Genomic DNA, 415,712 nt, shown 5'->3' with positions numbered 1-415,712 from the left:
GTGGGGACACGCGCATAGGGTGAACCCGTATATGGAGAAGAATTCCGGCTCCGCTATTCTTTGTCTCCTTGAGTCGGTTCGCACCCCTATCGGGTGAGCGAGTTGGCCCTAACTTTTGCCGGCGCGGCGCGAGGTGTCCTTCGGGGGCGCTGGCGTTAAAAAAACCAGCGCAGGCCAGACCAGGAGATTTTCCATGCGAAACCCCGTGCGCACTGCCCTGCTGGGTGCGATGTTGCTGGCGTTGGCTGGTGGCGCTGCCGCTCAGGTCAAGATTGGCGTGAGCATTTCGCTCACCGGCCCGGCTGCCTCGCTTGGCATTCCCGCGCGCAACACGGTCACCATGCTGCCGACTGAAATTGGTGGGCAGAAGGTTGACTACATCGTGCTCGACGATGCGTCGGATACCACGACCGCTGTTCAGAACACCAAAAAGCTCATCTCCGAGAACCACGTAGACGCCATCATCGGTTCGTCGATCACGCCGAATACGTTGGCGATGCTTGACGTGATTGCGAGCGGTACTACGCCGACGATCTCGCTGGCTTCGTCGGCGCGCATCATCGAGCCGGTTGACGCCAAGCGCCACTGGATGTTCAAGACTCCGCAGACCGATGCGCAGATGGCTTCGGCGATTGCCGAGCATGCGAGCCGCCACGGTGTGAAGACGATCGCGTTCATCGGTCAGGGTGACGCTTTGGGGGAAGCCTTCTACGAAGAAGTCGCCAAGTTCGCCGGCCTGCACAAGATCAAGATAGTTGCCAACGAGCGTTTCGCACGTACCGATCCGAGCGTGACGGGTCAGATCCTGAAGATCATGGCGGCTAACCCGGATGCCGTCGTTGTGGGTGCGGCCGGCACGCCTGCGGCGCTGCCGCCGAAGGCGTTGGCCGAGCGTGGCTTCAAGGGCATCGTGTATCACAACCACGGCGTGGGGAATAACGACTTCCTGCGTGTGTGCGGCAAAGACTGCAACAACACGTACCTGCCGGCGAGCCCGGTGCTCGTGGCGTCGCAACTGCCGAACGATCATCCGGCCAAGGCGGTTGCGCTCGACTACATCAAGAAGTACGAAGCCAAGTACGGCGCCGGCACGGTGGCGGCCTTCGGTTCGTATGCGTGGGACGCGGGTATTCTGCTGCAACGCGCCATTCCGATTGCACTGAAGACGGCCAAACCGGGCACGCCGGAATTCCGCAAGGCGCTGCGCGACGCGCTGGAGACCAGCAAGGAAGTGCATGTGTCGAACGGCGTGATCAACATGAGTCCGACCGATCACCTTGGTCTGGATCAGCGTGCGCGCGTAATGGTCAAGATCGACAATGGCAAGTGGCTGCTCGCACCGTGAGTGCGATGCGAACGCGATGACCATTGCCTGCAACTGAAATGACGGATGTGGCGCGCCCAACGTCGCTCACATCGCCCTGTTGACCGTTGGCGGCGCTGGCTTCGGCCGACGCCGCTGCTTTCCGATCCCCGCCCGTGCGGGGATATTTTTTTGGAGCGGTAAGCTATGTCGCAAGACCTGTATCAACACTATCGGTCGCTGCAATTCAAGCGGCATCCCAACGGCGTGCTCGAACTCATCATGGGCGCCGGAGCGAACAAGAGCGGCTTGTCGACTGCCGACCACCAGATGCATCGGGAACTGGCCGACGTGTGGCGCGATATCGACCGCGACACCGAGACACGCGCCGTCGTCATTCGTGGGGAGGGTAAAGGCTTTTCCGGCGGTGGCGACCTGTCGCTCGTCGAGGACATGGCCGACGATTTCGCGGTGCGTGCGCGGGTGTGGCGCGAAGCGCGCGACCTCGTCTACAACGTGATCAATTGCAGCAAGCCCATCGTTTCCGCGATGCATGGCCCGGCCGTCGGTGCCGGACTGGTCGCGGGTTTGCTCGCCGACATCTCCATTGCAGCGAAGAGCGCGCGCATCATCGACGGTCATACGCGCCTGGGCGTGGCGGCGGGTGATCATGCCGCCATCGTGTGGCCGTTGTTGTGCGGCATGGCCAAAGCGAAGTACTACCTGCTGCTGTGCGAACCGGTGTCGGGAGAGGAGGCCGAGCGTATCGGACTCGTGTCGCTTACCGTCGACGAGGCAGACCTGCTGCCCAAGGCCTTCGAAGTCGCGGACAAGCTTGCACGCGGTTCGACCACGGCCATTCGCTGGACCAAGTACGCACTCAACAACTGGCTGCGCAGCGCGGGACCGTCGTTCGACGCGTCGCTCGCGCTCGAATTCATGGGCTTCGCCGGCCCGGACGTGCGCGAGGGCATCGCGTCGCTGCGTGAGCGCCGGGCGCCGGACTACGGCGGCGACGCGCCGTTCTGAAACACCATTGGTGCACGCTCGGCGTATGATCGATACCCATACGCCCGCTGCGGCTTAGCGCTTGATGCGCGTGGCTTTGCCGGGACTGGCCCGCAGGCCATCCGTCCCCTGACCGTGACTGGAGACTGTAATGAGCGATTCGACGAGTGCCATGCCTAACGGTTTCGACATTCTCAAGAAAATGTGGGAGGCGTTCAGCCCCCCAGCGACATTCACCTCGCCGCTCACGCAGTTGATGCAGAGTGCCGCGCCGTTGCTCGATCCCGACGAAATCGAAAACCGCATCGCCGAGATGCGCGCCGTCGAGCAATGGCTCACGCTCAATCTGAACGTGCTGCGCTCGACCATTCAGGCGTTCGAGGTGCAACGCGCTACCTATGCGACGCTGCGTGCGTTCGGCACCGGCAACTTCGGCGCGTCGAGCGGTGCCGAAGCGGGCGCGACGAGTGCGCCGGAGAGTGGCGGGGCGTTTACACCCCCATTTACCCCGCCGTTCGGACAGGCAGGCGCGGCCAACCTCTGGCGCTCGCCGTTCGCATCGACCGAACCGGCGCAAGACGTCGAATCGCAGGCCCGCGCGCCCGAGCCTGAGCCTGAACCCGAGCCGGAAGCTGCGGCTGCCGCCGAGGAAACACCGCCGGGGGGTGGTGAGGCCCAATCGCCATTCGCCCAGGCAGGCAATGCATATGGCGCGCTGGACCCGTCGCTGTGGTTCAACGCCATGCGCGCCCAGTTCGATCAGATTGCCGCAGCCGCACAGGCGGCCGGCATGTCGGCGGCGCAGATGACGGAAGCGGCAGCGGCGCAAATGTCAGAGGCAGCGGCCAAGGCGACGCACGCCCCGCAGGCCAAGCCAGCGGGATCGGGTGAACCGAAACCGTCAGGCAAAGCGCCGGGCAAGGCGGGCACAGCTGCCAAGCGAGCCACGGGCGCGGCGAAGACGGCTAGCAAGACGGCCGCCAAGCGTGCGCCGGCCAGCAAGAAGACCCCGGCGAAATCGGCAGCGGCCAAGACGTCTGCAAAGACATCGGCAAAGACACCGTCGAAGGCGGCCGAGAAGGCAACCGGAAAACCGGCCCCCGCCGCAGGCAAGACGCCGGGCAAACAAGCCGCGTGGAAGTGGTAACGCCGTCGGGCCGAAGACACGCGCCGGGGTGAACAGCGGCGAAAGCCATGAAAGCTGCGCCGATGGAGACAACGAGCGCAACGACAGTCAAGGCAGGAGGAGGCCTCCCATGATTTCAGGCGAACGTACCGGCCTCGTCCTGATGGGCGGTGGTGCACGTGCCGCCTATCAGGTTGGCGTGCTCGCGGCGATTGCGGCGATTCAGCGTGAAGTTCTGCCGTCGCGGCGCGCGATTCCGTTTCCGATTGTCTGTGGCACGTCGGCGGGCGCGATCAACGCTGCGTCACTTGCCTCGCACGCCGACGATTTCCAACACAGTGTCATGAAGCTCGATGCCGTGTGGCGTCAGTTTCACGCCGGTCAGGTGTTCCGCGCCGACTCACTCGGCATCGCAGGCACCGGGGCGCGCTGGCTGGCGGCGCTCTCGCTGGGCTGGGCACTGCGCCGTTCTCCGCGTTCGTTGTTCGACTGGTCGCCGCTTGCCGACATGCTGCGCAACGCGATCCGTCTCGACCGGTTGCCGGAAGTGTTCGCATCGGGCGCGCTCCAGGCGCTGTCGGTCACGGCGCTGTCGTACTCGTCGGGTCAACACGTCACCTTTTATCAAAGCGCGGAGCCGATTCAGGCGTGGAAGCGTTCGCTGCGTCTGGCGCGCGCGGTGCCGTTGACGGTCGAACACCTGCTGGCGTCCAGTGCGATCCCGTTTCTCTTTCCGGCCATCGAACTCGATCTCGACGGCCAAGCTGAGTATTTCGGTGACGGATCGATGCGCCAGATCGCGCCGCTGAGTCCGCCGATTCATTTGGGTGCGACCCGCATCCTGATCATTGGCGCCGCGCACGGACAATACGGGCTCGATAGCAGCGGCGAGCGCATCGGCGGCTATCCGAGCCTGGCGCAGATCGGCGGACAAGCGCTCGCGAGCGTATTCATCGACGGACTGTCCGCAGATCTGGAGCGTCTTCAGCACATTAACAACGTGCTGCGGCACGTGCCGGAAGCGCAGCGCGAGTCGAGCGGCTGGCGGCCCATCGAAACGCTGGTGATCTCGCCAAGTCAACGCATCGAACCGATTGCGGCGCGCCACTTGCAGCAGTTGCCGCGTGCCGTGCGTACGATACTCGGCGCGATCGGTGCCGACGAAGCGCGCGGCGCGGCGTTCGCCAGCTATCTGCTGTTCGAATCGTCGTACACTCAGGAACTCATTGCGCTGGGGGAAGCCGACGCCTACGCGCAACGCGACGCGATTGCCGCATGGCTCGTGGCCGAGGCTGACGGCACCAGCCCGTTCGACAATGTCGAAGCCGGTGCGGTGGGCAGCGTCGAACTGCCGGCGAATTCACCGCTTTCCGTCGAGCCGTCCGATGCTGCCGTCGCGGATACCGGCAAGCCCGCGGCATGAGCCGGCTGTCCTCACGAAATCACACGCTTATGTCGAAATCCACCGTCGCTTGTCCTTACCCCTCCACGTTCTGGCGCGATCCGGCGCTGCCATTTCTCGAGGCGCGCGAAGTGCTCGACGGTCGTCGCGTCTGTTACGCATTGCACAGCCACGAGACATTCTCTATCGGTGCCGTCACGGGCGGGCGGAGCACCTATCTGAACGGGCGGGCACGCGAGACCGTAGGTCGTGGCAGCGTCGTGGTGATGAACCCCGATGCCGTGCATGCCTGCAATCCCATCGGCGACGAGGCATGGGCCTATCGCATGCTGTTCGTCGACACGGCGTGGTTACGTGATTTGCAGCGCGAGTTGGGATTCGGGCACGGACACGATCTGCACCTGTTCGATCCGATGTCGTCGACCGATCCGGTGTTGTATGCGGGATTGAATCGGCTCTATGACGTTGGTACCGACACGACACGTGACCGGCTCGAGCGCGAGAGCGTTGTGCAGCAGTTCTTCATCGATGCGCATGAGCGTCTGAACCCCGCACCACAGCCGATGCACGACGACTCACACAAGCTGCGCGATGCCGCCGACTTCATCCGCGCACATTGCCGCGAGGCGCTGACGCTGGCGCAGATTTGTGCGGCAGCGGGCCTGTCGGCGTCATATCTGACACGGGCCTTTCGCGTGCAGTACGGGTTGACGCCGCACGCCTTCCTGATGAATCAGCGGATTCAATACGCGCGCGGGCGATTGCGTCGCGGACACGCCATCGCCGAGGTGGCGCTCGATGCCGGCTTCGCCGATCAGGCGCATTTTCAGCGCACATTCAAGCAGTTACTCGCCGCCACGCCCGGACACTACCGGGAGCCGCGCGTGGCGTGAGGCGGCGCGGCATCGCCGCATCGCCGCGCTACGTCGCCGCGACCAGATACACCGCGCTGCCCGCCAGCAATGCTGCCATCACTCGATTGAGTCGCCGTACGCGCCGCGCGTCACGCATGTGATGCCGCAGCATCGCACCGGCGGCAGCCCAGCACCCGACCGATAACCAGCAGACCACGAAGTAGATCGCCGCGAATTGCCAGATGCGGGCGGGATCGCCTGCCGTGTATGCGCCCATCCCGGCCAATGCGGCGAGCCATGCCTTCGGGTTGAGCCACTGCATGACGGCCCCGTGCGACATTGTCGGGCCGCGTTGGGCGTCGGCGTCGCCCAGTTCGCCGTTGTCGATCGCCAGCTTGTACGCCATGTAAAGCAGGAACGCCACGCCGAACCACTGAATCGCGTGCAGCAGAACGGGCATGCGTTGCAGCAACTCGTATACCCCGAAGCCAACAGCGATAAGCAGGACCACGAACCCGACCGTCGCCCCCGTGACGTGACGCAGGCTTGGCACGAGTCCGTAGCGTGCGCCCGCGCCCAGCGCCACGACGTTGACCGGTCCGGGGGTGATCGACGCAGCCAGCGCGAACGCGGCCATCGAGTAGAAAAGTGTCATCGGAAACCTCAATGCTGGACAAGCGTGTGAAACGAGGTTCCGAATGTAGGCTGGGGCGCGCGCCGCGTATTGAAGAAAACTGCCCTTTGGCGATTCGCCCGATGCCCGTGCCTTAGCGAAACAGGCGCTGTTGTAACCAACGTAATAAGCGTCCAACGAAGGGGAGCTTGGCGTAGAGGTCTTCAGTCGCGTCCCAATAGTCACGCTGATACGTAACGCGCCCGTCGACGGCAAGGCGCAGGTGCGATGCGCCGTGGATGATCTGTTCGTCGTCGAGCCATCGTTTGGTGTGGAAATGCAGATTCCAGACGAGCAGCGCCTGATTGTGTTGCAACAGTGTGGCGGTGACTTCGATGTGCGGCGAGTCGACGCGTTCGAACAGTTGGGTGAGCAGCATGGCGACCTCCGCAGCACTGCGGACCTCGTGCAGCGGCGTCTTGAGATAGACGTTGGGCGTGTAAAACTCGCCCAAATTCCCGACGCTCAGGCGGGTGAGGGTCTCGAAGTAGCGCGTCAGGCGCGTGAGTGCCGCAGCATGATCGATATCCATAGGCACGCTCGCGTGGGCGCTGTAACAGCGCGATTCGATGGACAATCCGTGGCCGGTTCGGGGGAGCGCTCCCATCCGTCCCGGGTGTGCGGCGCTGGAACCGGCTTTGTGTAAGTTACACCTGCATGGCGGCCTCGCGGCGCGCGTGGCGCCGATGAGACACCCGAGGGCGTTCGCAGCACAGCGCTCAGCGCGCGTCGCTGATCAACTCCGCGCGAAGGTCGGGAGCGCTCGTGCGCGGGTCGAGCCAGATGGCGAAGAAAGCACGCCCGAAGGCGTCGCCCGCGATCTGACCGATGAGCTTGCCGTCCGAGAAAAAGCGTGTGCCGTCACCGGGCCGGAAGACGCCCGTCAAATGCTGTCCGGCCGATACGTCAGGCAGGATGCGTGCGAGTTCGTCGGCCCAACGCTGTCGTTCCGCATCGGTCGCCACTTGCAGTTTGGTCATCTCGATCAGACTTCGCTGCACGAGTGTATGGGACTTGAAGCTGCGCGCGTAACGCAGATCCAGTACTAGCGGATGCATACCCCAATTCGCGTTGAGGCGATCTGCGCCGGAGAAGAGTTCTGCGTCGTAGAGATGGAAGCCCAGGCGCGTGAACGAGCCGTGTCCGACCAGATGCGCGGCCGGGATCTCCTGGGAGGCCAATTGCCCGGCATCGAACGCCAAAGCACTGGGGGCGGTCGCCACGGCCGCAAGAAAACAGGCGGTGCGCAGCCATGCGGCAAATGCGGGACGAGTTGCCATGCTCGGCTCCTTATCGGTCAAGGATCCAGTCGAGTAGGAAGGCCCGTTGGCGGCGCGCACGTCGTTCTGCCCACGCGCCGGCCGGTACAACTTGTTGCGTAATTGCGACTGAGAACTATCCTCAAAGTGAGGTGCCGCCATCGGCAATACAGCGCGTCGGCAGGCGTGCTTTCACGATTCAGGCCGCAAGTACGGAACGATTGCTTTTAGCGTAGACCATCGGACGCTGCTCGCGCAGGTCCGTGGCACAAGGACATACCCTGACGCGCCGCCATCACGTTCGTGCCAGGCCTGTTGCCGCTGGCGCGATGAGCGGTGCGCAGGGCCTTCGGGTCGCCGAATGATTGCCGGGACGCCTGTCGCCCCCTGAGCTTAGGTGCTTTCCGTGACAATTTGACGGACGTCAAAATTACGACGCATTACCGTCATGTGGCTGTCAGCGAGGGCGGTTTTGAAAGGCTTTTATGTTATGATTCAAGAGTTTGCCCATATTTTAGTAGGGTCGCTCTAAGCCATATCGCCAATGTGCGGCCAGATAACAGGCGTTAAATCGCCGTCCTTCTGCGGCGGCAGGGTTCAAGACGTGAAGCCGGACGGCGGGGGCCGCCCGCGACACGCTCACCGTTTTGTCTGTCGAAATTCGGCGTAAACTTTCACAATACTATCTTGAGTCCTGGTGTAAGGTCTCGCGACCTTGGGGGTAATTGAAATGAACGAAATGCTGTATCCCGAGCTGTACAAGTCGCTGGAGGCAGTGCGTTGGAACATGGAGAAGGACATTCCGTGGGACAAGTTCGACGCCAGCCAACTCACCGACGATCAGGCGCGCACCATCAAGATGAACGCCATCACGGAATGGGCGGCACTGCCGGCCACCGAGATGTTCCTGCGCGATAACCGTGACGACAGCGATTTCTCCGCGTTCATGAGCGTGTGGTTCTTCGAAGAGCAGAAGCATTCGCTGGTGCTCATGGAATACCTGCGCCGCTTCCGCCCGGACCTCGTGCCGACCGAGGCCGAACTGCATGCCGTGCGTTTCCCGTTCGATCCGGCCCCGCCGCTCGAGACGCTCATGCTGCACTTCTGCGGCGAAATCCGCCTGAACCACTGGTACCGCCGTGCGGCCGAATGGCACACCGAGCCGGTGATCAAGGCTATCTACGAAATCATTTCGCGTGACGAAGCCCGTCATGGCGGCGCTTACCTGCGCTACATGAAGAAGGCGCTGACGAGCTTTGGCGATAACGCGCGTGCCGCGTTCGCCAAGATCGGCGTGCTCATGGCCTCGGCGCGTCGCACCGAAAAGCCGCTGCACCCGACCAACCTGCACGTGAACAAGGATCTGTTCCCGAACGACACGGTGCAGTCGCGTTTGCCGGAGCCGGAATGGCTCGAGCACTGGCTCGATGAACAGATCAAGTTCGACGATAGCTGGGAGAAGAAGGTTGTCGAGCGCATTCTGCACAACATGTCGCTGCTGTTCGAGCGTACGTTCGCGACGGCGCAAGACCTGAACCGCTACCGCAAGGAAATCACCAGCCGCCTGGCTGCGGTGACCGCACCGGCACCGGCCGTGGCGACCTCGTCGTAATCCGCGGGCCGCATCGCGCATCAGCAGAAAAGGGGCTTCGGCCCCTTTTTTGTTGGCCCCGCACGTGGCGTGGGAGAATAGCGCGTCCACTTCGATCGATTGTCATGTCATCTTCCCAAGTCACTTCTCCGGCCGATTTCGAGGCCAAGATTCTCTCGCGTGAAGCCCTTGTGGCGCTGGCGCCGACGCTGCCGCGGCCGCTTGTGTTTACCAACGGTGTATTCGACATCCTGCATCGCGGTCACGTGACGTACCTCGCGCAGGCACGCGCGCTCGGCGCATGCCTGATCGTCGGCGTGAATACCGATGCGTCGGTGCGCACGTTGGGCAAGGGCGACGACCGCCCGATCAACAACGAAAACGACCGCGCGGCGTTGCTCGCGGCGCTGCAAAGCGTCGATTACGTTGTGACGTTCGGCGAGACTACGCCGGAGTCACTGATTGCCGCCCTGCGTCCCGACATTCTTGTCAAAGGCGGCGACTACGACATGGACAAGCTGCCGGAGTCTGCGCTCGTTCGCGGCTGGGGTGGCAAGGCGGTGGCCATTGCGTTCGAGCATCAACGCTCGACCACGGCGCTGCTCAAGAAAGTGCGGGCCCAATCATGAGCCTTGCGCCGCTCGTTGAAGTCACTCGTGGCGCCAATGGCATCGACACGGTCGAGTGCGTGCATTACGGCAGCGTCGCGGTTGTCGACGCGCAAGGGCGCTTGCGATACGCCGCAGGCGATCCGTCGTTCCTGACGTTCTCGCGCTCCACACTCAAGCCGTTCCAGGCGCTGCCGTTCGTAGAGGGCGACGGCGTCGGACACTTCGGACTGACGCAATCCGAGCTTGCACTGCTTTGTGCGAGCCACTCGGGTGAGACCTTCCACGTCAATGGCGTGAAAAGCCTGTTGAGCAAGGCGGGATGCGACGAGCATCATTTGCAGTGCGGTTGCCACACGCCGACGTTTTACTCCGCGACGGGCAAGCGCCCGCCGGCCGATCTGAAGCCGACGCCGCTGCACCACAACTGTTCGGGCAAGCATGCGGGCTTCCTCGCGTATTGCGCGCAGCACGGGTTGCCGCTCGACACCTATCTGGACCCGGCACATCCGCTGCAGCAGGCGATTCGCGCGCGTGTTGGAGATGTCGTCGGTGTGAAGGGCGATACGCTGCCGCTGGGCATCGACGGATGTTCCGCACCGAACTACGCGTTGCCGCTCGACAAGCTGGCGGCGGCCTATGCCCGGCTGGCGGCGAGCGACGATGCCGGCCTGTCGACGCTTTTCGCTGCCATGACGCAGCAGCCTGAGATGGTGTCCGGAACGGCACGCAACGATCTCGCCTTCATGCGCATGGCGCCCGGCGACTGGGTGGCGAAGATCGGGGCAGACGGTGTCCAGACGATCGGTGTGCGCTCCGCAGGACTCGGCATCGCAATCAAGGTGGTCGACGGCAATATGCGCGCGCTTTATACGGCAGCGGTTGCCGTGCTCAAGGCACTCGGGCTTGTCGAATCGCCCGAGACGACAGGGCTGGCACCGTGGGTGTCGCCGGTCATCAAGAACGCGCGCGGTACCCAGACCGGGGTTGTGCGTTCCGTCGTCGAATTGAGGCGCGTCGGGTAAGTCTGTCTCACGGGGCGTGGCCCGCCCCGGCCGCTCCGTTCGCTTGGGTCGCCGCGCTTCATTCGATGGTTCGGCCCAAGGTGCCCGGCTCGGTCAGTGAGCACCTTCGGGCGGGCTGCCGGCCGGCGCCGGGCAGGCCCGTACCAACTGTGCCGACCATTGTTGCGTCACGACGCTGCGCACTTGCGTAGCGGCGTTCGCATTGATCCCGGCGATCCGGTAGATAATCCGGCTCTTCGCGTTTGCCCGCTCGCTCAATTGCGGCGTGATGCCTTTCTTTTGTGCCGCAGCCATCAACCGCACCGCACGTTCCCGGTCGTTAAAAAGTCCGAGCGAGACGACGAGATTCGATCCGTCGTCGTTGAGCAGGAAGTACTCCGTGACGCCAGCCGAGCGCAGTTGCGCCACCTGCTTGTCGGCCGCTGCCTTGTTAGGCACCGGGCTGAGATGCACCCAGTATCGTTTGTCGAGCGGGATGGACTGCAGGTCGCCCTGTCCTGACGGCAATGCCGCGAGCAACAGGCCACGTGCTTGCTGCGCATCGTTGGATGCGAACGGCCCGATGTCGAGGCAGGCGGTCGCTGCAACGGCGGTCGTCGCTTGCGATGCTGCCGCCGCGTCGCTCGATACCGCGGCGGGTGCCGTGGCGGCGAGGGCCTGACTTGCGGCCGTTGCCGTCGATGCAGACACGGACGATGCCGAGGCAGGCTGGGCGCTTGTGTCGAGGTGCTCGTCATGATTCGCCGAGCCGGTGCCGCTGACCTTGCTCGGCCCCGCCACATCGCCCGGCGCATTCGCGCTGATCTCAACCTCTGTGAGGCGGATATTGCCGGGCTCGAGTTGCGTTTCTATGCGTGCGGGTTCGCGGCCGGTGGCGGGGAGTACGTCACGCCATTTCAACCAGCCTAATTGCACTGCGGCGAGCGCCGCGTTCGCCGCCAGGAACATGACAAGCAACAGCGCACGCAACATCTCAGACACCTCCTCGTGCATGTCCGGCATCTCGCGGTGCGGGGGCCGGTAAATCGGTCGTGGCCGCGTGCGTTACCCTGGCCTCGGTCGAATCGGTGCCAGCCGTGCACAACGCCACCTCGTACAAGCCGGCCAGCACCAATTGGTCGTGCTCGGTAACGGGCAGCGTGAGCGTTTGCGCAAGCGCCTGACGGGCTCCGCCCGAGAGTACGCAACGTACCGGGGCGCCCAGTTGCACTTGCAGTTGCGCGTGGCTGCGCTCGACGAGACCGGCCTGCGCGGCGGCGCAGCCACGCAGAATGGCTTCGTCCGTGCTGCGAGCGAAGTCTTGTCCGCCGGCGGGCATGGTGGCGTCGAGCGTTGGCAACTGGGCCGTGCCTTGTGCAAGGGACTGAAGCATCAATGCGGGGCCCGGTGCGATCAACCCGCCGAGATAGGTGCCGTCGGCACACAGGGCTTCAACGGTCGTTGCGGTACCCAACGTCACGATGAGCAGATGCTCGCCGGGCCACGCGGCATGCGCACCGATCAGGCTCGCCCATCGATCACTGCCAAGTTGCGTGGGCGTGCGATAACCATTGCGAACCCCCGCGCGCGACTCACTGGCGCGAAGGACTTGCAGCCAATCGGCAGATGCCATGCCCCACAGTGTTTGGAGCGTCATGCGAACGGCTTGCTCCGCGGCGTCACCCGCGACATTCGCGAGCCAGACACCGGCGGGTGCGGGGCAAATGAATCCCTCGTCCTGTCCGCCCTGACCCATCGCGAGCGGGGCCATGTTCGGGGCGAAGTGGGCCTCGCCACCGTTCCCGGAGACCAGCGCTGCCCAGCCTGCACGGATTTGTGCCGCGAGCGTGCGCCATTCGGCGTGGTCCACCGCGCCGCTGGCCAGAAACGACGGCGACGTGGCGCGCCATTCGGCAGGACGCACGGCTGGCGCCAATGCCCACTTGATTCGGCTATTTCCGGCATCGACCAGTAGCCACGGCGCGCCGTGGGCGCCCCCTGTGTGCCCGGTGCCATTCGTGGCGTGGCTCTGCGTTGCCACTGCCGCAGCTTTTGTCGTGCCGGTCGCTTGTGGCGGGGACGTGTGCCGGGAGGCGGCCATCAGCGGCCTCCTTGGGCGCCGGGCGCCGTGGACGTATCGAGCAATCGCACCGAGACTTCGCCGCTGGCGATGACGCGCTCGCCGGCGTCCGTTGCCACGCGCAGGCAGCCTTGCGAATCGACACCGAGCGCTACACCGTGCAGTAAATCGCGGCCGTGCTCGATGACGCGAATCGATGCCCCGCCGTAGGCGTGCATGGCCTCCCAATCGTCGCGGAATGCACTGAATCGATGCTCGGCAAAACGGTCCAGCATGGCGGCGAGACGCTGCACCAATGCAATGAAGACCGACGACATGTCCGGCGCCGGCAGCACCGATTCGAGCGCGGCCGGCGGCGTGGCCGGGATGCCGGACGTTGCAGCGCCGGCGGCGGCCGCGTTGTCGATGCGCGTGGCAACATCCCCGGCCTGCCGGAGATTGACCCCGACGCCGATCACCACACCGATGCGTCCCGGACCTGCCGGAACCGTCTCGATCAGAATGCCCGCGAGCTTGCCGCCCCGCAGCAGCACGTCGTTGGGCCACTTGAGGCCAAGGGCGTGGGGCGCCGACAGTGGCAGATCCGATAGGCCCTCCACGACTGCCACCCCCGTGGCAAGCGACAGTCCGGCCAACTCGGCCGGGCCCCCCGGCATCACGTACGCCAGCGAGAACGTGAGACTGTCGCCCGGCACGCTTTGCCAGGCCCGGCCGCGCTGTCCGCGTCCTGCCGTCTGTTGCATCGCGGCGCGTACCACGGGCGCGCATGAGGCATTTTCACGAAGTCGTGCGAGAAGGTCGAGATTCGTGGAGCCGGTGGCGTCAACGACTTCGACCTGCCAGTGGCGGCAAGTGGCAGCCAGACGCAAGCGAATCCGGTCGCCATCGAGCGAGTGCGGCGCGGTGTCGCACAATGACTCGCCACCCGAGCCGGACGGGTATTCGGGCGAGCCCGCAGCCGTGGCGGTAAGGGCGGTCTTGGGCGAGGAAGATGCGGCGTTATTCATGGCTGCTATTGTAGCGGCGAGGCCAGTGCTGCGCCGGTCTGGGCGGCATCGATCCTTGCTTTTCGGCATCATCCGAGACGTAAGTCAGCCGATTCCGGCGCGTTTTCAGCCTGTGGCGGGTTGCTATCGACCGGTCACGCCTGTACCGTACAATGACCCCGCTTTGCCGGATTCCGGCGGTTTGTTTTGTCAGGAGATCGTCTGTTTTGAAGCTCGATGCCGTGCCCACTCTGGAGCTGACCACCTCGTCGCAAGGACCGGTGGTTATGCTGCGCGGCCTGTGGACAGCGCTGGCGATTTCGCAGCGCAAGAAGACGCTGCTAGGTCTCGTGCGAGCGTTGCCTCAGGGTGAACTGGCGTGGGACCTGACCAGTGTCGAGCGGCTCGATCACGTTGGCGCGCAAGCCCTGTGGCGCTACTGGCAACGTCGGTACCCCGAACATATCGCGCTGACGCCGCCGCAACGCGCGCTGTTCGATCACCTCGCCGAATTCGACCGTTCGCGACAAAGCCCGGTGCCCACGCGCCGGGTCGATCCGATCAGCCGTCTGGGGTACTCGCTGTTCACGCTGGGCGAGCATTTGCGCGACGGCATCACGATGTTCGGCCGCTTCGTGATCGACCTCGGCCGTGTCATTCGCCATCCGGTGCGTGCGCCGTGGCTGGAGATGTCCGCCAATATATACAGCGCGGGGACCAAGGCGCTCGGCATCACGGCGCTGGTCGCGTTCCTGATCGGCATTGTCCTGTCCTACCTGTCTGCCCAGCAGTTGAAGCTGTACGGGGCGAGCACGTTTATCGTGAACATCCTCGGTCTCGCGGTGATACGCGAACTCGGGCCGGTGCTTTCCGCGATTCTCGTGGCGGGGCGCTCGGGATCGGCCATTACCGCCCAGTTGGGCGTGATGCGTGTGAACGAAGAACTCGACGCGCTGCGCGTGATGGATATTCCACACGGGCTGCGGCTCGTGCTGCCGAAGGTCATCGCGCTGGCCGTCGCCATGCCGCTGCTCGTCATGTGGACGAATATCGTCGCATTGCTCGGCGGCGCGCTCGCTGCGAAGTACGAACTGGGCATCGGCCTGCATTACTTCTTCACAACGCTGCCTAACGCGGTGAACATTGCCAACCTGTGGATCGGGCTGGGAAAAGGTGTTGTCTTCGGCATGCTGATTGCTCTCGTGGCCTGTCACTTCGGCATGCGCGTCAAGCCCAACACGCAGAGTCTCGGCGAGGGCACGACACAATCGGTCGTGACATCGATCACCATCGTGATTCTCGCGGACGCCGTCTTTGCGATTCTGTTCCGTAACGTGGGGATCGGCTAATGCGCGAATCTACGGCCCCCCATCCGTCCACTACCCCGGCGACCCCGGCGTCGCCAGCGTTCGGCAGCGACGTGCGATCAGGCGCCGCCGCCAGCTGTCCGCCGATATCGTCGACGCTCCCCGGTGACGCCGAGCCGGTCATCGAAGTGCGCGATCTCACCAAGCGGTACGGTAGTCACACGATTCACGAGCATCTGGATCTCACCGTGCGGCAAAGCGAGATCATTGCGCTCGTCGGCGGTTCCGGTTCGGGCAAGACGACACTCATCCGGCAGATCATCGGGCTGGAGGCACCCACGAGCGGCCACATCAGCGTCTTCGGTCACGACATCACGATGATCGACCGGAACACCGCGCACTTGTTGCGTCGCCGCTCGGGCATGCTGTTTCAGCGCGGCGCGCTGTTCTCTGCGCTGACGGTGTTCGACAACATTGCGCAGCCGCTGCGTGAGCTGCATACGCTCTCGGAAGATCTGATTCGCGATGTCGTGATGTACAAGCTCGACATGGTCGGTCTGTCGGGACGCATGGCGAATCGCATGCCGTCTGAGCTATCGGGCGGCATGATCAAGCGTGTGGGGATTGCGCGGGCGATCGCGTTGGAGCCGGAACTCCTCTTTCTCGATGAGCCCACGGCCGGGCTCGACCCGCAGGCGTCGGACGAATTCGTGGACATGATGCGCGGCCTGCACCGCTCGCTCGGCCTGACCGTCGTGATGGTCACGCACGATCTGGATACGGTGATGATGCTCGCCACGCGTGTGGCCGTGCTGGCCGACCGCAAGGTGTTGGTCAACGCACCGGTGGAAGATGCGGTATGTGTCGATCATCCGTTTATCCACAGCTTCTTCCTCGGTGAGCGCGGCAGACGCGCGTTGCTGGCCCTGCCCGCGGCGCGGCGTATCAAGATTTCGGAGTTACTCGACGATGGAAAATAAATCGCACGCCTTCATGGCGGGCCTCTTCACACTGGCGTTGCTCGCTGCCATTGCCGCTGCGGTGTACTGGTTCAATCGCGACAATCGCGTGCGCGTGCCCTACGATCTGGTCTCGCGCACCAATGTGACCGGGCTGAATCCCGAATCCGCCGTGCGGTATCGCGGACTTGGCGTGGGCAAGGTGGACTCGATCAAGTTCGATCCGCGCACGCCCGGCCAGATTCTGATTCGCATTCTCGTGAATCAAGGCACGCCGATGACCAAGTCGACGTTCGGCACGCTGAACTATCAGGGCGTGACGGGGCTGGCCTTCGTACAACTGGACGACGATGGAGACGACCGCACGCTATTGCCGTCGTCTGCGGCGCATGTTGCGCAATTGCAGTTGCGTCCGAGCTTCATCGATGAACTGCAACGGCGCGGCAACAATCTGGCGCAGCAGTTGGAGGAGGCGGCATCGTCGGTCAACGCGCTGCTCTCGCCCGACAATCGGCATGCCGTTCTGGATTCGATCAACAGCGTGAAGACCGCGGCGCAAAGCGTGAATCGTGTGGCGCAGCAACTCGAACCGGTGACAAAGGAACTGCCCGACACCGTGCGCGAACTCAACGGCACGCTCGCCGGCACGCATCGTCTGACGAATCAACTGTCCGATCCGCAAGGGCCGCTGATCCGCAATCTGGATAGCGTGGGACGTGCGGCCGATCAGGCCACGTCGAGTCTGGCGGCGTTCCAGGCAACGATGCAGACGTTCGAGGGTTCGCTGCAACAGGAGGCGCTGCCGCGTCTGAACACGCTGTCGGACGATCTTCGCTCAACGACGCAGGCCGTCGGGCAGGCTGCCGAGACAATCAATCGCAATCCGCGCGCACTGCTGTTCGGTACGTCGCCGCCGACGCCCGGTCCGGGCGAGGCTGGCTTTTCGTGGCCGGGCAAGGCAGGTCAATGATGCGCAACACCGTCATGCAGGGGGATATCGAGATGACTGAGCCAATCGGCGCGATCCGGGTAACCGAGGCGCCCGCCGCAGCGGGACCGGGCAGACGTGGCGCCCGCCGGCTGCGCACGCTGACCACCTGGCTGCTTTATGCCGGGACGGCCGCGTTGATGGCCGGATGTGCCACCTCGACGCCGCCGGGCTCGCTGGCGCGCTTCGATCTCGGCCCGCCGCCGACGCCCGCTATGTCGGCCGCCAATGCCGCCAATGCGACCAACGTCACAGCACCCGCATCGGACGTCATGGCTTCGGGGGCATCGCACATGTCGCCGCTGAAAGTGGTGGTCAACGCGCCGAGCTGGCTCGACGCCGACGTGATCTATTACCGTCTGCCCGCAAGCGATGGCGATCAGGCCCGCGTATATGCGAACAGCCGATGGCTGGCGCCGCCCTCGCGGCTCTTCGGCGATCGTCTGCGCGCCGCCTTGTCGGTCGACCGGCCGGTACTGGCGGCCGGCGACCCGACCGCCGCGCCCGCCCTGCGCGTGGAACTCGAAGAGTTCGCGCAATACTTCAACAGTACGTCGGTGAGTCACGGTGTGGTGCAAGTGCGCGCCACACTGTTCGACGGACCGAAACTGCTCGCCCAAACGACGCTCCGTGCACAGGCCCCGGCCGCGAGTGCGGACGCCGCAGGCGGCGCGCGTGCGCTCGCCGTCGCCAGCGACGCCGTGCAAACCCAACTGATCCAGTGGCTTGCCGGACGCGTGCCCGCCCCGTCGGCATCGGGTGCCACCACCCCGGCGCGATAGCGCGCACTGCCGATGCCTGAGCCGGACGTCAAACCCTGGCAACGACGCGCCTCGCCGCTCACGCGTCAGGCGCTGATTTGCCTGATCCTGCTGATCGCTTACGCGAGCCTGTACCCGTTTGAGTTCCAGCGCGCGGCCGTGGGACCGTTCGACTATCTGTTCGCGCCGTTACCCCGCTGGATGACGACGTTCGATGTCGTCACCAACGTGCTGGGCTATATCCCGCTCGGCATGTTGACGGTACTGGCGCTGCACCCCGCGTGGCGCGGTACGCGCGCCGTGCTCGCGGCATTCCTGCTCGGCATGATGCTCTCGTGTGGCATGGAAGCTTTGCAGACGTATTTGCCCACACGTGTGGCGTCGAACGTCGATCTGGCAACGAACGCCCTCGGTGCCCTCATCGGCGCCGCCATTGCCGTGCCGCTCACGAGTCCGCTGCTCGATCGCGGATGGCTGCGGCATCTGCGTTTCGCGTGGTTCGAACGGCACGCAAGTGTGCTGCTCGTGTTGCTGGCGTTATGGCCGTGGGCGCAGGCCTATCCGCAGCAGTTTCTCTTCGGTGACGGCGATCTCGTCCGGCAAATCTGGCTCTGGCAGGACCCGGACGTGACCGATCTGGTGCTCGACTGGGTGCCGCGACTCGGACAGTTGCAAGACTACCTTTCCGAACTCGATGCCGTCGCCAGTCATGCCTTGTGGGAGACGGTCGTGAGCGCCAGCGGCACCATTCTGGCCGGACTGCTCGCCACGCTCGCGATGCGTCGCTCGGCGCCGCGCGTGCCGTTGTTGTGCGCGATGTTCGTCAGTGCGTTTGCAATCAAGGCCATCGCGTCGGCGTGGCAGTTCTCGCCGGCGCAGGCGTTCGACTGGGTGACGGCCGGCGCCATCTACGGCGTGACCGTCGGCGCCCTTGTCCTGGTCGTCGCCGGACGAGGGCCGCGCGCGCTGCGCGGTGCCGTCGCACTGGCGGCGCTTGTCGTGCTGCTCGTCTTCGTCAATTTGCTGCCCGCGAACCCGTACTACGAAGCGGCGCTTCAGTCGTGGCGTCAAGGCCGCTATGTGCACTTCAACGTACTGGCGCGCTGGCTTGCCTGGACGTGGCCGTACCTCGTGCTGATCTATCTGCTCGCGATGTTCGATCCGAGTCATCGCGGCCCCGCCCGCAGCGTCGGAAATCAGCGCTGAGCTCCGTCCCGCCTGGATGTGCGGCGAGATAGGGCGGTGGATTGTTTCCAAATCGGCAATAGCATATTGGCCGCCAACCCATTGGTGAGGCGGCCCGTCAACCCTAAACTCTCGTGTAAGGCATGCTGACACTCGGTGTGTCTCGACCGCCCGGCATCTTCAGGCAGATCCCGGGCGTTTTTTATTGGCGAGGCGGCGATGAGTACCTGGGGATTGATGTTTGCGCACAAGACACGACAGCGAGTGCTGATGGCTGTGATCTCCGCTATCACGGGCATCGAAATGCTGGAGAACGGCATGTTCGTGTTCGCGTCGTCTCATATCGCGGGCGGCGTCGGTGCCGCACCCGAGGAGTACGCATTCGTCTCTACGCTCTACGCCGTGGCCGGGATTCTCGTCATTCTGAAGCAGCGCTGGCTGGCCGCGCGTCTTGGGTATCGTACTTTCCTCACGGGCGCGCTCACGCTCATGGCGTTCGGGGCGTGGTTGTGCGGTATGGCCCGCACGCCGACCGAACTTGCCGTCGCGCGCTTCGTGCTCGGTCTGGGTGCCGGGTCGCTGTTCACCGCCAGCCGGATTCTTATCAATCTGTGCTTCGCACCCGAATTGCGGCTGCGGGCATTGCTCTTTTTCACCTACGGATTTTTCGGCGGACAGATCTCCGCACCGTTGCTCGCAAGCTATCTCGTCGACCATTTTCTGTGGTCGTCCGTGTTCTTCTCTATCGTGCCGATCGCGCTTGGCGGCGCACTTGCCGCGTGGCTCGTGATCCCCGACTTTCGGGGTCGTTTGCGCGACGAGGGCGAGTTCGAGATGCGCGGCATCGTGTTCTTTGCCGCTGGCGTGCTGTTCGTCGAGGTGATGATGCAGCGCTCACGTTTCGACTTCTTCTCCAACCCGCTGCATCTGCTCGAACTGTGTCTGGTCGGCGCGATCTGCGCCATCGGCTACATGTGGCATCAATATTCGCACCACAAACCGCTGATCGATTTTCGCGTGCTGGTGCGTAATCCTGTCTATGTGCTCGGGCTGGGCGGTTACGCCGTGTATTACTTCTTCTCCTATTCGACGTCGTATCTGTTCCCGATCTACATGCAACAGGGGCTGAACTGGAGTGTCGAACACACGGGCTATCTGCAAGCGGTGGCGTCGGTGACGAGTCTTGTCGTGGCCGTGATGTACACGATGGCGCGTCCGAAGTTCGTGCGGCTCAAACCCTTCGTGCTGCTGGGCTATCTGTGTCTGCTTGGCTACGCCGTTCTGCTCTCGCAAACCTATCCGGGGGTGTCGAGCCAGTGGCTGATCTTGCCGATGGTGCTGAGCGGGCTGGGCGGTGTGTTCGCCATGGTGCCGATTGCCGAACTGACGTTCCGGGGCATGGACGAGTATGTCTTCCAGCACGGCTATCAGTCGAAGAACATCGTGCGTCAGTTGGTGAGTTCCATGTCGGTGTCGGTCATGGCGGTGCTGATGCAGGATCGGCAAGCGGTCTTCATGCATCAGCTCACGCCGTCGATGACGCCGCTCAATCCGGCTTACAACGCGGCGGTGTCGCAGGCGCAGCAGGTGTTCGGGGCGAGCGTCGATGCGACGACCGCATCGCATATGGCGTCGGCATGGGTCGGCAGTATGGCGTCGCAGCAGGCGCTCGTGCTGGCGTGCGTGAACGTGTTCTTCGGCTTCGCCTGTATGGCCGCATTCTGTGCCGCCTTCATGGCGTTGCAGCGGCGTCTGCGCTGATCGGTCTTCAGGGAGGGGGGAGGGGCGGCCGATTCCATCTGACGCACCTCGCTGTCCCGGATTCCACATTTCCTCATGCCCGTCGTGCGGCGCGTTGGGCCCGCACGGTTCGCGCGCCCGCAACTGCCGGACAGGTCGGTTAGAATGGCCCGCAACACGTTGCCACTCCCCCAAAACACCGATATGGCCACCCAATCGCAGTACTACCAGCATCACGTGTTTTTCTGCCTGAATCAGCGCGAACCCGGCGCGGACCGCCCTTGCTGCGCCAACTGCAACGCGCAGGCGATGCAGGAGTACGCGAAGCAGAAGGTCAAGCAGCTTGGCCTCGCAGGTCCCGGCAAAGTACGGGTGAACAAGGCCGGGTGCCTCGATCGCTGCGAACAGGGGCCTGTCGTGGTGATCTATCCCGAAGGGACCTGGTACACGTATATCGACGAAACCGATATCGACGAGATCGTCGAGAAGCACCTGGCGCAAGGCGAGATCGTCGAGCGTCTGCTGATCGATTGATTGCGCCAGCCGCCTCGTCGATTCACCGATTCACTGATTTACCGTTTCGCTGCCCTGCGGGCTGCGCTTTCTTGCGCTGCCGTACCTCAGCCCAACATCGCTCATGAACGCTCAGACTGAACGCTTCACCATCGACGGCCCGGTCGGCGCCATCGAAATCGCCATCGATCGCCCGGCCGGCGCGCCGCGCGGTATCACGCTCGTGGCGCATCCGCACCCGCTCTTCGGCGGCACGCTCGACAACAAGGTCGCGCAAACGCTTGCCCGTGCATTCGTCCAGCTCGGCTACGCCGTGGTGCGTCCGAACTTCCGTGGCGTCGGTAAGTCGGCAGGCGAGCACGACAAGGGCATTGGCGAGCGCGACGACCTGCTCGCCGTGATCGATTGGATGCGCAGGCAACCGGGCTGGGAAACGTTGCCGCTCGCGCTCGCGGGGTTCTCGTTCGGCACGTTCGTCGTCTCGCATGTGGCAAAGACACTGGCGGCGGCGGGTACGCCTGCGCAGCGCCTGGTGTTCGTGGGCACGGCGACGAGTAACTGGGACGTGGCAACAGTGCCGGCCGACACGCTCGTCATTCACGGCGAAATGGACGACACCGTGCCGTTGCAATCGGTGCTGGACTGGGCGCGTCCGCAGACGCTGCCGGTGGTTGTCATTCCCGGTGGCGAGCACTTCTTTCACGGCCTGTTACCCCTGCTGAAACAGATCGTGGTCGACGCGTGGCGGTATTGATACACCCGGCGCGAATTTCGGCCGATTTCTCCTGATTTCGGCCGCGCCGGGCCGCCGCGGCGGGGGGCATGAAATCGCGGCGGGTATAATTCGCCTCTGAACCATGTCGTGCCGTGCCGGGTCTATGTCCCGGACAGGCATGGCACCGGCGCTACGGTGCCGCTGTCTTCTTCGCCGTGCCGCGCGTTTGTCGAAGCGTCGGTTGCACGGTGCTTCTTCAAGCGCAGATGCCCCTGAGTCTCACATCGTTTTCCTCTTCGCCCATGACATTCAACGCTTCGCTGTCCCGTGCCGCCGCTGCTGCGGCGCTCGTCGTTTGCGGCTCGCTTGCTGCACTTCCCGCCCGTGCTCAACAGATTCCACCCCCGCCGATGACGGCCAAGGCGTGGACCATCGTCGACGTCACCAGCGGTCAGGTGCTCGCCGCCGGTGACCCCGATGCGCGCGTGGAGCCGGCTTCACTCACGAAGATCATGACGTCGTACCTGATCTTCGAAGCCCTGCGCGACAAGCGCATTTCGATGGATCAGACCGTCATTCCGGGCGAGTCGGTTCGCAAGGTGGGTCGTGACGAATCGCGCACGTTCATCGAAGCCGGCAAGCCGGTCTCGGTGCACGATCTCGTCTACGGCATGATCATCCAGTCGGGTAACGATGCCTCCATCGCTCTGGCCGAACTCGTGGGCGGCTCGCAGCCGGGCTTCGTCGAACTGATGAACCGCGCGGCGCAGCGTATGGGCCTGAAGAACACCCATTACACGAACGTCGACGGTCTGACCGACCCGCAACACTACACGACAGTGGCCGACATCGCCGCGCTGTCGACGCACATGATTCAAGACTTCCCCGAGTACTACAAGATCTACTCGGAGAAGAGCTTCACGTACAACAACATCCGTCAGCCGAACCGTAATCGTCTGCTGTATCTCGATCCGACCGTCGACGGCCTGAAGACCGGCCATACGAAGGAGGCGGGTTATTGCCTCGTGTCGACGGCGTCGCGTCCGCTGCCGGGCGCGCCGGGCGTGAACCGCCGTGTGCTGTCGGTGGTCGTGGGCGAGCCGACCGAGCGCGCCCGCGTGCAGGACAGCCTCTCGGCCCTGAACTACGGTTACCAGAACTTCGACACGCTGCGCGTGTACGGGGCGAATCAGGTCGTGGCCACGCCCAAGGTGTGGAAGGGCAAGGAAAGCGAGCTGAAGATCGGCGTGAAGAAGGACACCTTCATCACCGTGCCGAAGGGCATGGCCGACAAGATCAAGCCGCAGCTCGAACTGCGCGAGCCGCTGATCGCCCCGCTGGCCAACGGTGCGCCGGTCGGCACGGTCAAGGTTATGGCCGACGGCAAGCAGCTGGCCGAATTCCCGGTTGTCGCGCTCGCCGACGTGCCGCAGGCCAGCTTCATCGGCCGCGCATGGGACGCCCTGCGCCTGATGTTCGTGAAGAAGTAACGAACGGCTGCGACGTCCCGCTCGCGGGACGTTCGCCGGTAATACGCGTAGGATTGCGGTAGGTATTGGCTCGGCGTCGATCCGGCGTCCGGTCGGCAGGCCCGCGTTGCGGGTCCGCTGCAACATAAAGGCGCGCCCGGTGGGCGCGTTTTTTCCTTTTGTCGCGCGTCTGGCGCGCACCTTGCAAACATGGATAACCCCACCGTCTGGCTCAATGGCGACCTGATTCCGCTCAGCGACGCGAAAATCTCCGTACTCGATCGCGGTTTCCTCTTCGGCGACGGCATTTACGAAGTCGTGCCCGTCTATCACGGCAAGCCGTTCCGTCTCGCGCAGCATCTGGACCGCCTCGAGCGCAGTCTCGCCGAGATTCGCATCGAGAATCCGTACACGCGCGCCGAATGGGAAGCGCTCTTCGCACGCCTGTCGGCTACCTGTCCGGCCGACCCGCACAGCATCTACGTGCAGGTCACGCGTGGCGTGGCGCCGCGCCAGCACACCTTCCCGAAGGGCATTACGCCCACGGTGTTCGGTATCGCGACGCCGCTCACACTGCCGAACCGCGAGAAGGTGGAGCACGGGGTGGGGGCGGTCACGCATGAAGATCGCCGCTGGCTGAACTGCCACATCAAGTCGACGTCGCTGCTGGGTAACGTGCTGATGGCGCAATACGCCGCCGATCACGACGTTCAGGAGACTATCCAGTTCCGCGACGGCAATCTGACCGAGGCGTCGTCGAGCAACGTGTGGGTCATCAAGGGCGGTGAAATGTTCGCACCGCCGCGCGATAATCGGATCCTGGAAGGCATTCGTTACGGTGTGCTCGAAAGTCTCGCGCAGGAATGCGGCATTACGTTCCATGAGCGCGTGGTGAGCGAAGCGGAAGTCCGCAATGCCGACGAACTGCTCATCACGTCGGCCACGAAGGAAGTGCTGGCGGTCGTCACGCTCGACGGCAAGCCGGTGGGCGATGGCAAGCCGGGCCCCGTCTTCCGCGCGCTGTACGCGGCCTATCAACGCGCCAAGGAGGCACTATGACGACGGAAAAGAAGGAAAGCCTGCTCGAGTTTCCGTGCGATTTCCCCATCAAGGTGATGGGGGCCACGCAGGACGGATTTGCCGACGCCATCGTGGCGCTGCTGCAGGAGTTCGACGCGCAGTTCGACGCGGCGACGGTGGAAATGCGGCCGTCCAGTTCGGGCAAGTATCTCGGGCTGACCGTCACGGTGCGCGCTCACTCGAAGGCGCACCTCGACGATATCTATCGTGCGTTGACCGGCCACCCGATGGTCAAGGTCGTGCTGTAAGCCGGGTGTCCGGCAAGTGGGGCGGGTGCGAACGCACTCGCTTCACGCATCACGCACGCGTCGGCGCGCCGTCGTCCGCCGGCAGCGCAGGGCTCAGTCCCAACTGTGCGTCCGTCGTCATTTCGCCCGCCGTGTCGGCCATACCGGCCGCCAGCGCTGCGGGACTTGGCTGTGCCGGACGGCGCTGCATGTGCTTCACCGACTCGAACGCCGTCAATTCCTCCAGAAACCACGTTCTGAACGCCTGAACGCGCTGCGTTTCCAGCACTGCGGGCGGACATACGAAGTAGTAATCCCATTCGCATGGCGTATCGACATCGGACAGCCGGACGAGGCGCCCGGCCATGATGTCGCCCACGGCCAGCGAGCGTCGCACAAGTGCCACGCCCTGGCCGACGATGGCCGCCTGCGACAGCATTCCCGAATCTTCGTACAGCATGCCCTGCGTCGGCTCGGGCAGATCGAAGCCTGCCGCCGCAAACCACGGCGCCCACGGCTCACCCTCGGAGCGTAGCAACGTGCTTCGGCGGAATTCCTCCGCCGTCTGTGGAAGGTTCCCATGATTGTAAGATGGGCTGCACGCGGGAAAGAACACGTCGTCGAGCACTTTCTCGATGTGTAGTCCGGGCCAGTTGCCTTTGCCCATGCGAAGGGCAATGTCCACATCGTCGCGTTCGAAGTCGATGAGCTGGGCGCTGCACCGCAATTCCACTTCCAGTTCAGGATGCCGGTCGATGAAGCGACCGATGCGGGGTGTGAGCCACCGGCTCGCAAACGATGGCATGGTGGTCAGTACCAGACGCCGTTCGCTGCGCGTGCCGGCTTGCAACTTGCGCGTCGCCTGGGCGATGTCGCTGAGGGCGGTGCGGATCGATGCGGCGTACTGGCGCCCCGCCGGCGTAATGCTGATGCGCTTGCCGTTGCGGGCGAAGAGCGTCGTGCCCAGCTCTTGCTCCAGGGCGCGGATCTGATGGCTGATGGCGCCGTGCGTGACGAACAACTCCTCCGCTGCCCGCGAGAAGCTCTCCAGGCGGGCAGCCGCCTCGAAGGCGCGCAAGGCGCTCAGGTTGGGAAGTCTCCGAAGATCCATGTGAGCTTTATTAGCAAGGCCGTGAAAATATGTCGTTTGGTGTAGCGCTTGCCAGTCCCTATGATTCAGTCATTGTCTCGCACTGAGTGGGGGTCGTAAAATGCAAAAAAATTTAACAAAGGTGCAATACTTCTACGGTATCCGTCCGGGCGAAGTGATCACCCTCGACTTGCACCACGAGCATACGCTTGTTGCCCGAGGCTCGGCAGTCTGGGTGACGCGCGCAGGCGATCCGCGTGATTACTGGCTGATGCCGGGCCAGCGACTTGCCGTTGAGCCGGGACGCCGTCACTGGGTGTCGTCCGACAACGAGGCGGAAGCCGAACTGGAGCGCGAAGTCAGCCGTCGATTCACGTTGACCCGAGTGCTGGGCAAGTGGCTTGCCGGGCGCCGGGCGGCCCGCGAAGCGAACTCCTGCACGGCCGCAGCCTGATAAGCCGTTGATCGTGGGACCACCGATAGCACGCGCTCTCTGGCAGCGAACGCCAAAGGGCGCGTGTTTCGTTTCAGGGGTGGATGCTCGCACCGTCAATGCGTTACCGGATTTCACAACGAGACGCGCAACAATCGACCTCGAAACACGTCGATAATGCGTCAAAACAAGAGAAGTCGTTTCCTGATGACTGAAACCCCCCGCACGGCCCCCTTGCCATCCTCACAGTCGGCCCACGCCGCACTTCGCCATCCACAGGCCGACGAACGTCTCGGTCGCTTGTTGATGATCGCCGCGATGGTGATCTCGGGCACGATCGGCTGGTTCGTGCTGATGTCGGGGCAACCGGCGCTCAACGTCGTTTTCTTCCGCTGTCTGATCGGTGCCGTCAGTCTGTGTGCGTGGTGTGCGTATCGGGGCTACTGGCGCGGGTTGCGCATGGCCCGCTGGCAGGTCGTGAATGTGACCCTCGGCGCCATCACGCTTGTGTCGAACTGGTATTTCCTGTTTACCGCCTACCGATTGACGTCCGTGGGCATCACGACAGTTGTCTACAACGTACAACCGTTCCTGCTTGTGCTGGCGGGCGTGATCGTCACGCGTGAGCGGCCGTCACTGGCCACGCTCGGCTGCCTCGGTGTGGCGTTCGCCGGGCTGGTGATTCTGGCGGAACCGGGCGGTGTGCATGGCGCGGGGTATCTGATCGGCGTGGCGAGTGCACTCGCCGCCGCATCGCTTTATGCCGCGACCACACTCTTCACGAAGAAGCTGGCCGGCACGATTCGCCCCGAGATCATTGCGGCGTTGCATATGGCGATCGGTGCTGTGGTCTTCGTATGGATGGCCGATTTCCATCATCTGCCCTCGGCACCGCGCGAAATCGGTGCCGTCGTGACGCTGGGGCTGTTCCACACGACGTTCATGTACCTGTTGCTCTACGGCGCTTTCCAGAAGGCGTCGACGTCGAGCCTCGCCGTGTTCGGCTTCGTCTATCCGGTGGTTGCGGTCGCAGTCGACTTTCTGGCGTTCGGCATCGTGCTGCATCCGACGCAGTGGCTCGGCGGCGTGATGATTCTGCTGGCCGCCGGCTTTTACGCTCGGGGTCTCGGTGCGGCGCCGGCGAAGAAGGTGGCCTGAAGCCCGGGGGGGCGGGGGTGGCCTGGCGAGAGCCGCCGCGTCGAGCAAGACTGCCCCGGTTTCGCTAAAATTGCGTCCATGACCTCCCCGATCGAAGTGTGCTGGCGCGGCACCGAAGACTACGCCACATCGTTCGACGCCATGCGTGCGTACACCGACACGCGCGGCGCGCACGGCCCCGACCAGCTCTGGATCGTCCAGCATCCGCCCGTCTATACGCTTGGACTGGCTGGAGACCCCGCCCACCTGCTTGTTGCCGATACCGGTATCCCGCTCGTCAAGGTCGACCGCGGTGGCCAGATTACCTATCACGGTCCTGGACAGGTGGTGATTTACCTGCTCGTGGACTTGCGCCGGCGCAAGCTGGGCGTGCGCGAAATGGTGCGTTTGATCGAGCAGGCGGTGATCGATACCCTTGGCGCGTATAATCTCGACGTTGAGCGCCGGGCCGGCGCGCCGGGAATCTATGTGAGTCCGGGCGACGGTGCCGCTGCGCATGCCGGCGCGAAAATCGCCGCACTCGGGTTGAAAATCCGCAACGGATGCAGTTATCACGGCGTGTCGCTGAACGTCGCGATGGATCTGCGGCCGTTCGACTGGATCAATCCGTGCGGTTACGCCGGCCTGCAAACCGTAGACATGGCCACGCTCGGCGTGGCCCCCCGCTGGGACGAAGTGGCCGCGCGACTGGCGCAGCAACTCGGTCATCATCTCGAACAGCACCCCGCGACGGCCGAAGCCGCGCCGCAGGCCGACCCGGCCGCAAGCGCAAACGCCGCCGCCTGATTGGACGCCTGGAAAGCCCCCATCATGACCACCACCGTGACTCAGAACGACACCGCGAACAAGGAAGTTCGCACGATCGACGGCGATTACGACGCCACCGCCAAGCAAAAGTCGCAAGCTAAGACGGCGCGCATTCCGATCAAGATCGTACCGATCGAGCGTCTGAAGAAGCCGGACTGGATTCGCGTGAAGGCGGCGACGCACACGTCTCGTTTCTACGAGATCAAGCAGATTCTGCGCGAGCACAATCTGCACACGGTGTGTGAAGAGGCAAGCTGCCCGAACATCGGCGAGTGCTTCGGCAAGGGCACGGCCACGTTCATGATCATGGGCGACAAGTGCACGCGCCGTTGCCCGTTCTGCGACGTTGGCCACGGCCGTCCGGACCCGCTCGACGCCGATGAGCCGCTCAACCTCGCGAAGACCATTGCGGCGATGCGCCTGAAGTACGTCGTGATCACGAGTGTGGATCGCGACGACCTGCGCGACGGCGGTGCCCAGCACTTCGTCGATTGCATCCGTCACGTGCGCGAGTTGTCGCCGCAAACCCGCATCGAAATCCTGACGCCGGACTTCCGCGCGCGTCTCGATCGCGCGCTGGGTATTCTCAACGCCGCCCCGCCCGATGTGATGAATCACAACCTCGAGACCGTGCCGCGCCTGTACAAAGAGGCACGTCCCGGTTCGGACTACCAGCACTCGCTGACCCTCCTCAAGGAGTTCAAGGCGAAGCATCCCGACGTGGCGACCAAGTCGGGTCTGATGGTCGGTCTGGGCGAAACGGACGAAGAAATTCTCGAAGTGATGCGCGATTTGCGGGCACACAACGTCGACATGCTCACGATCGGACAGTACCTCCAGCCCTCGGAGCACCACCTGCCGGTGCGTCGCTATGTGACGCCGGACACATTCAAGATGTTCGAGGCGGAAGCCATCAAGATGGGCTTCACGCATGCCGCCGTAGGCGCAATGGTGCGCTCGAGCTATCACGCCGACGTGCAGGCGCATGAGGCCGGTGTCGCCGACGCTATCTGATCCGCGAAAACTTCGCATCGTCGTCAGACACAGAACGCGGACCGTCGAAAGACGGTCCGCGCTTTTTTTGGGGCGTGCACGGGGCGCGTCGCCTCCACCGGCATGCCCCGGATCGAGCGGGCAGTGACGCGCGGATTACGCCGCGTCACAACCGGCGCCCGGTTCAATACGCAATACGGCCAACCCGGACGGGTGTGCGCCGGTAACTCGTCATAAACACGCTGTCATCTGTGAGGAACGTCGCTGAACTGACTGCCTCGCCCTCCAGCCACCTGCCATCTCGCTGCGAAATATGTTGTAACAACCCTTAGCTTGTCGCCGTCCCCTCGTTGTCTCAGAATATTGAAACCTTGTTTTGCTTGACAAAACAATGTGCCTGTCATGGGTATTGGCGGAGCGCAGTTCCGGATGCGTGCAAGGAGAAGGCATGTCCCGTCAGGTCACCGAAGGCCGATATTTTGTGGAAGCGCCACAAGGGGGCCAAGGGAGACGTTTGCCTCTCGTGATCGACGCGCCGCACAGCGGTCATGTGTTTCCGGCGGACTTCGACACCATTGCCCCGACGGCGGCAATTCTCGCGTGCGGCGATGCCTATGTCGACGAGTTGTGGTCGGTGGTCACGCATCACGGCGCAACGCTCGTGGCTGCGCTCTTCCCGCGTGCCTATATTGATCCGAACCGCGCCGAGCACGATATCGACCCCGAACTGCTTGCGAGCCTGTGGCCGCACGATGCGCGTCCGCAAGCCTGTAGCGAGCGCGGTGTCGGGTTGCTCCACCGCTTCGCCGCGCCGAATGTGCCGCTCTACGACCGGCGTCTGTCCGTGGCCGAGGTCGAGCGACGCATTCACGACTATTACCTGCCGTACCGTCACGCCCTGCGCGATGCACTCGACGACGCCTGGCACCGGCACGGTGTGGTCTGGCATCTGGATTGTCATTCGATGCGTGAGCGCGGCAGCGCGCTCGACCCCGATGCGGGCATCTTGCGCGCGGATGTGCGCGTGAGCGACGGTGAGGGCACTACGGCCGACCCGGCATTCTCGCGCTGGATCATTGCCGAGTTCACGCGACTGGGCTATCGCGTGGCTTACAACACGCCGGGTCATCACGACGGCTGCGACGATCTGGTGCGCCATTTCGGACACCCGGCGCAGCGTCGCCACAGTGTGCAGATCGAACTGAATCAGGCGCTTTACCTGAACGAATCGCGCGGCGAGAAGCATGAAGGCTTCGCGACGCTGCAATCGCAACTTGGCCAATTCGCGGCGGCGCTCGCCGCTTATGCCGAACAACATAGCGAGGAAGTTTGATGGACTACACAGTCGCTTCGGTCGACACGGCGCTTACGCTGCTGTCGCTGGTCGGGGAGTGCCCCGGCCTGGGTGTGACGGAACTGGCGCAGCGCGCCGGCCTGAACAAGTCGCGAGCGTTTCGTCTGTTGGCGACGCTCGAGCAGCACCGCTGGGTCGTGCGCGAGGGCAGCCCGGTCACCTACGTGCTTGGCGCGCAGGCGCTGGTGCTCGGTGTGGCGGGGCACGAACAGGTCAATCTCGTGAAGGTGGCGCATCGTCATCTTCAGGCGCTCAATCGCGCGCTCAATGAGAATATCCAGCTTCGCGTGCGTGACGGCCTCGAGTCGCTATGCGTGGCGCGCGTCGAGTCGACGCACGAGTTGCGAGTGCATGGCGTGGTCGGCAATCGCCGTCCGCTGTATGTGGGGGCGTCGGGCCGCGTGCTGCTGGCGTTCGCGTCCGACGACGTTCGCGCACAAGTGCTGGGCCGTCCGCGCAAGCGCTTCACGGCGGGCACACTCATCGAGCGCGACGAACTGGCGGCCGAGTTGCTCAACGTGCGTCGTCAGGATTGTGCCGTGAGCTTTGGCGAACTCGCCCCGGAAGCCGTGTCGGTGGCCGTGCCGGTGCGCGATGCGTCTGGCGAAGTGATTGCGTCGCTGTCCGCGTCCGGCCCGTCGTCGCGCATGACACGTGCGCTGCTGCCCGACATTTCGTCGCGCCTGTCGGCCTGCGCTGCCGAGATCTCTGCGGCCCTTGGCTATCAGATCCCTGTGCCGGAAGCGCTGTCTGCCTGACGCGTCGCCGGTCGTCGTCTCTTGAATGCGCCATCCGCCGCTTCGGCGAACGCATTCAAGAGCGGTAGCGAATGATCGGCACTGAATGATTCAACGGCCCGTTGTATGCGGCCGGTCTCGGGATTTGTCCCGATGCCTCGCGTGAAATTTCCCGATTTCACCCGATTTTCTGGAAATCCAGAAAGTCTCTGCGCAAGTTTTCCAGCTTTCCGTATAACCGACCATCGGGTTTTCCACAGTTTCACTCAATAAAATCAGTCACTTACGTATCTGGCATAAGTATTGCTTTCTAACGCGCGTGCTGCCGCGATGTCTGGAAACCCGACGGGAATCCGGAAACGCAGAGCGAGCCGATCCAATAAGAGAGGAGACCTTATGTTCAAGCAATGTCTTGCCGCCGCAGCGCTGTGCGCGGCTTCGCTACACGCTTTTGCCGACGATCTGGTGCGTCTGGGCAACCTGAAGTTCGCCCACTACGGCGCGGTGTCGTACATGAAGGTCATCGGACCCAAGTACGGCCTGAAGATCGAGGAGCGTATGTTCGCTAAGGGCGTGGACATCATGCCGGCGATCGTGGCGGGGCAGATCGACGTGTCGGCAAGCGCGCTTGACGCCGCCATCGCAGGTCGTGCGCAGGGGGCGCCGATCTATGCCGTGGCCGGTTTCGCGAAGGGCGGTGTGCGCCTCGTCGCGAAGAAGGGTCTGCCGATCACCAAGGTAGCCGATCTCAAGGGCAAGAAAGTGGGTGTCGCCCGTGGCGGCGCTCAGGAACTGATTCTGTACGCGGAACTGGCCAAGGCCGGTCTGACGTGGTCGGATCAACCGGGCAAGGACGTGCAGATCATGTTCATGGCTTTCGCCGATCTGAACCAGGCGCTCGCCGCCGGCAGCATCGATGCGATGTGCCAGTCGGAGCCGCAGGCGTCACAAGCCATCAACAAGGGCTTTGGCGTGGAAGTGCTCAAGCCGTACGACACGCCTATCGGCGAGCCAGTGCGTGCGCTCGTGATCACCGAGAAGCTCTACAAGGAAAAGCCGGACGTGGCGCAACGCCTGATGTACGCGTTCGTCGAAGCGACCGACTACTTCATCAAGAACCCGCAAGCGGCTGAGAAGTACGTGCGCGAGGATATGTTCAAGAACCAGATCACGACTCAGGACTTTACGGACGCCATCGGCAACTCGCCGTATAGCTACGACTTGAGCATTGCGCATGTGCAACTCACGACCGACCTCATGAAGAAGTACGGCGTGGGCAAGCTGCAAGATCCGGTGCCGAAGGCGGAAGACTGGGTCAAGCTCGACCTGCTCGCCAAGGCGAAAACCAAGCTGAACATCAAGTAAGGCGAGGCGAACGGATGGCCGCTGTGCTTGCTTCTCCGGGCGCCTCGCGCACCGCGCGTTTGCTGCGTGGTGTGTTGATTCCGCTCGCGGTCGTGGTGATCTGGCAGATCGTCACGGGCCTCGAGTGGATCAACCCGATCATTCTCCCATCGCCGGTCGCTGTCGTGGCCAAGTGGTGGCAATACCTCAAACCGACCGCCGCGATGGCCGACGGCTTCGGCGCGTGGCTGCATTCGAGCGAACTGCTCACCGACGCCGCCAACAGCCTGTACCGCGTGGTCATGGGCTTTTTCGTGGGCACCGTGATCGCGCTGCCGCTCGGCCTGCTGATGGGCACGAGCACCCGCGTCTACGGGCTGTTCAATCCGCTGGTGCAAGTTGTGCGCCCGATTCCCCCGATCGCTTACATCCCGCTGGCGATTCTCTGGTTCGGCCTGGGCAACCCGCCGGCGTTCTTCCTTATCGCACTCGGGGCGTTCTTCCCCGTGCTGATGAACACGATCGCAGGCGTGCGGCACGTCGACGGCATCTACCTGCGTGCGGCCCGCAACCTCGGTGCGAGCCAGTTCACGATCTTTCGCCGCGTCATCATGCCGGCGGCCACACCGTACATCCTGTCGGGCATTCGCATCGGTATCGGCACGGCGTTCATTGTCGTGATCGTGGCCGAGATGATTGCCGTGAACAACGGCCTCGGCTACCGCATTCTGGAAGCGCGTGAGTATATGTGGTCGGACAAGATCATCGCCGGCATGCTGACCATCGGCCTGCTCGGTCTGGTGATCGATCTGGGCATGGATCGCCTCAACAACCACCTGCTCAAGTGGCATCGTGGTCTCGAAACCAAGTGAGGCGAACGACATGCTGATCGAAATCGACAACGTCACTAAGCAGTTCCCCGTTCCGGGGGGCACCGTCGAAGCCCTCAAGAACATCGATCTGAACATCGGTGCCGGGGAGTTCGTCTGTTTGCTGGGGCCGTCGGGTTGCGGCAAGTCGACGCTGCTCAATGCGCTCGCCGGCTTCGTGCAACCGACCTCGGGTGTCATCCGTATCGACGGCCGTTCGGATGCGGCGGCCGAGCCGGGCCCGGATCGCGGCATGGTGTTCCAGGAGTACGCGCTGTTTCCGTGGATGACGGTTGCGCAGAACATCGCCTTCGGACTGGAAATCAAGGGAATGCGCCGCGCCGAGATCAACGAGCGCGTGGACTTGCTGCTCGGCAAGCTGAACCTGCGCGAGTTTCGCGACCGGTTTCCGCGCGACCTGTCGGGCGGTATGCGTCAGCGTGTGGCGATTGCCCGCGTGCTCGCGCTCGACAGTCCGATCCTGCTCATGGACGAGCCGTTCGGTGCGCTCGATGCGCTCACGCGCCGTACGTTGCAGGACGAGTTGCTGCGCATTTGGGAGGAATTCAAAAAGACGATCGTTTTCGTCACACACAGCATCGAGGAGTCGATCTATCTGGCCGACCGGGTCGTCGTCATGACGTACCGGCCGGGCACGGTCAAGCGGGACATGGTTATCGAACTACCCCGTCCGCGTGACACGGCAGGCAGCGAATTCAATGAATTGAAGAAGGCGCTGGCCCAGATGGTGATGGAGGAGCAAATGCGCTTCGCGCAAAGCGAGATCTGCGGGGTCACCGCGGATTGATGACAAGGGCGGTGGCTTGCCCCGCCGCCTGGAGAGGAAACAACATGCAAACCCAGACCAAAAAACCCTTTTACCGCATCCTGTACGTGCAGGTGCTGTTCGCCATCGTTATCGGCGTACTGCTCGGGCATTTCAAGCCCGAACTCGCCGTTCAGATGAAGCCGTTCGGCGATGCGTTCATCAAGCTGATCAAAATGATCATCGGCCCGGTGATCTTCTGTACGGTCGTGACCGGTATCGCCGGCATGGAAGATATGAAGAAGGTTGGCCGCGTTGGCGGCAAGGCCCTCATCTACTTCGAAGTCGTCTCGACGTTCGCGCTGATCATCGGCCTGTTCGCGACCCACATCCTGAAGCCGGGCGCCGGGTTCAACGTCGACATCAACGCGCTCGATCCGAAGGCGATCGCGGGCTATGCCGAGAAGGCCGCCCACGGCGACACGTTCGTCGACTTCCTGATGCACCTGATTCCGAACACGATTACCGATGCGTTCGCCAAGGGTGAGATTCTGCAGATCCTCGTGATCGCCATCCTGTTCGGCGCCGCACTGGGCGCCATCGGTGAGCGCGGCCGCGTGGTGACGAGTTGGATCGACAGCGTCTCCGGCGTGCTGTTCCGCGTGGTGCACATCATCACCAAGGTCGCCCCGCTGGGCGCCTTCGGTGCGATGGCCTTCACGATCGGCAAGTACGGTATCGCCTCACTGGTGCCGCTCGCCAAGCTCATGGGTACGTTCTACCTGACGTCGTTCCTGTTCGTGATCGTCGTGTTGGGTCTGATCGCCAAGTTCACGGGCTTCTCGATCTTCCGTTTCCTCGCCTACATCAAGGAAGAGCTGCTGATCGTGCTGGGTACCAGCTCGTCGGAAGCCGCCTTGCCGCACCTGATGGAAAAGATGGAGAAGGCCGGTTGCTCGAAGTCGGTGGTGGGTCTGGTGATCCCGACCGGTTACTCGTTCAACCTCGACGGCACGAACATCTACATGACGATGGCCGTGTTGTTCATTGCGCAGGCGACCAACATCGACCTGACCTGGGGCCAACAGCTCACGCTGCTCGCCGTGGCGATGCTGACCTCGAAGGGGGCCTCGGGCGTGACCGGCGCCGGCTTCATCACGCTGGCCGCAACGCTCGCCGTGATTCCGACGATCCCGGTCGCCGGGATGGTGCTGATCCTCGGTATCGACCGCTTCATGAGCGAATGCCGTGCGCTGACGAACATCTGCGGCAACGGTGTTGCCACGATCGTCGTGTCGGCCTGGGAAAAAGAGCTGGATCGCAAGAAGCTGGCGCAAGCCATGTCCGGCAAGCGAGAGCCGGAGCTGGCCTGACGGCCGGCGGCAGGGGCGCCCGGTGCTGCGCGTGAGTTGTCTCGCGTGAGTGCGCCGGCCCTCTGTCCACGCAACGTTCGCCACCGGGCGGCGCGGCACAGGCACAATAGCGCCTGAGCTTCGCCGCCCGGTGGTCCTTTGGTTCACGCACGCTGTGCCCAATGGCCACCCTGTACGACAACACGATCCGCGCACCGCTTGGTGACGCTGCCCCGCCCGCGGGCCCCCGGCGCGACGAAGTCCCCATCGATCTCGAGAGGACTGTGCCGATGCGCCGTTGGTCATGGATCGTCGTCATGCTGTTGGCGAGCGTCCTGTTTTGCTGGTTGACGTATGCCCTGAGCTGGCAGCGCGGCGTGGCCGACCTGCGGGTGAATGCCGGTGCGCGCGTGGAGCGCTACGCGGGCAGCCTGCGCAGCACCGTCGACCGTTACGAATTCCTGCCATATCTGCTCTCGCTGCATCCGTATGTGCACGATCTGCTGCTCCACCCGGAAGATCGCGCGGTCGTGCAGCGTGCCAACGACTACCTGTTCGACGTGAATCAGCGCGCCAAGGCATCGGCGGCCTATGTGATCGACGCCAACGGATTGGCGCTGGCGGCCAGCAACTGGCGCGAGACGGCCACGTTCGTGGGACAGGAGTACCGCTTCCGCCCGTATTTCATCGACGCGATCAAAGGCGCGCTGGGCCGCTTTTATGGCGTAGGGACGACCTCTGGCGAGCCGGGGTACTTCGTCTCTCAACCGATTGTCGTGGACGGTCAGATTCGCGGCGTGGTCGTGGTCAAGCTGAATCTGGAGTGGTTTCAGCGCGCCGGTGCCGACGCCGCCGAGCCGGTTGTCGTCGCCGACGATCACGGCGTGGTGTTCCTGTCGTCCGAGCCGCGCTGGCAGTATCGTGCGCTCACCCCGCTGAGTCCCGATGTGAAGGCGGCGCTCGACAGCACACGTCAGTACTACAACCAGAACATCACGCCGCTCACCTGGACCAAGGACGAACGGCTCGACGCCGACGGCGAAGTGGTGACCGTGCGCGACGGTCGCGGCGCGGGCAGGACGCGGCGTTTTCTGGCGGTGCAGCGCAAGCTGGGCGAGCCGGACTGGACGCTGATGTACTTCGCGCCACTCGATCAGGTGATCGCGAATGCACGGATCGCGGCGGTGGCCGCCGCCTGTCTGGCCGCGTTCACCTGCTTGCTGGGGGTGGCATGGAACCAGCGCCGTCAGCGCGTTCGCGACATGCTCAAGAGCCGTGAGCTATTGCAGTCGGCTTACGCGGAATTGGGCGAGCGGGTGGCGGAGCGCACGGCCGACCTGCAATCGGCGAACGAGCGGTTGCAGACGGAAGTGCAGGAGCGCTCGCGTACCGAGCACGAGTTACGCGAGGCGCAGAGCGAACTTGTGCAGGCCTCGAAACTCGTGACGTTGGGGCAAATGGCCGCCGGTATCACGCATGAACTCAATCAACCGCTCTCCGCGCTGCGCAGCTTCTCCGACAATACGCGCGTGCTGCTCGAGCGAGGTGAGTACGCGGCGGCGCAGGAGAATCTGGAAGCCATCGCATCGCTCACCGATCGCATGGGCAAGATCACGGGGCAACTGCGGCTCTTTGCGGGCCGGGCGCGGCACGGCGACATGGAAGCGCTCGTGCATCGGGCGCTCGACAATACGTTGATGCTGCTGCGCGGACGTCTCGCGGGCATTCATGTGACAACGACGTTCGCCGATGGTCTGGAAGCCGTGCAAGTGGCCTGCGAAGGATTGCGCCTCGAACAGGTGTTGATCAACCTCGTGGGGAACGCCATCGACGCCGTAGTGAGTGCTGCGAGTGAGCATGCCCCGCCGTCGATCTGGATCGATGTGGACGCCAACGACCTGTGGGTGCGCATCTATGTGCGCGACAACGGGCCGGGCATTTCGGAGGCGCATATGCCGCGTTTGTTCGAGCCATTTTTCAGTACCAAGGAAGGCGGTCAGGGCATGGGACTCGGGCTCGCCATCTCATCGTCCATCGCGCAGGAGAACGGCGGCCAGTTGGTTGCGCGCAACGTTCCTGGCGGTGGCGCAGAATTTCTCGTGACGCTGCGCCGTGTGCAGCGCACTGGCACGACAATCGCATGATGTACAAGAACCTTCAGATCCTTTTCGTCGAAGACGACGAACTCGTGCGGCGCGCCACGCTGCAGAGCCTGCAACTTGCCGGACTCGATGCCTTCGGGCTTGCCTCCGCCGAGGCGGCACGCGAGCGCATTACGCCGGATTTCGCCGGCATCGTCGTGTCGGACATTCGTCTGATTGGCATGAGCGGGCTCGAATTGCTCGCGCATCTGCGTCAGCACGCGCCGGAAGTGCCGGTGATTCTCGTGACCGGTCACGGCGATATTTCAATGGCCGTGCAGGCGATTCGCGACGGCGCCTACGACTTCATCGAGAAGCCCTTCGCACCGGATCGTCTGATCGAGTCGGCCAAGCGCGCGCTCGAGACACGCAAGCTCATGCTGGAAAACCAGGCGTTGCGGCGCGAACTGGCGGAGCAGGGCGGACGCGCTTCACGCATCATCGGCCGCAGCCCGTCGATGGAGACGCTGCGCACGCTCATCGCCAACGTGGCCATGACCGACGCCCCGGTGCTCATCAACGGCGACACCGGTACCGGCAAGGAACTGGTGGCGCGCAGCCTGCATGAGTTGTCGCGTCGCCGCGATGCGCCGTTCGTCGCGCTGAACTGCGGCGCGCTGCCCGAAGCGATCTTCGAAAGCGAGATGTTCGGGCACGAGGTCGGGGCATTTACCGGGGCGGCGAAGCGTCGTATCGGCAAGCTGGAGCACGCGTCGGGTGGCACGTTGTTTCTCGACGAGATCGAGAGCATGCCGGCGGCGTTGCAGGTCAAACTGCTACGCGTGTTGCAGGACGGCGTGCTTGAGCGATTGGGGTCGAACCAGTCGATTCGCGTCGACTGCCGTGTCGTCGCGGCGGCGAAGGGGGACATGGAAGCGCTCGTGCGCGAAGGGACGTTCCGTCGCGATCTTTACTACCGGCTGAACGTGGTGACGCTGGCGTTGCCGCCGCTGCGCGAGCGGCGCGAAGATATCCTGCCGCTGTTCGAACACTTCATGCTCGATTCCGCCGTGCGTTATGGACGTCCGGCGCCGGTGGTCTCAGACCGGATGCGTCAGGAGTTGATGCAAGCCGACTGGCCGGGCAACGTGCGCGAGCTTCGCAACGCGGCAGACCGCCTGGTGCTGGGCGTGGCGAGTGCGCCCGAGGGCGATTCGCTCGCGCCGTTGCCACTCAAGGAGCAGGTGGAGCGCTTCGAGCGCGCCGTGCTGCAAGAAGCCCTCGAACACAGCAAAGGCAACGTGGCCGCGACTGCCGAGGCGTTGCACGTGCCCAAGGCAACGCTGTACGAAAAACTCAAGCGTTACGGCTTGCACACACGCGGTCACGGCGAAGGGGGCGACGGCGGGCGCTGAAGCGTTGCATGTGTCCGAGGCGGCGCCGAAAAAAACAAAAGCGCCCCGAAGGGCGCCTGCGATGCAATGCGGTGAAGCGAGGTGAAGCGGCGTCAGGCTTGCTTGGCCAGCGCCTTTTCGATGAGCTTGTCGAGTTCGGCGTATTCCGGCTCGCCAACGTACTGCTTGAGCACCTTGCCGTCACGATCCACGACGAAGGTCGTCGGCGTGAGTTGCACGTTGCCGTACTGCTTGGCCACGCTGCCGTCGGAATCCATTGCCACCTTGAACGGCAACTGACGCGACTGCGCGTAGTTCATCACGTACATCGGCGGGTCGTAGCTCATGGCGACCGCGACGAATTCCAGACCCCGGCCCTTGTACTTCTCGTACGTCTGCACCATCGTCGGCATTTCTTTCATGCACGTCGTGCAGCTCGTCGCCCAGAAGTTGACGAGATAGACCTTGCCCTTGAGTTGTTCGGTGCCGACTTTCTGCCCGGAGAGTAGCGTGAACGTCGCTTCGGGCGCGCGCTTCTGTCCAGCGAACGTAAAGTACGCGGCAATCGCCACGACGGCGATGATCGCCACGGCGAGAATCTTGCTCAGGGGAGATTTGCGGGAGGTCGTCGCGCTCATGACACAGCCGTGTGAGTGATGGGGTTTGTAGAGTGACGTCGATTCTACTCTGAATCTCAGCGCGTCGTGATGTCGCCCCCGGTGTGCATACGCTCGCGTCCGCGGGCGATGGCGTCGTCGAGATACGCACCGTAAAAGTCGGGCAGCCCAGCGCCAATCAAAGGGTCGGCCACGGGGCGTCCGCGTGTATCGAGGAACAAAACCGTCGGCGACACCTTGACGCCATGCGCGCGTGCCCACGCGACACCGGTTGTCGCCGAGCCGTCGAAGTCGCGCACGGTAGCGCTGCTGTCCAGACCGATCTCGCGCACCTCATATTTTCCGCTGCGCACGAGCGGCGCGAGTTCGCGCTGACGGATCGGGCCGCAATAGACGCAGTCGCGCAGCGACACCAGTACGACCAGCGGCACGTCGAGCGACGCCGCGCGGCGGCCGTGGGTCGCGAAGTCCGTCGCCACCGGTACGGCAGCCTGCTGTTTTGCGGCCGTCTTGCCGTCGACCGGCGCCGTAGCCACGGCACCCTCGCGCGGATAGGTGACGCCCGTTGCCTGCGCCGATTCGCGTTTCGGCGTGGCTGGGCCTGCGACGCCGGCCGGTGCGGCGGCGGCCGCGCCAATGGCCGGCCCCGCCGTCAGCACGGCCAGCGATGCCACCAGCCGGATGGCGATTCGCAGCAGTTCTGCTGGCCGGCGCACAGGCACGCGTTTGCACGGAGTCTCGAAGACTCCGGTGAACAACTCGCGGGGCAGGTGGGCGATGACGCGTTTCATGCCGCCGATGATACCGGGAACCGTGACGACGCGTTTTTCGTGTCGCAACATATGGCGGATAATGCGCGTTCGGGCGTTTTCTTCTCCTCCAACTTCCTCTCTCGCCTATGAATCGCGCTGTCCGTGTTTGCATCATGCTTGCTGCGACGATGGTACTGGTCGCTTGTTCCCCTCGCTACGATTGGCGTGAGGTGCACGACAAGGACGGCGCGTATGCGGTGACCTATCCCACGAAACCGACTCAGGATGCCCGCGAAGTGAAGTTCGCTTCGGGGCCGCTGCCGATGCGCATGCAAGCCGCGCGGGTCGATGCCGCTCTTTTTGCCGTTGGCGTTGTGACCCTTCCGAGCGACGATGCGACACTGCGTCAGACTGTCCTGGCCGAGTTGCAGCATGGGTTGCTCGCCAACGTGAACGAGGGTGCCGCCGCGCCTGTGCAGGTGATGGTGCGTCAAGCGGGCGACGCGCCTGCGATTCCGGGGCTGGCTGTCTCCGCACGAGGCTTGGCCAGCGACAAGACCGAGCGTTACGTCGCGGCCCGATTCGTCGGACGCGGTAACCACGTCTATCAGGTCGTCGTGCTCTCGACCAAAGCGCCCACGCAGGAACAAGTCGATCAGTTTCTGGACTCCTTCACGCTGGAGTAATGCCGTTACGATGACGGTGCTTCGCGATACTGCGCCGCCTCCCCGATGTGGTGAGCGTCAATTCCTTCACAGCCTGCGAGATCGGCAACCGTGCGCGCTACGCGCAGCACACGGTGATAGGTGCGTGCCGACCAATGGTGTTGCGTCACCGCCCGGTGCAGAACGTCCTGAGCATCTGGGCGCAGTGCGCATTGCATTTCCAGCGCGCGGCCCGACAAGCCGCAATTCAACTGCCCCTGACGCGACAGCTGACACGCCTGCGCCTGCCTGACGCGTTCCGCCACGATCTCACTGCGCTCGCCGCTGGCCGGTGCAGCGAATGTCTCGGCGCTCAGCGCAGGCACTTCCACATGCAGGTCGATGCGGTCGAGCAGCGGACCCGAGAGACGGCCGCGATATCGCGCAATGGCTTCGCTGGTACAACGGCAACTTCGCGACGGATGCCCCATATCGCCGCATGGGCACGGGTTCATGGCGGCCACAAGTTGAAAGGCGGCGGGGAAGGTGGCATGGCCGCCCGCGCGTGAGATCGTCACATGGCCCAGTTCCAGCGGTTCGCGCAGAACTTCGAGCACGCGCCGCTGGAATTCGGGCAATTCGTCAAGGAAGAGCACCCCCCGATGCGCGAGACTGATTTCGCCGGGGCGCGGGGCGCTGCCGCCGCCCACCAGCGCTGCTGACGACGCCGTGTGATGCGGCGCACGAAACGGCCGTCGTCCCCAGTGCCGCATGTCGAAGCCCTGCGCACTCAGACTGGCCAGCGTAGCAGCCTCCACGGCTTGCGCCTTGCTCAACGCCGGGAGCAGCCCTGCCAGCCGTGTCGCCAGCATCGACTTGCCCGTACCCGGTGGTCCGTAGAACAGAATGTGATGCCCGCCTGCTGCCGCGACTTCCAGTGCGCGTTTGGCGTGCGCCTGCCCTTTGACATCACCCATGTCGGGGGTGTCGGCGAGGCCTGCGGTGGCGCTGCCGCAGATCGCCGGCACTGCGAGCCCGCTCGGGACAACGGCACGCGGTAGCGGTGTCGCCACCTCAGGCGCCGCGAGATGCGCGCAAACGTCGAGCAACGTACGCGCGCCGTAGACCGTGGCGTCTTCGACCAGCGCCGCTTCCTGCGCGCTGCCTGCGGGCAGTACCAGCGCGCGCGCTGAAGGCTCGGCCGCAATGGCGCTGGCCATGGCCAGGCCGCCACGTACGGCGCGCAACTCGCCCGTGAGTGACAACTCCCCCGCGAACTCGTGCGTGCGCAGCCCAGCCTCGGGCAACTGACCGCTGGCCGCCAGAATGCCGAGCGCAATGGGCAGATCGAAGCAGCCGGACGCCTTCGGCAAATCCGCCGGCGCCAGATTGATGGTAATGCGTCGCGCGGGGAATTCGAACCGGCAGTTCTGCAATGCCGAGCGCACACGCTCACGGCTTTCCTTGACCTCGGTGTCGGGCAGGCCGACCAGCGACAGACCCGGCAGCCCGTTGGCCAGATGCACCTCTACGGTGACGGCGCGTGCCGCCATTCCGGTGATCGCCCGGCTGCTGACAACTGCCAATGACATGATTCCTCCTCGTTCCCCGAACATCGCGATATGCATCGCATGCGTCGATGTTCGTCGCCAGACGGCGTGCGGCGCAACGTCTTATCGGACGAAATACGGGGAGTGGGGGCGTTTTCGGAATCGCGGCAGCGATAGGCAGGAAATACCCGTCGGAACTCAGGAGTATTCCGATAGCGAAACGGGATTTCGGGGGAGATTTCAAGCGGCGGGCGAGAGAAACCGCCCATCAGGGGCTTGCGCAGGCGCGCAGGCCCCGAAAACGACAGGGGGCGCCGTGGCGCCCCCGCGATTCGTCAGTCTTGTGCTTCGCTGCGCAGGTTTTCGAGTTCAGCCACGCGCTTTTCCAGTGCTTCGAGCCGCTCGCGCGTACGTGCGAGCACCTGCGCTTGCACGTCGAACTCTTCGCGAGTCACCAGATCGAGCCGGGTGAAGCCTTGATTGAGCAGGCTCTTGACGTTGCGCTCGATATCCTTGGCGGGCGATTGCTTGAGCATCTCGCTCACCTTGGCTTGCATGTCTTGCAGGATCTCGTTCGGTTTCATAAGCCTTCCTCTCTTCGTTTCCTTGCACTAATTTGGTGCTTGCACCGTCTGTGTGCTTCGCCGGGCCGGTCTGACCGGTGCAAGGTGGTGCATCGGGTGCGGACATCAATGTTGGCGCAACTCTATCACCGTTTCCGGCGCCCAGCCAGCGCAGGAAGCCGCCTAACCGTTACCCGGTAAGGATCTGACACGAGTCACGGGGCATGGTTGCTATTTCTCGCGTTGTTGGCAGGCCGCATCGTCACCGCAATTTTGCCAATTTTTTATCTCGAAATTCGTATCTTGCGCGTCGCAGCGCACGCAGATTCCGAGGCTGGCACGGGAGTTGCTCTACCCAGTCCGCAACCTGCCGCACGCTGTACCAAGACGTTGAATATCAACTTAGGGGAAAGTGATGAAAAAAGTGTCAACTGCGATGGCTGGCGTTGTGTTTTCTGGTGCGATGGCAATTTCCGCCGGCGCTTTTGCGCAGGCGAGCGCCGATGGCGCTGCCGCACCTGCCGCAGCCGCCGCGGCCGAACCGCTGACGATTACCGCCAACATCGGTCTGTTCTCGGACTACCGCTTCCGCGGTATTTCGCAAACGGGCAAGCGTCCGGCGGTGCAGGGTGGTTTCGATCTCGCGCATGAATCCGGTCTGTATGCCGGCGTGTGGGCATCGAACATCAGTTGGATTTCGGATGGGAATTCGGCGGTAAGCGCCCCCATCGAGATGGATTTTTACGGTGGCTGGAAGAAGGAAATCATTCCTGACTGGACCATCGATTTCGGCGGTTTGCAGTATTACTACCCGGGCACTTACCCGTCCGGGGCATATTTCCCGCGTCCGCATACGTTCGAGCTGTATGCCGCCGTGGGCTGGAAAACCGTGACGCTGAAGTACTCGCACTCGTTGACCCGTCTGTTCGGTCTGGTGAGCCCTGATGGCCAGGATACGTCGAACAGCGGCTACCTCGACCTGACGGGTACCTACGATCTGGGCTTCTGGGGCATTTCCGCCGTGGGCCACGTGGGTCACCAGTGGGTGCACAACTTCGGCGCGGCGAGCTATACCGACTGGAAGATCGGCCTGTCGAAAGACCTGGGCAAGAACTTCTCCGTGTCGGTCTCTTACGTCGATACGAATGCCAACGAGAAGTACTACACCGCCGCGAATTCCGGCAAAGTGCTTTCCAAGGCAACGGTCGTCGTAGGGTTGTCGAAGACATTCTAAGGAGCGACTCATCATGAAGCTGATTACCGCAATTGTGAAACCCTTCAAGCTCGACGAGGTGCGTGAAGCCCTCTCGAACATTGGCGTGGCAGGCATTACGGTGACCGAAGTCAAGGGCTTCGGCCGTCAGAAGGGCCATACCGAGCTGTATCGTGGCGCAGAATATGTCGTCGACTTTCTGCCGAAGGTGAAGATCGAGGCGGTAATCGGCGACGCCTTGCTCGACCAGGCGATCGACGCCATCGAGCAGGCGGCCCGCACCGGCAAGATCGGCGACGGCAAGATTTTCGTGTCAAACGTCGAGCACGTGGTCCGCATCCGTACGGGAGAGACCGGCGAAGACGCGCTGTAAAGGTCCTACATAAAAGAGACAACAATCATGAAAAAACTGCTTGCCAAACTCCTGCTTGCCGCCGCTTTTCTCGGCGTTGCCGGCACCGTGAGCCTCGGCTCCACCGCCGCGCTAGCCCAGGACGCCTCGGCGCCCGCCGCCGCTTCCGAAGCCGCGACGCCAGCACCTGCCGCTTCTGCCGCTTCTGCCGCGACGCCAGCTGCTGCACCGGCAGCCGCAGCAGCAGCGCCAGCACCTGCTGCCGCCGCGCCTGCCCCCGTGCCGCCGAACAAGGGTGACACGGCCTGGCTGCTGACCTGCACCGCATTCGTAATTCTCATGACGCTGCCCGGTCTGGGCCTGTTCTACGGCGGTCTCGTCCGCTCGAAGAACATGCTCTCGGTGCTGATGCAGTGTTTCATCATCTTCTCGCTGGTGGTCGTGCTTTGGGCGATCTACGGTTACAGCATCGCGTTCACCGAGGGCGGGGCGTTCTTCGGCGGCTTCGATCGCCTGTTCCTGAAGGGCATGACGCCGGACTCGGTCGCCGCTACCTTCAGTAAGGGCGTGAATGTGCCGGAATACGCGTACATGGCGTTCCAGGCAGCCTTCGCGGCCATCACCTGCGCGCTGATCGTGGGTGCCTTCGCCGAACGCACCAAGTTCTCGGCCGTGCTGCTCTTCACCGTGATCTGGTTCACGTTCTCGTACCTGCCGATGGCCCACATGGTCTGGTTCTGGCCTGGCCCGGATGCCTACACCGACGCGGCTGCCGCCGACGCCGCCAATGCACACGCCGGCTGGCTCTTCCAGAAGGGCGCGCTCGACTACGCTGGCGGTACTGTGGTGCACATCAACGCCGCTATCGCGGGTCTGGTCGGCTCGTACATGGTGGGCAAGCGTGTGGGCTTCGGTAAGGAAGCGTTCAAGCCGCACTCGCTCACGATGACGATGATCGGTGCCTCGCTGCTCTGGTTCGGCTGGTTCGGCTTCAACGCCGGCTCGGGTCTGGAAGCCAACGGTGGCGCTGCGCTCGCATTCGTCAACACGTTGCTCGCCACTGCGGCTGCCACGCTGTCGTGGACGACCGGTGAGTGGATCGGCAAGGGCAAGCCGTCGATGCTCGGTGGCGCGTCGGGTGCCGTGGCCGGTCTGGTGGCCGTGACCCCGGCTGCCGGCTTCGTCGGTCCGATGGGCTCGATCGTGCTGGGCCTGCTGGCCGGCGTCATCTGCCTGTGGGGCGTGAACGGTCTGAAGCGTCTGCTCAAGGCCGACGATGCACTCGACGTGTTCGGCGTGCACGGCGTGGGCGGTATGCTCGGCGCGATTCTGACGGGGGTGTTCGCTGCCCCGTCACTGGGTGGCACGGGCATCTACGACTACGTGGCCAACAAGGTCGCCCCGGATTACTCGATCGCCGGTCAGGTCTGGATTCAGTTCCAAGGCGTGCTGACCACGCTCGTGTGGTCGGGTGTGGTGGCGTTCATCGCCTTCAAGATTGCCGACATCGTGCTGGGTCTGCGCGTGCCGGAAGACGAAGAGCGCGAGGGTCTGGACATCACCTCGCACGGTGAATCGGCCTATCACAACTGATTTCGGCCGATTCGTCTCAATCTATCTCATCGCACCGTTTAGGCTCGGCTTCGGCCGGGCCTGACGTCAACGAGCAGCACGAATCGGCAATGATTCGCCAATTCGTTATCGAGCCCCGTCTGGGGGCAAGCGAGAGGAGTTGCTGGGGCCGGTCGGACAGCCGGTTCCAGCCTTGCACGGGCCCCGAGAGGGCCCGTTTTTTTCGCTTGCGATTGCCGGCTTCGCCCCCATCTCCTCCCATCGCAGCATGGCACTGCACCTCCCCGATCCCGCCTGAGCGCGTGTTTTCTCCTGCGGTTGCCCGGCCGGCGCCGAGCCCGCACAGACAACATGGCCTGGTGCCCCTTCCGGGGGCATGGCGAACGGCGGGGGCGCCGGGCGTATGCTCTACAATCGATATTCCATCTGGATATGAGCGAAGCATGGTTCCGCATCTCGTCACGGCCCTGAAAGGCCCCCTGCTCGACCTGGAAAAGAAGATTCTCGATGCGACGCCCGGCATCGAGCGCTGGTTCCGGCTCGAGTGGCAGGAACATACGCCGCCGTTCTACTGTTCGGTCGACTTGCGAAACGCGGGCTTCAAGCTCGCGCCTGTCGACACCAATCTCTTCCCCGGCGGCTTCAATAATCTGGCACCCGAAGTGCTGCCGCTTGCCGTGCAGGCCGCCATGGCCGCGATCGAGAAGATCTGCCCCGACGCCAAGAACCTGCTGCTGATTCCCGAACGGCACACGCGCAATTCGTTCTATTTGCAGAACCTTGCCCGTCTGTCGACGATCATGCGCCACGCCGGGTTGAATGTGCGCCTGGGCAGCCTGTCGGACGACATCACCGAGCCCACGACCATCGAGCTGCCCGACGGCCAGCACGTTGTGATCGAGCCGCTCGAGCGTTCGCCGCGCCGGCTGGGGCTCAAGAATTTCGATCCGTGCTCGATCCTGCTCAACAACGATCTGTCGGCCGGTATCCCGCCGATTCTCGAGGGCTTGCACGAGCAGTACCTCCTGCCGCCGCTGCACGCGGGATGGGCTGTGCGCCGCAAGAGTCAGCATTTCGCGGCGTACGACGACATCGTCAAGAAATTCGCCAAGATGATCGACGTCGACCCATGGATGCTCAACCCGTACTTCGCGAAGTGCGAGGGCATCGATTTCGATGAGCGCGTCGGCGAAGAGAAACTTGCCGATACGGTCGACGCGGTACTCAAGAAGATCAACAAGAAGTACCGGGAGTACGGCATCACCGAGAAGCCGTTCGTCGTGATCAAGGCCGATGCCGGTACCTACGGCATGGGCGTGATGATGGTGCACGACGCCGCCGAGATCAAAAACCTGAACCGGCGCGAGCGCACCAAGATGAGCGTGGTGAAGGAGGGCCTCGAAGTGCACGACGTGATCGTGCAGGAAGGTGTTTACACGTTCGAGCGCATCAACGAAGCCGTGGCCGAGCCGGTCGTGTACATGATCGACCGCTATGTGGTTGGCGGCTTCTACCGGGTGCACACCGGGCGCGGCACCGACGAGAACCTCAACGCCCCCGGCATGCACTTCGTGCCACTCGCCTTCGAGCACACGGCGCTGCCCGACGTCCATGCGAAGCCGGGCGCGGCGCCGCCCAACCGGTTCTATATGTATGGCGTGGTGGCGCGTCTCGCGCTGCTTGCGGCTTCGGTCGAACTCGAGCGTACCGATCCGGACCCGGAAACCTATTGACGACGCAGGACCGATGCCGCTGCGAGTAACGTTCGCTTGCCGCCTTTCGGTCTTGTCGTCTATTTGAGAAATTTCTGAATTTGATGTGAGGTCGCGCTTGTACGGCGGCCTCTGTCGTCCCTCGTGCTGAGAGACGAAAAGAAAAAGACGCCCGGCTGGCCCCCCGACTAGCCGGGCGTCACATTTACCGGCCGCCTCATGCAACGGCCGGAAATCGGGGCTTCCCTGAGCGGGCCCCCCCGCAAACTGGTTCCTGTGCGTTCCTTTCGGTTTTCGGATCGGTGTACTGTGCCGATCCGTCGTCCGGTTTTCATCAGTAATGACCTGATGATGCGACCGTTTGACGCGTCCAACATCCCCCGAATGGGGGATGTCCGTACGTGACCGGGTGGAATAGGAAATTTCCTCGGAATTGTCTGCGCTGGGAGGAATACCGGAATGCAAGGGGATGTACGTACATGCCTTCGTCAAATCCATCAATTGCCGGTGCCGATGCTCGGCTATCTACCGCTATGGCTGGAGACGCTGCGCATATGGCTGGCGGCAGACGGGGTAGCGGCGTTCTGGTGTCACGCGTCCGGCGAATCGGTCGATGTATCGGACATACCGAGCATATCGAGCATGCCGAGCATATCGGACGCCACCTGCTGGTACGCGCCGCAAGCTCCCATGTCGGCCTGCGAACGGCTCGCGGCCACCGGCTGGGCGATGCCGTCGGTGGCGGAGTTGCAACGCTCGCTCTCGCACGGTGAACTGCTGCGTGGCCACGCGCGGCGATCGAGAGGCTGTCCAGGGGCGTTGCCCACGACGTTTCGTCGTCCCCTCGAACTGGACCGCTGTCTTCCCGACGGCGACTTGCTCGACGTCTGCCTGTTGCCGATGCCCAGGGCAGCGGGGGCGGCCGGTGAGGGACAGGCGCGCGCCGATTCGTCCGCTGCCGCGCCCATCGGCGCCTTGCGATTGCTAGTGTCGCGCCGCAGATCGCGTCCGCGTTTCAGTGCGCGTGAAGTCACCGCGTTCGAGACGGCTGCCGCAGAGTTCACTACGGCGCCCGAGCGTCCCACGTTCCCGCCGCTGACGGCCATGGCGCCACCCGTGCCCAATTTGTGGCCGGAGGCGTGCGGCGCTATCGGCGACGACGTGGCCGGTACGCTCGTCTGGCATCGGCGGCAGCCGGAGTGGGCCGATCCCGCCGCACTGGCGCTCATGCACCGGGTCTGGCGGCCCATGACGGGGCGCGCGTGGCCCGATGCGTGTGTGGTGGTGCAAGCGTGTCAGTCGCTGGCCGACGAGCTGACGCTTCACCCGTCGGACGCCTCTTCGCCGGGCGTGTCCGGCGTGCAGGTCTGCAAGGCGGTGGTGGTGCCCGGCGGCACGTTGCATCTGCACGCCACGCATTTGTGCGGCATGGGTGGCAGGGCGACCGACCGCGTGCGCATCGCCCTGCATCTTGCCGTGCCGCCCGCCATTCGCCTGTTGCAACGGCTCTGGGGGACAGCGCTCACGCCCGTCCAACGGGAGATTGCGATGCGTCTGCTGGCCGGACAGTCGCGCTCACAGACGCGCGAGGCTTGTGCAATCGGCGTGCAGACGCTCAAGACGCATCTATCCCTCATGCGTTCGCGTCTCGACCCTGTGCGAGACGCGTCGCTACTCCTGGGTCTCGGCGGTTCGGGGGCGAGCGCAAACGCCGTGCGGATGTGAGGTTTGCACAGGCCGTGCGCGCGCCGGACGGCTTGCCGGTACGCAGCGGCAAAACGGCGCCTCGGCTAGAATAGACGTCTGTCGCCGCAGCCTGCGGTGTTTGCATCCGAACCCCCCAAGACCTCCGCCGATCGATGCAGATTCTCTTTATCGCCGACCCGCTTGACCAGTTCAAAACCTACAAGGACACCACGTTCTCGATGATGCGCGAGGCTGCGCACCGCGGGCACCGCATCTTCGCGTGCGAGTTGCACGAGATGGCGTGGTATGGCGCAAAGGTCGATGCGCGCGTGAAGGAAATTCGCCTGACGGGCGATGCGGATGCCTGGTACGAGGTCGCCGACATTCGTGTGGCGGCGCTCACCGAATTCGACGCCGTGCTCATGCGAAAGGACCCGCCATTCGACATGGAGTACATCAACGCCACATGGCTGCTGGAAGTTGCCGAGCGTGCCGGGGCTCGCGTATTCAATAAGCCGAGCGCGATTCGAGATCACTCCGAAAAGCTCGCCATTGCAGAGTTTCCCCAGTTCGTGGTGCCGACGCTGGTGACGCGTGACGCGGCGCGACTGCGCGCCTTTCACGCCGAACATGACGACGTGATCTACAAGCCGCTCGATGGCATGGGGGGCACGGGCGTGTTCCGCATTGGCCCGGACGGCCGCAACCTCGGCTCGGTGGTCGAGATGCTTGGCGAATACGGGGCATGCTCGGTGATGGCGCAGCGCTTCATCCCTGAAATCAAGGCGGGTGATAAGCGAGTGCTCGTGATCGGCGGCAAGGTTGTGCCGCATTCGCTGGCGCGCATCCCGCAAGGCAACGAAGTGCGCGGCAACCTCGCGGCCGGCGGGGTGGGCGAAGCGCGCGATCTGTCTGCACGCGATCGGCAGATTGCTGAAACACTTGCCCCGATTCTCTGGCAACGTGGCCTGCTGCTCGTGGGGCTCGACATTATCGGCGATTACCTCACGGAAGTGAACGTCACGAGTCCGACGTGTTTCCAGGAAATCACGGCGCAGACCGGTTTCGACGTGCCGAAGATGTTCATCGACGCGCTGGAACTGGCGGTCTGAGGAAACGCGGGGCCGTTGTCCGGCAAATCGCTTGGAGCGGCCCCTAACTTGATGAAAATTCGGGGTTTTTGCGCGCCTGCTAAAATGAGAATCCCAAAATCGACAGGTGCGCGTTCGCCGTTGTGTTTGTATCCCGAACACCCGCGGCGCCCGGCGTGCCTAGCATCATGGCTGGAATTCTGATTATTGCCCACGCACCGCTCGCCTCGGCACTTCGCGAGTGTGTTTCGCACATCTACGGCGGTTGTCCGTCGAACATCGGCGCGATCGACGTCGTTCCCGACCAGGACACGGCGGCGCTTGTCGACGTCGCCCGTGAACGCCTTGCACAGTTGCAGGAAGAAAATGGCGTGCTGGTCCTCACCGACTTGTTCGGCGCCACGCCGTCGAATGTCGCGGCGCAACTCGTCGGACCGAAAGTGCGTGTGCTCGCCGGGGTGAACCTGTCGATGCTCATCAAGGCGGTGTGCTATCGCTCCGTGCCGCTCGACACACTGACGGAGAAGGTGCTTTCGGGCGGATCTAAAGGTATTCTCGAAGTCGGCGCGGGTGCGCCGGCCATACACACTACGTCACACTGAAACATGCTTCGACAAGAAACGACGATCGTAAATAAATTGGGCCTGCATGCCCGGGCATCTGCAAAGCTGACGCAACTGGCGGCGAAATTTCAGAGTGAGGTCTGGCTGACCCGGAATGGTCGGCGCATCAATGCGAAGAGCATCATGGGGGTCATGATGCTGGCTGCCGGGATCGGCTCGACGGTCGAAGTGGAGACCGAAGGCGCTGACGAACAACAAGCCATGGATGAAATCCTGGCCCTCATCGCGAACAAGTTCGGCGAAGGGGAATAAGGCGGCGCTGCGGCGAAATGCGGTGGAGTGCGGCGCATCGCAGGCGTACCGCCGAGCGCGGACCGTGCCTGCGCCGGAGCGCTGCCCACCGCTTCGAACGCCATCCCGAACGCAGCGAAAAAACATAGATTACGATCGAATCATTCGCCTCTGAACTGGGGGGACTTCCTTGTCTTTCACCCTGCACGGCATTCCCGTTTCCCGCGGCATCGCGATCGGACGCGCCTATTTGCTCGCGCCCGCCACGCTCGATGTGCCGCACTATTTGCTCGATCCGTCTCAGATCGACGACGAAATTGCGCGCTTTCGCGGCGCTCAGGCGAGCGTCCAGCACGAACTTGATACCCTCAAGGCAGAACTACCGGACGACGCGCCCGGTGAGATGGGGGCGTTCCTCGACGTTCACTCGCTGATCCTCAACGACACGCTGCTGGCCGATGCCGTCCTCAAGCTGATTCGCGAACGCCGCTATAACGCGGAATGGGCGCTGACCACTCAGCTTGAGGTGCTCGTCGCCCGCTTCGAAGACATCGACGACGAGTATCTGCGCGAGCGCCGCGCAGACATCGAACAGGTGGCCGAGCGCGTGCTCAAGGCGCTTGCCGGCGCGCCCGGCATCCGCCATGTGGTGGCCGAGACGCCGCGTGACGACATGATCGTCGTGGCCCGCGACATCGCGCCGGCCGACATGCTGCAATTCAAGTCGCAGACGTTCAAAGGGTTCGTCACGGATCTGGGCGGCAAGACGTCGCATACGGCCATCGTGGCCCGCAGTCTGGGGATTCCGGCGGCTGTCGGCGTGGCGCAAGCCAGCCTGCTCATCAAGCAGGACGACGTCATCATCATCGACGGGGACAGCGGCATCGTCATCGTGGATCCGGCGCCGATCGTGCTCGAAGAGTACAGCTACCGGCAAAGCGAGCGTGCGCTGGAAGAGCGTCGCTTGCAGCGTCTCAAGCACTCGCCCGCACAGACCATCGACGGCACACCCATCGAACTGTTTGCCAACATCGAGTTGCCGGAGGATGCGAAGACCGCCGTGGCGGCCGGTGCCGTCGGCGTGGGACTGTTCCGCACGGAATTCCTTTTCATGAACGAGAAGGAAGCCCCGGAGGAAGAGGCGCAGTTCGAGGCGTACAAGCGCGCCGTCGAGGCGATGAAGGGGCTGCCGCTCACGATCCGGACCATTGACGTGGGCGCGGACAAGCCGCTCGACAGTCATGAGACGTATGAGACTGCGCCGAATCCCGCGCTGGGCTTGCGGGCCATTCGCTGGAGCCTGTCGGAGCCGCGCATGTTCCTGACGCAGTTGCGGGCGATTTTGCGCGCTTCGGCATTCGGTAAGGTGCAAATCCTGTTCCCCATGCTCGCGCATGCGCAGGAGATCGATCAGACGCTGGAACTCGTGCGAGAAGCGAAGTCGCAGCTCGATGCGGCCGGGCTGCTCTACGATCCGGGCGTGAAGCTGGGGGCGATGATCGAGGTGCCGGCCGCCGCGCTCACGGTCTCGATGTTCCTGAAGCGGCTCGATTTCCTGTCCATCGGCACGAACGATCTGATTCAGTACACGCTGGCGATCGATCGCGCGGACAATGCCGTCGCCCATTTGTACGATCCGCTGCATCCGGCTGTGCTGCGTCTGATCGCCATGACTATCCGCGAGGCACATGCGTTCGGCGTGCCGGTGGCGGTATGCGGCGAAATGGCGGGCGATCCGACTGCGACGCGGTTGCTGCTCGGCATGGGGCTGCGGGAGTTTTCGATGCATCCGAGCCAACTGCTGCAGGTCAAGCAGGAGATCCTGCGAGCGCACCTGCCGGACCTGGAGCGGCCGGTTCAGGAACTGCTGGCGGCGACCGAACCGGAAGAGATGCAGGCGGCGCTGGCGCGTCTGGCAGTCGCGTAACGCACTGACCGCCGGGCCGGGGCCTGAACGTCCCTGAAATGAGAAGCGGGCGCTCCGATAACGGGGCGCCCGCTTTTTTTTACGGCGATTCGGTTCGCGGTGTTCCGTGCCGCTGACCGCAAACCTTGCACTCGGGATTGCGCGCGCAGTGCATGGTGTGCCAACTCATCTTGCGCCCGTCGAGCATTTGCAGACGGCCGACCAGCGGCACACCTACGCCCGTGATGAGCTTGATGGCCTCGGCCGCCTGCATGCTGCCGATGATGCCCACCAGCGGGGCCAGCACCCCCATCGTCGCGCAGGCCTGTTCGGGGAAGGGCTCGTCCGCGGGGAAGATGCACTCATAGCAGGGCGAGGCGTCATCGCGCACATCGAAGACGCTGATCTGGCCGTCAAAGCGCAAGGCCGCGCCGGACACGAGCGGGACGCCCGCCGCCACGCAGGCGCGATTGACCGCGTGACGCGTGGCGAAGTTGTCCGAGCCGTCGAGCACCACGGTGGCGTCGCGCGCCAGTGCTGTGAGCCGTGCTTCGTCCACACGTTCGTTGACGACGTCGACGATCACGTCCGGATTGATTTGCGCGATGCGCTCGCGTCCGGAGATGACCTTGGGACGGCCCACACTCCGTGTGTCGTGGAGGATCTGGCGTTGCAGATTGGTGAGATCGACATCGTCGTCGTCGATCAGCGTGATGCGTCCGACGCCCGATGCCGCCAGATAGAGGGCTGCGGGCGAGCCCAGGCCGCCCGCCCCCACGATCACGGCATGGGCCGCGAGCAGACGCGCCTGGCCCTCGATACCGAGTTCGTCGAGCAGGATGTGGCGGGAGTAACGCAGCAACTGGTCGTCGTTCATCGCAAACCGGAGTGGAATAAAAAAACCGTGCCGGCTTTCGCGGGCACGGTTTGTAGTGTAAAGCGGATGCTTACTTCTTGTCCGCCGGCTTGGCCGGTACGACGGTGTCGGTCTTCGGGTCCGTCTTGACACCGGCTGCGGGCGCCGCAGCCTTCGAAGCGTCCTTCGGCATCGGGCCGGCGTTGGCCTCCAGGCGCGACTTCGTGCGCTGGACCGGCTCGCCCTTGAGCTGATGGATGGCCTGCTGGAGCATGAAGTCGTCGGTGCTGCCCAGATCCGGCAGGCGTTCTTCACGTTCCTTCTTGCGCTCTTCCGGCGTCTTCTTCGCGTTCTCTTCCTCGAGGCGGCGCAGTTCTTCCAGGCGGCGGGCTTCGCGGGCGTCGATTTCCTTCTGCTCGTCAGGCGTTTGCGTGTTGTGCAGATGGTTCTGGTAATCGATTTCGCGCGTGACCAGCACATCGTCCGGATCGCCCTTCGGATTCTGGTCGACCGGCACGTCCGGCTTGATACCGATGGACTGGATCGAGCGGCCGCTCGGCGTGTAGTAGTACGCCGTGGTCAGACGCAGGGCGGTGTCCGGCGACAACTGGCGCACGGTCTGCACCGAGCCCTTGCCGAAGGTCGTCTTGCCCATGATCAGCGCGCGCTTCGAATCCTGCAGTGCACCTGCCACGATTTCCGAAGCCGACGCGGAGTAGGCGTTCACGAGCACCACCATCGGCACCGTCTTCCAGATGGCAGCTTCGCCCTTGAGCGGATCGTCCGGGCTTGCCGACAGACGGTAGTTGTCGAACGTGGCCGTGTACTTCTGCTTGGCGTCTTCGATCTGACCGTTGGTCGTCACGACCGTGGCACCTTCCTTCAGGAAGGCTGCGGACACGCCGACTGCGGACTGGAGAATGCCGCCGCCGTTGTTACGCAGATCGAGCACCAGACCCTTGAGCGGTTGGTCCTTGGCCAGTTCCTGGAGTTTCTTGGCCAGATCCGGCACGGTGCGTTCCTGGAAGCTCGTGATGCGGACGTAACCGATACCCGGTTCGAGCATCTTGCCCTTCACGCTCTGCACACGAATTTCCGCACGTACGATCGACACCGGGAAGGTACGCTCTTCCGCCTTGCGGAAGATCGTCAGCGTGACCTTGCTGCCGGGGGCGCCGCGCATGCGCTTGACTGCCTGGTCGAGGGTCATGCCGCGCACGGGCTTGTCGTCGATACGGGTGATCAGGTCGCCGGGCTTCAGACCTGCCTTGAAGGCCGGACTGTCTTCGATCGGGGAGATCACCTTCACGAGGCCGTCTTCTTGCGAAATCTCGATGCCGAGACCGGCGAAGCGGCCACGCGTCTGCTCTTGCAGTTCCTTGTATTCGTCCTTGTCGAGGTACGACGAGTGCGGATCGAGGCTCGACACCATGCCCTTGATCGCTGCGGTCAGCAGCTTCTTGTCGTCCACCGGCTGTACGTACTCACGCTTGATCTGACCGAACACTTCGGCCAGCAGACGAAGCTGCTCGAGCGGCAATGGCGTGGTAGCGCTTTGTGCGGATGCCTGCGAAAACGCGAGGGTGGCAGCCGCACCGGTCGCGAGGCCCAGCACGATCAGGCCGATGTGTTTGAGGGTTTGGCGCATATAGGCGTGGAAATTCCGGATTTTTCGGGGCGCCCGCCAATGGGCGCGCGCACTTTGGCGAAGTATAACCGTTTGCCCGCAGGGCGGACATTGCCCATTCGACAGGAGCTTTTCCTGAGTGGTTCGACAAAAAGTTCCGTTCGACCTGCCGTTGTGACGGGTTTTTGGGCGGTCGCCCTCCGATAGCGCGTGGCGTTGGCAGGCAGAATGCGCTTCGGCAGGCGACGCGAGGCGAAAATGAGATACCGCCAAAGCCGCCGAAATCGTGTTACCGGGTATTACGGGCGGGGCGGGAGGCGTGGGGGGCGCACCGCGGTGGCGGTGCGCCCGGTTCCGGCTATCGCGTCGGGCGATAGTCGGGGATTACTTCGACTTCCCTTGCGCGGCGACGGCAGCCAGCGCGCCGGCGATCTTTGCCTGATCGCCGAGATAGTAATGGCGGATCGGCTTGAGGTCGGCGTCCAACTCGTACACGAGCGGCGTGCCGTTCGGGATGTTCAGGCCGGCGATGTCGTCGTCCGAAATGTTGTCGAGGTGCTTGATGAGCGCGCGCAGCGAATTGCCGTGGGCGGCAACGAGCACTTGCTTGCCGGAACGCACGGCCGGCGCAATCGATTCGTTCCACAGCGGCAGCACGCGAGCCACGGTGTCCTTCAGGCACTCGGTGAGCGGAATCTCTTCGCGCTTGAGCTTGGCGTAACGCGGATCGTTGTAGGAACTGCGCTCGTCGTCCGCTGCCAGCGGGGGCGGCGGGGTGTCGTAGCTGCGGCGCCAGACGTGAACCTGCTCGTCGCCGTACTTGGCGGCGGTCTCGGCTTTGTTCAGACCGGCCAGCGCGCCATAGTGACGCTCATTCAGACGCCAGCTATGCACCACGGGAATCCACATCTGGTCCATGACGTCCTGCACGTGCCATAGGGTGCGGATCGCGCGCTTGAGGACCGACGTGTAGGCGAGATCGAATTTGAAGCCGGCTTCGGCGAGCAGATTGCCGGCCTGGCTGGCTTCGGCGACGCCCTTTTCGGTCAGGTCGACGTCGATCCAGCCGGTGAAGCGATTTTCCTTGTTCCACGTCGATTCGCCGTGGCGGATGAGAACGAGCTTGTACATGATGAGCAAACTTCAGTCAGAGTTGGAAAGCGGGGGCGGCCGATGGCACGGAGGCAGTTCGCAGCGCCTTGCGCGACAACGCCCGGCAAGGGCTTTGCGGCAGCAATTCAGGGACATTCGGGGTAGCGGTGAAGGGGCCACCGATGTCCGGCGCAGCGATTGGCAACGCGATCCGTCGGCGCAATCACGGATTATTTTATAATGATCGGATTCTTTTGATCTTTTTCAGGTGGTTTGTGAAGTTCTTTTCCGATTACACCAACCTCGCGCTGATCGCGATTGCCCTCGTTTCGGGAGGCATGCTGGCCTGGCCGGTCTTCAAGCGCGGCGGTCGCGGACTGTCGACCATCGAAGCGACCCAGCTCATTAACCGTAAGGGCGCTGTGGTGCTCGACGTGCGCTCGGGAGAGGAATTCGCCGCCGGCCACCTGCCGTCCGCGCGAAACGTGCCGCTCGACGACGTGGAGCAAAAAATCGCTCAGGTCATCAAAAACAAGGCGGCACCGGTACTTATCGTGTGCAAGAGCGGTCAGCGCTCGGCGCGCGCTCAGACGCTGTTGCGCAATCTTGGCTATGCTGAGGCGTTCAGCCTCCAGGGCGGCATCGCCGCCTGGCAGGAAGCCGGTTTGCCGGTCGTCAAGTAATCGAGGAGTTGCAAGTCATGCCGAAGATCGTGATGTACAGCACGCAAGTGTGCCCGTATTGCCAGATGGCGGAACGTCTGCTGCGCCAGCGCGGCGTTCAGGACATCGAGAAGATCCTGATCGACAAGGAACCCGTCCGCCGCGAGGAAATGATGACGCGCACGGGCCGCCGTACGGTGCCGCAGATCTACATCGATGAGCGTCACATTGGCGGTTACGACGATCTGTCGGCACTGGATCGTGCCGGTGGCCTCCTGCCGCTCTTGCAAGCGGCCTGATACCGCCTGAAAATAGTGCGCCCAGCCGCGTGCCTACGTGGCTGTCTCATACCAAGGAAACGAAATGTCCGACCAGAATCAGCCATTTTTCAGCATCCAGCGCGCTTACCTGAAAGATCTGTCGCTCGAGCAGCCGAACTCGCCCGCGATCTTCCTCGAGCAGGAGATGCCGACCGTCGAAGTGCAACTGGACGTCGCCGCTGAGCGTCTGGCCGAGGAAATTTTCGAAGTCGCCGTGATCGCCACCGTGACGGCCAAGATCAAGGATAAGGTCGCGTTCCTGGTCGAAGGCAAACAAGCCGGTATTTTCGAAATCCGCAATGTGCCGGTCGAACAGCTCGATCCGCTCATCGGCATCGCTTGCCCGACGATCGTCTATCCGTACCTGCGTGCCAACGTGGCCGACGCCATCAGCCGTGCCGGCTTCCAGCCGATCCACCTGGCCGAAGTGAACTTCCAGGCGCTGTACGAGCAACGTCTGGCACAACTGGCCGAGCAACAAGCGGCCAACGGCGAGACGCCGGCACCGGGCATCGTCATGCCCGACGGCTCGTCCGCTCAGACTCACTAAGCGCTTTGCGCTTGATCGGCGCGATGGCCGGCCCCGTGCCGGCTTTCGCGTCGAGGCCCCCTTCATGAAGATTGCCGTATTCGGTGCAGGTGCCTGGGGCACCGCAATGGCGAGTCACATGGCAGTACGCCATGACGTTGTCCTTTGGGCGCGCGACGTTGCGCTCGTGAAGCAACTGGCCGCCTCCCACGAGAATTCCGCCTACCTCCCCGGTTCCACGCTGTCTCCCCGTTTGCGATTCGAAGCCGATTTCGCGACGGCGCTGGCGCATGGCACGGGGGAACACGCCTTGTGCGTCGCAGCCGTGCCTGTCGCAGGCTTGCGCGCATTGGCTGGCCATATGGCGCTCGCCGCCCATCCGCCGCAGAACCTGATCTGGCTCTGCAAGGGCTTTGAGGCGGACACCGGGCTGCTGCCGCATCAGATCGTTGCCGAGGTTTTCCCGCAGGTTGCGGGTGGTTCGCTCTCGGGGCCGAGCTTTGCGCGCGAAGTCGCGCAGGGCCTCCCGGCAGCGCTGACCATTGCCAGCGCGGTGCCGTCGCTGTGCGAGCTGACGATCGCTGCCTGCCATTTCGACGCCCTGCGCATCTATTCGAGTGACGATCTCGTCGGTGTCGAAGTGGGGGGCGCCGTAAAGAACGTGCTCGCGATTGCCACGGGTGTGAGCGATGGTCTGGGTTTGGGGCTTAACGCCCGCGCAGCGCTGGTGACGCGCGGTCTGGCCGAAATGACCCGCTTGGGCGTTGCGCTGGGCGGTAAGCCCGAGACGTTCATGGGGCTGACGGGCATGGGCGATCTGATCCTGACGGCAACCGGCGATTTGTCGCGCAACCGCACAGTGGGATTGCAACTGGCGACAGGAAAATCGCTCGACGACGTGCTGGCGTCGTTGGGACATGTCGCCGAAGGCGTACGATGTGCACGTGCGGTGCGTGATCTGGCCCGTGCGCACGGCGTCGAAATGCCGATTACCGACGCGGTATGCGCCACATTGTTCGAGGGTTTGCCTGCCCGCGCGGCGGTGGAAGCCCTGCTGCGGCGCGATGCCCGCGCTGAGCGCGAGGGCGACGTGGGCTAAACGCGTCACCGCATGTTGCGCCGTCAACGCGACGGCGTCAGGTTTCGCGTGGCTTGCCGATGATCCGCTGCGGGATTGCCGGTGAGCCGTTTCCCCGGTGGCCCAATCCCGTCGCCGGCACTCGCAACAAGGGAGTCGAGCCCATGTCGCAAGTTTCCCGTCTGCACGCCTCCCAAGGCGACATCACCCAATCCCCCGTCGATGCCATCGTGAATGCCGCGAACGAGCTGTTGCTCGGTGGTGGTGGCGTCAATGGAGCGATCCATCGCGCGGCCGGCCCAGAACTGCTCGAAGCCTGCCGCAAACTTCACGGCTGTCCCACCGGGCAGGCAAAGCTCACCCCAGGATTTCGCCTCAAGGCGAGGTTCGTGATCCATGCGGTCGGCCCGGTCTGGAGCGGCGGCGCTGACGGCGAACCCGCCCTGCTGGCAAGTTGCTACCGGGAAAGCCTGCGTCTGGCATCGGAACATGACTGCCGGAGTGTGGCCTTTCCGGCGATCAGTTGCGGCATCTTTGGCTATCCGGCCGAACTCGCCGTGCCGTTGGCCGTGTTCACCGTGCTCGATGCGCTGCCTCACTTCCCGAACATCGAACGTGTGGAGTTCGTCTGCTTCGACGCCCCGATGCTGGCACGCTATCAAGCGGAACTCGCCAGTCAGGCCCCCTCGGCGTAACCCTGCTGGCGCCATGCTTCGAAGACCACTACGGCGACCGTATTCGACAGATTGAGGCTCCGGTTGCCGGGGCGCATCGGCAGGCGCACGCGTTGCGTGGTGGTGAACGTGTCGAGCAATTCCGGCGCGAGGCCACGCGTTTCCGAGCCGAAGATGAACCAATCGCCTGGTGCGAAGGACAACTCGCCAAAGGGGCGCGAACCGCGTGTCGTCAGCGCGAACATCCGCGCCGGGTCGGGTGTCTCGGCAGCCAGAAACGCGCGCCAGTCCGGGTGGACCTTCATCTCTGCGTACTCGTGATAGTCAAGCCCCGCGCGGCGCATACGCGCGTCGTCCAGTGGAAAGCCGAGCGGTTCGATCAGATGCAGCCGTGCGCCGGTGTTGGCACACAGGCGAATCACGTTACCCGTGTTCGGCGGAATTTCAGGGGAGACGAGAACGACGTTGAACATGAGCGTTGGGGGGCAGAGTTACAGAGAAGACGGGGTACGCAATACGACAGCCGCAAGGACGTGCGTTGCGCCGGCATGCTTGAGCGCGGCGGCTGCAGCATCGCAGGTCGCGCCGGTGGTCATGACGTCGTCGACTAGCACGATGCGGCGTCCGCGGGCGTGGTCGTTTGCGACGAAAGCGCCGCGCAAATTGCACCTGCGCGCTTCGCGGGACAGGCGCTGCTGTGCGGCAGTCGATCGCTCACGTCGCAGCACATGGGCGCTGGCGGGCAGATTCGCACGACGGGATGCCACCCGCGCCAGTTCCCAAGCCTGATTGAAACCACGCGACGCGAGTCGTGAGGGGGCAAGCGGTACGGGCACCAGCAGCGGTGTCGCGTCACCACGCGCCGTCAACGCGTCGCCCAGGCGTTCGCCGAATTCGCGAGCGAACGGCAGGGCGTTATGGTATTTCAGACGAATCATCAGCATATCGAGTGGCGCCACGTAGTCTGCGAGCGTCAATGTGGCGTCGAATGCGGGGCGGTGCCGCAGGCATTGTCCGCAGACGATGGGTGATTGAGTGCGGCAAATTGTCGCATCTTCGGCATTGGGTGTCCTTGCGTCCTCCGTCGGTGCCGCCAGCGATGGCAATGCGGCGGCACATTGCTGGCAACGCAGCGGCGCGTCGGACCGGGCGGCGTCGAATGCCCGTGCGCAATCCGAGCAGATTTGTCGCGCAGCGCGCCGGCGGCAGACCGCGCAGTGGTCCGGCAACGCCACGCGCAGCAGTCCACCGGCAAACCTGGCGAGCATGGGGAAAGTGGCGTGAAGGATGGGCAAGGCGATAGCAGGGACAAAGTGATGTGGCGGGCGGAACTGCCTGCGCCGTCAGGTGCGGAGATCGGTCTGGGCCGGGCCGCTTGGCGGTGCCCGATGCATTCGGACAGCAACGAGTATACTGCCGACTCGCCTTTTTGCCCGTCCCATGAAGCCTTCAGCCGCTCCCCAAACCCCGTCCTCAGCGTTCTCCGCCCGCTTTTTGCGCACCGCGTTCGACCGCCGCGCGCCGAACTGGCACGAGGCCGATTTCCTGATGCGGGAGGTGGCGTCGCGGCTCGCGAGCCGGCTCGATTACATCAAGCTCAAGCCCAAACGCGTGCTGGATGTCGGATGTGGCACGGGCGGCGACTTGCTGAACTTCGGCGAACGCTATCCCGACGCCTATCGAGTAGGCCTGGATGCCTCGTTCGCGATGGCCAAAGCGGCCGCTGCGGCAGGGGCGACGACCGGCTGGCGCCGGCTGCTGCGCACTGCGCCGCCGTACGGTGTGGTGCAGGGCGATTTCTCGGCCCTTCCGTTCGCCTCGCGCACATTCGATCTGGTGTGGTCGAATCTCGCACTTCACTGGTACCGCGAGCCGCATCGCGTCATTCCCGAATGGCATCGCGTGCTGAGTACGGATGGATTGCTGATGTTCTCGGCCTATGGCCCCGACACGCTGCGCGAACTGCGCGCGGCATGGGCGGAAGTCGATGACGTTGCGCACGTGCTCGAGCCGACGGACATGCACGATCTGGGAGACATGATGGTCGCAAGCGGCTTCGATACGCCTGTCACGGACATGGAGCGCCTCACGCTCACGTTCGAATCTCCGGATACGTTGTTGCGCGACGTCCGTCTGCTTGGCGTAAATCCGTTGCCGGAGCGTCGTAGCGGGCTCACAGGGAGGGCGCGCCTAGCGGCCTTGCGCGCGGCGTTGGAGCGTCAGCGCGGGCCGGATGGCACGATTGCGCTGACTTTCGAGCTTGTCTACGGTCACGCCTGGAAAATTCCCGAAAAGACCGATGCAGCAGGCAACGCCGTCGTTCGTATTCAGGACATTGGACGCGGCGGCCGGCCTCGCTGAGCGTCATCCGCGAACGCGTTTCGGCACATGCCTGCGCGTTCGACGGGTTCACGGCGATATTCCGCCGATTTCCCGATTCTCCAAGCTGCGGTTGCTAGCGTAGAGCGTTTCGCAGGTTCCCAAATACCCCGCCGCATCCTGCGTCCTACACGACTATGCAGGTGTTCCGCGCTCGTCCCGTTCGCTTAAATGACGCTTCACGGCGTGCATGAACGAAGGACTTTGCGAACCGCAATCCCTTCGCCACGCCATTGCGTCGCCTTCGGGCGGGACTTCGGGAGGTAGGGGTGGGGTATCAGCACGAAACGTTGGCGGTGCCGCCGCAGGTCGGGCCCGAAGCAAGCGACAAAACGCGCGACGACCTGCCGTTGCACGTCGGTGGCGCATTTCTGCAACCGACGGCTCCTGTCTTCACGGCGATTGACGGTTTGTGTCTCGCCACGGTTCACCTCAAGCTGGAGGGACTGAATCCCGCCGGTTCCATCAAGCTCAAGACTGCGCTTCACCTGATCGAAGATCTGGAAGCGACGGGGCGCATTTGCGCGAACACGCAGATCGTCGAGTCGTCGTCCGGCAATCTCGGGGTGGCGTTGGCGATGGTGTGTGCGAATCGCGGCTACCGATTCACCTGTGTGACCGATCCCAATACCTCGCGTCAGGCCATCCGTGCCATGCAAGCGGCAGGCGCCCGCGTCGTGTGCGTCGAGCGTCGTGATGCGCAGGGCGGCTATCTCGGTACACGCATCGCGTGGATCCGGGAACAAGTGGCGCGCGACGCGCGATGGGTGTGGGTCAATCAATATGCCAATCCCGCCAATTGGCGGGCGCACTACCGTTGGACGGCGCCCGAAATCTTCGCAACCTATCCCGACCTCGGCCATCTGTTCATCGGCGCGGGCACGACCGGCACGTTGATCGGGTGCTTGCGGTACGTGCGAGCGCATCGACTGCCGACGCGCGTCATCGCGGTCGATGCCGTCGGCTCCGTCACGTTCGGTGGTCCGCCGGGACCGAGACGCATTCCCGGACTGGGGACAAGTTGCCGCCCGCCGCTGTGCGAACCGCTAGAGGCGGAGCCCCCGGATGCCATTGTCCACATCCCCGAAGCGGACACACTGCGCATGTGTCACATGCTGGCCGCACGCGGTTTGCTGGCAGGCGGGTCGACGGGCAGCGTGCTGCGCGCCGTGCAAATGTCGTCGGGGGACATCGCGGCCAACGACACGGTCGTCGCCATTGCGCCGGACATGGGCGACAAGTATCTGGACACCCTCTATGACCCGGACTGGGCCGCTGCCAGCGTTGACGATCTTTCCGGTGCGCCTCGCGGGGCATCCCACCCCCTCGACATCGTGAGCCCTTCATTGTCATGAACGCCCTGCCGATACCGCAATTCCGCGTGTTCACCGGGGAGCAGATCGATGCTGCCATCGGTGAGAACAAGTCTGCCATTCTCGATACGGTCGAAGCGGCATATCGAGCCCACAACGCAGGACACACCGTGAATCCGGAAAGTCAGTTTCTCCGTTTCCCCGACGAGCAACGAAATCGCATCATCGCGCTGCCAGCGCACATTCGTGATCGCGACGGTGATGGCGATGGCATCACCGGCATCAAATGGATATCGAGTTTTCCTGAAAACGTCGAGCGTGGAATGCCGCGCGCATCGGCCGTTCTCATTCTGAACGACGCTACGACCGGTTATCCGATGGCGTGCATGGAAGCGAGCATCATCAGCGCGGCGCGCACGGCGGCCAGTGCAATGAGTGCGCTACGCTGCCTCGCGAACAACGTGCCTGCCACGAGGCAGGCATCGTCGAAAAACCTGCGCGTGGCGTTTGTCGGTGCGGGCGTTATCGCGCGTCATGTGGCCGAGTGTTTGCCGCTCGCGACGCTGCCGATCGGCGAGGTGACGGTGCACGATCTGAACAACGATTATGCGGTGTCGCTTGCCACCCGAATTGGGCAGCACCTCGGTTACGAAGCTCGCCCGGAGGCGTCGCTCGAAGACACCATTCGCGCGGCCGATGTCATCGTGTTCACCACAACGGCGGCGTCGCCCTATCTCGAGAACCCCGATTGGTTCTCGCATTGCCCAATCGTGCTGCATCTCTCTCTGCGCGACCTCGCGCCCGCGATCATTCTCGAGTCTTACAACGTGGTCGACGACATCGATCATTGCCTGCGCGCGAAGACCTCGCTTCATCTCACGGAAGTCGAAGCCGGCCACCGGCGCTTCGTCACCACATCGTTGCCGCATTTGCTTTGTGGTGGCGAGCCTCCGGCGCGTGACCGGCCAATCGTGTTTTCCCCCTTCGGCCTGGGCATTCTCGATATTGCCGTCGGCCGTTGGGTCTACGACCGGCTGGCGGCGCAGCAAGCACCGGTTCCCCGATTTTTCTACGATATGCAACGCGCATGACCTCTGTATCCTCCAGCCCCTCGCTTCACACCTCCCCCCTCGCCTCGCAGTCCGCCGAAGGCTTCGCCGATGTACTCGTCGGCTTGCAATATGGCGACGAAGGCAAGGCGAAGATCATCGACGCCCTCGCGCCGAGGTACGACGTGATCGCCCGTTTCAACGGCGGTGCCAACGCGGGGCACACCATCGACACGCCCTCCGGACGTATCGCGCTCAAGCAATTGCCATCCGGCGTATTTCATCCGCACGCGACGCTCTATATTGGGTCGGGGTGCGCCATCAACCCCTGGAAACTGGCCGACGAGATTGAACAGCTGCGCGAGATGGGTATCTCGCTCGAAGGCCGGCTGCACATCAGCGCGCGCGCAGCACTTGTGCAGCCGCACCACATCGCGATGGATCGGCGCGGAAGTGGCACGATCGGCACCACGGGCAACGGCATCGGACCATGCTACGCGGATCGTGCCATGCGTGTGCGCCACGACACACGCGTCAATCTGATGCTCGGAGATCTGCTGAAGAACGAAGCGGACACGATCACCTCGATGCGGGACGTGTTCACGCGCATGATCAATGCGGAAGGCGGTACGTCGCCCTGGATCGCTGAAATGTCGGACATGTTGTTGGGCCTGCCGAAGGTCACGCAGACTTTGCGGGGGTACATCGAGCCGGATCGCGGATGGCTCACGGATCGCGTGAAGGACGGTGCCAACGTGTTGTTCGAAGGCGCGCAGTCGGTGTTGCTCGACGTCGTTGACGGCAGTCAGCCATACGTTACGTCGAGCCACACCGTGCCGGCCTACGCCTATGTAGGGGGGGATCTGTCGCCGAAGTATCACCGTCGAACGATAGGCGTGGCGAAAGCCATCATGTCGCGCGTCGGGCGAGGCCCGTTTCCTTCGGAGCTGGGCGGTGAGCGCTCGGCACAGTACTGCCACGGCGCGTCGCAGTCACACGTTGGTGCAGCGGAAGAACAAGTGCGCTATTCGCCGGATGAGCTACTGCGCTCCAACGATCCGTTCGATGTCGGCACCGCACTTCGAATGCTGACGGGCGAGTACGGCACAGGCACCGGGCGGCCGCGCCGGATCGGCATGCTTGACCTCGCGCAGTTGCGAGAGGTCGTCAAGGCGCACGCGGTGGACTGCGTGTATCTCAATAAGGTCGATTGTCTGGCGCATTATTTTCATTCGGCGTATCAGGGCATACCGATGCGCGTGCATCCTGACGTGTTGTCGAGCGAGGTCATGCCGGACGTGCTGATTTATCCCGGGCTGAACGAGCGTTCGCTTACGCTTGGACGTGAGGGAACACTCGACGCCGCGATGCACGGCTTCGTCGATTTCGTCGAGCGGCACATCGGTGCGCCGCTGGCCGGGATTGGACTCGGGCCGGAACGGGCCAGTTTGATTTCGCTGACCGAGCATGGTCCGGCGCCAGCCGCGTCCGCCTTCCCCCATGTCTGATCCCCGTTTGCCGGACGGCGCCAAACTCGTGCCCGGCGTTGGCAGCGGGTGCGATCACGGGCAACGGCCGTGGCGGGAAGTGGCGGCCGTCACTCGTCGTGCGACGCAGGCGCCGTTCCCGCCGTTGCGACCCGATCAGGTGTTCTTCAACGTGGCGTTGATGCCTTACGCCATGCATCCGATGGTTTGCGAACGCGGACAGGCAGCCCGGCAGCAATTGAGCGCGCTACGGTTGGCGGACTACCTGAACAAGACGGAGCGGGTCGAGCTGCATATCGTCAATCGGGCTATCGAACAGATGCTCGACGTGCCTGGCATTGCATCGGTCAGCCGGGACGACCTGCTGGCGATTTACACGGACGAGGGGTTTCACACGTGGATGATGGAGCGATTTCGCAGGCATCTGCAGCGCCATACGGGATACGTGCTTGAACAAGGGCCGTCGTCGAGTGTCGTTCGCGTGCTGGCGTTGTGCGAGACGACCCCCGAGACGCATCGCGCAATGTCCATCGTAGCGGCGGCATCGGTCACTGAGACGTTGATTACCGGCACGCTGCGTCAAGCCGGGGCATGCGACGACGTTTATCCACCCGTGCGCGCGTTGCTGAGCGATCACGCATCGGACGAGATGCGGCATCAGGCCACGTTCGTCCGCTTTGCGAGTGATTGGGTGCCGTCGCTGTCGGCTGACGAGCGCAGGTTTCTCGATGCGCTTCTACCGGATCTGATGATGGCGTTTCTCGCTCCCGAGCTTCCCGCGTGGCGAGATCACTTGCGCGCTATCGGGCTGGATGCTGCGCAAGCCGATCTCGTGATCCGGGAAAGCACCGATCCGTTGGAAGTGGGCGTGCAGATGATGGAGGCGGCGCTCGTGCCACGACGTCTTTTCGAACGGCTGGGCCTGTCCTGTGCCGAGCACTTTGCACAGAGGGTGAGCCGCTGGCGCCCTCCTTGACGGGATAACCCATCGGGTGCGGTGGGTACCGCGGTCAGCGAGCGCATATCCGCCAGATAACGTCAAACACGACAGGCAGCGTGGTGCTGTCTCGGGAGCATCACCGAAAGACGATCAGGAGAGATATGTGACTCGCAACTGGCTTGCCCCCGATCTGACCATGAGCGCACCGGACTATCGTGCGCTGCTTGACGCGGCACTTTCCTTCAAGCGTCGATATCCGCGGTCCACCGAAGACGCGTTGCGCGGCCGGACGATCTACTTTCTCTTCTATAACGCTTCACTCCGCACGCGCAGCAGCTTCCAGACTGGTTTGTCTCGCATGGGCGGGCATGCCATCGTGCTCGATCCCCATCACGGGATTTATACGCCAGCGCTGCCTGAGGCCGAGATTCCCTATTCGACAGAGCGTGTCGCCGATGTGGCGAGGGTGCTTTCGTCCTATGGTGATGCGATCGCCATCCGCATGTACGGTGCACCGGCCGGTTGGGTGTACGGCGCGGCGCATCGTCATCTCGAAGCATTTTCGCAATGGAGCCGGGCGCCCATCATCAACATGGAGTGCGATCGCTTTCATCCGTGTCAGGCGCTCGCCGACGTGATGACGATGCGCGAGCAATTGGGAGGACTCGCCGGGCGGCGGCTTTGCATCAGTTGGGCCTACTCCGGAAGCTGGCACAAGCCCGTGGCGGTGCCGCAGAGTCTGCTGCTCGCCGCCGTGAAAGCGGGGATGGATGTCACGCTTGCCCATCCGGCATCGTTCGGTCTCGATCCGCAAGTCATGCAAGCGGCCACGCAGTTTGCCGAGCAGACGGGCGCAAGCATTCGCGTCACTCACGACCTGCGCGACGGGGTGAGCGATGCGCATGCCGTCTATGCGAAATCATGGTGCAGCCTCGCGCATTTGCCACTGCGCCACGGTGATGCAGTCGACGAGACGGCGATGCGGGAGTCCTTCGAGCGTCATCGAGACTGGCGTGTCGACGCCGACGTGATGCGACTCGCCGCACCAGGCGCCGGGTATCTGCATTGCTTGCCCGCAGACCGAGGACAAGAGGTGACGGACGAGGTGATCGACGGCCCGTCGTCGTGGGTCTTTCAGCAAGCCGGGAACCGGCTTCACGCGCAGAACGCCGTGATGGCGCATTTACTGAATCCGGGGTGCCTCGAGTGACGTCATGCTTCTCGTATCGTTATGCGTGCGTGAGATGCGCGGCGCCGCAGTCCTGGGGCGCGATCCGTTATCGCTGCCACCTGTGCGGACAAAATCTGCGCATCCAACGCAAGGTTAACGGGGAGGCGCCGTCCGCGCGGGACATCGTGAGCACGTTTCGCGGCCGAGGGATGTGGCGATACCGTGCGCTCCTACCCGTCGAGGCCCGATGGGGTAGTCGATTGGTTGTTGGGGAAACGCCGCTGATCGACTGTGGCGACGATGGGGGTGTCGATCTCTGGGTGAAAGACGAGGCACGCAATCCCAGCGGATCGCTGAAGGATCGCGCCACCGAAGTGGTGTTGGCCGTCGCGAAGCGCGCGGGATGCACGCATACGGTAGCGGCGTCGACAGGCAATGCCGGTGCGTCGTTGGCGTGCATCGCCGCGTCGCAGGGGATGTCGGCGACTGTTGTCGTGCCGGCCAGCACGCCTTTCGTCAAACTCGCGCAGATCCGTGCCTATGGCGCAAAGGTCTGTGAGGTCGACGGAACTTACGACGATGCGTTCGAGATTGCCGAACGGATGGCCGACGATGCCGGTGTGTGCTGCCGCAATACGGGCATCAATCCCTTCACGCGAGAAGGCAAGAAAACTTGCGCGTTCGAGATGGCGGAGGCATTCGATTGGTGTGTGCCGGATTGGGTGGTCGTGCCGACGGGCGACGGCAACATTCTTTCCGGAATCGCGGCGGGGTTCCTCGATCTCTATGCACTGGGCATTACGTCTGCGGTGCCGCGCTTGCTGGCGGCACAGGCCGACAGTTCGAACAGCATCACGCGCGATTGGCAGGACGACGATGAAGGCTCGGCTTTGCCGCAGTCTCCCACCGTCGTCAATCCGGAAACGGTCGCCGACAGTCTGTCGGTCAGCCGTCCTCGCGATCATTTCGCGGCGCTGCACGCATTGCGCGTAACGCGCGGTGCATGTGTCGCGCTGGACGATGCCCGCATTCTCGCCGCGTCGCAAACGCTGGCGCAGCGTTTCGGCCTATGGTTCGAACCGTCGACGGCCGCCGGATATGCGGCGCTACATGAATGTCTCGCCACGGGCCGAATCCAGACCGGGTCGCGGGTAGTGCTGCTTGGCACAGGAACAGGGCTGAAGGCCCCGCAGGACTTCGACAGCGTGGCGCCCGGGCACTTACAAGACTATGCCAAGGCTGTGCCTCGCGGCGTCCCCGAAGAACGCCGGCATTTTCGCGGGGAGGGGCAGACGTGACGCGGCAACGCATCATCGTCCTCGGCGCCGGTGTCAGTGGCCTGACGACAGCCGTGACGATGGCATTGGCGGGATGCGACGTCGCTATTCACGCCGCAGAAGGGCCGGGGCAGACAACATCTGCACTCGCCGCCGCGATCTGGCATCCGTTCTATCAGGCGCCCGATTTCGTCTATCTCGAACGGGCTCGTCAGACGTACGCGACGATGGCTCGCTTGTCTGCCGACACATCCTCGGGCGTGCTCATGCGAACGCTCACCGAATATTTCCGTCGAGACGCCGGTGTGCCATGGTGGGCCGAGTGCGCCCGCGACCTCAAGCGGCTGCCGGAGACCGACGTGCCATCACGTTTCGCATGTGCTTATCGTATGGCCGTGCCCGTCGCCGACACGGGGATCTATCTTCGTTACCTGATGAATATGTTTCTCGAACTCGGTGGTCGTTTCGAGCAGCAACGCGTCGACGATCCGGCACCGCTGCTCGACGACGCCGATTATGTGGTGAATTGCTGTGGCTATGGCAGCCGGCAGTTCGGCGACAACGCGTTGTCGCTCTCTCGCGCCATTGTGTTGCGCGCCCGGCGCGACGCTGCGGTGCGTGGTTGCTTCATCGACGACTCCGATCCGGCAGCACCGACGTACATCGTGGAGCGAGATGACGACATCGTTCTCGGCGGCACGGCCGACCCGGAACTGACGTCGACCGTTATCGGCGACCGGCAGATCGCCGACATCGTGCGCCGTTGTACTCAACTGTGCGAGGGGGTCGCCGTGTTGCGCGTTATCGAGGCTCGCACCGGATTCCGGCCGATGCGACGTGTTGCAAGAGTGGCGGTCGACGAGCGTCATTCGCGTTTGCTTCACAACTATGGTCACGGCGGCGGCGGCTTCACGTTGTCGTGGGGCTGTGCGAACGATGTTCTGCGTTTGGCGGGGCTGGCGACGGCAAATTAACATGTGCCCGCAGACGGCCGGGCAGACACCGCAACTCTGGGAAGTGACATGGAACTCGATCCGGCGACGCTCGACGAAGCGAGCATCTACAACTTCATGATGAGCACGATCCTGCCGCGTCCTATCGCGTGGGTCAGCACGGTGGATAGGCAGGGGCGGCCGAATCTCGCACCGTATGCCTACTTCATGGGGGTATGTTGCGTGCCGATGACGGTGTTGTTCTGTCCGGTGGTGCCCCCCGCGCCGAAGCGAAAGAAGGACACCCTTCGCAATGTCGAGGCTGTGCCCGAGTTCGTCGTGAACGTGGCAAGTGCGTCGTGTATCGACGCCGTGAATCTCTCGGCAGCACCGCTGCCCGCCGGCGAGTCGGAATTCGATCTGACGGGCGTGACCCCAGTGCCTTCGTCACGCGTGCGGCCACCGCGCGTTCTCGAGGCCGCTGTGGCGTACGAGTGCCGAGTGCGCGACATCATCGAGATCAGTGCCGCACCGGGGGGAGGATGGGTCGTACTCGGCACAGTGCTGGCGGCGCATGTGGACGACGCGTTGCTCGACCCGGTCACCCATCAGGTGGATTTGCAAGGGTTGCGTCCGGTAGGACGGCTTGGGGGCGGATCGTTTGTGAATGCCGCCAGCGATACTTTCACGTTGACGCGTTACAAGACGCTCGCCGACCTTGCGGCGCGGAAGTGACGGCTTGTGGCCCCGTAGAGGTGAAGTCGTCGAGCAGCCCGTAATCGCTGGCGAGCTTCGCCGCTCGATGACGGCTCGATACGTCGAACTTGCGCATGACGCTGCGCAAATGGAAGACGACGCCGTGTTCCGAGATCGTGAGGATGCGCCCGATCTCCCACGAAGTCTTGCCGCATGCCACCCAACGCAGGCACTCGCGTTCGCGCGGCGTTAGTACGGGGGCATGGTGGCGCACGGCGTCGCGTTGCACGATGCGCCATGCAGCCTCATGCACATGCATCGCCAGCACGGCGCCTCCATGCTGTATCCAGGCGTGCGCACCGGGTGCGCGCGGATGGCGGGGCGGACGACGCGACGAGGACAGGCTCAATGTTCCCGATGCCCCGGAAGGGGTGAATACCGGATAGGTGATGCCGGAGCGCAGACCTGCGGCACGCTGGTCGTGAAGCAGTTGCAGGGCCTCGGGCGAGGTGTAGAGCGCAGGCATCCATTCGACGGGCGTGAGTTGTCTGCGCGCACGAGACAGCACCGGGTCGATGTTCGCGTACTGTTGAGCGTCGTAGTGCTTTTGCCATGCTTCGGGCAGGTTGCCGAGTTGCGGTGTCGCCAGCTTGCCGCCCGGCAACGGGAAATGCCCGCGATAGCTGAAATAGCAATGTCTGAGCGCACGGCATAACGACGGCAACAGCGTGCACAAGGCATCGAAGTCAGTGACGGAGTGCAAGGCGCTCAGACCGTCGGCAAACGAGCGGGGAGTAATGCAACGCGTGGCACGCATGACATATCGATGTAGGGAACATGTTTCGCTTGTAGCATGCGTGATATGGACGCGCGCATCGAGGGGCGCTACGCGGGGTGTGAGGGTTTGGCGCGCGAGCGTGTATTACGCACGGCGCACCGGGCGCGACATAACGTCGCATGCGAAATCCGGGGCAGCGTCTAGTGTTGATGGATATCGGACGAATCCCGCATCGCAGCGAAGGCGATGATGCGCGGAGCGCGTCGCGCGATTCGCGTGACGGGCGTTTGACGACGGGGGGAGCATCGTTCACGAACGCGTGCGGTTCGGGTATTCAGGACACCGCAACGAGTCGCGTCGTGTTGCAACGTGTCAAACCGGCGACGCATAGGGAGTATCCCGTAGTCGCCCGGCCGCCAAGATTTTCAGCTAGGGGAATAACCGGATTTCCCTTTTGCATCAATGAGTTCAGGAGGATGCTATGGTTCGCCAAATACTCGGTATCAATGTTGTCGCTTCGAGAATGTGCGTTCTATAATGCGGCAGTTTGTCGCGGCCCGGACGCCACTGGTTCCCGGCCGTCGGACATGAAAGACCCAAGATGCCCCACGGGTGACGGCGATGCTCGCAGCCTCTTCCTCCGACGTTGAATCGGTGACGAAGGAATGGACGCACAAGCGCAACTGCGCGATATCGCCGCGCCAGTTTGTCCTGTTCTACCTGTCGTTGGCCGCCGTTTCTCTGGGTGTTGCCTTGATTGCGGCGTGGCGCGGTGGGTGGTTGGTCTTGCCGTTCACAGGCCTGGACTTGCTCGTGGTGGGCGTTGCGTTTGTCATTCATGCCCGGCATGCCACAGATTACGAGGTCATTCGGTTGTCGCCTGTGAGCCTTGTGGTCGAGCAACGTTCAGCACAGAGGTTGACGCAGTACGAGTTCAATCCCCGCTGGGTGCGCATCGACATCGAGAAGCCGCCACGTACGCGCGTTGTCCTGCGCTCGGGTAGCCGCTCGGTCACTGTCGGTGCCTATCTTGCGCCGCATCGCCGCGAAACGTTTGCGAGCGAGCTGCGCCGTTGTCTTGCCCAACAGGCCTGAGAGATGGAGACGATCTCGGGCGACCGCCAGGGAGGATTTGGATGGTAATTTTGGGTAAGGAAGCTATGAAAAAAACGAAACACGCCTTGGCGGCTTTCCTTGCGGGCGCCTCACTGTTCGCCGGCGCTCCGGCACTGGCGGCGGTCACCGATATGCCGGGGGGGCCGGCCGTCAACGAACTCAACTTCCAGCCGCCGGTCACGAAACTCGCGCAAGAGCTTCACAGCCTTCACACCATGATGCTGATCATCTGTCTGGTGATCTTCCTCGCGGTGTTCGGTGTGATGTTCTATTCGATTTTCAAACACCGCAAATCCAAGGGCCATCAACCCGCGAATTTTCACGAGAGCACCACGGTCGAGGTGATCTGGACGGTCGTGCCGTTCATCATCGTGATTCTGATGGCGCTGCCCGCCACGAAAACCGTGGTCGCCATGAAGGACACGACCAACGCCGACATCACGATCAAGGTGACCGGCTATCAGTGGAAGTGGGGCTACGACTACCTGAAGGGCGAAGGCGAGGGCATTAGGTTCCTCTCCACACTCACCACGCCGCGCAGCCAGATCGACGGCCAGGCACCGAAGAGCAACACCTATTTGCAGGAAGTCGACAACCCGATGGTCGTGCCGGTCAACAAGAAGGTGCGTCTCATCACGACGGCCAACGACGTGATCCACTCGTTCTACGTGCCCGCGTTCGGTATCAAGCAGGATGCGATTCCGGGCTTCGTACGCGATACGTGGTTCAAGGCGGAGAAGGTCGGCGAGTATCGCGGCTTCTGTACCGAGCTGTGCGGAAAGGAGCACGCGTTCATGCCGGTCGTGGTGAAGGTGGTCTCCGAAGACGATTACAACAAGTGGGTCGATACGCAGAAGAAGCAGATGGCGGCGTCGGCCGACGATCCGAACAAGACGTACACCGTGCAGGAACTGATGGAGCGCGGCCAGAAGGTCTACGCGTCGAATTGTGCGGTGTGCCACCAGCCGAACGGCAAGGGCGGCGGTGCCTTCCCGGCGCTCGATGGCGGCAAGATCGTGAACGGCCCGGTGGCAGATCACATCAGCATCGTGCTGCACGGCAAGAATGCGATGCCTAACTGGTCGCATCTGAACGATGTGGAGCTTGCGGCCGTCATCACGTTCGAGCGCAATTCGTGGAGCAACAAGACCGGTGACGTCGTTCAGCCGGCGCAGGTGCGTGAAGCGCGTGGCAACAAGTCGGCGAATGCCGCAGGGGCTGCCGACGCTGGCGCAGCGAAGAACAGTTAAGTGCCGTTCGACCAGTTCGAGGAAGGAGATTGGGTATGAGTTCCATCGCTCACGATCACGTGGCGGGTCACGACGATCACGCGCACGACCATCCGCACGGATGGCGACGCTGGCTGTTCGCGACGAATCACAAGGACATCGGCACGATGTACATGATCTTCTCGTTCGTCATGCTGCTCTCGGGCGGCGTGATGGCGTTGATGATCCGTGCGGAATTGTTCGAACCGGGCTTGCAGTTCATTCGTCCGGAGTTCTTCAACCAGCTCACCACCATGCACGGGCTGGTGATGATTTTCGGCGCGATCATGCCGGCGTTCGTGGGGTTCGCGAACTGGATGATCCCGTTGCAGATCGGCGCGTCGGACATGGCCTTCGCGCGGATGAACAACTTCAGCTTCTGGCTGCTGCCCGTTGGCGGTCTGTTGCTGATCTCGTCGTTTCTCGTGCCGGGCGGTGCCACGGCAGCCGGCTGGACGATGTACGCGCCGCTGTCGGTGCAGATGGGCCCCGGCCAGGATCTGGCGATTTTCGGTGCGCACATTCTGGGGGCGTCGTCGATCATGGGCGCGATCAACATCATCGTGACCATCCTGAACATGCGCGCGCCGGGCATGACGCTCATGAAGATGCCGATGTTCGTGTGGACGTGGCTGATCACCGCCTATCTGCTCATCGCCGTGATGCCGGTGCTCGCCGGCGCGATCACGATGCTGCTCACGGATCGGCACTTCGGCACGTCGTTCTTCAACGCGGCGGGCGGCGGCGATCCGGTCATGTATCAGCACATCTTCTGGTTCTTCGGACACCCGGAGGTGTACATCATGATTCTGCCGGCGTTCGGGATCGTCTCGCAGGTGATTCCGGCGTTCTCGCGCAAGCGGTTGTTCGGCTATAGCTCGATGGTGTACGCCACGGCGTCGATCGCGATTCTGTCGTTCATGGTGTGGGCGCACCACATGTTCGTGACGGGCATGCCGGTCACGGGCCAGCTCTTCTTCATGTACGCCACGATGCTGATCTCGGTGCCGACCGGCGTGAAGGTCTTCAACTGGGTTGCCACGATGTGGAAGGGCTCGCTCTCGTTCGAGTCGCCGATGCTCTTCGCCGTCGGCTTCCTCTTCGTGTTCACGATGGGCGGCTTCACCGGCCTGATGCTCTCGCTCGCGCCGCTCGACATTCAGATGCACGGCACTTACTACGTGGTGGCGCACTTCCACTACGTGCTCGTGGCCGGTTCATTATTCGCGCTTTTCTCCGGGTTCTATTACTGGGTGCCGAAGTGGACAGGCCACATGTACAACGAGTGGCGCGGCAAGTTCCACTTCTGGGGCTCGCTCATCACGTTCAACGTGACGTTCTTCCCGATGCACTTCCTGGGGCTGGCCGGTATGCCGCGCCGCTATGCCGACTACCCGGCACAGTTCACGGACTTCAACCAGCTCGCGACGATCGGTGCTTTCGGTTTTGGCCTGATGCAGGTGTACTTCCTGTTCTTCGTGGCGCTGCCGACGTGGCGCGGCGGCCCGGCCGCCGAAGCCAAGCCGTGGGATGGTGCGGAAGGCCTGGAGTGGACCGTGCCGAGCCCGGCGCCGTTCCACACCTTCGAAACGCCGCCGAAGGTGCATTGACCATGGCAGCCAGTCGCGAACAGCGAGCGAAGAACCTGCGCACGGGGCTGATTCTCGCCTCGGTCGTGGTGGTTTTCTTCGTCGGGGTGATGATCAAGACCAAGCTGACGGGCGGTATTTGAATCGGACGCCTCGCCAATGCGGCGGGGTGCCCGGTGATGCCATGAGGCCAGCGTGCCGCACGGCATGGACACCATTGAACGGGGAGCCATCAAGGCGAATATGGGCGGCTTGCGACGAATCAACGTGCGCACTTTCAGCAAGTTGCTGCTGCTGGTCGCGGTGATGTTCGGTTTCGGCTACGCGATGGTGCCGTTCTACCGCGCATTCTGCGATCTCGTGGGCATCAACCAGTTGGGCGATCGCACGACTGAGATTGCGGCGCGCAATTCGCAGATCGACGAAAGCCGCACGATCACTGTCGAATTCGATGCCAACGCGCAGGGACCGCTACGCTTCAAGCCGGCGAAGAGCAGTCTGACGGTGCACCCCGGACAGATGGCGACCATCGAGTACGAAGTGGCGAACCAGCAGCCGCATGAAGTCCGTGCGCAGGCGATTCCGAGCTACGCTCCGGCGCAGGCGGCGAGCTACTTCAAGAAGATCGAGTGCTTCTGCTTCACGCAACAGACACTCAAGGCCGGAGAGGCCAAGGAATTCCCGGTGGTGTTCGTGGTGGACACGAAGCTGCCCAAGGATGTGAATACGATCACGCTGTCCTATACTTTTTTCGATCTCGGCAAGAATGACGCCAATCAGCGCGCGGACGCCACGGTGGACGCGCAAAGCGGCAAGTTGAGCGCAGGAGCGACAGGAGGAGGCAAGGGCAGCAATGGATGACCTGAAGGAGGCGACTCAGCGCAAGCTGTCATTCGTCCAGACCATCAAGGCGGTGTTCTGGTCGTTTTTTGGCGTGCGCAAGGGGCGTGATCACGACCGCGACATGGCGCAGCTCAACCCTGTGCATCTGATCCTGGCGGGACTGATCGGGGGCATCCTGTTTGTCGTGGCGCTGGTGCTGTTGGCGAAGCTCGCCATTCGGCTCGCGACGTGAATGGCATAGATAAAGAGAACCCAGCCTGGAGAGATAAGCATGAGCGGTCAACACCAAACGGCGCCTTACTACTTCGTGCCGGCCCCCTCGCGTCACCCGGTGAGCTGCAGTGTCGGCTTGCTGGTGGTGCTGGGCTCGGCCGCCGCGTGGGTCAACGGTCAATCGTGGGCACCGTGGACGGCGCTGGCCGGCCTGCTGTGGGTGCTGTGGGTGCTGCGCAGTTGGTTCGGCGATTCGATTGCCGAGTCCGAAGGCGGGCTGTATGGCAAGCGCATCGATGCGTCCTATCGCTGGGGCATGAGCTGGTTCATCTTCTCCGAGGTGATGTTCTTTGCGGCGTTCTTCGGCGCGCTGTTCTACGCACGCACGCTGGCGATGCCGTGGCTCGGCGATCTCGACAACAAGCTGTTGTGGCCCGACTTCAGCGCCGTGTGGCCGAACACCGGCCCGGCCGGTGTCGTCGATGCCTTCGAGACGATGGGGCCGTGGCCGATCCCGACACTCAACACGGCGCTGCTGCTGACGTCGGGCGTTACGCTCACGATCTCGCACCACGCTTTGCGCGCGAACCATCGCGGCACTGCGATCTTTTGGCTGTTCGCCACCGTTGTACTGGGCTTCGTGTTCCTGGGCTTCCAGGCGTACGAATATCACCACGCCTACACCGAACTGAACCTGAAGCTCACCTCGGGCGTGTACGGCTCGACCTTCTTCCTGCTCACCGGCTTCCACGGTTTCCATGTGATGCTGGGGGCGATCATGCTCAGCGTCATGCTGATTCGTCTGATGAAGGGGCATTTCACGCCGGAGCATCACTTCGGTTTCGAGGGCGCTGCCTGGTATTGGCACTTTGTCGACGTGGTCTGGCTGGGCCTGTACGTCGTGGTCTACTGGCTCTGACGTCGAGACCGGCACGACGATCGGGACGCCGCCGGATTCCGGCGGCGTTTCCATTTGCAGGCGCCGTCGTCACCCGATAGGGCAGTGGGGGCTTTGCGCACGACAGCGACGGGAGGGCGGCCAAATGCGGCCTTATGTCGCACAGCTGGCGAGGTGTCCGAAGTCACGGCACCGCGCGATGGCCGCAAGCGTTACGTGGAGCAAAGACGGGCAGTGGGGATGGGGTGCGGCGATTTGCCGCAGGCGTGCGGCGTGGGACTCAGTATCGTATGCCCGTGCTGTGAATCCAGCCCATCCAGTTGGCGAACAGGATGAGCAGGAACAGCGTCACCGACAGGCCGACACGCACCATGAGCGAATGCACGGTGCGACTCGATCGGCCCTTGTCCCGCATCATGAAAAACAATGCGGACGCCAGACTGCCAAGAATCAGGACGAAGGCGATGGCAACGATGATGCGCATGATTTGTCCGATGACGGGAATTCGTCATTATCGGGCAACGGGCACGCGCTGGCATGCTGCAATGCAGTGTATTGCGCCGGCGTTCATTGCGCTGCCAGACAAGGAATGTACGTGTTGAAAACTCTCTTGCGTGGCATGCGCCCGGTACCGGCGCTGCTGATTTTGCTGGGCGTGATGCTTACCGCGGCGCTCGGCGCGTGGCAGTATCAGCGCGCGCAGATGCGTCTGGCACGTCAGGCACTGATAGCGCAGGCCGAACATGCGCCAGTCATCGTGCTGGGTGCGCAGACCTATTCGCTGAGCGACGTGGCGAACCGGCGCGTGCGTGTCACGGGGCGCTTCCTGCAGAACCGGGTGGTGTATCTGGACAATCGTCCGCGCAACGAACTGCCCGGCTTTTACGTGGTGATGGCGTTGCAGACGGCGCCGGACCATGTGGTGCTCGTCAATCGCGGATGGCTGCCGCGCGACTTGCGCGATCGCGCGGCGATCATGCCGTATGCGACCCCCGCAGGCGATATCACCATCGAGGGCATTGCGCAGCCTGACGCGTCGCGCGCCTTCGAATTGGGCCGGGGCGGTTCGGCGGCGGGACTGGTCATTCGCCAGAATCTCGACGTGGCGGATTACGCGCGTGAGACGTCGCTGCCGCTGCAACCGTTCGTCGTCATGCAGACCAACGACACGGGCGATCATCTGCTGCGCGACTGGCCTGCGCCGGCGAGCGGCGCGGATCGCAATTATGGATACATGGCGCAATGGTTCGGCATGTCGCTGATTCTTGCGCTGCTGGGACTTCGTCTGGCTTATCGGCGCGGACGCCAGCTGGCGACAGCCACCCACCCCTTAAAGCGGGCATGAGGCGAGCATGAATACAGACGTGAGTCCCGGAGGCACGGGTAGCCCCGCCATCGATCCGATGCAACGACGCCGTGCGCGGCGCATGCTGGTGCTGCTGTTCGTGGTGTGTGCAGCGCCTGCGGTGGCGGCCTATCTGATGTATTACGTGTTCAAACCGCAGGGTGGCACGTCGGCCTACGGGAAGTTGATCGAACCGCAGCGGCCGCTGCCTGCGCTGCTGGTGCGCGACGACGAGACGGGCGAGACGCTGCCGTTGTCGTCGCTCAAGGGCAAGTGGCTGATGATCAGCGCAGACACCGCCGCGTGTGACGAGAATTGCGTGAGCAAGCTCTTCTACATGCGGCAGATTCGCGTGTTGCAGGGCAATGAGCGTACGCGCGTGGAAACGCTGTGGCTGGTCACGGATGACGCCCCGGTGTCCGGCAAACTCGACGCGGCATATGAAGATACGCGCCGCCTGCGGACCGACCCGGTCGCGTTGGCGTCGTGGCTGCCGACGCAGGACGGTACGGGGCTGCGCGACCATATCTATCTGGTCGACCCGCTGGGCAACCTGATGATGGCGTTTCCGAAAAACGCCGATCCGGGCAAGATCAAGAGCGATCTGTCCCGATTGCTCAAATGGTCGGGAACGGGTTGAGGGGCACGCCCCGCAATGCGAATGAGACCGGGCGCAACGGCGCACGGGAGATGACGAGGAACTGACGTAAAACCGATGCTTTACCTTCTGGAACTGGGCTTCATCGGCCTGTGTATTGCCGTACTGCCGCTCGGCTGGGTGCTGTTGCGCCGCGATGCGAACAAGTACCGCAAGCTGGCCTGGGTGACGACCTTTCTCACGCTCGACCTGATCATGTTCGGCGGCTTCACGCGGCTCACGGATTCGGGGCTTGGGTGCCCCGACTGGCCGGGTTGCTACGGCACGTCGTCGCCGTTCGCCGCGCATGCGGACATTCACGCCGCGCAGTCGCTGCTGCCCACCGGGCCGGTAACGTTCCTGAAGGCGTGGATCGAGATGATCCATCGTTACTTCGCCATGTCGGTGGGTGTGCTCATCATCGTGCTGATGGTGATGGCATGGGTGAAGCGGCGCGAACTCAAGCAATCACCCTGGTTCGCCACGTGGCTATTCATCCTCGTGTGCGTGCAGGGCGCGTTCGGCGCGTGGACCGTCACGATGAAGCTCCAGCCGGTGATCGTCACCACGCACCTGATGTTAGCGCTGACTTTGCTCGGATCGCTTGTGTGGCTGGCGTCGCGTCAAATGTCGCAGGCGAGCGTGGCGGCCGATCCGGGCGCGTTGCGCTGGCGCTGGGCGGCTTTGATCGGATTGGCGCTGCTGGTGTTCCAGATCGCGCTTGGCGGGTGGGTGAGTACCAACTACGCCGTGCTGGCCTGTACCGATTTCCCGACGTGCCAGGGGCAGTGGGTGCCGCCGATGGATTTCCACAACGGCTTCAAGCTCTGGCGTGAGTTGGGCAAAACAGCCGGTGGCGAGGTGATTCCGATGGACGCGCTCGTGGCGATTCACTGGGTGCACCGGACGTTCGCGGTGGTGGTCGTGCTGTATCTGGCGTGGCTGGCGACCCGGCTGCGGCGTCATGCCGCACTCAGAAAGCCGTCCATGCTGGTATTGATGCTGGTGTTCGTGCAATTCGCGACGGGGTTGTCGAACATCGTTTTCCAATGGCCGCTGCTCAACGCCATCGCCCATAACGGCGGGGCGGCCGTCCTGCTGCTATTGCTCGTTATGTTAAACTACCGCATTCGCGCCGCCAGAACGGCGGCGTCCATTGCGGCCGGCCTGACAGATCAGGCAGACCTTCCGGCCCGCCAGAAGCCCCTCCCGTCAGCGGAGCCGGCTGCACCGCTCGCTGGCGCCCCGACTGGCTCGGCGTAGCGCATTGCCTCTGAGTGTATGAAAAGCACGACCCTTCCCCATCCGCCGTCTAGCCGTATCGCACAGTACTGGGCGTTGACCAAGCCCCGTGTGACGCAGCTCGCCGTCTTCTGCGCCGTCATCGGCATGTTCCTGTCCACGCGCGGCATGGTGCCGTGGCAGGTGCTGATCGGCGGCACCATCGGTATCTGGCTGCTGGCCGGGTCCGCCTTCGCCGTGAACTGCCTGATCGAACAACGCGTCGACGCGCTCATGCGCCGTACGGCGTGGCGTCCGTCCGCGCGCGGTGAGATCGCCCCCTGGCAGATCATCGTCTTCTCGACGATCCTCGGCGCGGCCGGCATGGTGGTGCTCTACACGTTCACCAACGCGCTCACGATGTGGCTCACGCTCGCCACGTTCGTCGGCTACGCGCTGATCTACACCATCATCCTCAAGCCTTCCACGCCGCAGAACATCGTGATCGGCGGCGCGTCGGGCGCGATGCCGCCGGCGCTCGGCTGGGCCGCCGCCACCGGCGCCGTGCCGGCCGACGCGTGGATTCTGGTGCTCATCATCTTCGTCTGGACGCCGCCGCACTTCTGGGCGCTCGCGCTCTATCGCCGTCAGGATTACGTGAATTCGGGCCTGCCGATGTTGCCGATCACGCATGGCGAGAAGTACACGCGCCTGCAGATCCTGCTCTACAGCGTGGTGCTGTTCGCGGTGTCGTTGCTGCCGTTCGCGCATCGCATGAGCGGCTATCTGTATCTGGTCTCGGCGGTCGTGCTCTCGGGCATCTTCCTCGGGTACGCGATCAAGCTGTGGCGCAACTATTCCGATGCGCTCTCGCGTTCGATGTTCCGCTACTCGATCGTCTACCTGTCGCTGCTCTTTGCGGCGCTGCTGGTCGATCATTACGTCCAGATATTCCTGCTCGGCTGACGCTGGGTGGTCGGCGGGCATAGCGAGCGTTTCCCGCCGTGGTGTGAGTCACGATGACAGGCGCGTTACGGTATTCCCGACCGGCGCGCCTGTTGTATTTTCGGAAGGTGTTTTTTCCATACATCCTGGGGTCATTCGTTCATGAATCTTGCTGTCATCTGGTTGCGTCGTGCGATGTTGCTGATGGGACTCACCGTGCTGCTCGCCGCATGCGGCAAAGACGGTCCGACGTTTCAGAGTCTCGATATCACCGGAAACAAGGAGTTCGCGCAGGACTTCTCGTTGCAGGACCCGCAAGGCAAGACGCGCACGCTCGCCGATTACAAGGGTAAAGCGGTGGTGATGTTCTTTGGCTACACGCATTGCCCCGACGTCTGCCCGACCACGATGGCCGAACTCAATCAGGTCATGCAGAAACTCGGTGCCGACGCGCAGCGCGTGCAGGTGCTCTTCGTGACCGTCGACCCGCAGCGCGATACGCCGGAACTGATGGGCCAATACGTGCCGGCGTTCAACCCGGCGTTCGTGGGCCTGCGCCCGGCAGACGACGCCGCGCTCAAGGAAGTCACGAAGTCGTTCCGCGTGGTGGTCAACAAGGTGGAAGGCTCGACGCCGAACAACTACACCATCGATCACACCGCCGGCATCTATGTCTTCGACCCGAACGGTCAGTTGCGCCTGTTCATGCGTCCGGACGAGCCGGTCGATGCGATGGCCAAGGATCTGAAGACGTTGTTGAGCTGAACTGCGCTGAGCGAGCCGAGTGCGCGAAGCGCGTCGATGCCGCACGGCCGACACGCGGACGGACAAGACGCTGAAGGATAAAAAAATCGCGCCCCTCGGGGCGCGATTTTCATTTCTGCTTCCCGTCAGTCAGGGTCAGTTACCTTCCTGACTGCGGCGTTCGAGGTCGTCGTGCGCTTCGAACCACATCACGTTGATGATACCGAACGCGAGTGCGAGGCCGAGGCCGAGAGTCCAAGAGAAGTACCACATGTCGCAACTCCTTGATCAATACATCGTGTGCGGGTTGTCGTTGACCGTCTCGATCGTCACGCGGCCGCGGATCACGCGATACACCCAGCCGGTGTAGAGCAGGACGATGGGCAGGAAGATGACCACGGCGATCAGCATGATTTGCAGCGTGAGCTGGCTCGACGTGGCGTCCCAGACCGTGAGGCTGCTACCCGGCGCCGTGGCCGAGGGCATCACGAACGGGAACATCGAGAAGCCGGCCGTGAGGATGATGCCAGCCATCATCAGCCCGGTGACGACGAACGTCCAGGCGTACGACCGGCTGGTTGCGAGCAGTGCCGCGAGCAGGGCGCACAGGCAGGCAACGACCGGCGCCGCGATCATCCACGGATAGGTGTGATAGTTCGTGAGCCACAGGCCGGGGCCGGTCGTGACTTGCTTGAGCAGCGGGTTGGCCGGCGAGTCGGTCGGGCCCATCTGCGTGATGGCGAAGCCGTCGACGTGCGTGGCGACGAACACACCTGCCAAGAGGAACAGCAACAGCGTGCCCAGCGCGGTGAGGCGCATGATGCGTCCCGCGCGTTCGGCCACTACCGGATCGGCCTTCATGCGCAGGTGGGCCGCGCCGTGCGTAACCAGCATCAGCACACTCACCAGGCCGCACAGCAGCGCGAACGGATTGAGCAGCGCCCAGAACGAGCCGGTGTACGTCGAGCGCATGGTGTTGTCGAACGAGAACGGCAGACCCAGCAGCAAATTGCCGAAGGCCACGCCGAACACGAGCGACGGCACCACGCTACCCACGAACAGCGCCCAGTCCCACGAATTGCGCCAGCGCGGGCTCGGCAGCTTGTTGCGGTAGTCGAAGCCGACCGGACGCAGGAACAGCGCGAAAAGCACCAGCAACAGCGCCCAATACAAGCCCGAGAACGCTGCGGCGTAGACGAGCGGCCATGCGGCAAACATTGCTCCGCCTGCCGTCACGAACCACACCTGATTGCCTTCCCACGTGGGAGCCACGGTGTTGATGATGACGCGGCGTTCCGCGTCGGTCTTGCCGAGGAAGGGCAGCAGCGTGGCCGTGCCCATGTCGAAGCCGTCGAAGAAGGCGAAGCCGATCAGCAGCACGCCGACGAGCACCCACCAGATCAGCTTGAGTACGGTGTAATCGATCATCATGATGTCTTGTCTCCCTGACGATCAGACCGAGGTCGCCGGACGGTCGCCAGCGATGGCTGCCCCGTTCGTGGCTTCGTTCTCGAAGTGGTAGCGGCCGGTGTGCAGCGACGACGGGCCGAGCTTGACGTACTTCACCATCAGGAACATTTCAATGATGAGCAGCGCGGTATAGAAGATGATGAAACCCGCGAGGCTCAGATACAGGTCGCCAGCCGAGAGCGACGACGTCGAGAGATGCGTCGGCAGAATGCCGGCGATGGTCCACGGCTGACGGCCCATCTCGGCGACGATCCAGCCGAACTCGGCGGCGAGCCACGGCAGCGGAATCGCCCACACAGTCCAGCGCAGGAACCAGGCCGAACGCGGCTTGAGCAGACGGCGGCGCGCGCACAGCCAGAACGCCCACAGGAAGGTGAAGAGGAACAGGAAGCCCAGGCCGACCATGATGCGGAACGACCAGAACACAGGGGCCACCGGCGGGATCGTGTCGTTGGCCGCCATGTGGATCTGTTCCGGTGTGGCGTCGACAACATTGGCCGTGTACTTCTTGAGCAGCAGGCCGTAGCCGAGGTCGTCCTTGTACTTGTCGAACTCGGCGCGTACGGCCGGCGACTTGTCGCCGCTACGCAGCTTCTCGAGCGCCGCGAAGGCGATCATGCCGCGTTGAATGTTCTCCTTGTGTTCGTCGCGCAACTGCGTGAGACCGATCACCGGCGTGTCGACCGAGCGCGTGGCGATCAGGCCCATTGCCCAGGGAATCTTCACGGCGTAGTCGGTGCGCTCTTCCTTCTGGTTCGGGAAGCCGAACAGCGTGAACGATGCGGGCGGCTTGGCCGTCTCCCATTCCGCTTCGATGGCGGCGAGCTTGACCTTCTGCACTTCGCCCGTGGTGTAGCCCGATTCGTCACCCAGCACGATGACCGACAGCGTCGAGGCCAGACCGAAGCCGGCGGCAACCGCGAAGGAGCGCAGGGCGAACGGTACGTCGCGGCGCTTGAGCAGATACCACGCCGAGATGCCGAGCACGAACATGGCGGCTGTCACATAACCGGCCGAGAGCGTGTGCACGAACTTCACCTGCGCCACCGGGTTGAAGATCACATCCCAGATGCTGTTCAACTCCATGCGCATGGTCTCGTAGTTGAAATGCGCGCCGACCGGATTGTTCATCCAGCCGTTGGCTACGAGAATCCACAACGCCGAGAGGTTCGAGCCCAGCGCCACCGCGAACGTGGTCGCAAGGTGGCCAATGCGCGAGAGCTTGTTCCAGCCGAAGAAGAACAGGCCGACGAACGTGGCTTCGAGGAAGAACGCCATCAGACCTTCGATGGCCAGCGGCACACCGAAGATGTCACCGACGTAGTGCGAGTAGTAAGCCCAGTTGGTGCCGAACTGGAACTCGAGCGTGAGACCCGTGGTCACGCCCATCGCGAAGTTGATCAGGAAGAGTTTGCCCCAGAACTGGGTCATGTCCTTGTAGATCTGCTTGCCGGTCATTACGTAGACCGACTCCATGACGACAAGCAGCCAGGACAGGCCGAGCGTGAGCGGGACGAACAGGAAGTGATACAGCGCCGTTATGGCGAACTGCAAGCGCGAGAGGTCAACGACTTCGCTACTGATCATGGCGGACACCTTGACTTGTGGTGGTGGACTGCGCTTCGACGGCTTGCGGCCCGATCAGGGCACGAGCCACGACGTCTGGCGGCAATTGCATATGCTTGGCCATGGGAGCGTCGAAGAACGCGTGTTTCAGAATGAACAGGAGTACTACCTTGATCGCAAGGACGATCAGGATTTCGACCATGAAACGGGAAGGGCGGGTGCGCCAGCGCTTGATCAGCCAGGCGACGACGGCGGAGTGCGACCCCGCGACGGGCGCGGCTGGCGCGGGAGGCTTCAGACTGCTAGGAGAGTGGGTGTCCATCCGTGACGGCTCCTGGCGTCGAAAGTCGTTGTGTTGGAAACAGCGGCGACTCTCGGCGCATTTTGCCTTATCGCATGAAAATGTCAAACCGCGGAGCACGGGGGACCGATGACACGCGGATGACGCTGGTTCGATGCGAATCCGCCACCCTCGGAGATGGCCGACGAGAAACGAGTTCGAGACAAGGGTCCGGCGCGGCGAACGGCCCCCGGGCCGTCCTTCGCACGTAGCATGGCCACGTACGAGTCGATTCTAGCGACCGGTCGTCCGGGCGACCTTGCGATGCATCAAGTCCGAAGCAAATGCCCCGTGAACTTTCGAAGGTCAAGAAAAAAGCCCCGTGAGTCTCACGGGGCTTGCGGGCCGGTCATGAATGACCGGCGGCGATCTGGTGGGGCGTGTGGCAATTTGCCGCGCTGCCACGGCCCACCTGATCAAGGCATTACGCGAAGGCTTGCAGCGCGCCTTTCATCTTCTTCATTGCGGCAACTTCGATCTGACGGATGCGCTCGGCAGACACGCCGAATTCATCTGCCAGTTCGTGCAGCGTGGCGCCGCCGCTACCGTCATCGGCAACCGACAGCCAGCGCGCTTCGATGATGCGGCGGCTGCGCGAGTCGAGGCGGCCGAGTGCCGTTTGCAGACCGTCGCTTTGCAGATGGTCGCGCTCGCGCGCGGCGATCACGGCGGTCGGCTCCTGGTGCGTATCGGCGAGGTACGCGATGGGAGCGAAGCTTGGGCTGTCGCTGTCGTCGCTGTGACCTTCGAGGGCGATATCGCCACCCGACATGCGCGTTTCCATCTCGATGACGTCTTCGCGCTTCACGTTCAGATCGCGGGCGACCTGATCGATCTCTTCCGGCGTGAACGCCTGCAAGCCTTGCTTCTGGCTACGCAGATTGAAGAAGAGCTTGCGCTGGGCCTTGGTCGTGGCGACCTTGACCGTGCGCCAGTTGCGCAGAACGTACTCGTGAATCTCAGCCTTGATCCAATGCATGGCGTACGACACAAGTCGTACCCCCTGAGTCGGATCGAAGCGCTTGACGGCCTTCATCAGGCCGATATTGCCTTCCTGAATCAGGTCGGCGTGCGGCAGACCATAGCCGAGGTAGTTGCGCGCGATCGACACCACCAGACGCAGGTGCGACAGCACAAGCTGACGGGCGGCGTCGAGGTCGTCGTTCTCACGCAGGCGCTTGGCGAGCGACTGCTCTTCCTCGGCGGTGAGCAGCGGAATGCGGTGGACAGCCTGAATATAGCTGTCGATATTGCCCAGACTGCCCGGCAGCATCAATGCCGACGGGGCGAGAGCAAGGGCACGAGAATTCGGCGCCGTGCCGGTGGCCGGCGTCGTCGGATGCAAAGTGGCGGCAGTACTCAAGTGGTGGACTCCTGGTTAGCCTCTGGGAAAACATTTTAGCACTCTCTTCGGATGAGTGCTAAAGACGTTAGAACCCTTACCGGGCGGGAAGTTTCCGGCGCCTCGGGGTTTTCCAGCACCCCCCGAAAAACCAGATAAGTCACTGGCGCAAACGTCGCGTGGATGGTGTAAATTGCAACCCACGTCGCGAGCGTTTGAGGTCGGCGAAGACGGGAGGTCAACATGGCAGGAAAGCACATTGACGTAGTGCGAGAGCGCGAATCGGCGCGCTTCGACGCAATGGTCGAGGGTGACGTCGAACAACTCGACGCTCTCCTGGCAGACGGCCTTCACTACGTGCATTCAAACGGCAAACGCGAAACCAAGCGCGAATTTCTCGACGCCCTGACCTCGGGCCGCCGTCGATATCTGGATATCGATATCCGGGCACAGGAACTGCGCCAGTTTGGCGACACTGTCGTCGTCACCGGCAAGCTCAAGGTCGAACTGGAAACCGCGACCGGTTCGCTCGAATCGCAAATGGCCTATACGGCCGTCCATGTGCTCGAGGCCGACGAATGGCACCTCATCTCCTGGCAGGCGACCCGCATGGCATCGGCCGAATGAATCACTGGCCGTCTGCCGGCGGATTTGGCCGATTCGACGGCTGCCTCGTCCGGTACTCATCGGACGTCATCTCCGATCATAAGATTTGATGGGTTTCGGGATGAAATGTTCCGAAAAATATTGAATTTATCGATTTTCGGCGATTTGCGATGAATTTCGGGCAAATTTTTTGGTATTTCGCCCGGATAACGTCTGAATGAGCGTCCAAATAAGCGGCCAGACGCGCGGCAGAAACGCCCGTCGCAATTAACCGGCCATCCCCAGTGCCTGACGAATCACTTCGACCTGCCGGGCGATCGGGGCGGGCACTGCGATCTCACCGGCCAGTACGGCTTCAATCCACTTGGCTGTGGATGGGGCGTCGGCGGCAGGAAGCGTCGGCGGTATTCCGGTGGCACCTTCCTCTGCCGTTTGCCATACGTGATACACGCCGTCCGAAAAGCCGTCGATGGCGGCTTGGCGACGGGCGTCGGCGACCGGTTCGCCTTCCGTGCCGCGCGCGAGCAGCACGCCCGGCGCCGGACTGTTGGCAGCGTCGGCGAACATCTCGCTGAGCGTTTCCCGGTATTCGGGATGCGTGTAGTTCACGAGCCGCAGCGCGGGCCCGGCAAACGGCTGCAACAACTTCACCACCGTATGACCGGAGTTCCGTACGCCAAGCGCTGCGCGCATCTCCAGCAGTCGCTCCAACGCGGGCGAGAGCGCGGCAATCGGCAGATAGGCCACACGGCGCGTACGCAGCGCTGCCTCGGCCTCGGCGGCCGACCCACAGGCGGCGTGGCCTAGTTCTGCGAAGATTGCTTGCGTGCCGACACGATTCGCGCCGCTGTGATGCTGGCCATGAACGAGCACCGGAATGCCCTCGCGGGCGAGCAGCAAGGCGAGCAGTGCCGTGAGATTCGGTTGTTTGCGTGCGCCGTTGTAGCTGGGTAACAAGACTGGCGGCGGTGCATCGGCCGGTGAGGTGAGCGGTGTGAACGTTGCGTGTGCGGCATCGAGCATCGCGCGCAGTTCTATGGGCGTCTCGCCCTTGATGCGATAGGCGATCAGAACCCCACCCAGTTCCGCCGGTGCCACGCGCTCGGCGAGGATGGCGTCGAACAGGGTGCGTGTCTCGCCGGCGTCGAGCGGGCGCGCGCCTTTCGCGCCTCGGGCGATGATTTTGAGCAGCGGCGCACAGGCGAAAGGGGCGGCAGAGGTCATGACACGGGGCATCTGAATTCGTATCCGTTCATCATACGCAATCGGGTGTCCTCGGGGGCGGCGCTTGAAGTACCATCTCGTGTTCAGACGCGCGTGCCCCGAGATTTCTCGCACCTGCCGCGTCTTCCCACATTCCGCTTTCGAGGTCTGCCATGTCCACGCTGTACAGCTATTTCCGCAGTTCCGCCGCGTATCGTGTCCGGATCGCCCTGAATCTGAAGGGGCTCGATTACGACACCGTACCCGTACATCTGGTGCGTGACGGTGGCGAACAGCTCAAACCGGCGTACCGCGCGCTCAACGTCAACGGCCTGGTGCCGACGTTCCTCGATGGCGAAGTGAACATCCATCAGTCGCTCGCCATCATCGAGTATCTGGAAGAGGTGCATCCGACACCTGCACTCCTGCCGGCCGGCCCGCTGGCGCGCGCCCAGGTGCGCGCACTGGCGCTGGACATCGCCGCCGACATCCACCCGATCGACAACCTGCGCGTGCTGCGGTACCTCAAGCACGAACTGGGCGTGAGCGAAGCGCAGAAGAACGCCTGGTACGTTCACTGGATCTTGGAGGGTTTCACGGCGCTGGAAGCCCGGCTGGCAGCGCAATCGTCGCAGGGCAAGTTCGTATTCGGCGACACGCCGACGCTGGCGGACTGCTGTCTTGTGCCGCAGGTCTACAACGCGAACCGCTTCAAGGTCGACATGACGTCGTTCCCGCGAATTGCCGCCATCGACGCCCACTGCCAAACGCTCGACGCCTTCCGGCGTGCTGCGCCCGAAGCGCAACCCGACGCCGAGTAAGTCCCGCGATGGTCGATCCGGCTTTCTGGCGGGGCCTGGCGCTGGGCGCCAGCCTCATCATGGCGATCGGGGCGCAGAACGCATTTGTGCTGCGGCAGGGCATTCTGAAGCGTCACGTGGGCGTGGTTGTGGCCGTGTGCGCCATCAGCGATATGGTGTTGATCGCGGCGGGCGTGGCCGGCATGGGCGGGCTCATCGCCGCGTATCCGCGCTTTCTCACGGCCGTGACGTGGGGCGGTGCGGCATTTCTGTTCTGGTACGGCCTGCGCGCGTGGCGCGCGGCGTTTCGCGGAGCGGGCGCGTTGCAGGCCGACGGCAGCCGCGCGGCCACGCAGCGCATGACGTGGCAACGCGCGTTCGTACTCGTGCTGATGCTCTCGCTGCTCAATCCTCACGTCTATCTCGATACGGTGATTCTGCTCGGCGGCATCGGGGCGCGTGAGCCGTCGCCCGGCAATGTCTGGTTCGCCGCAGGCGCGATGACGGCCTCCGCGCTGTGGTTCACCGTCCTTGGCTACGGCGCTCGCTTGCTTGCGCCGCTGTTCGCGCGCGCGCGGGCATGGCAGATCCTTGACGGCATCGTCGGCATGATGATGTGGGGGTTGTGCGCAGGACTCGTCGCCCAGCAGTTGTAACGTATCGTTCGGCGGCAGCGTTGTGCAGCCGTTCCGTGTCGTCCGACAATGCAAACGGCCCGCTCACGTGAAATGGCGGGCCGTTTGTCTTGGGACGCGTGTTGCGGGAAGCGTTTATCCCAGCAGCGCGTCGGCGAATTCGCGCGCCGAGAACGGTTGCAGGTCTTCGACCTTTTCGCCCACGCCGATGAAGTACACCGGCACCGGACGTTGACGCGCAATCGCGGCGAGAATGCCGCCCTTGGCCGTGCCGTCGAGCTTGGTGACGATGAGACCAGTGAGTTGCAGCGCGTCGTCGAATGCCTTGACCTGTGCGAGCGCGTTCTGGCCTGTATTGGCGTCGATCACGAGCAGCACTTCGTGCGGTGCGCCGTCGGCGGCCTTGGCGAGCACGCGCTTGATCTTCTTGAGTTCTTCCATCAGATGCAACTGCGTCGGCAGGCGGCCGGCCGTGTCGGCCATCACGATGTCGATCTTGCGGGCGCGAGCGGCATTCACGGCATCGAACACGACGGCGGCGGGGTCTCCGCTCTCCTGCGAGACGACGGCGACGTTGTTGCGCTCGCCCCAGATCGTCAGTTGCTCGCGTGCCGCTGCACGGAAGGTGTCGCCGGCGGCGAGCAGCACCGACTGGTCATAGTGCTGGAAGTGTTTGGCGAGCTTGCCGATACTCGTCGTCTTGCCTGCGCCGTTCACACCCGCGATCATCACGACCATCGGCGCTTCGCGGCCGAGTACGAGACTTTGCTCCAGCGGCTGCAACAGATCGACCAGCAGATCGTGCAGGGCACGCTTGACCTGCTCGCCTTCGGTCAGCCGTTCGGCCTTGACCTTCTTGCGCAGCGCTTCGATCAGGAACGTGGTGGCTTCGACCCCCGCGTCGCTCATCAGCAAAGCGCCTTCGAGTTCTTCGAACAGGTTTTCGTCGACCTTCACGCCGACGAAGATGCCGGTGAGGCCAGCGCTCGTCTTCGACAGGCCGGCCTTCAGGCGCGTGAGCCAGGAGCGTTTGGCAGCCGGCGCCGGCGCGGGGGCGGCTACGATCTCGCCGATGGCTTCGCCGTGCGAATCCTTCACGACGACCGGTGCCGGGGCCGGCGCGACGGGTTCTGCCGCAATTTGCGGGGCAGGCGTGAGCGTGGGCTGCGTTGGCGTGTCGAATGCTGGGACATTCGCCGGCGACGGCTCGGAATGTGCCGTATTTTCGATAGGGCTGACGGGCGCACGCGGCGTGTCCACCGGCGCGGCTGGTGCCTGTGGTGTAGCGGCTGCCGGGGCAGGGGGGGCAGCGGGTGCAGCGGCCGGCACGACAGGCGGCGGCGGGGTGAGCGGCGCAGGCGTGGCGGGCTGGGCCTGCGCAACCTCGGCCGGCGCGGCACTGCGTTCAACCGCAGTGCCCGAGGGTGCGGGCGTTTCCGGCAATGTTGCCGATTCGACGGACTCTGGCAATTCGGCCGATGCGGGGCTCGTCTCGGCAGCCTTGTTGCCGCCTGACTTGAAGCGCTTGAAGAAGCTGAACATGGGGTGAAGAACTCGACGTGGGCGCGCGCGGTCGGCGTGCGTCTGTGATTTGTCTTGCCATTCGCGCCGCACAAAACGCCCTACAATGGGCGAGTCGTGATTTCCGACGCGGGAAATGCGACGTATTTTATCAGACGCGTATCGACGTCCATGACGGGCGAAAGGGGATCCATGACGGGAACCATGCGCTGGCGACATGCCTTGGTCGGACTGACCTTGGCCGGTGTAATGAGCCTGAGCCATGCTGCGGACACCGCGGGCAGCAAAACGACGGATAACACTTCGGAATTCACGCTATCGAACGGCCTGCGGCTGATCGTGCGCGAAGATCATCGGGCACCGACGGTCGCCCATGTGGTCTGGTACCGCGCTGGCTCGCTCGACGAGTTCAATGGCACGACAGGGGTGGCCCATGCGCTAGAACACATGATGTTCAAGGGCACCAGGGCGGTCGGGCCGGGCCAGTTCTCGCGTCAGGTCGCCGCCCTCGGGGGCCGGGAGAATGCGTTCACCAGCAAGGACTACACGGGGTACTTCGAGCAGACGGAGAAGTCGCGCTTGCCGGAGATGATGCGTCTCGAGGCCGATCGCATGGCCAATCTCACGCTCACGGCCGACGAGTTCGCCAAAGAGATTCAAGTGGTCATGGAGGAGCGCCGTCTTCGTACGGACGACCAGCCGCGCGCGTTGCTCTACGAGCAGTTGATGGCCACGGCGCTCATCGCCAACCCTTATCGCCGCCCGATCGTCGGCTGGATGGACGACTTGCAGCACATGACCGTGCAGGACGCGCGCGATTGGTACGAGCGTTGGTACACACCGAACAATGCCGTGGTGGTGGTGAGCGGCGATGTGGACCCGGCGCAGGTCAAGCAACTCGCCGAGAAGTACTATGGTCCGCTCAAGCAGCGTGCGTTGCCGGAACGCCGTGCGCAGAACGAACCGGCACAACTTGGCGTGCGCCGGATATTCGTAAAAGCGCCTGCCGAGAATCCGCACGTGATGCTCGCGTGGCGGGCGCCGCGCCTGACCGACATCGAGAAGGATGACGATGTCTATGCGCTGCAAGTGCTCGCCGCCGTGCTCGACGGCTATGGCAATGCGCGTCTGACGAGCCGTCTCGTGCGCGAACAACGCATCGCCAACGATGTCGGCGCCGGTTACGACGGCGTGGGCCGTGGTCCGCAGTTCTTTATCCTGGATGGCACGCCTGCACAGGGCAAGACGCCCGAGCAGATCGAGAAGGCGTTGCGTGCGCAGGTGGCCGACATCGCGGCACACGGCGTGACCGAGGCAGAGCTGGGGCGCGTGAAGGCGCAAGTCGTGGCTTCGCAGATCTACAAGCGGGACTCTGTCTTCGGTCAGGCGATGGAAATCGGTCTGAACGAAATGTCGGGGATCTCGTGGCGGAAGATCGATCGCATGCTCGAGAAGGTGAAGGCGGTGACGCCCGCGCAGGTGCAGGCGGTGGCCGGCAAGTATTTCGGCGACGAGTCGCTGACGGTGGCGACGCTCGTGCCGCAGCCGATCGACGAAGCGACACGCAAGCGCCGCGCCCAAGGGGCGGAAGACCTGAAGAACATGCGCTGAGAGAGGCCACACGATGATGAAAATTTCCGCACTATTGCGTGCGTTCTCGGTGCCTGCGCGTACGGGCCTTCTGGCTTCTGTTGCTGCAGGCGTGTTGGTGGCGGTGATGCCCCTCGGCGCCCAGGCGGCGCTGCCGATTCAACGCTGGGTCTCGCCGTCGGGCGCCAAGGTCCTGCTCGTGGAAAGCCGTTCGATCCCGATGATCGATGTGAATATCGATTTCGACGCGGGCAGCCGCTACGATCCGCCGGGCAAGTCCGGACTGGCGTTGTTCACGGCAGGTCTGCTCGATTCCGGGGCGTTCGCTGCGGGGGGGCGCCCGGCGTTGAGCGAAGCGCAGATTGCCGACCGCTTTGCCGACGTGGGCGCGATGGAATCGACGAGTGCCGGACGCGATGCGGCGACCGTCACCATGCGCACGCTATCTTCGGCGACCGAGCGCGATGCCGCGGTGAGCACGATGGCGCAGTTCCTGCAACATCCGACCTTCCCCGACCTGGTGCTCAAGCGTGAAGCCGCGCGTCTGGCTGCGGCAATTGCCGAAGCCGACACGAAGCCCGAGGCGATTGCCGAGAAGGCGTTTCGCAGCGCGATCTACGGGAGCCATCCTTATGGCGTGAGTCCGACGGTGGCCAGCGTCAAGGCCGTGAAGCGCGAAGATGTGGTGCGCTTCTACCGGGATATGTACAGCCCGAAGCGGGCAGTTGTCACGATCGTCGGCGACATCGATCGTCCGCAGGCGGAGAAGCTCGTCGCCACGCTGATCGATGCGATGCCGGCAGGGGTGACGCCGCCGGCCATGCCGCCTGTGGCGGCGCTGCGCAGCGCGGTGCAAATCGATCTGCCGCATCCGGCCGAGCAGGCACACATCGTGACCGGACAGGCATCGGTGGCCCGGAGTGATTCCGACTACTTCCCGTTGCTCGTGGGGAACTACGTGCTGGGCGGCGGCGGGTTTGTCTCGCGTCTGACGGCAGAAGTGCGCGAGAAGCGCGGTCTGACGTATGGCGTGTCGAGCGGCTTCGTCCCGCAGTTGCAGGAGGGGCCCTTCGAGATCAGCTTGCAGACGCGACGTGAGCAAGCGCCCGAAGCGCTCAAGGTCGTGCGTGAAACGCTCGACAGATTTGTGCTGGACGGGCCGACCGATGAGGAGATGCAGGCCGCAAAGGACAACCTGATCAATGGCTTCCCGCTGCGCCTCGACAGCAATCGCAAACTGTTGGCGAACGTTGCCGCCATCGGCTTCTATAATCTGCCGCTGGACTATCTGGACACGTGGACCAACAAGGTTCAAGCCGTCACCGCAGCGCAGGTACGGGATGCCTTCGTGCGTCACGTGCAGCCGGAGCGGCTTGTCACCGTGGTCGTGGGCCCGAACGACGTCTTCGGTGCGGCCAGCGCTGGCGCCGCTGCGCCGAGCGGCAAGCCTGTTGCGGCCGTGAAGGCGAAGTAATCGCAGTATCGCGGCACACGTCGCATGATTGGCACGATGAACGAAAAACGGCACCGGAGATTCCCGGTGCCGTTTTTTTGTTGGTGACAATGAGCGTTGGTGCACACGCCATGAGTGCTACCGGAGAATCCGCCGGCGCAGCAACACCAGTGCGACGGCGAATCCGACGACGGCGTATAGGGCGAGTGCGCCGGCATGCAGCCACGGCAGATCGATGGTGCGTCCGAGCATGGCCGGACGGATCAGCGCGACGGCATGGGCGAGCGGCAACCACTCCGTCACGTGACGTGCCGCTGCCGGGAGTTGCGACAGCGGGAAGAACACGCCGGAGAGCAGCAACATCGGCGTCATCACGAGCGTTTGATAGAACATGAAGAAGTCGTAGCTCGGCGCGAGCGCCGTCATTACCATCGCCAGACTCGCGAACGCCAGACCCGCGAGCAGAACCGCAGGCAACACCACGGGCAGGCTGTCGATGCGTGCATAGCCGAGTACGCACGCCACCACCAGAATGGCGAGGCCCGAGAGCACCGCCTTGCTGGCCGCCCATACGACTTCGCCAAGCACCACATCGCCCAATGTGAGCGGTGTGTGCATCAGCGCTTCCCATGTGCGCTGAACGTGCATGCGTGAGAAGGCCGAGTACATCGACTCGAAGCTCGCGGAGAACATCACGCTCGACCCCACAGTGCCGGCGGCGAGAAATGCGATGTACGAGGTGCCGTCGACGTCGCCGACCATCATCCCGAGGCCGAATCCCAGCCCGAAGAGGTAGATCATCGGGTCGGCCAGATTACCGAACATCGACGCAATGGCGAGCTTGCGCCATACGAGGAAGTTACGCCGCCAGACGCCCGTCCACGGCGTGATCCCTGGGAGATAGCGGGGCGCGTCGGGAGGATGTCCCTTCGGTGAGGTGGTGCGAGGTGCACTCGCCGTGGCGGCAGCGGCGCCTTCCGCGTGGGCAGAACTACCGGGGCCGTGTCGATCGTGCTCAGTCATCGCGCATCTCCCGGCCCGTGAGTTTGAGGAAAACGTCCTCCAGATTGGCGCGCCGATGCAGATAGCGCACGCCGGGCTGATCTTGCAGCGCGTTCACGACCGGGGCGGCGTCGCGCACATAGCAGAAGTGGGTCTCGCCGCTGGTTTCGAGGCGTTCGGTGAGCGGAGCGAGCCGGGCGAGCAACGCCTGCGGCACGTCGCCGAACACCTCCACGACGTCGCAGCCGATCTCCCGGGCGACGAGGTCAGGTGGCGTGCCCTCGGCGATCTTGCGACCGTTATCGATCACGCAGAGGCGATGACACAAGCGCTCGGCTTCTTCCATGAAGTGGGTCGTGAGCAGAATTGTCTTGCCCTCGTTCATCAGCGATTTGAGCCGCTCCCAGATCAGGTGCCGGGCTTGCGGGTCGAGACCGGTGGTCGGCTCGTCGAGTATCAGCAGATCGGGATTGTTGACGAGGGCACGGGCAAGGGTGAGACGTCGTTTCATGCCGCCCGAGAGCTGGCTGACGCGGGCATTCGCTTTCGATTCGAGACGCGCAAACGCGAGCAGAGCGGGCACACGTTCGCGAAGGTCAGCCGAAGAGAGCCCAAAGTAGCGGCCGAAAACGGCGAGGTTTTCGCGCACGGTGAAGTCGGGGTCCAGATTATCGAATTGCGGCACGACACCGACGCGGCGTCGCGCCTGCGGCGCCAGTCGCGGGATGGGCATGCCGCCGAGGCGGATTTCACCGGCGTCGGGGGTGACCAGACCCAGCAGCATACGCAGGGTGGTGGTCTTGCCGGCACCGTTAGGTCCCAGCAGACCGAAGCATTCGCCCGGTGCCACGCGCAGCGACAGGTGATCGACGACGGGGCGGCCGTCGTAGGCCTTGCATAGTTCGGTTACCTCGATAGCGGCATCGGTCATGGCAAGTCGGGCGGTTTCCTGTTGAGCGGGTAGGCGAGTTCCTCGTGCGGCATCGGGCATTGTCCGACACCGGCCCGCCGGGGCTGACGCATCGCCTGACGGGTTGCGTGCCCTTGTGAGGCGGCCATTGCGGGCGATGTGGTATGTTTCGCCTCAACAATGTAGCGTGAAATGTCATGATTTTGGATTTCTGGCGTGCGCAGCGGTGCACGCGAACTCATTTTTGCCCGGGTGGCGGTGCAATCGGCAGGGCTGTGTCGCGGAGGACGGTATGAAGTCCGGTGCAGGTAACGTGGCACGCGGCGCGCCACAGCAGGTGCGCATCATCGGCGGCCAGTGGAAGCGTACGCCGTTGCCGGTGCCCTCGGGCGACGGTCTGCGACCTACCCCCGATCGCGTGCGCGAAACGCTGTTCAACTGGCTCGGCCAGGATCTGAGCGGCATGCAGTGTCTCGACGCGTTCGCCGGAAGCGGTGCGCTCGGGTTCGAGGCGGCGTCGCGGGGTGCTGCACGGGTGCTGATGATCGAACACGCCGCGCCGGCCGTACGGCAGCTTCGCGCCAATCAGGCGAAGCTCGGTGCGAGCCAGATCGAGATCGTGCAGGCCGACGCGAGGCGCCTGATAACCACACTCGCACCTGGGGCTTTCGACGTGGTGTTTCTCGATCCCCCGTTTGCGAGCGGCTGGCTGGACGACCTGCTGGCGCCCGCAGCCCGCCTGCTGGCCCCGAACGGTGTGATTTACGCCGAATCCGACCGCCCGCTGGACGACGACGCGCTCGCAGCACTCGACCTCGTGTGCCTGCGCCGGGCGAAAGCCGGAGCGGTGCATTATCATCTGCTTGAATCGATTCCGAAAACCTAGAGACCACAATGAATAAGTACGTAGCACTGGTCCCCAGCCGCGAGGAGACGTTGGCATGGTAGTGGCGATCTATCCGGGGACGTTCGACCCGCTTACCCGAGGACACGAAGATCTGGTTCGCCGTGCGGCGGGCATCTTCGACAAGCTCGTTGTCGGTGTGGCGGATAGCCGAAACAAGAAGCCGTTCTTCTCGCTCGATGAGCGCATCGACATTGCGCGTGAGGTGCTGGGTCACTATCCGAACGTCAGCGTGGAAGGGTTTTCCGGGCTGCTCAAGGATTTCGTGCGTAAGCACCAGGCCCGCGTCATCGTGCGCGGTTTGCGTGCCGTGTCCGACTTCGAGTACGAGTTTCAGATGGCAGGCATGAACCGCTATCTGTTGCCCGACGTGGAAACGATGTTCATGACGCCGTCCGACCAATACCAGTTCATCTCGGGCACGATCGTGCGCGAGATCGCGCAATTGGGCGGCGACGTCAGCAAGTTCGTGTTTCCTTCCGTCGAAAAATGGCTGGTGACGAAAGTCGGCGACCTGTCGGCGAAGGAATGAGTATCGTGTGCGCCGGCCGGGGCCTGTGGGCTGGCCGGCGTTGCGATACGACTGGAGGTGCCGTATGGCCTTGATGATTACCGATGAATGCATCAATTGCGACGTGTGCGAGCCAGAGTGCCCGAACGACGCAATTTCGATGGGGGTCGAGATCTACGAGATCGATCCGAACAAGTGCACCGAGTGTGTCGGTCACTTCGATGAACCGCAGTGTGTGCAAGTGTGTCCGGTGGAGTGCATTCCCATCAACCCCGAACACGTCGAGACGCCCGAGCAACTGCTCGAGAAGTACACCCACCTGCAAGCCAACAAGACTGCCTGAGCGGCGAACCGCCGCTCGTTTTTCTGCTTCGTCTTACTTCCCCGGCGTGGCGTGCAGACGCATCATCGCCTTTTCCATGTCGCCTTTGACGACCAGATCGACGATGTCGAGCGAGCGGGACATCGCGTCGTCGATCTGCGCTTGCTCTTCCTTGCGCGGCGGCTTGAGCACGAAGTCCACCACCTGCTGCTGGCTGCCCGCCGGTTGCAGCGTGCGCGGATGGCCGATGCCCAGGCGCAGGCGCCAGAATTCGGGCGTCGTCAGGTGTGCCGCAATGTCCTTCAGGCCGTTGTGACCGCCGCTGCCGCCGCCCCGCTTGAGTTTCACGCTACCGGGCAGCAGATCCAGTTCGTCGTGCACGACGAGAATCTCGTCCGGCAGAATCTTGTAGAAGCGCGCGAGCGCGACGACAGACTGTCCCGAACGGTTCATGAAAGTCTGCGGCTCGAGCAGCCACACTTCCTGACCGGCGATGCGCGCACGCGCAGCGAAGCCGTGGAAGTTCTTCTGGTTCGTGAGCGATGCGCCGCATTGCTGCGCCAGCGCGTCGACGAACCAGAAGCCGGCATTGTGACGCGTCGCTGTATATTCGGCGCCCGGATTGCCGAGCCCTACGATCAGCTTGATCATTTCGGTATCAGGATCTTGGCGCGTTCGCCGTCAGGTCTACGCGCCGCCAATAAAAAAACCCGCCGGACATGATGTCGCGGCGGGTCTTGCGTCCAGCGTCGCCGCTGAAAGCTAACGCACGAGGCTTAGGCAGCCGGCGTTTCGCCTTCGGCAGCCGCCGGGGCAGCCGCTTCGTCAGCAGCAACACCAGCCGGTTGAACGGCTTGCGCCACTGCCGGGTTTTCTTGCTCGACGTGCAGCGTCAGCGTCACGCCGGCGGGCAGCTTGACGTCCTTGGCGTGCACCGATTGACCGGCTTCCAGCTTCGACAGGTCAACTTCCAGGAATTCCGGCAGCTTGCCCGGCAGGCAGTTGATGTCCAGTTCGTTCATGGTGTGGCTGATCACGTTCGACGCCAGCTTCACAGCCGGGGCGTTCTCAGCACCCAGGAAGTGCAGGGGCACCTTCATGTGGATCGGCTTGTTCGGGTCGACACGTTGGAAATCCACGTGCAGAACCAGTTGCTTGAACGGGTGGTACTGCACATCGCGCAGCAGCACTTGTTCGATTTTGCCAGCGATTTCCAGCTCGAGAATCGACGAGTGGAAGGCTTCCTTGCGGAGAGCGTGCCACAGGGCATTGTGATCGAGTTCGATCAGCTTCGGATCGACATTACCACCGTACACGATGCCCGCGGTCTTACCGGCATTGCGCAGGCGGCGGCTCGCACCCGTACCTTGCAGATTACGCTCAAAAGCGACGACTTTCATAACAACTCCTTGTACTGCCCGCGACCAGGCAGCGATTTCTTCCCGAATACCATGCCCAAAAACGCAGGCTTCAGGAACGACAAAGGCGGGGAGATGCTCCCCGCCGACATAACAACGGCGCCACACAGGCGCCGCCGCAAAATTCTACCGAACGCTTATTCCGCGAACAGCGACATCACCGAGTCGCCGCGACGAATACGCGAGAACGTTTCGGCGAGCAGATTGGCGCAGCTCAACTGGCGAATCTTGCCGCCCTTTGAGTCCTCGCGCAGCGGAATCGTATCCGTCACGACCACTTCGTCCAGCTCCGAGGCATTGATACGCGCCGCAGCACCACCGGAAAGCACCGGGTGCGTGCAGTACGCATAAACCTTCTGTGCGCCACGCGCCTTCAGCACTTGCGCAGCCTTGCAGAGCGTGCCGGCGGTGTCGACCATGTCATCCATGATGACGCAGGTACGGCCTTCGACTTCCCCGATGACGTTCATCACTTCGGCCACGTTGGCCTTCGGACGACGCTTGTCGATGATGGCCAGATCGCAGTGCAGTTGCTTTGCGAGCGCCCGGGCACGCACCACACCGCCAACGTCCGGCGACACCACCAGCAGGTTTTCGTGGTTCTGTCCGCGCACATCTGCGAGCAGCAGCGGCGACGCATAAATGTTGTCGACCGGGATATCGAAGAAACCCTGAATCTGGTCGGCGTGCAGATCCATCGTGATGATGCGCTCGACGCCTGCGATTTGCAGCATGTTGGCGACGACCTTCGCCGAGATCGCCACACGCGCCGAACGGGGGCGGCGATCCTGACGGGCATAGCCGAAATACGGGATGGCAGCGGTGATCCGGCCGGCAGAAGCGCGCTTGAGCGCGTCGACCATGATCATCAGTTCCATCAGATTGTCGTTGGTCGGAGCGCACGTCGACTGGAGGACAAAGACGTCCTTGCCACGCACGTTTTCCTGGATTTCGACTTGGATTTCACCGTCGGAGAACCGGCTCGCCATCGCCTTGCCGAGCGGAATACCGAGAGTGTCGACGACCGCTTGGGCCAGGGCGGGATTGGCGTTCCCGGTGAATACCATTAGGTTATCACTACTCATCTGGCTACCTGCGGAACGTTTGAATGCTGACACTGCGCGACAGAGAAATTGGCAGGGGAGGAAGGACTCGAACCCTCGTATGCCGGAATCAAAATCCGGTGCCTTAACCAACTTGGCGACTCCCCTACACTAACCGATGCCCTTGCTGCGTCGTAGGAAACGCAACAAAGTAAAACCATTTCACGCGAATCCGAACATCGGATGTTCGGCCAGGCTGGTAGTCACTTGACCGAGCCAGCGTTCCGGCAATCGCTTGCATGCGGCTTCTGCGTCTGCCTTCGTGTCGAATACCGCAAACACACTGGCGCCAGATCCCGTCATGCGTGCCGTGGTGAAGGTTCTGAACCAGTCAATCACCGCAGCGACTTCCGCGTATTCTCGAGTCACTGCCGCCTGCATGTCGTTACGGAAAATTTCGTCCGTTTCGAGCATGTTTTCGCTGGCGTGCTCAAGAAAGAACGCCATTGTGACGATCTTCGTATCCCTTGTCAACAGGGGATCACGAAATATTTTGTCTGTCGCGACGTGTACGCGCGGGTTCACAACGAGGAAGTGTCGCTGCGGCAAATCCACCGCGTACAACTCCTCGCCCAGCCCCTCGGCAAAGGCATTGCGGCCGAAAACAAAAAACGGCACATCGGCACCGAGTTTCAACGCGAGCGTCTGGAGTTCTGCGCGCGGCAGATCGAGTTGCCACATGCGATTGAGTGCGAGCAATGTCGTCGCGGCATCGGAGCTGCCGCCGCCGATACCACCGCCGGCCGGCAGTCGCTTCTCGATGGCGATGTCCACGCCGAAGTGCACGCCGCAATGTGCCTGAAGCAAACGGGCTGCCCGGACGGTCAGATCGGTCTCCGGCGGCACGCCCGGCAGCGGGTTCGTGTGCACAATCCGGGCATCGCTCCGGCGCTCGAAATGCAGCGTATCGGCCCAGTCGATCAGTTGGAAGACGGTTTGCAGCTCGTGATAACCATTGGGCCGGCGTCCCACGATGTGCAGGAACAGGTTCAGCTTGGCCGGAGCCGGGCAGTCACGCAGGATTTCGTACATGGCAATGCGAAACGATGGCTATCGGCTACCCGCAGCGCGATGTCGCGACGCGGGTAGCCGGAAAAGGGGAAGACGGTCCCGATGCAGTTCGATCGACAAAGAAGCCGCACTCTCAGGAGCGCTCACGATGCCGACATATGCCTGACGGGGCGGCGCCAAGGATAGCACCGTCGTGGTGACGATGCCCGTGCGGGTATCGACCTCACCATAGCGAAAGCGAATCAGAGAATCAGGCAAGACGCCTGGGACTTACTCGTCGATCACCAGCCGGACGGCGAGCGGAGAGCCGTCGAGGTCGCGCGAGAGATCAATGCGTTTGACCCGCAGCGGCGAGCCGTCGAAATAGGCCTGGTAATCGATCGTCCAGCCGTCCTGCTTCAAATGGGTCGGGCGTTGCGTCTGCGGATCGCGCTCGATGCTCGCGTGTGAACCCGGTGCACCCTGCATGCGCAGCCAATAGCGCAGACCGCCTACCGGCAGTGCAAAGCCCAATGCATCGTGCATGACGTCTTCGAGACGCGGCCCCGTCAACGGTGCCTTGCCGGGCAATTCCAGCGATGCCGTTCGCGGATTCTCGCGCACGATCGCCTGCGTCTGCCCAAGCGGGTCGAGCAGTTGGACAGTCGCGTTCTCGCCGCTTTGCTGCCAATCGAAATTGCCGTAGCTATTGCGCGCCTCGCCGTTTTGCTCGTAACGCACCGCAAAGCGACCGCGATAGTGCTCGACACTGGCGCCGTCCGGCGGCGTGACAGGCGTGGGCGGCGCGAGACTCGCGCAGCCCGTCGCCAACACGGCGCTCGTGCAAGCCAGCGCCAGCGTTATGGCGCGAAGCGAGCGAGACACAACCAGCGAGAGCGATGCGGCACGAAACGAAAACGTCGACATCTTCTGCATTACGGCGCGACGTTGTAGCGTTTCATGGTCGAGCGCAGCGTGTCGTCGTCGCCGTCGAGCTTCAAGGCTTCGCGCCAGGTCTTGCGCGCTTCGTCCTGCTGGCCCGACTCCCACAGCACTTCACCCAGATGCGCGCCGATTTCCGCCTGCGCCTGAATGCCGTAGGCGCGGCGCAGCAGATCGAGTGCTTGTTGCTTGTCGCCGAGGCGGTATTTCACCCAGCCGAGGCTGTCCATGATGTACGGATCTTCCGGTGCGAGCGACGCCGCCTTCTGCAGCAGCTTGAGCGCTTCAGGCAAACGCGTGTTGCGCTCGGTCAGCGAATAGCCGAGGGCGTTGTAGGCCTGCGCGTTCTCGGGCTGCGACGTCATCACGCGACGCATCGCTTTTTCCATCACATCGTAGTGCTTGCTCAGTTCGGCCACCATACCGTACTGATAGAGCAGATCCGGATCGTCGGGATTGTTCTTGACCTCGACGGCAAGCAGCTTTTCCGCGTCTTCGTAGCGCTTTGCCTTGACGAGCAAATCGGACTCGGCACGCTTGAGCGCGAGTTGCTCACGCGGGTCGCTCGACTTGATGCCGTGCAGCAGCGCACGGCCTTCCTCGACCTTGCCCTGATCGGCGAGCAATTGCGCGCGCCCGATCTGTGCGGGCAGATACGCGTTGCTGTCTTCGCGAATCTTCGAGAGCCACTTGTCGGCGGCCGGGTAATCCTTGCGATCCTGCGCGATCTGCGCGAGATAGACGTACGCTTGCGCGCCGTCGGTGTTCTGTTGTTCCGCCTCTGCCGCGTATTTCTGCAAATACTGCTCGGCTTGCTCTGGATGCTTGGCGCGCAGGTTGAGCAATGCGAGCGCCATCAGCGTCGAGAGTTCATGCGGAAAACGCTTCTCCAGCGTCTCGAACTGCTTCTGCGCGGCGTCGAGCTGATTGTCCGCGAGCAGCAGCTTGGCGTAGGCGAAGCGGGCTTCCTTGGCATTCGGATTGCGATCGAGGAATGTCTTCAATCCGGCGATGGCGCTGGTGCGCTCTTCCGGGCCCATCTGCCCGTAAAGCAGGGCGGCGGCTTCGTAGTCGGGCTTAAGCTTGAGCGCCGTTTCGAGCGACGTGCGCGCACCGGCCGTGTCGCCAGCATCGAGTTGCGAGCGGGCGATGGCCAGTTGCGCCTCGGGGCGTTGCATGTCGTTGGCCAGCATGCGCTTGAGCGAGTCGATGCCCGTGGCGCGCTCCGGGCTACGCGCAATCATCTGCTGCAGTTCGAGAATGGCCTGACCGCGACGCGCTTCCGGCACCTTGTTCAGTTCGTCGACGAGAAGCGGTTCGGCTTCCGCCAGATGGCCGGTGCCGACTTGAAGGCTTGCGAGCAATTGCGAGGCCGGACGCCAGGCGGGATCGAGTTGATGCCACAACCGCGCGGCGACCAGCGCGTCGCCGAGCTGGCGCGCACCCAGCGCGATTTCGACGGCGCGGCGCGCCATGCGCGGGTCCTTCGTCCGATTCGCCTGCGCGATGTATGTGTTGAACGCCGGCGCCAAGTTGCCTTGTTGCAGGCTCAGTTCGGCGGCCATCACTTCGAAGACGATCTCGCTGGAGAGCGCGACGTTCGGGAGATTTTCGCGAGGGGCGTTCGCATTCGACTTGACGTCGTCGCTATCGGTGTCCGCCTCGCCAGCCGCGCGCGGGGCGCTTGCCTTGGACGGCGCGGCCGCCGGGGCGCTGGCGGGGGCCGCCGGCGCTTTCGGTGCGGTTTGCGCGAACGCGCTCGAAGATGGCAGGAATGCCATGATTGCGCTGGCGCAGGTGACGCCGAGCGCCGTTGCGCCGGCCCACGCCACGCGTGCCAGGGCGCCTCGCAGGCGCAAGACTACGGGTGCCACGGTGAGCGCCGTGTTCTCGGCGGCGGGAATGGACTGGAATCGGGTGTTCGGCATAGGGATCCACGGCAAGTATCGAGCGATTGTAGCGCGCCCGATACAATAGAGTCTAAATCCTCAGCAAACGTTCGCAGGCATGCCTGAACTCCCGGAAGTCGAAGTCACCCGCCGCGGTATTGCGCCGCACGTGGCGGGCACGCGTGTCGCGCGTATCGACGTGCGCAACGCCTCGCTGCGCTGGCCGGTGCCCGACGGCCTCGACACGCTCCTGCGTGGCGAAACGCTCGTCGGCGTAACCCGTCGCGGCAAGTACCTGCTGCTCGAATATGCCCCCGGCTGGCTGCTCGTGCATCTGGGCATGACCGGCACGTTGCGCGTCATGTCCGAGCCGCACGCGTTGCCCGCCGCCGGCGTGCATGACCACATCGACCTCGTGTTCGAGCGGTGCGCGCTGCGCTATCGCGATCCTCGCCGCTTCGGCGCGGTGCTGTTCCACCCGCGCTCGGCCGGCGACGTGCTCATGCATCCGCTGCTCGCCAGTCTCGGGGTAGAACCGCTGACAGACGACTTCGACGGTCAGCGGTTGTATGCCGGCACACGCGGGCGTACGGTTGCCATCAAGCAGGCATTGCTCGCAGGCAACATCGTCGTGGGCGTGGGCAACATCTATGCGTCGGAGAGTCTGTTCCGTGCTGGCATCCACCCGCGCATGCAGGCAGGCAAACTTTCCCGGCCGCGCGCGGAAAAGCTCGCAAAAGCGATCAAGGATGTGCTCGCCGCAGCCATTGAGAAAGGTGGCAGCACGTTGCGCGACTTCGTGGGTAGCGACGGCAAGAGCGGCTATTTTCAGCAGGAGTATTTTGTCTACGACCGTGCCGGACAGCCATGTCGCGTGTGCGGCACGCCAATCCGGCAGATCGTGCAGGGCCAGCGCTCCACGTTCTTCTGCCCGCACTGTCAGAAATGACGCAGCAGCGGCGGCAAACGGGATGACCGGAAAGTCCGGCCCGGCCGCCGCCCATCGCCGTACAAGATGCCCCCCAAAAACCGATATGAACGAATCGTCCAGCGACCTTCCTGCCAACTCGCTTGCGGGCACTTTTGCCGAGCGTCTGATCGCTTGGCAGGCCGAGCATGGCCGCCACGATCTGCCGTGGCAGAACACGCGCGATGCCTATCGCATCTGGCTGTCCGAGATCATGTTGCAGCAGACGCAGGTTGCCACGGTGATCCCGTATTACGCGCGATTTCTTGAGCGATTCCCCGATGTCGCCGCGCTGGCGAACGCGCCGCAGGACGATGTGATGGCGCTCTGGAGCGGCCTCGGCTACTACTCGCGGGCGCGCAACCTGCATCGTTGCGCGCAGGTCGTGCTCGCCGAGCATGGCGGACGTTTCCCGACGGACCCAGAGACGCTCGCCACGCTCCCGGGTATCGGCCGCTCGACGGCCGCCGCGATTGCCGCGTTTGCTTACGATGCGCACGCCGCGATTCTCGACGGCAACGTCAAGCGGGTGCTCGCGCGTGTGTTCGGTATCGAGGGATTTCCGGGCACGCCGAAAATCGAGCGGGAAATGTGGGCGTTGGCCGAATCGTTGCTGCCCGGAAGCAATTTGCCCGCCTACACGCAGGGGATGATGGATCTCGGCGCGACGCTATGCGGGCGCGGCAAGCCGCGTTGCGGCGAGTGCCCGTTCGACAGCGATTGCGTTGCGCATGCGACGGGACGCGAGCGGATATTGCCGACGTCCAAGCCGAAGAAGGTTCAGCCTGAGCGTTACGTCGACGTGCTGGTGATTGGCTCGGGCGAGCGCATCCTGTTCGAGCGGCGCCCCGACAGTGGCATCTGGGGCGGGCTATGGAGCTTGCCGGAACTGACACCGCCCACCGGGGAGCGCGAGGCGGACGATGCGTCGCTGCGTGAGCGTCTGAGCGCCCATGCCGCCGCCCTTGGCGCCGCGCAGGGCACCGTGCAGTCGCTTGTGCCGCTGCAGGGGCTCACACACGTCTTCACGCATTTCCGGCTGCACTTGCGCCCGTGGCTGGTAACGCTATCCGGGGCTTCGGCGCAGGGGGCGTTTGCTGCCCGTTCGGGCGACGCCCCCCATGCGTGGCTCGACTCGGCAGGCATCGCCGCGGCCGGATTGCCGTCGCCGATCCGCAAGATTGCCGACGCCCTGCGCATTGTTTCGCCGGGCGACGGCCAACTCTGCCTGCCGGCCTGAATCAGGCTGCGGGCTCGAGGGGAGCGAGTTCGCGATGCCGCACGAGCACGCTGGCTTCCGCGCGGAAGCGCTCGCCTAGCGTTTCGGCGATGAAGACAGAGCGGTGCTGGCCGCCCGTGCAGCCGATCGCCACCGTCAGATAGCTGCGGTTGTCGCGCATGTAGCTTGGCAGCCACTTCTGCAGATACGCGCCGATATCGTTGGTCATCTCGTCGACTTCCGGAATGGCCGAGAGGAAGTCGATCACCGGCTGATCGCGGCCGGTTAGCGGACGAAGCTGCGCGTCGTAATAGGGGTTGGGCAGAGAGCGGACATCGAACACGAGATCGGCGTCCAGCGGCACACCGTGCTTGAATCCGAAAGACTCGAACATCAGCGTGAGTCCGGCGTGATCGTGCTGGACGAATTCACGGATCCAGCGGCGCAGCGCACTCGCGCGCAAATTGCTGGTGTCGATCTGGTGACCGAGTTCGGTCACGCTATTGAGCATTTCGCGCTCTTTCTCGATCGCTTCGACGAGCGAGCCAGTGGCCGACACCGTATCGTCGCCCAGGACAGAGAGCGGATGACGGCGGCGCGTCTCGGAAAAACGCTGCACGAGCGTTTGCGTGGTGGCGTTGAGGAACAACACCCGCACGTCGTGGCCGAAGCGGCGCAGTCCGCCGATGATCGGTGGCAGATCGGCGAGCGAGCCGCCGCTGCGCGCATCGATGGCGACCGCTAGACGTGTGTAGTTCTGCGTTTCGAGATATTCGGCGAGTTCAGGCAGGAAGCGCGACGGCAAATTGTCGACGCAGTAGTAACCCGCATCCTCGAGGACGTTCAAGGCCAGCGATTTGCCGGAACCCGAAACGCCGGTAATCAGTACGATCTTCATGACATTCCCCGAATACAACCATGATGGTAAGCGATTGTGTCTTACGGGTGTCGAGCCGACAGAAACAAGAACGTTCCCGAGGATTTCTCTCGTTTCACGAGAAAAAAGCGTTGCACACGCGACAGCGGCGCCCGTAGGGCGCCGCTGGGTATGCGTTGGCGGGGAAAAGGCGTCAGGCTGCCGGCTTGTTCGACAGGCACGACTTCATGAACGCTTTGCGATCATCGCCCTTCTTGTCGCCAGCCTGTGCGTTACAGGTCTTCATCTTTTCTTGCTGGGTCGGCTTGGCTGCGGCGGCCGGCTTGTTCGACAGGCATTCCTTCATGAACGCCTTGCGGTCGTCACCCTTCTTGTCGGCGGCTTGCGTGTTGCAGGTGCTCATCTTGTTCTGTTGGGCGTTGGCTGCCTTGGCAGCCGGCGCCGGGGCGGCCGTCTGGGCAAATACGGGCGATGCGAGCAGCGGGGATGCCAGAAGCAATGCAGCGAGTGCTTTTTTCATGATCGTCTCTCCATAAGGTCGACACGCACGGGAAGGGGCCGCGTGGCGATTACAACATGAAAGAAAACGCGCCGCAATCGCGCGGCGTTGACAGAAAAAAGCAGAAATTACGGTAAACCCCGGCGTTTCGGGCGACGGCGGGCGCCACCCGTGGGGGATTCAGAGCAGCTTGCCCTGCATGCCGTCCGGGTCCTGCATGGCTTGCCGCTGGCGCTCCATGAAGTCCTTGAGAGTATCGATGCCGCGAAGTTGCAGGATCGTATTCCGCACAGCGGCTTCGACCAGCACGGCGAGGTTTCGCCCGGCCGCCACTTGCAGGATGACCTTGTTGATGGGCAGGCCCAGCACGTCCACTGTCTGCGCTTCGAGCGGCAGGCGTTGGAATTCGCCGTCGGGGCGGCGCACCAACTGGACGATCAGCTTGAGCTTCATCTTCCGGCGCACTGCCGTTTCACCGAAGATCGTCTTGATGTCGAGCAGGCCCAGACCGCGCACTTCCAGCAGGTTTTGCAGCAGCGGCGGGCAGCGGCCTTCGACGAAATCCGGCCCGAGTCGCACGAAATCGACGGCATCGTCTGCGACCAGTCCGTGCCCCCGGCTGATCAGTTCCAGGCCGAGTTCGCTCTTACCGAGACCGGAATCGCCGGTGAGCAGCACACCCATGCCCAAAATGTCGAGAAACACGCCATGCATCGTGCATCGCGGGGCGAACACACGCGAAATGTACAAACGCAGGCTGTCGATGACTGCTGCCGTCGACATCGGTGTGGTGAACAGCGGTGTGGACGAGCGGGTACAGCGCAACACCAGATCGGGCGGGGCTTCGAGGCCGTCGGCGACCACGAGGAACGGCGGTTCGAGCGCAATCACTTCGCCCATATGACGCTTGCGGTTTTCGTCCGTGAGGCGCTGGTAGTAGCGCAACTCAGCCTCACCCAGCACCTGAATCCGGTTCGGGTGGATGAGGTTCAAGTGACCCACGAGGTCGGCGCTGGAGGTGGCGGTGGCCACGCTCTCGGGCGTGAAACCGCGCTCCCATCCCTCATGGCCGGTCAGCCACGACAACCGCAGCGTGGCGGCGTTGTCGTCGAAAATGCTCTGCGCGTTGATGCCGGTCAGTTCCACCGCGTCGCCTCGTTCGGTTGGGTGTGGGAGCTACGAATTCTCTGAATTTCGCGGCGGATACCGGCGCATACGCCGGTTCAGGGCTGCCAGTTGGCGAGTGCGGCGTGGATCTCGTCGGCACTCGGCGCGCGGCTCAACGTCTCGCGCATCGCGCGATCGGAGAGCAACTGGGCAATTTCGGAAAGAATCTCGAGATGTTGCTGCGTTGCCTGCTCAGGCACCAATAGAAAAAACAGCAGGGAAACCGGCTGACTGTCGGGCGCTTCGAAGGGAATCGGGTCTTCGAGACGCACAAATGCTGCCATCGGATGCTTGAGGCCCTTGATACGCCCATGCGGAATGGCCACGCCTTCACCCAGTCCGGTCGAGCCCAGACGCTCGCGTGCGAACAGATTGTCGGTCACAAGCGCGCGCGACAGGCCGGCATTGTTCTCGAAAAGAAGCCCGGCTTGCTCGAAGACGCGCTTCTTGCTGGTGACGGACAGTCCAAGCAGGATGTTGGACGCAGGTAAGAGTTTGACTAAACGGTTCATCTTGTAATGCGGGCGAACGCTTAGTCGCCCTCCAACCCCCGATTGACCTCGCATTATAGACCACCCGCTACGGTGCCCGCGGCAATCCATGGAACTTGGCGGAACCATATAAAAGGGGCCGTTCAACGGCCCCGCGGTGGGTGATGCCAGACTTATGACAGGCGTGCATGCGCTTGGGTGGCGCCGTGCGAACTCACATGCCTGTCAGTCGATGCGACTACCTCGCCCGGACAGGCTCATTGCGGCGGCTCTGCCTCGGGAGGTTGCTGGTGCTTGAGGGCCTCGCGACCGTGATCCTGAACCTTGTCCTTGTATTGCATTACCTTGCGGTCGAGCATGTCGATCAGCTTGTCGATGGCGGCATACATATTCTCGTCACACTTCTCGACGAAAATTTCCTTGCCCTTGAGATACACGGTGACGCTAGCAATCTGGCGTCCGGCCTTCTCCTTGGTCTTGTCGACAGATAGGATCACCTCGGCACCAATGAGCTGGTCGAAATGCCTCAACACGCGTTCGAGCTTGTTGACGACAAATTCGCGCAGTGACGGCGTGAGTTCGAGGTGATGTCCACTGATCTTCAGATTCATAGCTGCTCTCCTTGCTGAAATGCCGAAGTGCAGGCCGCATCATCAACGACGCTGGCTAGCGGGAGTGCGAGCCATTGACGTGACGCAATGTCGCACTGCGGCGTTATGCCCCAGCGAGCCAACATGGCACACCAGGACCGTCCTACAAAGATTTGCGCAAGTTCACTGCGGGGATTCGCATGGCCTCACGGTATTTCGCGACGGTGCGCCGCGCTACCACGAACCCTTGCTCTGCCAGCAGTTCCGCGATACGGCTGTCGGAAAGGGGGGTCTGCGGGTCTTCTGCTCCTATGAGTTGCTTGATGAGTGCGCGGATGGCGGTCGATGACGCTGCGCCACCGGCTTCCGTTGCCACATGTGAACCAAAGAAGTACTTCAGCTCAAAGGTTCCAAATGGAGTGAGCATGTACTTACTGGTAGTCACGCGTGAAATCGTGGATTCGTGTAAGCCCAGCGTATCAGCAATCTCGCGTAAAACCAAGGGCCGCATGCCGATTTCGCCATGCGTGAAGAAGTTCTTTTGACGCTCGACAATCGCCTGCGCCACGCGCAGGATCGTATCGAAACGTTGCTGGATGTTCTTGATCAGCCAGCGGGCTTCCTGAAGCTGCTGCTGTAAGTTGCCGGTGCCCGGATCGTTGCGGTTATTACGCAGTATGCGCGCATACATCTCATTGATGCGCAGGCGCGGCATGACATCGGGATTGAGTTCCGCAGTCCAGCCGCTGCCCTGTTTGCGCACAAGCACATCGGGCACGACGTAATCGGCCTGGGGTGAGCCATAGGCGGCGCCGGGGAACGGGTCGAGCGAACGAATCAGTTGATGGGCGGCGCGCAAGCTGTCTTCGCTCACGCCCAGCTGGCGGCGCAGACGGGTGTAATCGCGTGCGGCCAGCAATTCCAGGTGATCGCTGACGATTCGTAGCGACAGTGTGCGAACGTTGCTCGCGGGCAGACGCTGGAGTTGCAGCCGCAGGCACTCAGCCGGGGTGCGGGCGCCCACGCCCGCCGGGTCGAAGCTCTGCAGCAGTGCGAGTGCGGCGTTGATTTCTTCGGTCTCGAGCGCCAGCTCTTCGGGCATTTCTGCCTGAATTTCATCGAGCATGGTGCCGAGGTAGCCATCTTCGTCGAGCGATTCGATCAGGAATTCCACCAGCGCCCGGTCGCGCGGACTGGCTTTGGTCAGGCGCAACTGGGCCAACAGGTGTTCGCGAAGATTGGGGTGATCGACATGAAGTTGCGGACGGGCGTTGTCGTCGTCGTCCGATGCGCTACCCGAGCGTGCGAAGTCGTTCAGGCTCCAGTCGCTGCCGCTGTCCTGGGCGTTGTCGTCGAAGCGCGTCTCGCCGTCGAGTTCGCGGGCTTCGTCGCGGCCGTTGGCGGGTTCGGAGCTGTCGTTCGTGCTGCTGCCCGACGTGCTCCGCTCGTTGCGCAGCGACCCGTCCGTGCCCACACGTACCGAGCCCGCGAGCCAATCGTCCTCGCGTTCGAGCATCGGGTTCTGGGTGAGGGCGTGCTCGACTTCTTGCTGAAGTTCGAGCGTCGACAGTTGCAACAACCGGATCGATTGCTGCAACTGCGGCGTGAGGGTCAGGTGCTGGGAGGTGCGGAGTTGAAGAGTCGGTTTCATAGCGTATCTCGCCTTCATTGTAGAGGCTTTGTCACGCCAGCGGAACCGGCCCTGTTCCCTATCGGGGGCAGGGTTTACATGCGAAAAATTTGCTTTACATCCGGAAATTCTCGCCCAGATAGACGCGGCGGACGCTTTCGTCGGCCACGATCTGGTCGGGTGTGCCGGCAGCGAGCACCGAGCCTTCGCTGATAATGTAGGCGTGATCGCAGATGCCGAGCGTCTCGCGTACGTTGTGATCGGTAATCAGGACACCGATGCCGCGGTCCTTCAGGAAGCGCACGATGCGCTGGATTTCCAGCACGGCAATCGGATCGACACCTGCAAATGGTTCGTCAAGCAAAATAAAGCGCGGCTGCGTAGCCAGTGCGCGGGCGATTTCCACACGGCGGCGCTCGCCGCCCGAGAGCGACATCGCCGGATTCTCGCGCAGATGGCTCACCTGCAATTCATCGAGCAGCGCTTCGATGCGGCGTTCGATCTCGTCGCGCTTGAGCGGTTTGCCCTGTGCATCGAGTTGCAATTCGAGCACGGCGCGGATGTTGTCCTCGACCGTCAGCTTGCGAAATACCGACGCTTCCTGCGGCAGATACGAGACCCCCATGCGGGCACGTTCGTGAATCGGCAGTTCGCTGATCAGATTGCCGTCGAGCTGAATTTCACCGTCGTCGGCCGGCACGAGGCCCACGATCATATAGAACGACGTTGTCTTGCCTGCGCCGTTCGGGCCCAGCAGACCCACCACTTCGCCGCTTTTCACGTCCAGCGAGACATCCTTGACGACGGTACGGGCGCCGTACTGCTTCTTGAGCGAGCGTACGACGAGCGCGCTCGGCTTGCCCGCCGGGCCGAGGCCGGGATTGATGTTCGAGGCGTTGCTGTTGGCAGAATTACTCACGCGGATTCCCGATACTTTTTGAGGGAGACAGCGGCGGCAGATCGCCCTTGGCGGCTGCCCCCGGCTTGCTCGCGCCGCCGGGCTGCGCCTGATTCGCGCCCGTTGCATTGCGCGGGGCGAGCGTGGCGCGCACGCGGCCGTTCGGATTGTTGGCGTTGACCTGATCTGCGCCGCTGTTCGCGGTATAGACCTCGTTATACGTGTCGTACGTGATCACGCTGCCGTGGATCTCATCGAGCACCTTCGTGCCGCCGGCCAGGCGCTTGAGCGTGGCTTGCGTGGTGAGCGTGGCGACTTCGGTCTTGCCGTTGTAGTAAATCGTCTGACCCCAGCCGTCGATGTACTCGTCGAGGCCGTCGCGCTTCTGGCGCATATAGGCGAGCGGGCCGCCCGGCTTGTAGTAGGCCGTAGCGTACTGATAGCCCTCCGGGTCCTGAGTCACTTCGACGCGATCGGCCTTCAGGAGAATCGTCCCCTTGGTCATCGTCACGTTGCCGGTGAAGATGTTGACCTGCTTGAGGTCGTCATAGCTCATGTGATCCGACTCGATATTGAGCGGCTTGTCGCGGTCGGCACGCTCGGCGTGGGCGAGCGGCGACACCAGTGCGCCGAGCACGGCGAAGGCGGTGGCCAGCGCGCGCAGGGTACGCATCGACAGGAAAACGGGTCGCGGGTTGCGGCGATCGGTCATGGGGTCTTGGAGCCCTGTTTGGTCTGGGGAGGCGCGTTGGTTGCGGCGGGCGGGGCCGGGGGTTTACTGCCCATTTCCGCCGGCTGGATCGTGCCGTGAACATTGCCGAGCAATTGTACGGCGCGCGAGATGTTATTGAAAATCATGCCGTCGCCGTACATCACGGAAGACCCTCGGAAGAGCTGGACGGGAAGTTCCGTGCGTACGATGTCTTCGTTCACCAGCACCTGGAAGTGTTCGGACAGCGCGCGCATTTCCGGATCGCGCGGTCCGGCCTGACGAACGACCACGGCATCGTCGTACATATCGACGATCGACATGTCGGCGTTGAGCGTGCCGCGCTTGCTCGTGGCCGTCACTTCCGGTTGATCCGGCGTGAACGCACGCACGGCGGGCATCGTGAGCGCCGTGGTCTGGTCGTCCTCGAAATGCGTCATGTGGACCGCATTGATGCGGTATTGCGTGAGCCCGCTCGCCGACAGCGTGGAGATGGCCATGTCGTCGGCATAGTAATCGGGAACGTGCCGCTTCACATACGGCGCGCGATCGGCGTCGGAAGGCAGCGTGCGTTGCACGAGCCAGTACGTGCCGGCCGCCAGGCTGGCCAGCGCGACGACGGCGATTAGGGAGGCAGATGAGACGCGTTGAATGGCCATGAGTGATCGGCTTCCTCTGCGCGTCAGGCCAGGGCTTCGGCGAGCAGGGCGTCGTAACGTCCCTGAGCGCGCAGGATGAAGTCGCACAGCTCGCGCGCGGCGCCTTCGCCGCCACGCGTGCCGGCAATCCAGTGGCAACGCGCCCGCACTTCGGCGTGGGCATTGGCCGGGCAGGCGGCGAAGCCGACGCGTGTGAGTACGGGCAGATCGGGCCAGTCGTCGCCGATATGCCCGCAAACATCGGCCGTCACCGACACCTTGGCGCACAGATCCTCGAACGCGGCACGTTTGTCGTGCACGCCCTGATAGACGTAGGCGACGCGAAGATCCGCCGCGCGCTTGGCGACGATGTCGGAGTGGCGGCCGGAGATGATGGCGGTGACGATGCCGGCGTCGGCGAGCAGCTTCAGGCCGTGCCCGTCGAGTGAATCGAACGTTTTGATGACCTCGCCGGCCGGGCCGTAGCGCAGGCCGCCATCGGTGAGCACACCGTCGACGTCGAACACCATGACACGCAGGCGAGCCGCGCGCGCGTTGGCGTCGGCATGGGCCACGTTGGACGAAGTGGATTGGGCGATGCTGGATTGACTCATGGGCTGGAGACTCACACGACCTTGGCGGCGAACAGGTCGTGGACGTTCAGCGCACCGACGAGGCGGTCGTTCTCGGTCACGAGCAGTTGCGTGATGCCGAAACGCTCCATCAGCTCGGCGGCTTCGGCGGCGAGTTGATCGGGGCCGATGGTGCGCGGGCCGGCCTTCATGACGTCGGCCAGCGTGAGCGTGGTGAAGTCGAGCGTACGTTTGAACAATCTGCGCAGATCGCCGTCGGTAAAGATACCCACCACGCGATCGTCGGCATCGACAATCGCGGTCATACCAAGCCCCTTGGCCGTCATTTCGAGCAGGGCATCGGACAGGCTGGCATCGGTGCGCACCCGCGGAATGCGTTCACCGGTACGCATGACATCGCGCACGAAGGTGAGCAGACGCCGGCCGAGGGCACCGCCCGGATGCGAGCGGGCAAAGTCCTCTGCGCCGAACCCGCGGGCGTCGAGCAGCGCGACGGCCAGCGCATCGCCGAGGGCGAGGGCGGCCGTGGTGCTGGCCGTGGGGGCGAGTCCCAGAGGGCAGGCTTCCCGGTCGACGTGTGCGTCGAGATGCACATTCGACAGGCGTCCGAGGCTGGAGCTGGCGTTGCCCGTCATGGCGATGAGCTTCGCGCCGATGCGCTTTATCATCGGCAGGATGCTGACGAGTTCGCCCGTCTCGCCCGAGTTGGACAAGGCGACGACGACGTCGCCGGCCGTGATCATGCCCAGGTCGCCGTGGCTGGCTTCGGCGGGGTGAACGAAGAATGCGGGGGTGCCGGTGCTGGCGAACGTGGCGGCCAGTTTGCGGCCGATGTGACCGGATTTTCCCATCCCGGTGACGACCACACGCCCGCGGCAATCGAGCAGCAGCGAGACCGCTTCGAAGAAGCTGTCGTCGAGGTGCGCGGAGACGCGTTCGATGGCGTCGGCTTCCGTGCGCAACACCTCCCGGGCGACCTCGAGTGCCCGGCCTGGATTGATTTTCGCTATCATGCGCGGAGTATATCAAAACGGACGCGGCGCCGAGGACAGCCGCGCCAGGCTTGGCCCCGCGGCGTTCGCGCCGTTTCGCGGCGCGGCCCGGTCCCCCTCGGATGCCGCCGCGCGGACGCAATCTGGCACGGCACTTGCATCATCCGTGCCGTGCGTATTCGGATTCACCCAGGAAACCCACCTTAGCTGATGGCATCGCCGCTCGAACTCACTCTCGTCCTGTTGTTTGCCGCCTGCGTTGGGGTGGTGCTGTTCCGCATGCTCCATTTGCCGCCGATGCTTGGCTATCTGAGCGTAGGCATCGTGATCGGCCCGCACGCGCTGGGGCTGGCCGCCGATTCGCAGCGCGTGCAATACCTCGCGGAGTTCGGTGTCGTCTTCCTGATGTTCTCCATCGGCATCGAGTTTTCGCTACCCAAGCTCAAGAGCATGCGCCGCGTGGTGTTGGGGCTTGGCGTTTCTCAGGTCTTGGGGACGTTGATCGTGGCGGTCGGGCTGGGGGCGGCCGTCAACCTGTTCTGGTCGTTCTCGTGGCAGGCATCGGTAGCACTCGGTGGTGCGCTTGCCATGTCGTCGACGGCCATCGTCACCAAGATGCTGGCGGAGCGTCTGGAACTGGAGACCGAGCACGGCCGCAACATCATGGGCGTGCTGTTGTTCCAGGATCTGGCCGTCGTGCCGCTGCTGATCGTGATCTCCGCCCTTGGCGGTAATTCGAAAGCGCTGGTGCTGGCGCTGACGCTGGCCGCGCTCAAGATTACCGGCGCGCTGGCGTTGTTGCTGTGGGTTGGTCAGAAACTGGTCGGCCGCTGGTTTCACATCGTGGCGGCGCGGCGCTCGCAAGAGCTGTTCATGCTCAACCTGCTGCTGCTCACGCTGGGCCTTGCGTATATCACCGAGCATCTTGGCCTGTCGATGGCCCTGGGGGCGTTCATCGCGGGCATGTTGATTGCAGAGACGCCGTTCCGCCATCAGGTGGAAGACGACATCAAGCCGTTCCGCGACGTACTGCTGGGTCTGTTCTTCATTACGACCGGCATGTTGCTCGACCCGGCCATCGTCATGAAGCAGCCGCTGCTCGTGCTGTTGTTCTTCGTCGGCCCGCTGATCGTCAAATTCACGCTGATCGCCGGTCTCGCGCGTTTATTCGGCAGCTCGCCCGGCACGGCGATCCGTACCGGTCTTGGCTTGGCGCAGGCCGGCGAGTTTGGCTTCGTGCTGCTCAATCTGGTGATCGACCGGCAACTGCTCGACCCCTCGCTGTCGCAGGCTGTGCTGGCCGGCATGCTGCTCTCGATGCTGTGCGCGCCGTTTCTCATCATCAACGCCGACCGGATCGCGCTGCGTTTCGTCGCCAACGAATGGATGATGCAGTCGTTGCAGATGACCAAGATCGCCACACAGAGCATCAAGACTTCGGGGCACGTCATCATCTGCGGGTATGGGCGATGTGGCCAGAACCTCGCGCGCATGCTCGAGCAGGAAGGCATCGGGTACGTGGCGCTCGACCTCGACCCCGACCGCGTGATGGAAGCGGCCAGTTCCGGCGAGACCGTCGTGTTCGGCGATGCGGCCCGGCGTGAAGCGCTCGTCGCCGCAGGGATTCACCGCGCCGCCGGTATCGTGGTGACGTACGACAGTACTCCGGCCGCGCTAAAAGTGTTGGCGCAGGTTCAGGCGCTGGAGCCGACCTTGCCGGTTGTCGTGCGCACGGTCGACGACACGCATATCGACGACCTGATCGCCGCAGGCGCGACCGAAGTCGTGCCCGAGATCGTGGAGGGCAGTCTGATGCTGGCGTCGCACGCGCTGGTGCTCATGGGCGTGCCGATGCGCCGCGTGTTGCGCCGGGTGGCGCAGGCGCGTAACGAGCGCTACAGCCTGCTGCGCGGCTATTTCCACGGCCTTGACGACGAGGACGAAGGCGGCGAGCGCGAGCAGGTCCGCCTGCAATCGGTGCCACTGTCGCTGAACGCCGATGCGGTCGGGCGCACACTCGGCGAACTTCGGCTCGACAAGCTCGGCGTGACCGTCACGGCCATCCGCCGGCACGGTATTCGCGGCGTCGAGCCGGTGTCGGAAACGCGTCTGATGGCCGAAGACATCGTGGTGCTGCGCGGTCTGCCCGAAAAACTGACGGCGGCCGAACACCGTCTGCTGGGGCGCGAATAGCAGGCATCAGAAGACGTTCGGAGACGTCCGGACGTGTGCAGGGCGGGCAAGGCACCTGCTCAGGGGCGTCTTCGCCAAATGACGACGGGGCGCCGGGCCTTTTTGGCATAATGTGGCGTGTTACCTATCAGTACCCCAAGAAGGATCCCCGTGCAGATCGATGAGTCTCCTGCCGCTTATATCAAAAGCCAGATCCGCACCGTGCCGGACTGGCCCTCGCCCGGCGTGCAGTTTCGCGATATCACCCCGTTGCTCAAGAACCCGCGCACCTTGCGGGTGTTGATCGACGTGTTCGTGCATCGCTACATGGAGCACCGGCCCGATTACATTGCCGGGCTCGACGCGCGCGGCTTCATCCTCGGTTCGATTCTGGCGTACGAGTTGAACATCGGCTTCATCCCCATTCGGAAGAAGGGGAAGCTGCCGTATCAGACGGTTGCGGAAGAGTACGAGCTGGAATACGGCAGCGCGACCGTCGAGATTCACGCCGACGCCTGCGGTCCGGGGGATCGCGTGCTGCTGATCGACGATCTCGTCGCCACCGGCGGCACCATGCTGGCGGGCAAAAAGCTGCTTGAGCGTCTGGGTGCCACCGTCATCGAAGGCGCGGCCATCGTCGACTTGCCGGAACTGGGCGGCTCGCGTCTGATTCGCGATGCCGGATTGCCACTGTTCCTGCTGTGTTCGTTCGAAGGCCACTGAGCACGCGCCCGGCCCGCCTCGATCCCCCCATGCCCTTTCCCTGACCTGGACCGCGTCGATGCCCAATCTCTGGCTGTTCCTGCTGACCTCGGTCGCGATCACACTCGCACCGGGCCCGGACAACATGCAGGTCATCGCGCGCGGCATTGCGCAGGGGCGCCGTGCCGGGCTGGCTGCTGCGGCCGGCTTCACGTTCGGCTGCCTTTTCCACACGACCGTCGCGGCCGTCGGTCTAGCCGCCGTGCTGCGTTCGTCGCCGTGGGCGTTCGAGGCGATCAAACTGGCGGGCGCGGCCTATCTCATCTGGATCGGCATCAAGGCGCTGCGCGCGCGTGGCGCCATGGCGCTGGCCAACGACGCCACACCGCAACCGCTCTCGGCGGTCTTTCGTCAGAGCGTGTTCGCGAACATGCTCAATCCGAAAGTCACCCTTTTCTTCCTTGTGTTCCTGCCGCAGTTCGTGCGTGCCGACGCGGCCCATCCGGGCTGGCAGATGCTGCTGCTCGGCCTTGTGTTCATGGGGCAGACCATCGTCGTGTTCAGCGCGTACGGCTGGTTCGCGGGCGTGCTGGGGACGTGGCTCAAGCGCCGTCCGGGCGCGGGGCGTTGGCTTGACCGCGTGGCCGGTGCGATCTTCATCGGTTTGGGTCTGCGTGTCGCGTTGCAGGGGTAACGACGACACCGGCGGGGGGCACCCGCGCTTGTGCATGACCGGCATCGGTTTTGTCGATGCCGCCAGAGATTTCGTAGTCCAACCGACATTGTCCGATCATGCTTGCCGAACAACGCCAACAATACGTGCTCGAACAACTTGCCAAGACCGGGGCCCTCGCGATCAGCGATCTGGTGCGTGAGTTGGGTGTCTCGCGAGAGACCGTGCGTCGAGACCTGAACACACTGGCCGCGCGCGGCCTGTTGCTCATGACGCACGGCGGCGCGCTGGCCGCCGACCGCAGCGAGCCCGACTGGACGCTGCGCGAGAACCTCAACGCCGCGGGCAAGCGCGCCATCGGCGTACGGGCGGCGGAACTCGTGCCCGACGGCGCGTCGGTCATCATCGACTACGGCACGACCACGCGCGCGGTGGCGCAGGCGCTGCTCTCCAAGCATCGTCTTCGCATCTATACGAACGACTGGCAGATTGCGCGTTTGTTGGGCCGTCACCACGACAACCGGGTGACGCTGCTCGGCGGAGAATTGCAGGATAACGAAGACGCCGTACAAGGCTGGGACGCCATCAACCAGATATCCCAATATCACGCCGACTTCGCTTTCATTGGCGTGGGCGGCGTGACGGAAGACGGTGGCATTACCGACTTCAATCGCGCGGCGGCCGAGTTGCGTGCGCGCATGTTGCTGTGTGCCAACGTATCGGCCGTCGTGGCGGACCACACCAAATTCGGTCGTGTGACGCCCGTGCGCATTCGCCATTTCGAAGCTGCCCGTTACCTCATCAGCGATGCAGCACCGCACAAGAGCATGCTGGCGCAACTGCGCGCACGCGGCCCGGAACTCCTCATCGCTTAAACACCTAAGTCCGTAAGCACGCAAGCGGGGGGGGGGCGAGCGGGCGGCCCGACAGCCCATCTTCCGCAGAGCGTCAGGCATCTCCGTTCGGCGATGCCGTCCTCACCTCCCTGCCGATCCACGCAAACGCGACCACGGTTCGCCACAGCACGCCACACGTCGCCACGACGGGCAGGTATTCGGCCGGCGGTCTCATCTCTACACCTTTGCGGAGTTGCCGGTGGCGCGGCCTTGCGGCGCTTCTTGCATCGCCGGCGCGCCTCGCCAGTCTCTCGAAAATATGTAGACAAAATCGGTACATGTGCCGGGGGCGACGTTATCTCGTGCCGCCTGGCCCCGACGGTGACGTCCGTGCGGCGACACCCGCCGAAGTCCCAAAAACACTCCCAAAGTACTGACCGAATAAGGGTTTTCGCAGGCGCTGAAAAAGCTGATCGATTGTCACTGTGTTGTCACCGAGGCTTTTTAGACTGCGTTCACTTTTGGCACAAATTGCCACAAAACAGCTAGTCGAGCGATGCGAGCGAAGCACTCCATTTTCAGGGTGCCGTCGACACGGGTGCATCGGGTCCGACCGGCGATTCGACTGACAGGTGAACCGTGGACGAAGCGATTCGAATCGAGCGACTGACCAAGACATTCGGAAGCGGGCGTCGTGCGCTCGACGAAGTGGCGCTCAAAGTCATGCCGGGCGAAATGGTCGCGCTCATCGGGGCGTCGGGTTCGGGCAAGTCGACGTTGATGCGTCACATTGCGGGCTTCGTGGCTGCTGATCAGCAGCCCGGCAGCATTGAAATTCTGGGCCGTCCGATTCAGCGCGACGGCCGTATCGTGCGCGAAGTGCGCCAGATTCGCCGCGACATCGGCTTCGTCTTCCAGCAGTTCAATCTGGTGGGGCGCTTGCCGGTCATTACCAATGTGCTGACGGGCCTGCTCGCGCGCGTGCCGGTGTGGCGCAGCCTGATGTTCCGCTTCACTGCAGAAGAGCGCCAGGCGGCGCTCGCGGCGCTGGCCGAAGTGGGCATTGCCGATCTGGCCTTCCAGCGCGCCAGCACGCTCTCGGGTGGTCAGCAACAGCGTGCGGCACTGGCGCGCACGCTGGTGCAGGGCGCGAAGATCATTCTCGCGGACGAACCGATTGCGTCGCTCGATCCGGAGTCGGCCCGCAAGGTGATGGACATGCTCGCGCGCATGAACCGCGATCACAAGCTGACGGTAGTCGTCTCGCTGCACCAGGTGGACGTAGCGATGCGCTACTGCGTGCGCACCGTGGCGCTGCATCAGGGGCGCGTGGTCTACGACGGCCCGTCTGCGGCGCTCACGCCAGACCTGCTGCGCCGTCTTTATGGCGTGCAGGCGAGCGAGTTGCTCAACGAAGACGCCGATGCCCCGGAGAACGTGACGGGCACGAAGCCGGCCGATGCCGAAGCGCCATTTCTTACCTCGATGTCCCTAAGTCTGACCTGACCTGGAGCTTGCTCTCATGAAACTGTGGAAAACCCTGCTGGCCGGCGCGGCCATGATCGCCTCGGTGGCGGCAGCGCACGCGCAGGAAATCAATTTCGGCATTATCTCGACCGACTCGAGCGCGGCTCTGCGCCAACGTTGGCAGCCGCTGATCGATGACATGGAGAAGCAAACGGGCCTGAAGGTGACCCCGTTCTTCGCCACCGACTATGCCGGTGTGATCGAAGGCATGCGCTTCAACAAGGTGCAACTCGCCTGGATGGGTAACAAGGGCGCGATGGAAGCCGTGGACCGTTCGCAAGGCGAAGTTTTCGCGAAGATCGTGTACGCCGACGGCACGGAAGGTTACTACTCGTTGCTGATCTCGAACAAGTCGAGCCCGTACAAGACGCTCGACGACGTGATCAAGAACGGCAAGAAGATCAACTTCGGCCTGGGCGATCCGACCTCGACGTCGGGCACGCTGGTGCCGGGTTACTACGTGTTCGCGAAGAACAACATCGATCCGCGCACGTACTTCAAGACTGCGCGCAGCTCGAACCATGGTGCGAACCTGATGGCCGTGCTCAACAACCAGGTTGACGTGGCGACGAACAACACTGAAGAGCTGAGCAAGCTTGAGGCAACGCAGCCGGAGAAGGCCAAGCAGGTTCATGTGATCTGGAAGTCGCCGCTGATCCCGTCGGACCCGATGCTGTGGCGCAAAGACTTGCCGGATGCAACGAAGAAGAAGATCCGCGACTTCTTCCTGACCTACGGCAAGGACGCGCATGAGAAGGAAGTGTTGAAGAACATCTACAACTACGGTGGTTTCCGTGCGTCGACCGATGCTCAACTGCTGCCGATCCGTCAGCTTGAACTGTTCAAGCAGAAGGTGCAACTTGAGTCGGATGCCAACATCGACGCTGCCAAGAAGAAATCGCAACTGGCAGAAATCGACAGCAAGCTCGCCGCGCTCGATCAGGAGCTGAACAAGGCGAAGTAAGCGTTTCACCGCAAAAGAAGTCAGTCATTGATTCAAGCGACGTCACAGGGCAGCACGCGCGTGTTGTTCTGTGGCGAATACCCGCGAGCCGGACCCTAATACCTGCCGAGTCCTTTGCGGTCCGATTTTTCTCCGGCCGATGTTATGCCGGTATGACTTGTGGTACTCGACATGAACCCCAGCGTATCCCTCACTGCAAATGGCCGCCTGCCGGGCGAGCCGCCCAAGCGTTCGTGGCTGTCCCTGATCGGTTGGGGAGCGTTCTTCCTGATCCTGGTGTGGTCGTGGGGCGGTGCCGACATGCGTCCGCTCGATCTGATACGCGATTCGGGCAACATGAGTCAGTTCGCGCACGATTTCTTTCCGCCCGATTTCCATGACTGGCGCGTGTATGTCCACGAGATGCTGGTGACCATTCATATCGCGGTGTGGGGCACGGTGTTAGCGGTTGTGTGTTCGATCCCGATGGGGTTGCTTTCGGCGTCGAACATGGTGCCGGCGTGGGTGTATCAGCCGGTGCGTCGCGTGATGGATTCGTGTCGCGCGATCAACGAAATGGTTTTCGCGATGCTCTTCATCGTCGCGGTGGGTCTCGGCCCATTTGCGGGGGTACTTGCGTTGTGGGTGCATACGACGGGCACGCTCTCGAAGTTGTTTGCTGAAGCGGTCGAAGCGATTGATCCGCGTCCGGTAGAGGGCGTGCGTGCAACGGGAGCGCGCGCCATTGACGAAATCCTGTACGGCGTGCTGCCGCAGGTCATGCCCTTGTGGATTTCGTACACGCTGTACCGTTTCGAGTCGAACGTGCGTTCGGCGTCGGTGGTCGGGATGGTAGGGGCGGGCGGAATCGGGGTGGTGCTGTATGAAGTGATCCGCAGCTTCCAGTATGCGCAGACGTGTGCTGTGATGTTGATCATGATCGTTGTGGTGACGTGCATTGACGTCTTCTCGGCGCGAGTGCGCAAGCAGGTGATCTGACGCTGAACAGAGGCTCAGTCGCCAGCAAGCAGAACGCCGATCCTTGGAGATCGGCGTTTCGCGTTTACGCGGGGGGGGATAAAGCGGGGAAGGGTGTTGATAGAAGTACCAGGGGCGAGGAGGGGGATGGACCGGGGCCCCTTTCTGCAGCGAGTTGGGTTTATGTCTGAGAGGCGGAAAGGGGCCCCGGTCCGTCGGGAGGGAGGTGTTGGGGTTGGGGAGGGAGTCGGCTCGCGGCGGAGGGTTCAGGCGACGCGCAGTCCTTCCAGATACGTGGCACGCGGCACTGGCGGCATGCTGGGGCGGATGGCGACGCGCACCATGTCTGCCCGCAAGCCTGGCACGATACCGCCACGGTCCGTGAGGCCGACCGACTGTGCGGGCGTCCACGACACGGTGCGCATTGCTTTCGAGAGCGACCAGCCGATATCGCTATGGAGTTGGAAGGCGGCTTGCAGCAGGCTCGACGGCACGTAGTCTGACGAGAGGATATCGAGCATGTCTTCGCGAGCGAGGTCGGCTGCTGCGACATTACCTGAATGCGACCCGCCTCGCACGATGTTGGGTGCGCCCATAATTACGCCAATCGACTTCTCGCGTGCGGCGCGGGCTGCGGTGAGCGTTGTTGGGAATTCCGAGAGTGCCACACCGTCGCGGACGGCTTCCTCCACGTGTTCAATCGACGTGTCGTCGTGACTCGCCAGCGGCAGACCGCGCTCGCGGCTCATCGCCACGATGGTGCGGCGATGCGGCAAGGCGAAAGCCTCTTGCAGCGCTTTCAGATCGGTCAGCATTGCCTGCCACGTCTCGTCCGACACCTTGCCGTTGCGCTCGTGATACTGGCGATACTGCACTGGGTCGTGCCACTGGCGCTGACCGGGCGTGTGATCCATGACCGACACGAGCCGCAGCAGCGGGTGGTCGCTCATTTCGGCGAACGCGTCTGCCGCGTCGTGCGTGGCGACCTCGCAGCGCAGGTGCAGGAAGTGATCGGCACGGAACAGACCGGCGGCGGCGGTGTCGAGCAGTGCCTGACCGCACTCGTTCTGCACTTTGCGGCTGCGCAGGCCGAACGCGTCGCGCTCGCCGATCACCAGCGAGTCGAAGACCGTGGTGATGCCGGCGGCGGCGACTTGTGCGTCGTGAATTGCGAATGCGGCGTGCGTATTCCAGAGTACGCCGGGGCGCGGCGCGAGGTGCTTTTCCAGATTGTCGGTATGCAACTCCACCAGACCGGGCAATAGATGATCGCCCTCCCAGTCGATGGCCTCTGGCACCTGCGTCGTGCCTTCTTCCACGGAATGAATGCGGCCCTCGCGCACTTCGACGACCCCGGTGAAGGTGGTTTCGGGCGTGACGATGCGGGCGTTCTTGATGAGCATGACAAACTCCGGTGGATCAATGAGCGGGACGAAGCACGGGGCGCATGGCGAGCGTGCGGGAGGCAACCTCATCGCGGGTTGCTTCGTCGTGGAAAATGCCGACGATCGCGCTGCCGGCGGCACGTGCCTCGCCAATCAGTTGCGCGACCACGGCTCGGTTCTGGGCGTCGAGCGATGCGGTCGGTTCGTCGAGTAGCAGCACTGGCGCGGCGGCAATCAGACCGCGTGCAATATTGATACGCTGCTGCTCGCCGCCCGAGAACGTCGCGGGGGCGAGTGACCACAGCCGTTCGGGAATATTCAGACGGGCGAGCAGATCGCGGGCACGGCCTGCGGCGTCGCCGTCACTATGCCCAAGACGGCGCAATGGCTCCGCCACGATATCGAGCGTGCTCACGCGCGGGATCACGCGCAGGAACTGGCTGACATAGCCGAGCGTGGTGCGGCGTACCGAGAGCACCTCGCGGGCGGTGGCGGTGCTCAGGTCGACCCAACGCCGCGTGTGGCCGTCGTCGTGACGGATCTCGATGCGGCCTTCGCCTACGAGATAGTTGCCGTAGAGACAGCGCAGCAGTGTGCTCTTGCCCGCTCCCGATGGACCGACGAGCGCCACACATTCGCCGCGCCGCACGCTTAGATCCACGCCGTCGAGCGCGGGAATGGCCGCGCCGCCCTGGGCGTGCAGCCGGAACGTTTTGTGCAGACCCTGAGCGCGCAGCATGACGTCGTGCTCGCGCGTGGCGAGGGTGACGGACTCCTGCCGGAGCGCTGCCCCGTTGGGGGACGAGGCAGCCGTGAGAAAGTTCGTTCCGGAGTTCATACGGGCAGCACCGAGGAAACCAGCAATTGCGTGTAGGGATGTTGAGGATCGTCGAGCACCTGATCGGTCAGCCCGGCCTCGACCACACGGCCGGCCTGCATCACGATCAGACGATGCGCGATGAGTCGCGCCACGCCGATATCGTGCGTGACGATGATGGCGGCAAGATGAAGGCGCTCGACGAGCGAGCGCAACAGATCGAGCAAACGCGCCTGCACCGATACGTCGAGACCGGCGGTCGGCTCATCCATGAACACGAGGCGCGGTTCAGTCACCAGATTGCGGGCAATTTGCAGACGTTGCTGCATCCCGCCCGAGAACGCGCCGGGCATCTCGTCGACGCGGGCCGGATCGAGCTCGACCTGTGCCATCCAATGGCGGGCCTTGGAGCGGATGTCGCCGAAGTGACGTGCACCGACGGCCATCAGGCGATCGCCGATGTTGCCGCCGGCCGAGACATTCATGCGCAAGCCGTCGCGCGGATTCTGTTCCACGAAGCCCCACTCGGTACGTAGCAGACGACGCTTGTGTGCCTCGTCCAGCGTGCTCAGGTCGTGCAACGTGCCGTCGGTGCCGCGATAGTGCAGCGTGCCGGCGTCGATCTCGTGACGCAGCGCCAGCGCGTTGAGCAGCGTCGACTTGCCCGATCCCGATTCGCCCACGACGCAAACCACTTCACCGGGCCAGAGATCGAACGTCACATCCGTGCAACCGATGCGCTCGCCGTAGTGTTTGCCCAGACCCGCGACACGCAGCAGCGGTTCGTCCATCGGCCGTACGGCGCGCAGGGCCGCATTCGAGAGCGCGTTCATGCGGCCTCCTTCGTTGCCGTGCGGCTGCCGCAGTAGTCGCTGTCCGAACACACATACATGCGGGTGCCCGCGTCGTCCGTGATGACTTCGTCGAGGAAGCTGTCCGTCGCGCTGCACAAGGCGCAATGCGCATCCCACTTCTGGATCTGGAACGGGTGGTCGTCGAAGTCGAGGCTCTCGACCGGCGTGTACGGCGGAATCGCATACAGACGCCGCTCGCGTCCCGCACCGAAGAGTTGCAGCGCCGGGTTCATATGCAGCTTGGGGTTGTCGAATTTCGGAATCGGGGACGGTGACGTGAGGTAGCGCCCGTTCACGATGACCGGATAGTCGTAAGTCGTTGCAATGGTGCCGTGCCGCACAATGTCCTCGTACAGACGCACGCGCATGAGGCCGTACTCGCCCAGCGCATGCAGCTTGCGCGACTCGGCGATGCGCGGCTCCAGACGGAAGAGCGGCTCCGGCATCGGCACCTGATAAACCATGATCTGGCCTTCGTGCAGTGCCGCTTCGGGAATGCGGTGACGGGTCTGGATGACCGTGGCCTCCGACGTTTTCGTCGTTGTGGCCACACCGGCCGTGCGCGCGAAGAAGCGACGGATGTTCACGGCGTTGGTCGTGTCGTCCGCGCCCTGGTCGATGACCTTGAGCGTGTCGTCCGCGCCGATTACGGCAGCGCTCACCTGAATGCCCCCCGTACCCCATCCATAGGGCAGCGGCATCTCACGGCTGCCGAACGGCACCTGATAGCCCGGAATCGCCACCGCCTTGAGCAGGCTGCGGCGAATCATGCGTTTGGTCTGTTCGTCGAGGAATGCGAAGTTGTAGCCCTCCACCGTCGCGGCACCGGCCGTTGGCGAAGACGTTTGCGCGGCGTCGCTCATGCGGCCTCCTGAGAGTTCTGAACGGTGGCGCTGGTGTCGTCGCCAGCGTCCTGTGTTCCGTATTTCGCGGCGTGCTCGGCGCGCAGACGGCGCACCAGTTCCAGCTCGGCCTGAAAGTCGACGTAATGCGGCAGCTTCAGGTGCTGCACGAAGCCGGAGGCTTCGACGTTGTCGCTGTGATAGAGCACGAATTCCTGCTGTTGCGCGGGCGAGGTGACGGCGTCGCCCAATTCCTGCGTGCGCAGTGCGCGGTCGACCAGCGACATGGCCAGCGCCTTGCGCTCGTTGTGGCCGAACGCGAGACCGTAACCTTGCGTGAACTGCGGCGGCACGTCCTGATTACCGCCGAACTGCGTGACCATCTGGCACTCGGTGACCGCGATCTCGCCAATGTCGATGGCAAAGCCGAGCTCTTCCGGCACGATCTCCACGGCGACATGCCCGATGCGGATTTCGCCCGCGAACGGATGATCGTTGCCATAGCCGCGCTGCGTGGAGTAGCCGAGGGCAAGCAGGAAGCCCTCGTCGCCGCGGGCGAGATTCTGCAACCGTGCCGTGCGCGATGCGGGCGTGAATAGCGGGGCGTGCACGAGGTCATGCGGCTCGGGGTCGGTGCCATCGGCACGCAGCGCTTCGAGCAGGCCATCGCGCCCCAGAATATCGGTCACACGCGGCGTGACGCCGATGGGCGGCACGCTGGGGATGGCGACATCGCCCTGTGCAACGGCATTGTGCGATTCGACGCCGGCGGCGTCGTGCGCGGTGTCGGAATCGGTATCGGCACCGACTTCGCCAGGCAATGGCGCACGGCTGCCATGCTCATGTGCCTCGTCTTGCGCGAGTAGCGCGAAGTCGAGCAGCCGTTGCGTGTAGTCGTACGTGGCGCCCAGCACCTGACCGCCCGGCACGTCCTTGAACGTGGCGGAGATGCGGCGCGACAAGCGCATCGCGGCAGTGTCGATGGGCGTTGTCGTGCCCAGACGCGGCAGCGTCGTGCGATAGGCTCGCAGCAGGAAGATCGCTTCGACGAGATCGCCTGCCGCCTGCTTGATCGCCAGTGCCGCGAGCGTTTCGTCATACAGCGCGCCTTCGCTCATCACGCGTGCGACGGCCAGACGCATCTGCTCGCGGATTTGCGTAACGCTCAGCGCGGGCACCTCGGGATTGCCGCGTCGCGCCCGGGCGAGCAGATCCCACGATTGTTCGATGGCGCGCTCGCCACCTTTGACTGCGACGTACATCAGCAAACCTCCACATGCGTGGTGCGCGGCAGGCCGAGCACCGTGTCGCCCGAGGCGATCAACAGATCGAGCCCGGCGGGAAAGCGCGGGGCGAGCGCGGCGCGTGCTTGCCAGAAACCCGTGTCGAGCCCGCCGACCGTCACGTCGGCATGCGCGGCAATGCCGGGGCCGCGCAGCCGCAAATGCAGACCGTCCGTGCCGGTGTGACCGGCGGCGAGCGCCGGCACATCGACGATCAGCGTGGCGCTGTGTTCGGGCGACTCTGCCGTACCGAACGCGAAGCGCTCGAGTGCGGGGCAGCGTGCGGGGTCGGTGAGCAGCGCGAATTGCGCCGTCGCCAGATCCGCTTCGCCACTCAGCAACGGGGCACCCGTGTGAAAGCGCAGTGCGCTCGCCACTTCGGGCAGCGGAAATTGCAGCCAGACGGAGGTCGTCGCGTCGGCCAGGGCGAGCAGCGTGGCGCGCGCGGCGATGCTCGCTTCCTTGCTCAGCGCGAGCCGGCTGCCGACACTGCGCAGCACGCCGGGGCGCGCCAGCGCGTCGAGCACCGCGCGGAATACCCCCTGTGCGTCATGAACGGGATCGGCGAAGCCGGGTTGCAACTGCGACCAGTCAGGTATCGATGCCATCAACATTCAGGCCTCCCGGACCATGGTGAAGAACTCGACGCGGCTTGCGGCCGTGTCGGCGTCGTTCCGGGCCGCGGCGGCCGCCAGCCGTCCGGCAATCGTGGCGAGCGGGCCGGCGGCGAGTATGTTGCGGTGATGCGGCATCTGCATGAGCGCATCGACACGCGCCACGCGCGCGGCGCGCTCGGCGTCGCGGCCCAGCACATAACCGGTGCCGACGACACCGTCGTGCTGACGCAACGTGCAGCGCGTGACGGTTGTCTCGCCGAGGTTGAAGCGATCGCCGCAGCCGCCGACGCGGCCTTGCACCATCACCAGTCCGGTCTGCGGTGCCCGCAGCCAGACGAATTCGGGGGCGTCCGGACAGCGGGCGATGGCGTCGTCAAGCTCGTCGCGCGTGGCGCGGGCGAGCAGCGCGAGCCATTGCGCGCGGGCAGGTGGGGTGGTGTTGCCCTCGCCTTCGTCGCACGCCGTGTGGGAAGATGTGTTTGGCATGATTGTCTAGTCGTATAGACGTGTGTATGATCGCAATAACTTCGGATGGGGTAACGCACGCGAACCCATTACAACTTTGCCGGGTGTCAATTTGATGACAGCACAACTCGAACGTGGCGGCGGCGTCGCCGTCTGGCGGCAGATTGCGCAGATTCTCGCCACGGAAATCGGTGAGCGCCGCTATGGCGAAGGTCTGCCCGACGACCGTCTGCCGAGCGAGACCGAACTCGCACAGCGCTTTGGCGTGAACCGTCACACGGTGCGCCGCGCCATTCTCGGGCTCTCGGAGCAAGGGCTCGTGAACGTCGAGCACGGTCGCGGCACTTTCGTGCAGGCGGGAGCTATCGGTTACGTGATCGGGCGTCGCACGCGCTTTACCGAAAATCTCTCTCAGCACAATCTCAAGACGGCGCAACAGATTCTCTCGGCGCAGAAGGTGAAGGCCGAGGCCACCGTGGCGCATGCGCTCGAGATTCGCGTGGGGGCGCCGGTGTATCGTGTCGAACTCACGCGCCGCAGTCTCGACGCGCAGGGTATCGAGCTGCCGCTCGCGTACAGCGAGAACTGGTTTCCGGCGTCGCGCTTTCCCGACTTCCCGGACGTCTTCGCGCAGCACACATCGATCAGTGCAACGCTTGCGAGCTTCGGCGTCACGGACTATACGCGGCGCGAGAGCCGAATCGGGGCGCGGCTTCCGGACGGCGAGATCGCACGGCATCTCGGCATCAATCGTCAGCAGCCGGTGCTGAGTGTAGAGAGCACCGACATTGACGAAGCGGGCAAGCCCGTTAAGTACGGCATCGCCTATTTCCCGGCGGATCGCATGCAACTTGTGGTGCAGGGAGAGATGGCATGAGCGAGGCGCCGCAACCGATGCTCGATTTGTCCGTGGCACGCTTCGCGATCTACTACGCGCCATCCGCAGGCTCGTGCTGGTGGAACGAAGGCAGCCGGTGGCTGGGACGTGACGCGATCACCGGGCGCCTGCTCAATGCGCCGCAAGTGCCGGGCCTGTCACGCCCGTTGCATGACGTGACGGCCGATCCACGACGTTATGGATTGCACGCGACACTCAAGGCGCCGATGAGGCTCGCGTCTCAGGACGCGCTTGCGCGTTTATCCGGTATCGCCGCCGCCGTGGCCGCGCGTCATGCACCATTCGATCTCGCAGTGCGCACCAGTGTCGTCGATACCGACAACGGCAAGCGGCCGGGCTTTGTCGCGCTGCGTCCCACCGTCGGGTCTGCGGGGGCGAAGGCGGTCGATGTCCTCGCCGCCGACTGCGTGCAGGCGTTCGACGATCTGCGCGCGCCGCCGACGGACGCCGAATTGGCCAAACGTCACGCGCAATCGTTATCGTCGCGTCAACGCGAATTGCTCGCACAGTGGGGATACCCGTACGTGTTCGACGAATTCCGATTTCATGTGACCCTGTCCGATCGTGTGGACGCGAACGATGCGGCCGCGATTGCCGGCTGGTGGCAACCGCGCGTGCAGGCGCTTGGGGTCATGCACGTCGACAGTCTGGCACTCTTCGTGCAACCGTCGCCCGGCGAGCCGTTCCTGCTGCACGAGCGCTTCGTCTTCGGGGAGGGCGCATGAATCACGCACGCCTCTTTTACGTGATGGGACCCTCGGGCGCGGGCAAGGACTCGTTGCTGGCATACGCACGCGAACGGATCGGTGCGGCGTCGCCCGGCGGCACGCCGGTGCTTTTCGCGCATCGCTACATCACGCGGGCGCCATCCGAGGGGGAAAACCACGTCGCGTTGTCGCACGCCGAATTCGCGGTGCGGCACTCGCTGGGTTGCTTCGCGCTCGACTGGACGAGCCATGACTGCCGGTATGGCATCGGCATCGAGATCGATGCCTGGCTGGCGGCCGGGGCAAATGTCGTCATCAACGGGTCGCGGGCGTTTCTCGAGCAAGCGGTCCATCGTTACGGTGAGCGCCTGCATCTGGTGGAAGTCCGCGTCGATCCGGCCGTGCGTGCCCAGCGCCTCGCCAGCCGCGGCCGCGAAACCGGCGACGCCCTCGACAAGCGCGTCGCGCATCAGGTGCAATGGACACCCCCCGAAGGCATTCCCCTCACGGCGATTGCCAACGACGGCGCGTTGGCGCAGGCGGGGGATCGTCTCCTTGATTTGCTGACGAAGCCGGGCTGAGTCCTTGGGGGGGGCGGGGCGGGCCGCGACACCGGACACGGGCGGACTCGCCGCCGCTTCTGTAAAATGCCGGTTTTGCCTCGCTTTCGCGCGCTTCCCATGGGGCGCGTCAGGTCTTCGACGTATGTCTTTTGCTTGTATTGCGGCGGCGCGCCGCTTCGACGACACGGCGCATCTGCCGCTCGTGATCGGTTCGCAGCGTTATGGATGGATTCGCCGTCGCGACGTCGAATCGCTGAGCCGTTGGCCCGACGTGTTCGAGATCAGTTCGCTGGCGGTCCGTATTCATCCACGTCACGACACGTGCGAAGCGCGCACGCAGGCGCTTGCGCCGGTGATCGAGACGCTGGCGGCGCAAGGGCGCATTACCGGCTGGCGAAACGAGCGTTACGCGATCCGTCAACGGCTCTACGACGCGCCGCTTGCGTGGATCGAACGCGCGGCCTCCCGCTTCTTCGGCACGCGTACGTTCGCCGTGCATGTGAATGGCTACGTGCCGGCCCGCTTCGTCGGAGAGGCGCCGAAGATGTGGATCGCACGACGCAGTGTGCTCAAGGCCACCGATCCCGGTTTTCTCGACAACGCGGCGGCCGGCGGCATCGGTAACGGCATCGGCGTGGGCGATACGCTCGTCAAGGAATGCTGGGAAGAAGCGGGAATTCCGGCCTATCTGACCAACGAAGCACGGCCCGGCCGCACGCTGCACATCCTCGCAGAGATTCCGGAGGGCGTGCAGTCCGAGCAGATATTCGTCTACGATCTCGCCCTGCCGCGCGGGTTCGCGCCCAAGAATCAGGACGGCGAGGCGAGCGCACACTGGCTGTGCTCTGCCGGCGATGTGCGCGATGTGATCGCGCGCGGCAAGATGACCGTTGACGCGAGCCTGGCGAGCCTGGATTTCCTGCTGCGCGAAGGCGCCGTCCGCGCAAAGGACTGCGCCGGTATCGACGCGCTGTTCAAGCCGGCCGACGAGTAATCCGGCAACCGGCCGCACGGCCACCGACAAGAATTTCAACACTGCAACGACATTGCAAGCCTTTGCCCAGGAGCAATCATGGCACCGATCGAAAATAGCTACATTCTGAAGTTGTCCTGCCCGGACCGTCCCGGCATCGTCCACACGGTGGCCGGTTTCCTGGTCGAGCGCGGCGGCAACATTCTCGACTCGGCCCAGTTCAACGATCGCTTCACGGGCGGCTTCTTCATGCGCGTGCATTTCCAGCAACTGGCGGGGCAGAGCGATCTGGCCACGTTGCAGCGTGACTTCGCCCCGCTCGCCGAACAGTTCGAGATGCAGTGGGAACTGGTCGACGCCTCGATCAAGCCGCGCGTCATGATCATGGTCTCGAAGATCGGCCACTGCCTGAACGATCTGCTGTTCCGCTACAAGACTGGCCAACTGAACATCGAAATCCCCGTGATCGTCTCGAACCACAAGGATTTCTACCAGCTGGCGGCGAGCTACAACATTCCGTTCCATCATCTGCCGCTCCTGAATTCGACGCCGGAGTCGAAGGCCGCACAGGAAGCGAAGGTGTATGAGCTGGTGCAGGACAACAATATCGATCTGGTGGTGCTCGCGCGCTATATGCAAGTGCTCTCCCGCGATCTTTGCAAGAAGCTCGCGGGCCGTGCGATCAACATCCATCACTCGTTTCTGCCGAGCTTCAAGGGCGCGAAGCCGTACTATCAGGCGTTCGACCGTGGCGTGAAACTGATCGGGGCGACGGCGCACTACGTGACGTCCGATCTCGACGAAGGTCCGATCATCGAACAGGAAGTCGAGCGCGTGGACCATACGATGGACCCCGAGCAACTGACCGCCATCGGCCGCGATGTGGAATGCGTGGCGCTTGCGCGCGCCGTGCGCTATCACGCCGAGCATCGCATTCTGCTCAACGGCCACAAGACGGTGATCTTCCGCTAAGCACCGCCGTGCGCCGAGGACGAGAAAAACGCCCGGGACATCACGTCTCGGGCGTTGTCGTTTCTGGTGGCGTATTGTCGGTGGGGACGCTAACTACGCCGCGCCAATTCGCTGCCGGCATCGCGTGCGAGACGCGCAATCGAAATCGTCGAACTCACGGCGACCAGCCCCACGATCAGGAACGCCCACGGGAAGTCGACGTCGGTCACATGATCGCGGCTGTGCAGCCAGGACGACGTTAGCAACACGGCCGCCCCGATGGTGATGCCCAGCGTAAGCGACACTTGTTGTGCGACGCTGGCCAGACTGGTCGCCTGACTCATGCGATGCGAGGGCACGTCGGCGTAAGAGATTGCGTTCAGGCTGGTGAATTGCAGCGAGCGGAAGCATCCGCCGAGCAGCAGCGTGCCAAGGATCGCCAGATGCGATGTCTGGTCGGTGAACAGCCCATAGCTCCCAATGGTTGCCGAGGCGATGAGCGCATTGGTCATCAGCACCCGGCGGAAGCCCCAGCGCTGCAAAATGCGAAGCGAGAGCGTCTTCATGAACATCGCGCCCGCCGCTGAAACGAACGTGAGTGCGCCCGATTCCATCGGTGTCATGCCGAAGCCGAGCTGCAGCATCAATGGCAGGAGGAACGGCGTTGCGCCCACACCGATGCGGAACAGCGAGCCGCCCGCGACACCGGCGCGGAACGTCGGAATACGGAAGAGATCGAGTCGCAGCAGCGGGTGCGTGAGCCCCTTCGCGTGACGCAGATACGAGGCCAGCAGCGCAACGCCGATAGCGACGAGCCCCAACGCGAGCGGCGTGGGAATCAGATGGCGGCCAATGGTGGACAGACCGAGCATCAGGATCGATAGCCCAAGGCCGGACAGGATGAAGCCCCGGATGTCGAGCGGCGGCACGTCGTCCTCATACAGATCGGGAATGTACTTCGTGGCAAGAATGAAGCCGAGCACGCCGATCGGGATGTTGATGAAGAAGATCCAGCGCCAGTGCCAATACGTCGTGATGAAGCCGCCGAGCGGCGGGCCGAGTACCGGGCCGACCAGCGCGGGGATGGTCAGGTAGTTGAGCGCGCGCACCATGTCGCGCTTCTCCACGGACTTGAGCAACGCGAGGCGTCCGACCGGCACCATCATCGCGCCGCCCATGCCTTGCACAAAGCGTGCGATGACCAGTTCCGGCAGATTGGTCGAAATGCCGCAGAAAATCGAACTGAGGACGAACACACCGATGGCGGTGCGAAAGACATTGCGCGTGCCGAAGCGGTCGGCAATCCAGCCGCTGACCGGAATGAAGACCGCGAGGCTGATGAGGTAAGTGGTGAGCGCAAGCTTGAGCGTGATGGGGCTCTCGCCGAGATCTTTCGCGATCAACGGCAACGAGGTGGATAACACGGTGGAGTCCATGTTCTCCATGAACAGCGCGCAGGCAACTATCAGTGGAACGAGCATGAGGCGTGGTGTTGCCGTGGCGGCAACGAGAGTCAGCATTGGAAATTCGAGACGGCGCACGTCATCTCGTGCGTCGCCGGGGACAGCGGATGCAGCGGACGATAGGCAGGCTGCGCCGCACAAGGCAGACATGAGGGCTGCGCTGTGTGCGTTATAGCAAACTTCGCCGCGGCCCGTCGCGTTCGCGTGCGACGCCAGATGTTATGTGGGTTTCCACGGCATCGACGTCTTGCTGCATCGTTTTAAAGGGCGGAATGCCGTGTCGAAGTATGTGTCTGGCGAACTACGCCGCCGCTCCGGCCTTCGTCGATGCCATCAGCTCACCGCGATGGGCAAAATCGGTCTAACGCGAAACGAGGAAGTCGCGCAGCACATGAAGGTGCGTGTGCGCTTCGTCGTCTTCGAGTTGATGGGCGGCGGTGAGCAACGTGACCCGGCCTTCGGTCAATCGTGTTCGAAGTTCGGCGAGCATGGCGTTGCGCTCGGCATCGAGCGCGGCGAGTTCGTCGAGAAAGCGTTGGCGGAATTCGTCGAACTGCTCGGGATGCTGGTGAAACCACTGGCGAAGCAGTGTGCTCGGCGTGACGTCCTTGGCCCAGAAGTCGATCTGCGCCTTGAGCTTGGCGAGACCGCGCGGCCAGAGACGGTCGGCGAGGATGCGTTGTCCGTCGGCGGGATCGGGGGCGTCATAGACGCGCTTGAAGAGAATCTCGGGGTGCTTGGCGCCGCGCTTGCGAGCCGCGCTGGCCTTGGCCGGTGGCGCAACGTCGGTGGCTTTCGATGACGACATGGGGGACAACCTCCGGGGTGGACGCGCAAGCGCGCGACACCCAAGAGCTTACCGGAGGCGATCGATGCAGGCGAGTCTCGCCCTCGGCCGGCGACGCCAGATCGCGCCGCCGGCTCAAGGCTTCTCCTCTGCATTCGGCCTGCGCCTGTCCGCGAGGTGCGTGTCAGAAACGCCAGTTGAGGTTGCCGTATACCGCGTTATCGCTGAGCTTGCTGCTGAACTGGCCCGAATAGCTCACGCCAACGGTCAGTGCGGCGCCGATGAAGGCGTCCACGCCAGCGCTGACCACCGCAGCATCGCGTGCGATGGGAACCCCCGCCACCGTGAAGGCTGACGAGGCGCCGGAGAATGCCAATCGCATGTCCGGCGTGTTCGCGCCGTAGGCGTGACGCCAGCCTGCCGACAAACGCACGCGTCCCATGGCAGCCGAACCGGTGCCGAAAGCCATCTCGCCACGCAGACCGGCTGTCGAGAACGCGATGCCTTGCGATTGCTCGTCGGCGTGAAGCGCAGCGATGCTGCCCGTTTCGTCGAAGGCGCCGGAGCTTACACGGGCGTACGCCATGTTGGCGAACGGCTCAATGCTGGCGGGGCCGGCGTCCAATCGCCATGCGGCTTCACCGAAGATCTGCCATACGGACGCGTCGTAGCTTCCCCGTACCGTCTGCACGATAGGGCCGATGGAGATGCCGCGCTGCGAACTGATCTGCTGCCATGCGTATGCACCTCCGATCGTGGCGCCCAGGCGTCCGAAACGACGGTTAACGTAGGCACCGATCTGCGCGTCGTTGCTCTTTCCGGAAGCCCTCGGCCCAGTGTCGAAGGTGCTATGTCCGAGGCCGCCGAACCCGCCGGCACGCCACGCGTCGCCCAGCGGCACGTCGACACCGGCCAGCACTCCCATGCCTCGGCGATGTAATGTCGAGGCGCCGGGGCCACCGTCAGCGACCGGCTCGGCGCGCAACTGACCGTCGTTGCCGTAGACCGACGCCCATGCTTGTGTTGCCCGATGCTGTGCGCGGCAGTCGCTATTGCGCTTGGCCGGTGTCTGGTCAGTGAGCGAAGACTTGTCGTCCGACCAAGCGCCGTCACAATCCTGCCCAAGCGAGAGACTTTCGCGCAGTCGTTGTGAGACGGCGTCGCGCGCCACCTGACTTTGGCCCAGCAGCATCGATTTGATCGATGCGTACATGCTGCCGTCAAGACTCTCGAAAGCGGCCGGCGCCGTGTCGGCGGTGAGGCCAAGCGCCGCCTGGTAGAGCGCGCTGCCCGCGCCGAGTGCCTCGACCGCGCCCGCTGCCGCCTTCTGATTCGGCGTGGCTGCGCCAGTCGGGAAAGGCGTGGCGTTGGACTCGAATGACAACAGTGCAGTGGTCGCCGTGTAGGTGACCAGCGGGGTGAGATAGAGCAGGTTGGTCGATGCCGATGCGAACGTCCCCGAGACACCGCCAGGCGCCGAGACGACCACGTCCCCTGAGACGTCGGCCGGTTGCGTACCCGGTGTCGCGTTGACGACGAGATTGGCGCCGCCGATCGATGCACTGCCGGTCGCATCTACCTGACCGGGCGGGGTCCCGGGCGTTACGCTCACTTGCAGCGTCGAACCCGGCTCAAGCGTGAGATTGCCGTTGACGGCCAATATCGCACCGGGCGAGCTGACAATGATCTGGCTGCCGCTCGCTGCGGTCAGCGACCCGGTTTGCGCACCTGTGCTGCTAACGGGGGCCATCAGCCTGACGCCTGCTTGCAATGGCGACGGCGAAGCGGGTGTCATCAGCGTGGCGCCCGCCAGCACCGACACCGGCGAGTTGGGGAGGTTGCCGATATTGAGTGTGCCGCCCGCGACCGTGGTCGGGCCGGTGAGCGGGTTTGCCATGCCGAGCGTGAGCGTGCCGCTGCCGGTCTTCGTCAGCCCGCCACTGCCCGAGATGCTGCCGGGGAAGTTGCCGGCCGCGAGGGTGACTGCACCACCGTTGATGTCGAGCCCCCCTTGTGCCGTGCCGCTCAGTGACGGCAGCACGACGTCGACACCCTGCGTTGTCACGGTGCCTTGCGAGATCGTAAGCGCGCCGGTGCCGAGGCCGGTCGCGGAGGTGACAGCCACGGTCCCGCCGTTGACTGCCGTGCCGCCCGTGTAGCTGTTATTGCCGGCCAGCGTGACGCCTTGCGAGTCGTTCAGTGCGAGCCCGCCGTTGCCCGAAACGTCGCCGGTGAGGGCGAGCGGCGTAGCGCCGGAGAGGCCGAGTGTTACGCCGTTGCTCAGTGTCACGTTGTTCGCCAATGTGATGCCGCCCCCGTTCATCAGGCCCTTCCTCACGGGGACCGGCGCGCTGGCCAGGGAGCCCGCAGTGAGCGTGGCGCTGCCGGTCACGGTGAGCGGGCCAGTCCCGAGTGCCGTACTACTGCCGACGGCGAGCGTCCCTGCATTCAACGTTGTGCCGCCGGAGAACGTGTTCGCCGCACCCAGCGAGAGTGCGCCGCTGCCGTTCTTGACCAGACCGCCCGCGCCCGAGAGCGTGCCGTTGAAAATGTGGTTCCCGCTGTCGCCGGTGATCAGCCCGCCGCTGCCGAGGACCAGTTGCGTGCCAACGTCTGCGGCGAGGGAGGCGAATGCCAGCGGTACTGACGAAGCGGACGCGTTGAACGTCGAACCCGCATTGCGCAATGCCAGGCCCCCACTGCTGGTCACTTGTCCCGAAGCGCCGAGCGCCAACATGCCGGCCGTGACAGACGTTGTGCCGGAGAATGTGTTGTTACCCCCGAGCGTCGCGGTGGCGGCACCCTGTTTTGTGATGCCGCCCGTGCCGGAGATGACACCATTGAACGTGCTGCTCGCCGCCCCCCCGAACGTGAGCGATTGGGGGCCGAGCGCCACGGTGGCGCCAGCGGCGCCGCTCAGACCCGCAATGACGACGGGGGCCGAGGCCTGCGTGATGTTCAGCGTGGTCCCGGCGACCAACGAGACATTGTTGGCCCCGGAGAGCGTACCGCCCGCGGCGAGGGCGACGGTACCGTTTGCCACGTCGATAGCGCCGGTGAAGGTGTTTTGGCCGGTCAGCGTTTGCGTGCCCGACCCGGTCTTGACGACGCTGCCCGCCCCGGCGATAGACGCAGCCAGCGACTGGTTCGTGCCATTGCCGAACGTCAGGGTATTGCCGCCAAGGTTCACACTGGCGCCGGTGCCCGCCAGCGTCCCGAGCGTCTGATTCCCCGCCGCGGAAATATCGAACGTTGCGTGGCTGCCGGCCAGGACCACGTTCGCACCGTTCGCCAGTTGGCCCGTCGCGCCGAGGGCGAGCGTGCCACCTGCAATGGTGGTCGTGCCCGTGAACTGTTGTTGGCCCACGAGCGTTTGCGTGCCGCTGCCTTGTTTGACGATGCCGCCCGTGCCGGTGATCGTGCCGTTCACGGTATGGCTCGACGCATCGCCGAACGTCAGCGTGTTGTTGCCAAGCGCGACGTTCGTGCCCGTCTGTGTCGTGAGCGCACCGACAGCACGGTTGCCGGTGGCCCCGGAAATGTCGAACGTTGTCCCCGGGGTCTGCAACGTGAGCGCGCCCGACGCCGACAACGTTCCGGCCCCGCCCAACGCGAGCGTACCGCCTTGCACGACCGTCCCGCCGGTGTACGTATTCGTGCCGGTCATCGTCTCGGTTCCTGCGCCGACCTTAACGACGCTGCCGGTGCCAATCACGCCGCCGCTGAAGACTTCGTCGACGCCGTTCGTGCCGATATCGAGGGCATTGCTGCCCATGTTGATGGAACCGCCCCCCGTGAGCGCACCGAACGTTTGCGTGCCATTGCCCGCCGACAGATCGAAGGTCGCCCCTGTCGCCACGTCGACGACACCATTGGAGTCGAGGCTCGCACCGGCTCCGAGCGCCACTGTGCCGTCGTTGATGGTCGTCGCGCCTGCGTAAGTGTTCTGACCGTTAAGCGTCAGCGTCGCACCACCGTTTTTCGTAATGCCGCCTGCACCGCTGAGTGAACCGTTGAGCGTGAGATGGTTGGAGCCCACGACATCGAGATTGCCATCGAGCGCGATCTGATTTCCCAACGTACTGTCCTGCGTCGAGTCGAGCGAGGTTCCGTCGGCAAAAGTTGCGGTTCCCGTCCCCAATGCGGTGTTGCTGCCGACCGAGATACCACCGGCCTGAACATTGATCCCGCCCGTGAAATCGTTGTTGCCCGCCAGTGTCTGCACGCCGTTGCCGAGTTTGACGAGGCTGCCGCCGGCACCGTGAATGTTCGACGCCAGTGACCCGCTGCCAGCGTTCTCAAGCGTCAGTGCCGTGTTGCCGAGGTTGAGGGCGCTGCCTGCGACACCCGTGATCGAAGCGACGGCTTGATTGGGGCCCGTCGAGATGTCGAGTACCCCGGTTGCGCCGTCGAGGCTAACGGTCTTGCCACCGAGTTGTGTGCCGTTGCGCAGGGCGACGGTGCCGGCGTCGATATGCACGTCGACGGTCAGTGCGGCGCCGCCATTGAAGGTTTGCGTGCCGCTGCCTTGTTTGACGAGGCTGCCGGTGCCATTGAGTGTGCCGCTGAACGTCGCATCGGTTGCACTGCCCAGCGTGAGCACCTGGGTGCCCGTGCTGACCGTGCTGCCTGCCGCGCCGTCAAGCGATCCGATGACGGGCGCGGTAGCCGCGCTCACGTCGAATGTTCCGCCGGAAGCGAGCGCCACGTTGTTCGTATTGGATAACGTGCCGCCTGCGCCCAGCGCGAGCGTACCGCTGTCCACACCGATGTTGCCGGCAAAGGTGTTCCGTCCGGTCAGCGTCAATGCGCCGCTGCCGTCCATGATCAGCGCGCCAGTCCCCGAGATGGCGCTCGCCAGCGTGGCGTTGTCGTTGTTGCCCACCCGCAAGGGACTGCCGCCTCCGAGCACGACACTGCCGCCACTCCCCGAGAGATGGGCCAGCGACTGATTACCCGCCGCACTGATGTCGAACACCGCTCCCGGGGCCGTCAATGCCACCGACGCGCTGGCGCCAAGACTGCCGGTCGCGCCGATGGCGAGCCTGCCGTTGGCTATCGTGGTGGTCCCGGTGTACTGCTGCAGTCCGAGTACCGTCGTGGTTCCGCTGCCTTGTTTGACGATGCCGCCGCTGCCACTGATGATGCCCGCGACGGTATGGCTGGTCGCGTCACCGAAGGTCAACGTGTTGCTGCCGAGTTGAATCAGGGTGCCGGCATCGGCGGTGAGCGCGCCGACCGCTCTCGGCCCGTTGGCGCCGGAGATGTCGAATATCGAGCCGGCGTTGTTCAGGGTGAGCGCACCGTTCGTTGCGAGGGCGCCCGCGCCGCTCAATGCCAGCGTGCCCGCCTGCACGACGGTACCGCCCGTGTAGGTGCTTTGCCCTTCGAGCGTTTCCGTGCCGGTGCCAATCTTGACGACCGACCCCGTGCCGGCGATGTTGCCGCTAAAGATGCCGTTGCCGGCACTGCCGATCTCCGTCAGAAGGTTTCCGATGTTGACGGTCCCCGCGCCGTCGATGGGGCCGATGATCTGCGTCCCGTTGCCCGCAGAGAGGTCGAGCGTCGCGCCAGCGGCGACATTGACCGAGCCTAATGCGTCAAGCGATGCTCCTGCGCCCAATGCCAGCGTGCCCGCGTCGATTGCCGTCGGCCCTGTGTAGATATTGCTGCCGCCCAGTGTCAGCGTTGCGGCGCCGGTCTTGGTCAGGCCGCCGGTGCCGGAGAGCACACCGTTGAGCGTGAGATTGTTGCTGCCAAGGACCGTCAACGTGCCGGTCAGGCCGAAGTTGTTGCCAAGCGTGACCGCTTGCGTGCTGTCGAGGCTGATGTTGCCGTTGAGGGTCAGGGCTCCCGTGCCGAAGGCGCTATCGTTGCCGGCGATGAGACCCCCTCCATTCGCGGACAATCCTCCCGAGAAGTCGCTGGCGCTCAGGAAGCTCTGCACGCCAGCGCCTGTCTTGATGAGCGAGCCGGTCCCGTGAATCTCACCGTCAAACGACGCGGCGGCGTTGCTGCCGAACGTCAAATTATGGGACCCGAGCAAGATGGCACTGCCGGACACGCCGTTCAACGCGCCAATGATCGTGGCGCCGCTCCCGCTGATATCGAACCCGCTGTTCGAACCGCTCAGTGTCAGCGCGTTGCTCCCCTGAAGCGATCCGCTACCGCTAAGTGCAATCGTCCCATTGGCGATATTGATGCTGCCGGTAAAGCGCTGAGGCGCCGTAAATGTCTGCGTGCCCGAGTTCTGCTTGACGATGCCGCCCGTGCCGGTTAGCGTCGCCGCAAATAACTGATTGCTCGTATCGCCAAAGATCAGCGTGTTGGCGCCCAGGGCAATCGTGCCTCCGGTGCCTGAGAGTGCGCCGACCGTTTGGACGCTGGCACCACCGCTGATATCGAAAGTTGCCGACGGACCGATCAGCACAAGCGCCCCCGACGTAGAGAGCGAGCCATTGGCACCGAGCGCGAGCGTGCCATCGGTGATGGTCGTGCCGCGCGTCCAAGTGCCTGCGCCGTCCAGCGTCAACGTCGCAGGGCCGAATTTTTGCAATGCACCGTTTCCCGACAGCCCCCCTGTCAACGTCAGATTGCGGTCTCCACCGATGGTCGATGTTCCGTTCAGCGTGATGTCGTTGCCGAGCGTCATCACCTGGGTATTGTTGAACGTGGTCTGATCGCCCATCGTTAGCGCGCCAGTGCCGATCGCGTTCGCGTTGGTCAACTGAAGGCCGCCGTCGGTGACGTTGATTCCGCCGGCGAAGTCGCTGACACCGGTAAGCGTCTGCACGCCGCCGCCTTGTTTGATCAGTGACCCAGTGCCGTGAATGCTGCCGTTGAACGTCTCATTGATGTCGCCGCCGAACGTCAGGGTGTTCGCACCGATCAAGATTTGCCCCGCGCCGCCGCTGAGCGATCCGATGGTTTGCGCGCCTGCCGCGCTGGTGTCCAGCGTTGTCGCGTTACCCAGCGTTACGTCGTTCTGCGACGACAAGCCGCCGCCAGCGCCGATGATGAGGGCTCCGCCGTCGATCACAATGCTCCCCGTAAGCGCTTGCTGTGCAGTAATCGTCTGCGCGCCCGTGCCGAGCTTGACGATACCCCCGCCGTTACCGGTCAGTCTGCCCGCGAAGGTTTGATTGCTGCTGTCGCCAAAGGTGAGCGTGTTGTTGCCAAGGATAATCGTGCTGAACGCGGCCCCGGACAGCGCGCCGATGGCCTGGTTCGCGCCTTGGCTGATGTCGAGTGCAGCACCGCTGGCCAGGGTGACGGGGTTGCCGGAAAGCGTTCCTGTGCCGCCGATGGCCAGCGTTCCGTCCGCGATGCTGATCTGTCCCGTGAAGGCATTCTGTCCGGTCAGTGTTTGCGTGCCCGCGCCACGTTTGACGATACCCCCTGTGCCACTGATGTTGCCCGCGAAGGTGTTGCTGGCGCTGTCGCCGAGCGTGAGCGTGTTGTTGCCCAACGTGACCTGACTGTTGGATGCGCCGATCAGTGAACCGATACTCTCCGCCCCCGCGCCGCTGACATCGAACGCGGTGCCATTCGCGAGCGTTACGACGTTGCGGTTAGCCAGCACGTTGTTACCCTGCAGGGTGAGTTGCCCCGCCGTGACGTTTATGCCACCGGTGAAGGCTTGCGCTCCGGTGAGCAGGAGCGAGCCCGTGCCTTGCTTGACGATCCCGCCCGAGCCCGAGATCGTTCCGCCGAATGTCGAGTTTCCGGCGTTACCGACGGTCAGTGTCTGACTGCCGATCAACACACTCGATCCGGTCACTCCGGAGAGCGCACCGAATGTCATGCCCGCAGCAGAGGAGAGATCCAGCGTCGCGCCGCTGCCCGTCAGCGAAAGCGGCGTGGTGTCGGCAAACGTGGCGCCTTGAAGCTGAAGCGTTCCCGTCTGAACGTTGATGCCGCCATCGGCCGAACTTGCGCCGGTCAGCGTCACCGTGCCGGAACCTTGTTTGACGATGCTGCCGCCACTGCCGGTAAACGCCCCTGCGAATGTCTGATTGGTCGCATCGCCGAATGTCAGGGTGTTGCCGCCCAGAACAATCGACGCACTCCCGATGCCCGTCAATGCGGCGATGGTTTGCGCTGCCGCCTGAGAGATGTCGAACGTGGTGCCGTTGCCGAGCAGCGACACCGCGCCTGTGCTGGCCAGCGAGCCGCCCGCGCCGAGCGCGATGCCACCCGCGTTGATCGTTGTGCCGCCAGTGAACGTATTCGCACCTGAGAGCGTTTGCGTGCCGCTGCTCATCTTGACGATACCGCCCGTGCCGCTGATTGTGCCCGCAAACGTGCTACCTGCACTGCTGCCGAGCGTGAGGTGGTGGCTGCCGAGGAGGACCTGCGTGTTCGCCACGCCCGAGAACGTGGTAACTGTCCGGTCGCCGTCTGCGTTCGACATGTCGAAGACGGCCCCGGCACCTGTGAGCGCGAACGGCGTGCCCCCGATCAACAATCTGCCGCCGCCCGATAGCACCAGTGTTCCTGCTGCGATATTGATCCCGCCGCCGAACGTGTTATTGGCGGTGAGCGTGACCGTTTGCGAGCCTTGTTTGGTGACACTGCCATTGCTGGAGGAGATCGGTGCGGCTATCGTGAGCGGTGCGCTTCCACCCAACGTCAACGTGCTGCCGCTGCCGACCGCAACCGGGTTCGAGATGGTAAGCGGGGCGTTGGCATCCAGCACGTTGCCCGTGCCGGAAACCTGTATTGCCCCGCTCCCGAACGCCGTGTTGCTTCCCGCGATGAGCGTGCCGCTAATGAGTGCGGTGCCGCCGGAATAGGTGTTGTTTCCCGAGAGCGTCAGGTTGCCTGTGCCTGTCAGTGACACGTTGCCGCTACCGCTGACCGCGTTGCTGAGGGTGAGCGGATTTGCACCGGTGACCGTAAGACCGTTGGTTCCGAGTGTGACCGGGAGCGCAATGGTCAACCCCGCGCTGGCGGCCTGCACCTCGCCGCCACTGGCCGAGAGCGAGCCGGTGCCGAAGCTGCCGGGGTTGTCGAAGATGGCGAGGCCGCCGTTGAGCGCCGTCGAAGTGACGGCCAGCGGTCCGTGAAGCGTCCAGGTGCCTCCGTTCAACGTGGCTTGCGAGAAGTTCAGATAGCTTGCACCGTTGAGCGTGCCGGCGCCGGTTGTCGTATTGTCGTTTGCCGAGTTGATCAGGGCGAGCGAGTTGGCGCCGCCCGAGCCGCCGTCGATGACACCGGCGGCCGCGAAACCGAGATTGAAACCAGTGACGGGCAATGCGGCTATGCCGGTGCTGCCGCCGTCGTCGAGCGTCGAGCCGGTAACTGCCGTGAACGTGTTTGTGCTGTTGGCGCCAAGCGAGACGCTGCCGCTTAATGCGCCCCTGTTGGTGAACGTATTGCCGACCCCCGGTGTTCCGCTCGTCTCAAACGCGATGCGCCCCTGCACGGTACCCGAGTTGCTGAAGTTGACGACTCCGCCTCCGTACGCCGCTGCCACGGGGGCGCCGCCGGTGCCGGTGAGCGAGGCGCCGAGCAGCGGCGTCGCCCCGAGCGTGCCGGTATTGTTGATGACTGCGGTGCCGCCGGTGGCGTTCTGCACGGTCAGCGCAAGGCCGGTAAGACCCGGCAGGCTCGCGCCGAGCGTGCCCACTGTGCCGCGCATGACGGCGTTGTTCGTCACCGTTTGCGTACTGCCGCCGGCGTTGGCATTGCCGATGACCGTGCCGCTGGAAAGGATGCTGATGGTGCCGAGCAGCGAGGGGTCGATGCTGCCGCCATTCACGAGCGTCACGTTGCTGCCCGTCAGAGACAGCGCGGTACCGCCAATGCCAAGTAGGACACCAACGCCCGCACCGCTGTTGACGTTCACCTGGAGGTTGTTCCCTGCATTCGCATACGACGGAGCCAGCGGGTTCGCGGCGCCGCTGCACGTCACCACGCTGCCCGCCGCCGTGCAGGCTGCCCACACTGACCCGGGCGCTGCGGCCCCGAGCAACACGATGCACGCGAGGCAAACGCGGCTGAGCGAAAGCGAGAGGAACAACGAGCGCGCACTGCTGCGCGCACGGCGCATGCGCGATGCCGGGGCGCCCGCACTTTGCTGCGCCGTCTCAGGTGCGGGGACGACATCAAAGCGGCAATGCCGCCAGACCAACCGATAGAGGTGCTTGTTCATCGTGCTCGGATTCCCCAATGACGTGGAGTGCTGGAAGGCAGCACGCGAGACAAGTGCGTGCCTGCGACAGCCGACATTCGGGGGGAGGCGACGACAGCGGCGGACGAACGGTCAATGCGCGCAGCGAACCGTGGCGTGTCTTGCCGGATGAAGCGCTAATGCGCGGGTGATGTGCGGGACATTCTAGGAAGCGCGATGGGAAAGTGCCCGTTGTGCGAAGCTGGCGAGCATAGGCGCCGACTCGGCTGCGATGTCGAATTCGGCAGGGAATCAAGGCCGTGCGACGAGGCGGCGACGCGGTCGAAGCGTCGGGGGAAATGCAGAGTTTCGGACGATTCCCTACGTTAGCGGCGATCGTTGAAGACGGGCGACCGCGGGGGGGCACCCGTTGTTCTTTGGCGGAGCGCTTACGCGGCGCGTGTGAGCGGCGTCACTTGCCGAATGCCGAGCGACGCCAGCGACTGCGCAATCGCCGTGACGACGTTGCGCATCTCGTTGTCGTCGATGGCGCCGATACAGCCGACACGGAACGTCTCGATCTGTGTGAGCTTGCCCGGATAGAGGATGTAGCCGCGCTCGCGCACGGCCGCGTAAAACGCGTTGAAGTCGTACTTGCTGTCGGCAGGTGCGTGAAACGTCACGATGACGGGCGCCTGGACATCCGGCGCAAGGAACGGACGAAAGCCCAACGAGGCCATCCCGTCGATCAACGTGTGACAGTTCTTCCGGTAACGCTCGCCACGTACCGCTTGTCCCCCTTCGGTCAGGAACTGATCGACTGCCGCGCGCAATGCAGCGACGACATGCGTGGGCGGTGTGAAGCGCCATTGCATGGTCTTCTGCATATAGATGTACTGGTCGTGCAGATCCATCGCCAGCGAATGGCTGTTACCGGCACTGGCCTCCAGCACCGACTTCTTCGCGATCACGAAGCCCATGCCCGGCACGCCTTCGAGGCACTTGCCGCTCGCGGCGATGAGGGCATCGAACGGCATCGACCGCACGTCGATCTCGACGGCGCCAAACGAACTCATGGCGTCGACGATGAGCCCCTTGCCATGCTTCCGGCAGACCCGAGCGATGTCGGCGAGCGGATTGAGCACCCCTGCACCGGTTTCCAGATGCACCTGCGCAACGTGCGTGATAGACGGGTCCCGCGTGAGCGCATCGTCGATGGCTGCGGCGCCGGCCGCCTGATCTTCGGGGATGGGCAGTGCGACAGCGTCGCGTCCCAGATAGCGGCAGATTTTCAGAATGCGTTGGCAGTACGCGCCGTTGTCCGGCACGAGAATGCGCGCGCCGTGCGGCGTGAGCGTACCGATTGCGGCTTCGACGGAGAACGTGCCCGAACCTTGCAGCGGCACGCAGACATAGTCGCCGCCGCCATGCACGACGTCTACCAGATCGCGGCACAGCGAGGCCGTGATGCGGTTGAACTGGGCATCCCACGAGCCCCAATCGCGCAGCATGGCCTGCCGGGTCGCCGGCGACGTGGTGAGCGGGCCGGGGGTGAGCAGAATCGGTTCCTGACCGAGAATCATGAGTGCCTCCTATCAAGCGGGAAACAAGCGTGGTGAGTGCGGCAAACGTATTTTTGTGAGGCGGCGTGTTGCATATTATTGGCAATTTATGTCTTTTTATTGAAGGTATCGATCTTTGTCATCGGTTCGTCAAACACCTTTAATAGTATGGAAAGTATTGATTGGGATAGGGTTTCGTCGCTTCCTTCGATGGTTCGTTCCAGTGCGTCTAAAAATCAGCCGCTCAAGCAAGACATATTTTGTTGACAGTCTACAAATGACCGTGCTTGAATGTTGAGCAGCAAAAATAGTCACGTAATGCCACAAATCGCCAAGTCCGCGGATCGAAGCAATTTGGCGTTTTGGGGGTGGCTGGCAGTACGCGATAGCGTCAGCGTTCAGAGATAAGGAAGGCCGGTATGACCCACAAGCCCACGTCGCCCACGGCAATCGAGTTGTTGCAGAGTCAGTCGCTCACCACGCTCGTCCAGCATGAGATCGAGCGTCAGATCGTCGCGGGCACGCTCACGCCCGGCACCAAGCTCAACGAGATCGAGGTAGCCGGCCGTCTGGGAGTGTCGCGCGGCCCGGTGCGCGAGGCGTTTCGCGCGCTGGAAGAGGCGGGGCTGTTGCGCACCGAGAAGAATCGCGGCGTGTTCGTGCGAGTCATCTCGCTGGAAGAGGCGGAAGAGATTTACACGTTGCGTGGTGTGCTCGACGAATACGTGGGCCGCACGCTGGCCGAGACGATCACGTCAGAGCAACTCACCCGGTTGCGCGAATCGGTCGAAGCGATGCACCGCGCGGTGGTGTCGGGCGACAGCGAGGCCTACTACCAATTGAACGTGTCGTTTCACGATTCGCTTGTCGAGATGGTCGGCAGCCGCAAGTTGCTGGAAACCTACCGGCGGCTGGTCAAGGAGTTGAGCTTGTTCCGTCACGAAGCCTTGACGGGCGATACGACTGCGCCGCCGAAGTCGGCGCGCGAGCATCGCGACATTGTGAGCGCGATTGCCTCGCGCGATCCCGAGCGGGCGGCGCAGGTCACGCGCGAGCATCTGGCGCGAGGCCGGGCCCGCATCCGCGAAACACTGTCGCGGGCACCGGGTGCCCCGGCGCAGACGAAGGCCGGCTGAGTGTCGCCTGAGGGTTGATGAAATGGTTGTCTTGTTGAATATCCGGCCGCCGCGCGGGCATTGCATCGAAGCCGATGTCAGCGGCGGTCAACCCAGTTGCGCTTGAGGAGGCCCGACGTGAACCAGCCCTTGCAGATCCAGGTGAACGGCCGCCAGTACCGGCTGCCGCAACAGCCGACCGTCATCGTGTGTGTCGACGGCTGTCAGTTCGAGTATCTCGAAGCCGCTGCGTCGGCGGGTGTTGCACCGTATCTGAAGCATGTGCTGACCGAAGGTTCGGTCTTCCAGGGCGACTGTGTCGTGCCAACGTTCACCAACCCGAACAATCTATCGATCGTGACCGGTGTGCCCCCTGCCGTGCATGGCATCTGCGGTAATTACTTCTTCGACCCGGCCGCCGACGGTGGTCGCGGCGCGGAAGTCATGATGAACGACCCGGCCTATTTGCGTGCCGGCACCGTGCTGGCGGCCGCCGCCGATGCGGGCGCGAGTGTCGCGGTCGTGACCGCCAAGGACAAGCTGCGCAAATTGCTCGGCCATCGCATGAAGGGCATCTGCTTCTCGTCGGAGAAATCCGATCAGGTCACCCTCGCCGAGAACGGTATCGAAGACGTGCTGGGTCTCGTCGGCATGCCGGTGCCCGACGTCTACAGCGCGGCACTCTCCGAGTTCGTGTTCGCTGCGGGCGTTCGCCTGCTCGATACGCGTCAGATCGACCTGATGTATCTCTCGACGACAGATTACGTTCAGCACAAGTGGGCGCCGGGCACGCAGGGTGCGAACGACTTCTACGCGATGATGGACAAGTACCTGCGCCGCATGGACGAACTGGGCGCGGTCATCGGTCTGACGGCCGATCACGGCATGAACGCCAAGCACGATCCCAAGACCGGTCAGCCCAACGTCATCTATTTGCAGGACCTGCTCGACGACTGGCTTGGCAAGGGCGTCGAAGCCGGTGGTGCGCGCGTGATTCTGCCAATTACCGATCCGTATGTGGTGCATCACGGCGCGTTGGGATCGTTCGCCACGATCTATCTGCCGCGCGACGCGGATCGCGACGCCGTTCGCCAGCGCATTGCCGCGCTGCCCGGCATCGAGGTCGTGCTCGCCAATGCGCAGGCATGCGCGCGCTTCGCGCTGCCGCCCGACCGCGTGGGCGATCTCGTCGTCGTGAGCGGTCAGTCGGTGGTACTGGGCACCAGTGCGAGCCGGCACGATCTGACCGGTCTCACGGTGCCGCTGCGCTCGCACGGCGGGATCTCGGAGCAGACGGTGCCGCTGCTCTTCAACCGGAAGACGGACGGTATTCCGGGCAAGGCGCGGCTGCGCAACTTCGACATTCTCGACGTCGCGCTCAATCACGTTTGAGGCCGCACCGCGAGGATCTGCCAATGAGAACCCACGGTGCGCAAGCCTCGGAACATTGGTGTCGCCGGGCCCCTGTCTCGTTGGATATGCTGTGGAGAACCCCATGAACGTGCCGCACAAGCTGTCTCCCGAGTTCCGCGCCGAAGCGCTTCGCATCGGTGGCGAGAAAGTGACCCGCGAACGCATCATCGAAGTCTTCAACCCATACTCGGGCGATTTGGTCGGCACGGTGCCGAAGGCCTCGCTCGACGACGTGCGCCGCGCGTTCTCGATTGCCAAACAGTACCGCTCGACACTCACTCGCTTCGAGCGCGCCAACGTCCTCGATAAGGCTGCGGTGCTGCTGCGTGAGCGTGCAGCCGAGGCGGCTGCGATCATCACGATGGAGTCGGGGCTGTGCAAGAAAGATGCCGTCTATGAGATCGGGCGCGTAGCCGATGTCCTCGGCTTTGCTGCCGGCGAGGCGCTCAAGGACGACGGTCAGGCTTTTTCTTGCGACCTCACGCCGCATGGCAAGAAGCGTCGCGTGGTCACACAGCGCGAGCCGCTGTTGGGAGCGATTTCGGCCATCACACCGTTCAATCATCCGATGAATCAGGTCGCGCACAAGGTGGCGCCGTCGATCGCGACCAACAACCGGATGGTGCTCAAGCCGTCGGAGAAAGTGCCGCTCTCGGCGTTTTATCTGGCCGATACGCTTTACGAAGCCGGTCTGCCGCCAGAGATGCTTCAGGTCATCACGGGGGATCCGGTCGAGATTGCCGACGAGATGATCACGAACGAGAACGTCGACATGATCACGTTCACGGGCGGCGTGTCGATCGGCAAATACATCGCGTCGAAGGCGGGTTATCGTCGCATCGTGCTGGAGCTGGGGGGCAACGACCCGCTGATCGTGATGGAAGATGCAGACCTCGAGCGCGCCACCGATCTCGCGGTACAGGGCTCGTACAAGAACTCGGGGCAGCGCTGCACGGCGGTCAAGCGGATGCTCGTGCACCGTGACGTTGCGGCACGCTTCACCGAACTGGTCGTGGAGAAGACCCGTGCCTGGAAATACGGTGATCCGGCCGATGGGGCGAACGACATGGGCACGGTCATCGACGAAGCGGCTGCCCGTCTGTTCGAGGCGCGCGTGAATGAGGCGGTTTCGCAGGGGGCGCGTTTGCTCGTGGGCAACAAGCGCGACGGCGCGCTGTACTCACCCACCGTCATCGATCGTGTCGATCCGTCGATGACCGTCGTGCGTGAAGAAACGTTCGGGCCAGTGTCGCCGATCCTCACGTTCGGCAGCATCGACGAAGCCATCGCCATGTCGAACGGCACGGCATTCGGTCTGTCGTCGGGGGTGTGTACGAACCGCCTCGACTATGTCACGCGTTTCACCAACGAGCTTCAGGTGGGCACGGTCAATGTCTGGGAGGTGCCGGGGTATCGCATCGAACTGACGCCTTTTGGCGGTATCAAGGATTCCGGTCTGGGCTACAAGGAAGGCGTGCAGGAAGCGATGAAGAGCTTCACCAACACCAAAACCTTTACGCTGCCGTGGGGAATCTGAGGCCGGATTCAGGCTGCGACAGCGGTGGCCGGGGACGATGAAATGGGCTGGAAGGAGGCGCTGCACGGCCGGTCGCCTCGGTCTGTCCCCCTTACGCAACAAGGCTTAGCAGAATCAGAGAAAAAATTGTGACAAATTCATGACACGATTGTTGCAATGGTCGTTTTGGTGTACGGTGTGTCGATTGGGGATACGCATGACGCGTGAACTTCATACGCATCCCGACGCCAGTGTTGGACTGACGCGGGATGCCGGTTTGGCAAACCAGTGGGTGCGTCATGTCGGCGGCGCGAAGCGCTGCCTGTCCCGTCGACAATAAGATCACGGAACACTGGCATGCTGACACTGCTCAACCTTCTCTCCGGCGTGGCGATGCTGATCTGGGGTACGCACATCGTGCGTACCGGGGTCCTGCGCGTCTACGGCGCCGACCTGCGGCGCATTCTGTCGCACAGCATCTCGAATCGCTTCCTCGCGTTCGCCGCGGGAGTGCTCGTGACGGGCCTCGTGCAGAGCAGTAACGCGACGGCACTTATCGTCTCCTCGTTCGGCGCGCAGGGTTTGATCGCGCTGGCCCCCGCACTGTCGATCATGCTCGGTGCAGACGTCGGCACGGCGCTCATGGCGCGGATCCTGACGTTCGATCTGCATTGGCTCTCGCCGCTGCTGATCTTCTTCGGCGTCATCTTCTTTCTGTCGCGCAAACAGACCCGCGCCGGTCAACTCGGCCGCGTGTCGATCGGACTGGGCCTGATCATTCTGGCGTTGCAACTGATCGTGGGCGCCACCACGCCAATGACCGAAGCGGCGGGCGTGAAGGTGTTGTTCCGCTCGCTAACGGGCGACGTGATGCTCGACACGCTGATCGGCGCGCTTTTTGCCATGGTGTCGTATTCGAGTCTGGCAGCGGTGCTGCTCACGGCGACGCTGGCATCGTCGGGCGTGATTTCGCTCAAGGTGGCCCTGTGCCTGGTGATCGGCGCGAATCTGGGCAGCGGCATGCTCGCCATGCTGACCTCTGCCGGACAGAACGCGGCGGGGCGTCGGGTGGTCTTCGGCAGCCTGCTCTTCAAGTTGATCGGCTGCCTGCTTGTGCTGCCGTTCGTCGACTATGCGCCGATGCTCGTGAACTGGCTCTCGGACGCCCCCGCACAAGCCGTCGTCAACTTCCATGTGCTCTACAACCTGGCGCGCTGCGTGGTGTTCCTCGCGTTCACCGAGCCGATGGCGCGCCTGTGCGTTCGACTGCTTGCCGACAAGCCGGAGGCAGACGGTGTGACACGTGCGCGCCACCTGGATGAGAGCGCGTTGGAGATGCCGTCGGTGGCGCTGGCCAATGCCACGCGCGAAACGTTGCGTATGGGCGATATCGTCGAGCAGATGCTCAATGGTTTGCTCGATGTCATTCGCAGCAACGACGTGGCGCGGGCACGCGAGACGCGCCGGATGGACGACGACGTCGATCATCTCTATACCGCGGTGAAGATGTACCTCACGCGCGTGTCGCGCGAGAACCTGAGCGAGCAGGACAGCCGGCGCTGGACGGACATCATCTCGCTCACGATCAATCTGGAGCATGCGGGCGATATCATCGAGCGCATGGTGACGGAGGTCGAGGAGAAGAAGATCTCGCACAAGCTGTCGTTCTCCGAGGCGGGGTTGCAGGAAATCTGCGACATGCACGCGCGCCTGGTGACGAACCTGCAACTCGGGTTGTCGGTGTTTCTGAACACGGACCTCAAGAGTGCGCAGCGGCTCATGGCCGAGAAGGAGAGCTTCCGCGATCTGGAGCGCGCCTATTCGTACACGCACCTGAACCGTTTGGCGGGCCAGTCGGTGCAGAGTATCGAGACGAGTTCGCTGCATCTGGACATCATCAGCGACATGAAGCGTCTTAATTCGCTGTTCTGCTCGACGGCGTACCCGGTGCTCGACGACGCCGGCGCATTGCGCAAGAGCCGCATGCGAGACAAGCCGAAGGACGGCAAGGAGATGAAGGACACCAAGACACTGAAGGAAACGAAGGTGTCGAAGCTGGCGGCGCTTGCCGATGTCGCGGCGGCCGCTGCCCCAAGTTCTCGCGACGATAACGAGAGTTCACACGATGGCCCTGAGCCTGCCGGACATCCGCACCCTGTTCGATAAATTCGGCTCGCTTGCCTACAGCGGCGAGCCTGTCACCCAACTGGAGCACGCGCTGCAAAGCGGCGCGCTCGCCGAGAGCGAAGGCGCCGACGAGGCGCTCGTCGCGGCCAGTTTCCTCCACGATCTCGGCCATCTGCTCAATCTTCAGGGCGAGACGCCCACCGAGCGCGGCATCGACGATCTGCACCAGTATTTCGCGCTGCCTTTCCTGCGTCCGTTGTTCAGCGACGCGGTGCTCGATCCGATTCGTCTGCACGTAGACGCCAAGCGTTGCCTGTGCGCTATTGATCCCGAGTACTACGCCAAGCTCTCGGCCGATTCGGTGCGCAGTCTGGCATTACAGGGCGGGGTATTCAGTGATGACGAGGCGAAGACGTTCCTCGCTCGCGAGCATGCCGGGGCGGCGCTGCGGTTGCGTCGCTGGGACGATCGGGCAAAGGTTGCCGGCATGGCGACGCCGTCGCTCGATCACTACATGAAGGTGTTGGAACGGGTGGCGCGGCAGTAAGGGCGGAACCGCACTGACGTGCGGTAAGTGCGCCGCAGTGCGCCGATTCATCGACCGGGGAGGGCGTGGCCCTCCCCAGCGTGGGGACTGAGTGCGTTTGCCTGGGAACTACTGAGGCAAACGCGCACGCCAGCCAGCAGGAAGCAACTTCAGCACGACGGCGCGTGCAGGACGCCAGAGTGCGGACAACAGCAACAACGCGCCCCCCACAACGACGGCGACCACCGCCAGTGCATGGGTGGCTGCCGAAGTCACGACAACGCTCAGAATCGCACTGATCACATACAGCAACGACGACATCATCAGCGCGCGGCGATCGATGGCGAGCGATATGCCGGTCAGCAGGACAAAGACGGCGATGACCGCGATCGGATAGCCGGGCATGAGCGCCCAGAAGATCGGGTGCGTGACCATACAGGCGGCGAGCAGGTGTAGCCAGAAGGCGACGTCCGAGCGGAGGGTCTTACGCTGCGGGTCTTGCGCATCCCAGCGCAGTGCCCAGACGAAGATGGCGAGACCGGCGACGATGTTCGCCACCCGCATCGGGCCGATATAGTCCTGGCCGGCAACGAGCACGAGGAACCACGTCAGGCAGACCGCACCGCCAACCCCCAATGCGATGGTGGCCGGCACCCGAAAGCGTCGCCAAAAAGTTACGGAGCCGATGGCGATGCCGGCGTAGCTCGCGAGCAGTTGCGGAAGGTACCACGCGAGCCCTCTGGCTTCGATGTGTACGTCGGAAGCGCCGCTGTACCCATGCATCGAGGGGATTGCTGCAAACCCGGCGCAGGCGAGCGCGGCAATGAACCCGAAGCTATAGAAAAGTGCAGGCAATGCCATGCGCCGGCGCCGCACGAAGACCTCCGACAGTCCCCAGAACAGTGCTGCACAAATCAGGGCGATGAGCCATGGCGGCAGCGTGTTCGTCAGCCACACCGTGCCGAACACGAGCAGCGCCGACGCCACCACAACGAATACGTCGTTGAAACTCGTGATCAACTGCATGGGTTCGTCGTCGGCCATCGGCCGCGGCGTTGTCTGGGCGCTTTCCGGCGATGTCGACACGTCCGGGGCGGGCGTGGGGCCGGCAGAATCGTGCTGGGAGATGGGAGGAGTCGTCATGGGCAATCAGAATTGACCAACGTCGACGACCGCGACTTTGTATCGTGCCGCGACTAAGCGCAGACGCCAGTCTCTCAAAAGCCCCTAGCGTAGCGGGGTTTTTCGTAAATGGCTATGTGCGGGGGGATTCTTTGGCTTCCGCATGTAATCTTTTGGGAAGCCGCCTCGCCAATCGCCGCGATATGCGCCTTTTTTTCGTCACCCAGCCAACGCGGTCGCCTCGATCTCCACGGCGACGCCGTGGCTGAGCGCGGGCACCGGCACGACGGCGCGAGCGGGTTTCGCGTCGCCCGCCCAGGCGGCGTAGACCTCGTTGAACGGCCCCCAATCGTCGACGTTCGTGATGTACACGCGCACCTGCACCAGCCGGTCGATGCGCGTGCCGCAAGCGGTAAGAATCGCGGCAACGTTATCCAGTGCCTGCTTCGCCTGCACCGCGAACGGCGCGCCGACGAGGCGTTCGCCGTCCGGCGTGACCGGCAACTGGCCGGACACGAACACGAAACCGCCCGCGCACACGCCATGCGAATAGTGACCGCGCGGCGGTTGCAGCGCCGGTACGTTGACCGCTTCGATACCACGTTCCTGTGCACTCATACGGCTTCTCCGAGCGTGAGTTTGGCGAAGCGTTCCATATCGATGTTGCCGCCCGACACGATGACGCCCACGCGCTTGCCTCGTACATCCAACTTGCCTTGCAGGACCGCCGCCGCAGCCAGACAGCCCGTCGGTTCGACCACGATCTTCATGCGGCTGGCGAAGAACTTCATCGTTTGCACCAGTTCGTCGTCGGTGACGGTCAGGATGTCGTCCACGAGCGAGCGAATCACCGGGAACGTGAGTTCACCCAGATGCTGGGTTTGCGCGCCGTCTGCAATCGTGCGCGGCGTCTCGATGTGCACGATCTTGCCCGTTCGAAAACTCTGCTGAGCATCGTTGGCCGCTTCCGGCTCGACACCAAAAATCTCGATCTCGGGATTCAGCGCGCGCGCTGCAACGGCACTGCCCGAGAGCAGTCCGCCGCCGCCGAGGCACACCACGAGGGTGTCCAGCTCGCCCACATCCTCGATCAACTCCTTGGTCGCCGTGCCTTGTCCCGCCATGACATGCGGATGATCGTACGGCGGAATCAACGTCATGCCGCGCTCCTGCGCCAGTTGCCTGGAAAGCGCTTCGCGATCTTCCTTGTAGCGATCGAAAAGAATGACCTCCGCGCCATAGCCACGTGTCGCGTCGATCTTCATCTGCGGGGCATCCTGCGGCATCAGGATCACTGCGGGCACGCCCAGCTCGCGCGCCGAGAGGGCAATCGCCTGCGCATGGTTGCCCGACGAGAATGCCAGCACCCCGCCACGCTTTTGTTCGGCCGTGAACTGCGAGATCGCGTTGAACGCGCCACGAAACTTGAAGGCGCCCATGCGCTGGAAATTCTCTGCCTTGAAGAACAGGCTGGCGCCGGTCATGGCGTCGGCGGTGCGCGACGTGAGCACCGGCGTGCGATGTGCGGCTTCGCGAATCCGGTCGTGGGCGGCGACGACGTCGCCATACGTAATTGCGAGAGGAGGAACGGTCATGATGCGTCTTTCGGGTCGGAGAGGTAGGTGTAGACGGTTGAGCGAGCGATACCCAACGCACGCGCGACTTCGGCGTGAGCGTGACGCAGGTCGAGCAGGCCGCGGCCTTCGATGAGACGGATGGCCTCGCGGCGTTGCGCGAGCGTCAGGCCCTGCGGGGTCGTGTTGCGCTGCGCGGCAAAGTCGGTGATGAGCGGGGAGATGTCGTCGAGCCGCCGGTTGGACAGCGTCTCGCGAACCGGCGCCGGGGCGCGATTCGGTACGTTCACCAATTGCTGCATGCTGGCCGCCGCTGCGGTGAGCATCGAGATGTCCATGTTCAGGCAGATGGCCGCGACGTACTCGCCGCTGCTGTTCTTCAGCCCGATGGATGTGCTCTTGACCGGTCGTCCGTCCGGAAACCGGTTCGCATAGTTGGCGATGACCTCGGGAAACGCCGGATCGGCGATGCGCGCAAGCCCCATCTCCGTGGCGGCGTCACCCGGCCCACGCCCCGACAAATTGTTGGAGATTGCCACGATGGAGTGGTCGGGATCGGTCAGGTCGTGCAGCACCACTTCGACCAGCGGCGCGAACGTCTGGCCGAGCGCCTCGACGATCTTGCGCCCTTCGCGCAACAACAGCGTGTTCTCGTCGAGCTTGCCCGTGGCGGGAGATTTGGTAGATTTCATGAGTTGACATTATGTCGATCAATGACGAAATGTCAAATTTCGGCCAAAAACATCGCCCGGTGCCCGTCTGCCAAGGGGGAGGCAGCGGACAGCGGGCGACCGGGGTGCGCTCAGACGAGTTCTTTTTCTGCCAGTTCGCTCTTGATGTATCCGTAATAGATCGGTGCGGCGACAAGCCCTGGCAGCCCGAATGCCGCTTCCATCGCGATCATGGCCAGCAGCAGTTCCCAGGCGCGGGACTGGATCTGCGTGCCAACGATACGGGCGTTGAGGAAGTATTCGAGCTTGTGAATCACGATCAGGAAGACCAGCGCCGTGATGGCCACAGACAGCGACACCGACAGACCCAGCACCACGATGAACGTGTTCGAGATCAGATTGCCCACGACCGGCAGCAGCCCGACGACGAACGTCACCACGATCATCGTCTTGCGTAGCGGAAGGTGAACGTCGAACAGCGGCAGCACGCCGATCAGAAAGATCGCGGTAAAGACGGTATTGATCGCCGAAATCTTCACCTGCGCGAACACGATGCGGCGAAAGGCATCGCCAAACAGCGTGACACGGCGCGTGAGCGCGGCCGCGAGCGGCCGCATGCTGTGCACGGGCCGAATGGTGGAGAGCGCCACGAGGGCACCGAGCACAAGCCCCACCACGATGTGCACCATCGCGTTGAGCGCTTCCTTGCCGACCAGCGACATCTCTTGCGTGTGGTCTTTCAGGTAGCCGGTGATCGACTGGTGAATGTCGTCAATGTCGGCCGGCAGCCGTGCCGTGATCCATGCCGGCAATTGCGCACGCGCTTGCTCGACGACTTCCATCATCCTTGCGTTGATGTGCTGCAAGTGACCCGCATCGCTGCGGAAGAACGTGATGATGCCGAAAATGAGTGCCGTCATCAGCGCGACGATCACCGCCGACAGCAGCGCAACCGCAACCAGCCGAGCGCGCTCGCTGGAGATCCGCAGTTGCAAGCGTGGCCCGAGCACATGCACGAGTTGATAGACGACCATTCCCGAGAGCACCACCGAAAGCAGGTGGATGCTCAGAATCAGCCAGAGGGCCACGGCGGCGAAGACATAACTCGCCAGTTCGATCCAGAAATTCCGATCCGGATTCCAGCCAGAGCGCGGTTCCATGCAATGACGTCCTTCAAAAAAAACGATGCCGTGACGGCTTGGGCAGTGCGTCTTACTTCTCGTGCTTGAGCAGCGGGGCGAGGTACTTGCCGGTGAAGCTGGCCTTGTTCGCCGCCACTTGCTCGGGCGTACCCTGTGCAATGATCTGTCCGCCGCCCGCGCCGCCTTCCGGCCCGAGATCGATCACCCAATCCGCTGTTTTGATCACGTCCAGATTGTGCTCGATGATGACGACAGTATTGCCCTGATCGCGCAGCCTGTGAATCACCGTCAGCAGCAGCTCGATATCGTGAAAGTGCAGCCCGGTTGTCGGCTCATCAAGGATGTACAGCGTTCGGCCGGTGTCGCGCTTGGACAGTTCGAGCGAGAGTTTTACCCGCTGCGCTTCGCCGCCCGAGAGTGTGGTGGCCGACTGGCCGAGGCGGATGTAGCCCAGGCCCACGTCGAGCAGCGTCTTGAGCTTGCGCGCCACCACAGGAACAGGCTTGAAGAACTCATGCGCCTGCTCGACCGTCATGTCGAGCACTTCCGAGATATTGCGGCCCTTGTACTGCACTTCGAGCGTTTCGCGGTTGTAGCGCTTGCCGTGACAGACGTCGCAAGGCACGTATACGTCCGGCAGAAAGTGCATTTCAACCTTGATGACGCCGTCTCCCTGACAGGCTTCGCAGCGTCCGCCCTTCACGTTGAACGAGAAGCGGCCCGGGTCGTAGCCACGTTCCTTGGCTGCGGGCACGCCGGCGAAGAGTTCGCGAATCGGCGTGAACACGCCCGTGTAAGTGGCCGGATTCGAGCGCGGCGTGCGTCCGATGGGAGACTGGTCGACGTTGATGACCTTGTCGAAGTGTTCCAGCCCTTCGATCTGGTCATACGGTGCGGGCTCGGCCGACGACCCATAGAGGTGGCGTGCGATGGCGTGATACAGCGTGTCGTTGATCAGCGTCGACTTGCCCGAGCCGGACACGCCCGTCACGCAGGTCAGCAAGCCGACCGGCAGATCCAGATTGACGTTCTTGAGGTTGTTGCCCGTCGCGTCGAAAATCCGCAGACGTTCCTCGCGCGGCGCGTGGCGCTGCGTCGGCACTTCGATGCGCCGCGCCCCCGACAGGTACTGCCCGGTCAGCGACTCCGGCGCTTGCTCGATCTGCTCGGGGCTGCCCTGGGCAATCACCGTCCCGCCGTGAATGCCCGCGCCGAGCCCCATGTCGACGACGTAGTCGCTCGCGAGAATCATGTCCTCGTCGTGCTCGACCACGATCACCGAGTTGCCGAGATCGCGCAGATGCTTGAGCGTGCCGATCAGACGATCGTTGTCGCGCTGATGCAGCCCGATGGACGGCTCGTCGAGCACGTACATCACGCCGGTCAGACCCGAGCCGATTTGCGACGCCAGACGGATACGCTGTGCTTCGCCGCCCGAGAGCGTATCGGCGCTGCGCTCCAGCGAAAGATAGTCGAGACCGACGTTATTCAGGAACGTGAGACGCGCGACGATTTCCTTCACGATCTTGTCGGCGATTTCGCGCTTGGCGCCGTGCAACACCAATTCGTGGAAGTAGCCGAGCGCTTCGCGCAGCGGCAGATTGCCGATCTCGTAGATCGCGCGCGCTTGCGGACCTTCGCCCACCTTCACGAAACGGGCTTCGCGGCGCAGGCGGCTGCCCTCGCAATCGGGGCAGGCGCGATTGTTCTGATACTTGGCGAGTTCTTCGCGCACCGCGACGGAATCGGTTTCGCGATAACGCCGCTCCAGATTCGGAATGATGCCCTCGAATGCATGCTCGCGTACCGACGTACGGCCTTTCTCGTTCACGTAGGTGAAGGGAATGCTCTGCTCGCCGGAGCCGTAGAGCACGATCTTCTGCGTGTCTTCCGGCAGGTCCTCGAAAGCGGTATCGACATCGAAGTCGTAGAACGCCGCGAGGCTTTGCAGCATCTGGAAGTAAAACTGATTGCGACGATCCCAACCCTTGATCGCGCCGGACGCGAGCGAGAGCGCCGGGAAGGCGACGACGCGCTTCGGATCGAAGAATGTCATCTGGCCCAGACCGTCGCAGGTCGGGCAGGCGCCCATCGGATTGTTGAACGAGAACAGGCGCGGCTCGAGTTCCTGCAACGAATACGAGCACACGGGGCACGCGAACTTCGAACTGAAGACGTGTTCCTTGTCGGTATCCATTTCCAGCGCAATGGCGCGGCCATCGGCCAGACGCAGCGCCGTTTCGAACGATTCCGCCAGACGCTGCTTCAGATCGGCACGCACCTTCACGCGGTCGATCACCACGTCGACCGAATGCTTCTCCGTCTTCTTGAGCTTGGGCAGGGCGTCGATGTCGTACACGCGCGCGCGGCCTTCATTGGCGGCGCCGCCCCCGGAGCGGATGCGAAAGCGCACGAAACCCTGGGCCTGCATCGACTCGAACAGATCGGCGTGCTCCCCTTTGCGATCGACGACGATCGGCGCGAGGATCATGAGCTTGGTGTCTTCCGGCAGCGCAAGCGCCGCGTCGACCATTTGCGAGACGCTTTGCGATTCGAGCGGCAGCCCGTGGTCGGGGCAGTAAGGTGTGCCGACTCGGGCGTAGAGCAGACGCAGGTAATCGTGAATTTCCGTGACCGTGCCGACCGTCGAACGCGGGTTATGCGACGTGGCCTTCTGTTCGATGGAGATCGCGGGCGAGAGACCTTCGATCAGATCGACGTCAGGCTTCTCCATCAATTGCAGGAACTGACGAGCATACGCCGACAGACTCTCGACGTAGCGCCGCTGACCTTCCGCGTAAAGCGTGTCGAAGGCGAGCGACGATTTGCCGGAGCCGGACAGGCCGGTGATCACCACAAGCTGGTGACGCGGCAAGTCGAGATTGACGTTCTTGAGGTTGTGGGTACGAGCCCCACGAATACGAATGGTTTCCATTGACGGTTCCGGGTCGTCGCCGAGGAATCCGCGCGGCGAATTGTCGCGGGGCGGGTTCCGGCCCCCAAGAGTGTCCGAGTTTCCCGGGACGTCGGACCGAGTCGGCACGGCGTTGGCCGGCGTCGACGCGAATGGCGGCGGGAGCGGTCGGGACGGGCCGCTGGGGGGGAAATCCGGGCGGCTAAACCTGCTAATATACCTAAGTTTGATTGCCGGGGCTGAACCTGCTGACTGGCGGTCTCGGGCGGCACACCGGCACGAGTGTACAGATGGGGACGAACCGCCCGATTTCCAGAGGCTGGCGTCCGAGCGTCGGCGAGACCCGCCATCGACGCGCCCGCCGGGTGGCGGGCATGCCGCAGGGCCGGGCGGCAATCATCAGAAAACCCCGAGGCAGCACGCGTTTTTTTCATCTCCCAGGACGTAATGTCGACTGATTCCGTGACTTCCGCTTCCCCTGCCACGACACGCGGCCGCGGTGGCCGCATGACCCCGCTAGAAGTGCGCGCGAGTGCGTCGCTCGCGGGCATTTTTGCGCTGCGCATGCTTGGCCTGTTCCTGATCATGCCGGTGTTCTCGGTGTTCGCTCAGACGATTCCGGGCGGCAGCAATACCTTTCTCGTCGGACTGGCGATCGGTATTTACGGCCTCACGCAGTCGCTGCTCTATATCCCTTACGGCTGGGCGTCCGACCGGCTGGGGCGCAAGCCGGTCATCATCTTTGGTCTGATCGTGTTCGCGATCGGCTCGCTTGTGGCGGCGCTGGCGCACGATCTGACGTGGATCATCGTTGGCCGGGCGATTCAGGGCGCCGGGGCAATTTCTTCGGCGGTCATGGCCTGCGTGGCCGACCTGACGAGCGACGAGAATCGCACGAAGGCGATGGCGATGATTGGCGGCAGCATTGGCGTGTCGTTCGCCGTGGCGATCGTGTGCGCGCCGTTCCTGTATCACTGGCTGGGCATGAGTGGCCTGTTCTCGGCCATCGGCGTTCTGGCGGTGCTGGCGATTTTCGTGGTGTTGTGGGTCGTGCCGACACCGCCCGTGCATCCGAAGGCTGGCCCGGCGCCGTTTTCCGAGGTGCTGCACAACCCGGAACTGCTGCGTCTGAATTTCGGGGTATTCGTGTTGCACGCCACGCAGACGGCGCTTTTCGTGGCAATGCCGCGCATGCTGGTCGCCGCAGGGCTGCCGGTGGCGCAGCACTGGGAGATCTATCTGCCGGTGATGGGCTTGTCGTTTGTGGCGATGGTGCCGGCGATCATTGCGGCCGAGAAGCGCGGGAAGATGAAGATCGTGCTGCTCTCGGCGATTGCGCTGGTGGCGATAGCGCAGGCGGCGCTGGGCGGCTTGCCGCCGACGGTGGCTGTGATCACGACGGTGCTGTTCGTGTACTTCCTGGGCTTCAACGTGCTGGAAGCCTCGCAGCCGTCGCTGGTCTCGAAGCTCGCGCCGGGGCATCGCAAGGGCGCGGCGGTGGGTGTTTACAATACGACACAGGCACTTGGGTTGTTCTGCGGCGGGGCACTAGGGGGTTTTCTTATGACCCACTACGGTCAAAACGCAATATTCCTCACATGCGCAGCCGGCGCTTTCGTGTGGCTTATAATCGCCGCACCGATGAGGACGCCAGCGCCTCGTCAATCCTGATCGGATTTCAGCAATACCGGAGAAAGTTTTATGGCATCAGTCAACAAAGTGATCCTGGTCGGTAACCTTGGCGCCGACCCCGAAGTCCGCTACTTGCCGAGCGGCGATGCGGTCGCGAACATTCGTCTGGCGACGACCGACCGTTACAAGGACAAACAATCCGGCGAGTTCAAGGAGATGACGGAATGGCACCGCGTGTCGTTCTTCGGCCGTCTCGCCGAGATCGTCAACGAGTACCTGAAGAAGGGCTCGTCGGTGTATATCGAAGGCCGCATCCGCACGCGCAAGTACCAGGCGCAGGACGGCACGGACCGTTACAGCACGGAAATCGTGGCTGACCAGATGCAAATGCTGGGTGGCCGTGGCGGTGAAGGCGGCGGTGGTGGCGGTGGTGGCGGTGGCTACTCGCGCGGTGGTGGTGATGAGGGTGGCGGCGCAGGCGGTGGTGGCGGTTATTCGCGCGGCGGTGGTGCTGGTGGCGGCGGCGCTCGTCAGCAAGCCCCGGCCAAGCAGTCGGGCGGCGGCTTCGACGACATGGACGACGATATTCCGTTCTAGAAAGCACCTGACACAGCGTTGTCAACCAAACCCGGCAAGCCTTGTGCTTTGCCGGGTTTTTTCTTGTTGACGGTTTTTCCAACGTTTACCCATGGTGCTCACTATTGCGGACAAGAAAATAGTGTCAACGACGATCAATGGCTACCGCGTCAAGACACTCTTGATGAGCACCGGAGAACGTTTGCCGGTGCTCTTGCTTATCCTGGATAGTCGAAGTATCGACATCGAACGACGAATGGCTCGGCGGGAGGTTATTGACTTCGGGAGAGGTCGGAGACCTTGCTCGGTTTTGTCCATGGGAGCTTACGGAGCCATTTCCGAGCGAGTACGGAGATGATCCAAAAGTCGTCAAGATACTGAGTCTCGAGAAAGCCAGACGGGGTTTGATAAGGTCCGGCGTTGCTGTGGCCGCGCCAAATGTTGCCGCCACGAGATTACGATATGTGCGGATGTATTTGGCGTGCTTGTCATCGCGCCGCTGCGGTACAGCTCTATCTGCGCCAAAAGATTGCCTTTGTATCTCGGCAAGCGAGATTTGATCCTGACGGCGATCTCCGACAAATGTACCGGTATCACCCCCTTGCTTTTTTGCCACCTCTGGAGCGACCCGCCAATGGAGTCGTGGGCGTCGGCAATTCGAAGATCGTTCGCTATGAAGCGCAATGCTAATCCGGGGACTCTTGTTCGCTGACTAAGGCATCAACTGCGTCCTCATCCGCATCCACGCGCTCAAGAGCATTTAGCCGCGGTTGTCGCCGTCTTAAGCTCGCACGGCCACGAATCTTGTCTCTAGGTATCCCTGCCGATGGCAAGACCGGCTTCAAAAAGCCATTGGGCAGCTTTGCCGAAGCCCGTGAATGAGCTCGCAGCGTCCTAGGAACGCCTGCTGCGTCATCTCGAGCGGAGAGCAACCTGAGCAAGCTCGGTGAGCTTGGCAGGCTGCCCTCGCACTTTCTCGGATACGCCAAATTTGCCTCGGCATGCGAGTTGGCGGGGCAATCGCCAGAATCAATCGCCAAAATAAACCGATTGGCGACTGGCGTGGCTTACGGGCTGGTTGCCTGTGCTTACCCCCGTCATCGCGACCGTGCCGGAGGTGTTGATCAGGCTCGCACTGCCGTCCTGTTTTGCAACGATAGCCTCGGCCCGTTCGAGGTTGGCCGGGTAGTTGGCCTGCGAGCCGGACGGTTGGTAGCCTGCCTGTTCAACACGAACGAGATCGGCCTGGACCTGGGCACGCGAGAGCGACGCGTCGTTGTTGCCGGTCGACTGGGCGAATGCGGAGAACGGCGCGGCCAGGGCGCAGGAAACGAGAAGGGCGGAGACAATTGCTTTCATGATATTCACCTTTGCATAAGTGGCATCTGCTCCCGGAACTGGGGCAGTTCAGCCAGCCTTCGACAATGTCGCGAAGGTTGAATGCATTCTGGTCTTTCGCGGCTGACCTGAAGGTGACCTCCCGATTACGATTTTGTTATCCGCACAGATGACAAATCCGTAATGCAACGGTCAGCACAAGGTAAACGGCCCATCCACATACTTGCCTGCATCTCGGACGCCCGCGTTCGCCGGAATTCCACTGTCCGGGCGCAGCGGGTTCTCCCCCTGCCGTGGTCACCTCATTTCCGGATATTTTCATGTGGATCGTCAGATTGGCGCTCAGACGCCCCTACACGTTCATCGTGCTCGCCGTGCTGATCTTTATCCTCGGCCCCCTTGCCATCATGCGCACGCCGACGGATATTTTTCCGAACATCGACATTCCTGTCGTCAGTATCGTCTGGTCATACAACGGCTTTTCGGCCGAGGACATGGCGCATCGGATTACGTCGAACTACGAGCGCGCATTAACGACCGATGTCGACGACATCGATCACATCGAATCCCAATCGCTCAATGGCGTGTCGGTAGTGAAGGTCTTCTTCCATCCGGGCGCCGACATCAATCGGGCGATTGCCGAAGCCGCGGCAAACTCCGCATCCATCCTGCGTGTCATGCCGCCCGGCACACTGCCGCCGAACATCATCACCTACAGCGCCTCGACGGTCCCGGTGCTGCAACTCGGGCTCTCAAGCAAGACGCTGCCGGAGCAGTCCTTGTATGACCTGGGCAACAGCTTCATCCGGACACAACTGGCCACGGTGCAGGGCGCCGCAGTGCCGCTCCCCTATGGCGGCAAAGTCCGTCAGATCATGGTGCAACTCGACACCCGGGCGCTTCAGGCCAAGGGACTTGCCCCGATTGACGTGGTCAACGCCGTCAATGCGCAGAACCTGATCCTGCCCGGAGGCACGGCCAAGATCGGTGCGCGGGAATACAACGTCCGGATGAATGGAAGCACACAAAGTGTCGACGCGCTCAACGATTTGCCTATCAAGACGGAGAAAGGTGGGGTCGTGTATGTGCGCGACGTCGCGCATGTGATCGACGGTTACGCGCCACAGACCAACATCGTGCGGGCGGACGGTCAGCGCGGCGCACTGTTGACTGTGGAGAAGACGGGTAGCGCATCCACCCTCACGATCATCGATCAAGTGAAGCATCTGTTACCGAAGATCACGGCAGGTCTGCCGAGCGCGCTCAAGATCACACCTCTCTCGGACCAATCGCTATTCGTCAAGTCGGCGATTTCCGGCGTCGTGCGCGAGGCGCTCATTGCCGCATGCCTTACCGCAGCGATGATCCTGCTTTTTCTCGGCAGTTGGCGCGCCACGCTCATTATCGCCATCACGATTCCGCTCTCGGCGCTCACCTCGCTCATTGCCCTCTCGGCGCTGGGTCAGACCATCAATATCATGACGCTCGGCGGGCTGGCACTGGCCGTGGGCATACTCGTAGACGATGCGACCGTCGCGATCGAGAACATTACACATCACCTGGAGCGCGGAGCGCCGTTGCACGACGCGATTCTCAATGGCGCGGGCGAGATTGCGGTGCCAACCTTCGTCTCGACCCTCTCCATCTGCATCGTGTTCGTGCCGATGTTCCTGCTCTCCGGCGTCGCACGGTACCTGTTCGTGCCGATGGCTGAAGCTGTCGTATTTGCGATGTGCGCCTCATACCTGTTCTCGCGCACGCTGATTCCCACGCTCGCGATGTATTTGCTGCGTGCCAAATCCGAAAATGCGCAGCCTGCCGGCGGATGGTCCGCGCGATTCTCGCGCTTTCAGGCTCGCTTCGAGGCGGGTTTCGAATCCTTGCGTCGCCGCTACGCTTCGGCGCTTCGGGTGGCTGTCGGCCAGCGATCGCGCTTCGTGGCAGTCTGGCTTGCCATTTGCCTCGGCTCCCTTGCTTTGACACCGTTCGTCGGGCGCGATTTCTTCCCGTCTGTGGATGCCGGTGAAATACGCCTGCATTTGCGTGCGCCGACCGGCACGCGCATCGAAGAGACCGCCCGCATCACGGACGAAGCGGAAACGAAAATAAAGACGGTCATTCCTCCGGCAGAAGTAAGCCTGGTGCTCGACAACATCGGCCTGCCGGTGAGTGGCATCAACCTTACTTACGACTCGTCGGACCCGATCGGCCCGGAGGATGCCGATATTCTGGTCACCCTCAAGCCCAATCACTCATCCACCGCCGGATATGTCGCGAAACTGCGCGATGTGCTTAACGCATCATTCCCGGGGGTCACATTCTCGTTCCTTCCGGCCGACATCGTAAGCCAGATCCTCAATTTCGGCCTGCCGGCCCCCATCGACGTCCAGATCGTGGGCAACCATCTGGCACAGAACCGGGCGGTGGCTAATCAACTTCTCGATCAGTTGCGCAGCGTTCGGGGGCTTGTCGACGCCCATATCCAGCAACCCGGCGACGAACCCACGATCAACGTGAACGTGGATCGCACCAAGGCCATTCAGGCCGGACTCACGCAGCGCGATATCTCCCAGAACTTGCTCATTGCGCTATCCGGCAGCTCCCAGACCACACCGAACTTCTGGCTCGACCCCAAAAACGGTGTGAGCTACCCGCTCACCACCATGGTGCCCCAGTACAACATCGACTCCCTGCAGAAGCTGGCCAACGTGCCGGTGAGCACGCCTTCGATCGCCGTTGATCCGCAAAATCAGATCGGTTCTTTGGGCACACTCGCGCGCAGCGAGCAACAAGCTGTCGTCTCTCACTACAACGTGCAGCCCGTACTCGACATCTTCGCGTCTACACAAGGTCGAGATCTCGGCGGCGTGGCATCGGACGTTGCCCGTCTGGTCGATGCGGCCCGCGCCCATTTGCCCTCCGGATCGTCGATCGCGATCCGGGGACAGGTGCAGTCGATGAATGCCTCATTCAGCGGATTGGCGCTCGGTATCGTCTTTGCGATCGTGCTGGTGTATCTGCTGATGGTCGTGAATTTTCAATCGTGGGTCGACCCGTTCATCATCATTTGCGGCATTCCCGCATCGATGGCCGGCATCGCATGGATGCTGTTTGTCACGCAGACCACGCTGTCCGTACCCGCACTGACCGGCACGATCCTGTGCATCGGCATCGCCACGGCCAACAGCATCCTTGTCGTCAATTCGGCACGCGAGTCGCTGGCGGGCGGCATGGCACCCATTGACGCAGCGCTCGATGCCGGTTTCAACCGCTTTCGCCCGGTAGTGATGACCGCGCTCGCGATGCTGATCGGCATGTTGCCCATGGCGCTCGGACTCGGTGACGGCGGGGAGCAAAACGCACCGCTCGGGCGGGCCGTCATCGGTGGACTCGCACTCGGCACGTTATCGACGCTCGTGTTCGTTCCTGTCGTATTTGCAACGGTACATGGCTGGCTCGCCAAACGCCGCCCGACACGCCCGAACGATGAGCAAGCCGCCACGCTCTCCAACGTCAACAAGGATTTCCAATGAGCATGCATACACCGCCCGACGACCGCGTCGGAACTCCCGAGCCCACGGCAAAGCCGGTGTCCGCCCCGTTGCGGCTTCACGCCGCGCCCGGTGCGGCGCAGATTTCCTCGCGCGCGCGGCGCTCGTGGGGACTTGGCCTCGGTGCCTTGGCTCTGTTGTTGCTGTGTGCCGGCATTGTGCCGCGCATTGTGGCGAGACAGGCACAGGCCGCGCAAGTGGAGGCGCAGCGTGAACTGAGCGTCTCGACGATTACGCCGACGCCGGCCCCGGCAACGCAGGAGCTGTTGCTGCCAGGCGCCGTCATGCCGTGGGCCGACGTGGCGATCTACGCGCGTACCAGCGGCTATGTCAAGCAGTGGTTCGCCGATATCGGCGCGCATGTGAAGGCCACTCAGGTGCTGGCACGACTCGATACCCCGGAACTCGATGCGCAATTGCGTCAGGCTCGCGCTGACGAAGCCACGGCACTGGCCAATTACCGCTTTGCCAGCAGCACAGCACAACGATGGCAGACCATGCTGCGAACCCAGTCGGTTTCCCCGCAGGATGCCGATGCAAAGACCAGCGACGCCGCCGCCAAGCTGGCTGCATTGCAGGCGGCGCAGGCCAACGTGTCCCGACTGGCCGAACTGGTGGCATATCAGAGTGTGACGGCACCGTTCGATGGCGTGGTGAGCGCACGCAACGTGCAAGTGGGCGCGCTGGTCACGGCGGGGGGAGCACCAGGGCTACCGTCGATGTCCGGCGAACTCTTCCACATCGAGCAGACCGACCGTCTGCGCGTATATGTCGATGTTCCGCAAGACGAAGCCAATCGGATGACGCCCGACACACAGGCGTGGATCGCGACGGAACAGTTTCCCGGCCGGCGCTTCACCGGGACCATCGCCCGCGATGCCAACGCGATCGATCCGGTGAGCCGGACGTTGCGCGTGGAGATCGATGTCGATAACCGTGACGGCGCCTTGTTGCCGGGGGCTTACACGCAGGTACACCTCACGCTGAAATCCGGCGCGCCCGGACTCGAACTTCCCGTGAGCGCGCTGCTGTTTCGCCCTGACGGTGTGAGCATCGCGACCGTGGATGCGCACGACAAGGTGGCGCTTCGACGCGTCAGCATCGGCCGGGATTTCGGCACCTACGTGGAAATTGCCACGGGACTCTCGCAAAGCGATCGCGTGATCGCCAATCCCGGCGATGCCATCTCCGACGGCCAGCGCGTTCGGTCGAGCATCGCCCCGACGTATGCCGCAAGCAATGCAGGCGAGAGCCGTGAGGCCGGCATGACCGGCAAGAACGTCAATCCCGGCCCGGCCGCACCGGTGACCTCCACGCCTGCCGCGACTGCGGGCAAGTTATAAGTGAGGCTCGCCATGATCGATATGAAAGCCATCCTGGCACGCACCAGTACGCTCGTTTGCGTCGGAACGGCGCTGAGCGCCTGCTCGACAATTCCTGCCTACCATGCCCCCGATGTCGCCGTACCCGCCCACTACGCAAGCGCCCCCCATCTCGGCGCCGGCTGGGCCACCGCCGCGCCCGCCGACGGCAAGTCCAGAGGGCCGTGGTGGAGCGTCTTCAATGACGAAACGTTGAATCGGTTGGAGGCACGCGTCGCCGTCTCCAATCAGACGGTGAGCCAGGCCGTGGCGCGGTTGGAAGCGGCACGGGCCGCGCTCGGGTATCAACAGAGCGCCTTGGCGCCGACCGTCACCGCCGGCGCGGGGGCACAGCGTTATCGAACGTCTCAGAGCCTCGTGGACCGTGCGCTTGCTGGAAAGACCATCCCTGACTATTCGGTCGGGGCGGGAGTGAGTTGGGAGCCGGACCTGTTCGGACGGGTGAGGAACGCCACCACGGCCGCACGTGACAACGTTCAGGTGAGTCAGGCCGATCTGGAGTCGGTGCGCCTGTCGGTCGCGAGCCAACTCGCCTCTGCATACCTTGACTTGCGCTCGCTGGATCGCCAACAACAGCTTCTCGGGCGCACGGTGACGACCTACGAGGCCGGTCTGCGCATCGTCGAGCAACAGCTCGCCGATGGCGCTATCGACGCCTCCGCGCTCTCCCAGGCGCGAACGCAGCTCGAAAGTGCACGAACGGCGAATCAGGAAATCGAGGCGCAGCGCGCGCAACTTCAGCATGCCATCGCAACACTCATCGGCACGCCGGCATCGTCGTTCTCGCTGCCCCAGGACGCGACCGCGGTCGTGTTGCCGTCGATCCCTGCCGGCGTGCCTTCTGCCCTGCTTCAACGCCGTCCGGACATTGCGGCTGCGGAGCGACGCGTGGCCGCCGCCAATGCTGAAATCGGACAGGCGCGCGCTGCGTATTTCCCGTCGCTTGTCCTCTCGGCGTCGACCGGGCTGGAAAGCACATTCTTCGCCCCCTGGTTGTCTGCGCCGAGTCTCTTCTGGTCCCTTGGGGCACAAGTTGCGGGCGTGCTGTTCGATGGCGGTCGGCGAGACGCAACCCTCAAAGGCGCCAGTGCGCGGTACGACGAAGCTGTCGCTGGCTACCGGCAGACAGTGCTCATGGCGTTCCAACAGACAGAGGACGATCTGAGCGAACTCAACTCGCTCGCTGAGCAGGCACGAAGTCAGCAACGCGCGGCGGCCGGTGCCGAACTGGCGCTCACGCTCGCGAACCATCGTTACGAGGCGGGGGCCGTGAGCTATCTCGACGTCGTCGCAACGCAATCCATCGCCCTGCAGAACGAGCGCACGCTTGAGCAGATCAGACAGCGGCAACTCGACGCGAGCGTCCGATTGCTTCAGGCGCTCGGCGGCGGCTGGGACCGCAAGGCACTGCAAGACGATGCCTCGCCGGCCAGCGAGACGATCGCTGCTCAGTGACGTGCGAAGGAAAGGATGAATCGCGTGCCGGCGGCATCGCTCTCGGCACGCGCGGTCCCACCGTGCAGGGTCATGATGGTGCGCACGATCGCAAGCCCCAGTCCGGCCGCCCCGCTGGCCTGGGGCGTATTGTGGCGTGAAGCGTCCGCACGATAAAACCGGTCGAAAATCCGTTCCAGCAGGGCAGCGTCAATTTGAGGCCCCGGGTTGCGCACGCTGACATCGAGCGACGTTGCGGTGGATTCGACATGCAGCGTGATTTCGCCGCCACGGGGCGTGTAGCGCAGTGCGTTCGCGAGCAGGTTGCTCACCGCGCGGCGGAACAACTCCTTGTCTGCGCGGACACGACCTTCGCCCGTCACGCGAAGGGTGACGCCGGCTTCGTCGGACAGCCCCTCGAAGTAATCGGCGATTTGAGCGAGGGCGTGGGCGACATCGAACTCCACCATTGCCGTCATGAACTGTGGATGTTCCGCACGTGAAAGAAAAATGACGTTTTCGATCATCTGCGAGAGCCGGGCACATTCCTCCAGATTTGATTCGAGCAGCGCCTCATACTCGGGCACACTTCGCGGTCGCGCCAGCGCGACCTCCGTGGCGCCGCGCAGATTGCCCAGAGGCGTTCGCATGTCGTGGGCGAGATCAGCCGTGTATTGCGACATGCGCTCGAAGCCGTCATGCAGACGCCGTATCATCGAATTCAAAGACGTCGCAACGACCTCGACCTCGCTCGAGGCGCCTTCGATTTTGATCTGCGTATCGAGCTTGTCGACAGTGACCGCTTCCACTTGCGAATCCAGGTCGCGCAAAGGTTGCAGTGCTGCGCGTACCAACAGCCAACTGATCAGAAACGAGAGCAGCATGCCGGAGAGTCCGTACGCGTAGAGCCGCTCCCGGTAATGATCGAGCACGCGCCACCGGTCTGTCATGTCCCGGGCAATCACCACCGTGACCAGCGAACCGTCACCCAGTCTGGCGTCAGTGGCCAGCCCGCGCACCGGCAAACCCTGCGGGCTGCGCCACTCCAATACGTCGCCTTGGGTGATGCGTTGCGCCGCACCAAGCCTTGAGGAGATTGCTCGCGACGAAAACGACGTATCGATGACCCGGTCCGTATTGTGTTCGACCAGCTTGACGCCGTCTTGCCCAAGTATCTCCATTGCGAACGATGGATTTCCGAGCACCTGACTCTTGAGGCGTACGGAATGGTCACGAAGGTCGTCGCCGTTGCGCAGTTCTTCGGCGAGGCGACGCGTGTGGCGGGCATTCAGCACGATGTCGAGATCGTCCTGCTGACGGATCTCACGTCCCAGCGTGAAGTAGAGCGTCGTGCCCACCAGGGCGAACACGGCCAGCGTGGTGCCTGCAAAGCAGAGTGCCAGTGTTGTGGAGAGCGGGCGAGTAGCCATCAGTTGGACGTTTTGATCTCGGCGACATAGCCGACGCCGCGCACGGTGTGAATGATCTTGACGGGGAATTCGTCGTCCACCTTGGCACGCAGGCGTCGGATGGCAACTTCCACCACGTTCGTATCGCTGTCGAAGTTCATGTCCCACACGTAGGAAGCGATTTGCGTTCGGGTGAGCACTTCGCCCTGACGACGCAGGAGAAGTTGCAGCAAGGAGAACTCGCGCGGTGTGAGGTCGATGCGTGTCGCACCGCGACGTACTCGCCGACGTGTGACGTCGATCTCGAGGTCGCCAAGCGTAATGATGTCGCTGTCGCGAGGCGGGCCGCGACGTGCCAGCGTCCGCACGCGCGCGAGCAATTCGACAAAGGCGAACGGCTTCACCAGATAATCGTCGCCGCCCAACTCCAGCCCCTTGACCCGATCGGTGATGTCGTCGCGAGCCGTCAGGAACAATACCGGGGTGCTGTGGGTTTTGCGCAGGGTTTTGAGGACTGACCAGCCATCCATCGCAGGCAGCATGACGTCAAGCACGATCACGTCGTACGTCACGTCGTTGGCGAGAATCAGGCCCTCGGCGCCGTCGCTGGCGACATCAACGACGAAGCCGGACTCTTCCAGCCCCTTCTTGACGTACGCACCGGTTTTCGGTTCGTCATCGATTACGAGCACACGCATTGTCGTCGATCCCCTGTCGGTTTGTCCGGATTGTATGCGCTACCCGGACGGTTGTGTGGCGTCCCCCAAGGCTCGCGTACTAACCTTTCAAAAATGTAATGTGGGGGTCACGATTCGGTTAACTTTGCGCTGTCGAGCGCCTTCTCCATCGCCCGTCCAATTCCTCGCGAATTTCCTGCTAAATCCGCGTTGAGTCTCGGGCGTCGGAATCCGCCTCCATGACGCTGCGACATTCTACTGCCGGCGGATGGATCATCAGCATCGCCAGTACCACGACCGTGGATGGAATACCAGGCTCCTTGCGAGTCTTGCGTCTAGGGTAGCCGCGGTCCCGTTCTGACGAATCCTGTCTATTCGTTCAGAATGAGGCCCGCAGGCATCCGGGAAGTCCGTTCGTAAAATCGCGCCGGCCGCCTTTGCCGCAGTGAGGTGAGGCGATCGCCAAAGACCAGACAGGCACAATGGAAATTTGATTGTCATGAATTTATCGACCACGCAACTGGCGCAAACCTTCTCCCCCTATCGCGAGGTCGTGGCCGCCGTGCTCGACACATTGGGCGCGTCATCGGCAAAGGCGGATGAGCGCGAGGGTAACGACGCTCGTGAAGACGGTTCGCATGACGGGTCGCATTTGATTCGTGTGTGGCGGCTTGTGACGGAGATCGCGGCCGACGAGTCTTTTGTCGATCTGGAGATGCTGGCCATAGCGACGCTGCTGCACGATTGCGTTCAGATCGAAAAGACGGACCCGCGCCGTGCTCAGGCATCGCGGCTCTCGGCCGAGAGGGCGAGCGGTATTCTGCGCACGCTCGGATGGACTGCCGAGCGGATCGCTGCCACGGCGCACGTCATCGAGGCGCATAGCTTTTCGGCGGGTGTTGCGCCTCAATCGCGCGAGGCCTGTGTGCTGCGTGACGCGGATCGCCTCGACGCGATCGGCGCCATCGGCATCGCGCGGACGTTCTATGTAGCCGGTCGCACTGGCTCGCGTCTATACGATCCGCTCGATCCGTTTGCGGCAAGCCGCGGCCTCGACGACCGTCGCTTCGCGCTCGACCATTTCGAAACCAAACTGCTTCGTTTGACCGCCGGCCTGACGACACCGAAGGCCCAACGCATCGGTGAGCAACGCATCGCGACGATGCGCGCGTACCTTGATCTGCTGCGAGACGAAATATCTCCCAGCGTTCGCGAGTCATTCGTCGGAGCGGCGCAATTCAACCGTTAGGAGGGAGCATCGAACACACAACCGACAGGGGGCTTTGCATGACACAGGACATCTATTTCGCCAAGGCGCTGACGGGCTGGCGGCACGCGTTCCACCGTCAACCGGAGACCGGCTTCGAGGAAGTCGGCACGTCGCAAACGGTTGCGACGATTCTGGAGAGCCTCGGACTGGACGTGCATCGGGGCATCGGCGGCACAGGGCTTGTTGCGAACCTGCGTGTCGGAGATGGCGGCGGCGCTATCGGCATTCGGGCCGACATGGACGCGTTGATGATCGCCGAACAAGCGCCGGGACGCGACCATGCATCGCAGGTGCCGGGCAAGATGCATGCGTGCGGGCACGACGGCCATATGTCGATGGTGCTTGGCGCGGCGAAGTTGCTCGCCGAGTCACGCGACTTCAACGGCACGGTTCGCTTCATCTTCCAGCCCGCCGAGGAACATGGGCGCGGCGCGAAGGCGATGATTGCCGACGGGCTGCTGGAGCGTTTCCCTATCGATGCGATTTATGGCGCTCACAATATGCCGGGCATTCCAGTGGGGCGCATTGCAACACGCTCCGGCAGCATCATGGCGAGCGAGGACAACTTCGTCGTCCGCATTCGCGGCAAGGGAGCGCATGCGGCGCGTCCGCACATGGGAATCGATCCTCTGGTGATCGGCGCACAAATCGTAGTGGCACTTCAGACGGTGGTGTCGCGTAACGTCGATCCGGGTCTGTCGGCGGTCGTGTCGTGCACGGAATTCATCACGGACGGGATTCGCAACGCCATTCCGACGAACGTTGTCATCAAGGGCGACACGCGCAGCTATACACGGGACGTTCAGCAACTGCTCGAGACGCGCATGCGAGACATCTGCATGGGCCTGTGCGCGATGCACGGCGCGCATTGCGAATTCGAGTACACGCATGAATTCGCGCCCACGGTGAACCGGGCAGACAACACGGCGCTCGCGGTTCGTGCAGCGCAGACGGTTGCCGGTGAAGCGATGGTCGATGCGGAGGTAGCGCCAGTGATGGCGTCGGAGGACTTCGGCGTTTTTCTTCAGCACGTGCCGGGCAACTTCGCGTTCATCGGCAACGGCAGCGGCGACGAACCCGGTGCTATCCCGTTGCACAACGCCGGCTACGACTTCAACGACGCGATTCTGCCGCTCGGCGCACGTTACTTCGCGCAGATTGTGCGCGACAGTTTGCCGCGTTGATCGTCGCGCCGGCCGCTCACCGAACCGGCGTGAGCGGTACGGTTCCGGCGTTGACGATAGTGTCGGGCAGTTCGCGCACGGCTTCGAGCGTCTTGCGAATGTGCGCCGCGAGCAGTGCCGACGCCTTGTCGGCATCGCGGGCGAGGCAGGCGTCGAAGATGGCCTGATGTTCTTCGTGTACGTCGCGCGGCACCGGCTGGTGCGTGATCGACAAGCGCCGGTAGCGTTCGGACTGACGATAGAGAATCGCCAGAAAGTGATGCAACCAGCGCGAGGGGCAGGCCCGGATCAGTACTTCATGAAATGCGCGATTGCGCGCTTCCCATTGGGCGAACTGGCTGCCGTCGCCGCGCTGCCCCTGCCCGTTCCCTAGCCGTTCTTCGGCGAGCGAGAGCAGGTGAAATGCGCTCGTGAGATCGGCTTCCCAGGTGTCGTCCCCCAACGCAATGGACTGACGTAACGCTTCGGTCTCCAACTGCACGCGCGTCTCGGTAATGTCGATGAAGTCGGCCAGCGAGATGGGCGTGACCCGAAATCCCCGGTGACCATGCTGGACGACGAGAGCGTCGGCCACCAACAGTGCCAGCGCTTCACGCAGCGTTCCCGCACCAACCTCGTAACGATCCTTCAAATGCTCGACGCGCAGCTTCTCGCCCGGCGCGAGCCGTCCCTCGACAATGTCGCTGCGCAGGCGCATGTACGCGCTTTGCGCCAGCGTGGTGTCGGCAGTCTGGGCGGAAGACGGGGTCGGGCTATGCATGCGCGCGGTGGCTCGGGTGAAGGTGCCGAGATTATAAGCAGCTTCGCAGTGATTTTCGCAAAATTGACAAAAAATCGAGATAAATAAAAATTCTCGAGAAAATGTTGACGCGGACCCGGCGGCGGATTTATCGTGTGCTGCATACCGCCGCCCCCGGCATCGAGGGCGTGCCAGGAGACGCCTTGCGCGTTCCGGCAGGGCGATCCGTTCCGAAGCAACCGACACAACGAGAGTGAGACATGAAGGATTTCCAGAACTTCATCAATGGTGAGTGGGTGTCGAGCCCCCGCACCTTCGAGAACCGCAATCCGGTCGACAACAGCGTGATCGGCCACGTGCACGAGGCCGGGCGCACCGAGGTGGATGCTGCCGTTCGCGCCGCACGCGCCGCGCTGCAAGGCCCGTGGGGCACGATGACGGTCGCGCAACGCGTGGCGCTGCTGCACGCCGTGGCCGACGGCATCAATCGCCGCTTCGACGACTTCCTTGCCGCAGAGATTGCGGATACCGGCAAGCCGCATGGTCTGGCGAGCCATCTGGACATTCCGCGCGGCGCGGCGAACTTCAAGGTGTTCGCGGACATGATCAAGAACGTGCCCACGGAGTCGTTCGCGATGACGACACCCGACGGCGGCAACGCGTTGAACTACGGTGTACGCACCCCGCGTGGCGTGATTGCCGTGGTGTGCCCGTGGAACCTGCCGCTGCTACTGATGACGTGGAAGGTCGGCCCGGCGCTGGCGTTCGGCAACACGGTGGTGGTGAAGCCGTCGGAAGAGACTCCGGCCACGGCCACGTTGCTTGGCGAGGTGATGAACGAAGTCGGCGTGCCGCCGGGCGTCTACAACGTGGTGCACGGCTTCGGTCCGGCATCGGCGGGCGCGTTCCTGACCGAGCATCCGGGGGTGAACGGCATCACGTTCACGGGCGAGACGCGCACCGGCGAAGCGATCATGAAGGCGGCTGCGAACGGTGTGCGTCCGGTGTCGTTCGAGCTGGGCGGCAAGAATCCCGGCATCGTGTTTGCGGATGCGGATTTCGACAAGGCGGTGGCAGGCATTACGCGTTCGAGCTTCGACAACAGCGGTCAGGTGTGTCTGGGCACGGAGCGCGTGTACGTGCAACGGCCGATCTTCGAGCGCTTCGTGGCGGCGCTCAAGGAGCGCGCCGAATCGCTGAAGCTGGGCGATCCGTATGCCGAGGGTACGAACTTCGGCCCGCTCGTCTCGCAGGTGCATCGCGAGAAGGTGCTGTCGTACTACGCCAAGGCGCGCGAGGAGGGGGCGACGGTCGTTACGGGCGGTGGCGTGCCCGATATGCCTGCGTCGATGAAAGACGGTGCCTGGGTGCAGCCGACCATCTGGACCGGTTTGCCGGAGACGGCTTCGGTCATCCGCGAGGAGATCTTCGGGCCGTGCTGCCATATCGCGCCGTTCGATACGGAAGCGGAAGTCATCGCGATGGCGAACGCCACGCCTTACGGCCTTGCCGCGACCGTCTGGACGTCGGATGTCAGCCGTGCCCATCGCATGGGCGCGGCGCTTGAAGTCGGTGTCTGCTGGATCAACGCATGGTTCCTGCGCGATCTGCGCACGGCGTTCGGTGGTGCAAAGCAATCGGGCATCGGCCGCGAAGGCGGCGTGCACTCGCTCGAGTTCTATACGGAACTGCGCAACGTTTGCGTGAAGCTCTGAGCGTAAACGCCAAGGGCCTCGCTGACCCGCCCTTCTCGGGCGGCCAGCGAGGCCCTCGTCGTTGCATTGGCATCCTGAGCGTCAGGTGTTGACCGGACGCGCGCGTCTTTACCCCGCCGTCTTGCCCGTCGCATCCATCGCGAGCGCCAATCGCGCAACGCCGTCCTCAATCGCCGTGACCGCAGGTGCGGCGAACGACAACCGCAGCGATGCCCCATCGGCGTGCTCGGCGAAGAACGCGGTTCCCGGCACGAACAGCACCTTCTGCGCAATCGCATGCGGCAGCAAGTCGCTCGTCTTCACTGCTGCCAGACGCGCCCACACGAACATCCCGCCCTGCGGCGCGTGGAACTGGATGGCATCGCCCAGCTTGTCGCGCAACGCGCCGCACATGGCGTCGCATTTGCGTCGATAAGCCTCGGTGATCTTGGGCAGATGCCGTGTCAATGCGCCGTCTGCCAGATACTCGGCCGCGATGGCTTGCGTCCACGGCACGCTGCACAGATCGACGGTCTGCTTGGCAACCACGCAGCGACGCGCAATCTCCGGCGGCGCAACCGTCCAGCCCACCCGCAACCCCGGCGCGACGACCTTCGACAGGCTCGAGAAGTGCACCACCCAATCGCGCGATCCCGGCACCTCGGCCGTCAGACCCAACAACGTCGGCACCGCCTCGCCCGCGAATCGCAGGTCGCCATACGGATCGTCTTCCACGATCACGAAACGGTACTCCACCGCCAGCTTCAGCAGGGCGATGCGCCGCTCGCGCGAGAGCGTCGCCCCCGTCGGATTGGCAAATGTCGGCACGGTGTACAGCAGCTTCGGCACGGCAATCTTGCCCTCGCGCAGCAGTGCGCTCAGGTGGTCGACGTTCAGGCCGTCGGCGTCCACGGGCACCGTGACGATCTTGGCCTGTTGCAGTCGCAACGCCTGCAACGTCGCCGGATACGCCGGCTGCTCGGTCACAACGACATCGCCCGGCGCGACCATCACACGCAACAGCAGGTCGAGCCCTTGCTGCGACCCTGTCGTCACCAGCAGTTCTTCGGCAGCGCACGGCGCGCCGCGCGAGGTCATCAGCGAGATGAGCTGGGCCTTGAGTTCGGCGAGCCCGTCGGTTGGGCCGTACTGGAGGCAGCGTGTGGGTTGGGTGAAGGCGCGGGTCTGCGCGGCTGCGAGACCGTCGACGTCGAACAGATCGCTTGCCGGATACCCGCCCGCGAACGAGATCATGCCCGGCTCGGACAGGTATTTGAACAGTTCTCGAATCGGCGAGCCCGCCGGATTGGCGAACGGAGAAGTGAATGCGTACATGGGGGCCTCGCTGCAAAAAGCGTGACGGAATTCGGCGGCTTGGGGAAGGGCGCCGGAGGCATCCGCCATGTTGGCAAGAGGCGTCCGGCGCTGACAGAACTTGCGGTAGCGCCCACGGCGTGGCCCATTGGGATGGGCGACGCCGGCGGCAGCTAGCGCGACTTCACTCGATCGAGAAGTCGATGCCTTGCGCGAGCGGCAGGGCGGAAGAGTAGTTGACGGTGTTGGTGGCACGACGCATGTAGCCCTTCCACGCGTCGGAACCCGACTCGCGGCCGCCGCCGGTTTCCTTCTCGCCGCCGAATGCGCCGCCGATTTCCGCGCCGCTCGGGCCGATGTTGACGTTGGCGATACCGCAGTCGCTACCGGCCGACGACGTGAAGCGCTCGGCCTCGCGCAGATCGGTCGTGAACACGCACGACGACAGACCGTGCGATGCGGCATTGTTGCCGTCGATGGCTTCCGAGAAGTCGCTGTACTTGAGCACGTACAGAATCGGGGCGAACGTTTCGGTCAGCACCACTTCCGTTTGCGACGGCATTTCGACGATGGCCGGCTTCACGTAGAAACCGTTCTCTGCGCCGGCGACCGTGTGACGCTCGCCACCCGTGACCTTGCCGCCTTGTGCGCGCGCTTGATCGAGAGCGCCCTGCATCCGCTTGAACGCGCCTTCGTCGATCAGCGGGCCCATCAGGGTGCCGCGCTCGAGCGGATTGCCGATGGAGACCTTGCCGTACAGCGTTTTCAGACGGTCGACGGTCTTGTCGTACACGCTTTCGTGCACGAACAGGCGGCGCAGCGTGGTGCAACGCTGACCGGCCGTGCCGACGGCCGAGAACAGAATGCCGCGCGGGGCCAGTTCCATGTCGGCGCTGGCGGTCACGATGCCGGCGTTGTTGCCGCCCAGTTCCAGAATCGAACGGCCAAAGCGGCGGGCGACTTCCACGCCGACCTTGCGACCCATTTCCGTGCTGCCCGTGGCGCTCACGATAGCCGAACGCGGGTCGGCAACCAGTGCTTCGCCCACGTCGCGACCGCCGATGATGAGGGCGGTCAGGCCTTCCGGTGCGTCGCCGAATTCGGCGATGACCTCTTCCATCAGCTTGTTGACGGCCAAGGCGGTCAACGGGGTCTTCTCCGAGGGCTTCCACACGACGGCGTTGCCGCAGACGAGCGCGAGCGCTGCGTTCCACGACCACACAGCGACCGGGAAGTTGAAGGCGGAGATGACGGTGCACACGCCCATCGGATGCCACGTTTCGGCCATGCGGTGGCCGGGACGCTCCGACGCGATGGTCAGGCCGTACAGTTGACGCGACAGGCCGACGGCGAAGTCGCAAATGTCGATCATTTCCTGCACTTCGCCCAGACCTTCTTGCAGGATCTTGCCGGCTTCGAGCGTGACGAGCGCGCCCAGCGCCTGCTTGCGTTCACGCAGCTTTTCGCCGAGCAGGCGCACCAGTTCGCCGCGACGCGGCGCCGGCACATTGCGCCATGCGGTGAACGCGGTGTGCGCGCGGGCGAGCGCGGCTTGCGCGTCGACTACCGAGGCGCTGGCCACGCGGCCGATCAATGCGCCGTCGATCGGCGAGTGCACGGCGATGTCGCCGGCTTCGGCCAGTTTGGCAATGCCCAACTCGTTGAGGATGGAAGTCGCGTTCACGTTGATACCCCTATGGAATTCAGTGTTGGCCGCCGGTGCCGTTCACCGGCGCCGGCAGGTGAGGAGGCTGCACAGGCGCACAAGACGTATTGTGCGCCGAAGGCCACCCGGCTCGGTTACTTGGCGTTGGCCGTCATCTTGAAGATACCTTGCGCATTGCCGGCGTCGAACCGCAGGTCGATCTTCCAGCAACGCTTGGCGGTGTCGTACTCGCGATGACGCGTGATGAACTCGTAGAACGAACCCGGCACCTCGCGTGCGACGATCTCGCCGTCCTTGCCGCGGAACTCGCGACGCACGGTGTCGGCACGATAAGCCGTCTGGAACACGCGGCCGGAGCGTGAGCGCTCGACCTCGGGCTTCATCGGGCGGCCCTTGGCCTTCTCGGCGTCGGACAGCGCGAACACGTCTTCGACGCGGTCGGTCGCATGGTTGAACGCGTTGCCTTCGGTCGCAATCCAGGCCATTTCGGCGGATTCGGCCAGCAGCAGTTCGTAGTCGGCTTCGCCCGGCACGTCGTGCTGACGGGCGAACGCACCGACGATCACCGGCAGCAGCGCCTGTGCGCTGTCGAGCGGCAGGGTGCCGTCGCGTTCCAGTTCCCAGAGCTGACTGACGGCCGCCGGCGTGAGCGGGTCTTTCGACGTACCGACGACACGCGACACGGCTTGCTGAAACGTCTCGGAGAATCGCTCCGGATGCAACTCGCTCACGAAGAATTGCGAAATCTCTTCGGGGGCGTCTTCATGGGCATAGGCGCGGCCGGTCATGCCGAGACGATCGAGCGGATAGCGACCGTTCAGACGGAAGCCCAGCGGACGCAGAATGCGCGTGAAGGCGGCTTCGCCCGGCGGCAGGGCACCGTTCTGCGCCCAGCGCACCGTGCGCAGCGCGCCGTGATCGAAGTAGACGCTGCCACCACCGGCAATCGCTTCTTCGGTATAGGTGCGGCCGTTCGGCGAACGCGCCAGCAGCCCTTCGAACAGCGCCATGTTCATGGCCTGCGCCAGTTCGGCGCGGGTCACGCGGCCCGGCTCGCAATCGGCCAGAATCGACGGCGAATTGAGCGTGGCGAAGAGCGCGTCGGTTCGCGCTTCCCCAATCAGGGAAACCAGCAAGGACTGCACATTGGCATTGCGCATCGGATTGTCTCGCAGGGGAGGGGCGCCGTCTCAGGGCGCCGCAGGGGTGTCAGGGCATGGCATGAAGCGCGTAACCCCATGCCATCTTGCAGTATCAGCATTATTGGAACGGATGCTACGCCCGTAAAGCGAGATAAAATTGCCACTTGATGCGTTTTGGGAATCAATATGCGCAAATTCAAGACCCCCGGCACGGCGGCGCTGCTGGCCTTCGAGGCGGCCGCCCGCCATGAGAGCTTTACCCACGCGGCGCGCGAGCTGTTCCTGACGGAAAGCGCGGTGTCGCGCCAGATCGCCACACTTGAGACGCAGCTTGGCGTGCGCTTGTTCGTTCGGGCGAAACAGCGGGTCGTGCTCACGCGCGCCGGACGCCTGTACGGCACGCAAGTGCGTCGCACGCTGGAGCAACTGGACCGTGACACGCTCGCGATCATGGCTCACGGCAGCGGTGGCGGCTATCTCGAGCTGGCGGTGCTGCCGACGTTCGCGTCCGAGTGGTTGATTCCGAGAATGAAAGACTTCGACGACCGGCACCCGGACGTTCGCGTGAACATGGGCGTGCACACCGACCTCTTCACGTTTGACGAGACGCACTTCGAAGCGGCCATTCACTTCGGACAACCGACGTGGCCGGGCACCTCGTCGGACTATCTCTTCGGTGAGGAAGTGGTGCCGGTGTGCCACCCGTCGCTGCTGAAAGGGCCGGTGCGCAACGCGGCGGATCTGCTCACCTATGCGCTGCTGCATTCGACGACCCGTCCCAGCGCCTGGACGCAATGGTTTGCGGAACAGCGCATCGAGGACAACCGGACATTGCAAGGCGTGCGCTACGAGCTCCACACGATGCTGATCGCCGGGGCGGCCGCGGGGCTCGGCATCGCGCTGGTGCCGAAGTTCTTCGTCGAGGGGCAATTGGCGAGCCTCGGCCTGACGATTCCGTTCGACGTGAAGAGCGTGGCCGGGTCGGCCTACTACCTCGTCTACCCGACGGAACTCACGCACGGGCAGCCACTGAGCGTGTTCCGCGAGTGGCTGCTGACTCAGGCGAGCGCGTACCGGCCTGAAGAACCGGAAGGACGCGCCGGGGCGGCCGGCGCGGCTTGATGCGGCTTAACCGTGGCCTAACGTCCGGTGTAGCGCCCCGGCCGGTGCCACGCCACGACCATGGCGCTCATGGCCACGGCGGACAGTGCGGACCAGGCGACGCGCCCTGCCGGTATGGTGGTGAGCGAGACGAGCAGAATCGTCGCGTCGATACACACCTGAGAGATGCCGGCATTGATACCGCGCTCGCGCTGCAGCCAGAGCGTGACGATGCCGGTGCCGCCCACGCCGGCGCCGTGACGGGCGAGGGCCAGAATGCCCATGCCGCACAGCGTGCCGCCGACGAACGCCGCGAACAGCGGATTGACGAAGGCGACGTTGAACGTCTGCGGCATGGCCGCGAGGGCGAAGGTGATGCCGAAGCTCGCGACGGTGGACTTGAGCGCGAAGCGCAAACCCATCGTGAAGTACGCGAACAGGAAGAACGGAATGTTCACCAACGTGAAGATGGTGCCCACCGGTAGGGGAAAGACGTAGGAGGCGAGCAGTGCAATGCCGGCCACGCCGCCGGTGACCAACCCGGCAGCCTTGAGCAGCACCAGACCGACCACCACAAATGCCATGCCGATGACCATCGCGTAGATGTCTTCGAGCACGGAGTGCGGAACGCCGATTGTGTCGGTTGCCGCAATGGCGCCGGATACGGCGCCCGAATCGTGTTTCATGATCTGTAAGTCAAGGACAACAAGACGGCGCGCCCGACTCTCCTGATGTCGCAGCGCGCCGCCGGCGATTTCCCGCGTCGCTGTCTCGGGCGACGCGCAGCTTCACAGCTTGTTATGTCGAAAAACCAGGCGTTACAACGTGCGATTACGCGACGTGGTGCACCCAGCCGAACGGATCGGCAACCTTGCCACGCTGAATGCCCGTGAGTTGATCGCGGATGCGCTTCGTGACCGGGCCTTCGCCGCCGTCGGCGATGTTGAATTCGCCCTTGGCGTGACGCACCTGACCGATGGCCGTGACGACCGCTGCCGTACCGCAAGCGAACGTTTCCTTCACGCGGCCGCTGGCGGCGTCGGCTTGCCATTGGGCAAACTCGTAAGGTGTTTCGTTGACGCTCAGGCCTTCGCGCTTGGCCAGTTCGATGATCGAGGCGCGCGTGATGCCCGGCAGAATCGTGCCGGACAGCGGCGGCGTCTGGAGCGAGCCGTCGTCCATCACGAAGAACACGTTCATGCCGCCGAGTTCTTCGATCCAGCGATGCTGTGCGGCGTCGAGGAACACGACCTGATCGCAGCCCTTCGCGCTGGCTTCGGTCTGCGCAATCAGGCTTGCGGCGTAGTTGCCGCCGCACTTGGCCGCACCGGTGCCACCGGGTGCCGCGCGCGTGTACTGGTCAGACACCCACACGGTTACGGCTGCCTTGCCCGGTTTGAAGTACGGGCCGACCGGACAGGCGATCACGCAGAAGATGTACTCATGTGCGGCACGCACGCCCAGGAAGCTCTCCGAGGCGAACATGAACGGACGGAGGTAGAGGCTGCTGCCCTCGGTGCCGGGGATCCATGCGCGGTCGATGTCGACGAGCTTTTCCACGGCTTCGAGGAACACGGCTTCCGGCAGTTCGGCCATCGACATGCGCTTGGCGGATTCACGGAAGCGCTTGGCATTGGCTTGCGGGCGGAACAGCGAAATCTTGCCGTCTTCGCTGCGGTAGGCCTTCATGCCTTCGAAGATTTCCTGCGCGTAGTGCAGCACGGCGCATGCCGGATCGATCTCGAACGGACGGCGGGCCTCTACCTTCGCATCGTGCCAGCCCGTGCCCTCGGTCCAGCGGATCGTGACCATATGGTCCGTGAATACGCGGCCGAACACCGGGTTCGCCAGCTTGGCGGCGATCTGGTCGGCGGGCGTGGGGTTGGCGTGCGGCTCCACGACAAAACGCAATTGATTATCGGCGCTCATGTTTCTTCAATGTCTCGGCAGAGGTGGCTTCAGTCGTCAGTGCCGTTAACGTAAACGGCAAGGTGGCGATATTTTCCTCCTTTCGGCCCCTGCCTGTCGACTGAATTCACCGTCCAAGCCGTCACGCCGGGGTTTTCGCGGGAATCACGCCAAAAAACATCGGAATTTGGCCTGTTTTTGGAAGAAAAGTGCGAGATTTCGCAGAAGTGCAGCTTGCCGATTCCTGAAGCCAGTCCATCGTGCGCAGAGGTAACCGTGTGTAAAAAAGCGTTTCAGCACACCTGGCCGAACGTGCTCGACATTTAAGATCAAAAGCGGATGATGTCGGGAACGCCGCAGCGTTGTCGACGGCCATGCTTTCGGTGGGTGCCCACATACTGGGGACGTACCTGCGCAATAAAAGCAAAGGGAGAGGAGACAGATGAAATCGTCAACGATTCGGACGTTGCGCGCGTATCTGATAGTGGCCTCGTTGGGGGCCGCCTGCATTGATGCCTGCGTCGTGATGGCCATGCTGGTGTTCGACGTGCCCGAGCGAATCTTCACCTCGGCCGACTTCCAGATCGCGATGGCTGCCTCATTATTCCTGCTGGTATTCGCGGCACGCACGCTCGCCGCATCGGCGTATCAGGCGGCGCTCGTGTCCCGTCACGCCATCGAGCATGGCGCGCGCGGCCGGGCCAGCGTCGCATTGCGCAACGACTGCCCGAACCGTCTGCTTGTCTTGCTTTACATCCGCATTCACCGTCAGCGCCTGGCGCTGGTGGCGGCCTGACAGGGAAGATCGCTCAGGCGGCCTTGTCGTCGACCACATCGCCGGGACGCGGCGGGCGCGTCATCGCCGCCCATTCCTGTATCGCCGGTCGCGTGAATTGACGGCGGGCGTAGTCGGCCAGCGCGGGCGGCACCACGTCGTCGTTGTACACGAGGCGGTTGAGCATCAGCGCGAGATCGACGTCCGCGATGCACCACTTGTCGAACAGCGACATGCGGCCATCGGGCAGCAGGCTCTGAGCAATGGCGATCAGTTTGCTTGCGGCGGCATAGCCCGCGTCGGAGAGCGGCTTGTCCGCCGGACCATAGAAGATCACTTCCGTCGAGCGCTCCTCACGCAAGGCCCCCAGATCGCTGCGCAACCAGGCCTGCACCTGACGCGCCCGGGCACGCTCGCGCACATCCGGCGGATAGACCGGCACTTCGGGCGAAATCGTCTCGAGATACTCGGTAATGGCCGACGATTCGGATAGCGCGAACTCGCCGTGTACGAGCGTGGGAACGCGGCGCGTGAGCGACAGATCCGCGAAGCCGATGTCGTGATGCGCGCCTTGCTCGAGATCGACGGTGCGCAGATCGAACGGCAGACCTTTCTCGCGCAGCGTGACGAAAGCCGAAAGCGCGTAGGGACTCGTGAACTTAGCGTCCACATAGAGCGTGAACGAGGCGGGGGCAGCGGCTGACACGACGGACTCCTGTAAGGGGACGCGCGGGCAACGGCGACGCACGCCGCAGCGGCATGCGATGTTGTGGCGCAACGGCCCGCAAGCGTCAATCTTGCCGCACGCGCGCGGTGATAAGCTACTGCAAAAATCGCCAGTGAGGTGTGATCTGGATTCACACCTCGCCGGTTTTCTCTGCGCCGATTTCTTCGCCCCCCCGTCTCATGAACACTTCGCACCGCGCCCGCCCGCCGCTGGCCAATCTGGAGACTGTCTGCCTCGTCGCTCGTCACGGCTCGTTCACGGCGGCGGCCGACGCGAGCGGCCTCACGCATGGTGCGATCAGCCGCCGCGTCGGGGCAGTGGAAAACTGGCTCGGATGCGCGCTGTTCGAGCGGCACGGCCGGGGTGTCAGCCTGACCTGCGACGGCCAGCGATTCCTGGGGCGTATCGAGCATGCGTTCGACGTGATCGATGCGGCTGCCGACCAGTGGCATCAGGCACGCAAGGCGCCGGCCGTGCGTCTGAGCGTGGTGCCGTCCTTCGCTAAACTCTGGCTGCTCGAAAGGTTGCGTTCGCTCGAAGCGGGGCAGCCGTTCATCGACATTCACGTCACCACAGAACATCGCAATGCAGATGTGGGCGCGGGAGAAGTCGACATCGCGCTGCGCTATGGCCGTGGCGGCTGGACCAGTGTCGATGCCGAACCGTTGATGGACGAGACACTGTACCCGATCGCCTCACCGGACATTGCGCAGCGTCTCGAGGGCGCGAGCGCGGCCGACATGCTCGCGATGCCGTTGCTGCACGACTCCGACCTGACGGGCTGGCGCGCGTGGTGCAGCGCGCAAGGCGTTTCGCTGCGCCCGCGAGCCCGGGACCGGCGCTTCGAGGATTACACCGTCGTGCTTGCGGCCGCAGAAGCGGGACTCGGCATTGCAATGGCCCGTGCGCCGCTGGCCGACGACTGGATCGCCCGCAGCCGTCTCAAGCGCTTGTCGAGCGTCGAAGTGGCGTGCCCGCTGAAGTACCACATCGTGACGGCCAAGCGAGAGAAGCGTCCCGAAGTGCTGGAAGTTATGGCGCGTCTGCATGAAGCGGCGCGTGCGAGCACGCGCACGTAAATATCATGATCGCGACAGGGCGAATGGGCGGGGTTTCCCGCACTGCCCATGTTGCCGGACGTTGCCTAAAATGCGGGACCGCCCCGCCTGTGGGGCCTCGACCCTGACGCTCTAAATGCTTCTTGCAGGACTGCACGGCTGGGCATGAACTTACGCTCGCTCGACCTGAATCTATTGCTCGTGTTCGAGTCGATGCTGCGCACGCGCAGCACGACCGTCACCGCAGAGGAACTGAACCTCACGCAATCGGCCGTGAGCAACGCGCTCAAACGTCTGCGTCTCGCGTTTGGCGACCCGTTGTTCGTCAAGACGCCGCAAGGCATGTGGCCGACCGATCTCGCCCTCGCGCTCGCGCCGCCGGTCACCGAAGGTCTCGGTCTGATCCGTGGTGCAGTGGAGGCGCCGCAGGACTTCGTGCCGGCAAACGCGCAACGCACGTTCCGTCTTTACCTGAGCGACATCGGTCAGTTGATCTTCATGCCGAAGCTGATGGCCACGCTCGCGGCCGAGGCGCCGGGCGTGCGCATTGTCACCGTCGACACCACGCCGCGTGAGGCGCAGAACGCCATGGCGATGGGCGATATCGATCTCACGCTGGGACTCTTCACCCGCTTCTCGTCGGGCTTCCACCAGCAGCGTTTGTTTCGCGAGCACTACGTCGCACTCGTGCGCGACGGGCATCCCACGATTCGCGAACAACTGACCGGCGAAGCATTTCTGAGCGCGGCGCACGCAGTGTATCGACCGACAGCCGGTCATCACGATGTCTTCGAGACGGCCGTCGAGCATTGGTTTGCACAGGCGGGGCGCCAGCGCCACGTCGCGTTGCGCATGGCGCATTCGATGGGACTCTCGGCGCTCATTGCCGCGAGCGACCTCGTGGTCTGTGTGCCGACGCGGCTCGGACGTGCGCTCAAGGCCGCCGCCGATCTACGCACCTACGCGTTGCCGTTCGATGGCCCCGAGTTCGATATCTCGCAACTCTGGCACGAGCGCTTTCACACCGACGCCGGCCATCGCTGGTTGCGCAGCACCCTCTTTCGCCTGTTCCACGGCGAAGACTGATCCGCCATTCTTCCTCGTTCGTGTGACACGTCGCCCTGCGGGGCGGCGGCACGGCGCCGCTCGCATGCTGCACACCCAATTCACGTCGTAAATACCGCGCATTTACGCAATTTGTTGGCGTCATGCGGCGCCGGTCCTTATCGTATCCCCACGACATTGCAGTCATCGGGCGTTCGCCCGGAACACGAACAATATCCGCAGGAGACAAGCGGTGATCAATCTGCACGACATTCGTTACGTGCGGCTGGGCACACGCGACCTCGAGGGTGCCACGCGCTATGCGCGCACCATTCTCGGGTTGCAGGAAGTGCGCCGGGAGGCCGGTTACGTATTCCTTCGCAGCGACAGCCGCGACCATTCGGTGTGCTACTTCGAAGGCGATCCCGCCGACCATACGGTCGCGTTCGATGTCGCGAGCGACGCGCATTTCGATGCCGCCGCCGCGCAGCTCGAAAGCATGCGCATCGAGTTTCGGCGGGGCACACGCGACGAAGCCGACATGCGTCGCGTGGGCGATTTTCTGACGTTTCTCGATCCGAGCGGCAATCGGATCGAGCTGGTGTTGCGCGCCGCGCAGACCGGCCGCCGGTATCACGGCGAGCGCGATGCGGGCATCGATTCGTTCAGTCATGTTGGGCTGTGCACGACCGACGCGCGCCGCGACGAAGCCTTCTGGACGAGCGTGTGCAACGCCCGTGTGTCGGATCGCATCGGCGACGCACCGCTGCTGCGCATCGACGACGTGCATCACAAGATCGCACTGTTCCCGGCCAAGCGCGCGGGCATCCAGCATGTGAATTTTCAGGTGAACGGCATCGACGACCTCATGCGCTCCTGGTACTTCCTGCGCGAGCAAGGCGTGCCGATTCGCTTCGGTCCGGGACGTCACCCCACGTCGCACGCGATGTTCCTGTACTTCGCGGGGCCGGACGGCATGGTCTACGAGTACTCCACGGGCGTGCGCAAGATCGCGCCCGAAGACGAAGCGACCTACGTGCCGCGTCAGTTCCCCTTCGATCCGACGGGGTTCTGCATGTGGGGCGCGAAACCCGAGATCCCCGAGTTTTCGGCCTGACGCGATGCATCGATTGGCTTGCGGTCATGACGCCTGATAACGCCGAATAACACTGAATAGCGCTGGATTCCCCATGAGACAACACACGTTCGATGCCGGGCGCATCGCCGAGCTGGATCGCGCGGTGCGCGTAGCGGCGCGCACGCTGGCCCGCGCAGGGCTGGCCCACGCGTACGGTCATTGCAGCGCGCGTCTCGACGCCGATCACTTTCTCGTATGCGCGGCCCGCCCGATGGGACTCATCGGCGTGGGCGAAGCGGGCACGGTGGTGCCCGTCGATGGCCCGCTGCCCGACGGCGTGCTCGGCGAAGTCCGTCTGCATCAGAAGATCTATCGCTCACGTTCCGATATTGGCGCTGTAGCGCGCTCGATGCCGCCCAAGACCATGTCGCTCTCGACACTGCGCAGAACGCCACGCGCGTTGCACGGCCCGGGCACTTACTTCGCTCCCGGCGTGCCGCTGTGGGACGACCCGCAACTGATTCGCTCCGACGCGCAAGCCGAGGCGGTCATCGCCAGGATGAGCGAGAACGCCGCTGTGGTGATGCGTGGCAACGGCGTGGTTGTCGCCGCCGACACGCTCGAAGCGATGGTGGCGCTTACGTGGTACCTCGAAGACGCGGCCCGCGTCGACCTCGACGTGCTCGCGCTCGAAGCCGCTTACCCCGCAGCCGTACTCGATCCCGACGCCTGCCGCGCGCGCGCCACCCGCTCGGGCCGGATCATTGAGCGCATGTGGGAATACCTCTCGGCGGGAGATCCGGAATTGCCGGACGCAAGCGCATCGCCTGCCGCGTGATCGCGACTCGGCGATCCGGAGCGTCATGCCCGATTTTTTGACGTAATCGCCCCCAACCGGCGGTGCGGCCTTCGCAGAGCGTCGTCGACAGACGCCACGGCCCGCCGCTCAGTCAGCGGACACCACCGCACAGGAGACAGACATGGAAATTTCCGCCTTGATGAACCGCAGGGGCATCACGCCATTTCAATGGCGCGTGATTGCCCTGTGCTTCCTGATCGTCACATTGGACGGCTTCGATACTGCCGCCATCGGCTACCTCGCACCGGCCATCCGTAGCGAATGGACGATGGCGACGACCAGCCTCGGCACGGTCTTCGGTGCGGGGCTTGGCGGCCTGATGCTCGGCTGCTTCATCTTCGGCCCGCTGGCCGACCGCATCGGCCGCAAACGCGTGCTGATTCTCTCGGTCATCCTGTTCTCTCTGGGCAGCATTGCGTCGGCGTTCGTTCACAGCCCGACCGAGCTTGCCGTCATGCGCTTCCTTACCGGCATCGGCCTGGGCGGCGCCATGCCCAACGCCATCACCCTCAGTTCGGAATATTGCGCCGAGCGCATGCGTTCGCTGCTTGTGACGGCCACGTTCTGCGGCTTCACGCTGGGCTTCGCCATCGGCGGCGAGATCGTCGCGCAGACGCTCCCGCACATTGGCTGGCGCGGCGTGTTGATCGCCGGTGGCGTTGTGCCGCTCGCCGTCGTGCCGGTGCTCATGCGCTGGTTGCCGGAGTCGATGCGCTACCTCGCCGCACGCGCAGACAGTGCCGACCAGTTGCTGGCCATCGCACGGCACATCGATCCGCAGGTCACGCGCATCGATCCGGAAGTGGTGCCGGCCGGCGCTGCGAGTTCTGCGGTGGGCGGGTTATTCACGCGCCGGTACGTCGTGGGCACGCTGCTGCTTTGGGCGACTTACTTCTGTACGCTGTGCGCGTTCTATCTGCTGACGAGCTGGCTGCCGTTGGTCGTCAAGGATTCGGGTTACACGTTGGCGGAAGCGGCTCGCATCGGCGCGATGTTGCCGCTCGGCGGCACCGTCGGCGCGGTGCTGATCGGCTTCGCGATGGATCGCACGAGTCCGTATCGGGTGCTGGCCGCGTCGTATGTCATGGCCGGCATCGCACTGTGTGTGCTTGGGGCGGTCACGCATCAGGCTGGCTGGCTGATGACGGTTGTCTTCCTCGCGGGCTTCGGTATCGCCGGATCGCAAACCGGGGCCAATGCGCTGACAGCGGCGTACTACCCGACGGCGTCGCGCGCGACCGGCGTGGCATGGGCGCTGGGTGTCGGACGTCTCGGTTCGATCCTGGGCTCCAGCCTTGGCGGCGTGCTGATCGCCACTGCGTCGAGCACGGCGCAGGCCTTTCAGATCGTCGCGATTCCTGCGTTTCTTGCGGCGGCGCTGATGCTCGTCATGCGCCGTCGCGTGGGACGCACGGGGTCTCTTGCCGCAGCCGCCACCCAGCCTGCCACGGGGGCGGTCTGAGCGGTGCCCGGGGCGAGCGCCCAGACACGCTCGCCCTTGCTGTCCCCGCGGCTTGAACGTTCCCCGACGCGCAAGCCGCGGCGCCTGCCCCCGCAGGCATTTGCCAGCTACCGGTCGACACAGGCCGGACTACCACATGAATCAATGGAGACATCATCGTGACCCTCAAGGGACTGCCCGCGCTCGCGCTGGCTGCCGGCCTCGCATTGGCCCACACTTCCGCCTCGGCCCAGAGCGTGACGCTCTACGGCATTCTCGACACCGGTATCGAATACCTCTCGCACGCCGGCGCCAACAACAGCTCGCTCGTGCGCGTGCCGGCCAACACCGGGTCGCTGCCGTCGCGTTGGGGCCTGCGTGGCGATGAGGATCTCGGCGGTGGTTTGCACGCGGTGTTCGCGCTCGAGAGCGGATTCAATGTTCGCGCGGGCGATCTCAATCAGGGCGGGCGGCTGTTTGGCCGTCAGGCGTGGGTGGGGCTGTCGAATCCCTACGGCACGCTGTCGTTCGGCCGCCAGTATTCGATGACGTTCTGGGTCATGAACGATGCCGACATTCTCGGCCCGGATCTCTTCGGCAGCGGATCGCTCGACAGCTACATCCCGAACGCGCGCAGCGATAACACCGTCGCCTACAAGGGCGTGTTTCAGGGCCTGACGGTGGGCGCCACCTATTCGTTCGGACGCGACGGCGGCGGCACCGGCAACTCGCCGGGGCAGGGCACATGCGCCGGACAAACGCCTGGACAGATGACGTCCTGCCGCCAGATCTCGACGATGCTCAAGTACGACACGGCATGGTTCGGCGTGGCGCTCGCGTGGGACGAACAGCGTGGCGGCGCCGGTGCTGCCGCGAACTTCTTCAACGGCGCAGCGGCCGTGCCGCTCACGAGTTCGTCGGACAAGGACACGCGCTGGCAGATGAACGGCTATGTCAAGGGGGGCAACTGGAAGACGGGGGCGGGATGGCTCGGCCGTCGCGTGCAAACGGCGTCCGCAGCGGTGGCCGATGTGAACTCCGACATGTTCTACGTTGGCGCCATGTATCAATTCACGCCAGCATTTGCCGTGGATGGCGAAGTCTTCCGCATGCTCAACGCTCGTCAGAACACACGGGCGACCATGGCGACGCTGCGAGGTACGTACTTCCTGTCGAAGCGAACGGCCGTGTACTCGCAGGTGGCGTGGCTGGGGAATAGCGAGCACGCGGCGTATTCGGTGAGTTCGGGCGGGGCGGGTGGCGCGCCGGCGGCGGGGACGAGCCAATTGGGGGTGAACGTCGGCATGCGTCACACCTTCTGACGCTGCGTGCCCTGCACGCGATAGGGCCGTCGACAATGCAAACACGGCGCACCGCTTTCGCGATGCGCCGTGTTTCGTGACTGCGGTTGAGCGCTACCTACAGCGACAGGGCATCAAAGCAGGCCGGCTTCGGCGAGTTGCGCGCGGCGCGGGTCGCCCTGACGCGAGAGCATCCAGCCCGGATATTCGCTCGGCAGTGCGCTGGCGGCATCGATGGCCGACAACTCGCGCGCGTTCAGCGTGACGCGCGTGGCTGCGATGTTGTCGTCGAGCTGGTCGGTGCGCTTGGCACCGATGATGACGGCCGAGACAACCGGCTGGGCGAGCAACCAGGCAAGCGCGATCTGCGCCACCGACACGCCCTGCTCGGCGGCGATGCCACGCATGACGTCGATGACGTCGTAAGCGCGCTCCACGTTGACCGGCGGAAAGTCGAAGCTCTGGCGGCGGCTGCCGGCTTCGGTCTGACCGTCGCGCGTGTACTTGCCCGAGAGCAGGCCGCCGGCGAGCGGGCTCCACACCATCAGGCCGACGTTCTCGCTGCGCAGCATCGGTACGATTTCGCGTTCGAGATCGCGGCCGGCAACCGTGTAGTACGCCTGGAGCGAGGCGAAGCTCGCGAGATTCAGACGCGCCGAAATGCCAAGCGCCTTGGCGATCTGCCACGCAGCCCAGTTTGAGACACCGATGTAGCGTACGTGCCCTTGACGCACCAGTGTGTCGAGCGCGCTGAGGGTTTCGTCGATGGGCGTGGCCGGATCGAAGCCGTGCACCTGATACAGGTCGATGTGATCGAGTTGCAGGCGCTTGAGGCTGGCCTTGATGCCATCCATGATGTGATAGCGCGACAGACCGCGTGAGTTGGTGCCTTGTGCGCCCGTCACACCGAAGACCTTGGTGGCGACCACGACGTTATCGCGCGGCACTTTGAGATTGCGCAGTGCCTGACCGGTGAGCACTTCCGATTGACCTTCCGAATAAACGTCGGCGGTATCGATGAAGTTGATGCCTGCGTCGAGTGCGCGGCCCACGAGCGTGTCGACATCGTGTTGCTGCAATTGGCCGATCTTGCTCCACATGTCGCCCTGTCCGCCGAAGGTCATTGTGCCGAGGCATAGTTCCGAGACGAAAAGGCCGGTGTTGCCAAGTTTCCTTTGTCGCATTGCGTCGCTCCGTTGAAATTGCCGCCCGTCGCAAGTGACCGTCAGGGGGCAGACGGTGTGCACGGGATGGGATGCATTATGCGTCGCGGGGCATCAGGCAAGCAGTACCTGTTCCTGCACATTTCCTGCCTGATTCTGCACGCGGCCGGCGTCATGCGCTTGAATGAGGCGATCGGCGGCTGGAAAGCGTTGCCGAACATGGCGGGAAGATGGCAGCTCCACCTGGCGTGGCGGCGCGATCGACCGGTGAGGACGTCCGGATTTTGCCGGATTCTCCGGAATTTGTGCCTGATCGTACCTGTTCTGAGCTGGAGGATCAGGCAAGTTCCCGTCGCAGGCGTATGCTGTGCAACATCGTCGAGCATAACGCACATGATGCGCATACCGGCTGATCCGAATTGAGGGCACTTTCATGCATCTGGTCAAGAATCCGCCACGTGAGGCGGCGCAGAGCGAGTTCGCCGACGATCCGTCGCTCACCGCGCGCAACGAGCTGGTCGGTCTGCTTGAGCGAGCCACGCGCGCATTGGAGGGCACCACGCCGACGGCAGTGGATGGCCTCTTCGTGCATCGCATCCTGCATCCGGGCGGCCCGAAGCCAGCGTTGCAGCAGCCGGCGTTTGCCGTCATCGCGCAAGGCGAAAAGCGCTTGCAGATCGGCGAAGAACATTACGCCTACGATCCGATGCACTACATGGTGACGTCGGTGCATTTGCCGGTGGTGGCGCAGGTGTCGGGGGCGAGCGAGCAATCGCCGTATCTCGGGCTGCGGCTCAATCTGGCGGCTGAGGACGTGACGTCGCTCATCGGTGACGAACATCTGCCGCCGCCCGCCCCATCGGCGAGCGGCCGGGGCCTGTACGTAAACCGGCTGGACGCAGCGCTGCTCGATGCCGTGTTGCGTCTGCTGCGCCTGCTGGAAACACCGCGCGACATCCCGATTCTTGCGCCGATGATCAGGCGCGAGATCGTGTACCGCTTGCTGATGAACGGGCAGGGCGTGTTGTTGCGCCAGATGGCATTGCAGGATAGCCAGATGAATCGCATCGCGCGCGCGGTGCGTTGGTTACGCGAGCACTATGCGCAGCCGTTGCGAGTGGAGGCGTTGGCGCAGGAGGTGCACATGAGCGTGTCGTCGCTGCATCACCATTTCAAGCTGGTGACGGCGATGAGCCCGGTGCAGTATCAAAAGCAATTGCGTTTGCAGGAAGCCCGCCGGCTGATCTTCGGGGCAGACATCGCCGTCGCGGCTGCGGCGCAGGCTGTCGGGTACGAAAGCGCGTCGCAGTTCAGCCGCGAATATGCGCGCGTGTTTGGCGAAGCCCCGCTGCGCGACAAGCGCCGTTGGTTGCAGGATGGGGATGGAGGAGGCGCGACTCGCGGGTGAGGGACTTCGGATACCTCAATCCCCCAACCGCTCCAGCACCGTCTTCGTTACCTGCTGCTGCGAGGCATTCTCGTAGCCGGCCCAAGGGTCTTGTTTCAGGGTATTGAGCCGTTCGACGGCGTTGCGCACATTCCACGCGTCGGCACCGGGTAAATCGGACAGTTCCTCCCAGCGCACCGGCATCGACACGGCCATGCCTTCACGGGCTCGGGCGGAGTATGCGCAGACCGTCGTCGCCCCCCGGTAATTGCGCAGATAGTCGACGAAACACTTCCCGATGCGATGCTTCGCCCCCATCGTCGCCGTGAAGCGATCGGGAAACACGCGCGCCATGTGCTTGGCCACCCCTTCTGCAAATCCCTTGGCGACGTCCCATTCGTGACGCCGCGCCAAGGGGGTCACGACATGCAGCCCCTTGCCGCCGCTCGTCTTCACGAACGCCGTCAGCCCAAGTTCCTCCAGCAAGCCGCGAATCAGTCGCGCGTCCTCGACGATGCGCGTGAACGTCACGCCCTTGCCGGGATCGAGATCGAAGATCACCCGGTCGGGGCGTTCAATCAGATCGCTGCGTGCGTTCCATGTGTGGAACTCCACCACCCCCATCTGCACGGCACCGGCGAGGCCCCGCGCGTCGTCGATCTGCATGAGCGGTTCATGATCCGGATCGAGTGACGGATCGAGCGCGCGCACGCCCTGTATCGTCTTCGCCGCATGCTTTTGAAAGAACATCTCGCCACCGATGCCTTCGGGGGCGCGCAACACCGCGACCGGTCGTCCGGCGAGGTGCGGGAGCATCCACGGGCTCACGGCGTGGTAATACGCGGCCAGTTCGGCTTTCGTCACGCCGGAATGCGTGTCCATGACGCGCTCGCCGTGGCTGATCTTCACCGGCGGCACGGATGTTCCATCATTCGATTGAGCGGTGCGTGGCATGGGTGGCGTCTCCTTGTGGGCATTGACGATGGCGGGCCCGGTACGACGGACTTCGCGCCGAATGTCCTTGGCGGCCTTGTCTTGTCGCATCGCGAGAAACGAGGCTTGGCGGACGTTGCCGTCGCGTGTCCACTCCGCGAAACGCACTTCGGCGACGAGTGTGGGGCGAAGCCAGTGCACGAGTGCCCGGCCTCCCGGTCGAGGTGTGGGCGAGAGCGGCGGCTTCGCCGTCTCGAGCGCATCGAATTGCTTTCTCATACGCCGTAGTGCATCCGCATCGAAACCCGTACCGACCTTCCCCGCGTAGCGCAACGTCTTGCCGTCGTCATCGTAGTACCCGAGCAACAGCGCTCCGAAACCCTGTCGTGAGCCGGCCGGCTCGGTAAACCCCAGCACGACGAATTCCTGACGCTGTGAGCATTTGAGCTTGCGCCATGCGTCGCTGCGCCCTGCGATATACGGCGAGTCGTCGCGCTTGATCATGATGCCTTCGAGACCCGCCTCGCAGGCTCCGTGCCAGAGCGACTCGAGATCGCCGCTGACCGGCTGGAGAACCCGCACGGCATCCGTCTCGCGCCCTTTGAAAAGGCTGGCGAGTGTCACCTGACGCTCTCGCAGCGGCAAGTCGCGCAGATCGCGGCCGTTGCACCACGGCAAGTCGAAAACGTAGATGAGGATGGCGTCCTGCGCGTTCTCGTCGAACGCGCGCTGCAACGCTTGGAAGTCGGGCAGACCATGCTCGTTGGTCACGACGGCCTCGCCGTCGAGCCATGCGTTTGGCAAGCCTCGCTTGCGCAACGCATCGACGGCAGGTCCAAAGCGATGCGTCCAATCCTGCCCGGAACGGGTGAAGACGCGAATGTCGTCGCCGGCAATACGAATGAGCACGCGGTAGCCATCGAGCTTGATCTCGGCATGCCAGCCCTCGGAAGCGGGCGCGGCATCGACAAGGGTCGCGAGCATCGGTTGCATGTCGGCTGGCGGTTTCGCCGGCGATCTTCGCAAGGCGACCGGCGCGGCCGTCGATTTCCCGGCAGCGTTCGACGCCACGTTTTCGGCCACGTTATCGTCGTGCCGATGAATCAGCAGCCACTGGGGCTGGCGAGCAGGTTTATCGGTGCGAACGAGTGTCCAATGTCCGTTCAGCCGCTCGCCATGCAAGGTGAACGACAATTTGCCGTTTGCATAGTCGCGTTGCGCGTTGCCATCCGGTTCCCACGAACCGCTGTCCCAGATGTCGATGTGACCTGCGCCGTAATTGCCGGCCGGGATGTCGCCTTCGAAATCGGCATAGGCCAGCGGGTGGTCTTCGACCTGAACGGCAAGGCGAGGATGGCTGACGTCGGGACTCGGCTGCTTCGGCAATGCCCACGATTTCAACGTGCCGTCGAGTTCGAGGCGGAAGTCGTAGTGAAGGTGACTCGCGTCGTGGCGTTGGATGACGTATCGCAACGCGTTGCCTTGCGACGCGGGTTCGCCGCGCGGCTCGGGCGTCGATGTGAAGTTGCGTTTGGCGTCGTAGGTGGCCAACGAGTCGCGGGATTCCCGGCGTCGCGTGGCTTTCGTAGCAGTCAAGTCGCGCTTGGGCATGATCGCCGTTATCCGGATTTGGCGCGTTTGGCCGATGCCTTGCCGGCCGATGTCTTCTTCGCTGTCGTCTTCTGTCCGGGTTTGCCCTTCGTGCCGAGACTTTGCCTGAGCAGCGCCATCAGGTCCGTGACGTTGCCGTTGCTCGATAACCTGGGTGCGCTCGCTTCGATTTGCGCGACTTCACGGGTCTGTCCCGAGGCGACCTTCCGATCGATGAGCGCCTTGAGGTCGTCCTGAAACGTGTCGTGATAGTCGCCGGGGCGCCAGGGGCCGGACATTTCGCCGATCAACCGGATCGCCATGTCCAGCTCGCGATCGCCCGGCGCGGCGAGCTTGCCGAGCTTCTCCTTCGTCAGCCCGACCTCGGCCGGGTCACGCATGTCCTCCTGCCAGCGTAACGTGTCGAGCACGAGTGCATCGCCCGACGGTGCCAGCACCGCCAGGTGCGCGCGCGTATGCATCACTACGCGCGCGATACCGAGTTTGCCCGCCTTGATGAGTGCAGCGTGCAGCAACGCGTACGCCTTTGCACCGCCTCGCTCCGGGACGAGGTAGTAGGGTGTCTCCAGATACATGAACGAGACGTCCGTCGCGTCGACGAACGCCAGAATGTCGACGGTCTGCGTTGCCACCGGATTTGCCGAACGAATCTCGTCGTCACTCAGCACGACGTAATTCCCTTTCTCGTACTCGTAGCCGTGCACGATCTGCTCGCGCGGCACTTCCTTGCCGTTTTCCTTGTTGACGCGCTTGTAGCCGACCGGCGACATCGTGCGTTTGTCGAGCCAGTCGAGATCGAGCGTGTGTGTGCTCGATGCGGGAAACAGCGAGACGGGCACGTTGACCAGTCCGAAACTGATAGCGCCCTTCCAGATCGCGCGAGCCATATGTGCTCCCAGTGCAGGATTCGCCGGTGATGCAAACGACGTGGGCCGAATTGTCAGTATAGGTGGCCTGGGCCGCACGTTGCCGCCCCGGTTACTGCGCATGTCGGTGCGATCGATCGAACCGCCGGCCGGTTCCCCCGCATTGATTTTCTCAATGCACTGCCCGCTTCCGTAAGGTTTCCTTGATGGAACGACGCGGCGGCTGCGGCCGACCGGTCATCGCCGGCACAGGCGCCGGATCGTTGCCCTGGAGGCGATGCCGCGCGCGCTGGCCCGAGACGAACCGACAGGCTGTAGAATCGATCACATTGCCGACGGGAGGCTCACCATGCTGTCGATCCACACTGGTTTCGTCGTTTGCCCTACCTGCAAAGCCCGCTTCGCCGTCGCGGCGAGCCAGCCGACCGTTCAGGCGCTCTATGACTATCTTCATTCGGATGCCGAAGTCAGGTGTCCGACATGCGAGACAGCCTTCACTACGGCTAGCGCCAAGAGCAGCATCGAGTTCGAGCCCGTCAATGACGGCGTCACGCTGACGTCGTCGCCCGAGCGCAGCATCGACGGGCTGGACAATCACTGAGGCGTCTCGCCAATCACAACGGCGTGAGCAACGGTTCCCCTGCCTGATAGCGACGCGTATTTTCGAGGAACATGGCGAGCGTGGCGGCTTCGGCCTCGGGCGAGCGCCCTGCGACGTGCGGGCTCAGCACCACGTTCTGCAAGTCGATCAGTGCCGCAGGCGGTGACGGTTCGCCCTCGTACACGTCAAGCCCGGCACCGGCGATGGTGCCGTTGCGCAACGCATCGGCCAGCGCGGCGGTGTCGACGATACTGCCGCGTCCCATGTTGACGAGAAAGCCGTGCTTGCCGAGCGCGCGCAGCACGTCGGCATTCACGAGGTGATACGACTCTGCGCCGCCCGGCGCCGTGACGACGAGATAGTCGGCCCACTCGGCCAGCGCCAGCACGCTGTCGAAGAATTGATAGTGCGCAGGCAAATCGTCGCGACGATGGCGATTCCGGTAGCCGATCTGCATGTCGAAGCCCTCACCGCGCTTGGCGAACTGACGGCCGACGGCGCCCAGCCCCACGATCCCCAGCTTCTTGCTCGATACGCCGGGCTGCATGGGCAGCGCGTCGCGCCACACGCCTTTGCGGCAAGCCGCGTCATACTCCGGAATGCGACGCACAGCGGCGAGCAGCAGTGCGAAGCCCTGATCGGCGACCGTCGGCGCATTGGCACCGGCGCCGTTCACGGCCGCGATGTTGCGCGAACGGATCGTGGCGAGATCCAGATTCTCGTAGCCGGCGCCCAGCGCACTGACCAGTTCAACCTTGGGCAAATGCGCCAGTTCGGCAGCATTCAGACCTCGCCCGCCATTCGTGAGGACGAAGCGCGCTTGCTCGCCTTCGGGGCCCCAGCCTTCCGGCACAGGGTGATGGCTCGGACGGTAGATCACGTCGAACTGCGCTTGCAGTTCGGACAACTGCTCGGGATGCATCGGGATAACGACCAGCAGTGGGGGCAGCGACACCTTCAATCTCCGGAGGGGAAGTTGGATTCGCGGCGTGGCGTCGGGATGACGCGGGTGCCCTGAAGGCACTTCGACTTCGCCGTCAGCCGACACTTTATTCCTATCCGCGGCGCTTTGCGCGGTGCAACACGCGGCCGCGCGCTTTCGGCGCCAAACCCTCGCCCCAAAAGCGAACGGGCGCCATCGCGCGACGCGGATGGCGCCCGTTCGACCTGGAGCGGTCGTTACGAGTGGCGAAACACTCAGGCCGTGGCACGCACCGCCATCGCCGCCTGCCGATGACGCAGACGGCCGAGCGCGAGCATCGTCAGACCGGCGAGCACGGCGGGCACGCCGATGGTGGCGAACAGGGCGGGCATCGACCAGCCCATAGCGAGCATCGATGCCCCGCCGACCGAGCCGACGACCGAACCGAGGCGGCCGACACCGTTAGCCCAGCTCACGCCCGTCGCGCGGCAGTCCGTCGGGTAGAACTCGGCGGACAGCGCATTCGCACCGACCTGACCACCCGACACGCAGAAGCCCGCCCAGAACACCGCCACGGAGGCGAGTACCGGTGAACTGGCAAGCGGTCCGACGGCCGCCACGCAAACGCCGGCCAGCACATAAGCGGCTGCGAGCACGTAATGCGGATTGAAGCGATCCATCAGCCAGCCCAGCACGATGGCGCCCAGCGTGCCGCCCACCTGGAACATGGCCGTGACGATGGCGGCGTTGCGCAGCGTCAGGCCGTTGGTGCGAAGCAGCGTCGGCAGCCAGCTCGAGAGCAGATAGATCACGAGCAGACTCATGAAGAACGTGATCCAGAAGAGCAGCGTGCCGCGCAGCAATTCCGGCTTGAAGAGATGCCCCACGGGCGACGTGGACGACGCTTTCGTGGCGATATTGAATGTGGCGCCGCGCAGGTCCTCATGCGGCGCAATGCGTTGCAGCGACGCCGCCACACGTTCCGGCGATTTGCCCGCCATCACGAGGTAGCGCACCGATTCGGGCAACGCACGAATCAGGATCACGCCGAGCACGAGCGGCATCACCCCGCCCACGACCAGCACGGAGCGCCAGCCGAAGGCTTCGATCAACCCGGCCGACGCGAGACCGCCCAGCGCCGAGCCGAGCGTGAAGCCGCAGAACATGGTCGTCACGAGGAACGAGCGGCGCGCGTCGGGGCAATATTCCGACGTCAGCGTGATGGCGTTTGGCATCGCGCCGCCCAGACCGAGGCCGGTCAAAAAGCGCAGGGCGATCAGTTGCCACAACTCCATCGACCACGCCGACGCCAGACTCGCCACGCCGAAGAACAGCACGGAGAAGATCAGGATCGTCTTGCGGCCGAACTTGTCGGCGAGCGGTCCGAACAGGAAGGCACCGGCCATCAGGCCCGCCAGTCCCGCACCGAAGAGCGGTGCGAGATGCGCCGGCGTCAGCGACCATTCGGCCCGAATCGCTGGCGCGATGAAGCCGATGGCGGCCGTGTCGAAGCCGTCGATCGCGACGATCAGAAAGCACAGAACGACGATCATCACTTGAAACGGCGAGATGCGATGCCGGTCGATGAACGCCGTTACGTTGATGGGGGTGGCTGGCATAGGTTGTCTCCTCTAAGGTGCCAGAAGCGGCGTTGCGGGCAGGCCCCGCGTCGCCAGAGCGCATTGCGTGATTGTTGTTATGCGTGTTGTCAAAATCCGTCGTTCGTCATATGCGACGCGACGGTGTGCAGCGCGACGGCGTGCTGCCGTTGCGCTGCGGAATGGCCCCACTCATGACAGTGGACAGCGGATATTGCGATGCCGCGCGGTGTCGTTGGGGCTTATTCGCCGGCAAGCCAAGGGGTTTGCGACAGGCAGTTCTCCGCGCGCCAGCCGTGCAACCACTGCAAGGCGTCGTAGAACTGCGGTTGCGTGCGGCCTTTCCACAGCGAGTTGCGCACCCAGCGATCCACGCCCTTCGCGTGATACACACGACCCATGTCGCGCGCGCCGTACAGCACACGGGCAGTACGGGGAATGCGCGCGTATTCGTAGCGGCGGAAGGCCTCGATGAAATCGCCGTTTGCGGCTGCGTACGCGGCACCGAGCGTGACCGCATCTTCCAGCGCCTGACACGCCCCTTGCGCGATGTATTGCGTCATCGGATGCGCGGCGTCGCCAAGGATCGTGGCACGACCGAAGCTCCACTGCGCGACCGGGTCGCGGTCGGCGGTGGCCCAGCGTCGCCACGATGTCGGACGGTCGAGCATCTGGTGCGGCAGCGCATCGATACCTTCGAAGTACGACAGCACTTCCTCCTTGCTGCCGTCACGCACGCCCCAGACTTCCTGCTCGCGGCTGTGGAACGTCACCACGAGGTTGTACTGCTTGCCGCCGCGCAACGGGTAATGCACGAGGTGGCAGTTCGGTCCCGCCCAGACGACCGGCGCGTTGACCTGCAAGTCCGCCGGCATGTTCTCGACGTCGACCACGGCGCGATACACCACGTGTCCGGTCACGCGCGGTTCGTCGCCGATCAGGGCGGCACGCACGGCAGACTTCACGCCGTCGCAGCCGATCACTGCGTCGGCCGTGTGGCGCTCGCCATGCTGGTTGACGACGGTCACACCGTTGTCGTCTTGCTCCAGCGACACGACACGCGTCGCGGTTCGGAACTGGATCAGCGGATTGCGCTGTACCGCTTCGAGAATCGAGAGATGAATATCGGCGCGATGGATCACGGCATACGGATTGCCGAAGCGCTCGCGATACGGCGCACCGACGTCGACTTCCGCAATGATGCTGCGGTCGATGGCGTCGCGCAGCGTGATGTGGTCGGTGAAGACCGAGCGGCCGCGCGCCGCTTCGCCGACGCCGAGGGCATCGAGCGCCGCAAACGCGTTGGCGGCGAGCTGAATGCCCGCACCGATCTCGCCGATGGTCTCGGCCTGCTCCAGCAGTTCGATGCGCACGCCCCGGTTGGCGAGCGCAAGCGCTGCGGCCAGACCGCCGATGCCGCCGCCAACGACGAGGGCTTTGGGTTGAGAGGTTTGACTCATGGTTGTCTCCTGCGGCCCTTCCAGCCGTTCCGGATATCAATTACGCCGTGTAATCCGGCTGTCGGTTGGGGGCTGCTGCGAGGAATGCCGGATGCGCTTTCGCCAGTGCGAACACCGCCATCGCGCGCGGATATGCCGACATGTCGCACCCCATGCGTTGGGCATTGGCGATCTGCGGAATCAGACAGATGTCGGCAAGCGTCGGCGCATCGCCGAAGCACCAGCTGCCGTGACCATGTTTGGCGAGCAACCGCTCTACACCGGCCATGCCTTCGTCGATCCAGTGGCGGTACCACGCATCTTTCTGTTCTGCATTAAGGCCCAACGCACCTTGCAGATACTTCAGGATACGCAGGTTGTTCACCGGGTGGATGTCGCAACTGATGAGCATCGACAGTTCGAGCACGCGGGCGCGGGCTTCCAAGTCCTGCGGCACCAGGCGCGGCTCGGGATACTTCGCATCGAGATAGTCGATGATGGCGATGGACTGGCCCAGCGTAACGCCGCCATCCACGATGGCAGGCACGGCGGCCGACGGATTGACCTCGTCGACATACGCGCCGGCGCGATGCTCGCCGGCGCGGATGTTCACGGGAATCGTGTCGAACGCCAGCCCCTTGAGGGCGAGCGCGATGCGCACGCGGTACGACGTCGAGCTATTGAAAAAACTATAGAGCTGCATGACGATGCCTCAGACCACGCGCACCGTGATCGCGCCGAGCCCCTCGACGGCAGTGACCATCGTCTCGCCCGCCTTGACCGGGCCCACGCCTTCGGGCGTGCCGGTGTAGATGAGATCGCCCGGCTCGAGACGGAAGAACTGCGACAGATACGAGACCGTCTCGGCCACCGACCAGATCAGATGCGTGATGTCGCTCTTCTGCTTCTGCACGCCGTCGACCGTGAGCGAGATGCCGGCCTTCTCGATGTGACCGACGCTCGACACCGGATGGATCGGGCCGATGGGGGCCGAGGCGTCGAACGCCTTGCCGATTTCCCACGGACGTCCCATTTCACGCATCTTCATTTGCAGATCGCGACGCGTCATGTCGAGACCCACGGCGTAGCCCCATACGTGTTCGAGTGCCTGATCGAGCGGAATGTCCGAGCCGGCCTTGCCGATGACGGCGACCAGTTCGGCTTCGTAGTGATAGTTCGACGTCTGGGACGGGTACTTCAGCTCTAGCGTTTCGCCGTAGGCCACCGGCAGCACGGCATCGGCCGGCTTGCAGAAGAAGAACGGCGGTTCGCGGTCGGGATCGAAGCCCATTTCACGGGCGTGGGCAGCGTAGTTGCGGCCAACGCAGTACACACGTCGCACGGCGAACTGATCGTTGCTGCCGACGACGGGAATGGCGACGGTGGCGGGCGGAGCGAAGACGAAGGACATGGTGTTTGACTCGACGAATTAAGGTAAAGACGGTGGCAACGTGCGCGGGTCAGTCAGACGCCGGAGGCACGCAGCCGGTATAGGGGGGCGTTCGTGCCCGGCTCAGGTGCGCGATTCGCGCAGCAGGTTCAGGGCGGCGAGTACCGGGCGATCCGAGTAGCTGAACAGCACGGCGTCTTCGAGCGCGGCGAGTTGCACCGGCGCCCATGACGGCACGACGAAATGATCGCGCGGCTCGAACTGGAACACCTCGTCGCCAATGCGCACGGTGCCGCGACCTTCGACCACCGAGAAGACCGTCGCATCGGTGCTGCGATAGGTCTTGCCCTGGAAGCCGGCGGGCAGGTATTGCATGAACGTCGCCATCGTCGGCATCGGCCAGCCGCCGGTCGCCGGGTTGACGTAGCGCAGCTTGATGCCGTCCCACGGATCGAGTTCGCCGTTGCGATATAGCGTGTCGAGCGCTTCGCGCGAGCGGGCGTACGGATAGCTGAAGATCGGTGAGGTCGGATCGCTCACCTTGTGGTGCACCGGCAGCATGTTGAATCCGTAACGCGCAAAGCTGTCGCCCTCGGGGCGCTGCACCGGCTGCTGCGCTTCGGGGTAGTTTTCGGCAAAGCCCGCATCAAAGTACTGCACGAGCGGGATGTCGAGGCCGTCGAGCCAGACGACCGGCTCGCCGTCCGCCGGGTTGCCGTGGTCGTGCCACGTCCATGACGGCGTGATGATGAAGTCGCCCGGATGCATGGTGGTGCGCTCGCCGTTCACCGCCGTCCACGCGCCGCGGCCTTCCACGATGAAACGCAGGGCCGATTGGGTGTGACGATGGCTCGGCGCGATCTCGCCCGGCAGAATCAGTTGCAGTCCGGCATAGAGCGAGCCGGTGATGCTCGACGAGCCCGGCGTGCCCGGGTTCTGCAGAATCAGCACGCGGCGCACGGCCTCTTCGGCACTGATGACGCTTCCCGCTTCCATCACCAGCGGACGCACCTCGTCGTATTTCCAGATGGCGGGTACCACGCGCGGGCGCGGCTGCGGCGGCACGAGGCTGTGCAGCGATTCCCACAACGGGGCCATGTGATTGCGGCCGATGTGCTCGTAATAGGCAGCGCGCTCGGCGCTGGGGGCGCGTTCGGTCATGCGTGTCTCCGTGTCGGTAGGGAGCCCGGTCAGCTTGTCGGACAAGCTCAGCCAGCAGGGGCTTGCGGGTCTATGGATAGCGTTATACTCGGCGAGACATATTCTTTGAAATGAATAAATCATCGGATCCATACGAAAAAACGTATGGCTAGGGCGATTTTGAGGGTGCCTGAGGGGTGCCCGGAGACTGCGCATGGATTGGACCCATCGTCTGCGTCTGCGCAATTTGCAGATGCTGCTGACCCTCGCGGAGACCGGCAACATGAGCCAGTCCGCGGCATTGCTCAATACGACGCAGCCCGGTTTGTCGAAGTGGCTCAGGGATCTGGAGGACGATATCGGCCTGCCGTTGTTCGAGCGTCAGGCGCGCGGTTTGCGTCCGACGGCCTACGGGGAAGCCCTGATCGAACATGCCCGGCGGATCGAAGCGCAACTCGACACAGCGCGCGACGATCTCGACGCCATGCGCGAGGGTGGCAGCGGGCTGGTGGCGATCGGCACGTCGGGGGCATCGTCGGCGGACACGGTGCCGCTGGCGGTGTTGCTGCTCCTGCAACGCATGCCGCGCGTGCAGGCGCGGGTGATCGAAAACACGATGGACCGGCTGATGAATCAGCTCGCGCATAGCGAGATCGACATTGTCGTCGGGCGCTCTGCCCCGGAATTACAGGACCGCAATGTCCGCGCCGAGGCGCTGTATCTCGAGCCGCTGCATTTCGTCGCGCGGGCACGCCACCCTGTCTTTACGCTCGATCGGGTGGACTGGCCCGACATGCAGCGTTATCGCTGGGTGGTCTGGCCGCGCGGCACACCGATTCGCAACGCGCTGGAGACGGCGCTTGCGGAGGCCGGGTATCCGCTGCCGAACGACACCGTCGAATCGAACTCCACGATTCTCAACCTTACGTTGCTCAACAACAGCGACATGATCGGTCTGGCGTCGCATCGTACGGCGAGCCGCTTGCAGGCGCTCGGCGCGTTGCGCATCGTGCCGTTGCGACTTGCCGGATTCGGCGCGATCTCGATGTACTGGCGTGACGACGGCGCGAATCGTGCTGCGGTGGCGGCAGCACTCGAATGCCTGCGCAGCGCGGCGACGCGCTCGACCGGCGACGCGATTGCGGGCGTCGTCGGCGAAGGGTGAATTCTCCGGCGCCAGTGCCGGGCTGCCGTTTGCTACACTTGCCGCCTGTCGAAGTCACTCTCTCGGGGCATCAATGATCGGCCGCATCTCAGGCACCTTGCTGGAAAAAAATCCGCCGCATATTCTGGTCGACTGCCAGGGCGTGGGCTATGAAATCTCGGTGCCGATGAGCACGTTCTTCAACCTGCCGAACCTGGGGGAGCGCGTGACGCTGCTCACGCAATTCGTCGTGCGCGAAGACGCGCAACTGCTCTTCGGCTTCGGCTCGCCGGACGAGCGCAATACCTTCCGCGAACTGCTCAAGATTTCCGGCGTTGGTGCACGTACGGCGCTTGCCATTCTCTCGGGCATGAGCGTGGCGGACATCGCGCAGGCGGTCACGTTGCAGGAGTCGGGGCGTCTGACCAAGATTCCCGGCATCGGCAAGAAGACGGCCGAACGGCTGCTTCTCGAACTCAAGGGCAAGCTGGGCGCGCAACTCGGCACGGTGCCCGGCACGGCGACGCCGCACGATCACAAGAGCGACGTCGTCAATGCGTTGCTCGCGTTGGGTTACTCCGACAAGGAGGCGCTTGCCGCCGTCAAGTCCGTGCCCGACGGCACGAGCGTGTCTGACGGTATCAAGCACGCACTCAAGTCGCTCTCGAAGGCCTGAGCACAACAGGCGCCGGCCTGTCCGGCCGGGACGTGAAGACGACGCGACGCGCACGGGAAGTGGGCGCGAACAGGCAGTGAGGAAACGGCATGCAACTGCGATGGCTTGAAGACTTTGTCGAACTCGCACGCACGCGCAGTTTTACGCGCGCGGCGGAGAACCGTTTCGTCACGCACCCGGCGTTCGGCCGACGCATCCGAGCGTTGGAGACGTGGGTGGGCACGCGACTGGTCGAGCGCAGCAAGCCGCTGGAACTCACCGCCGCAGGCACGGTGTTTCTCGACGCCGCCACCAACGCGCTCGACATTCTTCACAGCGCTCGCACGCAATTGCAGGACGCCGCGCCCACGCTCGAAAACAATCTGAAGATCGCGACCGGCCGCACGCTGGCGGCCACGTTCTTTCCCGACTGGTATGACGAGACGGTTTCGCGCATCGGCTTCTTCACGGCCACGCTTTCCACGAGCGGCGCGGAAGAGGCCATCCTGCGGCTCGCTGCCGGCGAGGCCGATCTGCTCATCGTGTATTCGAGCGCGCACACGCGGTTGCTTATCGATCAGGAGCGCTACGACTGGCTGAGCGTCGCGCGCGAGGTCCTGGTGCCGGTGAGTGCGCTCGACGCCAAAGGCCGCGCGAAGTATCGGCTGGCGGCCGGGCCGTCACCGATTCCCTGGTTGGCGTTCACCCGCACATTGACGTTGCGCGCGGTGCTCGCCCGTCATCTGGCCGAGATGCAGAACCGGCCCACGCTCAAGCCCGTCTATCAGGCCGACTCCTACGAAGCCATTCTGGCGATGGCGCGACGCGGCGCCGGTATCGCGTGGCTGCCGCAACGGCTCGTGGCAGACGATGTGGCCCGCGGCACGCTTGCTATCGTGGGCGGCAAGGACTGGCAGATCGGCTTCGATATCGCGCTCTACCGGCGCCGGCATCAGCCGCACCCTGTGCTCGACGCCATCTGGCAGAGTGCGCGTCAGGCGTCGGGCGACGACGCCTGAGTTCGCGCAACGGCGCTTGCGCCGGTGAGACGGTGAGGGGGAGGTAGCGCAGGGCCGTCGCGCGGGCGGTGGGGCGTGCCCGCGCGAGGTGAAGCGAAGATGGCGAAGGCGAGACGCTGCGGCGCTCGCCCCGGCCATCGGGATCAATGCTCGTGATGCAGGTACTTCGCCTGACGCGGCAGTCGCAGGCTCACGAGGAACGCCACGATCATCATGCCGGTCACGTACCAGTAGAACGTCGGCTCCATGCCGGCCTTCTTGAGGCCGAGCGCCACATATTCGGCCGAACCGCCGAAGATGGCGTTGGCTACCGCGTAGGCCAGACCAACACCCAGCGCCCGCACTTCGATCGGGAACATCTCCGCCTTCACGATGCCGCTGATCGACGTATAGAAGCTCACGATGGCGAGCGCCAGACAGATCAGAAGAAACGCCGCAGTCGGGCTCTGCACCGTCTTGAGCGCCGTGAGGATAGGCACCGTGGCAATCGCGCCGAGTGCGCCGAAGAGCAGCATGTTGTTGCGGCGGCCAATCTTGTCGGACAGCATGCCGAAGATCGGCTGCATGCACATGTAGACGAACAGGCAGCCCGTCATGATGTAGCTGGCCGTTTTGATCGGCATGCCGGCCGTGTTCACCAGATACTTTTGCATGTAGGTGGTGAAAGTGTAGAAAATCAGCGAACCGCCGGCGGTGTAGCCCAGCACCGTGAAGAACGCCGCCTTGTGATGGCGGAACAGCCCGGCAATCGAGCCCGCGTCGCGATTGTTGCGGCTCGCACTCGTCGACGTCTCGTGCAGCGTACGACGCAGCATCAGGGCCACGACCGCCGTGATCGCACCGACCACGAACGGAATGCGCCAGCCCCAGGCCTTGAGTTCGGCCTCATCGAGCAGTTGCTGGAGAATCACGACCACGAGCACGGCGAGGAGCTGACCGCCGATGAGCGTCACGTACTGGAACGACGAGAAGAAGCCGCGACGGCCCTTGAGCGCCACTTCACTCATGTACGTCGCCGTGGTGCCGTACTCGCCACCGACCGACAGGCCTTGCAGCAGACGCGCGAGCAGCAGCAGCGCCGGAGCCCAGTTGCCGATGCTGGCGTACGTCGGAAGCGACGCGATCAGCAGCGAGCCGAAGCACATCATCGTCACCGAGATGACCATTGAGTTCTTGCGGCCGTTGCGGTCGGCGATCCGGCCGAAGATCCAGCCGCCGATCGGTCGCATCAGGAAGCCGGCCGCGAAAATCCCCGCCGTATTGAGCAACTGCGCGGTGGGATCGGAACTCGGGAAGAACGCCGGCGCGAAGTAGATCGCGCAGAACGCATAGATGTAAAAGTCGAACCACTCGACCAGATTGCCCGACGACGCCGCGACAATCGCGAACACGCGTTTGCGGACTTCTTCCGGGGAGGGCGGTTGGGTGGCCATGGCGGCTTCGGCTGTAGCTGTGTCTCTCATTTCTACTGGCGATGGGGTATCGCATTGATAACTACGTTTGCAACATGACGCGGAGTCGCGTTTGCCTCATATGCACTTCATATATGAATGACCAAACCACTATCGCGTCGCGGGGGCGGGGCCACTATAGCGGGTGTCGGCGGGGGCCGACAATGCCCGCATGCCGGATTGATTGTTGTGAATATTGAAATAATCGTGTCGATTGTTGCGTCGCAGCATGGTGATGGTGCCCGCCGGACGGCGGGTTGCGCGAACATCCGGGGCGTTTCAATAGCCGGGCCAAGACCTCTGAAAGCCGCAAAAATATTTTTGGATGCACGACGGCGCATGCGGGCCGGTGGGCTTATGCGCGAACGTCGTGTGCATTTCTGTGGTGCATTCATAAGCATTTCGATAAGAAATGCTTAGACGCGAACCACGTGGCCGGTACGATCGGGGGCCGCATATCTCAAAGCCTCGCGCCTTTTCGTGAGGCGCCCCTCCCGAAGTCATGCAAGGCGATACGTTATTGATCAAGTCGGGCGGCGCTGCCGCACTGACCGAGTGGCAGCACCATTTCGCGCGGCTGATGCCCGGCCTGCGCGTATATGGATGGGACGATCCGTTCGTCGATGCGCGCTGCGTGAAGTATGCGCTGGTCTATCAGCCCGAGCATGGCCGTCTTGCGCACTATCCGCGTCTGCGCCTGATCCTGAGCGCTGCCGCCGGCGTCGACCATATTCTTGCTGACCCGGCGCTACCGGCGGACGTCCCTATCGTCCGGATGGTGACGCAGGAGACACGCGAGCGCATGAGCGACTTCGTGACGTTCGCCGCGCTGGCCGCCGTGCGCGACATGCCGGCCATCGTTGCCGCGCAGCGAGACGGCCGATGGGCCAACGAGCTGACCGGACGCCTCGCCCGCGATACGCGCGTGAGCGTGCTCGGTCTGGGGGAGCTGGGGCGTGCCGTCGCCACCCGTCTGCATGCCAATGGTTTTCGGGTCAGCGGCTGGGCGCGTGCGCCGAAGGCGCTTGCCGATGTGCGGGTGTTCGCCGGGCAGGCGCAACTCGACGCCTTGCTCGCCGAGACCGATATTCTCGTCAATCTGCTGCCCGACACGCTCGCGACGCGAGGCATTCTCGGGCGCAAGCTGTTTGCACGTCTGCCGGCTGGCGCCAGCCTGATTCAGGTGGGGCGCGGGGCCCATCTCGACCGGCAGGCGCTGATCGACGCGCTCGACAGCGGCCGTCTGCGCTCGGCCGTCGTCGACGTGTTCGACATCGAGCCGTTGCCGCCCGACGACGCGTTGCGGCGTCACCCGAAAATTCTCGTGACCCCTCACGTCGCGTCGAGTGTGTCGTATGCGGCGCGGGCACGTCAGGTGGCCGACGTGCTGGGTGCACATCTGCGCGGCGCACCGCTGCCATTCGTCTACGACGCTCTGCGAGGGTACTGACACCATGCCCTCTGCCTCACGCGACACCGATGACACCGCAGCGATAGCGCGCGGCGACGACGCTTACGAACGCATTCGGCATGACGTGCTGACCTGCGTCATCATGCCGGGCGCTATCGTGAGCGAGGCCGAGTTGATGCGTCGTTATGACATCGCGCGCACGAGTTGCCGCGTGGCGCTCGTGAGGCTTGTTCATGAGGGGTTTGCGCGCGCAATTCCGCGACAGGGGTATCGCATCTCGCCGATCACGCTGGCCGATGTCGAGGAAATCTTCACCTTGCGCGCACAGCTCGAACCGATGGCGGCAAGACTCGCCTGCGGCAATGTGGACACCGAATTGCTCCAGCGTCTGGACGACGCCTGCGAGGCGCCTCACGTCCACGAACCCATCGGTCATCAGATCGAGTGGTTTCTGCACACCAACCGGAAGTTTCATCTGACGATTGCCGCCGCGAGCGGAAATGCGCGGCTCTATCGCACGCTGGCCGCGCTGATGGACGACATGGCGCGCCTTGTCTCGCTCGGCTTCGGCGTGCAGGGCATCCGCCCGCGTATCGAGCACGATCACCGGGCCATCATCTCGGCCTTCGTGACGGGTGACGCCGCCCGCGCGGAAGCGCTCGCACGGCAGCATATCGAGACCTTTCTTCAGCAGACCAAGGATCAGGTTTTCGCCAGTCTCTCGACATCGGGCACCTGGCTGCCGTACTTTTCGATTGCCGATCTTCGCCGATAGGCAGGCCGTACGCCCACCCCATTTCGCCTTATGCGGCGGAGCGCGTGCCGGCCGGTACGCTTTGCTCCCGCCGTCGGCCCGGAATGGCGTCGAGCAGGGTGCGCGTATAAGGATGCGACGGCGCGCGGAAAATCGCCGCAGTGTCGCCATACTCGACCACGCTGCCCGACTTCATGACGGCGAGCGAGTCGCACAATTGCGCTGCGATGCGCAAGTCGTGCGTGATGAAGATCATCGACAACCCCAGCTCTGCCTTCAGACGGGCGAGCAGCCGCAGCACCTGCGCCTGGACCGAGACGTCGAGCGCAGAGACCGGCTCATCCGCCACCAGCACTCTCGGACGCATCGCCAGCGCACGTGCCAGCCCGATGCGCTGCCGTTGGCCGCCCGAGAATTCATGGGGGAAGCGATCGAGCGCGTCGGCGCTCAAGCCCACGAGTTCGAATAGTTCGAGCGCATGCTCGTGCGCCTCGCGCGCCGGTTCGCCGCGCGCAATCGGTCCCTGCGTGACGATGTCTCCGACCCGGCGACGCGGATTGAGCGAACTGAACGGGTCCTGAAACACCATCTGGATATCGAGCGCCGTACGACGCGCGCCGGCGTCGAGCGCAGTCGAGGCCAGATCGGTGTCGCGATAGAGGATGCGACCCGCGTCGGGCGTCATCAACCGGAGAATCGAGCGTGCCAGCGTCGATTTGCCCGAACCGCTTTCGCCGACGATCCCCAATGTCTTGCCATTGCCCACTTCGAGACTGACATCGCGCAACGCCGCTGCCTCTGCCTGCTTCCTCTTGCCGAGCCAGCCATGCTTTGCGTAAGTCTTATGCACCTGCTCGATGCGCAATACGGGTGGCGTGCCGTCGTCCCGTTGGGGCGTGGTGGCACTCACCGGCCCCGAGGGGGAAGGCAACGCAGGCACCGCTGCGATCAAGGCACGTGTGTAGGCATGGGAGGGGTGCGTGAGGACGGCATCTGCGGCACCTTGCTCGACGATCTCGCCATGCCGCATGACCGCGACGCGATCGGCGATTTCCGCCACCACACCGAAGTCGTGCGTAATGAATAGTACGCCGGTGCCCTTGCGTTGCTGAAGCTCGCGGATGAGGGTGAGAATCTGCGCCTGCGTGGTGACGTCGAGCGCTGTGGTCGGCTCGTCTGCAATCAGGAGTTCGGGTTCCAGCGCGAGGGCCATCGCGATCATGGCGCGCTGACGCTGACCGCCGGAGAGTTCGTGCGGATAGCGCTTCGCGGCCTCCGAGGGCGACGCAATGTGCACGGCGTCGAGCCACGCCAGCGTGCGGGCGCGAATGGCGCTGCCCGGCAGGCGAGTGTGCGTGCGATACACCTCGGCGATCTGGTCGCCGATGGTGCGCAGCGGATTGAGCGCGGTCATCGGCTCCTGAAAGATCATGCCGATGCGCGCGCCGCGCCAGCGGCGGCGCTCGGCTTCGGCCAGTGTCAGAAGATTGCCTTCGCCCTCCCATGCGATCCGCCCCGCGCTGACTTGCACACCTGAAGGCAGCAAGCCGAGCAAGGCGCTGGCGGTCATCGATTTCCCCGAACCGCTTTCCCCGACCATACACAGAATCTCCCCGCGCGCGAGCGAGAACGAGACGTCGCGCAGTGCCTGCGGGCGATCTGCATTGGGCGGCAGGTCGAGGGTGAGATGTTCGACGTCGAGCAGAGTGGTCATGGTGGGCTGTCCGTAAGGTTCGCAACGGGTAGCGAAGCAGCGTGGCGCTCAGAGGCGCTGACCGCCGCTCGCGTCGAGGGATTGACCGGTGATCCAGCGGCCGGCATCGCTGGCGAGAAATGCCACGATGTCGGCGATGTCGCGCGGCTCGCCAACGCGTCCCAATGCGACGGTCTGCGCAATGGCCTCGCGCGCGACGGGATCGCTCGCGCGCTTGTTCAGATCGGTGGCCGTGGCGCCCGGCAGCACCGCATTGACTGTGATGCCTCGTGCACCGAGATCGGCGGCGAGCAGCAGCGTGAGGGCTTCAAGGCCGGCTTTCGCAGGCGCATAGACGCTCATCTCCGGGTAAGCCGCGCGAGTCCCCATCGAGGAAATGTTGATGATGCGACCGCCGTCGCGCAGATGACGCAGCGCGTGCTGGATCAGAAAGAAGGGCGACTTGAGGTTGACTTGCAGCACGCGGTCGAAGACTTCAGGCGTCACGCCATCGATGCGCGAGCGCAATCCCACACCGGCGTTGTTCACGAGGATGTCGAACTGCGGGGGCAGGTCATGGGCGGCCAGCGCATCGGCGAAACGCTCCACCAGTGCGAGCGCGCCGTCGGCAGACGCCAGGTCCGCTTGTACGGCAAACGCACGGGCACCGCTCGAGCGCAGTTGTGCGACGAGTGTCTCGGCGTCGCTCGCCGCCGCGTTGTAATGCACGCCGACGGTCGCACCGCGAGCGGCGAGTGCCGTGGCGATGGCGCGTCCGATGCCGCGGCTCGCGCCGCTCACAAGCGCGACCTTGCCGTCGAGACGGATCGGATCGGTGGTATCGGGCAGAAGACTCATGACGCGAGGGCTCCGGAAAGTGCGAGGTTGTTGTCACGGTCGTCACTCCATCCACGAGAGGCTTCGAGCGTGCGGGCCTGTTGCAGCAGGGCGTGGCGATCGACCTTGTTGGTGCCCGCCCACGGCAGTTCGGCCACGAAGGCCACGCGGCGCGGGTGCTGATACGCGGGGCCGTTGGCGAGCGCGTGTTGCCTGAGAGCTTCCACGCTCAGCGTGCTGCCCGACTGACGCACCACGAAGGCGACGGGCACGGCGGCGCGCTCCTCGTCGGGTAGCGGCACGACGCTGGCCTGCCGCACTTCCGGGTGCGCTTCGAGCAACTTTTCGACTTCCACCGGATAGATGTTCTCGCCCGCGCAAACAAACATGTCGTCGGCGCGCCCGACGAAATAGAAGAAGCCGTTGGCGTCGCGCCGCATCACGTCGCCGCTGTAGTACCAGCCGTCGTCGAGCACCTGCGCCGATTTCTCCGGCAGACGGTGATAACCGCGCATGACCGCCGGGTTGCGCATGCACAGCACGCCCTGAGTCGCATCGGGGCCGTCGACGAGCTTCACGGCGTCTGGCGAGAGCGGGTAGCCGAGCGCGAGCGGCGGCAGCGCAATGCCGTCAGGGTGCGGGCCGAAGATGCTCGGCCCGGCTTCCGTCGTGCCGTAACCATGGTGGATGTGCGTATGTGGGAACGCGGCCTGAATCCGGTCGAGCAACGCAGCGCTCATCGGCGCGGAGCCGAGCATCACGCGTTTGAGAGCGGACACGTCGCGTCCGGCGAGCGTCTGGGGATCTTTGACGAGGCGGGCGAACATCGTCGGCACGGCGGTCAGCACCGTGATCCGATAGCGTTCCAGCGCGTCGACATACGACGCCACGTCAAACGACGGCAGGATGACGAGCGTGCCGTTCGCCGCAAACGCGCGCTTCGCCATGAAAAGGCCATTCATATGAAACAGCGGTTGCGCAAGCAGATAGCGCTCATCCACCGCGTTTTCGGGGCGCACGTAAGTGGCGCCCAGTGCCCAGAGTTGCCCCGCATGCGTGAGCGGCACACCCTTAGGCTTGCCGGTCGAGCCGGACGTGTAGAGCATTTGGGCGACGTCGTCGTGCGAGGGACGTACCGAGTCGAAGCCGGCCGGCGGAATCTGCGCAGCGAAGCCCTCGGGGCCGTCGTCGTCGAAGTCGATGACCGGCACGCGCGAGGCAAGCGCATCGTGACGTGCACCGTCGACAAAGGCGAGCGAGATACCGGCATCGTCGATCACGTAGTCGAGAATCTCGCGCGATTGTTTGATATTGACCGGCACGGCCACGTACCCGGCCCGCATGATGCCGAAATAGGCGATCAGATATTCGGCGCGGTTAAGCGATGCGATGGCCACATGCGCGCCGTCGGGCAGGCCGCGCGCGCGCAGCGCAGTGGCGACGCCGCCTGCCAGCCGATCGATCTCGGCGTGCGTGTAGTGACGCGGTTGATGATCGTCCCGAAGGTCGATGATCGCCGTCGAGTCGAGGTTGAGGGTTCGGTCGACGAGATCGCCGAGGTTATGCCAGCGGTGAGTCATAGGAATCGGAAGCGCAAAAAATGGGACATGGGGCCGGCGCGGGAGGCGCAATCAGCGCTTTCGCAGCGCGGGGTTCAGAGCGTCGTTCAGGCCGTCGCCCACGAGATTGAGCGCGAGAACGGCGAGCATGATGGCGAGGCCCGGTTCGGCACACAGGTACCAGGACGAGCGGATCAGCGTACGGCCTTCGCCGATCTGCCGGCCCCAGCTCGCCACGTTCGGGTCGCCCAGTCCGAGAAACGACACCACCGATTCGTAGAGAATCGCGCCTGCGACCACGAGCGTGCCCATCACCAGTACCGGCGGCAGCGCATTCGGCAACACCTCCCGCAGCGCGATGCGCCACGGCGAGAGCCCGACGGTGCGGCATGCCTGCGCGAACTCGCGCGACTTGAACGACAAACATTCGGCGCGCGTGAGGCGGGCGATGGCGGGCCACGACACCAGCGCCACGGCGATGATCGTGTTCTCGATGTGCGGGCCGAGAATGGCGACCACCGTCAATACGAAGACAACATTCGGCACGATCTGGAACAACTCGGTCAGACGCATGAGCACTTCGTCGATCCAGCCGCCCCACCAGGCTGCGATGGCGCCGATGGACACACCGATGACGGTAGCGGCCACGCTCGCGACAAGGCCGATGGCGAGTGTGGCGCGCGCACCGTGCACGAGCATGGCAGCGATGTCGCGGCCGAGCGCGTCGGTGCCGAGCGGGTATTGCCATTGCTCGAAAGGCCAGATTTCGGGTGCAGCGACGATGCGCAGCGGATCGCCCGGATACCACCATCCGGCGCACAGCGCGACGAAGACAACGACGGCGAGCAACAACGCTCCCGCGAGTGCGCCGCCGTGGCGGGCGAATTGCCGCCAGAAGCCAGCCCTTCGCCGTGACGGACGATGCAGGGCGAGCGTGGCGGACGATGCGCCCGTAGTGCGTGTGTCGTGTGCGGGTTCGGCGGAAGACGTCATGGGACAGACCGGTTCGTTACGGTAAAGCACTGCGGAAATTCAAGAGGCGTGCGTGCGAATGCGAGGATCGAGCCGTGTGTAGACGAGATCCACCGCGATGTTTGCGACGATGACCAGCGCCGAGCTGAGCACGAGCAGTCCCAGCACCACGGGATAGTTGCGGCTCATCACGCTGTCGAAGAGCACCCCGCCGATGCCGGGCCAACTGAACACGGCCTCCACGACGATGCTGCCCCCCAGCACGGTGCCCAGTTGCAGCCCCAGCAGAGTGATGACCGGCAGCATCGCGTTGCGCACCATGTGCCGGGTGATCACGGCGCGGCGCGTGAGACCTTTCGCCTGCGCGGTGCGCACGTGATCCTGACGAGCGACTTCGAGCATCGACGCGCGCATGACGCGTGCATACGTGGCGGCATAGAACAGGCCGAGGGTCAGCGCGGGCAGTGCGAGGTGATGCAGCACGTCGAGCGAGGCGTGCCACGCGCCGGCGGCCCCCGTGCCGTAGTCCATGCCGATGGTCGTCATGCCGCCTACGGGAAACCAGCCGAGCTTTACCGAGAACAGGATGATGAGCATGATCCCCAGCCAGAAGCTGGGGGCCGCGAAACACACGACGGCGGCGACCGACACGAGTGTGTCGCGCCACGTGTTCACGTTGACGGCAGCGACGACGCCAGCCGTCACGCCGACGATCACGGCGATGGCGAGGCTCGCCAACATCAATACCAGCGTGGCGGGAAGATGCGCCATGATGACGTCGAACACCGGCAGGTTGTGGCGATACGAGTAGCCGAGATCGAGATGCGCCACCGCATCGATGTAGTGGAGCAGTTGCTGCCACAGCGGCTTGTCCATGCCGTAGGTCACGCGCAGACGTTCGATCAGCGCGGGGTCCGTGACCTGCTGTTCGGCGGTCATGACGTCGAGCAGCGTGCCCGGCACCGACTGGATCAGGCAGAAGTTCATGACGATCACACCGAGCAGCAGCGGAATCGCCTGCACGACTCGGCGCAAGAGCAAGCGCGTCACCATGACAGCGGTCTCCTCACGAGGCGAGCCAGACGTCGGCCAGCGCGTCGCCCTGCACGTTGGCGCTGGTCGTCGCACGCCGCACGTTGGTGCGCGAGAGCGTGAACGATTCCATCTCGACCAGCGGCACGAGTGGCACATCGGTCGCGGCCAGACGCGCAAAGTCGTGCGCGAGCTTCTGCCGCTTCGTGTTGTCGGTCTCGACGGTAAGACGGTCGACGAGCGTATCCATCGCCGGATTCGAATACCCGGTGGCATTGCGGAAAGCGGCGCCCTTGACGATGCCGTCCGTCGTATAGAGCTGCGTGACTACCGGCACCAGCTCAAGCGGTGCGGTGAAGTTCGACACGGCGATGTCGTAGTCGTAATCGCTGTAGATGCGCTTGAGCGACGTAGCGCGGTCGAGCGAGTCGAGTTTCACGGTAATGCCGACGTCCTGTAGCGCCTGCTTCAGATACTGGCCGAGCTTGGCGTTCTCTTCGAACCACGCGGCGGCCACCAGATTGATCGAGAAGCGCGAGCCGTTCTTGCGTGGCAGACCGGCGGCGTCGAGCAGTGCGTTGGCCTTCGCGGGGTCGAACGGGTACTTAGGCACGTCGTCGGTGAAGAACAGCGGGTTGCTGCGGAAAATGGGCGAGACGGCCGGCTTGCCGCGACCGAAGTAGATCGTGTCGATGATGAACTTGCGGTCGATGGCGTGCAGAATCGCCTGACGCACTTCGCGCCGCTTGACGTGTTCGCGTCGCTGATTGAACTCGACCGTCACTGTCCACGCGGCATTCTCGTAGCCCTTCGTTTCCACCGCGATCTTGCCCGTCTTCACGAGCCGGTCGATGTCGCGCGCTGGCACCGGATTGGAAAACGCGACACCCAGCTCACCGGTCTCGAGCGCGGCCGAGCGCGATGCCGGATCGCTCCACCAGCGAATGATGAGTTTGTCGGGGTACGGTTGTGCGGCGTTCCAGTATTGTTCGTTGCGCGCGTACGCGACGTGGCTGCCCCGCACCCACTGGCCATACTTCCAGGGGCCCGTGCCGATGGGCGCGTTGTTCAGGGGGTTCGTAATGATGTCTTTGCCGGCATACAGATGCTTCGGCACCAACACCTGATACTGCCCGGCGAGAATCGACTTGAAGAAGAACTCCGGCACCGGCGTGGAGAATTCCAGCTTGACGGTGTGCGCGTCCGGCGCGCTCACGCGCTTGAGCGCTTTGAGTGCAACACCTGCGGCAATCGGCTTCCAGTGCTCCTGCACGTTGTAGACGACGTCGTCGGCCGTGAAGGGCTTGCCGTCGTGCCACTGCACGTTCTTGCGCAGCGTGACGGTGTACGTTTTGAAGTCGCTCGACGCCCGCACGTCCGTGGCAAGCACCGGCTGGAACGCGAGCTTCTCGTCGATCTTCAGCAGCCGCTCGAGAATCTTCGTCGATGTCATGAACGGGCTGGAGCCGCCACCGCCCGGCACGAAGAGCGCCTGCGGTTCCAGTCCGCCCCAACTCGCCACGAGCGTGCCGCCGCGACGCGGCGCGGCATCCGCAGCTATCGCCTGGGTAGGCGAGACGAGCCAACCCGCGGTGCCCGCAAAGGTGGCTGAGGTGGCTGCCAGCGCACCGCTGGCGCTGCGATACAGAAACTGACGTCGGGAAAGGCCCCGGGGATGACGCATGATGAACTCCGGAAAACGCGGCGCCCGTGCGTTCCCGCCGGCGCCTTCGATACTCAAAGCGGTGATCGTTGCCGCGCGCGCGTGTCTCAGGCGGGCGGCAACGTGGCGTAGCTCGCGCGGCCGATGGCGACCAGCGCGCCCTGTGCGTTGAACAGGTCGACGTCAGCTACACCGATGCTCTTGCCGAGACGGCGCACTCGGGCCACGGCGCGCAGATCGGTGTCGATGGCCGGGCGCAGGTAGTCGACGCGGAAATTGACCGTCGGCAGACCGCGTCCGACGAGCATGCCCACGGCGAAGTCGCCGACCGTGTCGATGACGGCCGCGAGCGGTCCACCGTGCCATTGACGCGTGCCGGCGCCGCGCTCGAACGCGGCCTGAAACGGGATATGGACGTCGATGGTCTGGGCGTCGTGATCGAGCGCCGTGACGCGCATGCCGAGCCAGGCGATGAAGGTCGAGTTGTCGAAGGCTTGCTGTACCTGTTCGACGGACAGGGTCGTCGTCGCCGTGCTCATGCGCCCACCAGTACCTTGCCGACGATCTGGCGGTTTTCCAGCGAGGCGAGGGCTTGCGCACCGGCTTCCAGCGGCCACTTCTTGTCGATCAGCACGCGCAGCTTGCCGCTGGCGACCAGTTCGAGCAGTTCGTGGAGGTCTTCGCGTTCCCAGCCGTTCGAGCCGCGAATCTGCAACTCGAACGTCCAGATGAAGCGCAGGTCTTCCTTCGGATCGAAGCCCGCCGTGGCGCCGCAGGTCAGCACGCGGCCGCCCTGACGCAGCGTGCGCAGCGAGCGTGTCCAGGTGTCGCCGCCGGTGAAGTTCACAACGACGTCGACGCCGCCATTGACTGCTGCCCCGCGTCGGCGCGCCGCTTTGCCGTAGCGCGCCCGCACCACCTCGACGAAGTCTTCCTCGGTGTAGTAGATGATGTCGTCGGCGCCCAGTTCGCGCAGGCGTTCGCCCTTCTCGCGCGACCCGGCACAGGCGATGACTTCGGCACCTGCGAGCTTCGCGAGCTGCACCGCGCATACGCCCACACCGCCGCTCGCGCCGAGAATCAGCACGCGCTCGCCGGCTTTGACCTGACCGATGCGATGCATCATGCGCAGCGCCGTGCCGTAGGCGACAGGCAGCGCGGCGGCGTCGTCGAACGATACGCCGTCGGGCAAACGAACGAGTTGATGCTCGGGCACGCGGCACCGTTCGGCCAGACCGCCGTGGGTCGTCTCGCCAACGAGGCCGCCCGTCACACGATTGATCGGATCGACCAACACCCGATCGCCGACCGACCAGCCCTGCACGCCGGGACCGATGCTCGCGATTTCACCCGCGACGTCCAGCCCGATGATGACCGGGAACGGCAGCTTGATGCCGGGCATGCCGCGGCGGGTAAACACGTCGTGATAGTTCAGCGAGGACGCGCGCACGCGCAGCACCACTTCGCCTTCGCCCGCAACGGGATCGGGAAAGTCGGTTTCCAGTTTCAGACGGTCGTTGTCGCCGTGTTCACGCAATACGATGGCTTTCATGTTGAGTCGAGAGTCGAATTCAGGGTGAGCGACGCCCTCGGGCAGTCGCCGATCCAAGTTGAAAAACGGGTGGGTTGGGGCGTTGTGCGGCTAGCCGCTAACGCTGCTAACGCCGTTCATGCGGCTCATGCCGCCGTGGCAAGTCCTTGCAATGCTTGCGCCGTGATCTGCAAGCCGTGCGTGAGCACGCTGTTGCGCCAGACGGACGAGATGGGCACGAAGGCATCGAGCACGTCGGCGCGCAACTGGCGGTCACGCACGGCGTCGGGATGCGCCTTGGCGCGCGAGCGCAGCCATTGGTCGAGACGGTTCGCAATGCTGGCGTTCGGCCCCCGCGTGCCGAATTCCACCACGGCGCCGATGACCGGCCGCCCCTGCGCGAACTGCTCGACGCCGCGGAACACCAGCCCCTGGTAGTCGGGACGGCGCAGGCCGTGCGGCCGTTGATCGAGCACCCGCTGCGCGCCCCACCAGCGTGCGGCTTCGCGCTGCGCGTAGCTGGCCTCGGCGTTGAAACACAGGAAGAACGGTTCGCCGTACTCGCCGATGCCCGTATGCCAGTCGATCAGGCCGATACGCTGTGCTTGCGACAGGTCGCGCTCGACGATGGTCTGCAACGTGACGTTCGACCATTCGCGTGCGCGTCCACCGTAGATGAGGCCATCGGCGTGCGTGTACTGGCCGCTTGCCAACGTATTGAACAGCGCATCCGGTCCGTGTTCGCTGCGGAACGCGTCGATGGCGAGTGCGCTTTGGGCAAGACCGTCGGTCGTCCATTCGGCCGGGATCAGATGATCGTGCAGCGACGCGTAGTGAACGTTGGCCGGATGCGCCCGGTCGTGGTCGATGAAGTTGCGGTTCAGATCGACGTTGTGCTCGGTGGTGCGCGTGGCGTGCGCGAAACCGTAGGGATTGAGCGCATGCACGAAGGTCACGGCGACATCGGCGGGCAAGGTCTTGGCGGCGTGTGCCAGCCATGCAGTCTGCACGGCAGAACCAGCCCCGCCTTCGAGGCCGTGCGTGCCGCTGATGGCGAGCAGTTGATGCGGTGCGTGAGCCGGACCGAGCCGGGCGACGTCGATACTCAGTTCGCTGCCGTCAGGGGCTTTGGCGGCGGGGTGAACATAAGTGCTCAGGCTGGCCCCTGCGTGGTCGGCAGCGGCACGAAAGCGCTGGCGGGCATCAGCATAGTCGACGCCGAACGCCTGCCACCAGGTCGGTTGTCCGCTCATGCGTCATCCCCTTCGATAAATTGGAGCGCCACGTGAAAGCCGTCCGCAGCGGCCACGAGGATGGCGCCGTCCTGAAGTGTGGTCCACGGCACGCCGTTTTCTCGCAGCGTGGCTTGGGTCTGGGCGAGGGAACGGGTGCGCAGGATAAGGGCGACGTTGCGCTCGCTGCCGTCGTCGGTCGTCTCGACCTTACCGAAGCGTTGCTCGGCCTCGGCGGGCGTAACGAAGTGCACACGTGCGCGGCCGGCCGTGAACGAATAGCCCAGCGTACCGGTGGCCGAGAGTACGCCGGGGCCGAAGACACGGTCGTAAAGCGCGGCGGTGACCGCCGGGTTCGGCGATGCGATCACGAAGCCGGCGATGTCGGTCACGCCGTTCGGATGGTCGCGCCATTCGTCGCGCCAGACGTGCTCGGGGGTGAAGTGATGGCAGAAGAAGGTGCGGCCGTTGCGAACGAGTTCGCTGGCCAGACGCACCGTCCGGAATCGGGCGTCTTGCGTGGTGCCGTCCGGCAACCGCACCGGGCGGAAGAATTCGGCGGGCGTTTCTACGCCGACGCCGCGCGCCTGCAATCCGGCGAACAGCCCGTGCGAGTCTTGCGTCTTGAACACAAGCCCGGTTAGACCTAGAGGGGCTTGGGTGACGTCTGGGCGTGCCGTCGACTTGCCCGCCTCGTAGCCGAGGAGTTCGAGGTAGTTTTCCCCGAAGATCGCCAGATGATTGCTGGTGCCGAGCGAATGGTGGCCTCGCTCGGTCAGGGCGAAGCCCAGACGGCGGTAGATGTCCACCGAGGTGTCGAGTTCGCCTTTGACGTTGATGACAACGTGATCGAGCACCGGTGCGGGAAGCTGGCTCATGCCCGACCTCCCGTGCGCCGACGACGGGGCAGCGCGATGGAGGCAGGGCAGGGGAAGGCGGCGGTGGCGACAATGGCGGCGATTAGCGCGCCTGAGGCAGAACGACTAGACACGACAGCTCCCAACAGAGAAAGAACGACGCGTCCATTCTAGAAGCCTTGGGGGTGTCGGCCCAAACGATGGATTTTGCTTTGCTTAGTGCGGGGCCTTGTGGTCGTGAGGTCCTCACGAGGCCCGGCGCGTGCCAGATGGGGCCGTCAGACCTTCGTATGAAACTGGGCGAGTAGATCGAGAAACAACTCAAGCGCACGCGTTCTCGGGCGCGAGGCTTCGGTGATGGCGCTGATCGAGTTCTCATACTCGGGGCCTGACGGCACCCGGGCGAGCGCGTAGCGCTTCGGAAACGACGCCGCGTAGTACTGCGGCAGCAGGCCGACGTAATGCCCGGACAGCACCAGCATGGCCACCGCTTCCAGTCCCGACGCCGTTGGCCCGCGCGTCAACCCCAGCGAGTGCAGCGCTTCATGGACGAACGGCTGGGTGCGATACACGAGCGGTAACGTCGACGCATCCTTGATCCGATGCCGCGCGACGTACAACTGATGACGCTCGATGAACAGCGGCTGGTAGTGAAACCCGGCTTCGCGCCGGTACATGCCGCGAATCGCGATCTGTACCCGGCGCTCGCGCAAGGCGAGGTCGAGTTCGTTGAACGTCATGACGGTCAGCTCGACCTTCACGTCGGGGGCCCGCGCCTTGAGCGCTGCCAGCGCCTCGGGAATATGGCAGCCCACGTCGGACACGATGTTCTCCACCATACCGATGGACAGTGTGCCCGACAGTACCCCTCGCACCGCGTCGATTTCGGGACGAATTCGCTCCAGAGATTTCAGTGCGTCGCGCGCCAGCTCCAGCGCGACCTTGCCCGCATGTGTCAGCACGAATCCGGACGGCCCGCGTTCGCAAAGGCGTGTGCCCAACGTCTCCTCGACCTCCCGGATGTGCCGGCTGATTGAGGCCTTCGACATGTTCAACTGCTTCTCTGCCGCCGCAAAGCCGCTGGCCTGCGCCACCGCGCAGAAGATGCGTAACGAGCGCAGGTCGCGTTCGCTGAAGTCACGATTCGCCAAGGGTTAACTCCCACACGAACCGCCCAAACCGTTGCGGATGGCTCGTCTCAAAAGGTTTCGTTTTTTGAAACCATACCAATAAAAAAATCATTTTTCATGATCTTTTTGCCCGCATACATTGGGTTGCACAGGCGCATCACACCGATGCACCAGACCCATTCGACACCCACACGACGCGAGAGGCAAGCTATGAAGACCTGGTCCAGACGATCCTTTGTGAAGGCGACGCTTGCATCCGGCGCCGCATTGGCGCTTCCGGCACTGCCGACGCTCGCCTACGCCGAAGGCGGTACCCTCGCCGACATCAAGAAGCGGGGCAAGCTGACGGTCGGTACGGAAGCGGCCTACGAGCCGTTCGAGTTCGTGGAAAACGGTCAGGTGGTCGGGTATGGACACGACGTGCTGGAATTGATGGCGGCGAAGCTCGGCGTGAAGCTCGAGCAGATGAACCTGCCGTTCCAGGGGCTGCTGCCCGGCTTGATGTCGCACAAGTTCGACTTCGTTGCGACGAGCGTCGGCATTACGCCGGAGCGCGCCAAGCGATTCGCCTTCAGCCAGCCGGTGGGTGTCGTGCGCTCAGTCCTGATGGTGCGCGCCGACGACGTTGCGATCAAGCAGGACATGGACATTGCGGGCAAGACCATCGGCACGCAGATGGGCTCGTCGTCGCAGCCGGTGGCAGATGAATTCGAGAAGGAATTGAAGGAAAAGACGGGCAAAGGCTATGCGGGCACGCGATTGTTCCAGGCGTATCCCGACGTTTCGAACGCCCTGGCCAACAAGACCATCGATGTGGCGTTGATGCCGTCGAACATCGCGGCCGTTCAGATGCGCAAGCAGCCTAACGTGTTCCGCATCGCCAGCACCATCGGACAGCCGAAGTTGCTGGCGTGGGTTGCCAATCCCAACGATCTCGAGATCCGCAAATTCATCAACGATTCGCTGGATGAATTCCGTGCCAGCGGCAAGCTGGCGGCGCTGCAGAAGAAGTGGTTCGGCGGCCCGATGGAGACGCCGCGCGAGAACTATCTCCCGCAAGGCGCCATTTGACGGCCGGCGCCATGTTCGACTGGCTCGGTATGGGCGGCGTGATCGCGCCGTTTCTCGAAGGTGTGGTGTCCGGAACGGCGATCACGCTGGCCGCTTCGGCTGGCGCCTTTGTCATTGGTCTGGCGCTGGGCATCGTGCTGCTGCTCGCACGCATTTCGCCGTTTGCGCCGTTGCGCGCGCTCGTCGTGTTGTGGGTGAGCCTGATCCGGGGTACGCCGGCACTGATTCACATGCTGATCGCGTACTACATGGTGCCGGCACTGCTCGACATTTCGATCTCGCCCATCACGGCCGGGGTCGCGGCGCTTGCGTGCAACACCAGCGCCTACATTGTCGAGATTCTGCGCGGCGCACTCGGCACGATCTCGTCCGGACAACGGGCGGCGGCTTACGCGATGGGCATGCGAACCTCGCAGGTCTGGAGGCACGTGTTGTTGCCGCAGGTCATCTACCGGGCGATTCCGCCGCTCACCAGCGAGTTCACGATCTTGCTCAAGGCGTCGTCGCTGATGTCGATCATCGCCGTACCGGAGCTGGCGACCGTCGCACGCAATGCTACGTTGCAGACCGACCTGCCGTTGCAAGTGTTCGCCATTACCGCCGCCGTGTATTTCGTCCTGCTGTTCTGCATCTCGGCCGCATCGCGTGTGTGCGAGCGCCGGGTCTCGAGGATGCTGCCCCATGGCCATTGATGTCTCCATCGTCCGGGAAGCGATTCCCGTCTTGCTCGAAGGCCTGCGTGTCACGGCACTCGTGAGCGTGATCGGCATTCCGCTCGGTATCGCGATCGGTGTCGCCGCCGCCTATTCGGCGCAGTCGCGCTCGGTCTTGCGGCCTATCGCGCTGGGTTACGTCGAGTTGGTGCGCAACATCCCGTACCTGATCCTCGTTTATCTATCGTTCTTCGGACTCCCCAAGCTCGGCGTGAGTGCGTCGGCCATGGCGGTCGCGGTGGGCTGCACGGCGTTCTACACAGGCGGTTATTTCTGCGAAATTCTGCGGGCGGCGCTGCGCAGCGTGGCGCGCGGGCAGACGCACGCCGCACTCTCGCTCGGTATGACTTACTGGCAGACCCAGCGTCACATCGTCGCGCCGCAGTTGTTCGGCTTTCTGATTCCGCCGACGACCAGCCTCGTGATCATGATGTTCAAGGACTCCGCCATCTTCTCGGTGATGAGCCTGCCTGAGATGACCTATCAGAGCAATCTGCTCACAGCCAATACCTTCGCATACGTCGAAGTGCTCGGCACGACGGCATTGATCTACTGGGTCAGCAGCGTTTTGCTGGCCGGCGTGGGGCGACGTCTGGAAACCGTTGTCGGGCGACGTACCCGGCACGCCTGACGACCCCCTGACTCCCACCAAAGGACCCTCTCATGACGACTTATACCGTTGCACCGCGTATCGGGCATCCGACCCTGCTGTACTCGGCGCTGGATCTCGACATCGACAATCTCAAGGCCGACATCGCCGTGCTGGGCATGCCTTATGGCGCGCCCTACGCCCCGTCGGACTTCAGCAACGACCAGACGAACGCGCCGTCCGCGATTCGTCAGGCCACGGACCGCGTGGCGCGCCGTCCGGACCATTACGACTTCGACATCGACGGCCCACTGCTTCAGGGGCGTACGGATATTCGCTTTGTCGACTGCGGCGACATCATCCCGGACCTGACCCGGCCGGGCGAGCATTACGCCCGCGCCGAAGCGGCGGTACGGCGCATTGTGGCCGGTGGCGCAATGCCCATCGTGCTTGGCGGCGATCACGGCATCACCACGCCGGTGTTGCGAGGCCTGGATCAGAAGGGGCCGATTACGCTCGTGCATATCGATGCGCACCTGGATTGGCGCGACGAAGTGAACGGCGTTCGCGAAGGGCTGTCGAGCCCGATTCGCCGCGCCTCGGAGATGGCGCACGTCGATCGCATTGTGCAGATCGGCCTGCGCGCGCAGGGCAGCGGCCGTTACGAAGAACTCGTCGCGGCGCGTGCCTATGGCGCCGATCTGGTGACGGCGTACGAGCTGCACGACATCGGCATGGACGCCGTACTTGCGCGCATCCCGGATGGCGGCAACTACTACCTCACTATCGATGCGGACGGACTCGATCCGTCGACGATGCCCGCCGTGGCGGGTCCGGCGCCGGGCGGTGTGACCTTCGTGCAGGCGCGCAAGCTGATTCACGGGCTGGTGCGCAAGGGGCGCGTGGTCGGTATGGATATCGTGGAGATTCAGCCCGAGAAGGACGACGCCAACCTGATCTCGTGCGTGACCGCCGGCCGTCTCATTCTCAATCTGATCGGCGCGTCGATTCGTGCGGGGTACTTCGACAAATGAGCACCGCACAACCCATTATCGAAATCCGCGATGTCGATAAGTGGTACGGCACACACCACGTGCTCAAGCAGTGTTCGACGCATGTCGGCAAGGGCGAGATCGTGGTGGTCTGCGGACCGTCCGGCTCGGGCAAGTCGACGCTGATCAAGACCGTTAATGCATTGGAGCCGTTTCAGAAGGGCGACGTCATCGTGGCAGGGACGTCGCTCACGGCCACAACGACGAATCTGCCGAAGCTGCGCAGCAAGGTCGGCATGGTCTTTCAGCATTTCGAGTTGTTCCCGCATCTGGATATCACGCGCAACCTCACGCTGGCCCAGCAGATCGTGTTGGGCAGGAACGCCGACGCGGCGCGCGTCAAGGCGCGAGCGCTGCTCGATCGTGTCGGCCTGTCGGCGCATGCGCACAAGTATCCGGGCCAGCTTTCGGGCGGCCAGCAGCAACGCGTCGCCATCGCCCGCGCATTGTCGATGGACCCGATGGCGATGTTGTTCGACGAACCGACATCGGCGCTTGACCCGGAGATGGTCAACGAAGTGCTCGACGTGATGGTGGAACTCGCCCGGGAAGGCATGACCATGATGGTGGTCACGCACGAGATGGGTTTCGCGCGACGCGTGGCCCATCGCGTGGTGTTCATGGAGGACGGCGCCATCGTCGAAGACGGTCCGACCGATGCGTTCTTCAACGACGCCGCCAGTGCCGCCGCCAAACGCTTTCTTTCGAAGATCCTGACCCATTGAATGCGCGCTTCGCCCGCATCACAACTCTAATACCGAAACATCATGACGCATACCCGAATCCGAAAGTTCAACACCCGCGAGACCTATCCGGAACAGAAGCTCGACAACGACCTGTGTCAGGCGGTGATCGCCGGCAATACCATCTATTTGCGCGGACAGATCGGTCAGGACCTCGACACGCGCGAGTCCGTGGGCATTGGCGATGTTGCAGCGCAAACCGAAAAGGCGATGGCAAATGTGGCGATGCTGCTCGACGAGTGCGGCAGCCAACTCGAGGACATCTGCAAGGTCACGGTGTATATCGTCGATCCGCGCTATCGCGAGACCGTCTACAACGTGATGGGCCGCTGGCTCAAGGGGGTGTTCCCGGTGTCGACGGGCATTGTGGTGCAGGCGCTGGCGCGTCCGGAGTGGCTCGTCGAGATCGACGTCACGGCGGTGAAGCCGGCGGCGTAACCCGTTCGGCATAAGCCGTGCGACCACGATGCGTGGCCGGGTGGCCACGTTATCGCCGGTCACACATCTCTCCCGAGCCGAGCCGGGAGGCGGGTTCAGAAGCGGCGTTTGACGTACACGGTCGCACCAATGTTGTGCTGTCCCAGCAGCGGTACGCGGGCGGTTGCCGAAACGGACCAGTTGTCGGTCTTCAACGATAGGCCGCGTTTGGGATCGGAGCCGAGCTTGTCGTTGGCGTTGTCCCATTGCACGAGAGACAGTCGCGGCGTCACGGATGGACCGATGGTCAGATAGCTTCGCGCAGGTTGCACCGCTGGTTTTTCGGTCGACGTGTCGACCCAGCCCATATGCTGGTTCTCGCCGATCAGCGTGGCGCTGTTGATCGCTTCGATGCGGGTGTAGAGAAGCGCGTTGTCGTCGGGCCGGGCGGTCGTGTCAAGACCTTCGCGGCCGAACGGATACAACGTGACGGGAACGGCAGGAACCACAGCGACAGACACCGGCGGGGTGGGGGGCGGTACGTTGATGGGGAGCGGTGCTGGGCCAATATTGGCCAGTATCATCTGTTCGGATGAGTTCGAATTGGCGCCATCAGCGATCGCCACGCCGCTCAGCGTGAGGACACATGCGCCGATCATCCATTTGCCTAGGCACGTCATGGACATGCCTCCCGTGAAGGAATGGAAACGCTACGTCATCAGCCCCATTTGACCTTCGCACACGACCTTCGCATAACGAACCGTCTTTCGCGGTTTCAGCGCGTCGTCTGCACTTAGGAAGTGTAGTCAGTCATTTGCAACGCGCTACCCCAATTTGCACCGAGGTCGATCGGGGTTAGCACTGCGGCGCCTGCTTAAGCCCGTCCGGCGTGACGTTGGCATGCGCGTCCTCAGCGCGGCCTCGGGTTTGTCCCGACGCTATCGCGATCGGTCGCCTTCGCATCGCGAGCCTTGATCCGTTCTGCGATCGGTGCATGCCGTGCCATGAGTTCGACCACCCAGTCGATGAACACGCGCAGGCGGGCGCTGACGTATCGGTTCGGCGGATACGCGACGTACATCGGCAGCGGGTGGAGTTGCCAGTCCTCAAACAGGGGTACCAGTTCGCCACTCGACACGTGTGGCTTGGCCATGTAGTCCGGTAGCCAGAGTGCCCCGAGACCGGCGAGTCCGGCGGCGAGGTAGGCGTTCCCGTCGTCCACCGCCAGGATGTAGTGGCCCTGCACGTCAACGCGCTCGTCCGCCCGATGCATGGTGTACGGGAAGAGCTTGCCGGTGCGCGCCCAGCGAAAACCGACGACGTGGTGCCGCGGGTCTTCCAATGCCTTCGGATGCGTAGGCGTGCCAGCCTGTTTCAGGTAGCTCGGTGCAGCATAAACCGCAAGCCGCAGGTCGCCGACATGTCGTGCCGCGAGCGACTGATCGATTGGCTCGCCCCCGCGCACGACACAGTCCACGTTCTCATCGATCAGGTCCACGATGCGATCGCTCACGCCCATATCGAATTGAATGTCCGGATACTTCGCATGGAACGCCGGTAGCGCGGGCACCAGAATCATGCGGGCCAGCGGGCTGGGAACGTCTATGCGCAAACGCCCCTTCGGTAGCCCCGACGCACCGGGCAAGTGGGTCTCCGCGTCGTCCATGTCGGCGAGCAACCGGATGACGCGCTCGTAGTAGACCGCGCCGTCGGCCGTGACGTTGACTTTGCGCGTGGTGCGGTTCAGCAGCTTCACTCGCAGCCTCGCCTCCAACTGCTGGACCAGTTGCGTGACGGTGGTCTTGCTCATGTGCAGGGTCTCGGCCGCCTTGGTGAAGCTGCCGGCCTCCACCACTCTGGCAAAGGCCTGCATTGCGTCGAAACGGTCCATGGGGGCTCCGGATAGGCTTTGGATTGTTTGGATTTTACAAATAGTGAAGGGTAGATGTGAGCGTTTATTCGCAATCCAGGTGTCTTTAGAGTGTTTCCATCGCCAGCACCATGTCGGCTTGGCGGCTTACTGAGAGGTTTTTGCGATGGAAAAACGAGATGTTGTCTTCCCGGCCGGGCGTCAGGCGCTCTATGAGCGCAATCGCTATTCGCCGGCGATTCGGTCCAACGGCTTTCTCTTCGTTTCCGGGCAAGTCGGCAGCCGGGACGATGGTTCGCCTGAGTCCGACCTGAAGGCGCAGGTCCGGCGCGCGTTCGACAATCTGAACGCGATTCTGACGGCGGCGGGCAGCTCGTTCGACGACGTGATCGACGTCACCATTTTCATGGTCGATCCGGCCGCGACGTTCGAGAGGATCTGGGAGGTCGTGCCGGAGTATTGGGGCGGCGCGCCTCATCCGACGTTGACGGCGGTCGGTGTCACGTGGCTTTACGGATTCCAGTTCGAGATCAAGGTGATCGCAAGGGCGGGTGAGGCGAGTGCCGGCTGACGAGGCTTGAATGAGGCTATCGGGTCACGCTTGACGCATCGATAGGCGTGGAAAATCGAGTGAATGATCCGCTGGAGTTCGCGCGTGAGCTGAGTGCTTTCGATAGCTTCAGGAAAGCATCCAGCCCTTCATGCTCCAGCGGTACGATAGCGCCGGCTGAACGTCGATAGCAGTGCATTGCCAAGCAACGCGAAGAGCATGAGAAAGAGTGCGATGGACATGAGCGTGTCGATATTGCCCAGGTTCATCGCGTTGGAAAGCTGATGTCCCAAACCCTTCTGCGATGCGAACATCTCGCCGATCAATACGCCGAGCAGCGATAGCGAGAATCCCAGCCGGACACCCGATAGCACCTCGGGCAGCACCGCCGGCAGCACAACGCGCAACGCGATCTGTCGACGGGACAGATGCATCGCTTGCGCCGCACGGAAATAAACAGGCTTGATCTGCAGGACACCATTCATCGTGAAGATCAGAATCGGGATCAAACCGTGCATGACGCCGAAGGCCACCTTGGAGGCGAGTCCCAACCCGAAGATCAACAGGACCAATGGATACAGCGTCACCTTAGGCAACGAATACAGATTGACGAGAATCGGCTCGGCAACCTTCGCCGCGAGCTGATTCGCACCCAGTCCGAGTCCCAGCGCAATACCCCCGGCAACCGCAATCACCAGCGAGTAGACGAGTGCCTGGCCGGTCTCGGTGGCGTCGACCCAGAACGATGCCGTGCCCATCATCTGCCAAAGCCCCTGCACGGTTGCCACGGGCGACCCGAGCGCGGCGCTGTTGAGCAAGTGCACCGCCTGCCAGATCCCGATCAACACCAGCAGGACGGCAAACGTGCCGAGCGGATTGGGTTGCTTCGTTTCCATGAGACGTGAATCCGGTCAGCGGCGACTGCGCGCCTGGAAGCGCGCATCGACGTGGTTCAGCACGCTGTTGACCAGCGTCACCGTGACCAGCACCAGGAGCATCAGCGCGTACATGTCGGCGTTCTCGAAATTGTTGTAAGCGTAGCTGATGGCATAACCGATCCCTGAGCCAGACAGAATGAACTCGGACGCAATGACGCCGATGAATGCATGCGACACCGCGAGCCGCACGCCGCTGAAGAGATGCGGCAAGGCGGCAGGCAGTTTGACGTGCCACACGGTTTGCCATCGATCCAGGTGCATCACCCGGGCGGTTTTCGAGAACGCGCGCGGAATCCGATCGAGTCCGGTCATTGTCGCCGTGATCATCGAGACGATCGCAAGCAGGGTGGCAATGGCGATGATCGGCAGCGAGCCGACACCGAATAACACGATGAAGACGGGGTAGAACGCGAATGTCGGCACGGCGTAGTAGCTGGCAATGAGCGGCTCCAGCGCCCGGCGCACCCCTGGCATGGCGTGTATCGCGAGTCCGGCGGCGAAACCCAGTCCCACGGCGCCCACAGCGGCGATAACGATGCTGGAGAAGCTCGTGACGAGATCGTTTGTGAAGCGCCCTTCCCGCAGGATTTCGATGGCGTGGACGGCCATCGCGCTGGGCGCCATCATGACCGAAGCGGGAATCGTGCCGGCCCGGCACAGCCCTTCGACGAGCAGCACGAGGCCAGCGACAATGGCCAGGCGCAGATAGCGTTCGGTGCGAATCATCACGATGTCTTTCACCACCCGATCAGCGGCCGCGAGCGCGCGGGTAACGCGTGTCGTCACGGTCGCCGGGCCGCTCGTCGGCCTGCATGGCCTTGAGCGACTCGGCACGCAATGTCTCCCATAGGCGAGCGGTGATTTCACCGAAGCGGGGTGTGGTAACGCTCTGGCTGTTACGCTCACGCTCCCAGCCCGTCTCGATGACGTCGATGAAGCGGCCCGGACGCGACGACATCACGCCCACGCGATCCGACAGTACGGCCGCCTCGTCGAGCGCGTGGGTAATCAGCAGCACGGTCGCGGACGTTTCTCGCCAAAGCCGCAGCAACTCGTCGCCCATCAGCAGGCGGGTTTGCTGGTCAAGCGCACCGAACGGCTCGTCGAGCAGGATCAGACGCGGCGCAATGACCAGTGTGCGTGCGATACACATGCGCTGGCGCATGCCCCCGGAGAGTTGTGCCGGATGCGCATTGGCAAAATCGCGCAGCCCCATGAAGCCGAGGGCATAACCGACGCGACGTGCGATCTCTGCGCCGTCGACGCCCGCCATCCGAAGACCGAAGCCGATATTCTCGCGCACGGTGAGCCACGGGAACGAGGCGTCTTCCTGAAAGACCACGCCGACGCCCTCGGGCACGCCGCTAACCGCTCGCCCTTCAAAACTGACGTTCCCCGCAGTCGGTGCGCTGAGTCCCGCGATCAGCTCGAGCAACGTCGATTTGCCACAGCCGGACGGCCCCACCACCGAGAAGAATTCACCCTTGCGCAGCGTCAGATCGACGGGCCCGAGCGCCTGCAATCGTGTCTTTCCGGTCGTCTTTTCGTCAGGCGTGTCGAAATCCTTCGTCACGCCTGTGAGCACGACGTGCGGCTCACGACCGGCAGGCGGTGTCTCGGTGCCATCGACCAGGTGCAGATGCGGGCTCGGGCAATGGGAGGTCATAGCTGACCCTTCGCACGAATGTCGGCAGGCAGGAAACGCGAATCGATCAGCTTCGCCCAGTCGACATCGTCCTTGAGTTCACCGATCAGTTTGAGTCCGCTCGCGACGCGGTCCAGTTCAGCGCGGTCGAATTGTCCGGGGCTCCACATGTGGGCGCGCACCATGTTGTCGACCGCTTCCGTGGCGACTTCCGGCGAGAGTTTGAACTGTGCGGCAAGCCGTTTGGCCGCCCCGGCCGGATCGGCGTAGGTGGCGTCGACGCCTGCGCGGCGCCCGGCAATGATCGCGCGCAGGGTATCGGGATGCGATTGAGCGAACGCACGCGTGGTAATGCCGACCGACGTGGTCATCGGCTTGAGTACGTCGCCGGCACGATAGAGCGTGTGATATCGCGACCTGCGCAGAATCGACAGCGGTTCGATGGCGACCGCACCGGCGACCGCGCCTTGTTCGAGCATGGTCATGCCGTTGACATAGCCGCCGGAGGCCACGCGCGTGACCTTCGATGCGTCGATACCCTTCTCGCGCAAGACCATCAGAAAGAGCATTTCCGACACGCTCTTCGGCGAGGTGATGGCGACCTTCTTGCCAACGAGATCGTCGAGTGTGCGCACGGCGCTGCCGGGCATCGTGACCATCGACGCTTCGGCAACGCTGCGCGTGCCTACGTTCACGATGACGATGTCCAGCCCCTGCCGTGCGGCCGCCAACGCAGCAGAGACGGCAACTTCACCGTAGGGTGTCTTGCTCGCCAGGATGTTGCGCACGGTGGTGCCGCCGCCGCCGGAGCTGAGGATGCCCGTGATGTCGACGCCTGCCTTCTTGAACAGGCCCTTGTCCATGGCCACCGCATAGGGCAGTCCGTATAGGCTGCTGCCCCATTGGGTGACGGAAATCTCTTCGGCGTGTGCGACCCTCGCCGTCGACAGAAAAAGGGCGCTCGCCAGTGCGAACAAGTGAGCGAGTTGGAACAGCCTGATCATCATCCACTCCGGGTCGGGCAAGCCGGCGCATCACCGCACGCCGGGAAAAAAGTCGAAAACGAGTGCGCCCTGCGGCGCAAGCATCGGGCCAATCTCCGCCTTGAAGGCGTGATGGACGGGGTCAAAGCAGGTGGCGTCGCGCACGATCGGCTCGCCGACATAGAAGTTGCGATCCCCTTCGGATTCGAACGTCATGAGGAACGCATGTTCGAAACCGAGCCCATTGCCTTCTCCGCTCTCCTGCCGGCCATGCTCGACGCTGCGAATATACGGTCGTCCATCGCGCAGGCACTCGTCCTTCAAGCGAAGAAAGCGCTCAATCATATGCTCCCGCGCAGCGATTGACACGTCGTTCGAAAAACGCAGCAGCACAATGTGCCGTATGGGGGTGGCACCGTAGTCTCCCGCGGTAAAGGCGCGCTCGCCGATTTGTGCACAACGATACGCAAGGCGCTCGCTGGCGGGCGGCAAAGCGCATTCGACCGGTGCGGCGGTTTTGTCGGCGGTTTGGCTGGCAGTGAGCGGCGTGGCGTTCATCGTCGAACTTCGTTTGTGGGAAGAGGGCACCCGGTATCGAACGGGATGCCGTCGATGGTCGGCTGAAGTGCCGCCGTTGGGCGTCGATGAGTGATGCGCATGAATTTCGTTGTTTCAGAACGAAGCGGCACGGGGACTGGCGAGTGCCAACGATTGACAGCTTAGGCAAAGCGCTTTACTTTGTAAAGCATGACGACGCCAAAAATCGGAAAGCCCGTACGCGGATCGAAGACCGGACGACCCATCATGGTCGTGCTGGATTTGCTTGGGCGGCGCACGGCGTTGCGAATCCTGTGGGAGTTGCGCGGTGCGCCGATGACGTTTCGGGTGCTGCAAGACGTATGCGAGACGAATGCGCGCTTGCTCAATACACGACTGACTGAGCTTAAGGCGTCGGGGCTGGTCGAGCATGGCGAAGGCGGTTATCGCCTGAGTGCCGAGGGCAAACGGCTGAGGACCGCGTTGCAGCCGCTACAAGGATGGGCCCAGGAGTGGGCCGCGCGAGACTTGACCGGATTCGAGGCGGCCGATCACGAGAAGTCCGACTGAGTCGCGGTGCAACATCTCCGTCCATGAACGACCACTTTTCCCGCACGAGTTTGAGCGCGTCGCTGCCCAGCAGAGAGTTCAAGCGCCTTTTCGTCTCGACGCCTGGTGCCGAGACGAAGCGCATGCGCGAGAGCTTCGCCATTCCGGAGGCATTTGCCGGTGCCACCTATGTTTCGTCGCATTGATGCCGCGAGGCGAGCCATGGCTCGGTGTGTTCCCGGCGCTCATTCAGGCACGCATGGATGCAACGTTTCCGATCTCATCGAGGAGATTTGCTCGCATTTCGTCTGTGAATGCTGATAGGCGACTCCCGTGCTGGACTTTCACAGCGCGACGACGTGCACGATCCGCATCCGGTTTCACAACCGGATGCGCGCGGTGCGATGTCGCGCATCCGACGCGCAGGTGCGACGCCTCGCCGCGCGAGCCAGTCCCAAGATCGTTGTGTGACCAGGCGCGTCTGTCTCGGTAACAGGTGTTTGACGATGCTGAGCGCGCTCGCCGCGACGATTGCACCGATGACAACGTTTTGAACGACGTGTGACATTGCATTCATCTCATGGCGCTATAGAAGCCACGACGCCAGACGGTAAGTCACGAAAGATACGAAGTAGGCCAAGCCAAACATGTAACTGAACGAGATCAGAACATAGCGCCAGGAGCGCGTCTCGCGCCGAATGACGGCAAGCGTCGACATGCATTGGGGGGCGAAGGCAAACCATGCCAGCAGTGAGAGGGCCGTTGCAACGGAGAAGTTCGACGACAACGCCGCTGCCAGTCCTGCTGTGTCGTCGGCACCGCCTGCCACCGCATAGACCGTCGCAAGCGCGGTGACCGCCGTTTCGCGTGCGGCAAATGCGGGCACCAGCGAAATACTGATTTGCCAGTTGAAGCCAAGCGTGCCGAAGATCACTTGCAATGCGCGACCGATGTAACCAGCGAACGAATAGTCGATCGCGGGGCCGGTCGCCCCTGGGGGCGCAGATGGGAATGTCGAGATAAACCACATGATGACCGTGAGCGCGAGAATGACGCCCGTGAGTCGCCGCACGAACATCCAGCCCCGCTCCCAGAGGCCGAGTGCCAGGTTGCGCACCTTCGGCATGCGGTAGGACGGCAGTTCCATAAGCAGCGGCGGTTGCGAGCGTGCGCCGCGCAGCCGCTTCGAGACCCAGCCGACCGCCATCGCCCCCGCAATGCCGGCGATGTACATCGCAAAGAGAACCAGACCGGGAAGCTTGAAGACCCCGAGCACCGGGCGACTTGGAATGAAGGCACCGATAAGCAGCGCATAGACTGGCAGACGTGCCGAGCAAGTCATGAGGGGGGCGACGAGGATCGTGGTGAGACGCTGTCGCGGGTCGGCGATGCTGCGCGTGCCCATAATGCCCGGAATCGCGCACGCAAAGCTCGAAAGCAGGGGAATGAAGGAGCGCCCGGTGAGACCAACTTCGACCATCATTCGGTCGAGCAGAAATGCGGCTCGCGGCAAATAGCCGGACTCTTCCAACACGAGGATGAAGAAGAACAACACCAGAATTTCCGGCAGGAAACCAAGCACCGTGCCCAGACCGCCGAAGATGCCGTCGACGACCAGACTGCGCAGGGGGCCATCGGGCAGATAAATACCGGCTTGCTCGCCGAGCCAGCCGAAACCGTCACCGATGGCGTCGGTCATTGGCTTGCCAATGAAATATACGGCCTGAAAGATCAGGAACATCACGATGGCGAGCAGCACCGTCCCGATCACTGGATGCAGAGCCACTCTGTCGAGCCGCTCGTCGAGCCCGTTGGTCATGTCGGGCACCCGCACCGCAATCCCCATGATGCGTCGCACTTCGGCGTGCAGATCGTGTGTGTCAGGCGTCGTGATATGGCGGGCGGCATGATCCGAGCTGTCGCCGGCCTGTGCAATGGCATCAAGCGTGTCGGTCAGCGCTCGCACGCCCGGGCGCGCGATGGCCACCGTCTCGACTACGGGTACGCCCAACTCGCGCGCCAGTGCGGGAACATCGACTTCGATGCCCCGGCGGCGAGCCGAATCCATCATGTTCAGCGCGAGCACCGTCGGGCGTCCCAGCGCAAGAATCTCGAGTACGAAACGCAAATGCAGACGCAGATTGGTTGCGTCCACCACACAGACAATCAACTCGGGCGCCAACTCCCCGGAATAGATGCCATGGAGCACGTCATGCGTGACCTTCTCGTCCAGGCTGGTTGGGGCAAGGCTATAGGTGCCGGGCAGGTCAAGCACACGGATCGTCTTGCCGGCCGGGGTGATAAAGGCGCCTTCTTTGCGCTCGACCGTCACCCCCGCATAGTTCGCCACTTTTTGACGAGCACCGGTCAATTGATTGAAAAGTGCCGTTTTGCCGCAGTTCGGGTTGCCGATCAGCGCAATTCTCATCGACGTGGATGCCATTCGATTCACCCCTGTTGCACCTGAACACGCGCGGCTTCGTCGCGTCGGAGCGCAAAGCGGGTGGCGCCAATCTGCACGACCATCGGATTCCCTCCCCACGGGGCGAGAGCGACTACACGAACCGGCTCGCCAGCCACGAAACCTAATTCGCGCAGACGACGAGCGACAGCATCGGGGGGCGCGCGGTCAACGACAGCGACGACTGTCGCGGTGCCGCCCTTCTTCAACTCCGACAATTGCATGGAGATCAATGACGGTAACGATAATGAGTTTCATTATACGTAGGCGGGGAATACCTCCCCAGGGGGCGGGCCTGCAATTCCTGGAGGATTTGGGGCTCGGGTACCTCGGGATCTCAATCGCGCCGGGGCGTTCACGCTTTGACGCGTGCCAAACCCTGCGTCCAAATGCCGCACTTATCAGTATGCAAACATTGCCGGATAGCCCGTAAATTTGCGTTTTCCCAGTCGCAATTGCCATTTGCATCGGGCCGTAAGCAGGTCATCCCTTAATTTCCTCTGTCTCGCATGCTCCGCTCGCGGCATCGCCGTCTTCTCGCTTGGCTTGGGTTGTTCGCCATGGCTTTGGTGCTGATTGCGCCAAGTATTAGCCAATGGCGTCAAGCGCAGCGAACGGTGCTCGACGACGCATTGGCGTCGGCGATTTGCGTTGCGGACGTTTCGCTCTCGCCTGCACATAGGCGTTCGCAAGATCATGGGTCGCTTTCGCCGGCTTGCGGATATTGCTGGGTTGCCACCCATCTCTCGCCGGTCCCGGGCACCACGGACCCGATTTCACCCGCGCGGTTTTTGCTTCGACGCTCGCTCTCCGTAGCACCGGCGACATTACTGGCCGAAGCCCTTCCGCCATCGCCGCTTCCCAGGGCGCCCCCGCGTTTCGATTGATCGACCGCTTTCACTCCCGGCCCAGCGTTTGGCGCCGGGTGTCATGGTTGTTTATCGAAACGCTCATGAACTCGACAACAGGCTTCCTTTTGCGACGCCGCATGCACCCTGGCGTGCGCGGCGGAGCATGGCGATGAACGTGCGAAGCCATCGGCCCACGCCGGCTTGCGCCGACGCCACAGGCGCGCAGCTATTGATCCCACAGCCGCTGCATGACGAGTTGTTGCTCGCCCTGCGCTGGACCGCCCAACGTGAGGGGTTGCTGCAGGATATCGACCTGCGCGCCACAGCGCGCAAACGTGTCTTCGGAACGTTTCAGCGGCTTTCGCTTGAGCACTTCTCGGGATTGCTGGCTCTGGTATCGGACGCGGCTTATGCCCCGGCATGCTCAATCTACAAGGAGCAGTTCGACGCCTTCACTCGGGGCGCGTGGTATCGGCGCTGTGCCACGGATGCGCAGGTTCTCGGATTTCTGCGCGCCGAGCAGCGCCCGCCTGCGTTCACGGTCATCTCCCGAGATCTGGGCGACAGCGGCGTGTGGGGCGGCAAGGCAGCAAAGTCTGCGATCACGTCGTTTCAGGCGGGGCTGTGCGATGTCAGTCACGGCGGGCGCCAGGAGGTACTCGCGCGCATCAAGGCCGATCGGCTCGATGGCGCGCATTTGCTGCCGAACATCGCAAAACTCGTTCGCGTGGCTGCCTATCTTTCTCTTCTGTCCTGCCGGGAGATCGTCGACAGCGGAAAAAACGAACGTCAGATGCACCGGTTGCGCAACGCGTTCGACGCGCTATACCGGCCTGCGCCAAGGGAGCCGGTGAGACGCAAGCGGCGGCCAGATAGGAAGTCAGCCTAATAGAAATTGGTTGTGGCGCTCAATGTCAACTACCGGGGAATACTGTGGAAAGAGCAAGAAGCAATCCATCGGCGTTTCGAATCGCGATGCAATCAACGCTGGCCGTCGCCCTGATGGCAGGATGTTCTGCGATTGCGTCAGCAGAAGAGGTTGTCCAACTGGCGCCGACCGAAGTCAGCGCTGCGCGAGACGATGGCTACAACGTGGAGTCGAGCAACGCGGCGACGCGCACGGATACGCCGATCGAGAATATTCCGCAGTCAATTGTGACCGTGCCTCGCACGATGATCGAAGATCAGGGGGCGAGAACGCTTTCCGATGCCCTGCGCAACGTCAGCAACGTGAATGCGATCGACTCGCGCGACGCCAACAATACGGTCTTCAATATTCGTGGCTTTCATTCGGGAACGGTCGTTGACGGTGTCGCGATGAAGGGGAATTTCACGGATCAGGAAAGTCTGGTCAATGTCGACCGGATCGATGTCGTCAAAGGCCCGGCGGGCGCGCTCTTCGGTGCGCAGGGGGTGGGGGCGTTCGACACCGCTGGAGGAACCATCGCCATCACCACGCTCGAGCCGACGACGCTGGAGACGGTGCGAAAGGTCGGCTTCAAAGCGGGTTCTTACGGCGAGAAGGCCATCGATTTCGACATCAATCAGGCACTGAATTCCGTCTGGGCGCTTCGGATTACGGGGGAGGCGTCGAACAGCGACAGCGAGACGGACCGAGTCTTCTTCAGGAAGCGAGCGCTATTCCCGAGTCTGTCGTGGACGCCGAGCGCCGACACCAAAGTCGTACTCAGGGCCCGCTATCTCGATGTCAGCACGCTCGACTATAGCGGGCTGCCGGTGAACGGCACGCTGAATACGTCGATCTTCACGCTGCCAAGGCAGACCAATATTGCGGCCGCCGGGCAGCCGGATACGACCAGCATGTCGAAGGGGCTCAATTTGCAATGGACCCAGCGACTGACCGATGTCTGGAGCTTCTCGCTGTTGAGCGCTTATAACGAAGTGCGGCTCGATCAGCGAGGGACTTGGCTGGTGGACTCGGGAAGTCCGATGGGCTGTGGCGCCTTCGGAAGTGCGACACCGTACAACAACACAATGTGCGGCGTGCGAATGTGGGCAAATCTGAAGACAACCACACTCTCGCCAAGCCTCACGGGCAAGTTCGCGACAGGCGCGTTGAAGCACACGTTGAATCTCGGGGTGGATTACGAGTACACGCGCGACGATGAATTCATGGCGTATTCGAACGGGCTCGGCCCTGTGTCGATCGACAACGTAAATTTCACCAATCCGGTATACCCGGCCTGGTCCGAGCCCATTGCGCCTTTAACACCGGATCAGCAAAACCGTTACATCTCGACGGTCGCCTACCTGCAGGACCAGATCGACGTAGGCCGCTGGCACTTCCTGGGTAGCGTTCGCTATTCCGACATCAGAATTACCGACAACAACTATGCTTACGGGATCTACAACGTGAGCCGCAATTCGAAGGTCTCACCGCGCGTTGGCGCCGTCTACGAAATCACACCGAAGATATCGGCGTTCGCAGGCTACGGCGAAGGCATCAGAGTGCCGGCGTTCTATCTATTCGCGTCACCACCGAAGCCCGAAGCGTACAACCAGAAGGAAATTGGGCTGCGTCTTAAGGATCTTGCCGGGATTACCGCAACAGTGGCTCTCTTCGACCTGAATCGCAAGAACGTTGCCGTGGCCGATCCGGCCAACGCAGGCTATTACATCCAGGCAGGCAAGCAGCGCTCGCGAGGCATCGATATCGACGTGAGATGGCAAGCCACGCCGTCGTGGACGTGGATTGCCGCGTATTCCCAGCAAACCGCGAAGATCGTTGACGATGGCATTGCGGCACTGGTCGACAAGCAATTGTTCAATGTGCCGAAGCAAACGGCGCGACTGGCAACGCGTTACGAGTTTCGCTCGGGGTGGCTCGCTGGTCTCGGTCTGGGGCTCGGCATGACGTTCAACTCCGAGCTTCCTGGCAACTCGACCAACACGTTCTTTACACCGGCAACCACCGTGTGGGACGCGCAGGCGTCCTACACCATTGGAAGGGCGCGCTACGGGCTGAACATTTTCAATCTGACAAACAAGAAGTCCTTCGTGCCCTCCACCTACTTCCTGGGAGGCCAGGTCATCCCGGCTTTGCCGAGGACGGTGAGCGTCACCGCAGCGTTTTCGTTTTGACCGTCTGTCAACGACTGCACGGGGAGCGCCGCACACGAACTCGATGCGAAACGGGGCGGGTGCTTTGCGGACAACCATGCGCAAGGCCACGAATGGGAGGGCGAACCGGTACCCAAGCGGCGGCTGGCGGCAGCGCAGGCCTCTTGGTCGATGCTGGCGACGGCACCTGACTGCCTCGCATTCGTGTGATACGGAGCAATGAACTCCGTCACTGTTGACGTGCGCGACTTGCTTCCGTGGTGGAGGTGATGCGCGAGTTTGGATGTCGAACGAAAAGTTCGCCGTGAACGCCGCGGAGCTTTCGACCGGTTGAATCCACAGCCCAAACCGGTCCCTCGCTTCTCTCGGAAGCGGCCATTCCAGACTGAGAGCTAGCGAGCGTATTGGATCGTAATTGTCGCTTTTGCCAGTTCCTGGTAGTGAGCGACAAAGCCGACCACTGCCGGCGTCGCAGTGCTATCAACGGGCAAACTGGGAACTTTGAGCGCCGCGACCGTGATGATGTAGCGATGACTCTCGCCTTCAGGAGGACAGGGGCCCAGGTACGCTGCCTTGCCGGTATCGTTTCGGACCGCCATTGCCCCTTTGGGAAGTCTGCCGACCTCGCTCCCGGCACCAAGGTCGAGAGTGTGGACACTCGCAGGCAAATTTGCTACGACCCAGTGCCAGAACCCCGAGCCGGTAGGCGCATCGGGGTCGTACATCGTAACAAGAAAGCTCTGGGTTCCTGCCGGCTCACCGGACCAACTGATAGCCGGCGAAATATTCCCGCCGTGGCACCCAAAGCCATCGGATATCTGAGCATTATCAAAGTGTCCGCCAGCAATGTCATCGCTCTGGATTGCAAAACCGCCTGCTATCGCATTGCTCACGACAAACAGCCCGGCAAAAAACGTGAAGATGAATTTACCAATTTTCATCGAGGATGCCTTTCAGAATAAGGATAGCGAGCAACATTGATATTTGAATTGAATCAGGATTGTCGCAACGCTTACCTCGGCGAACAAGGCAACGGCCGATACTGGTATGGCCAGTACTGGCATCCGAGCCAGCGGTTCGTTCGGAAAGGAATCGGAAATTTTCAAGATAACGCGCGAAGTGGAACGCTTCGTCAGAACCGCCAGTCGGCGAATAGGCGTGCTTCCGGCTGTCAGTCCAATCGACCGGTTCGCGGTTGCGTATGCCACGACTCTTGTCAGTCTGGCCGCGACCGTCGAACGTCTCAAACTGGCCGATTGCGGTCGATCACTAGCGTCCGCCCCGACCCATTGCCGCCGATCGGCTGTCGCGGGTTCAATGGCAGGTAGCGGAGTGGCAGGGTCACCATTTCGGCTTAAGCGTGCGAATATGGCCTGCATACGTACCGTCGTCTCTGGACGCAATCCGCACATGAATCTTCGACAGATGCGTGGCCGGTGTCGCGAGCCATTTCAGAACCGCCAATTTTTCGTCCCCACCGGGGATGTCATTGCCAGTGTCCTCCCCGCTGGCAATGAACTCCGGTAACGATCCGTCGCGCGTCGCGGCACAGAAATTTCACGGCGTTATATGAGACGAAAAGCGGGCATCGGCGCCCGCGCTGACCGGCTCAACTTCAATGCGTCAGGAAATCGAGGACCATGCGATTGAACGCGTCGGCGTGCTCCCACTGCACCCAGTGACCGCAGCGATTGAACACGTGCAACTGGGCGTTGGGCAGCCCCGCCAGCAGGCGCAGACCGACGTCCATCGGAACGAAGCGGTCTTCGCGTCCCCAGACGATCAACGTCGGCGCAGCGATTTCGCCAAGACGTGCGCCGTAGTCCGTGAACTGCTTCGGGTTCGCCGCGAGGCTCTTCACGAAGTTCTCGAGATGTTCGCGAGACGCGAGCATGTTGTCTAGCCGCGCCTGCATCAGATCGTCGGTGATCGCGCTGGCATCAAAGACGAACACATTCATCATGCGCTTCAGATTCTCAATGGTCGGCTCCTTGTACAAGCCGTTGAGCAGCTTGATGCCTTCGGTCGGCATTGCCACGAACTGGCTCGGACCGCCAGTGCCGCCGCCCATCAGAATCAGCTTGCCGACGCGCGCCGGGTTCGACAACGCAAATGCCACCGTGCTGTGACCGCCCATCGAATTGCCGATGATGTGCACTCGCTGGATGTCCAACTCGTCGAGCACGGCCTTAAGCACACGGGCGTTGAGCTCCGAACGCGATCCGCTGTTGACCACGGGATCGCTCTTGCCCCAGCCAGGGCAGTCGACGAGCAGCACGCGATAACCGGCGTCGACCAACGGTTCGACGTTGCGGTTGAAATTGGCCCAGCCCGTGGCGCCGGGCCCCGAGCCGTGCAGCATCACAACCGTCTCCGTACCGCTGCCGGTGTCGTTGTAATGAATGCGAAACACGGTGTCCGCGTCGCGAATGGTAACGAAGCGGCTCGTCGACGCTTCAGTGATTGCCGTCATGATGACCTTTCCTTATCAGAATCTGAGAATCCGAGACTCAGAAATTCAAGAATTCAAAACCTGTAAATTGCAAACTTCGGGAACGCGTATTTAACGTCCCGGCTGAACTGCGCCCGCCGCGATGCGCAGCTCGAACGTGCCCACGACGGTCAACGCGGAGATGGCGGCGATCACGATCAGTGGAATGCTCGACGACACGAGCATCGACGCACTCTGCCCCAACGCAAACAATTGCCCCGCGATCAGCGGCCCGAGAATCGAGCCGAGCCGGCCGATCGCCACGGCTGCGCCGACACCCGTTCCGCGAACTTCTGTGGGATACGCCTGTCCCGCCATCGAGTACAGCACCGACTGTCCGCCCACGAGAAACAGGCCGCAGAAGAACGCACCGCAAGCCATCGTCAACGCACCGATGGCGCTCGACAGGCCAGCCAGCGACAACGCAATGCCGAGATACATGCCGATCACCGTCAGGCGCGGCGAAAAGCGGTCCATCACGTTCGAAATGCCGATGGCACCGAGGCCACCACCGATGTTGAACATCATGATCGCCACGCCCGCCTGTTCGCGGGACAACCCGTTGGCCACGACCATCGACGGCAGCCAGTTCATCAGGAAATACAGCACGATCAGCGTGCCGAGATAGCTGACCCACAGCGCGATGGTCCTGCGCGTGCGGCCTTCCTTCCACAGCGCGTGCGTTACACCGGGTGTGGCGCTCGATGTCCGTGTGAGTCGCGTTTCGACGAATTGCGCGGACTCGCGCAGGCACAGGCCGAGCAGCGGCACCATCAGCAACGGACCGAAGCCGCCGACGTAGAACACATGACGCCATCCCTCCTCGCTCGGGCTGACGATGCCGATGACGGCCGCGAGTGCCGCACCGAACGGCATACCGCAATACATCGCGCCCACGGCGCTGTTGCGATGCCCCTGCGGCGCCGCTTCGGCACACAGCGCGATGAGGTTGGGCATGGCAGCGCCAAGGCCCAGACCGGTGAGAAAGCGTGCTGTCAGCAGCGATTCGAAATTCCACACGTGTGCCGTGAGGAGCGAAAAGATGCCGAACAACGCGACAGACAACATCAGCACGCGTTTGCGCCCCCAGCGATCGGCCAGCCGTCCGCCTAGCGCCGCGCCCGGCAGCAGTCCGATGGCGCCGGCGCTGAACGCCCACCCCATCTGCGCCACGCTCAGACCGAACTCCTTTGCGATGCGCGGTGCTGCCACGCCGGCCGATTGCAGATCGAGGCCTTCGAGCAACGCGATGGCCAGACACAAACCGATCGTCGCGAGGCTTCCCTTCGAGGCCGCGACGCCTTGGGATGATGCGTTCATTGCTAAGTCTCCTGATTCACAAAGTCCGCTCTTGATGGCGGTCATGGTGTCGATGGCGGCATCACCCTGATTGCGGGTGATGCCGGTGTTGCCCTGTAACGCTGATGGATCGGATATCTGACGCGACCTGCCTCACGCAAAGACGGCACGCACGCTGCCCAGTCCCTCGATCTCGGTGACGAACGTGCCGGCTTCCGTGACGGGGACCATCGGCCCAAGCGCACCGGTGAGCACGACTTCGCCCGCACGCAGTGGCGTGCCGAGCTGTGCCATGCGATCCGCGAGCCAGACGGCGGCATTGAGCGGATTGCCGAGGCACGCCGCGCCGTTGCCGCGCGAGAACACCTCGCCGTCGCGCGAAACGGTCATCGCGCAGGCCGCGAGATCTACGTCCGAGAGCTTCACGGGGCGGCTGCCGAGTACGAACAGCGCGCTCGACGCGTTGTCGGCCACGGTATCGACGAAGCGGATATTCCACTGCTCGATGCGACTGTCGACGACTTCCACGGCCGCCACGGCGTAGGCGCTCGCGCGAAGAATGTCTGCGAATGTGTGCTTCTCGTACGTCAGGTCACGCTCAAGGACAAGCGCGATTTCGGCTTCGACCTTCGGCTGGATAAGGCTGGCAAGCGGCATCGGCTGCGCGTCGCCGTATGCCATGCTCGCGAACAGCGCGCCGAAGTCGGGCTGGTCCACGCCAAGTTGCTTTTGCACGGCCAGCGACGTCAGGCCGATCTTGCGACCGACAATGCGCTCGCCGTTGGCCACTCGTGCGTCGACATTGCGCTGCTGCACCGCATAGGCGGTGGCCATGTCGTCGATTGCGATCTCGCCGCGCACGGGCGCAATGGCTTGACGTGAGGCTTCCGCCTGACGAAGACGGTCAGCAAGCGTTTGAATCAGTTGGGCATTCGACATCGGGGAAATCCTCTTGTTTGGTCCCGTTTCTCGTGATCAGGCCGCTGCGGCCAACGCAGGTTTCGGCACCGCGTGCATGGCAGCAAAACCCGCGATCCATTCGGGAATCGGACGGTAGTAATCGACGCTCGCGCGGTACTCGCCGTAAGCCGCGAGCATCGCGAACGCGGCAACCCACGTGCGGATCTCGTGCGCGGACTTGCCGCCGTCTCGCGTAATGGTGTCGTTGCTCATCGCGTCGACGGCGCGCCAGTCGCCGTCTGTCAGGGTTTGCAGGAAATCGCGGTCCCATTGCGGATTGAGCGGGTGCATATGGCTGTCTCCCGCCGTGAAGGCCTTCGCCGCGGCAACGGTGCGCGCCTGACGCGCCGCACGAAATTCGGCCGACGGATTGCGTCCGGCAATCAGACGCTCGGCGACTTCTTCGGTTGCGCCGATGAGCTCGGGCACGGGAGGCTCATGCGAAATGCCGCCCGAGCCGACCACGAGCACGCGCTTGTCCGTTTGCGCGAAGAAGCGGCCGATCGCATCGCCAAGCAACCGCGAGCGGCGAAGCGTTGCCATCGGGGGCGCCACCGAGTTGATGAATACCGGCACGACGGGATAGGTATCGAGACCGCCGGTTAGGACTTCCAGTGCATAGGCGAAACCGTGGTCGACCTGCATGCGGTACGACAGCGCAATGTCGATATCGCCCGACAACACGTGCTCCGTGAGTGCGTGCGCGGTGTTCGACGGCACGGGCAGTGTGCCTGCGAGGCTCTTGAAGTCACCAATAGCAGTGGCCTGCGCGCCAATACAGAACGGCGGCATGACATCGTAGAAAAAGCCGTTGAAGTGGTCGGGCGCGAACACGACGACGAGCTCCGGGTCGAACTGGCGCACACGCTCTCGCGCAGCCGCCTGTACGCGACCCACTTCCGACACCACGTCATCGGCAGGGTCGAAATAGCCATGCAGCGGCGTGTGGGACAGGCATTCGAGATGAATCGGCATTCTCAGGCTCCGGCAACTTTGGCGAAGGCAATGTCGTTTTGGACGCGCTGCGGCATCGGCGAGAGTCCGCTCGTCACGAGACGGATCGGGTCGTCGACGAGCGCCGCCTTGCGGGCGAGTTGCACAAGCGAGTCGGAGACTTCCTGCGGCGCGCATACCCCCGCAATGAACCGGTCCGGGCGCATCAACACCACCGACTGGGCGCGCGCACTGAACCATTCCTTGAGACGACCCTGCGCGTCACCGATCGTGATGACACCTTCCGGCACGTCGTCCATATAGCCGAGCTGGGTGTCCGGCTTGGCGAGCACGAAACGAACGCCGAGCTTCTGTGCGACGGCGCGTGCTTCCGGCGTCAGACCGAATGTGGGATCGGTCCCCCAGCCGATCACGGCGAAGTGATTGCCGATCACGTCGTCGAGTCGCTGAGTTTCCCCGTCGATGGTTCGCACTCGCGGCTGAATGAAGAGACGCCCCGCCGGGGAGTTGGCAGATGGATCTCGGCCGTACACCCACCTGCCGAGCCAGGACTCGCGCTTCTGGCTCATCAGGCCGAGCAGGCGGCCCGGCGCAGAATTGCCCGAACGCTCAAGCCGCCTCGCGAGCCATCCGCCGGTGCTCGTGGGTGGCGGGAGCAGGACCACGCCCTCTTCGTAGCGCGGCATCGGCTTGAAGCGCATCTCAACGAAGTAACGTTTGACGGACGGAAACCAATTGAAGCTGTGTACGAAGGCGTCGCGAAAGCGCACGCCGAAGCGCGTGGTCGGTGCGAAGATGTCTCCCGCCACTTCGGACAGATGGATCATGGCGCGCGCATGCGCACGACGCTCGGCCGTGTAGGTGTCGAGCAACGCTCCGTGGCACTGGCCCTTCACGACCATCGCCAACTTCCATCCGAGATTGTTGGCATCGCGAATGCCACTGTTGTAGCCCTGCCCCTGCCACACCGGCATGATGTGCGCGGCGTCGCCCGCGAGCAGCACCCGCTCGACACGGAACGTTCCGGCCAGCCGCGCGTTGTGCGTGTAGACCCGTTTGCGGATGTAGTCGACCTTGTCGGGATACGCGACTACCTTGCGGATCAGCGCCGCCAGATTTTCCGGCTTCGACAATTCCTCTTCCGTCTCACCCGGCATCACCATGAATTCGAACCGACGAATGCCGTGCGGCAGCGCGGCCGATACATACGGACGCTCGTGATCGCAATGCATGTATATGTGTGGCGAGCCAACCGGGTCGTTACGCACGTCGACTACGATCCACTGGTTCGGCTTGGTGCGCCCTTCGAACGGCACTTGCAGCAGGCGGCGAATCAGGCTGTTACCGCCGTCAGCGCCCACGACGTAAGCCGCGCGAACCGTGCGCGTTTCGCCATCACTGATGCGCGTGGTCAGCGTGACGCCGCGCTCGTCCTGTGTGCAGGCCTCCACGCCATGACCGAACAGCACCTGGACGTGCGCGAAGCGCGCCAGGCCGTCGAACAGTACGCGGTCGGCCAGCGGCTGGATGAACGCATTGCGACGCGACCAGCCGAACTCGTCGGTGCGAGGCTCGATCGACGCAAAGCAATGGCCGTCGCGCGTGAGAAAGCGCATCCAGTGATCGGGTGTGGTGTGCGGGAGCAAGGCATCGGTGAGGCCCACCGCCTGAAACACGCGCAGCGCTTCGTCGTCGAGACCGATAGCGCGCGGATAGTCGATGAGCTGATCGAGCTTCTCGATGATTGTGACGCGCACGCCTTGCAGGCCGAGGATGTTGGCGATCATCAGCCCGACGGGGCCGGCGCCAACGATGGCGACGTCGGTCGTGATGTCGGCCACGGCATTGGACGCATTGGCGGATGCAGTCATGTGTCTCGCTCCTTTACTTTTCTTGGGCACAAGCGCGCCCCCGCGCCTGTCTCGCGCGTTCTGATGGCGTGCTGCTGTAGGTCAATCGACGGCGGATCGTGGTGTCCGCTTGTGTTCGCTTCGTTGGCTCGGGTCGGGCCGCGGGATCCGCTGTCAAACGACTTGCCTTCGGCAAATGTCGTTCGGACGGATTGGGACGGTGTCTCCGTTAGCGCTCTGATTTTCTGTGGAGTCTAGGCAGGTCACGAAATGCGCTCAACAATTTCACTAAAATGTGCATAGAATGCACAACATTGATTTAATTGGATTTTTCGATGAACAAGTATTCGAATGTGCGGGGACTGTCGCGCGGGTTATTGGTGTTGCGAGCAATGAACGTCATGGAACGGGGGCGCGCAACGCCTGCGCAACTGAGCGAAGCCACCGGCCTGCATCGCACGACCGTGCGGCGTTTGCTCGAGACCCTGCTGGAGGACGGGTTCGTGAGACGCAGCACGTCGGACGACACCTTTCGGCTGGCACTCGCCGTGCGCTCACTCAGCGAAGGCTTCACCGACGACGAGCGTGTCGCGACCGTCGCTCCCCCGATCATGGGGCAGTTAATGCAGCGCGTCGTATGGCCATCGGACCTGACCACACCCGATGGCGACGCCATGATCATTCGCGAGACAACACATCGCTTCAGCCCGCTGTCGTTTCATCGTGCGATGGTCGGCCGTCGCCTGCCGATGCTGTTCACTGCCGCCGGACGCGCATACTTCGGCATGTGTCCCGACACGGAACGCGAAGACATTCTCGACTTGCTGCGCACAGGCGCTGGTGGCGAGTTGCAGCAGCGCTTCGCCTGCGACGACGCCTTTATCCGCAACCTCGTACGACAAACGCGCGACAACGGCTTTGGCTCGAATCACGGCGACTGGCTCGACCAGCGCAAGATCGGCGCCGTGGCAGTCGCTATCCCATCCGAAGGCCGTGTGCTCGCCAGTCTGAACGTGATCTATCTCGATCAGGCCGTGAGTCCCGCAGAGGCCGTGCGACGCTTCGTGCCGCCCCTGCAAGACGCGGCCGCGCAAATCGCGGCGGCGATATCGACGAAAGCATCCTCCTCGCTGTCGCCGTCACCGGATACGCCACCGCCTGCACCGTCGACCGATCCTGGAACGCCTTGACCAGCCTGCGGGTCTGCTCGGCATCACGCGCGCTACTCGACTATCAGGTCAAGATGTCGTGGTCGACCCACCGGTGCAAGACGGACTCTGCAACGCAGAACGAGCGCTGTTCAAGTGCATGATGACGACAATCCTGCGGGGTGATCAGGCTTGTCGAAAGAATACGCTTACCATCTATTGCTATAGAACGGCCCCTTTGGGTTGGAAGTCGACTGTAATGAGCGACAGCAAGCGGCCAGAAGCGGACATCGTTGACAATGACATTAACGGCTGAAGCAGGCGAAGAAGTGGCCCTGTGGAGTCGCCACTTTGTTATCCGAAGAAGCACATTTTCGTATCGCCGATGAACCATTTAATCGCACGTTTCGGCTCGTGATACGATCCATTCCATAAGCGTGGGCGCGGCAATCCGACATTTCCAACCCACCTCACCAATCGGGAGCCTCAACTTTGAATTCAGCAAAGCGAGCTGCAATTGTCTTTGGAGCCATAGTCACGACGATCGCGAACGCTGAGCCACTTGAGCGCTGGTACTTGCCGGATCCGGACGAAATGGTCAAGGCGTCCAATGTCCTCTGCCTTGATCAAGCGAAATCGGCGTTGGTCGCTGCTGCGTTACGCGAGCATGGGCGAAGCAAGTCGGAAGTGCTTGCGTTGGTGCCAGAGGAACCTAAATCCATGTCGCTGCGCGTTGTGAGCGCCATGCGGGAAAGCGTCGAAGACGCATTCGACTTCCCCAACCTCTCCATGTATTCCCAATATTCCTTCCGGTCAGAAGTTTGCTTTCGTGAGACGTTGGGGGGTGTGAGGATGCCCCGCCTCGTATCGGTGCTGCCACAAATGGAGAAATGCCAGCAGACTCACGGCCCGGAAAAAAGCAACGCGCTGTTCCAATGTATCAAAGCTGTTGTCCGTAGCGCCGAGCCACAATCTTGATTGCCTGTTCTCAACACTTAAGCGGACATTCGCACCCGACCGTGAGTCGTCCGCTCCGGGTTGTGGATTCAACCGGCCAATGCCCCTGACGCATCACGACTTGTACATTCGGCGAATCGGGCCGACGGACTCGACTTATGGAAAACATCGAATTACTACTGGGCGTTAGATACGAAGATTTAGGGCAGGCACCCATTCTTGCTGGAATAGATATTCCTTTACGTGAAGCCGTAGTTGATCAAAGTTACGTCAGCTTCCCAGCTCTGAGCGTCTCGCTTGTGCTTCCAGATAATGAGACAGTGGGAGCCGTTCAATTGCACGCCAGTAAGCATGATGGCTTCGGAGGTTACGCAGGCCGACTTCCCGGTCAGCTGAAGTTCGAAATGAATCGTGAAGATGCTCGTGCATGGTTGGGGGTGCCAGTCGAATCAGGTAAGGAGAGGGAAGTCCTTCTACTTGGCAAGAAGCCTGCATGGGACCGCTTTCGGGTTGGGCAAATTGTGATCCATGTGGAATATTCGATTGGTGACGGGCCGATTCAGTTGTTAACAATTACGAGGGGCTAGGTCGCCCAATCCAGCGTGCTGACGCCCGCGACCATTCAATAGCAGACATGTTCGCTTCAGTTGCCGATGTCCGCCTCGGGGCGGATTGCGACAATCGCATTTGTCTCACTGCGGCCAGGAGCGGTCGTTCGACCTATCAAGCACATGGATTGGTCTTCGGTCGCCGCTGAAATCTGGCGTTGAGGCGCACCCAAAAATATTCCTTGCGAGGAAAAATGAAATTGGAAAATCGTATCACTCGTTGGATTTTCACGATGGCTTATTTGCTGATGCTCTCCACGGCGTCGGCAGCTTCTTCAGAGGCCAGCGCGATCTCTGTTGTCTTTCGTGACGTCGAGTATCAACACAGGTGGTCGAAGGGCGGTCAAAACGAATTCACGCCGCAAGGCCAAGAAGATCTCAGCTCGTGGCGTGACATGATTACTTTGAATGTTCATGAGTCCGTTACGAATGGAGATCAACTCGCTGAAACGGCGAACAAGATTCTAACCAATTACCAACACGCTGGAAAAATTCTGCGAACCGATTCCAAGCCCAGAACCCCCGATCATCCCGCAGAACATTTGGTTGTCGCAGTGCTTGGTAACCCTGCCTTTCTCGAGGCTGTCTTTGCCCGCTTTGCCCTGGTTGATGGCGTCGGAACTGTCACAGTCTATTCCCACCGAGTGTACGGGAAGTCCACTGGCCAAGCGATGAGTGAGTGGCTTAAGACCAATGGCCCGCAGGTCGAAAGTGCTCTAATGTCCTTGGAAAAACTGCCGACACCTGTTTCCCTAAAAGCTCTGCCGCAAAGCAATTGAGCGTGCGCTCCACTCTAGCAATCGAGCCGACGTCTCCCTCAATCGGCACCTTTGCGTGCCGAATCGGCACGAAGCTCGATTTTCTCCCGCCTACACTCCGCTTCCTGAGACTGGCCGGTGGCCTCGGCGCGCTTTAGGCGCGTATCGCGTGGCCGCCACACATTGATCCCCAACGCCAGCGATCCAGAGGAGCAGGGCATGACCAGTAACACCAAACCCCACAACCCGTGGCGCGAAATCTGCGCCGCGAGTATCGGCAACGCACTCGAGTTCTACGATCTGCTGATCTATGGCTACTTCGCCATCGTGATCGGCCAGTTGTTCTTCCCGTCGCATGACGCGACCACGTCGCTGCTGCTCTCCGTCGGCACCTTCGGTATCTCGTTCGTTACGCGCCCGCTGGGCTCGATCGTCCTCGGCAGCTACGCCGACCGCGCGGGCCGCAAAGCGTCGCTCACGGTGTCCATCGCCCTGATGATGCTCGGCACCGCCATGATCGCGTTCGCCCCGACCTATGCACAGATCGGCATTGCCTCGCCGCTCATCATCATCGTCGCGCGTATGCTGCAAGGCTTCTCGACGGGCGGCGAGTTCGGTGCCGCCACGGCCTTCATGGTCGAGCACGCCGATGCCAAGCGCCGCGGGTTTTTCGCAAGCTGGCAAATGTCCACGCAAGGCCTCGCCACGGTGCTCGCCGCCGGCGTTTCCGCCTTGCTGAGCATGCTGCTCACGGCCGATCAACTGAGCGCATGGGGATGGCGTATCGCGTTCGCCGTGGGGCTGCTCATCGGCCCGGTCGGTCTTTACATTCGCCGCAACATCGACGAAACGGCCGACTTCAAGAAGCTCGGCGAAAAGCAACGCGAAAAGTCGCCGCTGCGCGAAGTCTTCGGCCGCGATCGCGCCAATATGCTGCTCGGTGCCGGCGTCGTTGCCGCAGCGACCGCATTCAACTACGTTCACAAGCTGTACATGCCGACGTATGCCGTCAAGCAACTGCATATTCCGGCGACGTCGTCGTTCATCGGCGCTGTTGTCACCGGCGTGATGCTGATGATCGCCGCGCCTGTCGTCGGCCATCTCTCAGACAAGTTCGGCCGTATTCGCGTGATGCTCTGGGCGCTGATTCTCGTGGGCGTGACAACCTACCCGCTGTTCGTGCTGCTCAACCGCTATCCGACCTTCCAGACGCTGCTCATGGTGCAAGCGCTCGTGGGGCTGCTCATCGCCGTGAGCCTTGCGCCGCTGCCTGCCCTGCTGGCGGACATTTTTCCGACGAGCACCCGTGGCACGGGGCTGGCACTGTCGTACAACTTCTCGGTGACGGTGTTCGGCGGGTTCGCGCCGCTTATCGTGACCTGGCTCATCGACGCCACGCAGAACAAGCTTGCACCGAGCTTCTACGTGATGGCGACCGCCGTGCTCAGTGTTTCCGCCGTGATTTCGCTGGGCCGCCGTGCGCGCGCCGGCAAGATTGCCGGTATCGCGCATGGCTCGACCCACGCATCGAAGGCCTGAGCGGCGCCGTCGGCGAACCGCCAACAATGCACCTCATCCTCATCCGATGACCTGATTTTCGCCGTAACGACGACGTCTGCTGTCCCCTACAGCGGCGTCGTCACTTTTTTCGGCATCCCTTGCGGAGCATTTTTCATGACCACGCTCGAAGCGATTCGCGCCGCCCTGCCGGCGTACCCCATCGAAGTCTCGTTTCCCGACATCAACCGCTGGCGCGAAGGCAATACCGGCATCGACTTTCTGCACTCGTTCGATAGCGGCAAGCCCGGCAAACATGTGTTGATTCTTGCGCTCACGCACGGCAACGAAGTGAGCGGCGCCATCGCCGTCGACGCGCTGCTCGCCGCCGGTGTGCGCCCCACGGCAGGACGCCTGTCGCTTGGCTTCGGCAATATCGGTGCGTACGAGCAATTCAGCGCCGAGAATGCCGATGCCACTCGCTTCCTCGACGAAGATATGAACCGCGTCTGGACGCCGTCGACGCTCGACGGCGAGCGCCAGAGCCGCGAGTTGTTGCGTGCGCGCGCCATGCGCCCGTTCATCGATACGGTCGATCTGCTGCTCGACATCCACTCGATGCACGAAGCCTCCGCGCCGTTGATGATGACCGGGCCGCTCGAGAAGGCGATTGCACTGGCCGCCGAACTCGGCACGCCGGAGCACGTCATCATCGACAAGGGCCATGCGAACGGCACACGTATGCGCGACTACGGCGGCTTCGGCGATCCGGCCAGCCCGAAGAACGCTCTGCTCATCGAAACCGGTCAGCACTTCGCCAAGAGCGCGCGCGACGTGGCGCTCGACAGTGCCGCTCGGTTCCTGTTGCACGCGGGTGTCGTGGCCGAGGCCGATGTGGCGCCGTTCCTCACGCAAGCGTTGCCCGCACGTCAGAAGTTTGTGGAGATCACGCAGCCGGTCGTGGCGCGCTCGATGGACTTCCGCTTCTCACAGCCGTTCACCGGCCTGGAAGTGATCGAGAAGGCCGGGACGGAGATTGCCCGCGATGGCGACGAAGTCATTGTCACGCCCTACGACAACTGCGTGATCGTGCAGCCGTCGATGCGCCATCTCGGAGTGAACGTCACGATGATGCGTCTGGGACGTTTGCTCGATCGCTGATGACGCAACGATAGCGTCGGGGACACCGAGGTTAGGCAGCGGGCCGGCAATTTGCCGGCCCGTTTCGTTTGCGGGTGGTCTGCGTCGCGGCCGTCAGAACGTGTCGGCCGGCGAGCCGACGGGGTGAACGTTCGTGCCGGTTCAGACAGCGCGCGTTGTGCCTGCGGGGGCTGGGGCGTGCGTCATGTCGATGTCGGCGTCGGCGTAGTCAACCTGCACGGGTTTGCCGCGGCGAAGACTCAGTTGAGCAAGCACGTCAGCGTGTTGATTGCCCCAGCGGTAAAGCATTTCGATGGGCTCGATGAACAACTCGCCCAGTGGCGTGAGCGAATACTCCACCTTGGGCGGCACGACGGCGTAGACCTCGCGATGAATCAGTCCGTCGCGCTCGAGTTCGCGCAACGTCTGCGTGAGCATCTTCTTGGAGATTCCCGGCAAGCGGCGCTGCAACTCTCCCGTGCGCGTGGTGCCACACTGCAACGCGTACAGCACCATGCTCGTCCACTTCACGCTGAAGAGTTCCAGTACGCGACGCGGCACGCAGGTTTCTTCGAAAACGAACGGTTCGGGTTTGCTCATGGTAACCAATTGGTAACTATTCAACTAAAGAGTGCCTACTGGGGATTTTTTCCCTTCGTCACTATACTTTGTGCCGGTAGTGCGCGTCATCCGATGTGAGATGGCCTTGCGGTCCCGACAGCCGGAAAGGTGCGCGCAGGACAATGGAGAATCCCATGAGCAGTTTGTCGAAGACGGCCCTCTCGATGCTGGATCTGGTGCCGATACGCGCCGGCGGCACGGTGGCCGAAGCCCTGAAACAGTCCACGGAACTGGCCCAGCACGTCGAGCGCCTGGGCTTCGAGCGTTTCTGGCTGGCGGAACACCACAACATGGATGGCATCGCGAGTTCGGCGACTGCCCTGCTGATCGGTCACATTGCGGACAAGACCTCGCGTATTCGCGTGGGATCGGGCGGTGTGATGCTGCCGAACCATCCGCCGCTGGTCGTTGCCGAGAACTTCGGTACGCTTGCCGCGCTGTATCCGGGACGCATCGATCTGGGGTTGGGACGTGCTCCCGGCGCCGATCAGGCGACGATGCGCGCCCTGCGCCGCGATCGGTTGTCCAATGGCGACGATTTCCCGGAGCAGGTCGCCGAATTGCGCGCATTGCTCGCCCCGGCGCAGCCGGGGCAGCGGCTTGTCGCCACGCCCGGTGCGGGCAGCGATATTCCCGTGTGGTTGTTGGGGTCGTCGCTGTTTTCGGCGCAACTCGCCGCGCATCTGGGGCTGCCGTACGCGTTTGCGTCGCACTTCGCGCCGCGATTCCTGTTCGATGCGCTACGCCTGTACCGCGAGCTGTTCCGTCCGTCTGCGGTATTGGATAAGCCTTACGTGATGGTCGGTGTGCCGGTCGTGGCCGCACCGACCGATGAGGAAGCGGCATTCCTCGCGACGTCGGCGCAACAGAAGATTCTGGCGCTCATGCGCGGACAAAGCCTGAAGTTGCAGCCTCCCGTGAACGATATGGACGAGCGTTGGGACCCGGCCGAACAGCATTCGGTGGAAGCCTTCCTCGGCGTGTCCGTCGTGGGTGGCCCTGAGCGAGTGAAAGCAGGGTTGTCCGATCTGGTCGAACGCACGCAGGCCGATGAGTTGATGCTCGTGACCGATGTCTACGATCCCGCGTTGCGACTGCGCTCGTGCGACATCGTTGCATCGGTCGCCAGGTCCTGACGGCTTGAGGGGCGTTGCGCTTGCGAGGCGGCATGACGGCGCGCTCGGACAACTCCTCGCCGCGCGCGCCGTGCCGCATTCGCGTGCTTCAGCGAAAGCGTCCGATCGAGAATGGCGAAAGGTCGATAGCAGGCCGTTCGCCAGCCACCAGCCCGGCAATCGTACGACCTGTCGACGCTGCGGCGGTCAGGCCGACGTGACCGTGGCCGAACGCATAAAACGCATTCGGCACTTTCGACGCCGCGCCCAGCACCGGTAGCGAGTCGGGGGTGCTGGGGCGAAAGCCCTGCCAGCGCGCACCGTCGACCGATCGCGTCGGCGTCGTGCCTTGCATGGCGCGCGGAAACATCTTGTGCAGTTGACCCAATAGCAGATCGGCACGCCGCCAGTTCGGCGGCGCTTGCAGCCCCGCCAATTCCACCGTACCCGCGCCGCGAAGGCGACCGTTCATCGGTGTGGCGAACAGCTTGCCCTCAGCCCACATGACGGGGCGTGACGGCATTTCTTCCGGTGCTGGAATCTCCACGTGATAGCCGCGTTCGGTGTCGAAGACGATGCGGTCTCCCAACTGGCGCACGAAGGGTGCCGACCACGCCCCCGCCGCGATAACCACGGCACTGGCAGCTTCGCGTCCTTTGTCGGTGTGCACGGCGACGGCCTGTGCGCCATTGGTTTCGATGGCCGTGGCCGCCGCATCGACGACACGCCCCCCTCGTGCGACCACCTGTGCGGTCAGACGCGCCAGAAGTGCGCCCGGATCGCCGGTATGCCCCGTCTCGCTGATGTATCGTGCGCCGATGAAGTCATGCGATAGCGTCGGCTCGAACTCACGAAGCGCAGCCGCATCGAGCGTCTCGATATGCACGCCGTTGTCACGGCGAAGCGCCATGCCGCCTTCATCGCCCGCCATGCCGTTCGGGCTGGAGTACGCGATGAGATAACCGCGGCGCTTGACCAGATCGTTCGCTCCCGCATCGTCAAGCAGGGGCTGATAGGCGTCGAGCGCGGGGCCGAGCAGCGCGCGCAACGCGTGGGCTTGTGCAGCAACCCGAGCGGGTTGGCTCGCCGCGACGAAGCGCATGAGCCACGGCACCATGCGCGGGAGATAGCGCCATCGCAACACTAGCGGGCCATCCGGTTGCATCAGCCAGCCGGGGACTTGCCAGAGCACGCCGGGCATCGCAATCGGGACGACCGACGAGCCATTGATGCAGCCCGCATTGCCAAGCGATGCCGCCTGACGCGCCGACTGCCGGTCGACGATCACTACCGAATGCCCGGCACGTTGAAGATATGCGGCGGTACATACGCCGACCAAACCGCCCCCGATAACGACGACGGGACGTGAATCGTTCATGAATCCGTCCTGCAAAAGCGCGAAAGCGCCTAGTGTACTTTGTTGGAGGCGCGCGACCGGGCACCTTCAAAATTCGCGAACGTTCTTAGATCATCTCTAGCGGACGTTTTCGCCAGGGCGCTTCGAAGTGGTGATCGAGCTGCGTGAGTTCCTCTCCGGTCAGATCGATGTCGTGCGCTGCATAGTTGGCGCGCACGTGCGCTTGCGAGCTTGCCTTGGGAATCGCGATGACGCCCGGTCGGTGCAGCACCCAGGCAAGCGCAATCTGCAATGGCTCGACGTGACGTGCACGCGCAATATCGGCCAGTACACCCGTGGTCCGAAGCCGTCCCTGTTCGATGGGGGAATATGCCATCATCGGCATGCCGCGCTCGGCGAGCCACGGCGCGAGGTCATATTCGGGGCCGCGGCGCGAAAGGTTGTACAACACCTGATCGGTTGCACATGCGTTGCCACCCGGTGTGTCGAACAACTCTTCCATGTCGTCCGTATCGAAGTTGCTGACGCCCCAATGCCGGATCTTGCCTGCCTGGCGTAAGGTTTCGAAGCCCGCGATCGTTTCCCTGAGCGGTACTTCGCCACGCCAGTGCAGCAGGTAAAGATCGAGACGATCGGTGCCCAGGCGTTCCAGGCTGCGCTCGCAAGCCGCGATCACGCCACGTTGCGAGGCGTTGTGCGGGTAGACCTTGCTCACGAGAAACACCTCGTCGCGCAACCCGTCCAGTGCTTCGCCCACGAGACGTTCGGTAGCGCCCTCGCCGTACATTTCGGCCGTATCGACAAGCGTCATGCCCAGCGAGACACCCAGGCGCAACGCATCGATTTCCTCGCGCCGCCGCTCCGGCTTCTCGCCCATCATCCATGTGCCCTGACCCAGCACCGGTACGGCCTCGCCTCCGGGAAATGTGATGTCTCGCATAGTTTGTCCTCCATGTATTTGGTGACCATTATCGGCCCGCACGCCGAGCTGTGACCAGCGCTGTGAGGGCTTCGCGCAACATTTCACGGTGTCGTCCTATCTTTTGCATCGTATTCGTCTTAAGCATGGCTCGGACGTGCCCGCTATTGCATTCGTGCCTCGATTCTCTCGGATAGTTCACAGACCTTTTGCCGCACTGCCGCGATAAGCTGGCCTCACCGATGCACACGGCGAATGTTGCTCCGCAGCGAGACGGCTCGGTGATGGCTCAGGCCGTGTGTATCGGGCCTGTGGAAATCGGTAACGGGAGGGTTTGTTGTGGCGCGCACGAAAAGTTCATTGGGGAATACCGGGCTCAGGCTTAGGCTTAGGCGAAATACTGACCGGGCGTGCGTCCCAGGGATTTACGGAACATTTCGATGAAGCCCGTCGTGCTTTCGTAGCCCAGTTCGTTGGCCACTGCGGAGACAGCCCTGCCTTCCGCGAGGCGGTAGAGCGCCTCTTGCAGGCGCACATGACGCCGCCATTCGTCGAAGGTGAGATTCAGTTCGCGGGTGAAGAGTCGCGACAGGGTGCGCGCACTGGCTCCGACGTGTTCGCCCCATTCCTGCAGCGTCCGGTTATCGGACGGTTCGCGCGAAAACTCGGTACATAGACGCGCGAGGCGTCGCTCACGCGGGATTTCGAGCTTAACCGGCATCTCGTCGCTGAATTCGAGCTCGTCGAGAATGATCTCGAAGAACTTGTCGACGTGACGCTTGCGCTGCAGCGGCTCTTCGGTGCTTGCCGCACGCAGAATCAGTTCGCGCATGAGATTGGAGACGACGAGCGGCTCGCAGGTCTTGGGCAGGTTCGCCACGGCGTGCGGCGAAATCAGCAGGTTGTGCATGCCAAACGAGGCTCGCAGCCGCACCGCATGCAGTGTCATTGGCGGAATCCAGACGGCGCGCTGTGGAGGCACGACCCAGGTGCCGCGCGGTGTGTCGACGCACATGATGCCTTCGCCACCGAACAACACCTGCCCATAGGGATGGACATGGGGTTCTACGCCGCCGCCCGATGGAAACGCGAAGGCTAGCCCGACCATGGGGGCCGGCGAGATTCGCGACTCGAAAAACGCGACATCCTGAGCGGTGATGATCCGTGTCTGCATGACGTGCCCCTTGGCGCCAAGGGAAAGAAATGCCCGTTTCATTCTTTCCTCAACCTCAGATGCACGACATGGGGGTTAACTCGGGTATGGCAGGACAAAATGCCCTGTGATGGCCAGAGGGCGACGCTCGGGGCGATTTGTGTTGCCTCGCCCCGGCGCCGGGTTCTCATTCAGGCGTCTCATTCCAGCGCACGACCACGCGTTTCGGGCATCCAGATGACAGCGAGAACCGTCAACAGATTCAGCGCAATCAGATAGGCAGCGAACCACCCGAGATGCCCGTGATCGGCCAGCCAGTTCTGCAAGTAGGGGGCCGTGCCGCCGAAAATCGCCACCGTCAGCGAGTAGGGAATGGCGACGCCGCTGGCGCGAATGCGTGTGGGGAACAACTCAGCGTAAACCGCTGGCGCGATGGCAGTCCAGGCGGCCAGGACCGCCAGACCGAGACAGATCGCCAGCGTTAGCCGCACGAAGGACGCATCGATGATCATGAGCAACGGCACGATGACCAGCGCCGATCCACCCGCTCCCATCAGTAGGTTGGGCTTGCGGCCGATGCGGTCCGAGAGCGCGCCCCAGACCGGCTGTATCGCCATGTACACCAGACAGCCGATGCATAGCGCCAGAAGCCCGTCTCGCGCATCGACGCCTTTGAAGTGCGTGGCGAACGTGATCGCGCCGGACATCCAGGTGTTGAACGTCAGAGTCGGCCCGGCCGTGAGCGCGATGATGCGCAGCACCGAGGCGCGGTGCTCCCAGATGGCCCGGGCCATCGGTTGTGGGGACACACTGGTGCGCGCTTCGCTTTGTTCCTGTTCGAATGCCGACGTTTCTTTGAGCCTGCCGCGCAGAAACAGCGCGTACACGCCAAGGGCGGTGCCGAAGAAGAACGGGATGCGCCAGCCGTAGCGTGTCATCTCTTCGGTCGAGAATACTTGCGTCAATACCAATCCGACGGCCGTGGCGAGCAGCGAGCCACCTGTAATGGCGATGAACATGCTACTCGACCACAGGCCGCGGCGATGGACAGGGGCGCTTTCCACGAGGAAGGTGAACGACGCACCGATCTCGCCGCCCAGACCGAAGCCCTGCAACAAGCGTCCGAACACGAGCAGCACCGGGGCCATCAACCCGATTGACGCATACGTGGGCGACACCGCAATGACGAGGCAACCCGCTGCCGTGACAGCCATCGAGGTCACCATCGCACTGCGGCGGCCTCGGCGATCGGAAAGCCAACCGAAATAGACCCCGCCGATGGGGCGCAACAAAAAGCCGACGGCAAAGACGGCAAGCGTCGACAGAAAGGCGGCGGTCGGATCTTCGGCGTGGAAGAACTGAGTCGAGAAGTAGCGGGAAAAGAGCACGAACGAGGCAAAGTCGTACCACTCCAGCGCGTTGCCGATACCCGCGCCCAAGATGACCGACTTTGCGGGCGAACCGCGCTCGTTGCGGGCGACGGCTTGCAGGGTCGCATCCATGGTGTGTCTCCTGATAGCTGATGGTCGTTGTTGTTTGATTGACGGCCCAACTCACCTTAGCGCCTCTCTTCCCCTTGCGCACACCGCGCAAGGGACAACACATATCGCAAAGCGGACAAAATTTCACTCGGGTGGCGCGTGCGGCTTCCGATCCATTTGCCGGTCTTCGCTGCTCGCGCAGCCCGTTGGCCACCTTGGCTGCTTTGATGGATGGCGTGTCTCGATCGCTGCATTGGCGCCCGGCGCGCTGCCCACAATGAACCCATGGCATTCCGCGGTCTCACAGACCCACAACTGGCCCGAGGAGGGCACTGCTGCGATGAGGGTGATCCATTGCGATGTCGTGGTCGTCGGCGGCGGCGGCGCGGGCACCTACGCCGCCTTGCGTCTGCACCATCTGGGCCTGAAGCCGATGCTGATCTCCAAGGGATTGGTCGGCAAGAGCGGCGCATCGATCATGGCGGGCGCCGTGATCGTCGGCTCGAAGATGCTCGGCGGCACCGAGCAGAACGCTGCCAGTTCGCTGGAGTTCTTCGCTAAGTACTACAGCCATTTCCTGGTGGATCAGTCGTATCTGGCGGCTGCCGGAAGCTGGATCGAGAACATTTTTTATCCGGAGATGGAATCGCTGGGATTGCTGTTCACGCGCGACGCCGACGGCGGCGTTGCGATGAGCCGTTCTCCCGTGCGCTGGGCGGTCGCTCCCATGCAAGGGCAGACCGGCATCCTCCTGATGGACATTCGGCGCAAGCAACTGCAAGCCGGGGGCATTCCGATGCATGAGGAGTGTGTCGTGACTGCACTCTTGCGCAACGCGAACGGCGAAGTCTGCGGCCTGACCGCGCTGGACTATGTGCGCGGCGAGATGTTTGCGGTGTATGCGAAGGCAGTCGTCATGGCGACGGGACACGCCGACCGGCTGGTGCGTCGCTCCACGGGCACGCGTGAACAAACCGGCGACGGCATTGCGCTGGCCCTACGCGCCGGCGCCGAGATGACCAATCTGGAAATGCAGTTCTGGCACATCAGCGATTTTGCGAATCCGCCGACATGGCAGCGTCTGCATATCTATCCGAATCCGCTGGTGGGCACCGACCAGAGCTCACGCGTGTACAACGCGCAGGGCGAGTGTTTCTTCGAGCAGTCGCGCGACGCACCTGCCGCGCTCGCGCCCTATTCGCTTCAGGTCAAGCGGCTCACGCAACAAGTGCTTGCGGGAAAGGCGCGCTTCAGCGGCGGCTACTACACGTCTTACCGCCATGTCGACGCGGAGGTGCTGCGTCGCTACCAGTACGCCGCTTCGGCGTTCGAGAAGCTGGGGCTCGACATCACGCGGGACAAGGTCGAAGCGCGCACCACGATGCATTACCGGCAGGGCGGCATCGAGTCGGACCCGCACTCGATGCGCACCAGTGTGGCCGGATTGTGGGTGGCCGGCGGGGTCGGGGCTCACGTGACGGGAAGTCTGGCGGTCGCGATTTATGACGGGGGGCTTGCGGCAGAGTCAGTCGCCGGGAGTTTGTCCGAGCGTCATCGCCACGACGATCACACGGCGCAGCAGATTCAGGAGGAGGCGCAACGGGTGGAGGCGCTTCGTGTCGGAGGCGGCCTGACGGACAGCGTTGCCGGTCGACAGTGTCTCGCACCCATGCACATCAAGACCGGCATTTGGGATGTGATGGACGAGGCCTACGGAATCATCAAGCACGGGAAGGCGATGCGCGACGGTCTGACACGGCTTGCTGGACTGCGCGCGCGCGAACTGCCGCGTATGAAACCGCCGAGTGCGTCGCGGCGCTTCAACACGGCATGGCTCGACGCCCTCGATGTTCATAACCTGATCGATGTGTGCGAAGCCACATTGCAAAGTGCATTGCGGCGTGAAGAGAGCCGGGGCAGCTTCTATCGCACTGACTTTCCCTACGTCGACAACACCGTATGGCAATGCAAGAACATCATCGCGCGCGACGGCAGCGGCTACCGGTTCAGGCAAGAGCGATATCCGGAGGGCGCCATCGCTCCGGGATTCGATCGGCAAGCGTATTTCAGTGTGCCGTGGTGATCCGGGGCATCTCGACGCTAAGGATCCGCCGTCAAAAAGACCATTTGCGCTGAGGGGACACATGCATTCGGACGTCGGGCAATTTCGGGAGGACGCGGCCAGTGAGTTGGCAGCGGTGACCTTGCACATCTCGCGTTTCGATCCGGAAACGGACGCGGCGCCATACGTGGAGACCTACGTGGTGCCGCACGTGCGGCACATGCGCATCATCGATGCGCTGAACTACGTGCAGGAAACGCTCGCTGTGGACATCGGTTACCGGTGGTACTGCGGCACGAAAAAATGTGGCACCTGCGCCGCGCGGGTCAATGGACGGGAGGTGCTAATGTGCTGGGAGGCGGCCGAAGCGGAGATGCATATCGAGCCGCTGCGCCACCTGCCGCGAATCCGCGATCTCGCGGTCGATCGCTCGCCCGTCGAAGCGAAGCTGGTGTCGCTGCAAACCTGGCTTCAGCGCTCACGTCCTTACGGTGGGTTCCCGGAAGCGATCGATGCGGCAAACGCCGCGTCGTTACGCGCGACGATGGACTGTCTGAGTTGCCTCGCCTGCTACTCGGCATGCCCTGTGCTCGATTTTCCCGACGATATCGCGTTCGCCGGGCCAGCGCCACTCGTGCATCTGGCTCGCGTTGCGCTGGATGCGCGCGACGATGGAGCGCGTCTGCAGGCCATTCTGGACGAAGCGCAAGTTCACCATTGCGTGTCTTGTTACCAGTGCGAAGCCGTCTGCCCTGCGGGCATTCCGATCGTGAGTGCCGCCATCGAACCGCTCAAGCAACTCGCCTATGCGCAGGCACGCGAGGCGTCGCCGCATGCGCGCACGTTCATGGATATCGTGGCGCGGCGAGGGCGGATCGAACCCATGTTGCTCGTTCTGGGTACGCGCGGATGGCGCGCAGTGCTACAACGACCCGGGCGCACGCTCAAGCTGATGCTGCGGGGCAAGGTCAAGCCGTTGGCCGCGTTGTTGCGTCGACCGGTGCCCGGCATCAAGACGATCCGACGTATTTTCTTCCGATAGATGTCTTTCGAGGAGGCATGAGCATGCGGATTGCTTTCTACCCCGGGTGCAGCGCACGCACGACGTGTAGCGAGTTGTTGGTGGCCACGCACGCCGTGGCAGATCGGCTGGGCGTCGAACTGGAGACGCTGAGTTCTGCGACTTGCACCGGGAGTCGTGAGATTCGTGCGGCCGATGCAGCGCGCTTCGTTGCGCTGAACATTCGCATCATTGCGTTGGCTGAGGCGAAAGGCCTCGATCTCATGACGATCTGCAATACCTGTACGTTGAACCTGATCGAGGCCAAGCAACGTGTGGAAAGCGATTCGGACTTGCGTGCTCGCGTGAATAGCCAGTTGGCCGAGGAAGGCCTTGTCTACAGTGGGACGTCGCGCGTGACGCACCTATTGTGGTATCTGCTTGAGGAGGTGGGGGAGGTGCGGTTGCGTTCGCTGGTGAAGGTGCCGCTGTCGTCGCACCGGATCGCGGCGTTCTACGGCTGTCACATCGTTCGGCCACCCTCCACCTTCGGGGGCACGGACGCGCAGAGCGTCCGGTCGATCGAGACGCTGGCGCAGATTCTGGGCTGCACGACCGTGGAATATTCCGGCCGGACATCGTGTTGCGGTTTTCATTGTTCCGCGCAAAGTGATGTCATTCCCATCAAACTCAGTGGTCGGCACGTCGCGTCGGCGAAAGCGGCCGGTGCGCACGCCATGGTGACGCCGTGCCCCTTGTGCCATACAGTGCTCGACACGTATCAGGACGACATGGCACGCGATCTCGGTACTACGCTGGATCTCCCCGTGCTGCATTTGCCTCAGCTCGTTGGTTTGGCGCTGGGCATCGATGCGGCGGCGCTCGGTCTCGCGCGGCACGTCGTTCCGGCGGAAGCCGTCGCTCGAACGTAGCGAGGCGCCTGACACCGGGCGCCATACCGCATTTCCTGTCGAAAACCCCCACGATTTTCCACGATGAACCAAAAAAAAGCCCCGCGAGCGGGGCTGAAAGGCCGACCAAGCAACGGTCGGCCAAGGAGGTTCGTCGGGAGCGCATCTATGGGGCCGTGCGCGCTTGAGACGTATTGTCGGCATAGCAAGAGCGTCCGTGGGGAGGAGGAATCCGAATACCAAGAGGAGACTTGAAGTAACAACTGCGACGATTCGAGACCTTTTCGCGTAACGGAACCGACGTCATAATGACGTCACTTGCAAGACAGAAAAGGACTCCCCCGGATGGGTAACGCAATTAAGTTCCGCCCGAGCGGCTCGCGGCTCTCCTTGGCCGAGCGCTACGCGCCGGCCGCCATCTTCTTTCATTGGGCAATCGCGTTGCTGGTCGTGATTGCCTATGCGGCTGTCATCGCGAAAGGGTATTTGCCGAAAGGCGGCGCGCCGCGTGCGTTGTCCATGACGATTCACGAGTGGGCCGGGGTTGTGGTGCTGGTACTGGCAGTGCCGCGTTTGCTCTGGCGAATGATCAAGGGGGCGCCGGCGCCGTTACCCGGCCAGGGGGGGCTGGTGCGGGCATCGTCCGCCGTGGTGCATCTGTTGCTCTATCTGTTCCTGTTTGCGCAGCCGGTGCTGGGATACCTCACGCTCAATGCCGGGGGACATGTGCTCACGATTCCGGGGCTGGATGTCGCGCTGCCGCAATTCATCGGGAAAGACGCTGAAGTGGGCCGGTCGATCAAGGACATTCACGAGACGATCGGCAGCGCGTTCTATTGGGTGATTGGCGTGCACGCACTGGCGGCGCTGTGGCATCACTACTTCCGTCGGGACGATACGTTGCGGCGCATGCTGTGAACGAGGTTCGCCACACGACCTGCTGCCGGGCGGTGCGCGGCATCTTTCCTGCGCCGCGCACGCCGGGTGGTGCAATCCGTTGAGACTCAGAACGCGAAGCGCACGCCGGCGAACACGCTTCTTCCATCGCCCGGATAGAACACGGCGGTATTGGCCATGCGGGCATCGGTCACTGTGCTGAAGTCGGTGACGTAGCGCTTGTCGGTCAGGTTGCGGGCGTCGACATAGAACGTCACGCCGCGCTGAATCAGGTACGACGCCTGTACGCCGAGCAGCGTGTAGCCGGGCACGCGCATCGTGTTGGCATAGTCGACCCAGGCGCCGGTCGGCACCCAGTCGAGCGACGCCGAGATCTGGAAGCGGTTCGACAGCGCATAGCCGAGCGTCGTGCGCAGCACATTCGTCGGCACACCGGCGATGCGGTTATTGCCGTACTGCGGGTCGTCGCGGAAACGGAAGTCGCTGTAGTTCCAGATTTGCGACAGTGTGATTCGATCCCCGGTCGCCACCACATTCTTGAACACGTCCACCGCAGCGCCCACTTCCAGACCTTGCAGCACCGTCTTGTTCGCGTTGAAGGTCGCGGCGGGAATGTCGGGCGATGTTGTGTACTGAAGCAACTGATCGCGCACCAGCGAACGATACGCAGTCACGTCCCACGCCACGCGCTCGAGTTTGCCACGCGTACCGGCTTCAATCGTCCAGGCGTGTTGCGATGCCAGCGGAACGAAGCGGGACGTGGCGCCGAAGGTCTGCGACAGATCGGTGAAGTCGGGCACGTCGGCGCTGCGCGTGACGTCGATGAAGGCCTGCATGTCCTTGCGAGGCTCCCACAACAGCCCGATCTTCGGATTGACGCCCGAGTAGGCGGCGCTTGTCGAGCGGTAGCTCGGGTCGCCCGGCAGGCCGCCGTAATCGATGTATTGACGAACGTCGCGGTACGCTTTTGCGCCGATCATCAGGCCGACCGTGGGCAGGAAGAACAGACGGTTCTCGAAGTACGCCTCGTAGTTGTAGGCGCTTTGGCGGGCGTCGAGCGTTCGCGCGCCGCGATTGCCGTTCACGTTGACGTACTGGTCGGCCTGCGTGTTGCCACCAAAGAAGCGTGCACCGACGATCAGGTCGTTGCGCATGCCGGCGAGCGTCAGGTTGGCCGTGTAGCGCGGCGCCACGCCGTAGGTCCAGCCGTCCTGATCGATGACCTGAAAGATCGGGTGATACAGGCTCTTGTGGATGACCCACGACGCGATGTCGAGCTGGCCGGTGGCGAAGCGAATCGTCGTCAGGTTGCCCAGTCGCTCGGTACGTGTGTTGCGTGCCTGATCGCCGGAGACGGCGGACGCAGAGGCTTTCGTCGGATTGTTGAGCGCGTCGAACAGCGACAGCGTGCCGGGTAGCTTCTGGTCGACGATATAGGCGCCGAAGAAGAACCGGGTCTCCAAGTTCGGCGAGAACTTGTAGCCGATGTTGGCGTTGATCTGCGCGTAATTGCCCTTGTCGTGGTCGCGATAACCGTCGGCGCGATTCAGGGTGACGGTCGCGAGTGCATCCAACGGGCCGAAGATGCGCGACATCTGAGCACTGGCGCGCACGGTGCCGAAACTGCCGCCCTCGAGACGGAACTGGTTGGGCGCGTCAGCCGTATAGGCTGTCGGGGTGACGAAGTTCAGGGCCCCGCCAAGCGTGGTCGAGCCGTATGTGAGGCCATTGCCGCCCTTGTAGATCTCGGTCGAACGCAAGCCCATCGGGTCGATCTGGTAGTAGTCTCCGCTGCCATCGGCCGAGTTGGTCGGAATGCCGTCCTGAAGGATGTCGAGCCCGCGAACGTGATAGCCGCGTGCGATGCCTGAGCCGCGAATCGACACGCGCAGTTCCTGACCGTACCGGTTCTGCACGTATACACCGGGGGTGTCCTTGAGGATATCGCGCAGGTTGAAGGCATAGGTGTTCTGGTATGAATCGGCGTCGACGAAGGCGACAGACCCTGCTGTCTGGAACAGGTTGGCCTTCTGGTCGTCGACGCTCGGCGAGGTGAGCGACTCTGCCGGTGCGGTCACGGTCGTGAGCGGCAGCGTGGCCGTGGGAACGGGCGCTGCGGACGCCGTCGAAGGCACAACCGCCTGCGCGAGAGACATCGCGGGTGCATGTGCCGGGGACTGCGTGCTGGGCGTTGACGAAGCAACGAGGGTGTCAGGGTGGTGGCCCGTGTGCGTTGCCGCGTGTGTCGCGTCGATCGCAACGCTCAGGCCAGTTGTCTCGGGGTCGTTAGTGAGTGCGTGTGCCGTGCTGCCCAGCGAGGCAAGGGCAAGTGCGATGGCCGTTTGCAGCGGCTTCTGTGTCATGGGACGTGACATGAGAGTCTCTCTCGCGACCGCGTCGCGGTCGCCTGATGATCGTGTGGGTGCCGAACGTGTGCGGTGCCTTGCTGCGACACACGGGAATGGCAATGCCCCGCGCGTCGTGGTGACAACTCGATGTCGTTTCGCATACGTGCGCGATGACGCGTGCGGCCGCGCGGTGTTCTCCAAAGCGGGCGGTGCGCACGACACGGATCAAACGCGCTGCGCGAACGGTGTGTTCACAGCGAGTGCAGATCACGGCAAGACGCGCTAACGAGGCTCGACGCGTTCGGCAGGGCATTCCGGTATTGGCCGGAAGTCGGAAGAATCAGGCGGCGGGGACGGGCGGTGCGCGCGCGAGGGCGGCGGAGAAACGGGCGCGCGGGTAGTACGGCACCAGCACCCGGGGGGCGGTGGCGACCCCCGCCGGTGCGGCAGGCGGGAGGGAGAGAAGGTGGGTGGTGACGAGGGGTTGATGGGCCCAGAGCGTGCAGTAGCCGCACTTTTCCCAATGGTCCGCCGAGGCGAGCGAGTGATCCGTGCCGCCGTGGCTGCTGTGCAGGCTCGTGGTCTGCGGCTGTGCGGGCGGTGCTTGCGCGTCGTCGTGACCGGTGTGTCCGTCGTGGGCCGCTTCACGCTGGGCGTTGGCGCGCTCCGTGGTGTTCGTGCCCAGTGCGGCCTGCGTGCCCTGCACCGTGCAATAGACCGCGAATGGGTCTTGCTGCGTCGCGGCGCGCCATTGCGCAATCGCCGGCATGAGCGCTGCCAGCAGGATCGCCAGCAAGGCGATCCCGATTGCGACGCGATGCTGACGAAGCTTGCGCATGCCCGGGCCGGATGAAGAAATGGGAAAAAATCAGGGAACCAGGCATTGTAGGTGGTGTCGCCGAGCGGCGTAAATGCCTTGCGTTCTCATGTAGGGAGTGCGCGACAATTTGCCGCATCGGGCGTCCGGGTAAAAAAAGGAGCGCCACCGCCCCCCCAGGCGTATGGCGCTCCACACCGGATATCAGAACTTCAGGCCGACACCGACGCCGACGATGAGCGGATCGATGTGCAGTGTGCCGAGGTCGGTGCCTGCGAGCGAAGTGTCGGTCTTCATCCAGACTTTCTTGATGTCGATGTTGAAGAACAGATTCTTCGTCATCTGAATGTCCACCCCGGCTTGCAGTGCCGGACCGACGCTGTGGTTCTTGATTGAGATCGGGGTGCCACCCGCGTTCAGGCTGCTGTTCCAGAAGCGCGTGTAGTTGATACCCGCACCGACATACGGACGCACCTTGCCCGCATGGTTGAAGTGGTATTGCAGCAGCAGCGTCGGCGGCAGCACGTTCACACCGCCCAGATGGCCGATGTTCGACGTGAGTTGATGACGCGACATCCCGAGAATGAGTTCGACGCCGACGTTATCGAGAATCATGTACGTGAAGTCGAGTTCCGGCACGATCGCGTTATTCACGGTCACGCCCAGCGTCGGCAGCACGCTGCCGCTCGCATGCGAGTCGGGCAAGATGCCGATGGCGCGCACGCGCGCGAGGATGTCGCCGGCGTAGATGCCTTGCGAACTGTCCTTGATGAAGCCGAAGGTCTTCTCCGACGCGGGGGCCGCGTTGTCTGCGGCCTGTGACGGGGCTTGCGAATTGGCTTGTGCCGAGGCGGATGCGCTGAAGAAGGCGGCACCGGTAACGAGCGCGGCTGCGATGGCCGCAGCGCCGAGGGAGTGCTTCATGATGATGTCCAAAGTCGTGAGTGAGCACGATCGATGGTAGAAGCAGGTTCCTTCGGCGAACTTGACGCGCGTCAAGCGCGGGGAAACGTGGGGGCATTGTGCGACAAACTGTCGCGCGGTCGTGTTGTTTTCGCGACGATCAGTCGCGAGGGAGCAACACGACGGTCAGCGAGCGCACGCCCTGGGCGCCTTGAATCAGCACGCCTTCGATATCGGCTGTCGCCGATGGGCCCGTAACGAGCACCGCATAGCGCGCCAGCGCGAAGTCGGGCCGACGGTATATGTCTTGCAAGCCGTCGACGATATCGCGCGGATCGAGCAATACCACGAGATGCTGTACCAGATAGCCGAGTGCGTTGACGCCGTACTCCCGTTCGGAGAGCCAGACGGACCCCGTCTCCGCAACGCCGAAGCGGGCGCGCACGATACCGACGTCGACGTCATGCAGCGACGCAGGTGCGCGCAAGACATCGAGCGGTTGCGCCGACACGGCTTCCGATGTTGCTGTCACTGGCGTAACGCCGGGGAAGCGTTCGGCGAGCCAGGCAGCCAGCGCCTGCGCATTGTCGAGCGTTGCGAGCTTGCCGCCCATGGCGACGAGGTTGTTGCCAAACCGCTCGCACCGATCGCCGCCCGGTGTCTCGAAGACAGGCAGCGCAGGCAAGGGAAACGGCTCACGCGCGCCTTCGGCCGGATGATCGTCGTCGCGTAGCGCCACGCGTTGTGCGGCGCGTACGCGCACGAGAAATTCTTCGCGGGAAGTGCTCATGATGGGTCCTTGCGTCCGGTGTCGGGCGACTTCCGGTTGGCGTCATACCAGTCACGGAATGTCTGCTTGGGCGCGTCGGGCAGATCGCGGCCTTTGCCCCACGTGTTGAGCGGGTTGTAGAGCACCATATTGGGCAGCCGATGCAGCGCGGTGTTCATCGACTTGACCGATGTGCGATACAGCACCGGATTGGCGAGCAGTTTGCCAGCGACTTTGATCAGGCTGCGCTTGACGCGCGGCAGTTCGCCTTCCTCGGCCACGATCTGGCGCCACTTGTACAACTGCTCGTGAATGTTGATGCGCACGGGGCAGACGTTGGTGCAACTGCCGTTCATTGTCGAGGCGAACGGCAGCGCGCTGTAGCGTTTGAGATCGTAGGCCGGATTGAGGATCGCGCCGATGGGCCCCGCGTAGGTGCTGCCGTACGACAGGCCGCTGCTGCGCCGGTAGACCGGACAGGTGTTCATGCAAGCGCCGCAGCGGATGCACTTGAGCGAGTACCAGAAGTCGTCCATCGCCAGCCGCGCCGAACGGCCGTTGTCTACGATGACGAAGTGCATCTCCGTGCCCGGGCGCGGCACGCGAAAATGCGAGGTGTATTGCGTGATCGGCGACCCGAGTGCGCTACGTGATAACAAGCGCACGAATACGCCGAGATCGGCTATGCGCGGAATCAGCTTCTCGATGCCGATGGACACGATGTGCACCGGCGGCACGTTGGCGGACAAATCGGCATTGCCTTCGTTGGTGCAGACCACGACCGTGCCCGTTTCCGCGACGGCAAAGTTGCACCCGGTCATGCCCGCCCCCGCTTCGAGAAACGCCGGGCGCGTGGTCTGCCGCTGACTCTCGGCCAGATAGTGAACGTCGTCGTTAGCCGGATCGGTGCCGAGCGTGCGGCCGAACAACCGTGCGACATCTCCCCGCAGTTTATGCACGGCGGGCACGACCACGTGCGACGGCGGCTGCTTGTCGAGTTGCTGAATGCGCTCGCCGAGATCGGTCTCCATGACATGGATGCCGCGAGGTTCGAGATACTCGCGTAACTCGCATTCGTCTGTCAGCATCGACTTGCTCTTGACGAGTGTTCTGACGCCGTGCGCCGCGAGAATGCCGTGAACGATGGCATTGTGCGCGGCAGCGTCGAGCGCCCAGTGCACTTTCACGCCGTTCGCTTCGGCTTGCGTGGCGAACTGGTCGAGATAGTCGCCGAGCCGCGACAGGGTGTGTTCCTTGATTTGCGACGCGAGCGTGCGCAGGGTCTCCCATTCGCCGATGGACGCCGCTTGCGCATCGCGTTTCATCCGCAGGTCCCAGAGGCGTTTATCGTGAAACGCCACATGTTCCGTCTTCGCGAGAAACGCCTCGGCGTTCTTCGCGTGATCGACGCGCTGCCCCGTGTTCATGCCGTCACCTCGTTGGGCGTCGCGGCCGCCGGTGCGCCGACGTCCACGCCATTGAGCACCTGCGCAATGTGAAGGAACCGCATCGGGGTTTGCGTGCGTGCCGCACATCCTTTCTGGTGCATCAGGCATGACATGTCGGCCGAGACGATGAACTGCGCGCCGGCGTCGAGATGGTCGCGCACCTTGTCCTGTCCCATCTTCACGGACACCGCCTGTTCAGACACCGAAAAGGTGCCCCCGAAGCCGCAGCATTCGTCGGGACGGCGAGGGGCGGCGAAGCGGATGCCGCGTACCCCCTCGAGCAGCGTGCGGGCTTTCGACCATGGTTCTCCGGGAATCTCGCTGGCCGACGCCGCATGCAGATGACGGATGGCGCTGCAACTGTTGTGCAGGCCGACGGTATGCGAAAACGCCGCCCACGGAAAATCGCGAACCTTCAGCACGTCGTGAAGGAATTCGGTGAGTTCGTACGTATTGGCGCGAACGGCGGCTACGCGTTCCGACTCGCCTGCGGCCGTCAGATGCTTGCGCACATGATGCACGCAACTCGACGAGGGCGAGACGATGTAGTCGTAACCGGCGAAATTCTCGACGAAGAGCGTTTCGGTGCCGGTGGCGTCGGCCTCGCAACCATTGTTGGCCAGCGGTTGCCCGCAACAGGTCTGACGACGCGGGTAATCGACCGTCACACCGAGTTTCTCCAGCAGTTCCAGGGTGGCGATGGCCACTTCGGGAAACAGTGCGTCGATGAAACAGGGGACGAACAGGGCCACTTTCATGGGGTTCTCCAACAGGGGACGACACACTCGCCGCCGCGCATCGGCAGCGCGGCGGCGAGTGTCGATAACGAAGACAGACTCAATGCACCAGCATCCCCGTGAGCCAGTACGCCTGAATCAGAGTGATCAGACCGGCGAGCACGACGAACATCAGGCTGTGCCACACGGTGAAGCGGAACAGATCGGCTTCCTTGCCGATCAGGCCGGTGGCCGCGCACGCCACGGCGATCGACTGCGGGGAAATCATCTTTCCGGTCACGCCGCCAGTCGTGTTCGCGGCGACGAGCAACGTGTTCGACACGCCGATCTGCTGCGCCGTGGTGCTCTGCAAACCGGAGAAGAGGGCGTTGGACGACGTGTCCGAACCGGTCAGGAACACGCCCAGCCAGCCGAGCAGCGGCGAGAAGAACGGGAATGCCGCGCCGGTGTGGGCGAGCAGCAACGCCAGCGTCGTCGACATGCCCGAGTAGTTCATGACGAAGGCGAACGCCAGCACGAGGCCGATGGCCAGCACCGGCTTTCGCAGTTCCGCAACGGTCTTGAAGAAGTTCGTCGCGCCGGCGGCCGGCTTCATGCGAAGCAATGCCATCGAGAGCAGTGCCGCGATGAAGATCGCCGTGCCGGTAGCCGAGAGGGCGTCCCACTTGAAGATGGCGTCCATCGGCGTGGGCGTGGCCACGATCGGGGCGGCTTTTGCCACGAGACGATCCAGTCCCGGCACATGCAGCGACGGTACGGTCCACGCGAGCGGGCCGGTCTTCGCGAACAGCGCCTTGAAGCCCGGCAGGCTCCAGATCGTGACCATGCCGGTGAGGATCAGGAACGGCGCCCAGGCGCGCAGGATCTGGCCGGCCGTATAAGGCGACGGCTTGGTGCTGCGCGCCGATCCGCCATTGAGGCCGCCGAACCCGCCCAGCGCGGCGGCGCCGCCCGAGGCACTCACGCCTGCATGGCCGCGCGCGGCCGACGTCTTCGGCTGCCAGACCTTCAGGAAGCCGGCCAGACACACGAGCGAGAACAGAGACGAGATGATGTCGGGCAGTTCCGGCCCGATGTGGTTCGACGAGAAGTACTGCGCGACGGCGAAGCTGCCACCGGCGACGAGCGCGGCAGGCCACGTCTCTTTGACGCCACGCTTGCCGTCCATGATGAACACCAGCCAGAACGGCACGAAAGCGGAGAGCAGCGGCAACTGACGCCCCGCCATCGCACCGATATGGAACGGATCGATGCCGCTCACCTGACCCGCCACGATGATCGGAATGCCCATCGCGCCAAACGCGACAGGCGCGGTGTTGGCGATCAGGCAAAGCCCCGCTGCGCGGAGCGGCTCGAAGCCGAGTCCCACGAGCAGTGCGGCGGTGATGGCGACCGGTGCGCCGAAGCCCGCAGCGCCTTCAAGAAATGCGCCGAACGAGAAGCCGATCAGCAGCATTTGCAGACGCTGATCGTCGGTCAGCGACACCACCGAGCTGCGAATGATGTCGAACTGTCCGGTCTCGACCACCACGCGATAGAGAAACACCGCCGTGATGATGATCCACGCGATGGGCCACAGGCCATAAGCAAAGCCGTAAACCGCCGACATGGCCGCCATCCTGGCGGGCATGCCGAAGTAGGTGACCGCAATGACGAGGGAAAGCGCGACGGTCAATGCGCCGGCGGTATGCGCCTTCATGCGCAGTCCGGCCAAGGCTACGAAGAATACGACAATCGGTAACGCGGCCATGAGTGCCGCCATCCATAGCGTGCCACCCGGCACGTAGTTCTGTACCCACACTTCCACTTGCGTCTCCTCGATTTGGTGATCGATTGCTTTAAGGCCTGTTTCTGGCCGTATTGCCGTGCGTGCGGCCGCGTTTGATGCGGATGGCACGACGGTTCGCGCGGACGTAGTGTCCGGCTGCCGCGATGATCGACACCTGAGAAGCGTTCGGGCAAACTGGTCGTACCAGTTGCCGTGATCGGCGGTGAGTGGCGCAGAATCGCGGCAAACCGAGAACATGCGTCAATGGTGCACGCGCAGGGCATGCGAGGCCCGCGCGGTGCAATTCGATCGCCGCGTGGCCACCATCGCACGCATTCAACCGAACGCATCTGGCATGCGGCAGGAGACATCACCGTGAGCGGTCCCAATCTGACCGAGCGCATCACGCGCGAACTCGAAACCCGACTGATCGAAGGCGTGTGGTCGCCAGGCGAGCGCATTCCGTCCGAGCGTGCGTTGGCTGCGTCGCTGGGGGTGGCGCGCTCGACGGTTCGCGCGGCGCTTCAGCGCCTCGTGGCTCGCGGGCTGCTCAAGACGCGCGCCGCCTCGGGCGTCTATGTTTCGGATCGTTTGCAGACAGGGCTGATTTCACCGTGGCGGCAATTGGTGGGCGACCATCCGGAACTGCGTCCGGACATGCTGGAATTCCGTCTGATGCTGGAGGGCACCACGGCATATCTGGCTGCCGTGCGGGCGACCGACGAGGATCTCGCCCGCATGGCGGAACTGGTCGACGGGCTGGTAGCCGCACACGAGCAAGGCGACACCGTGCTCGAATCGCGGCTGGACGGCGACTTTCACACGGCGCTCGCCAACGCGTCTCACAACGCCATGCTCCGTCACCTGCAAGGCAGCGTGGTCAAGATGCTCTACGAGCACATCTCGCTGAACAACGCGGGGCTGTTCGAGTTGCGCGAACAGGCGTCGGAGATCATCCTCGCGCAGCATCTCGCGCTTTGGGAGGCGATTCGCACACGTCAGCCGGAGGAGGCGCGCCGCATCATGCGCGAGCACATCGGCTTCGTTTGGCGCAAGCTCGAGCCCGACTCGCCGGCACCTATCGTGCCCTGAGCTTGCAGGGTTCGCCTGCCGGTTTTGGTAGGATGCGGACTTTGCCACGCTTTCCCCTATCGTGAAGCGCCCGATTTCGTCGCTGTTGCATGCCGCCGCCCAAGCTGGCCGGCATGGTCTCCGCCTTGTGCAACCCTTGCAGCCATATGCGGCCCGTGCGTGGTATCACCTGCGCCATCCAACGCGCCGCGGCGTGCTCGTCACCGTCGCGGCCGTGCCATGCCTGCTCGTCGCCTACACGCTGATCCTGATTCCGTTCACGCCGGGCATTCGCGACATCCGGCGGGCGAAGATCGACCAGCCGGCACAAGTGTTGTCGGTGGACGGCAAGCTGCTGGCCGAATTCCGGCCCTCGAACCGGGAATGGGTGGCGCTCAAGGACGTGTCGCCGAATGTCGTCAAGGCGCTGATCGCGACGGAAGACCACCGCTTCTACGAGCACCACGGCATCGACCTGAAGCGCACGGCCTCGGCGGCGCTGCACACGTTCTCCGGCGACCGGCAAGGCGGCTCGACCATCACGCAGCAGCTCGCGCGCAATCTGTATCCCGACGAGATCGGCCGCGCGCCCACGCTCACACGCAAGCTCAAGGAAGCGATCACCGCCCTCAAGATCGAAGCGCTTTACACGAAGCCCGAGATTCTCGAGACGTATCTGAACACTGTGCCGTTCCTGTACAACGCGTACGGCATCGAGATGGCGGCGCGCACGTACTTCGACAAGTCGGCCGATCAGCTCGACGTCGTTGAAGCCGCCACGCTCGTCGGCATGCTCAAGGGCAACAGCTATTACAACCCTGTGATCAACCCCGAGCGAGCATTGCAGCGTCGCAACACCGTGCTCGCCCAGATGGTCAAGTTCGGCGACCTCGACGCGTCGAAGCTCGCCGCGCTGCAGAAGCGGCCGTTGCGCATCGACTTCGAGCGGCAGACCGAAGCGCCGGGGCCCGCGCCGCACTTCGCGCAGCAATTGCGCAAGTGGCTGATCGGTTGGGCAGACCGGAACGGCTACAACATCTATTCCGACGGCCTCGTCGTGCACACCACCATCGACTCGCGTTTGCAGACGATGGCGACGCAGGCGCTGACGCGTCAGGCCAATCAGTTGCAAGGCATTGCCGATGTCAACTGGTCGGCACGCGGAGGCTGGCGCGACAGTACGGCGCTGGTGCAGTCGTTCGTGCGCGAATCGGCGGAGTATCGCAATGCGGTAGCGGGGGGCGAAGCGCCTGAGGCGGCGATGAAGCGTCTGCTCGCGGACAAGACGTTCATGCAGAATCTGCGCACGACGAAGACTCGCGTGCAGGCGGGTTTTCTGGCCATCGATCCGCGCACGGGGGAAATCCGCGCGTGGGTCGGCAGCCGCGATTTCACGATCGACCCGTTCGATCACGTGCAGCAGGCACGCCGTCAGCCGGGCTCGACCTTCAAGCCGTTCGTCTACGGCGCGGCCTTCGTCAAAGGCAGAACGCCGGACGACACCATCGTCGACCAGATTGTCGAGATCCCGCTCGCGGGCGGCGAGATCTGGCGGCCCAGCGACGACAGCGCGCCGACCAACAAACCCATGACGTTGCGCGACGCGCTGGCGCAGTCGCGCAACACCGTCACGGCACAACTCATGCAGGACGTCGGGCCATCGCGCGTGGCCGGGCTGGCGCGGGCGATGGGCGTGCGCGAAAGCAAGCTCGACCCGGTGCCGTCGCTGGCGCTGGGCACGAGCCCTGTTTCGCTCAAGGAAATGGTCGTCGCATACGGCACCATCGCGGACGGTGGCGAGTATCGCGAGCCGACAATGGTCACCGAGATCACGAACGGCGAAGGCGATGTGCTGGCGACGTTCTCGCCGGCGCGTCCCGAGCGGGCGCTCTCCGTGAACGACGATTACACGCTGCTCGACACCATGCGCGGCGTCATCAATCGCGGTACGGGAAATGCGATTCGTACGCGCTTCGGCATTCGCGCCGACGTGGCGGGCAAGACGGGCACGACACAGGACAACGCCGACGGCTGGTTCATCCTCATGCAACCGCAGTTGGTGGCGGGCGCGTGGGTCGGCTTCAACGACAGCCGTATCACGCTGCGCAGCGATTACTGGGGGCAGGGCGCTCATAGCGCGCTGCCGATCGTCGGCGACGTATTCTCGCGGGCGTTGCGTGCGAAGGTGATCGATGCGAATGCGAAGTTCGAAGCCCCGGACAACCATCATTGGTACAGCGACTGGTGGACACGCGCCTCCGATTGGGTAACGGGCCTTTTCACGAAGACATCGCCGGAAACCAAACCGAAGGCACCGGTGACGCGCCCGGCGGCACCGGTACCGGCTCCGCCCGTCCCGACGCCCGATGCGGCCAGCGACGGTGGGCCGTTGCCCGTACCGGTCGCGTCGGCCGTGCTGACGCAGCCAGATGCCGCGTTGCCCGCAAGCGCGCCGCGCGGCAACACGATTCCGGGGGTACCGGGCGAGTGGAACGGGCCGGGTGCTTCGTCGCCGAACGGCGGATCGCCGTCGTCCCCAGCGGGAAGCGGCGCATCGTCGGCACCGCCCGTGATGCCTGTCTCCCCGTCACCCGCGACAACCAATCCCGCCTCGCCCGTTCCCGCGCAATAAGCGGCGACCATCGGGCAGGCCGACCGCCCGGCGCCCGCCGGGCGGGTTTGCCATCACAGTTATGCAGTATTCTCATGACTGGCCCGTCATGCCTTGCGCTATATTCGAAAAGATATAACGTAGCGCGGAGGCGTCTGCCGCGACACCGGGGAGGGGCCAGGCCATGTTCATTCGGCAGTTGAGTTATCTCGTGGCGCTTTCGCAGGCGCAGCACTTTCGCCGCGCGGCGGAACTGTGCAACGTGTCGCAGCCGACGCTGTCCGGTGCGATCCGTAGTATCGAAGAAGAGTTCGGCCTGCCGATCGTGCGTCGCGGACGCCGCTTCGAAGGCTTCACTCCGGAAGGCGAGCGCGTGCTGGCGTGGGCGCGACAGGTGCTGGCCGATTGCGAGGGCTTGCGACAGGAGGCGAGCGCGAGCCGTCGAGAAGTCACCGGTTGCCTGCGCATCGGCACGATCCCCACCGCACTGCCGCTCGTACCGCTGCTTACCGACGCCTGTCTGCGCGAGTTCCCCGGTATGCGTCACGAGGTCTATACGCTTTCCGCGACGCAGGCGCTGCGTCAGCTTTCCGAACTCGATCTGGATGTCGGTTTGAGCTATCTCGACGATCCGCGTCTACGCGAATTCGAAACGATCTCGCTGTTCCGTGAACGATATGTGCTGATTGCGCGCGACGAAACCGCACTGGCCGGACGCACGTCGTTGTCGTGGCATGAGGCGGCGAGGCTGCCGCTGTGCCTGCTCACGAGCAACATGCAATGCCGTCAGGGGATCGATGCGGCGCTGGCGCGGGCGGGCACGTCAGCGTTGCCGCGCGTGGAGACGGATTCGCTCATGGCGCTGTATGCGCATGTGCGGTGCGCCGGGCTCTTCAGCATCGTGCCGCACAGCGTGCTGTGTCTCGCAGAGATGCGCGACGAATTGCATGCCGTGCCGTTACAACCCGCGCTGCACCGCGAGATCGGTCTGATTTTGCGTGAGCGGCAACCACGCCCGCCGTTGCTCGCCGCGGCAGTGGCTTCGTTTCGCTCGGTCGATTTGCAGACACGGCTGGACGCGCTCTTGCCAGCGTAATCCGGATCGTTCTCTTCGACGCTACCGCTTGACGTCACTGGTCGGGATCGCCCTCCATTCCCGCAGCCAATCCCTTGACCTGGAGTCGACTTGAGTTGGCACACTTCATGACATGTGCCAAGCCCGGGGGGGATCGCAGGACATCACGGGGATCGGCCGGGGTCTGAGCCATCGCCCTGCGAGTTGATAGGTCTCACCGATCAATCGATCGGCCGGAACGATTTTCCAAGCGCGTCTGTGGCATCGATCATTGGTCGCAATGCAGCGACGCTGTGATGCGTCGCCAACGCAGACATCGTGTAGATCATCATTTCAGGAGCGAGACACCATGGCAAAGATTGTATGTGTGCTGTACGACGACCCCGTCACCGGATACCCGAAGACCTACGCCCGCGACGATCTGCCCAAGATCGAATCGTATCCCGACGGTCAGTCGCTGCCGACGCCGCGTGCCATTGACTTCCAGCCGGGGGCACTGCTCGGCAGCGTGTCGGGCGAACTGGGCCTGCGCAAGTACCTCGAATCGAACGGTCACCAACTCGTGGTGACGTCGAGCAAGGATGGCGACGACAGCGTGCTCGACCGCGAACTGGCCGACGCCGAAATCGTGATCTCGCAACCGTTCTGGCCCGCCTACATGACGGCCGAGCGCATCAGGCGCGCGAAGCGACTGAAGATGATTGTGACTGCGGGCATCGGCTCGGATCACACCGATCTGCAAGCTGCGATGGAGCACGGCATCACGGTCGCGGAAGTGACGTACTGCAACAGCAACAGCGTTGCCGAACACGTGATGATGACCACGCTCGCGCTCGTGCGTAACTATCTGCCGTCGTACAACTGGGTACTCAAGGGCGGCTGGAACATTGCCGATTGCGTTGAGCGTTCGTACGATCTGGAAGGTATGCATGTCGGCACGGTCGCCGCGGGGCGGATCGGTCTTCGCGTGCTGCGCCTGATGAAGCCGTTCGGCACGCATCTGCACTATCTCGATCGCCACCGTCTGCCGGCGTCTGTCGAGAAGGAACTGAACCTCACGCACCACACAAGTCTTGAGAGTCTGGCGAAGGTTTGCGACGTGGTTACGCTGAACTGCCCGCTGCACCCGGAAACGGAGCACATGATCAACGCCGACAGCCTGAAGCACTTCAAGCGCGGTGCGTATCTGATCAACACGGCGCGCGGCAAGTTGTGCGACCGCGACGCGGTGGCGGCCGCCCTAGAGAGCGGTCAGCTGGCCGGCTACGGCGGCGACGTGTGGTTCCCGCAACCGGCACCGGCCGATCATCCGTGGCGCAGCATGCCGCACCACGGCATGACGCCGCATATCTCCGGGACGAGCCTCTCGGCACAGACACGTTACGCCGCAGGCACGCGCGAGATTCTGGAGTGCTACTTCGAGAATCGTCCGATTCGCAACGAGTACCTCATCGTGCAGGACGGCAAGCTCGCCGGGGTGGGCGCTCACTCGTACAGCGCCGGTAACGCCACGGGCGGCTCGGAAGAGGCGGCTCGCTTCAGGAAGTCGGCCTAACGGCCCAACGTGTGGCGAGGCACAACCTCCTCGTGCCTCGTCACGTTCTCAGCCGGCCATCTCATCGATGCGCCGGTTTTTTTTGCGCTCGTTTGCGCTCATCCGCGCTTATGCAGGGCGCTTCGGGATGTCGAGTCCGCGAACGACGGCGGGGCGCTCGACGAATGCCGCGAGTGCACGTTGCACGTTCTTGAACTGGGCGAAATCGACCAGCTCGCCTGCCTCGTAGAAGCCGACCAGATTTCTGATCCACGGGAACGTCGCAATGTCGGCAATCGTGTAGTCGTCGCCCATGATCCACCGGCGATTCGCCAGACGCGCATCGAGCACGCCGAGCAAACGCTTCGATTCGTTCACATAGCGCTCGCGCGGACGCTTGTCTTCGAAGTCTTTGCCCGCGAATTTGTGGAAGAAGCCCACCTGACCGAACATCGGCCCGACACCGCCCATCTGGAACATCACCCATTGCAGCGTTTCATAGCGCGCGGCCGGGTCGGCGGGTAGCAACTTGCCGGTCTTCTCGGCGAGGTACCAGAGGATCGCGCCCGACTCGAACAGCGGCAGCGGCTTACCGCCGGGACCGTTCGGATCGAGGATCGCGGGAATCTTGTTGTTGGGGTTGAGCGAGAGAAACTCGGGCGAGAGCTGGTCGTCGGTCTGGAAGTTCACCAGATGCACTTCGTACGGCAGCCCGATCTCCTCAAGCATGATCGACACTTTCACGCCGTTGGGCGTGGGCAGCGAATACAGTTGCAGACGGTCGGGGTGCGCAGCAGGCCACTTGCGCGTGATGGGAAACTGGGACAAATCGGCGGACTGATCGGACATGGGGATCGGCGCATTCGTGATAAGCGGCCAGCAGAGCCGCGGGACAGCCAATATAACGCCAAGCGCGCAGATGTGCTGACGACGGATGCACGGCGGCGCCATGTGTGCACCAGCAATGGGCATCGTGTTGCCGGTTTGCCGTTCATGACACTCATTCGGCAGGTTTCGTGAATCTCGCTCACGAAATCGTCAAGCATTTTCACCTTGCATGCACGCGCATCGCGGTCTTAAATTGAAGACCTTCACGACGGTTGCATGGCACTCCGACACGTGAAGTCCTGTCTCGATGGCCGGCAAACCCTGCCGCGCTGCCTTCCGTGTCGCGACGTGGCATCTCGTCTCTACAGACGCCCCGGCCGGCACCTCCTCGTTGTCGTTCATATCGCGCATTGCGCAAGGATCGCATCATGAGCACTTTCAAGACGAAGGATGGCACCTCGATTTTCTACAAAGACTGGGGCAAGGGCCGCCCAGTGGTGTTCTCGCACGGGTGGCCGCTGAGCGCCGACGCGTGGGACGCCCAGATGCTGTTTCTCGTGCAGCACGGGTTTCGCGTTATCGCCCATGACCGTCGCGGGCATGGTCGCTCGGATCAGCCCGGCACCGGTAACGACATGGACACTTACGTCGACGATCTGGCGGCGTTGGTCGAATCGCTCGATCTGCACGATGCCACGTTCGTGGGGCACTCCACGGGAGGCGGCGAAGTGGCGCACTATCTCGGCCGTCATGGCACGCGCCGCGCTGCGCAGGCGGTGCTGATCGGTGCGGTGCCGCCCATCATGGTCAAGTCGGACAAGAATCCGAACGGTCTGCCCATCGGCGTGTTCGACGAAATTCGCGCGAATGTGGTGGGCAATCGCTCACAGTTCTATCGGGATCTGGCCGTGCCGTTTTTCGGGTACAACCGGCCGAATGCCAAGGCGTCGCAGGGGGTGATCGATGCCTTCTGGCTGCAAGGGATGTGGGGCTCGCATCTGGGCCAGTACCTTTGCATCAAGGAATTCTCGGAAGTGGACTACACCGCAGATCTGAAGAAGATCGACGTGCCGACGCTTGTGCTGCATGGCGACGACGATCAGATCGTGCCCATCGACGACTCGGGCAAACTCACCGCGCAGATCGTCAAGCACGCGACGCTGAAGGTCTATCCGGGCGGTGCGCACGGCATGTGCGTCGTCGAGGCCGACAAGGTGAACGCCGATCTGCTCGAGTTCCTGCGCAAGGCGTCCTGAGGCGTTGCGAGACATGAAAAAAGGGACGGCATGTGCCGTCCCTTACCTGCTTCATGTGTCGACCGACGCTCAGCCGTTGTTCAGCACCTTGGCAATGCTGTCGGCTACCACACCGACGTTCTTCTCGTTCAGGCCGGCCACGCACATGCGGCCCGAGCGAATCAGATAGACGCCATACTGATCACGCAGCACGTCGACTTGTGCCGCCGACAGTCCCGTGTACGTGAACATGCCGCGCTGCTCGAGATAGCGCGAGAGCATGTTGTCGGGCACATGGCCGCGCAGGCCTTCGTGAATCGCACCGCGCATGCGCGTGATGCGCTGGCACATCTCGGCGAGTTCGGCTTCCCACGACTTGCGCAGTTCCGGCGTGCTCAGCACCTTGGCAACGATCTTCGCGCCGTGCGTCGGCGGGTTGCTGTAGTTCGAGCGCACCGCGCTCGTCAGTTGCCCCAGCACGCGATCGGCCGCTTCCGCCGACTCGCAAATGACCGACAGCCCGCCGCAGCGCTCGCCGTACAGCGAGAAGTTCTTCGAGAACGAATTGGCGACGAAGGCCGGCACGCTCTGACGGGCCAGCTCGCGGATCACAAAGGCGTCGGCGTCGATGCCCGAGCCGAAGCCCTGATACGCCATGTCCACGAAGGGCAGCAGTTCGCGCTTCTTGAGCACGTCGATCAGTTGCACCCACTGTGCGTCGTTCAGATCGACGCCGGTCGGGTTGTGACAGCACGCGTGCAGCAGCACCACGCTGCGCGCAGGCAGTTTGTCGATGGCATCGACCATTGCTTCGAACTGCAGGCCACCGGTGGCTTCGTCGTAATACGGGTACGTATTCACGGTGAAACCGGCGCGCTCGAAGATGAAGCGATGGTTGTCCCACGTCGGATCGCTCACCCATACCTGCGAGCCGGGGAAGTAGCGCTTGATGAAGTCTGCGCCGACTTTGAGTGCGCCCGAGCCGCCCAGCGTCTGCACCGTGGCGATGCTGCCGGCCTTGCGGGCTGGCGAGTCTTCGCCGAACACGAGGGCTTGCACGACGTCGCGATAGCCGGCGAAGCCCGCCATCGGCAGGTACGGCTTCGGACCGACTTCGGCGAGCAGCAGCGCTTCGGCCTGACGCACGGCCTGCATGACCGGCAGACGGCCATCGTCGTCGTAATAGATGCCGATGCTCAGGTTGACCTTGTCGGTACGGGGATCTTTCGCGAAATTCTCATTGAGCGACAGGATCGGGTCACCGGGGTAGGCATCGATATGTTCGAACATGGCAGTTCCTGGAAAACGAAAGAAAGTCGGTAACGCGCGCTGAGAGAGCGCCGGGCCGGCCGGGCGGCTCTGGCGGCCCCGGCGACGCAAACCACCGATGATACCGCTAGTGAGGTGTCGCCGGGTATGCCCCCGGGGCGGCTGGCGCCCCGGGGCATACGGCGTTTTCTTGAGACCGGCGGCTGCCGGGGCAGTGCGGTTTAGCGCGTTGTGTTGACGGGAACCGGGGCGGCGCTGTTCTTCTGACGCAAGCGATAGCCGATGCCGAGCACGACCAGCCACACCGGGATCAGGTAGACCGAAATGCGCAGATCCGGGATCAGGTACATCACGACCAGAATGCCGCCGAGGAACACGAGGCACACATAATTGGTGAGCGGATAGCCGAGGCTCTTGAACAACGTGGTTTCGCCTGCACGCGCCTTGGCACGGCGGAAGGCCAGATGAATCACGCTGATCATCGCCCAGTTGATGATGAGTGCCGACACGACCAGCCCCATCAACAGTTGGAACGCCTTGCCCGGCATGAAGTAGTTGATCACCACACACACGGCGGTTGCGGCTGCCGAGACGCCGAGCGCTGCGAGCGGGATACCGCGGGCGTTCACCTTGAGCAGGGCGCGCGGCGCGTTGCCCTGACCGGCCAGACCGTACAGCATGCGGCTGTTGCAGTACACGCAACTGTTGTAGACCGACAGCGCAGCCGTGAGCACCACGGCATTGAGCACATGGGCAACGATGTCGCTGTTCAACTCGTGAAAGATCAGCACGAACGGGCTGCCGCCGGTCACGACCTTTTCCCACGGGTACAGCGAGAGCAGCACACCGAGGGCGCCGACGTAGAAAATCAGAATGCGGTAGATGACCTGATTGGTCGCGCGCGGGATGGTGCGCGAAGGATTGTCGGCTTCGGCCGCGGTGATGCCGACCAGCTCCAGTCCGCCGAACGAGAACATGATGACGGCCATCGCCATGACGAGGCCCGACACGCCGTTCGGGAAGAAGCCGCCGTGCCGCCACAGGTTGGTCACGCTGGCGTCGGGGCCCGCGTTGCCGGAGAAGAGCAGGTAGGCGCCGAACCCGATCATGCCGACGATGGCGGCGACTTTGATGATGGCGAACCAGAACTCCGTCTCGCCGTACGACTTCACGCTGGAGAGATTGACGGCGTTGATGATGCCAAAGCACACGAGGGCCGAGACCCAGGTGGGAATGGCGGGCCACCAGTACTGCACGTAGATGCCGACGGCCGAGAGTTCGGCCATCGAGACCAGCACGTAGAGCACCCAGTAGTTCCAGCCCGAGACGAAGCCGGCAAACTGGCCGCAATACTTGTTGGCGAAGTAGCTGAACGAGCCGGCGACGGGCTCGTCGACGACCATTTCACCGAGCTGTCGCATGATGAAAAACGCGACGACGCCCGCGATGGCGTAGCCCAGCAGAACGGATGGGCCCGCGGTCTTGATGGTTTGTGCGATGCCCAGAAAGAGGCCGGTGCCGATCGCGCCACCCAGCGCGATCAATTGGATGTGACGATTCTTCAGGCCGCGGTGGAGCGAGCCTTCATTTGCTGCGTTGCCGGACATGTCTGTTCCTTACCCTACCTTCGTTACCAAGCGGCGCGCTTCTCTGTTTTCGTTCTGTGGGAACGAACCGGAACCGTTGAGCCGCCACGGCGCGGCGCTTATGGCACCGTCGCCGTGTCCTTTGGGATCATCGTGGCGAACGATGATCGCGAGCCCGGGGCATATACCGCCGGGTGTCTCCCCTGGACTCAGACCTTGAGCGTGCCCCGCTCGATCTGGTCGCGCTCGAGCGATTCGAACAGCGCCTTGAAGTTGCCTTCGCCGAAGCCGTCGTCGCCCTGACGCTGGATGAACTCGAAGAACACCGGGCCGAGCAGGGTCTTCGAGAAGATCTGCAACAGCAGTCGCGGCTTGCCGCCTTCGGTCGTGCCGTCGAGCAGGATGCCCCGCGACTTCAGTTCGCCAACCGGCTGACCGTGACCCGGCAGACGGGTTTCGAGCGCATCGTAGTAGAAGTCGTTAGGCGCGGTCATCAGGTCGACACCCGCCATTTGCAGGCGGTCGATGACGTCGATCAGGTTGTCGGTGAGGAACGCAATGTGCTGAATGCCCTCGCCGTTGAAGGCCATCAGGAATTCTTCGATCTGGCCGCTACCCTTGGCCGATTCCTCGTTCAGGGGAATGCGGATTTTACCATCGGGGGCCGTCATGGCCTTGGACGTCAGGCCCGTGTATTCGCCCGAGATGTCGAAGTAGCGGATCTCGCGGAAGTTGAACAGTTTCTCGTAGAAGTTGGCCCAGTACGCCATGCGACCGCGATATACGTTGTGCGTCAGGTGATCGATCAGACGCAGGCCGTGGCCCACCGGATGACGGTCGACGCCTTCGATGTATTCGAAGTCGATGTCATATATCGACTTGCCTTCTTCGAAACGGTCGATGAGATACAGCGGCGCGCCGCCGATGCCCTTGATCGCCGGCAGACGCAGCTCCATCGGGCCAGTCGAGATCTCGACCGGCTGGGCGCCGAGTTCCAGCGCGCGGGCGTAAGCCTTGTGCGAGTCTTTCACCCGGAATGCCATGCCGCAGGCGCTCGGGCCATGTTCGGCAGCGAAGTAGGCGGCCTCGCTGTTCGGCTCGCGATTCACGACGAAGTTGATGTCGCCCTGGCGGTACAGCACCACGTCTTTCGAGCGGTGACGTGCCACGAGCGTGAAGCCCATCTGTTCGAAAATCGGTTCGAGGACGTTCGGTGTGGGCGACGCGAATTCCACGAATTCGAAGCCCATCAATTGCATCGGGTTGTCAAAGAGGTCGGCCATGATCGTCTCGGCTTGGTGAGGTGATTTGTGAGGTGACTGATTCGTTGGACGTGTGCACTGCCCGGTGGTTGTCATCCGTTACCCATATCGGCGGTGCGGGAAGATGCAACAAAATTGTGATTTGTTGACCGTGCGGTCGGGATAGGGTGCCCCGTCCGTTCCATTCGCCGGAACCCTTGAAATGACAAGGATCTTGCGTGCATTTCGACGTTTTACGGCGCTCAGTGTAAGTGGGGTGCCGCAAAATAGGATTTCGTAACTGAGGTAGGGAAACCCTAGGTTATGAATTAATATTTCGCCAGGGAACTGTGAGGGGAAATAAAAGTGCATCACATCGAGATCGACCGAATCGACGTCCGGCTGCTGGGGATTTTGCAGTCGAACGGGCGAATTTCGAATCTGGAACTGGCCGAAGCCATCAAGCTATCGCCGGCGCAGACACTGCGTCGTCACCGGCGGCTCGAAGAGATGGGGGTGATCAAGGGGTACGACACCCGGCTCGACGCGCAACGGCTCGGATTCGGCGTAGTCGCGTTCGTCCACGTCACGATGGAGCGCGGGCATATCCGCGACCTGTCGAACTTCAAGGGACTGGTCGCGGAGCTGGCGCAGATTCAGGAGTGCTTCTCCGTGACGGGGGATATCGACTATGTGCTCAAGGTCGTCGCCCGCGACCTGAAGGCGTTGTCCGACTTTCTGCTCGATACGCTGATGCGCATTCCGGGGGTGAGCGCCGTCAAGTCGAGCGTTTGTCTCGACGAGATCAAGTGCACCTCGGCCGTTCCGCTCTCGGCCTGAGTCCCAGAGGGAGGGGGAGACCCCGCCGTTCGACAACCCATGCTACCCATTATGGGAATCTTGCGAGGCAACACATCATGGTTGACAGCGTTGGAAAATCTGTGATCTCATGCGTCACATGATCACCGCGCAATTCTCCTTCTCGCTACGACTACTAGCCCGCTCCACCGGGCTTGGTCCGTTGCTGCGCGCGTGCATCGTCTGAATTCCTCACTGAAGCACCGCTGATTTTCCCCAGTTACGCCGACCTAAGCCCCGGTTCCTCCAACCGGCGGTCGTAGCTTCTTTGCGTTCATGCGTCGTCCGGTTGACACTTTTGCCGACAATCGAGACAACGCCATGCTGAAGAACCCCGCCACGAAATACCTCCCGTTCACGCCGGTCAATATTCCGGACCGACAGTGGCCGAGCCGCACCATCACGCGCGCACCGATCTGGATGAGTACCGATTTGCGTGACGGCAACCAGGCGCTGTTCGAGCCGATGGATGCCCAGCGCAAGATGCGCATGTTCAAGACGCTCGTCGCCATCGGCTTCAAGGAAATCGAGGTGGCGTTTCCGTCGGCGTCCGACACCGATTTCAACTTCGTACGCGAATTGATCGAAGGCGGTCACGTCCCCGATGACGTCACCATCGAAGTGCTCACGCAAGCCCGCGACGACCTCATCGAGCGTACGTTCGCCGCGCTTAAGGGCGCACCGCGTGCCATCGTTCACCTCTACAACGCCACGGCGCCCGAATTCCGCCGCATCGTCTTCAACCTCGATCAGCCGGGCGTGAAAGCGCTCGCCGTTGCTGCCGCCAAGACGATCAAGCGTTGTGCCGACGCCGCGCCCGATACGCAATGGACGCTGCAATACAGCCCCGAAACGTTCACCGGTACCGAACTCGCATTCGCGAAGGACGTATGCGATGCCGTATTCGACGTATGGCAGCCGACGCCCGAGCGCAAGTGCATCGTGAATTTGCCGGCGACGGTGGAAATCGGCACACCGAACTACTACGCCGACCAGATCGAATGGATGCACCGCAACCTCGCGCGCCGCGATTCGCTGATCCTCTCGGTTCACCCGCACAACGATCGCGGCACGGCGGTGGCCGCCGCCGAGCTGGCCGTGATGGCCGGTGCCGATCGCATCGAAGGTTGTCTCTTCGGTAACGGTGAGCGCACCGGTAACGTCGATCTCGTCACGCTCGGTCTGAACCTGTACACGCAAGGGGTGGACCCGGGCCTCGACTTCTCGAACATCAACGAAATCGCCCGCACGTCCGAAGAGTGCACGCAGTTGCCCGTGCATCCGCGTCATCCGTATGTCGGCGATCTGGTCTTCACCGCGTTTTCGGGCTCGCACCAGGACGCCATCAAGAAGGGCCTCGCCGTACAAAAGCCGGATGCGATCTGGGAAGTGCCGTACCTGCCCATCGACCCGAGCGATCTCGGCCGCACGTACGACTCGATCATTCGCGTGAACAGCCAATCGGGTAAGGGCGGCATCGCCTACCTGCTCGAGCAGGCCTACGGCGTGCAAATGCCGCGTCGTCTGCAAGTCGATTTCAGCTCGGCCGTGCAGCGCCACACCGACGAGACGGGGGCCGAAGTCACCGCCTCGCAGATCTGGCAACTGTTCCAGAAGGAATACGTGGCGTCCGATGCGCCGGTCGCCTACATCGGTCACACGCTCTCGGAGCGCGACGGCCGTCAGCACATTGCCGTGACCATCGACATTCACGGTCAGCGCACCACCGTGTCGGGCGCCGGTAACGGCCCGCTCGATGCGCTGATGCACGCCATGCGTACGCCTGTGCGTGTGCAGCACTACGAGGAACGCGCCCTCACGCAGGGGGCCGACGCACGGGCGATTGCCATCGCAGAAATGGCGGGCGAGACCATCGTGGGCAGCGCGTTCGGTGTGGGCATCGATGCGAATCTGACGACGGCATCGATTCGGGCGGTCATCAGCGGGATCAACCGTGCTTACGCTCGCAGCGATGCGCAGGCCACCTTTTTCGACGCCGTGATGCGTGACGTCGCCAAGGCTGTCTGAACGGCCGGCGGCACTAGCGGAACAGCAGGAAGGACAGAAGGACGGAAGGAGACAAGGGGCAGACGGGTCCCGCCCGGCACTGATCGTGCTCGCGGGACCCCGGTGCGGCGTAGCGGAACTTACCCAGTCCCGCACGACCGCCGCCGGCCTGAAAACACCGGCGGGGTAGTGGGATTACACCGCTTCGATGGCGATAGCGATGCCTTGGCCGACCCCAATGCACATCGTACACAGCGCAAAGCGACCACCGGAACGCTTCAGTTGATACATCGCCGTCGTCACCAGACGTGCGCCGCTCATGCCGAGCGGATGGCCCAGCGCAATGGCGCCGCCGTTCGGATTGACGCGCAGGTCGTTGTCGGCCACGCCGAGCTGACGCAGCACGGCAAGGCCCTGGCTCGCAAACGCTTCGTTGAGTTCGATGACATCGAACTGATCGAGCGACATACCGAGCCGCGCGAGCAGTTTTTTTGTTGCGGGAGCCGGACCGATGCCCATGATGCGCGGTGCCACCCCTGCCGTCGCCATGCCCAGAATCCGGGCTCGCGGCGTCAGGCCAAAGCGCGCCGCATTCGCCTCGTCTGCCAATAGCAGTGCGCAGGCGCCGTCGTTGACGCCAGAAGCGTTACCGGCGGTCACGGTGCCATCCGGGCGTACCACGCCCTTGAGTCTGGCGAGCGCTTCCATGCTCGTCGCACGCGGGTGTTCGTCGCGATCGACGACGATTGCTTCGCCTTTCTTCTGGGCGATCGACACCGGCGTGATTTCCTCGGCAAGCGTGCCGTTCGCCTGAGCGCGCGCTGCCTTCTCCTGCGAATGCACCGCAAAGCGATCCTGATCTTCGCGGCTGATGCCGAACTCGGTCGCGACGTTCTCGCCCGTCTCGGGCATCGAATCCACGCCGTACTGCGCTTTCATCAACGGATTGACGAAGCGCCAGCCGATGGTCGTATCGAAAATCTCCGCCTGACGCGAAAACGCGCTGGCCGCCTTGCCCATCACGAACGGCGCACGGCTCATGCTCTCCACGCCCCCCGCAATCATCAGACCGGCTTCGCCTGCCTTGATGGCCCGTGCTGCCGTGCCGATGGCATCCATGCCCGAGCCGCACAGACGGTTGAGCGTGGCGCCCGGCACGTCTTGCGGCAGGCCGGCCAGCAGCGCCGACATGCGCGCCACGTTGCGATTGTCTTCCCCGGCCTGGTTGGCGCAGCCGAAGATCACGTCGTCGACCTGCGTCCAGTCGACACCGCCGTTGCGCGCCATGAGCGCCTTGAGGGGAATGGTGCCGAGGTCGTCGGCACGCACGGAAGACAGCGCGCCGCCGTAGCGGCCGATCGGGGTGCGAATTGCGTCGCAGATGAAGACTTCACTCATTTGTCTACCTCACAATGAAAATCGCCGGGCCACATTCGATGATGTCCCGGCGATGGTGGCGTGCGATGGTGTCGTACGACGGGTTAGGCCACGGCCGGCGACGGCAGCAGCGCCACACCGGTCAGGCGTTGTAGTTCGTCGAACGAGAGGCCGTCGACCATGTCGATCACGCGCAGACCTTCGGGCGTGACATCGAGCACCGCCAGATCGGTGTAGATGCGCGTGACGCAGCCCACCCCGGTGAGCGGATACGTGCACTGCTCGACGATCTTGCTCTCGCCCTGCTTGGTCTGGTGTTCCATCATCACGAACACTTGCTTGGCGCCGCTTGCGAGATCCATCGCACCGCCTACGGCCGGGATGGCGTCGGGGGCGCCGGTGTGCCAGTTGGCGAGGTCGCCCGTGATCGAGACCTGGAAGGCGCCCAGCACACAGAAGTCCAGGTGGCCGCCGCGCATCATCGCGAACGAATCGGCGTGATGGAAGAAGGCGCCGCCCGGCTTGAGCGTGACGGGTTGCTTGCCGGCGTTGATGAGGTCTTCGTCCTCTTCGCCCTTTGCGGGGGCCGGGCCCATGCCGATCACGCCGTTTTCGCTCTGGAGAATGATCTCCTTTTCGGCAGGCAAGTGATTGGCCACGGCCGTCGGCAGACCGATGCCGAGGTTCACATAAGCGCCGTCGGGAATATCCTGGGCGACGCGGGCGGCCATCTGGTCGCGGGTCAGTCGGTTCATGTCGTGCTCCGGGTTCAGATGGGGATCAGGCGCGTGCGGCGCTTGGCACCGCGACGATGCGTTGAACGAAAATGCCGGGCGTGACCACGGCTTCCGGATCGAGGTCGCCCAGTTCGACGATTTCGTTCACCTGAACGATGGCGCATTTCGCCGCCATGGCCATGATCGGGCCGAAGTTGCGGGCGGTCTTGCGATACACGAGGTTGCCCCAGCGGTCGCCCTTGAGTGCCTTGATGAGGGCGAAGTCGGCATGGATCGGCAGTTCGAATACGTACGGCTTGCCGTCGATCACGCGCGTTTCCTTGCCTTCGGCGAGCAGCGTGCCGTAGCCGGTGGGCGTGAAGAAGCCGCCGATGCCCGCCCCAGCGGCACGAATGCGCTCGGCGAGATTACCCTGCGGCACCAGTTCCAGTTCGATCTTGCCTGCGCGATAGAGCGCGTCGAACACCTGCGAGTCGGTCTGACGCGGGAACGAGCAAATGATCTTGCGTACGCGCCCGGCTTTAAGCAGGGCAGCGAGGCCCGTCTCGCCGTTGCCGGCATTGTTGTTGACGATGGTGAGATCGCGCGCGCCCTGATCGATCAGGGCGTCGATGAGCGCCGAGGGCATCCCGGCGTTGCCGAAGCCGCCAATCATGATGGTCGCGCCGTCGTGAACGCCGGCGACCGCGCTGGCGAGCGAGTCGTAAATCTTGTTGATCACACGTGCCTCCTGGGCAGTTCCATCGGGCTGACGGGCTCGCGCCCCTCGCCCCGGTTCGGTGTCTCCCGGCGATGGCCTCTTGTCCAATGGCCTCGTCTGGTTCACAATGTTCTTATAGCGAACAAATATTCGCTATAAGAACAGCCTAAGCCTTCCCGTGTCGGGCGTCAAGCGAGTGCCCGCCTGAGACGCGGGCCATGCCGTCGTGACACCGGCCATGAAGTGGCGTGTGTCGCGCGGTGGAACACGCGACGCAAATCCATTACGCTTGCCGTTCACGCGAAGACACTCGATCTCCCCCTACATGACACCTGTGCCGAACGACGCAACCGAACCGACCGGCAAGAAGCCGGGCGACTCCTATGTGCAGTCGTTCGCGCGCGGGCTGGCGGTCGTCAAGGCGTTCAACGCCGCGCGCCCCGCGCAGACGCTCTCGGAAGTGGCGCACGCCTCCGGGCTGACACGCGCCGGGGCCCGCCGCATTCTGCTCACGCTCGAGGCGCTGGGCTACGTACGAAGCGAGGGGCGGCTGTTCCGGCTCACCCCGAGAATTCTCGACCTCGGTTTTTCCTATCTCACGTCGATGCCGTTGTGGAATCTTGCCGAGCCGTTCATGGAGGCGCTCGTGCAGCAGGTACAGGAGAGCAGTTCCGCCTCGGTGCTCGACGGTGACGACATTGTCTACGTGCTGCGCGTGCCGGTGCGCAAGGTCATGTCGATCAACCTGTCGATCGGCAGCCGCCTGCCGGCGTGGTGCACGTCAATGGGGCGCGTCATGCTCTCGGCGTTGCCCGACGACGAACTCGACGCCGCATTGCGCCGCGCCGACATCCGCCAGCACACTCGCCGCACGGTGACGGACATCGACGCGCTGCGCGAACGGATTCTCGACGTGCGCGCCAAGGGATGGGCGCTGGTCGATCAGGAACTGGAAGAGGGGTTGATTTCGATTGCTGCCCCGATCCGTAATCGCGCGGGGCAGGTGATTGCGGCGATGAACGTCAGCGGTCAGGCCAACCGGACGTCGGCTGCCGAGATGGAAGCGAAGTTCCTCGCGCCCCTTCAGCAGGCGGCGCAGAAGATTTCACAGATGGTGGTGGTGTAACGCCGGCAGAGCGACGGCACGCGATACAAGACAAGAACACGTCGCACAAAAAAAGCGGGGCGCCCGGTGATCGGGCGCCCCGCTTTCGTCAGGGAGCGTGACGCAGGGAAGGTTGCCCGGCGATCAGCGCGCCGCGTTGCCCAGTGCGCCCGCGCGTGCGAGACGAAGCGCCGAGAGCAGCGTGTCGTGATCGCCGATCTGGTTGGCGAGCAACAGGATCAGTTGCGCGTTGGCGGCCTGACTCTGTGTCTCGTCGAGGTCGCGATGCATATCGATCAAGGCTTCGTAGAAATCGTCCGGATGTGTCAGACGCGGTTGTGTATCGAGTGCCATGAAGTGTCTCCTTCCTGCGAAATCGGTGGGCGTTGAGCGTCGATCGGCGGGATCGGCCGGGGCGGCGTCAGGCCGCACATTGCATCGGCGCGACTTCCGGTGCCGTTCGGCCGAGCGCGCGCTCGCGCGCGGCGGCAATCGCCGTGGCGTCGATGGTGCGCCAGCGTGCGCACACATGCTGATCCGGACGAATCAGATACACCGTGCCAGGTGCGGCGTCGTACCGTTGGGCGGCAAGACCTTGCACGTCGTGCCAGACGCTGTGTCCGTGGTGCGCATCCCGTGCGACTTCAGCATCGGGCGTCACGAACACCGGCACGACCGGCACGCTGTCGTTCGCAAGGGCATCGAGGGCCGTGAGCGCTGCGGTGTCGAGTGAGCCCGGCGCCCCGAACACGAGCGCGACGAAACGTCCACCCAGACGCGGCAGCAGCCAACCATCCTGTCCTTGACGAGTGAGCGGTGCATCGACGCAAGCCGCACCCGGCACCATGCGTCCGGCGAACGTATCATGTCCGGTCGTGTTGAGTGTCGACTCGTGAAGTACCGCGGGCACCGACAGCCGTCCGCTGTTGACCAACTGCCGCGCAAACGCATGGTCGCGGGCCAGGGTCAGCACAGCATCGCGGAACACGCGCGAGACAGGGCTCTTGGGCGTGATGAAATCCGTCGAGCGAGTGGAATTGCGGATGTTCTCGTCGGCGGCGAATTCGCGCTCGCGCGCATAGGTATCGAGCAGCGTATCGGGGGCATGACCGGCGAGCACCAGTGCGAGTTTCCACGCGAGGTTCTCGGCATCCTGCACGCCGCTATTCGCGCCGCGCGCACCGAATGGCGACACCCCGTGTGCCGCGTCGCCGGCGAACAGCACGTGACCATGACGGAAGTCGTCCATGCGCAAGCAGGAGAAGGTATAGACGCTGACCCACTCCAGCGTGAACTTCGCGTCCGGGCCAAGCAGGGCCTGCACCCGCGGGATCACTCGCTCGGGGGTCTTCTCGAGCGCCGGATCGGCGTCCCATCCCAATTGGAAGTCGATGCGCCACACGTCGTCGGGTTGGCGATGCAGCAGAACGGACTGATTCGGGTGGAAGGGCGGGTCGAACCAGAACCAGCGCTCCGCAGGGAAGTCCGCGCTCATCTTGACGTCGGCGATCAGGAAGCGATCCTTGAACGTGCGGCCGTGGCTGTCCACACCGATCAACTTGCGCAGGGGACTGCGAGCCCCATCGGCGGCCACGACATAGCGGGCGCGCGTTTGATACTCCCCGTCGGGGGTCTCGACCGTGAGTGTGACGCTCGCGTCGGGCGTGCCTGGCGTGCCCTGCTGCGTGAGTCCGACCACCTTGCTCTTCCAACGGATGTCGATGTTCGGCAGTTCGCGTGCGCGCTCGAACAGATAGCCTTCGACGTAATACTGCTGCAGATTGATGAACGCCGGACGATGGTGCCCTGCCTCGGGCAGCAAGTCGAAGTTGTAGACCTCCTGATCGCGCAGGAACACGCGACCGACGTTCCAGCACACGCCCTTTTGCACCATGCGCTCGCCGCAGCCGAGACGGTCGAAGATATCGAGCGTGCGCTTGGCAAAGCAGATGGCGCGCGAGCCGGCCGAGAGCGTGCAGTCGTCATCGAGGACAATCACGGATACGCCTTGCTGCGCGAGATCGATGGCGGTTGCGAGTCCCACCGGACCTGCGCCGACCACGATGACCGGATGCGTCTCGGCCGCGACGTTGCCGGATTGTTCCGCACACGGCTGGTATTCGAACGTCAGTCGCTGGTAATCGATGCTGCTCATGCAATGTCTCCATCGTCGGCACCGCACCGGCGCACATGCGCCGGCGGGTCCCGTTTTTACTTTTCGCTTTTGCTGCCGGCGCGCTTACCGAGGCCGCGCCGGGATCGAACTCAGTTTTGCAATGCGGTCCACATTTCCTTGTCGCGCTGCGCCGTCCAGATACGCGGATGCGTGATGCCGCTCGCTTCGTCAAACGCGCGGGTCACGTCGAACGGCAGGCAGTGTTCGTAGATGAACACATGGCCGAACTTCGGGTCCATCTGGCTGCGCGTGAGCGCCATCGCACCCTTGAGGTCGAGCTTCTGCTCGACCGCTTGCTTGCCCGCTTCGAACAGCGTCGTCACGAAATCTTTCGTGTAGGCGAGACCCTTGGCGACTTCCTCGGGCGTGGTCAGCGCGGGACCACGGCCCGGCACGAGTTTCTCGGCACCGAGCGCGGCCAGCGCATCGAGTGTGGCCGGCCATTCGGCGAGTTGCGCGTCGCCGGTGTAGCAGGCGGCGTCGTACTCGACCAGGTCGCCCGAGAACAGCACTTTCTGCGACGGCAGCCACACGACGGTGTCGCCCTTCGTATGACCCGAGCCGAGGTGCGCGATCTTCACTTCGAGCTTGCCGAGGAAGAGCGTGATTTCCTTCTCGAAGACGAGCGTCGGCCACGTGAGGCCGGGCACCGTCTCGACACCGGCGAACAGGCGCGGAAAGCGCTCGATCTCCGACTTCATGTCGGCTTCGCCACGTTCGACGATCATTTCGTAGGTGCCGCGGCTCGCGATGATCTGCTGAGCACCTTCGGCGAAGTAGGCCGATGCGCCAAGCACGCGCACGGCGTGGTAGTGCGAGAGCACCACGTACTTGATCGGCTTGTCGGTGACCGTGCGGATCTTCGCGATCAGATCTTGCGCCATGGCGGGCGTGGCTGTCGTGTCGACGATCATCACGCCGTCGTCGCCGATGATGACGCCGGAGTTCGGGTCCCCTTCCGCCGTATAGGCCCAGGTGTTCTCCGACAGTTGGGTGAATGTGACCTTCTTGGCTTCCAGGTCGGCTTGCGAGGCGAATGCTTTGGCCATGCTTGTCTCTCTCTTATCTCGTCTGCGGGGATGGTGCGGATGATGAGGGCATCTTACGAAACGCTCAGAATATTTGTCAATGACAAAGATGATTGTTATTTGCTAATGTTGTGACGTTGGCGATTTGAAGGCGTTTGCGTTCCGGGTTAACCCTGCGGCATGGCAGGGAGAGAGGGAAGCAACGGACGCCGACTTGTTTAGAATCTAGGCCATTTTCCTTGGGGAGCCCTGGCTCTCGTGACCGCATGAACCGAATTCCGATGGACGGTGCCGCCGATGTGAACGGCCGGCCCGGCCGAGCCTCGCGCGGCGTACAAAGCGTGGACGTGGCCGCGCGCGTGCTTCAGGCGCTGGCGCAAGCCCGCCGCCCGCTGGGGCCGGGCGATCTTGCCGCGCTCGCCGGGCTGCCACCCGCACAGGCACATCCGTATCTGGTAAGCCTCACCCGATTGGGTTTGCTCAAGCGCGACCCGATGTCGGGTGATTACGCGCCGGGTCCCATGACATTGCGTCTCGCGTTGTTGCATCTTGAAAACGATCCGGCCTATCGCGCTGCCGTGCCTCGTGTGATCGCGCTGGCCCGTGAGACCGGCTTCTGTGTAGCGATCTGCACTCGCGCGCCGCAAGGCCCGCTCGTCGTGCATTTCGAGCGCGCGGCGTTTCCGCTGCATGTGAACCTGCATGTCGGTTCGGTGATGTCGCTGACGGCGACGTCGACCGGCCGCACGTTCTGCGCCTTCACACCGCAGGCGCAATGGCCGCAAGCGTGGCATGAGCAGATGCCGGCGACGCCGGCTGAGCGCGAACGGTTCAACGCCCTGCTGGACGAGACGCGTGCACACGGCATGTCGCGCAGTGTGAACACGCCGAGTCCGTCGGTGAGCAGTTTGTGTGCACCGGTGTTCGACGCGAGCGGACGCCTGCGTCTGGGGCTCACCGCCATCGGGCCGACGGCGGCGCTCGACGTGGCGTGGGACGGTGCGGCGGCAAGCGCATTGCGTGCGGCGGCGAGAGCGATCGCGGCGCAGGTCGATGCGGATCGGGAAGCCGGCGAGGTGAGCGCATGAGTGCAACGCGAAGCCGGGCAGAAACAAATGAGACGACGGACGACGTGACGATGACCCCGGCGAAGCCGCAGCGCGGCATTCAGGCGCTTGAAAGCACCGGCGCGTTGCTCGAAGCGTTGGTCGCGGCGGGACGCCCGCTAGCGCTGGGTGCGCTAGCGCGCGACGCGGGCATGGCCGCCGCGAAGGCGCATCCGCATCTGGTGAGCCTGCAACGTGCGGGCTTGCTCACGCGCGATGAGCACGGCAACTTCGAAGCGGGGGCGTTAAGTCTCGAACTCGGATTGATGGCGCTGCAACGTCTCTCGCCGACCGGCGAAGCCGAGCCGGAGATTCTCGCGCTTGCGCAAGCCACCGGGTTGTCGGCGGCGATGGCGGTGCTGGGGCCGGTCGGGCCGACGGTGGTTCGTCTGGAAGAAGCGATGCGCCCGCAGCACGTGAGCCTGCGCATCGGCACGGTGCTCTCGCTGGTGAACACTGCCATCGGACGCACGTTCGCCGCCTTCCTGCCGCCAGCGGTGCTCGACGGTCTGCTCGCGCAGGAGTCCGTGCGCATGGCGGGGCTAGGCGCGGAAGGGCGCCCGCTGACGCCGATGCCAGACTATGCTGCGCGGCTGACGTCGATCCGGGAGCAGCAATTCGATACGGCGCTAAGCAACCCGGTTCCCGGCATCGATACCGTAGCGGTTCCGGTGTTCGATCACACCGGGGAAGTCACCCTGGTGCTCGCGTTGATGGGGTCGGCGGGCAGTTTCGAGACGGCGCTCGACGCACCACCGGCACAGGCGCTGATTGCGGCGGCGCACCGGTTGTCATGGCGTTTCGGTGCCGTGGGGCGTGCGGACGGGGTCATCGGATAGTTGCGTGTTCGTCGGGTTGCGCAGCGTCGTGACGTTGGCAGCCGATGCATTTGCGCCACGCTTTCACGTTGGTTGAGGCGACGCTAACGGCGCACGGTAAGATGAGCGTCAACGCCGTCCCCCGTCACCCCGACTTGTTGCCATGACTGCCGCCATGATCCGCGTGATGACTCGTGAACCCGTTCGATCCCGAGATGTTTGTCCCGACGTTCCGGTTCGCCGCAGGCAAAGGCGCAGCGGGATGCGGTGGCCGGCGTGCATCGCGGCGTTCGCCGTCGCAGGTGCGCTGAGCGCTTGCAGCACCCCCTCGCCGCCGCCGACACCGGGGCAGGCCAAACCACCCGAATCGGCCGCCCGCATCGATGGCATGCCCGCCGACTGGACACTGATCTCCACGGTGATCGTGAGCCGTCATGGCGTGCGATCGCCGACCCATGCCCAGCCCCCACTCGACAAGCTGAGCCCGGACGCCTGGCCCGGCTGGCCGGTGCCCGCCGGTTATCTGACGGCACGAGGTGGCTCGCTGGCCGAACGCATGGGCCGCTATTACGGCGACTGGCTGCGCGCGCGGCGTGTGCTGCCCGATAACGTGTGCCCGGCACCCGGTACGGTCTATGGATGGGCCGACATCGATCAACGCACACGCGAGACCGGCAACGCGCTGCTGCAAGGCATGGCGCCGGGGTGCGACATGCGTGCGTCGCATCAGGCGGATCTCACGACTTACGACGCGGTATTCCAGCCTGTGGCTGCGGGGGATTGCCCGCTCGACCCGGGCGTGGCGCGCGGCGCAATCGAGGCGCGTCTGGCGCCGGACGGCGTCGCGGGCCTGAACAAACGCTACGCCGCGACGATTGCCCGCATGAGCGAAGTGCTCGACTATGCGCGCAGTCCGGCATGCGGCGCACAAGGCGGCTGCAAGCTCGAGGACGTGCCCACGCGATTGCGCGTCGAAGGCGATGGCAGCGGCGTGGCGTTGCGCGGGGCGCTCGGCAGTGCGGCGACGGCGTCGGAGGTCTTCCTGCTGCAATATGGCGAAAGCCTGCCCGACAGCGACGTGGCCTGGGGCAGAATCCGCGACGAGCAGGATTGGGCGCGCCTGCTCGAAGCGCATAACGCGCAGCGCGATCTGCTTAACCGCACGCCTTATCTCGCGTCGGCCAACGGCACGCCGCTGCTGGCCGTGACCCTCGATGCGCTGACGCGTTCGGCGGCGCAGAGTGGCGCACCGGCTCTCGCGCCGGTGCGTGGACCTGTTCTGCCGGTGGGCAATCGCGTCTATGTGCTGATTGGCCACGACACGAACGTGGCCAATGTCGCGGGCATGCTCAGGCTCGATTGGCAACTCCCCGACCAGCCCGACAACACACCGCCCGATGGCGCCTTGGTGTTCACGCTGTGGCGCGATCCGGCGGGCGATGCGTTCGTGCGCGTGGAGATGGTGTATCAATCGATGCATCAGATGCGGCACCTCACCGCACTCTCGCTCGACGAACCGGCAAAACGCGTGACACTCGCCTTGCCCGATTGCAGCGATGGCCCGGATGGGAAAAGCTGCCGCTGGCCGGCGTTCGCCCAGCGTGCGAAGGCGGCGCTATCGCCTGCGTGTCTGGACGGCGTGCATTGATGGCGTAAGTAAGACCGGCAAACCAACGCGCAGACGGGGACTTCGGTCCCCGTTTTCCATGGGGCGATGTCTCGGCGCGTTGTTGTCGAATGCCACACGCGTTACACCTTCCTTCTAATTTATTTCGCTAGCGAAATAAAATCGCGCATATACTTCGTGTGCGAAATAAATTCCATATTCGTCCCTTCCACTGACAGACGCTACGCAATCCCCCCGGAGTCTGCGAGCGCCGGGGAGTTGTGTCATGCCATCGCTTGCCGTCGAAATTCCTGCCGTTGACGCCTATCCGCTGGGCGCACATGCCTGGTATCCCGACGCGTTGCCTGCGCGAGGTGTCGTGCTGATTCATCCAGCGACGGCTGTGCCGGAACGTCTCTATTTCGCCTTCGCGCAATACGTCGCGCAGCGCGGTCTGATCGCCGTCACTTACAGCTATCGCGGCATCGACGGATCTCGCCCGCCGGCGCTACGTGGTTTCCCGGCGCGCATGCGCGACTGGGCCGATTTGGATGTCGAAGGTGTCACCCGTTGGGCGTTCGAGAGGTATCCGTCGCTGCCGGTCTATGCCGTGGGACACAGTTTCGGCGGCCATGCCATCGGGTTGTGCGAAAGTTCGAATCGACTGGTCGCCGCCGTGCAGGTGGCTTCGCATGCCGGGTCAATGCGTGTGGTGAGCCACCGGCGAGAGCGCGCGCGCATCACCGTGCTGATGCACTGGGTGGCGCCGGTGCTGGCGCGTCTTGCCGGGTATCTGCCAGGCAGAAAGTTGGGCTTTGGCGAGGACTTGCCCGCAGGTGTGCTGCTTGAATGGCGTGGATGGACCCGGTTGCCGAACTACTTCTTCGACGACCCGACGCTCGACGCCGAAGCGCGCTTCGCGCATGTGCGCACACCGATCCTGTCGTTGGGGTTCGACGACGACCTCTGGGCCACGCCGATGGGCATCGACATGTTGGTCTCCCGGCTTCGGAACGCCCCGGTGACGCGTCGAGAAATTCCCGCCATTCGTTCGGATGCCGGATCGATCGGGCATATGGGATACTTCCGCCAACGTTCCGGTGCGTTTCTATGGCCGGAAACCGTAGACTGGCTACTGTCGGCGGGATCGACGAGCGTCGCAGCAGGATCGAACGATCATGGCGTGGCGGGACCCGCGCGGCAGGGCGTGTCGATGCCTGTGACGACGATACCGTCTCCGATTGCACCGACGTGACAACGACGTAACTACGATTCCATCAGACCGAATGCCAAAACGCCGACCCCCCGCTGCCGCCGAGACCGCCGAGGCCATCAAGAAACCGGGAAAAGGCGAGGCTGCCGAGCGCAGACTGTTCTTCCTGCTCAACGTCGGTCAGCGGCGTGTCCAGCGATGGATCGATGCGCGGGCTGGCGATAGCGCCAGCGTGAGCGCTGCGCAGGCCGGTGTGCTCTTCTATCTGCTGCACCACGAAGATGCGCTCGTGGGCGAAGTTGGCGCGGCGTTGCAGCTCTCGCCCTCGTCGATGACGGGACTGGCGAACCGTATGGTCACCGCAGGCCTGCTCACCCGCCGCGCCGACGCCGACGACGGTCGCGCCACGCGCTTGCGTATCACGGCGGCCGGACACAAGGCGATGGCCCGTGCCCGCGACATCCTTGCGGACCTCAATGCGCTGCTGCACGATGATTTCACCGAGGCGGAACTCGACGTCGTTGCACGCTGGCTAGGCAATCTGCAGCGCCGGTTCCCGGCCGAGACGTAATCCGGCCGGGCGACGCCTCACTGCGCCGTCAATGAATCGCCAGCGCGTTGGCTTGTGCGTTGGCGACACCTGCCACCACATTCACGCCGATATTGCCCGATGCGCCCATCAGCGCGCGGTCCCCGAGCGACGCGTTCATCGCGCCGGTGACGGTCGCGGTATCGCGAAGCGTCTGACGGGTATCGATCGCAACGTGTGAAGCCCTCGCCAGCACGAGCTGGTTCGACTGCGCGTTGAGGGCGCCGGCGGCAACGTTCACGCCGAAGTTACCGTGCGCGTCGCGCAGGGCGTCGGTGCCGAGCGTGGCGGCCTGGCTGCCGCCAAAGACGGCATTGCCGGTGATAGCTTGTCGGGTGGAAAGCTGGGCGACGGTAGCGTCGTCGGGCGGGGCTGCGAAGGCCGACGCGTGGGCGACGGCCAATGCGAAAACACTCAGCAAAGCGAGACGCGTCATGTTGATCTTCCCCAGATCGTCCGTTGGGACGGATATCTGGATATCGGCACCTGTGGTGCTCGGGTTGAACGATTTTTCATGTGCCGCACATGCGCCGGGCAATGGATGGTTTGCCCCTGCACCGACGCGTCGCGTCACTGAAAGCCGCCGTCATTCCCATGACCGCTGCGGCACGCATTTTCGCACGGCGGCACCAGACTGCGCCGCCGTGCATTGACGTCAGACGTCGACACCCGAGTCTGCCTTGACGCGCGAGATTACGCCGGTTCTCCCGCGCCGTTCGCGAGTCCTGCCGCGTCGCTGTGCGATTGCGTTGCAGCTTGCTGTTGCACCGACGCCGATTTCTTGTGGTCGATCAGCAACACGGCCACGACTGCGACGACGGCGGGAATCGCGATCGCGATGAAGTTCTGCTGCAACGGCAGCGACATGCTCACGAGCACGCCGATCACGATGGGCGCGAGAATGGCGCCGCTGCGTCCCACCCCCGAGGCCCAGCCGATGCCCGTGCCGCGCGCGGCCATCGGGTAGAACTGGCCCGCATAGGCATAGGTGACGATCTGCGTGCCGATGGTCGACGCGCCGGCCAACCCCACGAGTACGAACAGCACCGGCGTCGGCACCTTCACACCCAGCAACGTGATCGACACGGCGGCGAGCGCATACATGCCGACGAGCACGTACTTGATGTTGAAGCGATCCGCGAGCCAGCCGCCGCCGATGGCGCCGAGCATCGCCCCGAAGTTCAGCACCAGCACGAACGTGAGCGCCGAGCCGAGGCTGTAGCCGGCACTGGCCATGAGCTTCGCGAGCCACGAGCTGAGCGCGTACACCATGAACAGGCACATGAAGAACACCACCCACAGCATGACGGTGCTGAATCCGCGGCCGTCCTGAAACAGGCGCGACAGCGGCGCGGCCTGCTTGCGATCCGTCGTGGGCAGCGCGAACTGATCGCCCGGCTGCGCGGCATAGTGCGGCGCAAGCCGGGAGAGCACTTGCTTGAGCGCATCGAGGCGGCCCGTGCGGATCAGGAAGGGCATCGACTCCGGCAGCGCTTTCATCGCGAAGGGCACGAGCAGCGCGGGCAGACCTGCCGCCAGAAAGACGGACTGCCATCCATACGATTCGATCAGGCCTTTGCCAAGCAGGGCGGCGAGCATGCCCCCGACCGAGTAGCCCGAAAACATGAGGGTGACGAGTGTGCCGCGCAGTCTGCGCGGTGAGTACTCCGTCATCTGGGCGACGACGATCGGCATCACGCCGCCGATCCCGACCCCCGCGAAAAAGCGCGTGACGGAGAAGCTGATCGGCTCGTGTGTGAAACCCGCGGCGGCGGTGAAGAGCGAGAACATCAGCACGCAAATGGCGATGGCTTTGCGGCGGCCGATGCTGTCGGCCACCATGCCCATCACGATAGCGCCGAACATCATGCCGAAGAGCGCGGCGCTGACCATGAAGCCGGCGCTGGTGGCGTCCACGTTCATCGCCTTCATGATCGACGGCAGCGCAATGCCTGCGACCGCGAGGTCGTAGCCGTCGAAGATGATGATGAGCGCGCACCAAAGCAGAATGCGGCCGTGATAGCCGTTAAAGCGCGCTTCGTCGGCCAGGTGGTGTACGTCGATGTGTCGCATGCGGGTGTCTCCATAACGAATCCGCCCTCCGTCGAAACGCGGAGAGTCTTGGGGATGTCTTGACCGACGCAAGCGGCACCAGGCCGAGCCACACCGGCACGGCCTGCGGCCGTTGCCAATGCAGCAAACCACCTCTGTGAACAGCGAAGGGTGGTTTTTATGCAATATTGTGCATGCAGTAAACGCGAATTGATCGCCAACTGCAAGGGTAATTTGCCCGTTTCAGGGTTTTACATGAGAAAACACGGCACGTAAGTGCCTGTTTAATTGCGGTGGGTGGTGTTGCGCAGAGGGAGGGGTGTGCAGCGGCAAGACGCCGCCGCACGTAGCGGCGGGATGCAACTTATTGCTTGGCGACCGAGAACGGGGGGAGCTGATAGCTCCAGGTCTCGCTCACAGCTTTGCCGCCCGCGACGAGGGCAGCCCGCAGTTCCACGACCTTGGCCGGGTCTTTGACCATCACGCGCAGATTCAGGCGCATGCCACGCGTAACCGGATTCGGTTGCAGCGTCTGCTCGATGAGGGTGGCGTTATCGCTCACGCTGACCTGCGGCGTGACCGAGCCTGCGGGCAGAGAGGCGAGCGGGCCGCCGTCGAAGTCCACGATGAGTCCGGTGCTGCCGTCGAAATGACGAATCAGATTGGCTTGCGTGATCTCGCCGGCGGTGCGAAGCGTCTGCTTCACCCAGGCCAGATTGCGGTCGATGATGCTGCGCTCGTTCATCGTCCAGTGGATCGTGTAATCGGCCTGCAACGGCTGGCCCTTGGGCGGCAACTGGTCAGGCGTCCAGAACGCGCCGATGTTGTCGTTGGTTTCGTCCGGCGACGGAATCTCCACCAGTTCGATATGCCCCTTGCCCCAATCGCCTTGCGGTTCGATCCAGGCGCTCGGGCGCAGATCGTAGCGATCCTTCAGGTCTTCGTACTGAGCGAAATCGCGTCCGCGCTGGAGCAGTCCGAAGCCGCGCGGATTCGTGACCTGAAACTGGCTGATGGCGAGATGGCGCGGATTGTTCAGCGGACGCCAGATCCACTCGCCGTTGCCGGCGTGAATCGCAAGCCCGTTCGAGTCGTGCAATGCCGGGCGGAAGTTGTACGGGTCGCGCTGCTGATTCGGTCCGAACAGGAACATGCTCGTGAGTGGCGCGATGCCGAGCTTGGTCACCGGTCCGCGCATGAACACCCGTGCCTGCACCTTCAACACGGAGTCTTCGCCCGGTGCCAGATCGAAACGATAAGCGCCGGTGGCACGCTTCGAGTCGAGCAGTGCGTAGAAGACCAGATGCTTCTCGCCCGGCTTCGGGCGTTCGATCCAGAACTCGCGGAAGGCCGGAAATTCCTCGGCAATCGGCAGGCCCGTGTCGATGGCCAGACCGCGTGCCGACAGGCCGTAGATCTGTCCTTTGCCGATCACGCGGAAATAACTCGCGCCCAGCACGCTCATGACCTCGTCGAGCTTGCCGGGTTCGTTGATCGGGTACAGCACGCGAAAGCCCGCGTAGCCGAGGTTTTGCGTGGCGCTGCGCTCGAGCTTGAGGTCGCCGAAGTCGAAGCGGCGGGTGTCGTACTTGATCTCGTCGATCTTTGCGTTGCTGCCGCTGCCGACGATCTCGTTGATCTTCACCGGCGTGCTGAACTGCATGCCCTGGTGATAGAAACCCAGCCGGAACGGCGTGGCCTGATCGTTCCATTCGAACGTCTCGCGCCGGGGCTGGATCTTGATGTAGTCGCCGAACTGCATGTTCGCAAACGCGGGCGTGAGGTTGCTCACCGGTGCGGTGTAGGGCTTGTCGGCAAGCCCCTTCGCGCGGGCAGTCACATCGTCGAGGGAGAACGCATGGGCATGCGCCGCGCTCAACAAGGCGGCGCCTGCCACAAGTGCCGGCAAGAACGAACGCATGTGCCGATGCCAGGACATGGCGGGGGAAAACAGAACCACGAATCTCTCCAGAAGTTGGGGGGAGGTACCAAGTCTCATAAGCGTCTCATGACACACGGATCTGCGCAAAAAACGGGGCGGAATCGCTTCGAAGATACCGATTGTGGCAAAGTATCGCACTTCGCCGTTACGTGTCCGGCGCGTTTCTCCGGACCGGGTAACGCCAGTTGATACGACGGGGGCTGCCGCAGACAACCTTACCGGCATCCTCGCGTCGCGCCACATTGGATCGCTATCAGATGAGAATGTTCTGTGCGCTGGCTCTTGCCGCCAGCCTCGTAGTGGCGCCGGCCTTTGCCGACGCGCCTTCCGGCCCGAATAACGGTGCGCCGGGCAATGCCCCGGTTGCCATGCCGTCTCCTGCCGCCAAACAGGCGTTCATCGACGATCTCATCGCGCGCATGACGCTCGACGAGAAGATCGGTCAGTTGCGCCTGATCAGCATCGGGGCGGATATGCCGCAACCCATGCTCATCAAGGAGATTGCCGCCGGTCGCGTGGGGGGCACGTTCAACTCGGTCACACGCGAGGATAACCGTCCGTTGCAGGACGCCGCCGCCAAGCAAAGCCGCCTGAAGATTCCCATCTTCTTCGCCTACGACATCGTGCACGGGCATCGTACCGTGTTCCCGATCAGCCTCGGGCTGGCGTCGAGCTGGGATATGTCGGTGGTGAAGCAAGCGGCGCGCGTGGCCGCCATCGAAGCGAGTGCCGACGGATTGGACGCGACTTTCGCACCAATGGTCGACATCTCGCGCGATCCGCGCTGGGGGCGCACGTCGGAAGGCTTCGGCGAAGACCCCTATCTGGTTTCGCAGAGCGCGCGTGCCAGCGTGCAGGGGTTTCAGGGCGCCTCGCCCGCGAACCCCGACAGCCTGATGGCTTTCGTGAAGCACTTCGCGCTGTATGGCGCGGTGGAGGGCGGGCGCGATTACAACGTCGTCGACATGAGCCTGATGCGTATGTATCAGGACTATCTGCCGCCGTATCGCGCGGGCCTCGACGCAGGCGCCGGCGGTGTGATGATTGCACTGAACTCCATCAACGGAACCCCGGCCACGTCGAACAAGTGGTTGCTGCGTGACCTGCTGCGCGATGAATGGGGTTTCAAAGGCGTGACCGTGAGCGACCACGGGGCCATCGAGGAACTGATGCGTCACGGCGTGGCGAAGGACGGCCGCGAGGCGGCGAAACTGGCCATCGAGGCGGGCGTCGACATGAGCATGGCCGACGTGCAGTACCTCAAGCAGTTGCCCGATCTCGTGAAATCCGGCGCCGTGCCGATGCGTGACATCGACAGCGCCGTGCGCGAAGTGCTTGGCGCGAAGTACGACATGGGGTTGTTTGCCGACCCGTATCGCCGTATCGGGAACGCCGCGCAGGACCCGAAGGACGTGAATGCCGAAAGCCGCCTGCATCGTGACGCCGCCCGCGACGCGGCTCGCAAGTCGCTCGTCCTGCTGGAGAATCGGCACGACACGCTGCCGCTTCGCAAGGCGGGCAGAATCGCGGTGATCGGGCCGCTCGCCGACGCGAAGATCGACGTCATGGGAAGCTGGTCGGCAGCGGGCAAGGCGTCGCAGGCTGTCACGCTGCTCCAGGGCGTGCGAGATGCCCTCGGCAAGCAGGCGCAGGTAAGCTATGCGCGCGGTGCGAACATTACCGACGACCCGCGCGTGGTGGAATATCTCAACTTCCTCGACTGGGACAATCCGGAAGTCGTGCAGGACAAGCGTACCCCGCAACAGATGATCGACGAAGCCGTGCAGGTCGCACGCCATGCCGACACGTTGATTGTGGCGGTTGGCGAATCGCGCGGCATGTCGCATGAGGCGTCGAGCCGCACGAGCCTGTCGCTGCCGGGCAGTCAACTCGCGCTGCTGCAGGCCCTCAAGGCAACGGGCAAGCCGCTGGTCGTGGTGCTGATGAATGGCCGTCCGCTCGATCTGAACTGGCCGAAGGCCAACGCAGACGCCATGCTCGAGACGTGGTACGCGGGCACCGAAGGCGGTCACGCGATCGCGGACGTGTTGTTCGGCGACTACAACCCGTCGGGCAAGCTGCCGATTACGTTCCCTCGCTCGATCGGCCAGATTCCGGCGTACTACAACCAGTTGCGCATCGGCCGGCCGTTCACGCCGGGCAAGCCGGCCAACTACACGTCGCAATATTTCGACGCGCAGTACGGCCCGCTGTACCCCTTCGGCTATGGCTTGAGCTACACGACATTCAGCGTGTCCGACGTTACGCTCTCGTCGCGCACGATGGCCAGGGGCGGCACGCTCGAGGCGAGCGTGACGGTGCGCAACACGGGCAAGCGCGATGGCGAGACGGTCGTGCAGTTGTATCTGCAGGACGTTGCGGCATCGGTCGTGCGTCCGGTCAAGGAACTCAAGGGCTTCCGCAAGATCCTGCTCAAGGCAGGGGAGTCGCGTGAAGTGCGCTTCGCAATTGACGAAGACATGCTCAAGTTCTACAACGCCCAACTGAAATATGTCGCAGAACCTGGCGACTTCAACGTGCAGATCGGCCTCGATTCCGAGCACGTCCAGCAACAGGGCTTCGTGCTTCAGTAAGCCCATGTTTGCCCTGCCCCGTGTCGTGCGCGCTCAGGAAGCGGCGACGCGGGGCCATCCATCCCGCATCGATGCCTACCCCAGTCGCGGACCGAGCGTGAGGCGCGTGGCCGTCATGTGTCCGGTATGGCATCCGTCATGCAAATGATGCTGTACGAAGGCGCTGGGCGTCATGCCGCAGATGCGTTTGAAGTGCCGTGCCAGATGGCTCTGATCGAAGAAGCCGACTTCGGTGGCGACCAGCGAGCCGGGTACGCCGGCAAGCAGCAGACGCTGTGCGGCGGCCACACGTACCCGGCACAAGTAGCGGTACGGCGCATCTTCGAAGCGCTCGCGAAAGGCCGTGGCGAAGCGCGATACCGAGAGCGAGCAGAGGTCGGCGAGTTGCGCGACAGTGAGCGGCTCGTAGAAATACGCGTCGATGTAGGCACGTGCGTCGTCGAGCGTGCCGTGTACCGACCGTTCGACGAGCCGTCCGCGCGACGCGCGAGGGTCCGTTGCCATGCGGGCGGAGAGGCAGACCGGTGAGCGCGGATTCATGATGAAGTCGCCGAGGGCGCGGGGGTAGCGTTGGGGTTGGGGGCGGGCGTGGCACCGGGCGTATCGTCGTCCTGACGACGGGCGAAGCGCCGGATCGCGAACGGTTGCAGATCGATTTCAGTGCGGCCCGTAGCGATCAGCTCCGCGAGCGTTTCACCGACACCGGGACCGATCTGGAAACCTGAACCGCAGAAACCGAACGCGTAGTAGAGCCCGTCGGTGGTGCCGCTCTCGCCGATCACGGGTTCGCTATCGGGCAGATAGCTCTCGACACCGCTCCACACACGGATGATGTGCAGCGGGGCGACCGCCGGTACGAGCCGGCGGAACTGGCGCAGTTGCCCCAACGTGTTCTCGGGCAGCACTGCGGCGCGCGACGTGTCCACATCGGCAGGTCCGGGCGGGCCGCCGCCGAGGATGATGTTGCCGCGCGGAATCTGCCGGAAATAGATGCTCTCTTCCTTGATCGACGTATAGACGCCCATCGACGAGCGGAACACGTAGGGCACCGGTTCGGTGACGGCCATTTGCGGACCGTGCACGCTCAGGGGGGCCGATTCGCCGAACTGGGTCGCGAGCGCATTGCTCCACGCACCGGCACAGATGACGAGGCGCCCCGCATGGAACACCTGAGCGTCGGTCGTCTCGACGCGAAAGCCCGCCGGGGTCTTCTCGACATGCCGGACCGACACGTTCTCCCGAATATCGGCGCCGAGCGCAGCGGCCGCTCGCGCAAAGGCGGGCGCGGCCAGACGCGGGTTGGCATGCCCGTCGAGCGGCGAAATCGATGCCGCCAACACTTCGGGACCGAGGAACGGAAAGCGCTTGCGCATCGCTGTACCGTGCAGCACTTCGAGGTCGAGCCCGTACTCGCGCGCGGCAGTGGCGTAGTTGTCGAAATAGTCGGCGTCGTGCGCATGATAGGCCACGCGCGTATGTCCCGACGGCAGGAATTCGACGTCGCTGCCGAGCAGATCGCGTGCGGCATACCAGATGCGCAGTGCACGATTGGACATCGCCAGTTGCGGCAAGGCGCGGCCTTGCCGCCGCACGCCACCGAAGTTGGTGCCGCTGGCCTGTTGCCCGGTCATCTGCCGTTCGAGCAGGATGACCGACAACCCGTGCCGGCGCAGGAAGAATGCCGTACTGCAACCCATGATGCCGCCGCCGATCAGCAGGACGTCGGCCTGGGCGGTGGGCGAGGCGGACGTCGTCATGCGGTCTCCGTGGAGGTCGTATGTACCGCGTCGGCGGCACCTGTCGATGCGTGCTCCGCGCAAGCGGGCGCTGGTGCGAGCGCGACCGGCAGCGGTTTGACCGGCGCTTGTCCGCGTAGCCGGCCGACCGCCGACACGGGCACGCCCAGCGCACCTGCCATCACTTCGGCGCCGGCATGCGCGCAGAAGCGCCCCTGACAGCGGCCCATGCCCACACGAGAGAACGCTTTGGCACGATTGGCTTCCGTGGCACCGGCTTGCAGCGTCACCTGCCGCAGTTGCCCGGCCGTAATGCCTTCGCAACGGCAGACCATGGTGTCGTCGGGCAGTTGTCTGGCGTGTTGCGCTGGCCACGGGAAGGCCGTGCGCAGCCCTGCTGCAAAGCGTGTGAAACGGGCAAGTGCGTCACGCAGTTTCGCGGAATCGTCGAACTTCGGGGCAACCCCCAGATCGCGCATGGCCGCCAACGCAGCGAGCCGTCCCGCAGACTCGGCGGCGTCGGCGCCGCGCACGCGGACCCCGTCGCCGGCCAGATAAACGCCGGGCACGCTGCTGCGCCCGTCGGTGTCGATGCGCGGCACCCACTGACCGAGCGCATCGTCGAAATCGAAGGCACATCCCGCGAGATCGGCCACTTGTGTTTCGGGGCGCAGATGAAAGCCCATCGCCACGGCGTCGGTCTCGACGTGCAGTGCGGTGCCGTCTGCAAGGTTCACGTGCACACCTCGCACGCCGAGTTCGGCGTCACCGTCGATGCGCACGGGCGTCACGCCGCGATGCAGGGGCACGCCGGCCGCGCGCAACGAACGCAGCAGCGCGGCGCCCTTGAGCAGCACGCCCGGCTTGGCGAGCAATTGTGGCAGCGCGCGCAGGCGAGCACTGGCGGGCGAGGTGTCGAGCACGGCCGCAACGGTGGCACCCGCCTTCACATATTGCGCGGCGAGCAGATAGAGCAATGGCCCGGTGCCGAGCATCACGGTACGTGCGCCCACGGCGCAGCCCTGCGATTTCAGCGCGACCTGCGCGCCGCCCAGACTGTACGTGCCGGCATGCTGCCACCCAGGCACCGGCATGAGCCGATCGGTCGCACCGGTGCACACCAGCAGCGCGTCGAATGCCACGCTGGACGCGCCTTGCGCATTGGCCAGATGGACGGCGCCATCGCGGATATTCCATACGAGCGTTTCCGGCAGGTAGTCGATATGCGGGCGCAGCCCGTCGAAGGTTTCGTGAAGGTGGCGAGCGCGGTCTGCCTCGGTGCCATACAGCGCGGTATAACTGCGCCGGAAGCCTTCGGGCTGGCGGCGGTAGATCTGCCCGCCGTCGCGCCGGCCTTCGTCGATCACCACCGGACGCACGCCCGCCTCGACGAGCGCGGCAGCGGCGCGCACGCCGGCCGGGCCCGCGCCGATCACCACTACGCGAGCGGCCATAGATCCCCTCCGGTTTCCGATGCCGCGCGCATCGGCGCGGTCTCGTCGTCACCGCGGCGAACCAGTCGCGTGACGATATCCATGCCGGCGGCCACCGGCGTTGTGCAGGCGCGCAACCGTCCGCCGTCGCGCGTCCACACCCAGCAATCCTGGCAGGCGCCCATGACGCAGAAGCCGGCGCGCCGCTCGGGCCCGAACTCGGCATCGCGCAGCGCGCCTTGCAAGCTCAGGATGGCGACCATCAGCGTGTCGCCTTCATACGCTTGAACGGGCTTCGCGTCGACGCGAAGCATCACGGCGGGCCGGTCCGTTTCGGCTAGCCGCACGAAGCGTGCCGGGGCGGGCAGTGGGCTCATGCGCTCAACTCCGGCTCGCGCGACGCCAGCGTTGCGCTCTGCAACGTATCGAGATCGTCGGCCGCGTGATGACAGAGGATGGCGGCGCCGTTCTGAAGCACTTTGAGCGACGGCGGCGTGACGTTGCATTTGCCGTCGATGCGCACCGGACAGCGCGAGCGGAACGCGCACAGCTCGGCAACATCGGCAGCGGTGCCGAGCGGCGGCAGCGCGCCCGAGAGGCACGCGCGGCGTTCGTCGAGCCACCCCTGGCGCAGCGCAGGCACCGAATCGATGAGCAGGCGAGTGTACGGATGCCACGGCGGCGAACTCAGCACCTCACGTGCACCGGATTCCACGCGTTGACCGGCGTACAGCACCACGACTTCGTCGCAAATCGCGCGCACGGTCGAAATATCGTGACTGATGAACAGATACGACAGGCCAAGCTCGCGACGCAGTTCGGCGAGCAGATCGATGATGGCGGCACCCACGACGGTATCGAGTGCCGACGTCACTTCGTCGCATAGGATCAACGACGGCTCGGCGGCCAGCGCGCGCGCCAGGTTCACGCGCTGCTTTTGACCGCCGGACAGGCCACCGGGCGTGCGATCGAGCAGCGTGGCCGGCAGGCGTACGCGGTCGAGCAGGGCGAGCGTACGCTGCTTCGCGGCATCGCCCTTGAGTCCGTGATAGAGCTTGAGCGGACGGGCGAGGATGTCGGCGATCGAATGACTCGGATTGAGTGCGGTGTCGGCGTTCTGGAAAACGATCTGGATGCGGCGATAGTGTTCGGCCGTGCGTTCGCTCAAGGTGTCGGGCAGCGCGCGGCCGTCGAACAGCACTTCGCCGCGTGCGCGCGGTACGAGCCCGGCGACCACGCGTGCGAGCGTGGTCTTGCCCGAGCCCGATTCGCCGATCACGCCGACGGCACTCCCTTTTTCGATGCGCAGACTGACGTCGTCGAGCACGCGCACGGCGGGCAGGCCATGACGGTCGCGATTGCCGTAGCCGGCATGCAGTCCGCGAATTTCCAGCAGCGGCACGGTTCCCTTGGACGAACTTGCCGGGGCCGGTGGTGTGCCGTCATGCCGGCGTGCGGCCAGCAACTCGCGGGTGTAGGCGTCGTCGGGGCTGTGCAGCACCTTGGCGGTGGTGCCGATCTCGCGCACGGTGCCGCCATTGAGCACCACGACCTGATCGGCCATCTGTGCCACGACAGCGAGATCGTGCGACACGTACACGGCCGTGGTGCCAAGCTCGCGCACCACCTTCTTGAAGGCGGCGAGCACCTCGATCTGCGTGGTCACGTCGAGCGCGGTGGTCGGTTCGTCGAACACCACGACTGCCGGATCGGTGATCAGCGCCATGGCCGCCATGAGCCGCTGCAACTGCCCGCCCGAGACCTGATGCGGATAACGTGCGCCGATGGTCTCCGGCGACGGCAAGGCCAGCGCACGGAACAGCTCGATGGCCTTGGCACGCGCCTGGGCGGCGCTGGCGGTCTTGTGCAGCAGGGCGGGCTCGATGACCTGATCCATGATCGTGCGCGCCGGGTTGAAGCCGGCCGACGCACTCTGTGCGACGTACGCGACGGTACGGGCGCGCAGCGAACGGCGGGCGCGATCGTCGAGCGAGAGCACGTCGATGTCGCCGATGCGGATCTGTCCGCCGGCGATTTCGCAGCCGCTGCGGGCATAGCCGAGCAGCGACAGTGCAATGGTGGTTTTGCCGGAGCCCGACTCGCCGATCAGCGCGAGCACTTCGCCGCGACGAACCGAGAAGTCGACGCCGCGCACGATTTCGGTGGTAGTGCCGTGGCTGTGCGCAATCACACGCAAGCCACGCACGTCGATCATGGGGGCAGACGAATCGACGTGAGTCTTGGTGGCGGTCATTTCGCACCTCCCGGGCCGAAGGCGCCACGCCGGCGCAGGTTGTCGATCAGCAGGTTCACGCCGATGGTCAGCGAGGCGATGGCGATGGCCGGCATCAGCACGGCGGGGGCGCCTTCCGAGAGACCGCCGATGTTCTCGCGCACCAGCGAACCCCAGTCGGCGTTGGGCGGTTGCACGCCGAGGCCCAGGAACGACAGGCCGGAGAGCAGCAGCACGATGAACACGAAGCGCAGGCCGAAGTCGGCAAGCATCGGATGGATCATGTTAGGCAGCACTTCCACGCGGGCGATATAGAAGAGCTTCTCGCCACGGGCGCGGGCGACCTGCACGTATTCCAGCGTCATCAGGTTGACGGCCAGTGCGCGCGAAATGCGGAACGCGCCGGGAATGTAGGCGAAGGCGGCGATGCCGATCAGCAGTGTATTGCCCGAGCCAAACGCGGCGATGACCACCAGCGCCAGTACCTTGCTCGGGATCGACACCAGGGCGTCGAAGATGCGCGAGAGCACTTCGTCCACCCAGCGCGGCGAGACTGCGGCGAGCAGGCCGAAGCTGGTGCCGATCACGCTGGCCAGTACGGCGGCGGCTAGCGCGATGCCGACGGTGAAGCGCGTGCCGATCAGGATGCGGCTGAGCATGTCGCGGCCGAGATAGTCGGTGCCGAGCGGGAATGCGGCGCTGTAGGCGCCGAACACATCGCCGGAGGTGATGGTGCCGCTCTGGTGCGGGGCGATCGACGGCCCGATGCAGGCGATCAGCAACCAGAACAGCACCAGCGTGCCGCCGATCATGCCGAGCCACGACACGCGCTCGCGCAGACGGGCAAGCAGGCCGGGACGAGTGGGAGCGGGCGCCGTGAGGGCGTCGGGAGTCGAGGGTACGGACATGGCGGGAACGATAGCCTTGGCTGCGCTCGCGGGGGAGCGGTGTCGGATGTTCATCGTTGACGGAGCCTCGGGTTGGAGACGACAGCGCACAGATCGGCGATCAGCACGAGCGCGAGGTAGGCGGTGCAAAACACCATCACGCAGCCTTGCACCAGAGGCAAATCGCGGTTGGTGACGGCGTCGACGAGCAGGCTCGCGAGGCCCGGATAGTTGAAGATCGATTCGACGATGACCACGCCGCCGAACAGGTACGACAGGCTCAGCGCCACGGCATTGGCGATCGGCCCGACGGCGTTCGGCAGCACGTGACGCCAGACGATGCGGATCGGCGATGCGCCCTTGAGCGTGGCCATTTCCACATAAGACGAACTCAGTTGGTCGATCACGGCCGCGCGCGTCATGCGGGCCATCTGCGCGACGATCACGCAGCACAGCGTCATCACCGGCATCGCGTAGATGCGCAGCAGATCGTCGAACGAGTTGACCGACGACAGGTACGACAGCGCCGGCAGCCAGCGCAGCTTCACGGCGAAGATCAGCACGGCGACGGTGGCTACGAGGAATTCGGGCACGGCCACCACCGCCAGCGTCAGCACATTGAGCGCGCGGTCGAGCAGCGAGCCGCGCCACATGGCGGCGGCCACACCGATACCGAGCGCGAGCGGCACCGACACCAGTGTGGTGAGGCCGGCGAGCACGAGCGAGTTGGGCAGGCGCGTGGCGATGAGTTGCGCGACCGGCAGGTTGTTCGACATCGAATCGCCGAAATTGCCGGCGAACATGTGGGCCAGCCACTGGAAGTAGCGCGTGATGGCCGGTTGGTCAAGACCGAGTTGATGACGCAACGCAGTGACCGCTTCGGGAGTGGCGGCCTGGCCGAGCGCCATCTGAGCGGCGTCGCCGGGCAGCAGGGCCGTGATCGTGAACACGATCGCCGACACGATGAGCAGTGTCAGCAGGGCCAGGCCGAAGCGTGCTGCGACAAGTCGTTGCACCTGGGCTTTCATCGGAAACGTCTCCGGTAGATACGACACCGCGCGTGGGGGAACGTCGGTGCCCAACCGGTGCGCGCCGAATGAGGCCGCGCGCACCGCACACTTCCTACTGCAACTTCACCTGCATCGGCTGCGCGCAAGCGCGAGCCCAGAGGATCATCAGCGGCCGGCACCCGGAGGCGCGGCCGCTGCCGGCATCACGCGTCGAGCCAGACGTGCTCGGAGAACGCGAAGCCCATCAACCCGGCCAGCGGGATCGAGCCCAGGCCCTTGAGCTTGGTGGTGTGCCCGTCGAGCGACGACAGGAACATCGGGATGCCGATGCCGCCGTTCTGATGGATGAGCGTCTGAATGTCACCGTACAGCGCCTTGCGCTTGGCGTCGTCCGGCTCGCCGCGTGCGGCCACCAGCAATTGGTCGAACTTCGGGTTCTTCCAGTTGGCTTCGTTCCACGGCGCGTCGGAGCGGAAGAACTGCGTGAGCAGCACGTCGGCGCTGGGGCGGGCGTTGACCGAGCCGAACGTGAGCGGGTGCTTCATCCAGTGGTTGGCCCAGTAACCGTCGGCCGGCACGCGGGTGATCTGCAGGTTCAGGCCGGCCTTCGGCGCGGCCTGTTGCAGCAGCATGGCCATCTCGACCGAGCCTTCGGCGGCGGGGGTCGCGTAGACCTGCAACGGCGAGCTTGTCAGGCCTGCCTTCTTAAAGTGGAACGCGGCCTTCTCCGGATCGAACGGACGTTGCGGCAAGCCGGGCATGTAGTAGCGGTTGCTCGGATCGATCGGCTGATCGTTACCGATGGCGCCGAAGCCTCGGAACACCGTCTTGCGAATCTGTTCGCGGTCGAACAGATGCATCATGCCGAGGCGGAAATCGGCGTTGCCCGTGATGCCGCCTTCGTCGCGCATGATCAGGTCGGTGTACTGACCGGTCTTGGTTTCCAGCACGGCGAAGCCCGGGGTGTTCTTGATGCGTTCGGTCGAGCGTGCGCTTACGGAATTGATGAGCTGCACGTCGCCGGACAGCAATGCATTCACACGCGCCGATTCCTCGCCGATGCCGATCAGTTCGATTTCGTCGAGATGCGGCAGGCCCGACTTCCAGTACTTCTCGTTACGCACGCCTACTGTGCGCACCCCTGGCGAGAACTCCTTGACCTTGAACGGGCCGGTGCCCACGGCGCTCTTGAAGTCTTTGGTGCCGTCCTGAATGATGAGGAAATGCGACGTGGCGAGAATCACCGGCAGGTCGGCGTTCGGGCCTTCGAGCGTAATGGTGACTTCGTTCGGGCCGGTGGCTTTCACGTCCTTGATCTGATCGGCCAGGGTCTTCGCTTTCGAGGCCGTGGCAGGGTCCTTGTGCCGCAGAATCGAGTAAGCGACGTCGTTCGGCGTGAGGGTCTTGCCGTCGTGGAACTGCACGCCGCTGCGCAGCTTGATGACCCAGACCTTGGCGTCCTTGGTGTCGATCGATTCGGCCAATGCGAGCTTGGCACCGAGTTTCGAGTCGAGTTCGGTCAGGCCGTTGTAGAACATGTTGGCGCGCACATAGTCGGTGGCCAGTGCGCCCTTGGCGGGGTCGAGCGTGTCGGCCGCCGACGCCGATTGCGTCGCCACGCGAATCTTGCCGCCGCGCTTGGGCGTCTGGGCGAAAGCCTGGCCGCTGGCCGTCAGCAATCCCGTGCCCGCCATTGTCAGCAGACCGCCGGCAGCCATCGCGCGAAGCAGATCGCGGCGTTGGGTGCCTCGCTGGCTCAGGCTCTCATCCGGTGTACAGAGCGCGTCGACACCGTTGACCGATTTTTCTGATTTCATTGCACATCTCCACGTAGGGGTTGCCGAAGGATCGGGGTTGCCAGTTTTTCGCGACGCCGCAGCGCCGGTTGAATCAATAGAAAACATCCTTGATGCGGAAATACGCGCCGACCAGCGGCAGGAACCACGGCTTGCCCGTGTGTCCCGGAATCGCCGGCCAGTCGAAGTCGCGCCACGGATTGGCTGCGGTGTCGCCGTTCATCACATCGGCCATGATTTGGCCCATATGCGTCGCCATCTGTGTGCCGTGCCCGCTGTAGCCCATCGAGAAGTAGATGCCGTCGTGCTGGCCTGCGCGCGGCAGCCGGTCGGCGGTGATGTCGACCAGGCCACCCCAGCAGTAGTCGATGCGGGCCTGGGCGAGCGAGGGAAACAGTTGAACGAGGTTGGCACGCAGGATGCGACCGCTGCGCGCATCCGACGGCTGTTCGGACGCCGTGAAGCGAGCCCGCCCGCCGAGCACCAGCCGATGATCGGGCGTGGTCCGAAAATAGTTGTGCATCAGGCGGCTGGTGACGTAAGCGCGACGCTTGGGCAGCAGCCGGTCGAGCGTGTCGCTGCCGAGCGGCTCGGTCACGATGATGAACGAGCCGACCGGTGCCATGCGGCGCCGGTACCAGCCAAACGGTCCGTGGCGCGACGGGCCGGTGGCCACCAGCACCTGAGCGGCGATCACGTCGCCGCGCTCGGAGACGACGCGGTACGTGCCGTCTCCCTGCTTGACGATCTGGGAGACCGGTGCGTGTTCGTGAATGCGCGCGCCCTGACGGACGGCGGCGTTGGCGAGCCCGACCGCGAACTTGCCCATGTGCATCTGGCCGCCGTGACGTTGCAGCAGGCCACCGTAGAAGGCGTCCGAGCCGATTTCGTCACCGATGTCGGCGCGGCCGATGAGCTGCACGTCGGGATCGACGTCGCGCGCGATCAGTGCTGCGGTAGCTTCCAGATGCGCCAGATGATGAGGCTTGGCGGCCAGCTTGAGCTTGCCGCGGCGGCTGTAGTCGCAGTCGATCTCTTCCTCGCGAATGACGCGCTCGACCGTATCGACAGCCGAGGCGTACGCGCGATAGCAGTCCCGGGCGCGCTCGGCGCCGAGCTGTGCGCTCAGTGCCGCGTAGTCTTGCGCCACGCCTGTATTGCAATGCCCGCCGTTGCGTCCCGAGGCCCCACCGCCGATCGGACCGGCATCGAGCACCGTCACCGACGCGCCACGCTTGCCGAGCGCCAGCGCGGCCGACAGGCCGGTGAAGCCCGCGCCGATCACGGCGACGTCGGTCCGCCCCTCGACAGGACCTTCCTGGGCGCCGAGGAAGCGTGGTGCGGTATCGAGCCAGTACGATTCGAGTTTCATTGGCGTGGTGAGAGTCTAGGGACGAGACAAACGGGTGGAGCGAACGGCGGCTTACAAGCCGAGCTGCACGGCCAGGTCGACGATGTCCTTGACCGGCGTGTATTCGTAGAACGGCGCTTCCGGCTCGTGGCCGCGCAACACCATCGCCTTGTGCTTGATGCCCAGGTCGTGTGCGGTCATCAGGTCGTAGCGCGGGCTCGAGGACACGTGCAGGATTTCGTGCGGCTGCACATTGAGCTTCTTGAACATGTATTCGAAGCCCTGCATGCGCGGCTTGTAGGCACCGACTTCTTCCGCAGTGATCACGGCGTGAAACGGCGCACCGAGTTTCTCGATGTTGCTCATGATCTGCTCGTTGGCGGCGTTGGTCAGGCCGACCAGCTTGTACTTCTTGGCAAGGCGCGACAGACCTTCCGGCACGTCCGGGTGCGGACCCCAGGTCGGCACGGCCAGATAGAACCGTTCGGCTTCCTCGACCTTGAAGGTCACGCCGGTGCGCTCGCAGGTGCGGCGCACCGAGTCGACCACCACGTCGCGATAGGGCTTCCAGGCACCGAGCACTTCGTCGCGGCGATAGGCGGCAAACAGCTTCACGAAGTTATCCATCGCCTCGCCTTGCAGGCGGTCGCCGTAAATTTCGCGGGCCATGTCGGCCATGCGGAATTTAACCAGTGTGCCGTAGCAATCGAAGGTGATGAATTTCGGCTCGAAGTCGATCATGATCTCTGTCCTCAGTGAAGGGCGAACCCTTGGGGGTTCCCGGGCGAAAGAAAGGGGGGCTGCGTCGAAGTCGCCCGTGTCGGGATGCGCGTTTTGCGACATCCATGTGAAAAATTAAACCAAATCAAAATTTTGGCTTCGCGTTGAAATGTCCGGTGCAAACATAGAATTCCATGCGTTTTAGGGGGCATGAACAGCACGATATGCTTCGCGCTTTTTTGGCTCGGTAGTAACCCGGATGCCTGACTGCCGGGAAGCGTCGTGCGCTGTTTCATCGTTTGTCCGGCTGCGGTGCGCAAGCCCGTCAATAGCGAACGGCGAGCGTTCACGCACCCGCTGCGCCGCGTCTGTTCATTCGCTCAGCCGTTCAGATCGATCAGCACGGCCTTGCTGCGCAGGTTGGCTTCGAATGCCTGACGGCCGAGGTCCTTGCCGAGCCCCGAGCGCTTGAAACCACCGGTGGGCAGCACGAAGTCCGACGACCGGCCGTAGCGGTTGACCCAGACATTGCCCGCATCGATGCCGCGCACCATGCGCATGGCGCGGCCAAGGTTGGCCGTGTGCACACCTGCGGCCAGGCCGTAGTCCTCATGCTGTGCCAGTTGCAGCGCTTCTTCTTCGGTCGTGAAGGTCTGCACGGTCAGCACCGGCCCGAAGACTTCCTCACGCACGATCTCGGCGTGCGCGTCGACGCTTCGCAGGATGGTGGGGGCATACCAGGCGCCACCGGTGCCGCCGTCGATCGGCTTGCCGCCGCATACCACGTCGGCGCCGGCGCTGCCCGCCCGGTCGACGAGTCCGCCGATACGTTGCGCCTGCGCTGCGCTGATGATGGGAGAGAGCGTCGTGCCGGCCGCCCACGTTGCCCCCGGGCGCAACGCACCGAAGATGGGGGCAAGGCGCTCGATCAACGCGTCGGCGATGCCAGCCTCGACGAGCAGCCGTGAGCCGGCGTTGCAGACTTGTCCGGCATTGCCTGTGATGCCCATGGCGATGCGTCGTGCGACGGCGTCGAGATCGGGCACGTCGGCGAACACGACCTGCGGACTCTTGCCGCCAAGCTCCAGCGTCACCGGCTTGGTGCCGGTTTGTGCGCAGGCCGTCATGATGGCCGCCCCTGTGCGGGTCGAACCGGTGAACGTGACCTTGCCCACGCGGGGATGACGCACCAAGGCATCGCCGGTCACACGTCCGTCGCCTTGTATCACGTTGAAGATGCCGGCCGGCACACCCGCCTGGATCGCGAGTTCGGCGAGTCGAAGCACGGAAAAGGGCGTCATTTCGGATGGCTTGATGACGATGGCGTTGCCGGCGGCGAGCGCGGGCGCCGCCTTCCAGATCGCCATGACCAACGGAAAATTCCATGGCGCGATCGCCCCCACCACGCCGATCGGTTCGGTGATGGTCATGCCGAGCAGCGACGGGTCTGTCGCCGCCACCTCGCCGCCATGTTTGTCGGCATGCTCGGCGTAGAAACGCAGACATTCGGCGGTGTACGGCACATCCCAGGCTGCGGCGTCGCGCACCGGGCGGGTCGAGCCGATGGCTTCGAGCGGCGCGAGCGTGGCGACATCGCCTTCGACCAGATCGGCCAGGCGGCGCAGCACGCGGGCACGCTCGCGCGGCGCGCAGGTGGCCCAACCACTGTGACGGAAGGCGTGCCACGCGCGACTGGCCGCATGATCGACCATGCCGGCGTCGGCCATCGCCAGCGCGGCGTAGGGGCGCCCGCTGGACGGGCAGATGACGTCGGCATAAGTGTTCCCGGCGTCGACGAGACTGCCGTCGATGAAATGTCCGCTGCGGATGCTGACCTGGGCGGGATCGAAACTGTCCATGCTGATTCTCCGGGGCCGCCTCGGCGCACGGTCCGGGCCGACAGGCGATCTGGTTGGGAACGGGAGCGATGTGGGGTAGGGCCGTGCGGTGCTGCCCTGTGTCATGGTAGTCAGAGGCGCGTGGCAGATTGCGCCGAAACAAATGCGCAGACCGCATGAGGCAATGGTTTTCGGTGCATACGCGACACGTTTTGTCGCGTTCTTTTCGTCGCGCGGGATTGTGGCGCCGAATAACAGGATCGTCCTATGCAATGATCGGGCGGGGCGCCATAGTGAAGGCGTCGTGAGCCATGCTCACCCTGTATCCGGCAATGCTCCAAGGAGGCTCGGCGTGTCCGAATTCCCAGCATCATCCCGGCTCGTCTACCGGCCCTTCACGGCGGCCGATGTGTCGGCTGGCCATCGACTTTCCAGCGCCGCGCGCTGGCCGCACAAACCCGACGACTGGCGCTTTCTGTTGCGTCAGGGGCAGGGTTTCGTCGCGCTCGACGGCGACGAGGTCGTTGGCACCGCACTGTACTGGCAGTACGGCGAGTCAGGCGGCTCGCTCGGCATGGTCATCGTCTCGCCAGACCGGCAGGGCCGAGGCATCGGCCGCGAACTGATGGAGCGCATGCTCGACGCGCTCGGCTCGCGCACGACCGTGCTGCACGCCACGCCGGCCGGTCAGCCGCTCTATGAAAAACTTGGCTTCACCGCCATCGGCAAGATCGATCAGCACCAGGGCACCGCACGTCGCCCGCCGTTGATGGAACTGCCGCCCGGCGAGCGGCTGCGCCCGCTCGGCGCCAACGATCCGGAGCGCCTGATCGTGCTCGCCAGCCGTGCCAGCGATCTCGATCGCCGTCGCATTCTGCCGGCATTGCTCGATATCGCCGATGGCATCGCGCTGGAGCACGATGGCGAACTGCTCGGCTTCTCGCTGTTCCGCCGTTTCGGCCGCGGCTTCGTGATCGGCCCGGTGGTGGTGAGCCGCAAGGGGGGCGACGCACTGGCGCAGCAGCGCGCCGAGGCGATGATCGCGCACTGGCTGACGCTGCACGAAGGCCGCTTCGTGCGGATTGATACACCGGCAGACAGCGGGCTGACCGACTGGCTTGCGTCGCTTGGGCTGGCGCGTGTCGATACCGTCGTGAAGATGGCCCGTAACGGTGTGCCGCGCAGCGACGACGAATTCTGCCAGTTCGCCATCATCAATCAGGCCATCGGCTGACAGGGGGGCGGGCAATGTCGTTTTTGTACAAGGCCGATCCGGCGCGCGGCGCCGTCTGGGCGCGTCTGTTCGCCGAGCGCGCCCCCGAGGCGGGCTTTCGCATGTGGCCCGACGTGGGCGATGCCCGCGATGTGAGATACCTCGCCGCCTGGAAGCCACCCGAAGACTTGCATTCGCTGCTGCCTAACGTCGAAGTGGTGTTCTCGACCGGGGCCGGCATCGACCAGTTCGACCTGTCGCTGATACCGGCGCATGTGCCGGTGGTGCGCATGGTCGAGCCCGGCATCATCGAGGGTATGGTGGAGTACGTCACGCAGGCCGTGCTGACGTTGCATCGCGACATCTTTGCGTATGCCCGCCAGCAGGCGGCACGCGAGTGGACGGAATTGACGGTGGTGCCCGCCGGCGAGCGCCGTGTCGGTGTACTCGGCCTGGGCATGCTTGGGCAGGCCGTGTTGGCGGAACTGCGTCGCTTCGGCTTCGATTGCGCCGGCTGGAGCCGTACGCCGCGCGAGGTCGAGGGCGTGAATTGCTATGCCGGCTACGCGTCGCTGAACGCCTTTCTTGCGCGCACCGACTATCTCATCTGCCTGCTGCCGCTCACCGCAACAACGCGCGGCATTCTGGACAAACGTCTGCTCTCGGGGCTGCCGCGCGGGGCATCGTTGATCAATGTCGGTCGCGGCGGCCATCTCAATCAGTACGATCTGCTGGCGCTGCTCGACAGCGGTCATCTGGCAAATGCCATTCTCGATGTGACCGATCCGGAGCCGCTGCCGGCGTCGCATCCGCTGTGGGCTCACCCGAACGTGCGCATCACGCCGCATATCGCCAGCGCCACGCGTCCGGAGACGGCCGTGGAAGTGGTGCTCGACAACCTGCGCCGGCATCGCGACGGGCTGCCGATGATCGGTCAGATCGATCGCAGCCAGGGCTACTGACATCTGGGCGGACCCCGCACAGCAGAAAATGCTGCGTGCGCCGAAAATACGCGGCGCACATTCTTTTTTCGGCATTATTTGGCGGCGCGTGCGTGCCGGCGACTCTCTAGTATGGAAGGCGTGTTCACCCCCTTCCATCGACAAGCCGAGAGAATCCAATGGCCAAGCAAGCGCTTCTCGATGCCGACCGCCGGCATCTGATCCATCCCGTCGTCAGCTATCGCGCCCACGAACAGCGCGGTGCGACGTTGCTCGAATCCGGTCACGGCGCTTACCTGCGCGACATCGACGGCAACGAATTGCTCGATGCTTTCGCGGGGCTGTGGTGTGTGAACGTCGGCTACGGGCAGCAGAGCGTCGTTGCGGCGGCGGCCGAACAGATGACGAAGCTGCCGTACGCCACCGGCTATTTCCACTTCGGCAGCGCACCGGCCGCACAACTGGCCGAGAAGTTGGTCTCGATCGCGCCGCGCTCGCTGCAGCACGTCTACTTCTCGCTCGGTGGCTCGGACGCGGTCGACGCTGCGTTGCGCTTCATCACGCATTACTACAACGTCACAGGCCGTGCGCAGAAGAAGCATTTCATCTCGCTGGAGCGTGGCTATCACGGCGCTTCGTCGGTGGGCGCGGGGCTCACGGCACTGGCGTCGTTCCACCGCGGCTTCGACGTGCCGCTGCCGACGCAGCACTATCTGCCGTCGCCGTACGCCTATCGCGATCCGCTGGGGCGTGACGGCCAGGCGCTGATCGATGCCAGTGTGGCGGCGCTCGAAGCGAAAGTGGCGGCGCTCGGCGGCAGCGATTATGTGGCGGCGTTCTTCTGCGAGCCGGTACAGGGCTCGGGCGGCGTGATCGTGCCGCCGAAGGGCTGGCTGCGGGCCATGCGCGACGCGTGCAAACGCCTCGATATCCTGTTCGTGGCCGACGAGGTCATCACGGGCTTCGGCCGCACGGGTCCGATGTTCGCGTGCGAGATCGAACAGGTCGAGCCGGACATGATGACCGTGGCCAAGGGCCTGACCTCAGGCTATGCGCCGATGGGGGCCGTGCTCATGAGCGACGCGATTTATCAGGCCATCGCCGAGGGCGAGCACGGCGCCGTTGTCGGGCATGGGCAGACGTACTCTGCGCATCCGGTGAGTGCCGCCGTGGCGCTCGAAGTCATCCGACTGTACGAAGGCGGCTTGCTGGCCAACGCTCAGGCGGTGGCGCCGGTGTTCGGTGCGGGGCTCGACTCGCTGCTCGATCACCCGATGGTCGGCGACTCGCGCCATCTCGGTCTGCTCGGTGCGGTAGAGCTCGTGGCCGACAAGGCCACCAAGGCGCGCTTCGATCCGGCGGTGAAACTGTCGGACAAGATCGCTTCGGCGGCGTATCGGCACGGTGTGATTTTCCGTGCGTTCGCCGACAACATCCTGGGCTTCGCACCGGCGTTGTGTTTCACCGCGCAGGACGTTTCGCTGATGGTCGATCGCGTGCGCGCCACGCTCGACGAAGTGCTGCAGGACGACGCCGTGAAGGCGGCGGTGAGCGCCGCGCAGGGGGCCCGGAAAGCCGCATGAGCAGGGGCTCGACGGCATGATGGGCGGCCTCGTGCGGGGGCTTGTGGCGCGTTAGCGCTGTGTTAAGATCGTTGACGATCTACGATTGACCAAGCCCCTGCGGGCGCGAAGACACGACGATGGGCACGGACTGCAAACTTGACCGTATCGACTTGCGCATTCTCTCGCAGTTGCAAAAGCGAGGCCGCATTACCAACCTGGAACTGGCCGACGCCGTCGGCCTCTCGCCGAGCCCGTGCCTGATACGCGTCAAGCGCCTTGAAAAAGCCGGTTACATCGCCGGCTACGGTGCGCAGATTCAGCTTGAAAAGCTCGGCGACGTTCAGTTGGTCTTCACCGAAGTGACCCTGGCGGATCATCGCCGCGAGGACTTCATCCGCTTTGTCGACGCCATTCGCGATGTCGACGAAATCGTCGAGTGCCATCTCGCCAGCGGCGGTTACGACTACCTGCTCAAGTTCGTCACGCGCAGCGTCAGTCACTATCAAAGCATCATCGAAGGGCTGCTGGAGCGCGACATTGGCATCGAGAAGTACTTCAGCTACGTCATCATCAAGTCGCCGTTCGTCAAGACGCAGTATCCGCTCGAATCCCTGTTCGCTCCGCGAGGCTGAGCACATCGGGGGGCAGCCGACTCACCCGCATCTCAGCGTGTCGACGCGGGCACGCCCATGCCGCCTTCCCAATGACTGAATTCCTCGGCCAGGAAGTTCACGCACGCGCGGACTTTCGCCGACCCGGCAAGTCGTGTCGGATAGACCGCCCACACGTTAGCGGGCTGCGTCACATCGGGCAGTACCTGCACCAGCGTGCCGTCCTCGAGCAGCGGCTGCACCTGCCAGATCGAACGTAGCAGAATGCCCTGCCCATCAAGCGCCCATTGCACGGCCACTTCGCCGTGATTGGTCGACAGCGGGCCGGTGACCTTGAGCGACACCGTCTCGCCGCGATGCGACAAGCGCCACACGCCGAACGGGTGATCGCGCTCCTTGATGGCGATACAGGCGTGCCCGGCCAGATCGTCGATCTGTCGCGGCGTACCGTGCTCGGCGAGATAGGCGGGCGATGCACACAGCACACGGTGATTGGCCGCCAGTCGCTTGGCAATCAGATGCGGTGCGATGTCGTCGCCGATGCGCACGTCGAGGTCGTATCCTTCGGCCGCGACGTCCACGATGCGATCGAACAGATCGAGCCGCACGTTCAGTTGCGGATGCAGCTCGCGCAGGCGCGACATGGCAGGCGCCACCATGTGCCGCCCGAAGCCGAAACTGCTCGATACACGCAACATGCCGCGCGGCACCTGGCGGGTGGTCGAGACGTCCTCGATCAGATGATGCACGTCGTCGAGAATCTTCTCGGCCCAGGCATAGACACGTTCGCCGGCATCGGTGATGGTGACGCGGCGTGTGGAGCGGTGCAGCAGCTTGGTGCCCAGCGACGCTTCGAGTATGCCGACGCGTTTGCTCACATAGGCCGGCGACGCGTTCAATGTGTCTGCGGCGGCAGAGAAGCTGGCCTTGCGCGCCACGAGGCAAAACACGCGCAGGTCGTCGAGATTCGGCGAGGCGGACAGGGCGGGAGAGGTCAGTGCCATGCTTTATTCACACTTCGTGGATAGTTGGTCAACAGTTAGGTGGATTCTATTCGGTTTTTGGTGAAATAGACTTCACACATACCCGATGCTCAGCCCATCGATCGTTTTGGACATTTCAGGAGACAACCATGACCGCCACTGTTTCTCGCCCGTTCCGTATCGCCGTCATTCCGGGCGATGGCATCGGCAAGGAAGTGATGCCCGAAGGCCTGCGCGCGCTTGACGCGGTCAGCCGCCGCTTCGGCATCCCGCTCGAGTACCAGCACATCGAATGGGCTAGCTGCGACTACTACGCGCTGCACGGCCAGATGATGCCGGACGACTGGAAGCAGCAGCTCGAAGGCGTCGACGCGATCCTGTTCGGCGCGGTGGGCTGGCCCGACACGGTGCCCGATCACATCTCGCTGTGGGGCTCGCTGCTCAAGTTCCGTCGTGAATTCGACCAGTACATCAACCTGCGCCCGGCCCGCCTGTTCGACGGCGTACCGTCGCCGCTCGCCAACCGCAAAGTGGGCGACATCGACTTCATGATCGTGCGCGAGAACACCGAAGGTGAGTACTCGTCGATCGGCGGCGTGATGTTCGAGGGCACCGACCGCGAGTTCGTCGTGCAGGAATCGGTGTTCACGCGCCGTGGCACCGAGCGCGTGATGAAGTTCGCATTCGAACTGGCGCAGCAACGCGCGGCCAAGAAGATCACCGTGGCGACCAAGAGCAACGGCATCTCGATCTCGATGCCGTGGTGGGATCAGCGCGCCGCCGAGACGGCTGCCAAGTATCCGGACGTGAAGTGGGACAAGCAGCACATCGACATTCTGTGTGCACGCTTCGTGCTGAATCCGGATCGCTTCGACGTGGTGGTGGCGAGCAACCTGTTCGGCGACATCCTGTCGGACCTGGGCCCTGCCTGCACGGGCACGATCGGCATCGCCCCGTCGGGCAACCTCAACCCGGAAGGCAACTTCCCGTCGCTGTTCGAGCCGGTACACGGTTCGGCGCCGGACATCGCCGGCAAGAATATCGCCAACCCGATCGGCATGATCTGGACCGCAGCGATGATGCTCGACTTTCTGGGCAAGGGTCAGGGCCGCGCGCGCGAAGCGCACGACGCGATCGTCGCGGCAATTGGCGCCGTCATCAAGGACGGCCCGCGCACGGGCGACATGGGCGGTACCGCCAGCACGACCGAAGTCGGCGAGGCGATCGCCGCCGTGCTGAGCGCCTGACACGCACCGATATTTCTCAGGCCCTCTACGTCCCTGTCTTGTTCGTCAGGCGAGTCATCGGCCCCTTTTGCAACGATGACCTTGATACCGATACCGCTGTGCGTTTTCGTGCGGCGGTATCGATGAAGCAACCGGAGAATGCAATATGACGCTGGAACTCACGCGCACTGAACTGCTGCGCACGCAACAGATAGTCGATGGCGAATGGCAGGATGCCGTCACCGGGCGACGCTTCGTCGTGACCAATCCCGCCACGGGCGAGACCATTGCGCAAGTGGCCGACGCCGCGCCGGCCGATGCCCGCGCTGCGGTCGACGCTGCCGAGCGCGCATTGCCGGCGTGGCGCGCCACGTTGCCGGCCGAGCGTGCCGCGTTCTTGCGCCGCTGGCATGCCGCGATCATCGGGCATCGCGAGGATCTTGCGCGGCTGATTTCGATGGAGCAGGGCAAGCCGCTCGCCGAGGCGCGTGGCGAGGTCAATTACGGCGCGTCGTATGTGGCGTGGTTCGCCGATGAGGCGACGCGCGTGTACGGCGACATCATCCCGACGCAGACGCGCGGCAAGCGCATGATGGCAGTCAAGGAGCCGATCGGGATCGTGGCGGCGGTGACGCCGTGGAACTTCCCGCTGGCGATGATCGCGCGCAAGATCGCACCGGCGCTGGCTGTCGGTTGCACGGTCGTGGCCAAACCTGCCGAAGACACACCATTGACGGCGCTTGCGCTGGCGTATCTGGCAGAAGATGCCGGTCTGCCAGCCGGGGTGCTCAACATGATTGCCGCGTCGCGAGAGCAGGGCGTGAGCGCTGTCGCCGAATGGCTGGCCGACGCGCGCGTGCGCAAGATCACGTTCACCGGCTCGACGCCGGTCGGCAAGCATCTCGCGCGCGAGTCCGCCGGCACGCTCAAGAAACTGTCGCTGGAGCTTGGCGGCAACGCGCCGTTCATCGTGTTCGACGATGCGGATCTGCCGGCTGCCGTGGCGGGCCTGATGGCGGCCAAGTTCCGCAACGGCGGACAGACGTGCGTGTGCCCGAATCGCATCTACGTGCAGGCCGGTGTGTACGAGCGTTTCGCGGGCATGCTGACCGAAGCCGTTGCGGCACTCAAGGTGGCGCCCGCGACCGACGATCAGGCGCAGATCGGCCCGATGATCAATGCACGGGCGGTCGAGAAAATCGCCCGCCATGTCGACGATGCCGTCGCAAGGGGCGCGCACGTGACGACAGGCGGCAAGCGGCTCGATGTGCTGGGGCCCAACTACTACGCGCCTACGGTGCTCATCAACGCCGACGAAAGCATGGCGCTGACATGCGAAGAGACGTTCGGTCCCGTCGCACCGCTGTTCCGCTTCGAGACGGAAGACGAAGTTGTCCAGCGGGCCAACGACACGCCGTTCGGGCTCGCGGCCTATTTCTACAGTGAAAACCTGCGCCGCATCGAGCGGGTGGCCGGTGCGCTCGAGGCCGGCATCGTGGGCATCAACGAAGGCGCGCTCGCCAGCGAAGCTGCGCCGTTCGGCGGCGTCAAAGAGTCGGGCTATGGGCGCGAGGGGTCGAAGTACGGCCTCGACGATTATCTCGCCATCAAGTATCTGTGCCAGGGCAATCTCGCCTGACGGCACGCGCGACAGGAGTCATTCATGAAAGTGCAGCAGATCAGGCAGAGCGCCCAGTTGCGCGGCCTGGAAGATTGGGGCACCGCGGGCCTGCCGGGAACCACGCCGGCGCAGGTCAGCGGCGTGCAGAAGGTGATTCCGGGCAACGAGGCGATCGATACCGGAGTGTTCGAATGCACACCGGGCACCTATCGACGCTCGGTCAAGCAGGCCGAAGTGATGCATTTTCTGGCGGGGCGCGCGACGTTTACGCCCGATGGCGAGGTGCCGCTGGAGATCGCGCCGGGCGACACGCTGTTCTTCGAAGCCAATACCGAAGGTCTCTGGCAGATCGACGAGACCATTCGCAAGGTGTATGTGATTTTCTGAGTCGTACGCCGGCATACGCCGCGCCGGTGACGCCCATCACCGGCGCAGTGCGGCACTCGCTATCTGTGTCAGCCTCGATGCGTTACCTCGCTTATGCGACCGACGCCACGGCGGTTGCCGCATCATTGAAGTGTCGATTCGGCACCGCCGGCACGCCCAGATTCTCGCGGAACGTGTGGCCTTCATAACGTGTGCGGAACAACCCGCGCCGCTGCAATTCCGGCACGACCAGATCGACGAAATCCTCGATGCCGCTCGGCGCGCTCGGGAACATGATGTTGAAGCCGTCGGCTGCGCCTGTCTCGAACCAGTGCTGAAAATCGTCGGCGATCGATTCCGGCGTGCCGACCAGCACGCGATGACCGCCCCCGGTGAATCGCGTATAGAGCTGACGCACTGTCGGCCGTTCACGCCGAATCCAGTCCACCAGCAGCTTCTGACGGCTCTTGTGCGAGTTCGTCTCCGGCACCTGTTCGGGCAGCGGTACCTTCGCGTCGAGCGGCAGGCTGCCGAGGTCGATGCCCAGACTCGCATAGTTCGTGAGTGAGTGCAGTACGACGGCGGGATCGCGATGCGCCAGCAAGGTGTCGTAGATGTCCTGCGCCTCGGCTTGCGTGCGGCCGACAATGGGCGACACGCCCGGCAGAATGAAGATGTGTTCCGGGCGACGGCCATACTTCAACGCCCGTGTTTTCACATCGGTATAGAACGCGCGTGCGTCTTCGATGTCCTGCGCAGCGGTGTAGAGCAATTCACCCGCACGCGCGGCCAACTCGCGCCCGGCTTCGCTCGAACCGGCCTGCGCGATCACCGGCCATCCCTGTACCGGGCGCGGTGCGCTGAGTGGACCGCGCACGCGGAAGTGCTTGCCCCGATGATCGAGTTTGCGAATACGCGCCGGATCGGCCCATTGGCCCGTGGCTTTGTTGCGCGGGAAGGCGTCGTCGGCGTGGCTGTCCCAGAGACCGGTCACCACGTCGTAGAACTCGTTGGCGCGCTCGTATCGCACGGCATGATCGACGTGATCGTCGCGATTGAAGTTCTCGCCCCCGCCCGTGGACGTCACCATATTCCAGCCCGCGCGGCCGCCCGAGAGATGGTCGAGCGAGGCGAAGGCGCGCGCCACGTTGTAGGGCTCGCTGTACGTGGTGCTTACCGATGCCACCAGACCGATGTGCTTCGTTGCCCCGGCCAGACCGGCGAGCAGCACGACCGGGTCCCAGCGCGGTGCACCGGGGCTATGGGCGAGCGACACCGGGTCGGTCGACATGAAGAGGTTGTCGAAGAAAAACAGGGCGTCGAAGCAACCGCGCTCCAACGTTTGTGCGTAATGACGATAGCGAGCGAATTGCGAATAGGCGTCGGTGTCCGTGTCGGGATGGCGCCAGCTATCGCCTTGCACGCCGGACCCCGACATGTAGGCGCCCAGCCGGAGCTTGCGGGCAGGTTGGCTCATGACGTGACTCTCATTTCGATTTCGATAGACGATCACGATACGAGAGCGCCGCATGCCGAGACAAACAACGAAATTCGATAAGCAAACCCGAATATGCAAACCGGCGCGGCGCGCGCTATGGATCGCATCAATCGATGGTTGGGGACGCGGGCGGGCTTGCCTAGACTGACACGTCCGATTACTTCCGCAGCCGCGCTTCGGTGTGGCGTCATGACATGAAGACATCCGCTTCCTCCAACACACCGGCGGTGAACCCGGTGATCGATGAATTCATCGCCGCCTCCGCGATTGCTTTTGGTCTCTATATCTCAGCACCGTCGCGCGCAGCGCTGTTACGGGCGACGCTGACGCGCTCGGCGAAGCGCGATCTGCGCAGCCGTCTGCGTGAGCGTTGGCCGGCGTGGCGTGTTCGCCTGCGTCGTGGCGCTGCCGCCGCGCTGAGCGTCGCCGCGATTCTGCCGTTCGCGAGCAAAGCGGCCGATAAACCGGTCCTTGTCGTCGGCGATCAGGCGTACAACGGGCAGAGTCTCTTTGAAGCGTCGGGGGTGTTGCAGGATGCTCCCTACACCGTTGCATGGAAGCAGTTTCCGGCGGGCACCCCCGTGATCGAAGCGGTCAATGCGGGCGCGCTCGACATTGGTCTGCAAGGCGACGGTCCGGTGCTGTTCCTCGCCGCGCAGGGTGCGCCCGTCAAAGTCATCGGCATTTACCGCGACAGTCCCGACAGCGTGGTGTTGCTCGCGGGGCCACACACGCAAATCAAGACGGTGGCCGACCTGAAGGGCAAGACGGTGGCCATCACGCGCGGCGGCTGGTCACAGCAACTGGTGCAAGCGGCGTTGACGTCGGCTGGCTTGCCGCTCGACGCGGTGAAGTACTCGTATCTCGCGTCTGTCGATTCGGCGGCGGCGTTACAGGCGGGCAAGGTGGATGCGACGGCGACGTGGGAACCGTACGTCTCGCGCTTGCGTCAGGCCGGCGCACGTACGGTGGTGACGGCTCGGGGCCTGATTGCGGCGCAGAGTTATCTGTCCACGACGCAGAAGGTGATCGATAGCAAGCGTGAATTGTTGGGGGATTTCGTTCAGCGTTATCAGCGTGCGCGCGAGTGGTCGCTGGCGGACGCACGACATGTCGAACGCTACGCGGATGTCTGGTCAGCCAAGTCGCGCGTCGATCCCAAGCTGGCGCATCAGTGGTTCAGTACGTCACGCATTCGCTATGAACCGCTGACGGACAGCGCCATCGCCGAAGCGCAGAAGAGCGTGGACGATTTCGTGAAGACCGGCACGCTGACCAAGGGCTTCGACGTGCGCGGACTCTTCGATACGTCGTTCAACAAGTTCACGCAGGCGGCGCGATAAGCCGAGAGAGGTCTTGCGCTCAGGTCAGGCGCTCGTTGGCTGCAAGACGCGTTTGCCACCGAACGCATGCGGGCGCGGCGCATCGACGCGTTCGCGCAGCAGCGCCACGGCGCGTTGCGCGCGCGCTGAGAGCGGCCATTCGGCCCGATGGATGAGCCACAGCGTGTCGACCACCGGCGGGCCGCAGTCCACCACCCGAATGGCGTCCTGCAAGGCAAACGCCTGTCGCGCGTACTGCGGAATGATGGTGAATCCCAGACCGCGAGCGACATATTCGAGAATCAGACTGACCTGGTTCGTGCATCCCTTGCACGGCAGGCTCTGCACGCCCGGATTGCCCGGGAAGCGGCGGCTGAGCAAACGTGTCGACATCGCTTCGCCGTCCGGATGATCGATGTACCCGATGCGCTTCAGGTCTTCCCACGTGTGCACGTCTTCCCCCGCCGGGACCACCAGTTCGAGCGGTTCCTGCGTGAACGGCGTGGCGGCGAGACGCGGGTCTTCCGGCCGCAACGTCACCAGTCCCAGCTCAAAGTGATTCTGTAATACGCCTTCGAGCACTTCGCGGTCGGGAGCGAAGCGATGCCGTACGGCCATCGCGGGGTTGGCCTTCTGCATATCGAGCAGGATCGGACACAGGTACAGCCCGATGCTGCCCGGCGTGATGAGCGTAATGACGCCGCATTCCTCGTTCGCATCGTCCAGACGCGAGCGCAGGTGCCGGGCCGCACATTCGACCTCAAGACAGTAGGTCAGCAACGCCTGCCCGGCGGGCGTGAGTTCCACGGCGCGTGGACGCCGCACGAGCAACGGCCCGAACGCCTCCTCGAGATGCTTCACATGCTGGCTCACGGCGGCCTGCGTGAGGCCCAGCCGGTCGGCGGTGCGCGTGAAGTTACCCAGCTCGGCGAGCGTGGCGAACGATTTGAGCCACTGAGGATTGACCATAATGAACTGTTATCGATTTGATAATGGACAGATGGTTTTCATTATAGTGGTGTGCGGCTAGTATTGCTGGTGTCGGCCGCAATCGGTCGAGGTGCCACGAATCGCTGCCAGGCGCCCAGCGCTCCGCCAGCCGGCGCCGCTTTCCCTGACTCCCTAGAGAACCCCTCATGTCCGCCCTGTTTTCCCCGTTTGCGCTGAAAAGCGTCAAGTTGCGCAACCGCGTTGCGATTCCGCCGATGTGTCAGTACAGCGCCGTCGACGGTGTCACCAACGATTGGCACCTTGCCCATTACGCCGGTCTTGCGCGTGGGGGTGCCGGTCTGGTGATTGTCGAGGCGACCGCTGTCTCGCCCGAAGGCCGTATTTCCCCCGGATGTACGGGGCTGTGGAACGACGAGCAGGCGCAAGGCATGGCCCGCATCGCCTCGGCCATCAAGGCGCACGGCGCGGTGCCCGGCATTCAGATCGCGCACGCCGGCCGCAAGGCGAGTGCCAACCGCCCGTGGGAAGGCGACGACCATATCGGGGAAGACGATCCGCGCGGCTGGCCGACGATCTCGCCGTCCGCAGTCCCGTTCGGGGCGCATCTCGGCAAGGTACCGAAGGCGATGACCCTCGACGACATCGCGCGCGTGAAGGCCGACTTCGTGGCGGCAGCGCGCCGCGCGCTGGCCGCAGGCTTCGAGTGGCTGGAACTGCACTTTGCCCACGGCTATCTGGCGCAGAGCTTCTTCTCGCTCCACGCGAACCATCGCGACGACGCCTACGGCGGTGACCTCGCCGGGCGCAGCCGCTTCCTGCTCGAGACGCTCGCCGCCGTGCGCGAAGTGTGGCCTGACCATCTGCCCCTCACGGCCCGTTTCGGCGTGATCGAGTACGACGGCCGCGATGAACAGACGTTGGCGGAATCGATCGCGCTCACGCGTCAGATGCGCGAAGGCGGTCTCGATCTGTTGAACGTGAGCGTTGGTTTCTCGACGCCCACCGCGAATATCCCCTGGGGGTCAGCGTTCCTCGCGCCGATTGCCGAGCGCGTCAAGAAGGAAGCCGGCATTGCCGTGGCGTCGTCGTGGGGCATTGACGACCCCCACGCGGCCAACCGCGTGGTGGCCGACGGTCAGATGGATCTCGTGATGATCGGCCGCGCGTTGCTGGCCAACCCGCACTGGCCGTACTACGCGGCACGCGAGCTTGACGTGGCCCGTGCGTCGTGGGTGCTTCCCGCGCCGTATGCTCACTGGCTCGAACGCTATCGCGTGCAACGCGCGACCACCTGAGTTACCAGTTGATATCGACGCAGAGCACGTGCAGCCCCTGTTGGGTGGGCGTGGCAATCGAGGCCGTCACACAAAGGTGCGCCTCGTTGATCGAGAGATAAGGCGGGGTGAAATGCACCTCGCCGGGCGCGCGCATGGCTTCGATGAAGTAAGGCCGCCGCGCCCAGTTCGCACCCTCCGAATGCAACAGCGGACGGAAACGTTTGGCGCGTTGCGAGGAATGGCTGTGCGGCAGCACGTTGTCGCCGATCTGGCGTCCGAGAGGGTCGAGCAGAAAGCAGCGTGCCGCATCGGGCAGCGCGAGCAAGTCGTGCGTGGCCTGTTTGATGTCCTGCCCCTGTGCGATGCGCGCCGCCGCCGATTCGATGCCCGCCACGTAGGGTGCAAGCCGCGCATGCTCGGCGCGCTCGCGCTCGACCAGTAGCGTGCGCAGTCCCGCCGAGAGCACGTCCATGCGCTCGGCGGCAACCTTCGGCGGTACGGGATCGACGTCGGGCGCCGCAAAGTGCTGCCCTTGCACGAAGTCCACGTTGCACTCCAGGGCGAGCAGCGCTTCGCGATCCGTCGTGAGTCCGCACATCATGACCAACTGCCCCGATTCGTGCAGCAGCGACACGAGGCCGGGCAGCACGTGCGCCAAGTGCGATTGCTCGGTCGCCTGCGCGAGAATGCCGCGATCGAGCGCCACGATATCGGGGCGCAGATCCCATACCCGGTCGATGTTCGAGTGCTTGGCGCCGAAGCCGCCCAGCGCAATGAGGAAACCCGCCTTGCGCAGGCTGCCGACAATGGCGCCGAAGCGCGGCGTGTCGCCGCCCGCCTGTTCCGGGACTTCGAGCACCACGCGCTGCGGCGACAGGCCGGTGGCCTTGAGCGTGGCGATGAGCGCCTCGCCGTAGATCGTGTCCATCAATGCCGCAGGGTGCAGGCTCAGGAAGAGCCACGCGTCGCGGCCATCGAACTCGCAGAAGTTGCCCAGATGCAGCGATTCGGCCAGCCGGCCGAGTTCGAGCATGTCGCCGTGACGTGCCGCGAGCGTGAAGACTTCATGCGATGGAACGTGACGGCCTTCGGCGTCATGCGCGCGCAAGGACGCGTGATAGCCGATGGCGCGGCGGTGCGAGACCGAGAACACCGGTTGGAAGACGCTGCAAATCGTGAAGTCGCCGTAAATGACGATGCGTCGGCCGTCCTCGGCCGCTGTCAGACGGGGCGGCAGCAAACCGGGGGCGTCGAGATCGATCATGGTCATGGTAGAGGCAGGCGCGGGGGCAGCAGTGTTATGTACAGAATAGATGAGCAAGAAGCGTGCTCAAAGGCGCCCGGCGGCGCCGGCAATATTGTCCGCGATTTTCCCCCGGCGTTGTGACGCATCGCACCAGTGAGCGGCATGATTGCACCAGAATGGGGCTTCTCCGCGAGATTCGGCAGGGCTTGCGAGTGCGGCATTGCGTTCCGTTTGCTGCGTACTTAATGATGACCGCGCTCATGACGCCATCCGTCAGGGCGCCAGCAATTGGGCTCGCCGGGCAACCCGGGCGAGCGATAGTGCGCAGACGACGTTGAAGACGTGCAAGCCACCCGGGCCGAGCAGCGTTACGACCATCGAGGCGATCATCGGCCCGAGAATGCCCCCGACCGAGAAGAGGATGAGCAGCGTGGCGCTCACCGCCACACGCCGTTCGGGCACCGTACGGTCGTTCACATGCGAGACGATCAGCCCGTACTGAGTGAAGTTGACCGCAGAGAACAGGAACATCAGCACGAACACCAGCCAGTGTGTCTGGAAGACGATCAACGGTGCGCAGAACGCGGCCGATGCAAACGCGAGACGCCGCGACAGCGTGCGCCGGTCCATGCGATCCGACAGCCGGCCCACCGGCCATTGCATGAGTAGCGCGCCGAAGAGCGCCACCCCCATCAACGTCGACAGGCTGCCGATCGACAGGCCGATGCGCGCGAGGTAGATCGGCATGATGGCGTAGAACGCGCTGTACAGAAACCCGGCGAGGATGCAGCCCGGAATGGCGATCGGCGTGGCGCGTGCCATTTCGGCGACGCTGTCGAAGAGGCCGATTGCCGGTTGTTTGACGAGCCGTTCATCGGCGACACGCGTCGGCCATCCTTGCATGAGCGTGATCGGCAGAATCGCCGCGACGAAGAGTCCCGCGACGAGCAGAAGCTGCCCCTCGCTGCCAGCGTCTCCGATATTGAGCAGGAATTGTCCGGTACTGACGGCGAGGTAGTTGATCGTGAGATAGGAGCCGAATACGCGCCCGCGCATCGTATTCGGCACCGAGCCGTTGAGCCAGCTCTCGACCGTGGTGTACATGCCCATCAGCGCGAAGCCGGTACCGAGCCGCAGCACGCAGAGCGTGAGCGTGGTTTCGCTCACCGCGAAGCCCATCACGAACAGGGCGGCCAGCGCGGTGAAGGCCACGAACGCGCGATGTTGCCCGATGCGCTCGATGAGCGAGCGGTTGTAGAACGCGCCGAGCAGGAAGCCGCCGTAGTAGCACGACTGGATCACACCGATCGTGAACGTCGATGCGCCGTACTTCAGTGCATGAAAGGGGATGGCGGTGGCGAAGAGCCCGTTGCCGACAACCAGCACGCCATACGCCAGCAGAATGCCCATGAGCGCCGGATAGACACTGATGGGCAGCGGCACGGCGTCTGCCGAGGCTGGGCCGGGGGGCGTCGACGGCGCACCGAGCAGGGACGCTTCCGAGAGGGGCCCCGGACGATCGGGTTCGTCTTCGGGAATAGCGGCATCTAGCGACGGGTCTCGCTGCATTATGTCTCGCGGGCCAGAGAATTGGGGGCAACGGGCGTTCGTCGTGCCCGTCGCAGACAATCCTTTGCACTGCAAGAAAATGTGCAGACAGCGTGAAAGGGCGTTGCCGGAGGGGCGCGCGAGGCACGTGAGCCATACCCCGAATCATCGCACGAGATCGACCCTTCACGGACGGATCCGGGTCATGCCGGATGCGAAATACGTAAGGGAACAGGGCGCATCCCGGTGAAGGACTCGCCCTGTTTGCGGCTCGCTGCGCACCAGCGCCGGATCGGCGTATCGGTGGGACAACGCCTGCCGTCAGTGCTCGGTTACCCCTGCCCCGTGCCATACGTGCTGGCGGCGCTTGCGGCTGCCGATCCAGGCGGCGGACAGCGCGCTGACAAGGCCCGCGCACAGCACGTAGATGCAAATCATCCACGGCTCGCCGCCGTTCTTCTGCAACAGGTACGTGGCGATGATCGGGCTCAGTCCGCTCGCGAAGATGCCCGAGAACTGGTAGACGAAGGAGATGCCGGTGTAGCGCACCCTGGCGTCGAACAGTTCCGAGAAGAGCGCCGCTTCCGGCCCGTAGACCGATGCGTAGATGACGCCCAGCGGAATCACGATAGACAGCCAGACGAGCATCACGTTGCCGCCGCTCGCCCTCATCAGCCAGAACCCCGCGAATGACGAGAGACCCGTCGCGAGCGAGCCCCAGAAGTAGATGCGCGTGCGGCCGATGCGATCGGACAGCTTGCCGAAGAACGGGATGGTGAAAATCATGACGAACGCGGCCGCCATCACTCCGGTGAGTGCCTCGGTCTGCGAGAGCTTGAGCGTCTGCGTCAGATAGGCAATCGAGAACACACCGAAGATGTTGAAGAACACGCCGTCGATGAAGCGTGCGCCCATGCCCGCCAGCACGTTGCCGGGGTTGCGCGTGAGCACTTCGGCAATCGGAATCCTGATCTCGGTCCCGGCCTTCTTGATCTTCGTGAACTCGGGCGTTTCCATCACGTTCAGGCGGATATACATGCCGATGGCGACGAGGCCGACCGACAGGAAGAACGCCAGCCGCCAGCCCCATGTGAGGAACTGCGCAGCGGTGAGGGTGTACGACAGCAACGCGACTACGCCGGAGGCCAGACACAGACCGAGCGCGAGGCCCACCTGCGGAATACTGGCGTAATAGCCGCGCTTTTCCTTTGGCGCGTATTCGAACGCCATGAGTACCGCGCCGCCCCATTCGCCGCCCAGCCCGATGCCTTGCAGCACTCGCAGCACGAGCAGGAGCACCGGCGCCCACAGGCCGATCTGCGCGTAGGTCGGCACCATCCCGATGAGCAGGGTGGCGACCCCCATGATGGTGAGGGTCATCACGAGCATGCTCTTGCGGCCGAGCTTGTCGCCGAAATGTCCGAAGATCACGCCGCCTAACGGCCGGCTGAGGAAACCCACGGCGAACGTGCCGTAGGCGAGCATCGTCGAGACGAGCGGATCGCTGCCGGGGAAATACAGCTTGTTGAACACAATGCCGGCGACCACGCCGTAGAGGAAAAAGTCGTACCACTCGATCGTGGCGCCGATGAGGCTGGCGACGACGACACGGCGCATCTGCCGGGCGTCGGTCTGGGTCGATGCATTCATGGTTGTCTCCGGATCTTGTAATGGTTGGGGGCTGACGTGATTGGCTAAATCGCGACGGCAACGCTTGCCGCTTCCTCTGGCGCCTGCGTGCTGCCGCGAATCTCCTGCATGCCCGACGCCGGCTCCCTGTCTTCGAGAATCATGTCGGCCGCCTTCTCGGCGATCATGATGGTCGGTGCATTCGTGTTGCCCGAGACCAACTCGGGCATGATCGACGCGTCCACGACGCGCAGCGCCGCGAGACCGTGCACGCGCAGACGGTCGTCGACGACCGCCATGGCGTCGTGCCCCATCTTGCAGGTGCCTGCCGGGTGATAGATCGACTGACTGAACTGGCGTGCGGCCTGTAGCAACTCGTCGTCGCTCCGGTACTGCGCCCCGGGAACGAACTCGCTGATGATGTGCGGTGCGAGCGAAGGTGCTGCGGCAATGCGGCGCGCCACCTTGATGCCGTCAATCACAACGCGATGGTCGCGCTCGTCCGACAGATAGTTGGCCTGAATGACCGGGTATTGCAGCGGGTCGTTGGACCGGATCTCGACACTGCCCCGGCTGAACGGACGCAACTGGCAGACGGACGACGTGAATGCCGAGAACCGGTGCGCCCCCGTGCCCGGCTTGTCGGCGGACAGCGGCTGCATGTGGAACTGAATGTCGGGGCGCGTAATGTCGGGACAGTCCGGGCGCGAGCGCGTGAAGATCGTCACCTGACTGGCGGCGAGCGTGAGCGGCCCGGTACGGAACATCGCGTATTGCAGGCCGATGAGCGCCTTGCGCAGCGGGTTGTTCACTTCGTCGTTGAGCGTGCGCTCGCGGGTTTTGAAGACCAGACGCACTTGCAGGTGATCTTGCAGATTCTGGCCGACACCGGGCAACGCATGCCGCAACGCAACGCCCGCCTTGGCGAGCACCGTTGTCGGACCCACCCCCGAGTTTTGCAGTATCTGCGGCGAGCCGATGGCCCCGGCCGCAAGAATGACCTCCACGCCCGCGCGCGCCTTCTTGCGCTCGCCGTTTTGCAGATATTCCACGCCGATGGCGCGCTTGCCTTCAAACAGGACACGGCACGTCTGCGCCCGCGTCTCCACGATCAGGTTTCGGCGTTCGCGAATCGGCTTGAGAAAGCCCTTGGCCGTGCTCCAGCGAAGCCCTTTGAAGGCCGTCTGCTGGAAGTAGCCGACGCCTTCCTGTGTCGCGCCGTTATAGTCCTCGTTGAAGGGGATGCCGGTATCTTTCGCGGCGGCGATGAAGTGTTCTGCGATGGGACGGCGCAGGCGCAGGTCGGACACCTTCAGCGGGCCGCCAACGCCGTGATACTCGTTCGCGCCGTGCTCCTGATCCTCCGATTTGCGGAAGTACGGCAGCACGTCGGCGTAGCGCCAGCCGCGATTGCCCAGTGCGGCCCAGTGGTCGTAGTCTTCGCGCTGACCTCGCACGTAGAGCAGGCCGTTGAGCGAGCTTGAGCCGCCGAGCACCTTGCCGCGCGGCCAGTCGATCCGGCGGCCGGCGACATTGGCGTCGGCCTCGGTGCGATAGCACCAGTCGAGTTCCGGGTCGTGCATCGTCTTGAAATAGCCGACCGGGATGTGAATCCATGGATTGCTATCGGGGCCGCCGGCCTCGAGCAGCAACACCCGGCACGCGGGATCTGCGCTCAGACGATTGGCGAGCACGCACCCGGCGGAGCCCGCACCGACGATCAGATAGTCGACCTCATGTTCCATACCGCCTGTCTCCTGCCTCGCGTCTGCTTCGATGGGATGAAACGATTCGTTTCGGATTGTTTCGATCCAATGTCGGCGAGCGGTACGCAAATGCCAAGCGAAAAGCGGAGCGCAACGGAAAACTGAAACGGATTTCGCGCTTGCCGTCTCAGAACGCGACAATTGTTGCGGCGCATCTGCGGGGTTTTACTAGGGAGGGGGAGGTGCGGGCGCGGCGCATCGATCAACGGCGTATTCGGTGCGTGAGCAGCCTTGCACCGGGGTTATCCCGAGGCAGATGCCATTCGATTAATTGGTATATTTTGTTTCCTTTATTGCGTATGAGCGACGAGCGAGGAGGCGCGATGCGCGAGACGGGCACGCTGGACGATGGGGACTTGCGCGCGAGCGACGAGGCGCGGAACTTGCGGGCGCTGGCCGTCATCGAGCGATTGGCGATGGCCGGACAGCCCTACACGTTGTCGCAACTCGCGACGCGTCTGTCGATTCCGAAGGCCACACTCATGCGGCTGATCGAGGCGCTCGAGTTGTGCGGCTACGTTGCGCATGTGCCCGATTCGCGCGGCTCGGAGCGAGGCCTGTCGTTGGGGCCTCGGTCCGCGCGACTGGCGCTGGTCACGCTGGCGAACAACAACTTCACGCGCGCCGCGCGTTCGCTGCTGCGCACGCTGGTCGATCGCGTCGGCGAGACCGTCAATCTGACGGCGCTCGACGGCGATGAGGTGCTCTACATCGAGCGAGTGGAGACGAACGAACCGCTGCGCATGCAGATGCATCCCGGCATGCGCGTGCCGTTGCATTGCACGGCGAGCGGCAAGTTGTTCCTGTCCCAGATGGCGGCGGCCGAGCGTCGGGCGGTGCTCTCGCGCTTGTCGCTCAAACGCATGACGCCACGCACGATCACGGACGTCAGCCTGCTTGACGCGGAGCTGGACCGGCTGGCCGCGCGCGGCATCGGCATCGACAACGAAGAGTTTGTGCGTGGCATGGTCGCGGTAGGCGTGCCGGTGCGCGCGATCGAGGACGGACACGTGCGCGCGGTGCTCGCCGTGCATGGTCCGACGGCGCGCGTGACGCTGGAGCAACTGTTGGGACTGGTGCCGACGCTGCGTGACACCGCGACGGCGCTCGCGCCGCTGCTCGACTGGCAGCGGGCCGGCAAGACGCAGGCGTTGGCGAAAAAAGCGGACGCGGAAGAAAAGTCGAAAGCGTTCTGAGCGTCAGAACGTCTTGGCGAGTTCCTTTGCGGCTTCTCGCAGACGCGGCACGAACTCCATCGCCTTCGACAACGACGTGCGCGAGACGGGGGCGTGCACAGCCACCGCGGCGATGCATGAGCCGTCTTCCTTGAGTACGGGCGCGGCGACGCAGGCAATGCCCAGCACGAATTCTTCGTTATCGACGGCGATGCCCTTATGCGCAATGCGGTCGAGTTCGCTCTCCAGCAATTCGGGATCGGTCAGCGTATTCGGCGTGAAGCGTTGCAGCTTCATCGCACGCAGCAGGGCGGCACGTTGCTCGCGCGGCATCATGGCGAGCAGCAACTTGCCGCTCGCACTGCTGTGTGCGGGCACATGCGACCCCGGTTTGAGATCGAGACGCAGCGGCCACGGCGCCTCCATGCGATCGAGATAGAGTACTTCGGTTTCGTGCAGCATCGTGAGGTTGCACGTCTCGCCGAGATCGGCCACGAGGCGGCCGAGAATCGCATGACGCATGCGCCGTGCGCCCGCCTGCATCATCACACCCAGACTCAGTTGCGCGAGACGCGGGCCGATCACGTAGGCGTTCTTCTGCCCCGGTTCGCGAATCACGAGCCCGCCCGCCTCGAGCGAGCCGAGCATGCGGTGCAGCGAAGCCTTCGGCATCTGGATGTCGTGCGCCATGTCGGCGAGCGACACCGGTGCGTCGGCGGCAACGAGATATTCGAGCAGCGCAAACGCCCGCAGGGTCGGGGTATCCGCCTTGTTCTCCGACGGGGTGTCGTGCTGGGTCGCTGCGTCGTTCATATGCGCCGTTCCGGAAAATGGATCAGCGGTATTGTACCCAAACGAACTATCGAGCGGATTGAACGCCATTGGCCGGTTCTCGACGCGTTTCAGTTCGTTCGAATGTCGATGAGCCAACGGGATAGTGTCAATCACATATTTTATTAATCGGAACGAATTGTTTCTAAAAATGGTTAACGATATGATGCCCTGACATTGCCTCGGCACAGTGAAACAGCAGAACAGGAGAGGAACGTGATGGAGACCGCAACCCAGCAACCGGATCGCCTGGTCGACGCCCGCACCGTATTCGGCATCGATACGGATCTGCAGGTGCCGGCGTTCAGCGAGCGCGACGATCACGTACCCGAAATCGACGCGGCGTACCGCTTCAACCCCGACGTTACGCTGGCGATTCTCGCCGGCTTCATGTGCAACCGGCGCGTGATGGTGCAGGGCATGCACGGCACCGGCAAATCCACGCATGTCGAGCAGGTGGCGGCGCGGCTGAACTGGCCGTGCGTCCGGGTGAATCTCGACGGACATATCAGCCGTCTCGATCTGGTGGGCAAAGACGCCATCGTCGTGCGCGACGGGCATCAGATCACCGAGTTTCAGGAAGGTATTGTGCCGTGGGCGCTGCAACGCCCGGTGGCGCTGATTTTCGACGAGTACGACGCCGGCCGTCCTGACGTGATGTTCGTGATCCAGCGCATTCTGGAGCGCGACGGCAAGCTCACGCTACTCGACCAGAATCGCGTGATACATCCGCATCCGGCCTTCCGCATGTTTGCCACGACGAACACCGTCGGCCTGGGCAATCTCAACGGTCTGTATCACGGCACGCAGGTACTCAATCACGCGCAGATCGACCGCTGGAACGTCGTCGCAACGCTCAACTATCTGTCGCGCGAGGATGAAGCGGGCATCGTGCTGGCGCGTGTGCCCGAACTCGACAACGATGCCGGGCGTACGCTCATCGACTCGATGGTGAGCGTGGCGGAACTCACGCGCAGGGGGTTCGCCACCGGTGATCTGTCGACGCTCATGTCGCCGCGCACGGTAATCAACTGGGCGGAGAACGTCGGCATTTTCCGCGACGCCGGACTGGCGTTTCGCCTCACGTTCCTGAACAAGTGCGACGAGGCCGAGCGCGCCGTGGTGGCCGAGTTTTACCAGCGCGCTTTCGGCCATGAGTTACCCGCCAACGAGGGTGGCCGCTCGCTGCTGGCCGGTGCATCGTGACGATCTCCGAGCGCGAGGCGGCACGGCGCGCGGCGCGCGGTGAGGCCCTGTGTGCCGCGACGGTGCGCGCGTTGACCGGCGACGCTGCGCTGCATTACAGCGGTGCGCGCCTGTGCCGGAACATGCGCCCGCTGCCGCTGCATGCGCCGCATCTGCAAACGCTGCCGGGATCTGCCGCCGCGTCGGACACGTTGCGCGGTGCTGCCGACGGTGCGGCGCTACGGCTGCGGCACAGCGACGCCGCGTTGCACCGCCATCTGCAACCCGAAGCGCCGCTCGAGCGACTGCTCTTCGAGCTGATGGAGCAATTGCGTTGCGAGACGTTCGTCCCGGCGGGCATGCCCGGCGTGGCGAAGAACTTGCGCGACCGGTTTGAAGTGTGGTCGCGCGCGATGCATGTGACCGGCGTGGCCGACAGTCACGTCGGGTTGTTGCTGTACACCGTCGCGCAAATGGCCTGGTCGAGATTGACGGGTTATCCCGTCGTCGAGGACACGGAAGGACTGATCGAAGCCACGCGCATGGCCATCGCGCCGCGTATCGGCGGCGCGCTCGCGGGCATGCGCCGAACGCGGGCCGATCAGGCGGCCTTCGCCGTGTGTGCGCGGGCGCTGGCCGCCGACATCGCGGGACTGATTCGTGCGTCGGGCGGCGAGCAAGCGGAAGGCACGGATAAGGACGACGAGCAGGAAAAAGGCGCGCGCAATGCCTTCTCGCTTTTTCTCGATTTCGACGAACGGGAAGACGACGGCATCACGCTCGCGCACTCGGGCGATAGCCGCGTGCTTAAGGCGTCGGCGCAAGGCTATCGCGTCTTCACGAATCGCTACGACCGCGAACTGTATGCCGGCACGCTCGTGCGTCACGCGCTGCTGACCGAATTCCGCGAGCGCCTCGACGAGCGAATCGTTGCGCAAGCGATCAACGTGCCAAGGCTCGCGCGTGCCCTCAAGGCGGCGCTGGCGGTGCCGCAACGCGACGGCTGGTCGTTCGGCGAAGAGCACGGACGCATCGACGGACGACGCCTTGCGCAACTGGTCAGTTCGCCTGCCGAGCGGCGGCTGTTCCGGCTCGAGAAGCACACGTTGATTGCCGAATCGATGGTGAGCTTCCTGATCGATTGCTCAGGGTCGATGAAAGCGCACATCGAAGCTGTGGCGATGATTGTCGACGTTTTGTCCCGCGCACTCGACGCGGCGGGTGTCACCAACGAAATCCTGGGTTTCACGACCGGCGCGTGGAACGGCGGACGTGCCCGCGCCGATTGGCTCGCGCATGGCAAACCCCGATTCCCGGGGCGTCTGAACGAAGTCTCGCATCTGATCTTCAAAGACGCCGTCACGAGTTGGCGGCGCGCGCGAACCGGCATTGCGTCGTTGTTCAAGGCCGATCTGTTTCACGAGGGGGTGGACGGCGAGGCGGTGGAATGGGCTTGCGAGCGGTTGCGCTCACGCAGCGCGAACCGGCGTCTGCTGATCGTGATTTCGGACGGTAGCCCAATGGACGCGGCCACCAACCAGGTCAACGACGAGCACTATCTCGATCATCATTTGCGTGAGGTCGTGGCGCAGCAGCGCGTCCTCGGCGACGTGGAGGTGCTGGGCCTCGGCGTCGGCCTGGATCTCAGCCCGTATTACCGGAACTCGCTTGCGTTGGATCTGAGCGCACTTCCCGACATGACGACGCTCTCGAGACTTGTCGACTGGATCGGCACCGGCGGCCGTCGCGCGCACGGATAACATCCGGCCCGAGTGACGCATCACCGCCGGGTGGCGAGCGGCGGCGTTCCGGTGAGTTTCGCGCGGGCAGCCTGCGCTTGCACGCAGGTCACGCCGATCACGTAGTAGATGTCGTCGGCGCTGCAACCGCGCGACAGGTCGTTCGCCGGACGGTTCAGCCCTTGCAGCAAGGGGCCGATCGCTTTTGCGCCGCCGATGCGTTCGGCCAGCTTGTAGCCGATGTTGCCGGCGTCGAGACTGGGGAAGATGAGCGTGTTGGCATGCCCCTCGACTTGCGAGTGCGCAACCTTGCGCTGAGCGATTTCGGAGACGATGGCAGCATCGAGCTGGACGTCGCCGTCGATGGCCAACGCCGGCCGGGCCTCTTTGACGAGACGCGTCGCTTCCACGACTTTGTCCACGGCCGCATGTTTCGCGCTGCCGCTCGTCGAAAACGACAGCATGGCGACGCGCGGCGGCTCCATGAGCAGGGCGCTGGCACTGTCGGCCGCGGCAAGGGCGATTTGCGCGAGCTGGGCAGCATCGGGATCGACGACAAGGGCGCAGTCGGAAAAGATCAGACCGCCCTTCATCGTGTGGAACGGCTCGCAGAGCATCATCAGAAAGAAGCTCGATACGAGTTGAAACGACGGTTGCACGCCAATGATCTGTATGGCCATGCGCACCACATCGGCGGTCGTGTTCACGGCGCCGGCAACGGCGCCGTCGGCGTGGCCGAGTCGCACCATCATGTTGGCGAAACCCAGCGGCGAGCGCATCTCCTCGGTGGCGCGCGCGCGCGTCATTCCCTTATGTGCGCGCATGTCGTGCCACGTTTGCGCGAACGTGTCCGTCATCGCCGACGTCGCAGGATCGATCAGCTCCATGCCGGCCAGATCGATGTGTGCCGCCTCGGCCGCGCGCCGGGTCTTGCCGATATCGCCGACGAGCACGATGCGTGCGATACCCTCGCGTGTGGCGCGGGCGGCGGCGGTGAGCATCCGCTCGTCTTCCGATTCGCACAGCACGATGCGCATCGGTGCGCGGCGCGCGGTATCGATGATGCGATTGATGGCTTTCATGATGTCGAGAAAATAAAAAGCGCCCCCGGCACCCACAGAGCCGGGAGCGCTGTCACACGAATGACCTCAACCGCGTCAGACGTAGTCCTTGTACTTGTCGAGCATGCGCACGGGCTTCGACAGCGCGTCGCGGCGGAACGGATCGCCCAGCTCGCGGGTACACATGATTTCGATGATCGTCGTCTTGCCGTGATTCATCTGCAGATCGATGGCTTTCTTGAGTGCCGGGCCTACGTCTTCCAGACGATCGACCACGATGCCCTCGGCACCCATCGCCCGCGCGATGTTGGCAAAGCTCGGGCTCTCGAGTTCGCCTGCCACGAAGCGCCGGTTGTAGAAGTCCACCTGATTCTTCTTCTCGGCGCCCCACTGGCGGTTATGGAAGACCACGGCCGTGACGGGAATGTTGTGACGCACGCAGGTGAGCGTTTCCATCAGGCTCATGCCCCACGCCCCATCGCCCGCATACGAGATCGCCGGCCGGTGCGGCGCCGCGACCTTGGCGCCGATGATCGTCGGGAACGCGTAGCCGCAGTTGCCCCAGCTCATGGCCGCGAAGAAGCTGCGCGGCTTGTTGAAGCGCAGATAGCTGTTGGCCACCGAGTTGATGTTGCCGATGTCGGTCGAGACCATGACGTCTTCCGGCATGGCCTTCTCCAACTCGCGCAACACCTGACGCGGATGCAGATACTCACCGCCGTTGAAAGTGCGCTCGCGCTTTTGTTCTTCGATCATGTCGAGGCTGTACGGATCGCGCTCGTGCGTCCATTCGTCGAGTTCCTTCTCCCACGCCGCCTTTTCGGTAGCGATCTGGTCGGCGCGGGCGGCGCGCGTGGCATCGCACACGAGCGTGCGTTCGGCCAGACGCTGCGACAGCGCCACGGCAGCCGCCTTCGCGTCGCCGCAGATACCGACCGAGATCTTCTTCACGAGGCCAAGCATCTTGTGATCGGCATCGATCTGGATGATCTTGGCGTGCTTCGGCCAGTAGTCCAGACCGTGTTGCGGCAGCGTGCCGAACGGTCCGAGACGCGAGCCGAGTGCGACGACCACGTCGGCCTGAGCGAGCAGCTTCATCGCGGCCTTCGAGCCTTGATAGCCGAGCGGGCCGCACCACAGCGGGTGGTTGGCCGGGAACGAGTCGTTGTGCAGATAGCTGTTTACCACCGGTGCACCCAGACGTTCGGCGAGCGCCTTGCACGCCTCGATGGCGTCGGCCATGACCACGCCGCCGCCCGAGATGATGACCGGGAATCTGGCTTGGGCGAGAAGTTCGGCCGCTTCGTTGAGGCGTTCGTCACCGCCTGCGCCACGGTCGAGACGTTGCGGGCGCGGAATCTCGGTCTTGATCTGACCGTAGAAGTAGTCGCGCGGGATGTTGAGCTGCGTCGGGCCCATTTCGGCCATTGCGCGATCGAAGCAACGGCCGGTGAATTCGGCCATGCGGGCCGGGTGCGTCACGTGACCCTGATACTTCGTGAACTCCTGGAACATCGGCAATTGCTTCGCTTCCTGGAAGCCACCGAGACCGATGCCCATCGTGCCGGCCTCCGGCGTGACGATGACGACCGGGCTATGGGCCCAGTAGGCGGCGGCAATGGCCGTCACGCAATTGCTGATGCCGGGGCCGTTCTGGCCGATCACGACACCGTGACGGCCCGACACGCGAGCGTAACCGTCGGCCATGTGACCGGCGCCTTGCTCGTGCACCACCGGGATCAGGCGAATGCCGGCCGGCGCAAAGATGTCCATCGCGTCCATGAAGGCCGAGCCCATGATGCCGAACATCTCGCTCACGCCATTGGCGACCATCGTTTCGACGAAGGCTTCAGACGGCGTCATGGCCTGCGGGCCGTCGCCGGCGGCCGCCGGTTGCTGGGGGGCCGTCGCTGGATATTGGGCATTCATGGGTGTCTCCGGTGAAAAATAAACGGAACAAATAATTCCGATTTCATTGTGTAAGTGGAAATCTAGGTGATCTGTTTGCTATGGTCAATCTGTATTTTTATTATTTGGTACGTTTTGTATTGAAAAATTAAATCGATTGTGACCATGCCATGGGCACTGCGAAGGTGACGAATGCGCGTCAGAACGCGGGGCGGTCTTTACGGAAGGCGTTCTTCACGTCGATCTTGCCGTCGCGCAGGGTGAAGACGTCGACCATGCGCGCCTCGACGCGGCTGCCGTCGGCCTTCGTGCCGCGGAATGTCGATTCGGACACGCCGCGATTCCCGGTGACGAAGTGCACGCCCTCGGTCCACGACGCATCGGGGAAGTTCTCCCACGCGGACGCAAACGCGGCGCGCACGGCGTCGCGTCCTTCGAAGGTGCGGCCCAGCATGTCGGGGCCGGCCACGGCGTGAAACACACAGGTGTCCGTCATGCAGGCCATGAGGGTGTCGATGTCATGGTGATTCCAGGCATCGTTGAAGGTCTTGAGCAACTGGATGTCGGCAGATTCGTTCTGAGTCGTCATTGCGCAGTCCAAAATAAATGGGGTTGTGGACGGATCAACGCGCTTCGTCTTGCGCGTGATACCGCTGATAGAGAAAGCGCTGGCCGATGCGGCGGAACGGCGCGAAGCCTTGCCACTGCACGGCACCGAACACGTTCGGGTATTGCAGCGCCGAGTCGTAGATCGGCAAATCCCACGACGGGTCGCGCTGACCGGCGATGCGTTGGGCGAGGCGGCGTCCTGCGTGTGCGGAGAACGACACGCCGTTGCCACCGTAGCCCACGGCGTAGAAGAGGCTCTGGCGCGGATCGGGTTGAGTGACGCGCGGCATCATGTCGTGGCTCACGTCGACCCAGCCCCACCACGAGTAGTCGATATGAATGCCGCGCAGTGCCGGAAATTTGCGATGCAGTCCTTCGACGAGCACCGCCATGTGTTTCGGATTTTTCGCATCCGCGCCGGTGATCGAGCTACGGCTGCCGATCTGCAAGCGGTTATCCGGCAGCAGACGGTAGTAGTAGCGCAGCGTGCGCGTATCGGTGATGACCTCATGGGTGCGGAAATTCGTCGCCGCGATTTCGTCGGGCGTGAGCACGCGCGTGACGAGCGAGTTCGACAGGATCGGCATGATCTTCGCGCGCAGGGCCTTGGTCACGTCGTTGCGCGTGTAGCCGCCTGTCGCGAAGGCGACGGCCCTGGCGCGCACGACACCGCGCGGTGTGCGCACGTGATGCACGCCGTTGATCGTCTCGACACTCAGCACCGGGGTGGACGGATGCACGCGCGCGCCGAGCGCGCGCGCCATGCGCAAATAGCCGAAAGCGAGCTTGAGCGGGTGTACACCGATGCCGTCGGGTTCATGCAAGGCACCGCAGTTTTCCTGATCGTCGACGTACTGCTCGCTGACCTCGGCACGCGAGAGGATGCGTGTGTCGTAGCCGAACACGTCGCGCATGACCTTGGCTTCGTTGCGCAGGAATTCCATCTTGCGATCGCGGTGGGCGATGTAGAGATGGCCACCCGGTTGCGGGTCGCACTCGGGCACTTCGGCCACGAGCGACTTGAACGTGTTGAAGCCTTCGCGGATTTCGGCGTCCAGCCGCAGCGCGGTGTCTTTGCCCCAGCGCGCAATCCATTGCGAGCGATAGAGTCGTCCGCTCGCGTTCTGCCCCTGCCCGCCGTTGCGGCTGGTGCAGCCCCAGCAGGTGCGGTTTGCTTCGAGCACCATGGCGCGGATGCCGTGTTCGCGCGCGAGGAAAAGCGCGGTGGACAGACCGGTGAAACCGGCCCCGACAATGACCACGTCAACATCGGCATCGCCGGGCAGCGGGCCGTCGTCTCCGGGAGGTTCGCCGGCCGTTGCGACCCAATAGGTTGGTGCGTAGTCCATGCCCAGGCCGGGGCCGGGCGAGACCAACGGATCGTAAAGCGGATCGTATGGTGCAGCTTCGGAGCGACGATCCAGCGCGAAGGATTCAATCGTACCCACGTTAGGCTCCTGACGGAAATGAGCCCATACTGCCAAGAACATTTTCCGGGGATTAGTACCACCGCCGCTTTGTGATGGTGCCAGCGAAAAGCAGCACCGCCGCAGCGTTTTCGCGCCGTTCGGCACGGCTCGCTGGCACCACATTTTTATGGTGGGTGGTGCCAAATGCCCCAAAAAGAAAATGGCCGGCGGCAGAGTGTCTGCCGCCGGCCATTTTCCGGACGCTTTTGTCAGATTTCGAAGCCCGGATCGGGCGAGCGCAGTTTGCGCCAGATCGAACGCACGGTGAAGGCCACGAGCAGCACCGTCAGGCTGGCGATACCCAGCGCGAGCGGTGTGCGCTGGTCCGGAATGAAGGCCATTGCGGTGACAATGGACAACATGCCGGTAATCGCGACCCAGGTGAGGTACGGATACCCCCACATCCGAACTTTGAGCTTGCCCGGCGCATCGCGTTCCAGCCGTTTGCGCAACTTCAGTTGCGAGAAAGCAATCAGCACGTACACGAAGATCGCCACCGTGCCGTAAGAGTTCACGAGGAAGGCAAACACCGTGTCGGGCGAGACGTAGGACATCACCACGGCGACATAACCGAACACCGTACCGACGAGAATCGCACGAACCGGCACGCCTCGCGCGTTGAGCCTGGCAAGCGAGCGTGGCGCATCGCCACGGCGCGTGAGTGCGAAGAGCATGCGCGACGAGGCGTACAGGCCCGAGTTGAGCGCCGACAGCACCGCTGTAAGCACGACCGCATTCATGATGTGCGCGGCCGCCGGGATGCGCATGGCTTCGAGCGCGCTCACATAGGGTGTTGCCATCCCGGCCGAGTTCCAGGGCACGAGCATCACCACCAGCAAGATCGAGCCGATGTAGAAGAACAGCACCCGTCCGATGACGGAATTGGTCGCGCGCGCCACGGCTTGCTGAGGCTCGGCGGCTTCGGCGGCGGCAATCGTTACGATCTCCGCCCCGAAGTAAAAGCCGGTGGCCGCGACGGCGCCGGCCATCACGGGGCCGATGCCGTTGGGCATGAAGCCGCCATGCGAGAGCAGATTGCCGGTACTTGCCACCGCGCCCGGCCACAGACCGGACACGAAGAGTGCACCGAGGAACAGGAACACGACGATGGCCGCGACCTTGATCGACGCAAACCAGAATTCGAACTCGCCATACGACGCTACCGACACCAGATTGGTTAGTGTGAGCACGACAAGCAACGCGAGGCTGATGGCCCACGCGGGAATGCCCGGCAGCCAGAACTGAATCAGGTTGGCGCCCGCCACGGCTTCCACCGCGACCACGATCACCCAGAAATACCAGTACATCCAGCCCGTCAGAAAGCCGGCTAGCTCACCGCCGACCGGTTTGTCGTTCCACGCGAGCCGCGCGTACTCATAGAACGATCCGACGGCGGGCAGCGCGCACGCCATCTCGCCGAGCATGCGCATGACGAGCACCACGAGCGCACCGGTGATGAGGAACGACAGCACTGCCGCCGGGCCAGCGGCGTGCACGACTACGCCGCTGCCGACGAAGAGTCCGGCGCCGATCACGCCACCCAGCGCAATCATGCTCATGTGCCGTTGTTTGAGGCTCGATTGCAGATGCGCGCCGCTGTCACGATTGGCCATGAAGACCTCCCGTGAGATGGCACGCAATCGGCACGGCGTTAGGGGAGAGACGAGGGGAACGGGGAGAAAGAACGAACCGGGGGGGAAGGACTACAGCGACAACAGCAACAAAATGCCGCTCGCGGGCAAGACGCCCGCTCTGCAATGTCTCGACTGCCACACAACCTCCTGAATGCCTTGTTTGACGGCAGGTGCGGCGGGGGAGCCGCCCTGCGTCATTTTTTTTTGACCAACGGACCTGCTGGGCCTGCCTTGTCAGACCTTGCCTTTCCAGGGCACGAGCACACGCTCCAGATAGCGCATGATCAGATCGAAGCCGAAGGCGAAGAAGCCGATCACGATGATCCCCATAATCACGATGTCCGACGCGAGGAACTCCGCCGCGTTGAGCACCATGAAACCGAGCCCGCTCGATGCCGCGACCATTTCGGCGGCGACCAGCGTAGTCCAGCCCACCCCGATGCCGATACGCATGCCGGTGAAGATCTCCGGTAGCGCCGACTTCACGATCACGTGCATGACGATCTGGCGCGGCGAGGCACCCATCGAATACGCCGCGTGAATCTGTTCCATCGAGACCGAGCGCACACCCGCGCGCGCGGCGATGGCGAGCGGGGCGAAGATCGCCAGATAAATCAGGAACACTTTCGAGAACTCGCCGATGCCGAACCAGATGATGACGAGCGGCAAATAGGCCAGCGGGGGCAGAGGACGGTAGAACTCGATGGGTGGATCGAACACGCCGCGCGCCACGCGCGACACCCCCATCAGAATGCCGACCGGGATGGCCGTGACGCACGCCAGTGCGAAGGCCCCGAACACGCGATACAGACTCGCGAGCGTGTGTTGCCACAGCGTCGAGCCTGCGAAGCCCTCGGTCATGACCTGCGTGAATTTCTCGACAATGGCGCGTGGTCCCGGCAGGAACAGCGGCTTGATCATGCCCGACGAGGTAATGGCAACCCACAGCAGCAACAGCACGATCACGGTCACGATGCTGATTGCGAGACTGGGGCCCTGGCCAGGGGCACCGAACGATTCTCCTGCCTTGACGGGGCGTGGCGCGAACATGCGGGCGAACCAGCCGCGCCGACGCGGTGTGCGGGACGTACTGGGCGTACTCGGCGGCATGGCGGGGCGTTGCGCGCCGCTGCCGGGCGCCGCGCTGGCGGATGGTGCGTGGGGAGTGGTGACGGGTTTGGTCATCATGATGGCAACGTCTCCTGCGTCGATCAGGCGGCGACCGCGCTGGTGCCGGACGTCGCCGTCTGGCCTGCACGTTCGTCACCATAAATGATGCTGAGCACGGTCTCTCGCATGGCGATGAAATCGGGGCTCGACTTGATGGCGCGCGCATCGCGGCATTCGAGATAGCGCTGATTGAAGTCGAGTTCGTAGGTGTGCGTGATACGGCCGGGACGCGGTGACATCACGATCAGGCGGCTCGCGAGAAACAGCGCTTCTTCTACGCTATGGGTGATGAAGAAAATCATCTTGCCGGTCTCGCGCCATACGTCGAGCAGCAGTTCCTGAATGGTCTCCCGCGTGAGTGCATCCAGGGCGGCCATCGGCTCGTCCATGAGCAACATCGACGGGTTGCAGGTGAGCGCGCGCGCAATGCCCACCCGCTGCTGCATGCCGCCCGAGAGCTGGTAGATCATGTGGTTGTGAAAATCCTGCAGGCCGACGAGCGCGAGATTGCGTGCCGCTCGGGCGCGCCGTTCCGTCTTGGGGATGCCTTGCAGCTTCAACCCGAATTCGGTGTTCTCCATCACATTGAGCCACGGCAGCAGCGCATGCTTCTGGAACACCACGCCACGGTCGGCGCCGGGGCCTTCGATGGGGGCGTCGCCCAGTAGCAATTCGCCGGAAGTGGGCGCGATGAAGCCGGCCATCAGACTGAGCAGCGTGGTCTTGCCGCAACCCGAGGCGCCCAGCGCCACCACGAAATCGCCGGGGGCGATGCTCAGATCGACGTGAGCGAGCGCCTGCACCTGCTCGCCGGGACGCCGGCCGGGATAGACGACGCTGACGTCGTTGACGATGAGTTGTTCCATGAAGCCCTTCTCCTGTCGATCCAGCGATCGGGGAGGGGCGGTCGCACCGGCGAGATCCGGCGTGGCCGCCCCGGCACGGCTTACTTCAGTTTGAGTGCGGCGTCGACGTAGCGCGACGTGACATAGGGTGCGTAGTCGGTCTTGACGGCGTTGATCTTCTGCTGGCTCTTGAGGAACTCGGCCGTGTCCTTGAGGGCCTTGGCTGCGCGGCTGTCCTTGCCGCCGCCCAGCCAATCGCCGGAGGCCTGTTGCTGCGCCGACGGATAGGCGTAGAGCGAGAGCGCGCCGGGGACGTCTTCCGGCTTGCCGCCGATCGTTTTCACAATCGCTTTGACCTGCGGCGAACCGGCGGACCATGCGGCCTGATTCTGGCGATACGCGGCGTCTGCGTCGGCAATCACTTTGACGAATTTCGCCATGAAGTCGGCGTTGGCCTCGCCCCATTTGCGGTCGACGGCGATACCGTCAAACGTCGGTTTGCCCTGCTTCGACAGTTCGCCGGACGTGATCAGCACATGGCCGCTTTGCTTGATTTGCGCGAGCGCCGGGTCCCACACATAGGCCGCATCGATGTCGCCGCGCTCCCATGCCGCCACGATCTGGTTCGGCTGCATGTTGAGCACCGTCACCTCGTTCGGCTTGATGTTCCACTGTTGCAGCGCAAACATCGTGTGGTAGTGCGTGGTCGAGACGAAAGGCACGCCGATCTTCTTGCCCTTCAGGTCGCCGGGCGTCTTGATGTTCGATGCGTTGCGCACCACCATCGCTTCGGCCTGGTTGATGTCGTCGAGAATCCAGAACAGTTGCAAGTCCAGCCCTTGCGAGACGGCCGCCGCCATGGGGCTGGAGCCGAGCACGCCGATCTTGATGTCACCCGAAGCCAGGGCCGTGGCGACCTTGGCGCCGGATTCGAACTGACGCCAGTGAATCTTGTAACCGGTGGCTTTCTCGAACTCGCCGCCGGCAATCGCGACCAGCCAAGGATCGACGATCTGCTGGTACGCAATCGTCACCTCTTTTTCCTGAGCCTGTGCCGTGGCCGGCAGCGTCAGTCCGAGCGTGAGGGCGGCGGGTAGCGCGGCGGCGGCCAGCGCGGTGGTAGCGAACACCCGTCGCAGCCGGTTCGGAAGTCCATTCATGGTTCACCTCTGATCGGGAAGTTATCGGTGGAACACTCGGTTGACGCAACGGTGGTGACGAATCGGCGTCAAGTGACTGCATCATTGCTGTCCGTATTTTTGTTCGTTAGAGCCAGTTGGCCGCATTTGATGATGCCAACTGGTCCAGATGGCGAGAGATCGGCTCGTAAGCCGCATGGATGCTGGAATTCGACCGGATTCAGCGCGACTGCGGATAAACCCCAATTCGGAATTAACGTCACCTTCTCATGAGTAATAATTGACGTTCTGGAAGTGACACGAAGAGAGGGCGCGATGTCGAGCCGGATTTCTGCGGCGATGTGGAACCAGTTGTTTCTGATGTCGGCGCGCGCTGGCATGGGGCTGCAGAGCCAGATTCGCCAGATGCTGGTGTCGGCGATTCTGGACGAGCGGCTGATGCGCGGTGCTGCCGTGCCGTCGTCGCGCGAGTTGGCCGAAGGGCTTGGCGTGGCGCGCAACACCGTGGTGCTGGCCTATCAGCAACTGGTCGACGAGGGATATCTGATCGCCCGCGAGCGGCGCGGATACTTTGTCAACGGCGACATCCTCGCACCGCGCGTCGGGTCGCAGAGCGCGCCCGCGCAGGCCGCACCGGCGCCGGCGGCTGGCACCATCGCGCCACTGGCCCCGTCGACCCCCGACTGGGAAGGCCGCTATGTGGTGCGTCCGTCGGGGCAGCGCAACATCGTGAAGCCCATCGACTGGCAGCAGTACCAGTACCCGTTCATCTACGGACAGTTCGATCCGACGATGTTCCCGACGGCCGACTGGCGCGAGTGCTGTCATAAGGCACTCACCGTCATGGAGATTCGTGACTGGGCACCGGACATGATCGCCCGCGACGACGAGACGCTCATTCAGCAGATTCGCACTCGCGTGCTGCCACGACGTGGCGTGTGGGCCGACGCCGACGAGATCGTACTCACCAACGGCGCGCAACAGGCGCTCTATCTGCTGGCGGATTTGCTCGTCGGGGCGCGCACGACGGTGGGGATCGAAGATCCCGGCTATCCGGATGCGCGCAACATCTTCGCGATACGAACGCCAAAGCTGGTCGGCCTGCCTGTCAACGAATATGGGGTGCCCGTCGACGACCGGCTGTCGCAATGCGACTACGTGTACGTCACGCCCTCGCATCAGTGCCCGACGACCACCACGATGCCGCTCGCCCATCGCGAAGCGTTGCTGCGTCGCGCGGAAGCCGAGGACTTCGTGCTCATCGAAGACGATTACGAGAGCGAGAACAGCTATTCGGACATCCCGATCCCGGCGCTCAAGAGCCTGGATCGCAGCGACCGGGTGATCTATATCGGAAGTTTGTCCAAATCGTTTGCGCCCGGCTTACGGCTGGGATACATCGTCGCGCCTGCGGCGTTGGTGGCCGAGTTGCGTGCGCTGCGGCGTCTGATGATTCGACATCCTTCGGCGTTCATTCAGCGCTCGTTCTCGATGTTCCTCGCGCTGGGCCACCACGACGCGTTGCTGCGCCGGCTGGCGGACACCTACGCCCATCGCGCCGAAGTGCTGAGCGCGGCGCTCGCCACGCATATGCCGGAGGTGTCGTTCGTGCAGGTGAAGGGCGGGGCGTCTTGCTGGGTGCGGGGGCCGCAGACGCTGAACGCGAATGTGCTGGCGGCGCGGGCGAAGTCGCGCGGCATTCTGATCGAGCCGGGCGACGTGTTCTTCATGGGCGATGCGCCGCCACGCAACATGTTCCGGCTCGGCTTCTCCTCGATACGGCTCGAGCATATCGAGGCGGGCGTCATTGCGCTGGCCGAGGTGTTGCGCGAGACGTTGGCGGCGGGCTAAAAGCAGAGCCCGCCGCAGGTTCCGTCAGGGCGTTCCGTTGCGGCCATAGCGACGAAAGCCTTCGTTGGACGACAGCCGTTCGTAATAGGCCGCGACCGCGTCGAGCGGGGGATGCCCGATGGGCGTGGCGAACCAGCGATGCACGGCCAGACCGATGGGGATGTCAGCGAGCGTGAACCGGTCGCCGCAGACGAACGCCTGTGTGGACTGCAATTGCTGATCGAGCACTCGCATGAGTTCGCTCCATCGCGCCACGCCAGCGGCAATCATGCCGTCGTCGTCGTAGCCGGGGGCCTGGCGAACGAGCGCCTTGAACGGGTACACCCATGCCGGGTTCAGGTCCGAGGCTTGCCAGTCGATCCACTGATCGACCCGCGCGCGCTCACGCGGCGCAATCGGGTAAAGATCGGCGCGTTCGCGCGTGGCGGCGAGGTAACGCAGGATGCTGTTGGATTCCCACAGGACGAAGCCGTCGTCGTCGATCACCGGCACCATCTTGTTCGGATTGAAGGCGACGAACGCCGGGGTGTCGAGCTTGCGCGATGCATCGCCGTCTCCCCAGGGTTCATTGACGAAAGGCTCATCGAGTTCGTGGCTAAGCCACAACACCTTGCGCACGTTGATGGATGTCGGTCTGCCGAGAATGCTGAGCATGTTGAGCTTAGGTCGTTGGAGGGAGCGACGCTATTCTAGGCGCGGCGGCAAGGCGATAACAGATACAGATTCGCGACTTGCCGGGCAGAGCAGACGGCGCGATGGCGGTGAGGGGCCATCGCTTACGAAGGCGGCTTCACCGGTCAGGTGGCCTTTGGAAAGGCTTCCCGCCAACGATATGGCATGACGCCGGGAGACGCACGGTTGGACGAGCCTCCGCGCCGATGTATCCCGGATTGCCGGCCGATACCCCTGTCGTCCTTGTTCGTCTTGAAACGTGCAACTAAAAAAGTGTTTCAAACGTTGGTATGAATCAATGGCGAATGCGATGAATTCCTTGTTGAATTCGCGCGCCTATCCATATGGTTCGTATGACGAATCGTCAGAAAGCAAAAAACACCATCTTCCGCTTATAATCCGCAAAATCGGACAGGTAATACGGACCGGGCGGGACGTTGATCCCGGCCGTATTCACACCGTGCATGGAGAATCACGCGGGGCGATTTTTCGATGACATACCGAAAGCGCTATATCAAACCGTTCCCGCATCGAATCACAAGGTATTTGCTTCTCGAAGTTTGTCCATAAACCGCTTTCAGGCGAGGAGATCACTGATGAAGTGCCCCCCTGTAATGCCGATGGAAACCGAACGACTGGCAGCGTTGGCCGAATACGGGCTGGGCAGTGACCGGCCGCTGCCGAGTCTTGATACCGTGGTACGAATCGCAGCCCACATGTTCGACGTGCCGGTTGCTGCGGTCAACATGGTCGGGGACGATCACGTATTCTTCGCCGCCGCTACCGGTTTCGCCAGCGGTGATGTGGATATGAGCCGCGATGCGTCGTTCTGCGCCCACGCGATCCTGCAGGATCGCGTGATGGTCGTGCCTGACGCGGCTTGCGATGAGCGCTTTCACGATAACCCGCTCGTCACGGGCGACAGCCAGGTGCGCTTCTATGCCGGCGTGCCCCTCCTGTCCGCAGGAGGACATGCGCTCGGCGCGCTGTGCGTGATCGACAACAAGCCAAACCACAACTTCTCCGACGTTGACCGCGAACGCCTGCTCGAACTGGCGAAGATGGCATCGGACCGCCTGGAGCTGCGTCGCGTCGAGCTGTTCGTCGAGCGCGACCGGCGAACGTTCGCAGAACCTGAGCGTCGTTCGCCGACCGCGATGATTCGCTTCGACGAGTTCGGCAAGATCCTCGACTGGAATCTCGCGGCCGCCATGCTCTATGGGTACGAAGTCGCCGAGGGGCCGGGCAGGGAGATGGAGACGCTCGTCCCTGAGCGCGGCCGGTCTGCGCTACGCGATCAGATCGCGCAAGCTGTGTCGATCGGCTCCGTCGACGGCGTGACCATGCCGTCCGAGGTGTATGGGCAACGCAGAGACGGTACGGAATTTCTGTTGAGCCTCTCGCTGTTTTGCTGGCGCGAAAACGGCGCATTGACGTTCAGCGCACATGCGCACGATCTGAGCGGGCTGAACATCGAAAAGGACACGCTGAAACGGCTTGCCAATACCGATCCGCTCACGGGCGTGGCGAATCGCGCACGCTTTTACCGGAACGCAGAAGTCGCTTCGGTCAATTTGACGGGCGGTGCCGTCGTGATCCTCGATCTCGACGGCTTCAAGGATGTCAACGACACGCTTGGGCACGTCGTCGGCGATGGCATTCTTTGCGAAGTCGCCCGACGCCTCGGAGCACTCGCGGGGCCTGGCGATACGATCGCCCGCATTGGAGCCGACGAATTTGCGTTGCTGCTGCCGGGCGTGACGAATACTGTGGACGCTCGCCGCCTCGCCGACATCGCAGCGGCAGCCATCGCCGAGCCGATGGTCATTGATGGCTTCGATGTGCGCGTGACCGCATGCGCCGGCATCGCGGTCACGCCGCAGCATGCCCAGGAAGCGCTGAGCCTCATCAGCGACGCCGATCTCGCACTGTCGCAGGCCAAGCATCACGGGCCAGGTCAGGCGTTCGCATTTGTCGATGCATTGCGCATGGAGGCGGTGACGCGCCGTGTGTACAACATCGAGCTGCATCGCGCCGTCAGCGACGGGGAGTTCGTGATGTTCTACCAGCCGCAGGTGGATTTCACGGATGGCTCGCTGACGGGCGCAGAGGCGTTGATTCGCTGGCGGCATCCGCAACGCGGACTGTTGTCTCCGGCGGCATTTCTGCCCGCGCTCGAACGTGGGCCGCTGGCGGCGACCGTGGGCGCCTGGGTACTTGATGAGTCCTGCGGCCAAGCGGCGTTCTGGCGTCGCAACGGCGCACCGGCGTTTCGCATCGGCGTCAACCTGTTCGGCCTGCAGTTCCGTATCGGCAGCATTGTGGACGAGGTGATCGCGGTGCTTGAACGGCACGGCTTGCCGCCCGAGGCGCTTGAGCTTGAAGTGACCGAAAGCATCGTGCTCGACGACGACGTTGTTCTCGACGCGCTACAACGGTTGCGCGACCACGGCGTCGGGATCGCGTTCGACGATTTTGGCACCGGCTATGCATCGATCAGCCTGCTCAGGCGGTATCCGCTGAGCCGCATCAAGATCGACCGTTCGTTTGTGCAGGGAATGATGGAGTCGGCACGCGACGCGTCTGTCGTGCGCGCGCTGGTGGACATGACGCGCAGCTTCGATTTGCGATCGGTTGCCGAGGGCGTCGAGACATTGCAGCAGCGCGATAACCTGCGTCAGCTCGGGTGCGACGAAGGGCAAGGCTATCTCTTTGGTGTGCCGATGCCCGCGCATGAGTTCGGCGAGACGTTCGATATCGGGCAGAGCGAGCGTTGGCGCGGCTGGCAACTGCATCGCGCGTAGTGCGAGTGATGTTCGCCGTGATCCGGATAAACACGACCTCGTCGCTTCGGGCCACGCCAAGGTAAGACGCGCCGTAGCGGACGTTCGCAGCCTCACGTCCCGTCATGGTCCGGCAGCGCCTGACCATCGGTGTCAGCGATCACGTAACCGGGCGTCATCGCAAGACCGATGTCCGCGATGCCAGTCAGGGCTTCGCATCCGCTGCTTTGCCGTTTTGCGCCACGGCGAAGCGGCTTTGTACGGCAACGAGTTGGTCATCGGTAGTGGCGACCAGCCACAAACGCGCCTGTTCCGCGATATGGCGGTTGTGATCCTTCAGCGGGCCCATTGCGGCAGCCGCCTTCCAGACCACAGGACCGATTCGGCTTTTTCTGCCCGAGGGTGTGCCCACGAGCAGGGAGTGCGGGCCGAGCGGAAGCGATACGAGGGGAAGTGCCGGGCTAGGGAGGGCGCGCCAATCGATGAAGGGCGCATCGCCAATGAGCAATGGTGCGGGCAAGCCGTAGAGCACACTGAAATCGTACAGCGCCAGTTGCGCGCGCATGCCCACATAGACGCGCCGGATATCGTCCACAACCGCCGCGCGGATTTCATCCTCGAACATCGGCTCTTGTGCGTAGCGGGCAAGGGCCTCGCGGGCGGCTCCCTGATAAGCGCTGAACAGTCCTAGTTCCAGGCAATCGGCAACAGCCCGCTGAACCTCGGCGACCGATCCCGCTTCCTCCGGCTTGCCCAACTGCGCGGCTTTCAGAAAACGGGCAAGCCCCGCTTCCTGAATCGCGGGGCCATCCACGGACGGATCGTCGACAGCGTTCTCGCCCAGCGGCACGTATACATAATCTTCCGCCGCAAAGTGCGACTTCTTGCCTTCGTCGAACTTGATTTCGCCATCGACGCAGTCCAGATAGCGAGTGCCGATTCGGCCATGCTCCCAAACCCAGTTTTTCAGGAACGGACGTAGCGGATGCAGCGTGTCGTGAGTAGCCATGCAAATCTCCAAGGTGCCCGGTATCGTGTCGACCGGTCACTTGTTCGGGTGGGGGCGTGGCGACGAAACCCGCCGGCAGCTCAGACGGCCGGTTTGCGCCACACGCTCGCGAGCCAGGGCTGCTGCTCCCGCGGCAAGCCGTCGGGGCGGTAATAGTGTTCGAGTTCGACGAAGCCGGCAGTCGTCATATATCGACGCCACGACGCCAGATCATGGAATGTGCCGTAGCGGCCGTGATGCCAGCCTTCCTGATTTGTGCCGCGCGGGTTGGAACTGAATAGCACCCCGCCTGGCTTGAGCGCTGCATGCAATTGCTGCAGCACGCGCGGCAGATCCTGACTCGGGATATGAAATAGAACGGCGTTGGCGAAAATGCCGTCAAAGCGTGCGCCCGGTAAATCGAGGTGCAGAAAGTCCTGCTGCCAGACCTCGCAACCGGTGTCGTCGCGCGCCATCGCAACGAAGCGTTCGGCGCCATCGAGACCGATTGCGTGATGCCCCAGTGCTGTGAATGCCTTGAGATCTCTGCCGGGGCCACACCCAAAATCGAGGATCGTGAAAGGCGGCGCTACGTCGATATGACGCAACAGCGCCGCAATGTTCTGCGTGACGTCGTGATCGCGCGTGCCTTCCCGGAAGTCGTCGGCATTGGCATTGTAGTGCTGCAACGTCCCGGTACTGATTTGCTCGAGATCGTGAGGGGTGAGATTCATGGGGACACCCTAATCTTGCTGGGCTTGACTGGATAGGTGGATGGACGCCGAACTTAGCCGTCAGTATGCCACCGAAGGCTCCCTCGAATCGTTCGGCGCCGCTAACGCCTGCGTCGCGCCGGATCGTGATGGCTAGCAGGGAAATCCGTCGGTAAACGCGCCGCGCAGATAATCGACGAAAAGTTTGACGGCGCGTGGCACATGGGAGGCATAGGGGCGCACCACGTAGATTCGCTCGGCGAATGCGCCGACCGGACGCCATTCGGGCAACAGCACGACCAGTTTGCCGGCGCGAACGGCGGCCTGTGCCGTGAAATCGGGCAGCAGTGCGATTCCCAGATCGTCCAGCGCGGCATCGCGCAGTGCTTCGCTGTTGTTCGCCGCCACCGGGCCACTGATATTTACCGTGACAGGGCTCGCGGCCGATTTGCGGTTCGTATTCGGTTCAAACGACCAGGTGTTCGCCGATTGCGCTCGCGGATAGGAGAGACAATCGTGCGCCGTCAGATCCCAGGGCGAAGCGGGCGTGCCGCGACGCTTCAGATACGCGCGCGTGGCGACGATGAGCGAACGCGTGTCGCATAGCTTCCAGGCCACATGCGTCTCGGGCGCGTTCGTGCTGTGCCGGATGGCGAGATCGAAGCCCTCCGTGGCGATCGAACTCAGTCTGTCCGACAGGTCGAGCTGCACGCGAACCTCGGGGTGCGCGCGCAGGAATTGCGACAGTCTCGGAATCACTTGCTGCCGCCCGAGCGCCACCGGTATCGTGACGCGAATCAATCCTCTCGCCACGCCGGCCTGATCCCTCACGTTCGAAAAGCTGGTCGCGATGTGTTCGTACTGACCTCGCGTGTCGTCGACGAGTTGTTGTCCCGCCTCCGTAAAACGAACACTGCGCGTGGTGCGCTGCACAAGCGACACCCCTGCCGCGCGCTCCAGTTCCGCAATGCGCTGACTCATCGCCGCTTTGCTCACGCCCAGACGGGCTGCGGCGGCGGTGAAGCTGCCCTGTTCGGCGAGCACCGTCAGCCAGTGAAGGTGCGTCCAGAGGCCTTCAATTTTTTCCGGATCCATCGATCGATTGTTCGTCAATGTAAACAATGAATTCAATGATACCGCCTATGCGTCGCCCCCGGCGATTCATACACTGCTGGCATCGTTCATCCATTCATGAGGAGTCGAAATGCAAGCGTTCAACGATACCGCCGACGTGGTTCATTACATCCAGGGCCAACGCGTGAAGGGGAACAGCGAGCGGACTCAGCCGGTTTTCAACCCGGCGACGGGTGCCAGCGCGCGTCGATTGGTGCTGGGGGAGACGTCTGACGTCGATGCGGCCGTGGCCAGCGCCAAGGCGGCGTTCCCGGCATGGAGCGACACACCGCCCATTCGCCGTGCACGCGTCATGCTGAAGTTCCTCGAATTGATGAACAAGCATCGCGACGAACTCGCCGCGATCATCACCGCCGAGCACGGCAAGGTGTTTTCGGACGCGCAGGGCGAAGTCTCCCGCGGTATCGACGTGATCGAATTCGCCTGTGGCATTCCGCAGTTGCTCAAGGGCGACTACACCGAGCAGGTGTCGACCGGTATCGATAACTGGACGACGCGTCAGGCGCTTGGCGTTGTTGCCGGCATTACGCCCTTCAACTTCCCGTGCATGGTCCCGTGCTGGATGTTCCCGGTGGCCATCGCCGCGGGCAACGCCTTCGTCCTGAAGCCGAGCGAGCGCGATCCGTCGGCGTCGCTGTTCATGGCCGATCTGCTCAAGCAAGCGGGCCTGCCGGACGGCATTTTCAACGTGGTGCAGGGCGACAAGGTGGTTGTCGACGCGTTGCTCACGCATCCGGACGTCAAGGCGGTCAGCTTCGTCGGCTCGACCCCGATTGCGAACTACATCTACGAGACCGGCGCGAAGCACGGCAAGCGCGTGCAGGCACTGGGCGGCGCGAAGAACCACATGGTCGTGATGCCCGACGCGGATCTCGATCAGGCCATCGACGCGCTGGTCGGCGCGGGCTACGGTTCGGCGGGCGAGCGCTGCATGGCCATTTCGGTGGCGGTGCTGGTCGGCGACGTTGCCGACAAGATCATGGATCGTCTGGCCGAGCGCGCCCGCACGCTGGTCATCAAGAACGGTATGGAGCCGGACGCCGAGATGGGGCCGATCGTGACCCGGCAATCGCTTGAGCGTATCGAGAGCTATATTGCCCTGGGGGTGGAAGAGGGCGCCAAGCTGGTGGTCGACGGCCGCGGGCTGAAAGTGCCGGGCCATGAAGCGGGCTTCTTCACCGGCGGCACGTTGTTCGATCATGTCACACCGGAAATGCGCATCTACAAAGAAGAGATCTTCGGCCCGGTGCTCGCATGCGTGCGCGTGAAGGACTTCACCGAAGCGGTCGATCTGATCAACGCACACGAGTTCGGCAACGGTGTGGCGTGCTATACCCGAGACGGCCACGTCGCGCGTGAGTTCGGCCGCCGTATCGAAGTGGGTATGGTCGGCATCAATGTGCCGATTCCCGTGCCGATGGCATGGCATGGCTTCGGTGGCTGGAAGCGCAGCTTGTTCGGCGACATGCATGCCTACGGCGAAGAAGGCGTGCGCTTCTACACCAAGCAAAAGTCGATCATGCAGCGCTGGCCGGAGAGCACGGAAAAGGGCGCCGAGTTTGCGATGCCGACGGCAAAGTAAATCGTAGGGACAGCGTCGGATTGCCGTTCCTGGGCGGTGCAACGGGTTATCCGGTTGCACCGCTTTGTTCGTGGCATGTCGCGGTGGGCGTGCGGGAATGCGTGGCAGGCTTCACAGAAGCACGCACTGCCCCGTAAAGCGAGTACCACTCCAGGTGATGTTGAGCGGGCGTGCCGGGTCTTTGCAGATGAGCGTTTGCAATGTACCGAACCGGTCGGCGTGCAGCGACAACTGTTCTCCCGGCGATAGCCCGTAGAAGCCCGAATAGTTCTTTTCGCATCGCGCCGAGTCGTCAGCCGCATTGTTGGCGGTCACGCACCACGCGACATTGATGGCATAGCCGCAGGTATTTTTGACGCCTGTCTCGACTTCGTACCAGCCGACATAACCCTTGGCTCCCCGTGGGATTCGCACTTGTTCGACGCACCCTGTGATGGGGTCGGTCGTCTTGCGTCCTGCACTCGCGGCATTGCCGCCAGCGCTTGCGCCGTAGTTGCCCGACGGCGTGACCGGCAGTGGCATGGCCGACGGCGGCGCGGCCGTCCCCGAGGTGGCTTGCAGCGCCGCAGCGGCAGCCTGGTATTGTGCGGCGTTGCGTCCGCCGCCGCTTGCAACACCTTGCGCCGCTGCCCCCAACAAGCCCGCGACGAAGGACAGGACGCCGGGGCCGTCGTCGGATGACGTGGTGGCGTTTGTGCGCACCCCGTTGGCGTAGGTGGCGACGAGCGTGCCGTCGGCGCGGGTGTCGGTGCCGTCGTAGATCCTGCCTTTGACGAACTGACCCGCACGCACGGAACCATCGGACGCAAAGGTAATGACGCCGGGGCCGTCGAACGTGTTGTTGAGCCACTGACCGCGGTAGGTGTTGCCGTTAGGTTCGCGTTGGTAGCCCTGACCGCTCAAGGCGCCGTCGACAACGTCGCCTTCATACCGCTTCCCATTAGCCCATACGTAGGTGCCTTTCCCGGTGCGTTTGCCCGCGACGAAATCGCCCTCGTAGGTATCGCCGTTGGCCCAGAAGAGTTTTCCCTTGCCGGTGCGCTCGTCGTTGACGAAGGGGCCTTCGTAGCGATTGCCGCTCGCCCATGTGTAGGTGCCGGCGCCGGTTCGTTTGCCTTTGCTCAGTTCCCCTTCCAGACGCTGGTCGAACACGCCGTCCTTGAACCACTCCTGCACGCCCGGCCCATCGGCGTATCCATTCTTGCAGGGGCCGCTCCACGTCGAGGTCCAGGTGATGCCGGTGTTGCTCGGATCGTTCGACCACACTTTGCAGTCTTTGTTGGTGACCGTGACCCAGCCCTCGGCATGCGCCGAGGCGCTGCCCAGCAGGCCATATACGCCCGCCATACCGAGCGCGAGCATCGCGCCGCGCCGGATGTTTCGCCCATGCGCCATGACTTTCTCCCCGATCCTTCATGTCCGACTGTTTGCCCGGGACGATATCGAATGATCGCGCTGCCCCGCATCCTCCATTTGGGGGATGGGGTGTTTTCGTCACAAACGGACGATCGCCCGCGAAATACTATTTTTTTCTCTTTGACACTTTATTTTCGTTTACATAGTTTACTGAAACATAAGTTCCAAAAATGCCATGCTCTTGAAACGCGCGATGCAAACGGCGCGGTCGGTGGCAGCATGCTGGAAACCGCAACTTTGCGCCCGCCGGCAACGGACGGGCGATTGGAAAACACCATGAACGGCACGCTTCAAGACCGGATTCTGCAACTGCAAGACGATTTCACGCCCAGCGAGAAACGTCTGGCGGATGTGACCCTGGCCCACTTGCCGCAGTTGGCCTCGTATTCCGCCACCGAGCTGGCCGAGATGGCCGAGGTGTCGAAGGCATCGGCGGCACGCTTTTTCAAGCGTCTTGGCTATGAGACGTTCAACGATCTGCGCACCCGCATGCGCGACGACGCCGATCACGGCTCGCCCCTCTTCGCCCTGGCGGGCATTGCGGCACCGCAGGCCGAGGGCGACGCCCCGGAAGGCGCGCTTGGCGCGCATCTGGCGACCGATCTGCAGAATCTGGCACACACCTTCGAGCGTATTGACGCAGCCGATCTCGAGCGAGCTGTGGAAATCGGCGCACGCGCGCGGCGTGTCTTCATCGCGGGGTTCCGCAACGGCCGGGTGCTCGCGCAATACATGTGGGCATTGCTCACTCAGGTGCGCGACGGCGTGTTGCTTGTGCCGGGCGCGGGTCTGAACCTGGCGGAAGACCTGGCCGACATGGGCGCCGGCGACATGCTCGTCGTGATGGACTTCCGCCGCCGCGTGACGCTGCTGCGTCCGATGGTCGAGCACGCCAACCGCGTGGGCGCGCACGTCGTGATTCTGACCGATCCGACCGCGACCGAACTGCCGGCGCGCAGCGACGTCGTGCTGCGCTGTGTGAATCGCACGACCGGCATGTTCGATTCGTATGTCGCCGTCATGAGCCTGATCAACCACTTTTGCACGCGTCTGGGCATCGCCCTGGGCGACGCGGCGCGCGAGCGCCTCGCTCACATCGAGCGTCTGCACGACGACTACGGCGACTTGCGCCGTTAGCCGGTAGTTCACCGACAGATCCATCCAGAGAAACGAGGAGATTGTATGACCCACCCCCTTCCCAATCTGCGCCTGCAGCGCTTCGTGAACCCGGCCATCGAGCCCGGCGCACGCTATGGCGAAGCGCGCCGCGCGATTCTGGGCGGCGACGCGTTTGCCACGGCATCGCGTGAAATCACGCGCTGGCCCGGCTACGCCGAGACGCCGCTCGTGGCGCTCGACGGGTTGGCACGTACCGCTGGCGTTGCACAGATCCGATACAAGGACGAGGCCGGCCGGTTCGGTCTGGGAAGCTTCAAGGCGCTGGGGGGCGCATACGCCGTGAGCCGCCTGCTGATCCGCGAGATCGAGGCGCGCACCGGGGAGACGGGCATCACCGTGGCAGACCTGTTGTCGGGACGCTTTGCCGACCTGACCCGCACGCTGTGCGTCACTTGCGCCACCGATGGCAATCACGGCCGCTCGGTGGCCTGGGGGGCACAACGCTTCGGTTGCCAGTGCGTGATCTATGTTCACGCGACGGTCAGTCAAGGACGTGTCGACGCCATTGCGCACTACGGTGCCGAGGTTGTGCGCACGGCGGGCAACTATGACGATGCCGTGCGTCAGGCGGCGGAAGATGCGGCGCGTCTGGGCCGCTTCGTGGTGTCCGATACGTCGTACCCCGGCTACATGGACGTGCCCAAGGACGTGATGCAGGGCTACGCCGTGATGGCCGACGAAGCGTTGCGTCAGTTTCGCGACGAAACGGGACAACTGCCGACGCACGTCTTCCTGCAAGGGGGCGTGGGCGGCTTGGCGGCTGCCGTGCTGGCGCATTTCTGGGAAACGCTCGAGGCTCGTGGCGAATCGCGTCCGCGCTTTATCGTGGTCGAGCCGGACAAGGCGGCGTGCCTCTTCGAGAGCGCACGCGCCGGCAAGCCGGTGGCCGTCCATGGCGATCTCGATACCGTGATGGCCGGGCTGGCGTGCGGCGAAGTATCGTTGCTCGCCTGGGAAATTCTGCGCCCCGGTGCGCACGCCTTTCTGACCATCGATGACGAGTCGGCATTGGAGACCATGCGTATCCTCGCGCAAGGCCGCTTCGGCGACGCGCCGATGGTGGCGGGCGAGTCTGCCGTGGCGGGTCTCGCGGGTTGTCTTGGCGCCGCCGCCGACGCGCAGTCGCGGGCCGAACTCGGTCTCGACGCCTCAAGCCGCGTGCTGGTCTTCGGCAGCGAAGGCGCGACCGACCCGGTGCTGTTCGAGACAATCGTCGGCAAATCCGCCGAAGCCGTGACAGCGGCCGCCGTCAAACAAGCCGCCTGACTACCGGAGCCGGAACGCACCATGAGCATGCTTTTCCCTGCCACTTCCCCGGACGGCGCAATGTCGGATCTGCGCATCGATTTGCCGCGCCTGCTTGCCCGCATCGCTGCGCTGGCGGAAGTCGGCGCGATCGATGGCGGCGGTTGCAGCCGTCTGGCGCTCACCGACGACGATGGCGAGGGCCGCAAGCGCGTCGTCGGCTGGATGCGCGACCTAGGGCTGACGGTGAGTGTGGACGCCATCGGCAACGTCGTGGGCGTACGTGCCGGTCGTGAAGACGGCCCGCCGGTGATGACGGGCTCGCACATCGATACCGTACGCACGGGCGGTCGTTACGACGGCAACCTGGGCGTGCTTGCCGGACTGGAGGTCATTGCCGCACTCAACGACGCGGGCATAGTCACGCGCCGTCCGCTCGCAGTGGGCTTCTTTACGAACGAGGAAGGCGCGCGCTTCTCGCCCGACATGATGGGCAGCCTGGTTTATGTGGGGGGCATGCCGTTGGACGACGCGCTCGGCACCGTGGGAATCGATGGCACCACCGTGAGCGAGAACCTCACCCGCATCGGCTTCGCCGGCCAGCGTCCGGTCGGCAAACCCGATGTGCACGCGTTCGTCGAATTGCACGTCGAACAAGGGCCGGTGCTGGAGCACGAGGGCATCACGATTGGCGCCGTGACGGGAGTGCAGGGCATTCACTGGACCGAATTCACGGTCGAGGGGGTGTCGAACCACGCGGGTACCACGCCGATGCGCATGCGTCACGATGCCGGCTACGCGGCCTGCACCATTGCCAGCTTCGCTCGCGAAGTGGCGCGTGAGTTGGGCGGCGCACAGTTGGCGACTGTGGGACATGTGTCCGTCTCGCCGAACCTCATCAACGTGATTCCGAACCGCGCGGTCTTCACCGTCGACCTGCGCAATACCGATGCCGAGGTGCTCGCCGAAGCCGTGCGTCGCGTCTTTGCGAAGGCCGACGCGGTGGCCGAGGCCGAGGGCGTACGCATCACGCATCGCTCGCTGGCGGACTTCGCGCCGGTGCAGTTCGACGAGCGCATCGTCGCGCGTGTCGAATCGCTGGCGCGGGCGCGGGGGCATTCGGTGCGGCGCATGCCGAGTGGCGCGGGCCACGACGCGCAGATGCTTGCCCGCGTCTGTCCGGCGGGCATGATTTTCGTGCCGAGCGTAAAGGGCCTCTCGCACAACGTGGCCGAATTCACCCACGACACCGATATCGGCGCCGGGGCCAATCTGCTGCTCGCGATCATGACCGAGCTTGCAGCGTAGTACATGCAATTGTCTGGCTGTCCCCCTGAAGGAGGCGCCCGGAATGCCGGCCGCTCAGGGGTTCGAGATTCATCAAGGAGATAACGAAATGTCCCGTATCGTCAACGTCGCCGCCGCGCAGCTCGGACCGATCCAGCGCGCAGATTCCCGAGCCGACGTGATGGAGCGTCTGCTCGCTCATCTGCACAACGCGCATGCGATGGGCTGCCACCTCGTGGTCTTCCCCGAGCTGGCGCTCACGACGTTCTTCCCGCGCTGGTACATGGAAGACCCGGTCGAGATCGACGCATTCTACGAGCGCGAGATGCCCGGCCCGCAGACGCAGGTGCTGTTCGACACGGCCAAACGTCTGGGTATCGGCTTCTACCTCGGGTATGCCGAGATTACGCTCGACGACGCCGGTCGTGCGCGGCGCTTCAACACGTCGATTCTGGTGGGTGCCGACGGCAACATCATCGGCAAGTACCGCAAGGTGCATCTGCCGGGCCACGCCGAGAACGAGCCGTGGCGCGCGTTCCAGCATCTGGAAAAGCACTACTTCGAGCCGGGCGACTCGTTCGACGTCTGGCGCGGCTTCGGCGGCGTGATGGGCATGGCGCTGTGCAACGACCGTCGCTGGTCGGAGACCTACCGCGTGATGGGGTTGCAGGGGGTCGAGATGATCCTGCTCGGCTACAACACGCCCGTGCACAATCCGCCGGCGCCGGAGCACGACGACCTGTCGATGTTCCACAATCAGTTGGTGATGCAGGCCGGAGCGTACCAGAACGGTACGTGGGTGGTCGGCGTCGCAAAGGCGGGCAAGGAAGAGGGCTGCGAGATGATCGGCGGGAGCTGCATCATCGCCCCGTCGGGGGAAGTGGTGGCGGCGTGCTCGACCAAGGGCGACGAACTCGCCATCGCACGTTGCGATCTCGACCTGTGTAATTCGTACAAGAGCACTACGTTCAATTTCGCAAAGCACCGCCGTCCGGAGGCGTATCGCATGATCGTCGAGCGGCGCGGAGCCGTAGCGCCGGAGGCTTGATGCCGCCGGCATGCAGGGCGTGAGACGCGAAAGCGTCTGACGAGGGGGCGCGCGGCAGGCAACGCGACGCCTCCAGATTTTCCAAACCCCCATAACAGGCATGCAGGCCGCGAGGCCCGCAGGGGAACGTGTTGCCCGAAGCTTATGCCGAAGTCTTCGTGTGCATCACGCCTGGCCAACAGTTCGTCACGATTATTTTCGCGCTGGAGCCTATGATGAAAAACGCACCGTCCCCTGTATCCCTAGCGGGCAGCTCGCCCGAGCAACGCATGCATGCCGACCCTCGCGTCCTGAGCGACGCCGACGACAATACGCTGTATCGCCGCGTGGCATGGCGGCTGGTCCCGTTCCTGATGCTTTGCTACGTGGCCGCGTTCCTCGATCGCGTGAACGTCGGTTTCGCGAAGCTGCAGATGCTCGACGATCTGGGCTTTTCCGAGACCGTGTACGGCCTGGGTGCAGGCATCTTCTTCATTGGTTACTTCCTTTTCGAAGTGCCCAGCAACGTGCTGATGCATCGCATCGGCGCCCGGAAGACACTGGCGCGCATCATGGTTCTGTGGGGCGTGATCTCTGCCGCCATGGCCTTCACGCAAACGCCGACCCAGTTCTACGTGCTGCGCTTCCTGCTCGGTGCAGCCGAAGCCGGCTTCTATCCGGGCATCATCCTGTATCTGACGTACTGGTTCCCGTCGGCGCGTCGCGGCCAGATCATCGCCATCTTCATGACGGCCGTGCCTTTCGCCGGCATTCTCGGCGGCCCGCTCTCGGGCTGGATCATGCAGACGTTCCACATGGGGCATGGCATGGCCGGCTGGCAATGGATGTTCGTCATCGAAGCCGTGCCGTCGCTGGTGCTGGGTGTCGCGGTGCTGGCCTACCTCGACGACCGTATCACCGACGCTAGCTGGCTCAACGACGCGGAGAAGGCACGTCTCGCCCACAATGTCGCCGCGGAAACGCGCGAGAAGGTCGAGCACGTTTCGCTGTGGAAGCTGCTGCAGGATCGACGCGTGCTGCACATGGCGCTGATTTGCTATTGCACGGTGTCGAGCCTTTCGGGCCTTGCGTTCTGGATTCCCTCTGTCATCAAGTCGACTGGTGTGAAGTCGCTGCTGGAGATCGGCTTGCTGACCGCCGTGCCCAACGCCTGTGCGGTGGTGTCGATGGTGCTGGTGTGCCGTCATTCCGACAAGACGCGCGAGCGCCGCTGGCACATGGTGATTCCGTTCGTCGTTGGGGGCGCGGGTCTGATCCTGTCGACGTTGTTCGGTCATAACCCGCCGGTCGCCGTTGCGATGCTCTCGGTGGCTGCCGCCGGCTGCATGGTCTGCTCGCCGCTCTTCTGGAGTTTGCCGACGGCCTTCCTCGAAGGGCGCAGTGCCGCTGCGGGCATCGCGGGCATCAACGCCTTCGCCGGTTTGGCCGCGTTCGTCAGCCCGTATGCGATCGGCTGGATCAAGGACACCACCGGATCGACCGACTGGGGCATGTACTTCCTCGCGAGCTTCGCGTTCATCGGTGCCTTCCTGGTGCTGCGAGTGCCGGCGCGGCTCGTCAATCGCTAAGCATGGGGAGCCGGAACGACATGACGATCGACGTCATTGCTCTGACGCAGGAAATGGTGCGCACGCCGAGCCTCTCGGGCGACGAGGGGAGCATGGCGGCGCTGGTGGAGCGGCGCATGCGGGATCTCGGTTTCGACGAGATCCATCGCGACGAGAACGGCTCGGTGCTGGGCCTCATCGGCCCGGCAGGCACCGATGTTGCCGTACTGTTCGACGGCCACATGGATGTCGTGCCGGTGGTCGGCCAGTGGCGTGTCGAGCCTTTCGGGGGCGAGATTCGCGATGGCCGGCTCTACGGGCGCGGCAGCACCGATATGAAGGGCGGCATCGCGGCGGCCATGTGCGGAGTCGCGCAGGCGGCGGCCACGGCGCGCCTCACGCAGCGCGTCGCGGTATCGGCCAGTGTGATGGAGGAGGTGATCGAAGGCTTTGCGCTGGCACCGGTCCTTGATCGGTGTTCGCCTGCGGCCGTCATCATCTGCGAGCCGTCGAAGTTGCAGATCAAGTCGGGGCAGAAGGGGCGCATGGAGATTCTGCTGACGTTCGAAGGCACCCCTGCGCACGCGGCGTCGCCCGAGTGCGGCGTGAATCCGTTGCACGCGGCTGCGCAGGCCCTGATCGCCTTGCAGGATCTGCAATTGCCGACGCATTCGTCGCTGGGAGACGCGTTGCTGGTGCCGACGGACATCGTATCGACACCGTACCCGTCGATCTCGATGATTCCGACGGCGGTGACGATCCGTTTCGACCGGCGCACGTTGCCGGGCGAAACATCGCAGGACGTACTCTCCGCGATCGAATCGCGACTGCATGCGGCAGGACTGGAGCGCTTCACGCTCGCGGTGACAGGCGACAAGGTGAGGACATTCACCGGATGCTGTGCACGGCCATTCCGATGGCTGCCCGCATGGCAGATGGCGGACGATCACGCGCTGGTGTCGGCGGCGGGGCGCGCAGTCCGGGCGGCGGGTCGTGTCGCCAGCCTCGGTACATGGCGTTTCTGCACCAATGGATCGGAGTCTGCGGGCCGCCGCGGCATTCCGACGATTGGGCTAGGGCCGGGTAACGAGGAGGACGCGCACACGATAGACGAATCGATCGCCCTCGATCAACTTGAAGGCGCTTGCGACATCTATCGCGAACTGGCACTTCAACTGGCGACACAGTAGTGGTGCGGGGACGCATTCTCACGGCTGGCGCGACGCAGCCCCACGGATCAGGGGCGGCGTTTGCCGTGACCACCTGCGAGTTTGCCTGCGGGCTTGCGTGAACCCGTAGCCGGCTTGCCGGCAGGTTGGCTACGCGGTTTTTTGCTTGGCGCCGGCAGGCCGCCCGGCGTAGCCCGCGGCACTTTGGGCTTCTTAGGCTTCTTGGGTTTCTTGATGATCTGGCCGGTCGCGCTCGTCTGCGGCACGCGGTGTTCGGCTTCGAAACCCGGCACTTCTTCGCGGGGCAGCGTTTGCCGGATCAGCGCTTCGATCGCGGCGAGTTGCGGCGCTTCGTCGGCACACACGAGAGACACCGCCACGCCGCTGGCGCCCGCGCGGCCGGTGCGGCCAATACGGTGCACATAGTCTTGCGCCACGATCGGCAGATCGACGTTGATCACTAGTGGCAGGTCGTCGATATCCAGTCCGCGCGCGGCCACATCGGTGGCGACCAGCATCTGGACTTCACCCGTCTTGAAGCGCTCCAGCGCACGCAAACGCGCGGGTTGCGGTTTGTCGCCATGGATGGTGTCGACCGCATAGCCCGCTTCGTCCAGTATGGCCGCCAGGTAATCCACGCCGTTGCGGGTTTTGACGAACACCAGCGCGTGTTGCCAGTGGTTCTCGGCCACAAGGTGCATGAAGAGGTCGGGCTTGTTTTTCTTATCCACCGTCACCACCCACTGCTTGATCTTGCTGACCGTGGTATTGGGCGGGTTGACGCTGACATTGACCGGGCTGCGCAGAATGCTCGACGCCATGGCGCGGATGTCGTCGGTAAACGTGGCAGAGAACAGCAGGGTCTGGCGCTGAGCGGGCAAGGCGGCGAAGACGGCGTTGAGTTCGCGTGAAAAGCCCAGATCCAGCATGCGGTCGGCTTCGTCCAGCACCAGCGTTTGCACTTGATCGAACTGCACGGCGTTCTGGCGGTTGAGATCGAGCAAACGGCCCGGCGTGGCAACGAGCACATCCACGCCTTTGCGCAACTTCATCATCTGCGGGTTGAGACTCACCCCGCCGTAGGCGGCCAGAAATCGCAAGTCGAGGCCTTTGCCGTAAGCGACGAAGCTTTGCAGCACTTGCTCAGCCAGTTCACGCGTGGGCACCAGCACCAGAACACGCGCACGGTTGCTCGACACCGCCGGGCCGTGTTGCACCAGCCGCTGCAACAGCGGCAGTGCAAAAGCCGCCGTCTTGCCCGTGCCGGTCTGTGCCTCAGCCATGACGTCCTTGCCACTGAGCACAGCAGGAATCGCCTTGGCCTGCACCGGTGTAGGTGTCTGGTAATTGCGTTCCTGCAGATTGCGCAGCAACGGGTCGATCAGGCCAAGCGAGGTGAAAGACATGGACGTATTCGGGGCTAAAACCGCAATTCTAGCCGTTACCGCGCTGATTGCAGTGGGGAGACCTGTCGTCGAAAGGGGCGGCGTAGATACTTTGTTCCTAACGTCCTGTCGCGATCCAATCGCGCACGCCAAAGGTTCAAACGCGACCGGCTGTGCCTGACCGGAAACTTTCGCTGACTGGCAGCGGCTTCTGACCTTGGATTCGACCGGTCGTTACCGGCAGATTCCGACCCGGAGCGGACGGACAGGTTTCCCCGAAGCGGCCCTTCAAATTCGGGCATCATTCAGTTTCTTTGGAACCAGCAAAAGCCGCGGTCCGCAACGTCAGCCGCGCTAAACAAGAACAATGAATCTTATCTCGAAGATTTTCGGGGCTCGCTCACCTTCGACGGTCCCGGCACAGGTGGTCTATTTATCGCCGGGTGAATCGATGTCCCTTCGAGCTGCGCTTGAGACCATTGCCTCCAGCGCCGATCAAGAATTCGTCGCGCAATGTATATCGCACTATTCGGGCTATGTAAGGGAGGCGGCGATTGCGCGGGCGGTCGAGCTGGGCGGCAGTTCGTCTTTAGACTCGATCACAAAACGCGTGAATGATTGGGTTCCCGAGGTGCGGCGGGCTGCAACGAACGCGCTGCTTACGCTTTTAGCGACCGTTCCCGCCGAGCACTTTGTCTCCATCATTCCACGACTGCGCGGTCTCATGCTGGCCACGCGCACGGACCACAGATCTTGGTTGTTCGAGTTTGAACGGCGCCTCGTGGAAGCAGGCGGAACCAAAGCGATTCTCGCGGCAATGACTGGATCAGATTTTCGGCTCAGACGCGCCGCGTTTTTCGTGGCTGTAGACCATCACCTTCTGTCGCCCAACGAAACGATAGAGCTTGGTCTGAACTCAGGCGACATCGTGCTTGCAAGATCCGCGGTTGCCCTGCTTGACCTTGCACCGGCTTCAGACCGAGCAAAGTACATCGGGCTTGCCACCGAATCTCCGTTTGGCCCTATACGTCTTGCTGCTCTCAACCATATTTCGGGCGACAAAAGCAATTCCGATTACGAACCCTTCCTGTGGCGCGCGACACTGGACTCGCAGGGTAGCCTGCGGACGGCGGCGGCCCGATTGCTCATCAAGCACGGTCGAGATGTGTGTGAGCACTGCGCCGCGCTGCTCGATGCCGGGCAACTGACTGCCAGGGAAGTCCGTGCAGGTTTGTCACTTCTCGTGGAGCAGTGTGCGCCAGAAATTGTCTCCACGCTTGCGAAGCATACCGACGACGCACGAGCCGAAATCCGTGCCCATGTGGTCGCATTACGGGCTAAGGTTCTACCATCGCTCAAAGACGAGATCGCGGCGCGTGCGCTTCTCGACCCGTCCAGGCAAGTCCGAAAAGCCGGTGTTCGCCTGTGCACTGGTGGGGCGTTTGTCTCTCTGGGTCTGATTAAAGCGGTTCTTGCTCAACATGGAGACCATCGCGCAGCATTAGCGGTCTCCGCGAGAGACAAATGGGATCGCCTTACATGCATCGCGCTCGTCGCGGAACTTCATATGTCGGGCGAAAGCGGTGATCCAGATATAAAGGACGCGCTGAAACGTTGGATCGAAGACCCAACTTCATTGTGGACGAAACCCAGTGGCGAGCACCGCGCGGTTTTGTCCCACCCAGACGTCCAATCATGTCTTCTCGAGTTGGCCGATGATCAACAACCACAGTTGCGTGCCCGGCTGCGAGAAGGCGGCATAGAGCTTTAGGTCTGGTTCTAGAGCGAATCTGTGATCCGGCGCAAGAAGTTCAGATCGTCTGACGATCCAAGCGCTATTACCAAGTGGCATGATGGCCGGCGCCCGACCGACGGTGCCGTTCCTACGGTCGACGACATGCGTGCGACGCACGCCGACCCACTACGGCCCTTCGATCGACAATTAAACGGCAGCTTTCAAGGCGGAACGACATCAGCGACGTTGGATGGGGGCCTTGAAACTGCCACGCGCGATGTTCTCGCTCGTGTTCGCAATCGAGACCTCGACTGCTGGGTCATCAACAGACGCAACATCAACGATATGATTCAGGCATAGCGCCGCCCAGTGTTTATACGGACCGGGAAAGTCCGCACAGGCCCATGATGCTCTCTTGAGATAGTCAAGGTAAGTAGACGACGTATATTCGACGAAAAGTCGACCGACGCGCGTTGAAGTTTCCGGCTCTGGCAAAGCGAAACTTTCATTGAGCACGGAGTAGCCAACGTAGCTGGTCCAAGTCAGCTCAAAGATTCGGCATCCCTCTCGGTGTTCAATGGCTGTTGCCTGGGCGAGAACATCCTTCACAGGTTTGAACGGCACAGAGTCCACAATCGCGCTTGGTATTCGTCCTCCGCCAGTTGCCTCAAGGATTCGCACCGATAGTTGGTTCTCGGCAGGCTCAAACAACCTGTCGAGATAGAGGTATTCGCAGTCTGCGAAAATATCAGTCAGGTGGGACATCGCTCATTGTTCTACTTGGCCCTCGTGGCGCCATTGTCGACGATTTTCCTGCAGCCGTCGAACGGCCGATTCTGGCCGACTACCGACGCCGAGCGATTTCGAGATGACGGATCCATTTTTGCGCCGCGGCGCCGACGATGGGTACGCAATTGAAAAAGCGCAGAGAGCGCGGGTGTAAAAAAGCCCGCTCGGGGCGGGCTTTGGAAGACCAAGCGGGGCGGTTTGGGCGTTTTTGTTTCGCAACGGGCGGTCGAGTTTCTCCGAAGAGGTCATGCCGCTACATCAGGCGCAAAGAAATGAGTTGCATGCGTTACGAAGGTTGCAGCGCCCTGGTTGGCCCGCACCAGACGCGCCATATAAACTGCCATCGGTCCATCGACTGGAAATCGAAATGGCGATACGCGCTGCATTCGGCAGCCTCAATACTGGCTGCACCCATTCCGTGCTTATGGCGCTGGGACTCTCTGCTGCACTATGGGCACTTCCTGCGGCGGCTGCATCTGCAAGCGAATACTGCTTTCCGCAAATCGATCTCGCGATTGCAAACGTGCACTACCGGGACGGAAGAGCTGCTGTCGAGCGGGCCATTGGGAAACCTCACCGGGTACGCATTTTCTCGGTTCCGGGAAGTGCCGGGCCATACCGAGTGGAACAACAAACCTATCGAGGCTTATCGATTAATCTGAAGCTCGCATCTCAGGAAGTCGAAATGATTGTGGCAACGGGGTCGGGCGCGGTCATGCCCAACGGCGTGAAGGTCGGCGCCACGATTGCCGACGTGTCTCAGAGATTACGATATAACGTTGAGCAGGCACTATCGGATGATCTCGTATGGACCCCGTCGTTGTGCGAACGGGGTCCGTACGATTGGATTTTTGTGGGCCCGCAGTTCATTTTCGCGAAAAAAAATGGGGCCATCCGCCTGCAGTCGATCGAGATCAAGCGAATGTGAGTGACCAAATGGACGCTTCCGGTCGATGTCAGGCCGAGCCGTAATATAACGGTGTGCACAAAAAAGCCCGCGGGAGCGGGCTATATGGGGGGCGGGGAGTGCGGCGGGACGTATTGAGCGGGTTGGATGTCCGCTTTCGACTGCGGATTCAACCGGTCAATGCAACAGAGTGAAGAAATCGTTGTGCCGGTGTCTCGTAGTCTAGTGTCTTCCTAGGGCGCTCGTTCAAACGTCGGGCCACGGCATTGAGTTTGGCTTGTGAGTACACGGACAGATCAATGCCCTTCGGCAAATATTGGCGTAGCAGTCCGTTCGTATTTTCGTTCGAGCCGCGTTGCCAAGGATGTTGAGGGTCGCAGAAGTAGACCTGTATGTCCGTAGCCACGGTGAAGCGATGGTGCTCTGCCATCTCCGACCCGCGATCCCAAGTCAGTGATTTATAGAGCTCCTGAGGCAGTTTGCATGCGTGTTTAATCAACGCATTGACGACGGTTTCGCTATCTTTTCCCGTCAGTCGCACCAGCATCACGTAGCGGGAATGACGTTCAACGAGCGTTGCTATCTGGCTGCCGCAACTCCCACAGAGCAGGTCTCCCTCCCAGTGCCCGGGGATGGCCCGGTCCTCGACATTTGCGGGGCGCTCACTGATCGACACCGTTCCCAATATCCTGCCGTGATCGTCAGTCTTCTGCGTGTGGTGGCGAGAACGCCGCATGGCGCGAGTTCGTCGCAAGTGCTCCTGCAACTCCTTCTTGAGTGCCCCGCGAGCCTGAATATAAAGGCTCTTATAGATCGTCTCGTGCGACACCAGATAGTCCCTGTTGACCGCGTAGGAATGCTTGAGCCAACCGGCGATTTGCTCCGGTGACCACTGTAATCGGAGTTTGCTGGCGACAACCTGCGCAAGCTCTCGATTCTTCACGAGCTTACATTCTTTCGGCCGCAGGGCTCGCGTCCAGGCAAGTTGATCTGCTCGACTCGCACGATAGTCCTGCGGGCCGCCGTTTCGGTGCAGTTCTCGGCTGATCGTGGAGGGCGCACGCCCGAGGCGGGCTGCGATTGAGCGAATTGAGTGCCCCGCGACGATGGAGCGAGAGACTTCTTCGCGCTCAGCCAATGTCAGCGCCAGCCGGGATCGATGGCGTGCCGAGGGCTGTATTCCCCCGGTTTCCGCAAGGATTCGCTGAATTGACGAATGGTTGCGATCAAAGAGCTGGGCGATATGCTGGAGTGAGTCACCTTCGCGCCATCGCTCCCACATCAGGGCCTTCTGGGTCTCCGTATAGTAGATTCGCCGTCTTTGCTTCATGGCAACACTCCCGCTGCTCACACAGCTCTAGTGTGTTGCATCCACCGGTTGAATCCACAACCCATAGCGGACGTTTGGATGCGTAGGGTGGCGTCGCTTGGCTGCCCACGCCAACTGAGCTTAAGAATGCCGCGATGCCGAGAGCTGTTGAAAAAGCCATGGCCTGTTTTGAGGCTATTCCATCCGCGTGGGCATAAACCTGCCTTTCCCTTGCCTCGCTACTTCAGGAACCATGCGAATTCGCCACCATTCCAGCCATGATACTTCGCTTTGAACGCCCCCATAGCCGCGACATACTGCGAGAAGACCAGAGTTACGTCACTTGCTTGCGGAACGTCGTCCTCGTTGAGCAAGTCGAGGAAGTCGATGGATTCTTCGTCTGCTAACACTTCTCGCACTCGATTCAATAGGCGATTGGCAATCACCAACTTGCTCTTGCTCACGGCGGTATCGGGCTTCTTCTTCGCAAGGTCTTTGAATTCTTCAAACATTGCGGCGAGCAATGGGGTCATGACGTCATGCGTTGAAGCTTTCTTCGATGTAGTCTCCGCTTGATTTTGATTCATATCAGTCCTTCAGGTGTTTGGGTTTCGTCGAGCGAATTAACGTGTATCCATCCTCGTCCACTTTGCTGTCCTTACCGCCCTCCACGCGCCAGTACCACACGCCATTCCGTATTATCACATTGTCACCGCGCAATTTTTCCATGCATTGAAGATACTGCGAGAGAATGAACACAACGTCACTATTTTGAGGCACGTCATCCTCCGAGAATATCTCGAAGTCATCAAACGGCCTGTAACGTTCAGTCAAAAACTCGTTGCTCTCGCTCAGCTGGCGGTTGATGAATTTAAGTTTGAACTTGTTGACCGCGTCGTTTGGACTCTTCTTTGAGAGGATTGACATTTCCTCATAAAGGCCAAGAACTTGGCCGGCTAACTTTTCAAACCTATCTACGTCTGATGTGTTCAAGGTAATCCCTTTAAGATGGGCAGCTGCGACGAAACTCGACGTACTTCTTCTTTAGAACCTCGATGGGAGTGCGTTGTTTGCTGTCGTAGACGTCAACCATCAGTTGGATATCGGCGTCGGTGACTGCGATCATGCACTTGCGCTGGGAGGACCAAAGGTCAATGGTGTTTTTATACATTGCAGAGGGTAGAGGGTGGCGTGTCAAAAACACACCAAAGTTTCCAATTCCTCCCTGTAGGTATCGGTTTAGCTGGTTCAGATGATCAGAGTCAATCTTCGCAACGTTCTTCATCTCAAATACCAACTGTCGGTTCCCGTAATCGGCGAAGATCTCGTCGAGAAAGTCGATGCTTCGATTATTATAAAAAATCAAGTCACGCACGTGCCTCCCTGATTCTGTGCGGCTCTGTGCTTGGGCAAAGTCAAGATGCGGATAGAAGAGTGTTGCCATCAGTTCGGTACACAGGCACTCGTATTTCGCGTCCGCTCCATCATCCTTGCCGGAAGGAAGCTTCAGTAGGTCAGCCAGTTTACGCTTTGCAGAAAGTACCGGGATCTGAGAGAAAAGCGGATCGTTAGTGCAATCCGCAGCCGATCTATGCTTCAGATCAACGTAGCGTTCGACTGCGCCATAGTTGTCTCGGTTGTATTGTAGGATTTTAACTCTGTCTACTGGCTCATTTGGGTTGAAAATATCATCTCTCGGGCACGATGTCTTGAAGTAGTCTTCAAAGTTGATCCACGGCGTGAATCGAAGCCAGCGCTTCGGCGTGAAGATGATGGGTTCGCCGTTATGTGGATTGACGGGCAGGCGGACTTTGACGCTTTTTTCGAAAGCGTTTGACCTGTAGCTGTATACTGACTCGAGCGTTACGAACTGCGTCGGAATGGCGTGTGTTTCACATTGTTCAAATGTGTAGTCGATCAGGAACGACTTGAGATAGTTGCACGAAATGTCGCTAATTCTGTCTTTCGAGATCCCGTTCACGTAGAGTTGAATCACTTCAAAGTGAGTGAATCCAAACTGGCTGTATTCAGGAATCATCTCAAACAGCCTCAGTACCTCCGACGCTTGGTGCTTGCCTATGCGAACGCCACGTCTGGACTTTGATAGGCCCAAGCCGACTTCACTACACTCGGAGAGCTCGACGAGTGTGTCAATAGCAGCGTCCTTCTTCCCCTTCTTGGACAAATAGTTGAGGTGGTTGAAAGAGTTGGTTATCGAGGTATGAAGTGCTTGGTCTTGCTGAGAAGGTGACTTCCATAGTAGGAACGGGTCGACATACAGAGGCAAGTCTTCATCCAAAAACTGGATGACAAAGTCGAGTTCAGCCTGTGATTTATGAATGCCAAAATGGTCAGTGAGGCGAGGGCGAATCAGCATGAGTAGTGTTATGGATTAGATTCACACAAGAGTACCAAAAAAGAAAGACTACACTGGTGCAACTGACGCTCGGTGCTCCGTCTGGGTAGGAAGTCGCCGTTAAGGAAGGTACTCTTGGACACGAAGTGGTCATTCATAAACGTCCGTACTTGGCCGAAAGCCGTCGTCACCTAGACCTGCGCGCGGTATGCATTGGCTCGGAATTCAATTCGGCCCGCCCCCCTGACGCCGAGGGATGCCCCGCCCCGCCTTGCCCCCCAACTGACAACCCGGCTTGGAAGCCCTCCGCACTTAACGTGCTAGAATCTTTGACTGATCAAACATTGATCCGTCCAAAAAATGGCTCCCAGTCCCAGTACCCCGCATTCGGCGGGGCAGGTATTGCCCTTCCGGCAGTCGCTCGTGGCGATGCTCGGCCTTTGTTTCTGCACGATGATGGTGGCGCTCGATCAGACCGTCGTTGGCACCGCGTTGCCAACCATCGTTGCGGAACTCAAGGGGTTCGAGTACTACGCCTGGGTCGCAACGTCATATCTCCTGACCTCTGTCATTACCGTGCCGATCTTCGGCCGACTCGGGGACTTCTACGGACGCAAACCGTTCGTCGTCGCCGCCATCATCGTCTTCACCGCGGCCTCCGTCCTGTGTGGTGCCGCCACCAGCATGCCGTTCCTCGTCATCGCGCGGGCCCTGCAAGGCATCGGCGGCGGCATGCTCGTCGGTACCGCGTTCGCCTGCATCCCGGAACTGTTTCCCGATTCGCACGTGCGTCTGCGCTGGCAGGTCATGCTCAGTTCCGCGTTCGGCATCGCCAACGCCATCGGCCCCTCACTCGGCGGCTTCCTCACTGAAGGCTACGGCTGGCGCTCGGTCTTCTACGTCAACGTGCCGGTCGGTCTGCTCGGCCTCTGGTTCGTCGCACGCCACCTGCCGCATATGCGCGCCGAAGGCCATGGCAAGGCGAGCCTCGACTGGCTCGGCGCGCTGCTCATCACCGCTGCCCTCGGCAGTTTGCAGATGCTCGTCGAATGGCTGCCCGCTGACGGTCTCTCTCGCGGCGTGGTGACGTTGCTCGTTGTCTTGGCCGTCTCGTCGTATGCACTTTACTGGTGGGAGAAGCGCACGTCGCATCCGATCCTCCCCTTCGAGATGTTCCGCGACAAGAGTCTGGCACCGCTCTTCGTGCTGTCCGTGTTCGCAGGCTTCGCTATGTTCGGCGTGCTCTTCTACGCGCCGCTGATGCTGCAAGGCGGTTTCGGACTCTCGCCGCGTGAAACCGGTCTGCTCATTACGCCGATGGTGGTGTGCATCACCGTGGGCAGCATCGTAAACGGCCGGCTCATCACCCGTTTGCGGAACCCGAACGTCATGCTCTACGGCGGCTTTTTCCTGCTCGCGCTCGCTTGCGCAGGCGTCGTCACCACGCATCGCGGCACACCTCACGGTCTGATCGCGACCTATATGCTGCTTGCCGGTCTCGGCCTTGGCTTCGTCATGCCGAACCTTACGGTCTTCGCGCAGGAAGTCGCCGGGCGCGCGCATCTCGGCATTGCGACCGCACTCATGCAATCGCTGCGGATGATCGGCGGGATGCTCGGCACGGCCATCGTCGGCACGCTCGTGAATCACAGCTACACCGCGCGCGTGAAGGAGGCCCTCGCCGTCAGCGAGGGCTCGCAGTGGACCGCTCAACTCTCCGACCCGCAGATTCTCGTGAACACTCAGGCGCAAAACGACTTCATGATGACGCTCGCGCACATGGGCCAGAACGGCGCACTGTTTATCGAGTCGGCGCGCACGTCGCTCGTTGCCGCCATTCACAACGGACAGATGGTCTCGCTCGCGGCGGCGCTTGCCGGTCTGTGGTTCGTGCGGCGTGTGCCGCTCATTCGTCTGACGCGCGGCGCGAAGCCGCAGGCGCCCGCCGGGGAGTGACGCGATGCCCATGCCACTGAAACGTAACGTCATCCAGCAACTCAGCCTGACGTATCGGGCGATGATGCTCGCGTTCGACGCGCAGGTCGGCCATCCCCTGCCGCGTTGGCGAATTATTCTCGCGCTGGCGGAACGTGGCACCTGTTCGCAGAAGTTTCTCGCGGAACACTGCCGGCTCGATCCCGCGTCGCTCACGCGTCAGTTGCAGTCGATGGAAGCGCTTGGTTGGCTCTCGCGCGCGACCGATCCGCAAGACAATCGCCTCACGAATGTCACGCTTACCGCAACAGGCATGACCGTGTACGACGAGGCGACGCCACGCCGTCAAGCCTTCTTCGACGACGCGCTCGCAGGCATGACACCTGCCGAGATCGCAACGCTGGAAAGCGCGCTGGGTCATCTCGAGGCGCAGTTCAAGGCGGTGGCGACTCGGGCGAAAGAGGCCGAGCCGGTCGAGAAGGCCAGTGGTGAGACCAAACGACGAACTGCTGCCGCCCCAGCCGAACCGGCCTCGCCCGTGCCCGTCGCCGCACCGCGAAAACGCGCGTCACGAAGACAGTCGTAAGCGTGTGCGTGCGATGGTGTCGTGAGACGAAAAAAGCCGCCCATCGGGCGGCTTTTCTCCTTTTTTTCTTGCGGCTGAGTCCGCGTATTTCGCGTGCCAAACGCGCCGGCATTCAGAAGAACGTCTGTACGATCTCGATGACGTTGTAGTCGCTGTCGACGACCGGCAGATGACGCCATTTGTCGAACGTGAGGCACGGATGCGAAATGTCGAACGCGATCATGTCGCCGACGCGGACGTCGTCGCCCGGTGCAATGCGCAGGTACGCATGCTGATCCATCATGCCGGTGATTTCCCAGTGCGCGGGCGTCGCCTTCGGTGTCTTGCTCTGCCCCGGGCGAAACTGCTGCGCCGGCTCCGGCATGCCCGCATCGAACGCCGCATCGCGCTTGCCGAGGGCGACGATGGCGCGCTCCGGCTCGGGGATCGACTGTACGTACGCCCAGAGTTGCAGTGCCGGCTGCAGTTGCGAACGCATTTGCTTCGCGATCGGGTTACGCGTGGCGATCTGCGCCTGCGCGGCCTTGTAGATACCCACGTCGTGCGTGAGGTAGCAGCCGGGGCGCAGAACCACGTCGAGCACCGTGCCCACGTCCTTGTGTGCAAACTCATCCGCGACCACGTCGTACCACGCAGAACCCGCGCCGGAGAGCACCGCCGGGCTGCGCTCGATGCGACCCGCCGCGACCAGCTCGCGCGTCATGCTCACCGCACGTTGCAGGAACGCGCGGATGTCCGCCTCGGTGCTGAGCACGCCTTCATAGACTTCCACGCCGGCCAGCTTCACGGCGTCGTGGTACTGCGTCAGCGCGTCGAGCACGGCTTGTTGCTGCGTGGCGTCGCGCACGCCGGTACGTCCGCCCGTCACGCCCAGTTCGATCAGGACTTGAATCGACTGACCGCGCGCGCGGAAGAACTCGCCCAGATGCGCCACCGCAGCGGCAGAGTCCACCAGGCAGAAGAATTCGAAATCGGGGGCTTTCAGCAGATCGGCGATTACCGCCATGTTGCGTTTGCCGACGAGCTGGTTCGCCATGAGGATGCGTCGCACGCCATGGTGATACGCCGCGTTGGTCTGCTGCGCCGTGGCCAACGTGATGCCCCACGCACCGCCCTCGAGCTGACGGCGGAACAGCTTCGGCGCCATCGTCGTCTTGCCGTGCGGCGCGAGCTTCACACCGTACTCATGAACGAACCGCTGCATCCACGCCAGGTTGTGACGAATCTTGTCTTCATAGAGCACGGCGGTCGGCAGGCTCAGGTCTTCGTTGAGCAAATTCCAGCCCAATCCGGTCGTTGCAGACGGTGCAAGCGGGGCATTCAACGCACCCAAGCCCTTGTTGAGGGTATCGATCATGCCATGCTGATAGTTTGTATCATTCATTGAGAATCCTCCACGTGACAATGCGCCGACAACCGCCGGATGGCTCCTATAATAGCTTTTAATTATCAGTTTTTGATCGATTTGTTATAAAGTACCAAAAAATTAGCGAATCTTTCAAAAAGGCATCCCGGCGAATTGCCGCGGGCGCTACACAGATCAGAGATATGGCCGAAACCTTCGATATCGTGACGCGCGTTGCCGAACGCAGCGACGCGTTGAGTCAGGCAGAGCGCAAAGTCGCGCAGGTGGTGCTGGAAGATGTGGCGGGCGCGGCGGCGGCATCGATCAATGTGCTGGCCGAACGCGCGGGGGTAAGCGAGGCGAGCGTGACGCGCTTTGCCAAGGCGATGGGCTGCCGCGACGTGCGCGATCTCAAGCTGCGTCTGGCCCAGGCGGCCGTGGTCGGTCAGCGCTTTTTCGGCGCGAACGCGGCGAACGGGCAAGACGGCGCGGGCGAGACCATCGACCGGATCGCCGACGATATTCAAACCACGTTACAGGTGCATCGCGGCCTCATCAAACCGGAAGTGGTGCGGCGTGCGGCGGACCGGTTGTTATCGGCGCGCATGGTGTACGCCTTCGGCATGGGCGGGGGTTCGTCGCTAATGGCTGACGAAGCGCGCTACCGGCTCGTGCGTCTGGGGCGGCCCGTGGCGAGCTATCAGGACGCCGTGATGGCCCGCATGGTCGCCGGCACGCTCGGCCGCGACGACGTCGTGCTGGCCTTCTCGGTGAGCGGCCACACGCCCGAACTGGTCTCCGCATGCGAGATCGCGCGGGAGTACGGCGCACAGGTGGTGGCGATCACCGCGACAGGCTCGCCGCTCGCGGCGTTGGCCGACGAGGTGTTGCCGATCCGTGCGCTGGAAACGGATTTCATTTTCAAACCGTCGTCTTCGCGTTACGCGATGCTGCTGGCGATGGATGTGCTGGCCACGGAACTGGCGTTGCTCGCCAAGCCGCAGAGCCAGGCGCTGTTGCGGCGGATCAAGTACGTGCTCGACACGCATCGGGGCGGCGGCGATCGCCAGCCTCTGGGAGATTGATATGACTGACAGACTTGCGAACCGGACGGTGGACACCCTCATCACTAACGTATGTCTGGCGGACGGCTCCGGCGCGCCGATGACCGACGAGCGTTTCGACGTCGCGCTGCGCGACGGTCGTATTCACACGATTGCGCAGGCAGGTGCACTGTCCGGCTGGCATGCCGTGCAACAGATTCACGGGGACGGCTACGTACTGAGCCCGGGGTTCATCGACGTACATACCCACGACGACACAAACGTTGTACGCACACCGGAAATGACGCCCAAGCTCTCGCAGGGCGTGACGACGGTCGTTGTCGGCAACTGCGGCATCAGCGCGTCGCCGGTGGTACTCAAAGGCGATCCGCCCGACCCGATGAACCTGCTGGGAGACGCCGGCGCGTTCCGGTATCCGACCTTCGCCGCCTATGTCGACGCGCTCGAGAAAGCGCAGCCGGCGATCAATGTGGCCGCGCTGATCGGCCATACCGCGTTGCGCAATAACCATATGGATCGGCTAGACAGGCCCGCGACCGAAGCGGAAATCGAGGGCATGCGCGCGCAATTGCGCGAAGCGCTCGAACACGGCGCGTTGGGACTGTCGACCGGTCTTGCCTACGCAAACGCGAATGCCGCGCCGACCGAGGAAGTGCTCGCGCTGGCCGAGCCGCTCGCCGAGGCGGGCGGTCTCTATGCGACGCACCTGCGCACCGAATTCGCCGAGATTCTCGAAGCGCTCGATGAAGCCTTCCGCATCGGACGCCATGCGCGTGTGCCGGTCGTTGTCTCTCACCTGAAGTGTGCGGGCGTGGATAACTGGGGACGCAGTACAGAGATTCTCGAGGCGCTCGACAACGCGCAACGCTTCCAGCCGGTGGGCTGCGACTGTTATCCGTATACGGCGAGTTCGTCGACGCTCGATCTCAAACAGGTGACGGACGACTTCGACATTCTCGTGACGTGGTCGCAACCGTACCCGGCGCAAGGCGGCAAGCTGCTGGCGACGATTGCCGGCGAGTGGGGCGTCGATCTGATGGAAGCGGCGAAGCGTCTGCAACCGGCGGGTGCCGTGTATCACTGCATGGAAGAGGACGATGTGCGCCGCATCCTGCGTCATCCGGCGACTGTCGTCGGCTCGGACGGGCTGCCGAACGATCCGTTGCCGCATCCGCGTCTGTGGGGCGCGTTCCCGCGCGTGCTCGGCCGCTATAGCCGCGAGCAGCAATTGTTTCCGCTCGCCGAGGCCGTGCACAAGATGACGGGCCTTTCTGCCGAGCGCTTCGGATTGACGCAGCGCGGTTTCGTGCGCGAAGGCTACTGGGCCGATCTGGTGTTGTTCGATCCGGCCACGGTGGCCGATGCCGCTACCTTCACCGATCCGATGCAGCCGGCGTATGGTATCGCCGCCGTATGGGTCAACGGAGTGTTGTCGTGGCAGGACCGTGCGCCTACGCAGAATGCGCGTGCAGGCCGTTTCGTGCGTCGCGGCACGCCCCAACCGGTGTTTTGAATCAGTGTTGTTGAAGCCGTTTTGTCGAAAGGAGCGATGATGAGTATCAAACGATATGGCGTGGAAGGCGGGCAGGGCACAGGTGGCCAGCGCATGCCATTTGCACGCGCCACCGAAGCCGATGGCTTCCTGTTCGTCTCGGGGCAGACCCCGATGAAAGACGGCGAAGTGATCGATGGGGGCATCGTCGCCCAGACGCATCAGGCCATTCAGAACATGCTGGCGATACTTGCCGAGGCCGGTTACGGCACCGAGCACGTGATGCGCTGCGGCGTATGGCTGGACGATCCGCGCGACTTCGCGTCGTTCAACAAGGTATTCAAGGAGTACTTCGGCGAACACCCGCCCGCGCGCGCTTGCGTGGTGTCGAGCATGGTGATCGACTGCAAGGTGGAGGTGGACTGCGTGGCATACAAGAAGCCTGCCGCCTAAGCCAATTTCCTCATTGGCGGCCCCCCGGGTACCTGTTTCACAAAGTCTACGGTTTGGCTTCGATGGCACAGGAGGAGAAGGGCGTGCAGGCTTGCGTTTCCTAACCTGTGAGGAGACGAACCGTGAGACTGGACTCAAATTCGGTACCGGCTGTACAGCGCGCCGCGATACCGCAGCATTCGGAGGGCGTGACCCAGAGCGATTCTGCCATCAACATCGACTTCCCGCCTGCGCCTGACGATGTACGACTTCATCGGCAAATGGGAGGCCGAGTATGTCAGGAGGGATGTTCGTCATTGTTGACGGGGCTGGCTGTGACGGTTCTCGGCTTGGCGGGCGTAGTGAGTGGCGCGTATTTTGTTGTCGACGCTGCGGCGACAGTTGACGATTCGTCGCTGGCACGAAGCAATCAGAGGTCTGAATACACCGCAGGCGGGTCACTTCTCGGGCTCGGGGTGTTGGCTGTCACGATCGGTCTCAGCCGGCTTTGCGCGGGGTGGGAGGAACGTCGCGCGTCGGCGGCCGAAATGCAGGAAATGCGCGTAGGGCCACAGTACGAAATGAATGGAGGGGCGGCACGTGAATACGCTTGAGATCCCGATCGGGGATAACCCTTCGTCGAAAGACATCGCCATCACGATCGATTCGGCGCTCAATCTGGTGCGCGATACCGGCAAAAAATATGAGGCATTGGGTTTGCCGCAACCCGGTGAGTGGGATGCGGCACAGTGCGACACTGCCTACCGCCGCGGTTACGGCGCATTTGAGCGTGGCGATTATGCGCAGGCCATCGAGTGTTTCGCTCCCCTGCTATCGGCGTGTCCGCTCGAGGCCGACTACGCAGTTGCGCTGGCGCTTTCGGTCCAGCGGCATGGTAAGCCCGAGGTGGCGTTGTCTTTGTTCATGGCGGCGGCATTGATGGACGAGGAGGCGCCGGGGCCAACATATCGCATTGGTGAATGTCTGATCGAGCTACAGCACTTCGAGGCGGCGTATCGCGCCATGAAGGAGACGCTGCATCGATGCGCCGGTCAGCCGAAGTACGCGGACGTAGGCAATGCCGCGCGCAAATTGATGGTCAAGGTCAGTTCCCGGCGCTAACCGGTAAGCAAGCACTCCTGAGATGAAATGGCGACGGGACTCGCTCACCCGTCGCCATTTTTTTGAACGCGCTCAAATCGCGATGGGGCATCGTCGCCCAGACGCACCAGGCCGTTCGGCACAGGTTGGCGATACTTGCCGAGACCGGCAAATACGTACTGCGCAGGAAGCGAGCGGCCGGCGATTTCGTCGGCCGTTTTCGTTTTTACACCACGCTTTCACATTGACGGGCACCTTGGTAACCGTTTCGCAAAGTTTGCGGTTTGCCTTCGATGGCCGGCGACATCGATTGAGCGCAGTCTTCAATTTTCCGATCAGAAAGGAGACGGACTGTGAGCCAAGGGTCAATTTCGGGAGCGGGTCTGCAAGCGCCGCAGCACCACGCGCCAGTCGAATCTGCCGAGCAGGGGCAGGTCAACATCGATTTTCCGCTAACGCCCGACGAGGTGCGTTTTCGATTTCGGGCGATAGACCGTCTCGCCGCCGCGGGGTGCGCCTCCGGACTGGTGGGCCTGGCGAGTACCGTCCTGGGATTGGCGGGGCTCGCGGGTGCCGCGTACATCTGCCTCGAGGCCAATGCGGAGCCCGATAACTCGATTGCCGCGCACAACCGCCGGTGGCTGGGATACGGCTTTGGCGGGGGCATGGGATTCGTGTCGTCGGTCGCGGTGACGTTCGGTCTCACTCAGGTGTGTCAGTCATTGCAAAAGCGTCGCGCGGCGGCGCAGGAAATCGCTACGCTGAGCACGCGTGTGCAATTCGCGAATACTTATGCGGAGGACTCCCGGCGTGAGCCCGTTTGAAATTCCCCAAGGCAAGATGCCATCCTCGCAGGACATCGCCGATGAGATAGACGTGGCCCTCGCTGCGGTGCGCGACGCCGAAAAGCAGCGCGAGGCGATGGGAATGCCACGCCCCGGTGCGTGGGACGCGATGCAGTGCGATACCGCCTATCGCTGCGGCTACGGCGCGTTCGAGCGCGGCGACTATGCGCAGGCCATCGAATGTTTCGCGCCGCTGCTATCGGCGTGTCCGCTCGATGCCGACTATGCGGTGGCCCTGGCGCTTTCGGTGCAACGGCACGGCGAGCCCCGGGCGGCGCTGCCGCTGTTCATGGCCGCGGCGTTGATGGACGAGGAGGCGCCCGGTCCGATGTATCGCGTTGGCGAGTGTCTGATCGAGCTACAGCATTTCGAAGCGGCGTACCGGGCCATGAAGGAGACGCTGCATCGATGCGCCGGTCAGCCGAAGTATGTGAACGTAGGCAATGCCGCGCGCAGGATGATGGCCAGGGTCAGCTATCTGAACTGAGCGCTACGCAAGGACTCCTGAGTCGGTGGATTGGGCGACGGGACTCACTCACCCGTCGCCATTTTTTTACGTCGCGTTCAGATCGCGTTCCGATCCCGTTCAGGCCGCGTCATTGACGCGCAGTGCGCGCGTTGTCCGGCATCGGCAGCGTGAAGTTGGTGCGAAACGGGTTGATGTCCAGTCCGCCGCGTCGCGTGTAGCGGGCGTAGACGGCCAACTGGCTCGGTTTGCACTGACGCAGGATGTCCATGAAGATGCCTTCCACGCATTGCTCGTGAAAGCCGGTATGGCGCCGGTACGAAATCACGTACTTGAGCAGGCCTTCCTGATCGATCGGCGGCCCGACGTAGCGAATTTGCAGGCTGCCCCAGTCGGGTTGTCCGGTCACCGGGCAGTTGGACTTGAGCAGGTTCGACACGAGCGTTTCGTCCACGTGCGGCTCGCCCTGCGCGGCCTTGAGCAACGTGGCATCGGGCGCGTAGACGTCGGTCTCGATGTCGAGACGGTCGACGAGCAGGCCGTCGAGTTCATCGAGTTCGAGTTTGACGAAGGCGGCCGGCTCGACGAGGCGTACTTGTACGGCCGCGCCCGCCGCTTCCGACAGGTCTTGCTGAATCAGCGCGCGTGCGGCATCGACATTCGCCAGCTTGGTTTGTGCGAACGAGCCGAGATACAGCTTGAACGACTTCGATTCGACGATGTTGGGCGAGTCGGCCGGTACGATGGCGGTCAGCAGCGCAATCTGCGGTTTACCCTTTTCGTTGAGCCATGAGAGTTCGTATCCGTTCCAGATGTCCGCGCCGAAAAACGGCAGGACGTCGGGCACCCCGATGGCTGCGCGCGCCGGAGCGCGGGCGATCGGAAAGAGCAGGGACGGCGCGTATTGCTCGGTGTAGGCAACTTCTTTGCCGAGCGGAGATTGGTCAGGCGTTGTCATGATTTGCAATGCCACTGATGACGTGTCCGGTCGGGCTGACCCGCGCGGCCGACTCGCAGTGGCGTGTCTGATCGTCGAAGAAGAAATCGGGCTCGAACTCGCGCAGGAATGTGCCTTTGTCCAGCCCGCCCAGGAACATCGCCTCATCGATGTCGATTTGCCAGTCCATCAGCGTGCGAATGGCGCGTTCGTGCGCCGGGGCGGAGCGCGCCGTCACGAGTGCGGTACGGATTTTGACCGGGACTTCGTGACCCGCAAGCGTCTGCAAGCGGTGCAGTGCCAGCAACAACGGTTTGAACGGACCCGGCGGCAGCGGGGTGGCGGCGCGTTCGATTTCGTGTTGCTGGAACGCGTCGAGGCCGTTGCTCTGGAAGATCCGCTCGGCTTCGTCGGAGAAGAGCACCGCATCGCCGTCGAAGGCGATGCGGATTTCGCCGGGATGAAGCTCCGCTTTCTTGGCTGAATCGGGATACACGCGCGCTGCCGGAAAGCCGGCTGCCAGTGCACTGCGCACGTCGCGCTCGTTGGCCGACAGGAACAGGTGTGCGCCCAGCGCGTTGAGATACCCGAACGGATCGCGTCCGCGCGTGAACACGCCGCGCTCGATCTTGAGGTCGACCTGACGCGCGGAACGAAACACGCGCATGCCGCTCACGGGGTCGTTACGCGAGAGCACGACGACTTCGACGCGATGCTTGTCGATCTCGTTGCCTTCGTTGAACGCGAGCAGCTTTTTCACAAGCGGGAACGCCACGCCGACCCGCGCGGGCACGTCGAGGCGTTCGAGCTGATAGCGCATGTAGGACTTGTCGTCGCCGTGCGCCACACCGGTCTCGTACACGCGGTTCTCTTCTTCGAAGTCGAACAGCGCGCGCGAGGATATCGCGACGACGAGTTTGTTCTCGAGCGAGATCGGCATGGCGGCGGCGTGGTCCTGTCGTGATCGGGTGGCGGGAGGCGTCTACGCGGTTCCGGCTTACGCGAGGAACAGTTTGTAGACGGGGTTATCGCTTTCGTCCCAGTAAGGATAGCCGAGCGTGGCAAGGAAGTCGCGGAACGCGGCTTTCTCGTTGTCCGGCACCTGAATACCCACGAGGATGTTGCTGTAGTCGGCCCCCTGATTCCGGTAATGGAACAGGCTGATGTTCCAGTTCGGGCTCATGGCCGAGAGGAATTTCATCAACGCACCGGGGCGCTCGGGGAACTCGAAGCGGTACAGCACTTCGTGGCTGGCGAGCGCCGAGCGGCCACCGACCATGTAGCGGATGTGCTGTTTGGACAACTCGTCGTTGGACAGGTCGAGCGTGGGGAAGCCGTGGCGCTCGAAACCCGCTTTGATGCGGTCGCCTTCGTCGCGATTGTGCATCTGAATACCCACGAAGATGTGGGCGCTCGACGCTTCGCTAATTCGGTAGTTGAACTCGGTCACATTGCGGCTGCCCACCACTTCGGTAAAGCGCTTGAAGCTGCCGCGCGCCTCGGGAATGGTGACGGCGAACACGGCTTCACGCGCCTCGCCGACTTCGGCACGCTCTGCTACGAAGCGCAGGCGGTCGAAGTTCATGTTCGCACCGGAGGTGACTGCCACGAGCGTTTCGCCTTTGAGCTTTTCGCGCTCGCTGTACAGCTTTGCGCCCGCTACGGACAGCGCGCCGGACGGTTCGAGCACGCTGCGGGTGTCCTGGAAGACATCTTTGATCGCGGCGCAGAGCTGGTCGGTATCCACGCGCACGACTTCATCGAGGTAGGCCTGGCACAGGCGGAAGGTTTCCGCGCCGACGTATTTCACGGCCGTGCCGTCGGCGAAGAGGCCAACGTCGCCCAGCAACACGCGCTCGCCTGCATGGATGGATTGGGCCATGGCATCGGAGTCGACCGATTGCACACCGATGATCTTGATCTCGGGGCGCACCGCTTTGACATAGGCGGCGATACCGGCTGCGAGACCGCCACCGCCGATGGGCACGAAGATGGCATGCAGCGGCCCCTGATGCTGGCGCAGTATTTCCATGGCGATGGTGCCCTGGCCGGCGATGACGTCGGGATCGTCGAACGGCGGCACGAAGGTGAGGCCGCGTTCTTCCTGCAACGTCATGGCGTGAGCGTACGCGTCGCTATACGAGTCGCCCGCAAGCACGACTTCGACGGCGCGCCCGCCGTGGGTTTTCACAGCGTCGATTTTCAGTTGCGGCGTGGTGATCGGCATGACGATGACGGCTTTGCAGCCCAGACGTGCCGCCGAGTACGCCACACCCTGTGCATGGTTGCCGGCCGACGCGGTGAGCACACCGCGCTCGCGCTCGGCTTCGCTCAGGTTGGCCATCTTGTTGTACGCGCCCCGAATCTTGAAGGAGAACACCGTCTGGTTGTCTTCGCGCTTGAGATAAATTCGATTGTGCAGCCGCATGGATAGCGTGCGCGCCAATTCGAGTTCGCTTTCTTTAGCGACGTCGTAGACTTTTGCGGTCAGGATCTTCTTCAGGTAGTCGGGAGCTGCGTCGGACATGATTTAAGGCTTCTTCAGGTTAGGCACATCAAGGAACAAAAGGACAATGATAGACCAGCACGTCCGCCGGGGCGGTCGCGCTTGTCTCTCGGGAAAAAACGGGAAAGGGGAGTGCGCGCCCTAGCGAAGGTCGTCTGGGGTGTCGATGTCGCGCACGATTCCGGCGTCGTCGACATCGACGATCGTAATGTGCTCGCTAATCAACAGGTCGCGCGCGCCAATGTCGCCATCGAGGGCGGCCAGACGCGAGGTAAAGGCAGAACCGAACGCGACGGGATGGCCACGTTGTCCCTGGTAGCTCGGCGCGACGACGGCTTCGGGCGAGGTGAGCCCGCTGGCGATCGCACGCACGGTATTCGGGTGGATGTACGGCATGTCGGCCAGCGCAACGAGCCAGCCATCGAGATGCTCAAGCCCAGGGGGCGGATCTTCATCAACGCCGGACTGGATGCCGGCAGCGAGCGTCGCACCCATGCCGCGCTTGGTCGCGCGGCTCATCACGACTTCGCAACCCGCCTGCAACAGCACGTTCTCCAACTCGGCCGAATCCGGACGCACCACGGCAATGACGCGCGGCAATACCGCCAGCAGCGCATGGGCGCTGGCAAGGGCAACGGATCGGTTCAGGGGATCTCCGGGCAGCGGCGCGAGCAGCTTGTTCCGGCGCCCAGCCGCATCGAAGCGGGTACCGAGTCCGCCAGCCAGTAGAATGGCCACGGGCGGCGTCAGGAGTCGGGTCATGGTCTCGCATTATGCGCCAGACTTTTTGATTCTGCCAAACGACGCGTGCTTGCGCCGCATTGCGCATGTGCCCACCGCCCGGTCGGTCACGGGGCGGGATTCGCCTTATTTCTCTATCGGTTTTGCTTTTTCCGGAGTTGCATGGAGTCGTTCATCACCTGGCTGCTAGGCGCGCTCGCACTGCCCGGCATCGGACTGCCAGCCATTTTTCTGGTGTCGTTTCTGTCCGCCACACTGCTGCCCATGGGCTCGGAACCCGCGCTATTCGGGTATGTGGCCCTCAATCCCCACATGTTCTGGCTCGCCATCGCCGTGGCAAGCGTGGGCAACACCGCCGGTGGCATGCTCGACTGGTGGATGGGCTTCGCCGCACGACGCGGCTTTGTACGCCTCAAGGCCCGCCGGCGGGCGCATGCTCGCGCTGCCGTGCTCGCCAGTGGGGGAGTTGCGACTGCCATCACCGTAGGCGTTGACGACGACGGCAAACGCGCCGACAGCAAAGCGCCAATGAATGAACGCTATCACCGCTGGATGCGCCGCTTCGGCCCGCCCCTTCTCCTCCTCTCCTGGCTCCCCATCGTCGGCGACCCCTTCTGCTCCCTCGCAGGATGGCTTCGACTCTCCTGGCGCACCTGTCTCTTCTATATCGCCATCGGGAAGACACTCCGGTATATCGCTATTACTTACCTCATGCTTCGTGTGCCCGAGTCTTTTTGGCAGGGGTTTTTTGCGCCGTTCAAGCATTTGCTGGTCGGGTAAGGACGATTGGTATCCCTCCGCCTCGTCCTGCCACGCACCCCACCCCCCCAGAGTTCTGTCCGAAGTCCGGGGAGCGGGACTGGGGCCCCTTTCCGCCTCTCAGACATAAACCCAACTCGCTGCAGAAAGGGGCCCCAGTCCCGCTTTTCATCTCTCTTTCTTTGCCCCCCCCCTCCCTCTCATCCTTACGCCTGCGTTACTTCGAACGGCAACGCTCGCTGCCGCTTACCCGTCAACCCAAAGAGCGCATTCGCATACGCCGGCGCTAACGGCGGTAAACCCGGCTCGCCCATGCCCGTCGGTGCATCCCCCGAGCTGACCACGTGCACACTGATCGCGGGCATGTCCGTCAACCGCGCCACCATGTACTGATGGAAGTTGCTCTGCTCCACTTCCCCATCCTTTAACGTGATGGCCGCACCCGGTAACGTCGTGCCCAATCCCATCAGCGCCGCACCCTCTACCTGTGCCGCCACCGTCAACGGATTGACCGCGAAATTGCAATGTACCCCCGCCGTCGCACTTATCAATCGCGGCGACCCATTTCGCATCTCAGCCACCACCACGTACGCCACCACGGAATCAAAGGACTCATGGACCGCCACGCCCCACGCTTGTCCCGCCGGCAACTTGGCCTTTCCATAACCCGAACGCTCCACCGCCAACGCCAACGCCTCACGGTGACGCGGATGCTTGTCCCCCATCAACGCATATCGATACGCCACCGGATCCTGCCCAGCATTCTTCGCCAACTCGTCTATCAGCGTCTCCATGACGAACGCCGTGTGTGTGTTGCCCACCGACCGCCACCACAACACCGGGACGTTGACCTGCGGACTGTGTAACGTCAGACGCAATGGCACGGCGTACGGGGTTCCCAACACACCCTCCACACTGGTGCCGTCGATCCCGTTCTTGACCATCATCTTTTCAAACGGCGTGCCCTGCAAAATCGATTGGCCCACGATGGTGTGATTCCACGCCAGTACGTTGCCCTTGGCGTCAAGCCCTATCTCGGCTCGATGCACGTACATCGGGCGATAGTAGCCCCCGCGAATGTCGTCCTCGCGGCTCCAGATCACTTTGACCGGCTCACGATGCCCCGCGCGCCGCCATGCCTTCGCCACCTGTGCCGCCTCAACACCATAGTCCGACGTCGGCACCGCCCGGCGGCCAAATCCACCACCCGCCATCAAGGTGTGCAGCTTGACCTGCTCAGGCTTCAGGTCGAGGGTGCGCGCAATGGCCGCCTGATCGACGGTCTGGAATTGCGTGCCTGTCCACACTTCAGCCCCCCTGTCGGAGAGCTGCACGGTGCAGTTCAAAGGCTCCATCGGCGCATGCGCCAGATACGGGAAGCTGTACTCCGCCACGAGCGTTTTGGGAGCACCCTTGAGTTTGGAAATGTCCCCATCGATGGCGACCGTGCCCGGCGTCTTGGCCATCTCTATGAATTTGGCCAACTGCGCTGTGGTGTCTACGTGCTCTACGCTACCGGTGTCCCATGTGGCATTGAGCGCGTCACGGCCAGTCTTGGCCTGCCAGTAACCATCGGCTATCACGGCCACCGCAGTGCCGCCTCGATCGTCCGGGATCTCCAGCACGTCGCGCACACCCTTGACCGCACGCGCCGCTTTGGCGTCGAAGCGCTTGACTTTCGCACCGAAGACGGGCGGACGCGCAACGACGGCCACTTTCAGGTTCGGCAGCTTGAAGTCCATGCCGTACATCGGCACGCCGGTAGATTTGGCTCGCGCATCGAGCCGGCCCGTCGGCTTGCCGAGCAATCGGAACGCCGACGGATCTTTGAGGGCGACGTCAGCCGGCACCGGCAGCGTCTGTGCACGCGCGGCGAGGCTGCCGTACGTGGCGCGCTGGCCGTTCGGACCCAGCACGACGCCGTTTTCGGTGCGCAACTGCGCCGCCGGAACTTTCCATTGCTGTGCGGCAGCCGCAATGAGCATGGCGCGCGCAGATGCCCCGATGCGCCGGTACTGAAGCCACGAGTGGGCAACGGAACCGGAGCCGCCCGTCATCTGGATGCCGAACAGCGGGTCTTTGTAGACATCGGCCGCAGGCGCCAGTTCGCTTCGCACCTTGGACCAGTCGCAATCGAGTTCTTCCGCGACGAGCATGGGTAGCGCCGTCTGTACCCCCTGTCCGAAATCGAGGCGGTTGACCTGGATGGTGACGGTATTGTCCGTGCCAATATGTACGAACGCCGACGGTACGACGGGCGTGGCCGCCGCCCCCTGCGCACTGGCAGTGCGCACCGCGCCGGGCAGCGACATCTCGAGCATCAGGCCGCCGGCAGCAATCGCCGACGTCTTGAGAAACGCACGGCGCGTCAGGCCGGTGAAGTCGCCCACAGCCACGCCGGGGCGCTGGGAAAAACGAAGTTCACGCATGGTGATTTTCTCCTCGCCTCAGGCCAGCGACGCCGCAGCGTCTTTGATGGCCGCCCGAATGCGGGCGTAGGTGCCGCAGCGGCAAATATTGCCAGCCATGGCTGCGTCGATCTGCTCGTCGTTCGGCTGCTTGTTCTCGCGCAGCAACGCAGCGGCAGACATGATCTGGCCGCTCTGGCAGTAACCGCACTGGGGCACGTCGTGCTTGACCCAGGCATCCTGCACGGCGCGTCCGACAGGATCTGCACCAACGTTTTCAATGGTGGTGACTTTTTTGCCCGCGACGGCGGAAATCGGGGTGATGCAGCTCCGGATGGGCGCACCGTCCAGATGCACGGTGCACGCACCACACAGCGCCATGCCACAACCGAACTTGGTGCCGGTCATATTGAGCGCATCGCGCAAGGTCCAGAGCAAGGGCGTGGCAGGGTCGACATCGACCTGCACGGGACGGCCGTTCAGTTGAAACGTAACCATAGAGACACCTCTTGACGGGTGGATGGATCGAGGGACCGCCCAAACATACTCCCATTCGTTGGAAATTTCAGCCCAGAAATGTGGTGTAAGTCGTTGTGTTTAAATGGATATAGCGCTATACGGGGATTGCGCGATCGCCCTGGTGGATTCGTGGAGCGAGCGGTTGTGGACGCACCATCAACGCTGCAATGAATCTGCCGGGGCGCGGCGGAGGAGGGGGGCGGAGGGGAATCGCGCGCCACCAAGGGGGAATTCGCTGCGGCCCCGACGTGTTGCGGTGCAATGAAGTACAATTCTGACTACATTCCCCTACCAACACTTTCCAAGCCGGAAGAAAGATCTGGGCATGCGCACCAACTGCCTCACCCCTCTGTGCTTCTGCTCGATGACCGGACACGATTCGTCATCGACGTTTTCGCACGGCAGTCGTCGATCTCGCTGACCGCAGATCGTCTGTTGCCGGCGCGCGCGCATCCGTCGCGTCTGCCGCCGGCATTCCTAGCGCATACCCGATTTTGACTTTCGGCGCGTCTCGCGAGACGAACGCCGACGGCGGATGCACCGCCGCACCTGACGAGCCCGACAAGATGAACGCACCCTTGCCTGCCTTCGAGCCGCACGACGCAAAGCATGCCGTAGCCGCACAACCCGCGCGGCTGCGCGAGATTCCCTATAACTACACGTCGTTTTCGGATCGCGAAATCGTCATGCGCCTGCTGGGCGCCGACGCCTGGGCCATCCTCGACGAACTCCGCGCAGAGCGCCGTACCGGCCGCTCGGCCCGCATGCTGTATGAAGTCCTCGGCGACATCTGGGTGGTTCGCCGCAATCCCTATCTGCAAGACGACCTGCTCGACAATCCGAAGCGTCGCAAGCTGCTGATCGACGCCCTCGATCACCGGCTCAACGAGATCGACAAGCGTCGTCGTGCCGATGTGGCCGAGCACGCCGATGCAACTGGCCGCGAGCGCGCCGCCCGCGTGGAGCAACTGGAAGCGGCCGCTCGCCGCGCCGTAGCGGATTTCGCCGCCGAGTTTGGCAAGATGGCCGATCTGCGCCGCCGCGCAAAGAAGGTGCTCGGCCGCACGACCGCTCACGACAACATCAAGTTCGACGGACTGTCGCGTGTCTCGCATGTGACGGACGCCACCGACTGGCGCGTGGAGTACCCGTTCGTCGTGCTCACACCGGATAGCGAGGCCGAGATGGCGGCGCTGGTGAAGGGCTGCTTCGAACTCGGACTGACGGTTATTCCGCGCGGAGGCGGCACCGGCTACACGGGCGGCGCGATTCCGCTCACGCCGTTCTCGGCCGTCATCAATACGGAAAAACTCGAGCAGCTCGACGAGGTCGAATATTCGGTCCTGCCGGGCGTCGACAAGCCGGTGCCGACGATTTTCTCGGGCGCAGGTGTGGTAACGCGCCGTGTCGCCGAAGCCGCCGAACGCGCCGGTCTGGTGTTCGCGGTCGACCCGACGTCGATCGACGCGTCGTGCATCGGCGGCAACGTGGCGATGAACGCCGGTGGCAAGAAGGCCGTGCTGTGGGGCACGGCGCTCGATAACCTCGCGTGGTGGCGTATGGTCGACCCGCAAGGCAACTGGCTTGAAGTCACCCGCCACGATCACAATCTCGGCAAGATTCACGACATTCCGGTCGCTCGCTTCGAATTGAAGTGGTTCGATGGCAATCAGGCGCCCGGCGCTGTGCTGCTCAAGACGGAAATGCTGGAGATCGAGGGCAAGCGCTTCCGCAAGGAAGGCCTCGGCAAGGACGTCACGGACAAGTTCCTCGCCGGTCTGCCCGGCATTCAGAAGGAAGGCTGCGACGGGCTGATCACGAGCGCACGCTGGATTCTGCACAAGATGCCAGCGCACACGCGCACGGTCTGTCTGGAGTTCTTCGGCCAGGCGAAGGAAGCCATTCCGAGCATCGTCGAAATCAAGGACTACATGTTCGCCCAGACGGCCTCGGGCGGTGCGATTCTGGCCGGCCTCGAACATCTGGACGAACGTTATCTGCGCGCCGTGGACTATGCCACGAAGTCGAAGCGCAACGCGTTCCCGAAGATGGTGCTGATCGGCGATATCGTCGGTGACGACGACAACGCGGTCGCACAGGCGACGTCGGAAGTCATTCGCATGGCCAACGGCAAGAGCGGCGAAGGCTTCGTCGCCGTGTCGGCCGAAGCCCGCAAGAAGTTCTGGCTCGACCGCTCGCGTACCGCCGCCATCGCGCGCCACACCAACGCCTTCAAGATCAACGAAGACGTGGTGATCCCGCTGCCGCGCATGGGCGAGTACACGGATCACATCGAACGCATCAACATCGAACTGTCGCTCAAGAACAAGCTGCAACTGGTCGATGCGCTCGAAACGTTCTTCGAAGCCGGCAATCTGCCGCTGGGCAAGACCGACGACGCGAACGAAATTCCGTCGGCCGAACTGCTCGAAGATCGCGTGCAGACGGCGCTTACGCTGCTGCGCGACGTGCGCGCACGTTGGGTGTTTCTGCGCGATCACTTCGAACTGCCGCTGGCCGAGGCGATTCCGCTGCTCAATCGTCACGGCATCCGCGACATGAACGTGGCGCTGAACGACCGGCTGAACAAGCAGCCGCAAACACGTCTGATCGATCTGCTGCAAGATCGTACGATCCGCGTGTCGTGGAAGCAGGAAATTCGCGCCGAACTGCGCCAGATTTTCACGGGCGGCGAGTTCAAGCCGATCCTCGACGAAGCGCAAGCCATTCACAAGCGCGTGCTGCATGGCCGTGTGTTCGTCGCGCTGCATATGCACGCGGGCGACGGCAATGTGCACACGAATATCCCGGTGAACTCGGATAACTACGAGATGCTCCAGGACGCGCACAAGGCGGTGGCTCGCATCATGGGCATCGCGCGCTCGCTCGACGGTGTGATCTCGGGCGAACACGGCATCGGCATCACCAAGCTGGAGTTCCTGACGCAAGAAGAGATCGGCGAATTCCGCGCGTACAAGCAACGCGTGGACCCGGAAGGGCGCTTCAACAAGGGCAAGCTGCTCGACCTGCCCGACCTGCCCGCCGATCTGCGCAATGCCTATACGCCCAGCTTCGGGCTGATGGGCTACGAGTCGCTCATCATGCAGCAGTCGGACATCGGGGCGATTGCCGACAGCGTGAAGGACTGCCTGCGCTGCGGCAAGTGCAAGCCGGTGTGTGCCACGCATGTGCCGCGCGCGAATCTGCTGTACAGCCCGCGCAACAAGATTCTCGCAACTTCGCTGCTCATCGAGGCGTTCCTGTACGAGGAACAGACGCGCCGCGGTGTGTCGATCAAGCACTGGGACGAGTTCAACGATGTGGCCGATCACTGCACGGTTTGCCACAAGTGCGTCACGCCCTGCCCGGTGAAGATCGACTTCGGCGACGTGACGATGAACATGCGCAACCTGCTGCGCAAGATGGGCAAGAAGAAGTTCAATCCGGGCGCTGCCGCCGGTATGTTCTTCCTGAACGCCACCCGTCCGGAAACGATCAACATCACCCGAAAGGTGATGATCGACTGGGGTTACAAAGCCCAGCGTTTCGGCGCGGACATCTTCAAGAAAATCGCGAAGAAGCAGACGGCGCACCCGCCTGCGACGGTCGGCAAGCCGCCCCTGCGCGAGGAGGTGATCCACTTCGTGAACAAGAAGATGCCAGGCAATCTGCCGAAGAAGACGGCGCGCGCACTGCTCGACATCGAAGACAACAAGGTGGTGCCGATCATCCGCAATCCGAAGACCACCACGGTGGATTCGGAAGCGGTGTTCTACTTCCCCGGTTGCGGCTCGGAGCGTCTGTTCTCGCAAGTCGGACTGGCCACGCAAGCCATGCTCTGGCATGTGGGCGTGCAGACGGTGCTGCCGCCGGGCTATCTGTGCTGCGGTTATCCGCAGCGCGGCTCGGGGCAGGGCGATAAGGCCGAGAAGATCGTGACGGACAATCGCGTGTTGTTCCACCGTATGGCGAACACGCTGAACTACCTCGACATCAAGACGGTGGTCGTGTCGTGCGGCACTTGCTACGATCAACTCGCGGGCTATGAATTCGAGAAGATCTTCCCGGGCTGCCGCATCATCGATATCCATGAATACCTGCTCGAGAAGGACGTGAAGCTCGCAGGCGTGAACGGCACGCGCTACATGTATCACGACCCCTGCCACACGCCGATCAAGACGATGGACCCGGTCAAGCTCGTGAACCAGTTGATGGGCAGCGAGAGCGACGGCTACAAGATCGAGAAGAACGATCGCTGCTGCGGCGAATCGGGTACGCTGGCGGTCACGCGCCCCGACATCTCGACGCAGATCCGCTTCCGCAAGGAAGAGGAAATGCGCAAGGGGGCCGCGAAGCTGCGTGCAGATGGCAAGGTCGGCGATGTCAAGATCCTCACGAGCTGTCCGTCGTGCCTGCAAGGTCTGTCGCGCTATAACGAAGACGCTAACGTCACGGCCGACTACATCGTCGTCGAGATCGCCAAGCATGTACTGGGCGAAGAATGGCTGGTGGATTACGTCAAGGATGCAAACAACGGCGGTATCGAACGCGTGCTGGTCTGATGCACCTCCTGGGGACGCGGCCGATGCTTGACCGACGGGCCACGGAGGTGGCATGGAAGTAGTCTACACAGCACTCATCCTGCTGTTCGTGGTGGCGCTGACCGGCGTGCTGGTCAGCTTCATGCGATTCCTGCCGGTACCGCTCGTGCAGATCGCCGTGGGCGCCGCGCTCGCCTATCCGGGCGCGGGGCTGCACATCGATCTGGATCCCGAGATTTTCTTCCTGCTGTTCATCCCGCCGTTGCTTTTCGCCGACGGCTGGCGCATGCCCAAACGCGAGTTCTGGCATCTGCGCGTGCCGATCGTCGCCATGGCGCTGGGCCTGGTGATCTTCACCGTGCTCGGTGTGGGTTATTTCATCCACTGGATGATTCCGTCGATTCCGCTCGCCGTGGCGTTCGCGCTCGGCGGCGTGCTCTCGCCGACCGACGCCGTGGCTGTCTCCGCGCTCACCGGACGCATGCGCATGCCCACGCGGCTGATGCACGTGCTCGAAGGCGAGGCGATGATGAACGACGCGTCGGGCCTCGTCGTCTTCAAGTTCGCACTCGTTGCCGCTACCACGGGACTCTTCTCCATCGGCAGCGCGACGTTCTCTTTTTTCGTCATCGCGCTGGGCGGACTGCTCGCCGGCTGGGCCGTGACGTGGCTCTTCACGCAATTCCACCGCCGGGTGATGCACGCGTCCACGGAAGAGCCCGCCACTGTCGTGCTGCTTCTGCTGCTGCTACCGTTCGCCGCCTATTTGCTGGCCGAACACTTCGGTTTTTCCGGCATTCTCGCGGCCGTGGCCGCCGGCATGGCGGTCAGCTCGACCGACCTGCTCAACTCTCGCACAGCGACGCGCATTCTCGGTAACGGCGTGTGGTCGATGCTCGAGTTCGTGTTCAACGGCGCCGTGTTCGTGCTGCTCGGGCTGCAATTGCCGGATATCGTGCGCGCTGCGCTGCGCCCAGGCGAGCCTCTGTGGGGTACGCTCACGAATCTGGGCGAACTGATGTTCTACGTCGGCGCGATTTCGGCGGTTCTCATCGTGCTGCGCTTCTGCTGGGTGTGGGTGGCGTGGCGGGCGATGTATTTCCTCGGCATGCGGCGCGGTGAAATCACGATGAAGCCCGGCATGCGCTTTACCAGCGTGACGGCCCTCTCGGGCGTGCGCGGCGCGGTGACGTTGGCCGGTGCACTCTCGGTGCCGCTGGCATTGCCCGGCGGGGCGCCGTTCCCAGGACGCGATCTGCTGATCTTTCTGGCCGCCGGCGTGATCCTGCTTTCGCTGATCGGGGGCAGTGTCGGTTTGCCGATCTTGCTGCGGGGCGTGCGCTGGCCTGCGGAAGACATGCGCAATCGCGAATTGAGCGAAGCGCGACTCGCGGCCTCGGAGGCCGCCATCCGGGCCATCGAATCGTTGCAGAAAGTGATCGCCAAGTCGGGCGACGAACTCGATACCGCCGTTTGTGCCGAAGCCGCCGCGCGGGTCATGGGACGCTATCGCCGCACGCTCAACGTGTCGAGCGCCACCGACGAAATGCGCGCGCGTGCGGTGCGCGAGGTCGAAGTCGAACGCCGGTTGCGGGCGGCGTCGCTGCAAGCCGAGCGCGTGGAGCTGTCGCGTTTGCGCATTACCCATCGAATCAACGACGAGACGTTGCGCGAGTTGCTCAGCGAAATCGATTTCGCCGAACTCGCGCTCGGACCGGTTGACCCAGCCACTGGCAAGCGCAAGAAGAGCAGAAAACGCTGACGCGAGCCGGTTCCGGTGGCAGTGCCGGCGTCGGCGCATGGCAGGCTAACAAAGGGAGAACGATGATGGAGTGTCCGTTTTGCACGGGGGATGGCGGGGAAGTCGTGTGGCGCGATCCGGTGCTGCGCGTGGTGCTCGCGAACGAACCCGGCTATCCCGGCTTCGCGCGGGTGATCTGGCATGCCCATGTCGCAGAAATGAGCGATTTGCCCGAAGCCGCGCGCGAACACGTGATGCGTGTGGTGTTTGGCGTCGAGACCGCCCTGCGCACGGTGATGTCGCCCGATAAGGTCAATGTGGCCAGTCTGGGCAATAGGGTGCCGCATGTGCATTGGCATGTGATTCCGCGATATCGGGACGATGTCCATTTCCCCGACTCGGTCTGGAGTGCGCCGCAACGCGAGGTGCCGCAGCCAGTGCTGGCCGAACGCGCGGCCTGGATGCCCGCGCTGCGCGGGGCTATCGTGGCAGAATTGGACCGTGTTCCGGCGTGGCCGGCATGACCGTTGGAACCTGAGCAGCTATACTGCCGGCCGATGTGCCGCCTGTCGGCACACCGACTGATTCTTCTGGAGCAAGACAATGGCTGGGCTGGAGAAAGACACGCCGATTCCCGTTTCCCTGACGCTGCATCGCGCATCAAAGGTGCTGGAACTTGGTTACGAGGACGGCACACACTACCGCCTGCCGTTCGAATTGTTGCGCGTGCTCTCGCCGTCGGCGGAAGTGCGCGGTCACGGGCCGGGGCAGGAGACGCTGCAAACCGGCAAGCGTGACGTTACGCTGAACGGCCTCGAGCCCATCGGCAACTATGCGGTGCGGCCGGTCTTTTCGGACGGTCACGACACCGGCATCTATTCGTGGGATTACCTCTACGAGCTGTGCGTGCGTCAGGACGCCCTGTGGCAGGAATATCTGGACAAGCTCGCGGCGGCGGGTGTCGACCGCGACACGCCGATGCCGTCGCCGGCTGCCGGCGGCTGCCACCACCATTGAGGCCCCGGCGGGGTGCCCACAGAGTGGGCACCCGCTTACATGATTTTGGAGATTGCAATGGGCCAACAGACCCACTTCGGTTATGAAACCGTCGACGAGAAGGAAAAGGCCGGCAAGGTTGCCGAGGTGTTCCATTCGGTGGCGAGCAAGTACGACATCATGAACGACCTGATGTCGGGCGGTCTGCACCGGATCTGGAAGGCCTTCACGATCGGGCGCGCTGCCGTGCGCCCCGGCTTCAAGGTGCTCGACATCGCGGGTGGCACCGGCGACCTGTCGAAGGCGTTCGCCCGTGCCGCGGGCCCGACCGGCGAGGTCTGGCTCACCGACATCAATGAATCCATGCTGCGCGTGGGCCGCGATCGCCTGCTCGACGCGGGCATCGTCACCCCGGCGCTGCTGTGCGACGCCGAGAAACTACCGTTCCCGTCGAATTATTTCGATGTGGTGACCGTGGCGTTCGGCCTGCGCAACATGACCCACAAGGACGCCGCCCTCGCCGAAATGCGCCGTGTCATCAAGCCGGGCGGCAAGGTGATGGTGCTGGAGTTCTCGAAAGTCTGGCAACCGCTGGAAAAGGCGTACGACGCCTATTCCTTCAAGGTGTTGCCGTGGCTGGGTTCGCGCATTGCAGGCGACGCCGAGAGCTACCGCTATCTGGCCGAGTCGATCCGTATGCACCCCGATCAGGAAACGCTCAAGACGATGATGGAAGAGGTCGGTCTGGAGCGCGTGGAGTACCACAACCTGAGCGCCGGCGTGGTCGCGCTGCATATCGGACGCAAGTTCTGACGCGTCGGAAAACTAAGTACTCACTCACCTGATTCGACTCAGCGCCTCGGTTTGCGGAAAAATTCCGCGCCGGGGCGCTTCTCTAAGTACAAGCTAATTTTGCTGTGGCAGAATCGGTCGTCGTCTAGTCTGGTTTCAATACGTAAAAAAGTACTGAACCATTCGGGGCGACGCATGTCTGTAGACAGCAACCTATAAACTCCACGGAGAGACCAGAACGATGTTCCAGTTCCTGAAAAACAAGCTGTTGTTGGGCGTAGTGGCCGGCGTATTGGCGGTCGGCATGACGATCGCGGATGCCGATGCCAAACGCGTTGGCGGCGGCCGGAGCATCGGCAAGCAGTCCAACACCGTGACGCAACGCCAGCAAACACCGCAACAACCGACGCAAGCCGCGCCGGGCGCAGCGCCGCAGCAAGCCGCGCCGGCTGCCGCAGGTGCGGGGGCCGCAGGGGCAGCCGCCGCCAAGCCGGCCAATCGCTGGCTCGGCCCGATCGCCGGTCTGGCCGCTGGCCTCGGTATCGCGGCGCTGCTGTCGCACTTCGGTATGGGCGGGGCCTTCGCGAGCATGATGGCCAACGTCATCATCATTGCGCTGATCGCTTTCGCCGCCATGTGGCTGATCCGTCGTTTCCGCGGCAATAAGTCGCAGTCGCAGACGCCGGCCTATGCCGGCGCAGGCAACGATGCGTCGAACAACTCCCTGCGTCAGTCGTGGGACAGCCAGCAGCAACCGTCGTCGCAACCGGCGCCGTTGGCTCAGCCGTCGCTGTCGGCTGTGCCGGCTGCCGCTGCCGGTGCTGCCACTGCTGCCCCGTTCGGGGTGCCGGCAGGCTTCGACGTTGAGGGCTTCCTGCGTAGTGCCAAGGTGTACTTCAATCGTCTGCAAGCCGCATGGGACAAGGGCGATCAGGCCGATATCAACGAGTTCACCACGCCGCAGATGTTCGCGGAAATCAAGATGGACCTCGAAGAGCGCGGCAAGTCGACCAACCGTACGGACGTCGTGCAACTCGACGCCGAACTGCTCGGCATCGAGCAAACGGCCGCCGAGTACATGGCAAGCGTCCGCTTCTCGGGCCTGATCCGCGAAGCCGAAGGCGCAGCGGCCGAGCCGTTCAACGAGGTGTGGAACCTGACCAAGCCGGTCGCCGGCAGCGGTGGCTGGGTGCTCGCCGGAATTCAGCAGCTCTAAGCCTCGCGCCGTTTTTGCCGTAACCTGCCTTACAATGAGAGCCCGCGTTTGAAGCGCGGGCTCTTTTGTTTTTGCCGTCCGCAATGCATCGCCGGGCGGCGTCTTTCGGTACGACCGGTGTTCAGTCCGGCCGGCCGCCAAGCTCATGACCGTAGCCGCCAAAGCCTTTGCCGCCACCGTGAACCACCTGCTTGCCCGCGAACCGTGGGCGCGCGAGCGCTTGCGCCATCATATCGGCGCGTCTGCCCGGCTCGCGATGTCGGCTATCGACCTGCGTCTTCGTGTGGGTGACGACGGCTACCTCGCCGCCGCCGAGGCCGACCTGCCCTGCGACGTCAGCATCTCGGTGCCACCGTCGGCGCTCGCCGATTTCGCGGGGGGCGGTCAGGCCGCCGTCATGCGTCACGTCAAGATCGAAGGCGATGCCGAGTTTGCCAACACCGTGTCGTATCTTGCCCAGCACCTGCGCTGGGAGGTGGCGGAAGACTTGAGCAAGGTCATCGGCGACGCTGCCGCCCATCGGGTGACGCAGACCGGCAAGGCCGCCGTGGCCACCGCGCGCCGCACCGGC

368 protein-coding genes, 1 tRNA gene and 3 pseudogenes (1 of these 372 running past the window's edge) are annotated in these 415,712 nt (G+C 63.4%); 193 read left to right on the top strand and 179 right to left on the bottom strand.

The features are described from left to right. The first annotated feature begins 193 nt into the window (after positions 1–193). The 5 genes from C266_RS19205 to C266_RS19185 all read left to right on the top strand — a co-directional run bounded on the left by C266_RS19205 (position 194) and on the right by C266_RS19185 (position 5,732). Positions 194–1,345: an ABC transporter substrate-binding protein gene (locus C266_RS19205; protein WP_010804696.1), complete on the top strand. Its 1,152-nt coding sequence runs from the start codon at positions 194–196 to the stop codon at positions 1,343–1,345. 165 nt (positions 1,346–1,510) lie between these two features. Then, complete coding sequence (locus tag C266_RS19200) at positions 1,511–2,332, top strand: enoyl-CoA hydratase/isomerase family protein (RefSeq protein ID WP_010804697.1); 822 nt, start codon at positions 1,511–1,513, stop codon at positions 2,330–2,332. Positions 2,333–2,462: 130 nt separating this feature from the next. Continuing rightward, a complete protein-coding gene (locus C266_RS26370; protein WP_010804698.1) occupies positions 2,463–3,458 on the top strand; it encodes a PhaM family polyhydroxyalkanoate granule multifunctional regulatory protein in 996 nt (331 codons plus the stop codon). 109 nt (positions 3,459–3,567) lie between these two features. Further along, entirely contained in the window at positions 3,568–4,860 is a 1,293-nt protein-coding gene (locus C266_RS19190; RefSeq protein WP_010804699.1) for a patatin-like phospholipase family protein, read from the top strand. Positions 4,861–4,889: 29 nt separating this feature from the next. Further along, positions 4,890–5,732, top strand: coding sequence for an AraC family transcriptional regulator (locus C266_RS19185; RefSeq protein ID WP_010804700.1), 843 nt, complete (start codon positions 4,890–4,892; stop codon positions 5,730–5,732). A 28-nt stretch (positions 5,733–5,760) separates the two neighbouring features. On the opposite strand, the gene C266_RS19180 is transcribed toward C266_RS19185, so the two are convergent. The 3 genes from C266_RS19180 to C266_RS19170 form a co-directional block, all read right to left on the bottom strand. Continuing rightward, on the bottom strand, positions 5,761–6,348 hold the full coding sequence (locus tag C266_RS19180; protein WP_010804701.1) for a LysE family translocator: 588 nt from the start codon (positions 6,346–6,348) through the stop codon (positions 5,761–5,763). A gap of 112 nt (positions 6,349–6,460) precedes the next feature. Then, positions 6,461–6,898 (bottom strand): nuclear transport factor 2 family protein, encoded by a 438-nt coding sequence (locus C266_RS19175; protein ID WP_010804702.1) that lies wholly within the window; start codon positions 6,896–6,898, stop codon positions 6,461–6,463. Positions 6,899–7,085: 187 nt separating this feature from the next. Beyond that, on the bottom strand, positions 7,086–7,646 hold the full coding sequence (locus C266_RS19170; RefSeq protein ID WP_010804703.1) for a chalcone isomerase family protein: 561 nt from the start codon (positions 7,644–7,646) through the stop codon (positions 7,086–7,088). A gap of 709 nt (positions 7,647–8,355) precedes the next feature. Here C266_RS19170 and C266_RS19165 point away from each other — a divergent pair. The 3 genes from C266_RS19165 to C266_RS19155 all read left to right on the top strand — a co-directional run bounded on the left by C266_RS19165 (position 8,356) and on the right by C266_RS19155 (position 10,849). Beyond that, positions 8,356–9,237: a hypothetical protein gene (locus C266_RS19165; RefSeq protein ID WP_010804704.1), complete on the top strand. Its 882-nt coding sequence runs from the start codon at positions 8,356–8,358 to the stop codon at positions 9,235–9,237. Positions 9,238–9,341: 104 nt separating this feature from the next. Next, positions 9,342–9,845 (top strand): D-glycero-beta-D-manno-heptose 1-phosphate adenylyltransferase, encoded by a 504-nt coding sequence (gene rfaE2 / locus C266_RS19160; protein WP_010804705.1) that lies wholly within the window; start codon positions 9,342–9,344, stop codon positions 9,843–9,845. After that, positions 9,842–10,849, top strand: a complete 1,008-nt coding sequence (locus C266_RS19155) for an asparaginase (RefSeq protein ID WP_010804706.1) — start codon at positions 9,842–9,844, stop codon at positions 10,847–10,849. The genes rfaE2 and C266_RS19155 overlap by 4 nt, the downstream gene beginning before the upstream one ends. A gap of 93 nt (positions 10,850–10,942) precedes the next feature. Here C266_RS19155 and C266_RS19150 read toward each other — a convergent pair whose 3' ends face one another. The 3 genes and pseudogenes from C266_RS19150 to C266_RS19140 all read right to left on the bottom strand — a co-directional run bounded on the left by C266_RS19150 (position 10,943) and on the right by C266_RS19140 (position 13,915). Further along, entirely contained in the window at positions 10,943–11,821 is an 879-nt protein-coding gene (locus C266_RS19150) for an SPOR domain-containing protein (protein ID WP_010804707.1), read from the bottom strand. 112 nt (positions 11,822–11,933) lie between these two features. Then, positions 11,934–12,929 (bottom strand): annotated as a pseudogene (locus C266_RS26365) (type III pantothenate kinase); the annotation flags it as partial. Beyond that, a complete protein-coding gene (locus tag C266_RS19140) occupies positions 12,929–13,915 on the bottom strand; it encodes a biotin--[acetyl-CoA-carboxylase] ligase (protein WP_010804709.1) in 987 nt (328 codons plus the stop codon). The gene C266_RS19140 and the pseudogene C266_RS26365, both read right to left, overlap by 1 nt. Positions 13,916–14,121: 206 nt before the next feature. On the opposite strand from C266_RS19140, the gene C266_RS19135 reads away from it, so the two are divergent. The 11 genes from C266_RS19135 (at position 14,122) to C266_RS19085 (ending at position 24,859) form a co-directional block, all read left to right on the top strand. Further along, positions 14,122–15,243: an ABC transporter permease gene (locus tag C266_RS19135; protein WP_010804710.1), complete on the top strand. Its 1,122-nt coding sequence runs from the start codon at positions 14,122–14,124 to the stop codon at positions 15,241–15,243. Continuing rightward, the gene (locus C266_RS19130; RefSeq protein WP_010804711.1) at positions 15,243–16,181 is read left to right on the top strand and encodes an ABC transporter ATP-binding protein; all 939 of its coding nucleotides are present in this window, start codon (positions 15,243–15,245) and stop codon (positions 16,179–16,181) included. The genes C266_RS19135 and C266_RS19130 overlap by 1 nt, the downstream gene beginning before the upstream one ends. Next, complete coding sequence (locus C266_RS19125; protein ID WP_010804712.1) at positions 16,171–17,130, top strand: MlaD family protein; 960 nt, start codon at positions 16,171–16,173, stop codon at positions 17,128–17,130. Before C266_RS19130 ends, C266_RS19125 begins: the two co-directional genes overlap by 11 nt. Positions 17,131–17,162: 32 nt before the next feature. Further along, positions 17,163–17,930 carry an ABC-type transport auxiliary lipoprotein family protein gene (locus C266_RS19120; protein ID WP_168162934.1) on the top strand — a complete coding sequence of 256 codons (768 nt, stop codon included), beginning with the start codon at positions 17,163–17,165 and terminating at the stop codon, positions 17,928–17,930. 12 nt (positions 17,931–17,942) lie between these two features. Then, on the top strand, positions 17,943–19,115 hold the full coding sequence (locus C266_RS19115) for a VanZ family protein (RefSeq protein ID WP_010804714.1): 1,173 nt from the start codon (positions 17,943–17,945) through the stop codon (positions 19,113–19,115). Between the two features lie 198 nt (positions 19,116–19,313). Then, positions 19,314–20,855 carry an MFS transporter gene (locus C266_RS19110; protein ID WP_081636326.1) on the top strand — a complete coding sequence of 514 codons (1,542 nt, stop codon included), beginning with the start codon at positions 19,314–19,316 and terminating at the stop codon, positions 20,853–20,855. A 183-nt stretch (positions 20,856–21,038) separates the two neighbouring features. Then, positions 21,039–21,368, top strand: a complete 330-nt coding sequence (locus tag C266_RS19105) for a ferredoxin (protein WP_036663810.1) — start codon at positions 21,039–21,041, stop codon at positions 21,366–21,368. Between the two features lie 103 nt (positions 21,369–21,471). Further along, entirely contained in the window at positions 21,472–22,101 is a 630-nt protein-coding gene (locus C266_RS19100; RefSeq protein ID WP_010804717.1) for an alpha/beta hydrolase, read from the top strand. A 227-nt stretch (positions 22,102–22,328) separates the two neighbouring features. Then, a complete protein-coding gene (locus C266_RS19095) occupies positions 22,329–23,552 on the top strand; it encodes a D-alanyl-D-alanine carboxypeptidase family protein (RefSeq protein ID WP_036663465.1) in 1,224 nt (407 codons plus the stop codon). Positions 23,553–23,741: 189 nt separating this feature from the next. Beyond that, positions 23,742–24,590: a D-amino acid aminotransferase gene (locus C266_RS19090; protein WP_010804719.1), complete on the top strand. Its 849-nt coding sequence runs from the start codon at positions 23,742–23,744 to the stop codon at positions 24,588–24,590. Then, on the top strand, positions 24,587–24,859 hold the full coding sequence (locus C266_RS19085) for a DUF493 family protein (RefSeq protein ID WP_010804720.1): 273 nt from the start codon (positions 24,587–24,589) through the stop codon (positions 24,857–24,859). Before C266_RS19090 ends, C266_RS19085 begins: the two co-directional genes overlap by 4 nt. Before the next feature lie 49 nt (positions 24,860–24,908). On the opposite strand, the gene C266_RS19080 is transcribed toward C266_RS19085, so the two are convergent. After that, positions 24,909–25,949, bottom strand: a complete 1,041-nt coding sequence (locus C266_RS19080) for a transcriptional regulator GcvA (RefSeq protein ID WP_036663463.1) — start codon at positions 25,947–25,949, stop codon at positions 24,909–24,911. Positions 25,950–26,049: 100 nt separating this feature from the next. Between C266_RS19080 and C266_RS26360 the strand changes: the two genes are divergently transcribed. The 12 genes from C266_RS26360 (at position 26,050) to C266_RS19020 (ending at position 39,237) form a co-directional block, all read left to right on the top strand. After that, a complete protein-coding gene (locus C266_RS26360; RefSeq protein ID WP_051126399.1) occupies positions 26,050–26,382 on the top strand; it encodes a DUF2917 domain-containing protein in 333 nt (110 codons plus the stop codon). A gap of 186 nt (positions 26,383–26,568) precedes the next feature. Then, entirely contained in the window at positions 26,569–27,519 is a 951-nt protein-coding gene (locus C266_RS19070; protein ID WP_168162933.1) for a DMT family transporter, read from the top strand. A 78-nt stretch (positions 27,520–27,597) separates the two neighbouring features. Then, positions 27,598–28,305, top strand: a complete 708-nt coding sequence (lipB, locus tag C266_RS19065) for a lipoyl(octanoyl) transferase LipB (RefSeq protein WP_010804724.1) — start codon at positions 27,598–27,600, stop codon at positions 28,303–28,305. A gap of 24 nt (positions 28,306–28,329) precedes the next feature. After that, entirely contained in the window at positions 28,330–29,340 is a 1,011-nt protein-coding gene (gene lipA / locus C266_RS19060; RefSeq protein WP_010804725.1) for a lipoyl synthase, read from the top strand. Positions 29,341–29,767: 427 nt separating this feature from the next. Then, positions 29,768–30,652: an N-formylglutamate amidohydrolase gene (locus C266_RS19055; RefSeq protein ID WP_010804726.1), complete on the top strand. Its 885-nt coding sequence runs from the start codon at positions 29,768–29,770 to the stop codon at positions 30,650–30,652. After that, positions 30,652–31,431 (top strand): IclR family transcriptional regulator, encoded by a 780-nt coding sequence (locus C266_RS19050; protein ID WP_010804727.1) that lies wholly within the window; start codon positions 30,652–30,654, stop codon positions 31,429–31,431. Before C266_RS19055 ends, C266_RS19050 begins: the two co-directional genes overlap by 1 nt. Before the next feature lie 375 nt (positions 31,432–31,806). After that, positions 31,807–32,775, top strand: coding sequence for an ABC transporter substrate-binding protein (locus tag C266_RS19045; protein WP_010804728.1), 969 nt, complete (start codon positions 31,807–31,809; stop codon positions 32,773–32,775). 14 nt (positions 32,776–32,789) lie between these two features. Next, positions 32,790–33,626, top strand: coding sequence for an ABC transporter permease (locus C266_RS19040; protein WP_010804729.1), 837 nt, complete (start codon positions 32,790–32,792; stop codon positions 33,624–33,626). Between the two features lie 10 nt (positions 33,627–33,636). Continuing rightward, a complete protein-coding gene (locus tag C266_RS19035) occupies positions 33,637–34,431 on the top strand; it encodes an ABC transporter ATP-binding protein (RefSeq protein WP_010804730.1) in 795 nt (264 codons plus the stop codon). A gap of 44 nt (positions 34,432–34,475) precedes the next feature. Beyond that, positions 34,476–35,762: a dicarboxylate/amino acid:cation symporter gene (locus tag C266_RS19030; RefSeq protein WP_010804731.1), complete on the top strand. Its 1,287-nt coding sequence runs from the start codon at positions 34,476–34,478 to the stop codon at positions 35,760–35,762. 161 nt (positions 35,763–35,923) lie between these two features. Then, the gene (locus C266_RS19025; RefSeq protein ID WP_010804732.1) at positions 35,924–37,885 is read left to right on the top strand and encodes an ATP-binding protein; all 1,962 of its coding nucleotides are present in this window, start codon (positions 35,924–35,926) and stop codon (positions 37,883–37,885) included. Next, complete coding sequence (locus tag C266_RS19020) at positions 37,885–39,237, top strand: sigma-54 dependent transcriptional regulator (protein WP_010804733.1); 1,353 nt, start codon at positions 37,885–37,887, stop codon at positions 39,235–39,237. The genes C266_RS19025 and C266_RS19020 overlap by 1 nt, the downstream gene beginning before the upstream one ends. A gap of 92 nt (positions 39,238–39,329) precedes the next feature. Here the strand turns inward: C266_RS19020 and C266_RS19015 are convergent, their stop codons facing one another. Continuing rightward, positions 39,330–39,854, bottom strand: coding sequence for a TlpA disulfide reductase family protein (locus tag C266_RS19015; protein ID WP_010804734.1), 525 nt, complete (start codon positions 39,852–39,854; stop codon positions 39,330–39,332). A 56-nt stretch (positions 39,855–39,910) separates the two neighbouring features. Then, entirely contained in the window at positions 39,911–40,624 is a 714-nt protein-coding gene (locus C266_RS19010) for a thioredoxin (protein ID WP_246831204.1), read from the bottom strand. A gap of 134 nt (positions 40,625–40,758) precedes the next feature. On the opposite strand from C266_RS19010, the gene C266_RS19005 reads away from it, so the two are divergent. Next, positions 40,759–41,271 carry a hypothetical protein gene (locus C266_RS19005; RefSeq protein ID WP_010804736.1) on the top strand — a complete coding sequence of 171 codons (513 nt, stop codon included), beginning with the start codon at positions 40,759–40,761 and terminating at the stop codon, positions 41,269–41,271. Between the two features lie 5 nt (positions 41,272–41,276). Here the strand turns inward: C266_RS19005 and C266_RS19000 are convergent, their stop codons facing one another. Both C266_RS19000 and C266_RS18995 read right to left on the bottom strand, forming a co-directional pair. Continuing rightward, positions 41,277–42,821: a YifB family Mg chelatase-like AAA ATPase gene (locus C266_RS19000; protein WP_036663806.1), complete on the bottom strand. Its 1,545-nt coding sequence runs from the start codon at positions 42,819–42,821 to the stop codon at positions 41,277–41,279. A gap of 293 nt (positions 42,822–43,114) precedes the next feature. Beyond that, positions 43,115–43,363 (bottom strand): accessory factor UbiK family protein, encoded by a 249-nt coding sequence (locus C266_RS18995; protein WP_010804738.1) that lies wholly within the window; start codon positions 43,361–43,363, stop codon positions 43,115–43,117. A gap of 394 nt (positions 43,364–43,757) precedes the next feature. Here C266_RS18995 and C266_RS18990 point away from each other — a divergent pair, with 394 nt between their 5' ends. From C266_RS18990 to ptsP, 9 genes are all read left to right on the top strand, one after another. Continuing rightward, positions 43,758–44,576: a TorF family putative porin gene (locus C266_RS18990; protein WP_036663459.1), complete on the top strand. Its 819-nt coding sequence runs from the start codon at positions 43,758–43,760 to the stop codon at positions 44,574–44,576. A 13-nt stretch (positions 44,577–44,589) separates the two neighbouring features. After that, entirely contained in the window at positions 44,590–44,928 is a 339-nt protein-coding gene (locus C266_RS18985) for a P-II family nitrogen regulator (RefSeq protein WP_010804740.1), read from the top strand. A gap of 27 nt (positions 44,929–44,955) precedes the next feature. After that, entirely contained in the window at positions 44,956–46,500 is a 1,545-nt protein-coding gene (gene amt / locus C266_RS18980; protein WP_010804741.1) for an ammonium transporter, read from the top strand. 422 nt (positions 46,501–46,922) lie between these two features. Continuing rightward, the gene (gene gshA / locus C266_RS18975) at positions 46,923–48,212 is read left to right on the top strand and encodes a glutamate--cysteine ligase (RefSeq protein ID WP_010804742.1); all 1,290 of its coding nucleotides are present in this window, start codon (positions 46,923–46,925) and stop codon (positions 48,210–48,212) included. Positions 48,213–48,650: 438 nt separating this feature from the next. Beyond that, entirely contained in the window at positions 48,651–49,916 is a 1,266-nt protein-coding gene (locus C266_RS18970) for a hypothetical protein (protein WP_010804743.1), read from the top strand. Positions 49,917–50,050: 134 nt separating this feature from the next. Next, on the top strand, positions 50,051–50,989 hold the full coding sequence (gene gshB / locus C266_RS18965) for a glutathione synthase (protein WP_010804744.1): 939 nt from the start codon (positions 50,051–50,053) through the stop codon (positions 50,987–50,989). Between the two features lie 167 nt (positions 50,990–51,156). After that, positions 51,157–51,570 (top strand): PTS sugar transporter subunit IIA, encoded by a 414-nt coding sequence (locus C266_RS18960; RefSeq protein WP_010804745.1) that lies wholly within the window; start codon positions 51,157–51,159, stop codon positions 51,568–51,570. A gap of 3 nt (positions 51,571–51,573) precedes the next feature. Beyond that, positions 51,574–51,843: an HPr family phosphocarrier protein gene (locus C266_RS18955; RefSeq protein ID WP_010804746.1), complete on the top strand. Its 270-nt coding sequence runs from the start codon at positions 51,574–51,576 to the stop codon at positions 51,841–51,843. A 169-nt stretch (positions 51,844–52,012) separates the two neighbouring features. Further along, on the top strand, positions 52,013–53,749 hold the full coding sequence (ptsP, locus tag C266_RS18950; protein WP_010804747.1) for a phosphoenolpyruvate--protein phosphotransferase: 1,737 nt from the start codon (positions 52,013–52,015) through the stop codon (positions 53,747–53,749). A 79-nt stretch (positions 53,750–53,828) separates the two neighbouring features. Here the strand turns inward: ptsP and C266_RS18945 are convergent, their stop codons facing one another. The 3 genes from C266_RS18945 to gpmA form a co-directional block, all read right to left on the bottom strand. After that, entirely contained in the window at positions 53,829–54,605 is a 777-nt protein-coding gene (locus tag C266_RS18945) for a HesA/MoeB/ThiF family protein (protein WP_010804748.1), read from the bottom strand. Between the two features lie 70 nt (positions 54,606–54,675). Then, positions 54,676–56,232, bottom strand: a complete 1,557-nt coding sequence (locus C266_RS18940; protein WP_010804749.1) for a S41 family peptidase — start codon at positions 56,230–56,232, stop codon at positions 54,676–54,678. Between the two features lie 363 nt (positions 56,233–56,595). Further along, a complete protein-coding gene (gpmA, locus tag C266_RS18935) occupies positions 56,596–57,342 on the bottom strand; it encodes a 2,3-diphosphoglycerate-dependent phosphoglycerate mutase (protein ID WP_010804750.1) in 747 nt (248 codons plus the stop codon). A 236-nt stretch (positions 57,343–57,578) separates the two neighbouring features. On the opposite strand from gpmA, the gene C266_RS18930 reads away from it, so the two are divergent. From C266_RS18930 to C266_RS18910, 5 genes are all read left to right on the top strand, one after another. Beyond that, complete coding sequence (locus tag C266_RS18930) at positions 57,579–57,986, top strand: rhodanese-like domain-containing protein (RefSeq protein ID WP_010804751.1); 408 nt, start codon at positions 57,579–57,581, stop codon at positions 57,984–57,986. A gap of 17 nt (positions 57,987–58,003) precedes the next feature. Continuing rightward, on the top strand, positions 58,004–58,264 hold the full coding sequence (grxC, locus tag C266_RS18925; RefSeq protein WP_010804752.1) for a glutaredoxin 3: 261 nt from the start codon (positions 58,004–58,006) through the stop codon (positions 58,262–58,264). Between the two features lie 64 nt (positions 58,265–58,328). Beyond that, the gene (gene secB, locus C266_RS18920) at positions 58,329–58,835 is read left to right on the top strand and encodes a protein-export chaperone SecB (RefSeq protein ID WP_010804753.1); all 507 of its coding nucleotides are present in this window, start codon (positions 58,329–58,331) and stop codon (positions 58,833–58,835) included. A gap of 64 nt (positions 58,836–58,899) precedes the next feature. Next, positions 58,900–59,913: an NAD(P)H-dependent glycerol-3-phosphate dehydrogenase gene (locus tag C266_RS18915; protein WP_010804754.1), complete on the top strand. Its 1,014-nt coding sequence runs from the start codon at positions 58,900–58,902 to the stop codon at positions 59,911–59,913. A gap of 143 nt (positions 59,914–60,056) precedes the next feature. Further along, entirely contained in the window at positions 60,057–60,587 is a 531-nt protein-coding gene (locus C266_RS18910; protein WP_010804755.1) for an O-acetyl-ADP-ribose deacetylase, read from the top strand. On the opposite strand, the gene trmL is transcribed toward C266_RS18910, so the two are convergent. Both trmL and C266_RS28140 read right to left on the bottom strand, forming a co-directional pair. After that, positions 60,569–61,039 carry a tRNA (uridine(34)/cytosine(34)/5-carboxymethylaminomethyluridine(34)-2'-O)-methyltransferase TrmL gene (gene trmL / locus C266_RS18905; RefSeq protein WP_010804756.1) on the bottom strand — a complete coding sequence of 157 codons (471 nt, stop codon included), beginning with the start codon at positions 61,037–61,039 and terminating at the stop codon, positions 60,569–60,571. The genes C266_RS18910 and trmL overlap by 19 nt on opposite strands. Before the next feature lie 18 nt (positions 61,040–61,057). After that, a complete protein-coding gene (locus C266_RS28140; RefSeq protein WP_246831203.1) occupies positions 61,058–61,543 on the bottom strand; it encodes a ComF family protein in 486 nt (161 codons plus the stop codon). A 463-nt stretch (positions 61,544–62,006) separates the two neighbouring features. Here C266_RS28140 and C266_RS18895 point away from each other — a divergent pair, with 463 nt between their 5' ends. The 9 genes from C266_RS18895 to C266_RS18855 all read left to right on the top strand — a co-directional run bounded on the left by C266_RS18895 (position 62,007) and on the right by C266_RS18855 (position 71,849). Further along, positions 62,007–62,927 carry a methyltransferase domain-containing protein gene (locus C266_RS18895; protein ID WP_051126395.1) on the top strand — a complete coding sequence of 307 codons (921 nt, stop codon included), beginning with the start codon at positions 62,007–62,009 and terminating at the stop codon, positions 62,925–62,927. A gap of 287 nt (positions 62,928–63,214) precedes the next feature. Continuing rightward, the gene (sbnA, locus tag C266_RS18890) at positions 63,215–64,300 is read left to right on the top strand and encodes a 2,3-diaminopropionate biosynthesis protein SbnA (RefSeq protein WP_010804759.1); all 1,086 of its coding nucleotides are present in this window, start codon (positions 63,215–63,217) and stop codon (positions 64,298–64,300) included. Then, a complete protein-coding gene (gene sbnB / locus C266_RS18885; protein ID WP_010804760.1) occupies positions 64,297–65,349 on the top strand; it encodes a 2,3-diaminopropionate biosynthesis protein SbnB in 1,053 nt (350 codons plus the stop codon). The genes sbnA and sbnB overlap by 4 nt, the downstream gene beginning before the upstream one ends. Continuing rightward, positions 65,346–66,815, top strand: a complete 1,470-nt coding sequence (locus C266_RS18880) for an adenylosuccinate synthetase (RefSeq protein WP_010804761.1) — start codon at positions 65,346–65,348, stop codon at positions 66,813–66,815. Before sbnB ends, C266_RS18880 begins: the two co-directional genes overlap by 4 nt. Next, positions 66,808–67,770, top strand: a complete 963-nt coding sequence (locus C266_RS18875; RefSeq protein WP_010804762.1) for a diiron oxygenase — start codon at positions 66,808–66,810, stop codon at positions 67,768–67,770. The genes C266_RS18880 and C266_RS18875 overlap by 8 nt, the downstream gene beginning before the upstream one ends. Before the next feature lie 127 nt (positions 67,771–67,897). Further along, positions 67,898–68,944, top strand: a complete 1,047-nt coding sequence (locus C266_RS18870) for an ornithine carbamoyltransferase (protein ID WP_010804763.1) — start codon at positions 67,898–67,900, stop codon at positions 68,942–68,944. 221 nt (positions 68,945–69,165) lie between these two features. Further along, positions 69,166–70,203, top strand: a complete 1,038-nt coding sequence (locus tag C266_RS18865) for a pyridoxal-phosphate dependent enzyme (RefSeq protein ID WP_010804764.1) — start codon at positions 69,166–69,168, stop codon at positions 70,201–70,203. Continuing rightward, on the top strand, positions 70,200–71,156 hold the full coding sequence (locus tag C266_RS18860) for an FAD-dependent oxidoreductase (protein ID WP_010804765.1): 957 nt from the start codon (positions 70,200–70,202) through the stop codon (positions 71,154–71,156). Before C266_RS18865 ends, C266_RS18860 begins: the two co-directional genes overlap by 4 nt. Positions 71,157–71,204: 48 nt before the next feature. Continuing rightward, positions 71,205–71,849: a flavin reductase family protein gene (locus C266_RS18855; RefSeq protein ID WP_010804766.1), complete on the top strand. Its 645-nt coding sequence runs from the start codon at positions 71,205–71,207 to the stop codon at positions 71,847–71,849. Here C266_RS18855 and C266_RS18850 read toward each other — a convergent pair. Next, complete coding sequence (locus C266_RS18850; RefSeq protein ID WP_010804767.1) at positions 71,800–72,627, bottom strand: autoinducer binding domain-containing protein; 828 nt, start codon at positions 72,625–72,627, stop codon at positions 71,800–71,802. The genes C266_RS18855 and C266_RS18850 overlap by 50 nt on opposite strands. A gap of 582 nt (positions 72,628–73,209) precedes the next feature. Here C266_RS18850 and C266_RS18845 point away from each other — a divergent pair. The 7 genes and pseudogenes from C266_RS18845 to C266_RS18820 all read left to right on the top strand — a co-directional run bounded on the left by C266_RS18845 (position 73,210) and on the right by C266_RS18820 (position 78,536). Next, positions 73,210–73,683, top strand: a complete 474-nt coding sequence (locus tag C266_RS18845) for a DUF2244 domain-containing protein (RefSeq protein ID WP_036663453.1) — start codon at positions 73,210–73,212, stop codon at positions 73,681–73,683. 41 nt (positions 73,684–73,724) lie between these two features. After that, positions 73,725–74,951 (top strand): annotated as a pseudogene (gene coxB, locus C266_RS18840) (cytochrome c oxidase subunit II); the annotation flags it as partial. Between the two features lie 38 nt (positions 74,952–74,989). After that, positions 74,990–76,582, top strand: coding sequence for a cytochrome c oxidase subunit I (gene ctaD / locus C266_RS18835; RefSeq protein ID WP_010804770.1), 1,593 nt, complete (start codon positions 74,990–74,992; stop codon positions 76,580–76,582). A 2-nt stretch (positions 76,583–76,584) separates the two neighbouring features. Continuing rightward, complete coding sequence (locus tag C266_RS27950) at positions 76,585–76,704, top strand: cytochrome oxidase small assembly protein (RefSeq protein WP_210400019.1); 120 nt, start codon at positions 76,585–76,587, stop codon at positions 76,702–76,704. A 64-nt stretch (positions 76,705–76,768) separates the two neighbouring features. After that, positions 76,769–77,422, top strand: a complete 654-nt coding sequence (locus C266_RS18830; protein ID WP_010804771.1) for a cytochrome c oxidase assembly protein — start codon at positions 76,769–76,771, stop codon at positions 77,420–77,422. Then, positions 77,415–77,636 (top strand): DUF2970 domain-containing protein, encoded by a 222-nt coding sequence (locus C266_RS18825; protein WP_010804772.1) that lies wholly within the window; start codon positions 77,415–77,417, stop codon positions 77,634–77,636. The genes C266_RS18830 and C266_RS18825 overlap by 8 nt, the downstream gene beginning before the upstream one ends. 39 nt (positions 77,637–77,675) lie before the next feature. Further along, the gene (locus C266_RS18820; protein WP_010804773.1) at positions 77,676–78,536 is read left to right on the top strand and encodes a cytochrome c oxidase subunit 3; all 861 of its coding nucleotides are present in this window, start codon (positions 77,676–77,678) and stop codon (positions 78,534–78,536) included. A 259-nt stretch (positions 78,537–78,795) separates the two neighbouring features. Here C266_RS18820 and C266_RS18815 read toward each other — a convergent pair whose 3' ends face one another. Next, positions 78,796–78,999: a twin transmembrane helix small protein gene (locus tag C266_RS18815; RefSeq protein ID WP_010804774.1), complete on the bottom strand. Its 204-nt coding sequence runs from the start codon at positions 78,997–78,999 to the stop codon at positions 78,796–78,798. Between the two features lie 135 nt (positions 79,000–79,134). On the opposite strand from C266_RS18815, the gene C266_RS18810 reads away from it, so the two are divergent. The 5 genes from C266_RS18810 (at position 79,135) to C266_RS18790 (ending at position 83,428) form a co-directional block, all read left to right on the top strand. After that, positions 79,135–79,860, top strand: a complete 726-nt coding sequence (locus C266_RS18810; protein WP_036663795.1) for an SURF1 family protein — start codon at positions 79,135–79,137, stop codon at positions 79,858–79,860. Between the two features lie 7 nt (positions 79,861–79,867). After that, on the top strand, positions 79,868–80,500 hold the full coding sequence (locus C266_RS18805) for a hypothetical protein (protein WP_010804776.1): 633 nt from the start codon (positions 79,868–79,870) through the stop codon (positions 80,498–80,500). 75 nt (positions 80,501–80,575) lie between these two features. Further along, positions 80,576–81,760, top strand: a complete 1,185-nt coding sequence (locus C266_RS18800; RefSeq protein ID WP_010804777.1) for a heme A synthase — start codon at positions 80,576–80,578, stop codon at positions 81,758–81,760. 18 nt (positions 81,761–81,778) lie between these two features. Further along, entirely contained in the window at positions 81,779–82,684 is a 906-nt protein-coding gene (gene cyoE, locus C266_RS18795; RefSeq protein WP_010804778.1) for a heme o synthase, read from the top strand. A gap of 141 nt (positions 82,685–82,825) precedes the next feature. Then, the gene (locus C266_RS18790; protein WP_010804779.1) at positions 82,826–83,428 is read left to right on the top strand and encodes an SCO family protein; all 603 of its coding nucleotides are present in this window, start codon (positions 82,826–82,828) and stop codon (positions 83,426–83,428) included. Between the two features lie 135 nt (positions 83,429–83,563). Here C266_RS18790 and cydX read toward each other — a convergent pair whose 3' ends face one another. The 5 genes from cydX to rpoH form a co-directional block, all read right to left on the bottom strand. After that, positions 83,564–83,680: a cytochrome bd-I oxidase subunit CydX gene (cydX, locus tag C266_RS27045; protein WP_010804780.1), complete on the bottom strand. Its 117-nt coding sequence runs from the start codon at positions 83,678–83,680 to the stop codon at positions 83,564–83,566. Positions 83,681–83,695: 15 nt separating this feature from the next. After that, entirely contained in the window at positions 83,696–84,832 is a 1,137-nt protein-coding gene (cydB, locus tag C266_RS18780; RefSeq protein ID WP_036663794.1) for a cytochrome d ubiquinol oxidase subunit II, read from the bottom strand. A 27-nt stretch (positions 84,833–84,859) separates the two neighbouring features. Next, positions 84,860–86,464 carry a cytochrome ubiquinol oxidase subunit I gene (locus tag C266_RS18775; protein WP_010804782.1) on the bottom strand — a complete coding sequence of 535 codons (1,605 nt, stop codon included), beginning with the start codon at positions 86,462–86,464 and terminating at the stop codon, positions 84,860–84,862. After that, positions 86,454–86,765, bottom strand: coding sequence for a cytochrome oxidase putative small subunit CydP (cydP, locus tag C266_RS26355; RefSeq protein WP_010804783.1), 312 nt, complete (start codon positions 86,763–86,765; stop codon positions 86,454–86,456). Before cydP ends, C266_RS18775 begins: the two co-directional genes overlap by 11 nt. Positions 86,766–87,207: 442 nt before the next feature. Then, entirely contained in the window at positions 87,208–88,146 is a 939-nt protein-coding gene (gene rpoH, locus C266_RS18765; protein ID WP_010804784.1) for an RNA polymerase sigma factor RpoH, read from the bottom strand. Between the two features lie 222 nt (positions 88,147–88,368). Here rpoH and C266_RS18760 point away from each other — a divergent pair, with 222 nt between their 5' ends. Beyond that, positions 88,369–88,752, top strand: coding sequence for a nuclear transport factor 2 family protein (locus C266_RS18760; protein WP_010804785.1), 384 nt, complete (start codon positions 88,369–88,371; stop codon positions 88,750–88,752). Positions 88,753–88,998: 246 nt separating this feature from the next. Here C266_RS18760 and ybiB read toward each other — a convergent pair whose 3' ends face one another. After that, the gene (gene ybiB, locus C266_RS18755) at positions 88,999–89,967 is read right to left on the bottom strand and encodes a DNA-binding protein YbiB (RefSeq protein WP_246189698.1); all 969 of its coding nucleotides are present in this window, start codon (positions 89,965–89,967) and stop codon (positions 88,999–89,001) included. Between the two features lie 140 nt (positions 89,968–90,107). Here ybiB and maiA (C266_RS18750) point away from each other — a divergent pair, with 140 nt between their 5' ends. Both maiA (C266_RS18750) and C266_RS18745 read left to right on the top strand, forming a co-directional pair. Further along, positions 90,108–90,755 (top strand): maleylacetoacetate isomerase, encoded by a 648-nt coding sequence (gene maiA, locus C266_RS18750; RefSeq protein ID WP_010804787.1) that lies wholly within the window; start codon positions 90,108–90,110, stop codon positions 90,753–90,755. 8 nt (positions 90,756–90,763) lie between these two features. After that, positions 90,764–91,390 (top strand): LysE/ArgO family amino acid transporter, encoded by a 627-nt coding sequence (locus C266_RS18745; RefSeq protein WP_010804788.1) that lies wholly within the window; start codon positions 90,764–90,766, stop codon positions 91,388–91,390. Between the two features lie 114 nt (positions 91,391–91,504). On the opposite strand, the gene ftsY is transcribed toward C266_RS18745, so the two are convergent. Then, positions 91,505–92,911 (bottom strand): signal recognition particle-docking protein FtsY, encoded by a 1,407-nt coding sequence (gene ftsY, locus C266_RS18740; RefSeq protein WP_010804789.1) that lies wholly within the window; start codon positions 92,909–92,911, stop codon positions 91,505–91,507. A 171-nt stretch (positions 92,912–93,082) separates the two neighbouring features. Here ftsY and C266_RS18735 point away from each other — a divergent pair, with 171 nt between their 5' ends. Beyond that, positions 93,083–94,501: a pitrilysin family protein gene (locus C266_RS18735; RefSeq protein ID WP_010804790.1), complete on the top strand. Its 1,419-nt coding sequence runs from the start codon at positions 93,083–93,085 to the stop codon at positions 94,499–94,501. Positions 94,502–94,514: 13 nt separating this feature from the next. Continuing rightward, entirely contained in the window at positions 94,515–95,954 is a 1,440-nt protein-coding gene (locus C266_RS18730) for a pitrilysin family protein (RefSeq protein WP_010804791.1), read from the top strand. Between the two features lie 117 nt (positions 95,955–96,071). Here the strand turns inward: C266_RS18730 and C266_RS18725 are convergent, their stop codons facing one another. After that, positions 96,072–96,956: an ABC transporter permease gene (locus C266_RS18725; RefSeq protein ID WP_010804792.1), complete on the bottom strand. Its 885-nt coding sequence runs from the start codon at positions 96,954–96,956 to the stop codon at positions 96,072–96,074. Further along, complete coding sequence (nodI, locus tag C266_RS18720) at positions 96,949–97,866, bottom strand: nodulation factor ABC transporter ATP-binding protein NodI (RefSeq protein WP_010804793.1); 918 nt, start codon at positions 97,864–97,866, stop codon at positions 96,949–96,951. Before nodI ends, C266_RS18725 begins: the two co-directional genes overlap by 8 nt. A gap of 271 nt (positions 97,867–98,137) precedes the next feature. Between nodI and rsmD the strand changes: the two genes are divergently transcribed. The 3 genes from rsmD (at position 98,138) to C266_RS18705 (ending at position 99,603) form a co-directional block, all read left to right on the top strand. After that, positions 98,138–98,731, top strand: coding sequence for a 16S rRNA (guanine(966)-N(2))-methyltransferase RsmD (gene rsmD, locus C266_RS18715; protein ID WP_010804794.1), 594 nt, complete (start codon positions 98,138–98,140; stop codon positions 98,729–98,731). Between the two features lie 55 nt (positions 98,732–98,786). Continuing rightward, positions 98,787–99,281, top strand: a complete 495-nt coding sequence (coaD, locus tag C266_RS18710) for a pantetheine-phosphate adenylyltransferase (RefSeq protein ID WP_010804795.1) — start codon at positions 98,787–98,789, stop codon at positions 99,279–99,281. A 64-nt stretch (positions 99,282–99,345) separates the two neighbouring features. After that, positions 99,346–99,603, top strand: coding sequence for a YfhL family 4Fe-4S dicluster ferredoxin (locus C266_RS18705; protein ID WP_010804796.1), 258 nt, complete (start codon positions 99,346–99,348; stop codon positions 99,601–99,603). A gap of 33 nt (positions 99,604–99,636) precedes the next feature. Here C266_RS18705 and pth read toward each other — a convergent pair whose 3' ends face one another. From pth to C266_RS18670, 7 genes are all read right to left on the bottom strand, one after another. After that, a complete protein-coding gene (pth, locus tag C266_RS18700) occupies positions 99,637–100,233 on the bottom strand; it encodes an aminoacyl-tRNA hydrolase (RefSeq protein WP_010804797.1) in 597 nt (198 codons plus the stop codon). A gap of 125 nt (positions 100,234–100,358) precedes the next feature. Continuing rightward, positions 100,359–100,982: a 50S ribosomal protein L25/general stress protein Ctc gene (locus C266_RS18695; protein WP_010804798.1), complete on the bottom strand. Its 624-nt coding sequence runs from the start codon at positions 100,980–100,982 to the stop codon at positions 100,359–100,361. 155 nt (positions 100,983–101,137) lie between these two features. Further along, positions 101,138–102,085 (bottom strand): ribose-phosphate pyrophosphokinase, encoded by a 948-nt coding sequence (locus C266_RS18690; RefSeq protein WP_010804799.1) that lies wholly within the window; start codon positions 102,083–102,085, stop codon positions 101,138–101,140. A gap of 49 nt (positions 102,086–102,134) precedes the next feature. Next, positions 102,135–102,211: transfer RNA gene (locus C266_RS18685), tRNA-Gln, on the bottom strand. 54 nt (positions 102,212–102,265) lie between these two features. After that, entirely contained in the window at positions 102,266–103,135 is an 870-nt protein-coding gene (gene ispE / locus C266_RS18680) for a 4-(cytidine 5'-diphospho)-2-C-methyl-D-erythritol kinase (protein ID WP_010804800.1), read from the bottom strand. A gap of 249 nt (positions 103,136–103,384) precedes the next feature. Beyond that, complete coding sequence (locus tag C266_RS18675) at positions 103,385–104,020, bottom strand: outer membrane lipoprotein LolB (RefSeq protein ID WP_081636361.1); 636 nt, start codon at positions 104,018–104,020, stop codon at positions 103,385–103,387. Positions 104,021–104,028: 8 nt separating this feature from the next. Further along, complete coding sequence (locus tag C266_RS18670) at positions 104,029–105,963, bottom strand: tetratricopeptide repeat protein (RefSeq protein WP_010804802.1); 1,935 nt, start codon at positions 105,961–105,963, stop codon at positions 104,029–104,031. A gap of 79 nt (positions 105,964–106,042) precedes the next feature. Here C266_RS18670 and mutM point away from each other — a divergent pair, with 79 nt between their 5' ends. Both mutM and mutY read left to right on the top strand, forming a co-directional pair. Continuing rightward, on the top strand, positions 106,043–106,873 hold the full coding sequence (gene mutM / locus C266_RS18665; RefSeq protein ID WP_010804803.1) for a bifunctional DNA-formamidopyrimidine glycosylase/DNA-(apurinic or apyrimidinic site) lyase: 831 nt from the start codon (positions 106,043–106,045) through the stop codon (positions 106,871–106,873). A gap of 85 nt (positions 106,874–106,958) precedes the next feature. Beyond that, positions 106,959–108,131: an A/G-specific adenine glycosylase gene (gene mutY / locus C266_RS18660; protein WP_010804804.1), complete on the top strand. Its 1,173-nt coding sequence runs from the start codon at positions 106,959–106,961 to the stop codon at positions 108,129–108,131. Between the two features lies 1 nt (position 108,132). On the opposite strand, the gene rapZ is transcribed toward mutY, so the two are convergent. The 11 genes from rapZ to C266_RS18605 form a co-directional block, all read right to left on the bottom strand. Beyond that, on the bottom strand, positions 108,133–109,008 hold the full coding sequence (gene rapZ, locus C266_RS18655; RefSeq protein ID WP_010804805.1) for an RNase adapter RapZ: 876 nt from the start codon (positions 109,006–109,008) through the stop codon (positions 108,133–108,135). 172 nt (positions 109,009–109,180) lie between these two features. Then, the gene (locus C266_RS18650; RefSeq protein ID WP_010804806.1) at positions 109,181–109,507 is read right to left on the bottom strand and encodes a PsiF family protein; all 327 of its coding nucleotides are present in this window, start codon (positions 109,505–109,507) and stop codon (positions 109,181–109,183) included. A 159-nt stretch (positions 109,508–109,666) separates the two neighbouring features. Beyond that, positions 109,667–110,632 carry an HPr(Ser) kinase/phosphatase gene (hprK, locus tag C266_RS18645; RefSeq protein ID WP_010804807.1) on the bottom strand — a complete coding sequence of 322 codons (966 nt, stop codon included), beginning with the start codon at positions 110,630–110,632 and terminating at the stop codon, positions 109,667–109,669. 77 nt (positions 110,633–110,709) lie between these two features. Beyond that, positions 110,710–111,165, bottom strand: a complete 456-nt coding sequence (gene ptsN, locus C266_RS18640) for a PTS IIA-like nitrogen regulatory protein PtsN (protein ID WP_010804808.1) — start codon at positions 111,163–111,165, stop codon at positions 110,710–110,712. Between the two features lie 236 nt (positions 111,166–111,401). Next, positions 111,402–111,755 (bottom strand): ribosome hibernation-promoting factor, HPF/YfiA family, encoded by a 354-nt coding sequence (gene hpf, locus C266_RS18635; RefSeq protein ID WP_010804809.1) that lies wholly within the window; start codon positions 111,753–111,755, stop codon positions 111,402–111,404. Between the two features lie 142 nt (positions 111,756–111,897). After that, complete coding sequence (locus tag C266_RS18630; protein WP_010804810.1) at positions 111,898–113,385, bottom strand: RNA polymerase factor sigma-54; 1,488 nt, start codon at positions 113,383–113,385, stop codon at positions 111,898–111,900. Between the two features lie 94 nt (positions 113,386–113,479). Then, positions 113,480–114,250, bottom strand: a complete 771-nt coding sequence (lptB, locus tag C266_RS18625; RefSeq protein WP_036663785.1) for an LPS export ABC transporter ATP-binding protein — start codon at positions 114,248–114,250, stop codon at positions 113,480–113,482. 25 nt (positions 114,251–114,275) lie between these two features. Beyond that, the gene (lptA, locus tag C266_RS18620; RefSeq protein WP_010804812.1) at positions 114,276–114,974 is read right to left on the bottom strand and encodes a lipopolysaccharide transport periplasmic protein LptA; all 699 of its coding nucleotides are present in this window, start codon (positions 114,972–114,974) and stop codon (positions 114,276–114,278) included. After that, a complete protein-coding gene (gene lptC / locus C266_RS18615; RefSeq protein ID WP_010804813.1) occupies positions 114,971–115,630 on the bottom strand; it encodes an LPS export ABC transporter periplasmic protein LptC in 660 nt (219 codons plus the stop codon). The genes lptA and lptC overlap by 4 nt, the downstream gene beginning before the upstream one ends. Positions 115,631–115,653: 23 nt before the next feature. After that, positions 115,654–116,223, bottom strand: coding sequence for an HAD family hydrolase (locus C266_RS18610; protein WP_010804814.1), 570 nt, complete (start codon positions 116,221–116,223; stop codon positions 115,654–115,656). Between the two features lie 11 nt (positions 116,224–116,234). Continuing rightward, positions 116,235–117,215, bottom strand: a complete 981-nt coding sequence (locus C266_RS18605) for a KpsF/GutQ family sugar-phosphate isomerase (RefSeq protein ID WP_010804815.1) — start codon at positions 117,213–117,215, stop codon at positions 116,235–116,237. Positions 117,216–117,404: 189 nt separating this feature from the next. Here C266_RS18605 and C266_RS18600 point away from each other — a divergent pair, with 189 nt between their 5' ends. The 7 genes from C266_RS18600 to phnE all read left to right on the top strand — a co-directional run bounded on the left by C266_RS18600 (position 117,405) and on the right by phnE (position 125,046). Beyond that, complete coding sequence (locus tag C266_RS18600) at positions 117,405–119,387, top strand: monovalent cation:proton antiporter family protein (RefSeq protein WP_010804816.1); 1,983 nt, start codon at positions 117,405–117,407, stop codon at positions 119,385–119,387. Positions 119,388–119,537: 150 nt separating this feature from the next. After that, positions 119,538–120,089, top strand: a complete 552-nt coding sequence (locus C266_RS18595) for an adenine phosphoribosyltransferase (protein ID WP_010804817.1) — start codon at positions 119,538–119,540, stop codon at positions 120,087–120,089. 58 nt (positions 120,090–120,147) lie between these two features. Then, on the top strand, positions 120,148–120,762 hold the full coding sequence (locus C266_RS18590) for a LysE family translocator (protein ID WP_010804818.1): 615 nt from the start codon (positions 120,148–120,150) through the stop codon (positions 120,760–120,762). 98 nt (positions 120,763–120,860) lie between these two features. Beyond that, positions 120,861–121,616, top strand: a complete 756-nt coding sequence (locus C266_RS18585) for a DeoR/GlpR family DNA-binding transcription regulator (RefSeq protein ID WP_010804819.1) — start codon at positions 120,861–120,863, stop codon at positions 121,614–121,616. A gap of 600 nt (positions 121,617–122,216) precedes the next feature. Further along, positions 122,217–123,083: a phosphonate ABC transporter ATP-binding protein gene (gene phnC / locus C266_RS18580; RefSeq protein ID WP_010804820.1), complete on the top strand. Its 867-nt coding sequence runs from the start codon at positions 122,217–122,219 to the stop codon at positions 123,081–123,083. Positions 123,084–123,099: 16 nt separating this feature from the next. Then, on the top strand, positions 123,100–124,068 hold the full coding sequence (phnD, locus tag C266_RS18575) for a phosphonate ABC transporter substrate-binding protein (protein WP_010804821.1): 969 nt from the start codon (positions 123,100–123,102) through the stop codon (positions 124,066–124,068). Between the two features lie 171 nt (positions 124,069–124,239). Next, positions 124,240–125,046, top strand: a complete 807-nt coding sequence (gene phnE, locus C266_RS18570; RefSeq protein ID WP_010804822.1) for a phosphonate ABC transporter, permease protein PhnE — start codon at positions 124,240–124,242, stop codon at positions 125,044–125,046. Between the two features lie 245 nt (positions 125,047–125,291). On the opposite strand, the gene C266_RS18565 is transcribed toward phnE, so the two are convergent. From C266_RS18565 to phnG, 7 genes are all read right to left on the bottom strand, one after another. Beyond that, positions 125,292–126,428, bottom strand: a complete 1,137-nt coding sequence (locus C266_RS18565) for an alpha-D-ribose 1-methylphosphonate 5-triphosphate diphosphatase (protein WP_010804823.1) — start codon at positions 126,426–126,428, stop codon at positions 125,292–125,294. A 16-nt stretch (positions 126,429–126,444) separates the two neighbouring features. Further along, entirely contained in the window at positions 126,445–127,149 is a 705-nt protein-coding gene (phnL, locus tag C266_RS18560) for a phosphonate C-P lyase system protein PhnL (protein WP_036663770.1), read from the bottom strand. Between the two features lie 95 nt (positions 127,150–127,244). After that, positions 127,245–128,018 carry a phosphonate C-P lyase system protein PhnK gene (phnK, locus tag C266_RS18555; protein ID WP_010804825.1) on the bottom strand — a complete coding sequence of 258 codons (774 nt, stop codon included), beginning with the start codon at positions 128,016–128,018 and terminating at the stop codon, positions 127,245–127,247. 38 nt (positions 128,019–128,056) lie between these two features. Continuing rightward, entirely contained in the window at positions 128,057–128,944 is an 888-nt protein-coding gene (locus tag C266_RS18550; RefSeq protein ID WP_010804826.1) for an alpha-D-ribose 1-methylphosphonate 5-phosphate C-P-lyase PhnJ, read from the bottom strand. Next, positions 128,941–130,185: a carbon-phosphorus lyase complex subunit PhnI gene (locus C266_RS18545; RefSeq protein ID WP_010804827.1), complete on the bottom strand. Its 1,245-nt coding sequence runs from the start codon at positions 130,183–130,185 to the stop codon at positions 128,941–128,943. Before C266_RS18545 ends, C266_RS18550 begins: the two co-directional genes overlap by 4 nt. Continuing rightward, a complete protein-coding gene (phnH, locus tag C266_RS18540; RefSeq protein WP_036663767.1) occupies positions 130,185–130,814 on the bottom strand; it encodes a phosphonate C-P lyase system protein PhnH in 630 nt (209 codons plus the stop codon). The genes C266_RS18545 and phnH overlap by 1 nt, the downstream gene beginning before the upstream one ends. Positions 130,815–130,820: 6 nt before the next feature. Continuing rightward, positions 130,821–131,309: a phosphonate C-P lyase system protein PhnG gene (gene phnG / locus C266_RS18535; RefSeq protein WP_010804829.1), complete on the bottom strand. Its 489-nt coding sequence runs from the start codon at positions 131,307–131,309 to the stop codon at positions 130,821–130,823. Between the two features lie 94 nt (positions 131,310–131,403). Between phnG and phnF the strand changes: the two genes are divergently transcribed. The 5 genes from phnF to purU all read left to right on the top strand — a co-directional run bounded on the left by phnF (position 131,404) and on the right by purU (position 135,401). Next, entirely contained in the window at positions 131,404–132,165 is a 762-nt protein-coding gene (gene phnF, locus C266_RS18530; protein WP_010804830.1) for a phosphonate metabolism transcriptional regulator PhnF, read from the top strand. Then, on the top strand, positions 132,162–132,911 hold the full coding sequence (locus tag C266_RS18525; RefSeq protein ID WP_010804831.1) for a DUF1045 domain-containing protein: 750 nt from the start codon (positions 132,162–132,164) through the stop codon (positions 132,909–132,911). Before phnF ends, C266_RS18525 begins: the two co-directional genes overlap by 4 nt. Continuing rightward, positions 132,908–133,474: a phosphonate metabolism protein/1,5-bisphosphokinase (PRPP-forming) PhnN gene (gene phnN, locus C266_RS18520; protein ID WP_010804832.1), complete on the top strand. Its 567-nt coding sequence runs from the start codon at positions 132,908–132,910 to the stop codon at positions 133,472–133,474. Before C266_RS18525 ends, phnN begins: the two co-directional genes overlap by 4 nt. Before the next feature lie 124 nt (positions 133,475–133,598). Further along, entirely contained in the window at positions 133,599–134,450 is an 852-nt protein-coding gene (locus C266_RS18515; protein ID WP_010804833.1) for an NUDIX hydrolase family protein, read from the top strand. 78 nt (positions 134,451–134,528) lie between these two features. Continuing rightward, complete coding sequence (gene purU, locus C266_RS18510; protein WP_010804834.1) at positions 134,529–135,401, top strand: formyltetrahydrofolate deformylase; 873 nt, start codon at positions 134,529–134,531, stop codon at positions 135,399–135,401. A gap of 89 nt (positions 135,402–135,490) precedes the next feature. Here purU and C266_RS18505 read toward each other — a convergent pair whose 3' ends face one another. The 4 genes from C266_RS18505 to C266_RS18490 all read right to left on the bottom strand — a co-directional run bounded on the left by C266_RS18505 (position 135,491) and on the right by C266_RS18490 (position 149,327). After that, positions 135,491–136,900, bottom strand: coding sequence for a DHA2 family efflux MFS transporter permease subunit (locus tag C266_RS18505; protein ID WP_010804835.1), 1,410 nt, complete (start codon positions 136,898–136,900; stop codon positions 135,491–135,493). A 304-nt stretch (positions 136,901–137,204) separates the two neighbouring features. Then, positions 137,205–137,651: a DUF488 domain-containing protein gene (locus C266_RS18500; protein WP_010804836.1), complete on the bottom strand. Its 447-nt coding sequence runs from the start codon at positions 137,649–137,651 to the stop codon at positions 137,205–137,207. 163 nt (positions 137,652–137,814) lie between these two features. Further along, positions 137,815–147,786 carry an autotransporter-associated beta strand repeat-containing protein gene (locus tag C266_RS27550; protein WP_010804837.1) on the bottom strand — a complete coding sequence of 3,324 codons (9,972 nt, stop codon included), beginning with the start codon at positions 147,784–147,786 and terminating at the stop codon, positions 137,815–137,817. A gap of 407 nt (positions 147,787–148,193) precedes the next feature. Then, complete coding sequence (locus C266_RS18490; protein WP_010804838.1) at positions 148,194–149,327, bottom strand: 2-aminoethylphosphonate--pyruvate transaminase; 1,134 nt, start codon at positions 149,325–149,327, stop codon at positions 148,194–148,196. 398 nt (positions 149,328–149,725) lie between these two features. Here C266_RS18490 and C266_RS18485 point away from each other — a divergent pair, with 398 nt between their 5' ends. The 5 genes from C266_RS18485 to C266_RS18465 all read left to right on the top strand — a co-directional run bounded on the left by C266_RS18485 (position 149,726) and on the right by C266_RS18465 (position 156,024). Next, the gene (locus C266_RS18485) at positions 149,726–150,442 is read left to right on the top strand and encodes a phosphonate utilization associated transcriptional regulator (protein ID WP_010804839.1); all 717 of its coding nucleotides are present in this window, start codon (positions 149,726–149,728) and stop codon (positions 150,440–150,442) included. 117 nt (positions 150,443–150,559) lie between these two features. Continuing rightward, positions 150,560–151,813 carry a phosphonoacetate hydrolase gene (phnA, locus tag C266_RS18480; RefSeq protein WP_010804840.1) on the top strand — a complete coding sequence of 418 codons (1,254 nt, stop codon included), beginning with the start codon at positions 150,560–150,562 and terminating at the stop codon, positions 151,811–151,813. 103 nt (positions 151,814–151,916) lie between these two features. Continuing rightward, positions 151,917–153,371, top strand: a complete 1,455-nt coding sequence (phnY, locus tag C266_RS18475; RefSeq protein ID WP_010804841.1) for a phosphonoacetaldehyde dehydrogenase — start codon at positions 151,917–151,919, stop codon at positions 153,369–153,371. 336 nt (positions 153,372–153,707) lie between these two features. Then, positions 153,708–155,516, top strand: coding sequence for a Na/Pi cotransporter family protein (locus C266_RS18470; RefSeq protein ID WP_010804842.1), 1,809 nt, complete (start codon positions 153,708–153,710; stop codon positions 155,514–155,516). Next, positions 155,476–156,024 (top strand): phosphonate degradation HD-domain oxygenase, encoded by a 549-nt coding sequence (locus tag C266_RS18465; protein ID WP_010804843.1) that lies wholly within the window; start codon positions 155,476–155,478, stop codon positions 156,022–156,024. The genes C266_RS18470 and C266_RS18465 overlap by 41 nt, the downstream gene beginning before the upstream one ends. Before the next feature lie 108 nt (positions 156,025–156,132). Here C266_RS18465 and C266_RS18460 read toward each other — a convergent pair whose 3' ends face one another. The 6 genes from C266_RS18460 to uvrA form a co-directional block, all read right to left on the bottom strand. After that, entirely contained in the window at positions 156,133–157,146 is a 1,014-nt protein-coding gene (locus tag C266_RS18460) for a hypothetical protein (RefSeq protein WP_144265864.1), read from the bottom strand. A gap of 198 nt (positions 157,147–157,344) precedes the next feature. After that, positions 157,345–157,743, bottom strand: coding sequence for a RidA family protein (locus C266_RS18455; RefSeq protein WP_010804845.1), 399 nt, complete (start codon positions 157,741–157,743; stop codon positions 157,345–157,347). Continuing rightward, entirely contained in the window at positions 157,740–158,720 is a 981-nt protein-coding gene (locus tag C266_RS18450) for a threo-3-hydroxy-L-aspartate ammonia-lyase (RefSeq protein ID WP_010804846.1), read from the bottom strand. Before C266_RS18450 ends, C266_RS18455 begins: the two co-directional genes overlap by 4 nt. Continuing rightward, on the bottom strand, positions 158,717–159,391 hold the full coding sequence (locus tag C266_RS18445; RefSeq protein WP_010804847.1) for a transcriptional regulator: 675 nt from the start codon (positions 159,389–159,391) through the stop codon (positions 158,717–158,719). Before C266_RS18445 ends, C266_RS18450 begins: the two co-directional genes overlap by 4 nt. Before the next feature lie 110 nt (positions 159,392–159,501). Further along, positions 159,502–160,530, bottom strand: a complete 1,029-nt coding sequence (locus C266_RS18440) for an AI-2E family transporter (protein WP_010804848.1) — start codon at positions 160,528–160,530, stop codon at positions 159,502–159,504. 52 nt (positions 160,531–160,582) lie between these two features. Beyond that, positions 160,583–163,447: an excinuclease ABC subunit UvrA gene (gene uvrA / locus C266_RS18435; protein WP_010804849.1), complete on the bottom strand. Its 2,865-nt coding sequence runs from the start codon at positions 163,445–163,447 to the stop codon at positions 160,583–160,585. Positions 163,448–163,873: 426 nt separating this feature from the next. Between uvrA and C266_RS18430 the strand changes: the two genes are divergently transcribed. Next, positions 163,874–165,097, top strand: coding sequence for an MFS transporter (locus C266_RS18430; protein ID WP_036663450.1), 1,224 nt, complete (start codon positions 163,874–163,876; stop codon positions 165,095–165,097). A gap of 30 nt (positions 165,098–165,127) precedes the next feature. Then, a complete protein-coding gene (locus C266_RS18425; protein WP_010804851.1) occupies positions 165,128–165,655 on the top strand; it encodes a single-stranded DNA-binding protein in 528 nt (175 codons plus the stop codon). Positions 165,656–166,663: 1,008 nt separating this feature from the next. Here C266_RS18425 and C266_RS18420 read toward each other — a convergent pair. Next, positions 166,664–166,993, bottom strand: a complete 330-nt coding sequence (locus C266_RS18420; RefSeq protein WP_010804852.1) for a DUF4148 domain-containing protein — start codon at positions 166,991–166,993, stop codon at positions 166,664–166,666. A 299-nt stretch (positions 166,994–167,292) separates the two neighbouring features. On the opposite strand from C266_RS18420, the gene C266_RS18415 reads away from it, so the two are divergent. From C266_RS18415 to C266_RS18405, 3 genes are read left to right on the top strand one after another with little or no spacing between them, the layout of a single operon-like run. Next, positions 167,293–170,505 (top strand): efflux RND transporter permease subunit, encoded by a 3,213-nt coding sequence (locus C266_RS18415; RefSeq protein ID WP_010804853.1) that lies wholly within the window; start codon positions 167,293–167,295, stop codon positions 170,503–170,505. After that, complete coding sequence (locus tag C266_RS18410) at positions 170,502–171,866, top strand: efflux RND transporter periplasmic adaptor subunit (protein WP_010804854.1); 1,365 nt, start codon at positions 170,502–170,504, stop codon at positions 171,864–171,866. The genes C266_RS18415 and C266_RS18410 overlap by 4 nt, the downstream gene beginning before the upstream one ends. Before the next feature lie 12 nt (positions 171,867–171,878). Continuing rightward, complete coding sequence (locus C266_RS18405; RefSeq protein WP_010804855.1) at positions 171,879–173,360, top strand: efflux transporter outer membrane subunit; 1,482 nt, start codon at positions 171,879–171,881, stop codon at positions 173,358–173,360. Here C266_RS18405 and C266_RS18400 read toward each other — a convergent pair. Both C266_RS18400 and C266_RS18395 read right to left on the bottom strand, forming a co-directional pair. Next, on the bottom strand, positions 173,354–174,769 hold the full coding sequence (locus C266_RS18400; RefSeq protein WP_010804856.1) for a heavy metal sensor histidine kinase: 1,416 nt from the start codon (positions 174,767–174,769) through the stop codon (positions 173,354–173,356). The genes C266_RS18405 and C266_RS18400 overlap by 7 nt on opposite strands. Continuing rightward, on the bottom strand, positions 174,769–175,446 hold the full coding sequence (locus C266_RS18395) for a heavy metal response regulator transcription factor (protein WP_010804857.1): 678 nt from the start codon (positions 175,444–175,446) through the stop codon (positions 174,769–174,771). Before C266_RS18395 ends, C266_RS18400 begins: the two co-directional genes overlap by 1 nt. Positions 175,447–175,924: 478 nt before the next feature. Here C266_RS18395 and C266_RS18390 point away from each other — a divergent pair, with 478 nt between their 5' ends. After that, positions 175,925–176,674 carry an HD domain-containing protein gene (locus C266_RS18390; protein ID WP_010804858.1) on the top strand — a complete coding sequence of 250 codons (750 nt, stop codon included), beginning with the start codon at positions 175,925–175,927 and terminating at the stop codon, positions 176,672–176,674. Between the two features lie 38 nt (positions 176,675–176,712). After that, positions 176,713–177,879 carry a M20 aminoacylase family protein gene (locus C266_RS18385; protein ID WP_010804859.1) on the top strand — a complete coding sequence of 389 codons (1,167 nt, stop codon included), beginning with the start codon at positions 176,713–176,715 and terminating at the stop codon, positions 177,877–177,879. Between the two features lie 16 nt (positions 177,880–177,895). On the opposite strand, the gene C266_RS18380 is transcribed toward C266_RS18385, so the two are convergent. Continuing rightward, complete coding sequence (locus tag C266_RS18380; protein ID WP_010804860.1) at positions 177,896–178,639, bottom strand: GntR family transcriptional regulator; 744 nt, start codon at positions 178,637–178,639, stop codon at positions 177,896–177,898. A gap of 239 nt (positions 178,640–178,878) precedes the next feature. On the opposite strand from C266_RS18380, the gene C266_RS18375 reads away from it, so the two are divergent. Continuing rightward, entirely contained in the window at positions 178,879–180,333 is a 1,455-nt protein-coding gene (locus C266_RS18375) for a 2-hydroxymuconic semialdehyde dehydrogenase (RefSeq protein ID WP_010804861.1), read from the top strand. A gap of 108 nt (positions 180,334–180,441) precedes the next feature. Here C266_RS18375 and C266_RS18370 read toward each other — a convergent pair whose 3' ends face one another. The 3 genes from C266_RS18370 to C266_RS18360 all read right to left on the bottom strand — a co-directional run bounded on the left by C266_RS18370 (position 180,442) and on the right by C266_RS18360 (position 184,452). Further along, positions 180,442–181,647, bottom strand: a complete 1,206-nt coding sequence (locus C266_RS18370; protein ID WP_010804862.1) for a PLP-dependent aminotransferase family protein — start codon at positions 181,645–181,647, stop codon at positions 180,442–180,444. A gap of 163 nt (positions 181,648–181,810) precedes the next feature. Beyond that, complete coding sequence (locus C266_RS18365) at positions 181,811–183,310, bottom strand: aldehyde dehydrogenase family protein (RefSeq protein WP_010804863.1); 1,500 nt, start codon at positions 183,308–183,310, stop codon at positions 181,811–181,813. 116 nt (positions 183,311–183,426) lie between these two features. After that, the gene (locus C266_RS18360; protein WP_010804864.1) at positions 183,427–184,452 is read right to left on the bottom strand and encodes a DUF1338 domain-containing protein; all 1,026 of its coding nucleotides are present in this window, start codon (positions 184,450–184,452) and stop codon (positions 183,427–183,429) included. A 168-nt stretch (positions 184,453–184,620) separates the two neighbouring features. On the opposite strand from C266_RS18360, the gene C266_RS18355 reads away from it, so the two are divergent. After that, positions 184,621–185,556, top strand: coding sequence for a LysR family transcriptional regulator (locus C266_RS18355; protein WP_010804865.1), 936 nt, complete (start codon positions 184,621–184,623; stop codon positions 185,554–185,556). 17 nt (positions 185,557–185,573) lie between these two features. Here the strand turns inward: C266_RS18355 and C266_RS18350 are convergent, their stop codons facing one another. Both C266_RS18350 and C266_RS18345 read right to left on the bottom strand, forming a co-directional pair. After that, positions 185,574–186,221, bottom strand: coding sequence for a YitT family protein (locus tag C266_RS18350; protein ID WP_010804866.1), 648 nt, complete (start codon positions 186,219–186,221; stop codon positions 185,574–185,576). A 145-nt stretch (positions 186,222–186,366) separates the two neighbouring features. After that, complete coding sequence (locus tag C266_RS18345) at positions 186,367–187,464, bottom strand: branched-chain amino acid aminotransferase (protein WP_010804867.1); 1,098 nt, start codon at positions 187,462–187,464, stop codon at positions 186,367–186,369. 421 nt (positions 187,465–187,885) lie between these two features. Here C266_RS18345 and C266_RS18340 point away from each other — a divergent pair, with 421 nt between their 5' ends. After that, positions 187,886–188,239 carry a hypothetical protein gene (locus C266_RS18340; protein ID WP_010804868.1) on the top strand — a complete coding sequence of 118 codons (354 nt, stop codon included), beginning with the start codon at positions 187,886–187,888 and terminating at the stop codon, positions 188,237–188,239. A 13-nt stretch (positions 188,240–188,252) separates the two neighbouring features. On the opposite strand, the gene yfcF is transcribed toward C266_RS18340, so the two are convergent. Further along, positions 188,253–188,924: a glutathione transferase gene (gene yfcF / locus C266_RS18335; RefSeq protein ID WP_010804869.1), complete on the bottom strand. Its 672-nt coding sequence runs from the start codon at positions 188,922–188,924 to the stop codon at positions 188,253–188,255. Positions 188,925–189,124: 200 nt separating this feature from the next. Here yfcF and C266_RS18330 point away from each other — a divergent pair, with 200 nt between their 5' ends. The 6 genes from C266_RS18330 (at position 189,125) to C266_RS18305 (ending at position 195,747) form a co-directional block, all read left to right on the top strand. Next, complete coding sequence (locus C266_RS18330) at positions 189,125–190,024, top strand: LysR substrate-binding domain-containing protein (protein ID WP_010804870.1); 900 nt, start codon at positions 189,125–189,127, stop codon at positions 190,022–190,024. 144 nt (positions 190,025–190,168) lie between these two features. After that, positions 190,169–191,089 carry a LysR family transcriptional regulator gene (locus C266_RS18325; protein ID WP_010804871.1) on the top strand — a complete coding sequence of 307 codons (921 nt, stop codon included), beginning with the start codon at positions 190,169–190,171 and terminating at the stop codon, positions 191,087–191,089. Positions 191,090–191,300: 211 nt separating this feature from the next. Beyond that, the gene (locus tag C266_RS18320; protein ID WP_010804872.1) at positions 191,301–192,164 is read left to right on the top strand and encodes a VOC family protein; all 864 of its coding nucleotides are present in this window, start codon (positions 191,301–191,303) and stop codon (positions 192,162–192,164) included. 73 nt (positions 192,165–192,237) lie between these two features. Continuing rightward, entirely contained in the window at positions 192,238–192,963 is a 726-nt protein-coding gene (locus C266_RS18315; RefSeq protein WP_010804873.1) for a class II aldolase/adducin family protein, read from the top strand. A 142-nt stretch (positions 192,964–193,105) separates the two neighbouring features. Continuing rightward, positions 193,106–194,446, top strand: coding sequence for an MFS transporter (locus tag C266_RS18310; protein ID WP_010804874.1), 1,341 nt, complete (start codon positions 193,106–193,108; stop codon positions 194,444–194,446). Between the two features lie 173 nt (positions 194,447–194,619). Further along, on the top strand, positions 194,620–195,747 hold the full coding sequence (locus C266_RS18305) for a porin (RefSeq protein WP_051126436.1): 1,128 nt from the start codon (positions 194,620–194,622) through the stop codon (positions 195,745–195,747). Positions 195,748–195,860: 113 nt separating this feature from the next. Here C266_RS18305 and C266_RS18300 read toward each other — a convergent pair whose 3' ends face one another. After that, positions 195,861–196,910, bottom strand: a complete 1,050-nt coding sequence (locus C266_RS18300; RefSeq protein WP_010804876.1) for an aldo/keto reductase — start codon at positions 196,908–196,910, stop codon at positions 195,861–195,863. A 412-nt stretch (positions 196,911–197,322) separates the two neighbouring features. Here C266_RS18300 and C266_RS18295 point away from each other — a divergent pair, with 412 nt between their 5' ends. Further along, positions 197,323–198,297, top strand: coding sequence for an AraC family transcriptional regulator (locus C266_RS18295; protein ID WP_010804877.1), 975 nt, complete (start codon positions 197,323–197,325; stop codon positions 198,295–198,297). Positions 198,298–198,312: 15 nt separating this feature from the next. Here the strand turns inward: C266_RS18295 and ligD are convergent, their stop codons facing one another. Together ligD and C266_RS18285 are read right to left on the bottom strand one after the other, a co-directional pair. Further along, positions 198,313–200,820 carry a DNA ligase D gene (gene ligD, locus C266_RS18290; protein ID WP_010804878.1) on the bottom strand — a complete coding sequence of 836 codons (2,508 nt, stop codon included), beginning with the start codon at positions 200,818–200,820 and terminating at the stop codon, positions 198,313–198,315. Positions 200,821–200,828: 8 nt separating this feature from the next. Next, on the bottom strand, positions 200,829–201,707 hold the full coding sequence (locus C266_RS18285; protein ID WP_010804879.1) for a Ku protein: 879 nt from the start codon (positions 201,705–201,707) through the stop codon (positions 200,829–200,831). Positions 201,708–202,035: 328 nt separating this feature from the next. Between C266_RS18285 and C266_RS18280 the strand changes: the two genes are divergently transcribed. Then, positions 202,036–202,287 (top strand): MJ0042-type zinc finger domain-containing protein, encoded by a 252-nt coding sequence (locus C266_RS18280; protein WP_036663448.1) that lies wholly within the window; start codon positions 202,036–202,038, stop codon positions 202,285–202,287. Between the two features lie 13 nt (positions 202,288–202,300). Here C266_RS18280 and C266_RS18275 read toward each other — a convergent pair whose 3' ends face one another. The 6 genes from C266_RS18275 to gtdA all read right to left on the bottom strand — a co-directional run bounded on the left by C266_RS18275 (position 202,301) and on the right by gtdA (position 208,797). Beyond that, positions 202,301–203,209, bottom strand: a complete 909-nt coding sequence (locus C266_RS18275; protein WP_036663728.1) for an NAD(P)-dependent oxidoreductase — start codon at positions 203,207–203,209, stop codon at positions 202,301–202,303. A gap of 275 nt (positions 203,210–203,484) precedes the next feature. Next, positions 203,485–204,828, bottom strand: coding sequence for an MFS transporter (locus tag C266_RS18270; protein ID WP_010804882.1), 1,344 nt, complete (start codon positions 204,826–204,828; stop codon positions 203,485–203,487). Positions 204,829–205,049: 221 nt separating this feature from the next. Beyond that, positions 205,050–206,267, bottom strand: a complete 1,218-nt coding sequence (locus C266_RS18265) for a 3-hydroxybenzoate 6-monooxygenase (RefSeq protein WP_010804883.1) — start codon at positions 206,265–206,267, stop codon at positions 205,050–205,052. A gap of 40 nt (positions 206,268–206,307) precedes the next feature. Continuing rightward, positions 206,308–206,949 (bottom strand): maleylacetoacetate isomerase, encoded by a 642-nt coding sequence (gene maiA, locus C266_RS18260; protein WP_010804884.1) that lies wholly within the window; start codon positions 206,947–206,949, stop codon positions 206,308–206,310. 9 nt (positions 206,950–206,958) lie between these two features. Further along, positions 206,959–207,657, bottom strand: a complete 699-nt coding sequence (locus C266_RS18255; protein ID WP_010804885.1) for a fumarylacetoacetate hydrolase family protein — start codon at positions 207,655–207,657, stop codon at positions 206,959–206,961. Between the two features lie 102 nt (positions 207,658–207,759). Further along, the gene (gene gtdA, locus C266_RS18250; RefSeq protein ID WP_010804886.1) at positions 207,760–208,797 is read right to left on the bottom strand and encodes a gentisate 1,2-dioxygenase; all 1,038 of its coding nucleotides are present in this window, start codon (positions 208,795–208,797) and stop codon (positions 207,760–207,762) included. Between the two features lie 193 nt (positions 208,798–208,990). Between gtdA and C266_RS18245 the strand changes: the two genes are divergently transcribed. From C266_RS18245 to C266_RS18235, 3 genes are all read left to right on the top strand, one after another. Continuing rightward, complete coding sequence (locus tag C266_RS18245; protein ID WP_010804887.1) at positions 208,991–209,941, top strand: LysR family transcriptional regulator; 951 nt, start codon at positions 208,991–208,993, stop codon at positions 209,939–209,941. 73 nt (positions 209,942–210,014) lie between these two features. Next, positions 210,015–210,596, top strand: coding sequence for a Holliday junction branch migration protein RuvA (gene ruvA, locus C266_RS18240; protein ID WP_010804888.1), 582 nt, complete (start codon positions 210,015–210,017; stop codon positions 210,594–210,596). Between the two features lie 89 nt (positions 210,597–210,685). Continuing rightward, a complete protein-coding gene (locus C266_RS18235) occupies positions 210,686–211,594 on the top strand; it encodes a LysR family transcriptional regulator (protein WP_010804889.1) in 909 nt (302 codons plus the stop codon). Between the two features lie 143 nt (positions 211,595–211,737). On the opposite strand, the gene C266_RS18230 is transcribed toward C266_RS18235, so the two are convergent. Continuing rightward, positions 211,738–213,027: an MFS family transporter gene (locus C266_RS18230; protein WP_010804890.1), complete on the bottom strand. Its 1,290-nt coding sequence runs from the start codon at positions 213,025–213,027 to the stop codon at positions 211,738–211,740. A 520-nt stretch (positions 213,028–213,547) separates the two neighbouring features. Here C266_RS18230 and C266_RS18225 point away from each other — a divergent pair. Both C266_RS18225 and C266_RS18220 read left to right on the top strand, forming a co-directional pair. Beyond that, complete coding sequence (locus C266_RS18225) at positions 213,548–214,495, top strand: glyoxylate/hydroxypyruvate reductase A (protein WP_010804891.1); 948 nt, start codon at positions 213,548–213,550, stop codon at positions 214,493–214,495. A 4-nt stretch (positions 214,496–214,499) separates the two neighbouring features. Next, positions 214,500–215,231 carry a GntR family transcriptional regulator gene (locus C266_RS18220; protein ID WP_010804892.1) on the top strand — a complete coding sequence of 244 codons (732 nt, stop codon included), beginning with the start codon at positions 214,500–214,502 and terminating at the stop codon, positions 215,229–215,231. A 28-nt stretch (positions 215,232–215,259) separates the two neighbouring features. Here the strand turns inward: C266_RS18220 and C266_RS18215 are convergent, their stop codons facing one another. The 11 genes from C266_RS18215 to C266_RS18165 all read right to left on the bottom strand — a co-directional run bounded on the left by C266_RS18215 (position 215,260) and on the right by C266_RS18165 (position 227,737). Beyond that, positions 215,260–216,924 (bottom strand): ABC transporter ATP-binding protein, encoded by a 1,665-nt coding sequence (locus C266_RS18215; protein ID WP_010804893.1) that lies wholly within the window; start codon positions 216,922–216,924, stop codon positions 215,260–215,262. A gap of 48 nt (positions 216,925–216,972) precedes the next feature. Further along, on the bottom strand, positions 216,973–217,761 hold the full coding sequence (locus tag C266_RS18210; RefSeq protein WP_010804894.1) for an SDR family oxidoreductase: 789 nt from the start codon (positions 217,759–217,761) through the stop codon (positions 216,973–216,975). Further along, on the bottom strand, positions 217,758–219,320 hold the full coding sequence (locus tag C266_RS18205) for a class I adenylate-forming enzyme family protein (RefSeq protein WP_010804895.1): 1,563 nt from the start codon (positions 219,318–219,320) through the stop codon (positions 217,758–217,760). The genes C266_RS18210 and C266_RS18205 overlap by 4 nt, the downstream gene beginning before the upstream one ends. Before the next feature lie 51 nt (positions 219,321–219,371). Then, entirely contained in the window at positions 219,372–220,292 is a 921-nt protein-coding gene (locus C266_RS18200) for an ABC transporter permease (RefSeq protein ID WP_010804896.1), read from the bottom strand. A 39-nt stretch (positions 220,293–220,331) separates the two neighbouring features. Beyond that, positions 220,332–221,324 (bottom strand): ABC transporter permease, encoded by a 993-nt coding sequence (locus tag C266_RS18195; RefSeq protein WP_010804897.1) that lies wholly within the window; start codon positions 221,322–221,324, stop codon positions 220,332–220,334. Between the two features lie 13 nt (positions 221,325–221,337). Next, a complete protein-coding gene (locus C266_RS18190) occupies positions 221,338–222,987 on the bottom strand; it encodes an ABC transporter substrate-binding protein (protein ID WP_036663722.1) in 1,650 nt (549 codons plus the stop codon). A gap of 86 nt (positions 222,988–223,073) precedes the next feature. Further along, positions 223,074–223,505 (bottom strand): PaaI family thioesterase, encoded by a 432-nt coding sequence (locus C266_RS18185; protein WP_010804899.1) that lies wholly within the window; start codon positions 223,503–223,505, stop codon positions 223,074–223,076. Beyond that, a complete protein-coding gene (locus C266_RS18180) occupies positions 223,502–224,518 on the bottom strand; it encodes a zinc-binding dehydrogenase (RefSeq protein ID WP_010804900.1) in 1,017 nt (338 codons plus the stop codon). Before C266_RS18180 ends, C266_RS18185 begins: the two co-directional genes overlap by 4 nt. 125 nt (positions 224,519–224,643) lie before the next feature. Next, complete coding sequence (locus tag C266_RS18175; RefSeq protein WP_010804901.1) at positions 224,644–225,750, bottom strand: M14 family metallopeptidase; 1,107 nt, start codon at positions 225,748–225,750, stop codon at positions 224,644–224,646. Then, positions 225,747–226,607: a VOC family protein gene (locus C266_RS18170; protein WP_010804902.1), complete on the bottom strand. Its 861-nt coding sequence runs from the start codon at positions 226,605–226,607 to the stop codon at positions 225,747–225,749. Before C266_RS18170 ends, C266_RS18175 begins: the two co-directional genes overlap by 4 nt. 257 nt (positions 226,608–226,864) lie before the next feature. After that, the gene (locus C266_RS18165) at positions 226,865–227,737 is read right to left on the bottom strand and encodes a LysR family transcriptional regulator (RefSeq protein WP_010804903.1); all 873 of its coding nucleotides are present in this window, start codon (positions 227,735–227,737) and stop codon (positions 226,865–226,867) included. A gap of 189 nt (positions 227,738–227,926) precedes the next feature. On the opposite strand from C266_RS18165, the gene C266_RS18160 reads away from it, so the two are divergent. The 6 genes from C266_RS18160 to C266_RS18135 are packed head-to-tail and all read left to right on the top strand — an operon-like array spanning position 227,927 to position 232,322. Next, positions 227,927–228,787 carry a substrate-binding domain-containing protein gene (locus tag C266_RS18160; RefSeq protein ID WP_010804904.1) on the top strand — a complete coding sequence of 287 codons (861 nt, stop codon included), beginning with the start codon at positions 227,927–227,929 and terminating at the stop codon, positions 228,785–228,787. 11 nt (positions 228,788–228,798) lie between these two features. Next, a complete protein-coding gene (locus tag C266_RS18155; protein ID WP_036663720.1) occupies positions 228,799–229,479 on the top strand; it encodes an amino acid ABC transporter permease in 681 nt (226 codons plus the stop codon). Then, entirely contained in the window at positions 229,469–230,131 is a 663-nt protein-coding gene (locus C266_RS18150) for an amino acid ABC transporter permease (protein WP_010804906.1), read from the top strand. The genes C266_RS18155 and C266_RS18150 overlap by 11 nt, the downstream gene beginning before the upstream one ends. 32 nt (positions 230,132–230,163) lie before the next feature. Then, positions 230,164–231,123: an agmatinase gene (locus C266_RS18145; protein ID WP_010804907.1), complete on the top strand. Its 960-nt coding sequence runs from the start codon at positions 230,164–230,166 to the stop codon at positions 231,121–231,123. A 14-nt stretch (positions 231,124–231,137) separates the two neighbouring features. Next, the gene (locus tag C266_RS18140) at positions 231,138–231,866 is read left to right on the top strand and encodes an amino acid ABC transporter ATP-binding protein (RefSeq protein WP_144265892.1); all 729 of its coding nucleotides are present in this window, start codon (positions 231,138–231,140) and stop codon (positions 231,864–231,866) included. A 42-nt stretch (positions 231,867–231,908) separates the two neighbouring features. Then, positions 231,909–232,322, top strand: a complete 414-nt coding sequence (locus C266_RS18135) for a RidA family protein (protein WP_010804909.1) — start codon at positions 231,909–231,911, stop codon at positions 232,320–232,322. Between the two features lie 95 nt (positions 232,323–232,417). On the opposite strand, the gene C266_RS18130 is transcribed toward C266_RS18135, so the two are convergent. Then, entirely contained in the window at positions 232,418–232,981 is a 564-nt protein-coding gene (locus C266_RS18130) for a hypothetical protein (protein WP_144265863.1), read from the bottom strand. Positions 232,982–233,211: 230 nt separating this feature from the next. Continuing rightward, entirely contained in the window at positions 233,212–234,192 is a 981-nt protein-coding gene (locus C266_RS18125) for a LysR family transcriptional regulator (RefSeq protein WP_010804911.1), read from the bottom strand. Positions 234,193–234,337: 145 nt separating this feature from the next. Between C266_RS18125 and C266_RS18120 the strand changes: the two genes are divergently transcribed. After that, positions 234,338–234,742, top strand: a complete 405-nt coding sequence (locus C266_RS18120) for a RidA family protein (RefSeq protein WP_010804912.1) — start codon at positions 234,338–234,340, stop codon at positions 234,740–234,742. A gap of 128 nt (positions 234,743–234,870) precedes the next feature. Here C266_RS18120 and C266_RS18115 read toward each other — a convergent pair whose 3' ends face one another. Genes C266_RS18115 through C266_RS18095 form a run of 5 tightly spaced genes read right to left on the bottom strand, consistent with a single transcriptional unit; the run spans position 234,871 to position 238,845 of the window. Next, positions 234,871–235,617 carry an ABC transporter permease gene (locus tag C266_RS18115; RefSeq protein ID WP_010804913.1) on the bottom strand — a complete coding sequence of 249 codons (747 nt, stop codon included), beginning with the start codon at positions 235,615–235,617 and terminating at the stop codon, positions 234,871–234,873. Positions 235,618–235,632: 15 nt separating this feature from the next. Then, positions 235,633–236,445: an ABC transporter permease gene (locus C266_RS18110; RefSeq protein WP_010804914.1), complete on the bottom strand. Its 813-nt coding sequence runs from the start codon at positions 236,443–236,445 to the stop codon at positions 235,633–235,635. Then, positions 236,408–237,325: an ABC transporter ATP-binding protein gene (locus C266_RS18105; RefSeq protein ID WP_010804915.1), complete on the bottom strand. Its 918-nt coding sequence runs from the start codon at positions 237,323–237,325 to the stop codon at positions 236,408–236,410. Before C266_RS18105 ends, C266_RS18110 begins: the two co-directional genes overlap by 38 nt. Then, positions 237,322–238,311: an ABC transporter substrate-binding protein gene (locus C266_RS18100; protein ID WP_010804916.1), complete on the bottom strand. Its 990-nt coding sequence runs from the start codon at positions 238,309–238,311 to the stop codon at positions 237,322–237,324. Before C266_RS18100 ends, C266_RS18105 begins: the two co-directional genes overlap by 4 nt. A 27-nt stretch (positions 238,312–238,338) precedes the next feature. Beyond that, positions 238,339–238,845, bottom strand: a complete 507-nt coding sequence (locus tag C266_RS18095; RefSeq protein WP_010804917.1) for a Dabb family protein — start codon at positions 238,843–238,845, stop codon at positions 238,339–238,341. A 246-nt stretch (positions 238,846–239,091) separates the two neighbouring features. Here C266_RS18095 and C266_RS18090 point away from each other — a divergent pair, with 246 nt between their 5' ends. Then, a complete protein-coding gene (locus tag C266_RS18090; protein WP_010804918.1) occupies positions 239,092–239,394 on the top strand; it encodes a helix-turn-helix domain-containing protein in 303 nt (100 codons plus the stop codon). A gap of 53 nt (positions 239,395–239,447) precedes the next feature. Beyond that, positions 239,448–239,579, top strand: a pseudogene (locus C266_RS26970) (AraC family transcriptional regulator); the annotation flags it as partial. Between the two features lie 74 nt (positions 239,580–239,653). Here C266_RS26970 and C266_RS28450 read toward each other — a convergent pair. The 3 genes from C266_RS28450 to C266_RS18080 are packed head-to-tail and all read right to left on the bottom strand — an operon-like array spanning position 239,654 to position 242,058. Beyond that, entirely contained in the window at positions 239,654–239,941 is a 288-nt protein-coding gene (locus C266_RS28450) for a DUF6587 family protein (protein WP_371257122.1), read from the bottom strand. A gap of 18 nt (positions 239,942–239,959) precedes the next feature. Beyond that, on the bottom strand, positions 239,960–241,816 hold the full coding sequence (locus C266_RS18085; protein ID WP_010804920.1) for a ferrous iron transporter B: 1,857 nt from the start codon (positions 241,814–241,816) through the stop codon (positions 239,960–239,962). 5 nt (positions 241,817–241,821) lie between these two features. Beyond that, positions 241,822–242,058 carry a FeoA family protein gene (locus tag C266_RS18080; RefSeq protein ID WP_036663438.1) on the bottom strand — a complete coding sequence of 79 codons (237 nt, stop codon included), beginning with the start codon at positions 242,056–242,058 and terminating at the stop codon, positions 241,822–241,824. A gap of 285 nt (positions 242,059–242,343) precedes the next feature. Here C266_RS18080 and C266_RS28445 point away from each other — a divergent pair, with 285 nt between their 5' ends. The 3 genes from C266_RS28445 to C266_RS18065 all read left to right on the top strand — a co-directional run bounded on the left by C266_RS28445 (position 242,344) and on the right by C266_RS18065 (position 245,787). Continuing rightward, positions 242,344–242,721: a DUF2946 family protein gene (locus tag C266_RS28445; RefSeq protein ID WP_010804923.1), complete on the top strand. Its 378-nt coding sequence runs from the start codon at positions 242,344–242,346 to the stop codon at positions 242,719–242,721. A 133-nt stretch (positions 242,722–242,854) separates the two neighbouring features. Next, a complete protein-coding gene (locus tag C266_RS18070) occupies positions 242,855–243,574 on the top strand; it encodes a hypothetical protein (protein ID WP_010804924.1) in 720 nt (239 codons plus the stop codon). An 86-nt stretch (positions 243,575–243,660) separates the two neighbouring features. Continuing rightward, the gene (locus C266_RS18065; RefSeq protein ID WP_010804925.1) at positions 243,661–245,787 is read left to right on the top strand and encodes a TonB-dependent siderophore receptor; all 2,127 of its coding nucleotides are present in this window, start codon (positions 243,661–243,663) and stop codon (positions 245,785–245,787) included. Positions 245,788–246,158: 371 nt separating this feature from the next. Here the strand turns inward: C266_RS18065 and C266_RS18060 are convergent, their stop codons facing one another. The 6 genes from C266_RS18060 to C266_RS18035 form a co-directional block, all read right to left on the bottom strand. Then, positions 246,159–246,707 (bottom strand): YbhB/YbcL family Raf kinase inhibitor-like protein, encoded by a 549-nt coding sequence (locus C266_RS18060; protein WP_010804926.1) that lies wholly within the window; start codon positions 246,705–246,707, stop codon positions 246,159–246,161. A 674-nt stretch (positions 246,708–247,381) separates the two neighbouring features. After that, positions 247,382–248,239 carry an alpha/beta fold hydrolase gene (locus tag C266_RS18055; RefSeq protein WP_010804927.1) on the bottom strand — a complete coding sequence of 286 codons (858 nt, stop codon included), beginning with the start codon at positions 248,237–248,239 and terminating at the stop codon, positions 247,382–247,384. Between the two features lie 90 nt (positions 248,240–248,329). After that, positions 248,330–249,577 carry a 3-(3-hydroxy-phenyl)propionate transporter MhpT gene (mhpT, locus tag C266_RS18050; RefSeq protein WP_010804928.1) on the bottom strand — a complete coding sequence of 416 codons (1,248 nt, stop codon included), beginning with the start codon at positions 249,575–249,577 and terminating at the stop codon, positions 248,330–248,332. Between the two features lie 132 nt (positions 249,578–249,709). Then, positions 249,710–250,495 carry a 2-keto-4-pentenoate hydratase gene (gene mhpD, locus C266_RS18045; RefSeq protein ID WP_010804929.1) on the bottom strand — a complete coding sequence of 262 codons (786 nt, stop codon included), beginning with the start codon at positions 250,493–250,495 and terminating at the stop codon, positions 249,710–249,712. A gap of 36 nt (positions 250,496–250,531) precedes the next feature. After that, entirely contained in the window at positions 250,532–251,491 is a 960-nt protein-coding gene (locus C266_RS18040; RefSeq protein WP_010804930.1) for a 3-carboxyethylcatechol 2,3-dioxygenase, read from the bottom strand. A 2-nt stretch (positions 251,492–251,493) separates the two neighbouring features. Then, positions 251,494–253,341, bottom strand: a complete 1,848-nt coding sequence (locus tag C266_RS18035; protein WP_010804931.1) for a bifunctional 3-(3-hydroxy-phenyl)propionate/3-hydroxycinnamic acid hydroxylase — start codon at positions 253,339–253,341, stop codon at positions 251,494–251,496. Positions 253,342–253,655: 314 nt separating this feature from the next. Between C266_RS18035 and C266_RS18030 the strand changes: the two genes are divergently transcribed. The 6 genes from C266_RS18030 (at position 253,656) to C266_RS18010 (ending at position 259,449) form a co-directional block, all read left to right on the top strand. Beyond that, positions 253,656–254,510: a DNA-binding transcriptional regulator gene (locus C266_RS18030; RefSeq protein WP_051126391.1), complete on the top strand. Its 855-nt coding sequence runs from the start codon at positions 253,656–253,658 to the stop codon at positions 254,508–254,510. 450 nt (positions 254,511–254,960) lie between these two features. Continuing rightward, entirely contained in the window at positions 254,961–255,446 is a 486-nt protein-coding gene (locus C266_RS26350) for a hypothetical protein (protein WP_051126389.1), read from the top strand. 137 nt (positions 255,447–255,583) lie between these two features. Then, positions 255,584–256,012: a hypothetical protein gene (locus tag C266_RS27545; protein WP_144265862.1), complete on the top strand. Its 429-nt coding sequence runs from the start codon at positions 255,584–255,586 to the stop codon at positions 256,010–256,012. 221 nt (positions 256,013–256,233) lie between these two features. After that, positions 256,234–256,812, top strand: a complete 579-nt coding sequence (locus C266_RS18020) for a hypothetical protein (protein WP_144265861.1) — start codon at positions 256,234–256,236, stop codon at positions 256,810–256,812. Positions 256,813–257,010: 198 nt separating this feature from the next. After that, entirely contained in the window at positions 257,011–258,330 is a 1,320-nt protein-coding gene (locus C266_RS18015) for an MFS transporter (protein ID WP_010804935.1), read from the top strand. Positions 258,331–258,465: 135 nt separating this feature from the next. After that, entirely contained in the window at positions 258,466–259,449 is a 984-nt protein-coding gene (locus C266_RS18010; protein ID WP_010804936.1) for a succinylglutamate desuccinylase/aspartoacylase family protein, read from the top strand. Positions 259,450–259,590: 141 nt separating this feature from the next. On the opposite strand, the gene C266_RS18005 is transcribed toward C266_RS18010, so the two are convergent. Continuing rightward, positions 259,591–260,028, bottom strand: a complete 438-nt coding sequence (locus tag C266_RS18005) for a helix-turn-helix domain-containing protein (protein WP_010804937.1) — start codon at positions 260,026–260,028, stop codon at positions 259,591–259,593. A gap of 155 nt (positions 260,029–260,183) precedes the next feature. Here C266_RS18005 and C266_RS18000 point away from each other — a divergent pair, with 155 nt between their 5' ends. Next, on the top strand, positions 260,184–261,185 hold the full coding sequence (locus tag C266_RS18000) for an LLM class flavin-dependent oxidoreductase (protein ID WP_010804938.1): 1,002 nt from the start codon (positions 260,184–260,186) through the stop codon (positions 261,183–261,185). Positions 261,186–261,273: 88 nt separating this feature from the next. On the opposite strand, the gene C266_RS17995 is transcribed toward C266_RS18000, so the two are convergent. From C266_RS17995 to C266_RS17980, 4 genes are all read right to left on the bottom strand, one after another. Further along, positions 261,274–262,542, bottom strand: coding sequence for an FAD-binding oxidoreductase (locus tag C266_RS17995; RefSeq protein ID WP_010804939.1), 1,269 nt, complete (start codon positions 262,540–262,542; stop codon positions 261,274–261,276). 85 nt (positions 262,543–262,627) lie between these two features. After that, on the bottom strand, positions 262,628–263,461 hold the full coding sequence (locus C266_RS17990) for an aldo/keto reductase (RefSeq protein ID WP_010804940.1): 834 nt from the start codon (positions 263,459–263,461) through the stop codon (positions 262,628–262,630). 367 nt (positions 263,462–263,828) lie between these two features. Then, a complete protein-coding gene (locus C266_RS17985) occupies positions 263,829–264,656 on the bottom strand; it encodes a helix-turn-helix domain-containing protein (RefSeq protein WP_010804941.1) in 828 nt (275 codons plus the stop codon). A 137-nt stretch (positions 264,657–264,793) separates the two neighbouring features. Then, positions 264,794–266,095 (bottom strand): MFS transporter, encoded by a 1,302-nt coding sequence (locus C266_RS17980; protein WP_010804942.1) that lies wholly within the window; start codon positions 266,093–266,095, stop codon positions 264,794–264,796. A gap of 319 nt (positions 266,096–266,414) precedes the next feature. On the opposite strand from C266_RS17980, the gene C266_RS17975 reads away from it, so the two are divergent. From C266_RS17975 to C266_RS17960, 4 genes are all read left to right on the top strand, one after another. After that, positions 266,415–268,157, top strand: coding sequence for an FAD-binding protein (locus tag C266_RS17975; RefSeq protein WP_010804943.1), 1,743 nt, complete (start codon positions 266,415–266,417; stop codon positions 268,155–268,157). Between the two features lie 61 nt (positions 268,158–268,218). Then, the gene (locus C266_RS17970) at positions 268,219–269,178 is read left to right on the top strand and encodes a succinate dehydrogenase/fumarate reductase iron-sulfur subunit (protein ID WP_010804944.1); all 960 of its coding nucleotides are present in this window, start codon (positions 268,219–268,221) and stop codon (positions 269,176–269,178) included. A gap of 17 nt (positions 269,179–269,195) precedes the next feature. Beyond that, positions 269,196–270,068, top strand: coding sequence for a CoB--CoM heterodisulfide reductase iron-sulfur subunit B family protein (locus tag C266_RS17965; RefSeq protein ID WP_010804945.1), 873 nt, complete (start codon positions 269,196–269,198; stop codon positions 270,066–270,068). A gap of 324 nt (positions 270,069–270,392) precedes the next feature. Then, a complete protein-coding gene (locus tag C266_RS17960; RefSeq protein WP_010804946.1) occupies positions 270,393–270,965 on the top strand; it encodes a cytochrome b in 573 nt (190 codons plus the stop codon). A gap of 86 nt (positions 270,966–271,051) precedes the next feature. Here C266_RS17960 and C266_RS17955 read toward each other — a convergent pair whose 3' ends face one another. The 7 genes from C266_RS17955 to C266_RS17920 form a co-directional block, all read right to left on the bottom strand. Further along, positions 271,052–273,100, bottom strand: a complete 2,049-nt coding sequence (locus tag C266_RS17955) for a TonB-dependent receptor domain-containing protein (RefSeq protein WP_036663703.1) — start codon at positions 273,098–273,100, stop codon at positions 271,052–271,054. A 532-nt stretch (positions 273,101–273,632) separates the two neighbouring features. Beyond that, positions 273,633–274,130, bottom strand: a complete 498-nt coding sequence (locus tag C266_RS17945; RefSeq protein ID WP_010804949.1) for a DUF2946 family protein — start codon at positions 274,128–274,130, stop codon at positions 273,633–273,635. Between the two features lie 183 nt (positions 274,131–274,313). Continuing rightward, on the bottom strand, positions 274,314–275,033 hold the full coding sequence (locus C266_RS17940; protein WP_010804950.1) for an OmpW family protein: 720 nt from the start codon (positions 275,031–275,033) through the stop codon (positions 274,314–274,316). A 139-nt stretch (positions 275,034–275,172) separates the two neighbouring features. Continuing rightward, on the bottom strand, positions 275,173–275,802 hold the full coding sequence (locus tag C266_RS17935; RefSeq protein WP_010804951.1) for an LUD domain-containing protein: 630 nt from the start codon (positions 275,800–275,802) through the stop codon (positions 275,173–275,175). Continuing rightward, positions 275,799–277,208 (bottom strand): lactate utilization protein B, encoded by a 1,410-nt coding sequence (locus tag C266_RS17930; RefSeq protein ID WP_010804952.1) that lies wholly within the window; start codon positions 277,206–277,208, stop codon positions 275,799–275,801. Before C266_RS17930 ends, C266_RS17935 begins: the two co-directional genes overlap by 4 nt. Then, positions 277,205–277,987, bottom strand: coding sequence for a (Fe-S)-binding protein (locus C266_RS17925; protein ID WP_010804953.1), 783 nt, complete (start codon positions 277,985–277,987; stop codon positions 277,205–277,207). Before C266_RS17925 ends, C266_RS17930 begins: the two co-directional genes overlap by 4 nt. Positions 277,988–278,066: 79 nt before the next feature. Then, positions 278,067–279,773 (bottom strand): lactate permease LctP family transporter, encoded by a 1,707-nt coding sequence (locus C266_RS17920; RefSeq protein WP_010804954.1) that lies wholly within the window; start codon positions 279,771–279,773, stop codon positions 278,067–278,069. Between the two features lie 336 nt (positions 279,774–280,109). Between C266_RS17920 and C266_RS17915 the strand changes: the two genes are divergently transcribed. The 4 genes from C266_RS17915 to C266_RS17900 all read left to right on the top strand — a co-directional run bounded on the left by C266_RS17915 (position 280,110) and on the right by C266_RS17900 (position 286,046). After that, entirely contained in the window at positions 280,110–280,826 is a 717-nt protein-coding gene (locus tag C266_RS17915; protein ID WP_036663702.1) for a FadR/GntR family transcriptional regulator, read from the top strand. A gap of 61 nt (positions 280,827–280,887) precedes the next feature. Then, positions 280,888–283,437, top strand: coding sequence for a penicillin-binding protein 1A (locus C266_RS17910; RefSeq protein WP_010804956.1), 2,550 nt, complete (start codon positions 280,888–280,890; stop codon positions 283,435–283,437). 163 nt (positions 283,438–283,600) lie between these two features. After that, positions 283,601–284,512 (top strand): LysR family transcriptional regulator, encoded by a 912-nt coding sequence (locus C266_RS17905; protein ID WP_010804957.1) that lies wholly within the window; start codon positions 283,601–283,603, stop codon positions 284,510–284,512. A 328-nt stretch (positions 284,513–284,840) separates the two neighbouring features. Continuing rightward, on the top strand, positions 284,841–286,046 hold the full coding sequence (locus tag C266_RS17900) for an NAD-dependent formate dehydrogenase (protein ID WP_010804958.1): 1,206 nt from the start codon (positions 284,841–284,843) through the stop codon (positions 286,044–286,046). A gap of 108 nt (positions 286,047–286,154) precedes the next feature. On the opposite strand, the gene C266_RS17895 is transcribed toward C266_RS17900, so the two are convergent. Continuing rightward, a complete protein-coding gene (locus C266_RS17895) occupies positions 286,155–286,874 on the bottom strand; it encodes a glutathione S-transferase N-terminal domain-containing protein (RefSeq protein WP_010804959.1) in 720 nt (239 codons plus the stop codon). A gap of 407 nt (positions 286,875–287,281) precedes the next feature. Here C266_RS17895 and C266_RS17890 point away from each other — a divergent pair, with 407 nt between their 5' ends. After that, positions 287,282–288,109, top strand: coding sequence for an alpha/beta fold hydrolase (locus C266_RS17890; protein ID WP_010804960.1), 828 nt, complete (start codon positions 287,282–287,284; stop codon positions 288,107–288,109). Positions 288,110–288,178: 69 nt separating this feature from the next. Here C266_RS17890 and C266_RS17885 read toward each other — a convergent pair whose 3' ends face one another. From C266_RS17885 to hppD, 3 genes are all read right to left on the bottom strand, one after another. Further along, a complete protein-coding gene (locus C266_RS17885) occupies positions 288,179–289,378 on the bottom strand; it encodes an amino acid aminotransferase (RefSeq protein ID WP_010804961.1) in 1,200 nt (399 codons plus the stop codon). Positions 289,379–289,578: 200 nt separating this feature from the next. Then, positions 289,579–290,964, bottom strand: coding sequence for an amino acid permease (locus tag C266_RS17880; protein WP_010804962.1), 1,386 nt, complete (start codon positions 290,962–290,964; stop codon positions 289,579–289,581). Positions 290,965–291,152: 188 nt separating this feature from the next. Then, the gene (gene hppD / locus C266_RS17875; RefSeq protein WP_010804963.1) at positions 291,153–292,226 is read right to left on the bottom strand and encodes a 4-hydroxyphenylpyruvate dioxygenase; all 1,074 of its coding nucleotides are present in this window, start codon (positions 292,224–292,226) and stop codon (positions 291,153–291,155) included. Between the two features lie 324 nt (positions 292,227–292,550). On the opposite strand from hppD, the gene C266_RS17870 reads away from it, so the two are divergent. Next, positions 292,551–293,024 carry an Lrp/AsnC family transcriptional regulator gene (locus tag C266_RS17870; protein ID WP_010804964.1) on the top strand — a complete coding sequence of 158 codons (474 nt, stop codon included), beginning with the start codon at positions 292,551–292,553 and terminating at the stop codon, positions 293,022–293,024. 339 nt (positions 293,025–293,363) lie between these two features. Beyond that, entirely contained in the window at positions 293,364–295,070 is a 1,707-nt protein-coding gene (gene leuA / locus C266_RS17865) for a 2-isopropylmalate synthase (protein WP_010804965.1), read from the top strand. A 174-nt stretch (positions 295,071–295,244) separates the two neighbouring features. On the opposite strand, the gene pcaF is transcribed toward leuA, so the two are convergent. From pcaF to C266_RS17850, 3 genes are all read right to left on the bottom strand, one after another. Beyond that, positions 295,245–296,447 carry a 3-oxoadipyl-CoA thiolase gene (gene pcaF / locus C266_RS17860; protein WP_010804966.1) on the bottom strand — a complete coding sequence of 401 codons (1,203 nt, stop codon included), beginning with the start codon at positions 296,445–296,447 and terminating at the stop codon, positions 295,245–295,247. Between the two features lie 83 nt (positions 296,448–296,530). Continuing rightward, positions 296,531–297,181 carry a CoA transferase subunit B gene (locus tag C266_RS17855; RefSeq protein WP_010804967.1) on the bottom strand — a complete coding sequence of 217 codons (651 nt, stop codon included), beginning with the start codon at positions 297,179–297,181 and terminating at the stop codon, positions 296,531–296,533. A 25-nt stretch (positions 297,182–297,206) separates the two neighbouring features. Then, a complete protein-coding gene (locus C266_RS17850) occupies positions 297,207–297,884 on the bottom strand; it encodes a 3-oxoacid CoA-transferase subunit A (protein WP_010804968.1) in 678 nt (225 codons plus the stop codon). 304 nt (positions 297,885–298,188) lie between these two features. Here C266_RS17850 and C266_RS17845 point away from each other — a divergent pair, with 304 nt between their 5' ends. Next, positions 298,189–298,989 (top strand): IclR family transcriptional regulator, encoded by an 801-nt coding sequence (locus C266_RS17845; RefSeq protein ID WP_010804969.1) that lies wholly within the window; start codon positions 298,189–298,191, stop codon positions 298,987–298,989. A 123-nt stretch (positions 298,990–299,112) separates the two neighbouring features. On the opposite strand, the gene C266_RS17840 is transcribed toward C266_RS17845, so the two are convergent. The 3 genes from C266_RS17840 to C266_RS17830 all read right to left on the bottom strand — a co-directional run bounded on the left by C266_RS17840 (position 299,113) and on the right by C266_RS17830 (position 302,193). Next, positions 299,113–299,322, bottom strand: coding sequence for a DUF2783 domain-containing protein (locus C266_RS17840; RefSeq protein ID WP_010804970.1), 210 nt, complete (start codon positions 299,320–299,322; stop codon positions 299,113–299,115). A gap of 67 nt (positions 299,323–299,389) precedes the next feature. Continuing rightward, positions 299,390–301,123: an FAD-dependent oxidoreductase gene (locus C266_RS17835; RefSeq protein ID WP_010804971.1), complete on the bottom strand. Its 1,734-nt coding sequence runs from the start codon at positions 301,121–301,123 to the stop codon at positions 299,390–299,392. A gap of 110 nt (positions 301,124–301,233) precedes the next feature. Beyond that, a complete protein-coding gene (locus C266_RS17830) occupies positions 301,234–302,193 on the bottom strand; it encodes an MBL fold metallo-hydrolase (RefSeq protein ID WP_010804972.1) in 960 nt (319 codons plus the stop codon). A gap of 245 nt (positions 302,194–302,438) precedes the next feature. Here C266_RS17830 and C266_RS17825 point away from each other — a divergent pair, with 245 nt between their 5' ends. The 5 genes from C266_RS17825 to C266_RS17805 all read left to right on the top strand — a co-directional run bounded on the left by C266_RS17825 (position 302,439) and on the right by C266_RS17805 (position 307,486). Next, positions 302,439–303,260, top strand: a complete 822-nt coding sequence (locus C266_RS17825; RefSeq protein ID WP_246831202.1) for an IclR family transcriptional regulator — start codon at positions 302,439–302,441, stop codon at positions 303,258–303,260. Further along, entirely contained in the window at positions 303,257–304,117 is an 861-nt protein-coding gene (locus C266_RS17820; RefSeq protein ID WP_010804974.1) for an IclR family transcriptional regulator, read from the top strand. Before C266_RS17825 ends, C266_RS17820 begins: the two co-directional genes overlap by 4 nt. A gap of 241 nt (positions 304,118–304,358) precedes the next feature. Next, positions 304,359–305,744 carry a histidine-type phosphatase gene (locus C266_RS17815; protein WP_010804975.1) on the top strand — a complete coding sequence of 462 codons (1,386 nt, stop codon included), beginning with the start codon at positions 304,359–304,361 and terminating at the stop codon, positions 305,742–305,744. 244 nt (positions 305,745–305,988) lie between these two features. Further along, positions 305,989–306,957 (top strand): alpha/beta fold hydrolase, encoded by a 969-nt coding sequence (locus C266_RS17810; RefSeq protein ID WP_010804976.1) that lies wholly within the window; start codon positions 305,989–305,991, stop codon positions 306,955–306,957. A 31-nt stretch (positions 306,958–306,988) separates the two neighbouring features. Next, positions 306,989–307,486 carry a MarR family winged helix-turn-helix transcriptional regulator gene (locus C266_RS17805; protein WP_010804977.1) on the top strand — a complete coding sequence of 166 codons (498 nt, stop codon included), beginning with the start codon at positions 306,989–306,991 and terminating at the stop codon, positions 307,484–307,486. A gap of 28 nt (positions 307,487–307,514) precedes the next feature. On the opposite strand, the gene C266_RS26345 is transcribed toward C266_RS17805, so the two are convergent. The 3 genes from C266_RS26345 to C266_RS17790 all read right to left on the bottom strand — a co-directional run bounded on the left by C266_RS26345 (position 307,515) and on the right by C266_RS17790 (position 311,477). After that, a complete protein-coding gene (locus C266_RS26345) occupies positions 307,515–307,940 on the bottom strand; it encodes a hypothetical protein (protein WP_010804978.1) in 426 nt (141 codons plus the stop codon). 257 nt (positions 307,941–308,197) lie between these two features. Then, complete coding sequence (locus tag C266_RS17795; protein WP_010804979.1) at positions 308,198–309,577, bottom strand: MFS transporter; 1,380 nt, start codon at positions 309,575–309,577, stop codon at positions 308,198–308,200. A gap of 343 nt (positions 309,578–309,920) precedes the next feature. Next, positions 309,921–311,477: a glucan biosynthesis protein G gene (locus tag C266_RS17790; protein ID WP_010804980.1), complete on the bottom strand. Its 1,557-nt coding sequence runs from the start codon at positions 311,475–311,477 to the stop codon at positions 309,921–309,923. 284 nt (positions 311,478–311,761) lie between these two features. On the opposite strand from C266_RS17790, the gene bglX reads away from it, so the two are divergent. Further along, complete coding sequence (gene bglX / locus C266_RS17785; protein WP_010804981.1) at positions 311,762–314,092, top strand: beta-glucosidase BglX; 2,331 nt, start codon at positions 311,762–311,764, stop codon at positions 314,090–314,092. A 75-nt stretch (positions 314,093–314,167) separates the two neighbouring features. Here bglX and C266_RS17780 read toward each other — a convergent pair whose 3' ends face one another. From C266_RS17780 to C266_RS17730, 11 genes are all read right to left on the bottom strand, one after another. Beyond that, entirely contained in the window at positions 314,168–314,596 is a 429-nt protein-coding gene (locus C266_RS17780; RefSeq protein WP_174979334.1) for a helix-turn-helix transcriptional regulator, read from the bottom strand. Positions 314,597–314,628: 32 nt separating this feature from the next. Beyond that, entirely contained in the window at positions 314,629–315,849 is a 1,221-nt protein-coding gene (locus C266_RS17775) for an FAD-binding oxidoreductase (RefSeq protein WP_010804983.1), read from the bottom strand. Then, positions 315,846–317,282: an NAD(P)/FAD-dependent oxidoreductase gene (locus tag C266_RS17770; RefSeq protein ID WP_010804984.1), complete on the bottom strand. Its 1,437-nt coding sequence runs from the start codon at positions 317,280–317,282 to the stop codon at positions 315,846–315,848. Before C266_RS17770 ends, C266_RS17775 begins: the two co-directional genes overlap by 4 nt. Further along, a complete protein-coding gene (locus C266_RS17765; RefSeq protein ID WP_010804985.1) occupies positions 317,267–317,638 on the bottom strand; it encodes a (2Fe-2S)-binding protein in 372 nt (123 codons plus the stop codon). The genes C266_RS17770 and C266_RS17765 overlap by 16 nt, the downstream gene beginning before the upstream one ends. Next, positions 317,635–319,515, bottom strand: coding sequence for an ABC transporter ATP-binding protein (locus C266_RS17760; protein ID WP_010804986.1), 1,881 nt, complete (start codon positions 319,513–319,515; stop codon positions 317,635–317,637). The genes C266_RS17765 and C266_RS17760 overlap by 4 nt, the downstream gene beginning before the upstream one ends. Further along, on the bottom strand, positions 319,512–320,402 hold the full coding sequence (locus C266_RS17755) for an ABC transporter permease (RefSeq protein ID WP_010804987.1): 891 nt from the start codon (positions 320,400–320,402) through the stop codon (positions 319,512–319,514). The genes C266_RS17760 and C266_RS17755 overlap by 4 nt, the downstream gene beginning before the upstream one ends. 50 nt (positions 320,403–320,452) lie before the next feature. After that, positions 320,453–321,409, bottom strand: a complete 957-nt coding sequence (locus C266_RS17750; RefSeq protein ID WP_010804988.1) for an ABC transporter permease — start codon at positions 321,407–321,409, stop codon at positions 320,453–320,455. 185 nt (positions 321,410–321,594) lie between these two features. Beyond that, positions 321,595–323,208 (bottom strand): ABC transporter substrate-binding protein, encoded by a 1,614-nt coding sequence (locus C266_RS17745; protein WP_010804989.1) that lies wholly within the window; start codon positions 323,206–323,208, stop codon positions 321,595–321,597. Between the two features lie 73 nt (positions 323,209–323,281). Next, positions 323,282–324,559 carry an FAD-binding oxidoreductase gene (locus C266_RS17740; RefSeq protein ID WP_010804990.1) on the bottom strand — a complete coding sequence of 426 codons (1,278 nt, stop codon included), beginning with the start codon at positions 324,557–324,559 and terminating at the stop codon, positions 323,282–323,284. A gap of 51 nt (positions 324,560–324,610) precedes the next feature. Next, positions 324,611–325,279 (bottom strand): haloacid dehalogenase type II, encoded by a 669-nt coding sequence (locus tag C266_RS17735; RefSeq protein ID WP_010804991.1) that lies wholly within the window; start codon positions 325,277–325,279, stop codon positions 324,611–324,613. Between the two features lie 359 nt (positions 325,280–325,638). Beyond that, positions 325,639–327,117: an aldehyde dehydrogenase gene (locus C266_RS17730; protein ID WP_010804992.1), complete on the bottom strand. Its 1,479-nt coding sequence runs from the start codon at positions 327,115–327,117 to the stop codon at positions 325,639–325,641. 331 nt (positions 327,118–327,448) lie between these two features. Between C266_RS17730 and C266_RS17725 the strand changes: the two genes are divergently transcribed. The 4 genes from C266_RS17725 to C266_RS17710 all read left to right on the top strand — a co-directional run bounded on the left by C266_RS17725 (position 327,449) and on the right by C266_RS17710 (position 331,447). Further along, positions 327,449–328,330, top strand: a complete 882-nt coding sequence (locus C266_RS17725) for a GNAT family N-acetyltransferase (protein ID WP_010804993.1) — start codon at positions 327,449–327,451, stop codon at positions 328,328–328,330. Positions 328,331–328,344: 14 nt separating this feature from the next. Continuing rightward, a complete protein-coding gene (locus C266_RS17720) occupies positions 328,345–329,271 on the top strand; it encodes a glyoxylate/hydroxypyruvate reductase A (RefSeq protein ID WP_010804994.1) in 927 nt (308 codons plus the stop codon). Between the two features lie 158 nt (positions 329,272–329,429). Next, positions 329,430–330,833 (top strand): aminotransferase class III-fold pyridoxal phosphate-dependent enzyme, encoded by a 1,404-nt coding sequence (locus C266_RS17715; RefSeq protein WP_010804995.1) that lies wholly within the window; start codon positions 329,430–329,432, stop codon positions 330,831–330,833. Positions 330,834–330,952: 119 nt separating this feature from the next. Next, a complete protein-coding gene (locus tag C266_RS17710; RefSeq protein WP_010804996.1) occupies positions 330,953–331,447 on the top strand; it encodes an Lrp/AsnC family transcriptional regulator in 495 nt (164 codons plus the stop codon). A 32-nt stretch (positions 331,448–331,479) separates the two neighbouring features. On the opposite strand, the gene C266_RS17705 is transcribed toward C266_RS17710, so the two are convergent. After that, positions 331,480–332,430: a LysR substrate-binding domain-containing protein gene (locus C266_RS17705; RefSeq protein WP_010804997.1), complete on the bottom strand. Its 951-nt coding sequence runs from the start codon at positions 332,428–332,430 to the stop codon at positions 331,480–331,482. A gap of 128 nt (positions 332,431–332,558) precedes the next feature. Here C266_RS17705 and C266_RS17700 point away from each other — a divergent pair, with 128 nt between their 5' ends. From C266_RS17700 to C266_RS17690, 3 genes are all read left to right on the top strand, one after another. Next, on the top strand, positions 332,559–333,656 hold the full coding sequence (locus C266_RS17700; protein ID WP_010804998.1) for a tartrate dehydrogenase: 1,098 nt from the start codon (positions 332,559–332,561) through the stop codon (positions 333,654–333,656). 145 nt (positions 333,657–333,801) lie between these two features. Beyond that, positions 333,802–335,274 carry an NAD-dependent succinate-semialdehyde dehydrogenase gene (locus tag C266_RS17695; RefSeq protein ID WP_010804999.1) on the top strand — a complete coding sequence of 491 codons (1,473 nt, stop codon included), beginning with the start codon at positions 333,802–333,804 and terminating at the stop codon, positions 335,272–335,274. 24 nt (positions 335,275–335,298) lie between these two features. Continuing rightward, positions 335,299–335,643 (top strand): cupin domain-containing protein, encoded by a 345-nt coding sequence (locus C266_RS17690; RefSeq protein ID WP_010805000.1) that lies wholly within the window; start codon positions 335,299–335,301, stop codon positions 335,641–335,643. Between the two features lie 91 nt (positions 335,644–335,734). Here C266_RS17690 and C266_RS17685 read toward each other — a convergent pair whose 3' ends face one another. Beyond that, positions 335,735–337,099: an LLM class flavin-dependent oxidoreductase gene (locus C266_RS17685; protein ID WP_010805001.1), complete on the bottom strand. Its 1,365-nt coding sequence runs from the start codon at positions 337,097–337,099 to the stop codon at positions 335,735–335,737. A 215-nt stretch (positions 337,100–337,314) separates the two neighbouring features. Between C266_RS17685 and C266_RS17680 the strand changes: the two genes are divergently transcribed. After that, a complete protein-coding gene (locus C266_RS17680; RefSeq protein WP_010805002.1) occupies positions 337,315–338,463 on the top strand; it encodes an ABC transporter substrate-binding protein in 1,149 nt (382 codons plus the stop codon). A gap of 24 nt (positions 338,464–338,487) precedes the next feature. On the opposite strand, the gene C266_RS17675 is transcribed toward C266_RS17680, so the two are convergent. Continuing rightward, positions 338,488–339,411, bottom strand: coding sequence for a LysR family transcriptional regulator (locus C266_RS17675; protein ID WP_010805003.1), 924 nt, complete (start codon positions 339,409–339,411; stop codon positions 338,488–338,490). 167 nt (positions 339,412–339,578) lie between these two features. Between C266_RS17675 and C266_RS17670 the strand changes: the two genes are divergently transcribed. Continuing rightward, complete coding sequence (locus tag C266_RS17670; protein WP_010805004.1) at positions 339,579–340,688, top strand: NADH:flavin oxidoreductase/NADH oxidase; 1,110 nt, start codon at positions 339,579–339,581, stop codon at positions 340,686–340,688. 1 nt (position 340,689) lies between these two features. Here the strand turns inward: C266_RS17670 and C266_RS17665 are convergent, their stop codons facing one another. The 4 genes from C266_RS17665 to C266_RS17650 form a co-directional block, all read right to left on the bottom strand. Then, the gene (locus tag C266_RS17665; RefSeq protein ID WP_010805005.1) at positions 340,690–341,940 is read right to left on the bottom strand and encodes an EAL domain-containing protein; all 1,251 of its coding nucleotides are present in this window, start codon (positions 341,938–341,940) and stop codon (positions 340,690–340,692) included. A gap of 249 nt (positions 341,941–342,189) precedes the next feature. Next, positions 342,190–343,485, bottom strand: a complete 1,296-nt coding sequence (locus C266_RS17660; RefSeq protein ID WP_010805006.1) for an MFS transporter — start codon at positions 343,483–343,485, stop codon at positions 342,190–342,192. Between the two features lie 300 nt (positions 343,486–343,785). Then, the gene (locus tag C266_RS17655) at positions 343,786–345,114 is read right to left on the bottom strand and encodes an MFS transporter (RefSeq protein WP_010805007.1); all 1,329 of its coding nucleotides are present in this window, start codon (positions 345,112–345,114) and stop codon (positions 343,786–343,788) included. Between the two features lie 44 nt (positions 345,115–345,158). Next, positions 345,159–346,838 carry a GMC family oxidoreductase gene (locus C266_RS17650; protein ID WP_010805008.1) on the bottom strand — a complete coding sequence of 560 codons (1,680 nt, stop codon included), beginning with the start codon at positions 346,836–346,838 and terminating at the stop codon, positions 345,159–345,161. Positions 346,839–347,182: 344 nt separating this feature from the next. Between C266_RS17650 and C266_RS17645 the strand changes: the two genes are divergently transcribed. Then, a complete protein-coding gene (locus C266_RS17645) occupies positions 347,183–348,055 on the top strand; it encodes an IclR family transcriptional regulator (protein WP_010805009.1) in 873 nt (290 codons plus the stop codon). Between the two features lie 3 nt (positions 348,056–348,058). On the opposite strand, the gene C266_RS17640 is transcribed toward C266_RS17645, so the two are convergent. Next, a complete protein-coding gene (locus C266_RS17640; RefSeq protein WP_051126430.1) occupies positions 348,059–348,847 on the bottom strand; it encodes an IclR family transcriptional regulator in 789 nt (262 codons plus the stop codon). A gap of 237 nt (positions 348,848–349,084) precedes the next feature. Here C266_RS17640 and C266_RS17635 point away from each other — a divergent pair, with 237 nt between their 5' ends. Then, on the top strand, positions 349,085–350,071 hold the full coding sequence (locus C266_RS17635) for an AAA family ATPase (protein WP_010805011.1): 987 nt from the start codon (positions 349,085–349,087) through the stop codon (positions 350,069–350,071). Then, positions 350,068–351,810, top strand: a complete 1,743-nt coding sequence (locus C266_RS17630) for a cobaltochelatase (protein ID WP_010805012.1) — start codon at positions 350,068–350,070, stop codon at positions 351,808–351,810. The genes C266_RS17635 and C266_RS17630 overlap by 4 nt, the downstream gene beginning before the upstream one ends. Positions 351,811–351,830: 20 nt before the next feature. Here C266_RS17630 and pta read toward each other — a convergent pair whose 3' ends face one another. From pta to tauA, 8 genes are all read right to left on the bottom strand, one after another. Further along, a complete protein-coding gene (gene pta, locus C266_RS17625; protein WP_010805013.1) occupies positions 351,831–352,871 on the bottom strand; it encodes a phosphate acetyltransferase in 1,041 nt (346 codons plus the stop codon). Between the two features lie 75 nt (positions 352,872–352,946). After that, positions 352,947–354,779 carry a sulfoacetaldehyde acetyltransferase gene (gene xsc / locus C266_RS17620; protein ID WP_010805014.1) on the bottom strand — a complete coding sequence of 611 codons (1,833 nt, stop codon included), beginning with the start codon at positions 354,777–354,779 and terminating at the stop codon, positions 352,947–352,949. A gap of 178 nt (positions 354,780–354,957) precedes the next feature. Next, entirely contained in the window at positions 354,958–355,347 is a 390-nt protein-coding gene (locus tag C266_RS17615; RefSeq protein WP_010805015.1) for a nuclear transport factor 2 family protein, read from the bottom strand. Positions 355,348–355,381: 34 nt separating this feature from the next. Further along, positions 355,382–356,815 carry an FAD-binding oxidoreductase gene (locus C266_RS17610; protein WP_010805016.1) on the bottom strand — a complete coding sequence of 478 codons (1,434 nt, stop codon included), beginning with the start codon at positions 356,813–356,815 and terminating at the stop codon, positions 355,382–355,384. Positions 356,816–357,045: 230 nt separating this feature from the next. Beyond that, positions 357,046–358,449, bottom strand: a complete 1,404-nt coding sequence (locus tag C266_RS17605) for an amino acid permease (protein ID WP_010805017.1) — start codon at positions 358,447–358,449, stop codon at positions 357,046–357,048. A gap of 255 nt (positions 358,450–358,704) precedes the next feature. Further along, positions 358,705–359,520: an ABC transporter permease subunit gene (locus C266_RS17600; RefSeq protein ID WP_036663680.1), complete on the bottom strand. Its 816-nt coding sequence runs from the start codon at positions 359,518–359,520 to the stop codon at positions 358,705–358,707. A gap of 161 nt (positions 359,521–359,681) precedes the next feature. Then, on the bottom strand, positions 359,682–360,506 hold the full coding sequence (locus C266_RS17595) for a taurine ABC transporter ATP-binding protein (RefSeq protein ID WP_010805019.1): 825 nt from the start codon (positions 360,504–360,506) through the stop codon (positions 359,682–359,684). An 80-nt stretch (positions 360,507–360,586) separates the two neighbouring features. Then, positions 360,587–361,645: a taurine ABC transporter substrate-binding protein gene (gene tauA, locus C266_RS17590; RefSeq protein ID WP_010805020.1), complete on the bottom strand. Its 1,059-nt coding sequence runs from the start codon at positions 361,643–361,645 to the stop codon at positions 360,587–360,589. Positions 361,646–361,939: 294 nt separating this feature from the next. Here tauA and C266_RS17585 point away from each other — a divergent pair, with 294 nt between their 5' ends. Then, positions 361,940–363,475 (top strand): PLP-dependent aminotransferase family protein, encoded by a 1,536-nt coding sequence (locus tag C266_RS17585; protein ID WP_010805021.1) that lies wholly within the window; start codon positions 361,940–361,942, stop codon positions 363,473–363,475. A 24-nt stretch (positions 363,476–363,499) separates the two neighbouring features. Here C266_RS17585 and C266_RS17580 read toward each other — a convergent pair whose 3' ends face one another. After that, positions 363,500–364,129: a glutathione S-transferase family protein gene (locus tag C266_RS17580; protein ID WP_010805022.1), complete on the bottom strand. Its 630-nt coding sequence runs from the start codon at positions 364,127–364,129 to the stop codon at positions 363,500–363,502. 614 nt (positions 364,130–364,743) lie between these two features. On the opposite strand from C266_RS17580, the gene C266_RS17575 reads away from it, so the two are divergent. Then, positions 364,744–366,951 (top strand): bifunctional diguanylate cyclase/phosphodiesterase, encoded by a 2,208-nt coding sequence (locus C266_RS17575; RefSeq protein ID WP_036663432.1) that lies wholly within the window; start codon positions 364,744–364,746, stop codon positions 366,949–366,951. A gap of 184 nt (positions 366,952–367,135) precedes the next feature. Here the strand turns inward: C266_RS17575 and C266_RS17570 are convergent, their stop codons facing one another. From C266_RS17570 to C266_RS17560, 3 genes are all read right to left on the bottom strand, one after another. Next, positions 367,136–367,939 carry a hypothetical protein gene (locus tag C266_RS17570; protein ID WP_010805024.1) on the bottom strand — a complete coding sequence of 268 codons (804 nt, stop codon included), beginning with the start codon at positions 367,937–367,939 and terminating at the stop codon, positions 367,136–367,138. An 80-nt stretch (positions 367,940–368,019) separates the two neighbouring features. Then, positions 368,020–368,652, bottom strand: a complete 633-nt coding sequence (locus tag C266_RS17565; protein ID WP_010805025.1) for a bifunctional 2-polyprenyl-6-hydroxyphenol methylase/3-demethylubiquinol 3-O-methyltransferase UbiG — start codon at positions 368,650–368,652, stop codon at positions 368,020–368,022. 132 nt (positions 368,653–368,784) lie between these two features. Next, positions 368,785–369,726 carry a LysR family transcriptional regulator gene (locus C266_RS17560; RefSeq protein ID WP_010805026.1) on the bottom strand — a complete coding sequence of 314 codons (942 nt, stop codon included), beginning with the start codon at positions 369,724–369,726 and terminating at the stop codon, positions 368,785–368,787. 109 nt (positions 369,727–369,835) lie between these two features. Here C266_RS17560 and C266_RS17555 point away from each other — a divergent pair, with 109 nt between their 5' ends. Then, positions 369,836–371,347 (top strand): CoA-acylating methylmalonate-semialdehyde dehydrogenase, encoded by a 1,512-nt coding sequence (locus C266_RS17555; RefSeq protein WP_010805027.1) that lies wholly within the window; start codon positions 369,836–369,838, stop codon positions 371,345–371,347. 111 nt (positions 371,348–371,458) lie between these two features. Here the strand turns inward: C266_RS17555 and C266_RS26340 are convergent, their stop codons facing one another. Next, a complete protein-coding gene (locus C266_RS26340; RefSeq protein ID WP_010805028.1) occupies positions 371,459–372,742 on the bottom strand; it encodes an MORN repeat-containing protein in 1,284 nt (427 codons plus the stop codon). A gap of 297 nt (positions 372,743–373,039) precedes the next feature. On the opposite strand from C266_RS26340, the gene C266_RS17545 reads away from it, so the two are divergent. From C266_RS17545 to C266_RS17520, 6 genes are all read left to right on the top strand, one after another. Next, on the top strand, positions 373,040–373,900 hold the full coding sequence (locus C266_RS17545; protein WP_010805029.1) for a MurR/RpiR family transcriptional regulator: 861 nt from the start codon (positions 373,040–373,042) through the stop codon (positions 373,898–373,900). A gap of 45 nt (positions 373,901–373,945) precedes the next feature. After that, on the top strand, positions 373,946–375,208 hold the full coding sequence (locus C266_RS17540) for a diaminopropionate ammonia-lyase (RefSeq protein ID WP_010805030.1): 1,263 nt from the start codon (positions 373,946–373,948) through the stop codon (positions 375,206–375,208). A 21-nt stretch (positions 375,209–375,229) separates the two neighbouring features. Next, entirely contained in the window at positions 375,230–376,495 is a 1,266-nt protein-coding gene (locus tag C266_RS17535; RefSeq protein WP_010805031.1) for a M20 family metallo-hydrolase, read from the top strand. Between the two features lie 88 nt (positions 376,496–376,583). Next, positions 376,584–377,522, top strand: a complete 939-nt coding sequence (locus tag C266_RS17530) for an N-carbamoyl-D-amino-acid hydrolase (protein ID WP_036663669.1) — start codon at positions 376,584–376,586, stop codon at positions 377,520–377,522. Positions 377,523–377,791: 269 nt separating this feature from the next. Then, the gene (locus tag C266_RS17525; protein WP_036663667.1) at positions 377,792–379,090 is read left to right on the top strand and encodes an MFS transporter; all 1,299 of its coding nucleotides are present in this window, start codon (positions 377,792–377,794) and stop codon (positions 379,088–379,090) included. A 20-nt stretch (positions 379,091–379,110) separates the two neighbouring features. After that, complete coding sequence (locus tag C266_RS17520; protein ID WP_010805034.1) at positions 379,111–380,259, top strand: YgeY family selenium metabolism-linked hydrolase; 1,149 nt, start codon at positions 379,111–379,113, stop codon at positions 380,257–380,259. Between the two features lie 47 nt (positions 380,260–380,306). Here the strand turns inward: C266_RS17520 and C266_RS17515 are convergent, their stop codons facing one another. Then, a complete protein-coding gene (locus tag C266_RS17515) occupies positions 380,307–381,644 on the bottom strand; it encodes a DEAD/DEAH box helicase (RefSeq protein WP_010805035.1) in 1,338 nt (445 codons plus the stop codon). A gap of 346 nt (positions 381,645–381,990) precedes the next feature. Here C266_RS17515 and C266_RS17510 point away from each other — a divergent pair, with 346 nt between their 5' ends. Further along, on the top strand, positions 381,991–383,394 hold the full coding sequence (locus C266_RS17510) for a hypothetical protein (protein WP_010805036.1): 1,404 nt from the start codon (positions 381,991–381,993) through the stop codon (positions 383,392–383,394). A gap of 201 nt (positions 383,395–383,595) precedes the next feature. Here the strand turns inward: C266_RS17510 and C266_RS17505 are convergent, their stop codons facing one another. Next, on the bottom strand, positions 383,596–384,123 hold the full coding sequence (locus tag C266_RS17505) for a hypothetical protein (RefSeq protein WP_010805037.1): 528 nt from the start codon (positions 384,121–384,123) through the stop codon (positions 383,596–383,598). A gap of 391 nt (positions 384,124–384,514) precedes the next feature. On the opposite strand from C266_RS17505, the gene C266_RS27540 reads away from it, so the two are divergent. Next, positions 384,515–385,075 carry a hypothetical protein gene (locus tag C266_RS27540; RefSeq protein ID WP_143811743.1) on the top strand — a complete coding sequence of 187 codons (561 nt, stop codon included), beginning with the start codon at positions 384,515–384,517 and terminating at the stop codon, positions 385,073–385,075. Positions 385,076–385,223: 148 nt separating this feature from the next. On the opposite strand, the gene C266_RS17495 is transcribed toward C266_RS27540, so the two are convergent. From C266_RS17495 to C266_RS17480, 4 genes are all read right to left on the bottom strand, one after another. Next, complete coding sequence (locus tag C266_RS17495) at positions 385,224–386,384, bottom strand: IS30 family transposase (RefSeq protein WP_010805039.1); 1,161 nt, start codon at positions 386,382–386,384, stop codon at positions 385,224–385,226. Between the two features lie 218 nt (positions 386,385–386,602). Continuing rightward, the gene (locus C266_RS17490) at positions 386,603–386,950 is read right to left on the bottom strand and encodes a hypothetical protein (RefSeq protein ID WP_010805040.1); all 348 of its coding nucleotides are present in this window, start codon (positions 386,948–386,950) and stop codon (positions 386,603–386,605) included. Between the two features lies 1 nt (position 386,951). Next, a complete protein-coding gene (locus tag C266_RS17485; protein ID WP_036663426.1) occupies positions 386,952–387,356 on the bottom strand; it encodes a hypothetical protein in 405 nt (134 codons plus the stop codon). A gap of 10 nt (positions 387,357–387,366) precedes the next feature. Next, positions 387,367–388,740: a hypothetical protein gene (locus C266_RS17480; RefSeq protein WP_010805042.1), complete on the bottom strand. Its 1,374-nt coding sequence runs from the start codon at positions 388,738–388,740 to the stop codon at positions 387,367–387,369. A 339-nt stretch (positions 388,741–389,079) separates the two neighbouring features. Between C266_RS17480 and C266_RS17475 the strand changes: the two genes are divergently transcribed. Together C266_RS17475 and C266_RS17470 are read left to right on the top strand one after the other, a co-directional pair. Continuing rightward, positions 389,080–390,675, top strand: coding sequence for an MDR family MFS transporter (locus C266_RS17475; protein ID WP_010805043.1), 1,596 nt, complete (start codon positions 389,080–389,082; stop codon positions 390,673–390,675). A gap of 10 nt (positions 390,676–390,685) precedes the next feature. Beyond that, positions 390,686–391,240, top strand: a complete 555-nt coding sequence (locus tag C266_RS17470; RefSeq protein WP_081636356.1) for a MarR family winged helix-turn-helix transcriptional regulator — start codon at positions 390,686–390,688, stop codon at positions 391,238–391,240. A 112-nt stretch (positions 391,241–391,352) separates the two neighbouring features. Here C266_RS17470 and C266_RS17465 read toward each other — a convergent pair whose 3' ends face one another. Further along, positions 391,353–392,624, bottom strand: a complete 1,272-nt coding sequence (locus C266_RS17465; RefSeq protein WP_010805045.1) for an amino acid deaminase — start codon at positions 392,622–392,624, stop codon at positions 391,353–391,355. 164 nt (positions 392,625–392,788) lie between these two features. Between C266_RS17465 and C266_RS17460 the strand changes: the two genes are divergently transcribed. The 6 genes from C266_RS17460 (at position 392,789) to C266_RS17435 (ending at position 398,006) form a co-directional block, all read left to right on the top strand. Next, a complete protein-coding gene (locus tag C266_RS17460; protein WP_010805046.1) occupies positions 392,789–393,670 on the top strand; it encodes a MurR/RpiR family transcriptional regulator in 882 nt (293 codons plus the stop codon). Between the two features lies 1 nt (position 393,671). Next, positions 393,672–395,162 carry an amidohydrolase family protein gene (locus C266_RS17455; RefSeq protein WP_010805047.1) on the top strand — a complete coding sequence of 497 codons (1,491 nt, stop codon included), beginning with the start codon at positions 393,672–393,674 and terminating at the stop codon, positions 395,160–395,162. Between the two features lie 45 nt (positions 395,163–395,207). After that, positions 395,208–395,594 (top strand): RidA family protein, encoded by a 387-nt coding sequence (locus tag C266_RS17450; RefSeq protein WP_036663661.1) that lies wholly within the window; start codon positions 395,208–395,210, stop codon positions 395,592–395,594. A gap of 579 nt (positions 395,595–396,173) precedes the next feature. After that, positions 396,174–396,695: a hypothetical protein gene (locus C266_RS26335; protein WP_144265859.1), complete on the top strand. Its 522-nt coding sequence runs from the start codon at positions 396,174–396,176 to the stop codon at positions 396,693–396,695. A gap of 332 nt (positions 396,696–397,027) precedes the next feature. Beyond that, a complete protein-coding gene (locus C266_RS17440; protein ID WP_010805050.1) occupies positions 397,028–397,498 on the top strand; it encodes a hypothetical protein in 471 nt (156 codons plus the stop codon). Further along, on the top strand, positions 397,485–398,006 hold the full coding sequence (locus C266_RS17435; protein ID WP_010805051.1) for a hypothetical protein: 522 nt from the start codon (positions 397,485–397,487) through the stop codon (positions 398,004–398,006). Before C266_RS17440 ends, C266_RS17435 begins: the two co-directional genes overlap by 14 nt. A 109-nt stretch (positions 398,007–398,115) precedes the next feature. Here the strand turns inward: C266_RS17435 and queF are convergent, their stop codons facing one another. The 4 genes from queF to C266_RS17415 form a co-directional block, all read right to left on the bottom strand. Continuing rightward, complete coding sequence (gene queF / locus C266_RS17430) at positions 398,116–398,943, bottom strand: NADPH-dependent 7-cyano-7-deazaguanine reductase QueF (protein WP_010805052.1); 828 nt, start codon at positions 398,941–398,943, stop codon at positions 398,116–398,118. Further along, positions 398,930–399,862, bottom strand: a complete 933-nt coding sequence (locus C266_RS17425; RefSeq protein ID WP_010805053.1) for a 5'-nucleotidase — start codon at positions 399,860–399,862, stop codon at positions 398,930–398,932. The genes queF and C266_RS17425 overlap by 14 nt, the downstream gene beginning before the upstream one ends. A 57-nt stretch (positions 399,863–399,919) precedes the next feature. Beyond that, positions 399,920–401,449 carry a threonine ammonia-lyase, biosynthetic gene (gene ilvA / locus C266_RS17420; RefSeq protein ID WP_010805054.1) on the bottom strand — a complete coding sequence of 510 codons (1,530 nt, stop codon included), beginning with the start codon at positions 401,447–401,449 and terminating at the stop codon, positions 399,920–399,922. Positions 401,450–401,569: 120 nt separating this feature from the next. Beyond that, positions 401,570–402,190, bottom strand: a complete 621-nt coding sequence (locus tag C266_RS17415) for an NTP transferase domain-containing protein (protein WP_010805055.1) — start codon at positions 402,188–402,190, stop codon at positions 401,570–401,572. 141 nt (positions 402,191–402,331) lie between these two features. Between C266_RS17415 and C266_RS17410 the strand changes: the two genes are divergently transcribed. Continuing rightward, positions 402,332–402,949: a YqaA family protein gene (locus C266_RS17410; protein WP_010805056.1), complete on the top strand. Its 618-nt coding sequence runs from the start codon at positions 402,332–402,334 to the stop codon at positions 402,947–402,949. Between the two features lie 185 nt (positions 402,950–403,134). Here the strand turns inward: C266_RS17410 and C266_RS17405 are convergent, their stop codons facing one another. Together C266_RS17405 and C266_RS17400 are read right to left on the bottom strand one after the other, a co-directional pair. Continuing rightward, complete coding sequence (locus C266_RS17405; RefSeq protein WP_010805057.1) at positions 403,135–405,357, bottom strand: xanthine dehydrogenase family protein molybdopterin-binding subunit; 2,223 nt, start codon at positions 405,355–405,357, stop codon at positions 403,135–403,137. 18 nt (positions 405,358–405,375) lie between these two features. Further along, a complete protein-coding gene (locus tag C266_RS17400) occupies positions 405,376–405,834 on the bottom strand; it encodes a (2Fe-2S)-binding protein (RefSeq protein WP_010805058.1) in 459 nt (152 codons plus the stop codon). A gap of 587 nt (positions 405,835–406,421) precedes the next feature. Here C266_RS17400 and C266_RS17395 point away from each other — a divergent pair. The 7 genes from C266_RS17395 to C266_RS17365 form a co-directional block, all read left to right on the top strand. Beyond that, entirely contained in the window at positions 406,422–410,417 is a 3,996-nt protein-coding gene (locus tag C266_RS17395) for an FAD/FMN-binding oxidoreductase (protein ID WP_010805059.1), read from the top strand. 52 nt (positions 410,418–410,469) lie between these two features. Next, entirely contained in the window at positions 410,470–412,158 is a 1,689-nt protein-coding gene (locus C266_RS17390; protein WP_010805060.1) for a Na+/H+ antiporter, read from the top strand. 65 nt (positions 412,159–412,223) lie between these two features. Continuing rightward, positions 412,224–412,661: an HIT family protein gene (locus tag C266_RS17385; protein WP_010805061.1), complete on the top strand. Its 438-nt coding sequence runs from the start codon at positions 412,224–412,226 to the stop codon at positions 412,659–412,661. A 79-nt stretch (positions 412,662–412,740) separates the two neighbouring features. After that, positions 412,741–413,154, top strand: a complete 414-nt coding sequence (locus C266_RS17380) for a gamma-butyrobetaine hydroxylase-like domain-containing protein (RefSeq protein WP_010805062.1) — start codon at positions 412,741–412,743, stop codon at positions 413,152–413,154. A 57-nt stretch (positions 413,155–413,211) separates the two neighbouring features. Then, entirely contained in the window at positions 413,212–413,946 is a 735-nt protein-coding gene (gene ubiE, locus C266_RS17375) for a bifunctional demethylmenaquinone methyltransferase/2-methoxy-6-polyprenyl-1,4-benzoquinol methylase UbiE (protein ID WP_010805063.1), read from the top strand. A gap of 220 nt (positions 413,947–414,166) precedes the next feature. After that, positions 414,167–415,141, top strand: a complete 975-nt coding sequence (locus C266_RS17370) for a Tim44 domain-containing protein (protein ID WP_010805064.1) — start codon at positions 414,167–414,169, stop codon at positions 415,139–415,141. 145 nt (positions 415,142–415,286) lie between these two features. Then, a protein-coding gene (locus C266_RS17365; RefSeq protein WP_010805065.1) for an SCP2 domain-containing protein crosses the window boundary here: on the top strand, positions 415,287–415,712 show its 5' portion. The gene runs 210 nt beyond the window's last position; the window shows 426 of its 636 coding nt (coding positions 1–426); it begins with the start codon at positions 415,287–415,289; its stop codon lies beyond the right edge, outside the window.

This window comes from Pandoraea sp. SD6-2 (assembly GCF_000389825.1).
GTDB classification, from domain to species: Bacteria; Pseudomonadota; Gammaproteobacteria; order Burkholderiales; family Burkholderiaceae; genus Pandoraea; species Pandoraea communis.
This window is presented reverse-complemented; position numbering and strand designations above follow the sequence as displayed.

Excerpts from the sequence above, each read along its gene's own strand:
- C266_RS19205 (WP_010804696.1), top strand. The coding sequence starts at position 194 with ATGCGAAACCCCGTGCGCACTGCCCTGCTGGGTGCGATGTTGCTGGCG.
- C266_RS19200 (WP_010804697.1), top strand. The coding sequence starts at position 1,511 with ATGTCGCAAGACCTGTATCAACACTATCGGTCGCTGCAATTCAAGCGG.
- C266_RS26370 (WP_010804698.1), top strand. The coding sequence starts at position 2,463 with ATGAGCGATTCGACGAGTGCCATGCCTAACGGTTTCGACATTCTCAAG.
- C266_RS19190 (WP_010804699.1), top strand. The coding sequence starts at position 3,568 with ATGATTTCAGGCGAACGTACCGGCCTCGTCCTGATGGGCGGTGGTGCA.
- C266_RS19185 (WP_010804700.1), top strand. The coding sequence starts at position 4,890 with ATGTCGAAATCCACCGTCGCTTGTCCTTACCCCTCCACGTTCTGGCGC.
- C266_RS19180 (WP_010804701.1), bottom strand. The coding sequence starts at position 6,348 with ATGACACTTTTCTACTCGATGGCCGCGTTCGCGCTGGCTGCGTCGATC.
- C266_RS19175 (WP_010804702.1), bottom strand. The coding sequence starts at position 6,898 with ATGGATATCGATCATGCTGCGGCACTCACGCGCCTGACGCGCTACTTC.
- C266_RS19170 (WP_010804703.1), bottom strand. The coding sequence starts at position 7,646 with ATGGCAACTCGTCCCGCATTTGCCGCATGGCTGCGCACCGCCTGTTTT.
- C266_RS19165 (WP_010804704.1), top strand. The coding sequence starts at position 8,356 with ATGAACGAAATGCTGTATCCCGAGCTGTACAAGTCGCTGGAGGCAGTG.
- rfaE2 (WP_010804705.1), top strand. The coding sequence starts at position 9,342 with ATGTCATCTTCCCAAGTCACTTCTCCGGCCGATTTCGAGGCCAAGATT.
- C266_RS19155 (WP_010804706.1), top strand. The coding sequence starts at position 9,842 with ATGAGCCTTGCGCCGCTCGTTGAAGTCACTCGTGGCGCCAATGGCATC.
- C266_RS19150 (WP_010804707.1), bottom strand. The coding sequence starts at position 11,821 with ATGTTGCGTGCGCTGTTGCTTGTCATGTTCCTGGCGGCGAACGCGGCG.
- C266_RS19140 (WP_010804709.1), bottom strand. The coding sequence starts at position 13,915 with ATGAATAACGCCGCATCTTCCTCGCCCAAGACCGCCCTTACCGCCACG.
- C266_RS19130 (WP_010804711.1), top strand. The coding sequence starts at position 15,243 with ATGCGCGAATCTACGGCCCCCCATCCGTCCACTACCCCGGCGACCCCG.
- C266_RS19125 (WP_010804712.1), top strand. The coding sequence starts at position 16,171 with ATGGAAAATAAATCGCACGCCTTCATGGCGGGCCTCTTCACACTGGCG.
- C266_RS19120 (WP_168162934.1), top strand. The coding sequence starts at position 17,163 with ATGACTGAGCCAATCGGCGCGATCCGGGTAACCGAGGCGCCCGCCGCA.
- C266_RS19115 (WP_010804714.1), top strand. The coding sequence starts at position 17,943 with ATGCCTGAGCCGGACGTCAAACCCTGGCAACGACGCGCCTCGCCGCTC.
- C266_RS19110 (WP_081636326.1), top strand. The coding sequence starts at position 19,314 with ATGAGTACCTGGGGATTGATGTTTGCGCACAAGACACGACAGCGAGTG.
- C266_RS19105 (WP_036663810.1), top strand. The coding sequence starts at position 21,039 with ATGGCCACCCAATCGCAGTACTACCAGCATCACGTGTTTTTCTGCCTG.
- C266_RS19100 (WP_010804717.1), top strand. The coding sequence starts at position 21,472 with ATGAACGCTCAGACTGAACGCTTCACCATCGACGGCCCGGTCGGCGCC.
- C266_RS19095 (WP_036663465.1), top strand. The coding sequence starts at position 22,329 with ATGCCCCTGAGTCTCACATCGTTTTCCTCTTCGCCCATGACATTCAAC.
- C266_RS19090 (WP_010804719.1), top strand. The coding sequence starts at position 23,742 with ATGGATAACCCCACCGTCTGGCTCAATGGCGACCTGATTCCGCTCAGC.
- C266_RS19085 (WP_010804720.1), top strand. The coding sequence starts at position 24,587 with ATGACGACGGAAAAGAAGGAAAGCCTGCTCGAGTTTCCGTGCGATTTC.
- C266_RS19080 (WP_036663463.1), bottom strand. The coding sequence starts at position 25,949 with ATGGATCTTCGGAGACTTCCCAACCTGAGCGCCTTGCGCGCCTTCGAG.
- C266_RS26360 (WP_051126399.1), top strand. The coding sequence starts at position 26,050 with ATGCAAAAAAATTTAACAAAGGTGCAATACTTCTACGGTATCCGTCCG.
- C266_RS19070 (WP_168162933.1), top strand. The coding sequence starts at position 26,569 with ATGACTGAAACCCCCCGCACGGCCCCCTTGCCATCCTCACAGTCGGCC.
- lipB (WP_010804724.1), top strand. The coding sequence starts at position 27,598 with ATGACCTCCCCGATCGAAGTGTGCTGGCGCGGCACCGAAGACTACGCC.
- lipA (WP_010804725.1), top strand. The coding sequence starts at position 28,330 with ATGACCACCACCGTGACTCAGAACGACACCGCGAACAAGGAAGTTCGC.
- C266_RS19055 (WP_010804726.1), top strand. The coding sequence starts at position 29,768 with ATGTCCCGTCAGGTCACCGAAGGCCGATATTTTGTGGAAGCGCCACAA.
- C266_RS19050 (WP_010804727.1), top strand. The coding sequence starts at position 30,652 with ATGGACTACACAGTCGCTTCGGTCGACACGGCGCTTACGCTGCTGTCG.
- C266_RS19045 (WP_010804728.1), top strand. The coding sequence starts at position 31,807 with ATGTTCAAGCAATGTCTTGCCGCCGCAGCGCTGTGCGCGGCTTCGCTA.
- C266_RS19040 (WP_010804729.1), top strand. The coding sequence starts at position 32,790 with ATGGCCGCTGTGCTTGCTTCTCCGGGCGCCTCGCGCACCGCGCGTTTG.
- C266_RS19035 (WP_010804730.1), top strand. The coding sequence starts at position 33,637 with ATGCTGATCGAAATCGACAACGTCACTAAGCAGTTCCCCGTTCCGGGG.
- C266_RS19030 (WP_010804731.1), top strand. The coding sequence starts at position 34,476 with ATGCAAACCCAGACCAAAAAACCCTTTTACCGCATCCTGTACGTGCAG.
- C266_RS19025 (WP_010804732.1), top strand. The coding sequence starts at position 35,924 with ATGGCCACCCTGTACGACAACACGATCCGCGCACCGCTTGGTGACGCT.
- C266_RS19020 (WP_010804733.1), top strand. The coding sequence starts at position 37,885 with ATGTACAAGAACCTTCAGATCCTTTTCGTCGAAGACGACGAACTCGTG.
- C266_RS19015 (WP_010804734.1), bottom strand. The coding sequence starts at position 39,854 with ATGAGCGCGACGACCTCCCGCAAATCTCCCCTGAGCAAGATTCTCGCC.
- C266_RS19010 (WP_246831204.1), bottom strand. The coding sequence starts at position 40,624 with ATGAAACGCGTCATCGCCCACCTGCCCCGCGAGTTGTTCACCGGAGTC.
- C266_RS19005 (WP_010804736.1), top strand. The coding sequence starts at position 40,759 with ATGCTTGCTGCGACGATGGTACTGGTCGCTTGTTCCCCTCGCTACGAT.
- C266_RS19000 (WP_036663806.1), bottom strand. The coding sequence starts at position 42,821 with ATGTCATTGGCAGTTGTCAGCAGCCGGGCGATCACCGGAATGGCGGCA.
- C266_RS18995 (WP_010804738.1), bottom strand. The coding sequence starts at position 43,363 with ATGAAACCGAACGAGATCCTGCAAGACATGCAAGCCAAGGTGAGCGAG.
- C266_RS18990 (WP_036663459.1), top strand. The coding sequence starts at position 43,758 with ATGAAAAAAGTGTCAACTGCGATGGCTGGCGTTGTGTTTTCTGGTGCG.
- C266_RS18985 (WP_010804740.1), top strand. The coding sequence starts at position 44,590 with ATGAAGCTGATTACCGCAATTGTGAAACCCTTCAAGCTCGACGAGGTG.
- amt (WP_010804741.1), top strand. The coding sequence starts at position 44,956 with ATGAAAAAACTGCTTGCCAAACTCCTGCTTGCCGCCGCTTTTCTCGGC.
- gshA (WP_010804742.1), top strand. The coding sequence starts at position 46,923 with ATGGTTCCGCATCTCGTCACGGCCCTGAAAGGCCCCCTGCTCGACCTG.
- C266_RS18970 (WP_010804743.1), top strand. The coding sequence starts at position 48,651 with ATGCAAGGGGATGTACGTACATGCCTTCGTCAAATCCATCAATTGCCG.
- gshB (WP_010804744.1), top strand. The coding sequence starts at position 50,051 with ATGCAGATTCTCTTTATCGCCGACCCGCTTGACCAGTTCAAAACCTAC.
- C266_RS18960 (WP_010804745.1), top strand. The coding sequence starts at position 51,157 with ATGGCTGGAATTCTGATTATTGCCCACGCACCGCTCGCCTCGGCACTT.
- C266_RS18955 (WP_010804746.1), top strand. The coding sequence starts at position 51,574 with ATGCTTCGACAAGAAACGACGATCGTAAATAAATTGGGCCTGCATGCC.
- C266_RS18945 (WP_010804748.1), bottom strand. The coding sequence starts at position 54,605 with ATGAACGACGACCAGTTGCTGCGTTACTCCCGCCACATCCTGCTCGAC.
- C266_RS18940 (WP_010804749.1), bottom strand. The coding sequence starts at position 56,232 with ATGCGCCAAACCCTCAAACACATCGGCCTGATCGTGCTGGGCCTCGCG.
- gpmA (WP_010804750.1), bottom strand. The coding sequence starts at position 57,342 with ATGTACAAGCTCGTTCTCATCCGCCACGGCGAATCGACGTGGAACAAG.
- grxC (WP_010804752.1), top strand. The coding sequence starts at position 58,004 with ATGCCGAAGATCGTGATGTACAGCACGCAAGTGTGCCCGTATTGCCAG.
- secB (WP_010804753.1), top strand. The coding sequence starts at position 58,329 with ATGTCCGACCAGAATCAGCCATTTTTCAGCATCCAGCGCGCTTACCTG.
- C266_RS18915 (WP_010804754.1), top strand. The coding sequence starts at position 58,900 with ATGAAGATTGCCGTATTCGGTGCAGGTGCCTGGGGCACCGCAATGGCG.
- C266_RS18910 (WP_010804755.1), top strand. The coding sequence starts at position 60,057 with ATGTCGCAAGTTTCCCGTCTGCACGCCTCCCAAGGCGACATCACCCAA.
- trmL (WP_010804756.1), bottom strand. The coding sequence starts at position 61,039 with ATGTTCAACGTCGTTCTCGTCTCCCCTGAAATTCCGCCGAACACGGGT.
- C266_RS18895 (WP_051126395.1), top strand. The coding sequence starts at position 62,007 with ATGAAGCCTTCAGCCGCTCCCCAAACCCCGTCCTCAGCGTTCTCCGCC.
- sbnB (WP_010804760.1), top strand. The coding sequence starts at position 64,297 with ATGAACGCCCTGCCGATACCGCAATTCCGCGTGTTCACCGGGGAGCAG.
- C266_RS18880 (WP_010804761.1), top strand. The coding sequence starts at position 65,346 with ATGACCTCTGTATCCTCCAGCCCCTCGCTTCACACCTCCCCCCTCGCC.
- C266_RS18875 (WP_010804762.1), top strand. The coding sequence starts at position 66,808 with ATGTCTGATCCCCGTTTGCCGGACGGCGCCAAACTCGTGCCCGGCGTT.
- C266_RS18855 (WP_010804766.1), top strand. The coding sequence starts at position 71,205 with ATGGAACTCGATCCGGCGACGCTCGACGAAGCGAGCATCTACAACTTC.
- C266_RS18850 (WP_010804767.1), bottom strand. The coding sequence starts at position 72,627 with ATGCGTGCCACGCGTTGCATTACTCCCCGCTCGTTTGCCGACGGTCTG.
- C266_RS18845 (WP_036663453.1), top strand. The coding sequence starts at position 73,210 with ATGCTCGCAGCCTCTTCCTCCGACGTTGAATCGGTGACGAAGGAATGG.
- ctaD (WP_010804770.1), top strand. The coding sequence starts at position 74,990 with ATGAGTTCCATCGCTCACGATCACGTGGCGGGTCACGACGATCACGCG.
- C266_RS27950 (WP_210400019.1), top strand. The coding sequence starts at position 76,585 with ATGGCAGCCAGTCGCGAACAGCGAGCGAAGAACCTGCGCACGGGGCTG.
- C266_RS18830 (WP_010804771.1), top strand. The coding sequence starts at position 76,769 with ATGGACACCATTGAACGGGGAGCCATCAAGGCGAATATGGGCGGCTTG.
- C266_RS18825 (WP_010804772.1), top strand. The coding sequence starts at position 77,415 with ATGGATGACCTGAAGGAGGCGACTCAGCGCAAGCTGTCATTCGTCCAG.
- C266_RS18820 (WP_010804773.1), top strand. The coding sequence starts at position 77,676 with ATGAGCGGTCAACACCAAACGGCGCCTTACTACTTCGTGCCGGCCCCC.
- C266_RS18815 (WP_010804774.1), bottom strand. The coding sequence starts at position 78,999 with ATGCGCATCATCGTTGCCATCGCCTTCGTCCTGATTCTTGGCAGTCTG.
- C266_RS18810 (WP_036663795.1), top strand. The coding sequence starts at position 79,135 with ATGCGCCCGGTACCGGCGCTGCTGATTTTGCTGGGCGTGATGCTTACC.
- C266_RS18805 (WP_010804776.1), top strand. The coding sequence starts at position 79,868 with ATGAATACAGACGTGAGTCCCGGAGGCACGGGTAGCCCCGCCATCGAT.
- C266_RS18800 (WP_010804777.1), top strand. The coding sequence starts at position 80,576 with ATGCTTTACCTTCTGGAACTGGGCTTCATCGGCCTGTGTATTGCCGTA.
- cyoE (WP_010804778.1), top strand. The coding sequence starts at position 81,779 with ATGAAAAGCACGACCCTTCCCCATCCGCCGTCTAGCCGTATCGCACAG.
- C266_RS18790 (WP_010804779.1), top strand. The coding sequence starts at position 82,826 with ATGAATCTTGCTGTCATCTGGTTGCGTCGTGCGATGTTGCTGATGGGA.
- cydX (WP_010804780.1), bottom strand. The coding sequence starts at position 83,680 with ATGTGGTACTTCTCTTGGACTCTCGGCCTCGGCCTCGCACTCGCGTTC.
- C266_RS18775 (WP_010804782.1), bottom strand. The coding sequence starts at position 86,464 with ATGATCAGTAGCGAAGTCGTTGACCTCTCGCGCTTGCAGTTCGCCATA.
- cydP (WP_010804783.1), bottom strand. The coding sequence starts at position 86,765 with ATGGACACCCACTCTCCTAGCAGTCTGAAGCCTCCCGCGCCAGCCGCG.
- C266_RS18760 (WP_010804785.1), top strand. The coding sequence starts at position 88,369 with ATGGCAGGAAAGCACATTGACGTAGTGCGAGAGCGCGAATCGGCGCGC.
- ybiB (WP_246189698.1), bottom strand. The coding sequence starts at position 89,967 with ATGCCCCGTGTCATGACCTCTGCCGCCCCTTTCGCCTGTGCGCCGCTG.
- maiA (WP_010804787.1), top strand. The coding sequence starts at position 90,108 with ATGTCCACGCTGTACAGCTATTTCCGCAGTTCCGCCGCGTATCGTGTC.
- C266_RS18745 (WP_010804788.1), top strand. The coding sequence starts at position 90,764 with ATGGTCGATCCGGCTTTCTGGCGGGGCCTGGCGCTGGGCGCCAGCCTC.
- ftsY (WP_010804789.1), bottom strand. The coding sequence starts at position 92,911 with ATGTTCAGCTTCTTCAAGCGCTTCAAGTCAGGCGGCAACAAGGCTGCC.
- C266_RS18735 (WP_010804790.1), top strand. The coding sequence starts at position 93,083 with ATGACGGGAACCATGCGCTGGCGACATGCCTTGGTCGGACTGACCTTG.
- C266_RS18730 (WP_010804791.1), top strand. The coding sequence starts at position 94,515 with ATGATGAAAATTTCCGCACTATTGCGTGCGTTCTCGGTGCCTGCGCGT.
- C266_RS18725 (WP_010804792.1), bottom strand. The coding sequence starts at position 96,956 with ATGACTGAGCACGATCGACACGGCCCCGGTAGTTCTGCCCACGCGGAA.
- nodI (WP_010804793.1), bottom strand. The coding sequence starts at position 97,866 with ATGACCGATGCCGCTATCGAGGTAACCGAACTATGCAAGGCCTACGAC.
- rsmD (WP_010804794.1), top strand. The coding sequence starts at position 98,138 with ATGAAGTCCGGTGCAGGTAACGTGGCACGCGGCGCGCCACAGCAGGTG.
- coaD (WP_010804795.1), top strand. The coding sequence starts at position 98,787 with ATGGTAGTGGCGATCTATCCGGGGACGTTCGACCCGCTTACCCGAGGA.
- C266_RS18705 (WP_010804796.1), top strand. The coding sequence starts at position 99,346 with ATGGCCTTGATGATTACCGATGAATGCATCAATTGCGACGTGTGCGAG.
- pth (WP_010804797.1), bottom strand. The coding sequence starts at position 100,233 with ATGATCAAGCTGATCGTAGGGCTCGGCAATCCGGGCGCCGAATATACA.
- C266_RS18695 (WP_010804798.1), bottom strand. The coding sequence starts at position 100,982 with ATGAAAGTCGTCGCTTTTGAGCGTAATCTGCAAGGTACGGGTGCGAGC.
- C266_RS18690 (WP_010804799.1), bottom strand. The coding sequence starts at position 102,085 with ATGAGTAGTGATAACCTAATGGTATTCACCGGGAACGCCAATCCCGCC.
- ispE (WP_010804800.1), bottom strand. The coding sequence starts at position 103,135 with ATGTACGAAATCCTGCGTGACTGCCCGGCTCCGGCCAAGCTGAACCTG.
- C266_RS18675 (WP_081636361.1), bottom strand. The coding sequence starts at position 104,020 with ATGTCGACGTTTTCGTTTCGTGCCGCATCGCTCTCGCTGGTTGTGTCT.
- C266_RS18670 (WP_010804802.1), bottom strand. The coding sequence starts at position 105,963 with ATGCCGAACACCCGATTCCAGTCCATTCCCGCCGCCGAGAACACGGCG.
- mutM (WP_010804803.1), top strand. The coding sequence starts at position 106,043 with ATGCCTGAACTCCCGGAAGTCGAAGTCACCCGCCGCGGTATTGCGCCG.
- mutY (WP_010804804.1), top strand. The coding sequence starts at position 106,959 with ATGAACGAATCGTCCAGCGACCTTCCTGCCAACTCGCTTGCGGGCACT.
- rapZ (WP_010804805.1), bottom strand. The coding sequence starts at position 109,008 with ATGAAGATCGTACTGATTACCGGCGTTTCGGGTTCCGGCAAATCGCTG.
- C266_RS18650 (WP_010804806.1), bottom strand. The coding sequence starts at position 109,507 with ATGAAAAAAGCACTCGCTGCATTGCTTCTGGCATCCCCGCTGCTCGCA.
- ptsN (WP_010804808.1), bottom strand. The coding sequence starts at position 111,165 with ATGAACCGTTTAGTCAAACTCTTACCTGCGTCCAACATCCTGCTTGGA.
- hpf (WP_010804809.1), bottom strand. The coding sequence starts at position 111,755 with ATGAATCTGAAGATCAGTGGACATCACCTCGAACTCACGCCGTCACTG.
- C266_RS18630 (WP_010804810.1), bottom strand. The coding sequence starts at position 113,385 with ATGAAACCGACTCTTCAACTCCGCACCTCCCAGCACCTGACCCTCACG.
- lptA (WP_010804812.1), bottom strand. The coding sequence starts at position 114,974 with ATGACCGATCGCCGCAACCCGCGACCCGTTTTCCTGTCGATGCGTACC.
- lptC (WP_010804813.1), bottom strand. The coding sequence starts at position 115,630 with ATGGCCATTCAACGCGTCTCATCTGCCTCCCTAATCGCCGTCGTCGCG.
- C266_RS18610 (WP_010804814.1), bottom strand. The coding sequence starts at position 116,223 with ATGAGTCAATCCAGCATCGCCCAATCCACTTCGTCCAACGTGGCCCAT.
- C266_RS18605 (WP_010804815.1), bottom strand. The coding sequence starts at position 117,215 with ATGATAGCGAAAATCAATCCAGGCCGGGCACTCGAGGTCGCCCGGGAG.
- C266_RS18600 (WP_010804816.1), top strand. The coding sequence starts at position 117,405 with ATGGCATCGCCGCTCGAACTCACTCTCGTCCTGTTGTTTGCCGCCTGC.
- C266_RS18590 (WP_010804818.1), top strand. The coding sequence starts at position 120,148 with ATGCCCAATCTCTGGCTGTTCCTGCTGACCTCGGTCGCGATCACACTC.
- C266_RS18585 (WP_010804819.1), top strand. The coding sequence starts at position 120,861 with ATGCTTGCCGAACAACGCCAACAATACGTGCTCGAACAACTTGCCAAG.
- phnD (WP_010804821.1), top strand. The coding sequence starts at position 123,100 with ATGAAACTGTGGAAAACCCTGCTGGCCGGCGCGGCCATGATCGCCTCG.
- phnE (WP_010804822.1), top strand. The coding sequence starts at position 124,240 with ATGAACCCCAGCGTATCCCTCACTGCAAATGGCCGCCTGCCGGGCGAG.
- C266_RS18565 (WP_010804823.1), bottom strand. The coding sequence starts at position 126,428 with ATGCTCATCAAGAACGCCCGCATCGTCACGCCCGAAACCACCTTCACC.
- phnL (WP_036663770.1), bottom strand. The coding sequence starts at position 127,149 with ATGCTGCGCGCTCAGGGTCTGCACAAAACGTTCCGGCTGCACGCCCAG.
- phnK (WP_010804825.1), bottom strand. The coding sequence starts at position 128,018 with ATGGACGAACCGCTGCTGCGTGTCGCGGGTCTGGGCAAACACTACGGC.
- C266_RS18550 (WP_010804826.1), bottom strand. The coding sequence starts at position 128,944 with ATGAGCGACGCCGCGCAAACGTCTTCGCCAACGGCCGGTGCCGCGACG.
- C266_RS18545 (WP_010804827.1), bottom strand. The coding sequence starts at position 130,185 with ATGTACGTCGCAGTCAAAGGTGGCGAGCGCGCCATCGAACAATCGTGG.
- phnH (WP_036663767.1), bottom strand. The coding sequence starts at position 130,814 with ATGGCATCGATACCTGACTGGTCGCAGTTGCAACCCGGCTTCGCCGAT.
- phnG (WP_010804829.1), bottom strand. The coding sequence starts at position 131,309 with ATGCCAAACACATCTTCCCACACGGCGTGCGACGAAGGCGAGGGCAAC.
- phnF (WP_010804830.1), top strand. The coding sequence starts at position 131,404 with ATGACAGCACAACTCGAACGTGGCGGCGGCGTCGCCGTCTGGCGGCAG.
- C266_RS18525 (WP_010804831.1), top strand. The coding sequence starts at position 132,162 with ATGAGCGAGGCGCCGCAACCGATGCTCGATTTGTCCGTGGCACGCTTC.
- phnN (WP_010804832.1), top strand. The coding sequence starts at position 132,908 with ATGAATCACGCACGCCTCTTTTACGTGATGGGACCCTCGGGCGCGGGC.
- C266_RS18515 (WP_010804833.1), top strand. The coding sequence starts at position 133,599 with ATGTCTTTTGCTTGTATTGCGGCGGCGCGCCGCTTCGACGACACGGCG.
- purU (WP_010804834.1), top strand. The coding sequence starts at position 134,529 with ATGGCACCGATCGAAAATAGCTACATTCTGAAGTTGTCCTGCCCGGAC.
- C266_RS18505 (WP_010804835.1), bottom strand. The coding sequence starts at position 136,900 with ATGCTGACTCTCGTTGCCGCCACGGCAACACCACGCCTCATGCTCGTT.
- C266_RS18500 (WP_010804836.1), bottom strand. The coding sequence starts at position 137,651 with ATGTCGTCATCGAAAGCCACCGACGTTGCGCCACCGGCCAAGGCCAGC.
- C266_RS27550 (WP_010804837.1), bottom strand. The coding sequence starts at position 147,786 with ATGAACAAGCACCTCTATCGGTTGGTCTGGCGGCATTGCCGCTTTGAT.
- C266_RS18490 (WP_010804838.1), bottom strand. The coding sequence starts at position 149,327 with ATGATTCTCGGTCAGGAACCGATTCTGCTCACCCCCGGCCCGCTCACC.
- C266_RS18485 (WP_010804839.1), top strand. The coding sequence starts at position 149,726 with ATGACCCACAAGCCCACGTCGCCCACGGCAATCGAGTTGTTGCAGAGT.
- phnY (WP_010804841.1), top strand. The coding sequence starts at position 151,917 with ATGAACGTGCCGCACAAGCTGTCTCCCGAGTTCCGCGCCGAAGCGCTT.
- C266_RS18470 (WP_010804842.1), top strand. The coding sequence starts at position 153,708 with ATGCTGACACTGCTCAACCTTCTCTCCGGCGTGGCGATGCTGATCTGG.
- C266_RS18465 (WP_010804843.1), top strand. The coding sequence starts at position 155,476 with ATGGCCCTGAGCCTGCCGGACATCCGCACCCTGTTCGATAAATTCGGC.
- C266_RS18460 (WP_144265864.1), bottom strand. The coding sequence starts at position 157,146 with ATGACGACTCCTCCCATCTCCCAGCACGATTCTGCCGGCCCCACGCCC.
- C266_RS18455 (WP_010804845.1), bottom strand. The coding sequence starts at position 157,743 with ATGAGTGCACAGGAACGTGGTATCGAAGCGGTCAACGTACCGGCGCTG.
- C266_RS18450 (WP_010804846.1), bottom strand. The coding sequence starts at position 158,720 with ATGACCGTTCCTCCTCTCGCAATTACGTATGGCGACGTCGTCGCCGCC.
- C266_RS18445 (WP_010804847.1), bottom strand. The coding sequence starts at position 159,391 with ATGAAATCTACCAAATCTCCCGCCACGGGCAAGCTCGACGAGAACACG.
- C266_RS18440 (WP_010804848.1), bottom strand. The coding sequence starts at position 160,530 with ATGGAACCGCGCTCTGGCTGGAATCCGGATCGGAATTTCTGGATCGAA.
- uvrA (WP_010804849.1), bottom strand. The coding sequence starts at position 163,447 with ATGGAAACCATTCGTATTCGTGGGGCTCGTACCCACAACCTCAAGAAC.
- C266_RS18430 (WP_036663450.1), top strand. The coding sequence starts at position 163,874 with ATGTCGACTGATTCCGTGACTTCCGCTTCCCCTGCCACGACACGCGGC.
- C266_RS18425 (WP_010804851.1), top strand. The coding sequence starts at position 165,128 with ATGGCATCAGTCAACAAAGTGATCCTGGTCGGTAACCTTGGCGCCGAC.
- C266_RS18420 (WP_010804852.1), bottom strand. The coding sequence starts at position 166,993 with ATGAAAGCAATTGTCTCCGCCCTTCTCGTTTCCTGCGCCCTGGCCGCG.
- C266_RS18415 (WP_010804853.1), top strand. The coding sequence starts at position 167,293 with ATGTGGATCGTCAGATTGGCGCTCAGACGCCCCTACACGTTCATCGTG.
- C266_RS18410 (WP_010804854.1), top strand. The coding sequence starts at position 170,502 with ATGAGCATGCATACACCGCCCGACGACCGCGTCGGAACTCCCGAGCCC.
- C266_RS18405 (WP_010804855.1), top strand. The coding sequence starts at position 171,879 with ATGATCGATATGAAAGCCATCCTGGCACGCACCAGTACGCTCGTTTGC.
- C266_RS18400 (WP_010804856.1), bottom strand. The coding sequence starts at position 174,769 with ATGGCTACTCGCCCGCTCTCCACAACACTGGCACTCTGCTTTGCAGGC.
- C266_RS18395 (WP_010804857.1), bottom strand. The coding sequence starts at position 175,446 with ATGCGTGTGCTCGTAATCGATGACGAACCGAAAACCGGTGCGTACGTC.
- C266_RS18390 (WP_010804858.1), top strand. The coding sequence starts at position 175,925 with ATGAATTTATCGACCACGCAACTGGCGCAAACCTTCTCCCCCTATCGC.
- C266_RS18385 (WP_010804859.1), top strand. The coding sequence starts at position 176,713 with ATGACACAGGACATCTATTTCGCCAAGGCGCTGACGGGCTGGCGGCAC.
- C266_RS18380 (WP_010804860.1), bottom strand. The coding sequence starts at position 178,639 with ATGCATAGCCCGACCCCGTCTTCCGCCCAGACTGCCGACACCACGCTG.
- C266_RS18375 (WP_010804861.1), top strand. The coding sequence starts at position 178,879 with ATGAAGGATTTCCAGAACTTCATCAATGGTGAGTGGGTGTCGAGCCCC.
- C266_RS18370 (WP_010804862.1), bottom strand. The coding sequence starts at position 181,647 with ATGTACGCATTCACTTCTCCGTTCGCCAATCCGGCGGGCTCGCCGATT.
- C266_RS18360 (WP_010804864.1), bottom strand. The coding sequence starts at position 184,452 with ATGCGCAATGCCAATGTGCAGTCCTTGCTGGTTTCCCTGATTGGGGAA.
- C266_RS18355 (WP_010804865.1), top strand. The coding sequence starts at position 184,621 with ATGCGCAAATTCAAGACCCCCGGCACGGCGGCGCTGCTGGCCTTCGAG.
- C266_RS18350 (WP_010804866.1), bottom strand. The coding sequence starts at position 186,221 with ATGAAACACGATTCGGGCGCCGTATCCGGCGCCATTGCGGCAACCGAC.
- C266_RS18345 (WP_010804867.1), bottom strand. The coding sequence starts at position 187,464 with ATGAGCGCCGATAATCAATTGCGTTTTGTCGTGGAGCCGCACGCCAAC.
- C266_RS18340 (WP_010804868.1), top strand. The coding sequence starts at position 187,886 with ATGAAATCGTCAACGATTCGGACGTTGCGCGCGTATCTGATAGTGGCC.
- C266_RS18330 (WP_010804870.1), top strand. The coding sequence starts at position 189,125 with ATGAACACTTCGCACCGCGCCCGCCCGCCGCTGGCCAATCTGGAGACT.
- C266_RS18325 (WP_010804871.1), top strand. The coding sequence starts at position 190,169 with ATGAACTTACGCTCGCTCGACCTGAATCTATTGCTCGTGTTCGAGTCG.
- C266_RS18315 (WP_010804873.1), top strand. The coding sequence starts at position 192,238 with ATGAGACAACACACGTTCGATGCCGGGCGCATCGCCGAGCTGGATCGC.
- C266_RS18310 (WP_010804874.1), top strand. The coding sequence starts at position 193,106 with ATGGAAATTTCCGCCTTGATGAACCGCAGGGGCATCACGCCATTTCAA.
- C266_RS18300 (WP_010804876.1), bottom strand. The coding sequence starts at position 196,910 with ATGCGACAAAGGAAACTTGGCAACACCGGCCTTTTCGTCTCGGAACTA.
- C266_RS18295 (WP_010804877.1), top strand. The coding sequence starts at position 197,323 with ATGCATCTGGTCAAGAATCCGCCACGTGAGGCGGCGCAGAGCGAGTTC.
- ligD (WP_010804878.1), bottom strand. The coding sequence starts at position 200,820 with ATGCCCAAGCGCGACTTGACTGCTACGAAAGCCACGCGACGCCGGGAA.
- C266_RS18285 (WP_010804879.1), bottom strand. The coding sequence starts at position 201,707 with ATGGCTCGCGCGATCTGGAAGGGCGCTATCAGTTTCGGACTGGTCAAC.
- C266_RS18280 (WP_036663448.1), top strand. The coding sequence starts at position 202,036 with ATGCTGTCGATCCACACTGGTTTCGTCGTTTGCCCTACCTGCAAAGCC.
- C266_RS18275 (WP_036663728.1), bottom strand. The coding sequence starts at position 203,209 with ATGCATCCCGAGCAGTTGTCCGAACTGCAAGCGCAGTTCGACGTGATC.
- C266_RS18270 (WP_010804882.1), bottom strand. The coding sequence starts at position 204,828 with ATGCCAGCCACCCCCATCAACGTAACGGCGTTCATCGACCGGCATCGC.
- C266_RS18265 (WP_010804883.1), bottom strand. The coding sequence starts at position 206,267 with ATGAGTCAAACCTCTCAACCCAAAGCCCTCGTCGTTGGCGGCGGCATC.
- maiA (WP_010804884.1), bottom strand. The coding sequence starts at position 206,949 with ATGCAGCTCTATAGTTTTTTCAATAGCTCGACGTCGTACCGCGTGCGC.
- C266_RS18255 (WP_010804885.1), bottom strand. The coding sequence starts at position 207,657 with ATGTCCTTCGTCTTCGCTCCGCCCGCCACCGTCGCCATTCCCGTCGTC.
- gtdA (WP_010804886.1), bottom strand. The coding sequence starts at position 208,797 with ATGACCGAACGCGCCCCCAGCGCCGAGCGCGCTGCCTATTACGAGCAC.
- C266_RS18245 (WP_010804887.1), top strand. The coding sequence starts at position 208,991 with ATGGATTGGACCCATCGTCTGCGTCTGCGCAATTTGCAGATGCTGCTG.
- ruvA (WP_010804888.1), top strand. The coding sequence starts at position 210,015 with ATGATCGGCCGCATCTCAGGCACCTTGCTGGAAAAAAATCCGCCGCAT.
- C266_RS18235 (WP_010804889.1), top strand. The coding sequence starts at position 210,686 with ATGCAACTGCGATGGCTTGAAGACTTTGTCGAACTCGCACGCACGCGC.
- C266_RS18230 (WP_010804890.1), bottom strand. The coding sequence starts at position 213,027 with ATGGCCACCCAACCGCCCTCCCCGGAAGAAGTCCGCAAACGCGTGTTC.
- C266_RS18225 (WP_010804891.1), top strand. The coding sequence starts at position 213,548 with ATGCAAGGCGATACGTTATTGATCAAGTCGGGCGGCGCTGCCGCACTG.
- C266_RS18220 (WP_010804892.1), top strand. The coding sequence starts at position 214,500 with ATGCCCTCTGCCTCACGCGACACCGATGACACCGCAGCGATAGCGCGC.
- C266_RS18215 (WP_010804893.1), bottom strand. The coding sequence starts at position 216,924 with ATGACCACTCTGCTCGACGTCGAACATCTCACCCTCGACCTGCCGCCC.
- C266_RS18210 (WP_010804894.1), bottom strand. The coding sequence starts at position 217,761 with ATGAGTCTTCTGCCCGATACCACCGATCCGATCCGTCTCGACGGCAAG.
- C266_RS18205 (WP_010804895.1), bottom strand. The coding sequence starts at position 219,320 with ATGACTCACCGCTGGCATAACCTCGGCGATCTCGTCGACCGAACCCTC.
- C266_RS18200 (WP_010804896.1), bottom strand. The coding sequence starts at position 220,292 with ATGACGTCTTCCGCCGAACCCGCACACGACACACGCACTACGGGCGCA.
- C266_RS18195 (WP_010804897.1), bottom strand. The coding sequence starts at position 221,324 with ATGGTGACGCGCTTGCTCTTGCGCCGAGTCGTGCAGGCGATTCCGCTG.
- C266_RS18190 (WP_036663722.1), bottom strand. The coding sequence starts at position 222,987 with ATGCGTCATCCCCGGGGCCTTTCCCGACGTCAGTTTCTGTATCGCAGC.
- C266_RS18185 (WP_010804899.1), bottom strand. The coding sequence starts at position 223,505 with ATGAGCACGGCGACGACGACCCTGTCCGTCGAACAGGTACAGCAAGCC.
- C266_RS18180 (WP_010804900.1), bottom strand. The coding sequence starts at position 224,518 with ATGAAAGCCATCGTATTGCGTGAACACGGCGACAACGACCGTCTGAAA.
- C266_RS18175 (WP_010804901.1), bottom strand. The coding sequence starts at position 225,750 with ATGAGCGGACAACCGACCTGGTGGCAGGCGTTCGGCGTCGACTATGCT.
- C266_RS18170 (WP_010804902.1), bottom strand. The coding sequence starts at position 226,607 with ATGAGCCAGCTTCCCGCACCGGTGCTCGATCACGTTGTCATCAACGTC.
- C266_RS18160 (WP_010804904.1), top strand. The coding sequence starts at position 227,927 with ATGAAGACCTGGTCCAGACGATCCTTTGTGAAGGCGACGCTTGCATCC.
- C266_RS18155 (WP_036663720.1), top strand. The coding sequence starts at position 228,799 with ATGTTCGACTGGCTCGGTATGGGCGGCGTGATCGCGCCGTTTCTCGAA.
- C266_RS18150 (WP_010804906.1), top strand. The coding sequence starts at position 229,469 with ATGGCCATTGATGTCTCCATCGTCCGGGAAGCGATTCCCGTCTTGCTC.
- C266_RS18145 (WP_010804907.1), top strand. The coding sequence starts at position 230,164 with ATGACGACTTATACCGTTGCACCGCGTATCGGGCATCCGACCCTGCTG.
- C266_RS18135 (WP_010804909.1), top strand. The coding sequence starts at position 231,909 with ATGACGCATACCCGAATCCGAAAGTTCAACACCCGCGAGACCTATCCG.
- C266_RS18130 (WP_144265863.1), bottom strand. The coding sequence starts at position 232,981 with ATGACGTGCCTAGGCAAATGGATGATCGGCGCATGTGTCCTCACGCTG.
- C266_RS18125 (WP_010804911.1), bottom strand. The coding sequence starts at position 234,192 with ATGGACCGTTTCGACGCAATGCAGGCCTTTGCCAGAGTGGTGGAGGCC.
- C266_RS18120 (WP_010804912.1), top strand. The coding sequence starts at position 234,338 with ATGGAAAAACGAGATGTTGTCTTCCCGGCCGGGCGTCAGGCGCTCTAT.
- C266_RS18115 (WP_010804913.1), bottom strand. The coding sequence starts at position 235,617 with ATGGAAACGAAGCAACCCAATCCGCTCGGCACGTTTGCCGTCCTGCTG.
- C266_RS18105 (WP_010804915.1), bottom strand. The coding sequence starts at position 237,325 with ATGACCTCCCATTGCCCGAGCCCGCATCTGCACCTGGTCGATGGCACC.
- C266_RS18100 (WP_010804916.1), bottom strand. The coding sequence starts at position 238,311 with ATGATGATCAGGCTGTTCCAACTCGCTCACTTGTTCGCACTGGCGAGC.
- C266_RS18095 (WP_010804917.1), bottom strand. The coding sequence starts at position 238,845 with ATGAACGCCACGCCGCTCACTGCCAGCCAAACCGCCGACAAAACCGCC.
- C266_RS18090 (WP_010804918.1), top strand. The coding sequence starts at position 239,092 with ATGGTCGTGCTGGATTTGCTTGGGCGGCGCACGGCGTTGCGAATCCTG.
- C266_RS28450 (WP_371257122.1), bottom strand. The coding sequence starts at position 239,941 with ATGTCACACGTCGTTCAAAACGTTGTCATCGGTGCAATCGTCGCGGCG.
- C266_RS18085 (WP_010804920.1), bottom strand. The coding sequence starts at position 241,816 with ATGGCATCCACGTCGATGAGAATTGCGCTGATCGGCAACCCGAACTGC.
- C266_RS18080 (WP_036663438.1), bottom strand. The coding sequence starts at position 242,058 with ATGCAATTGTCGGAGTTGAAGAAGGGCGGCACCGCGACAGTCGTCGCT.
- C266_RS28445 (WP_010804923.1), top strand. The coding sequence starts at position 242,344 with ATGCTCCGCTCGCGGCATCGCCGTCTTCTCGCTTGGCTTGGGTTGTTC.
- C266_RS18070 (WP_010804924.1), top strand. The coding sequence starts at position 242,855 with ATGAACGTGCGAAGCCATCGGCCCACGCCGGCTTGCGCCGACGCCACA.
- C266_RS18065 (WP_010804925.1), top strand. The coding sequence starts at position 243,661 with ATGCAATCAACGCTGGCCGTCGCCCTGATGGCAGGATGTTCTGCGATT.
- C266_RS18060 (WP_010804926.1), bottom strand. The coding sequence starts at position 246,707 with ATGAAAATTGGTAAATTCATCTTCACGTTTTTTGCCGGGCTGTTTGTC.
- C266_RS18055 (WP_010804927.1), bottom strand. The coding sequence starts at position 248,239 with ATGACGGCAATCACTGAAGCGTCGACGAGCCGCTTCGTTACCATTCGC.
- mhpT (WP_010804928.1), bottom strand. The coding sequence starts at position 249,577 with ATGAACGCATCATCCCAAGGCGTCGCGGCCTCGAAGGGAAGCCTCGCG.
- mhpD (WP_010804929.1), bottom strand. The coding sequence starts at position 250,495 with ATGTCGAATGCCCAACTGATTCAAACGCTTGCTGACCGTCTTCGTCAG.
- C266_RS18040 (WP_010804930.1), bottom strand. The coding sequence starts at position 251,491 with ATGCCGATTCATCTCGAATGCCTGTCCCACACGCCGCTGCATGGCTAT.
- C266_RS18035 (WP_010804931.1), bottom strand. The coding sequence starts at position 253,341 with ATGACTGCATCCGCCAATGCGTCCAATGCCGTGGCCGACATCACGACC.
- C266_RS18030 (WP_051126391.1), top strand. The coding sequence starts at position 253,656 with ATGAACAAGTATTCGAATGTGCGGGGACTGTCGCGCGGGTTATTGGTG.
- C266_RS27545 (WP_144265862.1), top strand. The coding sequence starts at position 255,584 with ATGGAAAACATCGAATTACTACTGGGCGTTAGATACGAAGATTTAGGG.
- C266_RS18015 (WP_010804935.1), top strand. The coding sequence starts at position 257,011 with ATGACCAGTAACACCAAACCCCACAACCCGTGGCGCGAAATCTGCGCC.
- C266_RS18010 (WP_010804936.1), top strand. The coding sequence starts at position 258,466 with ATGACCACGCTCGAAGCGATTCGCGCCGCCCTGCCGGCGTACCCCATC.
- C266_RS18005 (WP_010804937.1), bottom strand. The coding sequence starts at position 260,028 with ATGAGCAAACCCGAACCGTTCGTTTTCGAAGAAACCTGCGTGCCGCGT.
- C266_RS18000 (WP_010804938.1), top strand. The coding sequence starts at position 260,184 with ATGAGCAGTTTGTCGAAGACGGCCCTCTCGATGCTGGATCTGGTGCCG.
- C266_RS17995 (WP_010804939.1), bottom strand. The coding sequence starts at position 262,542 with ATGAACGATTCACGTCCCGTCGTCGTTATCGGGGGCGGTTTGGTCGGC.
- C266_RS17990 (WP_010804940.1), bottom strand. The coding sequence starts at position 263,461 with ATGCGAGACATCACATTTCCCGGAGGCGAGGCCGTACCGGTGCTGGGT.
- C266_RS17985 (WP_010804941.1), bottom strand. The coding sequence starts at position 264,656 with ATGAAACGGGCATTTCTTTCCCTTGGCGCCAAGGGGCACGTCATGCAG.
- C266_RS17980 (WP_010804942.1), bottom strand. The coding sequence starts at position 266,095 with ATGGATGCGACCCTGCAAGCCGTCGCCCGCAACGAGCGCGGTTCGCCC.
- C266_RS17975 (WP_010804943.1), top strand. The coding sequence starts at position 266,415 with ATGAGGGTGATCCATTGCGATGTCGTGGTCGTCGGCGGCGGCGGCGCG.
- C266_RS17970 (WP_010804944.1), top strand. The coding sequence starts at position 268,219 with ATGCATTCGGACGTCGGGCAATTTCGGGAGGACGCGGCCAGTGAGTTG.
- C266_RS17965 (WP_010804945.1), top strand. The coding sequence starts at position 269,196 with ATGAGCATGCGGATTGCTTTCTACCCCGGGTGCAGCGCACGCACGACG.
- C266_RS17960 (WP_010804946.1), top strand. The coding sequence starts at position 270,393 with ATGGGTAACGCAATTAAGTTCCGCCCGAGCGGCTCGCGGCTCTCCTTG.
- C266_RS17955 (WP_036663703.1), bottom strand. The coding sequence starts at position 273,100 with ATGTCTCTCGCGCAGGCGGTTGTGCCTTCGACGGCGTCCGCAGCGCCC.
- C266_RS17945 (WP_010804949.1), bottom strand. The coding sequence starts at position 274,130 with ATGCGCAAGCTTCGTCAGCATCGCGTCGCAATCGGGATCGCCTTGCTG.
- C266_RS17940 (WP_010804950.1), bottom strand. The coding sequence starts at position 275,033 with ATGAAGCACTCCCTCGGCGCTGCGGCCATCGCAGCCGCGCTCGTTACC.
- C266_RS17935 (WP_010804951.1), bottom strand. The coding sequence starts at position 275,802 with ATGAGCACTTCCCGCGAAGAATTTCTCGTGCGCGTACGCGCCGCACAA.
- C266_RS17930 (WP_010804952.1), bottom strand. The coding sequence starts at position 277,208 with ATGAACACGGGGCAGCGCGTCGATCACGCGAAGAACGCCGAGGCGTTT.
- C266_RS17925 (WP_010804953.1), bottom strand. The coding sequence starts at position 277,987 with ATGAAAGTGGCCCTGTTCGTCCCCTGTTTCATCGACGCACTGTTTCCC.
- C266_RS17905 (WP_010804957.1), top strand. The coding sequence starts at position 283,601 with ATGTTCATTCGGCAGTTGAGTTATCTCGTGGCGCTTTCGCAGGCGCAG.
- C266_RS17900 (WP_010804958.1), top strand. The coding sequence starts at position 284,841 with ATGGCAAAGATTGTATGTGTGCTGTACGACGACCCCGTCACCGGATAC.
- C266_RS17895 (WP_010804959.1), bottom strand. The coding sequence starts at position 286,874 with ATGTCCGATCAGTCCGCCGATTTGTCCCAGTTTCCCATCACGCGCAAG.
- C266_RS17890 (WP_010804960.1), top strand. The coding sequence starts at position 287,282 with ATGAGCACTTTCAAGACGAAGGATGGCACCTCGATTTTCTACAAAGAC.
- C266_RS17885 (WP_010804961.1), bottom strand. The coding sequence starts at position 289,378 with ATGTTCGAACATATCGATGCCTACCCCGGTGACCCGATCCTGTCGCTC.
- C266_RS17880 (WP_010804962.1), bottom strand. The coding sequence starts at position 290,964 with ATGTCCGGCAACGCAGCAAATGAAGGCTCGCTCCACCGCGGCCTGAAG.
- hppD (WP_010804963.1), bottom strand. The coding sequence starts at position 292,226 with ATGGCCGACCTCTTTGACAACCCGATGCAATTGATGGGCTTCGAATTC.
- leuA (WP_010804965.1), top strand. The coding sequence starts at position 293,364 with ATGCTGAAGAACCCCGCCACGAAATACCTCCCGTTCACGCCGGTCAAT.
- pcaF (WP_010804966.1), bottom strand. The coding sequence starts at position 296,447 with ATGAGTGAAGTCTTCATCTGCGACGCAATTCGCACCCCGATCGGCCGC.
- C266_RS17855 (WP_010804967.1), bottom strand. The coding sequence starts at position 297,181 with ATGAACCGACTGACCCGCGACCAGATGGCCGCCCGCGTCGCCCAGGAT.
- C266_RS17845 (WP_010804969.1), top strand. The coding sequence starts at position 298,189 with ATGACACCTGTGCCGAACGACGCAACCGAACCGACCGGCAAGAAGCCG.
- C266_RS17840 (WP_010804970.1), bottom strand. The coding sequence starts at position 299,322 with ATGGCACTCGATACACAACCGCGTCTGACACATCCGGACGATTTCTAC.
- C266_RS17835 (WP_010804971.1), bottom strand. The coding sequence starts at position 301,123 with ATGAGCAGCATCGATTACCAGCGACTGACGTTCGAATACCAGCCGTGT.
- C266_RS17830 (WP_010804972.1), bottom strand. The coding sequence starts at position 302,193 with ATGGCCAAAGCATTCGCCTCGCAAGCCGACCTGGAAGCCAAGAAGGTC.
- C266_RS17825 (WP_246831202.1), top strand. The coding sequence starts at position 302,439 with ATGAACCGAATTCCGATGGACGGTGCCGCCGATGTGAACGGCCGGCCC.
- C266_RS17820 (WP_010804974.1), top strand. The coding sequence starts at position 303,257 with ATGAGTGCAACGCGAAGCCGGGCAGAAACAAATGAGACGACGGACGAC.
- C266_RS17815 (WP_010804975.1), top strand. The coding sequence starts at position 304,359 with ATGCGGTGGCCGGCGTGCATCGCGGCGTTCGCCGTCGCAGGTGCGCTG.
- C266_RS17810 (WP_010804976.1), top strand. The coding sequence starts at position 305,989 with ATGCCATCGCTTGCCGTCGAAATTCCTGCCGTTGACGCCTATCCGCTG.
- C266_RS17805 (WP_010804977.1), top strand. The coding sequence starts at position 306,989 with ATGCCAAAACGCCGACCCCCCGCTGCCGCCGAGACCGCCGAGGCCATC.
- C266_RS26345 (WP_010804978.1), bottom strand. The coding sequence starts at position 307,940 with ATGACGCGTCTCGCTTTGCTGAGTGTTTTCGCATTGGCCGTCGCCCAC.
- C266_RS17795 (WP_010804979.1), bottom strand. The coding sequence starts at position 309,577 with ATGCGACACATCGACGTACACCACCTGGCCGACGAAGCGCGCTTTAAC.
- C266_RS17790 (WP_010804980.1), bottom strand. The coding sequence starts at position 311,477 with ATGCGTTCGTTCTTGCCGGCACTTGTGGCAGGCGCCGCCTTGTTGAGC.
- bglX (WP_010804981.1), top strand. The coding sequence starts at position 311,762 with ATGTTCTGTGCGCTGGCTCTTGCCGCCAGCCTCGTAGTGGCGCCGGCC.
- C266_RS17780 (WP_174979334.1), bottom strand. The coding sequence starts at position 314,596 with ATGGCAACGGACCCTCGCGCGTCGCGCGGACGGCTCGTCGAACGGTCG.
- C266_RS17775 (WP_010804983.1), bottom strand. The coding sequence starts at position 315,849 with ATGACGACGTCCGCCTCGCCCACCGCCCAGGCCGACGTCCTGCTGATC.
- C266_RS17770 (WP_010804984.1), bottom strand. The coding sequence starts at position 317,282 with ATGGCCGCTCGCGTAGTGGTGATCGGCGCGGGCCCGGCCGGCGTGCGC.
- C266_RS17765 (WP_010804985.1), bottom strand. The coding sequence starts at position 317,638 with ATGAGCCCACTGCCCGCCCCGGCACGCTTCGTGCGGCTAGCCGAAACG.
- C266_RS17760 (WP_010804986.1), bottom strand. The coding sequence starts at position 319,515 with ATGACCGCCACCAAGACTCACGTCGATTCGTCTGCCCCCATGATCGAC.
- C266_RS17755 (WP_010804987.1), bottom strand. The coding sequence starts at position 320,402 with ATGTCCGTACCCTCGACTCCCGACGCCCTCACGGCGCCCGCTCCCACT.
- C266_RS17750 (WP_010804988.1), bottom strand. The coding sequence starts at position 321,409 with ATGAAAGCCCAGGTGCAACGACTTGTCGCAGCACGCTTCGGCCTGGCC.
- C266_RS17745 (WP_010804989.1), bottom strand. The coding sequence starts at position 323,208 with ATGAAATCAGAAAAATCGGTCAACGGTGTCGACGCGCTCTGTACACCG.
- C266_RS17740 (WP_010804990.1), bottom strand. The coding sequence starts at position 324,559 with ATGAAACTCGAATCGTACTGGCTCGATACCGCACCACGCTTCCTCGGC.
- C266_RS17735 (WP_010804991.1), bottom strand. The coding sequence starts at position 325,279 with ATGATCGACTTCGAGCCGAAATTCATCACCTTCGATTGCTACGGCACA.
- C266_RS17730 (WP_010804992.1), bottom strand. The coding sequence starts at position 327,117 with ATGGACAGTTTCGATCCCGCCCAGGTCAGCATCCGCAGCGGACATTTC.
- C266_RS17720 (WP_010804994.1), top strand. The coding sequence starts at position 328,345 with ATGTCGTTTTTGTACAAGGCCGATCCGGCGCGCGGCGCCGTCTGGGCG.
- C266_RS17715 (WP_010804995.1), top strand. The coding sequence starts at position 329,430 with ATGGCCAAGCAAGCGCTTCTCGATGCCGACCGCCGGCATCTGATCCAT.
- C266_RS17710 (WP_010804996.1), top strand. The coding sequence starts at position 330,953 with ATGGGCACGGACTGCAAACTTGACCGTATCGACTTGCGCATTCTCTCG.
- C266_RS17705 (WP_010804997.1), bottom strand. The coding sequence starts at position 332,430 with ATGGCACTGACCTCTCCCGCCCTGTCCGCCTCGCCGAATCTCGACGAC.
- C266_RS17700 (WP_010804998.1), top strand. The coding sequence starts at position 332,559 with ATGACCGCCACTGTTTCTCGCCCGTTCCGTATCGCCGTCATTCCGGGC.
- C266_RS17695 (WP_010804999.1), top strand. The coding sequence starts at position 333,802 with ATGACGCTGGAACTCACGCGCACTGAACTGCTGCGCACGCAACAGATA.
- C266_RS17690 (WP_010805000.1), top strand. The coding sequence starts at position 335,299 with ATGAAAGTGCAGCAGATCAGGCAGAGCGCCCAGTTGCGCGGCCTGGAA.
- C266_RS17685 (WP_010805001.1), bottom strand. The coding sequence starts at position 337,099 with ATGAGCCAACCTGCCCGCAAGCTCCGGCTGGGCGCCTACATGTCGGGG.
- C266_RS17680 (WP_010805002.1), top strand. The coding sequence starts at position 337,315 with ATGAAGACATCCGCTTCCTCCAACACACCGGCGGTGAACCCGGTGATC.
- C266_RS17675 (WP_010805003.1), bottom strand. The coding sequence starts at position 339,411 with ATGGTCAATCCTCAGTGGCTCAAATCGTTCGCCACGCTCGCCGAGCTG.
- C266_RS17670 (WP_010805004.1), top strand. The coding sequence starts at position 339,579 with ATGTCCGCCCTGTTTTCCCCGTTTGCGCTGAAAAGCGTCAAGTTGCGC.
- C266_RS17665 (WP_010805005.1), bottom strand. The coding sequence starts at position 341,940 with ATGACCATGATCGATCTCGACGCCCCCGGTTTGCTGCCGCCCCGTCTG.
- C266_RS17660 (WP_010805006.1), bottom strand. The coding sequence starts at position 343,485 with ATGCAGCGAGACCCGTCGCTAGATGCCGCTATTCCCGAAGACGAACCC.
- C266_RS17655 (WP_010805007.1), bottom strand. The coding sequence starts at position 345,114 with ATGAATGCATCGACCCAGACCGACGCCCGGCAGATGCGCCGTGTCGTC.
- C266_RS17650 (WP_010805008.1), bottom strand. The coding sequence starts at position 346,838 with ATGGAACATGAGGTCGACTATCTGATCGTCGGTGCGGGCTCCGCCGGG.
- C266_RS17645 (WP_010805009.1), top strand. The coding sequence starts at position 347,183 with ATGCGCGAGACGGGCACGCTGGACGATGGGGACTTGCGCGCGAGCGAC.
- C266_RS17640 (WP_051126430.1), bottom strand. The coding sequence starts at position 348,847 with ATGAACGACGCAGCGACCCAGCACGACACCCCGTCGGAGAACAAGGCG.
- C266_RS17635 (WP_010805011.1), top strand. The coding sequence starts at position 349,085 with ATGGAGACCGCAACCCAGCAACCGGATCGCCTGGTCGACGCCCGCACC.
- pta (WP_010805013.1), bottom strand. The coding sequence starts at position 352,871 with ATGAAAGCCATCAATCGCATCATCGATACCGCGCGCCGCGCACCGATG.
- xsc (WP_010805014.1), bottom strand. The coding sequence starts at position 354,779 with ATGAATGCCCAATATCCAGCGACGGCCCCCCAGCAACCGGCGGCCGCC.
- C266_RS17615 (WP_010805015.1), bottom strand. The coding sequence starts at position 355,347 with ATGACGACTCAGAACGAATCTGCCGACATCCAGTTGCTCAAGACCTTC.
- C266_RS17605 (WP_010805017.1), bottom strand. The coding sequence starts at position 358,449 with ATGGCCAATCGTGACAGCGGCGCGCATCTGCAATCGAGCCTCAAACAA.
- C266_RS17600 (WP_036663680.1), bottom strand. The coding sequence starts at position 359,520 with ATGTTCGCGCCACGCCCCGTCAAGGCAGGAGAATCGTTCGGTGCCCCT.
- C266_RS17595 (WP_010805019.1), bottom strand. The coding sequence starts at position 360,506 with ATGGAACAACTCATCGTCAACGACGTCAGCGTCGTCTATCCCGGCCGG.
- tauA (WP_010805020.1), bottom strand. The coding sequence starts at position 361,645 with ATGAATGGACTTCCGAACCGGCTGCGACGGGTGTTCGCTACCACCGCG.
- C266_RS17585 (WP_010805021.1), top strand. The coding sequence starts at position 361,940 with ATGTCGAGCCGGATTTCTGCGGCGATGTGGAACCAGTTGTTTCTGATG.
- C266_RS17580 (WP_010805022.1), bottom strand. The coding sequence starts at position 364,129 with ATGCTCAGCATTCTCGGCAGACCGACATCCATCAACGTGCGCAAGGTG.
- C266_RS17575 (WP_036663432.1), top strand. The coding sequence starts at position 364,744 with ATGAAGTGCCCCCCTGTAATGCCGATGGAAACCGAACGACTGGCAGCG.
- C266_RS17570 (WP_010805024.1), bottom strand. The coding sequence starts at position 367,939 with ATGGCTACTCACGACACGCTGCATCCGCTACGTCCGTTCCTGAAAAAC.
- C266_RS17565 (WP_010805025.1), bottom strand. The coding sequence starts at position 368,652 with ATGAATCTCACCCCTCACGATCTCGAGCAAATCAGTACCGGGACGTTG.
- C266_RS17560 (WP_010805026.1), bottom strand. The coding sequence starts at position 369,726 with ATGGATCCGGAAAAAATTGAAGGCCTCTGGACGCACCTTCACTGGCTG.
- C266_RS17555 (WP_010805027.1), top strand. The coding sequence starts at position 369,836 with ATGCAAGCGTTCAACGATACCGCCGACGTGGTTCATTACATCCAGGGC.
- C266_RS26340 (WP_010805028.1), bottom strand. The coding sequence starts at position 372,742 with ATGGCGCATGGGCGAAACATCCGGCGCGGCGCGATGCTCGCGCTCGGT.
- C266_RS17545 (WP_010805029.1), top strand. The coding sequence starts at position 373,040 with ATGAACGGCACGCTTCAAGACCGGATTCTGCAACTGCAAGACGATTTC.
- C266_RS17540 (WP_010805030.1), top strand. The coding sequence starts at position 373,946 with ATGACCCACCCCCTTCCCAATCTGCGCCTGCAGCGCTTCGTGAACCCG.
- C266_RS17535 (WP_010805031.1), top strand. The coding sequence starts at position 375,230 with ATGAGCATGCTTTTCCCTGCCACTTCCCCGGACGGCGCAATGTCGGAT.
- C266_RS17530 (WP_036663669.1), top strand. The coding sequence starts at position 376,584 with ATGTCCCGTATCGTCAACGTCGCCGCCGCGCAGCTCGGACCGATCCAG.
- C266_RS17525 (WP_036663667.1), top strand. The coding sequence starts at position 377,792 with ATGCATGCCGACCCTCGCGTCCTGAGCGACGCCGACGACAATACGCTG.
- C266_RS17520 (WP_010805034.1), top strand. The coding sequence starts at position 379,111 with ATGACGATCGACGTCATTGCTCTGACGCAGGAAATGGTGCGCACGCCG.
- C266_RS17515 (WP_010805035.1), bottom strand. The coding sequence starts at position 381,644 with ATGTCTTTCACCTCGCTTGGCCTGATCGACCCGTTGCTGCGCAATCTG.
- C266_RS17510 (WP_010805036.1), top strand. The coding sequence starts at position 381,991 with ATGAATCTTATCTCGAAGATTTTCGGGGCTCGCTCACCTTCGACGGTC.
- C266_RS17505 (WP_010805037.1), bottom strand. The coding sequence starts at position 384,123 with ATGTCCCACCTGACTGATATTTTCGCAGACTGCGAATACCTCTATCTC.
- C266_RS27540 (WP_143811743.1), top strand. The coding sequence starts at position 384,515 with ATGGCGATACGCGCTGCATTCGGCAGCCTCAATACTGGCTGCACCCAT.
- C266_RS17495 (WP_010805039.1), bottom strand. The coding sequence starts at position 386,384 with ATGAAGCAAAGACGGCGAATCTACTATACGGAGACCCAGAAGGCCCTG.
- C266_RS17490 (WP_010805040.1), bottom strand. The coding sequence starts at position 386,950 with ATGAATCAAAATCAAGCGGAGACTACATCGAAGAAAGCTTCAACGCAT.
- C266_RS17480 (WP_010805042.1), bottom strand. The coding sequence starts at position 388,740 with ATGCTGATTCGCCCTCGCCTCACTGACCATTTTGGCATTCATAAATCA.
- C266_RS17475 (WP_010805043.1), top strand. The coding sequence starts at position 389,080 with ATGGCTCCCAGTCCCAGTACCCCGCATTCGGCGGGGCAGGTATTGCCC.
- C266_RS17470 (WP_081636356.1), top strand. The coding sequence starts at position 390,686 with ATGCCACTGAAACGTAACGTCATCCAGCAACTCAGCCTGACGTATCGG.
- C266_RS17465 (WP_010805045.1), bottom strand. The coding sequence starts at position 392,624 with ATGAATGATACAAACTATCAGCATGGCATGATCGATACCCTCAACAAG.
- C266_RS17460 (WP_010805046.1), top strand. The coding sequence starts at position 392,789 with ATGGCCGAAACCTTCGATATCGTGACGCGCGTTGCCGAACGCAGCGAC.
- C266_RS17455 (WP_010805047.1), top strand. The coding sequence starts at position 393,672 with ATGACTGACAGACTTGCGAACCGGACGGTGGACACCCTCATCACTAAC.
- queF (WP_010805052.1), bottom strand. The coding sequence starts at position 398,943 with ATGACAACGCCTGACCAATCTCCGCTCGGCAAAGAAGTTGCCTACACC.
- C266_RS17425 (WP_010805053.1), bottom strand. The coding sequence starts at position 399,862 with ATGCCGATCTCGCTCGAGAACAAACTCGTCGTCGCGATATCCTCGCGC.
- ilvA (WP_010805054.1), bottom strand. The coding sequence starts at position 401,449 with ATGTCCGACGCAGCTCCCGACTACCTGAAGAAGATCCTGACCGCAAAA.
- C266_RS17415 (WP_010805055.1), bottom strand. The coding sequence starts at position 402,190 with ATGACCCGACTCCTGACGCCGCCCGTGGCCATTCTACTGGCTGGCGGA.
- C266_RS17410 (WP_010805056.1), top strand. The coding sequence starts at position 402,332 with ATGGAGTCGTTCATCACCTGGCTGCTAGGCGCGCTCGCACTGCCCGGC.
- C266_RS17405 (WP_010805057.1), bottom strand. The coding sequence starts at position 405,357 with ATGCGTGAACTTCGTTTTTCCCAGCGCCCCGGCGTGGCTGTGGGCGAC.
- C266_RS17400 (WP_010805058.1), bottom strand. The coding sequence starts at position 405,834 with ATGGTTACGTTTCAACTGAACGGCCGTCCCGTGCAGGTCGATGTCGAC.
- C266_RS17395 (WP_010805059.1), top strand. The coding sequence starts at position 406,422 with ATGAACGCACCCTTGCCTGCCTTCGAGCCGCACGACGCAAAGCATGCC.
- C266_RS17390 (WP_010805060.1), top strand. The coding sequence starts at position 410,470 with ATGGAAGTAGTCTACACAGCACTCATCCTGCTGTTCGTGGTGGCGCTG.
- C266_RS17385 (WP_010805061.1), top strand. The coding sequence starts at position 412,224 with ATGGAGTGTCCGTTTTGCACGGGGGATGGCGGGGAAGTCGTGTGGCGC.
- C266_RS17380 (WP_010805062.1), top strand. The coding sequence starts at position 412,741 with ATGGCTGGGCTGGAGAAAGACACGCCGATTCCCGTTTCCCTGACGCTG.
- ubiE (WP_010805063.1), top strand. The coding sequence starts at position 413,212 with ATGGGCCAACAGACCCACTTCGGTTATGAAACCGTCGACGAGAAGGAA.
- C266_RS17370 (WP_010805064.1), top strand. The coding sequence starts at position 414,167 with ATGTTCCAGTTCCTGAAAAACAAGCTGTTGTTGGGCGTAGTGGCCGGC.